At 51.9% G+C, this 461,373-nt stretch carries 408 protein-coding genes, 4 tRNA genes, 5 pseudogenes, 2 riboswitches and 1 other annotated feature (2 of these 420 running past the window's edge); of the genes and pseudogenes, 63 read left to right on the forward strand and 354 right to left on the reverse strand.

The genetic code is table 11. From position 1 onward, the window contains the following. The 4 genes from ACTHPM_RS07935 to leuC all read right to left on the reverse strand — a co-directional run. Positions 1-164: the 5' portion of a GerMN domain-containing protein gene (locus ACTHPM_RS07935; protein WP_440394644.1), read on the reverse strand. The gene continues 478 nt to the left of window position 1, outside the view; the window shows 164 of its 642 coding nt (coding positions 1-164); its start codon is at positions 162-164; its stop codon lies beyond the left edge, outside the window. 30 nt (positions 165-194) lie between these two features. Continuing rightward, positions 195-1,688, reverse strand: coding sequence for an N-acetylmuramoyl-L-alanine amidase (locus ACTHPM_RS07940; protein ID WP_440421491.1), 1,494 nt, complete (start codon positions 1,686-1,688; stop codon positions 195-197). Between the two features lie 310 nt (positions 1,689-1,998). Continuing rightward, on the reverse strand, positions 1,999-2,601 hold the full coding sequence (gene leuD, locus ACTHPM_RS07945; protein WP_440394646.1) for a 3-isopropylmalate dehydratase small subunit: 603 nt from the start codon (positions 2,599-2,601) through the stop codon (positions 1,999-2,001). Positions 2,602-2,615: 14 nt separating this feature from the next. Beyond that, complete coding sequence (gene leuC, locus ACTHPM_RS07950) at positions 2,616-4,037, reverse strand: 3-isopropylmalate dehydratase large subunit (protein ID WP_440394647.1); 1,422 nt, start codon at positions 4,035-4,037, stop codon at positions 2,616-2,618. Between the two features lie 181 nt (positions 4,038-4,218). Between leuC and ACTHPM_RS07955 the strand changes: the two genes are divergently transcribed. Further along, positions 4,219-5,133, forward strand: coding sequence for a LysR family transcriptional regulator (locus tag ACTHPM_RS07955; protein ID WP_440394648.1), 915 nt, complete (start codon positions 4,219-4,221; stop codon positions 5,131-5,133). Positions 5,134-5,227: 94 nt separating this feature from the next. On the opposite strand, the gene ACTHPM_RS07960 is transcribed toward ACTHPM_RS07955, so the two are convergent. Continuing rightward, entirely contained in the window at positions 5,228-6,043 is an 816-nt protein-coding gene (locus ACTHPM_RS07960; RefSeq protein WP_440394649.1) for a carbon-nitrogen family hydrolase, read from the reverse strand. Between the two features lie 185 nt (positions 6,044-6,228). Between ACTHPM_RS07960 and ACTHPM_RS07965 the strand changes: the two genes are divergently transcribed. From ACTHPM_RS07965 to mtnB, 7 genes are all read left to right on the forward strand, one after another. Beyond that, entirely contained in the window at positions 6,229-7,440 is a 1,212-nt protein-coding gene (locus ACTHPM_RS07965) for a pyridoxal phosphate-dependent aminotransferase (protein WP_440394650.1), read from the forward strand. Positions 7,441-7,809: 369 nt separating this feature from the next. Continuing rightward, positions 7,810-8,913, forward strand: coding sequence for a glutamate 5-kinase (proB, locus tag ACTHPM_RS07970; RefSeq protein ID WP_440394651.1), 1,104 nt, complete (start codon positions 7,810-7,812; stop codon positions 8,911-8,913). Between the two features lie 37 nt (positions 8,914-8,950). Further along, positions 8,951-10,198, forward strand: coding sequence for a glutamate-5-semialdehyde dehydrogenase (locus tag ACTHPM_RS07975; RefSeq protein WP_440394652.1), 1,248 nt, complete (start codon positions 8,951-8,953; stop codon positions 10,196-10,198). A 46-nt stretch (positions 10,199-10,244) separates the two neighbouring features. Further along, complete coding sequence (gene proC, locus ACTHPM_RS07980) at positions 10,245-11,105, forward strand: pyrroline-5-carboxylate reductase (protein WP_440394653.1); 861 nt, start codon at positions 10,245-10,247, stop codon at positions 11,103-11,105. After that, on the forward strand, positions 11,102-12,325 hold the full coding sequence (locus tag ACTHPM_RS07985) for a 2,3-diketo-5-methylthiopentyl-1-phosphate enolase (RefSeq protein ID WP_440394654.1): 1,224 nt from the start codon (positions 11,102-11,104) through the stop codon (positions 12,323-12,325). Before proC ends, ACTHPM_RS07985 begins: the two co-directional genes overlap by 4 nt. Then, the gene (locus tag ACTHPM_RS07990) at positions 12,322-12,999 is read left to right on the forward strand and encodes a 2-hydroxy-3-keto-5-methylthiopentenyl-1-phosphate phosphatase (protein WP_440394655.1); all 678 of its coding nucleotides are present in this window, start codon (positions 12,322-12,324) and stop codon (positions 12,997-12,999) included. Before ACTHPM_RS07985 ends, ACTHPM_RS07990 begins: the two co-directional genes overlap by 4 nt. Positions 13,000-13,002: 3 nt before the next feature. Continuing rightward, complete coding sequence (gene mtnB / locus ACTHPM_RS07995) at positions 13,003-13,680, forward strand: methylthioribulose 1-phosphate dehydratase (RefSeq protein ID WP_440394656.1); 678 nt, start codon at positions 13,003-13,005, stop codon at positions 13,678-13,680. A gap of 162 nt (positions 13,681-13,842) precedes the next feature. On the opposite strand, the gene ACTHPM_RS08000 is transcribed toward mtnB, so the two are convergent. From ACTHPM_RS08000 to ACTHPM_RS08035, 8 genes and pseudogenes are all read right to left on the reverse strand, one after another. Beyond that, on the reverse strand, positions 13,843-14,508 hold the full coding sequence (locus ACTHPM_RS08000) for a cyclodeaminase/cyclohydrolase family protein (protein ID WP_440395383.1): 666 nt from the start codon (positions 14,506-14,508) through the stop codon (positions 13,843-13,845). Then, positions 14,482-15,330 (reverse strand): annotated as a pseudogene (locus tag ACTHPM_RS08005) (bifunctional 5,10-methylenetetrahydrofolate dehydrogenase/5,10-methenyltetrahydrofolate cyclohydrolase); the annotation flags it as partial. The pseudogene ACTHPM_RS08005 and the gene ACTHPM_RS08000, both read right to left, overlap by 27 nt. Positions 15,331-15,394: 64 nt before the next feature. Then, a riboswitch (ZMP/ZTP riboswitch) is annotated at positions 15,395-15,476 on the reverse strand. A gap of 106 nt (positions 15,477-15,582) precedes the next feature. Next, a complete protein-coding gene (locus tag ACTHPM_RS08010; RefSeq protein ID WP_440395384.1) occupies positions 15,583-16,152 on the reverse strand; it encodes a GNAT family N-acetyltransferase in 570 nt (189 codons plus the stop codon). A 222-nt stretch (positions 16,153-16,374) separates the two neighbouring features. Then, positions 16,375-17,133: pseudogene (locus tag ACTHPM_RS08015) on the reverse strand (phosphotransferase family protein); the annotation flags it as partial. Next, complete coding sequence (locus tag ACTHPM_RS08020; protein ID WP_440394657.1) at positions 17,085-18,011, reverse strand: AraC family transcriptional regulator; 927 nt, start codon at positions 18,009-18,011, stop codon at positions 17,085-17,087. The gene ACTHPM_RS08020 and the pseudogene ACTHPM_RS08015, both read right to left, overlap by 49 nt. Before the next feature lie 147 nt (positions 18,012-18,158). Then, complete coding sequence (locus ACTHPM_RS08025; protein ID WP_440394658.1) at positions 18,159-18,635, reverse strand: hypothetical protein; 477 nt, start codon at positions 18,633-18,635, stop codon at positions 18,159-18,161. A gap of 212 nt (positions 18,636-18,847) precedes the next feature. Beyond that, positions 18,848-19,876: a phosphotransferase family protein gene (locus ACTHPM_RS08030; RefSeq protein ID WP_440394659.1), complete on the reverse strand. Its 1,029-nt coding sequence runs from the start codon at positions 19,874-19,876 to the stop codon at positions 18,848-18,850. Positions 19,877-19,955: 79 nt separating this feature from the next. Beyond that, a complete protein-coding gene (locus tag ACTHPM_RS08035; RefSeq protein ID WP_440394660.1) occupies positions 19,956-20,867 on the reverse strand; it encodes a phosphotransferase in 912 nt (303 codons plus the stop codon). 186 nt (positions 20,868-21,053) lie between these two features. Here ACTHPM_RS08035 and ACTHPM_RS08040 point away from each other — a divergent pair, with 186 nt between their 5' ends. After that, positions 21,054-22,712: a diguanylate cyclase gene (locus tag ACTHPM_RS08040; protein WP_440395385.1), complete on the forward strand. Its 1,659-nt coding sequence runs from the start codon at positions 21,054-21,056 to the stop codon at positions 22,710-22,712. 161 nt (positions 22,713-22,873) lie between these two features. Here the strand turns inward: ACTHPM_RS08040 and ACTHPM_RS08045 are convergent, their stop codons facing one another. Next, positions 22,874-23,257 carry an iron chaperone gene (locus ACTHPM_RS08045; RefSeq protein WP_440394661.1) on the reverse strand — a complete coding sequence of 128 codons (384 nt, stop codon included), beginning with the start codon at positions 23,255-23,257 and terminating at the stop codon, positions 22,874-22,876. A 192-nt stretch (positions 23,258-23,449) separates the two neighbouring features. On the opposite strand from ACTHPM_RS08045, the pseudogene ACTHPM_RS08050 reads away from it, so the two are divergent. Beyond that, a pseudogene (locus ACTHPM_RS08050) lies at positions 23,450-24,269 on the forward strand (methyltransferase domain-containing protein). A gap of 77 nt (positions 24,270-24,346) precedes the next feature. Here ACTHPM_RS08050 and ACTHPM_RS08055 read toward each other — a convergent pair. The 7 genes from ACTHPM_RS08055 to ACTHPM_RS08085 all read right to left on the reverse strand — a co-directional run bounded on the left by ACTHPM_RS08055 (position 24,347) and on the right by ACTHPM_RS08085 (position 38,112). Then, positions 24,347-25,489 (reverse strand): beta-ketoacyl-ACP synthase III, encoded by a 1,143-nt coding sequence (locus tag ACTHPM_RS08055; protein ID WP_440394662.1) that lies wholly within the window; start codon positions 25,487-25,489, stop codon positions 24,347-24,349. A gap of 186 nt (positions 25,490-25,675) precedes the next feature. Then, a complete protein-coding gene (locus ACTHPM_RS08060) occupies positions 25,676-26,836 on the reverse strand; it encodes a cobalamin-independent methionine synthase II family protein (RefSeq protein ID WP_440394663.1) in 1,161 nt (386 codons plus the stop codon). A 111-nt stretch (positions 26,837-26,947) separates the two neighbouring features. Continuing rightward, on the reverse strand, positions 26,948-27,964 hold the full coding sequence (locus ACTHPM_RS08065; protein WP_440394664.1) for a glycosyltransferase: 1,017 nt from the start codon (positions 27,962-27,964) through the stop codon (positions 26,948-26,950). Continuing rightward, on the reverse strand, positions 27,961-28,389 hold the full coding sequence (locus tag ACTHPM_RS08070; RefSeq protein WP_440394665.1) for a hypothetical protein: 429 nt from the start codon (positions 28,387-28,389) through the stop codon (positions 27,961-27,963). Before ACTHPM_RS08070 ends, ACTHPM_RS08065 begins: the two co-directional genes overlap by 4 nt. Beyond that, positions 28,379-29,332 carry a phosphodiester glycosidase family protein gene (locus ACTHPM_RS08075; protein WP_440394666.1) on the reverse strand — a complete coding sequence of 318 codons (954 nt, stop codon included), beginning with the start codon at positions 29,330-29,332 and terminating at the stop codon, positions 28,379-28,381. The genes ACTHPM_RS08070 and ACTHPM_RS08075 overlap by 11 nt, the downstream gene beginning before the upstream one ends. A gap of 330 nt (positions 29,333-29,662) precedes the next feature. Next, complete coding sequence (locus ACTHPM_RS08080; RefSeq protein WP_440421493.1) at positions 29,663-37,042, reverse strand: S-layer homology domain-containing protein; 7,380 nt, start codon at positions 37,040-37,042, stop codon at positions 29,663-29,665. A gap of 164 nt (positions 37,043-37,206) precedes the next feature. Then, positions 37,207-38,112, reverse strand: a complete 906-nt coding sequence (locus tag ACTHPM_RS08085; RefSeq protein WP_440394668.1) for a hypothetical protein — start codon at positions 38,110-38,112, stop codon at positions 37,207-37,209. Positions 38,113-38,817: 705 nt separating this feature from the next. On the opposite strand from ACTHPM_RS08085, the gene ACTHPM_RS08090 reads away from it, so the two are divergent. Continuing rightward, a complete protein-coding gene (locus ACTHPM_RS08090) occupies positions 38,818-39,660 on the forward strand; it encodes a helix-turn-helix domain-containing protein (RefSeq protein ID WP_440394669.1) in 843 nt (280 codons plus the stop codon). A 463-nt stretch (positions 39,661-40,123) separates the two neighbouring features. Here ACTHPM_RS08090 and ACTHPM_RS08095 read toward each other — a convergent pair whose 3' ends face one another. The 28 genes from ACTHPM_RS08095 to ACTHPM_RS08230 all read right to left on the reverse strand — a co-directional run bounded on the left by ACTHPM_RS08095 (position 40,124) and on the right by ACTHPM_RS08230 (position 67,696). Next, positions 40,124-40,495 (reverse strand): hypothetical protein, encoded by a 372-nt coding sequence (locus ACTHPM_RS08095; protein WP_440394670.1) that lies wholly within the window; start codon positions 40,493-40,495, stop codon positions 40,124-40,126. A gap of 28 nt (positions 40,496-40,523) precedes the next feature. Continuing rightward, on the reverse strand, positions 40,524-42,086 hold the full coding sequence (gene rlmD, locus ACTHPM_RS08100) for a 23S rRNA (uracil(1939)-C(5))-methyltransferase RlmD (protein ID WP_440394671.1): 1,563 nt from the start codon (positions 42,084-42,086) through the stop codon (positions 40,524-40,526). A gap of 255 nt (positions 42,087-42,341) precedes the next feature. Continuing rightward, positions 42,342-43,577, reverse strand: coding sequence for a hypothetical protein (locus tag ACTHPM_RS08105; RefSeq protein WP_440394672.1), 1,236 nt, complete (start codon positions 43,575-43,577; stop codon positions 42,342-42,344). Between the two features lie 49 nt (positions 43,578-43,626). Next, positions 43,627-44,088 carry a hypothetical protein gene (locus tag ACTHPM_RS08110; protein ID WP_440394673.1) on the reverse strand — a complete coding sequence of 154 codons (462 nt, stop codon included), beginning with the start codon at positions 44,086-44,088 and terminating at the stop codon, positions 43,627-43,629. Continuing rightward, complete coding sequence (locus tag ACTHPM_RS08115) at positions 44,081-44,668, reverse strand: RNA polymerase sigma factor (RefSeq protein ID WP_440394674.1); 588 nt, start codon at positions 44,666-44,668, stop codon at positions 44,081-44,083. The genes ACTHPM_RS08110 and ACTHPM_RS08115 overlap by 8 nt, the downstream gene beginning before the upstream one ends. 104 nt (positions 44,669-44,772) lie before the next feature. Next, positions 44,773-45,657 carry an NAD-dependent epimerase/dehydratase family protein gene (locus ACTHPM_RS08120; RefSeq protein ID WP_440394675.1) on the reverse strand — a complete coding sequence of 295 codons (885 nt, stop codon included), beginning with the start codon at positions 45,655-45,657 and terminating at the stop codon, positions 44,773-44,775. 118 nt (positions 45,658-45,775) lie between these two features. Next, positions 45,776-46,471, reverse strand: a complete 696-nt coding sequence (locus tag ACTHPM_RS08125; protein WP_440394676.1) for a DnaD domain-containing protein — start codon at positions 46,469-46,471, stop codon at positions 45,776-45,778. Positions 46,472-46,491: 20 nt separating this feature from the next. After that, complete coding sequence (gene asnS, locus ACTHPM_RS08130) at positions 46,492-47,787, reverse strand: asparagine--tRNA ligase (RefSeq protein WP_440394677.1); 1,296 nt, start codon at positions 47,785-47,787, stop codon at positions 46,492-46,494. 50 nt (positions 47,788-47,837) lie between these two features. After that, entirely contained in the window at positions 47,838-49,046 is a 1,209-nt protein-coding gene (locus ACTHPM_RS08135) for an acetate/propionate family kinase (RefSeq protein WP_440394678.1), read from the reverse strand. Next, complete coding sequence (locus tag ACTHPM_RS08140; RefSeq protein WP_440394679.1) at positions 49,043-49,915, reverse strand: 3-hydroxyacyl-CoA dehydrogenase family protein; 873 nt, start codon at positions 49,913-49,915, stop codon at positions 49,043-49,045. Before ACTHPM_RS08140 ends, ACTHPM_RS08135 begins: the two co-directional genes overlap by 4 nt. A 145-nt stretch (positions 49,916-50,060) precedes the next feature. After that, positions 50,061-51,563 (reverse strand): AAA family ATPase, encoded by a 1,503-nt coding sequence (locus ACTHPM_RS08145; RefSeq protein WP_440394680.1) that lies wholly within the window; start codon positions 51,561-51,563, stop codon positions 50,061-50,063. After that, positions 51,563-52,087: a hypothetical protein gene (locus tag ACTHPM_RS08150; RefSeq protein WP_440394681.1), complete on the reverse strand. Its 525-nt coding sequence runs from the start codon at positions 52,085-52,087 to the stop codon at positions 51,563-51,565. Before ACTHPM_RS08150 ends, ACTHPM_RS08145 begins: the two co-directional genes overlap by 1 nt. A gap of 308 nt (positions 52,088-52,395) precedes the next feature. Next, a complete protein-coding gene (locus ACTHPM_RS08155; protein ID WP_440394682.1) occupies positions 52,396-52,908 on the reverse strand; it encodes a cell wall elongation regulator TseB-like domain-containing protein in 513 nt (170 codons plus the stop codon). A 25-nt stretch (positions 52,909-52,933) separates the two neighbouring features. Beyond that, complete coding sequence (locus tag ACTHPM_RS08160; protein ID WP_440394683.1) at positions 52,934-54,247, reverse strand: amidohydrolase; 1,314 nt, start codon at positions 54,245-54,247, stop codon at positions 52,934-52,936. Next, complete coding sequence (locus tag ACTHPM_RS08165) at positions 54,222-54,887, reverse strand: redox-sensing transcriptional repressor Rex (protein WP_440394684.1); 666 nt, start codon at positions 54,885-54,887, stop codon at positions 54,222-54,224. The genes ACTHPM_RS08160 and ACTHPM_RS08165 overlap by 26 nt, the downstream gene beginning before the upstream one ends. Positions 54,888-54,961: 74 nt before the next feature. Continuing rightward, positions 54,962-57,814, reverse strand: coding sequence for an ATP-dependent DNA helicase DinG (gene dinG / locus ACTHPM_RS08170; protein ID WP_440394685.1), 2,853 nt, complete (start codon positions 57,812-57,814; stop codon positions 54,962-54,964). Positions 57,815-57,947: 133 nt separating this feature from the next. Next, positions 57,948-58,577, reverse strand: coding sequence for a tetratricopeptide repeat protein (locus tag ACTHPM_RS08175; RefSeq protein WP_440394686.1), 630 nt, complete (start codon positions 58,575-58,577; stop codon positions 57,948-57,950). Between the two features lie 129 nt (positions 58,578-58,706). Continuing rightward, complete coding sequence (gene panD / locus ACTHPM_RS08180) at positions 58,707-59,090, reverse strand: aspartate 1-decarboxylase (RefSeq protein WP_440394687.1); 384 nt, start codon at positions 59,088-59,090, stop codon at positions 58,707-58,709. A 3-nt stretch (positions 59,091-59,093) separates the two neighbouring features. After that, entirely contained in the window at positions 59,094-59,975 is an 882-nt protein-coding gene (gene panC, locus ACTHPM_RS08185; RefSeq protein ID WP_440394688.1) for a pantoate--beta-alanine ligase, read from the reverse strand. After that, the gene (panB, locus tag ACTHPM_RS08190; protein WP_440394689.1) at positions 59,972-60,838 is read right to left on the reverse strand and encodes a 3-methyl-2-oxobutanoate hydroxymethyltransferase; all 867 of its coding nucleotides are present in this window, start codon (positions 60,836-60,838) and stop codon (positions 59,972-59,974) included. Before panB ends, panC begins: the two co-directional genes overlap by 4 nt. Before the next feature lie 406 nt (positions 60,839-61,244). Continuing rightward, the gene (locus ACTHPM_RS08195; RefSeq protein ID WP_440394690.1) at positions 61,245-62,222 is read right to left on the reverse strand and encodes a biotin--[acetyl-CoA-carboxylase] ligase; all 978 of its coding nucleotides are present in this window, start codon (positions 62,220-62,222) and stop codon (positions 61,245-61,247) included. Then, complete coding sequence (locus ACTHPM_RS08200) at positions 62,215-63,477, reverse strand: CCA tRNA nucleotidyltransferase (protein ID WP_440394691.1); 1,263 nt, start codon at positions 63,475-63,477, stop codon at positions 62,215-62,217. Before ACTHPM_RS08200 ends, ACTHPM_RS08195 begins: the two co-directional genes overlap by 8 nt. 40 nt (positions 63,478-63,517) lie before the next feature. Then, complete coding sequence (gene bshA / locus ACTHPM_RS08205) at positions 63,518-64,681, reverse strand: N-acetyl-alpha-D-glucosaminyl L-malate synthase BshA (protein ID WP_440394692.1); 1,164 nt, start codon at positions 64,679-64,681, stop codon at positions 63,518-63,520. A gap of 122 nt (positions 64,682-64,803) precedes the next feature. Next, positions 64,804-65,505, reverse strand: coding sequence for a bacillithiol biosynthesis deacetylase BshB1 (bshB1, locus tag ACTHPM_RS08210; RefSeq protein WP_440394693.1), 702 nt, complete (start codon positions 65,503-65,505; stop codon positions 64,804-64,806). Beyond that, a complete protein-coding gene (gene mgsA / locus ACTHPM_RS08215; RefSeq protein WP_440394694.1) occupies positions 65,502-65,921 on the reverse strand; it encodes a methylglyoxal synthase in 420 nt (139 codons plus the stop codon). Before mgsA ends, bshB1 begins: the two co-directional genes overlap by 4 nt. 24 nt (positions 65,922-65,945) lie before the next feature. After that, entirely contained in the window at positions 65,946-66,749 is an 804-nt protein-coding gene (dapB, locus tag ACTHPM_RS08220) for a 4-hydroxy-tetrahydrodipicolinate reductase (protein WP_440394695.1), read from the reverse strand. A gap of 24 nt (positions 66,750-66,773) precedes the next feature. Continuing rightward, positions 66,774-67,310 (reverse strand): tetratricopeptide repeat protein, encoded by a 537-nt coding sequence (locus ACTHPM_RS08225; protein WP_440394696.1) that lies wholly within the window; start codon positions 67,308-67,310, stop codon positions 66,774-66,776. Between the two features lie 56 nt (positions 67,311-67,366). Next, positions 67,367-67,696 carry a nucleotide pyrophosphohydrolase gene (locus ACTHPM_RS08230; protein WP_440394697.1) on the reverse strand — a complete coding sequence of 110 codons (330 nt, stop codon included), beginning with the start codon at positions 67,694-67,696 and terminating at the stop codon, positions 67,367-67,369. Between the two features lie 210 nt (positions 67,697-67,906). Between ACTHPM_RS08230 and ACTHPM_RS08235 the strand changes: the two genes are divergently transcribed. Beyond that, on the forward strand, positions 67,907-68,776 hold the full coding sequence (locus ACTHPM_RS08235) for a YitT family protein (RefSeq protein WP_440394698.1): 870 nt from the start codon (positions 67,907-67,909) through the stop codon (positions 68,774-68,776). A gap of 69 nt (positions 68,777-68,845) precedes the next feature. On the opposite strand, the gene ACTHPM_RS08240 is transcribed toward ACTHPM_RS08235, so the two are convergent. From ACTHPM_RS08240 to ACTHPM_RS08295, 12 genes are all read right to left on the reverse strand, one after another. Beyond that, positions 68,846-69,721 carry a sporulation protein YpjB gene (locus ACTHPM_RS08240; protein ID WP_440421495.1) on the reverse strand — a complete coding sequence of 292 codons (876 nt, stop codon included), beginning with the start codon at positions 69,719-69,721 and terminating at the stop codon, positions 68,846-68,848. Between the two features lie 54 nt (positions 69,722-69,775). Further along, positions 69,776-70,408, reverse strand: coding sequence for a DUF1405 domain-containing protein (locus tag ACTHPM_RS08245; protein WP_440394700.1), 633 nt, complete (start codon positions 70,406-70,408; stop codon positions 69,776-69,778). Positions 70,409-70,534: 126 nt separating this feature from the next. Further along, complete coding sequence (locus ACTHPM_RS08250) at positions 70,535-71,413, reverse strand: c-type cytochrome (RefSeq protein ID WP_440394701.1); 879 nt, start codon at positions 71,411-71,413, stop codon at positions 70,535-70,537. Between the two features lie 18 nt (positions 71,414-71,431). Next, positions 71,432-72,103, reverse strand: a complete 672-nt coding sequence (gene qcrB, locus ACTHPM_RS08255; RefSeq protein ID WP_127607180.1) for a menaquinol-cytochrome c reductase cytochrome b subunit — start codon at positions 72,101-72,103, stop codon at positions 71,432-71,434. A 15-nt stretch (positions 72,104-72,118) separates the two neighbouring features. After that, positions 72,119-72,661, reverse strand: coding sequence for a ubiquinol-cytochrome c reductase iron-sulfur subunit (locus ACTHPM_RS08260; RefSeq protein ID WP_440394702.1), 543 nt, complete (start codon positions 72,659-72,661; stop codon positions 72,119-72,121). 177 nt (positions 72,662-72,838) lie between these two features. Continuing rightward, a complete protein-coding gene (locus ACTHPM_RS08265; RefSeq protein WP_440394703.1) occupies positions 72,839-73,279 on the reverse strand; it encodes a DUF2487 family protein in 441 nt (146 codons plus the stop codon). Positions 73,280-73,519: 240 nt separating this feature from the next. Continuing rightward, the gene (locus ACTHPM_RS08270) at positions 73,520-73,699 is read right to left on the reverse strand and encodes an IDEAL domain-containing protein (protein WP_127607184.1); all 180 of its coding nucleotides are present in this window, start codon (positions 73,697-73,699) and stop codon (positions 73,520-73,522) included. A 23-nt stretch (positions 73,700-73,722) separates the two neighbouring features. After that, positions 73,723-74,229 carry a gamma carbonic anhydrase family protein gene (locus ACTHPM_RS08275; protein WP_440394704.1) on the reverse strand — a complete coding sequence of 169 codons (507 nt, stop codon included), beginning with the start codon at positions 74,227-74,229 and terminating at the stop codon, positions 73,723-73,725. A 43-nt stretch (positions 74,230-74,272) separates the two neighbouring features. Then, the gene (locus tag ACTHPM_RS08280; RefSeq protein WP_440394705.1) at positions 74,273-75,406 is read right to left on the reverse strand and encodes a hypothetical protein; all 1,134 of its coding nucleotides are present in this window, start codon (positions 75,404-75,406) and stop codon (positions 74,273-74,275) included. Positions 75,407-75,497: 91 nt separating this feature from the next. After that, positions 75,498-76,085 (reverse strand): histidine phosphatase family protein, encoded by a 588-nt coding sequence (locus ACTHPM_RS08285; protein ID WP_440394706.1) that lies wholly within the window; start codon positions 76,083-76,085, stop codon positions 75,498-75,500. 45 nt (positions 76,086-76,130) lie between these two features. Next, a complete protein-coding gene (locus tag ACTHPM_RS08290; RefSeq protein ID WP_440421497.1) occupies positions 76,131-76,733 on the reverse strand; it encodes an anti-sigma factor family protein in 603 nt (200 codons plus the stop codon). Then, positions 76,730-77,323, reverse strand: a complete 594-nt coding sequence (locus ACTHPM_RS08295) for an RNA polymerase sigma factor (RefSeq protein WP_440394708.1) — start codon at positions 77,321-77,323, stop codon at positions 76,730-76,732. Before ACTHPM_RS08295 ends, ACTHPM_RS08290 begins: the two co-directional genes overlap by 4 nt. A 441-nt stretch (positions 77,324-77,764) precedes the next feature. Here ACTHPM_RS08295 and ACTHPM_RS08300 point away from each other — a divergent pair, with 441 nt between their 5' ends. After that, a complete protein-coding gene (locus tag ACTHPM_RS08300; protein WP_440394709.1) occupies positions 77,765-78,604 on the forward strand; it encodes a manganese catalase family protein in 840 nt (279 codons plus the stop codon). A gap of 238 nt (positions 78,605-78,842) precedes the next feature. Here the strand turns inward: ACTHPM_RS08300 and ACTHPM_RS08305 are convergent, their stop codons facing one another. The 21 genes from ACTHPM_RS08305 to mtrB form a co-directional block, all read right to left on the reverse strand. Next, positions 78,843-79,937: a prephenate dehydrogenase gene (locus ACTHPM_RS08305; RefSeq protein WP_440394710.1), complete on the reverse strand. Its 1,095-nt coding sequence runs from the start codon at positions 79,935-79,937 to the stop codon at positions 78,843-78,845. A gap of 25 nt (positions 79,938-79,962) precedes the next feature. Continuing rightward, on the reverse strand, positions 79,963-81,063 hold the full coding sequence (gene hisC / locus ACTHPM_RS08310; RefSeq protein ID WP_440394711.1) for a histidinol-phosphate transaminase: 1,101 nt from the start codon (positions 81,061-81,063) through the stop codon (positions 79,963-79,965). A gap of 100 nt (positions 81,064-81,163) precedes the next feature. Next, positions 81,164-81,973: a tryptophan synthase subunit alpha gene (gene trpA / locus ACTHPM_RS08315; RefSeq protein ID WP_440394712.1), complete on the reverse strand. Its 810-nt coding sequence runs from the start codon at positions 81,971-81,973 to the stop codon at positions 81,164-81,166. Next, complete coding sequence (gene trpB, locus ACTHPM_RS08320) at positions 81,970-83,166, reverse strand: tryptophan synthase subunit beta (RefSeq protein WP_440394713.1); 1,197 nt, start codon at positions 83,164-83,166, stop codon at positions 81,970-81,972. The genes trpA and trpB overlap by 4 nt, the downstream gene beginning before the upstream one ends. Next, positions 83,163-83,834 carry a phosphoribosylanthranilate isomerase gene (locus ACTHPM_RS08325; protein ID WP_440394714.1) on the reverse strand — a complete coding sequence of 224 codons (672 nt, stop codon included), beginning with the start codon at positions 83,832-83,834 and terminating at the stop codon, positions 83,163-83,165. Before ACTHPM_RS08325 ends, trpB begins: the two co-directional genes overlap by 4 nt. Further along, complete coding sequence (trpC, locus tag ACTHPM_RS08330; RefSeq protein ID WP_440394715.1) at positions 83,827-84,651, reverse strand: indole-3-glycerol phosphate synthase TrpC; 825 nt, start codon at positions 84,649-84,651, stop codon at positions 83,827-83,829. Before trpC ends, ACTHPM_RS08325 begins: the two co-directional genes overlap by 8 nt. After that, a complete protein-coding gene (gene trpD / locus ACTHPM_RS08335) occupies positions 84,641-85,681 on the reverse strand; it encodes an anthranilate phosphoribosyltransferase (RefSeq protein ID WP_440394716.1) in 1,041 nt (346 codons plus the stop codon). Before trpD ends, trpC begins: the two co-directional genes overlap by 11 nt. 22 nt (positions 85,682-85,703) lie before the next feature. Then, a complete protein-coding gene (gene trpE, locus ACTHPM_RS08340; RefSeq protein WP_440394717.1) occupies positions 85,704-87,260 on the reverse strand; it encodes an anthranilate synthase component I in 1,557 nt (518 codons plus the stop codon). Positions 87,261-87,701: 441 nt separating this feature from the next. After that, complete coding sequence (aroH, locus tag ACTHPM_RS08345) at positions 87,702-88,076, reverse strand: chorismate mutase (protein ID WP_440394718.1); 375 nt, start codon at positions 88,074-88,076, stop codon at positions 87,702-87,704. Then, positions 88,069-89,175, reverse strand: coding sequence for a 3-dehydroquinate synthase (gene aroB, locus ACTHPM_RS08350; RefSeq protein ID WP_440395386.1), 1,107 nt, complete (start codon positions 89,173-89,175; stop codon positions 88,069-88,071). The genes aroH and aroB overlap by 8 nt, the downstream gene beginning before the upstream one ends. Positions 89,176-89,177: 2 nt before the next feature. Continuing rightward, the gene (gene aroC, locus ACTHPM_RS08355) at positions 89,178-90,347 is read right to left on the reverse strand and encodes a chorismate synthase (protein ID WP_440394719.1); all 1,170 of its coding nucleotides are present in this window, start codon (positions 90,345-90,347) and stop codon (positions 89,178-89,180) included. Between the two features lie 145 nt (positions 90,348-90,492). After that, on the reverse strand, positions 90,493-90,675 hold the full coding sequence (locus ACTHPM_RS08360; RefSeq protein WP_440394720.1) for a hypothetical protein: 183 nt from the start codon (positions 90,673-90,675) through the stop codon (positions 90,493-90,495). A gap of 83 nt (positions 90,676-90,758) precedes the next feature. Continuing rightward, positions 90,759-91,595, reverse strand: coding sequence for a CheR family methyltransferase (locus ACTHPM_RS08365; protein ID WP_440394721.1), 837 nt, complete (start codon positions 91,593-91,595; stop codon positions 90,759-90,761). After that, complete coding sequence (gene ndk / locus ACTHPM_RS08370) at positions 91,586-92,029, reverse strand: nucleoside-diphosphate kinase (RefSeq protein WP_440394722.1); 444 nt, start codon at positions 92,027-92,029, stop codon at positions 91,586-91,588. The genes ACTHPM_RS08365 and ndk overlap by 10 nt, the downstream gene beginning before the upstream one ends. Positions 92,030-92,124: 95 nt before the next feature. Beyond that, positions 92,125-93,099 carry a polyprenyl synthetase family protein gene (locus ACTHPM_RS08375; RefSeq protein ID WP_440394723.1) on the reverse strand — a complete coding sequence of 325 codons (975 nt, stop codon included), beginning with the start codon at positions 93,097-93,099 and terminating at the stop codon, positions 92,125-92,127. A gap of 127 nt (positions 93,100-93,226) precedes the next feature. Next, a complete protein-coding gene (locus tag ACTHPM_RS08380) occupies positions 93,227-93,862 on the reverse strand; it encodes a UbiX family flavin prenyltransferase (RefSeq protein ID WP_440395387.1) in 636 nt (211 codons plus the stop codon). A gap of 5 nt (positions 93,863-93,867) precedes the next feature. After that, positions 93,868-94,740, reverse strand: coding sequence for a UbiA-like polyprenyltransferase (locus ACTHPM_RS08385; RefSeq protein ID WP_440394724.1), 873 nt, complete (start codon positions 94,738-94,740; stop codon positions 93,868-93,870). Further along, positions 94,733-95,479: a demethylmenaquinone methyltransferase gene (locus tag ACTHPM_RS08390; protein WP_440394725.1), complete on the reverse strand. Its 747-nt coding sequence runs from the start codon at positions 95,477-95,479 to the stop codon at positions 94,733-94,735. Before ACTHPM_RS08390 ends, ACTHPM_RS08385 begins: the two co-directional genes overlap by 8 nt. Positions 95,480-95,487: 8 nt before the next feature. Beyond that, positions 95,488-96,354, reverse strand: a complete 867-nt coding sequence (locus ACTHPM_RS08395) for a heptaprenyl diphosphate synthase component 1 (protein ID WP_440394726.1) — start codon at positions 96,352-96,354, stop codon at positions 95,488-95,490. A gap of 169 nt (positions 96,355-96,523) precedes the next feature. Further along, a complete protein-coding gene (locus ACTHPM_RS08400; RefSeq protein WP_440394727.1) occupies positions 96,524-97,075 on the reverse strand; it encodes a hypothetical protein in 552 nt (183 codons plus the stop codon). 104 nt (positions 97,076-97,179) lie between these two features. Next, on the reverse strand, positions 97,180-97,404 hold the full coding sequence (gene mtrB, locus ACTHPM_RS08405; RefSeq protein WP_440394728.1) for a trp RNA-binding attenuation protein MtrB: 225 nt from the start codon (positions 97,402-97,404) through the stop codon (positions 97,180-97,182). 105 nt (positions 97,405-97,509) lie between these two features. On the opposite strand from mtrB, the gene ACTHPM_RS08410 reads away from it, so the two are divergent. Next, positions 97,510-97,650 (forward strand): hypothetical protein, encoded by a 141-nt coding sequence (locus tag ACTHPM_RS08410; RefSeq protein ID WP_440394729.1) that lies wholly within the window; start codon positions 97,510-97,512, stop codon positions 97,648-97,650. A 157-nt stretch (positions 97,651-97,807) separates the two neighbouring features. On the opposite strand, the gene ACTHPM_RS08415 is transcribed toward ACTHPM_RS08410, so the two are convergent. The 21 genes from ACTHPM_RS08415 to ACTHPM_RS08515 form a co-directional block, all read right to left on the reverse strand. Then, a complete protein-coding gene (locus tag ACTHPM_RS08415) occupies positions 97,808-98,080 on the reverse strand; it encodes an HU family DNA-binding protein (RefSeq protein ID WP_127602830.1) in 273 nt (90 codons plus the stop codon). Between the two features lie 398 nt (positions 98,081-98,478). Then, positions 98,479-99,957, reverse strand: coding sequence for a stage IV sporulation protein A (spoIVA, locus tag ACTHPM_RS08420; protein ID WP_440394730.1), 1,479 nt, complete (start codon positions 99,955-99,957; stop codon positions 98,479-98,481). Between the two features lie 566 nt (positions 99,958-100,523). Next, entirely contained in the window at positions 100,524-101,282 is a 759-nt protein-coding gene (locus tag ACTHPM_RS08425) for a hypothetical protein (RefSeq protein WP_440421499.1), read from the reverse strand. A gap of 62 nt (positions 101,283-101,344) precedes the next feature. Beyond that, positions 101,345-101,701 carry a 2Fe-2S iron-sulfur cluster-binding protein gene (locus ACTHPM_RS08430; RefSeq protein WP_440394732.1) on the reverse strand — a complete coding sequence of 119 codons (357 nt, stop codon included), beginning with the start codon at positions 101,699-101,701 and terminating at the stop codon, positions 101,345-101,347. A 62-nt stretch (positions 101,702-101,763) separates the two neighbouring features. Continuing rightward, positions 101,764-102,339 (reverse strand): nucleotidyltransferase domain-containing protein, encoded by a 576-nt coding sequence (locus tag ACTHPM_RS08435; protein ID WP_440394733.1) that lies wholly within the window; start codon positions 102,337-102,339, stop codon positions 101,764-101,766. Positions 102,340-102,367: 28 nt separating this feature from the next. Next, entirely contained in the window at positions 102,368-102,730 is a 363-nt protein-coding gene (locus ACTHPM_RS08440) for a 2Fe-2S iron-sulfur cluster-binding protein (RefSeq protein ID WP_440394734.1), read from the reverse strand. Positions 102,731-102,744: 14 nt separating this feature from the next. After that, on the reverse strand, positions 102,745-102,924 hold the full coding sequence (locus ACTHPM_RS08445) for a DUF2768 family protein (protein WP_440421501.1): 180 nt from the start codon (positions 102,922-102,924) through the stop codon (positions 102,745-102,747). Between the two features lie 181 nt (positions 102,925-103,105). Continuing rightward, positions 103,106-103,381 (reverse strand): stage VI sporulation protein F, encoded by a 276-nt coding sequence (locus ACTHPM_RS08450; RefSeq protein WP_440394736.1) that lies wholly within the window; start codon positions 103,379-103,381, stop codon positions 103,106-103,108. A gap of 66 nt (positions 103,382-103,447) precedes the next feature. Further along, positions 103,448-104,488: an NAD(P)H-dependent glycerol-3-phosphate dehydrogenase gene (locus ACTHPM_RS08455; RefSeq protein ID WP_440394737.1), complete on the reverse strand. Its 1,041-nt coding sequence runs from the start codon at positions 104,486-104,488 to the stop codon at positions 103,448-103,450. Beyond that, positions 104,478-105,113, reverse strand: coding sequence for a glycerol-3-phosphate 1-O-acyltransferase PlsY (gene plsY, locus ACTHPM_RS08460; protein ID WP_440394738.1), 636 nt, complete (start codon positions 105,111-105,113; stop codon positions 104,478-104,480). Before plsY ends, ACTHPM_RS08455 begins: the two co-directional genes overlap by 11 nt. A gap of 11 nt (positions 105,114-105,124) precedes the next feature. Further along, positions 105,125-106,447 (reverse strand): ribosome biogenesis GTPase Der, encoded by a 1,323-nt coding sequence (gene der, locus ACTHPM_RS08465; RefSeq protein ID WP_440394739.1) that lies wholly within the window; start codon positions 106,445-106,447, stop codon positions 105,125-105,127. 249 nt (positions 106,448-106,696) lie between these two features. After that, positions 106,697-107,923 carry a 30S ribosomal protein S1 gene (gene rpsA, locus ACTHPM_RS08470; RefSeq protein ID WP_440394740.1) on the reverse strand — a complete coding sequence of 409 codons (1,227 nt, stop codon included), beginning with the start codon at positions 107,921-107,923 and terminating at the stop codon, positions 106,697-106,699. Between the two features lie 120 nt (positions 107,924-108,043). After that, complete coding sequence (locus tag ACTHPM_RS08475; protein ID WP_440394741.1) at positions 108,044-108,634, reverse strand: lysophospholipid acyltransferase family protein; 591 nt, start codon at positions 108,632-108,634, stop codon at positions 108,044-108,046. Between the two features lie 18 nt (positions 108,635-108,652). Then, a complete protein-coding gene (cmk, locus tag ACTHPM_RS08480; RefSeq protein WP_440394742.1) occupies positions 108,653-109,348 on the reverse strand; it encodes a (d)CMP kinase in 696 nt (231 codons plus the stop codon). A gap of 194 nt (positions 109,349-109,542) precedes the next feature. Then, the gene (locus ACTHPM_RS08485) at positions 109,543-109,764 is read right to left on the reverse strand and encodes a DUF5359 family protein (RefSeq protein ID WP_440394743.1); all 222 of its coding nucleotides are present in this window, start codon (positions 109,762-109,764) and stop codon (positions 109,543-109,545) included. 86 nt (positions 109,765-109,850) lie between these two features. Further along, on the reverse strand, positions 109,851-110,501 hold the full coding sequence (locus ACTHPM_RS08490) for a flagellar brake protein (protein ID WP_440394744.1): 651 nt from the start codon (positions 110,499-110,501) through the stop codon (positions 109,851-109,853). Positions 110,502-110,638: 137 nt separating this feature from the next. Continuing rightward, positions 110,639-112,000 (reverse strand): germination protein YpeB, encoded by a 1,362-nt coding sequence (gene ypeB, locus ACTHPM_RS08495; RefSeq protein WP_440394745.1) that lies wholly within the window; start codon positions 111,998-112,000, stop codon positions 110,639-110,641. A gap of 257 nt (positions 112,001-112,257) precedes the next feature. Further along, positions 112,258-112,407 carry a hypothetical protein gene (locus ACTHPM_RS08500; protein WP_213648588.1) on the reverse strand — a complete coding sequence of 50 codons (150 nt, stop codon included), beginning with the start codon at positions 112,405-112,407 and terminating at the stop codon, positions 112,258-112,260. Between the two features lie 70 nt (positions 112,408-112,477). Further along, positions 112,478-113,173 (reverse strand): glutamic-type intramembrane protease PrsW, encoded by a 696-nt coding sequence (gene prsW / locus ACTHPM_RS08505; protein WP_440394746.1) that lies wholly within the window; start codon positions 113,171-113,173, stop codon positions 112,478-112,480. An 89-nt stretch (positions 113,174-113,262) separates the two neighbouring features. After that, positions 113,263-113,877, reverse strand: coding sequence for a genetic competence negative regulator (locus ACTHPM_RS08510; RefSeq protein ID WP_440394747.1), 615 nt, complete (start codon positions 113,875-113,877; stop codon positions 113,263-113,265). Between the two features lie 187 nt (positions 113,878-114,064). Beyond that, complete coding sequence (locus ACTHPM_RS08515) at positions 114,065-114,367, reverse strand: hypothetical protein (RefSeq protein ID WP_440394748.1); 303 nt, start codon at positions 114,365-114,367, stop codon at positions 114,065-114,067. A gap of 93 nt (positions 114,368-114,460) precedes the next feature. On the opposite strand from ACTHPM_RS08515, the gene ACTHPM_RS08520 reads away from it, so the two are divergent. Next, a complete protein-coding gene (locus tag ACTHPM_RS08520; protein WP_440394749.1) occupies positions 114,461-115,396 on the forward strand; it encodes a polysaccharide deacetylase family protein in 936 nt (311 codons plus the stop codon). 58 nt (positions 115,397-115,454) lie between these two features. Here ACTHPM_RS08520 and ACTHPM_RS08525 read toward each other — a convergent pair whose 3' ends face one another. The 3 genes from ACTHPM_RS08525 to ACTHPM_RS08535 all read right to left on the reverse strand — a co-directional run bounded on the left by ACTHPM_RS08525 (position 115,455) and on the right by ACTHPM_RS08535 (position 117,360). Beyond that, positions 115,455-116,303 carry a metallophosphoesterase gene (locus ACTHPM_RS08525; protein WP_440394750.1) on the reverse strand — a complete coding sequence of 283 codons (849 nt, stop codon included), beginning with the start codon at positions 116,301-116,303 and terminating at the stop codon, positions 115,455-115,457. After that, the gene (locus tag ACTHPM_RS08530; protein WP_440394751.1) at positions 116,297-116,572 is read right to left on the reverse strand and encodes a hypothetical protein; all 276 of its coding nucleotides are present in this window, start codon (positions 116,570-116,572) and stop codon (positions 116,297-116,299) included. Before ACTHPM_RS08530 ends, ACTHPM_RS08525 begins: the two co-directional genes overlap by 7 nt. 194 nt (positions 116,573-116,766) lie before the next feature. Then, positions 116,767-117,360, reverse strand: coding sequence for a lysostaphin resistance A-like protein (locus tag ACTHPM_RS08535; protein WP_440394752.1), 594 nt, complete (start codon positions 117,358-117,360; stop codon positions 116,767-116,769). Positions 117,361-117,431: 71 nt separating this feature from the next. Here ACTHPM_RS08535 and ACTHPM_RS08540 point away from each other — a divergent pair, with 71 nt between their 5' ends. Together ACTHPM_RS08540 and serA are read left to right on the forward strand one after the other, a co-directional pair. After that, entirely contained in the window at positions 117,432-118,352 is a 921-nt protein-coding gene (locus ACTHPM_RS08540) for a hypothetical protein (RefSeq protein ID WP_440394753.1), read from the forward strand. A gap of 121 nt (positions 118,353-118,473) precedes the next feature. Next, positions 118,474-118,706 (forward strand) — a binding site (T-box leader). Positions 118,707-118,939: 233 nt separating this feature from the next. Further along, a complete protein-coding gene (gene serA, locus ACTHPM_RS08545; RefSeq protein WP_440394754.1) occupies positions 118,940-120,529 on the forward strand; it encodes a phosphoglycerate dehydrogenase in 1,590 nt (529 codons plus the stop codon). A gap of 164 nt (positions 120,530-120,693) precedes the next feature. Here serA and ACTHPM_RS08550 read toward each other — a convergent pair whose 3' ends face one another. From ACTHPM_RS08550 to ACTHPM_RS08845, 60 genes and pseudogenes are all read right to left on the reverse strand, one after another. Next, the gene (locus tag ACTHPM_RS08550; RefSeq protein WP_440394755.1) at positions 120,694-122,136 is read right to left on the reverse strand and encodes a HAMP domain-containing sensor histidine kinase; all 1,443 of its coding nucleotides are present in this window, start codon (positions 122,134-122,136) and stop codon (positions 120,694-120,696) included. A gap of 1 nt (position 122,137) precedes the next feature. Further along, the gene (locus ACTHPM_RS08555; protein WP_127602855.1) at positions 122,138-122,854 is read right to left on the reverse strand and encodes a response regulator transcription factor; all 717 of its coding nucleotides are present in this window, start codon (positions 122,852-122,854) and stop codon (positions 122,138-122,140) included. 134 nt (positions 122,855-122,988) lie between these two features. After that, a complete protein-coding gene (gene ccsA, locus ACTHPM_RS08560) occupies positions 122,989-124,248 on the reverse strand; it encodes a cytochrome c biogenesis protein CcsA (RefSeq protein ID WP_440394756.1) in 1,260 nt (419 codons plus the stop codon). Next, positions 124,245-125,936 (reverse strand): cytochrome c biogenesis protein ResB, encoded by a 1,692-nt coding sequence (resB, locus tag ACTHPM_RS08565; protein ID WP_440394757.1) that lies wholly within the window; start codon positions 125,934-125,936, stop codon positions 124,245-124,247. The genes ccsA and resB overlap by 4 nt, the downstream gene beginning before the upstream one ends. Next, positions 125,936-126,460: a thiol-disulfide oxidoreductase ResA gene (gene resA / locus ACTHPM_RS08570; RefSeq protein ID WP_440394758.1), complete on the reverse strand. Its 525-nt coding sequence runs from the start codon at positions 126,458-126,460 to the stop codon at positions 125,936-125,938. The genes resB and resA overlap by 1 nt, the downstream gene beginning before the upstream one ends. 128 nt (positions 126,461-126,588) lie before the next feature. Further along, positions 126,589-127,329, reverse strand: coding sequence for a pseudouridine synthase (locus tag ACTHPM_RS08575; RefSeq protein WP_440394759.1), 741 nt, complete (start codon positions 127,327-127,329; stop codon positions 126,589-126,591). Between the two features lie 21 nt (positions 127,330-127,350). Continuing rightward, on the reverse strand, positions 127,351-127,692 hold the full coding sequence (locus ACTHPM_RS08580; protein WP_440394760.1) for an N-acetylmuramoyl-L-alanine amidase: 342 nt from the start codon (positions 127,690-127,692) through the stop codon (positions 127,351-127,353). Between the two features lie 88 nt (positions 127,693-127,780). Beyond that, positions 127,781-128,314: a spore maturation protein gene (locus tag ACTHPM_RS08585; protein WP_440394761.1), complete on the reverse strand. Its 534-nt coding sequence runs from the start codon at positions 128,312-128,314 to the stop codon at positions 127,781-127,783. A gap of 7 nt (positions 128,315-128,321) precedes the next feature. After that, positions 128,322-128,975, reverse strand: coding sequence for a nucleoside recognition domain-containing protein (locus ACTHPM_RS08590; protein ID WP_440394762.1), 654 nt, complete (start codon positions 128,973-128,975; stop codon positions 128,322-128,324). A gap of 46 nt (positions 128,976-129,021) precedes the next feature. Then, positions 129,022-130,200, reverse strand: coding sequence for a D-alanyl-D-alanine carboxypeptidase family protein (locus ACTHPM_RS08595; protein WP_440394763.1), 1,179 nt, complete (start codon positions 130,198-130,200; stop codon positions 129,022-129,024). Positions 130,201-130,327: 127 nt separating this feature from the next. Further along, positions 130,328-130,804 (reverse strand): GerW family sporulation protein, encoded by a 477-nt coding sequence (ytfJ, locus tag ACTHPM_RS08600; RefSeq protein WP_440394764.1) that lies wholly within the window; start codon positions 130,802-130,804, stop codon positions 130,328-130,330. Positions 130,805-130,904: 100 nt separating this feature from the next. Further along, entirely contained in the window at positions 130,905-131,615 is a 711-nt protein-coding gene (locus ACTHPM_RS08605) for a DUF2953 domain-containing protein (protein ID WP_440394765.1), read from the reverse strand. 167 nt (positions 131,616-131,782) lie between these two features. After that, on the reverse strand, positions 131,783-132,382 hold the full coding sequence (scpB, locus tag ACTHPM_RS08610) for an SMC-Scp complex subunit ScpB (RefSeq protein ID WP_440394766.1): 600 nt from the start codon (positions 132,380-132,382) through the stop codon (positions 131,783-131,785). Further along, a complete protein-coding gene (locus ACTHPM_RS08615; protein ID WP_440394767.1) occupies positions 132,351-133,145 on the reverse strand; it encodes a segregation and condensation protein A in 795 nt (264 codons plus the stop codon). Before ACTHPM_RS08615 ends, scpB begins: the two co-directional genes overlap by 32 nt. Before the next feature lie 161 nt (positions 133,146-133,306). Further along, positions 133,307-137,413: a beta-N-acetylglucosaminidase domain-containing protein gene (locus ACTHPM_RS08620; RefSeq protein WP_440394768.1), complete on the reverse strand. Its 4,107-nt coding sequence runs from the start codon at positions 137,411-137,413 to the stop codon at positions 133,307-133,309. A 33-nt stretch (positions 137,414-137,446) separates the two neighbouring features. Next, positions 137,447-140,530 carry an NEW3 domain-containing protein gene (locus tag ACTHPM_RS08625; RefSeq protein WP_440421503.1) on the reverse strand — a complete coding sequence of 1,028 codons (3,084 nt, stop codon included), beginning with the start codon at positions 140,528-140,530 and terminating at the stop codon, positions 137,447-137,449. Between the two features lie 18 nt (positions 140,531-140,548). Next, the gene (locus tag ACTHPM_RS08630; RefSeq protein WP_440394770.1) at positions 140,549-141,418 is read right to left on the reverse strand and encodes a carbohydrate ABC transporter permease; all 870 of its coding nucleotides are present in this window, start codon (positions 141,416-141,418) and stop codon (positions 140,549-140,551) included. Between the two features lie 11 nt (positions 141,419-141,429). Further along, positions 141,430-142,347 carry a carbohydrate ABC transporter permease gene (locus ACTHPM_RS08635; RefSeq protein ID WP_440394771.1) on the reverse strand — a complete coding sequence of 306 codons (918 nt, stop codon included), beginning with the start codon at positions 142,345-142,347 and terminating at the stop codon, positions 141,430-141,432. Between the two features lie 111 nt (positions 142,348-142,458). After that, complete coding sequence (locus tag ACTHPM_RS08640; protein WP_440394772.1) at positions 142,459-143,838, reverse strand: extracellular solute-binding protein; 1,380 nt, start codon at positions 143,836-143,838, stop codon at positions 142,459-142,461. A 219-nt stretch (positions 143,839-144,057) separates the two neighbouring features. Beyond that, a complete protein-coding gene (locus ACTHPM_RS08645) occupies positions 144,058-148,179 on the reverse strand; it encodes a beta-N-acetylglucosaminidase domain-containing protein (RefSeq protein ID WP_440394773.1) in 4,122 nt (1,373 codons plus the stop codon). Between the two features lie 26 nt (positions 148,180-148,205). Beyond that, positions 148,206-150,512, reverse strand: coding sequence for a cohesin domain-containing protein (locus ACTHPM_RS08650; protein WP_440394774.1), 2,307 nt, complete (start codon positions 150,510-150,512; stop codon positions 148,206-148,208). Positions 150,513-150,581: 69 nt separating this feature from the next. Further along, entirely contained in the window at positions 150,582-154,499 is a 3,918-nt protein-coding gene (locus ACTHPM_RS08655) for a glycosyl hydrolase family 95 catalytic domain-containing protein (protein WP_440421505.1), read from the reverse strand. Between the two features lie 141 nt (positions 154,500-154,640). Next, positions 154,641-160,526, reverse strand: coding sequence for an Ig-like domain-containing protein (locus tag ACTHPM_RS08660; RefSeq protein ID WP_440394776.1), 5,886 nt, complete (start codon positions 160,524-160,526; stop codon positions 154,641-154,643). 81 nt (positions 160,527-160,607) lie between these two features. Further along, positions 160,608-164,414: an alpha-L-fucosidase gene (locus ACTHPM_RS08665; protein ID WP_440394777.1), complete on the reverse strand. Its 3,807-nt coding sequence runs from the start codon at positions 164,412-164,414 to the stop codon at positions 160,608-160,610. A gap of 36 nt (positions 164,415-164,450) precedes the next feature. Next, positions 164,451-168,374 carry a galactose-binding domain-containing protein gene (locus ACTHPM_RS08670; RefSeq protein ID WP_440394778.1) on the reverse strand — a complete coding sequence of 1,308 codons (3,924 nt, stop codon included), beginning with the start codon at positions 168,372-168,374 and terminating at the stop codon, positions 164,451-164,453. A 70-nt stretch (positions 168,375-168,444) separates the two neighbouring features. Then, complete coding sequence (locus tag ACTHPM_RS08675) at positions 168,445-171,435, reverse strand: sialidase domain-containing protein (protein ID WP_440394779.1); 2,991 nt, start codon at positions 171,433-171,435, stop codon at positions 168,445-168,447. A gap of 77 nt (positions 171,436-171,512) precedes the next feature. Beyond that, positions 171,513-172,403, reverse strand: coding sequence for a cohesin domain-containing protein (locus ACTHPM_RS08680; protein WP_440421506.1), 891 nt, complete (start codon positions 172,401-172,403; stop codon positions 171,513-171,515). Between the two features lie 32 nt (positions 172,404-172,435). Continuing rightward, positions 172,436-176,461, reverse strand: a complete 4,026-nt coding sequence (locus ACTHPM_RS08685) for a GDSL-type esterase/lipase family protein (protein ID WP_440395388.1) — start codon at positions 176,459-176,461, stop codon at positions 172,436-172,438. A gap of 159 nt (positions 176,462-176,620) precedes the next feature. Beyond that, positions 176,621-177,220 (reverse strand): annotated as a pseudogene (locus ACTHPM_RS08690) (LamG domain-containing protein); the annotation flags it as partial. A gap of 90 nt (positions 177,221-177,310) precedes the next feature. Further along, on the reverse strand, positions 177,311-180,448 hold the full coding sequence (locus tag ACTHPM_RS08695) for a family 20 glycosylhydrolase (RefSeq protein ID WP_440394781.1): 3,138 nt from the start codon (positions 180,446-180,448) through the stop codon (positions 177,311-177,313). Positions 180,449-180,490: 42 nt separating this feature from the next. Next, a complete protein-coding gene (locus ACTHPM_RS08700; protein WP_440394782.1) occupies positions 180,491-183,496 on the reverse strand; it encodes a DUF4838 domain-containing protein in 3,006 nt (1,001 codons plus the stop codon). 173 nt (positions 183,497-183,669) lie between these two features. Further along, positions 183,670-186,693, reverse strand: a complete 3,024-nt coding sequence (locus ACTHPM_RS08705) for a sialidase domain-containing protein (RefSeq protein ID WP_440394783.1) — start codon at positions 186,691-186,693, stop codon at positions 183,670-183,672. Positions 186,694-186,798: 105 nt separating this feature from the next. Continuing rightward, on the reverse strand, positions 186,799-191,688 hold the full coding sequence (locus tag ACTHPM_RS08710; RefSeq protein WP_440394784.1) for a discoidin domain-containing protein: 4,890 nt from the start codon (positions 191,686-191,688) through the stop codon (positions 186,799-186,801). Between the two features lie 29 nt (positions 191,689-191,717). Further along, the gene (locus ACTHPM_RS08715) at positions 191,718-193,259 is read right to left on the reverse strand and encodes a DUF3472 domain-containing protein (protein ID WP_440394785.1); all 1,542 of its coding nucleotides are present in this window, start codon (positions 193,257-193,259) and stop codon (positions 191,718-191,720) included. A 193-nt stretch (positions 193,260-193,452) separates the two neighbouring features. Beyond that, entirely contained in the window at positions 193,453-197,391 is a 3,939-nt protein-coding gene (locus tag ACTHPM_RS08720; protein ID WP_440421508.1) for a family 20 glycosylhydrolase, read from the reverse strand. 121 nt (positions 197,392-197,512) lie between these two features. Next, a complete protein-coding gene (locus tag ACTHPM_RS08725) occupies positions 197,513-202,669 on the reverse strand; it encodes an endo-alpha-N-acetylgalactosaminidase family protein (RefSeq protein WP_440394787.1) in 5,157 nt (1,718 codons plus the stop codon). Between the two features lie 63 nt (positions 202,670-202,732). Beyond that, the gene (locus ACTHPM_RS08730) at positions 202,733-203,749 is read right to left on the reverse strand and encodes an S-layer homology domain-containing protein (protein ID WP_440421509.1); all 1,017 of its coding nucleotides are present in this window, start codon (positions 203,747-203,749) and stop codon (positions 202,733-202,735) included. Between the two features lie 211 nt (positions 203,750-203,960). Continuing rightward, entirely contained in the window at positions 203,961-205,595 is a 1,635-nt protein-coding gene (locus tag ACTHPM_RS08735; RefSeq protein WP_440394789.1) for a helix-turn-helix domain-containing protein, read from the reverse strand. A gap of 23 nt (positions 205,596-205,618) precedes the next feature. Further along, entirely contained in the window at positions 205,619-206,929 is a 1,311-nt protein-coding gene (locus tag ACTHPM_RS08740; RefSeq protein ID WP_440421510.1) for an ABC transporter substrate-binding protein, read from the reverse strand. A gap of 56 nt (positions 206,930-206,985) precedes the next feature. Further along, positions 206,986-208,758 carry a sensor histidine kinase gene (locus ACTHPM_RS08745; protein ID WP_440394791.1) on the reverse strand — a complete coding sequence of 591 codons (1,773 nt, stop codon included), beginning with the start codon at positions 208,756-208,758 and terminating at the stop codon, positions 206,986-206,988. 269 nt (positions 208,759-209,027) lie between these two features. Further along, complete coding sequence (gene ribH, locus ACTHPM_RS08750) at positions 209,028-209,498, reverse strand: 6,7-dimethyl-8-ribityllumazine synthase (protein WP_440394792.1); 471 nt, start codon at positions 209,496-209,498, stop codon at positions 209,028-209,030. Positions 209,499-209,525: 27 nt separating this feature from the next. Continuing rightward, the gene (locus tag ACTHPM_RS08755) at positions 209,526-210,740 is read right to left on the reverse strand and encodes a bifunctional 3,4-dihydroxy-2-butanone-4-phosphate synthase/GTP cyclohydrolase II (RefSeq protein ID WP_440394793.1); all 1,215 of its coding nucleotides are present in this window, start codon (positions 210,738-210,740) and stop codon (positions 209,526-209,528) included. 42 nt (positions 210,741-210,782) lie between these two features. Further along, entirely contained in the window at positions 210,783-211,442 is a 660-nt protein-coding gene (ribE, locus tag ACTHPM_RS08760) for a riboflavin synthase (RefSeq protein ID WP_440394794.1), read from the reverse strand. Between the two features lie 31 nt (positions 211,443-211,473). Continuing rightward, a complete protein-coding gene (gene ribD, locus ACTHPM_RS08765; RefSeq protein ID WP_440394795.1) occupies positions 211,474-212,586 on the reverse strand; it encodes a bifunctional diaminohydroxyphosphoribosylaminopyrimidine deaminase/5-amino-6-(5-phosphoribosylamino)uracil reductase RibD in 1,113 nt (370 codons plus the stop codon). A gap of 291 nt (positions 212,587-212,877) precedes the next feature. Beyond that, positions 212,878-213,062: riboswitch (FMN riboswitch) on the reverse strand. 223 nt (positions 213,063-213,285) lie between these two features. Then, positions 213,286-213,723: a peptidylprolyl isomerase gene (locus tag ACTHPM_RS08770; protein WP_440394796.1), complete on the reverse strand. Its 438-nt coding sequence runs from the start codon at positions 213,721-213,723 to the stop codon at positions 213,286-213,288. Between the two features lie 282 nt (positions 213,724-214,005). Further along, positions 214,006-215,337 (reverse strand): diaminopimelate decarboxylase, encoded by a 1,332-nt coding sequence (gene lysA, locus ACTHPM_RS08775; protein WP_440395389.1) that lies wholly within the window; start codon positions 215,335-215,337, stop codon positions 214,006-214,008. A gap of 117 nt (positions 215,338-215,454) precedes the next feature. Continuing rightward, positions 215,455-217,221, reverse strand: coding sequence for a spore germination protein (locus ACTHPM_RS08780; RefSeq protein WP_440394797.1), 1,767 nt, complete (start codon positions 217,219-217,221; stop codon positions 215,455-215,457). A gap of 24 nt (positions 217,222-217,245) precedes the next feature. Beyond that, positions 217,246-217,671, reverse strand: a complete 426-nt coding sequence (locus ACTHPM_RS08785; RefSeq protein WP_440394798.1) for a stage V sporulation protein AB — start codon at positions 217,669-217,671, stop codon at positions 217,246-217,248. Beyond that, a complete protein-coding gene (locus tag ACTHPM_RS08790; RefSeq protein WP_440394799.1) occupies positions 217,668-218,312 on the reverse strand; it encodes a stage V sporulation protein AA in 645 nt (214 codons plus the stop codon). Before ACTHPM_RS08790 ends, ACTHPM_RS08785 begins: the two co-directional genes overlap by 4 nt. 221 nt (positions 218,313-218,533) lie before the next feature. Continuing rightward, the gene (sigF, locus tag ACTHPM_RS08795; protein WP_440394800.1) at positions 218,534-219,289 is read right to left on the reverse strand and encodes an RNA polymerase sporulation sigma factor SigF; all 756 of its coding nucleotides are present in this window, start codon (positions 219,287-219,289) and stop codon (positions 218,534-218,536) included. Between the two features lie 12 nt (positions 219,290-219,301). Next, positions 219,302-219,763 (reverse strand): anti-sigma F factor, encoded by a 462-nt coding sequence (gene spoIIAB, locus ACTHPM_RS08800; protein ID WP_440394801.1) that lies wholly within the window; start codon positions 219,761-219,763, stop codon positions 219,302-219,304. Further along, positions 219,760-220,113, reverse strand: coding sequence for an anti-sigma F factor antagonist (spoIIAA, locus tag ACTHPM_RS08805; RefSeq protein ID WP_440394802.1), 354 nt, complete (start codon positions 220,111-220,113; stop codon positions 219,760-219,762). The genes spoIIAB and spoIIAA overlap by 4 nt, the downstream gene beginning before the upstream one ends. A gap of 91 nt (positions 220,114-220,204) precedes the next feature. Further along, complete coding sequence (locus tag ACTHPM_RS08810) at positions 220,205-221,386, reverse strand: D-alanyl-D-alanine carboxypeptidase family protein (RefSeq protein ID WP_440394803.1); 1,182 nt, start codon at positions 221,384-221,386, stop codon at positions 220,205-220,207. Positions 221,387-221,638: 252 nt separating this feature from the next. Further along, on the reverse strand, positions 221,639-222,463 hold the full coding sequence (locus tag ACTHPM_RS08815; RefSeq protein WP_440394804.1) for a purine-nucleoside phosphorylase: 825 nt from the start codon (positions 222,461-222,463) through the stop codon (positions 221,639-221,641). Further along, positions 222,450-223,385, reverse strand: coding sequence for a site-specific tyrosine recombinase XerD (gene xerD, locus ACTHPM_RS08820; protein WP_440394805.1), 936 nt, complete (start codon positions 223,383-223,385; stop codon positions 222,450-222,452). The genes ACTHPM_RS08815 and xerD overlap by 14 nt, the downstream gene beginning before the upstream one ends. A 92-nt stretch (positions 223,386-223,477) precedes the next feature. Next, positions 223,478-223,711 carry a DUF4227 family protein gene (locus ACTHPM_RS08825; RefSeq protein ID WP_440394806.1) on the reverse strand — a complete coding sequence of 78 codons (234 nt, stop codon included), beginning with the start codon at positions 223,709-223,711 and terminating at the stop codon, positions 223,478-223,480. 182 nt (positions 223,712-223,893) lie between these two features. Next, a complete protein-coding gene (gene fur / locus ACTHPM_RS08830) occupies positions 223,894-224,373 on the reverse strand; it encodes a ferric iron uptake transcriptional regulator (RefSeq protein WP_440394807.1) in 480 nt (159 codons plus the stop codon). A 92-nt stretch (positions 224,374-224,465) separates the two neighbouring features. Further along, positions 224,466-225,116, reverse strand: a complete 651-nt coding sequence (gene spoIIM / locus ACTHPM_RS08835) for a stage II sporulation protein M (RefSeq protein WP_440394808.1) — start codon at positions 225,114-225,116, stop codon at positions 224,466-224,468. A gap of 54 nt (positions 225,117-225,170) precedes the next feature. Further along, positions 225,171-226,403 (reverse strand): endonuclease Q family protein, encoded by a 1,233-nt coding sequence (locus ACTHPM_RS08840; protein ID WP_440394809.1) that lies wholly within the window; start codon positions 226,401-226,403, stop codon positions 225,171-225,173. Next, positions 226,400-226,957, reverse strand: coding sequence for an NUDIX hydrolase (locus ACTHPM_RS08845; RefSeq protein WP_440394810.1), 558 nt, complete (start codon positions 226,955-226,957; stop codon positions 226,400-226,402). The genes ACTHPM_RS08840 and ACTHPM_RS08845 overlap by 4 nt, the downstream gene beginning before the upstream one ends. A 113-nt stretch (positions 226,958-227,070) precedes the next feature. On the opposite strand from ACTHPM_RS08845, the gene mciZ reads away from it, so the two are divergent. After that, complete coding sequence (mciZ, locus tag ACTHPM_RS08850) at positions 227,071-227,229, forward strand: Z-ring formation inhibitor MciZ (protein WP_440394811.1); 159 nt, start codon at positions 227,071-227,073, stop codon at positions 227,227-227,229. Positions 227,230-227,391: 162 nt separating this feature from the next. After that, on the forward strand, positions 227,392-228,615 hold the full coding sequence (locus ACTHPM_RS08855) for a tetratricopeptide repeat protein (RefSeq protein WP_440394812.1): 1,224 nt from the start codon (positions 227,392-227,394) through the stop codon (positions 228,613-228,615). Positions 228,616-228,709: 94 nt separating this feature from the next. Here ACTHPM_RS08855 and ACTHPM_RS08860 read toward each other — a convergent pair whose 3' ends face one another. Then, a complete protein-coding gene (locus tag ACTHPM_RS08860; RefSeq protein ID WP_440394813.1) occupies positions 228,710-229,834 on the reverse strand; it encodes a M20/M25/M40 family metallo-hydrolase in 1,125 nt (374 codons plus the stop codon). A gap of 105 nt (positions 229,835-229,939) precedes the next feature. On the opposite strand from ACTHPM_RS08860, the gene prli42 reads away from it, so the two are divergent. Next, a complete protein-coding gene (gene prli42 / locus ACTHPM_RS08865) occupies positions 229,940-230,041 on the forward strand; it encodes a stressosome-associated protein Prli42 (RefSeq protein ID WP_127602893.1) in 102 nt (33 codons plus the stop codon). A 1-nt stretch (position 230,042) separates the two neighbouring features. On the opposite strand, the gene lipB is transcribed toward prli42, so the two are convergent. The 5 genes from lipB to lpdA form a co-directional block, all read right to left on the reverse strand. Beyond that, positions 230,043-230,735, reverse strand: coding sequence for a lipoyl(octanoyl) transferase LipB (gene lipB, locus ACTHPM_RS08870; protein ID WP_440394814.1), 693 nt, complete (start codon positions 230,733-230,735; stop codon positions 230,043-230,045). Between the two features lie 84 nt (positions 230,736-230,819). Beyond that, positions 230,820-232,184: a dihydrolipoamide acetyltransferase family protein gene (locus ACTHPM_RS08875; RefSeq protein ID WP_440394815.1), complete on the reverse strand. Its 1,365-nt coding sequence runs from the start codon at positions 232,182-232,184 to the stop codon at positions 230,820-230,822. Positions 232,185-232,204: 20 nt separating this feature from the next. Then, positions 232,205-233,191: an alpha-ketoacid dehydrogenase subunit beta gene (locus tag ACTHPM_RS08880; RefSeq protein ID WP_440394816.1), complete on the reverse strand. Its 987-nt coding sequence runs from the start codon at positions 233,189-233,191 to the stop codon at positions 232,205-232,207. Continuing rightward, complete coding sequence (locus tag ACTHPM_RS08885) at positions 233,182-234,222, reverse strand: thiamine pyrophosphate-dependent dehydrogenase E1 component subunit alpha (RefSeq protein ID WP_440394817.1); 1,041 nt, start codon at positions 234,220-234,222, stop codon at positions 233,182-233,184. Before ACTHPM_RS08885 ends, ACTHPM_RS08880 begins: the two co-directional genes overlap by 10 nt. A 168-nt stretch (positions 234,223-234,390) precedes the next feature. Further along, positions 234,391-235,812: a dihydrolipoyl dehydrogenase gene (gene lpdA, locus ACTHPM_RS08890; protein ID WP_440394818.1), complete on the reverse strand. Its 1,422-nt coding sequence runs from the start codon at positions 235,810-235,812 to the stop codon at positions 234,391-234,393. Positions 235,813-236,017: 205 nt separating this feature from the next. Here lpdA and ACTHPM_RS08895 point away from each other — a divergent pair, with 205 nt between their 5' ends. After that, a complete protein-coding gene (locus ACTHPM_RS08895; protein ID WP_440394819.1) occupies positions 236,018-236,296 on the forward strand; it encodes a DUF2627 domain-containing protein in 279 nt (92 codons plus the stop codon). Between the two features lie 67 nt (positions 236,297-236,363). Here the strand turns inward: ACTHPM_RS08895 and ACTHPM_RS08900 are convergent, their stop codons facing one another. Continuing rightward, the gene (locus ACTHPM_RS08900; protein ID WP_440394820.1) at positions 236,364-236,618 is read right to left on the reverse strand and encodes a hypothetical protein; all 255 of its coding nucleotides are present in this window, start codon (positions 236,616-236,618) and stop codon (positions 236,364-236,366) included. Between the two features lie 182 nt (positions 236,619-236,800). After that, positions 236,801-237,013: a hypothetical protein gene (locus ACTHPM_RS08905; protein WP_440394821.1), complete on the reverse strand. Its 213-nt coding sequence runs from the start codon at positions 237,011-237,013 to the stop codon at positions 236,801-236,803. A gap of 186 nt (positions 237,014-237,199) precedes the next feature. Between ACTHPM_RS08905 and ACTHPM_RS08910 the strand changes: the two genes are divergently transcribed. Beyond that, positions 237,200-237,790: a thymidine kinase gene (locus tag ACTHPM_RS08910; RefSeq protein WP_440395390.1), complete on the forward strand. Its 591-nt coding sequence runs from the start codon at positions 237,200-237,202 to the stop codon at positions 237,788-237,790. A 131-nt stretch (positions 237,791-237,921) separates the two neighbouring features. Here the strand turns inward: ACTHPM_RS08910 and iolB are convergent, their stop codons facing one another. From iolB to ACTHPM_RS09010, 20 genes are all read right to left on the reverse strand, one after another. After that, positions 237,922-238,731: a 5-deoxy-glucuronate isomerase gene (iolB, locus tag ACTHPM_RS08915; RefSeq protein ID WP_440394822.1), complete on the reverse strand. Its 810-nt coding sequence runs from the start codon at positions 238,729-238,731 to the stop codon at positions 237,922-237,924. Positions 238,732-238,758: 27 nt separating this feature from the next. Then, entirely contained in the window at positions 238,759-239,805 is a 1,047-nt protein-coding gene (iolG, locus tag ACTHPM_RS08920) for an inositol 2-dehydrogenase (protein ID WP_440394823.1), read from the reverse strand. Further along, positions 239,793-240,680: a class II fructose-1,6-bisphosphate aldolase gene (fba, locus tag ACTHPM_RS08925; protein WP_440394824.1), complete on the reverse strand. Its 888-nt coding sequence runs from the start codon at positions 240,678-240,680 to the stop codon at positions 239,793-239,795. The genes iolG and fba overlap by 13 nt, the downstream gene beginning before the upstream one ends. Before the next feature lie 46 nt (positions 240,681-240,726). Beyond that, complete coding sequence (locus tag ACTHPM_RS08930) at positions 240,727-242,172, reverse strand: CoA-acylating methylmalonate-semialdehyde dehydrogenase (RefSeq protein ID WP_440394825.1); 1,446 nt, start codon at positions 242,170-242,172, stop codon at positions 240,727-240,729. A 48-nt stretch (positions 242,173-242,220) separates the two neighbouring features. After that, a complete protein-coding gene (gene iolC / locus ACTHPM_RS08935) occupies positions 242,221-243,225 on the reverse strand; it encodes a 5-dehydro-2-deoxygluconokinase (RefSeq protein WP_440394826.1) in 1,005 nt (334 codons plus the stop codon). Between the two features lie 40 nt (positions 243,226-243,265). After that, positions 243,266-244,183, reverse strand: coding sequence for a myo-inosose-2 dehydratase (gene iolE / locus ACTHPM_RS08940; RefSeq protein WP_440395391.1), 918 nt, complete (start codon positions 244,181-244,183; stop codon positions 243,266-243,268). A 23-nt stretch (positions 244,184-244,206) separates the two neighbouring features. Then, positions 244,207-246,081 (reverse strand): 3D-(3,5/4)-trihydroxycyclohexane-1,2-dione acylhydrolase (decyclizing), encoded by a 1,875-nt coding sequence (gene iolD, locus ACTHPM_RS08945; protein ID WP_440394827.1) that lies wholly within the window; start codon positions 246,079-246,081, stop codon positions 244,207-244,209. A 32-nt stretch (positions 246,082-246,113) separates the two neighbouring features. Next, positions 246,114-246,911 (reverse strand): inositol monophosphatase family protein, encoded by a 798-nt coding sequence (locus ACTHPM_RS08950; protein WP_440394828.1) that lies wholly within the window; start codon positions 246,909-246,911, stop codon positions 246,114-246,116. A gap of 28 nt (positions 246,912-246,939) precedes the next feature. Then, entirely contained in the window at positions 246,940-247,749 is an 810-nt protein-coding gene (locus tag ACTHPM_RS08955) for a Cof-type HAD-IIB family hydrolase (protein WP_440394829.1), read from the reverse strand. Between the two features lie 34 nt (positions 247,750-247,783). Further along, positions 247,784-248,563: an MgtC/SapB family protein gene (locus ACTHPM_RS08960; protein WP_440394830.1), complete on the reverse strand. Its 780-nt coding sequence runs from the start codon at positions 248,561-248,563 to the stop codon at positions 247,784-247,786. A 35-nt stretch (positions 248,564-248,598) separates the two neighbouring features. After that, entirely contained in the window at positions 248,599-249,486 is an 888-nt protein-coding gene (locus tag ACTHPM_RS08965) for a sugar phosphate isomerase/epimerase family protein (RefSeq protein ID WP_440394831.1), read from the reverse strand. A gap of 12 nt (positions 249,487-249,498) precedes the next feature. Continuing rightward, positions 249,499-250,503, reverse strand: a complete 1,005-nt coding sequence (locus ACTHPM_RS08970) for a LacI family DNA-binding transcriptional regulator (protein ID WP_440394832.1) — start codon at positions 250,501-250,503, stop codon at positions 249,499-249,501. A gap of 103 nt (positions 250,504-250,606) precedes the next feature. Continuing rightward, positions 250,607-252,025, reverse strand: coding sequence for a phytase (locus tag ACTHPM_RS08975; protein WP_440394833.1), 1,419 nt, complete (start codon positions 252,023-252,025; stop codon positions 250,607-250,609). Positions 252,026-252,047: 22 nt separating this feature from the next. Then, positions 252,048-253,214 (reverse strand): ABC transporter ATP-binding protein, encoded by a 1,167-nt coding sequence (locus ACTHPM_RS08980; protein WP_440394834.1) that lies wholly within the window; start codon positions 253,212-253,214, stop codon positions 252,048-252,050. 1 nt (position 253,215) lies between these two features. Continuing rightward, a complete protein-coding gene (locus ACTHPM_RS08985) occupies positions 253,216-255,081 on the reverse strand; it encodes an ABC transporter permease (protein ID WP_440394835.1) in 1,866 nt (621 codons plus the stop codon). 54 nt (positions 255,082-255,135) lie between these two features. Then, positions 255,136-256,299 carry an ABC transporter substrate-binding protein gene (locus ACTHPM_RS08990; protein WP_440394836.1) on the reverse strand — a complete coding sequence of 388 codons (1,164 nt, stop codon included), beginning with the start codon at positions 256,297-256,299 and terminating at the stop codon, positions 255,136-255,138. Positions 256,300-256,338: 39 nt separating this feature from the next. Continuing rightward, positions 256,339-257,205, reverse strand: coding sequence for a phosphatase domain-containing protein (locus ACTHPM_RS08995; protein ID WP_440421512.1), 867 nt, complete (start codon positions 257,203-257,205; stop codon positions 256,339-256,341). A gap of 335 nt (positions 257,206-257,540) precedes the next feature. After that, on the reverse strand, positions 257,541-258,641 hold the full coding sequence (locus tag ACTHPM_RS09000; protein WP_440394838.1) for a hypothetical protein: 1,101 nt from the start codon (positions 258,639-258,641) through the stop codon (positions 257,541-257,543). Positions 258,642-258,747: 106 nt separating this feature from the next. Continuing rightward, positions 258,748-259,848, reverse strand: coding sequence for a hypothetical protein (locus tag ACTHPM_RS09005; RefSeq protein ID WP_440394839.1), 1,101 nt, complete (start codon positions 259,846-259,848; stop codon positions 258,748-258,750). Between the two features lie 93 nt (positions 259,849-259,941). After that, a complete protein-coding gene (locus tag ACTHPM_RS09010; protein WP_440394840.1) occupies positions 259,942-261,738 on the reverse strand; it encodes a pyrroloquinoline quinone-dependent dehydrogenase in 1,797 nt (598 codons plus the stop codon). Between the two features lie 524 nt (positions 261,739-262,262). Here ACTHPM_RS09010 and ACTHPM_RS09015 point away from each other — a divergent pair. Then, on the forward strand, positions 262,263-262,652 hold the full coding sequence (locus ACTHPM_RS09015; protein WP_440394841.1) for a cupredoxin domain-containing protein: 390 nt from the start codon (positions 262,263-262,265) through the stop codon (positions 262,650-262,652). 70 nt (positions 262,653-262,722) lie between these two features. Here ACTHPM_RS09015 and ACTHPM_RS09020 read toward each other — a convergent pair whose 3' ends face one another. From ACTHPM_RS09020 to ACTHPM_RS09045, 6 genes are all read right to left on the reverse strand, one after another. Continuing rightward, positions 262,723-262,944 carry a DUF3006 domain-containing protein gene (locus ACTHPM_RS09020; protein ID WP_440394842.1) on the reverse strand — a complete coding sequence of 74 codons (222 nt, stop codon included), beginning with the start codon at positions 262,942-262,944 and terminating at the stop codon, positions 262,723-262,725. A gap of 9 nt (positions 262,945-262,953) precedes the next feature. Next, positions 262,954-263,841, reverse strand: a complete 888-nt coding sequence (locus ACTHPM_RS09025) for a ComEC/Rec2 family competence protein (protein WP_440394843.1) — start codon at positions 263,839-263,841, stop codon at positions 262,954-262,956. Positions 263,842-263,873: 32 nt separating this feature from the next. Continuing rightward, complete coding sequence (locus ACTHPM_RS09030) at positions 263,874-264,725, reverse strand: stalk domain-containing protein (RefSeq protein WP_440394844.1); 852 nt, start codon at positions 264,723-264,725, stop codon at positions 263,874-263,876. 154 nt (positions 264,726-264,879) lie between these two features. Beyond that, positions 264,880-265,389: a metallophosphoesterase gene (locus ACTHPM_RS09035; RefSeq protein WP_440394845.1), complete on the reverse strand. Its 510-nt coding sequence runs from the start codon at positions 265,387-265,389 to the stop codon at positions 264,880-264,882. A gap of 263 nt (positions 265,390-265,652) precedes the next feature. After that, a complete protein-coding gene (locus ACTHPM_RS09040; RefSeq protein WP_440394846.1) occupies positions 265,653-268,367 on the reverse strand; it encodes a discoidin domain-containing protein in 2,715 nt (904 codons plus the stop codon). Further along, positions 268,360-268,593: a hypothetical protein gene (locus ACTHPM_RS09045; protein ID WP_440394847.1), complete on the reverse strand. Its 234-nt coding sequence runs from the start codon at positions 268,591-268,593 to the stop codon at positions 268,360-268,362. The genes ACTHPM_RS09040 and ACTHPM_RS09045 overlap by 8 nt, the downstream gene beginning before the upstream one ends. Positions 268,594-268,664: 71 nt before the next feature. Here ACTHPM_RS09045 and ACTHPM_RS09050 point away from each other — a divergent pair, with 71 nt between their 5' ends. Further along, complete coding sequence (locus ACTHPM_RS09050) at positions 268,665-269,546, forward strand: AraC family transcriptional regulator (protein ID WP_440394848.1); 882 nt, start codon at positions 268,665-268,667, stop codon at positions 269,544-269,546. Between the two features lie 101 nt (positions 269,547-269,647). On the opposite strand, the gene ACTHPM_RS09055 is transcribed toward ACTHPM_RS09050, so the two are convergent. From ACTHPM_RS09055 to ACTHPM_RS09205, 31 genes are all read right to left on the reverse strand, one after another. Next, positions 269,648-269,821 carry a hypothetical protein gene (locus ACTHPM_RS09055; RefSeq protein ID WP_440394849.1) on the reverse strand — a complete coding sequence of 58 codons (174 nt, stop codon included), beginning with the start codon at positions 269,819-269,821 and terminating at the stop codon, positions 269,648-269,650. Positions 269,822-269,986: 165 nt separating this feature from the next. Then, the gene (locus tag ACTHPM_RS09060; protein ID WP_440394850.1) at positions 269,987-271,003 is read right to left on the reverse strand and encodes an anti sigma factor C-terminal domain-containing protein; all 1,017 of its coding nucleotides are present in this window, start codon (positions 271,001-271,003) and stop codon (positions 269,987-269,989) included. Then, positions 270,993-271,547, reverse strand: coding sequence for an RNA polymerase sigma factor (locus tag ACTHPM_RS09065; protein ID WP_440395392.1), 555 nt, complete (start codon positions 271,545-271,547; stop codon positions 270,993-270,995). Before ACTHPM_RS09065 ends, ACTHPM_RS09060 begins: the two co-directional genes overlap by 11 nt. A gap of 168 nt (positions 271,548-271,715) precedes the next feature. Further along, the gene (locus ACTHPM_RS09070; protein WP_440394851.1) at positions 271,716-272,303 is read right to left on the reverse strand and encodes a TetR/AcrR family transcriptional regulator; all 588 of its coding nucleotides are present in this window, start codon (positions 272,301-272,303) and stop codon (positions 271,716-271,718) included. Beyond that, positions 272,303-273,058 carry an alpha/beta fold hydrolase gene (locus tag ACTHPM_RS09075; RefSeq protein ID WP_440394852.1) on the reverse strand — a complete coding sequence of 252 codons (756 nt, stop codon included), beginning with the start codon at positions 273,056-273,058 and terminating at the stop codon, positions 272,303-272,305. The genes ACTHPM_RS09070 and ACTHPM_RS09075 overlap by 1 nt, the downstream gene beginning before the upstream one ends. A gap of 229 nt (positions 273,059-273,287) precedes the next feature. Next, the gene (spo0A, locus tag ACTHPM_RS09080; RefSeq protein ID WP_440421514.1) at positions 273,288-274,094 is read right to left on the reverse strand and encodes a sporulation transcription factor Spo0A; all 807 of its coding nucleotides are present in this window, start codon (positions 274,092-274,094) and stop codon (positions 273,288-273,290) included. Between the two features lie 184 nt (positions 274,095-274,278). After that, the gene (gene spoIVB / locus ACTHPM_RS09085) at positions 274,279-275,613 is read right to left on the reverse strand and encodes a SpoIVB peptidase (RefSeq protein ID WP_440394854.1); all 1,335 of its coding nucleotides are present in this window, start codon (positions 275,611-275,613) and stop codon (positions 274,279-274,281) included. Between the two features lie 105 nt (positions 275,614-275,718). Continuing rightward, positions 275,719-277,455, reverse strand: a complete 1,737-nt coding sequence (recN, locus tag ACTHPM_RS09090) for a DNA repair protein RecN (RefSeq protein ID WP_440394855.1) — start codon at positions 277,453-277,455, stop codon at positions 275,719-275,721. Between the two features lie 150 nt (positions 277,456-277,605). Then, positions 277,606-278,055, reverse strand: a complete 450-nt coding sequence (gene ahrC / locus ACTHPM_RS09095) for a transcriptional regulator AhrC/ArgR (protein WP_440394856.1) — start codon at positions 278,053-278,055, stop codon at positions 277,606-277,608. A 25-nt stretch (positions 278,056-278,080) separates the two neighbouring features. Continuing rightward, on the reverse strand, positions 278,081-278,563 hold the full coding sequence (locus ACTHPM_RS09100; RefSeq protein ID WP_440394857.1) for a hypothetical protein: 483 nt from the start codon (positions 278,561-278,563) through the stop codon (positions 278,081-278,083). A 184-nt stretch (positions 278,564-278,747) separates the two neighbouring features. Beyond that, complete coding sequence (locus tag ACTHPM_RS09105; RefSeq protein WP_440394858.1) at positions 278,748-279,611, reverse strand: TlyA family RNA methyltransferase; 864 nt, start codon at positions 279,609-279,611, stop codon at positions 278,748-278,750. 25 nt (positions 279,612-279,636) lie between these two features. Beyond that, positions 279,637-281,544 carry a 1-deoxy-D-xylulose-5-phosphate synthase gene (gene dxs / locus ACTHPM_RS09110; RefSeq protein ID WP_440394859.1) on the reverse strand — a complete coding sequence of 636 codons (1,908 nt, stop codon included), beginning with the start codon at positions 281,542-281,544 and terminating at the stop codon, positions 279,637-279,639. A gap of 148 nt (positions 281,545-281,692) precedes the next feature. Continuing rightward, a complete protein-coding gene (locus tag ACTHPM_RS09115) occupies positions 281,693-282,598 on the reverse strand; it encodes a polyprenyl synthetase family protein (protein ID WP_440394860.1) in 906 nt (301 codons plus the stop codon). Continuing rightward, the gene (gene xseB / locus ACTHPM_RS09120; RefSeq protein ID WP_440394861.1) at positions 282,591-282,854 is read right to left on the reverse strand and encodes an exodeoxyribonuclease VII small subunit; all 264 of its coding nucleotides are present in this window, start codon (positions 282,852-282,854) and stop codon (positions 282,591-282,593) included. Before xseB ends, ACTHPM_RS09115 begins: the two co-directional genes overlap by 8 nt. Further along, complete coding sequence (xseA, locus tag ACTHPM_RS09125) at positions 282,835-284,205, reverse strand: exodeoxyribonuclease VII large subunit (RefSeq protein ID WP_440394862.1); 1,371 nt, start codon at positions 284,203-284,205, stop codon at positions 282,835-282,837. The genes xseB and xseA overlap by 20 nt, the downstream gene beginning before the upstream one ends. 15 nt (positions 284,206-284,220) lie before the next feature. Continuing rightward, a complete protein-coding gene (gene folD / locus ACTHPM_RS09130; RefSeq protein ID WP_440394863.1) occupies positions 284,221-285,078 on the reverse strand; it encodes a bifunctional methylenetetrahydrofolate dehydrogenase/methenyltetrahydrofolate cyclohydrolase FolD in 858 nt (285 codons plus the stop codon). 61 nt (positions 285,079-285,139) lie between these two features. Further along, positions 285,140-285,586 (reverse strand): transcription antitermination factor NusB, encoded by a 447-nt coding sequence (nusB, locus tag ACTHPM_RS09135; RefSeq protein ID WP_440394864.1) that lies wholly within the window; start codon positions 285,584-285,586, stop codon positions 285,140-285,142. 194 nt (positions 285,587-285,780) lie between these two features. Then, positions 285,781-286,014: a DUF2273 domain-containing protein gene (locus ACTHPM_RS09140; protein ID WP_440395393.1), complete on the reverse strand. Its 234-nt coding sequence runs from the start codon at positions 286,012-286,014 to the stop codon at positions 285,781-285,783. A gap of 15 nt (positions 286,015-286,029) precedes the next feature. Further along, a complete protein-coding gene (amaP, locus tag ACTHPM_RS09145; protein ID WP_440394865.1) occupies positions 286,030-286,569 on the reverse strand; it encodes an alkaline shock response membrane anchor protein AmaP in 540 nt (179 codons plus the stop codon). A 111-nt stretch (positions 286,570-286,680) separates the two neighbouring features. Next, positions 286,681-287,088: an Asp23/Gls24 family envelope stress response protein gene (locus tag ACTHPM_RS09150; protein ID WP_440394866.1), complete on the reverse strand. Its 408-nt coding sequence runs from the start codon at positions 287,086-287,088 to the stop codon at positions 286,681-286,683. Between the two features lie 115 nt (positions 287,089-287,203). Next, the gene (accC, locus tag ACTHPM_RS09155; protein WP_440394867.1) at positions 287,204-288,547 is read right to left on the reverse strand and encodes an acetyl-CoA carboxylase biotin carboxylase subunit; all 1,344 of its coding nucleotides are present in this window, start codon (positions 288,545-288,547) and stop codon (positions 287,204-287,206) included. A 30-nt stretch (positions 288,548-288,577) separates the two neighbouring features. Then, a complete protein-coding gene (gene accB, locus ACTHPM_RS09160) occupies positions 288,578-289,075 on the reverse strand; it encodes an acetyl-CoA carboxylase biotin carboxyl carrier protein (RefSeq protein ID WP_440394868.1) in 498 nt (165 codons plus the stop codon). 143 nt (positions 289,076-289,218) lie between these two features. After that, positions 289,219-290,073: a SpoIIIAH-like family protein gene (locus ACTHPM_RS09165; RefSeq protein ID WP_440394869.1), complete on the reverse strand. Its 855-nt coding sequence runs from the start codon at positions 290,071-290,073 to the stop codon at positions 289,219-289,221. A gap of 45 nt (positions 290,074-290,118) precedes the next feature. Further along, positions 290,119-290,760: a stage III sporulation protein AG gene (gene spoIIIAG / locus ACTHPM_RS09170; protein ID WP_440394870.1), complete on the reverse strand. Its 642-nt coding sequence runs from the start codon at positions 290,758-290,760 to the stop codon at positions 290,119-290,121. A 20-nt stretch (positions 290,761-290,780) separates the two neighbouring features. After that, a complete protein-coding gene (gene spoIIIAF, locus ACTHPM_RS09175) occupies positions 290,781-291,521 on the reverse strand; it encodes a stage III sporulation protein AF (RefSeq protein WP_440394871.1) in 741 nt (246 codons plus the stop codon). 14 nt (positions 291,522-291,535) lie between these two features. Further along, complete coding sequence (gene spoIIIAE / locus ACTHPM_RS09180; protein WP_440394872.1) at positions 291,536-292,723, reverse strand: stage III sporulation protein AE; 1,188 nt, start codon at positions 292,721-292,723, stop codon at positions 291,536-291,538. 18 nt (positions 292,724-292,741) lie between these two features. Continuing rightward, the gene (gene spoIIIAD, locus ACTHPM_RS09185) at positions 292,742-293,131 is read right to left on the reverse strand and encodes a stage III sporulation protein AD (protein ID WP_440394873.1); all 390 of its coding nucleotides are present in this window, start codon (positions 293,129-293,131) and stop codon (positions 292,742-292,744) included. Between the two features lie 9 nt (positions 293,132-293,140). Then, positions 293,141-293,344: a stage III sporulation protein AC gene (gene spoIIIAC, locus ACTHPM_RS09190; protein WP_076170008.1), complete on the reverse strand. Its 204-nt coding sequence runs from the start codon at positions 293,342-293,344 to the stop codon at positions 293,141-293,143. 14 nt (positions 293,345-293,358) lie between these two features. Beyond that, on the reverse strand, positions 293,359-293,874 hold the full coding sequence (spoIIIAB, locus tag ACTHPM_RS09195) for a stage III sporulation protein SpoIIIAB (protein ID WP_440394874.1): 516 nt from the start codon (positions 293,872-293,874) through the stop codon (positions 293,359-293,361). Then, entirely contained in the window at positions 293,867-294,856 is a 990-nt protein-coding gene (gene spoIIIAA, locus ACTHPM_RS09200; RefSeq protein WP_440394875.1) for a stage III sporulation protein AA, read from the reverse strand. The genes spoIIIAB and spoIIIAA overlap by 8 nt, the downstream gene beginning before the upstream one ends. Before the next feature lie 118 nt (positions 294,857-294,974). Beyond that, entirely contained in the window at positions 294,975-295,238 is a 264-nt protein-coding gene (locus tag ACTHPM_RS09205) for a YqhV family protein (RefSeq protein ID WP_440394876.1), read from the reverse strand. A gap of 201 nt (positions 295,239-295,439) precedes the next feature. Here ACTHPM_RS09205 and ACTHPM_RS09210 point away from each other — a divergent pair, with 201 nt between their 5' ends. Further along, entirely contained in the window at positions 295,440-296,156 is a 717-nt protein-coding gene (locus tag ACTHPM_RS09210; protein ID WP_440394877.1) for a 2-phosphosulfolactate phosphatase, read from the forward strand. Positions 296,157-296,271: 115 nt separating this feature from the next. Here ACTHPM_RS09210 and ACTHPM_RS09215 read toward each other — a convergent pair whose 3' ends face one another. The 5 genes from ACTHPM_RS09215 to ACTHPM_RS09235 form a co-directional block, all read right to left on the reverse strand. Beyond that, entirely contained in the window at positions 296,272-297,525 is a 1,254-nt protein-coding gene (locus ACTHPM_RS09215) for an aspartate kinase (protein ID WP_440394878.1), read from the reverse strand. Positions 297,526-297,726: 201 nt separating this feature from the next. After that, entirely contained in the window at positions 297,727-298,284 is a 558-nt protein-coding gene (gene efp / locus ACTHPM_RS09220; RefSeq protein ID WP_440394879.1) for an elongation factor P, read from the reverse strand. 37 nt (positions 298,285-298,321) lie between these two features. After that, positions 298,322-299,398 (reverse strand): M24 family metallopeptidase, encoded by a 1,077-nt coding sequence (locus ACTHPM_RS09225; RefSeq protein ID WP_440394880.1) that lies wholly within the window; start codon positions 299,396-299,398, stop codon positions 298,322-298,324. Positions 299,399-299,448: 50 nt separating this feature from the next. Then, positions 299,449-299,895 (reverse strand): type II 3-dehydroquinate dehydratase, encoded by a 447-nt coding sequence (gene aroQ, locus ACTHPM_RS09230; RefSeq protein WP_440394881.1) that lies wholly within the window; start codon positions 299,893-299,895, stop codon positions 299,449-299,451. Between the two features lie 83 nt (positions 299,896-299,978). Continuing rightward, entirely contained in the window at positions 299,979-300,488 is a 510-nt protein-coding gene (locus ACTHPM_RS09235; RefSeq protein ID WP_440394882.1) for a YqhR family membrane protein, read from the reverse strand. Between the two features lie 201 nt (positions 300,489-300,689). Here ACTHPM_RS09235 and ACTHPM_RS09240 point away from each other — a divergent pair, with 201 nt between their 5' ends. Then, the gene (locus ACTHPM_RS09240; RefSeq protein WP_440394883.1) at positions 300,690-301,685 is read left to right on the forward strand and encodes a DUF1385 domain-containing protein; all 996 of its coding nucleotides are present in this window, start codon (positions 300,690-300,692) and stop codon (positions 301,683-301,685) included. Between the two features lie 7 nt (positions 301,686-301,692). Next, positions 301,693-302,019 (forward strand): hypothetical protein, encoded by a 327-nt coding sequence (locus ACTHPM_RS09245; protein ID WP_440421516.1) that lies wholly within the window; start codon positions 301,693-301,695, stop codon positions 302,017-302,019. Between the two features lie 47 nt (positions 302,020-302,066). Here the strand turns inward: ACTHPM_RS09245 and ACTHPM_RS09250 are convergent, their stop codons facing one another. The 3 genes from ACTHPM_RS09250 to mntR all read right to left on the reverse strand — a co-directional run bounded on the left by ACTHPM_RS09250 (position 302,067) and on the right by mntR (position 305,271). Continuing rightward, positions 302,067-303,005, reverse strand: coding sequence for a patatin-like phospholipase family protein (locus ACTHPM_RS09250; RefSeq protein WP_440394885.1), 939 nt, complete (start codon positions 303,003-303,005; stop codon positions 302,067-302,069). Positions 303,006-303,085: 80 nt separating this feature from the next. Further along, positions 303,086-304,702, reverse strand: a complete 1,617-nt coding sequence (locus ACTHPM_RS09255) for a family 10 glycosylhydrolase (protein ID WP_440394886.1) — start codon at positions 304,700-304,702, stop codon at positions 303,086-303,088. Positions 304,703-304,845: 143 nt separating this feature from the next. Further along, on the reverse strand, positions 304,846-305,271 hold the full coding sequence (mntR, locus tag ACTHPM_RS09260; RefSeq protein ID WP_440394887.1) for a transcriptional regulator MntR: 426 nt from the start codon (positions 305,269-305,271) through the stop codon (positions 304,846-304,848). A 173-nt stretch (positions 305,272-305,444) separates the two neighbouring features. On the opposite strand from mntR, the gene splB reads away from it, so the two are divergent. Then, a complete protein-coding gene (splB, locus tag ACTHPM_RS09265; RefSeq protein ID WP_440394888.1) occupies positions 305,445-306,515 on the forward strand; it encodes a spore photoproduct lyase in 1,071 nt (356 codons plus the stop codon). Here the strand turns inward: splB and ACTHPM_RS09270 are convergent. The 8 genes from ACTHPM_RS09270 to ACTHPM_RS09305 form a co-directional block, all read right to left on the reverse strand. Beyond that, positions 306,512-307,225 carry a cytochrome c biogenesis CcdA family protein gene (locus ACTHPM_RS09270; RefSeq protein ID WP_440394889.1) on the reverse strand — a complete coding sequence of 238 codons (714 nt, stop codon included), beginning with the start codon at positions 307,223-307,225 and terminating at the stop codon, positions 306,512-306,514. The two genes, splB and ACTHPM_RS09270, sit on opposite strands and share 4 nt — an antisense overlap. A 24-nt stretch (positions 307,226-307,249) precedes the next feature. Then, complete coding sequence (locus tag ACTHPM_RS09275; RefSeq protein ID WP_440395394.1) at positions 307,250-308,044, reverse strand: metal ABC transporter permease; 795 nt, start codon at positions 308,042-308,044, stop codon at positions 307,250-307,252. Positions 308,045-308,093: 49 nt separating this feature from the next. Beyond that, complete coding sequence (locus ACTHPM_RS09280) at positions 308,094-308,846, reverse strand: metal ABC transporter ATP-binding protein (protein ID WP_440394890.1); 753 nt, start codon at positions 308,844-308,846, stop codon at positions 308,094-308,096. Positions 308,847-308,883: 37 nt separating this feature from the next. Continuing rightward, positions 308,884-309,792: a metal ABC transporter substrate-binding protein gene (locus tag ACTHPM_RS09285; protein ID WP_440395395.1), complete on the reverse strand. Its 909-nt coding sequence runs from the start codon at positions 309,790-309,792 to the stop codon at positions 308,884-308,886. 265 nt (positions 309,793-310,057) lie between these two features. After that, a complete protein-coding gene (metG, locus tag ACTHPM_RS09290; protein WP_440395396.1) occupies positions 310,058-312,055 on the reverse strand; it encodes a methionine--tRNA ligase in 1,998 nt (665 codons plus the stop codon). Positions 312,056-312,403: 348 nt separating this feature from the next. Next, the gene (gene yidD / locus ACTHPM_RS09295) at positions 312,404-312,679 is read right to left on the reverse strand and encodes a membrane protein insertion efficiency factor YidD (RefSeq protein ID WP_440394891.1); all 276 of its coding nucleotides are present in this window, start codon (positions 312,677-312,679) and stop codon (positions 312,404-312,406) included. Position 312,680: 1 nt separating this feature from the next. Beyond that, on the reverse strand, positions 312,681-313,145 hold the full coding sequence (locus ACTHPM_RS09300; RefSeq protein ID WP_440394892.1) for a Fur family transcriptional regulator: 465 nt from the start codon (positions 313,143-313,145) through the stop codon (positions 312,681-312,683). A gap of 177 nt (positions 313,146-313,322) precedes the next feature. Continuing rightward, positions 313,323-314,303, reverse strand: a complete 981-nt coding sequence (locus ACTHPM_RS09305) for an ABC transporter substrate-binding protein (protein ID WP_440394893.1) — start codon at positions 314,301-314,303, stop codon at positions 313,323-313,325. A gap of 272 nt (positions 314,304-314,575) precedes the next feature. On the opposite strand from ACTHPM_RS09305, the gene ACTHPM_RS09310 reads away from it, so the two are divergent. Together ACTHPM_RS09310 and ACTHPM_RS09315 are read left to right on the forward strand one after the other, a co-directional pair. Next, on the forward strand, positions 314,576-315,550 hold the full coding sequence (locus tag ACTHPM_RS09310; protein ID WP_440395397.1) for a FecCD family ABC transporter permease: 975 nt from the start codon (positions 314,576-314,578) through the stop codon (positions 315,548-315,550). Continuing rightward, complete coding sequence (locus ACTHPM_RS09315) at positions 315,547-316,602, forward strand: FecCD family ABC transporter permease (RefSeq protein WP_440394894.1); 1,056 nt, start codon at positions 315,547-315,549, stop codon at positions 316,600-316,602. Before ACTHPM_RS09310 ends, ACTHPM_RS09315 begins: the two co-directional genes overlap by 4 nt. Positions 316,603-316,663: 61 nt before the next feature. Here the strand turns inward: ACTHPM_RS09315 and ACTHPM_RS09320 are convergent, their stop codons facing one another. The 9 genes from ACTHPM_RS09320 to adhE form a co-directional block, all read right to left on the reverse strand. Beyond that, positions 316,664-317,140 (reverse strand): hypothetical protein, encoded by a 477-nt coding sequence (locus ACTHPM_RS09320; protein ID WP_440394895.1) that lies wholly within the window; start codon positions 317,138-317,140, stop codon positions 316,664-316,666. A 206-nt stretch (positions 317,141-317,346) separates the two neighbouring features. Further along, positions 317,347-319,716, reverse strand: coding sequence for a stalk domain-containing protein (locus ACTHPM_RS09325; protein ID WP_440394896.1), 2,370 nt, complete (start codon positions 319,714-319,716; stop codon positions 317,347-317,349). Positions 319,717-319,900: 184 nt separating this feature from the next. After that, complete coding sequence (gene nagZ, locus ACTHPM_RS09330) at positions 319,901-321,520, reverse strand: beta-N-acetylhexosaminidase (protein ID WP_440394897.1); 1,620 nt, start codon at positions 321,518-321,520, stop codon at positions 319,901-319,903. 113 nt (positions 321,521-321,633) lie between these two features. Beyond that, positions 321,634-322,422, reverse strand: coding sequence for a response regulator transcription factor (locus ACTHPM_RS09335; RefSeq protein ID WP_440394898.1), 789 nt, complete (start codon positions 322,420-322,422; stop codon positions 321,634-321,636). After that, a complete protein-coding gene (locus tag ACTHPM_RS09340) occupies positions 322,419-324,248 on the reverse strand; it encodes a cache domain-containing sensor histidine kinase (RefSeq protein WP_440394899.1) in 1,830 nt (609 codons plus the stop codon). Before ACTHPM_RS09340 ends, ACTHPM_RS09335 begins: the two co-directional genes overlap by 4 nt. 75 nt (positions 324,249-324,323) lie before the next feature. After that, positions 324,324-325,682 (reverse strand): extracellular solute-binding protein, encoded by a 1,359-nt coding sequence (locus ACTHPM_RS09345; RefSeq protein ID WP_440421518.1) that lies wholly within the window; start codon positions 325,680-325,682, stop codon positions 324,324-324,326. A 210-nt stretch (positions 325,683-325,892) separates the two neighbouring features. Further along, entirely contained in the window at positions 325,893-326,633 is a 741-nt protein-coding gene (pflA, locus tag ACTHPM_RS09350) for a pyruvate formate-lyase-activating protein (RefSeq protein ID WP_440394901.1), read from the reverse strand. A gap of 148 nt (positions 326,634-326,781) precedes the next feature. After that, on the reverse strand, positions 326,782-329,043 hold the full coding sequence (gene pflB / locus ACTHPM_RS09355; RefSeq protein WP_440394902.1) for a formate C-acetyltransferase: 2,262 nt from the start codon (positions 329,041-329,043) through the stop codon (positions 326,782-326,784). Positions 329,044-329,321: 278 nt separating this feature from the next. Then, positions 329,322-331,940: a bifunctional acetaldehyde-CoA/alcohol dehydrogenase gene (adhE, locus tag ACTHPM_RS09360; RefSeq protein ID WP_440394903.1), complete on the reverse strand. Its 2,619-nt coding sequence runs from the start codon at positions 331,938-331,940 to the stop codon at positions 329,322-329,324. 419 nt (positions 331,941-332,359) lie between these two features. Between adhE and ACTHPM_RS09365 the strand changes: the two genes are divergently transcribed. Further along, positions 332,360-333,076, forward strand: coding sequence for a Crp/Fnr family transcriptional regulator (locus tag ACTHPM_RS09365; protein ID WP_440394904.1), 717 nt, complete (start codon positions 332,360-332,362; stop codon positions 333,074-333,076). 461 nt (positions 333,077-333,537) lie between these two features. Further along, entirely contained in the window at positions 333,538-334,425 is an 888-nt protein-coding gene (locus tag ACTHPM_RS09370; RefSeq protein WP_440394905.1) for a hypothetical protein, read from the forward strand. 57 nt (positions 334,426-334,482) lie between these two features. On the opposite strand, the gene ACTHPM_RS09375 is transcribed toward ACTHPM_RS09370, so the two are convergent. The 11 genes from ACTHPM_RS09375 to ACTHPM_RS09425 all read right to left on the reverse strand — a co-directional run bounded on the left by ACTHPM_RS09375 (position 334,483) and on the right by ACTHPM_RS09425 (position 345,473). Beyond that, positions 334,483-335,514: a SepM family pheromone-processing serine protease gene (locus ACTHPM_RS09375; RefSeq protein WP_440394906.1), complete on the reverse strand. Its 1,032-nt coding sequence runs from the start codon at positions 335,512-335,514 to the stop codon at positions 334,483-334,485. 87 nt (positions 335,515-335,601) lie between these two features. Then, positions 335,602-336,072, reverse strand: coding sequence for a translation initiation factor IF-3 (infC, locus tag ACTHPM_RS09380; protein WP_440394907.1), 471 nt, complete (start codon positions 336,070-336,072; stop codon positions 335,602-335,604). Between the two features lie 219 nt (positions 336,073-336,291). Continuing rightward, on the reverse strand, positions 336,292-336,612 hold the full coding sequence (nirD, locus tag ACTHPM_RS09385) for a nitrite reductase small subunit NirD (protein ID WP_440394908.1): 321 nt from the start codon (positions 336,610-336,612) through the stop codon (positions 336,292-336,294). A 65-nt stretch (positions 336,613-336,677) separates the two neighbouring features. Then, on the reverse strand, positions 336,678-339,101 hold the full coding sequence (gene nirB, locus ACTHPM_RS09390; RefSeq protein WP_440394909.1) for a nitrite reductase large subunit NirB: 2,424 nt from the start codon (positions 339,099-339,101) through the stop codon (positions 336,678-336,680). Positions 339,102-339,385: 284 nt separating this feature from the next. Then, entirely contained in the window at positions 339,386-340,093 is a 708-nt protein-coding gene (locus ACTHPM_RS09395; RefSeq protein WP_440394910.1) for a hypothetical protein, read from the reverse strand. 243 nt (positions 340,094-340,336) lie between these two features. Further along, positions 340,337-341,053 (reverse strand): hypothetical protein, encoded by a 717-nt coding sequence (locus ACTHPM_RS09400; protein ID WP_440394911.1) that lies wholly within the window; start codon positions 341,051-341,053, stop codon positions 340,337-340,339. 208 nt (positions 341,054-341,261) lie between these two features. Next, positions 341,262-341,588, reverse strand: a complete 327-nt coding sequence (locus ACTHPM_RS09405; protein ID WP_440394912.1) for a winged helix-turn-helix transcriptional regulator — start codon at positions 341,586-341,588, stop codon at positions 341,262-341,264. Between the two features lie 185 nt (positions 341,589-341,773). Beyond that, positions 341,774-342,505 (reverse strand): ThuA domain-containing protein, encoded by a 732-nt coding sequence (locus tag ACTHPM_RS09410; protein ID WP_440394913.1) that lies wholly within the window; start codon positions 342,503-342,505, stop codon positions 341,774-341,776. A 12-nt stretch (positions 342,506-342,517) separates the two neighbouring features. Further along, positions 342,518-343,486 (reverse strand): sugar phosphate isomerase/epimerase family protein, encoded by a 969-nt coding sequence (locus ACTHPM_RS09415; RefSeq protein WP_440394914.1) that lies wholly within the window; start codon positions 343,484-343,486, stop codon positions 342,518-342,520. Positions 343,487-343,621: 135 nt separating this feature from the next. Beyond that, positions 343,622-344,713 carry a Gfo/Idh/MocA family protein gene (locus tag ACTHPM_RS09420; protein WP_440394915.1) on the reverse strand — a complete coding sequence of 364 codons (1,092 nt, stop codon included), beginning with the start codon at positions 344,711-344,713 and terminating at the stop codon, positions 343,622-343,624. Beyond that, positions 344,706-345,473, reverse strand: coding sequence for a sugar phosphate isomerase/epimerase family protein (locus tag ACTHPM_RS09425; protein WP_440394916.1), 768 nt, complete (start codon positions 345,471-345,473; stop codon positions 344,706-344,708). Before ACTHPM_RS09425 ends, ACTHPM_RS09420 begins: the two co-directional genes overlap by 8 nt. Positions 345,474-345,962: 489 nt before the next feature. Between ACTHPM_RS09425 and ACTHPM_RS09430 the strand changes: the two genes are divergently transcribed. Continuing rightward, positions 345,963-346,781, forward strand: coding sequence for an AraC family transcriptional regulator (locus ACTHPM_RS09430; protein WP_440394917.1), 819 nt, complete (start codon positions 345,963-345,965; stop codon positions 346,779-346,781). Between the two features lie 66 nt (positions 346,782-346,847). On the opposite strand, the gene ACTHPM_RS09435 is transcribed toward ACTHPM_RS09430, so the two are convergent. The 3 genes from ACTHPM_RS09435 to ACTHPM_RS09445 form a co-directional block, all read right to left on the reverse strand. Continuing rightward, positions 346,848-347,156, reverse strand: a complete 309-nt coding sequence (locus tag ACTHPM_RS09435; protein ID WP_440394918.1) for a hypothetical protein — start codon at positions 347,154-347,156, stop codon at positions 346,848-346,850. Positions 347,157-347,169: 13 nt separating this feature from the next. Further along, positions 347,170-348,114: a Gfo/Idh/MocA family protein gene (locus ACTHPM_RS09440; RefSeq protein ID WP_440394919.1), complete on the reverse strand. Its 945-nt coding sequence runs from the start codon at positions 348,112-348,114 to the stop codon at positions 347,170-347,172. A gap of 123 nt (positions 348,115-348,237) precedes the next feature. After that, positions 348,238-348,930, reverse strand: coding sequence for a TerC family protein (locus ACTHPM_RS09445; protein WP_440394920.1), 693 nt, complete (start codon positions 348,928-348,930; stop codon positions 348,238-348,240). Between the two features lie 369 nt (positions 348,931-349,299). Here ACTHPM_RS09445 and ACTHPM_RS09450 point away from each other — a divergent pair, with 369 nt between their 5' ends. Together ACTHPM_RS09450 and msrA are read left to right on the forward strand one after the other, a co-directional pair. Then, complete coding sequence (locus ACTHPM_RS09450; protein WP_440394921.1) at positions 349,300-349,968, forward strand: TVP38/TMEM64 family protein; 669 nt, start codon at positions 349,300-349,302, stop codon at positions 349,966-349,968. A gap of 14 nt (positions 349,969-349,982) precedes the next feature. Further along, complete coding sequence (gene msrA / locus ACTHPM_RS09455; protein ID WP_440421520.1) at positions 349,983-350,951, forward strand: peptide-methionine (S)-S-oxide reductase MsrA; 969 nt, start codon at positions 349,983-349,985, stop codon at positions 350,949-350,951. Positions 350,952-351,027: 76 nt separating this feature from the next. Here msrA and ACTHPM_RS09460 read toward each other — a convergent pair whose 3' ends face one another. The 3 genes and pseudogenes from ACTHPM_RS09460 to ACTHPM_RS09470 form a co-directional block, all read right to left on the reverse strand. Continuing rightward, the gene (locus tag ACTHPM_RS09460) at positions 351,028-352,647 is read right to left on the reverse strand and encodes an MDR family MFS transporter (RefSeq protein ID WP_440394923.1); all 1,620 of its coding nucleotides are present in this window, start codon (positions 352,645-352,647) and stop codon (positions 351,028-351,030) included. Positions 352,648-352,759: 112 nt separating this feature from the next. Further along, the gene (locus ACTHPM_RS09465; RefSeq protein ID WP_440394924.1) at positions 352,760-353,185 is read right to left on the reverse strand and encodes a MarR family transcriptional regulator; all 426 of its coding nucleotides are present in this window, start codon (positions 353,183-353,185) and stop codon (positions 352,760-352,762) included. Positions 353,186-353,306: 121 nt separating this feature from the next. Further along, positions 353,307-354,095: pseudogene (locus ACTHPM_RS09470) on the reverse strand (lipid II flippase family protein). 129 nt (positions 354,096-354,224) lie between these two features. Between ACTHPM_RS09470 and ACTHPM_RS09475 the strand changes: the two are divergent. Beyond that, positions 354,225-354,689, forward strand: coding sequence for a DUF2188 domain-containing protein (locus tag ACTHPM_RS09475; protein WP_440394925.1), 465 nt, complete (start codon positions 354,225-354,227; stop codon positions 354,687-354,689). Positions 354,690-354,783: 94 nt separating this feature from the next. Here the strand turns inward: ACTHPM_RS09475 and ACTHPM_RS09480 are convergent, their stop codons facing one another. Further along, a complete protein-coding gene (locus ACTHPM_RS09480; RefSeq protein ID WP_440394926.1) occupies positions 354,784-355,476 on the reverse strand; it encodes a YitT family protein in 693 nt (230 codons plus the stop codon). A 527-nt stretch (positions 355,477-356,003) separates the two neighbouring features. On the opposite strand from ACTHPM_RS09480, the gene hmpA reads away from it, so the two are divergent. Beyond that, complete coding sequence (hmpA, locus tag ACTHPM_RS09485; protein WP_440394927.1) at positions 356,004-357,203, forward strand: NO-inducible flavohemoprotein; 1,200 nt, start codon at positions 356,004-356,006, stop codon at positions 357,201-357,203. A gap of 80 nt (positions 357,204-357,283) precedes the next feature. Here the strand turns inward: hmpA and ACTHPM_RS09490 are convergent, their stop codons facing one another. The 3 genes from ACTHPM_RS09490 to ACTHPM_RS09500 all read right to left on the reverse strand — a co-directional run bounded on the left by ACTHPM_RS09490 (position 357,284) and on the right by ACTHPM_RS09500 (position 358,719). Then, positions 357,284-357,658 carry a hypothetical protein gene (locus tag ACTHPM_RS09490; protein WP_440394928.1) on the reverse strand — a complete coding sequence of 125 codons (375 nt, stop codon included), beginning with the start codon at positions 357,656-357,658 and terminating at the stop codon, positions 357,284-357,286. Positions 357,659-357,832: 174 nt separating this feature from the next. Continuing rightward, positions 357,833-358,219: a VOC family protein gene (locus ACTHPM_RS09495; RefSeq protein ID WP_440394929.1), complete on the reverse strand. Its 387-nt coding sequence runs from the start codon at positions 358,217-358,219 to the stop codon at positions 357,833-357,835. Between the two features lie 2 nt (positions 358,220-358,221). Next, positions 358,222-358,719, reverse strand: coding sequence for a Crp/Fnr family transcriptional regulator (locus ACTHPM_RS09500; protein WP_440394930.1), 498 nt, complete (start codon positions 358,717-358,719; stop codon positions 358,222-358,224). Between the two features lie 183 nt (positions 358,720-358,902). Here ACTHPM_RS09500 and ACTHPM_RS09505 point away from each other — a divergent pair, with 183 nt between their 5' ends. Continuing rightward, positions 358,903-359,295 (forward strand): hypothetical protein, encoded by a 393-nt coding sequence (locus ACTHPM_RS09505; protein ID WP_440394931.1) that lies wholly within the window; start codon positions 358,903-358,905, stop codon positions 359,293-359,295. Between the two features lie 174 nt (positions 359,296-359,469). On the opposite strand, the gene ACTHPM_RS09510 is transcribed toward ACTHPM_RS09505, so the two are convergent. From ACTHPM_RS09510 to ACTHPM_RS09550, 9 genes are all read right to left on the reverse strand, one after another. Then, positions 359,470-359,919 carry a CoxG family protein gene (locus ACTHPM_RS09510; protein ID WP_440394932.1) on the reverse strand — a complete coding sequence of 150 codons (450 nt, stop codon included), beginning with the start codon at positions 359,917-359,919 and terminating at the stop codon, positions 359,470-359,472. Positions 359,920-359,966: 47 nt separating this feature from the next. Then, entirely contained in the window at positions 359,967-361,640 is a 1,674-nt protein-coding gene (locus ACTHPM_RS09515; RefSeq protein WP_440394933.1) for an FAD-binding protein, read from the reverse strand. Between the two features lie 18 nt (positions 361,641-361,658). After that, entirely contained in the window at positions 361,659-362,144 is a 486-nt protein-coding gene (locus ACTHPM_RS09520; protein WP_440394934.1) for a MarR family winged helix-turn-helix transcriptional regulator, read from the reverse strand. Between the two features lie 312 nt (positions 362,145-362,456). After that, positions 362,457-363,401 carry a hypothetical protein gene (locus tag ACTHPM_RS09525; protein ID WP_440394935.1) on the reverse strand — a complete coding sequence of 315 codons (945 nt, stop codon included), beginning with the start codon at positions 363,399-363,401 and terminating at the stop codon, positions 362,457-362,459. A gap of 22 nt (positions 363,402-363,423) precedes the next feature. After that, entirely contained in the window at positions 363,424-364,785 is a 1,362-nt protein-coding gene (locus tag ACTHPM_RS09530) for a nucleotide sugar dehydrogenase (RefSeq protein ID WP_440421522.1), read from the reverse strand. Positions 364,786-364,842: 57 nt separating this feature from the next. Further along, positions 364,843-365,649 (reverse strand): response regulator, encoded by an 807-nt coding sequence (locus tag ACTHPM_RS09535; protein WP_440394937.1) that lies wholly within the window; start codon positions 365,647-365,649, stop codon positions 364,843-364,845. Between the two features lie 58 nt (positions 365,650-365,707). Further along, positions 365,708-367,075: a glycosyltransferase family 2 protein gene (locus ACTHPM_RS09540; protein WP_440395398.1), complete on the reverse strand. Its 1,368-nt coding sequence runs from the start codon at positions 367,073-367,075 to the stop codon at positions 365,708-365,710. 43 nt (positions 367,076-367,118) lie between these two features. After that, positions 367,119-368,318, reverse strand: a complete 1,200-nt coding sequence (locus ACTHPM_RS09545) for a HEAT repeat domain-containing protein (RefSeq protein ID WP_440394938.1) — start codon at positions 368,316-368,318, stop codon at positions 367,119-367,121. 109 nt (positions 368,319-368,427) lie between these two features. After that, a complete protein-coding gene (locus tag ACTHPM_RS09550; protein ID WP_440394939.1) occupies positions 368,428-370,641 on the reverse strand; it encodes a hypothetical protein in 2,214 nt (737 codons plus the stop codon). Between the two features lie 680 nt (positions 370,642-371,321). Here ACTHPM_RS09550 and ACTHPM_RS09555 point away from each other — a divergent pair. The 3 genes from ACTHPM_RS09555 to ACTHPM_RS09565 all read left to right on the forward strand — a co-directional run bounded on the left by ACTHPM_RS09555 (position 371,322) and on the right by ACTHPM_RS09565 (position 373,671). After that, positions 371,322-372,566, forward strand: a complete 1,245-nt coding sequence (locus ACTHPM_RS09555) for a DNA polymerase IV (RefSeq protein WP_440394940.1) — start codon at positions 371,322-371,324, stop codon at positions 372,564-372,566. Beyond that, positions 372,563-372,916: a YolD-like family protein gene (locus ACTHPM_RS09560; protein WP_440394941.1), complete on the forward strand. Its 354-nt coding sequence runs from the start codon at positions 372,563-372,565 to the stop codon at positions 372,914-372,916. Before ACTHPM_RS09555 ends, ACTHPM_RS09560 begins: the two co-directional genes overlap by 4 nt. An 80-nt stretch (positions 372,917-372,996) precedes the next feature. After that, positions 372,997-373,671: an SOS response-associated peptidase gene (locus ACTHPM_RS09565; RefSeq protein WP_440394942.1), complete on the forward strand. Its 675-nt coding sequence runs from the start codon at positions 372,997-372,999 to the stop codon at positions 373,669-373,671. 96 nt (positions 373,672-373,767) lie between these two features. Here ACTHPM_RS09565 and ACTHPM_RS09570 read toward each other — a convergent pair whose 3' ends face one another. From ACTHPM_RS09570 to ACTHPM_RS09590, 5 genes are all read right to left on the reverse strand, one after another. Continuing rightward, a complete protein-coding gene (locus tag ACTHPM_RS09570) occupies positions 373,768-374,184 on the reverse strand; it encodes a cupredoxin domain-containing protein (RefSeq protein ID WP_440394943.1) in 417 nt (138 codons plus the stop codon). 271 nt (positions 374,185-374,455) lie between these two features. Next, entirely contained in the window at positions 374,456-374,743 is a 288-nt protein-coding gene (locus ACTHPM_RS09575) for a stage VI sporulation protein F (protein WP_440394944.1), read from the reverse strand. 66 nt (positions 374,744-374,809) lie between these two features. Next, on the reverse strand, positions 374,810-376,861 hold the full coding sequence (gene recG, locus ACTHPM_RS09580; RefSeq protein ID WP_440394945.1) for an ATP-dependent DNA helicase RecG: 2,052 nt from the start codon (positions 376,859-376,861) through the stop codon (positions 374,810-374,812). A gap of 16 nt (positions 376,862-376,877) precedes the next feature. Continuing rightward, positions 376,878-377,735, reverse strand: coding sequence for a DegV family protein (locus tag ACTHPM_RS09585; protein WP_440394946.1), 858 nt, complete (start codon positions 377,733-377,735; stop codon positions 376,878-376,880). Between the two features lie 40 nt (positions 377,736-377,775). Beyond that, positions 377,776-379,581 carry a DAK2 domain-containing protein gene (locus tag ACTHPM_RS09590; protein WP_440394947.1) on the reverse strand — a complete coding sequence of 602 codons (1,806 nt, stop codon included), beginning with the start codon at positions 379,579-379,581 and terminating at the stop codon, positions 377,776-377,778. Between the two features lie 284 nt (positions 379,582-379,865). Between ACTHPM_RS09590 and rpmB the strand changes: the two genes are divergently transcribed. Further along, entirely contained in the window at positions 379,866-380,054 is a 189-nt protein-coding gene (gene rpmB, locus ACTHPM_RS09595) for a 50S ribosomal protein L28 (protein ID WP_047910965.1), read from the forward strand. A 201-nt stretch (positions 380,055-380,255) separates the two neighbouring features. On the opposite strand, the gene spoVM is transcribed toward rpmB, so the two are convergent. From spoVM to ACTHPM_RS09685, 18 genes are all read right to left on the reverse strand, one after another. Then, positions 380,256-380,336: a stage V sporulation protein SpoVM gene (gene spoVM / locus ACTHPM_RS09600; RefSeq protein WP_034273235.1), complete on the reverse strand. Its 81-nt coding sequence runs from the start codon at positions 380,334-380,336 to the stop codon at positions 380,256-380,258. Positions 380,337-380,512: 176 nt separating this feature from the next. After that, positions 380,513-381,175: a ribulose-phosphate 3-epimerase gene (rpe, locus tag ACTHPM_RS09605; protein ID WP_440394948.1), complete on the reverse strand. Its 663-nt coding sequence runs from the start codon at positions 381,173-381,175 to the stop codon at positions 380,513-380,515. Between the two features lie 5 nt (positions 381,176-381,180). Further along, positions 381,181-382,098 (reverse strand): ribosome small subunit-dependent GTPase A, encoded by a 918-nt coding sequence (rsgA, locus tag ACTHPM_RS09610; RefSeq protein ID WP_440394949.1) that lies wholly within the window; start codon positions 382,096-382,098, stop codon positions 381,181-381,183. A 53-nt stretch (positions 382,099-382,151) separates the two neighbouring features. Next, entirely contained in the window at positions 382,152-384,341 is a 2,190-nt protein-coding gene (pknB, locus tag ACTHPM_RS09615; RefSeq protein WP_440394950.1) for a Stk1 family PASTA domain-containing Ser/Thr kinase, read from the reverse strand. Continuing rightward, positions 384,338-385,114, reverse strand: a complete 777-nt coding sequence (locus ACTHPM_RS09620; protein ID WP_440394951.1) for a Stp1/IreP family PP2C-type Ser/Thr phosphatase — start codon at positions 385,112-385,114, stop codon at positions 384,338-384,340. Before ACTHPM_RS09620 ends, pknB begins: the two co-directional genes overlap by 4 nt. A gap of 7 nt (positions 385,115-385,121) precedes the next feature. Next, a complete protein-coding gene (gene rlmN / locus ACTHPM_RS09625; RefSeq protein ID WP_440394952.1) occupies positions 385,122-386,162 on the reverse strand; it encodes a 23S rRNA (adenine(2503)-C(2))-methyltransferase RlmN in 1,041 nt (346 codons plus the stop codon). Between the two features lie 155 nt (positions 386,163-386,317). Continuing rightward, complete coding sequence (rsmB, locus tag ACTHPM_RS09630; protein ID WP_440395399.1) at positions 386,318-387,637, reverse strand: 16S rRNA (cytosine(967)-C(5))-methyltransferase RsmB; 1,320 nt, start codon at positions 387,635-387,637, stop codon at positions 386,318-386,320. 50 nt (positions 387,638-387,687) lie between these two features. Then, a complete protein-coding gene (fmt, locus tag ACTHPM_RS09635; RefSeq protein WP_440394953.1) occupies positions 387,688-388,620 on the reverse strand; it encodes a methionyl-tRNA formyltransferase in 933 nt (310 codons plus the stop codon). A 6-nt stretch (positions 388,621-388,626) separates the two neighbouring features. Further along, positions 388,627-389,109, reverse strand: a complete 483-nt coding sequence (gene def, locus ACTHPM_RS09640; protein WP_440394954.1) for a peptide deformylase — start codon at positions 389,107-389,109, stop codon at positions 388,627-388,629. A 93-nt stretch (positions 389,110-389,202) separates the two neighbouring features. Next, a complete protein-coding gene (priA, locus tag ACTHPM_RS09645; RefSeq protein ID WP_440394955.1) occupies positions 389,203-391,752 on the reverse strand; it encodes a primosomal protein N' in 2,550 nt (849 codons plus the stop codon). Beyond that, a complete protein-coding gene (coaBC, locus tag ACTHPM_RS09650) occupies positions 391,749-392,972 on the reverse strand; it encodes a bifunctional phosphopantothenoylcysteine decarboxylase/phosphopantothenate--cysteine ligase CoaBC (protein ID WP_440394956.1) in 1,224 nt (407 codons plus the stop codon). Before coaBC ends, priA begins: the two co-directional genes overlap by 4 nt. 182 nt (positions 392,973-393,154) lie before the next feature. Continuing rightward, positions 393,155-393,382 (reverse strand): DNA-directed RNA polymerase subunit omega, encoded by a 228-nt coding sequence (gene rpoZ, locus ACTHPM_RS09655; protein WP_440394957.1) that lies wholly within the window; start codon positions 393,380-393,382, stop codon positions 393,155-393,157. Positions 393,383-393,424: 42 nt separating this feature from the next. Further along, positions 393,425-393,997: a guanylate kinase gene (gene gmk, locus ACTHPM_RS09660; protein ID WP_440394958.1), complete on the reverse strand. Its 573-nt coding sequence runs from the start codon at positions 393,995-393,997 to the stop codon at positions 393,425-393,427. 16 nt (positions 393,998-394,013) lie between these two features. After that, on the reverse strand, positions 394,014-394,274 hold the full coding sequence (remA, locus tag ACTHPM_RS09665) for an extracellular matrix/biofilm regulator RemA (protein WP_006209218.1): 261 nt from the start codon (positions 394,272-394,274) through the stop codon (positions 394,014-394,016). 59 nt (positions 394,275-394,333) lie between these two features. Next, a complete protein-coding gene (locus tag ACTHPM_RS09670; protein WP_440395400.1) occupies positions 394,334-395,230 on the reverse strand; it encodes a YicC/YloC family endoribonuclease in 897 nt (298 codons plus the stop codon). Positions 395,231-395,268: 38 nt separating this feature from the next. Beyond that, a complete protein-coding gene (locus tag ACTHPM_RS09675) occupies positions 395,269-397,143 on the reverse strand; it encodes a bifunctional homocysteine S-methyltransferase/methylenetetrahydrofolate reductase (RefSeq protein ID WP_440394959.1) in 1,875 nt (624 codons plus the stop codon). A gap of 185 nt (positions 397,144-397,328) precedes the next feature. Further along, positions 397,329-398,165 carry a diaminopimelate epimerase gene (gene dapF / locus ACTHPM_RS09680; RefSeq protein WP_440394960.1) on the reverse strand — a complete coding sequence of 279 codons (837 nt, stop codon included), beginning with the start codon at positions 398,163-398,165 and terminating at the stop codon, positions 397,329-397,331. A 77-nt stretch (positions 398,166-398,242) separates the two neighbouring features. After that, positions 398,243-401,038 (reverse strand): calcium-translocating P-type ATPase, SERCA-type, encoded by a 2,796-nt coding sequence (locus tag ACTHPM_RS09685; protein WP_440394961.1) that lies wholly within the window; start codon positions 401,036-401,038, stop codon positions 398,243-398,245. Positions 401,039-401,262: 224 nt separating this feature from the next. On the opposite strand from ACTHPM_RS09685, the gene ACTHPM_RS09690 reads away from it, so the two are divergent. Further along, positions 401,263-403,020, forward strand: a complete 1,758-nt coding sequence (locus ACTHPM_RS09690) for an Rqc2 family fibronectin-binding protein (protein WP_440394962.1) — start codon at positions 401,263-401,265, stop codon at positions 403,018-403,020. An 89-nt stretch (positions 403,021-403,109) separates the two neighbouring features. Here ACTHPM_RS09690 and ACTHPM_RS09695 read toward each other — a convergent pair whose 3' ends face one another. The 7 genes from ACTHPM_RS09695 to ACTHPM_RS09725 form a co-directional block, all read right to left on the reverse strand. Next, on the reverse strand, positions 403,110-403,970 hold the full coding sequence (locus ACTHPM_RS09695) for a PHP domain-containing protein (protein WP_440394963.1): 861 nt from the start codon (positions 403,968-403,970) through the stop codon (positions 403,110-403,112). A 222-nt stretch (positions 403,971-404,192) separates the two neighbouring features. Continuing rightward, positions 404,193-404,630 (reverse strand): hypothetical protein, encoded by a 438-nt coding sequence (locus ACTHPM_RS09700; RefSeq protein WP_440394964.1) that lies wholly within the window; start codon positions 404,628-404,630, stop codon positions 404,193-404,195. Positions 404,631-404,993: 363 nt separating this feature from the next. Beyond that, the gene (locus ACTHPM_RS09705) at positions 404,994-405,257 is read right to left on the reverse strand and encodes a YlbG family protein (RefSeq protein WP_440394965.1); all 264 of its coding nucleotides are present in this window, start codon (positions 405,255-405,257) and stop codon (positions 404,994-404,996) included. 40 nt (positions 405,258-405,297) lie between these two features. Next, on the reverse strand, positions 405,298-405,738 hold the full coding sequence (locus tag ACTHPM_RS09710) for a YlbF family regulator (protein ID WP_440394966.1): 441 nt from the start codon (positions 405,736-405,738) through the stop codon (positions 405,298-405,300). A 114-nt stretch (positions 405,739-405,852) separates the two neighbouring features. Next, positions 405,853-407,730 (reverse strand): helicase-associated domain-containing protein, encoded by a 1,878-nt coding sequence (locus tag ACTHPM_RS09715; protein WP_440394967.1) that lies wholly within the window; start codon positions 407,728-407,730, stop codon positions 405,853-405,855. Beyond that, the gene (locus ACTHPM_RS09720) at positions 407,727-409,406 is read right to left on the reverse strand and encodes a DNA repair helicase XPB (protein ID WP_440394968.1); all 1,680 of its coding nucleotides are present in this window, start codon (positions 409,404-409,406) and stop codon (positions 407,727-407,729) included. The genes ACTHPM_RS09715 and ACTHPM_RS09720 overlap by 4 nt, the downstream gene beginning before the upstream one ends. A gap of 245 nt (positions 409,407-409,651) precedes the next feature. After that, the gene (locus ACTHPM_RS09725; protein ID WP_440394969.1) at positions 409,652-410,827 is read right to left on the reverse strand and encodes a M20 family metallopeptidase; all 1,176 of its coding nucleotides are present in this window, start codon (positions 410,825-410,827) and stop codon (positions 409,652-409,654) included. Between the two features lie 200 nt (positions 410,828-411,027). On the opposite strand from ACTHPM_RS09725, the gene ACTHPM_RS09730 reads away from it, so the two are divergent. Both ACTHPM_RS09730 and ftsW read left to right on the forward strand, forming a co-directional pair. Then, a complete protein-coding gene (locus tag ACTHPM_RS09730; RefSeq protein ID WP_440394970.1) occupies positions 411,028-411,375 on the forward strand; it encodes a YugN family protein in 348 nt (115 codons plus the stop codon). A gap of 11 nt (positions 411,376-411,386) precedes the next feature. Beyond that, a complete protein-coding gene (ftsW, locus tag ACTHPM_RS09735; protein ID WP_440394971.1) occupies positions 411,387-412,616 on the forward strand; it encodes a putative lipid II flippase FtsW in 1,230 nt (409 codons plus the stop codon). Positions 412,617-412,671: 55 nt separating this feature from the next. Here ftsW and ACTHPM_RS09740 read toward each other — a convergent pair whose 3' ends face one another. Beyond that, the gene (locus tag ACTHPM_RS09740; protein ID WP_440394972.1) at positions 412,672-413,058 is read right to left on the reverse strand and encodes an Asp23/Gls24 family envelope stress response protein; all 387 of its coding nucleotides are present in this window, start codon (positions 413,056-413,058) and stop codon (positions 412,672-412,674) included. Between the two features lie 150 nt (positions 413,059-413,208). Here ACTHPM_RS09740 and cax point away from each other — a divergent pair, with 150 nt between their 5' ends. Next, complete coding sequence (gene cax / locus ACTHPM_RS09745) at positions 413,209-414,279, forward strand: calcium/proton exchanger (RefSeq protein ID WP_440394973.1); 1,071 nt, start codon at positions 413,209-413,211, stop codon at positions 414,277-414,279. A gap of 106 nt (positions 414,280-414,385) precedes the next feature. Here cax and ACTHPM_RS09750 read toward each other — a convergent pair whose 3' ends face one another. The 5 genes from ACTHPM_RS09750 to ACTHPM_RS09770 all read right to left on the reverse strand — a co-directional run bounded on the left by ACTHPM_RS09750 (position 414,386) and on the right by ACTHPM_RS09770 (position 419,318). Beyond that, entirely contained in the window at positions 414,386-414,676 is a 291-nt protein-coding gene (locus ACTHPM_RS09750) for a YlaN family protein (RefSeq protein WP_440394974.1), read from the reverse strand. A gap of 132 nt (positions 414,677-414,808) precedes the next feature. Further along, positions 414,809-415,054, reverse strand: a complete 246-nt coding sequence (locus tag ACTHPM_RS09755; protein ID WP_440394975.1) for an HPr family phosphocarrier protein — start codon at positions 415,052-415,054, stop codon at positions 414,809-414,811. 108 nt (positions 415,055-415,162) lie between these two features. Continuing rightward, positions 415,163-416,278: an aminopeptidase gene (locus ACTHPM_RS09760; RefSeq protein ID WP_440394976.1), complete on the reverse strand. Its 1,116-nt coding sequence runs from the start codon at positions 416,276-416,278 to the stop codon at positions 415,163-415,165. Positions 416,279-416,393: 115 nt separating this feature from the next. Then, complete coding sequence (locus ACTHPM_RS09765; RefSeq protein WP_440394977.1) at positions 416,394-417,215, reverse strand: hypothetical protein; 822 nt, start codon at positions 417,213-417,215, stop codon at positions 416,394-416,396. A 114-nt stretch (positions 417,216-417,329) separates the two neighbouring features. Continuing rightward, the gene (locus ACTHPM_RS09770; RefSeq protein WP_440394978.1) at positions 417,330-419,318 is read right to left on the reverse strand and encodes a diguanylate cyclase; all 1,989 of its coding nucleotides are present in this window, start codon (positions 419,316-419,318) and stop codon (positions 417,330-417,332) included. A 503-nt stretch (positions 419,319-419,821) separates the two neighbouring features. Between ACTHPM_RS09770 and rpsD the strand changes: the two genes are divergently transcribed. Both rpsD and ACTHPM_RS09780 read left to right on the forward strand, forming a co-directional pair. Further along, the gene (gene rpsD / locus ACTHPM_RS09775) at positions 419,822-420,421 is read left to right on the forward strand and encodes a 30S ribosomal protein S4 (protein ID WP_440394979.1); all 600 of its coding nucleotides are present in this window, start codon (positions 419,822-419,824) and stop codon (positions 420,419-420,421) included. A gap of 271 nt (positions 420,422-420,692) precedes the next feature. Continuing rightward, complete coding sequence (locus ACTHPM_RS09780) at positions 420,693-423,812, forward strand: transglycosylase domain-containing protein (protein ID WP_440394980.1); 3,120 nt, start codon at positions 420,693-420,695, stop codon at positions 423,810-423,812. A 159-nt stretch (positions 423,813-423,971) separates the two neighbouring features. On the opposite strand, the gene acsA is transcribed toward ACTHPM_RS09780, so the two are convergent. Beyond that, positions 423,972-425,696, reverse strand: a complete 1,725-nt coding sequence (gene acsA, locus ACTHPM_RS09785; RefSeq protein ID WP_440394981.1) for an acetate--CoA ligase — start codon at positions 425,694-425,696, stop codon at positions 423,972-423,974. A gap of 354 nt (positions 425,697-426,050) precedes the next feature. Between acsA and ACTHPM_RS09790 the strand changes: the two genes are divergently transcribed. Next, complete coding sequence (locus ACTHPM_RS09790) at positions 426,051-426,683, forward strand: GNAT family N-acetyltransferase (protein ID WP_440394982.1); 633 nt, start codon at positions 426,051-426,053, stop codon at positions 426,681-426,683. Between the two features lie 64 nt (positions 426,684-426,747). Here the strand turns inward: ACTHPM_RS09790 and ACTHPM_RS09795 are convergent, their stop codons facing one another. The 8 genes from ACTHPM_RS09795 to aroA form a co-directional block, all read right to left on the reverse strand. Continuing rightward, complete coding sequence (locus ACTHPM_RS09795) at positions 426,748-427,449, reverse strand: 5'-methylthioadenosine/adenosylhomocysteine nucleosidase (RefSeq protein ID WP_440394983.1); 702 nt, start codon at positions 427,447-427,449, stop codon at positions 426,748-426,750. A gap of 112 nt (positions 427,450-427,561) precedes the next feature. Next, positions 427,562-428,572, reverse strand: a complete 1,011-nt coding sequence (ccpA, locus tag ACTHPM_RS09800) for a catabolite control protein A (RefSeq protein ID WP_440394984.1) — start codon at positions 428,570-428,572, stop codon at positions 427,562-427,564. A 93-nt stretch (positions 428,573-428,665) separates the two neighbouring features. Beyond that, positions 428,666-429,010: a bacillithiol system redox-active protein YtxJ gene (gene ytxJ / locus ACTHPM_RS09805; RefSeq protein ID WP_440394985.1), complete on the reverse strand. Its 345-nt coding sequence runs from the start codon at positions 429,008-429,010 to the stop codon at positions 428,666-428,668. 106 nt (positions 429,011-429,116) lie between these two features. Beyond that, positions 429,117-429,557, reverse strand: a complete 441-nt coding sequence (locus ACTHPM_RS09810; protein WP_440394986.1) for a hypothetical protein — start codon at positions 429,555-429,557, stop codon at positions 429,117-429,119. A gap of 224 nt (positions 429,558-429,781) precedes the next feature. Next, positions 429,782-431,554: a phosphoenolpyruvate--protein phosphotransferase gene (gene ptsP / locus ACTHPM_RS09815; RefSeq protein ID WP_440394987.1), complete on the reverse strand. Its 1,773-nt coding sequence runs from the start codon at positions 431,552-431,554 to the stop codon at positions 429,782-429,784. Next, on the reverse strand, positions 431,551-433,437 hold the full coding sequence (locus ACTHPM_RS09820; protein WP_440394988.1) for a glucose PTS transporter subunit IIA: 1,887 nt from the start codon (positions 433,435-433,437) through the stop codon (positions 431,551-431,553). Before ACTHPM_RS09820 ends, ptsP begins: the two co-directional genes overlap by 4 nt. A 171-nt stretch (positions 433,438-433,608) precedes the next feature. Then, the gene (locus ACTHPM_RS09825; protein ID WP_440394989.1) at positions 433,609-434,049 is read right to left on the reverse strand and encodes a CoA-binding protein; all 441 of its coding nucleotides are present in this window, start codon (positions 434,047-434,049) and stop codon (positions 433,609-433,611) included. 40 nt (positions 434,050-434,089) lie between these two features. Then, positions 434,090-435,382 carry a 3-phosphoshikimate 1-carboxyvinyltransferase gene (aroA, locus tag ACTHPM_RS09830; protein ID WP_440394990.1) on the reverse strand — a complete coding sequence of 431 codons (1,293 nt, stop codon included), beginning with the start codon at positions 435,380-435,382 and terminating at the stop codon, positions 434,090-434,092. A 129-nt stretch (positions 435,383-435,511) separates the two neighbouring features. On the opposite strand from aroA, the gene ACTHPM_RS09835 reads away from it, so the two are divergent. Continuing rightward, complete coding sequence (locus ACTHPM_RS09835) at positions 435,512-435,817, forward strand: rhodanese-like domain-containing protein (RefSeq protein ID WP_440394991.1); 306 nt, start codon at positions 435,512-435,514, stop codon at positions 435,815-435,817. Positions 435,818-435,954: 137 nt separating this feature from the next. Here ACTHPM_RS09835 and ACTHPM_RS09840 read toward each other — a convergent pair whose 3' ends face one another. After that, on the reverse strand, positions 435,955-436,470 hold the full coding sequence (locus ACTHPM_RS09840; protein WP_440395401.1) for a shikimate kinase: 516 nt from the start codon (positions 436,468-436,470) through the stop codon (positions 435,955-435,957). A gap of 293 nt (positions 436,471-436,763) precedes the next feature. Here ACTHPM_RS09840 and ACTHPM_RS09845 point away from each other — a divergent pair, with 293 nt between their 5' ends. Further along, on the forward strand, positions 436,764-437,081 hold the full coding sequence (locus ACTHPM_RS09845; RefSeq protein ID WP_440394992.1) for a hypothetical protein: 318 nt from the start codon (positions 436,764-436,766) through the stop codon (positions 437,079-437,081). Positions 437,082-437,090: 9 nt separating this feature from the next. On the opposite strand, the gene gndA is transcribed toward ACTHPM_RS09845, so the two are convergent. Together gndA and ACTHPM_RS09855 are read right to left on the reverse strand one after the other, a co-directional pair. Then, positions 437,091-438,503 carry an NADP-dependent phosphogluconate dehydrogenase gene (gene gndA, locus ACTHPM_RS09850; RefSeq protein WP_440394993.1) on the reverse strand — a complete coding sequence of 471 codons (1,413 nt, stop codon included), beginning with the start codon at positions 438,501-438,503 and terminating at the stop codon, positions 437,091-437,093. Between the two features lie 173 nt (positions 438,504-438,676). After that, positions 438,677-439,273, reverse strand: a complete 597-nt coding sequence (locus ACTHPM_RS09855; RefSeq protein ID WP_440394994.1) for a hypothetical protein — start codon at positions 439,271-439,273, stop codon at positions 438,677-438,679. A 240-nt stretch (positions 439,274-439,513) separates the two neighbouring features. Between ACTHPM_RS09855 and ACTHPM_RS09860 the strand changes: the two genes are divergently transcribed. Next, positions 439,514-440,137: a DUF1054 domain-containing protein gene (locus ACTHPM_RS09860; protein ID WP_440394995.1), complete on the forward strand. Its 624-nt coding sequence runs from the start codon at positions 439,514-439,516 to the stop codon at positions 440,135-440,137. A gap of 68 nt (positions 440,138-440,205) precedes the next feature. Here the strand turns inward: ACTHPM_RS09860 and ACTHPM_RS09865 are convergent, their stop codons facing one another. Then, a complete protein-coding gene (locus ACTHPM_RS09865) occupies positions 440,206-441,495 on the reverse strand; it encodes an MFS transporter (RefSeq protein WP_440394996.1) in 1,290 nt (429 codons plus the stop codon). Positions 441,496-441,674: 179 nt separating this feature from the next. Here ACTHPM_RS09865 and ACTHPM_RS09870 point away from each other — a divergent pair, with 179 nt between their 5' ends. After that, positions 441,675-443,150, forward strand: coding sequence for an aminotransferase class I/II-fold pyridoxal phosphate-dependent enzyme (locus ACTHPM_RS09870; RefSeq protein ID WP_440394997.1), 1,476 nt, complete (start codon positions 441,675-441,677; stop codon positions 443,148-443,150). A 73-nt stretch (positions 443,151-443,223) separates the two neighbouring features. Here ACTHPM_RS09870 and ACTHPM_RS09875 read toward each other — a convergent pair whose 3' ends face one another. The 3 genes from ACTHPM_RS09875 to ACTHPM_RS09885 form a co-directional block, all read right to left on the reverse strand. Further along, positions 443,224-443,538, reverse strand: coding sequence for a DUF1292 domain-containing protein (locus ACTHPM_RS09875; protein WP_440394998.1), 315 nt, complete (start codon positions 443,536-443,538; stop codon positions 443,224-443,226). Between the two features lie 95 nt (positions 443,539-443,633). Beyond that, positions 443,634-444,143 (reverse strand): copper amine oxidase, encoded by a 510-nt coding sequence (locus ACTHPM_RS09880; protein ID WP_440395402.1) that lies wholly within the window; start codon positions 444,141-444,143, stop codon positions 443,634-443,636. 205 nt (positions 444,144-444,348) lie between these two features. Further along, on the reverse strand, positions 444,349-444,543 hold the full coding sequence (locus tag ACTHPM_RS09885) for a hypothetical protein (protein WP_440394999.1): 195 nt from the start codon (positions 444,541-444,543) through the stop codon (positions 444,349-444,351). Positions 444,544-444,652: 109 nt separating this feature from the next. On the opposite strand from ACTHPM_RS09885, the gene ACTHPM_RS09890 reads away from it, so the two are divergent. Next, a complete protein-coding gene (locus ACTHPM_RS09890; protein ID WP_440395000.1) occupies positions 444,653-445,393 on the forward strand; it encodes an MBL fold metallo-hydrolase in 741 nt (246 codons plus the stop codon). A gap of 106 nt (positions 445,394-445,499) precedes the next feature. On the opposite strand, the gene ACTHPM_RS09895 is transcribed toward ACTHPM_RS09890, so the two are convergent. Next, entirely contained in the window at positions 445,500-445,739 is a 240-nt protein-coding gene (locus ACTHPM_RS09895) for a DUF3892 domain-containing protein (RefSeq protein ID WP_440395001.1), read from the reverse strand. Positions 445,740-445,821: 82 nt separating this feature from the next. Further along, entirely contained in the window at positions 445,822-446,268 is a 447-nt protein-coding gene (locus ACTHPM_RS09900) for a GNAT family N-acetyltransferase (RefSeq protein ID WP_440395002.1), read from the reverse strand. 116 nt (positions 446,269-446,384) lie between these two features. Here ACTHPM_RS09900 and ACTHPM_RS09905 point away from each other — a divergent pair, with 116 nt between their 5' ends. Further along, positions 446,385-446,522, forward strand: a complete 138-nt coding sequence (locus ACTHPM_RS09905) for a hypothetical protein (RefSeq protein WP_440421524.1) — start codon at positions 446,385-446,387, stop codon at positions 446,520-446,522. 55 nt (positions 446,523-446,577) lie between these two features. Here ACTHPM_RS09905 and ACTHPM_RS09910 read toward each other — a convergent pair whose 3' ends face one another. Further along, positions 446,578-446,754, reverse strand: a complete 177-nt coding sequence (locus ACTHPM_RS09910) for a hypothetical protein (RefSeq protein WP_440395003.1) — start codon at positions 446,752-446,754, stop codon at positions 446,578-446,580. Positions 446,755-446,952: 198 nt separating this feature from the next. On the opposite strand from ACTHPM_RS09910, the gene ACTHPM_RS09915 reads away from it, so the two are divergent. The 3 genes from ACTHPM_RS09915 (at position 446,953) to ACTHPM_RS09925 (ending at position 447,921) form a co-directional block, all read left to right on the forward strand. After that, a tRNA-Val gene (locus ACTHPM_RS09915) sits at positions 446,953-447,025 on the forward strand. A gap of 356 nt (positions 447,026-447,381) precedes the next feature. After that, on the forward strand, positions 447,382-447,576 hold the full coding sequence (locus ACTHPM_RS09920) for a hypothetical protein (RefSeq protein WP_440395004.1): 195 nt from the start codon (positions 447,382-447,384) through the stop codon (positions 447,574-447,576). Positions 447,577-447,762: 186 nt separating this feature from the next. Further along, on the forward strand, positions 447,763-447,921 hold the full coding sequence (locus ACTHPM_RS09925) for a hypothetical protein (protein ID WP_440395005.1): 159 nt from the start codon (positions 447,763-447,765) through the stop codon (positions 447,919-447,921). Between the two features lie 86 nt (positions 447,922-448,007). Here ACTHPM_RS09925 and ACTHPM_RS09930 read toward each other — a convergent pair whose 3' ends face one another. Beyond that, a complete protein-coding gene (locus ACTHPM_RS09930) occupies positions 448,008-448,742 on the reverse strand; it encodes a glycerophosphodiester phosphodiesterase (protein WP_440395006.1) in 735 nt (244 codons plus the stop codon). Positions 448,743-448,917: 175 nt separating this feature from the next. Here ACTHPM_RS09930 and ACTHPM_RS09935 point away from each other — a divergent pair, with 175 nt between their 5' ends. Continuing rightward, positions 448,918-449,079, forward strand: a complete 162-nt coding sequence (locus ACTHPM_RS09935) for a hypothetical protein (RefSeq protein WP_440395007.1) — start codon at positions 448,918-448,920, stop codon at positions 449,077-449,079. Here the strand turns inward: ACTHPM_RS09935 and ACTHPM_RS09940 are convergent. Beyond that, positions 449,076-449,543: a general stress protein gene (locus ACTHPM_RS09940; protein WP_440395008.1), complete on the reverse strand. Its 468-nt coding sequence runs from the start codon at positions 449,541-449,543 to the stop codon at positions 449,076-449,078. The two genes, ACTHPM_RS09935 and ACTHPM_RS09940, sit on opposite strands and share 4 nt — an antisense overlap. Positions 449,544-449,653: 110 nt before the next feature. After that, positions 449,654-449,770, reverse strand: coding sequence for a YjcZ family sporulation protein (locus ACTHPM_RS09945; RefSeq protein WP_440395009.1), 117 nt, complete (start codon positions 449,768-449,770; stop codon positions 449,654-449,656). Between the two features lie 208 nt (positions 449,771-449,978). Here ACTHPM_RS09945 and ACTHPM_RS09950 point away from each other — a divergent pair, with 208 nt between their 5' ends. From ACTHPM_RS09950 to ACTHPM_RS09960, 3 genes are all read left to right on the forward strand, one after another. Next, entirely contained in the window at positions 449,979-451,061 is a 1,083-nt protein-coding gene (locus ACTHPM_RS09950; protein ID WP_440395010.1) for an AI-2E family transporter, read from the forward strand. Positions 451,062-451,352: 291 nt separating this feature from the next. Beyond that, the gene (locus ACTHPM_RS09955) at positions 451,353-453,053 is read left to right on the forward strand and encodes a methyl-accepting chemotaxis protein (protein WP_440395011.1); all 1,701 of its coding nucleotides are present in this window, start codon (positions 451,353-451,355) and stop codon (positions 453,051-453,053) included. Between the two features lie 58 nt (positions 453,054-453,111). Beyond that, a complete protein-coding gene (locus tag ACTHPM_RS09960) occupies positions 453,112-454,458 on the forward strand; it encodes an ABC transporter substrate-binding protein (RefSeq protein ID WP_440395012.1) in 1,347 nt (448 codons plus the stop codon). Positions 454,459-454,504: 46 nt separating this feature from the next. Here ACTHPM_RS09960 and ACTHPM_RS09965 read toward each other — a convergent pair whose 3' ends face one another. The 7 genes from ACTHPM_RS09965 to ACTHPM_RS09995 all read right to left on the reverse strand — a co-directional run bounded on the left by ACTHPM_RS09965 (position 454,505) and on the right by ACTHPM_RS09995 (position 458,483). Further along, entirely contained in the window at positions 454,505-455,182 is a 678-nt protein-coding gene (locus ACTHPM_RS09965; protein WP_440395013.1) for a uracil-DNA glycosylase, read from the reverse strand. A gap of 219 nt (positions 455,183-455,401) precedes the next feature. Beyond that, a complete protein-coding gene (locus ACTHPM_RS09970; RefSeq protein ID WP_440395014.1) occupies positions 455,402-456,052 on the reverse strand; it encodes a YdhK family protein in 651 nt (216 codons plus the stop codon). A 330-nt stretch (positions 456,053-456,382) separates the two neighbouring features. Then, a tRNA-Leu gene (locus ACTHPM_RS09975) sits at positions 456,383-456,468 on the reverse strand. Positions 456,469-456,647: 179 nt separating this feature from the next. Beyond that, on the reverse strand, positions 456,648-457,784 hold the full coding sequence (locus tag ACTHPM_RS09980) for a zinc-dependent alcohol dehydrogenase (protein ID WP_440395015.1): 1,137 nt from the start codon (positions 457,782-457,784) through the stop codon (positions 456,648-456,650). Between the two features lie 253 nt (positions 457,785-458,037). Further along, a tRNA-Ile gene (locus ACTHPM_RS09985) sits at positions 458,038-458,114 on the reverse strand. 40 nt (positions 458,115-458,154) lie between these two features. Further along, positions 458,155-458,231: transfer RNA gene (locus tag ACTHPM_RS09990), tRNA-Met, on the reverse strand. Between the two features lie 87 nt (positions 458,232-458,318). After that, positions 458,319-458,483, reverse strand: a complete 165-nt coding sequence (locus ACTHPM_RS09995; protein WP_440395016.1) for a hypothetical protein — start codon at positions 458,481-458,483, stop codon at positions 458,319-458,321. Between the two features lie 258 nt (positions 458,484-458,741). On the opposite strand from ACTHPM_RS09995, the gene ACTHPM_RS10000 reads away from it, so the two are divergent. Further along, positions 458,742-459,608 (forward strand): YitT family protein, encoded by an 867-nt coding sequence (locus ACTHPM_RS10000; protein ID WP_440395017.1) that lies wholly within the window; start codon positions 458,742-458,744, stop codon positions 459,606-459,608. Between the two features lie 90 nt (positions 459,609-459,698). Here ACTHPM_RS10000 and pyrE read toward each other — a convergent pair whose 3' ends face one another. The 3 genes in view from pyrE to carB are tightly spaced (at most 14 nt apart) and all read right to left on the reverse strand, a layout consistent with a single transcriptional unit that may run on beyond the window. Continuing rightward, positions 459,699-460,340, reverse strand: coding sequence for an orotate phosphoribosyltransferase (pyrE, locus tag ACTHPM_RS10005; RefSeq protein WP_440395018.1), 642 nt, complete (start codon positions 460,338-460,340; stop codon positions 459,699-459,701). Further along, the gene (gene pyrF, locus ACTHPM_RS10010; RefSeq protein WP_440395019.1) at positions 460,337-461,074 is read right to left on the reverse strand and encodes an orotidine-5'-phosphate decarboxylase; all 738 of its coding nucleotides are present in this window, start codon (positions 461,072-461,074) and stop codon (positions 460,337-460,339) included. The genes pyrE and pyrF overlap by 4 nt, the downstream gene beginning before the upstream one ends. Before the next feature lie 14 nt (positions 461,075-461,088). Then, a protein-coding gene (carB, locus tag ACTHPM_RS10015; protein WP_440395020.1) for a carbamoyl-phosphate synthase large subunit crosses the window boundary here: on the reverse strand, positions 461,089-461,373 show its 3' end. Its footprint extends 2,931 nt past the window's final position; 285 of the gene's 3,216 nt are visible here — the last part of the coding sequence; its start codon lies beyond the right edge, outside the window — the gene reads right to left on this strand; its stop codon occupies positions 461,089-461,091.

Here is a 461,373-nt window from a genome sequence, read left to right on the forward strand (position 1 = left end):
GAGCCGTTCGTCTCGTCAGGCTGCGCCGCGTTGACGGCGGCTGAATCATCCGGGCTCTGGGATGATTCCTGCGGAGCCGGCGCTGCTGCCGGCTTTTGGCCGCAGCCTGCTCCTATAACCATGATTAAGGCTAGTATCGCAGCGCTTAACAGCTTTCTGTTCACTTGACCGCCTCCTACTTCATACGAATATCTTTATTGGATTCCTAAATACTCTTTAATCCCGCTTACGATGCCTTGAGCAACGTTATTCTGCAAGCTTTCGGTGAAGAGAGCAGCCTCGTCCTTCGGATTGCTCAAGTAGCCGACCTCAAGCAGTACAGCTGGCATTTTGGTCTCGCGGATAACGTGGAAATTCCCGTATTTGACGCCGCGGTCAGATAATCCCGTCGCCTTGACAAGGTACTTATGCATGACACTTGCCAGCGATTTGCTTGCGCTGCGCTGATAGTAGGTTTCACTTCCGCTTGCCGAGGTAGAACCCGCGCTGTTGGCATGGATCGAAATAAATACGTCCGCGTTCAGGTCATTCGCAATCCGGGCTCTCTCTTCCAGCTTCAGAAACGTATCGTCGCTACGTGTGAGCACGAAATCGATATCCGGTTCATCCTCCAGAAGCTGACCTACCTTCTGAGCGACAGCCAGATTGAAATCCTTCTCTTTCTTCTTCGAATACCCGATCGTTCCCGGGTCCTGATCTCCATGACCCGCATCGATGACGACGACCTTCTTGCCGTTCCCTCCAACCGGATTCCCCGGTGTGCTATCGGTTTTGTTCAGGTCCACGATCACAAGACCCGATCCCGACGGATCGCTGTATACCGAGTAATCCTTCGGATAGCTCAAATCGATGACGACCCGAACGGTCGAAGGACTGCTGCTGAAGAGCGAATATCGAATGTTTCTGACATCCGGATAGCCGCTGACGTCCAGCTGTCCCTGATTGCCGGTGCCGGCTGCCGCGCCGCCGAGAAAATCGGAAGAGAGGGCTGCATTCGGCAGATCTACAACGATCCGGTTAGGCCCGGACATTTTAAATACTTTCGGAGTTAACGCTGCCCCTTGGGTAGCAATCATCAAACGGTTTTCACTAAAACTGATGCCGCTGATCAGGGCGTTTCCCGAAGCAGGCGGTATCGTTGGGGACGTGTCCGATATCTCGCCGGGTTCTGTCGTCGAGCTTCCCCCGGAAGGCCTTGTACCAGGCGAAGGATCCGGCACGGGCACGTCTCCGTTGCCTGCGCCCGTTCCGCCGCCGGATTTCGGAGGCTCCGATCCAGTCGTGGTCAGGTATACCGTTTGATTGGCCCCGTCCCAGCTTACATGGATTCCCATCTGTTCACTAACAAAACGAACGGGCACGACCACGATGCTGTTTTGCAGAAGCGGCGGATTGTCCAAAGTCATTTTCTTGCCATTGACGGTTGCGTTTTTCTGGTTTACCACCAGCTCGATGGATTTGCTTCCCTTGTTAATCAGAACCTTTTGCGAATTCTGCTCCCATTTCACGTTGAAGCCGAGGTTTTCGCCGATGACCCGAAACGGAACCATCGTGCTTCCGTTCACGTTCGTAACCTTCGTGTCCTTGGCCACCTTCAGCTCCGTGCCATCCAGAATAATTTGTACATTTCCGGCCGCTGACGCAGCCGCCGCCCGATCCTGCACGGACGCCATCATGACGATAAACATCAACAAAAACAGTAAAAATCCGGTTTTCTTCATTGTCCACCTCTGCCAAACTGAATTTTTCGCCGATTTCCAGGCAAGAAACAAATATATCTAAAAAAAATCATTATCATCGCAATATAGGCAATATTCGCCATCAAAGCCCTGTTTTCCTCCCGAATATACAAATTTATCAAAAAGATCGTTCGGATATCCTCATATTGCGCAGTAAAAAGCTATGTAGATTGATTCTGCTTTCGTATCAAATAAAAAAGACTTCTACCATTCCGCGGAGGAATAATAGAAGTCTTTCGAATTCAGGCCCCGATCCGAATCAAGCAAACAGATGCGATGCATGCTTTTGTTCATAAGCCGAAATTTCATCTTCATGCTGGAGCGTCAAGCCGATATCATCAAGTCCCTGCAGAAGGAATTGCCGACGGTGTTCGTCAAGGTCAAAGTCGATATGCAGTCCTTCACGATCCGTAATCGTCTTATTTTCCAGATCCACGTTCAGCTCATATCCCTCATGGGCAGCTGTACGCTGGAACAGATCCTCAACCTGCTCTTCGGAGAGCTTGATCGGCAGTATGCCGTTCTTGAAGCAGTTATTATAGAAAATATCCGCAAAAGACGGAGCAATAACGCATTTGAAGCCGTAATCCATAATCGCCCAAGGCGCATGCTCACGGGACGATCCGCAGCCGAAGTTGGCTCTCGAGATCAGAACCGAAGCGCCTTGATAGCGCGGCTGGTTCAAAGAAAAATCCTCGATGTTATTGCCCTGCTCGTCGAATCTCCATTCGAAGAACAGAAACTGACCAAAACCCGTTCGCTCAATCCGTTTCAAAAACTGCTTCGGGATGATCGCATCCGTATCCACGTTAACCCGGTCAACCGGGGCTACAAGGCCCGTTAATTTCGTAAAAGCTTCCATATCTGTTCTCCTCCTTAGCTAACCACTTCTGATTTAAAGTTCCAATCGCGAACATCCGTAAACCGGCCTTTGATTGCAGCGGCCGCAGCCATGGCTGGAGAAACGAGATGCGTCCGTCCGCCGCGTCCCTGGCGTCCTTCGAAGTTACGGTTAGAGGTCGAAGCACAGCGCTGTCCTGGCTGCAGAACGTCCGGGTTCATCGCCAAACACATGCTGCATCCGGCATCACGCCATTCAAATCCTGCTTCAACGAAGATTTGGTCGAGGCCTTCCGCTTCCGCCTGCAGTTTGACGCGCCCTGAACCCGGAACAACGATTGCGGTCACTTGATCCGAAACCTTGTAACCTTTCGCAACCTGTGCGGCAGCGCGCAAATCCTCGATCCGTCCGTTCGTGCAGGAACCGATAAAGACATAGTCCACGGCAATGTCACTCATAGGGGTTCCTGGAGTCAGACCCATATATTCGATGGCTTTTTCAGCAGCCTTACGTTCGTTTTCGGTCGGCAGCTCCGCAGGTACAGGCACTTTGGACGTAATATCCGTACCCATGCCCGGGCTTGTGCCCCAGGTTACTTGCGGAATCAGGGATTCTACGTCAAATTCCACAACCAGATCATATGTTGCGCCTTCGTCAGTCACGAGGGATTTCCACTCTTCCACGCGGCTGTCGAAATCGCTGCCTTCCGGCACATACTGGCGTCCACGGAGGTATTCAAAAGTTGTTTCGTCCGGGGCGATCATCCCTGCGCGGGCACCGCCTTCGATGGACATGTTGCATACGGTCATCCGTTCTTCCATCGTCAGCTCACGGATCGCTTCACCTGTGTATTCAATAACATATCCGGTTGCGAAATCCGTACCGTATTTGGCGATCACGCCGAGAATCATGTCTTTCGCTGTAATGCCGGCTTTGCGTTTGCCGACAAAGCGGACTTCCATCGTCTTGGCTTTAGCTTGCTGCAAGCATTGGGTAGCAAGTACATGCTCCACTTCGCTGGTTCCGATACCGAACGCAAGTGCGCCGAAAGCGCCATGCGTGGACGTATGGCTGTCTCCGCATACGATCGTTTTACCCGGATGCGTCAAACCAAGTTCCGGCCCCATAACGTGTACGACGCCCTGGTCAATGGTTTCGAGATCGAACAGCGTTACGCCGAAATCGCGGCAGTTCTGTGTCAACGTATCGATCTGCTGCTTGGAGATCGGGTCCTTAATATTGAAGCGGTCTTTCGTCGGTACGTTATGGTCCATGGTTGCAAAAGTCAGCTCTGGACGGCGAACCTTGCGGCCGCTGAGACGAAGTCCTTCAAACGCCTGCGGGGACGTGACTTCGTGAACGAGATGCAAATCGATGTAAAGGATGCTCGGCTTACCCGTTTCCTGATGAATAACATGATTATCCCAAATTTTTTCAAACATTGTTCTTTTACTCATCTTTTCACCTCATCTTGGGTTTTCGTCCTTGGAAGAGCACCGAAACGTTCGATGTCTCTTGAATGAGATAAATATAGCATTTCGTTCTTCATTGTTCCAAGATATAATATCTATAAAAGTAATAGGAAATAACTATGAGCAGACCACCCCTGCAATTTCATTAAGATTAGGATTGGTGAGTATGGAATTAAGACAATTGCAGTACGCCCTGCAGATCGCTGCGGAGCGGAATTTTTCCAGGGCTGCCGAAAAGCTGCATATCGCCCAGCCCTCCCTCAGCCAGCAGCTGTCCAAGCTCGAGAAGGAGCTCGGAGTCCTGCTGTTTCAGCGGAATACAAGCACTGTCGAGCTGACGCATGCCGGAGCGCAGTTTATGGACCAGGCACAGAAGATCATCGATGCCGTGGAGCTGCTCAGGCAGGAGATGTCGGATATTTCTCAGCTGCGGGGAGGCAAGGTCATGATCGGAAGTATGCCGATTACCGGCGCTCACCTGCTTCCCCATGTCCTTCCTTCCTTTAAAGGGAAGTATCCGGACATCGAGATCGCCCTGCTGGAAGACTCGTCGATGAATCTGGAAAAACTGACGGCCGGAGGCAAAACCGATTTAAGCCTGCTGTCGCTGCCGCTTCAGGAACCGTCGCTTACCTATGAAGTGATCGGAGAAGAAATCATTGATCTGGCCGTGCCGGCCGGTCATCCGCTGGCCGTAAGAGCCTCCAAGGGAAAGCCGGTCCCCGTCCGAATTGAGGAGTTAAGCGGAGAATCCTTTATCGTGCTGAAAAAGGGGCAGGGCTTCCGCAAAATTACCTTCGATCTGTGTCAAAAAGCAGGCTTCGAGCCGAAGGTCGTTTTCGAGAGCAATAACATGGAAACCATCCAATCGCTAGTGGCAACCGGCATGGGCATTACGCTGGTCCCGAGATTCATCTCCCGGTCCTCCAGAAGCGAATTCGTCCCTGTTTACCTGCCGCTTGCCGAGCCCGTTCCAAGCCGTACGTTAGTGATCGCCTATCGCAGGGGACGTTACTTGTCCAAAGCTGCGGAGGCATTCATCGAAACCTTCAAGGAAACGATGCTCGAATTAACAAAATAGAACATGGTCCAAAAGGCTCCTGAAAATTCAGGAGCCTTTTGAACGCAAACAACTTGATCGAAGCATTCATGAATGCTTCGGAAATGCTTTGGAATTATTTGTCCCTATACATCTCGGGACGCCGGTCTGTGAATACGGGAATCCGGCCCCGCACCTCATCCACAAGCCCGGGCGACACTAGACCTGTCACAATCTCCTCCGCTTCGCCGCCCTCTGCGACGATTTCACCCCACGGATCGATAATGAGCGAATGGCCGAAAAAGTCCGTACCTCGGCTGCTGCCGACACGATTACAGGCGATCACGTACATTTGGTTCTCGATCGCCCGCGCCGTCAAGAGCGTACGCCAATGATGCAGGCGTGGATGCGGCCATTCCGCAGGCACGATCAGCATCTTGGCACCGCTCAGGGCAAGACTTCGCGCAAGCTCCGGAAAACGGATATCGTAGCAGATCGAAGCCCCGGCCTTGATTCCGCCCAGATCGAGCAGGACCAGCTCGGAGCCGGCCGTCAAATGCTTTTCTTCGTCCATTAAACGGAACAAATGCAGCTTGGAATATTCTCCGATTTGCCCTCCGCTTGCATCGAACGCATACATCGTATTATAAACGCGTCCGCCCTTTCGGACGGCAACCGATCCTGCTATGAGCATGACCTGATGCTTCGCGGCAAACGCGGAGAGCCATGCACGGGATTCCTCGCCTTCCGGATCGGCGATTTCCTGAATTCGTTCGAGCGCATAACCCGTATTCCACATTTCGGGCAAAATAAGCAAGTCCGGCTTCGGACTCCCCTTCATCGCCTTTTCCATCAATGATTCCAAGTGCTCTTTGTTAGCCTCCGGGCTGCCGATTTCAATGTCGGCTTGAATCAGCGCTACCGTGAGCCTTTGATCCTGGTTGTTGTCCATGGTCCTCCCCCTTGCTCCCTCTGTCCATGCAGGGTGACGGGCCTGCTCGGCCCAGCATGTTGTATTCCATCATAAAGGCAGCGGGTGAATCGGGCAAGGGGGCTTATCCCCTCTATACAGCCCGGATAAATCATGATAGATTAATTCTAATCTATCAGAAGAAGCAATGGACCGGAGTGATGAATATGACGAAACCGACAGAACACCCGCTATATACATCGGCATTCCATATCGAACCCGCCGAAGTGATGACACAGCTCCCGACGCAGTTTTTTGCATCGCTTGTGCAGAAGGTGAACCGCGAAGTTGCCGCAGGCCACGATGTGATCAATTTGGGACAAGGAAACCCCGACACGCCAACCCCTCCCCACATCGTCAAAGCTCTGCAGGAAGCGGCGAACAATCCGCTCTACCATAAATATTCGCCCTTTACGGGATTCGGCTTTCTGAAGGAAGCCATTGCCAAGCGTTACAAGGAAGACTACGGCGTCCAGCTGGATCCTGAGACCGAGGTGGCCGTTTTGTTCGGCGGCAAAACCGGGCTCGTGCAGCTTCCGCAAATTTTGCTCAATCCCGGCGATCTTTGCCTCGTCCCGGATCCGGGTTATCCGGACTACTGGTCCGGGGTTGCCTTGGCCAGGGCGGAAATGTCCTTTATGCCGCTTCGCAAGGAGCATGCCTTCCTGCCGGACTACAGCAGCATTTCGGAGGCGGACCGCAGACGGGCTAAGCTGATGTTTTTGAATTATCCCAACAATCCGACCTCGGCCACCGCACCGTTATCGTTCTATGAGGACACCGTCAAATTCGCTGCAGAGCATCGCATCGTCGTAGCAAGCGATTTTGCTTATGGCGCGATCGGCTTCGACGGCGAGCGCCCGGTGAGCTTTCTGCAGGCCCCGGGTGCCAAAGAAGTTGGCATAGAATTCTATACTCTCTCCAAAACCTATAACATGGCGGGGTGGCGCGTCGGATTTGCACTTGGAAACCGTGAGGTTGTCTCCATGATCAACCAGCTGCAGGACCATATCTATGTCAGCCTGTTCGGCGGCATCCAAGCTGCGGCTGCGGAGGCGCTCACCGCCTCCCAGGACTGCGTTTCCGAGCTCGTGCAGCGCTACGAATCTCGGAGGAACGCATTATTTTCCGGTCTGTCCGAGATCGGCTGGCAGGCCGAAAAACCGGGCGGCTCCTTCTTCAGCTGGCTGCCCGTACCCAAAGGGCACTCATCCGCATCATTCGCTGATCTTCTCCTTCAGCAAGCCAAAGTTGCCGTTGCACCCGGCATCGGCTTCGGAGAACATGGCGAAGGCTATGTCCGGGTCGGACTGCTGACGAATGAAGAAAGGCTGCGGGAAGCGGCGAGACGGATCGGCGAGCTGAAACTTTTTAATTAATTATTTTGCAAAAGCCTTTCATTCCGTGGTATTCTATGTGAAATAATCCATACCAATTGCTTATCCATTTACACCATCAAACGTGACGACGGGACCAGTACGAGCGGCAAATCGGCGAATAGAGAGTAAATTCCACCGGCTGAAAGAATTTACCCGATCCCCTCCGAATCCTACCCCTGAACGGCCCGCATACACCTGCGGGACAGTGCCTTCTGTTACAAGGTCTAAAGCCGGATGACTCACGTCATCAATAAAGGTGGTACCGCGGAAGCCAAGCTTTCGTCCTTTAAATTAAAGGACGAGAGCTTTTTTATTGTATGGAATGGATTGACCTGAAGCCTAATCATATGAAAATGGAAGTGATGCATTATGTCGACGCGCGTCGTCGTCAAGATCGGAAGCAGCTCGCTGACCTCCGTCGAAGGAGGGCTCAACCGGGATGCGGTTGCCTTTTTCGCGAGAGAAATTGCTGCATTAAAGGCGGAAGGCTGCGAAATACTGCTTGTGACCTCCGGGGCGGTTGCCGCCGGATTCCGTGCTATCGGATACAGCTTTCGTCCCAAGCTGCTGCATGAAAAGCAGGCTGCTGCGGCGGTAGGTCAGGCGCTGCTCATGCAGGCCTATCAGGAGGCTTTCGCTTCCCATGGCATCACCACCGCGCAAATTCTGCTGACCCGGACGGATTTCGGAAACCGCAAGCGGATGAACAACGCGGGGATGACCATCGAAGAACTGCTGAAGCAGGGCGCGATTCCGATCATTAACGAGAATGATACCGTGTCGGTTGACGAGCTGAAATTCGGCGATAACGATACCCTGTCGGCTCTCGTGGCCAACCTGGTTAAAGCACAGCAGCTTGTCATTCTGACCGACACCGACGGTTTATACACCGCCGATCCGCGAAATCATCCGAATGCGGTACGTTTTGATCACGTGGAAGAAATCACCGAAGAAATCTATGCCATCGCTGGAGGCGCCGGCTCGTCGGTCGGAACGGGAGGCATGCGTTCCAAAATCGATGCCGCCAAAATCGCCATGCGCGGGGGCGTTCCGGTATTCGTAGGAAAGGCCGATTCGGCAGGCGATTTGCAGCTGGCCGTAGCCGGCAGCGGCAGAGGAACCTATTTTGATACCCTTCTCCATTCTCTGCCGATGAAGAAGCAGTGGCTCGGATTCATGTCGACTCCCGCCGGAACCCTGCAGGTTGATGCGGGAGCGGAACAGGCGCTGGTAAACGGCGGACACAGCCTGCTGCCTGTAGGCATCAAGCTTGTGGATGGGCACTTTCAGCCAGGAGACGTCGTTGAAGTGCTCAGCCTGGAGGGCGCCGTGCTTGGCCGCGGAATCGTGAATTATGACGATGGACAGCTGCGCCGCATTCAGGGCATGAGCAGTTCGGAAGTCATTCAGACACTCGAAACGGTCCATCGCCTTGAAGTGATTCACAGGGACGAATGGATTACATTAAAATAGATTTGAATTGGTGAGTGTACTTAAAGGAGGTTAAATGATGAGTGAGGTCAAAATAAAAGCCCAAAAGGCGCAGCGTGCCGCGGCTGTTCTGAACCGGCTTCAAACGGATCAAAAGAATGAGGCGCTCCAGTTGATGGCGGACGGCCTGAGAAAGCACACGGAAGAAATCATTGCCGCGAATGCAGAGGACCTGGAACGCGGCCGTGCTCAAGGGACATCTCCTTCCCTGCTGGACCGTCTGGCGCTGAATCCGCAGCGCATTGAGGCCATTGCCGAAGGATTGGAGCAGATTATTTCGCTGCCGGATCCGATCGGCGATTGCCTGGACAGCTTTGAGCGTCCGAACGGATTGCAAATCACGAAAATACGCGTTCCTCTGGGCGTGATCGGCATCATCTATGAAGCCCGTCCCAACGTTACCGTCGATGCCGCCGGACTTTGCCTGAAGGCTGGCAACGCGGTCGTGCTGCGAGGGGGCTCCTCGGCTCTTTCATCCAACCGCAAAATCGTGGAGGTTCTCCATTCGGCGCTTGCGCTCTCGAAGATTCCAGCGGATGCCATACAGCTCGTGGAAAGCGCCGACCGTTCTTCCGTCGATGAAATGCTCAAGCTGAACGGACTTCTCGATGTCATCATTCCGCGCGGCGGGCAGTCGCTGATCCGCAACGTCGTGGAGAATGCCACCGTTCCCGTCATCGAAACAGGGGCAGGCATCTGCCATACGTATGTGGACGAAACGGCGGACCCCGGCATGGCCGAAGCAATCGCAATCAATGCCAAGGTCCAGCGGCCTTCCGTTTGCAATTCGATGGAAACGTTGATTGTGAACAACCGGTTCGCTGAAAAGCATCTGGAACAGCTTGCCGATCAGCTGCGGATTGCCGGCGTGGAGATTCGCGGCTGCAATCAAACGCTCGCGATCCTCCCTTGGGCAACACCAGCGGAGGAGCAGGATTTCGCAACCGAGTATAACGATTATATTTTAAACGTCAAATTGGTCGATACTTTGGATGAAGCGTTAGATCATATCTCCCGCTTCAGCACGAAACATTCCGAGTGCATCGTCACGGAAAGCAAGGCAAATGCCGGGCGCTTCCTTCAGGAAGTCGATGCGGCCGCCGTCTATCATAATGCCTCGACCCGCTTTACCGACGGCTTTGAGTTCGGGTACGGCGCAGAAATCGGCATCAGCACGCAAAAGCTTCATGCACGCGGTCCGATGGGACTTCCTGCGCTGACGTCAACCAAGTATATCATTCATGGAAACGGACAAATTCGCGGGTAACTTTCGCTGAACGTCGAACGAAATACCTGCCGGGAGGATGACAATAATGAGTCAACAACAAGCGATGATTTCAGAATCCATTACCTTTTACGGCGCTGGAGCGATGGCGGAAGCGATCGTGAAGGGCCTGATCGGCAAATCCGTCGTTCAGGCATCCCATATCACGATGCTGAACCGCAGCAACACGCGGCGGTTGGAGGAACTCCATCAGCAGTATGGCGTAAGGGTAAGCAATCATGCCGAAGAAGTGCCAACCATTTTGCAGCATTCTCCGATTATCGTGCTTGCCGTCAAGCCCAAGGACGCGGCGGAAACACTTAGAAAGCTGGGACCGCTGCTGACGGAAGATACGCTGATCGTTTCGGTGATCGCCGGCCTGACCATCCGGACCATTCAAGACCTGCTCGGATGCAAACAGCCGGTTGCCAGAACAATGCCGAATACGTCCAGCTCCATCGGACTCGGTGCAACGGGCATTTCCTATTCCAAGGAGATTAACGATCGTCAGCGCCAAACCGTCATGACGTTGTTCGGGGCCGTTGGAACCGTGACCATCGTCGAAGAAGACAAGCTTGAAATCCTTACCGGTATTTCGGGAAGCGGTCCTGCCTACATCTATTACATGATGGAAGCCATGATGGCTGCCGGCATCCGCGGAGGTTTGACGCCGCAGCAATGCCGTGAGCTGACCGTACAGACCGTGCTTGGCGCGGCGCGGATGGTACAGCTGACCGGCGAGGAACCGTCGGCTCTCCGGGCCAAAGTGACATCGCCCAACGGCTCGACGCAGGCTGCCCTCGAAACGCTGGACAAGGGCGACTTCTTCGAAACGGTCATCGCTGCGGTCGTCCGCTGCGCGGAACGCTCGAAGGAAATGGGTGCCGCTTTGAAGGAGGGAATTTCATGAGCAGCTGCACAGCGACCTACCGTTTATATGACGATAAAGCGGACTTTCGCAAAAAAGCGGAGTCCATTGCTGTCGGCATGACGGTCGGCAGTTGGACCGAACTGCCGCAGGCGAAGCGCGAGTCCATGCAGAAGCATCTGGGACAAGTCCTGGAGGTTAACGTGCATGAACCGGAAGGCGTGCAGCCCGGTGAACGCTTCGCGGATGTGACCATCGCTTACCCTGATATCAATTTCAGCAAGGACATTCCAGCCCTGCTGGTTACCGTTTTCGGCAAAATTTCCATGGATGGCCGGATCAAGCTGACCCGACTCGGATTCTCTGAAAACTATCTTTCCGCCTTTTCGGGTCCTAAATACGGGATTACAGGCGTTCGCGATTTGCTGGGCGTACATGACCGTCCCCTGCTCATGAGCATTTTCAAGTCTGTCATCGGACTGAATTTGGATGAGCTTCGCGACCAGTTCACCAGGCAGGCGCTTGGAGGGGTCGATCTCATTAAGGATGATGAGATTCTGTTCGAGAACGAGCTTACTCCGATCGAAAAGCGCGTTGAAGCCTGCATGAAGGCAGCCGAGGCGGCGAGCCGCGAAACCGGCAAGAAGCTGCTCTACGCTGCCAATCTGACGGGACGCACATCCGAATTAAAGTCTCAGGCGCGAAAAGCCATTCAGGCAGGGGCCAATGCCCTACTCTTCAATGTGCTGTCCTATGGCTATGATGTACTGCATGAGCTGAGTTCCGATCCGGAGATCACGGTGCCGATTGCCGCGCATCCGGCGCTGGCAGGAGCCTATTATCCTTCCAGACATTACGGAATTTCCGCTTCCGTGCTTCTCGGCCAGCTGATGCGCCTGGCTGGTGCGGATTTGGTCCTGTTCCCGTCGCCTTACGGCTCGGTGACGATGCCGCGCGAAGAGAATATGGCCATCCGCGATGAACTGATCTCAAGCTCGCTGCCGTTCAAGACCAGCATGCCGGTGCCTTCCGCAGGCATTCATCCAGGACTGGTGCCGCTGATTATGCGTGACTTCGGCCAGGACGTCGTCGTCAATGCGGGCGGCGGGATCCACGGACACCCGATGGGAACGGAAGCCGGGGGACGCGCCTTCGTGCAGGCGATGGAAGCGGCGCGGCAGAACGTCCTCCTGGCTGACTACGCCGGGGCCGGGCATCCGGAGTTGAAGGCGGCGCTTGAGGCATGGGGGGGAGAACGATGACAGCAGGCAAAAAGCCCGTTATTTTCTGCGATTTCGATGGAACGATCACCCTCTCCGATAATATCGTCGCCATTATGAAGCATTTTAAGCCGGAAGGCTATGAGCCGATCATGAAGAGAACGGTGGACCAGGAAATTTCCCTGCGCCAAGGCGTCGGCGATATGTTCGCGCTTTTGTCTTCCAGCCGGAAGGACGAGATCGTTGAGTTCGTGCTGAGCCGGGCGGGCATCCGGGAAGGCTTCCGCGAGTTTCTCGAATACGTGAAGCAAGAAGGCATCGAATTCTATGTCACGAGCGGCGGCATGGACTTTTTCATTGATCCTCTCCTCGCTCCTTTCGATATTCCGGCGGATCATATTTTCTGCAACAGCGCCGACTTCAGCGGCGAGCGCATTGAAATTGTATGGCCGCATCCGTGCCAGGATCCGTGCCACAATGGCTGCGGGATGTGTAAAACGACCGTTATGCGCCGTTTTCCGGAGGATCGTTACGAGCGTATTCTGATCGGGGACAGCCTTACCGATTTTGAAGGAGCCAAGATCGCGGACATGGTCTATTCCCGTTCCATCCTGACTGATAAATGCGCCGAGCTGGGCGTCAAGCATGTGCCCTTCGGGGACTTTTTTGATATCATGGGCGATCTGAAGAAGAAACAACAACAAGGGGTGCTGTAACCTATGACGTTTGCAAGCATTAGCCTGGAGCATAAACAGCAGGTGCTGGACGAGCTCCGCGTAATCAAGCAGCAATTCGCCGCGAGGAACTGGTTTCCTGGAACCAGCGGCAATTTATCCATGCGCGTAGGCGATTTCGATCCCGAAAAGTTCTACTTCGCCATCACCGCGAGCGGCAAGGACAAATCGCTGAGTACGCCCGAGGACTTTCTGTTCGTGGACAAAAGCGGCCTGGCCGTCGAAACGACCAGCCTGAAGCCGAGCGCGGAAACCCTCATCCACTGCGAGATATACCGCCTGACTGGCTGCGGCGCCGTGTTTCACGTGCACACGATCTTTAACAATGTCATCAGCGAATGGTTCGGCGACCAAGGTGCGGTACCGGCGCAAGGCATCGAACTGATCAAAGCGTTTAACATCTGGGAGGAAAATGCCCCCGTCTCCATTCCCGTCCTGCCCAACTTTGCGCATATCCCCTCCATTGCAGAGCGTGTTCCGGACGTGCTTGACGAGCGTATTCCCGGCATTCTCCTGCGCGGTCATGGGATCTATGCCTGGGGCAAAAACGCATTTGAAGCGAAAAAGCATCTGGAAGCCTTTGAATTCATTTTCGAATATCTGTACCACAGCATGCTTTTGAAAAACAGCGCCTCCATGGCGCATGCCGACGGACGCCGTTAACCGTCTCATGAAGAAAAGCCCCTGCCGTATCCTCGGATACATCGGGGCTTTTTTCTTGCCTGTTCAACGGAAGGAGTTATTCGCCAACCCCTTTTACGGCTTGATGAATTATGTTTGTCAGTTCCCTGCAATAGGTTTCCGAATCTCTCGGGTCGTAAACGATCATACCAGTTTCGCTTTGATGTTCTGCAAGACCTGCAGCTTCATTTCACCGGAACGGCTCGAGAGCTCAGCTCCCGTCGCTGCAAAGGAACTCCGCACGCCTGCGTCTTTGATGCTGCCCAGATTGATCTCGACCGTAATCCATGCCGATTGAACGGCGGCATCCAGCATGATGAGGGCAATTCCAAGGTCGGATATCACGTTTTTATTGGCTTTCTCTGTCACCGAATTCAGCGCCGACATGATCTCCAGACTCCGTTTCATCAAATGGAGAGGAACCGAGGCGGCTTGAACGGCAGCCGTTTGCAGAGCCGATGAACGAAGCTGCTTTTCTTCATCAGTGTTCTTAGGCAGTCCGAGGGCAGCCATATATCCGCCAAACGACTCCATATCCTTCTTCAGAAAACCCTCCGCTTCCCCCATTACGGATTGCATCAGCTTGATGATGTCCTCCATTTCTTCCCGAACATGCTCGAATTTAGGACCACTTGTGATGCTTGCCACCATGGAACCCATGGATGCGCCTAATGCGGCGGATAATGCCGCGATGCTTCCTCCGCCAGGGGTAGGCGAGCTTGAAGCCGCGCTCCGCAAAAAGCCGCGAATGGTCTGATCGAATACCGGCGTATCATCCGTTTTCTCCGACTTCTCCTGCTGCAGCCGGATCGCCAGCATCAGGTTCTCGAACAACATAACGGTCGTCAGCGTTCCTACGCCGCCCGGCACCGGCGTTACGCCTTTGGCGAACTCTGCCGCCCCCGGCATGACGTCCCCGGTAATCCCGTTCTCTGTCTCGTTGATCCCCGCATCAATCACAACCAGCTCCGGATGCAGCATGTCGGAGGTGATCAATCCGGCATGACCTGCCGCCGTCATCACCATATCGGCACCCGCCAAATGCCCTGCTAAATTCTGTGTATGGGAATGGCAGACGGTCACCGTGGCGTTCTCGCGAAGCAGCAGCTGCATCAGCGGCCTGCCGACCGTTTCGCCCCGCCCCACCAACACGACATGCTTGCCTGTCAGCGTGAACCCGAAATGCCTCGCGATCCGGATGCAGGCCTGCGGCGTCGCCGGATAAATGCCCGGCGCTCCCGTCATGCAGGCAAGCTTGTTCGCGGACGAAATGCCGTCCACATCCTTGTCAGGCTTGATCGCATCCGAACATTTCTGCACGCGGATGTGCTTGGGTAAGGGAAGCTCGAGCATGATGCCGTGCACATCCGGGTCCTGATTTAATCGGTCGATTTCCTCCAGCAGCCGCTGCTCGGACACCTCTGGCCCGAACGTAATCAAATCGAATGCAATGCCCAGCTGAGAGGCCTTTTTTTGTTTCGCCTTCGCATAATATTCCGATGCTGGATCACCTTGCACCAGAAGCGTCGCCAGACATGGCTCCACGCCACGCTCCTTCAGGCGGTTTACCTCCGTTATGATCGATTCCGAGATCTCTTGCGCAAGTTCTTTGGTTTTTAACAGCATGCTCATTCCAGTCGCCTCCGATAAATGGTTATAAAAAAGAAAAAAGTATTCGGATGGCTGCTGCCACCAAATACTTTGCCCAGGCGTACGGCTGTTATGATCCCTGTGCTCCCTCGTGGTATCCCCACGTTACGCCAGTCACACACGGCTGAATACCAGACTATTGTAGCATATTTTTTTCGGGAGTACAGGCTGAATGCGGCAAAGGAGCATAGGTGCCTGCATGACAGCATCGCTCCATTCTTGTTGAATCCCGGTTCATGGCATGCGGTCTGTTTTCAATAGACTGTAGATTTCGAGATCCACGATTCCTTTTCCCGACCATGCAGCCGCCTGACGCAGGAGCCCTTCTTTCGTAAATCCGTTCTTCAAAAGGACCCTTTTGGAGGCTTCGTTCGGCGGCATCACCTCGGCCTGAATCCGGTTCACCTGAACGTCCGCCAATAAAAAGCGTGTAAGGCACCCTAGCGCCTCGGTGGCGATCCCTTTTCCATAATGCTGCTCCGCCAAAAAATATCCGACCGACAGCGAATTCACCTTTTGATTCCAATCGAACGCCTCCATGATCCCGAGCAGCCGGTCCGGCTCCTGCTTCGCAAATATTCCCCATTTGATTCGTGCCCTTTTCTGAAAATCTCGCTCGAAATGTCCGATCATGTTCTTGACCGTTTCCTTGTTATGCTTAGGAATGATGCCGCAGTATGTAAAGACGCGCTCATTGTCATAAATCTCGAACACTTCATTCAGATGTGCGGGTTCGATTTTCTTCAGCAGGAGACTTTCCGACTCCAGTATGGGAAATTGACCAAATGCCTTTTCGATGTCCATGCCCTTATCACTCCGGATTTCTGTGTATTTTGTAAAATCAGCTAACGCCAGCTTCTTTAAAAATCGATTCCTTCCCATGAGAGAAGCGACCTTGCTCGGGACTGCTGCTTCCCTCGGCACGCCACCCTTTCGGCTTAGGAGCACCCATCGGATAAGTGCCATCCCTTCAAAAAGCTCCAGTTCCTCGTGCACAACGGGTATTTCTGATCGATAGGCAGACAAAAACATCGAGGCGTGACGTTCGGACAATAAAATGTTCATCAGCACGAACGACCACGCCAAGTCAAATCTGCTGTCCCCCGCCTGCGCATTCGTCCAGTCAATGATCGTCAGCCGTCCGTTCTCCTCAACCACGTTACCGAGATGGTAATCACCATGAATGCAACGGTCCTGTCGCAGCTTCGTACGCCCTATTATCCTGGTTAGTGCATAGTGCAGGTCCGGATGCTGGTCGATCCCGGGGAAAAAATAATGAATACAATCGAATGCCGGAAGCTGTACAGCACTAATTTCGTCAATCGGCATAAGATGCACGCGTGTTAATAGCTTCGCCATATCAAAGATGCTTTCGGGTTTAACCGTTTGCAAAGCTTCCCCCTCGTAAGTCGTCAGCAGGACCGGGATATCAGTTTCGTTTCGCCCATAGCCGACAGGCTCCGGAACAGGAATTTGGTGCTGTGCCAGTACAGCAAGCCATTCGTATTGGAATAGCACATCCGGCTTTGCTTCTTTACTCCAGACTTTCAGGCAATACCGATTCTCCATCGCGTCAATCCTCACCACTTCAGCCTCAAAGCCCTCTTTCATGGCATGTACGCTCAGATTTGCCGGGGGAAGCGATAATAGTTCGTCCAATAGAGGCGTGGTCCGAATCCATGCCGTGCACCGGAGCGGATGTACAATCGCCCCACCCTTATCCTGATTCGTTTTGCTCATGTCGTCCCTTTTTTCTTTACCGGAACATAGAGATCCACTTTGCATTTGCCCTCCGGATCCTTCGCCGGGTCATTCAGGCAAAATTCAAGGGATGGACGATCATCCGCTTCATAGCCGCTGCTCGGCAGCCATAGGGCATAGACGTTCTGATAGGCGAGAACAAATCTCTCGACCGTATCATCGTAAGGATAGACGGCGTACAGGCCGCCGGTGATCGTCTTGACATGCGCTTCTTTCGAATGCTTTTCTTGTGCAAATTCATACTCCGCAGGCAGTGTGACGCAGGCGTCATAGCGGCAGGCCATTTCATCGGTGAGCCTAGCATCATCAAGCGATATCCCGATATACTGCTGATCCGGTGATATTCCATGCGCTTCCGACCAACGCCTCAGCTTGTCCCAAGCCTGGTAGGTATCCAGATAACTCCCCACATGGCGGACACATGCAACTTTGAAATCTTTTAACTCTTCCATCCGGATCAATTGTTCCCACACCCTCGTCAAAAGTGATTGCTTCTGCGATATATTGTAATCCGGCGTTGGTGCAGACTCCTCCGGTTTGTTGCTGGATAATGACGGAAAATTGCTGGAATGAAGGAAGCTTTTTCGGACCTCGCTTGGGGTTTGGCCGCAGTGCTTTTTGAACGCCGCATTAAAGGCCGATAACGACTCAAAACCGCATCGGCTCGAGATGTCCAGGATAGACAGCCGGCTTTCTCCTAAAAGCTTCACGGCATTCTGTACCCGGACCCGGTTGACGTAAGCGGCAGGCGTAATGCCTGCCACAGCGGTGAATATGCGGCTGAAGTGATATTTTGAAAAATTCGATATGTACGCCAGGTCGTCCAGCGTTAGCTTCCGGGTGCTGTTCTCCCGGATATACTTCATTACGGCGTGGATTCTCTCTCGATACTCTAAATTCATCATGCGGGTTAATCTCCATCTCTTCAAACATCGGTCTACCAAAATTATACATCCAAAACAGATCGGCGCGTGAGCCGATTTTTAGCCAACAGAGCATATAAAAAAAGCCTGCTGAAAGATTTCAACAGGCTTATACTGACAGCCTACCTATTCATTTAATAATCGGATGGAATCCAAAATATGAGCTTTCAGCTGCTCAGACTCGTCTTCTGTTAAGCTTGCCTTTTTATTAAAGGCACCCTCTAAACCGGTGTCCGGAACGAGAATCGTTACGGGCTCTTGTTTTTCCTTCTTATTCTCGCTTGAGGTGACCTCCTGCGTAAACAAGTTCTTTCTTTGTTCAGAAGAGGCGATCACGCTTTTCAGATAATGACCATCCGCATCGTAGTAGTCTTCAAGCACCGAGACCTTAATTGTCAGAATGTTATTGGATTTCTTCGTATCCGTGATTGAATTGACCCTTTTATATCCTTTTTGTGTATACAGTCCATCGTCATCAGGTGTGTCCGACATTTCTTCTATCGAAAAGGCTTCAATCGCAACGTTCGCTTCTTTCGAAGCACAGCCTGCCAACGGTAGCCATAGAATCATCATGAACAGAAGCCCTTTTATCCATTTTTGCATACGATTCACCGCCTTCATCCAAGAACTCTATAAAAACACAGAAACAGATCCATAGTTGGCACCCGATTTCATTTCATAGAACAGCATCCTCATAAATTTCCAGAGCGATAACGATATCCTCTTTTGAAAAAAACGCACGCTTCCTAATCTTCTGTCTTGTAACTCTACCCCTGGGCGCAGCCTGTCGCTAGCAGAAGCAGCGTTGTACCTCCTCATTTCGCTCCCTCCTTTCTGTTTAGCAAGAAGCATGCCGTTTTCGTAAAGGGGGCTGCCCAGTCCGAAAAAGATAGCTCATGATCCCAGGTGACGCTATTCGTTGCCTTGGCGCAGCCCCAATCCAATATCCGCTGATGAAGCATATGTATTTTGAATCGTTCTATAACCCCCTCATCGATTCCCGTGAGGTCTACATAAGTTCTGATCAAATGCTCTGCCGCTTCCTGCTCGTTCTGTTCGGTGTACATGGCAACCATTCGCGGCAAATCTGCAATACCGTCACCGAAATACCCCATCGTAAAATCGAAAATACCGCTTACTCGCAAGCCGCCCCCTTCCGATTCCATGAGAAGAACGTTTTCCACCGTGAAATCCCCCATCACGAACGATGGCGAATGAAACCTGTCGAATGCTTCCACGGCATCCGCCAGCATATCTTCCACCCATTCGGTGTCTTGATCCGTTATTTTAGAATACTTTTCAGCATCCTTCAGCCAATAACGAATTCTGTCAAAAAGCCAATCTTTATAAGACGTACCGAAAGGAAGAATGCCAGATTCCGTTTCAGGAGCAAACTCGCCAAAGGAATCTGTCTTCCAGCTGTGCAGTTCGCTTAAGGCGGCCGCATATTGTTCAGCGATCTGTTTCTTCTCCCCGGCGCTTATCCCTGCTTCTGTCCCTGACATATGACGTCCTGGAAGACGCGGCATGATGGCATACGAGAAGTCACAAATTTCTTTGGTGTCGTCGATCAGATAGGGGGCTGGAACAGGCAGACGGGTTCGGCGGTGCAGCTGTTCGATAAAAAACTGCTCCTCCACCAATTGTGTCTCATATAACGGATTGCCTTTGAGAATATATTTGCCGGATGAGGCGTGTATGAACATCGTTTGTTTGCCTGTGCCATCCGGCGTATTCTCATAAGAGATCAGCTCACCCAACTCATAACGCCGGAGTATCCGCTGAACTTGAGATGGGCTCAACTCGCCGAGCGGTTTAGAGGAAAAATAGATATTTGTCGTCATATTGGCTCACCACCTTGGAATTCTACTGCAACCAATCTACTTTTATCGTGTGCTTGCCTTTCCGAACGATAGATGCTGATCAAGTCAAAGCCCTCAGGATCGTTGCCTTCGCCTCCTCCTCGATTTTCTTATCCTGTTCATGGACGGCTTGCAGGAGAATCAGCATCGGAATGTACACGGCAATCAGACGGGCCAGTATTTTGGTTTCTTCCTCGACTTCTCCGTACGCTTTGAAGAATTCCGATCTTGCGCCGGGAGGCACAAAACTGTATGCGACATTCAGATCGCAGGCGGGATGGCCGATATTCATATCTCCCCAGTCGATCACCCCAGAGAGCCTGCCGGTCTCGTCGACGAGCATGTTTTTAAAATGCAGGTCTCCATGAAGCAGTACTTCTTTGGAGCCTGCCTGTTTCAACGTTATGGCCTGCAAATACGCTTCGATCTGCTCATGCTCCTCTTCCCTCAAATGTTCGCGAAGCTCGGACAGATGGTCCAGCATTCGGGCTTTACGTGACGAAACGTCGGTAAGATGTCTGTGATCAGTTGGAACGCCTAACTCTCGCGCTTCCTCCATCGGAAAGGAATGTAGGCTCTTTAAGAAACGGGCCAGAGGCTTGACCGAAAGGATGCGCTGTTCATCTGTCAATCCGACTGGAAACTTGCCGGCCAAATACGTATAGCCCAAAAAAGGTGACGGATAATCGAGGGTCCCTTTGCCAAAAAATAGCGGTTTCGAATATGGAATGCTAACCACATTCTCTAGCTTTGGGAGCATCCTCCCCTCCATTTCCAGCAAATTCACCGCAACTCTTTTTCGTGGAAAACGGAAAGCATAAGCCTCTCCGACCGCATACACGGTGTTGTCCCAGCCATGACCCAATTTCCGTACCGGACTTAAGGAAAGCTGCGGAAACTGGCTATATATTAAGGCTTTGGCCATATCCTCCGTAACTTCCCACTCTGCGTCCCATGCATTTGAATTTTCCATACTGTGCACCTTTACTTCTTGATCCAATTAATTTCTTTACATCAGTTACTCTATTAGAGTATGTTTTTGAATAGATACATTGCAGGCGATTAAATTGAACATTAAAAATTCGAAGTGATATATATTGCTCTATCATGTTAGAATTTGGTTAAGATATTATACATAAGAGGTGTGCACTTGGTTTTTATGGCATATATTGACCTAATCGTATGTATCCTTTTGTTTGCCTTGTTCGTGTATGTATTTGCCACGGTGACCATCACGAACCTTCACAAAGCTTATCTCGGATTTCACTTTGCGATGATGCTGTGGCCCTTCAGCCAATTTTCCATCAAAATCACTAAGGACCCTACCCTTCAGTTATTTTATGTGAAGCTTGCTTTTGTCGATATGGCGCTTCTCGCTGTCGGATGGTTATTTTTCACGCTCCTGCTGACGAATTCCTCCCGGCTGCCACGGAGAAACATATCCTTAGCTTGGTCTCTGCCGGCGCTGCTTGGAGCATTGGTGGCTGTATGGAACCCGAACGGTTGGTTCGTTCAGCCGGTTCATGGCGGTTACGTTCAACGACTCTATGGACCGTTGTTCTGGATAACAAGCGTGGTCTTGATCGGATATGGGATCGTATCGCTTTATATGATCTACCTTACGCTGGTTTCGGACAAAGCCCCCCGCATCAAAAAGCAGGTACGGCAGGTTCTCCGAGGCATCATGGTCGTCATCGCCCTGATCGCTGCAGATATTTGGTTCAATGTCATTTTCCCGATATCCGGATCGGTTATCCCGGGACTTTCATCTCTAGGCATTCTTTTATCCGCCGTCTTTTTTATCATCGCCATCCACCGGGATAAGGTATTCGATATCGTTACCATCGCCCACCAGGATATTATCAATACGATTACAATCGGAATTCTGGTTCTGGATGACAATGAAATGATCGTAGAGACGAATGAGTCCCTGCCTGCCGATGTTCGCCTCCACGTTGGCGATCGCTTTGAAATCGCCTCCATACTTCCGATTCAGGAGCCCGTTGGCAGCAGGCTGCAGTTTATCCAAAAATATTGCGAGAGTCCGCTCGAAAGCGCGGAGATCGAAGTGCTGTACCAGACAACGAAAGAACGTCACGTCCATATCCACGTCTCCCCCATCATGGTTGGCGGTAACAGGGTCGGGCGGATCATCACCTTTCAGGATATGAGCGAGCTCCGGCGCTTGATCGACGAGACAACGTCACAGAACGAGATTCTGCAGCAGCGGAACCAATCCTTAATTGCGATGCAGCAGGAGCTCCATAGGACGAATGAGAAGCTTCAGCACATGGCGATCACCGATGGTTTGACAGGCTGCTATAACCGAAGTTATTTGACGCAGAAGCTGGAAAATGAATTATTGAAACAGAAGGATGATCAAACGCCGTTCTCGATTCTCCTTCTTGATATCGACTTTTTCAAATTGATCAACGACAACTATGGCCATATGGTCGGAGATGAAGTGATCTGCAGCACAGTGAATGTCATTGCGGAAAAGCTCCGTGACAGCGATATCCTTGCCCGCTTTGGCGGTGAGGAATTCATGATCTATTTGCCAGGCACGACATCGACCGAAGCCGACCGGCTGGCTGAAGAGATTCGAACCGCCGTCGAAGGGAACGTCATCTTGGTTCCTCATGACATCCGAACCTTATCCATCACCGTCAGCATTGGCACTCTATCCGTTCAGGAATGCCCGATGGAACAGGCGATGAATTCAAGGACGGTCATCAATGACATGTTTCAAGCGGTTGACCAGGTTTTATACCAGGCCAAAAGAGAGGGCCGAAACCGCATGGTCGGCGCCGTCCGATAGAGCTTTTTTTGCAAACAAAACATAGAACCGTTTGGGCACTTACATATCGTACAGCATAGAACCTGACACACAAATGGATTTGCTGTACCGGGTTTAACCCGTCATACGAAAACAAGCCGATGTTGTCCGGATTCACAGGGGCCATGGCTTGTTTTTTGCTTTTATTTCTTTCGCTTGCTTTGCGCTTTCTCCTTGTTGCGTGCCGCTCTGAATCTCACAATGCGGCCAATGAGCTCATAGGGAAGCGGCTGATCCAGGGGAAACTGAATGGCTCCTTTAGACGTTCGGTATTCTTTTAATTCCTCCTGAAACTGTTCGATGCCGTCCGGTGCGGGATAAAAACCGATATGCTTCTTGAAGGCCGCAAAATGCACGAGATTTCCATGAAGCTCAAAGGTGGGCATCTGGTAACTGATCTTTTCCTTGGCGTCCGGAGCGGATTCACGGATGACCTGCCGAAGCGCTTGCAAAGTGCCCTGTAGCCCTGGGGGACATGCCAAAATGTACTCGTCAATCGAACCGTAAACCAGTTTACTTTCTTTCATGAGAACCGGCTCTCCTTCGTTCCAATTCTGGGAAATGATACAACCATTATAGCAGGCTGTCTCACAAAATGAACCATGGTTATACCTTTTCAATTCAACCTTTGATTGAGTCCCCATCAAATTCAACTGACGGGTTGTTGTACAACCCTGGCAACTCTTATACAATCAGTCGCATAGAGGAGCGTGTAAACCGTGAAAGAACAGTTAGCCAGGAACATCAGAATTTACCGTAAAGAAAGAGGCATGACGCAAGAGGAATTAGCACAAGTTCTCGGTCTTTCCTCCCAAGCGTTATCGAAGTGGGAGAATGCCCTAACCATGCCGGATATTTCACTGCTGCCCGAGTTATCCAGAACACTGGAGGTAAGCGTGGATAAACTTTTGGGATATGTATCCCAAGATCGGCCAATCACCATCTATCAAAAAGAATATCAGGCTGAAGGCTATTACTGGGGAACAGTCCCCAATTCCGTTTGCTACCAAGTTCTGCAACTCATGCCGCCTACGAAGCCACTTAAAATGCTGGATATTGGTTGTGGCGAGGGCAAAGATGCTGTATTTTTTGCAAGAAACGGGTACCAGGTGACCGCATTTGATATCTCTGAAGCAGGAATTGAGAAAACCAAAAGGCTGGCGGAACAATCCGGGGTTTATATCGACGTGTTTAAAGCGGATATATTGGATTATCGCTTGGATGATGACTATGACATTATTTTTTCAAGCGGTGTCTTGCATTATCTCAAACCTGACTACCGAATAGAGATTCTCGATAATTATAAACGATTTACAAAACCCAAATGGACTGCACGTTTTCAACGTATTTGTTGATAAACCGTTTATTGCCCCACCTCCCGAAAAAGAGCCCTTGGCCTTCAAATGGTATTCCGGTGAACTGCTGTCACATTATCGCGACTGGTTCATCAAAGATAGCTCAGAAGTGGTGTTTGACTGCAATTCTTCAGGAATTCCCCACCAGCATGCCATGTCCAGCATCATAGCTCAAAAAGTCTGATCAATGCATAAAAAAGCGAAAAGAAGGGGGCCTTCTTTTCGCTCAAATACTATTGGAGCGTCTTCGCATGTATTCTGCTAAACAAGCTCACCCGCTGCCCCCACTACGGTCAACAGCATCGTCGAAGCCTGGAATCTTCCGCTCTCCGGAACAACGCACACTACTTTTTGGCCTTCGGAGAGATGGCCTTCGTTCATAAGCTCCTCCAGCATGATATAAATCGAGGCAGACCCTGTATTTCCCTTCGTGTATAAATTCGTGAACCATTTCTCGTCGGGAATCGATACCCCGCCAAGCTCCAGCAGCCGGAATATTTCCTCCTTAAACACATGCGAAGAGTAATGGCAAACCATCCAATCGATTTCATCGGGAATCATCCGCCCTTCCTCCACAAGCTCCAGGAACCGGCTCGTTCCTACCTTGGTAATTTCATTCACAAGCCTTACATCCTGTCTCAGATTCAGGGCGCCATGATCCGCCGCTTCATGAATGGACGGGTAGTCCAGCCAGGAGCGGAGCCCATCCTCTTTGCTCATGCCCGAATACATGCAGACATCGTATTGATTCGCGTACGACTTGTTATCGATCCATTCGATGCGCAGTGAAAGCCCCGAAGCGGAGGGTGAATTTTGCAAAATTGCCGCACCTGCCCCGTCTGAAAGCATAAAGCGCAAAAAGTCCGTGTCGAACGGGACGCGGCTGTTGCTGTAAATGCCCTGAGCCTCAAATTTGGTATGCTTGAACTCGCGGCTCAGAAACTCGCTGGCACATGCAATCGCTGCTTCATGCTCCCCGGACCTGATATGTAAAAAGGCATTTTTCAATGCATGCATCCCACTCGCGCATAATCCGGCATGCGATGCGATTTCCATGACCGGAAGACCGGTCTCCGCATGCACCATGCTGGCAAAACCAGGCAGAAGAACGTCACCTCTCGTCGCCCCTGCTGCCAGAAAACCGATATCATTGTCCGTTATGCTTCCATGGCGTTCTATCGCGTCACGAACGGCAAGTGAAGCCATTTCGGCATTCGAGTACAGACTTTTCTGTTCTTTGTCGATCGCATAATATCGCTGCCTGATTTGATTTTTTTCAAGAATGATGCGCTTGGTTTTGGAAGACTTCCCTCCGATTTTGCCTAGATAATCCTCCATTTCCTCATTGCTAACCGGAGAGCCCGGCAGGAATTTCCCCAAACTCGTAATATAAACCGGATTCATAGGACACCTCTCATATAATGATATAATTGTTAATTATTATGCATTTTATGACAAATGTAAAGTATTGGAATACTAGTTGAATATCACCAATAAACCTATCAATACGGGATGATAGACCGCCAAATAAAAAGTGGCTTCCATCAACAAAAAAGAGGGGCGAGGGCCCCTCTTTTGCTTAGTTAAATATTAGTTACCCCAATACTGCTCGGCAATACGTTGTCCCTGATTAATTTTCGCCCACTGTTCCTCTTCCGTTAATTCATTGCCGCCATCACAGGACGCAAAACCACATTGATGAGAAAGCAACAATCGATCCTTGTCAATAATTTTCGATGCTTCATCAAGCAATCTAACGACACGTTCCTCATCATCAAGCGTATTGGATTTAGAAGATAACAATCCAAGCACAATTTCCGTTTCAGGCTTATCTTTGAATACCGCTAGCGCCTCAAGTGACCCTGCACGTTCGTCATCCCACTCCAGGAAAAAGCGGTCGTATTTAAGCTGCTTCAAGAACAGATGAGCAATTTTGGCATATGAACCACCGCCCATATTACGCGAGTCATAGTTGCCACGGCAGTTGTGAGTCCACATTTTCAAGCCTAAGCTATGACCAAAATCAATGATTGTATTGTTAATGTCAATAAATTCTGCCGCTAGCGCCTGTACCTCCTCTTGATTAATATGCTCGCCAGTATATGGAGAGTTCGGGTTATCATCCGCGAATAGCTCCCATAAGCAATCGTCGAATTGAAGGATCTTTCCTCCGGAAGCAGCAAAATCCTCTACAAATTCTTTATAAGCCTTAACGAGACCGTTCTTTAGCTCATATCGATCCTTATAAACGGCATCTTTGCCGCCAACGTTATCCGACCATGATAACTCCCCAAAAATATGGGATGGAGAAGGTACGCACAGCTTTGTTTCTCGGTCGCCAGCCAGAGTTTGAAGCTTTTTATATACATGAATAAAATGATGATTTTTCCCACTCAATTTGCCTGTAATACGCAAACCAATATCTTTTCGAGTCTCATATTTTGAAGTTCCATCGGTATCTCTGAAGAAATATCCATGATCCGCTATATAGCGGCTTACCCCTTGAAAGCCCCATACAAAGTCCAGATGCCACATCGATTTGGAATATTCTCCATCTGTCAGAATGGACAAACCATTATTAATTTCTTTATCAACTACAGCCTGGATAGCCTCAGATTCAGACTGTTCATACCCTGGAAAATCATCGTAAAAGGGATAACGGATATCATCCCGGCGTTCAATTTGATGTTTATATTCTAATAAATCCGACGGGCGCAGCAGGCTGCCTACGATTTGAAATCTATTGCACATAAAAATCTACCTCCAATTAGCATTCTGTAATGAATTGATTCTAGCATGGAGGGATACTCTCTATATAATACTTAAAAACAATATCTGGTTATAGCTAAAAGCTATAACGAATTACTTAGCAAAAACAAACTTCCTTTGAACCCAATAGCTTAACAAGAAGAGCGTTGTTTCCGTTAAAATTTTAGCCGCGATCAAGGACAGCCCTATGATGCTGTAATAAAAATCGATGACGCCGTAGTTCGCAAGCATGACAACCAGTGCAAGGAGCATATACCTTGGCAGAGAGCTGTGGACAGGTATAGCATTGGATTTTGAGAATACGAAAACGTTGTTGGCGATATAATTGAATGCTGCGCTGCAGATTCTTGCCCCGACGACGGCGAGTAACAGGTTGGATGTAAAGATCTGAATAAGTACAAGAAGCAGCATATCGAGCAGTGCGGACATCAAAGAAGACATGCTGAATTTCAAGATAGGCAGGTATACGCGGAAAGAATCCTTCAGAAAATGAAAATGGGAAGACTTGTTTTGCTCCAGATATACGGTATCGATGTCCATTTCTTCGAACGCGTAACCCGCTGGAACAGCCTCGAGCAGCATATTCATTTCATATTCGAACCGCTCGCCAGGAATTTTGCACAGCCAGGGAAGCATCTCCGTCCCGAATCCGCGAAGTCCCGTTTGCGTATCATGAATTGTGGCGCCGCTGGCAAAAGCGAATACGCTCCTTGTGACCATGTTTCCAAAACGGCTGCGGAAGGGCACCTTCCCGGCAAACTTCCTGCTGCCAAGCACGATTGCATCATGGTGGTCCTGCACCTCCTCCGCAATTCGGATGATATCTTTCGGCAGGTGCTGTCCATCACAATCCGCGGTAACCACACCTTCCCCTTCCTTCGTTTCCTGTATATATCGGAAGCCCGTTTTTAACGCGGCTCCCTTCCCTCTGTTGCACTCATGAGACAGCACCGTACAACCCAGACCAGCAACCGCATCAAAAATAGACTTATATGTCGGCCCGCTTCCATCATCAACAACGACAATTTCATAGTCACACCGATCTTTCAAATCCTGGATCAAGGGTATGAATCTTGGATTGGGTTCGTAAGCCGGAATCAGGATGATCATCGATGTCCCTTCTTTCTCACGGCCGCTGCTCGGTGAGCAATTACCGTAATGAGACCTGCCGCTAGGAAGCCCCATCCCGCCGCATGGTAATATACAAAGTGGGAAGAGCTTGTTCCGGCAATTTCGAATATCCCCTTAAGCAGACTGGCCATCGTCAGTGCCGCAATTCCCGAGTTATGAAGATTTAAAAATACCCTGCAGCTGGCTGAATGGGTGATGCCCGGAAAAAGCTTGCCTATAATGAAGCAGTATAGTGCCCCTCCGAGCAGCGGATATAAAAACATCCAGGTCATGGCCGCTGAATCGACACCATGGCTGAAGACCCCATAAACCTTGTCAAAAGCTACAGCTGCCGCCGATAGGATTACGTAGGACCATACGGTTCTGTTAAGCTGCCTTTGGTATTTGCCCGTATTAATAGCCAATGTAGACAATGTCGCTCACCTTTCTTTCTCCTATGCTTCGGCCGCTTGTCGGCTTATTGACCACTTTTCCGTTAAAAACCATCGTTGAGGATCCGCCGCCGTCCAGGTTATAGGCTACCGTGCATCCAAGGTCCTTAAGCTCCTGTGCTAATTGTAGAAGAGATAGTCCCTCACTCTCGCTCGTGCGTCCATCCGATACAATGACCATATAATGAAGCTGAGAAACCTGGCCGATGGCCGTTCGGGGATTGCTTGTCATGGCCCTTCCTACCTCGCTTGCGCCGTCAACCACAATGTTGCCGTCCTCCACGAGCCCCGGTCCAAAGGATAATACCTGCCACGCCCCCTGGTTGCTTAGGGTATCCAGGCTTACCTCTCCTTCGGAAATGATGGACAAGTTGCCGTCCTTATCGATCACCAAAGCCTCATGATCCCCGCTACTGGCTGTATCCCGATAAGGAGCACCGTTCCGCAGCACATATCCGCTATCTCTAAACCCGTAAAAATCTCCGTTTATGGCAAAAATCGCATGGTTCTGTTCAGCGATGCGAGATGTGGTTGCCGTGATATTCCTGCCATAGGTCTGATCGGCAAGGGCTGTTTTAAGGTACGACGGATCCGACACCTGGATATCCGCGATGTAAAGGGTAGAATCATATTTCCGTACCGGCTTTATCGTGATTTTGATATTTTCGTCCTTGTATGACATGTCCGTTACGATCGCCTCGGACTGTGACTTCAATTTCGTTGAAGTCTCCGTGGATGCTGTCTCTGTTGATGATCCGAATGTCGTTGTTTGGTTAGAAGGTGGTGTCATTTGCGATGCATCCGCTAACGATTTAGGCAGGACAAAGGTATCCAGCAGTGTATAGGAAACAGAAGCCGCCAGGATGACAGCATAAACCGCCGCCCATCGGTATGGCCTGAGTAACATATTTTTCATTCCGAATTCGACCTTTCTGATAGAAGAATTAGCAGCGCTTTGCTTGGCTTACTCTTAATCTACAGGGCGAAGCTTTAATGAAGCTTAAAAGATCCGGTGATTCTGCATAGAAAAAAGGCCTGTTTCGTTTAAGTCGAAACAAGCCGCGATGCGCTCTAATGCGTGTCTCGGTTTCACTACCAACATCGAATTCCGATTCATTAGTCCTCTCAAAGATGGAATCAAAAATATTCATTCCATTTAGCGGTGAGTCCTGCGTAAATGTGACATGAAATAATAAGTGGACACCGTTATTCACAGTGTCCACCATTATCGTAACGAAATTAACTACTACACATCAAAACCAAGGTCAAGCGTAACATTTAGCATTCGTAGAATCATCATTACAGCTTCCGTGCGGCTTGCATTATCGTTTGGCTTAAACTGATTGTTGCCGGTGCCGTTGATAATACCCGCATTGTGCAGTTGTTCGATGTACGTCTTCGCCCAGTTGTTCGATGTATCTGAGAAGGTATTTGTCGTAGCCGAGGTCATGTTCATTACACGAGCTAGAATCGCGGCTATTTCAGCGCGGGAGATGGATTGGTCAGGTTTGAAGTAGCCGTCGCCCATCCCAGTCACTACACCTGCTTGTTTCAGCGCGTCGATCACGGCCTCCGCCCAGTGCCCTTTTGTATCTACGAATGTACCCTTGTCAGATGCATGAGGAGTATCAAGATGCAGCGCCCTCACAACCATTGCTGCAAACTCAGCACGAGTTACATTCGCGCTTCCATGGAAATTGCCGTCAGGTGTGCCCGTAACGATACCAAGCTGCGCCGCAAGCGTTAATCCATGTGCACTCCAGTCCGTCGGTTTGACATCCGGGAACGTAACGACAGTCGCAGAAGCGAACAATTGACGGAGAGTTTGCTGCAACTTTTCCGGGCTAGGAATCAAGTTCGCGTTCAGGACAGGTTTCGTATCCGTCGGAACCGTAGGCAGCACCGGTGTCGGTGTCGGTGTCGGTGTCGGAGTCGGCGTTGGTGTCGGTGTTGGTGTTGGCGTTGGCGTTGGCGTCGGCGTTGGCGTTGGCGTCTGTGTGCTTCCTCCACCTCCGGAAGGCGGTGTAGCTGCCTCCTCACGCGTCACCGTGACGGTATAAGTTTGCGTTGTCGTGCCGTCTTCCGCTGTGACGTGGACAGTGATCGTGTTCGCACCGACCGCTAGCGCCTTCGCGCCCAGATCAGCCGCGGTGATCGTTGCCGCTGCATGGGTCGGGGTCGCTGTAACGATTGTGCTTGCCACGCTGTTCGCTACGGATGCCGTGTACGTCAAGGTATCTTTCGCGAATGTCGGGTTCAACGTCACGCCGCTTAATGTCAGCGTGCTTAAGGTCGCCGTCTGGGATGGAGGATTCACGGTCACCGTATAGGTGACCTTCGTGGTCCCATTCTGCGCGGTTACAATAACTTTATCGCCTGTTGCCAGCGTGGTCGCTGGCGTCGTTCCGTCCGCTTCATATATTTCAAACGAAGCATTCTCCGCCGGCGTAATCGCCGCCTTAAGCGCAGCTACCGTTGTGCCATATGGAATGTTGGTTATCGTCTCATTCGCGGTTCCTCCAGCGCTTACGGTGCCGATGGTAGAGGTCAGCGTCGCGCCAGGATCTATAACAACAGAACCGGCCGCCGCAACCGTAATAACAATCTCCCCAGCATGTTCCGTGCCGTTAAGGCTGTACTGGGCCTTGTAAACCTTGGCAGCTTCTATGTCCGTATTGGCCGGGAAGGTCAGCACGGCCGTCTGTTCCTCGGAAGTACCAGTAGTCGTGGCAGTCAGGTCGCCGCTGGATACGGTGATGCCATCCGCCAGGTTGGCGCCCTTAATGCTGAAAGTAACCTGGCCACCGCTTGCCTCAAGGCTTTTTGGCGTTGCGGAAAATTCATCGACGTGCGGATCTATAACAACAGAACCGGCCGCCGCAACCGTAATAACAATCTCACCTGCATATTCCGTGCCGTTAAGGCTGTACTGAGCCGTGTAAACCTTGGCAGCTTCTGTGTCCGTGTTAGCTGGGAAGGCCAGCACGGCCGTCTGTTCCTCGGAAGTGCCAGTGGTCGTGGCTGTCAGGTCGCCGCTTGAAACGGTGATGCCATCCGCCAGGTTGGCGCCTTTAATGCTGAAAGTAACCTCGCCGCCGCTTGCCTCAAGGCTTTTTGGCGTTGCGGAGAATTCGTCGACGCGCGGATCTATTACAACAGAACCCGCCGCCGCAACCGTAATAACAATCTCACCTGCATATTCCGTGCCATTAAGACTGTACTGGGCCGTGTATACCTTGTCAGCTTCCGTGTCCGTATTAGCCGGGAAGGCCAGCACGGCCGTCTGTTCCTCGGAAGTGCCAGTGGTCGTGGCTGTCAGGTCGCCGGCTTTGACAATAATGCCGTTGGACAGGTCAGTACCCGAAATGGTGAAGGTCGCATTGCCGCCCTCAGCGGGTAAGTTGGTAACGCTGGCTCCAAAGTCTGTTATGACGGGCGTGTTCACAGAGCTACCCACAGTGCCATACAGCGTATCCTTGTTGGCGGGGTTGACTAGGCCATCCGCTGTCGTAACCACGGGGGACTTGATTCCCACGGTAGGATGCGATGACCACTCAGGCATACGGATGATGTAGTCGTAGGAGCCTTCGTATGCTGGCAGGGTGCCCGTATAGGTCAGGACAAGATTGTCGCTGCTGATACCGGAAAAAGCCATCGTACCCTTGCCCAGGCCGGATTTAGGATACAGCATCTCCAGCGTGGCTTTGGAAAGTTCGGTAGGATTGGTTGCCGGCTTCTTCAGGGTGACAGTCACGTTAATCGCATCACCGGGCTGAGGTGCCTCTGGCTGGAGGGTAATGGATTTTATTACACTATCCTCTTCCACCAGCAGGTCTGCCAGCTTGTATTCCGCGTAGTTCATGGGTGCACCATTGTCCACATGGGTCTCATAGAGCAAACCGATGTCGCCATTGGACAGCTCCGCCAGACTAGAGTAAATGAACTCATCGCGGTTCACCTCGTAACGGTACTTCCAGTCCACGGTGTACTTTTCCGCAGCGTTGGGATCCGTATTCTCGGTAATCAGGCCGATCCGGATGATGCCGTCACCCCTGATCTCACGATGCTCGGGGCTTGACAGGATCAGAGCAGGCTTACCATCGATCTTTGCACTGTAATTGATAACAGAAACCATCGAGTTGCCGCAGTATGCCAGCTGAGGATCCTCCTTAAACGGACCGTAGTTCACGCCGTCGGCGCTATCCGCGTAGCCAACGTAGCCAGTTACTCCACGGGAGTACATACGCACGGTGCCGTCAGGCAGTTCCACAAGCTGGGCCTCACTGGTCTTGCCGGGATTCAGGGCAGTGTCAGTGGTCAGTGTGGTAGCGGGGCCGCGGCTCCAGGTCGCGCCGTTGTCATCGCTGTAGATAACGCTGGAGCGTTCACCACGGGTGCCTTCGGTGGAGTAGACGGGCATCAAGATGCGGCCCTTTTGCGGCCCTTGGCTGATTACATATCCGCGGCCAGGACCGAAGCCTAGGAAGGACTCGGATTCCTGCTTCAAATTGTTGAGAATTCTCGGCGCCGACCATGTCTTGCCGCCATCCGTGCTGGAGGCCATCCACAAATAGGAGGTGCGATAAACCTGAAGCTCCGACTCCTCATAGAAAATATTCATCGGAACACGGTTGCCGTTATACTGAAGGTTGGGGTCCCTCTGCTGAACGGTCAGCGCGTTGCCGTCTTTATATAGGTTGTAGTTTTCGTCCACGGAATACGCTGTGGCAGTATCGGTTGTACGGTCCCAAACCGTGCCGTCGTCCTTGATGTACAAGGTAAAGTTCGCCATGCTGGTAACAGAGCTACCTTTTTGTGTCAGGGCGAGATACTTCTTGTCGCCCACGGTGATCATGCCGGAACCAGCTTGACTTCGGGCTGAACCCGTTCCATACGGGAAGGCGTCGGCCATCAGGTAGATGGTTCCGTTGTTCGCCTGGACGATCACAGGATCGATAAAGGAAGCACTGTTGTTGATGACAGCGCCGGCCTTATCAGAGATATCAACAAAATGGAAGGGCAGGGTGGCCTTTTCCCACTCGGTCTCGCCAGCGCGGCGGAAGACCACAGCGGTATTCAGGTTGTTGGGGGAGTCGCCCGCGCTACCGAACCGGGCATCCACTGCTGCCATCTGGCTGCCGTCGTTCAGGGTCAGCAGGGCAGGGATTCTGAAGAAAAGGGAGCCTGTTGCTGAGAAGAGGTGCGGGTCCTTCTCAGGTGTTGCAACGGCTGTGTTGGTGTAGTCAATCATATCCTGATCGGACATTGCGACAGAATAGACGTTCAGGTCCAGAATGTCGCCGACGAACGGATATTTGCTGTTGGTAGAATTACGCGGTGTCCAGCCCATTGTAGCGGCATCCAGCGCAGTATAGTCCTTCAGCATTTTCCAAGTACTTTGAGTTAGCGTCTGGGTAAAGACCAGCTTGCCATTGGCAAAGAGCTTAATGGTCCAGTCCTTTGGACTCGCGACCAAAGCAACCGCATTGCCGGCGCCAATATTGAGGACATTGGCCTTCCCGCTGTAGTTATAGGAGTTGCGGAGCTCGTAACCGAGGGTCACACCATTGGCATACAGATGGAAGTGGTTGCTGGCGGTGGTGGACTCAGCGAAGCTCACCAGTGAGCCGAGCGAGCCAGGACCGACAAACTTTGCGGTGATGGTAATCTGGTCCAGAGTTTTACTGGCATTGAGGGCCTCCGTACCCAGAGAAATACCGCCTTCAGTGCCACTCAGAGTCACGGGTTTCGGCAGAGTATAAATCAGATTGGTAGCCTCAGCGGTGAAAGTGACAGAGCCCTTGTTGGAAACATTGTGGGCCAAGTCGAAGGCCTCCACTTCAACCGTGTACGCAGTACTCTTGGTGAGGCCTGTCAGGCTGTAGCTAGTGTTCTTTGTGGTGCCTTTCAGAGCGCCGTCCACATAGACGTTATAGCCCTCGACGCCCACGTTATCGGTGGAAGCGTTCCAGCTGATGATAGCCTTGGTGTCCTGAACCTGAGAGGTCCTCACGTCGGCAGGAGCAGTCGGCGCTTCGCTGTCGCCCGTGTTGTTGTAGGAGATAACGGGAGTGACAAAGAAGCCAGGATTGGTTATCTCTTTGCCAGTGATCACATTGTAGGCTTCAACACGGATGTAGTCGCCCTGCTGAGCGGTAATCGTTTGGGGATTCAGTGGCACCAAGGCGCCGTTGGAAGCGGTCATGTCGATGGGTTCAATCACATTCTCGCCGTTCTTGGTGATCTTGAGGTAGGCGGTACCGCCTGTGCTGGGACCGCGCATCTTTGCGCCGCCGGAAGCGTTGGTACCACCGCCGAAGCTTAGAATCACTGAGCCGGACTTGGGTGCCCGCCATGCCATGGCAGCGCTCTCGACACCGGTATTCTTATAGAGAGGACCGCTGATAATGCCGTCGCGGGAATTATTCTCCAATGCGACCGTAGCCCAGGTATCTGACGAACCATTGTTGTAGCTCTCCATCCAGCCGCCCCACTCGTCCTGGACCGTCATGTTGGAGTAGGTTCCGTTCGTGGACTTATACTGATAGAACCAGACTCCGCCCTGGTTCGAGGAGTATTCTGCTTCATAGTTGTAGCTATTCTTGATTTTGATGGTGTATTCTCTATAGACGCCGCTCTCGGCATAGATCCGCAGAATCATGCCGTCCTCCAAGAGTGCATGGCTGACTTTCACGTTCCCCTTGAAGATGGAGGCGACAGACTTATTCGCGATTGTGATGTTGTTCAGTACATCTTCCGTGGTGGTGGGATTCTTTTCCAAGGAGGGAACATTGAGGGTCTGCTTCGAGCCGCTGCCGGTAATCATGTAAGGTGTACTGATGATCTCGGCGTTGGAATCTGACACATAAAGACCAGTCTCATATGCGCCAATATCGGGCATGGCGTCCAGCTTGTTCCCGAAGAAGTCTTTCCCCCCTGCGTTAGTGACAGGCCTGCCGGCATCAATTGCGGGAGAATTCTCCTGCAGCTTATAACCGTCGAAAACACTGCGGTCGTAGACCCTTTTCGTGGAGCTGGCGCTTTTGGGCGCGCTGCCGCCATTTACAAACTTAGGATCCGCTGTTATTTTGTTCGCATCCGTTGGGGTCGAGGAAAAATTGTAGTAAATGTTATTACTCCAATTAGCGCTGATTCTGCTCCAATTCGCAACCGCTGCGGACGCGGGCGTACTGCTGTCATAGTAGAAGATGTTATTGTAAATATTTGCTTTACCGCCATTCATACGGTTGACCGGAACACCTTCCTTAATGTAGAAGACGTTGTTATAAATCTCACCGTTCGGATTCGAAGTCAGGTTCAGAATACCACCCAAATCGTTCTGGCTGATGTTATAACGGAAAATCGTGTTGACTGCCTGCTGCAGGCAGAACATCACGGCACCACCGGCATTGTTGGCAGAGTAATTGTATTGATAGATAGCGCCGTCGCCAGAGTCGGCGTCCCATGCCTGTCCGTCTTGGTTGTCATAGGCATCATAGGCCTCGTTGTACTGGAAGACAGGGGTCTTGGACTTCCATGGCCAGATGCCGGCAGCCAGCATGCCGCCGCGGTTTTTGCCGCCGTTCTTCTGGCTGACGGGATTTTTGTAAATCTTGCTGTTCATCTCGCGGGCAAAGCCAACGGCTACATTGCGCTCTACCAGAGGCTGGTAACAGTACATTACGGTGATGGCGTCTCCGCCGGGCTCACTTACATAGTTGTTCCGGATGACAACGTTGGTGGAGCCATACTGCATCACGATTGTGTCGGAGAGCTCAGTAGCATTAAACTGGCTCCAGTAGCTGGTATAGCCAACAGCAATGCCCCAGCGGCTGACGTTGGACACGGTGTTGCCCTCGATCACCACATCGTCATACTTGGCGATGCCGGTCGATGGGTCTTTGGGCTGTGCACAAACGAAGTAGATACCGCCGTTGGCCATATGCTTGTTATAGACGTTACCATCGATATCGCTAATATCAAGGTTCCGCAAGACGATGTGGTCCACTGTGCCGATATTCTGGGCGACGCCGGCGACACCGGTGCGGTCCATCTTATCCGCATCGCTATGGTCTGAATTGTTGTAGGGTCCATTGGTCATGGCGATGTTGCTGATCTCAATGTACTCCACGTCGTACAGCAGGATGCTGGAGGAAACGTCGCCCTTTAACACATGAGTGGAGCTATCCAGGGAACTCAGGTTATAGTCCTGGTGCCAGACACCTTTCCCATTGGTGGCGATCAAGGGCTTAGGCATGCTGTCATCACCGTAACTATCGATAATGATGGGAGCCTCCTTGCTGCCTGAACCCTTCACATGCAGATATCCGTTTTGGAAAACCGAGCCTTTTTCCAGCAATACCTTGTCGCCAGGCTGCAGGGTAATCTCGTTGATCTTCTGCAGACTGTAAAACGCTTGGTTCATACTGGTGCCGGAATTCTCGTCGTTACCACTCACGGTACTGACATAATAAGTGGTGCCGGCAGACTGTGGCGATGTACTGGTGCCGGAATTCTCGTCATTACCACTTACCGTACTGACATCATAAGTGGTGCCAGCAGACTGTGGCGATACGGTTTCCGCGAATACCGGTAAAGTCAGCATGCTGCTTATGACCATTGCCATAGCCAAAATACCCGCTAGTATTCTTTTTTTCATTTTTTACTCCTTCCACTTTTCAATTTTTGGGGGCTACCTGGAATGCTTCTATAACCAAACGCAGTAGATCATTCAGGGTCCCAACCAATGGATCAATCGGGAATCCCAGCTTATTTACCAGCGTTAAGCACTTATCCAAGCTGCTTCGCCGTGTACCGGTACAGCTTCTCGGCGTCGTATACCGCCTCGATCCGTGCGGTGCGATTCTCGATGAGTACGTCATACTTCTGCTCCTGTAAGGATCGCTTCAGTACACTTGTGAGCGTCTCAAATGGAATGTAGCCGTTCTTTACCCGCTTCACGCACTCGATCAGGAAAATACGGCCATTCTCGTTTATCAATTTGGAGAGATCCCCGGTCTGCAGATCCTCCGCGTAGTATAAAAGATCCTCGTTGGACCGGGCGTAGGCGGCGTAGCTCTCCTCGTCGATGGTCGCCGTCTGATAATATTTCTTCAGGCTTGGTACCTGTTCCAAGGCTTCCTCCAGGGAGCCCTGCTCTGCCGCTGCCTGCCGCAGGTCATTCACCTCCGCCTCAAGCCCTGCTATTTTCTCCTCAGACTGCGTGAGAGAATCGGTGTAGACTTCCATGTAGCGGAGCTCCATTGTATCCTCCTGCATGTACAGGGAGTCTTTGTCTTGGTCGTACCGCTGCCGCATTTCCTCCTCTGTTATGTTCATTTCCGGGTTGCTATCGTCATCAGCGAACTGCCGCCGGAGGGCGCTGGCTCGATATTGTATGTACTGGTTGAGATCGTAGCCGGACAGACCGGTGATGATCTTTCCAGCGGAAATGGCCTCTGCGCGATCTTTATTCTCAGACTTGAACTGGTCGCTCAGCGCCTCAAAGCTGGCATCCTCCAGATAGCCGCGTTCCACAGCCAAAGAGCTGACCGCGTAGTTCTCCCGAAGGATCTCCACGGCACGCTCCGCCACCATTTCATAAGGCATACCCAAGCTCGTTTGTGTATTCCAATACACCGGCGAAATTCCGTTTCGGGTATGTTCGGCCAGAACATCATTGCGAGCGGAGAACATAGCCCACCGATATACTTCCTCTTGTATCTCTGTTCCATCGATTGTCAGTAGGACCTTGTTTTCCCCCCCGCTGTCCAAGGCAAATACACTTATGAGAACACACGCTACGACTACTAAGACAACTAGGAAAACCCACCAAACCCGGCTTTTGTTTATTAGCTTTTGCATAGCCACTATTTGCTTTCGTTTCATCTTAACCCCCCTCCTGTGTTAACGCTTTCATTATGAACAAGAAGTAACCGAATTGCTACTTCATGATTGAGTTCATTTTTAGAATTCTTGCTTTTTTTATGTACAACGAATAAACAGCATTTAATGCACTTATACTCAGTGAATTAAAGAAGAAATGGGTGGGAGTATTTAATATTTACAAACGAAGGAATCGGCGCCGTAAAAGCAGTGTAAACAGGCAGGCACTTCAGAATGTCGATAATTTTGCGGAAATTGCAGCGTGAGGATTTATGGCTGAAGGGGGCTCACTATATAGAGGAACAGTACATTAAGGGAACATCATCGAGGCAATGACTTGATCTTCATATAAGCACGGCTTTACTTTTTTCTTTCTTACGTGTAAAATTCTTCTAAATTTTAATTATCCGACTTGACTGTTATTATACTTTTTATATTCTAGTTGTATTTACATGGGTCTGCACTTGGAAAAACGCGATTAGAATTGAGGATTTTAGCAATTACTGGAGGATACATATGAGTACCGAACGCTATGAGAATCCATTAAAGAATGACTCGTTTAATCCGCTTAAGTTACTTTACATTACCAAATCAAAATACGAAGACGACTGGCACAGCACCCTTCATGCGCATCAGTGCAGCGAAATCTTTTATATCGTCAGCGGGCAAGGTGAATTTCATGTAGGAGATTCTGTCTTCCCTGTAAAAGCGGATCAGCTTGTTATCATTAACTCTAACGTTGTACATACAGAATCTTCCGTTCCATTGTGTTCCCTGGAATACATCGTTATGGGTGTGGAGGGATGTGACTTCCTGCTTACAGACAACGAGGACTGCGGCTACTGTAACATTGATTGCTCGGACACAAACAAAGATATCCTGCAATATATGGAACTGATTTTGGCGGAACTGGAGGGCAAGAAAACGTATTACAATGTTGTTGCCCGAAACTTGCTGGAGATTCTGTCCGTCAAACTGTTGCGCCATAATTCCGTTGTGCTGAAACAGACTACTACCAGTAAATCCAGCATTCAGTTAGCCTTTGTCAAACGGTACCTTGACAATAATTATAAAGAAGACATTACTCTGGACCTTTTAGCAAAAATCGCCCACCTTAACAAATACTATCTGTCTCATCTCTTCAAAAAAGCGTATGGAACCTCCCCCATTCATTATCTGGTACAGCGTCGCATTACGGAAAGCCGCCACTTACTTGCGCAAACAGACTACCCTATTTCCGAAATTGCCTTGATGCTGGGTTTTTCCTCCTACAGTTACTTCTCACAAAGCTTTAATAGGATTGAAACCATAAGTCCCCAGAAATACCGTCAACGCGCCAAATCAATTAGACAACAATGAATTTGCCAAGGTTCAGTGCGATTTGAACCGCAGCATGTTGAAGTAAAACTCTCCAGTGAATCATGCCAGGGATGTTTTCTTAAACCTCTTAGTTCATTGGATCTCATGAAAAGCTACTGCTGCTACCGAAAGGACCCTACAGTTCTATTAAGCTGCCTTTGGTATTTCCCCGTATTAATCGCCAATGTAGACAATGTCGCTCACCTTTCATTCTCCTATGCTTTGGCCGCTTCTCGCCGAATTCGACCTTTCTTATAGAAGAGTTAGCTACGCTTTGCTTACTCTTAATCTACAGGCGAAGCTTTAATGGAGCTTAAATGAACGGACGTTTCCGCATAGCAAAACGGCCTGTTTCGTTTAAGACGAAACAGGCCCATGAAAATGCGGAAAGCATATAAATTTTACGGTTTAACTTTTATATTACTTGAATCAATCGCATGAGAAAGCGTTTAAAGAATCCATGTCATACATCGTCTGCTTCAAATTCCTTGTAATAAGATATGAAGCCATCGATAATATCCTGTCTTGAACGGACATACGCATCCTCAACGCCGCCGTTGTTCAGGCTGTCGATCCATTCCCGGTCGATCATGCTGCCGATATCCATCGTGATCGTATATTTGGCTTTCTCGATCAGCGGGACATCGGACGGATCTCCGAGACAATACAGATAACCGCACAGCAGCCTGATATATTCGCTGCTTCCATGATCAGGACTGCTCTTCTGTTTGGATATCTCCGCTTCGAGCAGATTGATAATCTCCGCTTTTGAAATTGTGCTGAACTCAAAGCCATATTGGTTTATGAGCAGTTCTGCTTTTTGCCCATTTGTCATGTCTTTGTCACCTCGTTTGTATAGATGCTTACACCTTTGTCAGCAACACGCAGCATTCCACATGACTCGTCTGCGGGAACATGTCCACCGGCTGCACCCATTCGATGCGGTAGCCACCGTTCAGCAGCACCTGGCAGTCCTTCGCGAGCGTGGCCGGGTTGCAGGACACATAGACCATACGCTTCGGCTTGGAGCGCACGATGGCGTCCAGCAGAGGACGTTCGCAGCCGGTGCGCGGCGGGTCGACGACCACCACATCCGGGCGGATGCCGCGGCCGACCCAATCGGGCAGCAGCTGCTCGGCGCGACCCTCATAGAAGTGGGCGTTGCCCACGCCGGACGATTTGGCGTTATCGCGCGCGTCCAGCACCGCTTCGGGAATCAGCTCAATTCCGCGCACTTCCTCGGCGAAAGGCGCAAGCCACAGTCCGATCGTGCCGGTGCCGCAGTAGGCGTCAACCACGAGCTCTTTGCCGGTGAGTCCGGCCGCTTCCTGCACGGTATTGTACAGCTTTAGGGTCTGCTCCGGGTTCAGCTGGAAAAAAGCTCGCGGTGACAGCGCGAAATGCACGTCACCGAGGGATTCTTCCAGTTGGTCCTCTCCCCAGAGGATTACGGTTTTCGGCCCGAAGACGAGCGGCGATTTACCTTTGTGGATATTTTGGGCAATGGTGATGACCATCGGGAGGCGTTCCCGGATTTTCTCTACAAAGCGTTTCGAGTCCGGCAATCGGTCCGCCGATGTAATCAGCGTCAGCTGCACTTTGCCGCTCTTCTTGCCTACGCGGGCCACGATGGTCCGTACGGCTCCTTCGCGCGTCCGTTCGTTATATACGGGGATCCGGAGCTCCTCCATCACTTCTTTGACGTGCTCAATAACATGGTTCACAACCGGATGCTGAATCGGGCAGCCGCTGATGTCGATCAGTCGGTGGGAGCCGGCAGCATACAACCCTGCGATGATGTCTTCCCCGTCCCTGCCTGCCTGCAGCTGGGCCTTATTCCGGTAACCCCATGGATCTTCCATGCCAAAGATCGGCCGGAGCGGAATATCCTGAAGTCTGGCATAGCGCTGGAAGGATTCGCGCACGATCTCCTCTTTGGCCTGCAGCTGCGCCTCATAAGTCATATGCTGCAGCTGGCACCCCCCGCAAATGCCGTACACGGGACAAGGCGGTTCCTGCCGCTGCGGCGACCGCTTTTCGATTTCCACAATCTCCCCTGTCAAGTATCCGGATTCGATGCGGGTCACTTTCGCCTTCACGACTTCACCCGTCAGGGCTCCCTCGATAAATACCGCTTTGCGGCGATAATATCCCACACCTTCGCCGTTGATGCCGATACGCTTGATGGTGACGATGATCCGGTCTCCTGCTTTGACGGACTCAGCGGTATCTGCCTGCTTGTTTGCGGGATGCTGCTGCCGGTAGGATGGTTTGCGGCTACTTTGAGCCGATTGCGTCTTTCCTTGCTGCTTCGGATGGTTTGCTTGAGACCGCGCAGAAGATGCGCCCGCCGGTTTGCCGGCGCGCTTGTCCGCTCCACCCCCTGCCGTAATTCCCTTTGTCTTGTTGTGTATTCTATCAGCCATGATCCCGATGATCGCTCCGTTTCTCTCATAAATTCATGTTCTCACTATACCACATTGGAGCTTCATTCCCAATCCAAACGCCAGCCAAACCAGTCGGTTGACGAGCTGCTAAGACTACAATTTCCATACTTTCGTATATCCAATAAAAAAGGAGCCCCCCTGCTCCTTCCATACACCAGGAACGAAAGCTTTGCTCCCTCATTGTGTTGAAATGCAGTGGTTCTCCTGTGTTGAATAACAGTCTAATAGGATCTGTCATCTTTCATGAAACTTTTCTTCCCTGCCGCCACGCTTCTTCTCCGTTCCCGTCATCAGCTTGATGCCTCCGGCAATCAGCAGGATCGAGACGATGGCAGGCTTCAAATAACGGTTGATCCGATAGTCGATGTACAAATCCGGAAACCAGTTGCTGAGAGCGGGAAACAAAATGCTTGTAGCCACATAGTAGAGGCCGAGGAGCATCAGTCCGGCGCCGAGCCAGCGCTGGTGATTCGAAATGCCCTCCACGATCGGACGGTCAACCAGTGGTTCTCTGCCATATCGGCTCGTTTGCTGCAGCCCGTCGAAGAACGAGAAGAACCAGATCAGCGGAATCAAAAAGAGAAAGAGCGATAAGTGAAGCACATCCAGCACGTACACGCTGCCCAGAAAGATGACCATCAGCTGAAGCCCTCTCTTCTGCAGTCCAAGGTACATATGCCCCGCACCTGGAAAAGCAGACAGCAGCGTGGCAATGACCTTGCTTCGTTTTCCGTCCTCGCGCCCTGCCTCCATGTCATCAAACAAGCTGCGGTCCTGTAGGATTTCCCCCGCCTGCCGGCGGTGAATGAGCTGGACAGCGTCAAACATGCAGTACAGCCAAATGATCGGCAGCACCCCAAGGAATAGAAGGAAAATGGTGTGGCTGGTCAAGCCGGTCAGGAAAAACATGATCGTTCCGAGCCCAAAAAAGGCGATCAAAAAAGACAATCCTCGCTGCATCAGACCCATGTGCAGATGTCCAAGGCCAGGAACGAAGGAGAGCAATATCGTGTAAAACCGTTCGCTCTCGGGACTTCGTACCGAGCCGGAAGGCGGAGGATATGGCGGCTGAAAGCTGTTCATGCCAGGCTGCCCCATGTCTCCGAAAGGTTCCTGCTCCGGATAGCCGCCTGTATGTGCGTTACCCGGACCGTGGTAATTCGGGTATCCGTTTGGCGCATAGCCTCCAGGCCCGTAGGGCTGCTGCATCGGCGGAATCCGCAGCAGGTGTACAATCAGGTCCAGCATACAGATGATCCAGAGTACAGCGGCGCAGATGGCCGTAAGTCCAAAGATGGCCTCTTCGCCATTACTGGCCACAAACAGCATGAATCCGAGCAGGATTCCCCCGAAGAACATCAGCGGATAAACGAATCCCCTTCCCTTTCTCCCCATATAATAGTGTCCCAGCCCCGGGATGAAATTGAGGATGAAGGCAGTCATTTTATTGCGGTACGGTTCCAAATTCATCGATCCTTTCAACATAGTTAATATCAAGCCTTTTTCCAATCCATAAAGCTTAAGGTTTCATCCGGTCAAGCCACCCCGTCGTTACTTTGACCAGCTCTTCGCTGTAAGAAACCTTGCCCTCGTGGTCACCAGCCTGCTGGGGACCCGGCGTAAGCTTGTCGAACCATCCTGCCGAGAGGAAGATCAGCGTCAGGCAGGCGGCAATGGCATAATGGAACAATCGGTGTTCATACCAGCGGCGACTTCTGTCTTTCGACGCAGATGCAAAAGGTACGATCTTCTCTGCGGATGCTTCAATCCGCTCCATGACTTGATCCGCAAAGGTTACCGGCTCTTCCAACCTGGGAAGCGTCTGCGATTCCAAGTCCATGGCCTGCATATAAAATGTAAAAGCCTGTTCATCCTCAAGGAGAAGAGATTCCATCATCTCGGCCCGATCAGGCGATATGTCGCCGCGGATGTACGCGGCCCACTCTTCCGGCAGCGGCATTTCTCCCTTGTTCTCACTCATACCATTCTTCCTCCTTCCAATGGGTACGAATCCAGCCTCTCGCCCGGTACAGGCGGGATTCCACGGTTTTTACCGCAATATCCTGCTCTTTGGCGATCTGGTCATAGCTCTTTTCCTGTATATAAAATTGAATCAGAATATCCTTGTGCTGGGCTGGCAGAAGGTCCATCTTTTTTTCCAGCAGCGCCTTTTTCTCTTTACGGACCAGCTGCACCAGCACATCCTCTTCCGCTGACGGCAGATGCTCGATAAGCTCGGCATCCGCCATTTGGTCTTCCCGCCGCCTGTTCAGCCTGCGTTTGACGTCAATGGCTTTATGTACCGCAATGCGGGTAATCCATGTCTTGAACCCCTGGGAACGGTAATCCGGGAGAGATTTATAGACTTGCAAAAAAACTTCCTGTGCCGCATCTTCGGCTTCTTTCGGTTCTTTAAGCACAGAATAGGCCGTTTGGAACACATGCTGCCCATATTTCTCTACGAGCGTCTTGAAAGCAGCCTGGTCGCCGCGCCTGATTTGATCGATCAATCGTTCTTCGTCAATCTTTCTCTCCCCCTTCCCCGTATCAATAGACGACATGATTTTGGCTGACCCTGCATCTTTTTCGAAAAAAAATGAAAAACAGCCCTATCCCACTCGAGGGAAAGGACTGTCATCATGTTTCCAAGGTATGGTTCCAGGTCTTACCGCTCCTGAAGGGACAGCTGGCGGATCAAACCCGGGAGCCAGGAACGCAGCGGCTGAAACTGAAAGCCCAGACGTTCCGCCTTGTTCGTATCCATGACCCAGGAGTCCGGTACGCCGAATGGTGATTGATCCTTCTCTCCAGCCTGCTTGGTGATGAGCGCCTTTTTGCCGGTTTCCTTCTCAATCCAGCCGATGAGCTCGGACAGCTTGACGTCTCCCTGGGAGCGTGCGTTAATCGGACCTTCGACGCGCTGATTTTTCATCCAGCTGAGGAAGGCTGCCGCCTCTTGTGAGGAAATGAAGCACATTTTGGCCTGCAGGTTCGGAATGCCGATCGGCTGTTCTTTCTTCACATGATCGATATGGAATTCGAGACGCCCTGTATAATCGTCCTCTCCCAGCACGATCGGGAAACGGACGGCCGCAGCCGGGAAATCAGCATTCTGGAAAAATACAGCCTCGGCTAGACGCTTGCCTTCTCCATAGGAAAAGTCATTCTTACCGCCCATTGTGATCGGATAGATGTAAGGATTCACGTCCTTTTCCTCATGCGTCCGGGAAGCCGGCTCATATACGGATAAGGTGGAGGTCAGTATGTATCTTTTGACTTTCCCGTTGAATACATCAACCGCATCCTGCGCGGCTTGGGGCGAGTAACAGATATTGTCATAGACGGTATCCCATTCGCGGCCACCCTCTGTAGCTTGGGCTAGGGATTCTTTATTCTCACGGTCGAGCTGTATGCGACCCACTGCGTCCCCGAATCCGTCCTCTGTATTGCCGCGGGTTGCAATCGTTACTTTATGTCCTTCATCCAGCAGCTGCTGGACAAGCCTTTTGCCGAAAAAGCGGGATCCGCCCAAAATAAGTATGTTCTTCATGCATGGTCCTCCTCATTGTTATCATGGCAATGATGCACAAATAAAATTCTCTACGTATTTTACCATAAAAAGCGTGCCTTCCGAATACATCCGGATAGACACGCTTCTTTTTTATCATTTATGCTCGTCCGCTGCTGCGGAATTTTTGCGTATAGGCTTTGGCATCATTCACGGTTTTGACGCGGTTGCGGCTCCATTCGAGCAGGATCCGGTCAATGTAACGGAAATGAACCTTTCCGGCGAACACCGCTTCTTTCAGCGCCATCCGAATCAGTTCTTCGGGATAGCGGTCCTGATCAATCCAGCCGGAGATGGTCTCGCACTCCATCGGGGAGAGCGGTCTGCCGAACTCTTTTTCGAAGACGATGAACAGATTATGCCCTTCCTCCGGCTCGCTAGCCTCGGATGGCTTAAATCCGGTGCTTCGATGCGCGGCGTTGTTCTTCTCCTGGGCTGCCAGGCAGCGTCCCAGCTGCACGTACAGACCCGATAAATTATAACGCTCGTATTGAATATTCCGCAGCTCATCCAGCTCTTCGTCAATACTGATCAAGCCAGCCTTTAACAGCTTCTGCAGGCATTGCGCTATCATCTGGGTGGAAGCACCCGTCACCTCCTGCAGCTCTTCGAGCGTCGGAAAATCCTTCTGCTCCACCTGCTTGAAAGAGATCAGATGAATGAGTAGCAGCACCTCCTGATCGCTGAGCTTGAGCTTACGGTAATGCTGGAGCAGGACATACGGAATGACCGCCATGCCCGCTCCCAAACCGGATGAGGCTCCCCCAGCCCATGTTTTCCATCCTTCGTTGTCCATGAGCTTCACCTCTCCTTATATTATGGATACAGACGATACAAGGTACGAGGGAAAGGAATGGTTTCGCGCACGTGATCGAGTCCGCAAATCCATGCAACCGTACGTTCCAGTCCCAGACCGAATCCGGAGTGCGGAACGGTACCGTAGGTACGCAGATCCATGTACCATTGGTAGGTTTCCATGGACAGGTCGTGTTCCTTGAAACGCTCTTCCAGCAGGGCTGGATCATCGATACGCTGCGAGCCTCCGATGATCTCTCCATATCCTTCAGGAGCAATCATGTCAGCGCAGAGCACGACTTCCGGACGGTTCGGATCAGGCTTCATGTAGAAGGCTTTGATACCGGCCGGATAATGCGTGATGAAGACCGGCTTCTCGTATTTTTCGGCGATAGCTGTCTCATGCGGCGCTCCAAAATCCTCGCCCCAAGGAATGTCGAAGCCTTCTCCCTGCAGGAATTTGATGGCATCGTCATACGTAATGCGCGGGAACGGCGCCTTGATGTTCTCAAGCTTGGTAATATCGCGTCCCACCGCTTCCAGTTCAGCCTTGCAATTTGTAAGCACGGATTGAACCACATGGCTGATGAACTGCTCCTGAACCTGAAGGCTTTCTTCGTGATCCGTAAAAGCCATCTCTGGCTCGATCATCCAGAACTCGATCAAGTGACGGCGCGTTTTCGATTTCTCGGCGCGGAACGTCGGTCCGAAGGAATATACTTTTCCCAGGGCCATGGCCGCGGCTTCCATATATAGCTGGCCGCTCTGCGTCAGATAAGCATCCTCTTCAAAATACTTGGTATGGAAAAGATTCGTGGTTCCCTCAGCGGAGGTTGGTGTCAAAATCGGCGGATCCACCAGCGTGAAGCCGTTTTGATCGAAAAACTCCTGCACGGCGCGAATGATTTCGCCGCGGATGACCAGAATGGCACGCTGCTTCGGCGAACGCAGCCACAGATGGCGGTGATCCATCAGGAAATCGACACCATGCTCCTTCGGTGTAATGGGATAATTCTCGGTCAGGTGGATAATCTCAATCCCCGTAACCGTCATCTCATAACCGGATTGGCTGCGCGGCTCTTCGCGAATGACACCCGTTACGTAAACCGAGCTTTCCTGCGTCAAGCTTTTCGCGTCGTTCCATACCTGCTCGGGAACCTCGCTTTTCACAACGACGCCCTGAATATATCCGCTTCCGTCACGAAGCTGCAGAAACTGGATTTTACCACTCGAACGCTTGTTATTGATCCAGCTGCCGATCGTTACGGCTTCTCCTACATGCTGATTCACATCACGAATCACACTTTTGGTGGCCATGCCTAAATCTCTCCCTTTGCTTTTGCTTGCTTGGTTTCAGATCGTAAAGTCTACGACTTCAATCCCTGAACGATGCGGTTCGTATCCCGGGCAATGACAAGCTCTTCATTGGTCGGAATAACGAGCACTTCCACCTTGGAATTGGCCGAAGAAATGCGGCGCGGTTCGCCGGAACGGATTTCATTCAGCTTCTCGTCCAATTCAACGCCCAGGTAAGTCAAATTTTCGCATACTTTTTGGCGTAAAACAACCGAATTCTCCCCGACGCCTGCTGTGAAGGTAATCACATCAACGCCGTTCAATGCGGCTGCATACGAACCGATGTACTTACGTAGACGGTACTCGTACATGTCGAAAGCCAGCTTCGAGTTGGCATCGCCTTTTTGCATGCCGTCCGTAATTTCCCGCATATCACTGCTGATACCGGAGATCGCCAGGAGACCGCTGTGCTTGTTCAGCATGGAGTTGACCTCATTGACGGTCAGTTCTTCCTTATTCATTACATAAGGAACAATGGCAGGGTCTAGATCGCCGCTGCGCGTACCCATCATAAGGCCTTCCAGCGGCGTCATGCCCATCGAGGTATCGACGGAACGACCGTCTTTGATGGCGGTAATGCTCGCACCGTTGCCGATGTGACAGGAAATGATCTTCAGGTCCTCAATTGGACGGTTCAAAAATTCGGCTGCTGCCTTGCTGATAAATTCATGGGAAGTACCGTGCGCTCCGTAACGTCTTACTTTATGCTTACTGTACAGTACTCTTGGGATGGCATACAGATATGCATGCTCCGGCATGGACTGATGGAAAGCTGTATCGAATACGACGACCTGCGGCACGTTCGGCATATTGGCCTCCGCCGCTTTGATTCCCATCATGGATGCCGGATTGTGCAGCGGTGCAAGATCAAACAGCTGCCGGATTTTGGTCTTCACGTCTCCGTCCACGAGAGCAGATTCGCCGAAGTACTCGCCGCCGTGCACGACGCGATGGCCTACGGCCTCGATTTCGTCCACCGACCCGATGACTCCATGCTCCGTATCCGTCAGCAAAGACAATACTTTGCGGATGGCCGTCGTATGCTCCAAAATCTCACTGACCTCGGAGACTTCAGCGCGGCCTGCCGGCTTGTGCGTCACGATGGAGGAATCCATGCCGATCCGCTCTACCAGACCTTTAGCCAGAACAGACTCGTCCTTCATATCGTAAAGCTGGTATTTCAAAGAGGAACTTCCTGCGTTAATAACTAGAATTTTCATACCCGGTCACCATCCTTGTCGTACTTGAAGAAGCCTTCACCCGTTTTGACACCCAAATGTCCTGCGCGTACCATTTTTTTCAGCACGGTCGACGGACGGTATTTCAGTTCGCCGAATTCGCGGAACATGCGCTCAAGTGCAGCCAAGACGGAATCCAATCCAAAACGGTCGGCCATCTCAAGCGGACCATGCTGGAACTGGTAGCCGATGCGCATCGCATCGTCGATGTCTTCCGCGGATGCTACGCCTTCCTGCAAAATATGCAGCGCTTCGTTGATCATGAGGCAGATCATGCGGCTCGATACGAAGCCGGGGGATTCATACACCATAACGCCTTTTTTGTGAACGACTTCCTCGACAAAGCGCTTGGTTTCGGTGAAAGTCGAATCCGAAGTTTTAAGTCCGCGAATAATCTCCACAAGATCCACTTTGCTTACCGGATGGATGAAGTGCATCCCGATGACGCGTTCCGGATACATCGTCGAGCTCGCAAGCTCGGTCAAGCTGAGCGAAGACGTGTTGCTGGCAAGGATAATATGATTAGGACACACCTGATCCAGCTGGGAGAACACCTGCTTCTTCGCTTCCAGGTCCTCGGAAATGGTCTCGATGACCATATCGCAAGTGCCAAGCTCCGCAAGATGCACCACCTTATGAATTCTGCCCAAAATTAATTTTTTTTCAGCTTGGGTAATCGCCCATTTTTCGAGCTGCTTGTCCAGACTGAGTTCGATCATCGAATAGGAATAGTCCAGCTTCTCCGGCGTTTTTTCAACCAGAAGAACGTCAAGGCCGCGCGCAGCCAGCATCTCGGCGATGCCCTGCCCCATCGTGCCTCCACCAATGACACCAATCTTTTTAAAGTACATGTTTCTCTTCCACCTTCCTATAGCCACTAATACTATATTTATAATGTACCCGATTTTCTACTCTGTAAGAGAGTACATAGTGACCCAAACTATAATAATAACTTAGCACAAGAAAAAAGTAAAAAAAAAGAACCAGCATCACAATTTATGCTGGTAAAAGGGAATGTTCATGAAATAGACAACGAAATTGCTCGCCTGACAGCGTCTCCTCTTTCAAAAGGATGTCGAGCGACTGCTCGTAGATCGTTCTTCGCTCCTCGAGCATGGACCGCGTACGCTTCATCAAGTCTTCCATAATGATTTGGTTCTCTCTCATTAACTCTTCTTTCGTCACCATATCGATATCCACGATGCCGAGCGAAGTCAGTCCCGATTTCATCATCGTCTGCACGATATTCAGCGCTTGCTCGAAATCGTTGCTTGATCCGGTACTCCGTCCGCCGTAGAAAATTTCCTCTGAAGCTGCCCCGCCGAGAGCGATCATGATCTGCTCTTCCAGGAAGGATTTCGTGTACAGGTACTGCTCCTGCTGCGGGTTATGCCGAACATAGCCGAGTGCTTTGCCGCGAGGGCTCAGGGCTACCTGGCTTACACTGCCGGGACGAACAAGCTCTGCCATAATGGCATGTCCGAGCTCGTGAATTGCGACGCGTTTTTTCTCTTCGAGTGTCGATTCGCGGTCGGTACGCTCACCCATCATCACTTTATCGATCGACATGGACAGATGTCTTTGCTCGATTTCTTTTAATCCTTCGCGCATTGCATATATGGCAGCTTCATTCATGACGCTTTCCAGCTGTGCACCCGAGAATCCATAGGATTCTTCCGCGATCTTGTCCAGAACGACCTCTGTATGGAGAGGCTTGTTCTTGGCATGAAGCTCCAGAATATGCTTGCGGCCTTTTTTATCAGGCAAATCCACTTGAATATGACGGTCGAAACGGCCTGGGCGAAGCAGCGCACTATCCAGCATTTCCTTCCGGTTCGTCGCTGCAATCAGCAGAATGCGCGGACTGTCGGAGGAATAAATGCCGTCCATTTCGGTAAGCAGCTGGTTCAGGGTCTGATCATATTCGCGCTGCTGACCGCCCTCGCGCTTGCCGCCGATGACGTCGATCTCATCAATAAAAATAATGGCGCTCTGCTTGTTTTCTTTGGCTGCACGGTTGCGGGCGTCCCGGAACAAATCGCGCACGCGTCCCGCGCCGACGCCGACATACATTTCGACGAATTCACTGCCGGATGCGGCTACGAATACGGAATCCGTATAATGGGCTGCCGCTTTCGCCATAAGCGTTTTACCCGTTCCCGGAGGCCCCGTAAGCAGAATGCCTTTTAACGGCCTGATGCCGAGCTTGCGGATCTCTTCGTGCTTGATCAGGAAATCCAGGGCTTCCATCAATTCCTGCTTTGCATTATCCTGTCCGCCGATCTGCTCGAACGTAAGCTTCTGCGGCCCGCTCTTTTTGCGTTTGCGTTCCGCGCCCGCTCCGACTGCCAATCCGCCGCGCATATTGGTCACGAACAGCAGTCCGCCGATCATCAGCGCAGCGATCACGAGCGGAATAATGTTAAAACCGATAAAAGCAAGGAAAATAAACAACACCGGCACGAAACCTATCAGAATTTCTTTAGTCCATCTTGGCATTATTCCCACACTCCCATCTTGCCGGGATCCCGAGGCAGCACGATAAACTTGCTTGCCGATCCGTCGCTAAGGCTGATATACACATTCTTCGTATCCATCTCCGTCTGGGTCTTGATTCCGGAATCCTGCGCGAGCTTTTGCAGCTTCGCAGGGATGTCCGTGTATTTTTTATTGTCCATGGCTTCTGCAACGGTGAACATCGCAGAATCCCAGTAACGGTTCAGCTTGTCCGAAGAGTGATCTACGAAATCAAATTTCAGCGTACGATTGCCTACAACCGATTTTCCTTTGGTCGTTATTTGATCAACAAGTCCGGATAAATTCGTATTTGGCTTCAAATCAAGTTTCAAGTTGATCTGATTGCGGTTAATATTGAATTGAGCGTCGTTGACGCCCTTATAATCTTGGACGATTTTTTGAAGTGGTCCCTGCATTGTCGTCTGCCGGTAGAAGAACCAGCCGCCAAACAGCAAGGCAGCAGAAATGACAACAGTCAGCACAATCGGTATTGGACGCAATTTCAATTGCTTGTCCTCCTCTCAAAATATGAAAACTAAATTTACTTATATCATATATCATACGAAAAATAGACAACCGCGGCAAAGGAGCTTAAGCCAGAAGCTTCTCGTCACGGTTATTCGTGCTTTTATCAATCAACAATCACTGCAGATAATTAGCAGCTCGTCATATATCTCTGAATTACAAATAAAAGTATATCACATCGTATATATTTAATCGAAGGTAAAGTGTGAAAATATTTAAAATTTTATCCTGTGCACGACAAAGAACCCCATTTTGCAATGAGGTTCTTGCCATTTTCAGGGACTAAAGCTTATCGGTTCGGCAGCGTGAACGGCCCGCCGATACTTTGTCCGTCGCTGAAACGGTAAAAGTGATAATAATAATGATCCTTCGAGCGATAAAATAACTGCCAAGCATATTCTCCGTTATACATTCCCGGAAGCACCCTCAGTTTGTCGATATCCGGTAGATCTTGTTTAACTTTCTCCTTGATTTGCTTCTCGGTCAAACCGTTCGCGAGCAGTTCTTCATGTACCGCACCTTCGCCGGACTTGACTTTGCCGCCATCCATGGTGACCCACACCATGAGAGGCCGATTATCCTTGTCCAGCCCTTCGATAGCCCAGCATACCGTGTCCCACACCGATTTCTGGGCTTCCGTAACCTTGACGAGGCTCGTCTCCTTCTTGGCTGCCAGAATGGCTGCCGTTTCCTCCGCGCGGATGTCTTGCGTTACGTATATGTAATACCGATAACCGCCAAACCCTAGCAGAAGGAGAATCACGATGCCAATGAATATCCACGTCTTTTTTTTCTTTAACATAAGCTCCCTTTCCGAGACCCCTTGGCTAGCGGGACAAGAGACCGTCGAAAGCGGACTGGGCTTCCCGGCGGATTCGTTCTTCGTCCATTGTCAGGCAGGCGCCGTTCTTCACGATCTGCTTCCCGTCAACCCAGACATGCTCAACGTCTTTGCTGCAGGCGGAGTAAATGGCATGGGATATCAGGTCTGTATGCGGAAGAAAATGCGCCTGATCAGTGTTCAGCGCGATAAAATCAGCCTTCATGCCTGGAGCGAGTGTTCCCACCTGGTTCAGGAACAGAGACTGCGCGCCATAGATCGTGCCCATTTTGAGCGCCTCTGCAGCCGGAATCGCCGTCGGATCACCGGAGACACCTTTATGAATCAACGCCGCAAGCCGCATTTCCTCGAACATATCCAGATTGTTGTTGCTTGCAGCGCCATCCGTTCCAAGAGATACCGTCACGCCTGCTTTCAGCAAGTCGGTTACGCGTGCAACGCCGCTCGCCAGCTTCAGATTGCTTCCCGGATTATGGGATACGGCAACATGGTTTGCCGCCAGGATATCAATCTCCTCATCCGTCAGATGGACGGCATGAGCGACCAAGGAAGGTCTTGAGAACATCCCCAGCTTCTCCAGGTGCGCCACGGGCCGAAGGCCGTAGTCACGCACGTTTGCCTCCACTTCCGTCAGCGTCTCGGACATGTGGGTATGCATCGGCAGATCCATGTCATGAGCTGCCTGCACGAATTTCTCGATAAAGTCCGGCGGACAGGTGTAAGGCGCATGCGGGGATATCATTGTCGTGATCCGGCCGTTTGCCTGCCCGTTCCAATCGCGGGCGAACGAAATCGCCTCGTTCAATTTGTGACGCTGAACGTCCTCGGGACACAGACCGATGACACCGCGCATCAAGGATGCGCGCATGCCCGATTCAGTGACGACTTTCGCGACCTGGTCCATGTGGTCATACATATCGAGGAACGTCGTTGTACCGCCCTTCAGCATTTCCAGCACGGATAGCGAGGTTCCCCAGTACACGTCCGAAGAAGTAAACTTGGCTTCCATTGGCCACATTTTTTGTTCCAGCCAAATTTGGAGCGCCAGGTCATCCCCATATCCGCGAAGCAGGGACATCGCAGCATGCCCGTGGGTATTGATAAGCCCCGGCATAAAGAATAAATGCGTCCCGTCTACGACCGTGACGTCGGTGTCCATCTCCGGCTTTTCCTCGCCGATATAAGTAATCAGGTCATCCTCAACGACCATCCAGCCGTGAATGACGGGCTTAGCCTCGTTTGGAACGGCGAAGCTCCCGTTCTTGATCACCCATTTATTTGTCTTCGTGTTCTCCGTCATCCGCAGAATCGTCCTTTCCATTGTCCAAATAATAAGCCAGGCTGAGCAGATCCGTCGTAAAATCCGCCGCATGAATCCGGATGCTGGCCGGCGCCTTCAGAATCGTGGGCGCAAAGTTAAGAATGGCCTCGATGCCGGCCGCAATCAATCGGTCCGCCACATTCTGCGCCTCCACGTCCGGTACGGTGATGATACCGATGCGGATGTTCTTGCCTTTGATCGTCTCGCTGATTTCGCTCATCGGCTGTACCGTCAGGGAACTGATGCGCGTTCCGATTTTTTTCGAGTTCTCGTCAAAAACCGCGACGATTTTAATGTTTTCGCGCAGGTACAGGTTATAGTTCGAGAGCGCATGCCCCAGATTACCCGCTCCGACAAGAACCGCGTTAATTTGCTGGTCAAGATTCAGGATATGGCGGATCTTCTCGATAAGATACGATACGTCGTAGCCGATGCCCTTGCGGCCAAAATCGCCGAAATAAGCCAGATCTTTACGGATCTGAGCGGGATTCAGATCAAGCTTCTGTCCCAGCTCCTGCGATGATACCGTAGCTACTTCACGTTTATTCAAATCATTCAAGTATCTTAAATACACAGGCAATCTGCGGACAACCGCTTCGGATATTTTCTCCGATTTCATGCTTGCTCCCCCTAATTAACAGCTTAAATTATATACACATATTTCCTTGCGATGATTCAAAGCTCTAAGCTTCTTCAGACTTCCTGAAGCCATTCGGATATGCGAGGAACCATCTGTTCCGTGTTCATGTGCTCCATTTTCGGCCCGGGCAGAGAATACAGGAAGTACTTTCCGTAATAGGACTCAATTACGCGCGTATCAAACACAATGACGATGCCGCGATCGCTTGCCGTACGTACAAGCCTTCCGAAGCCCTGCTTAAAACGGATCACCGCTTGCGGTACCGACAGCTTCATAAACGGATTCTTTTTCTGCCGCTGCAGAAGCTCGCTCTTGGCTTCGACCATCGGATGATTCGGCGGCTGGAAAGGCAGCCTTACGATCGCCAGGCAGGTCAGAGCTTCACCCGGAATGTCGACGCCCTCCCAGAAACTGCTCGTTCCGAGCAGGACGGAAGCGCTGCTGTCCTGGAATCTGCGTATCAGCTTCGTGCGGCTGCCGCTGTCTACGCCTTGTCCAAGCACCGTAATATCGCTGCTGGCAAGGGCGTTTTTAAGAGGCTCATGCACCTGTCTAAGCATCCGGTAGGAAGTGAAGAGCACCAGCATCCGCCCATGAGTCGCGATCGCGGCATTCGCCAATGATTGAACCAGCGTATTGACGAATACGGCATCCCCGACGCTGCCTTTCACGCTTGGAAAGTCGCGCGGGATGACCAGCAAGGCCTGATCCCGGTAATTGAACGGCGAAGGAAGCTGCACGGTAACCAGCCGCCCGCTTTCCTGATCCTCCTGCAATCCCAGGTTGTCGATCATATACTGGAACGATTTATCCACAGACAACGTAGCGGACGTCAGAATGACGCTTTTTTTCTTATCAAAGAACAGATCCTTGAGCTGCTTGCTGACGTCAACCGGAACCGCGTACATCTGGAGCGACTTGCTCCGGTAGTGGCCGCTTGCTTCCATCCAGTACACGACGGTTTCATCATTCAAATTCATGAAGGATCTCAGATCGTCACGCTCGGACGCCAGGTCCTTAAACAAACCGCTCAGGTCCGTGATCAGGCTGTCCGCGCTGTAATCGTCCTCGTCTTCCTTGTATTCCGACAGCATTTTTTCTCCTCGGCGTACGCTTTCACTGATTTTAACGTGTATTTGGTTCTCCAAGGCTTTAAGCGTATCCCACTCCTGCGGCCATTTGGAAGGTTGCAGACGCAGGACGTATTGCCCCGTGTCCCCGGGCGAGGCATCGTTACGCTCGGGAAGAAGGCTGAAGAGCGCATCGCTGAGCTTGTCCCAGTCTTCCTTTACGTCAACGAGATCCTCACTGATTCGGTCGATGGCCGCGATCCAGTCGCCTGCCCGTTCCTGTCCCGACGACTGCAGCTGCTGCCGGAGAGCCGGAAGCTGACCGTTCCGGCCGTCCTTGTACAGGCGGGTGAGCGTATGGACCACACTGAAGTATTTCATGTGCAGTCCCAAATGCTTGCCTGCAACGTCCTCCAGGTGATGGGCCTCATCGATGACGAGGCGTTCATATGCCGGAAGCAGCTGATGTCCCGCCTTCACGTCGGTGAACAGCTTGGAGTGATTGGTAATTACGACGTCTGCGATGCCTGCTTCATGCTTGGCCCGGTGATAATAACATTTGCGGAACCACGGGCATCCTCTGCCCAGGCAGGAATCGGAATCGCTGCTTACCGTTTCCCAGAAATCGCCGCCCCGTCCGCCGAGGTTGAGCTCTTCATCATCGCCGTTTTCCGTCTGCGCCAGCCACACGATCATTTGGGCTGCGGTAATCGTGTCTTCCTTGGGATTGAAAAAGTCTCTTCTGTTTATTTTATGTTCAAATTTTCTCAAACACAAATAATGTTGTCTGCCCTTAAAGACAGCCGCCTTGAAGGGAAAAGGAACCACCTGCGTCAGAAGGGGAATATCCCGCTCCCTGAGCTGTTCCTGAAGGTTGATCGTATGCGTGCTGACCATAACCTTTTGCTGCTGTTTCACACTTTGATATATGGAAGGGATCAGGTAGCCCAAAGACTTCCCCGTACCCGTACCTGCTTCAATTAATAAATGCTTGTCCTGATCCAGAGCGTTCATCACTTCGTCGAACATGATCGACTGCGGCTCCCGCTCCTCATATTGAGGCATCAAGGCCTTGAGCCTCTGCTGAATTTCATTCAGGTATTCTTCAAAACCCACACCCCTCAGCGGATTGTCATCCGATTCGTCACGCGGAGGCTGCATTTCGGTCCAATCCTCTACAGCGAGCGCCAGCTGGCGATAGAACGTATGGCTGTTCAGATCCTGAATCGGTTCTTGCTCCTTCTGCTGGCACAATCCGTCAAAAAACCATCCCAAATCACTGTCTTCATCCCCGAACAGTTCGCTAAGGCGCTGAAGCGTGATGAGTGGAAGATCGTTCAGCTCGTCGAGACACTTTAGCAGTACGTATGCGGTCGCCAAAGCATCGCTATCGGCCTGGTGCGGATGGTCATGCTTGATATCGAAATGGGCTGACACCTGGCTGAGTTGATAGGAGGTCAAAGAAGGAAAACATATTTTAAGAAAATCCAAGGTGTCCAGAATCCGGCCCGAAAATGGCAAATATCCGCTTCGATCAAGCGCATTTTGCAAAAAGTTAAAGTCGAAAGCGACATTATGCCCCACGAGTACAACATCATCCAGCATCGGAACGAGTTCCATCAACATTTCCTCAAGTGATGGAGCATTTGCCACATCCTCTTCCGTGATGCCGGTTAATTGGGTTATAAAAGGCGGTATCTCGACTCCGGGTCTGACGTAGGAGCCGTACACGCGGGAAATCGTCAAATCTTCTTCTATGATGGCAAGTCCAACTTGAATAATTTCATCGGCGGACTGGTTGCCTGTCGTCTCAAAATCCAGTACGGCAAATTTCATGATTTCTTATAGATCCTTTCATTCCAGTCTCATTACCAGCATAACAGAAGATTTCACATTTGAAAATTAATTGACAGCAAAAAGGCGATGCCCAAGGCGCATTTGCGCTTGATGCATCGTCCCTTTGCATGCTTTACATTAAGGAAATCAACTGGCTGCCATATTGTAGCTGACCGCGGTTTTGCTGGCAAACCTTCAAATTTACCAAAGGGTCAGGAAGCGTGGGATCACATTGAAGCGAGAGCGTAAAAAACTCCTGGGCCCTGCCAGCGTTTCCATGCTTCACTGCGATGCATCCCAATGCATTGTAGATCATGGCTTTCAGCTTCTGGCTCGTGGCCAGCGGCAGAATCCAATGAAAATGCTTGTGCGCTTCCTCGGTTTCTTCCAGGTACAAATGCGCCATAGCCAGATACATCCGGGCCAGAAGACTGTCCGGAAATTGACGGATAACCTGGGAAAATTGCTGGGCGGCCTGGCGGTACATCATTAACCGGAAATAACCTTGTCCCTGCACGAATGCGTTTAATTCCATTTCAGGTGTCTGCTTCGAGAATAGACCGGCCGGCGCTTCCGTATGCTGGCGAAACTCCCCCATCTTTTCCTCAAAAGACAGCCACTCGTCAATGATTCCATCACTCATCGTTTTAAGCATATTCCACTTTTGTATCAGCTGATGCTTTTGGGCCTCCTGCGCTGCCGGGTAATGTTTGATGATTTCATCTAACATGTGGTTCATTTCCGCGAATACATGCTGGATCATGGCTGCATCCCACCCTTAACAAAAATGAAATCAGTGCGGTCACCTGCATTCATTTTTTGTTGATACAGCCTTTTTCATTCCCCGACCGGCCTGGCATTCCTTGTCTTCGCTAGATCAAAGCATTCCGGGTTAAATAATGGTGGCGTGTACTTCTTTATTCGCCGTCGTTTGCGGCTGGTTGGACTCGTTGACGAACACGACCGTAGGTTTATGCGTCTTGATCTCCTCATTCGACATCATCGCATAAGAAATAATAATGACGGTATCTCCGGGCTGGACCATGCGTGCGGCAGCTCCGTTCAGACAAATCACGCCGCTGCCGCGTGGACCGGGAATAACGTAGGTTTCCAGGCGCGCGCCATTGTTATTGTCAACGATTTGTACTTTTTCGTTCTCGAGAAGGTCTGCAGCTTCCATCAAATCCTCATCGATGGTAATGCTGCCCACATAATTCAAATTGGCTTCCGTTACGGTAGCGCGGTGTATTTTGGATTTCATCATTGTTCTGAACATGTATTATTCTCCCTTCGGACTTAACAAACAATTATCGATCAGCCTCGTTTTGCCGAATTTCACGGCAAGGGCCATCAAGACAGGGCTTTCCTGCTGCGCGATGCCTTCGTCCTCTGACAGCGGGGCAAGATCAGGGAACGTGGCGACTTCTACATAGTCAACCACGGCAATATCCGACTCGCTGATCATTTGGACCAAAAGTTCCCTTGCTTCACCAGCAGTCCGAATCCGTCCTTTCTCAACCGCATCCTTCGCTTCGCGGAGTGACCTGGATAGTACGAGCGCTTGCACGCGTTCCTCCTTGCTTAGGTACACATTGCGCGAGCTGAGGGCCAGACCATCGTTCTCGCGAATGATGGGACAGGGAACGATCTTGACGTTCATGTTCAGGTCGAACACCATCTGTTCAATCACAGCTACCTGCTGCGCATCTTTCATGCCGAAAAAAGCAAAGTCAGGCTGCACGATGTTAAACAGCTTGCTGACAACGGTCGTCACCCCGTCGAAATGACCAGGACGCGAAGCCCCGCACAGTCCCGAGGTCACGTCTGCAACGGTTATTTTCGTTTTGGTCGGCTTGGGGTACATGGTTTCCACGGAAGGCAGGAATACAATATCTGCCCCGGCCTCTTCCGCTTTGGCTAAATCCAGCTGCTCATCCCGTGGGTAGGTTTCGAAATCCTCGCCCGGTCCAAATTGAATCGGATTGACAAAGATGCTCACTACGACCACGTCCGACTTTTCCTTCGCCGCCCGGATTAAGCTGGCATGGCCCTGATGCAGATATCCCATGGTCGGTACCAAGCCGACCGTCTTTATATTGGAAGAAGCTTTAAGCTCCTGAATATGTCCTTTGAGTTCTTGAATGGTTCTTATGGCTTTCATGCGTTGTTCACCTTTTCCCGGCCGCGGCCGTATAAGTTCTCCACGACTTGATCCTCCGCCGTAAATACATGGCTCTCATCCGGGAAAGAACGCTCCTTCACTTCTTTCACGTATTGTTCAAGCCCTTCCCGGATCAAGGTTCCGGCATCGCCGAACGTCTTCACAAATTTTTTGGCCCGGTACGGGGAAGCATATTGGAAGATGTCGTGGAACACAAGCACCTGACCATCGACTTTGCGGCCTGCACCGATCCCGATGGTTGGTATGGATAACCGGGAAGTAATATATTCGGCTACCTGCTCGGTTACCAGCTCGAGTACAATGCCGAACGCTCCGGCCTTCTCCAAGGCGAGGGCATCCTCCAGCAAACGCTGCGCGTCTTTTTCGTCCTTGCCTTGAATCCGGTAGCCGCCGATCTGATTCACCGACTGCGGCGTAAGACCGATATGACCCAGTACGGGAACTCCCGCGGATACGATGGTCTCTACCGCTGCGCAGATTTCCTTGCCGCCTTCCATTTTGACCGCTTGCGCCTGCCCTTCCGACATCAATCTGCGGACGCTGCGCAGGGTCTCGTCGATGCTTCCGTGATAGGTCATGAAGGGCATATCGGCGACAACAAACGTGTTTCCTGCGCCGCGAACAACGGAACGCGTATGGTATACCATATCGTCAATCGTCACCGGAAGCGTGGAGTCATAGCCCAGCACAACGTTCCCCAGCGAATCTCCTACAAGGATCATGTCAACGCCAGCTTCCTCGGCAAGTCGCGCCGTAGGGAAATCATAGGCGGTCACCATGCTGAGCGCGGTGCCTTCCTGTTTCATTTTCTTCATCTTAACGATGTTTAACTTCACTGCCATGGTTTTGCAGCCCCTTCCATTTCGGATGATTTTGCATTAGAAAAACAAAAAAACCTTTTAGCTTGTCACTAAAAAGTTCCGAAAGGGCAAAAAAGACTCACTTGCGTTTCGTCCCTTCTGTCTCGGTCCCTTCGGCTCAGAGCAGAATCCAACGTACTGCATGTCGTACACTATGGATGATTATGACTTGCACAGGCAGAGTGCAGTTCGGTTCATACCGATACCGCCTCTACATGTCAGTATACCAAAAACATCTATCGAAGTACATCCTGAAGTCAGACCGCTTTTTTCGGTAGTTTTTGGTGCGATATAAGGATGCTCGCCCATAACGCGATTTCAAACTTATATCTAACCAAAAACATCTATCGAAGTACATCCTGAAGTCAGACCGCTTTTTTCGGTAGTCTCACCTCTTCATTTCGACATCACCCGAAAAAATCGGGATATGCTGTCCGTCTTCTGTTGCGACTAGCAGCGCGCCGCTCGGATCCAGCTTCTCCGCTACGCCTTGAACCGGCCCCTTCGCCGTATTGACGGTAACGGGTTTGCCCAGCGTAACGGACAAAGCTTCCCACAGCGTAGCGATCGGCCCAAAGCCTTCCTGCTGATACAAAGCATACAACTTTTCGAATTCCTCCAAAACAGCAGCGATAAGTGCGGTGCGATCCACTGGTTCTCCGGATTCAATCTTAAGCGAAGTCGCTACGCCGGTAAGTTCTTCCGGATAATCCTCCCGGTCCAGGTTTACGCTGATCCCGATCCCGGCAATGCAATATCGCACGTGTTCATCCTCTACCGCAGATTCCAGCAGAATGCCGCTGATCTTGCGTCCGCCCGCCAACAGGTCATTCGGCCATTTAAGACCAGCCATGACGCCGCTGACTCGGCGTACGGCACGGCACACGGCCACACCTGTCATCAGGGTCAGCTGCGGCATGTAATGCATCGGCTGCTTAGGTCTGAGCACCAGGCTCATCCATACGCCTTTGCCTTTAGGCGAGAACCATTTGCGGCCCATTCTCCCTTTGCCGCCGGTTTGCTCCTCCGCGATGACAATCGTACCCTCTGCAGCCCCTTCTTCCGCAAGGCGTCTGGCTTCTTCCTGCGTCGAAACGGTGGACTCCAACACTTTCACTTTCTTACCCATCGTTTGCGTCTTCATTGCTTTGACAAGAGACAGCATATCCAGCCGCTCCGGCTTGCGGAGGATTCTGTAGCCTTTATGGGGCACGGCTTCGAATTCGTACCCCGCTTCACGCAATTTATTGATCTGCTTCCAGACGGCCGTCCGGCTGACGGATAGCCTGCGGCTGATCTCCTCCCCGGATACAAATTCCTGCGGATTCTCGAGCAGCAAGTCCAAAAGCGTTTCCTTCTCACTCATTTGTGGATATCACCCGTTTCACTTCATCGATTAAGATCTCTTTATCGTTCGGCAAGCTCTGCGCAGCCACCCTCAAGAGCAGCTCGCCCAGGATTTCGCCAATCCATGGCCCGCCTTTACGCCCCGTCAGTCCCAGAAGATCCCTACCTGTAACTGATAAATCCGCTATATGATAAATACCCATTTGAAGGGTCCATGCTCTTGCATTTGCCAACACCTCACGCGGATAAGCATCCGGGCGCTGCACGGCAATCCGGCTGGCCATATGCAGCCACTGCCCGGCGGCCTCTGGTCCGAACCGGAGCACGGTTTTAACCCACTGCTCTCGATACGGACTCCTCCCGTCCATCGCTTGCACAGCTTCGCCAACGCTCAATATGCCCGCGATCTCTTCCCGCTCGGCATTGGGAAACGTCCAGTCCCTCAGGTAGCCATGAGCAGCTTCAGCTTTCACGCCGCAAGCATAGAGCAGCAGCGCCCAGCGAATGCCATGATGATCGGGCGGAATTTCATCGATCTCCGAAATCAGACCCTCTTCAGGTTCATATGTAAAAGGGACTCTTGCATGCCTGAGCAGCCCGCTCCGATGAAGCAGCCCTAGTCCCCGGGAAGGCATCTTGCCCTCCATCAGCTTCTCAAGCTCCACCCGGAATCTTTCCAAGGCCACATAACGGATGCTTTCACTCTCTTCCAGCAGCCCTCTCCAGGTCCGGTAAGCAATCCTGAACTCGAATACCGAAGCAAAACGAATGCAGCGCACCATGCGCAGCGCATCCTCCTGAAAACGGGTTCTCGCATTCCCGACGCAGCGCACAAGCCCTTTTCCGATATCCTCTGTACCGCCATAAGGGTCAACCATCGTGCCATCAAAAGCCCTTGCAATAGCATTCATCGTAAAATCCCTGCGCCGGAGATCCTCCTTCAAATCGCTCACGAATGCAACCTCGGCGGGACGGCGGTGATTTTCATAGGCGCCTTCGACACGGTAAGTAGTGACTTCAAACGCATAAGAGCCGTTAAGCACCGTAACCGTTCCGTGCTTGATGCCCGTAGGCACCGTCCGTTCAAATATAGACTCCACCTCTTCTGGCAATGCAGAGGTCGTTATATCCATGTCGTGTACCGGTCTTCCCATAAGCTCATCTCTCACACAGCCGCCTACCCAGTAGGCTTCATGGCCATGCTCGAGCAGCTTGGAAATGACCTGCATGCTGTGGTAAGCCATTTCTGTTTCCGCCTGTTTCCAACGTACCAATTTAAACAACCTCCTGCCTACAGCTTCATACCGTTTCGAATCAGCCGCAAACCGGATTCAGCTTCGGAACTTCCCGCCCCAATACGCGATAGTATATTTGCTCATATTGCTGCGTAATCAGTCCGTCTGCAAAATCGTGGCACGCCCGCTTCAGGCACGCTTCGCGGAATTTGGCCGCGAGCGATTCGTTCGAGAGCAGTTGAACCGTGTAATCCGCCATACGTTTCGTGTCCCCGATCGGAGCCAGGAATCCGGTTTCTCCGTGTACGACAAGCTCAGGAATGCCGCCAGCCGTCGATCCGACAGTCGGTACTCCGCATGCCATGGCTTCAAGCGCTACGAGTCCGAAGCTTTCCTTCTCGGAAGGAAGCAAGAGCACGTCTGCAAGGGAGATGACCTGGGCAATCTCATCCTGTTTGCCAAGGAAGAAGACTTTGTCCTGAAGGCCCAGCTCTTGAATTTTGCACTGCACTTTTGGTAAATCAGGTCCTTCTCCGACAAACAGCAACTTTGAAGGTACCTTTTCGTTGACCCTTGCAAATACATCCACCACATCGGCTACGCGTTTGACCGGCCGGAAGTTCGAAATATGCATTAATATCTTCTCATCCGGCCCCGCGAAGTCGCCGCGAAGCGAGGTGGTATCCCTCGGATAGTAAATACGCTTATCCACGAAGTTATAGGTCAGATCAATATCTCTGCTAATATCCAGCACATCCCGGGTTTCCTGAATCAAATCACGGGATACAGCGGTGACTGCATCGCTTTCATTAATGGCCAGGCGAATCAGGTCTTTTAAAGATTCATCCTGCGCAAGCACCGTAATATCCGTACCATGAAGCGTCGTAACGACCTTTAGCTTGTCCCCGACCATTTGTTTGGCCAAAAACGCGCAGACTGCATGCGGCACCGCATAATGGACATGCAAGATGTCGAGCTGCTGCATTTTGGCCACCTGGGCCATTTTCGTTGCCAATGACATATCGTATGGAGGATAACGGAATACGTAGTAGTCGCTGACCTCCACCTCATGATAAAAAATATTTTTGTGGAAGGTTCCTCCCAAACGAAAAGGAATGCTGTGTGCGATAAAATGGACTTGATGCCCTTTCTCTGCCAGCAGCTTTCCAAGCTCGGTCGCCACGACACCGGAACCTCCCAGTGACGGATAGCATGTAATGCCGATTTTTAATGATTGGCTCAATTTAACCTTCCTCCATCCACCAAGCGGTATCTTATTTATATATATTGTTCCCAAGTAATAAATAGCCAGAACGGATCTTCGGGTAACCGCCCAAAGATCTGCCCTGACTTTTTCACGGAATCCTACAAGAATTGATCCACAAGGAAAGGCGAACGCGATGCAAAGCCCTCCGCGTACGGTACCAGTCTTCGCTGGCCAGTCAGCTTGTCCCGGGACCGTACCCGTTCGATATACCCTTGATTCAGAGGAGTCGAAACGGCATCCTCACCGTTCAGCGAGCTTTCGAATTGGGAACGGTAGCATAACAACGCCTGCTCCTTCGTTTCCTGCTGGTCAGTAATATCCACCATCAGGTCCGCTCTGCCCATATCATTTATAAAATAAAAATACAGCTGTTCCACAAGCACGGCAGGCTTGTCCGGCATATAGCGTCGAAGCTTTGCATTAAATACCGCATCCTCAACCAGCTTGCTGCATGCCACATGATCGGGATGCCGGTCTTCCCAATATGGAGCGAATACGATCCGAGGAGCATGGCGGCGAATTTCTGCCGTGATGGCTTCGATATGCTCCGGCGTAAGGTACAATCCGCGATCCGGAAGCCCCAGATTGCTTCGCATCGAGAGCCCAAGGACGCCCGCGGCCGCTTCCGCTTCCCGTTTGCGGCGGTCCACCGTGCCGTTCGAAGACATTTCTGCGTATGTTAAGTCGCAAATTCCTACGCGATAGCCTGCTTTCACATGTTTGATGATCGTACCGCCCATCCCGATTTCAGCATCATCCGCATGGGCTCCAAACACCAAAATGTCCAGTGCTTCGCTCATAGTTCCGTACCCGGCTTGTATTTATGCACCAGCTCCCGCCAAGCAAAGTCTCCGCGGTCCAGGGCTTTCACCAGAATTTCGGCCGTCGCGATATTCGTCCCGAGCGGAATGCCCTGCACGTCGCACAAACGCAAAAGTGCATTGATATCCGGCTCATGCGGCTGAGCCATCAACGGGTCGCGAAGGAAAATAATGAGATCCATTTCGTTCTGGGCAACAAGCGCTCCGATCTGCTGATCTCCGCCAAGCGGACCCGACATAAACCGGTGAATTTTCAAATCCGTGTTTTCCATGATCCGTTTTCCCGTCGTCCCGGTGGAGTACAGCTCATGTCCAAAAAATACCTTTTCATATGCCATCACAAAATTGACCATCTCGTCTTTTTTGCGGTCATGCGCGATAAATGCGATTTTCATTGTATGTCCCACTCCTTTAGAAGCTTACTCTATAAAGTGATCGAATCCGTAGATCATGCCTGTATAGCCCATCACCTTTTCGATGGCCATTTTCACGCCTGGCATGTATCCGGCGCGCTCATAAGAATCATGCCTGATTTTCAAAGTTTGGCCGAAACCTCCGAAAATAACCTCCTGCTGAGCAAACACGCCTGGAAGACGGACGCTGTGTATCCGGAATCCATTGTAATACCCTCCGCGGGCACCATCAATAGTCTCTTCTTCTTTGGGGTTTCCTTGACGGATCTCCTCGCGGTTCTGGGCAATCATCTCGGCAGTCTTGATCGCCGTTCCGGACGGAGCATCCAGCTTCTGATCCCCGTGGAATTCCATGATCTCCAGATGCGGAAAATATTTGGCTGCCTGAGCCGCAAATTTCATCATGAGAATGGCTCCGATGGAAAAGTTCGGCGCGATCAGTCCGCCGATTTCCTTGCTCTGGCACAGCTTGTCCAACTCTTCGATTTGTTCAGGAGTGAATCCGGTAGTGCCCACAACAGGCCGAACCCCGTGAGAAACCGCGAGTCGCGTGTTCGGATATGCGAATTGCGGCATGGTGAAATCAACCAGGACATCCGGCTTCGTTTCCACTAAAGCAAGCTCCAGATCGCTTGTCACCTTGATTCCACAGGCGGGTAAGCCCACAAGCGTTCCTGCATCGGTCCCTTCCTGGGAGCGGTTCACAGCTGCAACCAGCTGTAGATCCGCATCCTCCAGGACAAGCTTGACGACCTCTTTACCCATTCTTCCGGCTGCACCGGCTACTGCAACTTTAATCTGATTAGACATCCGCTTCTCCCCGCTTTCCTAGTGCTATGTGTATTCATCATGCAAATATGTGCTGAGCCGATTCTTGAGCTGATCGAGCATATCATGCAATCCATGATCATTCGGCTGAAGCGCAATGACCTCTTTTAATGAGGCGATGGCCAGCGCATGCTCGTTCAACCCGCTGTAAGTAAGCGCAAGCCAAATGTACGCCTCTCCATAAAGCGGATCGAGCCGCACGGCTTCCTTCAGCATGGACACGACCTGGTATAATTCACTCGCAGGGGCAATCTCACCTGTATCAATGATTTTTTTGGCATCCTGAACCAACCGCATGGATTGCACATGCTGCAGATTAAGCAAATATTCGGATTTCTCCGGGTCCAGCTCGCATGCTTTTTGCGCATGTTCAAGCGCTTTATCCAACCGGCTGCTGCGCGCATAGGTGACTGAACAACGGTAATGAATTTCTGCGGATTCCGGATTTTCCGTGACAGCCGCTTCAAACCACTGCAGCGCCCCTTCGAAGTCATTCTGCAAAATGCAGTGATAGGCGTTCCGGACGTATTGTTCGGACTTCATTCTGCTGTACTCCCCCCTGTTATTACGGGCTATTGTACAGCATATGTATGACATGCTTATTCGGTGTCCTTTTTGGTCCACCGATTCGCGTCACGGGTATTAAATTTGTGCATCACCTTGTCATGCGCCTGAGCCAAGTCAATGCCCAAAGAATTGGCGAAACAGATCGTAATGAATAGGATATCCCCCAGCTCAAGCTCGATGGAGTTTTCCTCTTCCGTCGCCTTTTTCGGTTTTTCGCCGAAGCTGTGGTTTACCTCCCGCGCCAACTCGCCAACCTCCTCCGACATGCGTGCAAGCATGGACAGAGGACTGAAATAGCCTTCTTTGAACTGGGAGATGTATCGGTCAACTTCCCTCTGCATCTCTGCCATAGATTTCTCCATTTTGATGACCCGTCCCCCTTTCAGGCTTCACTCGAAGCCAAGCATGATTTCATTTGTAACTACATCCGGTTCATCCGGGTATAGTTTACTCCATATGTTATCGCAAAGGAGAATTGAAAACAAATCTTTTTTAAATCCTTAAGGAAAAAGGTATACTATGTATGGAGCGAAGAACAAATTCTTCCTACTTTTGACCATGCGAGGGGTTTCATGAGTTCATCTAAATGGTTCTTACCTTTGAAAATGATTGTGCCGATTATTCTCGGAGCGGCGATTTATGCATTTGGACTGCTTTATTTTATTATTCCCAATCAGCTGATGGAAGGCGGCGTGACGGGTGTAACCGTGCTTCTGAATTATGCTTTTTCTATTCCAACAGCGCTTTCGACCCTGCTGCTGAATATTCCTCTCTTCTTGATCGGTTGGAGAATCCTTGGCGGAAAGCAAATGGTATACACGGGCGTCGGCATCGCATCGCTTACCTTTTTTCTATGGCTGTTCGAAAAATTGATCAATCACGGCTGGATCACTCCTTTCCAAACGGAGCGAGATTACATACTCGCCGCGCTGTACGCCGGTGTAACGCTGGGCGCGGGGCTCGGTGTTGTATTTCGTTTCGGGGGCACAACCGGCGGCTCGGACATCATCGCAAGGATTTGCAACCGAAAATTCGGCTGGAGCATGGGACAAGTGATTTTGGGTATCGATATCATTATTATCGGCGCCTCCCTGTTCTTTATCCCGAGAGAAAGAATTCTTTATACCTTCGTGGCCGTTTTCATTTCCTCCAAGGTGATTGACTTTATCCAGGAAGGAGCTTATGCGGCAAAAGCCTTCACGATTATAAGTGACCACGCGCCGGAAATCGCCGATCTGATTACGGTGGAGATGGAACGAGGCGTTACGCTCATCCCCGCGATCGGCGCTTATTCGAAACAGGCCAAGCATATGGCGTATTGCGTCGTCGCCAGGCATGAAATCCGGCGATTGAACGAAATCGTCAAATCGATCGACCCCCGCGCCTTCGTCATCATTAATGATGTTCATGACGTCCTGGGAGAAGGTTTTAAAGAGACCTAGACAAGTAAAAGAAAGCTCCCTGAACCCTGTGGTTCAGCGGAGCTTTCTTCATTAAAGAGAAGCATCAGGTCAACCCTTCCATTTTGGCGCCACTTTCTTATAACCGTCCTGTTCACCGCGATATTTGCGGTATGCCGTATAAGCCAGCATGATGACAATAAATGCCCCAGCCCAGAGCACCCAAGGCCATGTTCCGTCCACCTGATCCAGCGGCGCCATTGCCGGGTAATCCTTCTTCTTTCCGAAAAGGCCATTGAACATCTCTTCTCCTTGCCCAATCATACTCTGGATTTGAGCGGATTGTGGTGACACCGCGTTCACCAGCCCTCCTGCATAAGAAAGCCATGAATCGATCATCGTCACATCTGCAGGCTTGCGCTGGATAATGACAGCAGGTCGAATGACTTCATAATGATCCTGCAGACGCTCGTATGCCTGCTTGACGCCTAGAGGACTTCCTTTTTGGGTCTCGGCCTTCATCAGGCTCAGTTCTTCGCGAATCAGCTTGTGATATTGAAGCCACAAAGGCTGCTTCGTATTGTACAGGCTGTCCGCCGCCATTCGTAGCTTGGCCGAGGCGGTCAACCAATCTTCGGGATCCAGCTGTACCCTGGCTACGGCTTCCTTCATCTCAATGATGGTTTCCGATAACGCATGAATGCCTTCAACGGTCGTCAGCTTTTGCAGCTCGGCGTTCTCGAATAGCGAATTAACCTCCACCAGATCCTTCTGCACGAGATTCGTATTGCCTTCAAGGACATGCTGGTAGAGCCTGTCGACAGTTTGGCTGAGGGCTTGCGCCTGCTTTAGGGCATCACCCTGCTGGATTGATCCCTGATTATCGTTCATGGCATGCGTTTGAGCAGGCGACAAAATCAAGCCTATCAAGAACAGCCCTATCCAAAGCCGCGCATAACGTTGGAATAACATTCTACCCCCGTACATGGGACATCCCTCCTACCGTAAAATGTATGGCAGAAGGGATGGTTATAGAACAAGCTATAAGGTTTTGCACTTCGCAAGCTTCAGGAACAGATAGGCCAATAATACGCTGAATAATGTCAGTCCTAACGTAAAATTTTGCACTGCGTACAGATCGTCCCTTAATACGTCAGGAAGCCATGGGAAGACCCCATATGTATAATCCACAATATCATTGAGAAACGTCCAAGCAGCAGCCGGTATCAGCATAACAGCCCCAAACCGGAAGAACCGAACGAACAGGAGCGCTTCAACCGCCATCGCAAGGTGTGATGCCACCAGCATCCAATCCTGCCAGACCAAATGATCACCCTGCGCCGCTCCGGCAAAAATAATGCTTACCGCCCAAATTCCGTATTTCACGGAAGTCACGACGGCGAGCGACTCCATCAGATAGCTGAATCCCTTCAAAAACGGCGACTTGGGAGGATATAACAGGAAAAGAATGCCGATCGTGAAAAACAAACTGGCCGTAGGGCTGTCCGGGACGAAGATGACCTGCCATATGGCATGCTGCGAAACCGTGTATTCCATCTGTTGTCCGTACCACATATATCCATATACGGTACCTACCAGGTTGCACCAAAACAGGAGCCATAACATCAACCGGCTCGTCCAAAAAGCACGGCTCCAGAAAAAAGAAATGGACACGCTTGTCCCTCCTAAAAAAGAGCTGAGAAACTACGCCAACGGTTCGGCGTCAAAGCATTAAATGGTCTCGAATTTCCAAAAAAACCTGATCGAGAAAGCGATCAGGTTTTTGGTAAGTATAATGGCTTACTTTGCTTCAGCCTTTTGTTTCGAAAGCCAATCTGCCAAATTATCAATGTCCTTATCGGTCAAGCCGGCGGCAATTGCACTATCATACATCGCAGGCATTTTACCGTTATAGCCTTCTTTGATAATTTTCAGAATGTCGTCTTTATTATGTTTGTCACCGACTCCGCGCAGCGACGGTCCGCTTGCACCTTTTAAATCGGCAGCGTGGCAGGAAAGGCAGCCCGCTTTTTTGAAGGATTCCATTGCAGGATTTTCTTTATCGACGATCGCGATTTCCTTTTGCTGGTTGCCGCTTGTCGTTGGAAGACCCTTAGCTCTGTTCTCAGCAGCCTTTTCTTCCCGTTGAATATTCTCGGGAACCTGACCGGATTCAGCCATTTCCACTTTATAATGATGCCATGCACTGTTCGTCAAGTACACGACAGCGATCAAAGAAAGAATCATCAACGATGAAGCAATCGGTCTGCGGTAGAACCGGCGTTCTTTACCCGTATCAAGGAACGGTGCGAGAAGCAGGGAGCCGAAAGCCACGCCGCTTACGCCAATCGTACCCAGCACGATATAATCCCCGGATGCGTATGGAAGCTTCAAGTATTGATAAAGGAACAAGAAGTACCAGTCCGGCATCGGAATGATCGAAGCACTCGGATTAGCCGGGAACCAGAGCGGAGCAGGCTCAGCAATGGTTAGCACCAGGAAACCGACGAGCACGACGACACCAACCATCCATTCTTTCAAAAGAAAGTTAGGGATGAACGCTTCCGATTTACCGGGAAACGCAGTGTAGTCCGGAGGAGTAATGAATCCGCCCCCTCTTTTAACACGGGAATCGCCTACATAAACAACTTTTTCTTTTGAATCTTTTCCATGTGCCATCGATATTCCTCCCTTCTATTATAGTGGTCCGGAAATGCCCTGTCTGCGGATCATGATAAAGTGGCCCACGATCAGTACGAGCAATACGGCTGGGAGGAAGAATACATGCAGTGCGAAGAAGCGCGTCAGCGTTTCTGCACCTACAATGGTTCCGCCCTGCAGGAATTCCTTAATGATCGGCCCGAGCCATGGAACGGAATTCGCAATTTCCAGGGTAACCTTTGTAGCGAAGTATGCTTTGTTATCCCAAGGAAGCAGGTAACCCGTAAGGCCCAATCCCAGCATAACAAAGAAAAGAAGCATACCAACGACCCAGTTCATTTCACGAGGAGCTTTGTAGGATCCTGTGAAGAACACGCGCATGGTGTGCAGGAACATCATAACGATAACCAAACTCGCTCCCCAGTGGTGCATACCGCGTACGATTTGGCCGAAAGCCACTTGCGTTTGCAGGTATTCAACACTGTTATAAGCGTTGATGATGTCCGGTACATAATACATGGTCAGGAACATCCCTGACAGGATTTGAATAACCGTGATAAAAAACGTCAATCCGCCAAAGCAGTATACGAATGCGGAGAAATGATGCGCCGGGTTAACATGCTCAGGCACTTCATGGTCAGCAACGTCTCTCCAAATCGGCGTGACATCAAGACGTTCATCAATCCAGTTGTAGACATTCTTAAACATCCGAATTTACGCCTCCTATTTCACTTCAGTATTTGGCTCTACCTGTCCCAAATATACCCAACCGTCTTTCTCTTGCATTTTGTACGTGTCGAGCGGTTTAGGGGCTACAGCCAAGTTCTTGCCGACTTTGTCGTAACGTGCTCCGTGGCATGGGCAATGATATTCATCCGGGAAATTTTTATCGTTGTTCCAGCCGACTGTACAGCCCAAGTGCTTACAGATCGGAGACAGCGCATAAATTTTTCCACCTTCATCTTTGCGGATCCATGCTGTTAACGTCGCTTTGCTCGCATACCATCCATCCTGCTGTGGTAGTTCAAAAGTGAATTCCTGAGGCTCGTCCGTGATTTTACTCACTTCCACGACCTTGATGAATTCGCCTTCACCTTTTTTATGCAGAATCGGATCAACTGCAAACCGCACCATTGGCAGGACAGGGCCCATAGCCATAAATGCGCTTGCACCACCTAAAGTATAAGCCAGAAATTGTCGACGGGACATTTCTTTACGCCCGGGTGGTTTTCCAGATGGTTCATGGTGGTCATTTTGGTTGCTCATAATGTCTTCAACCCCCTTTGTCAACCAATTCTTTAAGTGCTTTCAATGATTATTATCACACGACTTACTAGGACATTCTAATAATATATTAGCCTCATAAGACCGTCAAGAATATCCAGATCTTTTTATCATATAGATGAAGATTTACCCAAATAAATTGTTGAATTTCTGTCACATTTACGTTAGGTACGCCGGGTTCCATAAATTTTGGATTTGAGACCTCACGCTTAACGCCAGCGTTCCGCTCTCCTGCTCTTCCATTTCAGGGCGGGACAGGATCAGATCCACTTCGGGAAGCTCTTCCTTGCTGAGCACGCAGTCCGCTGACATGACCACCACATGCTTAAACCCCGTGCTTTTCACATGTCCGCATATTTCGTTCAATAGTGACAAATCTTGCTGCAATCCATACTGGAATGCAGGATATGTAATCATTCTTCCCTTAAACGGAATCTCCGCCAGATCCATGAAATCCCGGAGACGCTCCAACGCCGCCGTGGCCTGCATTGGATTTTCCTTGCCGGTAAGGCCGGTATAGGGGATGAGACAGGTGTCTAAATAGGGTTTCAGCTCCTCCCAGGAAGCTTCCTCCACCTCGCTGAATTTCATTCGTTTCATCCTTCCTTCATTTTTCTCCATTATATTTCATATTATGCCAAGACTGAAGTAAAAAAAGAAATGCAGAGTCCCAGCTTTCCGGAAGAGGCCATGCAGACCAGAAGGAAAAGGCGGGGATCAAACTGCATTTCTTTGGTGTATCGGAACAAAAAAAGAGATGCAGAAGACTTCAATCATTTATAAAGCAAATCAAACGAATTGAACCCTTTCCGCATTCTTTTTAGTTGAATTTGTAAATTTTCAGTTCAGCAGCCTCAGTTCATCCGTAAGATTACGGAAAGCCGACTCGTCTCCGGAGGCAAGCGCCCGATCGATTTCTCGGTATAACTCCTCGCTCCGGTGTTTGCGCAATGCTTCGTCCCATACCATTTCAGCAGCCAGCCCCAACATGACTTCATACGTAGCTTTCATTTTATCCATAGGATGCACCTCCAAGCTTTTGTTTAGAACATCCTATACTCCTTCCCCTTCTCCACATAATTCTGAGTAGTGCGATACATTCTTTGCAAATCTGCCTCCGTTAATTCACGGACCACTCTCGCGGGAGATCCCAGGGAAAGCGTATAGGGTGGAATTTTTTTATTTTCGGTAACGATTGAACCTGCCCCTATTAAAGCATATTCTCCAATTTCGGCGCCGTTCAATACAATGGCCCCCATGCCGATTAATGTACCCTTACCTATCGTGCAGCCATGAATGATAGCCGAGTGGCCCACGGATACGTCATCCGCCAGGACCAGAGGTTCGTCTTTATTCACGTGCCCCACGGTTCCGTCTTGGATATTGCAGCGTTCACCGATGACAATCGGGGCCATATCGCCGCGAAGCACGCTGTTGAACCATACACTGGAATCCATTCCGATTTGAACGTCCCCAATAATTTTAGCGCCTTCACCGACATAGACCGTTGAATGCAGCTTTGGCATATGTTGTCCATATTGCAATAACATGTTTCACCACTCCTTACTTTGGGAGTGATTTTAACAACCACGCTCAGCTCTTGTCAATGGTTGCATGCAGTGTGTGGGTTGCCATCACAGAACTTTTTGCAGCTACCTTTTGTCCCCAAGCGGTAACTTGTACCACTCTGCCGTGCTCCTGGCTTTCCCCGATGCGTACTGCCCCAAGATGAAGCATCATACCGAGTATCCGTTCATTTAAAATGGATTCGGCCGTATCGTAGTAGTATGGCTTAATCAGCCAGCCGATCGCCTGATGCAAGGATGATACCGTTACCCAGTCTTTTGCGCATTCGCTTGTCCAATAGACCAATGAAGCAAGGTTCGGCACGGCTTGTTTATAAAGTCTTAACCAGAAACGAAAAATTTGTACCATGCTCTCTTTCGTGCCGCTTTCGAGCATTTCCGTTCCCTTCAAGGTCAAACGCAGCTTCAAACCGTTTTCTGCGATATATTCGTGGTGGAACGCAAAATCGTAAAGCAAGGCAAGCCTGCTTGGATAGGAACTGAACGTTCTACCATAGCCGAATCTCCAACCACCCTTAGCCACGAGCGGCTCGCTTACATGGAACATCTCCATGATCTGCTGCTGATTGCGTCGGTACATGACGAGTTCTTGATTCAGATCGATGTCCTGATCGCGCACGTACTTCAGAAACAGCATCAAATCTTCGGCGCACAGGTTTTGTTCTTCCCTGTATACCTGAGGCTCGCTTGTCCTGCTTACCTGAGTACGCAGCATCATGCCAAGCTCCTGTCTGAAACGGTCCTTCAAATCATTGGGCATTTGAAACAAATATTTCGTACTTTGCGTCATGCCGTTAAACAGCCAGCCGCTGCGCTTATATCTGGCTATCGCTTCTCTTGGACTTTCAGATTTCTTAAGCTCCAGCTGCTCCCCATCAAAAGCCGTTTGGCCAATCATGGCTTGCAGCTCTTCCAAACTGTAAGCATTACGGTTGTCGAACAAAAGGGTATTGAGAAATCGCAAGTCCTTTGCCGAACAGCCGCTGACCTGTTGCTCAATGAATTCCCTGCGGTTTAGCATAACCAAAATGCTCTGGATCAGTTCATGCTTGGAGTTCCTCTTGCACTCGCATTCGTAATGCTCCGCAATGGTTGTCAGCTGGCCGATATCCGCGTATGTCAGCATATCCGCTAAGTTCATTTCTGATCGCCTCGCCGTTTTAATACCATTATGGGAATTATTACAATTTTTATTCGGCGGAAGCAAAAAAAATAACCCGAAAGGGTTCGGGTTATGCCTTGTTCTCCAGGAGATGACGCGTGCAGTTATATAGAAGCGGAACCCATTCCAAGTCCTTTTTCTCAAGAATAGTTAATGACAGATTGCCTATCCTTTCCGTATAACGGTCCTGATATAACGAGCGGTAAAGTTGGGCCAGAAATCCGCCGTGGGAGATCACGAGCATGTTCTTATCGGGATAGGCATTCCACATGTCTTCCATAAAAGCAAGTCCGCGGGCCTGGATTTCTTCATCCTTCTCCTGCCCCAGCTCCTGCAGGTGCCACTCCCTGCCCCATTTGCTCTCCCTCTCGGTCAAGGTCAGTCCCTCCACCTGCCCAAAAGAGCGTTCATTCAGCCTTGAATCCGGCTCCAGCATGGGGATGCCAAGTTCGGAGGCAATGATCCTGCCGGTTTCCTCGGCGCGCGACAACTTGCTGCTGATCAGAAAGTCCCACGGGTATTCTTCGCGGCTCAGGCGCTCGCCAAGAAGTTGAGCCTGTCTTCTGCCCTCATCATTTAGCGGAATATCACTTTGTCCCTGAATTTTGCCAAGCATATTCCAGTCCGTCAATCCATGCCGGATCAAGCCGATCATCATATATGTGAACCCACCTTCTCGTCTGTAATTCATGGAGAAATGATTTCATTTACGCATGTGGCTCAACTTTCTCAAGGAAAACAACGCCATGGCAACACCCAGCACCGACAGAATCATCCAATACTGAGGGTGGGTTGGTCCCATGCTAACGACCAGCGGATCAATAATTCCGCTGTTTGCAGCGGGAATGTCATAGCTGAAGCGTTCCGATGCCATGGTTGCGTGACCTGCTATGCCCGTGGGAAGAATTCCGGTAGCCGCTTCGGCCGTTTCCTGAACATCGGGCTTATCCATGAGCATGAAATAGAGAAAACTGCATAAAAAAACCATCACGAAACCGGCAATCCAATGAGACAGATGTCTTCTGGCAACCGCAGGCACATCAAACGGTTTGCTTTGATCGGGGATCAGCCACGGTGCCTCACGATAAATCCTGTCCATGACGTTCCGGTTGATTTCTTCAGCCGTTTCTTCGGAGGGTTCCTCTTGTAAATTCACAATGAAGCGTAGACTTTCCTGCCATAACTCATACTCAGCAGCGCAATCGCTGCAAGTAGCGATATGCATCATAAGCCTCCGCCGTCTTGGATCATGCTCATCCATATCCGATACCAGCCCGAATATTTCTTGAGCCTCATCGCAAGTCATCTGCTTTTCATCCCTTCGTATTGTTCATAATTGTTTTCATAAAAATACGGTTCCAGCTGTACTTTGACACTGGATCGGGCTCTGAACAGCAAGGATTTAACCGAACTGACGCTCTGTCCTAAAATATCGGCAATCTCCTGGTAGTCGAGCTGGTCATATTCTCGAAGGATTAAGGCTGACCGCTGTTTCTCCGGTAAATTGTTAATGGCCTCACGGACAAGCTCCACTTTCTCACTACGCAAAATGGCTTGTTCCGGAGCAATCTCGGACGGCGCGACCGGGGTAACCCCGCTCTCTTCCAATGGAACATGAGCGCCTCTTTGCTTTCTCAGCTCGCTGAGCACGGTATTCCGCGCAATGGTATATAACCAGGTCGAAAATGAAGCATCGACTTCACGGAAAGAATGCAGGCTGCGAAAAGCCTTATAGAATGTCTCCGAACATAAGTCTTCAGCCATAAGCTCCATGTGGGAGCTTTTGAGCATATGGTAAACGAAAGCTAGAATTTTCCGTTGATAACGGCGCATTAATTCAGAGAAGAGCTCTACATTGCCCTTCTTGATTTCCCTAATCATCTGGGAATCCGTCATTTTTATGTAACCTCCTCGCCCGTACAAAAGCATTCCCGTTCGATTCGGTTGTATATTAGTACCGAACAGGACTTGAAAAGTTGCGGTCGAATCTTCGCGTTGGTGCCTTCATCAAAAATCGCTATGTATTGGCATATTCTCCAACGATTCTATAAAAATATCTTTTTCATTGTATCACAAACCCGATTAATAGTCAGGCAAACCCTGCACAAAATGCCGGAATTTGCTGCTGTATAAGGATTTTTGGCAGTTTGACAATAGAAACCCTAATCTATTAGACGAAGCAAAGGCGAAAAATGTTGCTAGAATAACCAAGAATTTTATGGCATTAGTTTTTAACGATCGATACAGCAAAATTTTAAATGAAATGTTTGACTTTCTTGGGAAGGGTTAATGAAGTGAGGTAGCAATCAGATCCTAAAAATCAGGAGGTAGATTTTCATGTTCAGACACCAAAAAGAACTCCAATTCGAAGTGAAGGTAGACCGTCCCGATCCAATGTTTGCGAGACAGGTTCAAGAGGTTCTGGGCGGACAGTTTGGCGAAATGACCGTCATGATGCAGTATCTGTTTCAAGGGTTTAATTGCCGGGGCGAGGAAAAGTACAAAGACATGCTGATGGATATCGGTACGGAGGAAATTGGCCACGTCGAAATGCTGTGTGCATTGATCAGCCAATTGCTTGATGGCGCCACCCCTGAGGCTCAAGAAGAAGCAGGCAAGGATCCTGTGCTCGCAGCGATAATGGGCGGCATTAATCCACAGCACCTGCTCGTCAGCGGTCTTGGGGGCTTGCCTACCAATTCTACGGGCGTTCCTTGGAATGGCGGCTACATCGTTGCGAGCGGAAACCTCCTAGCCGATATGCGTTCCAATCTACATGCCGAAAGCCAGGGCAGACTGCAGGTAGCCAGACTGTATCATATGACCAGCGATGAAGGCGTACGGGCGACCTTCCGTAAAATGCTTGCTCGCGACCGCTATCATCAGTACCAATGGATGGCTGCCATTCAGGAATTGGAAGAGAAAAACGGGGTCGTTGTTCCCGCCTCCTTCCCACCGGAAGCAGAGAAGGAATCCCAGCCAGAGGCTTATGAATTCTGGAATCTGTCCGAAGGCGCTGAATCCGGTGAAGGGCTGTGGGCTACAGGCAGCGCGCCGGATGGCACAGGTAATTTCGTTTATGTATCCAACCCGGTTCCGAAAGGACAAGTTTATAAGCCGATGATTCCCGCAACCGAGCTCCATCATGACTTGGACGGTAAAGCATCGGATAAATAATGGGATAGACTTCTTTATCCTTCCTCTTCACCCTTAGCATTCGTGCTATGGTTCGTTGATGTCTGTAGAAAATTTCAGGCAAAAAAAAGGCCACCATAATTGGTGGCCTGTTGCTCATTGTAGGGCAACATAGTATTTGGATAGGAGTGGAGAGAAACCATACTGTACTTTTATTATATGTATACGTTTTCATTTTGTCAACCCTATATTCATAACTGATATGTAATCGATTGATGGACTACAGCGAAATGCTGTAGTCCATATTGTTCAGCAGCTCTTTGGCACGCTCCATATCGTTCTCCTGACGGAAAGAAAGCCTCATAATGCCTGGCACATCTTCCCTGCTCTCGATAATCTGCATGTTGCTCAGGTTGATATGATTCATCCCAAGCTCCGTAGCGATTTTGCCGATGATTCCCGGATGGTCCGGTACGTCGATGTAGAGATCAAAAGAAGAAGCAATCATGCCTTTGCGGCGCTCCGGAAGCTCGCTGCGGAAATCATTGGCCTTGGCAAACGCCTCGGTGATGCCTTCACCGTCCTCCGCTTCAAGCATTTTGACAAAGGAGGATATGCCTTCATTCCAATCGGTAAGCATCTGCAGCATGATTTCGCGGTTGTTGATCAGAATGTCACGCCAAATCACCGGGTCGCTCGACGCGATCCGCGTAATGTCCCTGAAGCCCCCAGCCGCAAGCCTGCGGTACAGTGGATTCGTTTCGTTATAGTCGCACACCTGGTTCACCAGCGCCACAGCGATAATATGCGGAAGATGGCTGATGGCGCCGACGATTCGGTCATGCTCCAGCGGATCTACCCTTACGATCTGCGCACGCGTGTAAGCCAGGAGATGGACAAGTGATTCATACACATCGTCAGGCAGCCCCGGCGGCGGTGTCAGAACGTAATAGGCGTTCTCAAATAAGAGCGGCGTGGCCGCCTCCACTCCGGAACGTTCCGATCCGGCCATGGGATGCCCGCCAATAAAATATGCATCAGAAAAGGTCAAGCGCGACGCGGCTGCGGCAATGCTTGCTTTGGTGCTGCCGACGTCCGTGATGATGCATCCCTTCTTCAAAGGCAGCGTGCTAAGCTTCGTCAAATATTCATCCAAATTGCCTACGGGTACGCACAAAAAAATGAAGTCGGCATCCAGTGCCGCTTCTTCGATGGACAGCGTTGCTTCGTCTACGACGCCGCGGCTGACGTATTTGTCTGCGGAGGCGGGTCTATGGGCATGGCCCACGACGGTTATTCCGGGCTTGCCTTTAAAGCAAAGCGCCAGAGAACCGCCGATAAGTCCCACTCCGAAAATAGCGATTTTCGTCGTCATGTTACCTCACTTGATTGTTCGCATCCTACTGCACAAGAGCTTGTTGTTCTTCCAATACCTGCTCAAGAGCATGAATAAATGCTTTATTTTGTTCCTGGGAGCCTATCGTCACGCGAATATGTGTTGGATATTTGCTGTGGCCGGCCCGAATGATGATCCCTTTGCGGAGCAATGCCTCGAAAATGTCACCGGATGGCTTCCGTACATCCACCATAATGAAATTGCCGTGCGCAGGGAAATGCTCAAGACCCAGACGGTCGAACTCGGCCTGAAGCTGTACAATGCCCGCTGCATTAGCCGTACGGCACATCTCGATATATTCCTGGTCCTTTAAAGCCGCTCTCGCTGCCGCTTGCGCTACGCGTGTCGTGTTGAACGGTTCACGGACCTGATTGATCAGCTTGATGACCTCAGGCTGTCCGATGCCGTATCCGATCCGGAGGGAAGCAAGACCATAAATCTTTGAGAAAGTACGCAGTATAACGACGTTTGGATATTTCTCCAGATACCTTATGCTGTTCGGGTACGATGGATCCGTCACATACTCGCAGTAGGCTTCATCAAGTACGACCATAACGTCCGCAGGAACTTTATCCAAAAATGCGGTCAACGCTTGTTCAGACAACAGGGTTCCTGTCGGATTGTTCGGATTGCATACCCAGATCATTTTCGTTCGTTCATTCACCTTCGCCAGCATGGCATCAAGGTCATGAGTTCCATTAACGAGCGGTACTTCGATGCTCACGGCGCCTTCGATATCCGCATTGCTTTTGTATACCGAGAACGTTTGATCCGCCATGATCGTTTCGTCGCCAGGAATGAAAAATGCTCGTGCAAGCAGGGCAATGATTTCGTCTGATCCGCAGCCAAAGATGATTTGGTTCGGATTCACGCCAAGAAATGCAGCCAGTTCGGCAGTCAACTCGACGGCACCACCGTCAGGATACAGGCTGATATTATCAAGCTCGCTCAGAATAGCCTCTTTCGCTTTCGGAGATGCTCCGTATGGATTTTCATTGGAAGCCAGTTTGATGACTTCGTTCAGTCCAAGCTCTCTTTTCACATCTTCAATCGGTTTGCCCGGCTGATATACCGGTAGATTCACGATATGTGATTTGGGTTTCATCATTACCACTCACTTTCAGCAAATTTATGCTTCGACATAGACTGAACTGAAGTAAGCTGGGCAAGCGTGCCTCCTGAATAATGGTCTATCGAACCTCAGCTCAGTCTACTTTTAATTGTGCCACAAACTTGCGTATTTGCAAAAGCCCCTCTTGGCGGGTATCGGCTTGATTCAGCATCGGAATGGCCTCTTCGATCTGGCGGACGATTGCGCTGCCTACGACCACGCCGTCGCAAATGCGCGCGAACTTCGCCGCCTGCTCGCCGTTCGAAATGCCGAAGCCGACGGCTACCGGAATATCCGTATATTCCTTGACATGTCCGATGAACTCGTCAACGCCTTCATAGAAGCTCGAACGCTCGCCGGTTACACCCAGAGATGATACGCAGTACACAAAGCCTTTGGCCTCTGCCACGATGCTCTTGATTCTTTCTTGGGAAGTCGGGGCGACCAGCGGGATCACATGAATGCCTGAAGCTTCCGCGCGTTTAGTCAGCTCCGCGGATTCCTCGATCGGCAGGTCCGGTATGATCAGCCCGCTGATGTCATGCTTTCTTACTTCCTCGAAGAAACGTTCCAAGCCAAACTGAAGCACAGGATTGTAATAGGTGAAAAGGATAAAGGGAAGCTTCACGCCGGCTGCACGCGCTTTGACCGCTGCCTCCATGCATGTCTCCATATTCACCTGATGCTTCAAAGCACGCTGGGAAGCCCGCTGGATGACGGGTCCGTCAGCCAGCGGATCGGAGTAGGGAACCCCAAGCTCCACAATGTCGGCCCCGGCCGCTTCAAGCTCGGCGATAATCTCGACGGATGTTTCGAGATCCGGATCTCCGACCGTCAAAAAAGGAATCAAGGCTGTCTGTTTATGTTCCTTAAGCCTCGCAAAGGTTTGGTCGATCAAGTTCATGCCTGCTCGCCTCCCGTGTACTCCATAATGGAAGCTACGTCCTTATCTCCTCGCCCGGAGAGGCAAATGACAACCACATCGTCGCTGCCTAACCCGGGAGCCATTTTGACGACATGGGCTATAGCATGCGAGGATTCCAGCGCCGGAATGATTCCTTCCGTGCGGCAGAGCAGCTGCAAGGCGTCCAGCGCTTCACGATCGGTGATCGGCACATACTTCGCCCGTTCCGTTTCCTTCAAGTAGGAATGCTCTGGACCAACGCCGGGATAGTCTAGCCCAGCCGAGATTGAGAACGCCTCGGTAACCTGACCGAACTTGTCCTGAAGCAGATAGCTCATCGAACCTTGAAACACGCCTTTCGTTCCTTTGCTCATGGTCGCCGCGTGGAATTCCGTATCCACGCCTTTGCCTGCAGCCTCTACCCCGATCAGCGCTACTTCCTTATCTTCGATGAACGGATAGAACATGCCGATCGCATTGCTGCCCCCGCCGATTGCAGCGACGACATAATCCGGCAGGCGTCCCTCCGTTTCAAGAATCTGTCGCCGAGTCTCATCCCCAATGATCCGCTGGAAATCCCGTACCATCATCGGATATGGATGAGGTCCTACAGCAGACCCCAGAATATAGAACGTGTCGTCCACGTTGCTGACCCAGTAGCGGAGCGCCTCGTTTCCTGCATCCTTGAGCGTACGAGAACCCGACGTGACCGGAATAACCTCGGCTCCGAGCAGCTGCATCCGGAACACATTCAGGGCTTGGCGTTTCGTGTCCTCTTCGCCCATAAATACCTTGCATTCCATGCCCAGCAGCGCCGCCACGGTCGCGGTAGCTACGCCATGCTGGCCTGCTCCCGTTTCGGCAATGACCTTATTCTTGCCCATTCTTTTCGCCAGAACGCCCTGCGCCAGAGCGTTGTTGATTTTATGTGCGCCTGTATGGTTCAGATCCTCACGCTTCAGATAGATCTTGGCCTTTCCGAGATGCTGACTAAGCCGTTCCGCATAATAAAGCGGGGTTTCCCTTCCGGAATACTGCTTAAGAAGATAAGACAATTCCTCCTGATAGGAAGGGTCCTGCGCATAATGCTTATACGACTCCTCCAGTTCTATCAAAGCGTTCATCAAAGTTTCCGGTACGAACCGGCCACCGAATTCGCCAAAACGTCCATTTTGATCCGGCAATTGCGTCATGCCTGCTTCACCCTTTCCACAAAAGCTGCGATTTTTACGATATCCTTGGTCCCGTTCGTTTCCACGCCGCTGGATACATCAACCCCGTCCGGAGCATAGTCCCGGATAAGCCCGGCGACATTGGAGGCGTCAAGACCTCCAGCCACGATCAGCGGGATGTCTTGGCGTTTGGTCCACTGTTGATATCCGGAAATTTTGTCCCAGGAAAACGTGGAACCTGATCCTCCTCCGTAATGAGGCTCAAACGTGTCCAGCAGCAAAGCGTCAATAACCCCGGCGTAATCTTGAAATGCCACAGGATTTCCGTCCGCTCGCTGCTGGGGTCCAACGGAAACGACCTTGAACAGGTCAACGTTAAAACGTTTTTGGATATCCCGGCAAAAATCTGGGCTTTCCTGGCCATGAAGTTGGATCACGTCCAGCCTGATTTGCGACATGACGTCCTCGAGCTGATCCATATCCGGATTGACAAACACGCCTGCCGTACGGGGAATGACTGTCGTTTCCCAGCCCTGCATCAGTGCTGCCATCGAAGCAGCCGTCTGAGGTGAGACCTGCCGCCGGCTTTTGGCAAATACAAAACCGATATAATCGACCGGTAAGTTCTCCATTGATTTTAGCACTTCAACGCCCTGAAGTCCACAGATTTTTACTTTCGTTTTATTCATGCGAATACACGCTGCCTTCCTCCGTTACCGCTCCCATCAGATTTGTGACGGCAGCGGCAATGTCTTCCTGCCTCATGAAATACTCACCCACGAGCACGCCCGACGCCCTCGTCGTTCTTAGAAACTCCATATCTGCCGGGCTGGAAATGCCGCTCTCGCTAATCACCGGCACGTTCGCCGGAACCATGGCGCTCAGCTTCTCCGTCGCGGTAAGAGAGGTTTCAAACGTATGCAAATTCCGGTTGTTAATCCCGATCAGCGCCCCTGGCTGCAGTTTCAATCCAAGTACCCGATTCATCTCTTCCGCGCTGTGTACTTCGATCAGGGAATCCAGCCCGATGGAGGCTGCCGTTTCCATGAACGAAGCAATTTGCTCTGTCGTAAGAATCGCGGCAATGAGCAGCACCGCGTCGGCCCCAAGCAGTCTGGCTTCGTAAATTTGGCGTTCGTCTATGACAAAATCCTTGCGCAGCAGTGGCAGGCTCACAGCCTGGCGCACAGCCTGCAAATATTCGCCGCTCCCTTGAAAATACGAGACATCCGTCAATACCGACAAACAATCTGCTCCTGCCTTCTCATAAGCCATGGCGATCTCAACCGGATCGAAATCCGGCCGGATCAAGCCTTTCGAAGGCGATGCTTTCTTCACCTCCGCGATCAGGCCCATGTCCCGTTTTCGGTTTTGGGTTAACGTCCGGGCAAAGCCCTTTGTCGCCGGCATGCCCGCGATCGTCTTTCGTGCGTGATCGATTGAAAAATGTTCGGCCAGCTTAGCCATTTCTTCGTGTTTCGTTGCTACGATGCGATCAAGATACATAACTCAGCTCTCCCGTCATTTGAATCAGCTGCTGCAGTTTGGAATGCGCACTTCCGTTATCGATGGCCTGAGCCGCTGTAAAAACGCCCTCTGCGATGCTATCCGCCAGCCCGGCGACATAGATGCATGCTCCTGCATTTGCCAGAACGACATCTCTATAGGGGCTTTTTTCGCCCTGCAGTACAGCCTCCACGATTTTGGCGTTTTGCAGTGCATCCCCGCCTAATACCGATTCGAGCGGGTGAACATCGAGACCAAGATCATGCGGGTGAATATCGTATGTGCGCACCTCGCCGTCCCGAAGCTCGGATACCTGCGTCGATGCTGAAATGCTGATCTCATCAAGGCCGTCATGGCTGGTCACGACGAGCGCACGTTTGGAGCCTAGCTCCCGGAGTACCTCGGCGATGGTCTGCGTCCGGTTGCGGTCATAAATTCCAAGCAGCTGGCGGTCGGCCCCTGCAGGATTCGTGAGCGGTCCGAGCATATTGAATACCGTGCGAATGCCAAGCTCCTTACGCGGCCCCGCGGCATGCTTCATCGATGGATGATAGAGCTGAGCGAACAAGAAGCAAATACCGATTTCGTCCAAACAACGTTTGGCCTGCTCACTGCTCAAATGGATATTGACGCCGAGCGCCTCCAGCACATCCGCGCTTCCGGCGCGGCCCGATGCCGATCTGTTGCCGTGTTTGGCCACCCGCACAGAGGCGGAAGAAGAAATAATGGCCGATGCCGTCGAGATATTGAATTTGTGTATGCCCGATCCGCCCGTACCGCAGGTGTCCAGAAGCTTTTCATTGTCTGTTTGCACCGAGCTGGCCGCACTCCTCATCGCCTCGGCGAATCCCGTGATTTCTTCCACCGTTTCTCCCTTGATCCGCAGTGCCATGAGCAGGGCTCCGATCTGTGACGGTGTTACGCTGCCCTCCATCATCGATGTCATCAACAGACGAGCTTCCTCGCGGTTTAAATCCCGTCCCCCGATCAGCCGGTCCAAGCATCCTGGAATAAATCCGCTTGTACTCATACCTTCTTCTCCTCCTTTGTGTTTATGGCGTATATTCGTAAAAATAATCCTGATTAAGCAGTTCCTTTTCTTCCTGCGCAGCGGGAGGGAACATCGCCTCCGCCGTTCGTATGGATTTCAACAAGGCCTTCGCCTTATTCACCGTTTCCTCATATTCCTTTTCCGGTACCGAATCCCATACGATCCCCGCGCCAGCCTGAACATAAGCCTTTCCTTTGCGGAAGATGATCGTGCGTATCGTGATGCAGGAATCCATATTGGCGTTAAAGCCCAAGTAGCCGATGGCTCCCGCATACGCTCCCCTGGCTTCCCGCTCCAGCTCTGCGATAATCTCCATAGCTCTCAGCTTGGGAGCTCCGGATACTGTCCCTGCCGGAAGACAGGAGAGGAAAGCGTCGAAGAAATCTTTGTCGTCCCGCAAAGACCCGGATACGTTCGAAACCATATGCATGACATGCGAATAGCGTTCGATTTCCATGAACATATCGCATTTTACCGTGCCGAACTTGGATACGCGCCCGAGGTCATTGCGACCGAGATCGACGAGCATCAGGTGCTCGGCCCGCTCCTTTTCATCCCCCAGCAGTTCCTTTGCGAGTCGTTCATCCTCTGATTCATCGGCTCCGCGGGGACGCGTACCTGCAATTGGACGTGTCTCCACCTTGTCGCCGTCAACCTTGACCAAAGCCTCCGGAGAGGTTCCGACAATGATTTCTTCGTGCATTTTAAGATAATACATATAAGGTGAAGGGTTAAGCGTTCTTAGCACGCGATATACATGCAGCGGGGATACTTCCGTTTCAATATGAAAGCGCTGGGACAGCACCACCTGGAAAATGTCCCCCGAACGGATATACTCCTGCGCCTGCTCCACGTTAGCCATGTACTGTTCTTTGGTCATGTTCGATTTGATATCGCCAAGCTCAATGTCTGCCGGAATCGTTCTACCATTGACATTTTCGCGCGGCCCTTGGGTTTGCAGCTGTTCGGCTATACGGGCAAGCTTGCTGTCAATTTCCATATAGCTCCGGCGGATGTCTCCATCCGTATCCCCATCCTTCACATGAACGTTGCCGACCAGCAGGATTTGCTGTTTCACGTGATCGAAGACGATGACGGTGTCGCAAAACATAAACCGGATATCATCCATCCCGAGATCATCCACCGCATGTGCGGGAAGCTTTTCATAGTATTGAAGCAGATCGTAACCGAAGAATCCGATCGCTCCGCCCGTAAACGGAGGCAGCTCCTCTGTTTTGGGACTGCGATAGCGGCGGAGCAGCGTCTTGAGCTCTTCGACCGGCTTGCCGTTCATGATTTCCTTGGCGCCGTTTCTCTCCAGTACGATTTCGCCTCTTTTGCCGTAAATCATCATGAAAGGATCGGTTCCGATAAAAGAGTAGCGGGCCCACTGGCTGCCACCCTCCACACTTTCAAGCAAAAACGCGCAATCGCGCTCAGCATAACGCTGAAAAATTCGTATCGGGGTTTCCATGTCCGCAAGCAGTCGTTTGACGACTGGGATTAGATTGTACTCGCGTGACAGCTTTATGACCTGCTCCACACCCGGATTCATCATTGTCGTTCCCTCCTTTATTTGTCATTCGAATGAGCCTGATGATTCAAGCTTTGGCACGGGTGCCAGACAACAAAAAAACCTCTACCGAAGTAGAGGTTTAACGTTCATCAAGTATATGGATAGAGTCGTCCGGAACAAATGGTTTCCTCCGACACAGCCATCCTACCCTCAACCTGAAAGGTATCGGGTCAAGAAAAGACGTCTTTATAGGAAAACAAATATGTCCAGACATTCCACAATTTGCTTATCGCATATGGACTCCGCTCTTCTATACTCAACTCAGCTCATCTAAACTCTACTCAGCTACCGGATTAACCAGGATCTCTATCCCGGTTCAACCCATTGATTGGAAGGACATTTGCGATATTCGCATCTGTCATTCGATGTTATTAACACTATACAGGAAGACCCCTCGTCCTGGCAAGCATGCTTCCCAAAAAATTACGCCTTGGGAGTAGCAAGATCCGGACGGAGCTTCTTCGCTTCGTTCATGTACACATGCTTGATTTCGCTCTGGCTCTTCTCGGTATTAACCTGAACCATCAGCCGAATACATCGCGGCAGGCTGCCTTTCACGGGAACCTCTACGGCGCACATCAGAGGAACCAATTCCCATCCCTCAAGTTGACGGATCGCTTTGGCCGGAAAAGCAGCATCCAAGTCCTGGGTTAGCGTAATCCACACGCTGCCGATATCTTCCGGGTTTACCTGATTGCGCTCCACGATCTCGCGCATCAGTACGACCGTTTCGTCCAGAATTTCACGTTCATCGTTATGTTCAACCGTTGTCGCCCCGCGAATGCCTCTGTTATACATGGACCTCGCCTCCTTTTCTTAGCTGTTTCAGAACGTCTCTGACCCGCTCCTGTGGAATATCTTTCACGATGCTGACAGAACCGATCGAATCCGGAACCACGAACACCATGGTTCCTTCCTTGAACTTCTTGTCATGCATCATCGCGGCCATCAGCGCCTCCTCATCCAGGTGATCCGGAAGCACAACGGGAAGCTTCAAGGCCTTGAGCATCGATGTCGTTTCCGCATATATGCCCTCGCCGCGACCTAACGCTTCTGCCAATAGAGCCGAGCCTGCCATCCCGATGGATATGGCTTCGCCATGAAGAAATTCTCCGTAGCCGCCAACCGCTTCGATCGCGTGTCCTATGGTATGCCCAAGGTTTAAGATGGCGCGCAGTCCGCCTTCCCGTTCGTCCTGGGAAACCACGTCCGCCTTAATCGCTACGCCGCGCTCGAGCCCGTAACCGAGCGCTTCCAGATCCAAGGCAAGCAGCTCAGCGGCATGGTCTTTGCACCAATATGCGAAAGCTTCGTCCTTGATCAGGCCATGCTTCACCATCTCGGCAAGTCCAGCTGAAACGTCGCGAGGAGGCAGCGTAGTCAGCGTATCAAGATCATACAGCACGAATTCCGGCTGGTGAAACGCGCCGATCATGTTTTTGGCAAGCGGATGATTGACGGCCACTTTGCCACCGACGCTGCTGTCATGAGCCAATATGGTAGTAGGCATCTGAATAAACGAAATTCCGCGCATATATGTAGCGGCCACAAAACCTGCCAAATCCCCAACTACCCCGCCGCCAAGCGCAATGACGGACGAATTGCGGTCCAGCCCGCCCTGAATGGCGGAGGTCATGACCTCTTCGAACACCGACAGGGATTTGGAGCCTTCCCCGGATTTGACTACGGAAACGACCAGCCGGAAGCCGGCTTTCTCAAGCGAAGCTTTCAACGTATCGAGATGATAAGTCGCCACCTTCTCGTCCGTGACGATCAAATGCGGACTTTTAACGGACATCCCATGCTTGATCAAATACGACGCGGCTTGCGGGAGCAGGCCCGAGCCGATGTAGATCGGATATGAACGGTCTCCAAGTTCCACGTGTACGGTTCTCATCATTAATATTTCTCCACTTGTGCCAAGTAGTTATCGTAGTTGGCACGAATTTCGTCCATGGAATCCCCGCCGAATTTCTCGAGAAAAGCCTTGGCGATTTCCCATGCCACAACATGTTCCATCACGACGCTGGCCGCAGGCACCGCGCAAGCGTCCGAACGCTCCACTTGTGCCGTAAATGGTTCCTTCGTATCGATGTCTACGCTTCTGAGCGGTTTATACAGCGTCGGAATCGGCTTCATGACACCGCGGACCACGACCGGCATGCCGTTGGTCATTCCGCCCTCAAACCCGCCGAGACGATTGCTTGCACGGTAGTAACCGCTGCCGTCTTCGTACAAAATCTCGTCATGTACCTGGGATCCGCGGAGTACCCCGGCTTCGAATCCGATTCCGATCTCAACGCCCTTAAAAGCGTTGATGGACATAACAGCTTGTGCAATGCGTCCATCGAGCTTGCGGTCATATTGAACGTAGCTTCCGAGTCCGACAGGCAAGCCCTCTACGACGCACTCGACAACGCCGCCAACGGAATCGCCGTCTTTTTTGATCTGGTCAATGTAAGCTTCCATCTTCTGTTCGGTTTCGGGATCCACCACGCGAACCGATGAAGCTTCGGTACGTTCATTCAGCTCGTCTACCGTCAATTGATTGGCTGGTGCTTCAATTTCCCCGATGCGGATGACTTGTCCGCCGATCTTCACACCGAATGCCTCCAGAAATTGGCGGGCAATCGCGCCGCAGGCAACTCGCACAGCCGTTTCTCTGGCACTGGAACGCTCCAGCACATTCCGGAGATCCTTCAAATTATATTTCAGGCCGCCGTTCAGATCGGCATGGCCCGGACGCGGGCGATGCACACGGCGCTTCTCCTCGTCGTTGCCTTCGATCGGTTCCACGTTCATGATCTGGTTCCAGCTGGCCCAGTCCTTGTTCTCCACCACGATGGCTACCGGTGCTCCGGTCGTCACGCCGTGGCGCACGCCGCCCACGATTCTGGCGGTATCCTTCTCAATTTGCATCCGGCGGCCGCGTCCATGACCCTTCTGACGGCGCTGAAGCTGAAAATTCAATGCTTCAAAATCAAGCGTAAGATTGCTCGGAAGACCTTCAATAATAGCAGTAAGCTGGGGACCATGCGTCTCCCCGGCTGTTAAGTAACGTATACTCATGTGCTTTCCCCCTTTAAACTGTTAAACGGTAATTGGCTAAAATCCGAAGATATCTTTGCTCATTATAGTATAGCTCACCTGCTTTGACAAGGAATGCATCCGAAAGCAAAAAGACGCCGGTCCCTCATGAGCCAGGGACGGCGTCCTATTCTGCACTGCTGATGTTTACGGCAATCCGGTCCTGATTCGGCTTTTCTTCCTTCATGCTTTCCACCGAATCCTGCACCATCCGGCTTAAGCGGATATCCTCGATGCCGAGAATCTGACCGCATTCCTGAATGGTTATGAAACCACGGCGGTATGCCGTGATCACCTTACGCTTGTCCATGGGTGTTGACAACCTCCACCTTGTTATCGTACCTGTTATAGTATCGTTTCAAACAAGCGGATTTATACCACGGAATTGGCAAGTCAGGATTTCTTTCTGTAAAAAAAGGTTTCGGTCGGTTCGAGTCCGTATTGCCCCGGCGTGAAGATCTGCTCCGTGCTGCCGACAAACAAGTATCCGCCTGGCCGAAGCGCGTTCGCAAACTTGTGATACAGCTTATTCTTGGCTTCTTCCGTGAAATAAATCATCACATTACGGCAGACGATCAGGTCATGCTTATCCTCGAACCGGTCCAAAAGCAGGTTCTGCTTGCGGAACTGCACGTTCTTTTTCAGCTGTTCACTGAACTTGAATAGAGGACCCTCCTGTGAAAAATAACGCGAAGCCACCTCAGGAGGCACATCCTTCAGCGAACGTTCCACGTAAAGGGCTTGTTTGGCCTTGGCCAGAGCCCCCTCGTCAATATCCGTCGCAACCAGCGAAGCTTGACCAAGGAGTCCTTTGCCGTCCAGAATCATAGCGAGTGTATAGGGCTCTTCACCCGTAGAGCAGGCTGCGCTCCATACTTTGAGTTTCTGCTTTCCTCCAGCCGACAGCTCAGGCAAAATGACATCCCTGAGTACTTCCCAACGGTTCGGATTCCGCCAGAACTCCGATACATTGATCGTCATCCGGTCCAGAAACTCGTAAAACAGATTTTTATCCTTGGAAATGGCCTCATAAAAGGAAGCAAAGCTATGATGGCCGTTCTTCACCCGCAGTGTCGTCAGGCGACGCTTCATTTGGGCTTCTTTATACTCCGACAGATCAATGCCGGTGCTTTGCTTGATATGCTGAATAAAGGCTAAGTAGTCCGGGTCCGGCTGATGCTCTCCGGCAGGAGCGCCCCCGTTTGAATTGAATGGGTTCTTTACATCCACGGCGTAATACTTCTGTCGTAGGTCACCAGTTCATGCGCTTCGAAAAAATTCGCGATTTCACGCGCGCTGCTTTCCGGCGAGTCGGAACCATGAATCAGATTATGCGGTGTATGCGAAGCATAGTCGCCGCGGATCGTACCCGGCAGAGCTTCTTTTACATTCGTTTTCCCCATCAGAATCCGGGAGAGCGCAATGATGTCATCGCCTTCCCATACCATGGCGAACACAGGGCCGGAAGTAATAAAGTTAACCAGATTATCATAAAAGTCTTTTCCTTCGTGTTCGGCATAATGCCGCTGCGCCTTTTCCTCGGATACTTGAACAAGCTTGCCTGCCACCATTTTAAATCCCTTGTCTTCCAGTCTTGCAACAATCCTGCCGATTAAACCGCGCTGAACGCCATCAGGCTTGACCATTAAAAAAGTTCGTTCCATAAACTCACTCTCCCGTTTTGATTCAAGTCATAAGGTTAGGTGTGGTAATCTTCTTACAGTTATTTCAGACTGACAATTGGGCGGGGCTTAAAACCTTAATACGACCGCTTTGTTACAAAATGCGCGATATCCCTAAGGTTTTTCTTTGTCCGATTGTCCGGCAGCCGTTCAAGCGCATCCAGCGCTTTTTGGATATAGCGGTCCGCCAGTTCTTCCGCCTGGGAGATGCCTTTGCTTGCTTTGATCATCCGGATGGCTCCCGAGACGTCGCATTCCCCGTTGCGTTCACGGATATATCCGATCTCACGCAGCAGCGGGTCGCGGAGTTCTTCATCCTGCAGCGCATAAATGACTGGAATTGTGATGTTCCCTTGTCTCATGTCGCTGCCCGGCGGTTTGCCGATCTGTTTCTCGGTGCCGCACAGGTCCAGAAGGTCATCCTGAATCTGAAAAGCCATGCCGACATTGTAGCCGTAACGGTACAGCAAATTGGCATTTTTACGGTCGGCATCAGAAGCCACGGCGCCAAGCTGGCAGCTGATGGCGATCAAGAGAGCCGTCTTCCGGCGGATCCGCAGCAAGTAACGTCGTACATTCTGTTCCGTATTAAAGAAATCCCGGATCTGTTCCATTTCCCCGATGGACATCTCAACCATGGCTTTGGATAGGACCTGGTGAATCTGAGGTTTCTCCAGCTGCGCAGCGATCATGAGCGCACGGGCATAGATGTAATCACCCGTATACATCGCAATGCGGTTATCCCATTTGGACTTGACCGTCAGTTCCCCGCGGCGGGTATCCGCATCGTCGATGACGTCGTCATGGACCAGGGAAGCCATATGGATCAGCTCCAGCGGGACGGCCACATGCTTCAGCTTTTCAAGATCGTAAGAGCCGAATTTGCCGCCCATCAGGACGAATACCGGACGCAGACGTTTGCCTCCCGCCTTCAGCAGGTGCATGGACGTTTCATTCAGCAGCTCATGCTCGCCTTCGATGCTCCGAAACAGCTCGTCTTCGATGTAATTCATGTCTTTTTTCAGTAGTCCGAATATGTCTAGTCTTTTCATTCCTTCACCCGTGTCAGCGTATTCTCAATCCGCAGTCCTTTTCCCAAGCAGCAGAATTCGAGTCTTTGTCAGAAACATTATCAGTCAAATCATAGCATATTTCCATTACATAAATCACTGGCACAGCCTACGAGTCCTCTTCGATTCGCCTGGCCGCAGCCTGACCGCCGTTCCATCTGGTAAATAGACGATGCTCAACGCGCATGCTGTCTAGTATTTTCCCCACTTGAAAATCGACCAGATCCGCGATGGTCTCAGGATGGAAATAAAAAGCCGGCATAGCCGGTATGATGCGTACCCCCAGCCTGGAGAGCTTCAGCATATTCTCAAGATGGACGGCGTGAAGAGGCGTCTCGCGAGGTACGAGCAGCAGCGGCCGCCCTTCCTTCAGCATCACGTCAGCTGCACGGGTCATCAGATTGTCTGAAGCCCCGTTTGCGACAGCGGACAGCGTACCCATGGAACAGGGAGCAATCACCATCCCCTCTACCTGAAACGAGCCGCTAGCAATCGTAGCACCGATATCGGCAATCGGATGGTAATGTAGCGTTCCGGGAAGTCCCCGGAACTTCTCTTCCAGTACCTGTTCCTTCTTGCCGGCAGGCCAGCCGAGCTCTTCGCCCAGCACCCTCCAGCCCGCACTTGATATCACGATATGAACCGGGTATCCTTGCGCCAGCAGCACTTCGGCCAAGCGCACCCCGTAAACGGATCCGCTTGCTCCCGTGATGCCGATCACCCAGCCCCGCTTCTCATTCTGCATATGTATCAATGGTACTGCACCACCAGATCAATCAGCGTAAACACGAACACCGCAATGCTGAGGACACTGTTCATCGTAAAAAATGAGGTTTGCAGCTTGCTCATATCCTTTGGAGACAGGATGTAATGTTCATAGAACAAAATAATATAGGAAATCACCATGCCGGCAAAATACCACCAGCTGAGTTCTGTCACAAAGAACAAAACGACGAAGCCCACAGCCGTTATCACATGGAAAATACGTGCAATCAGAAGTGAGTTATGTAATCCGAACCGGGCCGGGATTGAATACAGCCCCTCGTTCTTGTCAAACTCCATATCTTGTATCGCATAGATGATGTCAAACCCAGCCGTCCAGAAAGCGACCGTTACATACAGCAGGACCGCAGTCCAGTCCATCGTGTTGGTAACCGCAACCCAACCTCCCAGCGGGGCTAACCCCAGCGTAAGGCCGAGCACCAGATGGCATAGCCAGGTGAAGCGTTTGGTGTACGAGTAAAAGACAAGCATAAAGACCGCAATAGGCAGGAGCTTCAAGGCCAGGGATGAAAGCTCGTAAGCCGCCCAGAATAATAAAATGAAAGATATGATCGTAAACACGATGACTTCCGTATTTTTGAGCAGTCCCGCCGGAATGGCGCGCCCTGCAGTACGCGGATTTTTCTTGTCAATCACCTGATCGATCATCCGGTTCAAGCCAAAAGCCGCGCTTCTTGCGCCGAACATCGCCATGAGGATCCATCCGATTTGAGCCCAGGACGGCAGATGCGAGTTTACGACGACCGATCCCAGGATGGCGCCCATAAAAGCGAACGGGAGCGCAAACAACGTATGCTCGATCTTGATCATTTCCAAAAAAACGCCGATTTTCTTAAACATGCCGATTCTCCTTAATCCCAATATGTAATGCCGCGACGCCGCCAGTCAGGGGATAAGCCTCGACATGCTGTAATCCGACGCTCCGGAATTTCGAAGCGAGTTCCTCCCTTCCCGGGAAGAGAGCCAGTGATTCGGGCAGCCACTTGTACTGCTCGTATCTTTTGGCGAAAAGCTTGCCGAGATTCGGCATAATTTTTTGAAAGTAAAAATTAAAAAGGCCTTTAAACGGCTGCCAGGTCGGCTTCGAGAGCTCCATACAAACCACCATGCCTCCCGGTTTCACGACGCGCATCATCTCCTGCAGCACCTTCTCAAGATCAGGTACATTTCGCAGGCCGAAACCTATAGTCGCGTAATCGAAACGGTTGTCTTCAAACGGAAGTTCCATGGCGTTGCCCTGGACAAGCGTGATCTGCTTCTCCATATGCTGGGCACGGACCTTGCTTTCTCCGACCTTCAACATATTGGGACTGAAATCGAGGCCCACTATGCTGCCCGTCCCGCTCGCTTCCGCCATGCTCAGCGTCCAGTCGCATGTGCCACAGCACAGATCCACTGCCGTATCTCCAGGCTTCATGGCCATTTTCTTCATAGCAAACTTGCGCCAGGCCTTATGCCTGCGGAAGCTTATAATATCGTTCATAATGTCATACTTGGGAGCAATGCTTTCGAATACGGATTGGACGTGATCGTATTGATTCTCCGTATGTACCTGCGGCTCTGAAGTATTAGAATTCATGGAAGCACCTACCCTTCTCCGACAGCTGATCCGGAAGCAAGAAGCTGCCGCTGGAACGGCTCGAGCACTTGTCCGAGCTCGCGGAAGAGGCTGTCTCCCTTGACGCTTTTCAGGATCGACTGAACGCCGCCGACCGCCTGGCGCAGCTTTTCAGCCATGTGCTCTCCCGCTTTGTACTTCAGCATCAGCTTTTTCCAGTCTTTGTTGTCAAGTTTACGTTCGCGAAGCGCCTGCTTGTCTTCTTCGCTGGCAACATCCAGGATATGCCAGTAGGAATAGCTGTACAGGTACGGATCGCTGCTGCTCCGCTGCATCTCTCTGACCACGGTCTCGCATTCGCTGACATTCCGCAGAAGCGAATTCCAGAGCTCATGCAGCGACTCCTCGATCAGTGGTGTAAACGAAAGAAACAGCTGCATATTCAGCTGCACCGTTTGCCGCAAATATTCTTCCGCTGACATGAACAGGCTCTTCATTTTGCCGTACAGATTCATTTTGAGCACGTTCACGTCGCAAATCGCCTGGCTGAGACGCGAAACGGCCTCGATCTGCCCCTTTTGGGACAAGATCTGATAGAAACGGCTGCTGAAATAATCTCCTGCGAGAACCTTCAGCTGACGGGAGCGCATAAAGCCCTCACCCGGCTTTCCTTCCTGCGTATCGATGGTTTCATGCGTATCTATACCTATTTGCACCAGGGACGTGGCCAGCGAGAACAGCTCGCTATGAACAGCCGACTTGCTTGTTCCCTGGTTCAGAAAAATATATAACAGCTGAACACGGGCGTCAGGAAAAGGCGGCAGCTCCGTATGTTTTTGTATCATGTCGTATTCGACATATTTCTTTGCTAGTTGGGGTACGCGGTACGGTTTCATCGTCAGCCTCCGAGCCTATTTCTTTCTCAAATCACTTTCAACTCCACGAACAAGAACTTTTGTTCACAATCTTTTCTATTATATCACATGTTTTTTCGCCACGCACGGGTGACAAAGCTTCTTTTTTAATATACAGAAGTTCGGAAAAGAACATGGATCATGAGCATCATTACCCACTTTGCCCCGCTCCGAACTGGTTTTTCCACAATATTGTCTCTATGACGTGCAAACGCTGCTTCATCATCTCCGATAAAGGCGCTTCCCCCGTTCTTCTGAGCTCCATCATGAGCCCTGCATCCCAGGCTTCCCTTTTGACATCCAGCGCCAATAACAGATGCTTGGTTCCGAGCCATTTGTCTTCGGCCACAAGCCGGAGCTTAACCCGGTTGACGTTAACGGTGCCATGAAAACTGAATGAGAGTATCTCCCCTATGTTTGCGTACATTTCCGAGATCTTCGTATCCGGGGCCGTGACGTTTAGATCAATGGACATCGCCGAATCATTCCATTCCACTCTGCGGATCGGTAGGGTGAGCGGAAGTTCGTGCAGGGCGTCGACGATATTGTCATTGCCTAGCACCCAACCCTTGTAATGCTGGAGAACGGGTAAAATTTGCGGCGTCTTGGAGGCTGAGGTATGGAGGCTGTGGAATTGTGATAACAGCAGAGCCGTTCCCATGGTGATGACGAGTGCGGCACCTGGCAGGATGTAGCGGTTCATCGAAGATGACCTCCCTCACGAGTTTGGTATCCTTTAGTTTAATCTTCATCCCACATGTCCATACCTCATGCCTGCAACGAAAAAAAGCAGGCAATGCCTGCATTCTAGCTTTCGCTCTCGATAACGCCATGCTTCGTTTGGACCTCGGCCTTCCCGCGAATCTTCATTGCGGAGGTATGATCTGTAAATTGCGCAATCAGGACCTCGCCCTTGTCAAGCTTTTCCGTGTGGTGGAACTTGGTATCATGGCCTCGGGTTAATCCGATGACCTGTACGCCATTCTCCTTCGCCTTCACGACAATGTAATCCGTGTTGTTGACATTCTCCATGCTGCATCCTCCTTCCATATCGGATTTGATGCTGTATCCTTATCATTGATTATAATGCATCTTTTGGGCATACTGACACGATATCAGGCCAAAGGAGTGGTTAAGATGACGAAATACGAACCGGCACAGCTGGACGAGGAAACGGTATCCAAGCTTCGTGATTTTGAGCAGCGGATGAGCGAAGCGGCAGGCGAGCCTGTCATTCTCATCGCTTATTCGGATCAGAAGGAACCGGCATCCCAATAGAAAAGAAAAGGCCGTGAGCAGCCTGCTGATTCCTTCGGTCGAAACCGAAAAAACTTGCAGGCATCTTCAAAATTTAAACAGATCAACGTGGAGCTGCACAAATTTGAAGATTCATCACGGTCTTTTTTCTTGCTTACATATGGAATATGTAGAAATCTTATTTAATTCCGTCTTTGAGCGCTTTACCTGGTTTGAAAGCAGGAATTTTGCTCGAAGGGATTTCGATTTCTTCACCTGTTTGCGGGTTGCGTCCTTTGCGTGCAGAACGTTCGCGAACCTCGAAGTTGCCAAAGCCAACGAGTTGGACTTTGTCTCCGTTTTGCAGTGCTTGTGCAATGGATTCGAATACAGCGTCAACCGCTTTAGTCGCATCCTTCTTGGACAATTCTGCCGTTTCAGATACTTGGGAAATCAGTTCGGATTTATTCATTTCTATTTCACCTCCCCAATGGTTGAATCGGTTGTTACTCACTCTTTCCGTTTTGCAGCGAAATATACGTTCATCTGCTTTTTTTACAGATAGAATCGCCATAAAGCCAGTACAGCCGCAGGCGCGGACAAACTTATAGTAATACAGCGCAACTAGAATTTCAAGAGTTTTAAGCTTGGGAACGGTTTAAATCCTTGAAAGTCGTGTAAATCAGACCTAATCACACAATAAAATGAATGCATAAATATACTGCCCGAGCATGGGGGCATCAAGGGCAGCTATCTTGTCAAAAAGCCGTAAACGGGCAGATTAGGCGCTTTATATGGCGCTAAAGGGATAAATACACACAAAAAGAACCGCGGTGAAGCCTATCACCGCGGTTCTTTTTTATGCATTTTTTATAAAATGATAGCAATGAGTCCGCCCGAGCCTTCGTTGATGATTCTGCCGAGCGTTTCCTGCAGTTTGTACCTCGCATTGTCCGGCATCATGGCAATTTTGCCTTGGATTCCTTCCCGGACGATGGAATGCAGCGAGCGTCCGAAGATGTCTGAATCCCAAATCTTGATCGGGTCGTTCTCGAAATCCTGAATGAGGTAGCGCACAAGCTCCTCGCTCTGTTTCTCGGTACCGATGATCGGCGAGAATTCGGATTCTACGTCCACCCGGATCATATGAATGGATGGTGCCGTCGCTTTCAACCTCACGCCGAATCTTGTGCCCTGACGAATGAGTTCAGGCTCATCCAGCGACATTTCGGCAAGGGACGGTGCTGCGATGCCGTAGCCGGTCGTTTTGACCATTTCCAATGCCTCGGCGAAGCGGTCGTATTCCCGTTTCGCATGGGAGAACTCCTGCATCAGCTGCAGCAGGTGATCCTTGCCGCGGATTTCGACCCCCACCACTTCCATGAGAATCTGGTCATACAGCTCATCCGGAGCGAACAAATCGATTTCGGCGACGCCCTGCCCCATATTCATGCCGCTGAGCGCAGCCCGGTTAATGAACTCATAATCCATGAACTGGGATACGACCCGGTCCACGTCGCGCAGACGACGGATATCCTTCACCGTATCACGAACGGAGTTTTCGTAGTTGCTGCGGAGCCAGTGCTTCTCGCTGAGCACCATGACCCAGCTTGGCAGATTCACGTTGACCTCATGCACAGGGAACTCATACAGAACTTCGCGAAGGACGCCTGTAACGTCATCCTCCGTCATCGTGGCCGCGCTGAGAGACATGACCGGAATGTCATACTTTTCAGCCAGCTCGTTTCGCAGCTGCAGCGTCTCTTCGCTGCGAGGGCGCGTCGAGTTAATGACGAGCACAAACGGCTTACCTACTTCCTTGAGTTCCGCAATGACGCGTTCTTCCGCTTCCACGTAAGAACCGCGCGGAATTTCGGCAATGGAGCCGTCTGTCGTGACGACTACGCCCAGGGTGGAATGCTCCTGGATGACCTTACGCGTTCCGATTTCCGCAGCCTCCTGAAAAGGAATCGGCTCCTCGAACCAAGGCGTGGAAATCATGCGGGGACCGTTTTCATCCTCGTATCCCTTCGCTCCCTCAACCGCATAGCCTACACAGTCTACCAGTCTTACATTAACGTCCAGACCTTCGGCCACTTTAATCTGTACCGCGTTATTCGGTACGAATTTGGGCTCGGTTGTCATAATCGTTTTGCCGGCAGCACTCTGCGGCAGTTCATCCACAGCTCTCGCCCGGTCGGCTTCGCTGGCGATATTCGGAAGCACAATCGTTTCCATGAACCGCTTGATGAACGTTGATTTGCCTGTTCGGACTGCGCCGACGACACCCAGGTAAATATCCCCGCCGGTGCGTTCGGCAATGTCTTTAAAAATGTCCACTTTTTCCAAAAGAGATCCCCTCCTCATTTACTCCGAAGGAAAAATGCTTAAGAGCATCCGCTTCGTGTTCCATCTGGAGCCTCGAGCCATTGCAACGGATTTGCGCCATACAATGTCGTCAGTAGTCCGCCGCCGGGGTCAGAATTGGATCGGAAACGGCAAAGCGGCGATACTCGCTTTAGGCATTTGGACTAGTATCATATTATGTACCTATCAAAAGCAATATGACGGGTATTTTGCAAAATCTCATAATCTATATAAAATGAACTCATGTTTGGTATCATCCTTCCATATGACTCTTTCGTCATTTGGAAAGGACTACGTTTTTTAGTTCAAATTATATGCATAGACTGCTTCCAAGAGGGTAACTTCGTATCTTCGGCATAACCCCCATGATCCGCATACCTACCGATTCAAACTTTGCCGGGCCTCGTCATCCATCTCAGATATATGCTGAAGGATGTGTATCTATGTATATCATTTGTATAAAATTCTTCACTCCAACAAAATAAAGCCTTTCCCGGCAGTGTGGTGCTCTGCAGGAAAGGCTCTCTTCGTTCATATGGGCTTGCTTATTATGATTTCGGTGCAGAGGCCACGGGCGAATTCCCTGACCAAGTATACGGAAGGGATTTGACGGGAACATAGTCAGACGATTTGACGAGTTCTTCCCTCAGATCTTCCTCCGGGGTAGGCTTCAGTCCTTCCTTGTCGATCAGCTGCATGATATCGAATGCATAATCAACATAGACTGTGCCTGCCTGATCCATCATGAAGTTCATATCCTGACCCGAATAGACGCTCTTGAGAACAACCGATTTGATGTTGGCGAGTTCGGGGTCGACCCTATGAATGCCTGGATACAGCTCCTCGCCTGCCGGCAGCTTGCCATCATGTGCTGTCTTGTACTGATTGACCGCGCGCTGAACGTCATTTACTTTCTGGACGGTAATCAGATCCATTACCTTGACGGTCGGATCGGTCTCTTCATTCTGAATCAGAAAATAGGCGCTTCCGCCTTTCTCGAATGCGGTGGCAGGTATTTCGTCGATAAAGCCGCGTTTTTGCAGCTGATCCAGATCGACCCTGAATTTTTCGTATTTCGGCGTTTCCCCATCTGAATTGATGATTGGGAGCAGGCCCTGATCCTTTTGAAAATCATCGATCGCGGATTGAATACGCTTCACGCTTTCCCGATAGGAAACTCTGTTTTCCGTTTTCTTTTCATCCGGATACAAGCATCCGGTCAAGCTGAATGCGAGCAGCACGGCCAAGACTGCTGCAGCAGCTGACCGGATTGCCCCGGATCGTGTGGCAAATGGTGCCTGAGTCACTATGATCATCCTTTATATCCATAGTATTTATAATAAGAATACCCGGTCCATAACAGCCGGCATTACCATAACTCGTCCTGTTCGCCTTGGCGCGCCGCTTCTAGCTGCTTACGGATCGCTGCCTTAAGCTTATCCTCTGGTACTTCTACCGTAACCGGCCCCTCAATCCGCGACTGGCAGGCCAGTCTGACCCCTTGGGAGACGAGCATGCCCAGCTTACGCTTCTCGGAAGCCGCAGGCATGGAAAGCTGACTGGCTGCAGACGGGTCCACATGTATTTTGCACATCAGGCACCCCATCTTCCCGCCGCATCGCGTAGGGATATGCACTCCTGCACGCCGCGCCGCAGCCAGCACCGAGGTGCCTTGGCTTACCACGGCCTTCTTGCCGGAGGGCCTGAATGTAATTTCATGATTCATTGGGGATCACGGCTCCTCTCGCAATGGAAGCTGACTTTGTTGGTAGGTTCTTGAGAAGGCAATTACCCGAGCAAGCTTTCGATTTGCCGGATATGCTTCACAGAAAGGCTGCAGTGATCGCTTATCTGCTTCCATAATGGGAGATGGGCAGAAGGATTCTTTCTAATGGCTTTGGCGATCGCTTCATAACGGTCCGATCTCTCCCTCAGGACATTGAAGACAAGCTCATGCATAAGCGGCATTAACGGTAGAACTTCCTGATCCATCGAAACTGTGGTGGAGTGAGAAAGCAGCAGCTTCTCCACCATCACCTCATACCTGCTATGCCCGGAAGTGACCTTGAATCCTCCCACCAGCTCCAGCGTGTACCCATTCACGTTATAATGACTAAGCTCGGAATAATATTGATCCGTTTCGCTGATCGCCGGCTCGTCCACTGCGTATTCCAGCAGCAGATCATGCAGCTTTGCCACATGAATCCGGTCCGCATAAATATCGATGTCCCTTGGCATGGCGTCCAGCTGCACATGCTGGAGCAGGAGTCCGCAGCTGCCGCCGATCAACCAGCATTCCCCGGCTTCTCTCAGTGTTTCGGACACCTGCTGCAGCGCATGCTGTAATTCGGATGGTATCTGCATGACCCACTCTCCTATTCTCCCTGTCCGATTAAAAATAGGTTTTGTTCTGCGCGACGATCTTACCCGGAGCTTTCACAACGGTTTGACAGCCGAGGCGGAAGCCCTCGTCAAATTCCTCCGGATCTAGTCGTTTATGCTCTGCTTCCGTTGGCTCCTCCAAAAACTCCGCGCCTTCGATCACCTGGCATCTGCAGCGGGCACAGGTGCCACGCTTGCACATATGCTGCCAATCGATCTCATGGTCTTTGGCATGCTGAAGGATCGTCTTCCCGGGCTCAGGCACGACCTGCTTCTCAATGGATCTTCCCCTAAGCTGCATCGTGGCTTCCTTTGGCCCCGTTTCTTCCATCTGAACGGCTTCTTCCACCGGTTTTTTCTTTTCAAATAGCATTCGGAAGCGGTTCATCACATTAACGCCGCCATTCCCCCGAGAAATCCGACCACCATAATGACGAACGCTACCAGGGAAAGCGTACCGCGGAGAATTCCGGTCGTTTTGGTACGGGCAAATGTAATTAAAAACACGGATAACCCCATTACCAGGATGGCAATCAGGGAAACCCACATTTTTGTCATCGGATCCATAGGCTACGATTCTCCATTCTTTTCGGGTATATAAACGTATTATAACATGAAACTTGTCCGCTTTCTTAACATATGTAAAACGCAAGTCCATGGACATGCAAGCTTGAAAAAAAGAGCATAAAGTCTTCAAAGCCGCGAGGCTTCGTCGACTTATTGCCCTTTACGCTTCGGTATGCACGTGCTATTTCTTCATCATCAGTTTCATCAGCGATTCCATGTTCGACGGATTCATTCCGCTTTTTTTAACCGCGCTCACGATATCCTGAATGGTATCTTCGCTGACAGGTACGTTAGCCATCGCGGACACCTGCTTGATCAGTTGGCGGAGCTGGGTCTCATTTTGCATAGTAGAAGGTTTTACGGTGCTGGCAAGCTTCTTAACGGCATTTTCAGAGATGTGCTTTCCTGATTTCTTATTGACAACATTCAGCACGTCTTTGGAAATATTTTTGCTCATCTTCTCCCCTCCTCCGGCAGTCCTCAACCTATATATATGAGGAATGCCCTCGAAAGGTGAAAAGCATCAGCTATGCCACTGCTCCCACGTTTCCAGCTTCATAGACTCCATTTCCGTCTTCGGATCGCGTCCCATCAAGGCTTCCACGGCGATTCGGGGATCCTTGTCTTCAAAAAGCACATGGTACAGCTGATCGGCAATCGGCATCTGCACACCATATTTTTGCGAGAACGTGTGGGCTGCCTTCGTAGTACGTATTCCCTCCACCACCATGCCCATGGAGCTCAACACTTCATCCAGCTTGGTACCTTGACCGAGCATCGAGCCCGCACGCCAGTTGCGGCTATGTCGGCTGGTAGCGGTAACGACAAGGTCTCCGACGCCTGCCAGTCCCGAGAACGTCAACGGATTGGCTCCCATTTCCACACCGATCCGGGTTATTTCCGCCAGGCCGCGGGTAAGCAGAGCCGCCTTGGCATTATCACCATATCCCAGACCGTCCGACATGCCTGCGCCAAGGGCTATAATATTCTTCAGGGCTCCGGCCAGTTCTACGCCAAGCATATCGCGGTTGGTGTAGACGCGGAAATCGGCATTCATGAACAAATCCTGGGCGGCCGCCGCAGCCTTCGGATTCAGAGAGGCCACGACGACGGTCGTCGGACAGCGCCGGACCACTTCTTCCGCGTGGCTGGGTCCGGAGAGAACGACAATGTCCCCCTCCGTACAGCCAAGCTCCTCGGAAATGACCGTGGACATGCGCTTCATGGTTTCGGTTTCAAAGCCCTTTGTCGCGTGTATGCACAGCATGTTGGGATGCCAGTAGACCTTAAGGGATCGGGCCACCTCGCGCATTGCCTTGGAAGGTGCCACGATCAGAACAGCGCCTGCTCCCGTCACGGCCTCTTCCATATCGGTCGTTGCCTTTAAGTTCGCAGGAAGCTCAACCTCCGGCAGGTAGCGACTGTTCATATGCTTTTCGTTAATTTCCTGTACTTGCTCGCTATTTCGGCTCCAAATGACGACATTCGGATGATTGGACGCAAGGACGCTTGCCAAAGCGGTTCCCCAGCTTCCAGCAACAAGCACTGCAACTTTATTTGACAATTCCCTTTCCCCCTTTGGATCCTCCGGAGCCTATTTTGTTTTCCTTACCCTGAACAATTTTCACAATATTGCTGCGATGTCTCCAGAAGGCAAACAAACAGATAACGAGGCTGGACCAAAAAATGGGCCAGTCAAAACCAAAGATCAAACCGTAGATGAACAGAGATATTGGGGTGAGCGCCACGAATACAAGCGATCCAAGAGATACATAACGGGTAAACACGATCAGCAGGATGGCGATAATCCCGGCCCACAGGGCAGGAAAAAAGCTGAGCGTAGCCATGACGCCAATCGTGGTGGCAATGCCCTTACCTCCGCGAAAATGAAAATAAACGGGCCAATTATGACCGATGATGGCCGCAATACCGCACAGCGCAGTGATCCAGCCGTTTCCGTCCCCAAGCCATTTCCCCAGCCATACCGCGGCAATGCCCTTCAGAACATCGAGCAAGAGCACGGCGATAGCCGGCCCCTTGCCCAAGATTCGAAGCGTGTTGGTAGCCCCGGCATTTCCGCTTCCATGCTGGCGAATATCGATTCCTTTAAGCAGCTTGGCCAGCACGACGCTGAAACTGATCGAGCCGAGCAGATAACTCAGGACAATTGCTAAGATCTGTAGAATCAATCTATTCTCCCCTAACTTTCATCCGACTTGCGCCGGGTAAAGATTCGGATTGGTGTTCCTTCAAAATCAAACGCCCCCCGGATTTTGTTCTCCAGATAACGCTCATAGGAGAAGTGCATCAGTTCCGGATCATTCACGAAAACAACGATGGTCGGCGGTTTAACGGCTACCTGGGTCACGTAGTTGATGCGCATCCGTCTGCCCTTATCCGTTGGCGGAGGATTAATCGCAACGGCATCCGATACCACGTCATTAAGCAAATGAGTCTGGACGCGGAGGCTATGCTGTTCGGCCGCATGCTGTACAACAGGAAGCAGCTTGTGCAGACGCGATTTCGTCTTGGCCGATAGGAATACAATCGGTGCATAAGTCATGAACAGGAAGTGATCGCGGATCTTTTGGTCAAACTGCTGCATCGTTTTATCGTCTTTATCCACAACATCCCATTTGTTCACGACGAATATCGAAGCTTTACCCGCTTCGTATGCATAACCTGCAATGTGCTTGTCCTGGTCGATGATGCCCTCTTCGCCATTGATGACGATCAGCACCACGTCGGCGCGTTCAATCGCGCGCATCGCACGCATAACGCTGTATTTTTCGGTGGTTTCATACACTTTCCCACGCTTGCGCATCCCTGCTGTGTCGATCAATACATAACGCTGTCCGTCTTTCTCAAATGGCGTATCAATCGCATCGCGCGTCGTTCCTGCAATGTCGCTGACGATAACCCGCTCTTCGCCGAGTATCGCGTTGACGAGCGAGGACTTGCCTACATTCGGACGACCGATCAAAGCGACTCTGATCACATCTTCATCATACTCATCATCATTCAGTTCCGGCAGAATCTCAACGATCGCATCCAGCAAATCGCCGATACCCGTGCCGTGGCTTCCCGAGATCGGAATCGGATCACCGAAGCCCAGGCTGTAGAACTCATAAATTTCATCATGACGGCTGAGGTTGTCGACCTTGTTCACGGCCAGAACTATAGGCTTTCCGGAACGGAACAGAATTTGGGCCACTTCTTCATCTGACTGCGTCAATCCGCTCTTCGCGTCGCACATAAACACAATGACATCCGCTTCCTCGATTGCAAGCTCCGCCTGCATCCGGATGGACTTCAAGATGACATCGTCCCCATCAATTTCAATACCACCGGTGTCAATGACGCTGAACGGTTTCCCGTTCCATTCGGATACCCCATAAATCCGGTCCCGGGTAATCCCCGGTTTATCTTCCACGATGGCCAGCCTATCGCCAATCAATCGATTGAAAATGGTTGATTTGCCAACGTTAGGCCTGCCAACGATAGCTACTACGGGTCTTGCCATATTCACTCCTCCTGTCAATACTTCCGTTTATCATCATAGCAAAAAACGCTTATTTTGGCTAACGTTTCATATGTCTATGCTCACTTTAATCCTATTTTCCCGAACAATCAGGATTCCATGCGCCTGAATACCAGTAATTTCTGCGCTTTTATGAAATCCATCTCTGCCCTGTTCAGGAAGATATTATACAAAAAAAATCGGCGAGCCCTTTACAGGGTTCGCCGATGTTCATTTCCGAGACTGCAACAATCATTTGAATTTGCTGAGTTTGTCTCCAAAACGTTCCCCAAGCGTAATGCTGAGGCCTTGGTTGCTCAGTGATACGTTTGGATTGTCTTTAAGCTCATCCTTATGGTTACTGCTGCTTTTAGCTGGTCTTTCCTGTCTAGGAGCAGCAGCCGGAGCTTCTTCTGTTTCCTTGATGCTGAGGCTCACGCGTTTTTCAGCCGTGTTGATGTCCAGGATTTTCACTTGAACTTCCTGTCCTTCTTGCAGCACTTCCTGCGGCGTGCCGATGTGTTTATGAGAAATTTGGGAAATATGCACAAGTCCTTCGACTCCTGGTGCGAGTTCTACGAATGCGCCGAACGTTACGAGACGCTTCACTTCGCCAGTCACAACGTCGCCTGTGTGGAATTTCTCTGCAGCAGAATCCCAAGGTCCAGGCTGTGCAGCTTTGATGCTCAGGCTGATTTTTCCTTTTTCAGGATCCACTTTCAAGACTTTCACTCTGACTTTGTCTCCTTCGGAAACCACGTCAGCAGGTTTTTCAACATGGTTCCAAGCCATTTCGGACACGTGAACCAGGCCGTCTACGCCGCCTACGTCTACGAAAGCGCCGAACTGGGTCAAACGTTGTACGGTACCTTCAAGTTCTTGTCCTTCTTGAAGCTCGGACATCACTTTTTGCTTGTTGGCTTCGAATTCGGCTTCAAGCACTTCTTTGGCGGAAAGGATGACCTTGTTGTTTTCACGGTCGATCTCTTTCACTTTTACGCGCAGCGTGCGTCCTTTGTAGTCGCTGAAATCTTCTACGAAATGACGCTCTACCATGGAAGCCGGGATAAATCCGCGAACGCCCACGTCAGCTACCAAACCGCCTTTTACGACGTCATTGACTACAACTTCAAGCACGTCTTGCGCTTCGAAATGCTTTTCAAGCTCTTCCCATGCATTTTCACTGTCGATCGCGCGTTTGGAAAGAACGAGCTTTTCCTTTTCATCGTCGATGCTTACCACTTTGCATTCCACTTCCTGACCAACTTCAACCGCTTCCGAAGCGTTGTCCAGATGAACCGAAGACAGCTCACGAATCGGAATCACACCGTCATATTTATATCCAATGCTTACATAAGCCTGGTTGTCTTCCAGCTTGACGATCGAACCTTTCACGGTGTCCCCTTTTTTCAAGGATACGAATTGGTCCATTTCCTCTTGATTTACTTCAGTTTCCTGGTTTTTTGTTTCTTCCGACATGTCAATACCCTCCTCAATTCAAAAAAGCCATTTATTCAAACCTGCTGAAGCAGAGTTCAAAACAATCAAATAGTTGTAAATATCTTTCCAATAAGTGCTTGCCTTCATGCATGGGGCCGGTTAATTCAGCGTCGGCTTTCCGGTTTTCTGCATCTCGTGAATCCGCGACATAATTTTGCCTGTCACGGCTTCGACCGCTTCTCCGGAATCCATGGCTGCAAATTCGGATAAATCGATGGGTTTACCGTATATAACTCTCATTTTTCGTAAAAACTTGTAGTCACCAACGATTGCGGCAGGAACCACGGCAGCTCCGCTCCGGAGAGCAAAACTCGCAGCCCCTTTTTTGGCAGCTCCGCTGTCCGAATGACGCGTACCTTCCGGGAATATCCCCATGACCTCTCCGCCGCGCAAGATTTTGAGGGACGTTTTGAAAGAATCCTTGCTGACTCCGCCACGTTTGACCGGAAATGCGCCGAACTGCTTGAGCAGCCATCCGAGAATCGGAATCTTGAACAATTCTTCCTTGGCCATGAATTTGACCTGTCGCCTCACTTTAATGCCGACCGCGATCGGATCAAGCAGACTTTTGTGATTCGAGCAGAGCAGAACTCCGCCTTCTTCCGGGATATTCTCCGTCCCTATCGCTTCCAAGCGATACATGAACGCAAAAAGTATCCGCAGCACTCCACGGCAAAAAACATAAATCATGTTTGGTTCTCCCCATCCTTATGAGTTCGTATGAGTTCTGCAATAAGAAACGATCGTATCCACAACTTGAGGGATGTCCATATGCGTGGTATCGAGCACGATGGCATCGTCCGCGCAGCGCAGCGGCGAAACTTCACGTCCTTCATCCAGACGGTCCCGCTCTGCAATGTCCTTCTCAAGCTGCTCCAACGTCAATCCTTGCGCATCACCAAGCTCTTTAAAGCGGCGGAGAGCACGTTCCTTCACGCTTGCCGTCATGAAAATTTTCAATTCGGCATCCGGGAGCACTGTTGTGCCAATGTCTCGTCCGTCCATGACCACGCCTTTGCGTGCGGCCATCTCCTGCTGGAGTGCTACCAAGTGCTTGCGAAGCCCCTCGATCTGGGAGTAAAACGATACCATGCCGTTCACTTCCTGTGAACGAATAAACGGTGAAACATCCTGGCCGTCGACAAGCACTTTCTGCCCGTCAACACCCGGTATTAATTCAATCACCAAGTTTTGGGCATGTTGAAGCACCAAATCGGAAAATTCCGGCATAATTTCATGCTTCAGCATATACCATGTTACTGCGCGGTACATGGATCCCGTGTCCACATATATGTAGGACAGCTCTTTGGCCACCAAGCGGGCGATCGTGCTTTTCCCTGCCCCGGCAGGACCATCAATTGCAATGTTAATCTTCAAGTTGTGCTTCGTCCCCTGCCGATCCAAAGGGGCATTCCTCCTCAAACTTAAGCATAAGAACAGTGAAAATTGCTTACTGTCGTGCATTTTTCCCGAGAATAACAGACCTGGTGACAGTCAGACCGTCAGGGTTCCGATCTTTTCAAGAAAAAAGCAGGCATTGCCTGCGACGTGAAAATTATACCACACAACATACATCGATGCAAAAAAGACCCGTAGAATCAGCGCTGCCAATCCTTTACATTCCGCTCTTTTATCGGAACCCCATCCAGCCTGTCTATCGGTGAAATAAAAGGTCTCAGCGGACTGATATGCAGCGCTGCCTGGCAGAAAACCAAGGCGGCAAGGAGAAAAATCAGCAGAATTTTCGTCAGACGCCCCGCCTGCTCGCACAGTCGTTCAAACAATAAAAGGTACTGCTTCACCTGTTCTTTTTCGTTCACATGCATGCACTCCCGGATTTTTCCTATTAATGTTTCCGGAAGCTGCCTTATTTATGCAGCGATTCAATCGAAACCAATCGCCCGTGTCAGCGTCTGAAATCGAACTGTCGTTCGAAGCAATAGCGGATCAGCTTCTGGCGCTCCATGTCCGCGATCGTGATGAACTTGACCATGACGATTTTGCGGCCGTTCTCGAGGACCCTGATACGTACGACTTCGCCATTGAACGGAACATGCTCAATGCTGCCGTTCTTATAGGGCACGAGTACCCAGCAGGACAATCCGTCCCCTTCCGACAAACGATGGTTGGCATCGCAGAAGAAGGATAAGCCTCCTCCGCCCACATCATCCGTCCGTGCAACAAAGCGCAGCATTTTGTCCGTTTTGACGGCGACCTCAAGCTCCGCATTCACGCGCAGAAAGCTGCGGCGCTGGATTTTGCTAATGGAATCCGGTTCAGGCTTGCGGATGCGGACCATTCGGATCACATCTTCCTTGAATCCCAGGACATAGGAATTGAAATAATTTTTGATCCCGCCTTCGGACATAAAGAAAATCGAAAGCTCGTCCCCGATAAACAGCTTTTTCAATCGTCCCGTGCCTTCCTGCATCGGTACTTCGATGAGAATCGAATCCTCGTCCATATCCCCGATTCTGGATTTGTATTGGACGACCGCTTCTTTTTCATCTCCTGAATCTACGCTAATAAATAATAAGTCCCCTATTTTCGGATACAAAAAAGTTCACCGCCAGCTCTTATAATAACCGCATATCCTGATTATACCATGTCTTTAGATTCAGGTAAGCGTGTTTTTGAGCAAAAAAAGAAGCCTCTTTGCGAAAGGGGCTTCCTGTAAGCTGGTATAAAAGTCTTCTATCTTTCGGCCGCCAGGCGGTCTGATGCTTTCAGTTCCTCGACGATTTTCTCGGTTCCGTCACTCGCGTCCAGGTACAACCGGTATCTTGAACCGTTAATATTACCGCCAAATTCATAGCATAACGCTTCCTTGCCCAGGTCGTCCTTGATCAAAGCCATGCGGTTATAGGTTTCCTTAAACTCCGGATTGACCTTTTTGCGCACCTCGGCCAATGTCATTTTCGGTTTTGGAATTTTGCGTTCAGTTCTATGCTCATATACGTAATCGCTTGCCTGGAAGCCGGTGACCTCGCCATTGTCGAGGCCGGCGCGGACAGTGATTTTTTCAGGGTATATGAGTACGCCGTCCTGCTTGCTCACATAGGTCAGGTTACCCATGTTGCTGTACTGGTCCGCTGTTACTGCCGTCATATTTTTATAGCCCTTCTTGGTCAGAAACTGATCTGCTTTGGCTTTAGCCTGATCCATCGTAACGGACTTTTTGCCGATTTTCCGGTTGTCGTGGTAGCTGATCAGAAGTCCGCCTTTTTTCGTGAAATCCATGGAAATGGGAGCCGGAAGATCCTGCGATGTCACGGTCGCCGTGTAAGACTCCCATTCCGTTCCCTTGCCGTTCTCCGTCACCTGAATCGAGGCATGCTGGCCGGCATCCGCGAATTTAGCAGCCTTCCGCTTAATATCCTCTTTGGATACCGCATTTCCGGACAGCATCTTCACAGAGCGTTTGTCGTAAATGCTGGATACAGCAGGTCCCCAATTGAGCTCTGGGTAAGCCCCGACGCGTTTGTCCACGGTTTTGAAGCCGTCGATAATCGTGTTGTCCGATGCCTTCTCTTCCGTGGCCATGGCGCTCTCCACATCCATCCAGCGCAGCCGGTTCGAGATCACCTTGCTTTGGACGGTCTGCAGGTCCTTGGTAATATCGGCAGAATTTTTGTAGAGTGTCTTCAGATTTTTCAGCTCGTCCGGCGTCAGCGGCTCTTTATCGAGGTTCCGCATGGACGTCTGGTACGAGAAATTCGATATCCTGGACAAGAAATCTTCGGTTTTATTAAAAGGCAGCATGGTAAGCGGCAGCTGGTTGATCTCGTTCTGGGCTTCGCTCGTCAGCCTCCATACATTGATCAGCCCTTTGCGGTGCATGGCGTTCGAGGTCGAACTGACCGCAAGTGTATTGCCAAGCTCGCTATGCAGGCGGTCCATATGATAGGACAAATCATGAAAAGCCCGCTGGTACTGATTCTCCGCTTTAATCAAAATCGAGTTTTTCTCCTGATTCTCTTGGTACCCCCACACGAAAGCCCCGATCATTAAGAGGGTAACGATGGGAAACAATACAGCGCTTAGTCGCTTGTACATAATAGCTCAAGTCTCCTTTCTTCAACCGCATGGACCCAGGAATCACACAGATATGGATCCATCTACTGTATAAAATGAACAAAGGGCAATTCCTCTTCCCTTGATTTCAGGGAATAAGAGAACATCTTTACTTTTCGTTCAATTTATATGGTTGCTGCTGTTAGTTTGACAAGAAGAAAGGAGTCTTATGCATCAAATGGCAGCCCCGCCTAATTTCCTGTTCCCGCGTACGGGCAAACCGAAAGCGAGCTTTCCGGCTAAATCGGAAGCTCTTCGATGTCAAACAGGTTTTTATTGTTGCAAAGGCACTGCTTGAAGCCGGTCTCAATGCGTCCACGGTCTCTTTTTCCCCTCAAAATAAACCGTTCCCCGCACTGCTTGCATACGATCGTCACTTTTACACGCAAAAAAGGCACCCTCCATCCTCATTAATTTTCCATAAATGGAATCTCGTAGGATAAAGTCTGCCCACTTTGTTTACGTATTAATCTCTTCCTCCCGCTTCAGAAAACGGAATGGCGAGCGGTTGTTAGCCCGGTACACCTTGCCCATGCCCCCATACCACAGGAATGCCATGAGCGGAACGATGAACCAGATCCAGTACTGCGTCATGGTGGCCAGAATCAGGTCGTACACGCCATGCCAAAACCAAGGAATGAACATCGAGTAGGCCAGATAACGTTTGGCCTTGCGTCCGGTAGAGAACCGGGCACGCCCCAGATAATAGCCCATCATGACACCGAACATCGCATGGCCTGAGACGGGAAGCAACGCCCGCAGAAACATCGCCCCGATCGAAGCGTGGCTGTACCAGGCGTACATCACATTCTCGACTGTCGCGAAGCCAAGCGAAATGGCTACAGCATACACGATGCCGTCGTACGGCTCGTCAAACTCCGTGTGGTTATAGATCATATGGTACAGGACGAACCACTTCAGAAATTCCTCGACGAAGGATGAAATGATAAATGACTCGACATAGGGATTGCCCCCAAATCCGTCCGTCATCCCCCGTTGTATGATCATGACCGGCACCACGATGAGGAATCCAAGGACGAATACCTTCATAACCATCATGAGTGGTTCCTGCTCATATCTGTCCTTCAGGTAAAAGTACGTCAAAAGGGCAAGTCCCGGCGCTAACGCCGACGCAATGACTGAAAACCAAAGCACCGTTTCTTTTCCCCCTTTTATCCGTGTCCGCGCTTTAAAAAGCAATTCATCCCATGAATTCATCGTTCATGGGATGACGGCGTCAAATTTTAATCCTGTCGTTTGAAATGCTCGCGTATCACCGCTATGGCATTCTCCTGCATGACAACCTTACCATATTCATCGAGCACGGCCTCCGTGAAGGAAGCGGCCTCTCCGTATTCCGCCAAGACGGCTATGAGTGAAGGATGCTTGCCGGAATCAATCTGTTCAGGATCCATATACAGCACCCATTTATCTTTATAATGATAAAGACGGCCTGCCTCAGTGATATGACCGCCGAGAACATGCGCAGCTTCGATTAGCACCTCAAAATCATTAAACGCGTACACGATGGAATCGCTTTGCTCCAGCGTCACTTCCATTTCGTACACTTCTTCGGGAAGCTCATCTTCTCCCAAGTGGCTGTAATGCTGATGATCATATTTCCCACGGGTCACGATGACGACCATGCCTTGAGCAGGCAGAGCAAAGACCTCAACGGCGAGCGGTCCAGTTGCGTCGAAACCGAGTTCGTTATAGGCTTGATCCATCATTTCGGTGAACAGCTCATGGACCTTGGGAAGCTCCTGCCACATATCTTCCTTCTGGATTCCGCGCTCACTCAGATCGTCGAACGTGAGGAAAATCCGTATCTTATCTGAGCTTAATCGTTCTATTTTCATGACAGGATCCTCCTCTGCAAGCAATGATATAACAAATTATGATGTCTCCCATAATGTGTGCTGAAAATAGTTCTATGTAAGTATGTTATCATTATATAACCAGAAATGCACGCTGTAAAATAGACAAAAAAAGAATCATTTTGAGTGTGAACCGCCTCAAAAATGATTCTAATGGCTTGTGATGCGTTTACAATCCCGGTATGGTCGTATTCGTTTCCTTCATAATCATATCCACTTCTCTTTTCACATCGGGATTGCTGCTGATGAAATCGTTGATTTGCTTCATGCTTTCATCCTTATTATGCGAATGGGCATAATGGGAGCTGTGACCTCCAGAGCTGCCTGAACCGCTGGAGCCAATGGAACCGATATCCATCATTTTACCTGCGTTTTGCGTGATGGCAGACGTGATCGACCCTTTGTTCTTGGACATGATAGCTGTTGCGGCAGCACCGATCAGGACACCGCTTATAAATGACGAAGTATTCACAATTACAACCTCCTTATGTGATAAAATCAAGTGTATTGTTCGCTGAAAGAGACGGACTCATGCGGCATAAAATCAGGAAAGTGAGATGGAAAAATGGTTAAAAAGACAGCTGCGCTCCTTCTTGTTACGGCTATGTTGTTAAGCGCATGCGGCGAGAAAAAAGACCCCGGTACCAGTCCAAATACAGCCACCCAAAACGGAAGTCAGGGTACGACGAATGCCGGTTCAGACGTTAAGCCGAATTCCGATCAGGCCCCTGACGCCAAGGACGATGGGAGCGGCGAAGCAGCCGGCCAAGAGGCTGGTGGTTCTAAGCATGTCAGTTCGGGCAAAGACGCCGAGGAACAAAGCAATGAGGCGGAATCCAAGGAAGAGGCCTCCATTCCCCTTAAATACCACATGAACAAGGCTTACAATATCGTTCCTAATGAGGAAGGCACGGAGAAAAAAGTGGTGCTGCTGACTTTCGATGACGGTCCGAAAAAGGCCGAATGGATCAACAGCCTGATCGATACGCTGGACAAGCATCATGCCAAGGCCATTTTCTTCGTCAACGGCTACCGTGTGAAAGAAAACCCCGACCTGCTTAAGCTGATTCATGACCGCGGCCAAATCATCGGCAACCACAGCTGGGATCACATTTCCCTTCGTAAGGAACCGGAGGCCAAGGTGAAGAAGCAAATCGAAGACGTCCAGCAAATCGTTAAGGAGACGATCGGTGAAACGCCAGTGTTTTTCCGTCCACCGTTTGGCGAAGGCGGAGATGTCGGCAAAAAAATCGCCAAAGAGAACGGCCTGTTATACATGACCTGGTCGAACGGCTCTCTTGATTGGACCATGAAATCCAAAGGAACAGATAATCCGCAGAAGGTCATTCAGAATGTGATGGATCAGCTCCATGCAGGCAGCAACATTTTGATGCATGAACTGCCATGGACAACAGAAGCTTTGGATCAACTGCTGACTAAGCTGGAAAGCAAAGGCTATACTTTCGTGGACCCTAGGAGTATTGAGCTTGAAATGAGATAGTGCCATGTCAACAGCAAAAAGCACCCTTTCGGTCTATTCCGGAAAGGTGCTTTTTTATTTAGCGCTCCTGCTCACTATCCGCAGCATTATAGAGCTGAATAAGGTGCATCTCTGAAGGACAGCATAAACGCAGCGGGATACGCCGATTGCCGAACCCGCGGCTAATCAGCATTTGTGGTCTCTTGACGGCTGAATGGGGCTGGTACCAGCGGAACCATCCACAGTCATATTTCCGGTAAAATCCATTTAGCCGGATGGCTCCGAACCAGGGAAGCCTGATTTGCCCGCCATGCGTATGTCCCGCGAGAATCAGATCTGCGGCTTTGTCCGTTATAAACCGGATCCAAACCGGATCGTGCACCACTACTATTCTGCAAAGGGCTGATTCAGAGGCAGGTAATTCCGGCAGTCGGGGATACCCATCCCGCTTGCTTCGAGGTTGGTCCACACCGGTTAGGCATATCTTCTCCCCATCCCGTTCCAGAATCGTATTCTCGTCTCGGAGCAGTATACCTCCGTTTAGTTCAAGAACCCGAGCCAACCCGTCCGGATCGGCCTTCAAATCATGATTGCCGTAAACCCCATAAACCGGCCCAATCTCGCTTAAGATCGCCAAGTTTTCCTGGACGCGTTCCAGGGGAACGTTTCTTTCCATGATATCCCCGCCAAGAATGACCCAATCCGCTTTGCCAAAGTAAGCTTTCAGAAATTCCCTGGAGAGCTTCCGTTTATGAATATCAGAGGCAAAAAAAATCCGGCTCCCCCTAAAGGCTTCCGGGAGGTTATCTAACACGACCTCGGAATGCGTCACAGAATGAAGCCTTGCTTCATAGGACATTCTCGCCAGGAGCAGCATACAGCACGCCGCCGCAATGCCCGCACACCACCACAGCGCTGCCGCTACCATAATTCCTCCAGTGGAGGCGCGCCCTTCACTCCCCAATATACTAGAAATGCCGTCAGCACAAGAAACAGGAAGAATAGTGAATTAGTGAAGTATTTGCTGATGACGTTTTTGCGGGAACCGTATGTTTCGGAGCGGGCAGGAGCCGACTCCGTGTCCTCTTCCGAACGTGCGGCTCTAGGCTTATGCTTCTCGGCGCGTGATCGGTAAGCCTGCTGCTTCGGGCTGGACATGCGGGAACCGTCTGTCGCTGTGCTTGCAGCCCGGGGCATAGCTGCTGATCCGCCGCTTCGCTCCCTCGAGGCCTTTACCCTGCTTAGAGAGGCTGGAGCTTTAGCAGGCTTTTTCCGTTCAGGCCGTTCTTTTGTCTTCTTTGCCCGATGCCGTTCCTCGGTTGCAGGGGGCTTTTTTGCTTGGTTTTTTTTTCGGTTTCTGTTATACGTTTCTACTCTGCTAAGTTCGCTGCTCATGACTCCCTCCGAAATCGAATCACTAACCCTGATATACAATCGATCGCAAAATGGCATACCACCGGAGCAAGCAGCGTTCCGGAATGTATGTAGATATATCCGAGTCCGTAACTGCTCAAAAACACCCAGCCTGTAGGAATCCAATGCTTTAGATACCGGACATGGATAAGCGCGAAAAGAATACTCGTCCAGTAGGGACCGAAGGAGTGCTGAATGGCCCCCCGGAATAGCAGCTCCTCGCAGACGGCCACCAGTGCCGCTATGAATACAATATGCCAAACCGGACGGTTTTGAAACAGCATGTTGTTAATTCCGCCGTCATCCATGACTTCATCAGGCGTCACCCGGGACACCAGGTAATCGATAAGAAACATGATCGCGGCCAGCCCAAGACCCCATGCCACAAAATAGTCACCTTTATGGGTCACAAACAAATCGAATGGATTTCTTTTCTGAAATAAAATCCATATCAATCCGATAATTAAGGTAAGGCCTTGCGTAAGATACAGATTGATCAGGAGCAGACGGTCTGTCAGCTGATCAGGTGTGGCCTGCTTCAGTTTGGGCACACGGAATTTGAATTTTTTCATATTATGCCTGCCTGTCTTTAGTTATTGAACGAACCAAGGATCATTACCTTATTGAAGGAGTGCCAGTAATCATGAATAAACGCCCCTCCCGTTTCGAGCTTTACTCCAGCCTGCTGCTCATACTCGCGCTTGCCGCCATCGCAGCCGCGTTTCTGTCTGGTGTCCGGGTAGGAGCAGGCCGCATGGAGGAGAAATACACCTACCTAAAATTATCTTCCGCTGCTCCCGACTTCTCCGATTCGTACCAGCAGCAGGATCTCGTTACCTTCTATCATACCGTATTTTTGCCTTATCGGGAATTCAAGACCGAATGGGCTCAGTTAACGGGTTCCCTAGTCGTACCGGGCACAGAACAATCCGGCGTCTTTAAGCAGCTCTCCAAGCTGGCTGACACCAAATACGACGAAGTGCTTCAAACCTCTGTATTTGATGCCTCGCCGCTGCTGGAGCAGTCTCAGTATAACACGCTAAAAAGCCTGCGGCTGTTCAGCAAGGCTGCTGACCGCGCGGCTGCTGGTGACTCTCGTCCTGATTTCGCCATTTCCATGCTAGAAAAGGATGAATTTTATAAAAACGCAGCGAAATACGGCCTTCTTGCTCAAAAGCAGTATTACTCCTCCATGTTGAGATGGGGTGCAAAGGTAAGTCCGAATATTCCGAAGCAATATGTGGTGCCCGCCAGCCTGCAGCTCGATACGTGGACTTCTTATCCGCTGATGGTTAAGAACGAAGCCGTCGCCTCCACCATGCTAAGCAGCTCGTTTTTTAGCGCGGCTGATCCGCAGGATATTACCGCCTGCATTGATTCCTGGATTATCACCGGCAAAGCCAAAGCGCATAAGCTGACGACGCTGCAGCAAGCCGTCAGCTATCTTCGCCAGAAAGAGATCGTCCAGCCTGCTGCATTTATCAAGCTGAAGAAGCAGTACGGCACGAACGAGCTGCTGCCCCAGCTTCCATTCTTTTTCGAGCTCCAAAACGACAATATTTGAGCATAATTGCCACCGAGTGTCATAAAAATCATAGCAGATTTGGCGCTATAGATTCAACAAGCCCAAGTTTACCTATTGACAGGGGTCTTTCGGCCATGATACATTATGAAAAAATTAACGATTTAAACCGATGAAGGAAAAAAGATTCTTGAGAGTCTTCAGAGAGCCGGTGGTTGGTGTAAACCGGTGACAGTCAAGCCATCTTAGCGTTCCAGAGAAGCTGCATTGAACCTTACTAGTAGGTGCAGCCGGGTCATTTCCGTTATCAAATCAGGTCTGTAACAGGCCTCTGAGGCTGCTGGCTGAACCCAGCGGTAAATTAGGGTGGTACCACGAACAACTCTCGTCCCTTACTACGCAAGTAGTGTGCGGATTGAGGGTTTTTTTGTTATATCAGCACCCTGCCTTCCCGCGCTAGCGCCGCATCCGCGCAGCGATATATCTTCGCTCTTTTATACAGCACCGCGTTGCCCAGGGAATACCACATTTACAAAAAGCATTGCTGACGACGGTTTTACAGGATTGTATTTCATTACGGAATGCAGTCCTCCAATATAAGTGTTCCAACAGAATGAGGAGGAGAAACCATGTTTAAAGTGTTAGTATCGGATCCAATCAGCGATCTCGGGATTCAGCAGCTGATGGATGCAGCCGATGTCCTGGTAGAGAAAAAGACGGGACTCGGAGAAGATGAGCTTGCTTCCATTATCGGAGAGTATGATGCCCTGCTCGTCCGCAGCCAGACACGCGTCACCGAGAAGATTATGGCGGCAGGAACGAACCTTAAAGTCGTCGGCCGCGCCGGAGTCGGCGTTGATAACATCGACCTCGAGGCAGCCACCAAACGCGGCATCATCGTCATTAACGCACCGGACGGCAATACGATCACCACATGCGAGCATACCTTCGCCATGATGATGGCACTCGCCCGTCACATCCCGCAGGCCTACGCCAAAACGGTTGGCGGCGTCTGGGACCGCAAGTCCTTTCTGGGCGTTGAGCTTCGCAACAAGACGCTCGGCGTAATGGGCATGGGTCGTATCGGCAGTGAAGTGGCCAAACGCGCGAAAGCCTTTGGCATGAATATTCTCGCTTTCGATCCGTTCTTGACGCAGGAACGTGCCGAGAAGATGGAAGTGAAGCTCGCATCCGTGGATGACATCGTCCGCAATGCCGACTTTATGACCGTTCATACGCCGCTGACTCCTGAAACGCGCCACATGATCTCCCGTCCTCAATTCGAAGTCATGAAGAAGGGCATGCGCATCATTAACTGCGCGCGTGGCGGCATTATCGACGAAACCGCCCTCGTGGAAGCCATCGATCAAGGCATTGTCGCCGGAGCAGCCTTCGACGTATTTGAGAGCGAGCCTCCACAGCAAGATCATCCGTTTCTTTCGCATCCGAAAATCATCGTGACGCCTCACCTGGGCGCTTCGACCGTCGAGGCACAGGAGAACGTCGCTATCGACGTATCGGAGGAAGTGCTTCATATCCTGCGCAACGAACCTTTCAAAAACGCAGTGAACATGCCTCCGGTTGCCGCAAGCGTGATGAGCCGCCTGCAGCCGTACTTCTCCATCGGTGAGAAGCTGGGCAGCTTTGCAGCACAGTCCGCTAACCAGGCCGTCAATGAAATCCTCGTCGATTACGCCGGTGATCTGTCGGATGTCGATACCCTTCCGCTGACACGTTACATCGTCAAAGGCGTGCTGGGCCATCATCTCGGAAGCGAAGTCAATATCGTAAACTGCATGCATCTCGCGAAATCCCGCGACATCAATGTCGTGGTCAGCAAGGCTTCCAAATCCAAGGGATTCACGAATTTGCTGACCGTGACATTGAAGACCCAAGACCATGAGGAAACACTGGTTGCCGGTACCCTGTTGAACGGATACGGCGAGCGGATCGTGCAAATCGATAAATTCCCTGTCGATATTTCTCCGGAAGGTCATGTCATTCTGATCTCCCACAATGACAAGCCGGGCATCATCGGCAGCGTAGGTACGCTCTTGGGACAAAACGACGTCAATATCGCCTCCATGCAGGTCGGACGCAAAATCATTGGCGGAGCCGCTATTATGATTCTGACAGTCGACAAGGCTGTACAGAAGGACGTGCTCAATCAGTTGACGACATTGCCGGAGCTTAACCGGGCCATTGAAATTACGCTGTAAGCCATATAAGCCTCGTGTTTGTACCGCATAGATAACATCGAAAGCTCTTGCCTTCATGAAGGCAAGAGCTTTTTCTAATTCGGATGAATGTTCCACGTTGAACAAGATTAATCTTTGAACTTCAACAAAAAACACCTCTGAGTGAGGTGTTTCTTGGTATGCCATCAAGATTTATCGTTTTCGACAGGAAGCCTTATCGAGAAAACGGTGCCTTCGCCAAGCTGGCTGGTCACCCGGATCGAACCGGCATGGGACTCCACGATATTTTTAACGATAGCGAGGCCGAGGCCGGTTCCGTTCGATGCTCCCCTTACCCTCGCCTTATCCGCTTTGTAGAACCTTTCAAAGACGAACGGAAGGTCTTCCTGCGGAATGCCTGCGCCTTCGTCCTCAACCCGGATCTGAAGCTCTGCACTCGTCCCTTCGCCGATCCGATCGGCCACGATTCGAATCTGCTTCCCTTCCGGTGTATGGCGGAAAGCATTGTCGAGCAGGTTCGTCAGCACCTGCTCCAGCTTATCCTCATCAGCCGCTTCGAGGACAAGATTCTCCGTATGTTTGACATAGCTCAATTCGATACCGCCTTCTTTGGCCCGAACCGAGAATTTGCGGTATACGCGTTCCAGCAGATCGTTCACTTCCAGCCGGCTGCGCTGGATATCGGTGTGACCTGCTTCCATCCTTGCCAGGTCGAGCAGATCCTTGACGAGGCGCCCCATTCGCAGCGATTCGTCATGAATCACCTGAATGAGCTCCTCGCTTTCCTCAGGCGATGCAGCCATTCCGTCCAGCAGCGCCTCGCTGTAGCCCTGCATCATCGATAATGGGGTACGAATCTCGTGAGATACGTTCGCCACGAAATCCTGTCTCATCTTCTCCAGCTTCACCTGTTCGGTAATATCCCTAAGCACGGCCACGGCCCCGCGAATGTCGTTATCCCCATACAGCGGCGCCATATGGACGGACCAGACCCCCTGCTTGACATGCACATCGGAGCTGACGTCCGTCCTTTCCTGCAGCATGCGCTCAAACAAAGCAAAAAGCGGCTTCGGTACCTTTGCTTCGCGCGGGCTTTCCAGATCCTCCGTCTGCTCGAGGTCCCAGTCGATATCCTTCCATTTCGGAATCAGCTTTTGGGCAGGCGGATTCGTCAGTACGATATGACCCGAGTTGTCAATCGTAATCACGGCATCGCTCATGCTTCGCAGTACGCTCGCCAGATGTTCTTTTTCCTGATTGAGATTGCGGATATTGTCTTCCAGCTCCGTCGCCATGTGGTTAAACGTGTTGGCGAGCTTTCCGATTTCATCGCTCGTTACGATCGAAAGACGGGTGCTGTACTCCCCCTTGCTGATTGCCTCCGCAGCGCTGATCAGCTTCTGCATCGGCTGCGTGATCTTCGTAAGAAGGAACAGCGCAAAAAAGGTGGTCATCGAAAAGCCGATGATCGCCGTATAAGTGAACAGACGTTTAATATCTCCGGAATTGTTCGAGAAATTGGTGTCGATATACGGGAGCAGAAACAAGGCCATAATGATCAGGATACATGCCACCAGACATATGATTGTCGCCCACAGTTTACCGACCAGCGATGTCCAGAAGTTCACGTTATTTCGGCACCTCTAACTTGTAACCTACACCCCATACAGTCGTGATCATGGCAGCTGATTCCGGAGACACTTTATTCAGCTTTTCCCTTAATCTCTTGACATGGGTATCAACGGTACGCAGATCGCCGAAGAATTCATAGTTCCAGACATCCTTCAGCAGCTCTTCTCTTGAAAATACCTTGTCAGGCGAAACCGCAAGATAATGCAGCAGCTCGTATTCCTTCGGCGTCAAAGAGACTTCATGACCGCTAGCCGTTACCCGGTGCGCGTCGTGCTCGATGACCAGATGCGGGAATACGATGTTGTTGCTCGAATTGCTGTCCTTAGACAAGTACGCGGTGGCAGAAGAGCGTCTCAGGATCGCTTTTACACGGTATATAACTTCTCTGGGGCTAAACGGCTTTACAACGTAGTCATCCGCTCCGACTTCAAAACCTTGAACGCGGTTGATTTCCTCCCCTTTAGCCGTAAGCATGAGAATTGGTGTCGATTTTAATTGTCTCAGTCGGGTACAAACTTCCATTCCGTCCATTCCCGGGAGCATCAAGTCAAGCAAAATAAGGCCGTAATCCTGGTTGGATGCTTTGCGCAGCGCAGTTTCTCCATCCTCGGCTTCTTCCACTTCGTATCCTTCTTTTTCCAAATACATTTTCAGCAATCGGCGAATCCGTTCCTCATCGTCCACAACCAGTATTCGATTTCCGTGCTCTGACATAGACAACAACCCCTTTATGTTCATACGTGATCTTATGCACACTCTCAAAGCATCATTATAGCGAAAATCCGCTTCAACATTCAACAAGAAATGCGAAACGGATCTGCTATTGATGAAATTTGTCGTTTTATAAGTTATTCAACACCGGCGTAGGAATGCAAACCGGCAATAACCAGATTTACCCCTACCAGGGTAAACATAACCACCAGGAAGCCGATAACCGACAACCAGGCAGACTTGCTGCCCTGCCAGCCGCGGGAAAGTCTGAGATGCAGATAGGCGCTGTAGAACAGCCAGCATATCAAGGCCCATACTTCCTTCGGATCCCAGCTCCAGAAAATGCCCCACGCGATCTGCGCCCAAATCATCGCGAAGATCAATGCGCCCAAGGTAAAGATCGGGAACCCGATCGCGATGGCCCGGTAGCTGATTTCGTCCAGATCGTCCGCATCGATGCCATCCAGCAAAGGAGATGCGGCGCGGCCGAGCGGCTTGCGTGCGATCAGACGCAGAACTCCATAAAGAATGAGACCCGTTATGAAGGACCAGATGATCGTGTTGAACTTCCGTCCGGCATTCACGCCATTCATCCATGAAGGAGCGTTAAAGAGCGGCTTGCTCATGCCAAGGAACGGTTCGTAGCTTTCGATCTTGCTGTGGTAAGGTCCAACGATCGGCGGCAATTTATAAGATACCGTCTGCGTAACCGACGTTTGCGCGCCCTCCGCACCCGTCAGCTTGGTCTGCGTGAATACGGACTCATAACCTGTAGCACGGAAAATAAATACGGTAGCGATAAAGGAAATGACAAGAATAATGGAAAAGAAGATGACTTCAACCCAGCGCTGCTGTTTTCTGGCTTGCTTGTCCTTGCCCTTGAAATCCACCGTGCGCAGCAGATACATGAAACCCGCGGCAAAGGCGATCGCGAAGAAGGATTCACCGGCAGCAGCAAGCGTAACGTGAATCTTCAACCAGTAGGACTGCAGCGATGGAATCAGCGGCTGCACTTCCTGCGGGAACACGGCGGCATAAGCCATAATGATGATCGTAATCGGAACGGCGAACAAACCGAGAAGCGTCTTTTTGTAAATCAGGTACACGACCGTAAACGCAACCATGACCATCATCGACAAGAAGGACATGAACTCGTACATATTGCTGACCGGTATATGCTTGCCCCCGATCCAGCGGGTCACGAAGAATACCAGCTGGAAGATCAAGCCGAGGGTTGACACGATGAAAGCGATTCTTCCCCATTTTTTCGAGTGGGCTTCCGGATCGCGGTTGCTCCACCTGCGGCCCATCAGCGCAACCGCGAATAATATGAATGCCGCGCAATAGAGGAAGAATGCGACGATAAACATATCACTGCTGAAATCCAATAACTTCATGCTTGTTTTCCTCCGTTATCCAGGGACTTTTCGTCCACATCCAGATTCATTTTTTTCAGAATGGCCGAGACTTCCCGGCGTATGCCGAACCAGTTTTTGTTGGTGTGCGCTCCGAGCGTCAGAACGCCGTCGTCGATCCGCAGCCATATGCGGCGATGCTGCCAATAAAACCCGAGCACCAGACCGAGCATGACGATGCTGGCGCCGATCCAGATGAAAGGCATCACTTTGTCGACGCGGATATTCAAATAGGAAGTGGACAACGAGAAATCAACGTTTTCCATGCCCTTCACGTCCAGCATGAGCGGGAAATCGCCCCCGTTCAGCTTGGCATTGATGGCATCCTGCTGGAATCGTTCTTTATCGATTTCCTTCGGAAAATAAATATACTGCACACCGGCTTCTGGCAGATCCGGTCCTTTGATCAGGAATAGAAATGCCGGCGCATTCGGATTCGGAGTTTTGGTAACCGGCTTGCCGTTTTCGTCGAGACCGAAATCATTGTACTTCTCTTTCAGCTCAAGGCTGTAGTCACCTACCGTATAGTTGCGCTGCGGATTTTTGATATCCAGCTTGAAATTACCGAAGTCCTTACCGCTCTTGACGTTCACCAGCGAGGGGCTTACCGAGCGCAGCACCGGCGTCATGTCGTAGTCGAACTGGTATGCCAACAGCCCCTTGTAGTCAAGCGGGTCGTTGACCTGAATATTATGCTTAGTCACTTCCTCCAGCTTCGGTTCCTTGGTCGGATCATCACAATCCGCTGTACACTGGTAAAGTGTGGCTTGGGTATTAAAAAGCTTCGGCAGAACTTTGCCCTTATTTTGAAACTCCTTAGGCATGTCCGCTTCCGTATAATACTCCACGGTGAACTTTTCGTTCTTCAGATAATACGAAGTGTTCGGTATGTGTTTGATTTCCCCTTCGGGAAAGGCGATATGCTGATCCATTTTGAGACCCGGCAAACCGCGTGCCAGTACGGCAAGCAGGAAGATGATCAGCCCGATATGGATGACGTAAGGACCCCAGCGGCTGAAGCGGTATTTTTCCGCCAAGAGAGCGTTTCCGTCCGTGTACACACGATAGCCCTTCTTCTTGATCGGAGCCGTCGCCTGCTTTACCCATTCCTCTGCCGGCTCATTGACAGGTCCTTGATAGACGACGCGTTGGCGCGTCAGAAACTGCATATGCTTAAGTATTCTTTGCTTGGTTAATGCTTTGTAAAGCGGCAGAACCCGGTCCAGACTGCAAATGACAAGCGAGGCGCCGATCATGACCAGCAGCAGGATAAACCACCAGGATTCATACGTATGCGTGAGCCCCAGCTTGTAATAAACCAGTCCCCAGGTCCCGTAGGTTTCCTTGTAGTAGGTCGATGCATCGATATTCAAAAACGTGCTTTCCTGCGGAAAGATCGTGCCGAGCATCGAGCCGATCAGCGTCAGAATGATCATATATACCGCAATTTTGACAGAGGAAAAGAAGTTCCAGATACGGTCGATGATGTTCGGGTTCGCGCGCTGCGACCGGCGCGCCATCCCGTCATAACGCATTTCCAGAACTTCTGTGGATTCGCGGTCCTCTTGTTCAAGCGGTCTGCCGCACGCCTCGCAAAGCACGGTGCCGACCGGATTCTGGTGTCCGCACTCGCATTTCGTGTTCTTAAAAGCGATTACTTCCTGTAACATTACGATTTCACCAGCTCTTCAATTTGTTTGTCGAGGGTGGCCAAATCCAGCTGACCGAGATGAATTTTGTTGATTTTCCCGTTCTTGGACACAAAAAAGGTGGTTGGGAGGGGAGCAATGCCATATTTTGCGATAGCATCCTTGTTCGTATCAAGCAGAACCGGGAAATTCACGTTCACGCTATTCACGAAATTTTCGACGGCCATTTTGTCCTCGCCGGCATTAATTCCGACCACAACCACGTCTTTGTCCTTCCATTTTTCCCATTGTGCCTGCAGAGCCGGCATTTCTTTCACGCATGGCCCGCACCAAGTTCCCCAGAAATTGACAACTATAGCTTTCCCTTTGTATTCATCCAGCTTATGGACCTCGCCGTCCAGTCCAAGCAGCTCAAAATTCGGCGCCTTGCTGCCTTCCGTAGGCTTGCCGCCTGAGCCCGAAACTTGCGAAACAATGGCATAGCCGCCCAGAACAACGATCAAAAGCAGGATAATGATCTGAACTTTTTTTCTTGATTTACCCATGCCTAATGCTCCTTTACTATGACAAATATCATGTTTTCCATCGCAGGTTTGAACATCCTATGAACAATTATAGCGAAAACATGTCATATTTGCGGAGGCCGGTTATGAATATTGTGTGACCTTCCCAGCTATTTTTTACCCTGTTTTCCGGATTTAGCCATATTGATCAAACTTTCGATTTCAGCTTTGGTCAGATGGCGGTATAAGCCCCTTTTGAGATTCTGGAGCAGCAGGTCGCCAAACGAAATCCGCTTCAGCCGGATGACTTTGTGGGAGATCGCCTCAAACATCCGGCGTACCTGGCGATTTCTTCCTTCATGAATCGTAATCGTAATGACCGCTTCATTTTTCTCGGTATCGATATCCTTATACTCCACCTCTGCAGGCGAAGTCATACCGTCCTCCAGCTGAATGCCCGCGCGCAGCTTGTCCAGTTCGCTGCCGTGAGGGATTCCCTCAACGGTCGCGAGATATGTTTTGGGCACGTGATGCTTCGGATGCGTCAGCATGTTCGCGAATTCGCCGTCATTCGTCAGAAGCAGCAGCCCTTCCGTATCGTAATCCAAACGTCCTACCGGATAGATTCTCTCCTTGATCCCTTTGACGTAGTCCGTTACGATCTTCCGTCCTTTAGGGTCCGATGCGCTTGTGATAACACCCTTCGGTTTGTTCAGCATGATATAAATCTTGTTTTCGCCCCGGATCGGTTTGCCTGCCACCGTGATGATATCTTGTTCGGGGTCCGCTTTCGTTCCGAGCGTGGTAACGGTCTCCCCGTTAACTTCCACCTTGCCTGCCAATATCATTTCCTCGCATTTTCGACGGGAAGCGATACCTGCCTGCGCTAAAATTTTCTGTAATCTTTCCATTGTCTAATAGGTCACCTCAAACTAATGATACCCGTGAGAAGGGTAAATCACAAGTTCCTTCCAGGGAAATTCTTTTCCCGGGCATGCGGATGTGTGCGGATACAGAAAAAGAGGGGAAATGTCGTATTGTCTGGACAATTCCATAATGAGCTTGCTGGCGATAAAAAGCTGCTGCTTCTGCGCAGCGCCAAGCAGCTCGTAGCTGCGGTTGAAGTGGCCTTCCAGACAGATATGAATATGCTTGGGGTCCGTGAGCAAAGGAGCCGAAGTGACGAAGCCGTCGGCTCCGATCCAGAAATCATATCCGACTCCATTGATGGACGTGCAGGAGGAATGATGAATAATAAAGCCTTCGAAATTCATGATTTCACCTCAATCCCTGTACAAATGCTTGCGTGATACAGTATATGAGGTGTCCATCATTACGTTACGCGGGCAGTGCGGGGAATCTTCAGCCAAAAAAGAGGAGACATACGGCGATCGATGCGACAAAGCCGACCACATCCGAAAACAAGCCTACCTTCAGCGAGTATCTGGCGTTGCGGATGCCAACCGCTCCCATGTATACGGTGAGCACATACAGTGTCGTGTCCGTACTGCCCTGAATGGTCGAAGCCATCCTTCCGATCATGGAATCGGGTCCGTAGACGGAGATGAGATCCGTCGCGAAAGCGAGCGAGCCGGTACCCGTGAGCGGACGCAGCAAGCCAAGGGGAAGAATTTCGCTTGGCACGCCAAGGCTATGCAGAAACGGGCCTGTCCAGCCGACAAAGAAGTCGAGCGCGCCGGAGGCCCTGAATACGCTGATGGCGACCATCATGCCAACCAGGTTGGGGATGATTTGAACAGCCGTCTGAAAGCCCTCTTTGGCTCCGACGACAAAGGATTCATACACAGGGACCTTTCTCGTAAAGGCGAAAAGCGGAATGAAGGCGATCAAGACAGGGATCGCCCACGCGGAGATCAGATTGATCATACCAGTCATCCGGGAATCATCCTTTCATATCCGGTTTGGCCGCTGTGAAGGGGATGTCCGGAATCTTGGGCTTAGGCGGCTTGGGAAGCTTCTTCATCAGCTTTCTTCTATACCATCTGTCCGCAGCCACGGCGGCAAACGTCGCGACTATGGTCGCTGCAAGCGTCGTTCCGACGATCTCCGTCGGATTAGCCGAGTTATAATTCATGCGGATGGCGATCAAAGTGGTCGGAATGAGGGTAATACTCGCCGTATTCATGGCGAGCAAGGTGCACATAGCCGGACTCGCCGCCGTCTTGTCGGGATTCAGCGTCTGAAGCTCCTGCATGGCTTTAATGCCCATCGGAGTGGCGGCGTTGCCCAGTCCAAGCAAATTCGCGCTCATATTCGATAGGATGTATCCCATAGCGGGATGGTTTTTGGGAACGTCCGGGAACAGAAATCTGACGATTGGCCCCATCAGCTTCGCGATTTTTTGCAGAAGTCCCGAATCTTCGGCCAGCTTCATCATCCCGAGCCAGAATACAAGCACACTGATGAGACCGAAACAGACGGTAACGCCGGTTTTAGCGCCGTCAAACGCCGCGGAAGTCACAACTTCGATATTCCCCTGGGCCGCCGCAAAGCCAAAGCCGATGACGATGAGCGCAAGCCAAATCACATTGATCATATCCATTCTCCTCTCCCGTTTCTCCCATTGGAACAAGGCTGACTGTTCAGTCCATCTTCAGGAACAACTTCCTTACCACTTCAGACAGCGCCCCGGCGAAAGTGGCCGGACGCCCGGCTGCCATCGTGGCTTCTACCGGGTTTCTAGCCTTCCCTTCCGGTAGATAGCTTCCTGACTGGTACACAGGTACCGTCCCGATTTGTCTGCCTTCAAGGTAGATTTGGATTTCCCCGCGCAGTCCAAAGCTGGTGTCGGCGCTTCCTTCACCCGGCGGCTGCCGGAGGACCAGCTTTTTCTCTACACTTGCCTGTTCGTTCCCGTTGAAGGGATATTGAAAGGTTTGGCTCACGACCAGGTCATGCCCTTTTACAGCTTCTCCCTTCTCCATCAACGAAGTGAGCGGATAATATTCGAAGCCGTAATCCAGCATTTTACCATGATCGTTCCAGTCGTCCCCGTCATTCAGCGTGACTGCCACCAGCTGCTGCCCGCCTCGTGTTGCCGAGCTGACCAGGCAGCGGAACGCCTTTTTCGTATATCCGGTCTTCACGCCGTCGGCTCCATCGTAGAGCCTTAGCATTTTATTTTTGTTGTCCCACTTATAATCCCAGGATTCGTTCGGGTTCGGCGCTTTTTTGGTAGGTGTCTTGACGATATCCCGGAAGACCGGATTATGAAGCGCATAGGCGGTCAGCTTAGCCAAATCATTGGCTGAGGAATAATGGCCCTCCGCATCAAGACCGTGGGGATTGGCGAAATGGGAATGCGTAAGACCGAGCTGCTTCGCTTCTTCGTTCATCAAATACACGAAGCCCTCCTCCGAACCGCCGACATGCTCGGCTATCGCCGTGGCTGCATCGTTGCCGGAACGGAGCATCAATCCGTACAGCATATTCTCAAGGGACATTTCTTCTCCAAGCTTGAGATATATGGAAGAGCCTTCTTTGGCAAAGGCGTTCTTGCTTACCTTGACCGGTTTCTTGAAATCACCGTGCTCAATCGCAACGATGGCTGTCATGATTTTCGTCAGGCTGGCAATTCGAAGCTCGTCATCACCATGACTCGAATACAGCAGACGCCCCGAGGTCACATCCATCAGGGCGGCCGCCTGGGCGTGAGTATAGAGCTCAGGAAGGGCCTGATTGTTTTGGGCTGAGGCCGGAAGGCTCCATGTCAGCGCAAGCGCTGCGGCAGCAATCCAGCGGGTGATCGATTTTATCCACATCGTTATCTTTCCTCCGGTATTCTTGAAAATCTTGTACAAGTATATGCTTGTCTTCAGGCTCATATGCGCTGGAACAAGTTTTCGCACAAAAAAATCCCCTCCAAGCTTGAAGGGGACGAGGCAGGTTTTAGTAGAACGTCGGATTTGGCGGTTCCACCGAACCTTGGGCAGCATTCGCGCCCGTTGCCGTAGAGTTGACATTAAACATCGATTGAATTTTCTCCACCATCATTGGAGCGGAATCGATCAGTTTCTCAAACAGATGGGTTTGATTGTCAAGCGGAACAATGTGCACGCCTTCCTTGCCCACGACAAGAAAAGCGATCGGTCGAATGGATACGCCTCCGCCGCTGCCTCCGCCAAAAGGCATAGAAGCCTTGGCATCCGCATGATGTTCGCCGCTCGCATGAGCTTCTTTAGCGGCATATTCGCCGTTAAAATCGCTGCCTCCCGCCGCAAACCCGAATCCCACCTTACTGATCGGAAGAATCACGCTGCCATCCGGTGTTTGAACGGGATCGCCCACGATGGTATTGACATCAACCATTCCCTTGATGTTTTCCATCGCAGTCTGCATGAGGCCTTGAATTGGATGATCGGACATTTGCTGTTTCCTCCTTCATGATGCTTAAATAAGGTCATTTCGCAGTATAGTCTGCCCACATTCATTTCGAGTATGTAGAAGGGATTCGAACTCAAGCGCCTCACACGCTTGGTATTTTCTGCCCTTTCCCCTTGACTTTGCGGTACAGCTGAAGCCATCTTCTCAAGCCGCCTTCTACTTTCAAGATGCGGGATAACAGGATGAAGGACGCAAACATGGCATAACCGAACGAAAGCCGCGAAATGCAGTAAAACTCGGTAGAAAATGACATTTCATCCGTGAATTCCGGTATCACAAACAGCTTGGGCGATCCCTTCATGCGGACCTGAAAGGTTAACCAGCCGACCAGTGTCGCTTTCAAGCTCCAGATCGCACCGGTCGCCACCGCCGTCCATTCGGCCTCTCCCGTGGAGAACCGGGTCGTCCAGTTCAATTCATGAACCCTGACATGGGCGGACGTTCGCTGCAGCCACTTTTTGAAGGCCGCCGTCGATTTAAGAATCACCCCGACTTCCTGGGCCCAGAGCTCCGCTTTTTTCTTATTGATGCGCGTTTTCGTCGTACTTCCTTCGCTCCGGCTTAAATTGTTGTTTCGTTCAAGCTTGAGGAGAAATCCTTTTTTCATGTTTTCAAACACAAGCTTAGGCATTTCATAATGAAACCGTACCATCCCGTAGAGCATATGGATATCAACCATTGCATTGTCGTCGCGGCCCATTTTGTCGTAACGAACGGTGCAGACGATGCTCGACATGGCGGCAGCGGCAATCAATATGAGAATAACGGCTATTACAGCCAGCGTAATCCACACGGCAAAGCCCCCCAGATTTGACCATCATTGTCTTCGGACATAGTATGGCATACAAGGCTGGAAAAGATTCGAACTTCGCTTGTCCCGCCGCAAATTGGAGCAAACAAAAACCGGCGTTCTATGCCAGATAGAATGCGCCGGTTTCTTTTCACCGTATGATTTTGAAATTAGTCCACGTCATCAAACGTAAGCTGTCTGCCGTCCAATTTCTCGAAAAGCAGCTGGGTTTCTTCCTCCAGATTATCCGTGCTCTCAAACAACTGCGGCTCCGGAAGCGCCTGAAGGTTGGGCAATCCAAAATAATCGAGAAAGGATTTGGTGGTACCGTACAGGATCGGCCGTCCGATCGCTTCAGCCCGTCCCGTCTCCTCGATCAAATCTTTGTGAACCAGCGTCTGAATCGCACGCTCCGATTTCACGCCGCGGATCTCCTCGATTTCCACCCGCGTAATCGGCTGGCGGTAAGCCACAATAGCCAAGGTTTCGAGCGCCGCCTGCGAAAGGGAGGAGCGGGAAGGTGAATAAGCGAGTTTCTCATAGTATGCCGCGTGATCCCCGAGCGTCGTCAGCTGATAGCTCCCGGCGATCTGCATCACCTGGATGCCCCGCTGCTGCTGTTCAAAATCCTCCTTCATCTCCGTCAGCGCATCCGCTACAAGCTCTGTCCGGTGATCCACGATCTCGGCAATCTGCTTGACGGTAAGTCCTTCATCGCCCGCGAGAAACAGCAGCCCCTCAATAATCGATTTCAATTTCGGAAAGTCCATGAAGCTGCTCTCCCCCTTTCCATTCCATTACAATATCGTCGAACAGCTTTTCCTGGTAGCATAGAATCTGCTTCATTTTCATGAGCTCCAGAATGGCCAGGAACGTGACGACGATCTCATGCCTCATCATGTCTTCGTGCAGAAGCCGGGAAAACAGCACTTTGCCGCCCCTGCCGGATTGTTCCAGCACGTTCACGACCTGCCGTATCCGGTCTTTGACGGATATTTCATCCCGCTGTATCCGGGTATAGCTCGTCCGCTTAACTGCCTTGCGCAGAGCCTTCTGAAAAGCGGCCACCAGATCGGCGGCATGGAGCCCCCTTACCGGATTCTCCGTCATCGCAGGTACCCACGGCGTCAAATCCTCCGGCTCCTTGGCATACAGCAGGCTCCGCTCCGCCTCTTTCTCCTGCAAATGCCTCGCAATGCCTTTATACTTCCGGTATTCGATCAGCTTCTGGATCAACTCGGCCCGCGGGTCCATCTCTTCTTCCTCGTAAAAATCAAATTCGTCCATAACGAAAACCGGGGGCTTCGGTAAAAGAAGCTTGGATTTAATGGAAAGCAGCGTGGCGGCCATCACCAGAAATTCACTCGTAATGTCCAGCTCCAGCTCCTGCATGCTGTGCAAATATTCCATGTATTGGTCGGTAATCTCGCTGACGGGGATATCCTGGATGTTGATTTCCGCTTTGTCGATCAGGTGAAGCAGCAAATCGAGCGGACCCTCAAATGTCTCCAGCTTGTATAATACTGTGTTCACGGCCTATCCTCCGTCCATAAATTAAGCAGTTGTTTGCAGTTGAATTCATCAGTTCATTCTATATACTATATTAAAAAAATGTAGTGCCCCGTGTAAAGGCACTACATCTAAATAAGCATGATTTAGGCGGTTTCGTCAAGCCGGGCCGCGGAACCGCCCGATTATCCGACGATTTTGCGGGCAATAAATGCCAGATCCAGCAGGTCGATCATGCCGTCGCCGTTTACGTCGGCTTTCAGTACCTGCTGCCAATCCGGGCTTTGCTCGTTTTTGCCGTAGCTGGCCGCGACAATGGCCAGGTCCCCGATCGATACTTTGCCGTCCTTATTCACGTCGCCAGGTACGCCAGGCTCCGGACTGCCTGCCGTAACTTCAAACGCATAGGTGGAGGGCAAAGCCTCCAGCTCCTTGCCCTCGGCATCACCAAGGACGGAACGGATCAGCTTGATGCTGCCTTCCGTATTCTGCTGCACGTCCTTGGCTTTGAACGCGAAGGACAACAGCTGCATGTTACCGGTAACCGCATGATCGGTACCGGAGCTTGCAGCGATCATCCGGACTTCCCCTGGCGTATCGTGCCTGGATTCCAATATATCGAATCCGTCTTTCGTGGATGCGGCTGACTCAAATTCGACAAGAGCAGGATCGTAAGTCAGCTTCAGGTCTGCGGCATACATGCTTCCCTTCACATTTTTGACGCCGAGATCCGCGGAAAACGATTGGCCTGCCTTCAAGGCAGCCGGCCCGGTAAGCGATGTAGCATTCTCGCCGGCAGCCTCTTCCCCGCCCGTGCCCGACAGAACGGGAATGATCTCATGAAACCTTGGGAGAACGCCACCGTTCCACTGAAGCTTCGCTTCCAAAATGCGGCCAAAACTCGTCATATTTACTGCATTATAGGATTGCGAAAGCGTACCCGCCGAATGCCAGCCGTTCTCGTCTCTTACCTTCACTTCCGCATTCGAAATATTCGAAGGTCCCTGCAGAACGATCAGCTTCTCAAGCTTCGAACCAGAGGCCAGCCTGTAGGACAAGGAGCCCGCCCCCTCGGATGCAGGCGTAAAGAAGGTCGACAGCTTGCGGTCGATAGCCATGCCAGCCTCAAATCCGCTTTTGCCGGAAGGCTGTGAACCGATGGCCGGACTGCTGCTTCCCGGTTTCTCCATCCCCTCATTCACGATTATTTCATTTAATGCGAGCCAGGCATTATTACTTTCGGTAGTCATCAGCCGGACATACCGGGCGGGCTTGCTATTCGTCAGCGCAACTCGTTTATAACGGTAAGGGACTTCATGGTCCGGGAAGTTCAAAGTCCGGTCCCCCGGATTGTTGAAGGTGTGGATCGTTTCCCAGGACTGGCCGTCGCGGGATAACTGCAAATCGCCTTTACGGAAATAATCCCCCTCACCGTCTCCGATGACGACAGCAACATTCTGAACGTCAACCACGCCTCCGAGATCCACCTGCACGTATTTGCCCTTCGCCTGCCCATCCCCGAACCAGGTTTTGGTATCGAGCTTGCCGTCGTAAAGATTGCCGGCCGCCCCGGAATAGACGCTAGCATAATTATGACTGACAGATGCCGGAACAAACTTAGCCAGTTTGACAAGTAATCGGCTTATGTCAAAGGTGGCGTCAGCCGTCCCGTCGTTGATCAGCCGAATGTAGGCTGCATTTCCGTATGGGCCGCCTGCCGGGACTGCATCCCACTCTATGCCGTTCGGCGATGACTCTACTGCAATCCCCGAACCGGTGTGTGCGACCGCAATCTCCTCGATCTGCTCAATCGCCTTCAAACGGATCCCGACATACTCCCCGGGCTTTAACGTGATCTGATTCAGTCCGGTCAGCTCCGCTGAAGTATCCGTTGCCGATACGGTGCGGTTCTGCAGCCCGGCGACATTGGTGTAGATCCCGGCCTTGCCCGACGTCGCATTGACTGTAAACTCCCTCACCGCGGTCCACAGATCCGGCTTTCCTCCTGGAACACCCGCATGGGTTAAGCGGTAACGGATATACCTTGCATCGGTGTTTAGACCGGCTGCCGTAATGCTAAAGCCGGACCGTTCTTCCCCAATTGCCGTCCAATCGGTGCCGTTCACGGAAGTTTCAAGCACTCCCCGCTGGAAAATGTCATGATCGGTATCGTTTCTGCCTTGAAGGATGGAAACATCGCGGATTTTTACCGTTTTGCCAAGATCAAGACCATACCAGTCCCCATTTTTCTGTACCGTCTGCACATACATGTAGGTCGCCGGATCGCCGTCGATCATCCGTCCGATGTCGGAAGGAGATCCATACGAGGTCACCGGAACCGGAATCACGTAATCAGGATCCATTGAAGTATAGATCTGGGCATCCAGCTTGTTGATCAGCTGCTGTGCAAAAGGCACGAGCCGCTTGGCGCCTGCCTCTACTGTGACATCCGGAGAGCTCAGCTTTTTGATCGTATACGCCCTGGAATCCGCCAGCGCGGAGGAAGCCTTGGACAACTCCTCCCAGGCTGCCGCCGTATTTCCTCCATTCAATGCCATTGCGGAGCGAACGGCCGCCTGGCCGGAAGAGGCTACGCCTTTCAGGCTTTTAAGCCAGGGATCGATCTCCTGCAGCATTTTCGGATTTTGCGATTTGGCCCTAAAGCTCTGGATGGCGCCCAAAATTTGGTCAAAGTCGTTGATCAGCTTCGTGCCGCTGGCCTGAAGCGGCTGGCCGCTCGCATATTTGCTCAGGAAATCCTCCAAATCGGCGCGGATATTCTCGGACTCGCCCACCTGAAGTCCATGGCCGCTCGGCGATGGGTCGCTCAAATGATAGGAAATCGTGTTCAGCTCGGATGCCGCTTCGGGAGCGACGTATTTGAAGGAATTCAGCCAGCTGCTGTCCTGTTGGAAATCATCCACGTTCCAGGTGTAATCCGCAACCGCGAACAAGGCCACTTTCGACAGCTCCGCCCAGCCCATCGGGTTCGAGACAACGCCTGAAATGTTGTGGGTACCCGGAACAAGCACTTCTCCTTTGCCAAGCATGAGCCGCGAATCCTTATAATCGTTTACGGGCCAGTTGAGCCACATGAAAGGATCGCGTCCGGTAAGGTTCTTCACCCACTGCATATCCGTCGTATTTACAGGGGCTACGACCCCTTTACCCGTCCACATGATGTCCACGTTGGCCGGAACATTGGCGAGCGCCTGCAGATATGGCTTGCCGCCTTCGCCGGTCCAGCCCTGATTATAGAACGGAGGGCAGTATATCAGTGGCTTAACGTCCCCTTTGGCCGCGGCCCAGTTGGCTACGTCCGTGATCAGCTTCACGTGCTTATCCTTATCGGTCAGGGACTGCGAAGTACTGATATCGTCCATGAACAGACCGAACTGCCTAACCCCGGCACCATACAGCTGGTTCAGCTTCGCAAGCAGGGTTTGCAGTTCCGCATCGTAGTTGTTCCAATTAATCATGTTAAAGCCGGGATGGATCGCCCATACGAAATGATTCTTCGTTTCGTTGCCGACATCCACAAGCTCCTTGATCTTGGCAAGCTCATCTGCCGGATACAGTGTCCTCCAAGCCGAATTATGGTATTGGTCGTTTTTCGGAGCAAAGATGTAAGTGTTCATTTTAAACCTGCCGCCGAACCGCATCAGGCTTTTCCGGTCCTCATTCGACCAGGGGAAGCCGTAAAAGCCTTCGATGAAGCCCCTCCACTTCGTATCCGCATAATCTTCATACTTCACGCTGTGCAGCGTTTGATTCGCCGTTTGCTCCAAAATCAGGCCCAGGGTTTCCAGCGCATAAAAGGCAGCGTCCGTATCCTTGCCGAGAACGGCGATCGTGCCTTTTGCTTCTCGCGAGGCGTTTAGGTCAAGGACGTAAGCATCCTTTTCATTAAAAAGGGTCGATGAGTAAGGGATCCGATTTGTAAAATAGGTGTCTGCATAACCCTTCGACCCTTTAATTCCGATAACGACATTGCTTCGCGTCGCGGAGACCGCTGAAGTTTCGGTGACCTGCAGGGATTTGGTCTCCAGCACCTTCCGAAGCTTATTTCGCGTTGCCGTATCAATACCCGATTCGAAAACCACGTTAACCTGACTGGTTAGGGTGAAGTCGGCACCTTGACTGCTCTGCTGCTGGGGAATCGGGTAAATCTCGTACGTTCCGCCAGCGGCAGCCTGCTCATCTTGCCCGTCAGGAGCGGCACCAGCCAGGTTCGAGAACAAGCCGGATACCAGCACTACGGCCATCAGCATCATCATGAGCCTCTTGGACATGATATGACCTCCTCGCTAAAATAGGTGAATCGATTACAGCACAAGCAGGTGTGCAAGCGCTGCCAAATCTTCAAGTCCTACGCTGCCGTCTTGGTTGATATCCGCTTTGCGTATGGATTCCCAATCCGGGCTGCTGCTGCTTTTGCCGTAGTTCGCGGCGATGATAGCGAGATCGCCGATGCTTATCCTCCCATCACCATTGAGGTCGCCCTTCACGCCTGAGGACGGATTCATGAGAATCACTAAAGCCGCAGGCTCAGCCGCATATTCCCTCCCTTCCGAATCCCCGGAAACGGCACTCACGACTTCGATTCTGGCCGTATCCGCGCTCCCGGCTTGCGCCGCTCGGAACCGAAGCTCATAAAGCTCCGGGCGGTTTCCCTGGATGGCGCCCTTCATGCCTTCGCTCGCCGCAATCAAGCGGAGAACTCCTGCCTGCTCCGCTTTCTCTGCGGCGATGCTCATTCCTTCGGCCTTCCCCTGGATTCCCTCATACCGAAGAAATTCCGGATTATACAACAGGGTTATATCCTGCGCTGTCAGCGGTTGTCCCGCATGGTTCATGCCAAGCTGCACCCCGAACGTTTCACCTGCATTGACGGTAGCCGGACCTGTCAGTATCGTCCGCGATCCGGCCTCAGCCTTTCCCGGAACCTCGATCCTCACTTCGTCCACGAGGAAGGTGCCGGAGGCGTTTCCTGCCGGTACCTGCAGACGAAGCTTGCTGACCGGTTTGGCACTCGGGCCAAGCGAGCCTTTACCAACGCGGACTCCGTCCAGGTAAATCAGATAGTCTCCGGTCACGCTGTCAACAATGGCCTCCAGAGTTTGCCATTTAGCGGCTGTATAAGGCGTCGATGTGTCGATAAACGTACCTTTATTCGTATAGCTGATATTACCGGACAAGTTCAAGCTAAGCTTCAGCACTTCGCCGTCCTGAGCGTCCAGATAATGAATGCCGAGCGGGATGTTCTTCTGGCCCGCCTGTACTTTGGTGACCAGCCTCAGTGCGCCGGCTTGTTCCGGGAAGCTCCAAACGCTCTTATTAACCACTCCAGGAGACTGCACCAGCTTAAGCGATTGACTGCCTGCGCTTTCAGCTACGATTGGCTGCATGGTGCCGCTGCTGCTCCACCCGGCGGGCGGTTGACCTGCGGTCATGCCTTCAAAATCCTCCCGCTGCACGGTTTGCCACAAAGATGCGATCAGTTCGACCTCGATGCTCGACGCTGCAAGCTTCCTGCCTTGGGCATCGGACAGCGACAGCTCCACCGGATACGTCGCAAAGGCCCGATCCGTCGAAGGGGTCAATTCGATTGAAGCCGTCAGGGATGCTCCCGGCGCCAACGTCTCCAGCGCGGTCTCTGCCGGTGAGACCGCAAGTCCGCCCGGTCCTTTTGCGGACAGCTTCAGCCCCGTAAAAGCCGTGCTGCACGGGTTGCTGACGGTAACCGTCAAGCGCGTGCTCCCAGGGGCCAATCCGGATGCGCTCATCACTGCCTGGAGCGTCGGGCTGCAGCCTTCCCCCGGCAGGGCCGGAATGCCCGCTCCTTCATAAGCCCCCACATTCGGTGCCGCCTGTGCAGATACCGCATTGCCGTAATAGTCCCGGCCTCCGTTATCCGGAATTAGTATGCCTGCTCCGAGCGCCGGCGAATTGTCCTTCAGCCGGTATCCTCCGGGATCCAGGTTGCCTGGGTTGGTCAGCAAGGGATCGCTTGTCACCGTGTTGGTAGCCCAGCTCGGCACCGAGGAAACGTTGTAGAACAGGTTATGGTCCAGCTTCAGTTCACTGGAATTGACACCCCAGCCGACGCTACCTGTGCCGGTTTTATAGACGACATTATTGAAAAACTCCACGTTTTGAATCGGCGCTCCATTCTGCGCATACACTTTCGGCGACAGGCCGCTGCCGATGTAAATGGTGTTGTTATATATTTTGCCGTTGACGATTTTGCCGCCGCAGCCCTGCATGAAGGCCTGCGTCCGGTCATTAATGGAGACGTTGTACCTGATGGTAAAATTTTTGGTGTTCGCGGTATCGGGACAGAAGAGGAAGAAGCCGCCTTCATTGTTATAGGAGAGGTTGTACTGGAAGACGACGTGGTTCGTGGCATGATCAATGTCGTAGGCCATGCCGTCGAGCGTGCTGACTCCGCCCGAGGTGCGGTTGTACTGGAAGATGATATTGTCCGAGTTGGCCGTCCACATGCCCGCATTATACGATTTGGAGCGGACGTTGAATCCTTGGAGGGTGTTGTGCTCGACGAGGGCTCCGTCCGTCATTTTCGGAACGATGCCGTCACCGCCGATGTCGCTGAGCTCATTACCGCTGATGACCACATTGGTATGAGGATACCACTGGGCCGTACAGTCGGTGCCCCAGCGGCTCAGCTCGCTGCGCTTACACCAGTTGGACCAGAAATATATGCCCTGCCGGTCCACGGCACTGATTTGGTTGTTGATGATCTGCATGTCATGATAGGCCGTCGGCGTTACGGTCCCCTGCGCTTCGACGACGATGCCTCCGGAAGCATTCTTGAATTTGCCGGCGCTGGCGCTGCCGCCCATCGTCGACGGCATCTGTCCCCGAACGTCGTGGATCGTCAAATTGCTGATCGTGACACCGTTCAGGTCGCCTGCGTCGGTGCCCAGCACATAAACGCCGCGCCGCGGAGAGCGGTTATCCCCGGGCGCCGTTAATTCCAAGCCGTCCAGCTGGACGTATTTCATATTGTTCAACAGAACGGCGTTGACCTGCCCATTGGCGTTGATGACCGGTTTCATGGTTCCGGTTCCATACGCCCCGATCTTGATGGGCTGCTGCGCTGTTCCCGATCCCTTGGGAGCAAACTCACCCATGCAGACAATTCCCCGTTTGAATAACATCGACTCGCCAGGCTGCAGCGTCACCCCATTCGCCGCTGCAAGCGTGGAGAACGGGCTCGCAAGCGTCCCGTCTCCCTGCCCTGCCGCGCTGCAGTCCACATAATACGCCCTGCCTTCTGCAGCCGCTGCCTGGGCGGTTTCAGCCCCGGCGGGTCTTGAAATCATGCTGCTGCCAAGCCATATCAAAGCAAAGGTTACGGCAAGCAGCTTGCGTAATCCCTTTGTCACAGGCATTAAGCACCACCCCTATCCTTTTAATGCGCCAGCCGTTAACCCGCCCGTAATCTGCCGTTGATAAATGACGTACATGACGATGACGGGTATCATCGAGATCGACAGCCCTGCGAACAGCGGCCCCCATTCGGTCCGGTACTGCATTTCTCCCTGCATGACGGCAATGCCGACAGGGATCGTATACTTCAATGGGTCGTTGATCAGCACCGTGGCCATAATGTATTCGTTCCAGACCGTCAGTGCATTCATGATGCCTACAGTGACCAGGCCGGGAACCGACAAAGGCAGCATGATGCGCAGGAAAATCCGTGAAAACGAGCAGCCGTCGATCGTAGCAGCTTCCTCGAGCTCCTTAGGCAGCGTTTTATAGAACCCGACCAGAAAGAAGATGCCGAGCGGCAGAATACCGATCGTTCCGACGGAATAAACCAGGGTCAATCCCAAAAGGGAATTGGATAAATGAAGATCGCTCAGCAGAAAGAAGAGCGGAATAAGCCCGAGCGTCGTCGGAATCATCATCGAAGCGACATAAATGAAATACAGGACGCCTCTCCCCTTGAAAGGATACCGCGCCAGTATGTAAGCTGTCGTTGAAGCCAATGCCAAAGACAGAATCGTGCTGCCTGCGGTAACGAGGATCGAGTTCATAAAATAGCTTCCGAAATGCGCCCGGCTCCATACATTGGCATAGTTCTCAAAGTGCAGCACGGAAGGAAAATCCCATGGCTTGCCCAGCATGACCTGCTGGTTATTTTTCAGAGACGTGATAAATGTCCAAAATACCGGGTACAGGACGATGAACGTCCACAGCAGCAGAAGCACCCGCACTACCGTTTTGGAGATCCACAGCCCTGCCGGTTTGCGGCTAGCAACTTTATTCATATGTTCCACCTCTACATTTCAATGGTATCCCGGCGCAAAAGCCGCTGCAGAATGAGCGTCGTGATGATGGATAAAATCAGAATCAGTACGCCGATTGTCGCCCCGTAACTCAGATGAAACTGTTTGAAGCCCATCTGGTAGAGATAGTAGCCCAGCACCTGCGTTTGGTTATCCGGCCCCCCGTCGGTCATTAGCTTTACGATGATGAACGAACCGTTAAGTGTTGTAATGACGATATGGATCACCGACGTTTTAAACTGCTCCCAGATGAGCGGCAGCGTAATTTTAGTGAACTGCTTCCATTGTCCGGCACCATCAATGCCGGCTGCCTCGTAAAGTGATGAAGGAATGCCCAGAATGGAGGCGATGATGAGCAGCATATAGAAGCCGATCCCGGCCCATACGCTTGGAGGAAGGAGCGACCACATAGCCAGATGGGTATCTCCAAGCCAGTTCGTTTCCACCGGTTTATCTGTGAACAACGACAGGAAGGCGTTCAGGAAACCGAGATGCGGGTTGTATATGAAGCTCCACAGCACGCCGATAACGGCTACCGAGATGATGTTCGGGAAGAAGAAAATAACGCGGTATAATCCGTATTCCTTCAGCTTCAGTCGCGTCAGCGCCACGGCAAAGAAGGTCGCGAACAGCATGATCAGTATGACCTTCCAAAACACCAAGAAGTAATCATTTTTGATAGCCGTCGGAATGATCTCGTCGTCCAGCAGTTCCCTGTAGTTGTCCAATCCGATGAAGTTCATCGTCTCCGATCCGCCGGACCAGTCGAAAAAGCTTAAATACAGCCCGCGCAATAAAGGATATATCGTGAAAATGCTGAATAAAACGAACGTCGGCAGCAAAAAACCGGCAATGAACAACCTGCGTCTCGCGGCGTAACCGGCTTTCGGCTTTTTCTCCGTGTTCAACATGGCCTTACGCCCTCTCTCTGTGATTTTAAAGAACAATCAGAGGTGCGCTTTAGGCCCTCTGATTGTTCGGGTATATAAAATGAACTTGAATAAGTCCAATTTATATTGTTGTTAGCGGGATTTCGCTGCCGCTTTTTCCATCCGCTCCATCCACTCTTCCGGTGTGATGGTTTTTTGCAGAAGCGCGATGGTAGCGTCGTTTTCAGCCTGCTCCAGATCAGCATTAAGCTTGAATACCGGCGCCACGATCGTATCGGATCCGTTAAAATACTTCATGGCCGTTTTTACGACGTCGCTTGCGCCTGAAGATTCCAGATCCGCCTTGACGTTCATCAGCGCGCCAGTCAATTCAGCCCAGCGCACAGCTGCTTTCTTCGTGAAAATGAACTCGATAAATGCCTTGGCCGCTTCCGGATTCTTGGCCTTCTTGGCGATCGCGATGTTGCTTGTGTAAGGAATGGCGACGTATTTACCGCCCGTGTTTTGCATGACGGAAGGAATGAAGCCGAACTTGAAGCCCTGCGGCACGTCCTTCTTCATTTCGTTTTCCAGCCACAATCCGTTCGGGATCATTGCATCCTTGTGCTGCAGGAACAGCATTTGGGAATCGGTGTGGTTGATGCCGAAGGAGGCGTTGTCGAAGTAGCCCTTGTCGCGCATGTCTACCAGTTTTTTGAGTGTTTTGGCCACGGCGTCGTTCTTGAACGAGCCTTCCTTGCTTGCTTCCTGATCTTTGAGAATTTGCGGGTTGTCCCCGTTCTCGGAAACGAATCCTGTATTCAGCAATCCGCCCACGATATAGTAAGGATACTTACCGGTATGAATGTAAGGATTAATGCCCGCGGCTTTGATTTTCTCGCTGACGGCCATGAAGCTGTCCCAATCTTTCGGAACGTCCCAGCCTTTTTCCTTGAAGAGGGTTTCATCATAGAAGGTTCCCCAAGAGCCGAATACGAGCGGTATCGTATAGTTTTTGCCGCCATAATCTTGCGGCGGTGCGATCAGAGGCTCGGTCAACGCTTCGCCGTCGACGTTCTTCGCCTGCTTCACCCAATCGGTGATATCCATCAGCTGATCGTCTTTAACCATCTGCGTTTCGTTCGAGCCTGCTCCGTCGATATATACGACATCCGGCGGGTTGCCCTGAATCCAGCGCGGCTTCATCTGCTCGTTGATCTGGGAGCCAGCCGACTCCTTGATTTTCAAATCCGGATATTTCTTCTGGAATTCCCCGAGCATTTCTTTCCACCACGCGTCTCCGTAGCCGCCGACAAAATACTGGATTTCGAAATCGCCGGTGATCTTCGGCACTTCGGTCTGGGGATCCTTGGTTTCTTCCTTAGGCGTTTCTGTTTCTGTCTTCGTTGATGGCTGCGGATCCGGAGTCGGCTGCGAGCCTTCCTTTGAGCCTCCGCCACATCCTGCCAACGACATCGCAACCAGCATCAAAGCGATGCCCCCCGTTGCCTTTTTTCTTAAATTGATGTTCATGCTTAAGCGCTCCCCCTAACGGTTTCTTCGATTTTTCCCTTCCGGATTACCCTTTTTATGCCTGATTTCCCGTAAGCTTTTCTCATTATACAGGCCGTGCAAACGCCTCCAAATGATCTATTTTGATGTCGGGATGATACTTTTTGTACTGATTTTTGGAGAATGGAGGCCATAAAAAGAGCATTGCGGTCATTCGCAATGCTCTATCGACTCTTTAGGCTATTCAGACATTTTTCTGGCAACCGTCGCCAAATCCAGCAGATCGATCCTTCCATCCCCGTTCACGTCCGCACGCTTGACCTGCTGCCAGTCAGGGCTTGCCGCATCTTTGCCGTAGTTTGCGGCAATGATGCCCAGATCGCCGATGCTGACTTTACCGTCACCATTCACATCCCCGTCCGAACCCGGGCCGGCGGCCGGCTCGACCTGCACCTGCACCGAGTCCGTTCCTGCCTCGATTTCCTTTCCCTCCCCGTCGCCCAGCGATGCTTTGGTGATTCTAACCGTTCCTGTCTTCGTTTCCGTAAGGGATCTGGCGAGGAAGTTCATTTCGTAAAGGCTCTTATCCCCTTCGATCCCTCGGCCCGGACCTTCGCTGGCGCTGATGAAACGGAGCGTGCCCGGCACGTCCTTCTTGATTTCCAGCAGCCGGTTACCCTCCAGCAGCGACTTGGCCTCGGTAAACTGCATCACCTCGGGGTCGTAGCTGACCATAATATCCTGAGCGTACACGGGTGTGTTCACAGACCGGAGGCCGAGAGTGACATTAAAAGCTGAACCTGCCGCAACCGCAGCCGGTGCCGTCAGCTCGGCCGCCTCCTCCCCGGGCGGATTCACGACGCCGCCATTCCCCGCGCGCGGTACCGCAATAACCTCATGAATGGCCGGGTTCACCCCGCCGCTCCATTCCAGCTTCAATTCCAGAACATGATCATATGTGGAAGTGTCGATGGCGTTGTAGGCGGCAGTAAGCTGCCCGGCAGGGTGCCACCCTGCCTCATCCCGGATGGAGACGGCCGCGCCGGAAATCGATGACGGGCTCTGCAGGATGATCAGCCGGCCCAGACGCGTATTTTTGAACAGCTTGTAGTGAAGGCTTCCAGGCTGCCCATTGCCCTGCGGTTTATAATAGGTTGACAGCTTCCGGTCCGCTGCGGCTCCTGCTTCATTGCCCGGTTCCCCGGCAGGCTGCGCGGAAATGACCGGGTTCACCGTTCCGGGCCTCGGGATGCCTTCGTTGATCATGATTTCATTGAGCGCCAGCCATCCGGCGTTGTCCACCGTCGTATACAGCCGGACATATCTTGCCGGTTTGTTGTCGACCTGCACCCGCATGATCCGGTAAGGCGCTTCGAGAATCGGAAAATTCCCCTCGCGGCTGCCCGGCTGGCTAAACGTATGAATGCTTTCCCAATTCGTTCCATCCACGGACAGCTGAAGCTCTCCTTGACGGAAATAGTCGCCTTCGCCGTCATTCATGACGACCGCGGCATTCTGCACGCTGACGACACCCCCCATGTCAACCTGCACGTACCTTCCCGGCGTTTGCCTTCCCTTCAGCCATACTTTGGCGTCCAGCTTGCCGTCAAAAAGAGCCTCCAGGCTGCCTGCATATACGCCTTCGTAATTGTGCGTAACGACCGGATCCGTGAATTTCTGGAACTGCAGCAGCAGCTTTGTCAGGTCGAACGTCAACGGCTGCGTTCCCTTATTGATCAGCCGGACGTATGCGGCTTCCGGATACACGCTGCTGCCGGGCGCTACGGCTTTCCATTCGACGCCGTTCTCGGAGAATTCCAGCGTGGCCGCATTGCTCGAACGCTGCAGCGTGAGCCCCGTAATTTGTTCAATGGAGCTCAGGCGAATGCCAATGAATTCAGCAGGTTTCAGCGTTACTCCGTTCACACCGGACAACTCCGCCGAGGTCGACGTGCTTAAGACCGGGGTATTCGCAAAACCTGCTACATTCGTGTAAACAGCGGTTTTACCGCTGTTCTTGTTCACCGTGAATTCCCTCACGGCGGTCCATAAATCGGGCTTGCCTCCGGGAATGCCGGCATGGGTCAGGCGATATCTCACGTACCTTGCGCTGAGGTCCAGCCCATTGACCGCAACGCGGTATCCCGACCGCTCCCCGCCGATGGCGGTCCAGTTTTGACCGTCCAGAGAGTGCTCCAGCACGCCTCGTTGGAAAATGTCATGGTCGGTATCGCTTCGGCCCTGGATAATGTCAATGTCGTTCACAATAATAGATTTGCCAAAATCGATGCCGTACCAATCCCCATTGACCTGTTTGGTTTGTATATATGCATAAGTGCTTGGATCATTATCGAGGATCTTGACCAGATCCGGCCGGGAACCATAGGAGCTGACCGGAATTGCAGCCGTATATTCCGGGTCCAGAGAGCCGTATATTTTCGCGTCGAGCTTCTGAATCAGTTCCGTGGCGAAAGGGACCAGGCGCTTGGCTCCGGCTTCGACCACCTCCGGTTTGGCATTGATCACCTCTCGCGTGAATTTTGTGGATTCCGACATGGCATTCGCCGCTTTCGCCAGGGACTCCCAGGCGGTGTTTGTGCTGCCCTTCTGCAGCGCCATCACGGATTGCACGGCGTGCTTATCCGCCTGAACGACAAAGTCCAGGCTGTTCAGCCAAGGAGCGATTTCATCCTGAAGATTCGGATTTGAAATTTTCGATTTGAAGCCCTGAATCGCATTCAAAATGCTGTCGAATTCAGTAATCAAGGCGGCCGCCTGCGCTTCCGTCGTCGAACCGTTTGCGTAAGAGCTCAGGAAAGCATTCAACTTTTCCCTTAAATTTTCCGACTCTCCCAGCTGGACGCCCCGTCCGTTCGGCGAAGGATCGCTCATATGGTAGGCGATTGTCCGGTATTCGTCCGGAGCCTCCGGCGCAATGTGCTTGAACGAGTCCAGCCAGCTTTTCTCCGCGTTAAAATCATCCACGTTCCACGCATAATCCGCTACGCCGAACAAAGCAACTTTGGACAGCTCCGCCTGCTCCAGGGGATTGGACACGATGCCCGAAAAATTATGCGTTCCGGGCGTCAGCAGCGGCACCTGGCCAAGCAGCAGCCGGTTCTTCTTGTATCCGTTGACCGGATAATTGAACCAGATATAAGGATCTCTGCCGATTTCGTTCTTGACCCACTGGTTCTCGGCTTCATTCACTCCGCCGATGACGTCCTTTCCCGTCCACATGATTTCGACATTGGCGGGTACATTGCGGAAAGCCTGAAGATACGGCTTGCCTTCGTTTCCTGTCCAGGCCTGATTATAAAACGGCGGACAATAGATAAGCGGCTTCACGTCTCCTTTGGAAGCGGCCCAATTCGCCGCGTCCGTGACGAGCTTGACATGCTTATCCTTATCAATCAGGGATTGGGACGTGCTGATGTCATCCAGGAACAATCCGAACTGGCGAACGCCGATGCCGTACAGCTGCTCGAATTTCGCCAGCATTTTCTGAAGGTCGCTGTCATATGAATTCCAGTTGATGGAGCCCGGATGGATCGCCCAAACGAATTTGGTTTTGGACTCCTCGCCGACATCGACCAACTCTTTGATTTTGGCGAGCTCCGCCGCCGGGTAAGGCGTTCGCCAAGAACCGTTGTGATAGGGATCGTCCTTCGGCCCGAAAATATAGGAGTTCATTTTGATATCGCCGCCGAATCGCATCAGGCTCTTACGGTCGTCATACGACCACGGAAACCCGTAAAAGCCTTCAATAAAGCCGCGCCACTTCGAGTCGGCATAATCTTCGTATTTGACGGATTGAATCGTTTTGCCCTGCAGCTGTCCGAATATCATCTTTAAGGTTTCAAGTCCGTAAAAGACGCTGTCCGAGTCCTTGCCGAGAAGGGCGATCGATCCCTTCGCTTCCAACGCTTTGTCGATGGCCAATACATAAGGATCCTGCTTGCCGCTGAATAGAGCCGCATCGTATGCAATTTTACTGTTGAAGTAGGCGTCGGTAGCGCCTCCCGAATTTTTCACCCCTAGAATGATGTTCGTCTTTGTGGATACGGGAGCGGCTGATTCCGTGTAAACGATGGATTTGGAATCCAGGATCCGGCGGAGAAGATTCCGCGTCGGTTCGTCGATGCTCTGCTCCATGACCAGATTGGCCTGATCGGTGATTGTAAAGCTCGTGCCTGCGTAAGTTTGCTTTTGCGGAAGCGGGTAGACTTCATAGCGACCGGCATCCACAGCGGCCGTGGCGGCAGCTCCTTCCTCCGTTGAGGATGCGGCGCCTACCGCATTAGAAAACATGCTCATCAGCATCAGCAGCGCTACAAAGCAGCTAAACGGTTTTCTGTTCATTGCACTTGCTCCCTTCCGGCTATCGTTTAATCCTTCAGTATTTTTTGGGCAACCGCCGCGAGGTCCGAGATATCCACCTTGCCATCCTGATTGATGTCTGCCCGTTTCGCCGTATTCCAGTCCGGACTTGCGGCGTTCTTGCCATAGTGGGCCGCCACGATGCCCAGATCACCGATGCTTACTTTGCCGTCGCCGTTCAGATCACCGGAAGTTCCGGGTTCGGATGCATCCACCACCACGGTCCGTTCCGCAGGCTCCGCCGTGATCTCTTCCCCGTCGCCGCTGCCGAGCAAGGCCTGCTCTACCTTCACCGATCCAATAGCGGAAGCTCCCACGGGTTTGGCTTTGAACCGGAACTCGGCAAATTCCCCGTCGCCGCTGAATCCATGCCCGGCGCCTTCACTTGCCATAATCAGCCTGACCTTGCCGTTTGCATCCGCCTTGGAATGAACCAGGCGAATTCCCTCTGGAAGCGAATCGACCGAAACGAATTCCATAAGCTCCGTATCATAAGAGAGCGTCAAATCTTCCGCAAATATGTCCCGGTTCACTCCTCTGACGCTTAAGCCAATTGTAAAAGGTTCTCCTGCCGCCACGCTATCCGGCCCGGCCAGCTCCAGCTTTGGGCTGTCTTCGGCCCCGGTTTGAACCGGTACTGCGGACACCTCAATCTTATCGATGTCAGGCGCATATGAACCCGCAAGGCTGTTCACCAGCTTAATCGAGTTCTTCCCTTCAAGCAGTTCGACGTTCACCGCTTTGCCGCGTACGCTGTTCCAGCCGCCGGATGAAGGAAAGGAGACCGCCGGGGATGGCGTTCCGTTCACGACCAGCTCCATGTTCCGGTTCGCATCGCCGCTGACGTAAGCGACGTGGACTTGGTACATCCCTTTTACCGGCACAGTGACGTCCTTGAACTCCAGGGCTCCGGCGGCGCCGCTGCCAATGTTACCGACGACCTTCCCTCCCGAAGCTTCGGCAACATTGCGAATGTTGGCCGCGCCCGTGCGCGTCCCCTCTTCCGCCTCGAACACGAGCGGCGGATGCTGCACCGGCGGATTCGGATTGTACGAGCCGGATATTCTGAGCATGACGCTGCCATGGGCGGGGACGGCTGCCGAATAGCTGCGGGCATGTGTCCCCATATCCTTCTTCTTCCACAGGTCGCGCACTTTAAACGACGTCTTCAGCCCTATCATGTCCGCGGTTACCGTCATGTCAGCCGGAGCGTCGGAACGATTAAACAGAACCACCGCCCTTTCACCGCTGGTAGGGCTGCCTAACGCTTTGGAGTATATCTGCAGCCCGGGTGTCGATTCATCGACCTTTCTTCCCTGAATGCCTGCCGGATCCTGGTTGACAGCGATAATCTCGGCATTTTTGACAATATCCGCAAAGCGGCTGCTGTACGAGCCGGGTTGGTCAAGCTCCGTTACGTCCAGCCCGAGGATCAAAGGAGAGGCCAGCACGGCCCACATGCTGAAGTTGGAGACCGATTCATCATAGGTCAGGCTTTTTTGGCCCGGCTTATCCGCGATGACTCCGACCTCCAGACTATCCGGATCATTGAAATGACCTGGCCCTGCCGCCGCCCAGTGGGGCGCTGTCCGGTCAATCTCATAAAGCACGCCCTTCCAAAAATCGCCCTGGTTATCGATGTCGTAACCTACACGCCACGTATGTCCGATATCCGGAGCCCATTTCCATGGTTGCTGCTGTCCCCATTCGCAGATGTTTAACAAAATGTCGCGTTTGGGATCGGCATTTTTCAAAGCATTGGCGAATTGTTCGTAGTAGGTTTTAAAGTCAAGTCCCATGGCATCAGCGCCGCAGGCATCCACTTTGACGTAGTCAAATCCCCACTCGGCAAACTGATTGGCATCCTGCTGGTAATAGCCGTAGCTGCCCATTTTACCACCGCAGCCGACCCGGCCGAGGTCGGTATAAATGCCAATTTTGAGTCCTTTGCTATGCACATAATCCGTCAAGGACTTCATTCCGCTCGGAAACCTCGTTTTATTCTCCAAAAAATTTCCGTTTGCATCCCTTCCGCCCTGCCAGCCGTCGTCGATGTTGATGTACTCGTATCCCAAATCCTTCAGGCCCGTGCGGACGAGGCTGTCTGCGACCTCGCGAATCAGCCCTTCGCTCACGTTAAACCTGACGGCGTTCCAGGTACTGTAGCCCATGGGCGGTACCGAGCCCAAATCGCCTCCGGGTTTATGCGAAGCATAAGCTGTATTCCCCATCGTATTCAGATTGCTCACGAACAAAAAGGCGGTACAGAATACGAGCATAGCTGTCCATTTTAATCCCCATTGTAAAGCTCCCATGAAACTCCCCCCTCAGCGAATAAAATAAAAGGGAGGAGAGATTCCCCCTCCCTCTGCTTCAGTGATCCTTCAGACCTCCAGTATTTTTTGGGCGATGGCGGCGAGGTCTGCAATATCCACCTTGCCATCCTGGTTCAGGTCTGCCCGTTTCGCCGTATCCCAGTCCGGACTTTCAGCGTTCTTGCCATAATGAGCCGCCACGATGCCCAGGTCGCCGATGCTGACCTTGCCGTCGCCGTTCAGGTCTCCTGAAGTGCCTGGACCCGGTCCGTTTCCTGGCTCCACGTTCACCCGGATATCCGCTGCTGCCGCCTTTGTCTCTGCGCCCTCGGCATTCCCGAGCAGCGATTCTGTAACAGCGATTGAACCTGCGGTGGCAGCTCCAACCTCCTTCGCCTTGAATGTCAAGTCCATGACCTGCGTGTTTCCTGTAACCTCATGCCCAGCCCCCTGACTGGCAGCGACCAGTCGTAGCTTACCGTCTCCTTCCGGGTTCTCATTTAAAATTTGGACACCTTCCCGTAACGACTGGGCCGAAATGAATTCAAACATGCCGGGACTGTACTCAACCCGGATATCCTGCGCAAATATCACATCAGAAAGGCTGTTGAAACCGAGCTTGGCGGCAAAGGTCTCTCCGCTTTTCACCTTATCCGGTGCAATCAGCGTTGCGGTGGCCTGGCCTTGAGCCGGTCCGCCCTGCGAAGGAACATACTCGAAATAGTCCACCATGGCGATCGTGTCCAGCGCGCTTGCGTTTTTCGTTCCCTTCACCACGATTTTGATCGTATGGCTGCCCGGCGCAAGGTTCTTTTTCTCGAAAAGCAGCTGCTGTTTTTTCGTTGTCGGATCATACGCGTCGATATTTTCGGCAGCTAATGTTCCGTCGATATAAACATCGAGTTTGCCGTGATTGCGCTGTTTGGCGCTGACGTATTTGATTTCCGTTCCAGTAAAAGTGAACTCGGCGGCGGCGCCGGTTTGATTGCTGTACGTTTCGGTGCCCTGGTAATCCTCCGGGCTGCTGTAATGGTTCCAGGTTCCCGAGTAAACGATCGCAGGGTCACGGTCATCCACCTTCACCGGCGTTACCGGCGGCTGCTCACTCGGAGCGATACGGTATTTCTCGCCGGCTGATGTCGCGAATTCGATCGTATCCCCGTTTTTCGAGTACGGAACCGCTTCTCCGGTGCTGAGTCGAGTCACTTTGAGATTGTTGAACAGTACCATATCTTTGTTTTTCACCTTCGCGGCGTTTCCTTTTTTGGATGTCAGAACCGCTCCCGAAAGCTTAGAGCCCTCCCAATTCAGCTCCACCTCGAAAGCGCCCCGTGCCACCAGTCCCTTCACGCTTCCATTCGCCCAGGCTGCAGGCATGGCAGGCAGAAGATCGATTGTCCCCATGTGGCTCTGAAGAAGCATTTCGGCTATGCCCGACGTTGCTCCGAAATTGCCGTCGATCTGGAAAGGCGGATGGGTATCGAACAGGTTTTGCAGCGTGCTTCCCTTTAGCTGCTCGCCGATCAGCTTGAGCGCCCGGTCCCCGTCAAGCAGTCGTGCCCACAAATTGATCTTGTTCGCTTTGCTCCAGCCTGTCGCCCCATCCCCGCGCGCATTCATCGTCACTTTGGCTGCTGCGAACAAATCCGGCGTATTCACAGGATTGATGAGGTTTCCGGGGAAGAGTCCGATCAGGTTGGAAATATGGCGATGCTGGTTATTCGGATCATCGATATCATTTTTCCATTCCTGAACCTGACCCCAGCGGCCGACCTTCGGCAGCGACAGCTTGCTTTTCTTGTCCGCTACCTCCGCCCGCATGCCCGCATCGACTCCCAGCGTCTCGCTGGCTTGAATGAATTGGGTGAACAGCTGCCAGATCAGCTCCTGATCATACGATACGCCGATGCCGACGTCCCCCTGCTCCGGCGAATAGGAAGGCGAGGATACTAGCGTGCCGTCCGAGTCAGTGACTAAGTATTTCAGCCAGAACTGCGTCGCTTCTTTGATGATCGGATACAGCTTGTTGCGGAGAAGCTCCTTGTCACCGCTGAATGCGTAGTGATCCCATACCTGCTCGGACATGAACGCATTGGCGGCCGGGGACCAGCCCCAGTAGAAATCAGAGCCCGGCGCGGTATAGCCGAACGGATTATTGACGGTATGAACGACCCATCCGTCGCCTTGTATGCCGTGATGTCGCTGCGCGGTTTCCCGTCCCGGTGCACGGAGCGCGTCGATATAATCGATGTAAGGAATGTCCGTCTCGGCGAGATTGACCACTTCGGACGGCCAGTAATTCATCTGAACGTTGATGTTCGTGTGGTAATCGCTGTTCCAAGGCGGATTATTGACCTGGTTCCAGACCCCTTGAAGATTGGCCGGTAGCGAGCCTTCGCGGGAAGATGCGATCAGCAGGTAACGGCCGTATTGAAAGAACAGGCTCTCCAGGCTTCTCTTCTCCGCTTCGGTTCCTCCCGATTTGTATTTGTTCAGCAGCTCGTTTGTCGGTATCGAAACGGCCTGGCCGCCAAGATCCAGCGCCACGCGGTCGAACAGGCTGCGATAGTCGGCTAAATGCGCCGTGCGCAGCTGCTCGTAGGTTTTGGCTGCCGCCGCATTCATCCGGGACGTGACCACCTGCTTCGGGGTTATCGCGCTCTTGTAGGTCGGATACGAGTTCGCGTAATCCGTCGCGGCCGTCATCAGGATCGTTACGGCAGATGCGCCCGCGATGCTCAGCTTCTTGTCACCGGAAGTAACCGTGCCTCCCTCGGCTTTCACTTTGAGCTGTGCCTCATACGCCATCTTGTTGCTCGGCACCAGTCCGCTGAGTACGAGCATGTCGTTCCCCTGGTTTGTCACGGTATTCGATGGCTGGGCTCCGGTGAGACGCACGTCGAAGCTGAGCGGCTGGCCTCCTGCCGTAGACAAGCGCATGACCATCACTTTATCCGGATAGCTGAGGAAGTACTCCCGCTTATACTGGACGTTGTTTTGCGTGTACGTTACACGCGCCGTCGCATCATTCAGGCTTAGCTCCCGCTTATAATTGCTGACGGGCTGCTGCTCTCCTTCGGGGCCGAAGAGCTGCATCTCGGACAGCTGGATTTGGGTCCCTCCCATGCTCTCCAGATCAAACTTGTAGAACCTATAGGCTGCCGTATTGGCGAATGAGTACGACTTCTTCAATTTGCGTGAGGCGAATGCCTCGTTTGTGCGCGTATCCAGCACCGTCCACTGCGTACCGTCATTGGAGCCTTTTAGCGTCCAGTTTTTCGGGTCGCGGTTTGGCACGTCGTTGGCTGATGTCATGGAGTAACCGTTAACCACTTTTGCGGTACCGTACTCCCACTGCAACCAAAACGGCGGTTTGCCGTCGCCTGAATACCATTTTGAATCGGCAGAGCCGTCCGTCAGTTTGCCGATGCCCTCGCCGTACGCGGGATTGTCGGAGCTTGCCGTGACATTGAAGGACGAGCTTTTGTCAAAATCCAAATAGATGTCCCCAAACGCCTGATAAGCGCCAAAGGAAGAATCATTCGCTCCCATCACGCCTGTGATTTTGCCGAGCAGCGACTTGGCGTCGTTGATCTTGCCCTGCTGCAGCAGCTGCCTGATTTGATCAACGCTGGTCTGGGCGCCGTCTTTGATGCCGTACTTATAATTGGGATCCGCTCCCGGGCCGCCGCTCCACAGCGTCTTTTCATTGAATTGGATTCTCTCCTGTGCCACGCCTCCGAACACCATGCCCCCCATGTACCCGTTGCCGATCGGCAGGGCCTGGGTTTCCCAGTCGGATGCCGGCTGGGTATACCACAGGGACAACGGGAGTGTTTCCTGCGCACCTGGCGCCGTTTCCGCATGCACCTTCGCTCCCACCCGGCTGGTGGCCGGCACCAGGGCACTCGTCAGCAGTGACAGGGCCATGACGACGGACAGCAGGAAGGCCGTTCTGGATACCAATGGTCGAATATCTGCATTCATAGGTATTCCCCTTTCTTTTTTTCATTGCGAAGCAGCCGTTTTCGTCATAGACACATGAAGGATTCAAAGGGAAGGCGTCGATCCCGCCGCCTTGGCGGTGCCTTGCTGACGCCTTCCCTAAGCAGATGATGACCTTGATTCTTATCCCACGATTTTCTTGGCAATGGCGGCAAGGTCGGAGATATCGATTTTGCCGTCGCCGTTCACGTCCGCCCGCTTTGCCACATTCCAGTCCGGGCTATCGGACGTTTTGCCGTAATGGGCTGCAGCAATCGCGAGGTCGCCGATGCTGATCCGGCCGTCGCCGTTCAGGTCGGTGTTTCCTGGCGGATTCGCATCAGTAGACACTTTCACCTGAATCGATGCGGGAGCAGCCTCGGTTTCATGGCCTTCCGGATCGCCGAGGGTCACGCGGGCCGTTTCGATTTTCCCCGAATCTGTCTGCTTCAGGTCTTTAGATTTGAAAGTCAGCTTGAGGAACGAGCCATCCTTCTGGATCGCATGATCGGCCCCCGTACTGACAGCGATCAGCCGCACCTCACCTGGCGTACCGGCTGCCGTTTCGACGATCTGAATATGTTCTTCCTTCGACTCGGCACGGACAAATTCGAATTTGTCCTTGTCATAATGCAGTGTAATATCCTGAGCCTGGACGGGACCTTCCACATGCTTCAATCCCATGTCCATCAGGAAATCCTCCTCTGGCTTTACGCTCTCCGGTCCGGTGAGGAGCGCGGAAACACGCTTCGGCGTTCCATCGTCTTTGAGCCTAAAGTGAATCGTGTAGGAGACGGATTTATTCCCATCCTCTGATTTGGCGAGGATCGTGGCATCGGCCGGTGCTGACACCGCCGGAACGATCGTAATCGACGTGTTATCCGTCCCCTTCGCAGTGATGGACCGGAGTTCGGATACATCCGCAATCTCTGCCGTATACTCATAGCCTCCTCCCGGCTTCGGCGTAAACCCGTCAATCACACTCTTGCCTCCGAGCAAAATATCGGTCACTTTCGGTTCGGTGAAAGCTGCTGGACGTCTGGAAAAGACTTTGATTTCCGTGATGCCGATTCCCATGCCGGTCTGTGCCGTCATATCCACCCGGAGGGCCGATGTCTTCACCATATCGAAGCTCAGCTTATTGGCCTGCCGTAACGCCGGTGTGGCAGGGGCCGCTTTCATGTTCTTCACGTCCACCCAGCTGTCGCCCGATTTGTACTGAATCTTGAAGCTGGCCGGGTAGGACGTGCCATGATCGCCGAACCAGTGGATCTCCATGTTGTCCACGTCATATTCCACAGGCTTGAAATCCCCAAACGTGATGGATACCCAGTCACTGGTACGCGGCGTTCGCTGCCAGTTCGTCCAGCGGTTGTGAGGAGTCTCCTCATAAGAGACAATGCCGTCGTTGACTGCCTCAATACGGTCCAGGGAGGCAGGGCCCAAGTTCGTAAAGGAAGCCTCCGCCTTCGGATGGTCATATCCGTTTTTGGCCATGGCGATGTTCTGTTCGTCTCCGACTGTCTCTGTGACGCGAACGGCCGCTTTGGATTTCAATACCGTGCCTTCTACGGTTCCGGCCAATTCCAATGTGCCCACCTGGTCCAAACTGCCGGATGGTATCGCGTCCCAAGCGACATTTTTACGCTCTTCCGTTCCATCGCTGTAATATACCGTGACATCCGCCGGAAGAATCGGCGTCTGCTTGCGGAGCACCGCCAGCGTGACGTTCTCAACGGCAATCGCACCTTTGACGTTCACGACGGCTTTGGCTTTCAGGTTCGTGCCAGTGACGCTGCCGCTAACTTCAAAGGTCCCAAGCGACGCGTACTTTTCCGGGGCTACCGGCTCCCAGGTGACGGCTACCGGTTTGGGAAGACCTGCTTTGTAATGGGCAATCACGGTCTCCGGAAGAACGGGTGCTACCCCCGGATCCGTGACGATGCTGACTCCTTCAAGGCTTTCGATCACTTTCTCGGATGTGCTTGGCGCAATGCTGAACGTTTTTTCCGCGGTGTTCACTTTCGTTCCGTTATACGTCACCTCCGCCGTCACATTGGCCTGCCCTGCATGAAGGGCATACAGCTTGCTATTTTCGATGCGGATCAGATTCGCGTCATACGCATACACCGGCTTGGCTCCGGTAAGGTCTGTCTTTAGGCCGTTCTCAAGCAGTCCAGTCACCTTCAAATCGATAATTTCATCCTCTGTCAGCTCGGTTTTGGACGCTTCGATCTCCGCCGACACCAGCTTCGCTTCTTCAGTCTTCAATTGGATGACGTACTCTGTGCTCGCCGATCCGTCTTCCGAAGTGACGTAAATCTTGGCCGTTCCCGGCAATGTGACCGCTGGCACGACCGTCGCCGCGGCGTGGTCCCTGCCCGCCGCTTCTATCACAGGCAGCTGGCTGCCGTATGGCAGGATCAGCTCATAGTCGCGTTTGGCGGCATCGAAGCCATCCAAAGCGCGGCCTCCTACCGTAATGCCTGCAAGTTCAGCCTTGGAGCCCATCGCGATTTGATCGGCGAATACCTCGACCTCCGTCAAAGCCGAGAATTTGCCTGCCTCCGAAGCTTTCATGTGAAATTTCAGCTTATCGGTCAAAACCGGATCGAACCGGATTTCGTTCTTCTGTACGACATAAGGCGAAGGCTCCTTCACATTCTTCACATCGGCCCATGCCGCTCCGTTCCAGTACTGCACCGTGACCTTGCTCGGCACGGCCGTGCCAAAATCGGTAAAGACGAACAAGTCCAGATTGTCGATCGTATAGGCTCTGCCGAAGTTCACGGTAATGGAGTCACCCTGGTCGCGCGGCGATCCGGTCCAATTCGTCCAGCGGTTCTTCGGATTGTCGCTGTAGCTTTTAATCCCGTCATTGATATGGTTCAGATTATCCCCGGTTCCTGTATAGGTGGCCTCGAGCTGAGGATACACGGAACCGTTTTGGCGAAGCATGATGTTTACTCTGCGGTTTTCGTTCGTCACCCGTACTTGCGCCTTCGCCTTCAGCGATGTTTCGGGTACGCGGCCTTCCACCGTAAAACTGCCTTCCACCGCTACCTGGCTTGGGGTAACCGGATCCCATGCCACATCGACGCTCAGCATGGAATCATCGCTGAAAATTAGGCTTGCCTGCGAAGGCAGTACCGGAAGGGATCCGACTTTGGTCGTTACCGCTACCGTTTTGATGGCCATGATGCCTTTGACCGTAACGATGGCGGTTGCTTTCAGGCTGATGCCCTCCACGGTGCCTTGTACCTCGAATTGATTGATTTTGGCATATAGGGCAGGTTCCACCGGATTCCAGGCTACGGTTTTCGCTGCGGAGGAACCGTCGCTATAATGCACCTTTACCGTCTGAGGAAGTAAAGGAGCTTCTCCAATGCCGGTTAACACCTGCACAGGCTCGATGCCGGCCACCGTTTTGTCCCCTCCATCCGCTGCGGCCACGCTGAACACATTCACGGAATCCCCGCGGAGTCCCGCCGAAGACACCGTCAGCTTGATTTCTCCGGCCTGCGGCTTCGATTGGAGAATCGCCAGCGCTTTGCCGCTGAACGCTTTTCGTTTATTGTCCTTATAACGCTCGACGCTTGCGGCATTGCCATTATCCACGCCTGCGATCGTGCCGCTGCCGGAAACGCTGAACTGCAGCTGATGATCCGCAGTAGGAACAATGTTGCCTTTGCTGTCGACGATGTCCGCCGTGACGAAAGACAGATCCTTACCGTCCGCCGAAACCACCTGACGATCCGCGGTCAGCCGGACAGCTGCAGGAGCGCCGGCCGTGATGACGCGGTCCCTCGCCACCACCTGTCCCTGCTCATTCTTGGCAACCGCTTCCAACGTACCGGCCTTGAAAGGCACGGACCACTCCAGATAGGTTTTACCTGCTGAAGTCTCGAGGTAAGGCGCTCCCCATGAGGTGGTTTTGCTTTCATAGCTCCGTTCGCCCAGGGATGTGCCGTTCAGGATCAGCTCCACCTTTTTGGCGTTCGTATAGGCAAGAACCCGTACCGTTTCCCCTTCCTTCCAGTTCCAATGCGGAAGCAGATGCACCATCGGCTCCTTGGTCCACTGGCTCTGATAATAATAGAAAATGTCTTTGGGGAACCCGGCTGTATCGACCGCGCCAAAATAAGAGCTTTTCGACGGGAACGTGTTGTAATAAGGCGTCGGTTCACCAATATAGTCAAATCCGGTCCAGATGAACTGCCCCGCGATATGCTTCAAATCCCGTTCCTGCTTCCAAGCGTCCTCCGCCGTTTTTCCCCAGCTTACTGAATCATTATCATAGGAGGATTGCTGCAGATCGGGGTAAGTACCCATTTTGTTGTTACTGTTCGGATGGGTATAGACGCCTCTGGACCGCGTCGCGGACGATGTCTCGGAGCCGTACATGATCCAGTTCGGATACTGCTCATGGAAATAGCTGTAGTTGTTCTCCGCATAGTTCAGTCCGACCACGTCCACGACATCCAGCACGTTCTTAATGTTGCCGTTCAGCGGTCTGGATGCGGTGCTGTTCTGGCCGATGGTCGTCGGCCGCGTGGTATCCACCTGCTTTACCCACTCGACCAGCTTGCTGGCCGTTGCGGTGCCGCTTGCGCTGGAAGCATCATAAATCTCGTTGCCGAGCGACCACATGATGATGGAAGGCTCATTTTTGTCCCTGTCCACCATCTCCTTGATGTCATGCTCCGCCCATGTCGAAGCAAACCGGTCCGACCAGGCAGAGAAAAAGCGTGCATAATCATACGATTTCTTGCTCTGATTCCATGCGTCGAACGCTTCTTCTATAACCAGCAAGCCCAATTTGTTGCACACCTCAAGCAGCTCGGGCGACGCCGGATTATGGGTGGTCCGGATCGCGTTGACGCCCATGTCCTTCATGATCTGCATTTGGCGTTCGACCGCGCGTGCGTTGGTGGCTGCCCCGAGTGCGCCGAGATCGTGATGCATGGACACTCCATGCAGCTTCATGTATTGACCGTTCAGCGAAAAGCCATCATTCTTATCCAGCTTGAAATACCGCGCTCCGAAGGTGGTTTCGTAGGTATCCGCCACCTGGCCGTCTTTGATGACTTCCGTGACCACCTTATACAGGTAAGGATTCGTGGTGCTCCAGAGCGTCGGATTGGCAATGACAGTCTGGTCCTCGAAAGTCGTGACTTTGCCTGCTCCGGCCATGGCCTTTTTCGATTCCACCGCAGCCACCGTGCTGCCGCTCGCATTCACGATGGTCGATTTAACGCTGACCTCCGCCGCTGCCGCGGAATCGTTGGCGACCTCGGTCACGATCTGGACGTTGGCTTTGCCGTTCGCGTAAGCTTGCTCCAGATTAGGAGTCGTCACGAAGGTTCCGTATCTCGCCACATGAACGGGATTCGTGACCGTCAGGTACACGTTACGGTAGATTCCGCTGCCCGAATACCAGCGGCTGCTCGGCTGCGTGTTGTTGACCTTCACGGCAAGGACGTTCTCCCTTCCGTCGGTGTATACCTTGTCGGAAATATCGTAAGAAAATGAGGTGTAACCGTACGGATACGTGCCCAGTACCTGGCCGTTCAAATAGGTGGTGCTGTTCATGTAAACGCCGTCAAAATCAATCGAAAGGCGTTTTCCCGCCATCGACGACGGGAGCGTGAAGGTTTTACGGTACCAGCCGGTGCCGCCGTCCAGGAAGCCTCCCTCATGCGTGGCGGGCGAGCTCGCATTAAAATCCAGTTCGATGCTCCAATCATGCGGGAGCGTCAACGACCTCCATGCATGATCGTCAAATTCGGGCGCCTGCGCTCCAGCGATGCTGCCGCCGGTTTCCCGCTGAAAGCGCCAATCGTCATTAAAGTTCACCTTTCTTTCACCGCTGTATTCCGCGGAGGCGCCTGCCGGCGGAATCACCAGCATTTGCGGGGCTTCGGGTTCGGCCTTCTCCTGTGCAGATACCGGGAGCGTAAAGCCGGTCATCATCAACACTGCGGCAAGACACAGGGTGAACCCCCTGCCAAACCTACCTTTTCGATTCAATCGGAACTCCTCCTCATGGAAATAATCCACCGCCCGGAACGGGAGGGAGAGAGACCTCACTCCTCCCGGACGGCAGCCCGCTTATTCCAGTATCTTCTTGGCGATTTCGGCCAGGTCCGCAACGTCGACTTTGCCGTCCCCGTTCACGTCCGCCTTCTTGCTCGATTCCCAATCCGGACTTGATTGATCCTTGCCGTAATGCGCCGCAACGATCGCAAGGTCTCCGATGCTGACTTTGCCGTCCCCGTTCACGTCGGCCGGATTACCGCCGGTTGCACCCGGCGTTACGCTGACGGACACGGAAGCCGGAGCGGCTTTCGTTTCATCGCCGTTCGCCTGGCCCAGTACGGCGCTTGTCACTTCGATTCTTCCATTCACCGCCTTCGTCACCTCTTTCGCCTTAAATTGAATATCCAATACCTTCGCATCCTGAGAGACGGCGTGTTCGGCGCCTTCGCTCGCAAGAACGAGACGGAGGCGGCCCGGCGTGTCGTCCTTCGTTTCCACGACCTGTACGCCGTCCAGGACCGATGCGGCGGAGACGAATTCCATAACCTCCGCATCGTAGGTCAACAGCACATCCTGTGCGTAAATCCCATTCTTCAAGCCGGTCAGCCCATATTGAACCGTGAAGGACTTGCCTGCCCCGACCTCATGAGATCCGACAAGGGACAGCGTGACGGCTGCACCTTCGGTTTTGATCACGGACGCTTTAAAGGTTTCAAGTGCCTTCCCAAGCGTCTCTGCGGCGGCATTCACCTGTTCCTGGGTCGAAACCGGACTTTGAGCGGTCTCTCTCGCCTTCTGGATGGCATCACCTAGTAAAAGCTTGGACCCGGCCGGGTATTCTCCGGCTTTTGTTCCTTCCACCGCTTGATCGTGAACGGTCTGCGATTCCTCGATGAGCTTATTGAGCGCCTCCGTATCCACCAGCTGCGATTCCGTCGGATAGAAGCCGACCTCGGCCAGATGAACGGGTCCGCGCGACTGCAGAATCCGTACCCGGAACTGTTCGCCCGTTACCGGATTCGGAAGCAACAGGATGCGTTTGTATCCGACGGCTCCGCCTGCAGCAATCTGCTTCCATTCCCCTCCGCTTGTGCGCACATCGACCGCGAACGATTCGATCTGCTGGCCGTGTCGAATATCCTCCTGCAGCAGCACCTTATCCACTTCGACGGAGCTTCCCATGTCCAAAGTCAGCGTGCTCACGTCGCCATAAGCGGATTGCCACGACGTATCATAGGAACCGTCAGCGACTGCACCCGGGGCTGAGCCTGCAGCTCCGTTCTCTGCGGTAATCGTTGCCTGAAGGGCATGGTTGCGGGCAAAATCCCGCTTCATCCGCTGATTCCACTCTTTCAGTCTGGCGACGTCCGCATCCGGCAGCTTCCCTCGCTTATCGGGAGGAATGTTAAGCAAAAGCACCGAATTGCGGGCAACCGACTGATAATAAATATCCCTGAGCTGCGCAACGGTTTTCGGCTGCTGATTGTCATGGTAGAACCAACCGGGACGGATGCTGACGTCGACTTCTGCCGGCCACCACGTCAAATACTGCATGCCGTTGGCTGCCGCATCGCCGAGCGCTTTTCTGCTCCCCAAATCGGCTGATTTGAAGTCGGGATAATAGCCCTGCGTGCCATTCGGATTCATCGCAGCACCCAGCACGCTCCACTCATTCTCCCGCGCACGCCCCGATTCATTGCCTACCCAGCGGACGTCGTCTCCCGTCACGGCAATTACGGCATCCGGCGCTAACGAGCGGATCAGCGAATAATAGCTGTCCCAATCGTATTTCTCCTCTTTGCCTGCCGGTATGTTGCCTTGGGAGCCGTCAAACCAGACCTCATCGATCTCCCCGTATTCCGTCAACACTTCATATAATTGGTTCAGCATCATGGCTCCGTAGTCGGTCGCAGGCAGCTTGAACGTCCGCAAATCCTTACCTGTCCGGTCATCCCCCTGCACCAATGTCGGGATCGTCCGTTCCGAACGCTGGCTGCCATTCGCGAAAATGCCGTCGGTATAAGCTCCATGATCGGCTGGCGACAGATAAACCCCGACCTTGATTCCGTATTTGCGCATCGAGTTTACGAACTCCCGCAGCACATCCCCCTTCCCGTCCTTCCACGTGCTGCTTGCCACGCTGAAGTCTGTGTACCTCGTCGGATACAGCGCAAAGCCGTCATGGTGCTTGACCGTCAGAATCGCCATCTTGAAGCCGCCATCCTTCAGGGAACGGGCCCACTGGTCCGTATCAAGCTCCGTCGGCTGGAACCGGTTCGGATCTTCGTTGAAATTCCCCCATTCCGTGTCGTAGTACGTATTGATTCCATAATGCAGAAAAGCGGTCTGCTCATATTGCTGCCACGTCACCTGACGGGGCTCCGGGCGGACCAGGGAAGCTTTGGCGGCCAGCGCGGCTGAGCATTCGTTTGGCGCAATCGCGATTTTGTGACCTGGCCCTACATCTGACGGCAGCGTGCATGGACCGCCGGATAAGGCCAGGAAGCTGCTTCGGAATGTCCCTTCAATCTTGGCCAACGCCACGCCATACAGTTGGCCTTTCATCCCCGATGCCGAGGAAGGATCGGCTGATCCCGCATAAACGACCGTGCTCCGGCTCGCCGCGGGCTTCGATGACAAAACCGTTGTTGCGCCGAGCTGCGCTCCGTCCTTCCACACGCTTACCGCAGCCGCACCGTCTGCCCGGTCTTCGTATACGAGAGCCAAATGGGCAGATTCGCTGCCAAGCGCAGCGCTGAGCTGCTCCGTCCCTTTCGCTGCATTCTTTGCTGGACCGCTTACGAGAAGCTCAAGCGACTCCCCTTTTCCCCGCCTCAGTGAGACGGCACCGGCTAAGTCGATCAGCGTTGTACCCGGCAAAATGGCGGAGGGTTCGGCAGAAACCTCCGCAACGAAGCTGCCGTTCAGCTGGCCATCAGCCACGATCGAAACGGCGGGAGTAAATTCCAGGCGCGAGCTGCCGCCGTTCATTTGGAAACGTCCCAATCCCGGCATTTGCCCGCCTTCGATCTTCAATGTTCCTTGGATCGTTTCTTCGCTTGAAGCGGTATACAGGGTATCTTTCAAAGACCCCAGACCCTTTACGGATAGACTCCGTTCCACGGCCGCAAGATCCATGGTTTTCAAAAGCGAAGCTTGAAATGAGCCTTCGAAGGTAGATACAACCGCCTGGCCTACGGAACCCTTGAATCCCCGGTTCAAGCCTGCCGGATGCACCTCATTTCCGAAGCCGAATTTGGTGCCTCCGCTGCCGGCAGGCGCGCCTCCGATTTCCGAACGCAGGGATTGCAGCTCCGTCCCGTCCATAAATGCCCGGAGGGAAGCGCCGGATGCGCTTGGCTCATATACAAGGGCAAAGGCATGTTCCTTGCCAGCGGCCGGCGCGTCCGCGCTTGCTTTGAACTCCGTCCATTTGCCGTTCTGCTGTACATTGAACCCATATTCGAGCTTCGTGGCGGATTGATATCTCACATACATGTTCCCGCCTACAGCGATCAAAGTCGTAAGCGCACTCTGGCCCGCCTGCGGCTTAAACGCAGCCTCGATGACCAGCGGTTTATCGATCGTCCCCGTCCCGAGCGGTTCCGTTGCCGCAAATTCCACGCCGCTGTTACCGCCGGTGAGTACCACGCCCTCACCGAAGACAAGCTGCTCGTTCCCCGTACGCCTGCTGACGCTGCCAAACATCGTTTCTCCCGTCGAAGCGGTGTATCCCTTATCCGTGGAAAAGGAGCCGCCAAACCCGATATCAAGCAGCGGCCGGCTGGCAGCCGCTGCTTGGGAAACCGGGGATTGCACGGGGAAACTGACTAGCGCCATGACAAACGCGAGAAGAAGGGGCAGTGTTCTTTTCTTCATGTCTGTCACTCTCCCGAATTCAACAATTAAATAACGTTAATCCAATATTTTGCTGGCGATCGCAGCGAGATCGGCAATGTCCACCTTGCCGTCCCCATTGATATCCGCCTTCTTCGCTTGTGCCCAATCGGGACTCGAGGAATTCTTGCCATAATGGGCTGCCGCGATCGCGAGGTCGCCGATGCTGATTTTGCCGTCTTGGTTCACGTCCGGAGATGGACCCGGGGTTGCCGGAGTAACGGTTACCGTCGTTTGCGATAAAGAAGCCGTGGACTCCTCTCCCTGCGCATTACCGAACGTGATGCCCGTCAGCTTGACGATGCCCGTCTGCGTTTCGTCTGTATCCTTGGCTTTGAATTCCAGTTCTAGCACATCCGCATCCCCGGTTATGCCGCTTCCCGGACCGCTGCCTGCAAGGATGAAACGAAGATGACCTGCATCATCCTTTTTCAGCTCCACGATGGATACGCCCTCTCGCAGGGACTTGGCGTTCGTATAATCCATGACAGAGGAATCGTAATTCACCTGAATATCCTGGGCATAGATATCGCTTGTCACGTTCTCAATTCTATATTGCAGCTTAAAAGGACTACCGGCGGCGATCGGGCCGTTTACGCCGGTCAGCATCGCAGCAGGTTGATCCGGATCTCCGGCATCCGCTACGGTTACTTCGCTTGATGCGGTTTTGCCGCCGGATACGGTCGAGACGGTCACGGTTGTTTGGCCAGCAGCAAGCGGGGTAACGACTCCCTTGTCATCCACGCTGGCCACTTCAGGGCGGCTGCTGCTCCAAGTCACGCTTTGATTCGCCGCATTCGCAGGCATTACTGTAGCCGCCAGCTTTACCGGTGATCCCCCTTTTTTCATGGTAAGGCTGGGTTGATCCAGCGTGACTCCCTGAACCGGAACCTGCTGCGAAGACGTCCACGCCTCGACCTCCACGTAATGGTTGGAGCCGTTTTTGTTATTCCCGTTCGAATACAGCCGCACGTATCTGGCATTGACCGGATCAAAGGAGACGCTTTTGCCGTCGCTTGTCTCCGGGTATTCCGCATCCGTTCCTGCCCCCAGGCCGGCGCTGTTATCGGCATCGTTGTTGAAAACAGTCGTCACGCCGCTGGTGAAGTCGGCACGGTTCGAGAGCCGGATAATCACATCGCGATACGTTCTGGCGTCGCCGTAGTAATGCCAGACATTGACCTTGTTCAAGCTGTAAGAGGTGCCCAAATCCAGCTGAATCCACTGCAAGCCGTCATTCGGATAGCTGTCGGAGTAGCTCCCCGTCGCTGTGTTGCCGTCCGTGATTACTCCCGGGTTCGTGAAAGCCTTCGAGGAGCTCGGCATCACGCCTTCGGCGGCGTTGAAGCCCTGTGCGGCCGGAGGCTCTGTGGTCCACACCTCGGTTTCGACATAATGATTGGACCCGTTATACGTGCTTCCGTTCGAATAGAAACGGACATACCTTGCATTCACCGAATTGAAATTGATCGTTTTGCCCGCTTCCGTTTCGGTATATTCCCCATCCGTTCCTGCGCCGAGGCCTGCGCTGTTATCGGCATCATTGTTAAATACCGTGGTTACTCCGCCGGAGAAATCCGGGGTGTTCGACAGCTGCACGATAACGTCATGGTATTTCCTCACATCGCCGAAGTAATGCCAGAGGTTGATTTTGTTCACGTTGTAGCTGGCGCCAAAATCCAACTGTGCCCACTGCAGGCCGTTGTTCGGATCACTGTCCATGTAAAGGCTGGTCGTCTTGTTACCGTCCGTCATGCGGACGGGGTTTTTAAACGCCGCGGATGTGGTAGGCAGCTTGCCTTTGGCTATGTTGACGCTTTCGGTCGGCTCCGGCTGTGACGGCGTTTCTGTCGTCGGCACCGCTTCAAATACGAGCACCTGATAAGGGTTCAAGTAAATGGATGCCGGCGCATCGGCCGATGCGATGACCTTTCCGTAGTTGCCGTCGATTTCTTTAAACTCGTAGGTTTGTGCACCGCCGGCCGGAATCTCGAAGATGCTCTGTGGATCGATCGTGAACGATTTTGCAGTCGGATTCGGATTTCGAACCGCCAGGATGGATTTTTCCTTGGACCAGGAGGCGTATCCGTATGCCCCCTGATTGCTCGGACGGCCGATCATATGCGAATCGGTGAGCACGTTTACGTTCTCCCTTGCCCATTTCATATATTTCGCCAGATGATCATAGAAGCTGCTGTTCTCTCCGACGTCCGCCGGACGGATATACAGCTCATGAAGCGCAAATCCGGAGGCAAAATACCATTTCATGTCATCCCAGGTTTCCTTGGCTGTAACCGGGTCATTCAGGTTGGTATCGCCGTGGAGCGGGGGCGAGGTTTTACTGGAAAATACGAAGCCGTGAGACATAAGTTCGGAGATCGGATGCAGAATGTTCTGGTTCACGTTATGCTGATAAATGGCCGTATCACGGCCGGAAATCAGCTGCTGCCTCGGATTGCTGCCGATGCCTGCGGGTTGATCCTGGTCGTCGCGGTAAACGGAGTCGATATAAAAATACCAATAAGGGGAAGACCAGGTGCCGACCGTTACCGTCAGCCATACGTCCGGCTTATGCGCGCGGAGTTCCTTCGCGAGCTTCAATAACGATTCGTAATCCTTCCGGTTGCCTGCGCTCGGACCGCTTTGGAACAAGCCTCCGCCGATGCCGTCGATTTTAAAGGTGGTGACGCCCTGGTTATTCACCATGTCGAAGGCCATGCTTTTGACACGTTCGTAATAAGCAGGATCGGATAACATGAAGCCCTGCCCGTTGGTCTGATACGGCTGCGGGCGGGCCTTATTCGTATTGAGCCTCGCCGAAGCGTTCCCTCCGTAACCGCCGAATGGGGAGAACCAGACGCCGATATTCGAGTCGTATTTGGCTGCTTCCGCTTTGACCTTGGAAAATTGGTTCGGGAACTGCGTCTTGCTGATCGACCAGGTTTCCCCTGTCAGGTCATCCCAACTGTCATCCCATAAAAATGTGTTCACCGGAGCGCCTCGTTTGGTCCCGAGCTCGGTTCCCAGCTTGTTGATCACTTCCATGGTGGTCGTTTCGTTCTGAACGCCGAACGGCACGAGATCATACCAGCTGACATACTGGGCGTTCACCCGCCGGTAATGGATGCGGTCCCGTTCGAGGTAGTACAGGAAGCCCCTGCGCATTTGCGAGGGAGGACTGATGCCTATGGAGGCGGAATATGTCAAGGTTTGGGGAGCGGATATCACTTCGCTCGCCTTCTCGATCGATCCGCTGACGCGGCCGCCTTCGATGACGGATACCGCCATCGGATTCTCAACGCCCATGAAGGCGTTGCCTGCCGTAATCGTCTGCCCGGAATCCCGGCCGACGATTTGAGCGCCAGGCAGCGACATGTCGATCCACTTGGCATTTTTCAAATTAAAGGTGCCGGAGACCGGCTTCAGGACATATTCATGCCTGACGTTGTTGCTTCCGTCGCGCAGGATAAGCCCGAGGTCCAGATCGAATCGAAGCCCGTTCTTGTCATAGCGCAGCGTCGTGCTGATTTCTTTGCCGTTATCCCTATCCGACATGCGGATCGCTTCGGGATCGCCCGTCAAGTCATGCGCTGCCGGCGGTGTTAAGAGGGTCATGTCGGAGGGAGTAATCACCGTTCCGTCCTGCATCGTGAGGGTGAACAGCTTCGCATCGCTGACGGGTACGTTCGTGTTGGCGATCTTATCCGTGAACTGAGCGAGGCTGATGGTATTGCCCGATACCGTCCATTTCATGGACAGCACGTCATTATGCAGCTCCAATTGGCCTGCGGATATGGAAGAAGAAGCTTTTCCCGGGTATTTCCCCGGATAGTCGATCACGGAGTCCGTCTCAGAGGCCGCTTTGGCGGAGTGAAAGGTCAGCCCCGCCAGCAGTAAAGCCAGCGTAAAAGTTAACACCATTTTTCGGGATATGGTATACACGATTGACCTCCTTTTGGACGGGAGAATTTCGCTCCCGCCCTTCATTCTCGGAACAAGCAGATGCATTTGCTTACTGAATCATTCTTTTCGCAATGGCGGCCAAGTCCGTAATATCCACTTTACCGTCGTTATTCACGTCCGCTTGTTTTGCGTTCTCCCAATCCGGACTGCCGGCATCCTTGCCGTAATGGGCTGCAGCGATTGCCAGATCACCGATGCTGATTTTGCCGTCATGATTCACGTCTTCCGGCGCCCACGCCGAATCAGGCGTCATTTGAATAACGATGGAGGAGGAGCCGGCCTTGACTTCCGTGCCGTCGGAGCTCCCGAGCGTTGCATCCTCCGCTTTTACGACAGCCGGTGCCGCTTCCTTCACATCCTTCGCCTTAAATTGAAGCGCAAGTACGTCGGCATCATTCTGAACGGCATTTGCCGCACCCTCACTAGCCAGGATGAACCTCACCATCCCTGCCTCCTTGGCTTGCGATTCAATCAGCTTCACGCCTTCGGGATTCGCATCAGCCGATATGAAATCCATCGCGGCGGCGTCGTAACGGAGGGTAATATCCTGAGCATACACCGGCTCCTTCAGATGACGCAGGCCCAGCACGACTTCGAATGGTTTGCCCGATGAAACCGCTGCAGGACCCGAAAGTGTTACCGATGCTTCCTGCCCCTCAGCCGCACCTGCGATTACGTTGGTATGCAACTTGTTTCCATCCTCTTGAACCGGCAAAGCATTCCCGTATGCATTCATAATTTTCAGATTCGGATCAAAGGACGCCGTAAATGGATACGTACCTGGAACCATCCCGGGAAAAAGCGTTTCAAAAACATATTCCGTGCCTGCCTCGTTCTGGCTGATCAAGGGAAGCGTAACCTCCTGCTCCCCGATCTTTCCCTTCAAAGACCTGTCTCCGCTCAGCATGGTATAGCGGTCAAACACGGCTTTAACCTGCAGCTTATCCCCCGCGGCGTAACCATCAGGCTTGGCAGCTTCAAGCTGCATGGAAGTCAGCTTCGCCGGCGGACTTTCTCCCTGGCGCTGCCACTTCAGGTATTCAACATTGAACTTGACGAGATCCATGTTGGTTCCGTTTTCGTAAAAGAGCCCGATCATGCCGTTGTCCAGATTGGCGAGGCTGGAATAGGAATAGCCGCCTTCTTTGATAAGCTGTGAATATTTCCAATCGAACACGTATTTGGTTCTTCCATTGGCATAGACTCCATCCTCACGGATAAGTCCTGCTTTCACGGTTCCATTGATCCGACTGGACGAGTTTCCGGGGCTTGCAAAAATGACGGCTTCCTGCCCATCGATTTGTCCGTTATAGCGAATCACGGTCATTTGGCAGTACGGTGCAATCAGAGCCCGTTCCGTTTCGACCTGCGAATCCCAGGTTTCGCCTCCGTCAAAGCTGGTAGCAATCTGTGCATAACCGGAATAATTTCTCATGAACAGCTTCAGCTGGCCGTCCGGCATTTCCACAACCTGCGACTCCGTCAGCTCATTGCCGGTGAAATTACGTTCATGAAGCGTGACCCCGTTAACGATGCGCCCTTCATTCGGCGACTCCCCGCGGTGCCAGGTCTCTCCGTGATCATCACTGTAAATGACGGCACTGGCCTGTTGGCGGTTTTCGTTCGTAAAATACACCGGGAATACGAGACGCCCGGCATGCTCCCCTTGCGTAAGCTGAATTCCCGTCCCCGGTCCTGCTCCCAGGAAGGCCATCCAATCCTCTTTGAGACCCGGATTCAGGTTCACCGGGCCGTCCCAGGTGTTACCGTCGTCATCGCTGTGCCAAAGCTCGAGATATGATGTCATGATCGGTTTCAGCGGCGAGCTGCTGAGGAAAACATTGTTGATCTTCGTGTCGTTTTGATACAAGTTTCGCAGCTGATCAACCCGATACGAAGTTTTTTGATTGTTCCCGTCAAACACCTCGCCGTTTTCCCGTATCGTGTATTCACTGCCGCCGTTATCCTTCAGAATCATGTATTTCTTGCCGTTGACGGTTTTATAGCCGCTGCCCTGCACGGAGGTTGGAAATCCGCCTCCCTCGGGAAAACCGAGCACCAATGAAAAGATGCGCTTGGTTTGGCGATCCTGCAGCAGCTCCTGATCAATATTCGAAGCATTCCCCGGGTAATTGTTGATCAGCACGCCGTTTGGTTCCCAGGTTTCCCCGCCGTCGAGGCTACGGCGCACCATCATGTCGATGTTTGCAGGGGAATCGCCGCTATGGTTGATTCGTTTATCGATTCCCGCGATAAGCGCCCCTGATTCGGTATGGAGGAGCGATGGTATCCGGTAGGCGTTAGATCCGAAGAGACCCGGATAAAAGAGGGATACCGGCTTTGTAATGACCGCCCCTTCCGGCATCGGGTTTTGGGGTGCATCCTTTTGCGTCATCCCGGTGACATGAAGAAGCTGCTGATCCGGGAGCGGTTTGCCGTATACCTCCGCAAAATCAATTTCCCCGTTGAAAGGATACATGTTCGAGCCCGCCCTCCTTTCCGTTCGGCCGAGCTGGGCACTGTTTGGCGCATAGATATTGCTCATGAACTTTCTGGCCGAGGTCGTATCTTCTTTCACGAGCTTGCCGTCAAGGAAGTATTTATAGCCCTGCTCCTTGCTGACGACCATCGCTACGGTATGAACCTCGTTCTCCTTGACCGCAACATCTGCTTTGATATGCGTGTTCACGCTGGTTTGGCCAGGCTCCTCGTACCTGTTTTCACTTCCCAGAGCCGAAGGACTGACATAGAGTTGAAAATGTCCGTTTGGCAGTGTGCTGTTACTTAAGGAAAAGAGCGACATAATCGAATTTCCGGTATAACGGAACCGGACGATGATCGTCCCTTCTTCAAGCTTTTTCAGGACATCCACTTTGTCGTTCAGGCTTGTGAAGTTCTGATTGTAGATCTGCTTGTTCTCAGCCCGGAATATCAGGCTTGAATCGGGGTCACCTTCCAGCTGGGCACCAACCGTGATAGTGGATGGAAGCAGAGTGAACAGCAGCAGCAAACCCAGGAGCAACACGGTTACTTTTCTCATCAGAGATTTCCCCCCTCCCTCATTCGGCAATAAAGTTTGAAGAAAAAGGGCAGTGAGGCTGCCCTTTATTCCGGTCCTTACGGCTGCTCGATCATTTTCTTCGCAACGATGGACAAGTCGGCGACATCGATCGAACCGCTTCCGTCCAGATCCAGATGTTTCACGTCATTCCAGTTCGGGCTGGTTGAATCCATGCCATACTTGGCAGCGATCATGGCCAGGTCTCCCACGCTCACTTTACCGTCCCCGTTCACGTCACCGGAGGCAGCCGATCCGGATTTGATTTTCACGGTAACCGACGTATTTCCCATGATGAATTCCTCTCCCTTGTCATTACTGAGAACGGCCTGCGTCGTTCGCACCACGCCGTCGGTTTCCTTATCTACCGCGGCTGCCTTGAATCCCAGTTCCACAATATCGCCCGTGCCTGTGACCGGATGATCTGCTCCGAGGCTCGCCAAAATGATATGCAGCTTGCCTGGAGCCTGCGTGCTCAAATCGTTGACAATGGTGACGCCCTCTTGCAGAGCCTTTGCGGAATCAGCAACGTATTCCATCACGGCCGGATCATATTCAATCGTAATCTCCTGGGCATACACGTTCTGGGTTACGTCAGCGAAACCATACTTTACCGTGAACGTCTGACCTGGAGCGACCTGCTCCGCGCTCGCCTTCAGGGTGACGGACTGTTGGCCGGCCGCCGCCTCGGCTGCGGCTTTGTCTTGTGCTGCTGCATCGGCAGGCTGCGCGGGCGTTCCGGCTTCCTGCGGGGAGCCGCTTTCCCCGGGCTGCTGTTCCGGCGTCCCCGGTGTTTCAGGCGTTTCCGGCGAGCCGCCTTGAGCAGGCTGCTCTACTGCAGGCGGCGCACCTGCTTCGTCCCCAGCTGCCGCATGAGCCTGAGATGCGCTGAACATCAGCCATGCTGCCATCATCAATGCCGCGAACAGAACCATCCATTTTCTTTCCAAACGAACCGTCACCATTACCGATCACCTCTTCATTAAATTTGGGTTGGTATGTTATTGCCTACAACTATCGTCATTTGGCTTGCCACGGCGGCTAAATCCGCAATGTCGATTTTGCCGTCCCCGTTCAGATCCGCCCGCTTCGCCTGCTGCCAATCCGGGCTGGAGGAGTCCTTGCCGTATTGAGCGGCCACGATGCCGAGATCCCCGATGCTCACTTTGCCGTCGCCGTTCAGGTCGCCGGAAGCGCCCTCCGGATCGCCGGGAGTAATATCCACGGTCGCGGTATCCGATACCGCTTCCGTCTCTGCCCCTGTCGGATCGCCGAGTACCGCTTTGAGGATTTCGATGGTTCCGGTCGTCTTTTCTTGTACTGCTTTTGCCTTCAACTTCAGTTCAAGGACGGGTCCATCCGCACGGATGGCATGATCGCTGCCTGTTGCGGCGGCAATGATGCGGATTTCGCCTGATGGATCTGCCGTGGTCTCGATCAGAGCTACGGAATCAAGAGCCGAGGCTGCACTCAAGTATTCGAATTTGTCCTTGTCGTAACGAATGATGATATCCTGGGCCTGCACAGGGTTATGAATATGCTGCAGACCCATCGTGACGGTGACATCCGCACCGGATCGGACCGTTTCCGGATAGTTGAACGCAATCGCCGGCTGTGCATCGCCTACCGTCACGGAAGCGGAAGCCTCAAAGCCGCCTTCTTCCGTCGTGACGGTAATGACGGCCGTTCCCTTCGCCACTGCGGAAACTCTTCCGCTGCTGTCAACGGTCGCGATATCCGGGCTGCTTGTTTTCCACGTCACGTTTTGGTTCGCGGCATCCGCAGGCTGGACGTCAGCCTTCAATTGCCGCGTTTCGCCGGGGCTGAGGAGAAGCTCATCCCGATCCAGCTTCACGCCTGTGACCTTCGTTGCTGATGGCGATAAGGGAACGATCTCAAACCGTTTGATGGAGACATACGAACCGGAGGCGGTTGCATTTTTGTCCCCGGTGACCCGGATGGTTATGTGATGTTCTCCCGGCGGGAGCAGCGGCGACACGAAAATTTCCGCTTCGCTGTTCAGCGTCTGGGCGTAAAGATCGAACCGCTGCTCCGGGCCGTTATCTACGGAAATGGCTGCAATTCCCTGGTCCGGGCCTTTCGCTCCGACCAGAATGATTTGGCGCGCATTGAATCTCATTATGGCCGTATCTTCCGCAGCGGGGCTGCGGCTGACCGATCCTTGTTCCCAATTGCCGGTATACTGGATCTGATGAAGCCCGCTGCCTACTGTCCGATGATCCACATAAGTCCGGTTCAGCACGTCGGCCCGGTCAATAACGGCAAAGGTATCGCTGGCTGCAGCGTTTTTCCGGCCGGTAACCCGGACCTTGACCGTGTGCTCTCCTGGCGCGAGAACATCCGATACATAAAAATACTGGTTCGTCCGCACCGGCGCGTACAGATCCACCTCCTGCTCGGGGCCGCCGTCGATCGATACGGCCGCGATGCCATGCTTCGGATCCTTGGCTCCCCACAGCTTCACGGAGGTGCCGGAAAACTTCAGCCGGTAGTAAGCATCGGTCTGGTTGCTGTAACTGTCCCCGCCATGTCCCCAGCCCGCGCCTGCATATTCAAACTGGTTTATTCCCGTACCCTTGGCATCGTTTTCCACCGACAAGCTGCCCAGGCGCGTAGCCAGCTTCATTCGGCTCGTCGGACTGGCATCATCGAAGATGCCGAGATCGGCGAATATTTTCTTGGCCATTTCCAAGTGCCCGACTTCATTCGGATGAATAGCGTCGTTCAGCCATTCCTTCCGCAGCTGCTGGGCATCGGGAACGCGCTTGTTCCAGCTGGCGTAGTGGTCGATCAGGATCGCGTCCTTATCCACTGCCACCTGCCGGATGATATCCATATAATTGGTGAGATCTGATCTTGAAGCGTCGCCGACCGCGGGATTCGAGGTCTGCAGAACAGGGATCGCATTCACGGAGCGGATCCGGTCCGTGATGCTCTCGAGATTGGCCTTAAATCCGGCTCGCCCGGCCGTCCCCGCGGTCACGTCGTTCATGCCCAGCATGACGAATACCACATCCGGCTGAAAACGGGCAACACGCTGCTCAAATCCGTTCAGCACATCCCCGGTCCGGTTGCCGCTGATCCCGGTATTGATGACCAGGTCCTCGTCATGCCCCATCTCGGTGCGCAGCCTTTCCTGGAAATATTCGACATAGTTCCGCAGCCCATTGGTATGCACGGGACCGTGCGTAATGCTGTCCCCTGTGAACAGCCATGTGCTAGCGCCTTTGCCCGTAAGCAGATCCTTCAAGCGATCCATGTCTTGGGCGCCTGTCGCAGGCGTTTCAACCGCGAAGTCCGCGGGTGTTTCTCCGCTTCGTTCCGAACCTGGAATCCGGTAAGGAACAACCAGTCTTGATGTCGCGCTGCCGGCATCATAAATACTCAAAGCCTTAAACAACGCATTGGCCATTTCAAAATGACCGTACTGGTTCGGAAACAGCGATCCGCTCAGCCAATTCGCCCCCATGCGCTGCTGGTCGGGCAGCTTCAGCCAGTCGGCGTAATGATCGACCAGGACGACATTCTTCTCCTCTGCAACGGTCCGCAAAATGTCCACATACTGCGGCAGATCGGATCTGCCGGCGTTCCCGTACACCGGATTTGGCGTTTGCAGCAGAGGAATCGCACCCGCAGCACGGATCCGGTTCACCAACTCCTTGATGCTTGCCTTAAATCCTTCCCTTCCTGCCGGTCCGGCTGCCGCATCGTTCATTCCCAGCGTGACAGCCACGACGGCCGGATTGTGTCGGCCGACTTCGGATTCGAAGTTTTGAAGCAGTCCTGCTGCAGTTCCCCCTTGGACTCCGGCATTGATGACAAAGTCGTTGTAGTGCCCAAGCTCCCAGCGAACCCTTTCCTGAAAATAATCGACATAGCTGCGGAGCCCGCTGGTGGTTCCTCCTCCCCTCGTGATCTCATCGCCCGCAAATACCCATCTGCTTGCGCGATTTTCCGTCAGTAGTCCTCTCAGGCGCTTTAGGTCCTCCAGAGAAGCCTGTGAAGCCAGACGGTCGAGCTCGCTCAGCTTCAATCGGACCGTCATAATGTAAGGTGCTTTGGTATCCTGCGGGTCGAAATAACCATAGGAAGTCAGCACAAAGGTTCCGTCAGCGAGCACTACATTTCCCGCATAACCTGTATCGCCGGATCTTACGGATGGCGTAAAATCCTCCATCAGCCGGACGCGGTACTGTCCCTCCCTGTTATTCACGAGATCATCATAGGTGCCTACCCATGCGACCCAATCCCCTGCGACCCAGTCATCCAGGTTGGTAGCGCTCCGCCGGATGATATCCCTGAAGGTAATGAGCAGCCTGCCGGAGACCGGATCGTATTCCGCTTTATGGCGCTCCCCCATCAAAGCCCCCTGCATTTCGCGCGGCTCGGTCCACGTCTTGCCTTCATCATTGGAAAAGGCGATCATCGCATTGGTGCGCTTATGCTGCGCTCTCGCAAGCAGGGCGAGCTGACTTCCTTCCGGAGACCGGATGACTTCGATTTCGCATAGTCCCGCGTTCTTCTCAATGGCATCATAAGGAGCCAAAAGCCGTTCCGGTGCGCTCCATTGCTCGTTTCCGTTTTCATCATAAGAGAGGATCGTTTTCCAGTTGTTATATGAGTAATCATGAAAGATGCCCATCCATCGCTGCGCCCAGCTGCCGTCCTCGTTCTTCAGACGGGTCAGGCTGGCCATGGCCACGATGCCCGCTTTGCCCTCCCCTTTGAAAAATGGTTTGAACTCACTCCAGGTTGCCCCGTCATCATCGGAATACGAGGTCTGGAAGCCGGTGTCGCCATTGCGGACAAAGCCGCTGATCATTTCCAGCCTCGTCTTGCCGCCCGGCCCTTTAATGGAATATACCGTTGGGGTTTCCTGGCTTGCCGCCCAGCTCTCTGGCGTGCTCAGGCGGCCGCTCCAGCTGAGCCCTCCATCCGTACTCTTTTTCAGCACGATCGGTCCGATGCCGTGCCCCTTGGGATACATCGTGTAAATGGTTTTTCCGTCGTCCAGCAGCACCGAATCCGGATGGCCCAGATACTGGCCCGGCTCGCGGTCTGTCAGCACCTGGCGTTCCCGGTCCGCAGCCAGATCCAGCATTGGTATGGTATAGCCCAATTGAACGGGAGCCGAGCCGCTAAGCTCGGCGATTTCCGAAGCGGTCAGTGCCCGGCCGTAAACCTTCACGAACTCCATGTCACCGGCAAAATGCCACTCCCCTCCCGTGCTATCCACATTTCGACCGATCCACATGCCGCTTAAATTGTTAACATTCGAAAAGAAGGCCGTTGACGTGCTGTCTGCGCGAACCGCTCCGTCTACGTAAATTTTGCTGCCCGTACGGTCCACAGTCAGAACAGCCGTATGCCATTTGCCGTCATTGAAGGTCCCCGAGGCATTCATCCGGGTCGCGTATACATTATCTTCACGGTTCTCGAAGTAGACTGTGCCGTTATTCATCGTGAAGGACAGATTGCTTGAAGGCTTGAGTGTATTAGAAGCGCTGAGAAACGTTTTGGCGAGTGCGCTGCTCGCGGTTTTGAACTTTACGGCCACGGAGCCCTGCGTCAGAGCGGCAACTTTGCCGAGATCACCCGTAACATCGACGTAATCCCCCGTCCCGTTGAACGATCGATGGATCTGGTAATCCACGAGGGGGCCGCTCCCTGCATCGGAGGCTGCAGCCTGGATGCTCCCGTTGCCGGCGAACACAGACGCCGCCGGCAGGCAGAACATGAACAGCATCAGGAGGCTCTTCGGAAACCAGCGGCTACTCTTTCCTTTCAATGTCCCTCACCCTTTCATATCGCATGAACCTGTTACTTCAAAGCTTCGTTACTCCATCATCTTCTTTGCGATGGCTGCCAAATCGGCAATGTCGATTCGTCCATCCCCATTGATGTCCGCTCGTTTCGCCTGCTCCCAATCCGGGCTTGAAGAGTCTTTGCCGTAATGGGAAGCCACGATGCCGAGATCTCCGATGCTCACTTTGCCGTCGCCGTTCAAGTCGCCGGAGGCGCCAGTTGCATCGCCAGGCGTTATATCTACGGCCGCCGTACTTACAGCTGCGACCGTTTCCGCCCCTTCGGGATCGCCAAGTACCGCTTTGCCGATTGCGATCGTACCCGTGACTTTATCGTCCGCTGCTTTGGCCTTCATCTTGAGCTCGATGACGGGCCCATCCTTGCGGATGGCATGATCGCTGCCTGCCGCTGCGGCAATCATGCGCAGCTCCCCTTGTTTTTCGGCAGACACTTGAATCAGCTCCACCGCTTCCCGCGCCGAGTCGGTGCCGACATACTCGAATTTGTCACCGTCGTATCGGATCGTCATATCCAATGCTTGAACCGGTGCGGCTGTCAGATGCTGCAGCCCGATGCCCACCGTAAAGGATTCTTCTGCCTTGACGGCCTTGGGTGCGTTTATTACTGCTCGCGCTTCATCCGTCTCTTGTCCCGATACGAGGATATTCGCAGCTGCTTCTTTCCCCTGGTCTTTCGTCCGAACCGTCACAAGGGCGGTTCCTTCGCTCAGAGCGCTCACGAGTCCGTTATCGTCGACGGCCGCTACCTTTTCATCGGAGCTTTTCCAGACCACTTCGCGATTCGATGCGTTCTCCGGCGCGATGATCGCCGACAGCTGCTCGGACTGGCCCGGCTGCAAGGTGACGGAGCTTTTGTTCAAAGCAACCCCTGTTACAGCCTGGGCTTCGCCGGGGACGACTTCCATCCAGTCCATCACCACAAAGCGATCCGTCGCGCTTGTATTCTTCTCGCCGGTTACCCTGATTTTGACGACATGTTCCCCGGATGCAAGCACCGGCGAAACATAATAGGCATCGCTGCTTTGGCGGGCGGGCGCATACAGATCAATGAGCTGCTCAGCCCCGCCGTCGATCGACACGGCCGCAATGCCGTGCAGCGGCCCCTTGGCTCCATATACGATGACTTGCTTGCCCGAGAACCGCATCTGCACGTAATCGCCAGCGGCTTTGCTGTAGCTGTCCCCCTCGATCTTCCAGCTCCCCTTATAATCCAACTGCTGCAGGCCGGTTCCTTTCACGGCATTCTCCACCACCAAGCGATTTGTTATATCGGCCCGGTCAATGACGACGAACACATCACTCGCTGCAGCATTCTTCTTCCCGGTAACCCTGACTTTTAGCGTATGCTCCTTCGCTGCCAATATCGGAGAAGCATAGATGTACTGATTGTTCCGGCTGGAAGCATACAGGTCCACCTCAGTCTCGGGACCTCCGTCCAGCGAGATGCCAGCGATGCCGTGCTTCGGATCCTTGGCTCCCCAAATCTTGATTTGGGAACCGCTAAAACGGATCTGGTAATAGGCATCGGTTGTCTTGCTGTAGCTGTCGGAGCCATGGCCCCAACCGCCCCCGGCATATTCGACTTGATTGATCCCCGTGCCTTTAGCATCGTTCTCTACGACCGTGATGCCAAGCGGCTCCGGCTGTTCGGGATGGGCCACTCCGGGAGCATCGCCGATCTTTTGAACGCGTTCAAAAAACTGCTCCACCGTCGCCGATCTCGGCCCGCCCCATAACCGCTCTGCGAGCACCTGTCTGGCTTTTTTCGATTTCCCCTCGAAAAATGCATCTGTCTCCGACTCGCTGTTATCAGACCATACTGCCATTCGGTAACCGTTCAGCCGATCATTTTCAAACGGTACCCAGTTTTCGTAAATGTTCTTCAAGTTGACGGACAGGCCGAGTCCCGGCGTAACGTACAGGATCGGTTCCGGAATGCTGACGACGGTATATCCCTGATTCAAGATCCAGGAAGGATCCACGTCCTTCCACACGTTCAGCACGATGTCTTTATCCGGCATGATGCTGTATTTCTGGCCGCCATAATCCCACCAGCTCCACGCTTGCGTCGTTTTTCCGTGAGACTTGACCTGGTCGTTGACTTCGTTCATCCAATCGATAAACACGTCGTTCGTATATTGGAACCCTCTCTGCTGCGCGTAGGCGACAAGCTCCTGACAATTGGTCTGCGCAGAACCGATTTGATATTCGTCCGTACCAATGTGAAAATACTTTGAATCGAACAGCGGAATGAATTCCTCCAGCAGATCATGAATCCACTGGCGGTTTTCCGATTTGGTGATGTCGATCGTCCATCCGGTTTGCCCCCAGCCGTTGTTCATGGAGGTACACTGGAAGTTCAGCTTCGGATTGTACCGGGTCATAGTCGAAGCATGGGCAGGCAGATCGATTTCCGGAACAATTTCGACATGGTATTTCTTCCCGATGTCCTGCATACGCCGGATATCCGCTTTGCTGTAATGCAGATTGGAAGTCAGCCCCGGGTAGGTTTCGCTTTCCAGCCGGAAGCCGTTCCATTCACTGAAATGCATATGCAGCGTGTTCATTTTGTTCCAGGACAAACGCTTGATCGTATCCTCGATGCTGTCCATGGCGTAAAAATGCCGTCCGGTATCAAGCATGATGCCCCGCTCCTTCTGCCGGGGAACGTCGCGTATGCTCCCTTGAGGAGCTTGAGAGCTACTATTCTGCTTCATGATCTGCAGGAGCGTCCTCGTGCCGTAAAATATCCCGTCATCCTTGTTGGCCTGAATTGAAACGGAATCGGCAATGTTCATTTCATAGCCTTCATCCCCAAGCCCTGCATCCGCACCCGATAATGCCAGATAAATATCTCCTGCTTTTGCCGACATGCCGCTGAGGATGGACGGGTTTTTCCCCGTAATAAGTTTAAGGTCTTCTTGCAGCGTCTTGGCCGTATCCGACAGGACTTGGCTGTTCGCCGTTTCAATGACGATCCTGGAGTCTGCGTTCAGCTGGTAATACCCGCTGCCTCCCGTCCACTGCTGGATGCTCGGCACGACATTCGGGACCTCGTTCACGGGTGCCGCATATGTTACAGACCTGGCAGGTATAAGTGTAAACACGAGCGCCATGGCAAACCATACAATCGGCAGTTTCCTAACCACTGGAATGATCCTCCTCTATTCCATATTCATGATTTCGAAGTCCTACTGGGTGGTAATGCGGCTTGCCACGGCTGCCAGATCCGCGATGTCGACCTTACCGTCGCCATTGAGATCAGCGCGCTTCGCCTGTTGCCAATCGGGGCTTGCTGAATCCTTGCCGTATTGAGCAGCCACGATGCCGAGATCCCCGATGCTTACTTTTCCATCTCCATTCAAATCCTCCGACGGGCTGGATGGCCCTGGTACCGTCCTGACGGATATGGATGCCTTTCCGGCCTGGACTTCATCACCTTCTTCTCCGGCCAGGACTGCCCTCTCGATGCCGAAAGCGGCTTCTCCAGGCGCCTCTGCATCCTTTGCGACGAATTGCAGCCTGAAGAGCTCCGTATCCGCTGACAAAGCTTTGCCCGGACCCTCGCTGGCTCCGATGAGACGCACCTTTCCGCCTGATTCCTTGCTTTCCACCAGCGCCAATCCTTCTTTGAGAGATTCGGCGGAAACGAACCTGACGTGGTCCGGATCGTATGAAATGGACAGGTCGAACGCATACAGCGGTTCGAGGATATTTGTCAATTTTGCTGTGATTTGGAGCGTATCCCCTGCTTTCACCTCTTGCCTGTCGGATGTCAGCGTCGTCTGCAGCCCGTCTCCTTCCCCGGGTTCTTCCGTCGAATCCGCCTGTACGCTGAATTCGCGGACCTGCACCCACTGCGACTGCGAAGCCGTGGCACGAACCCGGATGAATCTTGCTTCAGTTCCCCCTCCTACCGTAATCTGCGCTTCAGGCTGGTCGCTTACCTCGGCAACAGCCTCCCAGGTATTGAAATCCCTGGAAACTTCGATGACACCATGGTGAATGTAATCGTTCGGTTTGGTCGCCGTTGACATCTTCAGGTTAATTTCCCGAAGGGATTGCACGGAGCCCAGATCGACTCCAACGTAATCGCCGATCGCTGGACTTGCGCTGGACCAATACATGGTCGTCTCGTCATGGTCCACCATCCGGGATACATTGTTGTTCTCCTGCGTTCCCATGGACGTCATCGGGGCCGGCTTCATCATGCCGCGGTTCACTCCGTAAATCCATCCCGTATCGCCAAAACCGCTGACGTATCTGCGCAGCGAATACGAATTTTGCAGCATGGTACCGTCAAAACGGTGGGCATACAGACTGTTCAAGGCACGCAGCTTTGCTTCCTTCGACGATGCATTGTCTCCTTGTAGCCTGTAATAATCGGCCTCCACATCCGCAATCGCGAATTGGATGTTCCAGTACAGGCGCTCAATCATGAACGAAGCGGAACTGGCATGGGCAGCTTTGGCCTGTGCGATTGCCAGCTGTGACCTGGCCTGTATGTAGTTATCCCGGGCCTTCGTCACGGCGTTCAGATTGCCGAAGTCGCCCGCAGGCTGATTGAATAACGAGCGCCCCGCCTCTTCCGTAAGCCGGAGATATTCGCTCATTTCCCCTGAAGCAGCCCCATACCTGGTCTCGGTATAGTCCGCTATCAGCGCTTGCGCGTCCGCTGCGGGGTTCCAGGACATTTGAGCCAAAATATAATGCGTTGGTTCAAACGTGATCCAGTCGCCGGGCTCGGAATAGGTGCCGATCCCGTTCACGCCTAAGGTTTTATAATAGGGAAGCTCCTGACCGATCAGCTGCGGAAAAACGACAGGCAGGGAATGAAAGGCATATCTGCGGTAATATTCATACATGGCAAGTTCGCCTTTGAAGACTTGTTTCCACTTGTTGATCAAATTGATGGAAGGTTTATTCACGGATGAGTTCGGGTCGAAAATCGTTTCCCGGTAGCTTCGGAAATAGGGAGCAAAATCAATAAGGATGGAATCGTCGTACATGTAAGCAGCACTTGGCGGCTGGTCATGAGACGCATATGCGATAGCCTCAAGGCGCACACCTGGCAGCTCTTTCTTCACGGCAGCGTGCAGCTTGTTGACGACGTAGGCATAGGCGTTCGCGCTGCTGCCGAATTTGGAGATCACACCCGGAGGCCAAGTGGCAACGTCGGGAGGCCAGGCATCGAAGATGCGTATTTCCGGCCTTGCCTTCATGTAAGCCACAACTTCGCCTACATAAGCATCGACGGCCTCGTCACTGGCGATATTGAATACGTTATAACCGTTGACGAACCAGTCCGGATGGGCCGCACCGTATTTCTCTTTGCGGAGGAAGCTTTCAAAGCCGTGACCGCCGACCTCTGCCATCATGCCTCTTTTGCTCAGCTCGGGAATGAGCTTCTCCCTCCAGTCATCCCAGCGGGTATTGCCCTGAGCAATATAATCGTAAGGCACGACCAGCGTATTCAGCTTGTTTTTAGCCATCCAGTCGATGAGCGCAGGCAGATTCTCCGCCGAATGGCTCCACCCCTCCTCTACGTATTTGCGGCGGACCGTAAAGCCAGGCTCCTGCACCTCGTGGATGGAAGGCAGCGTGATGGAACTGCGGGAGGGCACATTTTCGGCATGAATGCCGTAGTTTTCGAATGTCGGGGCAAAAAACTTCACGCCCATTCTCCCCAGCACCTCGTAAGCGGCATACAGCGTGCCGCGATCATTAACTCCCGCCAGAACAAGACCGTTATCGGTTGTGTCTATGGCGAATGAATCCTCCTTCATTCCATCCAGCTTCGCATTCGCGGTATTCAGCCATGCAGCCGGTATATCGGCCGTTTGCTTGCCGCCGACATAAGGTTTTGCCTTATCGCCGGTCAGGATGAGCAGTGCGCTGGATAGATGAACCGGGGTACTTCCTTCTTCACCTGTCAGCTTCCCCCGTACGACTGGAACTACCGTCCCGCTGATTCGTTTGATATACGCTTGAAGCTCTCCGGCAGCATAGGCCGCTGCCTTAGCATCCGAATCTTGGCTCCACCAAAGGATGGCCGATTCCGCTTGCCGTTGATCCACCAGGGTTTTTTCATTCCCCTCAAACGAATCGGCATACGCGCGCGAGCCTGTCTCGAAATAACCCCAAAATAAGGACATGATTAACGCCAAATTCAACCATCTGATTCTTTGTTTGTTCAACACGCACGCCTCCTTACGGCCGAGTTTACCGGTAAACCCATTTGTACAGCAGAGAAACAATGAACTGCCGGACGCCCTATTAATCCTGTCAATCTCGCTATTTACCTCCCTTGTTCGTTGTGTAAAGCCAGACGGCACGGTGACATTTTCCCCTGCCGCCTGGCTCCAATCGTTTAACGGATGATCTTTTGGGCCACGATTGCAAGATCCGCAATATCGATCGATCCGCTACCGTCCAGATCCAGATGCTTGATCTCATTCCAGTTTGGACTTGAAGCATCTTTGCCGTATTGAGCTGCCAGGATGGCAAGATCACCGATGCTGACTTTGCCGTCGCCGTTCAGATCGCCCGGTTCTCCAGTGCTGCCGGCATATATTTCAATCCTTGCCGAAGCAGGGCCCGCCTCGGTTTCCTTTCCGTCTGCATCCGCGAGCCATGCGTTTGCCGTTTGAACTGCTCCGCTTTTCGTCTCGCCGACATCTTTGGCTTTAAAAGCCACCTCAGCAACTTTTTGGTCTCCGGTCACGCCGTGTCCCGCTCCTTCGCTGGCCACAATCAGGCGGATTTTACCCGGTTGGTCCGTTTTGGCCTCGATCAGCTTAACCCCATCCAGCAGGGGGCTCGCAGAGATGAACTCCATAAGCGATGCGTCGTAAAGAACCGTGATGTCCTGCGCAAACACGCTTGTCGTCAAACGCCTCACTCCGATCTGCACTTGGAAGCTTCCCCCTGACGACACCCGGTCCGGGCTTACGACATACGTTTCCTCCCCTGATCCTTCGCCTACAGTTCCCGAGTTGATTTCGGCGTGCAGTTTGTGATTCTCGTTGTCGGCTGCGAGTGGGACTCCATAAACGCTCCTGATCGACAAGCCATCGGAGAATACAGCGTCCAGCGAATATTTGCCCTTCGGCAAATCCGGGAATTCCGCTTCAAACACGAACTCCGTTCCTGCGGCATTTTGCTGAACCAGATCAAACTCAAGCGGACGGTCTCCGATCGTACCTGTTAATTTCCGGTCTCCGCTCAGCATGACGTAGCCGTCGAACACGGCTTTGATCCGGACCCGTTCCCCGCTCTCATATCCGCTGCCGGCGGCTGACTCGAGAGCGATGGACTTCAGTTTAGGCTCGGGCTTCTGCCCTTCCCGCTGCCATTTCAAATATTCGGCGTTGAATTTGATAAAGCTCATGTTGGTATTGTCCGTGCCCTCGTACAGCAAGCCGATCTTTCCGCCGCCCAGGTTCGCGAGGCTGGAATAGGCATAATGCCCATCCGTAATTTTTTGCGCGTATTTCCAGTTGAATTTGTATTTCGTCCTGCCGTTCGGGTACTTTCCATCCTCCTCGATCAATCCGACCTTAACCGTCCCGCTCACTCGGGAGGAAGAGTTGGCAGGGGCCCCAAAAATGACAGCCTCCTTGCCGTCGATTTTGCCGTTGTAACGGATGGCCGTCATTTGGCAGTACGCGGCGATCAGGTCTTTTTCGGTAACCACGGTAGCATCCCAGGTTTCTCCCCCGTCGAAGCTGGTCGCGATTTGTGCGTATCCGGAGTAGTTGCGGATGAACAGCTTCAGCTGTCCGTCCGGCATTTCCACCACCTGGGATTCCGTCAATTCGTAGCTTGAATTGGTGAAGTCTTTCTCATGGATGATGGTTCCGCCGCCCACGTCGCGCCCTTCGTTCGGCGACTCGCCCCGGTGCCAGGTCTTGCCGTGGTCATCGCTGTATATGACTGCGCTGGCCTGCTTGTTGTAATCGTTCAGAAAATAAACGGGGAACACGAGTCTGCCTTTATGCTCGCCTTCCTTCAGCTGGATGCCGGTTCCGGGACCCGTGCCGAGGAAAATCATCCACTCTTCCTTGACCACCGGATTCAAATCCACCGGCCCCGTCCACGTCGCCCCCTCGTCATCGCTGTAATAAAGCTCCAGATACTGCGTCTTGAATGCTTTTAACGGGGAGTTCGCCGCGAAAACGTTGCTTACTTTCACGCCGTTTTTGAAGAGGTTCCGCTTGGCATCGACGGTATAATCGGTAAGAGCTCCTGCGGAATCGTACACCTTCCCTTCGTCACGAATGGTATATTCCTTGCCGCCGGCATCCGTCAGATACATATACTTCTTGCCGTCGACGGTCCGGAACCCGGTGCCTTTGTAGGCGTTATTACCGAAGCCTCCAAGCAATCCCCCACCGTTCGGGAAGCCGTCCACAAGCGAGAAGATTCTTCCGGTCTCCTCGTCCTGCATCAACGATTGATCGATATTGGAAGCCTGGTCGGGATAATCGTTGATGATAATGCCGCTGCTCTCCCATGTCGCTCCCTGATCCATGCTCCGGCGAACCATCGCATCGATGTTGTTCGGAGAATCGCTTCCGTTGGGTACTCTTCGGTCAATGCCCGCAATCAAAGTACCGGCCTTCGTATACAAAAGCGCAGGGATGCGATAGTTGTTCGAAGACATGAAACCGGAATAAAAGATGTTTTGCGGATCTGTGATTTCGGCATTGTCGGGTTTGGGGTTGGTGACCGGGACTGCCTTGGTAACACCCGTAATGCTCGCCAGTGCCGAATCCGCCAGCGGCTTGCTGTATACTTCCGCAAAATCGATATCGCCGTTCAAATTATAGGTGTTGCTCCCCGCGGGTCTTTCGGTCCTGCCCAGCTGCGCGCTGTCCGGAGCATAGACCCTGTTCATAAATTGGCGGTCTGACGTCGTGTCTCGCAGCACCAGCTCTCCGTCCAGAAAATATTTGTAGCCTTCCTTTTTATCCACGACCATCGCAACCGTGTGCACTTCATTCGCTTTGATGGCAATGTCTTTCTTGACGTGAATGTTGCTGCCGGGATTGTTGTTATCCTGATTGCGGTTCTCGATGCCTATCGCGGAAGATGTCACGTAAAGATGAAAATGATCATTGGGCAGCGTCCGGTTGGAAAGAGAGAACAAAGACATGACGTTGCCAGCGTTGTAACGGAATCTGACGATGATCGTACCTTCTTGCAATCCCTTCAGATCATTGACTTTATCGTTCAGATTCGTGTAGCTGCCGTCGCGGATCTGCTGATTCTCCACTCTCAGCACAAGGCCGTCATCCGTCTCGGCCGCATGGGATACGCCTCCCAGCCACGTCGACGGAAACAGCAACAGCACCACTACCAAACTCAAAAACACAACCTTCGCCTTGCGCATATTTCACGCTCCTCTGGATTTCCGTTCGCGAATTCATGAGGATAAAGGGTAGGTCCATGAGCTGGAAGCGCGCATGGACCGCCACCCTTTCTCGATTTCCCCAAATTAATCCTGCACGATTTTCTTGGCCACCAATGCCAAATCCGCGATATCGATAGATCCGCTTCCGTCCAGATCCAAATGCTTGATCGCATTCCAGTTTGGACTTGAAGCATCTTTGCCGTATTGAGCTGCCAGGATGGCAAGATCACCAATGCTGACTTTACCGTCACCGTTGACATCGCCCGGCATGCCGCCAGGGTTCCCGGCAGTGATCTGAACTTGGGCTGAAGTGTTCGATGCCTGCGTTTCATGGCCGTTCGCATCACCGAGCACAATATCCGATGCCGTCAAATGGACGGTAACGGTCTCGGAGTTCTCCTTGGCCAGGAACGTAACGGCAACAATGGCCTGATTTCCCGAGAGTCCATGATCGGCTCCTTCGCTTGCGATGATCATGCGGATTTTACCCGGCTCCCCGGACTTGGTATCCACGATGTTGACGCCCGGAATCAAGGACTCGGCCGATACGAAGCTCATATGCTCCGAATCATATTGTAAGGAAGCGTCAACCGCGAAAATATGCTCAGGCATGCCGTCCACACCGAAATCTACCTTGAACGGCTGACCGGATGACGCCTGACCGTCCGGAGTCAGCTTCGCGGCCGGGCCGTTTGCAGCCGTTTTCGCTTGGAATACGTTAAGCTCGGCGACGGAAGCGAAATCGCCGACGCCCTGCACGGCCTCCAGTTTTACGTAGGCCGCTTCCACAGGAGCGAAATTCGCTTCCTTCTGCTGTTTGTTGCGAAGCCACGTTCCCGCCGCTACCTTGGTAAATGAAGCTCCATCGCTGCTCACGTATACGTTATAAGAAGTAATCGTGCCGTTTCCTGCGTCGGGACGCGGCAGGTAAGCGATTTTGCTGATTTTATGCGTTCCGCCAAGACTAACGATAAGGGATTGCGGTAGCGGATCCACGTTAAACCATTTCGTATGCCAATGCGTATCCGGGTCTCCATCCAAGGCTAATGCCGGGTCATTGACGCCCGCTTCGCTGCTGGTAGCGCTGGCGCTCATTTGGCTCTGCGGAATTTGCTCTAAGTCCGTTTGGCCGCTTACCGTTACCTCGCTCGTGGCGGTAAACCCGCCATCCTTGGTGGTAACCGTGATGACCGCTTTGCCTTCCCCTTTCGGCGTAATCTTGCCGCTTGCATCCACGGCTGCGATGCCCGGATCGCTGCTGGACCAGGTGACGGCTTTATTCGCAGCATCGTCCGGCTCGACGACTGCGGTCAGCGTTACCGGCTGATCGAGTACTTTCAGCGACAACGAGGACGGATTCAGCGTAACACCCGTGACTTTGGCGGTTCCCGCGGAAGGCAGACCGTACACCTTGAATTCGCGGATCGCCGCTTTTGTATTTTCACCCGGAAGAGCCGTTACCGTTATGCGCACGTATTTACCACGGCTGCCGAAGGTATCTTTCAGGACGGCTCCGGCTGCCGCGTTGCTGCTGCGGTCCGCAACCGTGATCCAACTGGATTGATCGTTCTCTCGGACTTCGATTTTGTATCCATAAGCCAGATCACTGCGCTCAAACGAAACTTCCGTCGCTTGAATCGAATACAAGCCTTCGAGATCCACCGTCCAGGAATGATTGGCCTTTGCGTCTGCCGCCGACCAATAAGTATCCGGGTCTCCATCATTTCCGAGACTAGCGGTATGGTTCGGATCCTCGCTGTCCGCAGTCGCATGCTTCCCCTCCGAAATGACGGAAAGTTCCGGAGCCTGCTTCGGTGCCTCATACACGTCAAGCTCCGATGCGGATACAAAACCACCGACTGCGGCAGTCGCTTCCAGCTTCACGTACTTGGCCGTGACCGGATCAAACTTAATGTACTTCTTCAGATTGTTTCGTACCCAGTTCCCGGATGCGACTTTCGTGTAGGATTGGCCATCCGGGCTTACATACAGGTTATACGTCGTAATCGTTCCGTTTCCGGCATCCGTGCGGGGGGCATACCGGAACTGGCTGATCTCGCGGGCTTCTCCCAAATCGACGACGATGGATTGGGGCAGCTTGTCGGAGCCGTCCCATTTCGTATGCCATACCGTGTTCCGGTCACCGTCGATTGCTTTGGAAGCTTCACTTCCCGGCTGGAAGCTGAGAGCAGATGCCTTCATTTCTGTTTTTGGAATTGGGGTGGGAGCCGGCTTTATCTCATCCCGGTAGACATTGATTTCTGCCGCCGAGGCGAAGCCTCCGACACCGTCTCTGACCTCCAGCCGGACAAAGGCTGCCTGAACCGTGTCAAAGGCTGCTGTTTTCTCCTGCTTCTCGTCGTTCCATTCTCCGCTGACTGCCTCGGTATAGTTAACGCCGTCGATGCTTGTAGAAATGGCATACCTGGTAATCATGCCGTTTTTGCCACCATATTGCCTTGGCAGGACTTTGATTTTGTTCACGAACTGCTTCGTTCCGAGGTCCAGCGTAACCGATTGAGGCAGCTTGGCACTGCCGTCCGCCGGGGTGGACCAAATGGATTCAAAATTGCCGTCCAGCACGTTCGCGGCAGGCATCGAGCCGTCAGCGCTTGTGGCCGTGGCTACGATATCATCCTGCGGAATGCGGCTAGGATCGGTATCCTGCTCCGGAAGCTCGATCTTCACCGCATCCGTGAGAGGCGTCGTGTCGGCTTTATAACCGGAAACTTTAAGCTCAAAAGCGCGATCGGTCGGAAGCTTAGGCGTTTTGACATACAGCACTCCGCCTTTTTCCGAGGCATCATAAAACCAACCGTTTTCAGCCGCATCATAAGCCGCTTTCGAATTCTGACGGGTAGAGGCCGTTCCATCCAGTGAGACGGACGAAGGCTGATCCGCCATATGGATCATGAATTGGCTGACGCGGGTAGCCGGCTTGCCCTGATAATTTCCGATGCTCGCCCCTACCTTGACGGTCAAATCGCCCGTTCCCTGCTCGGGAGCGATCGAATCGATGCGCGTTTTGGCGTATTTGCCTGAGCGATGTTCTTTGGTTACGCCATCGTCCTCGTACATCGTAAAGCTCGACGTATGGTACGGATATATGTCATAAGTGACCGGATCGGCCGGTACCTGCCCGTCATAGAGCGATTCGGGATACATTGGAATGATGGCTCCCGCTTTGACCAGCAGCGGCAGACGGTTCAGCGGTGCTGCATACTCGTCAAGCATTTTGGAGCCGTAATGCGCGGCACCCGTCCAGTAATCGATCCATTTGCCCTTCGGCAAATAAATTCCGTTTCGAGTCGTTGTATCCGAGTAGACGGGAGCGACAAGCAAGGAGTCGCCCGACATGAACTGGTACTGGGTCAGCGTACCTTTGGCGTTCGGATCGTCCGGATCGCTGTAAATCATGCCCCTCACCAGAGGTGCTCCCGTTTCATAAGCTTCATTCAAATAGGTATAGAAATAAGGGGTCAAGCGCTGTCTCAATTTGAGGATGTCGCGGTTATAGCTTGTGTAAGGTTCTCCCCAGACCCAAGGCTGCTTATCCTTTGCGGCCCATCCTGACATGTTCATCAGGATCGGGGTAAAGGCTTTCCATTGCAAATCCCGGACATATGTCTTGGCGCTTCCGCCAAAAATGCCGTCCACATCGCCCGTGGCATACGGTATGCCGGAGAGCCCTGCGCCAATCAGCGTCGGAATGTGGAAACGGATGTATTCCCAGTTGCCTGACTGGTCGCCGCTCCAGACCGCCGAGTACCTTTGCGTCCCCGCCCATCCGCCTACCGACCATACATAACCACGATCATTGGAGTTGTTTTCAATCCCTTGATACGCCTGCTTGCTTGCGTTCAAGGCGAAATCATAACCCGGGCCAACCCATGCCACATCCAGCTTGGCAAGTCTGGTGCCGTCTACGCCGACCTCATGTGCAATTTTGTCAACGCCGTTCTGCGTCCAGAGACCGGTATAGAACCCCAGCTTTTTAAGCTCATCCACGGTATAACCGAGATCGGAATAACCGCATCCGTAACCGTCATTCGGTAAAATCCACCCGCCCGGCATATCGTTGTCACGGTAAGCCTTGCCGATTTTCTCAATGACATCCGCCGTTTTCTCCGGCGTTCGGTTATAGCAGTCCGCATCGCCAAGACCCATGCCCCAGCGCGGAATCAGAGCCGGTTTGCCGGTTAAATCCGTCAAGCCGTCCAGAATGTCCTGGATGCTCTCACCGTAAAAGTAATACGCATCGAAGCGATTCTCGTCATGCGTGAGCTTCACCGTGGAATCGAAATCGTAAAGTCCATTTTGAAAGGTGTTACGCAGCACGCCGTACCCCGCGGTACTCAAGTAAAACGGCGACGGATTGGATACCGTGCCGCTTCCCCAGTCGCCATAGTTTTCCGAGATGGATATTTTGCGGTCACGGTGGCTGAAATAGCCGTTTTGCATGCCGCCGCCATAAAAATATTCGTCTTCGCCCCGTACCAGCTGCTGGGATGCCGATTGGCCGTTATAGCTGAGGCCGGCAGCTTCCTCCCATACCAAGGTTTGATTGTCCTTATGGTACATGGCGAATTTCAGCGGAGCTTTGTAAGCCCGGAGAACGAATTTTCCCGTTGCCATTTTGTAATAAGATCCTTCATCCGACCAATCGACCTCAACGGGTCCGAAATCTTCCTTAATGACGATGGGTTCGGCAGGCTGTCCGGAGCTCTTGCCTTTAAGTTCCGTAAACTGTCCACCCACGCCCAGCCAAATCCGGACCATATCATCCCTCTCGAAAATAACCTTGACCTTGTCTTGGCCCGCGGTAATCGTGAATGTCTTGTCGTCCGTCTGTTTGAAATCCGAAACCGATCCCACGGATGCGGCGCTGGCTGTTTCCGAATTCAGAAGCAGCCACGCGCTCATGAGCAGGATACAAACCGAAAAAATATAAACCTTGCCATGCAATAACTTCAATCGTATCCGCCTCGCATTCTTTATTGGCATTATTGAACCTGTACGATGCTCCAGAGCTGCTGATCCGCATTCGTCCGCGGCTGCTGAACGAGAAGCGCATTGTCCGCCAGCGAACCGTTTTGCGTTTCGACCGCTTTGCCGCTGCTCTTGCTGAGAATACTGAAATAGCCTGGCGTGCTCTCGATCAGGGTCCAGAGCTGATTGTTTGAACCGGCGTAGTCATATTGGATGATCGCCGTACCGTCGGCACTCGCTCCCCCGTATACATCCATCGCCTTTCCGCTGTTTTTATTGATCAGTTTGAAATAACCGTTGCCCGTATCCGCAATGCTCCACAGCTGATTGCTGCTCGCTTTATCCAGGTACTGGATCAGCTGTGTGCCGTTGCTTGTAGATGCCCCGGGGACGTCAATGACTTTACCGCTCTTTTTATTGACCAGCTTGTAGGAAGCTGCAGGATCGAAAACAGCGCTGCTTCCGACTGTCACAGGCATCGTCACCGAGCTGCTGCGGTCAAAAATGTCCGTAATGGTCAGCTTTACATAATAAGTCAAGCCGGCTGTAAGCCCTGCCGCAACAGAAGCAGATGATGCTTCAGGCTTCACCGCGGCTGCATGGGCGACCGGATTACCGGTTAATGCCGCGTTATCGTATACCGAAATATCGTATTTGAATTGAGGAGAGCTGGACGGCTGCATCTGCCAGCTAACATTGAACTTCCCGTTCAGGTAAACCGCCTGGTTGCTTGCAAGCTGAATGCTGTCAAATACAGGCGAAGAGGGTTGAGTGATGGATGTAGTGGTAGGATTGCTGATGCTCGGAGTGGTGTTTCCGCCTGCTTTGAACCAGAAATAGTCGTTCGTCGCCCCTCCATCCCAATTCGCAAGGAAGTTATTGGAGGATATCTTCTGGGTGCTCCATGAATTCCATGTGCCGTCCAGCTTGCGGTTATAACCGTTTTTCGTGCGGCCTTCCCTGACGTTTTGCGCCGTGCCTGCCCAGTCTTCCTGAAACAGTCCCAGCCCGCCGTGAAGATTAATGCTTGCTACCGGATGATCCATGATGGCAACCAGCTGCCACTTGTTGTTCTGGACATCCTTGACCCATTGGCCGAAGCAGGTGCCTGTGCAGCCTTCGTTCCATGTCCGGATCGCCATCCGGTACCATTGGTTCAGTTCCCAGGAATACGGCGTCATCACCTTCAGTCCGGTACCTTCGCCGCCGAATCTGGAAACCGAAGCCCCTGGCATCGCATATCTGGAGACGATCGGAAGCGTGGAGTTAACCGGATCCCAGATGGAAAAATGCAAGCGGCGTGGGTTGCTGGTGGAGGGGTTATCCTGCTGAAAACCCGCGTATCCGCCCCCTTCGGCGCCCTGATTCCAGTTTTGCGTTGCCCAGTACGTGTAAGGCGCTGCCTGAACGGGCATCCAGTCGCTCATCACGATATCCGACGGTGAACCATTCACCGGTCCGACGTATACATTATCCGAGCCAGCTGCAAAAACAGAGGCGGATTCCATTCCCATAAAGAGGGCCAGCGCCATCAGTACAGCCCATATTTTTTTCATTTCGATTCCTCCCAAAGTGTTTTGAATGCCGCAACACCCTTAGAAGCACAGAAATGATAGGTCTGCTGGAACGGGGAAAGCTCCGGGACAAGGGTTATCTTAGCGCGAGAATGATCCTCACGTTTCCTTGTCCCGGCGGGCTTTTCAGAATACAATTCACTTCCCGGGATTTTCTGTGCGATTCTTCGCAGCGCTACGAAGTGATATTCCGCGCTACAAGCACCAGATCCTCAAGATCAACCTTTCCGTCATGATTCACATCGGCCCGTTTGGCCTGATTCCAGTCGCTATCCGCCGATGTCTTGCCATAGTTTGCTGCAACGATTGCCAAATCGCCGATGCTGACTTTGCCGTCGCCGTTGATATCTCCGTTTGCTCCCGTGGATGCGGGGGTGATTTCGATTTCGGCTGACGATAATCCCGCTTCAAGCTCGGTCCCCTCCGCATTCGCCAGCGTGGCGGCAGCTACCCGGACGTAACCTTTCGCCGGTTCTGACAGCGGTTTCGCCTTGAAAGTCAGCTCCACCATGTCTCCAGCCTGCTTCACCTCATGGCCTGCTCCCTGACTGGCCAAGATCAATCGGACAGAACCGTCCGTATGCTTGGTTTCAATCAGGTCAACGCCTGCCTGCAGCGTTTGTGCCGATACAAACTCCATTTGATCGGCTTCATACTGAACTGTAAGATCCTGTGCATAGACTGCGCTGGTGACATCCTGAAGACCCAGCACGGCAGCGAAGCTCTGGCCGGCTTCGGCCGAAGAAGGCAGTCTTAAGACTGTGCTTAATCCGTTATGAGCATCTGCGGTCACCGTGATCTTCACGACCGCCTTATAACCTCCGGAGGCTGTTATGGCCGTCAGCTCGGCGCTGCCTTCCTTCACAGCAGTGACCTCTGTTTTACCATTCAAGGCCCCGATTTTGGCTACGGATTCATCGCTGCTGCTCCAGTTCACCTGTTTATTGCTTGCATTCGATGGCTGGACGGCCGCTTTCAGTTCCGCCTTTTCGCCTACTTTCAGGCTGATTTCCGTCTTGTCTGCCTGGATTCCGGTCACCGGCACTTCGGCAACGTTGTTTGCGTACTTGAAGTCGTCAAACATGCCCACGGTCGGACCGAACACTCTGGCTCCCATTCTGCCTTCATCTGTTGGCAGCTTAGGCAGTGCCCCTTCGAAATAGGTTTTGCCGTTAACGATCAGCGTAATGTAGGTCCCCTCGAACTTCACTTTTACCGTCGCGGTTTCACCTTTCTTCAAATTTGCGCCTTGATCCGTTGTCATTGCTCCGTAGTTGTCCTGTGCATTGACCCAGTACCACGCATTTCGGTCAAAGCCGACGGAAGCCCATGTGTTCTCATCAGCGTAGCGGAAAATGATGCCGGCGCGAATAATATCACTTTCAGGGGTCACTTTAAATTCAATTTCCCCGTCTTTGATCAGCGGCGAGTTTTGATCCACGACAATATTGCTGACGTTGTTCGCCGTCAACTTTAATGCATACTGGCTTGAACCGCCCGGCGCACTCACGACAGCCATGCTGCCGACGCCGGTTCCGGCTTTATGCTGCCAGCCGCCGATTGAATTATTCTCGAAATCCTGTGCATACCGGACCGGAACAGGTACGGGGACTTCATCTCCCGGGTTCGGCGGATAGACTTCCAGCTCATACAGCGAGAATCCGTACGTGCCCGATCTTTTCGTCCCCTGCATCCGCACGTAACGTGAATGCTCCGCAGGGAATTTGATCACTTCCGTCCCGCCGACGCCGGCGCTGGTGGCATAGACATCCTTCCACTGCTCTCCGTTGTCCGACACCTGGATTTTATACCCTTTCGCAAAAGCATTTTCCCATTTGATGATCACCTTGCCGATGTCTGTCAATTGTCCGAGATCTACCTGCAGCCACTCATTGTCCGTGTAACCGGACGACCAGCGGGATGTCGTCGACTCATCCTCGTCAAATGCAAGCTCGGCTTTAAACTGCGGCACTTCTACAGACGAAGCCGCCGCCGTTTTATGCGCGGCGATATTCACCGTCCATGGCGGCGAACCGGCCTCCAGGGCAATTTCCTTACCACTCAGCGCCTTTTTGTATAGCTTCACGTCATCCAGGCTCCCTTTAAACGCTTGACTGCGGCTACCGATGAATGATCCCGGCATTCGCATGACATCCGCAACCGATGCCTTCAGCTCCCCATCTATAAATAATGAGGTTCCTTTCAGGTCGCCTTTAAAGGCTACATGGACCCAGCGGCCGGTCGGAATGGAGGCGTTAAAACTGAAATCGTATCCTTCCCGCGAAAATCCCGCTTTGCCCGTCGTTTTCTGCTGCAGCTTAAGCGCGCCGTAGTCCGATTCCATAAAAATCGCTTCGCTCTCAGGCTGCTGCTCATCCAGCTTCACCCACGCGGAGGCCGTCCACGGAAAGCCTATGGTACCAAGATCTGTCGAGATATGGCTGGAACCTCCATGAAAGGAACCGGCTTTGCCCGTCTTTCCTGCATTCTCCACATCCACATCATTCAATTTCCCGTCATATCCATTGCCCGACAGATCCGGCGTGCTCTTGTTTGCGCTTTCCTCCAACGGATAATGAATGACCAGGTCCGTGGCTGACTCGACCTCAGGCACCAATTGAGTTCCCGGGCCTTCGCCAAGCTTTCCGGCAAGCTGTTTGAAATCCGCATAAGCGGTGTCCGTGCTTGCACCTCTCCACATTTTCTCGGCAAGGACCGGCATCGCCTGTTTTACACGATCATGTACCTCATCCGCGGTCACTTTTTTGCCGAGCATGTCGTTCCACACTGCAAACATGCCGCCTAACAGTTTCGGTTCTCCGTCCTTCAGATTCAGGCTGGTTCCGCCGAAAATCGTCGGCTCCCAATTGTTATACAGCCACTGAGCGTCTAAATAATCGTGATAGTATCCGGCCTTGGGCACAATGTACAGATAGGAATCAAGCGTATTGATGATGTTATATCCTTGATTTACGGTATCTGCAGGGTTCTGCCAGCCGTTGGACCAGCCGTGGACGATGATATCTTTATCCACGGGGGTCGTTCCCGGAAACTGGGTCAAGCTTCCCCACATTCTCGATTTTTTCCCTTTGCTTTTGATAAAGGCATTCATCTCGTTCAGGAACTGCCGGTACTTTTCATAAGTCGACCTGTCGTTGCGGTCAAACTCATCCGCTCCGAAATGGACGGTATCCGTATCGAACCAGTTGCCATCCAGATATTCGCCCCATATTTCCTTAACGAAGTCGAACGTTTCCGGGCGGGTGATATCCAAATGATCCACAGGCAAATTATCCTTGACCAGGTCCGGCCTAACCTTCGTAAAAGCCAGGGAGTGGCTGGGCATATCGAACTCCGGTGTGATTGTCAAGCCCCGGACGCCCGCAATATCCTGCAGTTCCCGGAACTCCTGCTTGCTGTATGAACCGTCCTTTGCCGTCAGTTCGGGATACTTCGTGTTCTCCAGCCGAAATGCGGAATACTTGTTCCAGTTCGCCCGGCTCGTATCGTTAAAGATTTCATTGTCGTTCAAATGAAGCTGAAAGTCATTCATTTTGTAGTAGGACATAAACTTGGCGTAGTCCTTCAGAAAGCTCATCGGGAAAAATTTGCGTCCGACGTCCAGCATGAAGCCGCGTTCCTTGTACTTGGGATAATCCTTGGCCGTCCCTTTCACGATGCTTGACTTCGCAGAATCCTGCTCCAGGATTTGCAGTGCCGTTCGCGTGCCATAAAACACGCCCGTTTCCGTATTGGCCCGGATGGAAACGAAATCACCCGCTTCAAACACGTATCCTTCGTCGCCGATGGCATCGTCCCGCGTCCCATTCATCAGCAGCAGGAAGTCTCCTTTTGCCGCCGATGCCGAACCGGTTGTGACGACGGGCAAATCATAACCGGTCATTTCCTTCAGATCCTCCTGAAAGACCTTGGCCGTCGCCGGAAGCTTGCTGGCTGCATCAATGACGATTCTGGAAGCTGAAGTCATCGTGAAGTTCCCTGATCCGCCGATCCATTCCCTTAAGCTCGGAATGACCTTCGGCTTGGCATTCACGTCCGCTGCAGCGCTGGCGGAGTACAGCGGAAACGCGCAGAAAACCAGGCATAAAGCCATGAACACGGTCAAACTTTTTCTCAACGAACTCACCCCGATCGAAAAGATCTTATTTTGGTGATTTAAACAAGGTACATGGTGCTGCCTTCATGGACACCATGTACCTCGTCAATGCTTACGGTTACCCTACAATCTTTTTGGCTACGATCACGAGATCCTCCAGACCGATCTGTCCGTCGCCGTTGACATCGGCTTTTTTCGCCTGTTCCCAATCCGGGCTGCTTGTCGTTTTGCCGTAATGAGCTGCAATCATCGCGAGGTCTCCGATACTCACTTTGCCGTCGCCGTTGATATCGCCGACATTCGTCACTTTGCCGCCGATTTCAACCGTTGCCTGGGACGGGGCTGCGGAATATTCCGCACCCTGTTCGTCGGAAATCGTCGCCTTGGCTGCCGAAATCCTGCCGTTTGCAGGCTCCGATGCTTCCTTCGCCTTGAATGTCAGTTCAAACAAATCCGCATTGCCGGTCACCGCATGATCCGCTCCTTCGCTCGCCGCGATCAGCCTAACCTTACCAGGCGTTTGCTGCGTTTCCAGAATGCTTACGCCAGTGAGAACAGATTTGGCGGATACAAAATCCATGAGGGCCGGATCGTAGGTAAACTCGATATCCTGTGCGTAAACGCTGTGCTTCAGGCTGCGAAGACCGAACTGCACCTGGAACTCCGCCCCACTCTGAACCTGACCCGGTGCCGTCAATATCGTTGCTTCCTCCTGATTGCCGTCACTTTTCCGTACAGTAACCCGGCTGACATCCGTAAAGCTGCCGTCTGCTGTTGTGACGGTGATCTCGGCAGTCCCCTCCTTCTTGGCCGTCACGAGGGCGCGGCCATCCTTCGCCTCGACGGAAGCCACTTCAGCATCGCTGCTGCTGAAACTTACGTTTTTGTTCGTTGCATTGCCCGGAAGAACGGATGCCGTAAGCTCTGTCGTCTCTCCTTCCTTAAGGGCCACCTCTTTCTTGTCGAGGCTGACGCCTGTAACTTTGACTTCCTCGGCGGCCTCCGCCACTTTGAACACCTGAATTTCCGCGGCGGAAGCGAAATTGCCAACGCCTTCTACAGCTTCAAGCTTCAAATGTGTGGCGTTCACAGCCGTAAAGCGGACGCTTTTCACCTTATCATCGCGAAGCCAGGATCCGCTTGCGATCTTTGTAAACTCCACTCCGTCCGTGCTTGCATACAGGTTGTAGCCTGTAATCGTTCCGTTACCTGCACCGGATCTCGGCGTGTACTTGAGTTGGTTGACCAGATAGCTTCCGCCAAGATCAAGCGTAATCGATTCCGGCAGATGGGCCGGGCTCCATTTCGTATGCCACATGGTCGCCGGATCTCCGTCCAGTGCATTAGCCGGCTCGTCGCCCGGCTCGAAGCTGGAGGCCGTGGCCGACATTTGCGACGCAGGAATGAGTTCGCTAGCGTCGTACACTTTGACGGTTGCCGATGCAGTAATGCCGCTGCCGTCTTTCGCTGTCGCGGTGATTACGGCCGTGCCTGCCAAATGGGCCGTTATGTTCCCTGACGGGTCCACAGACACGATCTCCGGTTTATCGGATGACCAGAGAATGCTTCGGTCATAGGCATTGGAGGGCTCCACCCGAGCGGAAATTTGGGAACTCTGCCCCTTGTTCAGCTCGATTTCCTGCGGCGTCAACGTAATCTTGGCCACCTTCACGCCTTCTTCGGGAGCGATCGGTCCTTCGTCATTCACGCGGATATTATCAACGACCAGCGTGCCCGTCAGCTCTTTCTGATTGTTGTTCTTGTTTTTGATAATCGCGAGATACGCATCCTTCGCGCCTTCAGTGGCAAAGCTGATGTCCAGCGTATTGCGCCCTTCCTTCAAGTTTTCGGATACAAGGTCCCGCACCTTTCCATTCTCGTTCACCCGAACCGCTACGGTATACATATCCAGCTCATCGGACTTGTAATCAAGCGTAAGATGGTAGCGGTTATCTTCCTTCAGCCTCAAGGTGTGCGGCAATGTGCGCAGCCACTCCCCGGTGCCATCTTCATTGGTTTTGAGCGACCAATTGCCGTCCAGGACGTAGGTTTGAATTTGATTGCCGCCCTTTTCGACCAGATGTGTACGGACAGGTCCCTGCTTCGAGTACACGAAAGGCCCCCAGCCTTCATCCACATTCTCGAAATCCTCATAGAATACGGAATCTCCTGCCGCGGTTTTGGTCGGGTTCTTCCAGACTCTCACATCATCAAAGGTAACGTTGGCGCTGCCTTCAGCCACTTTGAAATACAGCGTCGCCTGCTCGCCTGCTGCATCAAAATTCACCTTGATTCTCTGGAAATTGCTTCCGTAATATTTGTGCTGCTGCGATAAATATTTATGGTCCGTGTTGTCGAGCGTGTTGCTGACCGTCTCGTTTCCTTGCTTGACGCCAATTTCGACTTTGCGTTTCCCGTCCACCTTTACCCATACGGATGCCGAATAGGTTTTGCCCGGCGTAAGACCCGTCATGACCTGCTGGATTGTTGCATCCCCAGGGCCTTTGACCTGAAGCTGGTCATCCGCGTTATTATCCTTCACGTATTGGATATGGTCCGCCGCACCAGCCGAAGAAGATTTCTGCCAGGAGCCGAATTTCTGGCTGTCGAAGCCTGGATCCTTCACCAGGCCGCCTTCGCCCCATTCCATGGCCTGACTCTCCTGCGGAGCGGATTTATATAGCACATACCCGGCGCCTTTCTCTGCGTTCAACGTTACCTTGCCGCCGCTGACCGCAATGCCGCCTACCTTTTCGCGGCCCAGATCCGTCAGCTTATACAGCTGAGCTGTCGTAACGCTGCTCCACGAAGCCGGGAGCGTCCACGTCGTTGAACCACCGGCCGGATTCCAGTGGTAGATTTTGTCCTCCTTGACCGGATCCCACGGTATGAACACCGTGCTGTTGGAGATTTCGCTGCTATCCGTCATGATGGCAATATCGTTGCCGTCCTTGCTCAGATGAATTTTGCCGTCTTCTGCCCGCTGAACCGTAACGCTGCTGCCGAAATCAATCCGGTCATTGGTCATTTTCATGATCGGGAAATACTGCATATACTTGGTCGGCAGGTTTTGGTTGAAGAAGGCTGCCGTCGTGTTCTTGTAGCTGGAGAAATCCGCGCTGCCCTGCCAGTAACCGACACCAACCTGTTTGTTGCCTTTCAGCAGTGGATTGCTCAAAAAGCCGTCCAGCTCCTGGTTTCTCAGGAAGCGGATTATTTTGCTGTTGTTGCCTTGATTCGGATATCCGGGATCCGTTCCCCAGTGGACCCAAGACGCCTGTTCGAACAGCGGCCCTGCAAATTCCGTTCCGAGCATCCAGCCGTTGCCGTTGATATACTCGGCCAGCTTCTTGGCATTATAGTCTGCGCCTTCATAGACATCGACATAAACGAAGGAGAGATTGTCTCCCGTGTCGGCCTTCAGCATATCCAGACGGCGCTTCAGCTCGCCGGATTCCACGTCCTTCGTCTTGTTTACGTAGAACGCCTGATCAAGCCATCCCCAGCCCTTGGCCAGCGGCTGCGTCATGTTTTCCATTTTGGTTTCAAACGCATCCAGCATATATTCCGTAGCGTTGATGTGGACGCCGCCGCGGATATTATACTTTTTGCCTTCGCTCAATACGAAGTTGAAATCTTCCTTCCCGCCCTGCTTTATGCCGATATGGCCGCCGTAATCCGGGTGGGAATCGTCATGTCCTTCGGCTTGGTAACCTTTGAACAGAATGATTTGCCCGAAGCCGTCGGTCAGATTCGAAATTTTCTTGGCGTTATCGAAAGCACGGAGGAAAGGCGATGTTGTCGTCGAGCCGATGTTCATCGAGATATACGACATATTGTCCTTGATCAGTTCGCTTCCCTTTGGCGCCTGGGCATGATCCCGGTAAGCGATCGCTCCGTCCTGCCAATCCAGCACCTTGTCGCCATTGGCGTCCGGCGTGAGGATGACCTTAACCCAAGGCAATGGCTCAGGGGCCAGCACCGTGCTTCCGCGGTACGTGAACTCGCCGGCGGATACGGCAGCCTTTTTCGTATTCAGCGCCGCATCGGTGGCTACTTTGACGCGTACTTTATCGTTCGCATTCACCACGTTCGTCATCACGGCTGCAGCCAGCTTATCCGAGTTCAGGAAAGCGTACGTGCGCCCGCCGGAAACATCGGCCGCTGCCGTTTTAACATCCGTATATTCCTCATTAATGATGTTCCAACCGCCCGTAACCCAGGCAGCTGTTTCCTGTGCCTTTGGCTCCGTCGCAAGGACGGAAACCAGGTCCTGATTCGGGAATTGGATCGTTTTCACTTTCTCGGTCCCATTTTCCTGAAGGTCCGTCACTTTCATTTGGAGCACGTTATCCTTCAGTTCCATTTCCACGACCAGTTTTACGTTAATGCCGGGAACCATCAGCGTGTAAACAGCCGTTTCGCCTTTGTCCCCTGCAGCATCTTTTTTAATATAGGATAGAGCCGTAGGGTAATAAGATTTGCCGTTGATTTTGAGCTCGTTGACTCCGTTCAGCTGCCCGTTCATTTCCGCGCTGCTGCTGTTCCACGTATACTTTTTCACCCGCGGAAATTCCTTGTCGATCTCAGCCTTCATTTTGCCTGAAGACAGCGTATCGGTAACCGTAATCGGCTTCGGATCGGGGGTGACCACATCAACCTTGGTCAGCTTCACGTCATCGATCAGGATCGTCTTGTTGTCAAACCAGCTGCGAAGGCCGATTTTACCTGCCGGGGCAGGAAGCCCTGGCAGTGATGTGTTCAGAACACTGCTGCCGTCGATCGACAGCTGTACGCTGTCCCCTTCATAGTGAAGCTTGAACGAATACTGCTGTCCGGCCGCAAAGGTAGGCGACGTTGACTGGATGCTGCCGTATGTTTCCTTTCCGTCTTTGAAGGAATCCCAGCCCCAGCTGCTCGTATCGTACTGAATGACACTGTAATTGTCCTTATCCACATATCGGTAAACCAAGCCAAAGCGCGTGGGTGCCTGATTGAATTTAAGTTTGACTTCGTAATCTCCATGTGCGGTCTGGGGAGCTTCCATGTCTGCCATGATGACCGCGCCTTGGGTAACCGCTTTGACGGCCCCGCTGTCAGCCGTAAACGTCGTCGTTCCCTTCGCTGCCGTCCAGCCGCTTACATTCCCGTCATTATAATCCTTGACATACGCATCGCCATCCCCTGCCGCCAATGCATTTCCGGCAGAAAAACAAAGCTGCAGGCCTACGAGCGCGGACAGGATGATGCCAAACGGCATCCATTTTCTCCTCACGATCATCTTCCTCTCTGCTTACGAATCATGTCCCCTTTTCCGGCTGAGCATGGATGGGATCCCTTATTTGCCCGCCGACAGCAGGCGTTTGATGACAACGGCGGATTCCGCCCTTGTCGCATGCTCCTTCGGAGCGAATGTCGTTGCCGTTCTGCCCTTCATGAGTCCGGAGGAAACAGCAAAGCTGACTGATTTTTGCGCCCAGGCGCTGATTTTGCCTGCATCCTTGAACGAGACGGAAGCCGTTCCTGCAAGAGTATCCGCTTTGACGCCTTGTGCAGCCGCCTTTGCCCGCATCAGCATCGTGCTCATCTCTTCGCGCGTAATGCTTTGATCCGGAGCGAACTTATTGCTGGCCACACCGCTGATGATTCCTGCCGAGTAAGCCTTTTTTACCGTATCTTCGTACCAGGCCCCGCTCTTGACGTCTGCGAACGGGTTTTTGCCGTCTCCCTCTTTCAGGTCAAGCGCTCTTGTAATCAAGGCTGCGAACTGGGCCCGGGTGACATTGCTGTTCGGCGAGAAGCGGTCGCTGTCCATGCCCTCCACGATGTTTTGATCCACCATTTTCATGATGTCGTCTTTGGCCCAATGACCGGCGATATCCTTGAATATTTTCATATATGTAGCCGATTGTCCCGGTGAGATGACCTGATCCTTCAGGTTTTTGTCGAGCATTTTCATGGATGTCCATTCCACTTTGGAGGTACCTGCCTTCTTGGCCTTGAATGTAATGGTCGCGATATCCATTTCGCCCTTCTCCCCATCGACGTTTCCGATTTTCGTATGGGCGATCGTTACCTCGTTGTTTTTGACAATGGGTGAAACGGAATACCCTTTGATTTTGGTTTCTGCCTTGACGACCTCGAGCTCGCTTGGATCGACTTTGAATTTCACTTCATAAGCATACAGATCCTTAATGTTGCTGCCCTTCAAGGTAACCGTGAACGTAGCGTCAGATGATTCATTTGAAGACGCTTTCATTTTGAAGTCGGAAGCAGTCTCCGCACGGGCCGAAGCCAGCCAAGCAGAGGAGCAGAGTGTACAAAGTAGTGCAAGGATCAACGATTTGCGCAGCATCTAGGAACCATTCCCTTCTTTTTTTGGTCGTATCGTCTTTAAATGGACCTCCCGCAGCATGGCAGCCGGTTACGCTCTTTCCGTTATTCATCCCTCCTTCGGCATTCAATTTTAGCGCGGCAGCACGTCTGTCTGTACCTCCTATCATATAAAGTATCAGGCATGGAACCATGATCTATTTTGATGTGGAGTTGATCATTTTTGAATTGAATTATTCGCTTTCCCTGCGGTACGCGAGCGGACTGACTCCGGTAACCTTTTTGAAAAGCCTGCTGAAATGCTCGGGATTCACATACCCTACCATTTCTGCCACCTCGTATATTTTCAGCCCGTTTTCAAGCCCTTTTTTGGCCTTCTCGATCCGCAGCTGGGTCAAATATTGAATGAAGTTAATGCCCACCTCCTTGGAAAACTGCTTGCTGAGGTAGCTTTCGCTGACCCCGACCATTTGGCTGATCACGGACAGGTGAATTTCCTCGCAGTAATGCTTCTCCAGGATGGCTTTCGTTTTGGCTACAAGCGGGCTCAGCCAGGTTCCGGTACGCTCCGTTTTCGGATGCAGGCTTTCATGCAAAAAGTTCAGGTATTTGTCGCACCACTGCACCGTTTCTTCCCAGGTATCGAGCAGCCGGACCTGCTCCAGCGGATGCGGAAAGGCTTCATGAAGCTCTTCCGGTGACCTGCCCTTGCGGTACAAGAGCGAACCGGCTGTCCAGATCAAATCGGCAAGCTCGGTTCGGATCTGTCCCGGATGGGACGGGAATCTGCCAGCCAGCAGTTCGCAGCAGGTCCCGTAATGCCGTTTCCACATCTCGCCATCCGGGTCATTCAGCGCTTGTACAAGATCAGCTTTGGCCGGCGGCCAGCTTTCCTTCCACTCCTCCTCGGTAACGACTGCCTTCTTCTCGGATTCGGGATAGAAAAGACGGTCGTACCCCTGATAGTAGCTGAGTACGGCCAGCCGTTCGGCCTGCCGGAAGAGACGATTCCATTCCTGCAGCCCGTCCGCCGCATCGCTGACGCCGATGGACAAGTTCAAATTAAGAAACTGCTTCAGCCTGATTTTGATGTCCGTAAGCATTGCGTTGCTAAGCCTCCGCACCGCCATACTGCTGCTTAGCCCGGGAAACGTGAAGAATACATTATATTGCCGTTCGTCGGCGCGGCATACATGGCATACCGCCTCCTGCCGGTCCTTGCCTGCGACCGACTGAACCGTCTGAAGGATCATCCGGTGAATCCGGTCGAGCTGCACCGCTTCCGACAGCCGGATCACCGCTGCAACCTGGTTTTTCTCGCCCATGTGCTTCTTTAAGCGGAGCATGGCGTCATTTAGGCTTTCATCATCTCCGGCGTTAGGAACCGCCGCCTCGTCCATGGCTAACTGGCGGAGTATGGAACAGATCCAGGTGTCTTCATCGGGGTCGGCACCGGAAGCCGATTGACTTTCGCGCTTGTCCAGCGCTTCCACCGTTTTTTGCAGAACAGGCGCAATGTAGGACTCCTCCAAATTGGCCTTCAGCATGTAGTCAAAGGCTCCAAGCACGAAGGACTCCCTCACATAGTCGTAGTCGCCAAAAGCGCTCAGCATGATGGTCAGCGGCTGTTTGGAAAAAGAGGCTCCTCCGAGCGCCTCGAGCAGCTGCACGCCGTTCATCCGCGGCATCTGGATATCCGCGAGTACGATATCGACGTCCTGTCTTTCGCTCAGCTGCTTCAGCGCCTCTTCCCCGTCCCCTGCCTCTCCGATAATCTCGATCTCGCTTGAGGTCAGCGTGATGTATTCGCGCAGCGCCAGTCTGGCCAGCGGCTCGTCATCCACGATAAGCGCCTTGTATTTCCCCATCTTTGCATCCTCCCTACAGCACGTTATTTTAACTGTTCTACCGCCTGGCTCCAGTTCCGGTTTAGCAGCTGCTGCATATCTTCCACGGAAGCGCCGGCGAAAATGTCCTGGGCCGTTTTCTTCTCGTTATACTGCGCTTTGTTCTTCACCATCTCAAAGCGTTCATTCATCCCGTAATACATGAACGGATCGAAGGGGTGTCTGCGTTTGACCTTGTTGAAAAAGGGCTGATCGGACGGAATATTCACCATGGTGGAGGTGTTGCCGGAGTAATTGATGTAATCCTGGTATACTTCGGGACTGTATATCCATTCCAGAAAGGATTTGATCTCATCGACGTTTTTGGAAGCTTTGTTGATTGCCATGTATTGGTCGGGCATTGTGACGGCTTCCAGCGGCTCCCTGGCATCCGATCTCCAAGGAAGGGCAAAAGCATCCAGGTCTTCATCGGTTTTGACGTTAGAAATATAGTCCTGATAATACCACTGGCCGAGCGCGATCATCGCAGCCTTGTTGGACTCAAACAGCTGTTTGGACTCGTCGAATCCGATGCTTAACGCGTCCGAACCCGCCAGCCTGTGCTCAGCGATCGTTTTCAGCAGCTTGGCCGCGGTCTCAAAAGGCGAGTTTCTGCCGAAAGGCTGGAGCGTGTGGGACAAATTGGTGAGGTAATTGGGATCCTTCGAAAGCAGCGGGGGACCGAATTCGATAAAAGGGTAAAAGGTCCAGTCCTCTTTCCCGCCGATCGCAATCGGAATGTACTTGTCATGATTTTTGATCTCTTCGAGCACCTGCACGAATTCGTCCAGCGTTTGCGGAACCTGCAGGTTCAACTCGCGAAAAATACTGGGGTGGTAAAACACGTATTCCGAGAAGGAAACCAGCGGCAAGCCCAGGATATCGCCGTTGTAAACGGCAGGAAAGCGGTTCGACTGGGCTGCCTTGAGCCCATTCAGCGGAAGAAGGGCATCCCGGTATACGGACAAATGAGAAGCCTTTAAGTAAAAAACATCCGGCAAGTCATTGGACGCGAGCCGCACCTTCAGGTACTGGCCGCTGTTATCCGGAATCGTCTCGACCTCTACGGTGACGTTCGGCCGGATCCTGGAGTATTCCTTGACCTTGCTGGTCCAGAACAAAATATCCATCTTCGTCTCCCACATGCCGAATTTGATCTTGACCGGCTGGTCCGGACTGGCTGCCGGAACTCCGCCTCCGTGAAGATTCATAGCCGGATTCAAGGCCATGCGGGACAGCGGCCCACTTCCGCCGATACAAATGAAGGCAAGGAGACAAGCGGCAAGCAGCAGGTTCATCCGTTTCTTCCGAATCATCAGCTTCACTCCCGTTTCCAATGGTTATTGCCGTCGATCAGGCTCTCGCTTCGTCGTCAAGCAAGCTGCTCGTCAGGCTCGCGGATTTGCGGCAGCCGGATGTGGACCACGGTTCCCTGCGGAACATTCGGCTCATACCGCAGACCGTAGTTCGATCCGTAGTGCAGCTGAATCCGTTTATGGACATTCATATTCCCCATTCCGCTGAACGTATGCCTCGGTGTTTCCTCTTCTGCCCGTATCGGCTCCTCCTGCATGCCAACCCCGTTATCGGCGACGGTGATCAGGAGATCCTCCCCATCTGGCTTCGCTGAAATATGGATAAAGCCCTCGTAGTCGATGTCCTTCAGTCCGTGAATAAAGCTGTTTTCCAGAATCGGCTGGATCAGCAGCTTAAGAAGATACAGCCCTTCCGTTCCCGGGTCTATATCCCACTTCGTCACGACGGACTTGCCAAACCGGATTTCCATGATGTACAGATAATGCTTGAGATGATCCACCTCTTCGGCGACGGTCGTGACCAGCCCTCCCCGGTTGAACGAAGATGCAATCAATCTCGTTAGGGCATGGGTCATATTGCGAATATTGTCCGCTTTGCTGATCAGCGCCATGAATTTGATCGAATTCAGCGTATTGATCAGAAAATGCGGATTGATCTGCGACTGCAGGGCGGCAAATTCCGCTTTGCGCTTGTCCACCTCCTGCTGCTCATGCTGCTCCATCAGCTCGCGGATTCTTTCGGTCATGTGATTGAAGGAATGGCCGAGGCTGGCGGTTTCTAGCGTGCCGGCGACCTCTATTTTGGCATTCAGATCCCCATGCGTGACGCGCACCATCTGCCGGAGAAGCTCCAGAATCGGCTTGGTCATATTCGATACGAAATAAAAGGAGATCAGGATAAAGGCAAAAATGATCAGGATCGCCAGGAACCACACGAAGGTATTGACGCTGCGGTAATTGGCCATGAGGTCGGCGTACGGTATTTTCTGCACCACGGCCCAATCCGGGCGGCCCGCATCGACCTTGGCATACGTGATCAGCGTCTTGTCACCGTCCGAATCATCCACATAGGAGCCTTGCTCCATTGCGAACGCGTCGCTCAGGCGGTGCATGGGCAGCTTGCTGCCCCTTTTCAGGATCGTATTGGAGGCGATGATCTCACCCTGCTTGTCGACGATATACAGCGTGGATTCCGTGTTGTCCCGGGACTGCAAAATATGGTCGAACGCGCTGCTCTCAAACGTGAACAGGATCATTTCCAGCTGCGAGGAAGGATTGGAGTAGCCCGGAGACAATGCCGCCACCATCATATAGGGATTATAGTTACCATAAAGAGAGTTTGGCTTCATGCCGATAAAATGAATGAAGTTAGGCTTCTTCAGCGCCGTCTGATACCACTCCTCCTTGCGGATGTCCGCACCTCTTTGCATCAGGTTTTTCAGATAAGAATAGGAAGAGCCGTCATCAAAATAAAAATTGACCGACAGCACGCGGCCCGATACGGAGGCGGTGTATTTCTCGATCAGCACCTTCAACTTATACGTGGCCAGCTGCCTCTGAAACCCGTCCTGCCGGTAAATGTCGTACACCGTGGAAATGACATCCTCATCCAGACCGATGGAAGCAAACAATCCCGAGAGTCGCCCGATCTCCTGGTTGACCGAATAGGCGAGAGCCTCCGCGGTTTGCAGGGAACGGTCGGTATTTTGCTGTAAAATGTCGCGCTTGTAAATGTTCAGGATAATCGAACAGATCAGGAGCATCGGTATAATGACAATGAGGATAAAAAATAGTCTTAATATGGAGGACATTCGCCATTTTTTTCTCATAGAACCCCCTTCTCACCAAAAGGCCTGCGATGCATCGATAGGATTCTATTCCATAGCCCGAATCCAAGTTCCTTTCGGGAGACAAAGGTAGTTGGAATGCGACAAAAACCCGGAAATAAAGGCAAAAAGATTCATCTAGACTTCGAGGGGATTCGCGGATTTACTGCATGAACTGGAGGGGAAACCGGAAGATGCCCCGGAATTTCAGAACCAGACACAAAAAAAAGACCACCAGAGGTGATCTTTTTTCGGTTCACTTTTTGACAAGCCTATTCCTTGAACTGCTTGGTCAGGTTCGCCATTTCAATGGCGGATACGGCCGCATCATACCCCTTGTTGCCCGCTTTGGTGCCCGCCCGTTCCACGGCCTGCTCGATGCTGTCTGTCGTCAATACGCCGAAAATGACCGGGACGCCCGTCTTTAGGCTGGTAGCCGCCACGCCTTTGGCCACCTCGTTGCATACGACATCGTAATGGGAGGTTGCGCCGCGGATAACAGTTCCGAGCGTAATGACGGCGTCATACTTGCCGCTTTCGGCCATTTTGCTTGCGATCAAAGGAATCTCAAACGCTCCAGGCACCCAGGCCACATCGATCTCTTCTTCCCCCGCACCATGCCGCTTCAAACCGTCCAGCGCACCGCCGAGCAGCTTGCTTGTAATGAATTCGTTGAAACGTCCTACCACGATACCGTATTTCAAACCGCTGGAAACCAGGTTACCTTCGAAAATATGTGCCATTCCTGTTCAACCTCTCTGATTTGTAATTTATGATTCCATGCTCAGCATATGTCCTAACTTGGCCTGCTTGGTCTGCAGGTAACGGCTGTTGTCCTCTCGCGCCTCCATTTGGATCGGGACGCGCTCAACGACCTCCAGTCCATGGCCTTCAAGGCCTTTGATCTTTCGAGGGTTGTTGGTTAACAGGCGAATGTGCCGGACACCGAGATCCTTCAGCATTTGCGCCCCGATTCCGTAATCGCGAAGATCCGCCGGGAAGCCCAGCTTAAGATTAGCATCCACCGTATCCAGACCCTGCTCCTGCAGCTCATATGCCTTCAGCTTATTGATGAGACCGATTCCCCGGCCCTCCTGCCGCATGTAGAGCAGCACGCCCGATCCCTCTTCCTCGATCTGCCGGAGTGCAGCGGCGAACTGCGGGCCGCAATCGCAGCGCAGGGAGTGGAACACGTCGCCTGTTAAGCATTCCGAGTGAACCCGTACCAGCACCGGCTTATCGCTGTCAATTGTGCCTTTGACGAGTGCCAAATGCTCTTTATCATCCACCTCATTGGTATAGGCAATCGCCTGGAAAACGCCGAAATCCGTCGGCATTCGGACCTCTGCAGCCCGGTGTACGAGCTCCTCCCGCTGATTGCGGTAATGGATGAGATCCTGGATGGAAATCAGCTTGAGACCGTGCTTCTTCGCAATCCGCTGCAAGTCAGGCAGCCGGGCCATCGTGCCGTCCTCCTTCATGATCTCGCAGATGACGCCTGCGGGAGCCGCGCCGCTTAGCCGGGCCAAATCTACGGCGGCCTCCGTATGGCCTGCCCGCCGGAGCACGCCTCCGTCCTTGGCGATTAGCGGAAACATGTGACCGGGTCTTCGGAAATCACCCGCTGCCGCTGCGGGATCCGCCAGCGCCTTCGCGGTCACCGAACGCTCGCTCGCGGAAATCCCCGTTGTCGTATGAATGAAATCGACCGAGACCGTAAATGCCGTACCGTGATGATCCGTATTTCGGACCGTCATCGGCGCAAGCTCGAGCGCTTCCGCCCGCTCCCTTGCCAGCGGCACGCACACCAGACCGCGACCCTCCGTGATCATGAAATTGATGACCTCGGGCGTCGCCTTCTCCGCCAGTGCTACAAAGTCTCCCTCGTTCTCACGGTCCTCATCGTCCACCACAATGACGATGTTGCCTGACCGGAGCTCTTCAAGTGCATCTTCGATCCGATCGAATTGAATTGGTTCTGTCATGCCATGTCCCCCCTGTGCCTGAACAATTCTTAGTCTATCGCTTTATGCAAAACCGTTCTCTGCCAACGTCTCCAGGCTGATTCCCTTCGCCTGCTGTCTCTCGGATGCCTCGCTGCGTCCCAGCAGCGCATGGACGTATTTTCCGATAATATCGCATTCGAGGTTTACCACTCTGCCGGGCTCGATGCCGTAAAAGGCGGTTTCCGTCAGCGTGTGCGGAATAACGGATATGCTGAAAGTTTCGCCGTCCGTATCCGCTACGGTAAGACTGACGCCATCCACCGTTACCGAACCCTGCGGAATGATATAGGCGGCCATGTCCGGTCTGTCCGGAGCAATCGAGATGATTACCGCATTTTGTTCCTTCCTGACGCTGCGGACCGTGCCGGTCATATCGGCATGCCCCTGGACCAGGTGTCCTCCAAAACGCCCATTGGCTTTCATGGCCCGCTCCAGGTTCAGACGGCTGCCCGGCTTCAGAAGAGCCAGGTTGGAATGCCGGTAAGTCTGCGGAGTCACGTCGACCGAGAATTCATCCTTGCCTATGTTCGTAGCCGTCAGACAAACCCCGTTTACGGCGATGCTGTCGCCGATCCCGATATCGTCCATAATTTTGGATGCCTTGATAACGAGCACCATGGCTTCTCCGTGCCTCGTGATCCTGCCAAGAATACCGATTTCTTCGACCAATCCGGTAAACATCCAGCCTCATCCTCCTTTCCATTGTCATCATTCAAGAATTCGGCCACACCGGTATGCCTGAGATGCGCACATTGTCGCCGATTTGCTCGACTTCCAGCAAATCCAGCTTCGCGGCGTCTCCCATGCGGTGTATCCCTTCAAAGTGAAAGCTACCCGGAGCATCGGCCCCGCCGACGATTTTTGGAGCGAAGTACAGGATAACCCGGTCTACCAGGCGTTCCTTCAACAGGGAGCCGTTCAGTCTTCCCCCGCCCTCGACGAGAATCGATCCGATCTCCATACGGCCCAGCTCCTGCAGAGCCGCCCGCAGATCCACCCTTGGGCCGCTGCCGCAAGGAAGGATCGTAGCCCCCGCCTGCTCCAGCAGCGCTGCCTTGGCCGGATCCGCCTGATTTGTCGTCAGGACAATAACCGGCGCAAGACCGCCACGGATAACCTTGGCATCCGGCAGAAGGGCTAGCCTTGAGTCCACGATGATTCGTATCGGATGCAGGCCGTCCACGCCGTCATGCCTTGTCGTCAATGAGGGATCATCGGCCTGAACCGTTCCGATGCCCACCATGATGGCCTGATGGCGGTGCCGGAGGCTGTGTACCTGAAGTCTCGCCTCCTCATTCGTGATCCACTTGCTGTCTCCCGTATCCGTGGCGATCTTCCCATCTAGCGTACTGGCCGTTTTGATCGTTACGAAGGGCATCCCTGTCGTGATATACTTCGCGAACTTTTCATTCTGCCGAAGTGCTCTTTCCCGCAAGACACCAACCTCTACTTCGATTCCGCTCTGCCTTAACCTTGCAATTCCCGTACCTGCAACCCGAGGATTCGGATCTTCGCAGGCAACCACGACCCGCTTGACCTTGGCCTTCACCAGCAGCTCGCAGCAGGGCGGCGTTCTGCCATAGTGGCTGCACGGCTCCAGCGTAACGTATACCGTGCTGCCATCTGCCTTGTCGCCGGCCATTTGTACGGCGTGCACCTCGGCATGCCCGCTTCCCCGCTGCAGATGCGTTCCCAAGCCGACGACCGCCCCATGGCTCACGATCACGCAGCCCACGACCGGATTGATTCCCGTCTGCCCTTGGGCGCGTTCAGCCATTTCCAATGCCAGTGCCATATAGAATTCGTCGTTCACTACCGGCTCCATGCCTGATTGAACCTCCTCTCCTGGTGAACTGCAACAAAAAAAGCCCTCCGGATCACATCCGGGGGCAGTCTGAGAGTATGTTGAAGACACGCAAATAAAGCTTCCGTCCTCTGCCGGACGGTTCCCGCATACAGGAACGGCAAATAACAGTGCCAATCATCCCGCACATGGCATCGGCAAAGCAAGGCAAATCAAACCCGCCTTCTGCCTGCAACCTGCAAGTGCGTGAAAAAAGACACGTAGCCTCAGCTTTATTGGCGGCCTCGCATGCACGATATGTACCATGCGCTTCCTCTCCTTCTCCCATCCAGACTTTACTGTCGGTCCCGGATTTACACCAGGTCCACCGTCCGCCAAGCTTCACAGCCTCGCGTCCGGGTCACGGACTGAGATGCCGCCGATTCATGGCCCTAAGCCAGGAAGCAACCTGCATCATCACCGCCGGTAGGGAATTTCACCCAACCCCGAAGGATCAACCAATATTTGCTTATGAAAGAAAACTTACCTGAATCGTCAGTCGGCTTTCTTAAAGGAATGGTAACATCGGTTTTCCTAAAATGCAACCCCTCCACCTCCGTCCCCGACCTGAGCATGCAGCGCAAAAAGCCACCTTTCTCCTGCAGCGGCAGGAAAAAAGCGGCTCTTTCGGCCGAGCGGAAATGAAGTTTTTTCCTTTATTCCGCTCCGATTTGATTGTAATTACTCAGCGTCCCACACCTTAACTTCTTTCATGCGGTCGCCTTGCTTCACGGCATCGATGAGTTCCATGCCTTTGGTCACTTTGCCGAACACGGTGTGCACGCCATCAAGATGCGGCTGCGGCTCGTACACGATGAAGAACTGGCTGCCGCCGGTGTTGCGTCCGGCATGCGCCATCGACAATACGCCTTTGGTATGCTTCGTTGTGTTTGTAGCGGTTTCGCAATCGATCGTGTACCCTGGGCCGCCCATTCCGTTGCCGTTCGGACATCCGCCTTGAGCGACAAAGCCCGGAATGACGCGGTGGAAGGACAATCCGTTGTAAAAGCCGGAGTTTGCCAGCTTTTCAAAGTTTGCTACTGTGTTCGGTGCTTCTTCTGGCAGAAATTCTATTTCAACAACTCCACCATTTTCGAGTTCAATCGTACCCTTTTTCATGCAGAATCACTTCCTAATCGATATTTTTAGTAAGGGGCCCGAAGGGCCTGTCCTTTTTTCATCTCGCTTCTGATTGTATCTTACTTTACTGCCTTTTTGCAATTGGATAGAACGCTCTTCTGATGATCCATGAATCTGTCTGCTCTGCTCATAACTCGAAAGCTCGGCGGTTTCGCCAACTTGCAAGCAGCACAAAAAGGATCATTTCCGCATTCCCCAACACAGAAATGATCCTTTTTGCGTTTTTGTTCTTCACCAATTCTTGCTTTGCTGCCGGCTGTCCTATTTCAGAACAGCCTGCTTGCTGATCCGCTCAGGCACCATGTCGTTGCCGATGATATCCTGAAGCGTTTCGCGGCGCACGACCAGATCGCTTTCGCCCTGATTCACGAATACGACCGCCGGGCGGCGAATCCGGTTGTAGTTGCTGGCCATGGAATAGTTGTACGCTCCCGTGCAGGAGACAGCCAGCAAATCACCGCTGTTCACCTTAGGCAGGTCCAGATCCCAGATCAGCATGTCACCGCTCTCGCAGCACTTCCCGGCAACGGAAACCGTTTCTGTGGCAGACTCGTTGGCACGGTTCGCGAGCACAGCTTCGTACTTCGATTCATACAAAGCAGGGCGCGGATTATCCGTCATGCCTCCGTCGACGGCCACATATTTGCGGACGCCTGGAATATCCTTGCTAGTTCCTACAGTGTACAGTGTCGTTCCGGCATCTCCGACGATGCTGCGGCCCGGCTCGACCCAAATTTCAGGCAGCTCGGCGGACCATCCGGTAAAATGCGTTTTAACCGCATCGGTGATCGCTTGAACATACTGCGAAACTTCAAGCGGCGTGTCGCCATCGACATAACGAATGCCGAAACCCCCGCCCAGGTTGACCACTTGGAAGCTTACGCCGAGTTCTCCGTGAACCCGCTGCGCGAATTCAGCCACTCGTTGGACAGCCATCTCAAAGCCTTCCACCTCGAAAATCTGCGACCCGATGTGCGAATGCACGCCGAGCAAATCCAGGTTGGATTGTTCGGATGCAAGCTTTACGGCTTCAAACGCGGATCCGTTTCCGATATCAAACCCGAATTTCGAATCGGTTTGACCGGTCGAGATGTATTCATGCGTATGGGCTTCAACCCCTGGCGTTACACGAAGCAAAATCTGAACGCGCACATTTTTCTCCGCTGCCACGGCATTGAGGAGATGAAGCTCCACCAAGTTGTCCACAACGAAGCAGCCGATTTCGGCATCGATTGCCATTTCGATTTCTTCGAGCGTCTTATTGTTGCCGTGGAAATGAATTCGCTTGGCCGGAAATCCTGCCTGCAATGCCGTGTACAACTCTCCGTCGGAAACGACGTCGAGCGACATGCCTTCCTGATCCGCGATACGGCACATGGCCATGACGCAGAACGCTTTGCTCGCATAAGCGACCTGGAATTTCAATCCCGATGCGCGGAAAGCGGACACGTACTGCTGGCAGCGCTGGCGCACAAGCTCTTCATCAACGATATAGAGCGGCGTTCCATATTTGGCTTTGAGATCCGTAACGTCGCATCCGCCGATTTCCAGATGCCCTGCTGCATTTATTTGACTTGTACCATGTAAGAACATATTCAGCATCCCTTCGCTTTCTATGGAACATGTATAGATTCCATCTGAACTTTTACATCAGTATAACAGAAGGTGGAAGAGAATGAATGGATTTTTATGCACAACATTTGTATTTTCCTACGATTGCTCGGTATTATCCGGATTAGGCGCCATGCGCGTGTTATCCCGCGTTTTGTTGAAGGATGGCCTTTTCTTGGATTCAAGCAGCGGAAAACGAAATAATACGCTGGCCAGCGCCTTTGCATTAAAAGGTATAAACGGCCACAAATAAGATGAATTGTACGACCGGTGCAGCGTTAACAGCAGGATTAACAGCGTCGTGCCGACAACGAAGCCTTGGACCTTGAAGATCGCCACGGCAACCAGAAGGACCAGCCTTACCATCCGGTTCGCAAGGCCCAGCTCATAGCTCGGCGTTGCAAACATTCCTATGGCGGCCACAGCCATATAGAGCACGACTTCATTCACGAACAATCCCGTTTTGACGGCAATATCGCCGACCAGGATCGCTGCAATCAAGCCCATTGCGGAAGCGAGCGGCGTCGGAGTATGAACCGCCGCCAGGCGGAGCAGATCCACCCCGAACTCAACCATCAGGAATTGGGCGATAATAGGAATATCCCCTTTATCATGCGGACCGATAAAATTCAGAAATGCCGGCTTCAGCTCCGGATTGATGACCATCAGCATCCACAGCGGGAGCAGGAACATGGAGGCAAATACCCCGAGAAATCGTACCCACCTCAAATACGTTCCCATAAAGGGGGTCTGCCGGTTCTCTTCCGCATGCTGACATAGATCGAAGAAAGTCGTCGGCATGATCATCACGCTTGGCGAGGTATCCACAAATACGGCAACGCGGCCTTCCAGCAGGTGGGAGGCAACAACGTCCGGCCGTTCGGAGTAGCGGACGAGCGGATACGGATGCCAACCCTTGTTGATAATGGCTTCTTCAAGCTGCTTATCGGCAAGCGGCAGCCCTTCGATATCAAGCCCCTTGATTTTTTCGCGGATGGAATCGACCTGAACTTTGTCAACGATGTCGTCAATATATGCGATGCACACGTCCGTGCGTGTGCGCCTGCCTACCTGAACCAGATCGCTTTTGAGTCCGGGATCCCGAAGCCGTCTGCGCACCAGCGCCACATTGCTCAGCAGCGTCTCAGTAAATCCGTCCCTCGCGCCGCGGACGACCCTCTCGATGCTCGGCTCTTCCGGACTGCGGACGGGGAAGGTGCGGGTATCCATCACAATGGCCGCATGCTCACCTTCAATAAATAAGGCGGACATCCCCATCAGCACTTTATTGATTGTCGAGCTTAGTTTCTTCTCCACTTCCACCTGGACATGCGGAATATAGCAATGAAAAAAGGATTGGAGAGCATCCGCGGATAGCTCGTCCGCTGACAGATAGGTAAGCCGCTTCAGGATTTCCAGCATAATATTGTCCTTGGCAAAGCCGTTGACGAAGAACAGGCCCGTTTTCTGCCCGGCAAGCGTCATTTCCCGGAAGACGATGTCAAACGAGCTTCCCAGCCCCACCACTTCTTTCAGCGTCTCCTTCGTTCGGTCCAGGCTGTCCGATACGTCATCGCTGCGCTGCCAGTAAATGACCGACTCCTCGACTGAATCCGAATGCTCAGACTCCCGCTTCTGCTCCTGTGCCTTTAACGCCCCCTTGCCCTTCTCCGGCTGTCCTTCTCCAGGAGACTTTTTCTCGTCCTCCTTCCGGCTTGCCCGCGCCTCTTCCTGGCCGCCCGGATCGTCTTTCTGCTTCCCCCCTCTTTCCTGGTCCCGGTCCTCCGTATACTGCTGCATCAGCATCGTCAGTTCGGACGAATCCTCCAGGCTCTTCAGCTCTTTCTCTTGCTCATGCTTGTCCATGTGTCCACCCGCACCTTTCGTTTCTTACTTTCTGTAAATAAACCAATCAAACAGGGAGCCTGCCACCTTGCCTGTCACCATTGCCATCAGCAGCCCGAAGAGATAATGGATCATCCGCAGTCTTTTCGCCAAGATCGGCAGAACGTTCAGCACTTCGGTGAGCGCTGCGGCCAGCAGCCCGACGAAGATGCCGTTGAACAGACCGACGATAAATCCGGACCAGCCACCGAGCGACAGCTTCCAGTTCCAAAAATCAAAAACAGTGCCCAGAAGCGATCCTGTCACCATCGCGCCTTCATACCAATGAACCTGGTGATACGACCTCGTCAATTGAGCCAGCCGCGGAATCATATCCAGAACGATAAACAGGGCGATGACGCCGCCACCCACCGCAATGCCGCCCGCAATGCCCAGCAGAATCTGAACCGTCCATCCCAATATGGCATTCAATGCTTGTCACCTGGGTTTTTCGGGTTTTTCTTCAGCTTTTTATATTCCTGGGCGACAACGTACTGGTCGATATTTTCCTGGTAAAGATACATCTCCACTTCCAGAGGAGTAGGCTCCTCATTCCATTTTTTCTTGAACAAGTGATTGAAAAAGACCACCATGCCAAAGCCGATGCCAAAAGAATAGGCCGTCTGAAACAAGTAAGGATGTTCGTCCCGCTTGCCTGTCAGCATCTCCACCGTCCGGATTTGAACCTCCTGCATATTGACGTCCGCATGGAAATTCATAATCGTGAGAGCCGATCCGAAGAACAGCAGCAGCCATACGAGCAAAAAGAGCACTACCGATGGCTTTTTGGGCTTGTTGACAACCTCTACCAGGACATGATGCTGCCCGATCGGTTCGATTCTGGCGCCAGGAATCAGCTCCTGAACCTTGGGAATAATCTGCATCAGGTCAATAAGCAGCAGATTTCCGTCCCAAGTATGCGGCTCTACCAGTTCGAGATGGCGAAGCGGAGCCTCCCACTGCGGGTCGCTAAGTATCCGGGCGACATGCCCGAGTGTTACAATCCTTCCTTGGGTTATCGGCACTCGGCTGCGCAGCTGCAGGTACACCGTAGGTACCGGATCTGGAGACATTCCTACCACTCCTTTGACGGATCAATGACGTTAGTATAGGAAAATCCTTCGTTTTCTAATCAAGAGGTGCAATTAAGGCCAGAAAATGGATCGACCAGAGTTCCCCGCGCATCTGACCCAAGACATTTTTACGGGTTGCAGAACCCTTATAAGCCAAGAACGCCGGCAAACGCAAAAACGGACCCGCCAGGGGGCTTAGCCCCTGACGAGTCCGCTTACGTTCACTGCGCAATCTGATCCCGGATCAGCTGCAATATTTTCTTCTCGAGACGCGACACCTGAACCTGGGATATCCCGAGCCTTGAGGCAACCTCGGACTGGGTCTGATCCCGGTAGTACCTGAGATATACGATCAGTTTTTCGCGTTCGGACAGACCGTCAATCGCTTCGTTCAACGCCAGCTTGTCGAACCACTTCTCCTGGGAATCATCCGCAATCTGATCCATTAAGGTAATCGGGTCTCCATCATTTTCAAACACCGTTTCATGAATGGAGGTCGGGGGCTTGTTCGCCTCCTGCGCGAAAACCACTTCCTCGGGAGTTACTCCGAGTTCATCGGCCACCTCTTTGACCGTCGGCAGGCGGTCCAGGTGCTTCGAGAGCTCGTCCTTTTTCTTCCGGACCTTGTTGGCCATTTCCTTCAGGGAACGGCTGACTTTGAGCGTGCCGTCATCCCGCAGGAAGCGCTGGATTTCTCCGATGATCATCGGTACGGCATAGGTCGAGAATTTGACATCGTAGCTTAAATCGAACTTATCAACAGACTTCAGCAGACCGATACAGCCGATCTGAAACAGATCCTCCGGCTCATAGCCGCGGTTCATGAACCTTTGTACAACGGACCAGACGAGACGGATGTTGCAGTTTACCAGCGTATCGCGGGCCATGCTGTCTCCGGTCTGACTGAGTGCGATCAGACGTTTGACTTCCGCATCTTCCAGATAGGTCTGCGAAGGTTTTTTCACATCAGCATCCATGGCGCCCAACCCCTAATTATACAAAGCTTTCTTGGATTCAATCCTTTTCTTCATCCTGATCGATGTACCGGAGCCGGGCTCGCTGGAAACTTCAAATTCGTCCATGAAGTTCTCCATAATCGTAAATCCCATTCCCGATCTCTCCAGTTCAGGCTTTGACGTATACAGCGGCTGCCGTGCCAGATCCAAGTCCTCGATACCCGCACCCTTGTCTTCCACGATAATCGTAACCGTGTCCTGGACGATCTCGGCATGAATCGTAACCTTGCCTTCCGGATCGCTGTTATAGCCGTGGATAATGCTGTTCGTGACCGCCTCCGATATGACCGTCTTCAGGTCGCTCAGCTCGTCCATGGTCGGATCAAGCTGGGAGATGAATGCCGCGACGGTCACCCTGGCAAAGGATTCATTTTCGGATTTGGAAGCAAACTGAAGCGTCATGAAATTGCGCTGCATAGCTTGATCCTCTTTCATGACACAACCTCCAATCCCGAGAGCGCCTGGCCCTCGTTATCATAAATAGGCATGATCTTGAACAGCCCGGACATGTCCAGCAGACGATAGACCGCCTCATTCACGTCGCATACGGCCATTTTGCCGCCCTTGCTTTTGATCAGCTTGTAGCGTCCCAGAATCACCCCGAGACCGGAACTGTCCATAAACTGCAAATGTTTAAAACTAAGCACCAGATGCTCCGTTTGTCCTCTCTGGATGGATTCATCCAGCTGTAAACGGACATGATCGGCGGTATGGTGATCCAGCTCGCCCGACAAGCGAACGATCAAAGTTGTGCGGTGATGCTCCATTTCCACTTTCAGATTCACGCCTGCTCACTCTCCTTCCTGTCTTGCTACAGGATTTCTACGCAGTAAAAACAGATTCCTGCACCCCGACAAAACTAGAAGAAAACCGCTATCAATCTACAAGAAACAATTTGGCCGTCGTTCGCTTGAACAGCTTCCACCAGCCTGCTTTGCCAACTTGTTCAGGGGATTTCAGCTCGAATTCCTTGAGAACTTTGTCGCCCTGGTAGACGACAAGCTTGCCGAGCACCTGTCCGGACTGAATCGGGGCCTTGATCTCCTTCGGCACCTGCAATTCATGGCGGACGCCTTCGGCCTTGGCATTCTTCTTGAGAAGCACACTGTAGTTCTGACCGGCGGTAAGCGTCAATTCCTTCACATTGCCTTTATTGATTTTGACCGTTCCGATCGTATCTCCCGGCTTGAAAACGGTATGTGTCGTATACTGCGCGAACATGTAGTCGAACATTTTGGATACTTCTTCATTGCGCGTTTTCGTATTCGGTTCGCCGAGCACGACCGCTACGGCTCTCAAATTGCCGTTGACTGCCGTTGCGGAGAGGCAAAATTTAGCCTCGGAGGTGTATCCCGTCTTCAGTCCATCCGCTCCGGTATAGAAGCGCACAAGTTTGTTCGTATTCACGAGCCAGAATGGCTTTTGGGAATCCTTGCGCAGGTAATCCTGGTAGGAACCCGTATACTTGGTGATGTCTTTATGCTTCAGCAGCTCGCGGCTGATGACCGCAATGTCATGCGCCGAGGAATAATGGTTTTCCGTGGGCAGGCCGTTGCAGTTGGAAAAGTGGGTATCCGTCAACCCCAGCTCCTTGACCTTCTCATTCATCATTTCGACGAAGGCTTGCTCGGTCCCGGCGATTTTCTCGGCCATTGCGACCGAAGCGTCGTTGCCCGAAGCCATCGCGATTCCTTTCAGCATTTCATTGACGGTCATTTCCTCACCAGGCTCAAGAAAAATCTGCGAGCCCCCCATCGATGCGGCGTATTCGCTCGTGCGGACCATATCCGTCAGCTTCAGCTTGCCGGAGTCGATGGCCTCCATGGTGAGCAGCATCGTCATGATCTTGGTAATGCTGGCAGGCGGCAGTTTATCATGGCTGTTTTTTTCATAAATAATAGTTCCCGTATCCGCATCCATAAGGATGGCGGACTTGGCGTTCTCCGCAAGCTCGGCGCTCGCGGCCGGCTTGCCCTTCTCCTCAGCGAATCCCGTCTGCGGGATAGCGGCAGCCGATAAGCCAAGCGTAAGCACGGCTGCGAGTAGCATCTTTCTCAAAATAAGTCCCCCTCCTGACCTCTGGTCATTAGTGATATAAGAATTTTGGGATCCCTCACGAGCCTGTGCGCCGCCAGAGTTACAAAATTCAGATATTGCTGCTGTTTTCCAGTGTCGTCAGGTTGGCAGTAAAATATTCCATGAAAAGAAGGCTTCTTCCGAAAAATTTCGGGATAAAAACAAAAAATCCGCAGGTCTCATGACCTGCGGTTGATAATGATATGAATCTATTTCATTCTGCATGGACCCTTGTTACATGTTCGGAATGACCGCAAGCACCAGGCTCAGGAATTTCTCGCGCACGCGATCCGTCGTTTCCATAACTTCATCATGCGAGAGCGGCTGATCCAAAATCCCCGCAGCCATGTTGCTGATGCAGGAAATGCCCAGCACTTCCAGTCCGGCATGACGGGCCACGATCGTTTCGGATACCGTCGACATGCCGACGGCGTCAGCACCCAAAGTGCGCAGCATGCGAATCTCGGCAGGCGTTTCGTAAGTAGGTCCCAGAAGGCCGGCGTATACACCTTCCTGCACCTGGATGCCTTTGGCTGCCGCCGTATCTTTAAGCAGCGAGCGCAAACGGCGGCTGTAGCCTTCGGACATATCCGGGAAACGAACGCCCAAGGACGCATCGTTCGGGCCGATCAGCGGGTTCTTGCCTGTCAGGTTCAGATGGTCCGAGATCAGCATCAGATCCCCTGGCTCATACGAGGTGTTCACGCCGCCGGCTGCATTCGTCACCAGGAGGCTCGTTACGCCCAATTCTTTCATGACGCGAACCGGGAACGCCGTCACTTCCGGACCGTATCCTTCATACATATGGAACCGGCCTTTCATCATGACAACGGCACGTCCTTCAATGGTGCCAAGCAGAAGCTCCCCATCATGTCCTTCTACCGTGGACACCGGAAAGTGAGGGATATCCTGGTAGGGAATTGAAATTCCGTCTTTAATCAAGTCCGCAAGGATACCGAGTCCGGAACCCAGGATCAGTCCTACCTCCGGCTTTACTTCTGTTTTGCTTTGAATGTAGGCTGCGGCCTCTTGAATGATCGTCTGATTAATCGCTGTCATGAGTAAATCTCTCCTTCAATTGGGTTGTTTGCATACGCTCCCGCGGATGATGGCTTTCGTATACGTCCTTCATCGCCTTTTTCGTCAGGGCGCCGTAAATCTGCGTAGTCGAAATATCGCTGTGACCCAGCATTTCCTGCACGGACCGGATGTCGGCCCCGTCTTCCAGCAGATGGGCTGCAAAGGAATGACGCAGCGTATGCGGGGTGATATCCCCGTCTATGCCGGACTCCGCAGCGTACTTCTTGAGTATTTTCCAAAATCCCTGCCGGGTCAATCTCGTTCCTAAATTGTTCAAAAACAGGCTCCGCTCCTGTGGATCACGGACCAGCTCCGGACGCATGTGGTGAACGTACGCCCCTACCGCTTCAGCAGATATGCTGCTGATCGGAAGAACGCGCTCTTTGCCCGAACTGCTTGTACACCTCAGGAACCTCATCTCCGGATTTACGTCTTCCAGATTAAGCGCCATCAGCTCGGACACCTTCATGCCGGTGGCATAGAGCAGCTCCAGCATGGCCTTATCCCTCAAGCCTGCAGGAGCCGAAGTATCCGGCGCTGCCAGCAGGCGTTCGACCTGTTCGACCGTCAACACCTGCGGAACCTTCTTCTCGAGCTTCGGCGCTTCCATATAGAGCGTAGGGTCCTGAGCCAGCAGCGATTCCCTGACCATGTAATGGAAAAAGGAACGCAGCGAGACAAGCTTCCGCGTGACCGTGGATGACGCGAAGCGATGCCCCTTCATGTGGTTCATGTACATGGATATATGAATCTTCTTGATCATATCTACCGAATCGATTCCCTGCTCCTCCATAAAACCGAGAAATTGCTGCAGGTCGCGCTCATAGGATTCGAGCGTGTTGCGAGACAAACCCTTCTCATCACCTATATACCGTATGAAGGACTGAACGTACTGCATCATAAGTTGAAAAAGCTCCTTCGGATAGTTTAGCCGATCCCTTCATTCATTTCGACAAGAAACACTATTTCCCCTGCCTGCCGTTTGTCTATTGTCTATTCCCCATACCAGTAAAAAAACCGCAGCCGGTCGCCCATCATCTCCCCTGTACGGGGCTTGTCGGAAGGCTGAAAGGCCTTCACGGCGTGTCCTTCCGGAATCCGGTAATGATCCACAGGGGTTATCCATGCGCTGATCAGGCCGAACAGCTGGTACAGGATATATGTAAGAGCAATGAAAACAAGCAGGAATTTAAAGGACGATAAGCATCTTCGAATGGATATGATCATCCAATATCACACTCCCCGTTATAAAAAGCTGGTGGGCGATTGTCGCCGACATGATCGTTCATGTTCAGCTTATGTGCCACCACCGGATCGTATGACAAGCCCTGCATGAAGCCACCAAAAAAGCCCTCTCCGGCAGGCACGCCGGCGAGAGCTTGTGATCTTGGAGGATCATTATCCGTTTGTTATTGATCAGGCTTCTTGTCCTCGCTGCGCTGGCTCTCTTCCTTGTCCTTGCAGCGGTAACAGATCCCGTGAAAATCCAGTCGGTGATCGGAAACCGTAAAGTTAAACTCGCGTTCCAGCCGCTCTTCGAGCGGTCCCAGCCAATCCTCGCGGATTTCATCCATGCTGCCGCATTTCACGCAGATCAGATGATGGTGGTGGTGTTTTGCGGTATCCGTCCGCAAATCGTATCTTGCAACGCCATCGCCGAAATTTATCTTTTCTACGACATGCAGTTCGCTGAGCAGCTCGAGGGTGCGGTATACGGTAGCCAGACCGATTTCAGGAGCCTTTTCTTTGACGAGCATGAAAACATCCTCTGCGCTGAGATGGTCTTCTTCATTCTCGAGCAAAACTCTGACGGTAGCTTCCCGCTGGGGTGTCAGCTTATAGCCCTGGGATTGCAATTGTTGTTTGATTTTATCGATCCGCGCTTCCATTTTCTCCCTCCCCACAGGAAAATCACTGCACCTTTGCTATATCACATCTTTCATTATAGGGGGAGTTGCGGAGCAAAGTCAAACGATTTTACTTACATCCCAGGCAGTGCCGCGGTTTCCAGAAGCGCCGGAGTCACCCATTTCATCATGGCCGGAGTCACCCATGTTTCAAAGGAAGAAACGCCGAGCATGATCAGACACATGACGATTGTTAAACCGACATAAGACGCAAAGGGACGTAATACATTCGCACGATTGTGCATCATGACCCTGTTCTTGATCACATGCAGCGAAAAAGCAATGGCGGCCACGCTCGAAACGATCAGAACCGGAATGATGAACAAATTGTGCGGCGCAACCGACACAAGCGCAAACAGCAGCCCTTTCCAGGAAAACTGTCCGACCAGATAACCCACCGTAAACCCGATCAGTACGCCTTTCAGGAAGTCAAGGATGAGAATTCCCGGCAGTCCGATGACGGAAAGCCCAAGGAACCAGATCAGGCCCACCCATTTCAAATGGAGCCCGGCAATATTCCAGAACGATTCGGCAGCCCCGGTCCCTGTATCGCTTTGATCCACGGTAACGAAAAAGTTTTGAAGATACCGACCCAGGTCCTGCTGCTGCTCGAGCGACAATGCATTCACCATGAGAGCACCGAAAATGACCCCGACAAGAAACAGCACGGCCACGAAAATATAAAGCACCGTCTGCTCCTTCAAGGTATGGCGGAAAGTTCGCATACCGAATTCCCCCTTCCAATCACATACCTCTACTCTATGAAGACAAGCCGGAAACTATGTCTTGTCTATAGAAGGAGCCGCTACCTTCCCATAGGTTCCTCCCCCGCCGGAAGTGAGCGCCAGCGAGCCTGTTCTTGCCATCACGATCTGATTTGCCATGGTGACGCCAACGACTTCTGCCAATTCTGCTTCGGACGTCCTGTGCAATATGGACATCTCCGTACCAAATCGGTCAAGCAGCTTGTTCATCGTCTTCTTGCCGAGACCCGGGATGAACTCCAGCGGTACCTGGTAATGATAGGGCGGACGGTCTGCGGGCATCCACGGCTCCTTCCGGTCAGCGATATTCAGAATTCTGTCCAGAACCCCCTGTACCATCTTATGCCCCCCGCAGTGCGGGCAGGATCCCGTCATGGCCTCCTCCTGATCGAGTATGCTGCTGCAGCTCAGGCAGTAAGTCCGGTGGTACTTGCCCAGACGCGGATTCAAACCATAATTGGCCGTAACCCGGCGTCCTTCCGCGGCGCCCAGTGCCAGGACGAGCTCGTGGAAGGAGGGCTCCTTCATCCGGATCCGGTTATATTCCCTGCCGATTTTCCCCAATGAATGGGCATCCGAGTTGGTCACGAAGGTGAAGCGGTCGAGCTCGGAGAGAAGGCCGGCCATTTCCGAATCGGCGCTCAAGCCAAGTTCCACGCCGCTGATCATCTCAAGATCCAGAACATCGGACATCCGCGGAGTCACGTTTCCATAGATCCCTTTATGCGGTGTAAACACATGCGCCGGAATCATGATCCCACCCCTTGCGTATATTTCCTCCTGCAGCCTGCGGCCGGGCACATAAATCCGCTGGGAACTGAGATTGACGTTTTTCATATGCTTTGTCATCCATGCGGTAAAATGCTGCATGGTCGACAGATCCGGGAAATAGGCCAGCAGATGCGCAGCGCCCTTTCCTTCTTCGTAAATTTCGATTTCGCTTCCAAGCAGGATCGTCGTTCCCCGATATGAGATTCCGCCTCCCGCAAGCTCGGTCATCTCGCCGGTATGGAGGCAGTCCGTGATGTCTTTCTGCACTTCAGGCGAATGGCAGTCAATAATGCCGATCAGGTCCATACCTTTGCGGCCGGCCGCTTCCTTCGCAATATTGGCAAAGGTCAGATCCTTGCTCCCGCTAATCTTCACGGCCTGTCCGGAAGTTGCGCGCCCGATATGAATATGAAGATCCGCATAGTATTCCGTCAGTTCACCGCCGTCAAGCCGATGCTTTGGCACATTCGGTTTCATAATCCGAACGACCCCGTAGCCTGCTTCAGCTTCCAGGCATACACGGCCATGATCGTCTTGGCGTCGCTGATTCTTCCCGATCGGATGGCTTCTTCCGCCTCGGACAGACTCAGTTCATGCAGCTCAAGGAATTCGTCCTCATCCGGGGCGGCATCCCCGCTGACCAAATCTTCGGCGACATATAGATGAATGATTTCGTCGGCAAAACCCGGCGACGTGAAGAAGGAATGCAACAGCTCCACATTGTCGCTGCCGTAGCCGGTTTCTTCCTGCAGCTCTCGTTTCGCAGCTTCCAGAGGGTCCTCTCCCTTTTCAAGCTTGCCGGCCGGTATTTCGAGCTCACAGCGGCCCATGGCCTGCCGGAACTGATCCACCATAATGATTTTATCGTTATGAACCGCGAGCACCGCGACGGCGCCGGGATGCCTGATGATCTCTCGGGAAGCCGTGCTGCCATCCGGCAGCTTGACGGTGTCGACCTGCAGCGAAATCACTTTGCCTTCGAAAACGGGTTTCGTTGAGACGGTTATTTCATCCAGTTTTGTGTTTTTCATCGAAAATTGTTCCAAAGTCCATCTCTCCTTTATTTTAAAAACAAGCATGTTTGTACAAGCTGACACATATGGTGTTATTATAACAAACTTCAAGCAGGAAGGTAGGAAGGCACATGAAGAGCTATCGCACAAAAAATTCTTTTCACATGGTCGGACAAGCCTGGCAAATCCGGATTATGCTTCAACAATGGATGAAAGAAACGCCTCCGCTGACACCGCTGGCAACCCTGCTGAACGACCCCAGAAGAAACGGAAACAGCGAAATGAAATGAGTCCGGTTTGTTCATAGCTTGCTCGTTAGGTGTCACCTGAATGACGGCAAAATGCACAAAATATGTGAGAAATGTCATCGTTTTTTGCTTTTTTAAACTTTTTCGCCGGCTTCGTATAACAAAGGAAAAGAAACCGTTGTTATATATAGCGGAGGGTTCTATATGAACAAAGATCATTTGCTCTATTTGCTCAAATCCCAGCCAGAATCTTCTGCATTGCAATTTAAGCTTGGCGAATGGTACCGCTCCCGCGGAATGGTGGACGAGGCACTCGCAAGCTTCGAGAAGGCCTTAACCCAACCAGATTCAGGCTCCGGTGCAACCGAGCCAGCCTTTGATGAACCCTTATGCTGGCTTGAGTACGGCAAACTGCTGCGGGCTCTCGGCCGCGACAGTCAAGCAGCAGCCGCTTTCCGTCAGTGCCTGGTCCATAACGGTTATACGACAGAAGCCTTGGCCGAAATCGGTATGATGTTATTCCGAACTGGTATGAACGATGCCGAATTATCCCTTCGACTAACAACCACCGCATCCGAAGACCTTCGGGATCCTGTGATTCCCGTGGCGGAAGCCCTCTGGATGATCGGCGCTTACCCAGCCGCAGCGGAATTGTATGCCTCTTCGTGCGATCGGCCGAACTACACGGAAATACATCAGATTCATTATATATTGTGTCTTATTTATATCAATCGCATCAAAGAAGCAATGTCTCTATTATCAAGAAAACCCATGTATCCTAGTCGAGTGCTCCTGATGAGCGCTCAGCAGATCATCCGGGTCGAGGAAGTCATGAATGTATGTAAATGCTGCCTGTATGGCATGAACGGAGGAATCGGCATGCCTGCCTTGTCAAGGTATGAAGCCCTGGAAACAGCCAAAACCGCCATCGCACTGGGGAAAATTGATGAAGCGCTCTCCATCCTGTCCAGTCCGACGACGCATGAATTCAACGAATTGATCTATACTTTGTATACGCAGGGTTACCGGGAACTCGCCGCCAAGCAAATAGCCGAAATGGAACAGCTGCCTCTGCACGACCGCAGTCAGATTTCGCTTGAACTCTGTTTCATTGCGGCCGAAATTCAATATGATGCGGGAAATTACGAACAAGCTGCCTCCATCTTTGAATCGATCTACCATACCGATGCCAATCATTCGGCGGCCAGATTCGGGGCGGCTTCCTGTTATCTGCAGCAGACGAAAAGCTCACTGACGCGCAAGCTGGAGCAATGCATCATCGGCAGCGAGTTGTTCAGCAATATCGAACACCATCTTGACAGCATCTCCCGAGCACTTCAAATCCTTACCATTACACAGTGGCATACCGAGTGGACTCCCTCTCAACAGCGGAACCATCAAGCAACCTCACCTGCACTTTTTCATTAGAACATAACAATAAAAGGCTATTCCCCTCATCAACTCTGCGGTCTGAAGGGAATAGCCTTTTGTTGTATTATTTGTACATGAGATTAGCGCACTTCTACTTTGTCGTTTCGCGGATGATGCTGATGACCATTTCAGCCGCCTTTGCCATATCGTCCGCGCGAATCCGCTCTTTGGTTGTATGGATATGTTCATAGCCGAGGGCCAGATTCACCGTCGGAACGCCCATGCCGTTGAAAATGTTCGCGTCGCTTCCCCCGCCGGAATGGAAGGTGCGGCTGCTGAGCCCTATGCCCGCTATTGCGCGCTGGGCGAGCTGAACGACTTCGTCCTTCTCTCCGAAGTTGAAAGCGGGATATACGATCTCGCTGATAAACTCGCAGGTTGCCCCGCATTCCTTCACGGCGCTTTCCAGCGATTCACGCATATGCTCGATCTGCCGTTCGACTTTATCCTGAACGATGCTGCGCGCTTCGGCATCCAGCTCGACATAATCGCAAACCACATTCGTCGCGCCTCCCCCGGCGAATTTGCCGATATTAGCGGTCGTTTCGTGATCCAGTCTACCCAGCTTCATGCGGGAGATTGCTTTGGAAGCGACCTGAATCGCGCTGATCCCGTCTTCCGGATTCACACCGGCATGAGCGGACCTTCCGTAAATTTTCATCTTCATCTTAGCCTGCGTCGGAGCAGCGACCGCAATGGCGCCAATTTCTCCGTTCGAATCGATGGCATAGCCGAGGTCCGCATCCAGGTATTTCGGATCCATACAGCGTGCGCCAAGCAATCCCGATTCCTCGCCGGCGGTAATGACGAACTGGATCTGGCCGTGCGCAATGTTCTCTTCCTGAAGGACTTTAATGGCTTCGAAAAGAACCGCTAGACCTGCTTTATCGTCGGAGCCGAGGATGGTCGTGCCGTCGCTCGTAATCCATCCGTCTTCATGAAGCACCGGCTTAATGCCTTTGCCTGGCGTTACGGTATCCATATGACAGGTGAAGAACAGCTTCGGAGCGGTGCTTCCGGCTGTTGCTTCCATTGTCACGATGAGATTACCCGCGCCGTGGCCCGTTCTTTCTTTGGAATCATCCTCCACCACTTGAAGACCTAAACCCCCGAACTTCTTTTTCAGGACGACGGCAATCTCTTCTTCATATCCGGTCTCGCTGTCCACCTTTACGAGCTCCATAAATTCCTCAACTAAACGGTCTTGTCTGATCATTGGACTTTCCTCTCTCTCTTCGTTAAGTTACAATAAAAATAGCCGTATGCCCGGTGAATCATCGCTGCGGCATTCCATTTATCATCGTTTCGTAAAGGAGCAGCTATGCAAAATAAAAAATGGTTTCGCGTTTTCGTTTACCTGATGCTTATCGCCATGTTCGGCTCCGTCATTTTTGGAGTAGTCGAATCCCTGATCGCCCGCTGATTCAGCGGGCAGTATCCGGGACAGGCTCAGCCTCATAATCAAATACCTCCGTAAAAAAGGCCACAATTTCCTCTGCGACCTGCTCCACGGTAAAGGAACGGCCTGTGCATTCCTCAAGCGAGGTTACGCCGTACTCCTGAATGCCGCAAGGAATAATCCCCTTAAAGCCCTGCTCACCGATTCCTGCCTTGATGTTAAAAGCAAACCCGTGACTCGTCACGAACGCCCGCCGGCTTCGGCATTTATTGAATTTAACGCCAATGGCGCATACCTTCAAATCGCCTACCCAAACGCCTGTATACTCGGGTTTGCGTCCCGCCTCGATTCCGTAATGACCCAAATAGTTTATGATGACCTGCTCAAGGTTGCGCAGATAGCCATGCAAGTCGAGGCCGGCCCCCTCCAGCGTAAGCAGGGGGTAGCCGACAAGCTGGCCTGGCCCATGGTATGTAATATCGCCGCCGCGGTCGATTTCGAACAGACCGATGCCATGCTCCTCGAGCTCTTCCTTGCTTAAAAGCAGGTGTTCCGGGTGTCTTTGAGAACCAATGGTATAGGTTGGCGGATGCTGCAAGAGCAGCAGGGTATCCTGCTGCTCTCCAAGGTCAATGCTTTTTACGATCGTTTTTTGCAAATCCCATGCTGCATCATAACCCATCATCGGCGTATAGGAAATATGAAGTGTTTTGTTCATAACGTTTCCACGCCCTCTCCTGATGATGAATGTACTGCCTACATAAAATGAAACGAAGAAATGGTTTTATCTCATTGAATGTGCTTAGTAAACCTTGGTGTCCAGCGTATAAGCTTCGATATTCTCCTTCACCCGCTGCAGGAAACGTCCGCAGATGACGCCATCCAGAATCCGGTGATCCAGGGACAAGCAGATGTTGGCCATGGAACGGACGGCGATCATGTCATTGATGACCACCGGACGCTTCACGATCGATTCGAACGTCAGAATCGCTGCCTGCGGATAATTGATGATCGGATAAGAGAGAATGGATCCGAACGAACCCGTATTGTTCACGGTGAACGTTCCTCCCTGCATATCCTCCAGCTTCAGCTTGCCTTGGCGGGTTTTGGTCGCAAGCTCTTCAATCTCCCGCGCAAGCCCGGCAATGTTCTTCTGATCTGCCCTTTGAATGACCGGCGTCATGACCGAATCTTCCGTACCGACAGCCAGCGAAATGTTGATATCGCGCTTGACGATGATTTTGTTGACGGCCCACACGGAGTTCATGATCGGATAATCCTTGATCGCATTCACGACAGCCTTCAGGAAAAAGGCCAGGTACGTTAAATTATAGCCCTCCCGGCGCTTGAATTCATCCTTCAGCTTGTTGCGAAGCAGTACCAGATTGGTCACATCGACCTCTACCATCGTCCATGCATGCGGTATTTCGGACACGCTTTGACGCATGCTCGTCGCAATGGCGTTGCGGATCGGGGTCACGTCAATCAGCGTTTCGCGCTCGCCGCCTCTTTCGACCTGGATCGGCGGGATCTTAGGCGTTTCCGTCATATGCAGACCCGAGTTTCTTTCCGGAGCAGGCGGCTTCGGAATGTACTGCTCTGGCGTTACGGCAGGATTGGCATGCGGCAGATCCCTGAACGGAGAGGACGCCTCCCTATTACCTTGAACCGCAGCATTTTGCGCTTGGCTTGCCGAACCCCCATTCTCAACGAAGGCGAGCACATCCTTTCGTGTAATCCGTCCACCCATGCCGGTCCCCTGCACGGCGCTCAAATTCACGCCATGCTCGGCAGCCAGCGATTGTACCGCTGGCGAATACCGGCTTCTCATGGACTGGTCGCTGGTAACGCCGGTTGGCACACCTGCCGGAGCTTCCTGCTCCGTGCGGCTTACAGCCGGCGCAGCGGTTTGACCTGCAGCTGCCATGCGGCAGATGACTTCGCCGACAGCGATGGTCTGGCCTTCCTCCGCAATCAATTCGGACATAACGCCATCGATGGTGGAAGGAATCTCGGCATTCACCTTATCGGTAATGACTTCGCATATCGGTTCGTACTGCTCAACTTTATCTCCAGGCTGCTTCAGCCATTTGGCAATGGTTGCCGAAACCAGCGATTCGGCCAGCTGCGGCATCACCACATCGGTTAACTTTTGATTTTCTGACATGTTCTCACCCCTAAGCTTCCCTAGTAGATTGCCAATGTACGCATGGCTTCTTTCACTTTATCCTTGCTCAGCATGTAGAATTTCTCCATCGGCGGGCTGATCGGCATGGCAGGCACATCCGGGCTGCAGCAGCGCATGATCGGCGCATCCAGGTCAAACAGGCATTCCTCGGAAATGATCGCAGCCACTTCGGCGCCAACGCCGCCGGTTTTGTTGTCCTCATGAACGATCAGAACCTTGCCGGTTTTGCGGACGGCTTCAATGATGCTATCGCGGTCAAGCGGCTGCAGCGTGCGCAGATCAAGGATATGCGAGGTAATGCCCTCTTCCTTCTCCAGCTCTTCGGCAGCCTGCAAGCAGAAGTGAAGCGGCATGCTGTAGCCGATCACCGTAATATCCGCGCCTTCGCGCAGCAGATTGGCCTCGCCGATCGGGACGGTGTAATCGTCCAGCGGTACATCGCCCTGTATCATTTTGTAACATTTCTTATTTTCGAAAAAGAGCACCGGATCCGGATCCTGGACCGCTGCTTTCAGCAGCCCCTTGGCATCGTAAGCAGTGAATGGAGCGACGATTTTCAGACCGGGCGTACCGAAGAAGATCGATTCCGGACATTGCGAATGGTACAGTCCGCCGAAAATCCCGCCGCCGATCGGTGCTCTGACAACAATCGGACAGCTCCAGTCGTTATTCGAGCGGTAACGGATTTTAGCCGCTTCGCTGATGATCTGATTGGTCGCAGGCAGCATGAAGTCGGAATACTGCATTTCGGCGATCGGTTTCATGCCGACCATCGCAGCCCCGATGGCAACGCCGGCAATCGCGGATTCCGCGAGCGGCGTATCCATTACGCGTTCTTCCCCAAATTGCTCAAGAAGACCTTTGGTCGTCGTGAACACGCCGCCCTTCACGCCGACATCCTCGCCGAGTACGAATACGGACTCGTCTTTTTCCATCTCTTCCTTGATGGCCAGACGGATTGCATCGATATATTCCATTACTGCCATGTGGCTTCCCCCTTCATACGATCCTCCGCGTAGACATGCAGCATGGTGTCCTCCGGCTTTGGAAAAGGTGCGTTATCCGCATACTCGGTCGCATCCTTGATTTCCAGCGAGATTTGCTCAAGCATATCCGCGTCTTTGGCCTCATCCCAGATTCCGCAGTTCATCAGATAAGCCTTAAAGCGTGCAATGCCATCCTTCTTCCAGTTCTCCTCGACTTCTTCTTTGGTCCGGTATGCCAGATCATTGTCGGAAGTGGAATGCGGAGACAGGCGGTACATCATCGCTTCGATCAACGTAGGCCCTTCGCCGCGGATCGCGCGTTCGCGGGCTTCCTTGACGGCTCGGTATACGGCGAGTGCATCATTGCCGTCTACCCGGATCCCGGGGAACCCGTAGCCCAGCGCACGGTCGCTCACCTTGCCTGCGATCTGCTTGTGTATTGGTACCGAAATCGCATACTGGTTATTCTCGCACATGATAATGACAGGAAGCTTATGCACGCCGGCAAAATTGCAGCCTTCATGGAAATCGCCCTGGTTGCTGGAGCCTTCGCCAAAAGTCACGAAAGAAACGAGCTCCTGCTTTCTCATCTTGGCGGCAAGCGCAACGCCTACCGCATGCGGCACCTGTGTGGTTACCGGGCTGGAGCCGGTCACAATGCGCAGTCTTTTGGAGCCGAAGTGCCCCGGCATTTGACGTCCGCCACTGTTCGGGTCCTCCGCCTTCGCAAAGGCAGAAAGCATCAGCTCCCGCACGCTCATGCCCACGGTTAATACAAATCCATAGTCGCGATAATATGGCAGAAAGTAATCCTTTTCCCGGTCCAAAGCGAACGCAGCAGCGACCTGGGCGGTCTCCTGGCCGACGCCTGAAACGTGGAAGTTGATTTTGCCTGCGCGCTGAAGCAGCAAATTACGTTCATCGAATTTGCGTGCGAGCAGCATATATCTATACATGTCGATCACTTGTCCGTTGCTGAGTCCAAGCTGCTCATGTTCATGTCCTGTTCCAACAGTACCTTGTTCATTCATGCGAGGTACCTCCTTATTAATAAAGCCTTCGACCAAATTCTTATCCTGCTATTATAACCTGGTACTAAGACTTGGGTTAACCTTATTATAATCCTTTCCGCATCAAAAAGAAAAGGAGGTATTCAAACTTTTCTACCAGCTCGTTGTCTTGAATCGATCTTCTTCCGCTTACATCCCGATGGAGAGTCCGTCCACAGCCAGCATGGCTTCACCGACGATTTCAGCGAGCGTCGGATGCGGATGAACCATCTGTCCAACCTCCCAAGGCGTAGCGTCTAGCACCTGGGCTAACGCCGCCTCGCTGATCAAATCCGTGACATGCGCACCGATCATTTGCACACCAATAATGTCATTGCTCTTAGCATCAGCTACAACCTTGACAAAACCATCCTTGCTTCCATGCACCAATGCCTTGCCGATCGCCTGGAAAGGGAACTTTCCAACCTTAACCTCCATGCCCGCTTGACGCGCTTCTTTTTCCGTCAGTCCGACGCTGGCCACTTCCGGTCTCGTATAGACGCAGCGCGGGATCATATGCGACGGAATAGGATGAACGGCTTCACCGGCCAGATGATTGACTGCCGCTATGCCTTCATGGCTCGCGGCGTGCGCGAGCTGAAGCCCCCCGATGACATCTCCGATCGCATAAATATGGGCTTCACCGGTTTGCAGGTGCTTGTTGACTGCAATAAAGCCCTTTTCTACCCGCACATCCGTGTTTTCGAGCCCGATATTTTCCACGTTGGCTTGGCGTCCGACCGACACGAGAATTGAGGAGGCCGTCAAGGTCTCGGTTTGCTCCCCCTTCTGAAGTTCAATGCTCACGCGGCCATCCGCCGCCTGGTACGTATCCGTCTTGACCGTGCTGCCGGTATGCACCTTGACACCCCGTTTGGCGAGAAGCTTCTGCAGCTCGCGCGCGACCTCCTCGTCTTCGGCGGGAAGCAGCTGCTCCGCGGTTTCGACAAGGGTCACCTCCACGCCAAAATCATTCAGCATGGATGCCCATTCCACTCCGATGACGCCGCCGCCGACAATAATGATCGATTCCGGCAGCTCGTCCATGCCAAGCGCTTCATCGCTGGTCATAATGTACCGCCCATCCGGTTCGAGTCCCGGCAGCGTACGCGGACGGGATCCTGTGGCGATGATCAGGTTCGTCGGCACGACCGTTTCCATTTCGCCATCCGCCAGTTCCACGGCCACGGCTCCGCTTTTCGGGGAAAAGATCGAAGGACCGGTTACCCGCCCTTTGCCCTGAAGAACTTGAATCTTATTTTTGCGCATCAAATACTGCACCCCTTGATGCAGCTGATCGACGATCGCCGATTTGCGGTTCTGCACTTTGGAGAAAACCAGCGTCGCCCCTTGAGTCTCAATGCCGTAGCTTTCGCTTTCGCGGATGTCCGCGTATACCTCGGCGCTCCGCAGCAGCGATTTGCTCGGGATACAACCGCGGTGAAGGCAGGTGCCCCCCAGCTTGTCCGCTTCAATGATTACAACCTGTTTGCCGAGCTGTGCCGCCCGGATTGCCGCCACGTATCCTCCCGTACCGCCTCCAAGCACGGCCACGTCACAAGTAATTGTCATGTTTCATCCCCCACATGTATTTAAATTTTTATAAGGTTCATTGATCGGGTCCATATGCGATTATGTATGGTGCCTCTTTTATCTTTTATATTGTACTCTCTTTTTCGTTCATTACAAAACGGATTGGCTGTTGAAATGGACAGAAGATCATGAAAACGTTATGATAGGAATATGCAAAAAAGAACGACGGGAAGGGATTTTCAACATGAAGTTAATGATCTCTAGGTTCATTGCCATTCTGATTCTTGTTGTGCCGGGACTCATGGCGATGACCGGATTTTTATTTATGAAGGACGCCGTATTTGCCTTCTATTCCGTTCACGGGGACGCGAGCGTAGCTAACCCGTCGTTCGGTTGGAGCCACTTTCTGCTGGGTTTGCTGATGTTCCTGATCGGCATGAGCTTTCTTGGCGGCTGGATTCTTTATCGCGACCGCAAACGCAATTATGTCGGACCCCGGTTCAAGGAGAAACGCAAGGCCTAAGCCGCCCGCACAGCCAACCTCATAAAAGCAGCAAGACCCCGCCGCACAGTAGATGCGATGGGGTTTTTTAATTTTTACGAGCAAAATTCGACAATGTCGAAAGCGTCGTTACAGGCGTATTAAAATCCGATTCACTAGCAATAACATCCAGCGGAATATCCTCTTCTTCTTCCCTTTCCTTATTGCCGAGCACTGGCTGCTCGGTCAACGATACACTCGTCAGGATCACCTTAAGCTCGTTGTTTCGATTATATAGTACCGATTCCACGACAAAGAAACCAGAAAGAAGCGCCCCCACAACCGCAATTTGCTGCGGACTCAACTCCTTGGAGGTGACCGAAGTCCGAAGCGGCTTCCTCCTGGGAGGAATTTTATCATAACGCTGCGTCTTTTTTCTGGAACGGCCCACCCCATCACCCCGCCTTATGTGTTGAACTCCTTTTACAGCATATAGCAGGAGGACGAAAATGGTGTATCCATCTCCAAAAATTGCTTCATGAACCTTTATTCGTACAGAGCGTCCCGCAGCTTCGTGGACATCCTCGATTCCTTAGTAGAGCTCTTCAGGATCGTCCGGCGCAGTGTATGATTCTGCTGGATAGCGGCCTGAAGGTCTTCCAGCATTTCATTCAGCAATGCCTCTGCCCCCGGCGCCTGTTCAAGCTCCTTCGCCAAGCCGGAAATTCTCGTTTGGTACTGCTCTATTTTTTCGATCATTCATCCATTCCTCCGTCATTCGCATGAGCTTTTCACCCCTAACCTTACCACTTTCCGCCCCGCATGCGCCAGTCCGCAAAAGTCTATAGCCACCCCTAACGGATTATGGTACTCTATAAAAGTCGCATTTTTTCGTGATATTTTAACCTGTGAAAGACCTGCTTCAAGTGGGAAAGGAGCATGAAAGTGAACAGAGGACGGATTACCGTAATTACGGGACCCATGTTTAGTGAAAAATCAGGAGAACTGATCCGCAGATGCCAGAAGCTGGTTCAGTATGGACGGAAAAAGCTTATTGCTTACAAACCGGCGGAGGATCAGCGTTATGCAAAGGACGAAATTGTAAGCCGGATCGGCTACAGGCTCCCGGCCATCTCTATCCCGAAGCATCTTACCGACGAGCTTGTCTCCCGAATCATCCAGGAAACAGCCGATGCGGATGTCGTTGCCTTTGATGAGGTGCAGTTCTTCAACAAACCGATCCTCGGCCTGGTTGAGGAGCTGGCATATTGCGGCAAGCATGTGATCGTCGACGGGCTCAACCTTGATTACCGGGGCAAGGAGTTCGGCTTTATCGGCGGACTGCTGGCGATGGCCGATGACATTCAGCAGCTCACTGCTTTCTGCGCGGTTTGCGGAAGCCCCGAGGCTGTCTTTACGCAGCGGATCGTGAACGGCAAGCCCGCACCGCATGGTTCGATCATTCTGATCGGCGATTCGGATGATTACGAACCACGCTGCCGGAACTGCTTCGTACCTCCCCACAAAGTTCAATAACAGCCGGGGATTGATTTCTAGACTGTTCTTTTTCATGGCATACGTTAAAGCCCCCTTCCTTCTCAGGAAAGGGGGCTTTTTGGTAGACGAACCGCGGTGCATTCGCATTTCACGCCCGGAAGCATGCTTGATTACTTCGGATTCATGATCCATGCATGGTCCGGGTCGTTGTGAAATTTCCATACCCGTTTCGGGCCCGCCATCACGTTCAAATAATATACGTCATAACCGGGCGGAGCAGATACGGGGTGATACCCCTTCGGAACCAGCACCGTCTGGCCGTCCCCTACGATCAGCGTCTCATCAAGACTCCGGTCATCCGTGTATACCCTCTGCATCGCGAAGCCCTGCTCGGGCTGAACCCGGAAGTAATAAGTCTCTTCCAGCAGCGATTCGTCAGGCAGCGCGTCGCGGTCATGTTTGTGAGGGGGATAGCTGGACCAGTGGCCCGCGGGGGTGAACACTTCCACGACAAGCAGGCTGTCCGCGGATTCGGTCTCCGGCAGAATGTTGTGTATCTTTCGTTCGAGCGAGCCATATCCCCTGACTTCCGTCCCGACATCTCCGGGTTCGATCAGACGGGCTTCATGCCCTCCATGTCCGGGCGCGGCGCAGACCGCGAATTCCAGCGGCGTCAACGCCAATACCTCAACCCTGTCGTCATTCGGCACATATACGGCATATGGCGGCAGCTGTTCGAAAACGTTCATGCGCTCCCCGATCCCAAGCCATTGCTTTTGACTCGTTGTGACATCGGCTCGGCCTTGAATCAAGACCAGGCATAACTCCTGATCCCCCGTTGTTCTGCTGAATGTCTGACCTTCCGCTAACTTCACCACCTGAAAGCCCACATATGTCCATCCGGCCGTTTCCGGTGTGACCGAGAGAACGACCCCGTCTTCATCGGGACGGGCTGCCGGATGCACGATCAGCTTTGACATTGGCCTCTCTCCTTTCCCCCTGCGGGTTCAATTCGCTGAAATGCCCGCTGATTCGCTTAATGGATGAATTTCGTCGATCCGTACCGGTCTTCCATAATGCAATGACCATTTGGCCGCAAGTGCGGCCCGCTCCGCTTGAAGGCCGTCGTTCCCGTTAACGGACAGCGGCGTTTGGTTCAATATCGATTCGATAAATGCATGTACCTCATCCCGGTAAGCCTGTTCATACCGCTCAAGGAAAAAATGAAGCGGTTTATCGCGCGTGACCCCTTCGGCCGTACTGATCACCACGGTGTTCGGATAATCATTTGTGACGGATGCATTTCCCTGGGATCCAAACACTTCAACCCTCTGGTCATAGCCGTATACCGCCTGCCGGCTGTTATCGATCACGCCCAGCGCACCGTTTGCGAAGCGAAGCGTGACGATTGCTGTGTCGACATCGCCGTATTGGCTGAACAGCTGATTGATGAGCACGTTTCCGGTGGCATACACCTCTTCGATCTCGCTGCCCGAGATGAACCGGGCCATGTCAAAATCATGAATCATCATGTCCATGAATATGCCGCCCGATACTTTAACATAGTCCGGATGCGGCGGACTGGGATCGCGTGAAGTGATTTTGATGACATGCGGATCGCCGATGGTGCCGTTCTGGACATGCTCCCTCAAACGCATGAAATTATGATCGAAGCGGCGGTTAAAGCCGACCTGCAGATGGATGCCCGCCTGACGGACCGCCTCAAGCGCTCGGCCGGTCGAAGCCAAATCCATGCTTACCGGCTTTTCGCAAAATACATGCTTACCAGCTTGTGCCGCCTGCTCGATTAATGGAACATGCGTATCCGTCGATGAACAAATGAATACCGCATCGATGTCCGGGCTTCCAATCAAGTCGTCGCTGTTCGCGTAAATCCGTTCAATGTTCCTCGCGGAGCACCACGCCTGCAGTTCCGGGCCGCAAAATAAATCGCTCATGGCAACGACCTCTACCTCGTTCATTTTCATCAGATGATCGGCATGAATCTTGCCGATTCGGCCCGCTCCGATAATACCGACTTTTACTTTTCCCACCGCTTGCTTCCTCCTGCTTTACCTGAACTTCCGAAGAGGTTCATTTTTAATTGGACGGACTCCTTGATCGCTTTCTTGGCCGGTATGAGATATTCCCGCGGATCATAAGTGCGGGGATGTTCTTCCAGGTACCGGCGGACCGCCTCCGTAAATGCCGCCTGATTATCGGTGTTTACATTTATTTTACTGGTGCCCAGCTTGATCGCCTGCACAATTTCATTTTCAGGCAGTCCGCTGCCTCCGTGAAGCACGAGCGGCAGGCCCGTCAAATCCCGGATCTCAGCCATTCTCTCAAAACCGAGCCGGGGCTGCCCACGGTATGGCCCATGCACCGATCCGAGGGCCGGCGCCAGGCAATCGATCCCGGTCTCCCGGGCAAGCCGGAGACATTCCGCCGGAACTGCATATTGTCCGTCTTTGTCTTCAATGACCAGATCGTCTTCCCTTCCGGTAATGCGCCCGAGCTCTGCTTCAACTGTTGCCCCTCGCGCATGGGCAGCCTTAACGACCGATTTCGTGATCTCGATATTCTGCTCCAGCGGGGCATGGGATGCATCGATCATGACCGACGTAAAGCCCGCTTTCAAGGCAAGTCCGCAGATTTCATCCGTGGATCCATGATCCAAATGCAGAGCGACGGGCACGGTGATTCGGTCATATTCCATCAAACTCCGTACGATCCCCGCAATACAGGGCAAGCCCCCCATAAAAGGAATGTATGCTTCGCTGACCCCCAGGATAACCGGGGACTCCGATTCCTGGGCTGCCGTAAGAATAGCCTCGGTAAATTCGAGATTGACCAGATTAAATTGACCTATGGCATATCCGCCTGCCAAAGCATCCGACAGCATTTCCTTCATTGATACCAGTGCCATATTCGTCCTCCTACCCGTCGGTTGATTCAAGTGGGTTTACAATCATTCACCAACGGGAAGTGACCATTTTCTTCCGGGTGTAAAATTCCACGCCATCCGTTCCGTTGGCATGCAAATCGCCATAAAACGATTTCTTCCAGCCCGAGAAAGGGAAGAACGCCATCGGGGCTGGAACACCTAAATTGATCCCCAGCATGCCCGAATCGATTTCATCGCGGAACTGTTTGACGCTGCTCCCGTTCTGCGTAAACAAGCAAGCGCCATTAGCAAATTCGGAGGCATTCGCGATTTCGATCGCCTCCTCCAGCGATTCAGCGCGCATAACGGACAGGACAGGGGCAAAAATTTCATCCTTCCAGATGACCATGTTCCGCTGCACCTGGTCGAATATCGTCGGCCCGACAAAATACCCCGTCCCGCAAGCCTCCTGATCCTCACGTCCGTCGCGGATCATCCGCGCCCCTTCCTTCTCACCGATTTCGATATACGATAACGTCCGCTCCTTATGAGGACCCCGAATGACCGGACCGAGGAATACGCCTTCATCTTTCCCGTTACCAATCGTAAGAAGATCGGCTGCGGCCTTCAGCCGCTCTACCAGTTCATCGCCGACCCCGCCGACCGCCACGACCACGGAACAGGCCATACAGCGCTCGCCTGCCGAACCAAAAGCGGCATTCACGATCTCCTTGACTGCCAAATCGAGGTTCGCGTCGGGGAGAACGATGGAGTGGTTCTTGGCTCCTGCAAGCGCCTGTACCCGTTTGCCATGGGCCGTTGCCGTCTTATAAACGTATTCGGCGACGGGCTGGGAACCGACAAAGGATATCGCCTTAATGTCCGGATGCTCCAGCAAACCGTTGACGACTTCGCGCGCGCCATGGACGATGTTCAGCACCCCGTCCGGCAGGCCGGCTTGCTTAAACAGCTCTGCCAGGCGCCCTGCCAGAAGCGGTGTCCGTTCAGAAGGCTTCAGCACGAAGGTGTTGCCGCAGGCAACCGCCAGCGGAAACATCCAGCAGGGCACCATCATCGGAAAATTAAATGGCGTGATCCCTCCAATGACACCCACCGGATAACGGTACATGCCCGATTCCAGATTCGATGCGATATCGGGAATTTGTTTGCCCATCATTAGCGATGGAGCGCCAGCCGCGAATTCAACGCATTCGATACCGCGCAGGACCTCACCATAGGCCTCTCCTGTGCTTTTCCCGTTCTCCCGGGTGACGATTTCGGCAAGTTCCTCCCAATGATCGATCAACAATTGCTGGTATTTAAATAAAATCCTGGCCCGCTTGGGTACCGGCGTTCGGCTCCAGCTCGGAAACGCGGCTTTAGCAGTAGTGACGGCCCTATCCACATCCTCCTTCGTGGAGAGCGGGACGAGAGCCAATACCTCCTCTGTCGCCGGGTTGTATACGGGTTCAGTGGCCGTGGCCGCAGAATCGACCCATTCACCGCCAATCCAATTTCCTAATCTATTTGTCATTGTCATGTTTCTCCTTTCCTGCCATTCATGCGCTTTCAATGAATCGGTTCATTTTACTTCTTCGCGCTTGGACTGCTCGATAAAGCGCTGCACCTGCTCTGCGGTCGGCATTGCGTCCGAGCAGCTGTGGCTGGAAATGACGATGCTCGCCGCTGCGCTTCCATGTTCCATGCTGTTCCCGATCGTCCATCCCTGCAGCATGCCGTATAGAAATCCCGCTGCATAAGCGTCGCCGGCTCCAAAGGTCTTCACGACGTTTGCCGGAAAGCTTCTTGCCCTATGCTCGCTGCCATCCCTCGCATAGGCGATGGAGCCTTCCTTGCCATGTTTGATAATGACGATCTGAGCGGAATAATCAAACCATTTGCCTGCCGTAATCTGGTCCAGGTGAGCCGGGTTGTCCTCAAAACGCTCCATGATATCAAACTCCTCACGGGTGCCGATGATCACATCACATTTCTCCGCGGCCAGGTTGTAGTAGACGGCCGTCTCTTCCGCGGAGGTCCATGTATAAGGCCTGTAATCGATATCAAAAGCAATGACCACTCCATGTTTTTTGGCATAATGCAGGGCCTGGAATACGGCTTCGCGCGAAGGGCTCTTCGCAAGCGCCGTACCGGAGATCAGGAGCATTTTCGCTTGGGCGATCAGCTCTTCACGGACTTCGCCCGGCTGCAGATTCAGATCAGCCGCATGGTCGCGGTACATGAGAATGCTGCAATCCGTCGGGCTTTTAATTTCAGTAAAAGCGAGACCCGTGACGGCTCCGGTCCGGTCGGTAACCACATTCGAGGTACCGATGCCATTGCGTTCCAAGTACTGGACGATAAAGCGTCCCATTTGATCGTCTGAGACTTTGCCGACAAAGGCGCATCTCTTGCCCAGTCTCGACATTCCTATGGTGATGTTAGCCGGAGACCCGCCGACATACTTGGTAAATGTAACGGTCTCTTCCATCGGACGGTTAATCTCATTCGCGTTCAAATCGACGCAGAGGCGTCCGATCGCCACGAAATCAAGCGGTTTGTCGGCATGAAAAGACAGATAAGTCATAGCTTCACAACCTTCTTTCCAGCGAAATTACAAGTCGCCTTCATGTATGAGTCTGATAGATCCTGTCGATCACGTTCCCAATATATTCCATAGATTTGGCAGCATATTCGCGAGCCGGATGAACCGCAGGATCCTGTTCTCCTTCAAGCATGGCCCAGCCGGAGTAATTCATGTCCAGCAGTTCCCTGAATATCGGCTCAAAATCGATGCAGCCGTCTCCAGGAACCGTAAAAACGCCTTTACGGATGCAGGTAACGAAATCAGAGCCTTCCTTGCGAGCTTCCTCCAGAATCGCCTCGCGAATATCCTTTAAATGGACGTAAGCAATCCGGTCCCGGTGTTTTCTAAGCATGGCCAGCGGGTCTCCTCCGCCGTAATAGGCATGACCGGTATCGAACAACAGGTAGACCAGCGACGGATCTGTCATCTCCATCAGACGGTCAACCTCTTCAGGCGATTCGATGACCGTTCCGCCATGATGATGGTATGTCAGCTTAAGACCATGCTGGAGAGCTATTGCCCCTGCTTGATTCAATCCATCCGCAAGCTGCTCCCATCCCCGTTCATCCAGCCGCTGGACTTCCTTTTCGACGGGCGTTCTTCTGGGATCAAAATGAAGCGACCCTCCAATTTCGCAGGTACTGATGACGGTGCTCCCCAAATCACGGAGAAATTCCGCGTGTTTACGGTAATGTTCCAGTTCCGAGTCGCGCCAGGCGGAATCCGTGAACAAGACGGACTTCCACTGGGATACAAGCCGGATTCCCCGATTGGACAGTTCAGATTTTAACAGGCTCGGTTCCTTCGGAAACTTGCGTCCCATTTCGGTGCCTGTCAGCCCTAACGCTTGGATGTCATCCACAATCTGCTCGAAGGTGGTATGATCTCCATGCTCCCGTACATCCTCGCCGACCCAGTTAATAGGATGAATTCCCAGGCGAAAAGGCAGTGTCCTCAGATTCCCCATTTGTCTGTCCTCCTCTACCAATCTCTCGACTTCAGCGCATCCGTCTTCTGTTTCATTTTTGCATGGGCAGCCGTCACTTTTTCGCTGGGTGACACCTCCGGAACGCCAACATTCCACCAGGACTCGTAGCCTTGGGAATTCGTGCCCGGCAGTACCGGGATTTCGATCAGGGTCGAAACCCGTTCCTGCTTGGCGAGCAGCAGCACTTCTTGCAAGGCCTCTGCCGAGGCTGCTTTATAGGCGGCAGCTCCCAAACTCAAGGCCTGCGCGGTAAAATCAATTGGCATATAATCTCCCGATAATGCACCATTCTCGGACCGGTAGCGGAATTCATTGCCGAAGCCGTCGCTTCCATGCTCCCGCTGCAAATTATGAATGCACTGGTAGCCGTGGTTGTTAAAGAGCAAAACCGTTATTTTACGCCCCTCCTGCAGGCTGGTAACAAGCTCGGAATGCAGCATCAGGTAGCTGCCGTCGCCTACAATGGCATATACTTCCCGCTCCGGCTCCGCCAAGGCGGCTCCAAAAGCACCGCTAACCTCATAACCCATACAGGAAAATCCGTATTCCATGTGATAGGTTTTCGGGTGGGCCGACCTCCATAACCGGTGCAGGTCGCCGGGAAGGCTGCCTGCCGCGCAGACGATGACAGCAGACGGATCAATGGTTTGGTTGATGATGCCAAGCGCCTCCGTCTGTACGAATCCGCCTTCATTTTTCAAAGCATACAGGCGGTCCACCTCGGCATCCCATTTCTGCTTAAGTGCCGCGATATCCTGAAGTGGATACCCGGCAGCATATCCCGCCCGTGTTAGCGCTTTCGCCAGCGCCTGCAAACCTTCGCGCGCATCGCAGATTAAGGCATAGCCGTTGAGTTTGACGGCATCCATAGCGTTGATGTTCACATTAAGGAATTCGACCCCTTCGGATGAGAAGGCCGATTTGGAGGCTGTGGTGAAGTCGGAGTAGCGGGTGCCAATGCCGATGACCAGATCCGCATCCTTGGCGAGCAAGTTCGCCGCAAGCGATCCGGTCACGCCGATCCCGCCGACATTGAGGGGATGATCCCAAGGCAAGGAACCTTTGCCTGCCTGCGTTTCGGCAACCGGAATGCCAAAGGCTTCGGCAAAGGCAGCAAGCTCCGATTCCGCGCCTCCGTACAAAACGCCTCCCCCGGCCACGATCAGCGGCTTCTTCTTGCCCCGGATCAGCTCCACAGCCCTGCCGAGTGCCTCTGCCGCAGGGGGTCTGCGGTCCAGGTAATGGACTCTCTTCTCGAAGAAAGAGAGCGGGTAATCATAGGCTTCAGTCTGAACGTCCTGCGGAAGTGCCAGGGTCACAGCTCCGGTTTCTGCCGGATCGGTCAGTACCCGCATCGCATGAGCTGCCGCTTTCATCAGCTGCTCCGGACGGACGATCCGGTCCCAATATTTGCTTACAGCTTTCAGCGGCTCGTTCGCGGAGACGGTATAATCGCTGCCTATTTCAAGCTGCTGCAGCACGGGGTCGGGCTGCCTTGAAGCAAAATTGTCTCCTGGCAGCAGCAAAACCGGAATCCGGTTCACCGTTGCCGTGGCCGCGGCAGTCACCATGTTCAGTGCACCGGGGCCGATCGACGTCGTACAGGCGAATATTTCCCGCCGGTTTGTCTGCTTGGCGAATGCAGCAGCTGCATGGACCATCCCTTGTTCGTTTTTGCCTTGGATAAAGGTCAGATCCAAACCGCCCCGCTCCAAAGCCTCGCCGATTCCCGTTACGTTTCCGTGACCGAATATTCCCATGATGCCCTTGAAGAATTTAGTCTCTTGACCATCCATCTGTACATACTGCCGATCTAAATAACGGAGCAAGGCTTGAGCCATGGTTAGCCGAATCGTCTTGGTCTCCATTTGCCCCATCCCTCCCTTATCGCTTCATTCTATCATTTGAAACAATCCAACAGCGGCGCATGGATGCGGGCGTTGGAGGCAGCAATATCCGTAACCTCCAGGCTGTACGGATTTCCGGCCGTATCGCTTACCTGTCCTCCCGCCTCCTTCACAATAAGTGCGCCAGCGGCCACGTCCCATGCCTTGAGTCCGTTTTCCCAAAAACCATCCAGCCTTGATGCTCCGACATAAGCCAGATGGCGTGCAGCCGATCCGAGCGAGCGAATGGTCCTGCACTCGTGAATCAGCTTTCCGAGTCCGCCATAAACGGCAAGGCGGGCTTCCATGCTTGACGGGAATCCCGTGGCAATGACACTCGTATTCAAACCTTCCTTATCGGATACGCGTATTCGATTACCGTTTAGAAATGCACCTTGATCCTTCACGGCCCAGAACATTTCATCCGCGCACGGGTCATATACAACTCCTACTAGCATATCCCCCTCGCATGCAAGGGCAATGGAGACTGTAAAGCCGGGAATGCCCTGGACGAAGTTGCTTGTTCCGTCTATGGGGTCCACGATCCATACGTACGGCTTCGATTTGGCATCCGCAACGATCTCTTCAAGTGAACTTCCATTTAAATACGTTTCTTCTTCTCCCAGAAAACGGTGGTCGGGATAATGATCCGCGATTCCTTTCCGGATCAGCAGCTCCGATTCCTTATCCACTTCCGTCACCACATCGAAGCTGGATGACTTCTCTTCGGTCAGGATTCCCTCTCCCATCTTGGATAGGATCAGTTCGCCTGCCGAACGTGCGAGCGATTGAGCCAGACTGAGATATTCCATTCTCTAACACCACTCCCAGCATTTTTATTCAAGCAAGAAGCTCTTTATTATTCATAATTCCGTTGATGATGTCGGCGATCGCATGGTTCTCGTGATGAACCGTCAAGCTGGTTGCATGCGTTTTCAACGTTGGATGGGCATTCTCTACAGCAAAGCTGTGATCCGCCTGGCGGATGATCGCCAAATCGTTCAAATTGTCTCCTACGGCAATCGTGAAAAGCTCCTTATTCGGCAGCAGCTTCAGCAGCTCAATCAGCGAGGTTCCCTTGGAAACGCCATAAGGAAGAATTTCCAAATAGTTATGTTCCGAATAAACGATTTCAGCCGGAAACCCGATCTCCTCTGCTTTCCTCTCGATCGAACTAAGATCGGATGAATTCCGGGCAATCAAAAGCAGCTTCGTTACCGCTTGATTTTGCGTGTCTTCCGGCAAGTCGCTGCATACAACCCCGTCCTTGCGTTCATGGTATTCCAATAGGGCGTTGCGCCAAGGAGCGTAAACCTCCCCGTCCCGGTAGACGAGCATTGCCCAATCCTCCGACGCTTTGGATAGCGCGAAAGCCCAAAACTCCTCCGGAATGACCATGTTTTTTTCGAACAACACCTTTTTCGTCACAGGGCAGTATATCTTCGCTCCGTTATACAGGATCAGCGGCGTGGTCAAATTCAATTGCATGATATAAGATGCGACCGCCTGCTCCGTGCGCCCGGTGGCAATGGTAAACAACCCGCCCTGGTCTTCAAACTTCCGAATGGCCTGGATGTTTTCCTCGCTGATTTGCTGCGAGGACGTCAACAAAGTCCCGTCTAGATCACTGACCAGCAATATATTTTTCAATAGCTATAACCACCTGTCATTGCGTCTTCTTTCTTTATGGCATGGAAACCGTCTCGTTCTTATTTTCGCTGATGTCCAGCTTAGCGGAAACATCACGTTTGATCGTTGCTTCAACGGATTTGGCTATGTTCAATGAGATGATTTCCTCCATTGCCCGTAAGCACTGATCCGTCTGAACCGCCGTGACACTTAATAAAAGGGCTACATCGGACTGCTCTGATTTTTCGCTTCCGGAAGAGTCTCCATGAAGCATTTTGACATTCGCCACCGCCACATCGTACTCCCTGAGCTTCGATATAATCAGATCGAGTTTGCCCGGCTCGTCGCTCACGACCATCTGGATTTCATGAAAGCGGCGTTTCTTGATCCAGATCTTCTCCCACTTGTTAAACAGAAACAAATTCACCAAGACGATAACTGTACAGGTAATCGCCCCTATAAAAAAACCCGCTCCCACGCATAATCCAATTGCTGCCACCACCCAGATGCTGGCAGCCGTCGTCAATCCCTTGATCATATTGCCGTTGCGCAGAATGGCCCCCGCTCCCAGAAACCCGATTCCACTGATAACTTGGGCGGATAACCGTGCGGGATCGACCCTGACATTCGTCTCGTCAACGAATTCCGAAAATCCGTATATGGATAACAACATAATGCTTGCCGAACCCAAGCAAACCTGGATATGAGTCCGGAAACCTGCTGCATGATTGCTCCATTCTCTCTCGAATCCAATGATGCCGCCCAGTATGGCGGCCAGTACCATGCGAACGACCAGCTCCCATGGAGTGATGTGCCAAATATCCGTTGCCGGCATCGTGCTTCGCTCTCCTCCTCCAGTACGTTCCCTGGCTATCCATTCAATACAGCCTTCTTCAATCTCTGGATCGATGCAGAGGCATGATCCAGGATAGGCCTGTCGCTTCCGAATTTGTACATGGTCAGCTCAAGGTTATATATGCCCTGATAACCGGCATTCTGCAATGCTTGCACGTAATGCGCCAGAGGCAGGCTCGATGGATCAGCCAGAGGCTGATGCGTTCCTCTGCTTCCAATGCCATGAATATGGGTGTGAACGACCCGTTGAATAAATGCGGGTTCAGGCAAATCCAGTAGCGGCGTCTGAAGATTCCGTCCTCGCTGGCTGTGCAGCAGGTCAGAATAGAAGTGTCCCATATCCCAGGTGATACCCAGAAGCGGACTTCCGACTTGCTTCACCATGTCCAGAACCCCCGCCGTCGTGTCACCCGGATCTACTTTGCCTGTTTTCTTGCGGTTGTTCTCCAAAGCGAACCGAAGGGGAAGCTGTTCGCGTTCGACCATGAACGTCCATTCACGGAACAATTCCACGGTGCGCACAAACAGCTGCTCCTCGCTTCCGGATGCCGCATCATAAGCATGGATGGCCATCATGACTTCCTCCTGATGATTTCTCAAATGACGCAGTATATATTTCATCGATGGGTACACATCTTCGAAGCGGCTCCCGACCATATTCCCTTCCACATGTCCATGAACCGTAAGTTTCAGCCCCATATCCCAGATTCGTTGAATGAGTTCCGCATGAGCCGCCGGATCCGCGTGCCTTGGTAGAATCCGAATTTCAACGGAGCTTACGCCCTGATCTTTTAACCACTGCAAAAAACTGTCCACGCTTTCGCGGTTACCAATCAGATCATGGGGCGTACGCTCGCTCAAAGTCCCCAGAAAAACCGGGCTTTGTATCGAATAGCCTAACATCTTCCTCGCTCCTTACTTGATGACTTGGCAGGTGTTGCGAATGATCAGCTCCGTATCAAACAGGATGGATGAGCCTTTCGATCCTTTGGATTGGATCATTGTCATCAGCAGTTCTGCTGCCCTTCTTCCCATCTCCTTGCGGGGCTGGGCAACGGTCGTTAACTTGATCCAATGCAAATTGCTGACCTCCAAGTTATCGAAACCGACGATGCTCATTTGCTCAGGCACGGAAACTTTTTGCTCGGCCAGCCATTCGAGGGCTCCGATCGCGAGAATATCGTTCGCCGCAAACACCGCCGTCATTTGGGGATAAGCTGACGCAAGCTGGGCCATGGCATGAAATCCGCCTTCATAGGATCTCGCTCCGAAGACAATGCCTTCCGGATGAATGTCAATGCCATGCCTGTTCATGGTATCGCGGTATGCCCGGTACCGTTCCTGACCGGTGTAAGAGTATTCCGGCATGCCGATAAACCCGATATGCTCATGATGAAGCGAGAGCAAGTACTCGACGGCTTTGCAGGAGCCCTGGTAATGGTCTACGTCAACGAATGGCATTTCCAGCTCAGCCGGGGGCCTTCTGCGCAGGAATACGACGGGAATATCCAAGTTTTTAAGCAACTGAATCATCTCCGAATCCATAAAATCCGACGTGATGATCAGCCCATCCATTTTTCGCTGCGCCGCACTCAGCAGGAAGCTCTCCTCCTTCTCGCGGCTTCGTGAAGTATTTCCGTACACAACCTGGTAACCGTCGTCCGATAATACCTCTTCAATTCCTTGAGCCATCGCCGACAGAAACGGATCCGTGATATCCGGCATCATGAGTCCAATGGTGTAAGATCTACGCTGAATCAAGCTTCTTGCGACGGCATTTGGCGTGTAATTCAGCTCTTTCATGGCTTCCAGCACTTCTTGCTTCGTTTCCGGCCGGATATCGGGATGATTATTCATCGCTCTGGATACGGTTGATACGGAAACTCCGAGTTTTTTTGCTACGTCTTTTATGGTTGTCATATGGTTTCCTCCACGGGTAAAAATTCTTGGTAACGATTCCGGTAACGTTACCAGTTTAATCCAGACCTATTTCATTTTCAATCCCTTTTCGAAAGGCTTTGGATTATCTTTTCTTCATCTTTCTAGGATCCACGCCGTTCATCTCCAACTTATCGTCCGAACCCTTTGCGATTTTCTCCCAGGCCACGACTTTGTAATTTTGGTTTGCCACGCTTCCGTCCGGTTCGGTATTAGTGTCATCCTGCGTAATAAAGAATCCGTTCGGATAGCGGTTCCCCAAGCCGTATGAGATGACGTCGATGCCGTCTGTCTCGGATGTGCCGTCTATCGTGCTGCCGTCTCCAACCATAAACGTGGTGACGTATTCTCCGTCTTCCCGGTCATAAAGCACGTATCGGTTGCTGCCTTGGCTCGAAGCAATCAGATAGCCTTCTCCGTCCTCCGCATAATAGATGGCCAGCCCTTCCACATCGGCTGTGAGCCTGATCCCGTCCACCGCATCAATCCGTGCTTCCGGAAGCAGTCCGCCATCCGGCTCGGCATTGAATTTCCAGATCGCCACATTCTCTTCGGCCACATAGAACTTGCCATATTCGTCATCCGCGACGATCCCTTCCGTGACGCTGCCCAGTTTAATTTCGCGAACCAGCTTTCCGTCTACCTTGCCGCTGCCGTTATCGAACAGCTCCCATTGCTCGAATTCTCCGTCCTTTCCTGTGATGAGACCATACATTTTACCGCTGCGCTGGCTTTGATATAAGCTGAAGCCGTATACTTCCTCCATATGCGAAGCGAGGTTGTTGCCTGTCACTTCAGTCAAAACGCCAGTGGAAGGATGAATGGCGAATATGTTGATTTGGTTCGTGGTGCGGTTGGTGGATGCCGCGATATCCACTTTTTGTCCGTTTAATTTGAAATTATATCTGACATCCACGTTGTTCATTTTACCGACCCCGTAAGATCCGACGCGTTGGCCATTCAGATTGTAGGCCTCGATGCCCCCGGGATTTGCCTTTTTGTTCGCTCCGATAATCAGGCTTTGCTCCGGATGACTCGGATGAACCCATACCGAAGGATCGTCGGAAGCATCCCCGGACTGCTCCGCGGGTTCCGTTTCCATGTCGGCCTTCACTTTAAACATTTTCGCCTTGGACTGTCTCGCAATATCGAGTACATTGCCGCTTGCGTTCTCCAAATTCACGTTCTTAATAAAATCATCGTCTTCAGGAATAAGGGCTGTCGTCCCCTCCAGGATGACCGCAGCCGGGAAGCTGCCCGTTTTATTCCCGATTTCATATTGCGTGCTGCCGACCGTCACTTTACCGACCAGGCCGTTTCTCAGCTTAAACAAAACAGAATGGCTGTTCACATCCCACACGGAAGCTGCACCGATCGGATTCAAGACCTCTGCCTGCAGCGGAACGTACTCAATCTCCTCTTCTTCAGCCGAAACTGCGGCAGACATAGACAGCAGCAGAGCGCTGCTCAACAGAAGTGCAAAACCTTGTTTATACGTTTTCATTTTCAAAATCCTCCCTAATCATTTATTTGCCGCTTACGCCGACTGCCAGACCCGCTGTGTCATTCACGCTGACAAGGTCTCCGCTGTATCCGGAGGCAAGCGGGATCAATCGCTTACTTTCGCGATCATAAACATTCACCTTTTCCTTCGGAAATGTGATCCAGACATCACTTCCGATCGGGTATTCCTTTTCCCCCATGTATTTGGCGAGCAGGGTCGTCTGATCGTTGACCATAAGCTGGATCAATGTTTCCGAACCTGCAGGCAAAATGGATGATACAATACAACGGATGCCTGACTCGTTCCGATCCTCATGGATGGTAATGTCTTCCGGATAAATCGTCAGCACGATTTCTCCGCTGTGCTTTTGGCCGCTTGGAATGTCCACGGTGCCAAGGCCCGATTCCGTTACCAGGCAGCCGTCCCGATAGCTGCAGATCGCATCGACGAAATTAATCGTCGGATTCCCGATAAAATCGGCCACCCTTAGATCGGCGGGATGACGGTAAATTCCCCGCGGGGTATCCAGCTGGACCAAATCGCCTTCGAAGAAAACCGCGATTTTCGTCGACATCGTCAGCGCCTCGACCTGATCATGGGTTACATAAATAATCGTCGTGTTCAACTCACGGTGCAGTCTTTTCAGCTCCGCTCGCATCTCGAGCCTCAGCTTGGCATCCAGATTGGATAACGGCTCATCCAGCAAAAGGATTTTCGGCTCCGTGACGATCGCCCTGGCAATGGCGACCCGCTGCTGTTGGCCTCCGGATAATTCCGAGGGGTAGCGGTCCTTATATTGAATAATCCTCATTTTTTCCAGCGCCGTCTCCACCCGTTTACGGATATCCTGTTTCGTGACCTTTTTAATCGTCAGACCGAAGGCAACATTTTCAAACACTGTCATGTGGGGCCACAGGGCATAGCTTTGGAAAACAAGGTTTAATCCGCGCTTCGAGGCAGGCGCATAATACCGGTTTCTTCCATTAACGACTTCCTTGCCGCCGATGGTTATGATCCCTTCTTCCGGGTTTTCGAGTCCTGTAATCACCCGGAGCATGGTCGTTTTGCCGCAGCCGGATGGCCCGAGAAGCGTCATGAAGTCGCCTTCTTCGATCACGAAATCGATGTCTTTCAAAATATGGTTGTGATCGAAATACTTATTGATTTTTTTAAGTTCGATTCTGCTCATGTTAGCCTCCTATCCCTTTCGTAAGGTCTGCTTTTCCCCATTTGGTAGCGATGAAATACGTCGCGATGATAATGGCGATGATGATCACGGTGATAGCATTGGAGAATTGCTGGTATCCGCTTTCGGCATATTGAAAGGTTAATGTGGTGAGAGTGCCCGTTTTCGGGGTCACCAGAAGAATGATCAAGTCCAGCTCTTTCATTGCACTGATGAAGCCGAGCAAGAAGGCGCTGATTACTCCTTTCCGGGTAAGCGGAAGCATAATGCGGATAAATCTGCGGAAGAATGATGCCCCCTGGATTTTGGCTGCCTCCTCCAGCTCTCCGCTGATCTGCATCACGCTGCTTGTTCCTGACCTTGTCGCGAAAGGCAGGTCTTTGACGACCGTAATCAGAATGATGATGGTGATGGTCCCGTACAATGCCGGAATGAGAAATCCCGGTTTGGCGAAAATGGACAGGTAAATCGCCGCGAAGGCAATCCCCGGAATCAGGTAAGGGATAAAGGTTAGCTGTTCGATGAGTTTGCCTGTGAATGTGCGTCTTCCCTTGGCGATGATATAACCGAAGGTCACTCCTAGAATCGCAGACAGTCCGGCGCCGCCAAACGCGATGAACAGCGAGTTTTTCAGTGCCATGCGAATGTTGTTGCTCATCAGCACACCGACTTCACCCGATGCAATGTTCGGATCGGAAGCTCCCGTCCAGAAATGCGTCGTGAAGTTGCTCAGGCTGTATACCCCCTCCTTCAGCATGAAGGATTGCAGAAAGAGCATGAGCAGCGGAAACACACCGGCAGCGAACATAAACAGCATCACGACTGTAAAAATCGGCATTTTCCAACGGCCGAGCGGCGTAAGCGTTTTGCGGGCGTCTTTACCCCCGACAGTCGTATATCCTTTTCTTTTACCTATAGCTTTCTGGTTGATATAGATCGTTATCGCCGCGATAAGAATCAGCACGAGACTGAGAATGTAACCCTGGGAGGCCATGCGGCTGCGTATGCTGCTGTATAGCATCGTCGCTATGGTGTAGTACTTGATCGGCAATCCGAGAAAGGCTGCCGGACCGAAGGTACCCATCGACTTGGAGAAGGTCAAGATGAATGCGGAGAGGATGGCTGGCAGGACCAATGGGAACGTTATTTTTCTGAGAATCGTTCCGCGGCGAGCGCCGAGAATATCGGCCGTTTCTTCCAAGCCGCTGTTGATCGAGCTGAGAGCCACGGCCAGCAGCAGATAGAAGAATGTGAAGTAATGTCCGACGAGCACGACAACGATCGGGATTAACCCATACGACATCCAGTCGGGCGGGCTGACGCCGAAGACGGATTGAATGAGGCCCGGGCTTCCGCCGATCCGGTCGTTCTTGAAAATGACGAGCCATGCCATCGATTTCATCCAGGATGGAAGCATGTAGGGAATGATGGCCATGAAGGCGATCGACTTTTTGAAAGGAATATCCGAGCGCGTCACGAGCCATGCCAAGGCTCCACCGAGAATCGCCGATAACAAGGAAACCCATATGGCAATGTTGAGCGAATTCAATATCGGTTGATAAAACACGTTTTTGCTGATGGCACTTGTCGTCATATGGATCCAGTGCTCAAACGTCAGCTTGCCCGGCTCTGCTTCGGAGTAGGCCCGAAGATCGTCATGGCTCCAGGTGACCGTGCTCGATACCATTTCGTAGAGCGGAATCAAAATCGTGTAGATCAGAAATACAATCGCTGCGATGCTGATCAGATGCAGCGGGTTGCTGAAAAAGGATTTCAGCTTATTTTTGATCCTTGTCTTGTTGAATTTGGAATCCGTTTTTTTGGGCTTGATCTGGATGTATTCTGCCTTTGAATATTCTGCCTTGCGCATCGGTACACACTCCTTCTTTGAAACTCACAACCCCGCAGGCAAAAGAATGCGCACTCATTTGATGTTTTTGATCCAAAACTCGCGGAATTTAATAGAGTTGCTGTAATAATAGTTGGCATCATACGCCCAGACATCCAGCTGATCAAGATTGATAGGGTTTTTGTGCTCCGTTGCGGTATTGGCCGGCCAGGATCCCAGCACGTTAAACGGTCTGAGTCCCTCCCCTGCACCATCCACTTCGCCCATCATCCATCGGATCATCAGTTTGGCAGCCGCGGAATGCTTCGCTTGATCGGCTACATACAAGTAAGTAGGCCCGAGCACCGAAATTTTTGGTTTCATATTGAAATTGGCGCCGATTGTCAGTTCCTTTTGTTCGATGTTCCGTAGTTTCGATGAAGCTCCAATCCCTACCGGCGGCTTGGCTTGGCTGTCGTTTCCGACATTTTCAACGACATCATCGCTGGATTTCACCAAAACCGGATCGTTCTTGAGCAGGCGGGCAATGAATTCATACCCTGCATTTTCCTCCGTTAGCTCTATTTCCTTTCCGTATAGTTCCTTATACGCCGCAGCCATTTCATCTGAATGCTGAATCATCGACAGGAGCAGCTCCATCATATCGGAGGAATCCAGCGGATCGTTGATCAGAACCCTGGTTTTCCATTCCGGTTCGGTCAGCTGCCACCAGTTCGTCACAGGCGATTCCTTGTAAACTTTGGTGTTGTAATACAGGGTCCGGATCGATGCGTAGGATACGATACCGGGTAATTCCTGAAACGGCTTAGCCAACTTATCCATGATATCCTTCGGTTTATACGCATGCAGGATTCCCCTGCTGACCAAATCGGAAGATACCACCCCTAAAGCATCTTTGACGAATACGACATCCGCGTTATATATGCCTGACTCCTGTTCGCGCACGAGCTTTTCGACAATTTCATTCGTGCTCATATCGAAAGCCTCCACGGTAATTCCCGGGTACTTGGCCTCGAAGGAAGCTTTCACGTCTTTAATCCGGCTGGACTGGGAGTATACGACGACCTTCCCCTCTTCTTTGGCTTTGGCATACAGCTCATCCACGGTTTCGGTTTTATCCAGTCCCTGTTCAGCCGCCCAAGCCGCAGATGCGTTATCCCCCTGCTTGCCACCGCCTGAGCTGCATCCTCCGATAACCATAGCGGCACATAAAGAGAGCAGCAACAACATTTTCCCCATCCCATATAACCTCCCTTATTAAGTACTGATCAACAAGCCTTAGCTTATATCTCTCTGTGAATGCAGCCATTCCGACCATCCGGTGTCATAGTCCCCCTGCCGGCTGGCACAATACTCATAGAACTTCCGGATAAATTCCAATCGGTCGATCGCTGCTTTGTACAACTCCTCGCCGTCGCCAGGGCTCATTCGGTACATATCCCTGCCGCCGATTTTTTGCTGCCTCCGCAGTATATCCTGAAGGCTTACTTGATCCGCGTTGCACATCATGTCGTACATCAAAATAAATGTTGTTGCCCTGCCCACGCCTCCCCTGCAATGAAAGTGGAGCCATGTGCCATCAGGAAGCGCTTTCACGAATTGAATGAATTGATCCACCACATCATCAGGCGGTCTATGGTGATCCGTCACGCAAAAACGATAGTAGCCGAGCCCTTCCGATTCCGCTAATTCGGCTTCGCTCTGCACGGTCCTCGGACCCTCGATCTCCTCCTCACAAAGGAGGGATTTGCCTTCGAGATAATCAAATATTACCTTCTCCTCCTGCCTCACCCCTTCCAAATTTTGTTTCTCGAGCGAGAGTACTTCCTCTCTGGTTAAGCCTCTATTCGCGGTATTGTCTTCACCATACCAGCTCATGGCCTTGCCGTTCACGAACCCGTGACATTCCTGCCTCAGATCGACGATGGTGATCGGATGCTGTGGAATCACGCGTTTCATGTATTTCAATCCTCCGTGTGAGAATTGTCCGCTGGCGGATGCCCTGAGCTCGGCGAGTCCCGTCGTATCGCCTTCATGATCGGCCGGATGGATACACATACGAAACCGTTTGGGCGCTTGATCGATATCATCCGCTTCGATTAATCGATAGATCCGGCGATTTCTCATCTCAATAGAGTCATTCAAATGATTATCCTCCAAAACTTAAATGTAATTTTTAAGGTATCCGGAATTTGAGACATATGACAGGAGCCAAAGATGGTGTGTGAAATACGAGTTGTGTAGGGGAGTAAAGCAGGGCGTCCATAAGAACGCTTTCAAAAGATCATTATAAAACGTTAAAACGTTGCTCTTCTGCCGGAACTGTGATGACCGTATTGCTCATTCCATCCCTCCTCAGAAAAGTCACTTGCCTCTGGTAACGTTATCGGTAACGTTACCAGAAAACTATAGCGTTATTATAAAACTACAACTTTCAGGTGTCAATAGGGTTTCTTGACGATTTCAGCAAAAAAAGCTCTTCATGATGAAGAGCTTTTCAACTGAGCTTGAATATGATCTGGTTCATAGTTCCGGGCCGGAGGTATCCGCTCGGATGGAATGACGTCGCCCGCTTGTAAAGGAGATGCCTGAAACAGGCGAATTTTCGTCTCATATAGAAGCGGGTGCTTCTCCCATACCTGCTTCGGCATCGTCAATAGGAAAGAACCGTCCTTTGTCGGGACCGTCGACGTGTACGTTACCGACTGGCCGGAAGAAACGCCGATCATAATACCTTGATAGACTGCGCCGTGAAGCAGCCTCGTTCGCAGCATGCTGGAAGCCAGCTCCAGACCGTGCTTAGGCAGGGTGATGTCTAACCCCAAGCTCGTTTGAGAGGGAATCGTCAGTAAGACATCTTGCTGCAGGACGTAAGTCAATTGATTTATTTGGACGCGCAGGCTTACCGCATCAACATTTTTGGGAATGGCTTCGATTAAATAGCCGCCATTTGCCCCGGAGGGCTCCGAGGAAGTCAAAGGCTCCATCCCCTCCTCTTCCCACAGTTCGACGACCGCGCCCTTAACCGGATGACCGTCGCTGTCTTTAATGATCCCGTACCAACCATAACGGTCAAACATCGGTGCAGGAAAAAACGTTTTTGTTTCCAGCTGCGCCTGCGCATGAACTTCGACTTGATCCGGGTGTCCGGGCGATGCGGCGACGCGTTTTATGGTAATCGGATATGCAATCTGCAGCTCGGCTTGGGCCTTTTTCATCGCGTCCTTCATGGGTTGATCCAGGTCCTTGCCCTGGACTGTCGCCTTATCCAACGATTGAATATGAACCGGAATCTTGAGCGGCTGACTTTGGTCGATGACGGCATCGAACCTTCCGCTGCGGTCAGTCTCTACCGTTTTGACGGTTGAGATGGCAACCGACGCCCGTGCTACGGGCTGTTGGTCGAGCAGCACTTGACCTTGAAGCTTCGTCATATGGGAATTGTCCATCTGCCAGGCTTTGACCGGGAGCTCAGACTGCATGAGCGTGATCGTTCCCTGATGCTCGCCGCTGACTTCGGTGCCGCAGGCTGTAAGTACCAGAAGAAGCATTATCAGCAGGAGCCATCCTGTATTCTTCATATTTCCCTTCCCTTTGCAGATGCTGCGTTTCATCATAAGACATTATGTTGAAAAAGACAGGGATACGATCCCTGTCTTGCTTCATGATTGAACACCTCTGCGATAATTAAGCTTTAGGCGTTTCTGCCTTAATATGCGTCGGATCCTTGTCTGCAGGTTTTTGCAGCTGATCCGAAGTCATCGTATCTCCGGGCTTCAATTCCTTCTCGATAAACCGACTGAAATTGGTTTCATAAAACGTCGGCGACTTGTCCCATGCCTCTTTCGGTATCGTCAGCGTAAACTCGCCTTTCTCGTCCGGAATCGTCACCTCATATTTAACGTCATCCTGTACATCCAAGCCTACCATAATACCGGTGTACAAGGCGCCAGGCGCTTCTTTGCTGACCAATGTCGGCGGCTCGTCCCGAATAACGGTTCCTTCCTTCGGAAGGATGATGTCCGTTTCGATGCTCGTTTCGTCCGGGAAGAAGTATACTTTATCCGGAGGCAGCGTGTATTTCACGCCATTATACCCTACTTCCAGGTTGATCTCTTCATCGTCTTCGGGAATGTAGTACATATTGAATTTACCGTCTTTATCCGCCGGCGTGGATTTGGCAAAGCCTTCGCCGCCGTCCCGCGTAATCCATACGACCGCATTCTCGGCTGGCTTGTTATCCGCGCCCATGACGACACCGTGAATGCTGTATTTGTCTTCGTGAATGACAGGCCATTTCTCGTCCGGCTTCAGCTGAGCTTTAACATGCACGTCAACCTTGCTCGAATCCTTGGCGTTTACCGCCGTATCCTGTATTTGTAGCGGATAATATACATGAAGCGGAATTTCCGTTTTCAGCAGTTTTTCCGATTGCTTCTCGCCGATCTTCTTGCCGTCCACCTTTGCCTTATCGATCGACGCCACTTTAATGTTGACCGTGGAAATCAGGCTTTGGTCCACCAGCAATTCAAAAGAACCGTCCTTGCCTGTCGTTACGGTGTGGTTATTGCTGCCTACCTTCACTTCCGCGCTCTCCACTGGCTTGTCGCCTACCAAGAGCTTGCCTTTTACGGGCACCGTATGTGAATAATCCATGTTCCATTGCTTGACCGGGAAAGACGTCTGATCCAGGGTCAGCTTGGCGTCCGGCGCTTCTTTCCCGCTGCCGCAGCCGGCCAGGGAAACCGCAAGCGCAGCCACGATGGATAGCTGTAAAACTTTACGCATTAACAAGACTCCTTTCGCATCTGTTGCCATAACTAACAAAAGGACAGGCTGTCAAAAAGCCCGCAGCCTGTCCAATGTAATATTGACGCTTAATTATTTCTTGGAATGCGCGCTGCTATCGTCGGCACTACCTTCATGGCCCTGCGTTTTGTCTCCGCCAAGTCCAAAGACCATAATTTGCGGTTTGGAACCACCTGTCGTTTGAACAAAGTAATCCTTGCCGTCCACCGTAAAGAAGGAAGGTGCAGCTCCGATGTTGTCACCCGTCGTTTGGAAGGTCCAGACGATTTTGCCTGTCTTGATGTCCATCGCGTTCATCTTGCCGTCCAATTCACCGTAGAATGCGAGGCCTGCGCTGTTGCTTGTGAAGCCGCCTCTCATCATATCGGTGGTTTTGTTCTGGTAAGCCACTTTACCTGTGTTCATGTCAATTGCGGTAATTGTGCCATAGGACTTGATATTATCTGGAGCTGCTCCCATGGTTGTACCAAAAGCTTTGGCTCCAACATAAGCATCATTGTGCGCTTCTTCCGTGTTTTTAGCGGATTTAAGGACATTTGGTGCTTCAATGCCAGGGATCAGAACAAAGTTCGATTCTGGATCATAGGTTTCTGGTGCATAGTTTTCGCCGCCAAGTGTACCTGGATATACCAGAACACCTTCAGGAGTTGGTTTTGGATGGTCGATTTTCGCAAAAGGTACACCGTCATAGATGACTTTGCCTGTTGCGGCATCCCATGCCCACCATTGTCCGGATTTACCGCCTTCAACAACAACCTTTTGCTGTTTGCCGTTCACCGTTGCATTCATCAGCATTGGAGAAGCAGCTGCGTCATAGTCCCAAAGATCATGGCTGATTTCTTGTTGTGCCCATTTCAGCTTGCCTGTTGCCGTATCTACCGCTACGACGGAATCCGTGTAAGGGTTCGCGCCGGGACGATCCTCGCCGTAAAAGTCAGGAGCCGGGTTACCTACGGCGAAGTACATGATTCCGGTTTCTTCATCGATGGTTACAGGGCACCATACTGCGCCGCCACCTTGGTATTTGTTGCCTGCGAGCCAATCTTGACCCTTAGGTGGTACTGTCCAGAACGGGGAATCCCATGCCGGTGTCAGGTCGCTTGCTTTATACGCCATTACAAAGCCGCGTGCACCATTGTCGCCGCCGCTGCTGCCGATATAGATATTGCCTTTATAATAAATCGGAGCGGTTGTTTCGTAGTATCCGTTGTCTAGCGTAACTTCCGGAATCGCATTGGAAATAGGCTCCATTTTGATCAGCTTGCCCGTTTTCTGATCCAGCGCAACCACGTTGTTGTCGATGGTCAGCATGAACACTTTGCCTTCAGCCACGGCTACACCGCGGTTGGCCACGATGCCGGCCTTTTTGAAGTTTTTCGCTTGGGCATCATCCGGCTTCCAGTGCCAGAGCTGCTTGCCGCTAAGCGCGTCGAACGCGAAGATTTGGCTGCCGCTGACAGATACGTAGATGACGCCGTCCGCTACGACGGGAAAGCTTTGGTTCCCGTTCAGCACGGAGCTGTCGATTTTCTTGAATTCGGCAGACCAGATTACGCCAAGATCCTTCGCATTGTCAGCCGTAATGCCTTTGAACGGCACATGGCGGGTATTCCCGAGATCATAACCCCAGGTAGGAAAATTCTCGAACTTTTTGCCGGACGGATCCGCAGAAGCGTCCGCCAGCGTGGATTTCACGCCGTAAGCATCATCCTTGGCAGTGTCCGTGCTTGTGTTCGAATCCGTTTTGGCTGTTGTGCCGGTTTGGGTCTTCGCATCTTCTGCTTTTTTGTCGTCCCCGGCATTTCCGCAAGCAGACAGCAGCATGGTTGCCGCGATGATGGCGCTTGCCAATTTCATTTGATGTTTCACATGAATGCCCCCTGTCTAAGGTTTTAAAATGGATAAAACTCTTACTGCTTTCTTTTTCTCACCTTACAAACGTCTTACATGTAATCCGCAGAACATATCGCCAATTCCTGGATACCGAGCATGCATCTTTATTCATCCGGCGGATCCGTATACCGCCTCGCATGTCCTTATCCATTCAGCGACTTCTGCCCTTCATACCCCTTCTGTACCCCCGTAGGAACGTTGAATTAAACAATAGCTGAATTAAGAAAAATGCTACGCTCCATTCAAACGTTATGTATCATACTCCCAGTTCATAATTTCGTCAATCATTGTTCTTATTACATTTTTGTCATATGAGAAATATCACTGCAATTTTATGCATGTTAACTTAAATCCCATCAAATTGAGCTTTCAAAACATAAATGTCAATGCAATATTCAAAAGAATTTTATGTTGACACTGACATACTTAAGGCGTAAACTCGACTTTTGTAATGGTTAACGAATTAGCCATCTTTAGAAAAAAGGGGAGGCACATAGAAAATGAAAAAGAAACTATTCTCTTTGATCGCTGTTGCTGCGCTTTCCGCGTCCATGCTTGCGGCTTGCGGCAACGATGATTCCAGCTCCAATAGCGCATCGGATTCTTCATCTTCCGCAGGCGGAGATACAAAGGAAATCACGGTAGACGCTAAAAGCTTTGAATTCTCTCCATCTGAAATCAAAGTGAAAAAAGGCGACAAAGTCAAGCTTACGCTGAAAAATACGGACGGTGCGCACGGTCTCGAAATTCCCGAGTACAAAGTGAACCTGCAAAAAGACGGCTCGGCGGAATTCACGGCTGATAAAGCCGGTACTTTCGAATTCGACTGCTCCGTTATGTGCGGCGCCGGTCATGATAACATGACGGGTCAATTGATCGTCGAGGAATAATTCATATATTGCTATATATCTTTTATTCAACAAAAAAAACTCTTCAACTGGTACCAGTTGAAGAGTTTTTTTAATCTTCCCACACGTCATCCATCATTTTTTTGATTTCACGACTGCGATCCTTTGTTAATGCGGTGCTTTGAATCCACTCGGTTCCATTCCATTCCACCACATCTCCAGGCTTTGCCCGCGAATCCACCTTCGACCTGGGAATCGCTTCTACGCTGCCATCGATTTCGATGTTACAATAATCTTCTTCAAACCCTTCGACATAACCTATGTTTCTTTCCACAAGCGCCACTCACCTTTCCGTGACAATATGAAGGGAATTTCCGTCCGATGTTACCGTAACGGTACCCTGCAGATCATTCCGGTACACCTTGACTCCCTGCTTCTGCAGCCGGTTCAGCACCGTGCTTTTCGGATGCCCGTAAGTGTTATCCTTCCCCACCTGAATGACTGCATATTTCGGATTAACTGTCTTCAAAAATTTGAGCGTGGTGGACGAGTTGGAACCGTGATGCCCTACAAGCAGCACATCGGCCCGCAAATCCGCGCCGGAAGCGATCATCGCTTTTTCGCTTTCGCTTTCGGCATCGCCCGTCAGCAAAAAGGAATGTTGACCAAAGGTAACCTTAACGACCGCGCTCATGTTATTCGTATCCTCATAGCTGCCTTTCGGCGCCAGCATTGCCACATGCACCTGCTTATCCAGATCAAAGGATACGCCCGCCTTGGCCGTTTTGACCTTAAGGCCCTTGCTCTTAATGGATTTCAGCAGCGATTCAAAGGTCTTCGTATTGGACTGCACCTTCGGCATATAAATGCTGGTTACAGGCACTTGGTCGATAACCTTGTCCAAACCGCCGATATGATCGGCATCGGGATGCGTCCCGATGACCGCGTCGAGCTTCGATATGTGATACTTTGTCAAGTAATCCAGCATCGTTTGTTCCTTGTCGTTGTTGCCTGCATCGATCAGCATCGTTTTACCCGAAGGCGTGACGAGAAGCTGCGAAGCCCCCTGCCCCACGTCAAGAAAATAAATTTTCAGCTTCTGCCCGTCCGAAATGTCGTCCATTCCTGAATCCGGCAAATTGCCTACGCTGCAGCCGGCAAAAACCACGATACAAAGGGCTGCCAGCAGCGAGATGATCATGGTGTACTTACTCTTGGATGTTTTTCTCATAGACTTCCTTTCCGCGTTACACTCGTTAACCTTTAAGATTGATATTCCGGGTATAATTCAAAGTTTACATTCCCTGCTTGGAGCAGGCCATTCTTGAAGGTGTATTTCAGCTTCAAATCACCCACGAATTCAGCCATAGACACCTGAACCGCCGTGGTGGCTGTGAGCACTCCGTTCTCCATGGAATACCGCATGATGCCCCCGATGCCCGGCTTGTCGCCCAGGATATTCTTGTCAGAGAAGAGGCTCGTGTAGGGTACCTTGTAGCGTTTGTCCTGCACCTGGATATCCATTCCCTGGCCCGAATAACTACCGCTGAACTGCTTCAAAAACGCTGTGTTGGCATCTTCTACCGGAACCTGTGATCCATCCGAATTATACACGAGAACATTGGACTGGTAAACTCCGGTACCGTAGCCGGTTGTCAGGATTATGACGATATCTGGAATGCCGTCTCCGTCGATATCCTCTTTTGAAATCTGCGGCGCATAGGAAGGATTCGTTACGTTATAGCCCGGTATGCTGCGACTGAACACCGGGGTCGTGATCTGAAGATGGTCAAATGTGCCCGACTCGGTCTTATTTCCTGTAATTCGGACGGTTTTGTCCTCGGACTCGCCCACCATGACGCCCGCAACCGGGTCCACGGAAACGGTGTTCGTTTTCTCGTCATACTTTACGTCTTTGCCGAACAGTGCACCGAACTCCTTCAAAGGAAGCATAATGACGCCATCGACCTTTTGTGCCGCTTTCGCGGTGACAAGCTCGGTGCCATTCAGCATTATTTTTATGGGATTGGCCTTTGCAAAAGCCATAATTGATGTTCCGGATAACAAAACAACAGCGGCTGCCGAGGCAGCGATCATCCATTTTTTAAATTTCAACGTGAAGCTCCTCTCTTCATCGCATGGCACCCCATTGGGCTAAGCATGATCCTATCATCATACTAAGACGTTTAGGTAGGCTTATCCAGCCAAAAGTTTGTAACCTTTTGCCAGCGGGCAGCAGATCGCCTTCTTCACGGTCCCGTTCTGTACGTTATTGCTCTTCGTTTGCAACCAGACGATTCTTGATCTCTTCAAAAGAAACCGGTTTGTAATCCCACAGCTCCACGCTGGCATTCACATAATGCTCCCCTTCATACTGCTGGCTATGAATGTGGCCATGGAGGTTCACATAAGGCATATGCTTGTTCATATACATCGGTTCATGGGACAGCATAAAAAACGATTGGTAGACAATGGGGTATTCGCTGACTTCCTGAAAGCCTGCATCCAGCCACCAAGCCTTGCTGCGTCCGCGGTCATGATTCCCCAGGATGAGGAACTTATGTCCGTACAGGCTTTCGACGATATTTCGGGTTTTTTCTTTGTTGTAAAAGGAAAAATCGCCAAGGTGGAACACTTTGTCCTCTTTCGTAACGACGGAATTCCACTGCTGGATCATATATTCGTCCATTTCCTCTTTATTCCGAAAGGGTCTCGACTCGAAATCAATGATTTTCTCGTGACCAAAATGGTGATCCGATATGACGAAAACGCGGCTCATTTTCCATTTCCTCCCTTATTATATATCCAATTATAACCCACTCGCTTTCACTTTTTGCAAAAATAACGTTAAATTATTCTGTTAGCGGTCCGTTAGCGAAAAAAGTTCATGTCGCTTTATCATCATACTAGCATATCACACAGCAGGGCTGTATAAAGGAATCCAACCGGTCCGAACCGGCAAAACGCAATAAAAGGCACATTCCCCAAGGGCAGCGAACCGTCGCCTTGGCAATGTGCCTATGGTGATGAAACTGTTCAAAACTATTCCGTAATTTGTTTGGCTACCCTCACCAGATCCTCGATATCGATAATTCCGTTGCCGGTAACATCAGCCGATTTGATCGTATTCCAATCCGGGCTGTCCTTCGTCTTGCCGTAATGGGCAGCAACGATGGCCAAGTCCCCGATGGTGACCTTACCGTCGTGGTTCACGTCATTCGGCATGCCCGGGTTACCCGGATCCCCAGGTTTGATTTCGATGGACATGGCGGGGAGCTCCACGTCCGTTTCGCTTCCTTCCTCATCTCCCATGAGCGCTTTGGTAATTTCAAGCTTTTCCTGCACGGATTGCGTTACCTTTTTCGGCTTGAACACCAAATCGAGCACGCCGGCATCGCCGCTGACGCCATGGTTTTCCCCTTTGCTCGCAAGAATAAGGCGGAGCTGTCCGGCTACGTCCGCGTTCTGGTCGATGACGCCGATCCCTTCACTGCTCGAGGAAGCGGATACAAATTCCAAAGCTTGTGGATTGAAACGAAGCTGAATATCCTGTGCATACACGGCATTTTTAATATTTTTCAATCCATAGCTGACATGGAACAGCTGCTCGGCATCCACGGAAGACGGTCCGCTGAGAACGGCAGCCGGAGCCGCCGTTAAGCTTGGAGCCTTATACAGATTGATCTCTGCTGCGGTAGCCCAGCCGCCCGAACCTTCCAATGCCTCAAGCTTGACGAATGACGCGGTTACCGGACTGAACGTGACCACTTTGTCCGTTTTATCCCTTACCCAGTCGCCCTGCGATACTTCAGTAAACTGCTGGCCGTTGCTGCTCACCGACAGCTTATACTTGGTGATGATTCCATTGAAGCGCCCGTCTCCGCTAAGGTCCTGCCGTGGCGTATAGACGAACTTATTGATCTTTTGCGGTTCGTTCAATTGAATCGTAAGGGATTGCGGGAGGCGGTCCGTTAAGTCCCATTTGGTGCTCCATAACGTTGTTTTATTGCCGTCCAGCACCCTCGCGGCTCCTTCCCCCGGCTGTGCGCTGGTCGCAGTAGCAGTCATTTGCGATTGCGGTATGGCAAGCGGATCCACCCCAGGCGTAGTTGGTACAGGGGTATAAATACCGACAGGATATTCATACGCTCCGATGTCCGGACGGTCATAGTGAAGCGCCGTACCCCAGAAATCCTTCACGCCCCCATCGATGAGCAGCTTGCCCGCGTTGATGAGCGGTGAAGTCGGCTTAAGCTTGTAACCGTCCAGCGAGTTGATGCCGGTTGTTCCACTGCCCGGATTGACGAACAAGGGATCCTGCGTGATCTTGTTCGGATCGGATGGCTCGTTTGCCGCATGTATGCCGCCCGCTTCGTAGAATACATTATGGCTGAAGTCAGCCTTGGACCAATCCGATACGCCCCAATTCGTCGGTTTGCTCTTATTTGTGTTATAGAACACGTTATTGTAAACGCCGAATCCGTTCTTCCATACTTCATTGGTCATTTCAAACTTGCTGCTGTCATAATAAAATATATTGTTCATGATGTAAGAAGGAGAAAGCTCGTTGAACAGGAAATACTTAAATAGCCGCCCGTCGTTCTGGCTGATATTGTACCTGACGACATCATGATCATTTCCTGCCATGACGAGCATGAATCCTTCGGGATTGTCATGACTATAGTTAAATTGGAAGGTTGTGTTCGTAGACATGCTGTCGAGGTCGAATGCCGTTCCGTCCTGATTCCTCGCCCCGCCCGATACTTCATTGAATTGGAACGTCGTATCCACGGCATTCCAAGGCCACATGCCGGCGTTCGGCTTGTTGGATCTCATAGCAAAGCCCGCCAGCACGTTATGCTCGATAAGCGCACCCTTCGTATCCCGGATCAGAATGCCGTCTCCGCCGATATCGGTCAGCTTATTTTGTCCGATGTACACCTTCGTGCTCCACAGATTGTTGTCCCGCAGCAAAGGGCCGACTTCGCTGTCGTATTGTCCTCCGGTCTGCACAGGAACGTACAGCAGCTTGTAGCGAACCGGCTTAATTCCTGTCCGGTCGACATGCTCGATCGTATTCCCGGTAATACGCAGATCGTTGAACCTGGCCTTTTTTACGCTGCCTTTGGTCCCGACAATCACCTCACCGACGATTCCGCCGCTGCTCTTGTAAGGATCTGTGCTAATCCCATGCTCGTTGCCATCCACATCATGAATATAGCAATTTTGAATGTAGATATGCTCGTACACCCTGTCGCTAATGCGTCCGTCGATGGAATATAGCACGCCGATTCTCCGGTCGGGACCCGTATAGTTGACCGAGAGGTCATCGTCATTCGTGATCTCCAGATTGCTGATCTCCCAATATTCCTGATTTTGCAGCATAATCGTGCCTTCCGTCAGTCCCTTCCCGTTGATCACCGGTTTGTTCCCGGAGTCGTACCGGTCCACGACAATGGGACTTCCTGCGGTTCCCGAGCCTTGGGGGGAGAGGTGGCCGTTCCAGCTGCCTCCGGACTTAAACAAGATGCGGTCTCCCGGCTGAAAAGCCATGCTGTTCACTTTGCCCAGCGACTTCCAGGCCTGCGATGCGCTCGTGCCGCTTTGACTATCATTTCCGTTGTTCGAATCCACATAGTAGGAAGTTCCTTGCGCCGCTGCATATACGGGCGTAGATAACGCGTTGATCGGAATGGTTCCGGCAAAAAGCAAACTCGCTGCAATGAGCCATGAACCTGCCTTTTTCATTTTATTCATGATTTCCCCTCCCACAGCATTTAGGCTGGATAACATGCGTTCCCATGATACCGATGCGCGTTTGGCCAAAGCGATCTAACCAAATTATATCCGACGGCAAAATGACATGTTTTCGTAAAACTGCGGAATTTTTATCAGTATCCTGCTGTGCTTTTCCAAGCCATGAAAGCGGTTTAATGATAATACTCAATGAACTGAATGAAAGCCTAACCTCTCTTACCTTCATGTCATCTGGAACACCGGTGAAGTGCCTTCGCTTTCTTTAGGTTCGATTGATAAAGGATGAGGTGAATTGACGTGAATGTCTCCTTAACGGGTTACTCTTACAGCACGCTCTCCCATTCTCCAAGCGAAATCGCCGCCAAATTCATGTTCTTCGTGCAGGACGTCGGCTGGTATGTATGCAAGCCTGATTATAAAATAGAGCGTTCTTTATCCCACTATCAGATTAAATACGTGCTTAGAGGTTCCGGTTACCTGGAGCTGGACGGCAAAACCTACAAACTGAACCCGAAAGAGCTTTTTCTGCTGGATCTGAGCCATAAACACAAGTATTACGCGGATCCGGAGGATCCCTGGGAGCTGCTCTGGGTTCGGTTCGGCGGCTTGCAGGTTCCTTATTATTTCGAGCTTTTGGACGCTGCAGAGCACCCGGTCTTGCAGACGGGAAATGCCGACTTGATGCTTGCTCTGTTTCGGCAGCTCTACGAAATATTCCAATTTCGCCCTCCGGGCCTAGAGTTCATGGCTTCCTCACTCATTACCCAAATCTTCACTGAGCTGCTTGTCACGCTTCTGGACACGAACAAACACGAACCGATGTCTTTGGATAACGTCTACCCTGAGGAAATCAGGCTCGCCCTTGAGTACATCGAGGCGCATTACCACACGGATATCAAAGTGGAGGATGTTGCGAACTTCGTTCATCTGAGTCCATACTATTTATCCCGCCTCTTCAAACGGTACACCTGCCACACCATCATGGAATACGTCATTAAATACCGCATTATTATATCCAAGCAGCTCCTGACCTCGACTCCGATGCCGATCAGCGAAATCGCCCAGCATGTCGGGATGTGCCATCAAAGCTACTTTTCGATGCTCTTCAAGAAATACGAAGGCGTCTCACCAAATCAGTACCGCAAATATATCCGGTTAAGCAAGCTGCCTGCGCCTTGACCCGCCGCGTGTCGTGGAACAATAAGAAAGGCACATTCTCCGAAGCGACGGTTCGCCTCACGGGAATGTGCCATTCACGGTATCCTCTGTTCCACTCATGATTAACTAATAAAAAACCGTTGTTCAAGCTCAACGTCTTCGAGCCAGATATCCTGAATCCGCTCATCCTTCGTATATTTCCATACTTCGTAATATTCCTTGGTCATGTACAGCTTCACCCGGAATCTTTTCCCCATTTCGAACATCACTTTGTAGCCTACGATCTTCTTTGACACGGACGATACAACTCCCATAAATTTTGATAGAAACAGTGTACCACAATCGTTCCGTGCTTTTCACCCATTCCTCATCCTTGTTCACAATAAAAAAGCCGGGAGGGAAGCATCTCGACTTCCACTCCTGGCGTTCACTAGATTTCCTGCCTCTGGAGAAAAAACCGATCAATATTTGCTGACAATCGCTCCGAGTACCGCTGCGCGCACATAGCTCTTGTTTTGCAAGGCTTGCAGTGACGCCGGGCTGCCCGTGACGACGACGCCGATATTGTGGACATCGTCTTTTGACGGCTCCGCTTTGCTGCCTCTTAACTTCTCGTAAATCTGGTTGTATTCATAGTCGTAATTGCCGTTCAGCTTGAGTCCTTCTTGGATGAACGCAATAAACTTTTCCTCGCTGTTCTCAAACGTCTCCTCCCGATCCGCATAGGCAGAATAGCCGAACACGTTGACGCTGGATACGGGAAGATACGGAACGTCGCCAAGAAACTTCACATATTCCGCAGAATACGTATCCACCCAGAACCATTTGGCATGAACGCCATCAGGCAGCATGGCACGGATTTCTCTGGATGTGTAGCTGCGGTCGAAGGAGACGGCTATCTCTACTCTTTTCTCCGGGTCGATCCTTCCAAGCTCGGTGATCTCGTTCAGCATCTGGGTATAATGAACCGCCGGATGGTAGAACAGCAGCTCCCTTTGCCCATTTTGAACATTATAGGATCTGGCAAAATTCATGCCCTGCTCGACCATCTTCGGATCCGTGACGCTGAGTGGAGAATACTGGCCATTAAATAAGGAATAATGCTTCAATACATTGTAATGTATTTTGTTCTCCGACCAGGGCAGCGGAATGCCCTCGATGATTTTATACGTTTGGTATTCTCCCGTCCCGCTCCATATGCCATCCACGGACTGCATATTGCCGAAATTCACGTTTGGATTCGAGATTTTGCTATATTGATACAGATCATTGTAAGCGTCGTTCAGGCTCCGGGATAATAGGAACCGGTTTGCGATAAGCAAGCCAAGTACGACCACAATCGTACAAAAAAGCGAAATGATCACGTTCCGCAGCAGCGTTCTTCTTCGCGTCTTTTTCAGCAGCTTGTGAAAATCTTTCTCATTGCTCTCACCAAGCCCTTCAAATGTATCCAGCTCGTCTGAAGCATCATGATTCATATCCGTATTCTCCTTCATAGATCTTTTTGAATGTTTTTCTTGCCCGGTATAACTCCGTCTTGATCCGCTCGGCCTTCACATTCATCAGACTGCCGATTTCCTCGTAAGATAAGCCCATTTCGTACTTCATAATTAGCAGCTGCTTGTATTTATGCGGAATGTGATTCAAGAGCGCCCGGACCTCCAGGCTCTTCTCCTGCCTTAAGTACTCACTTTCGGGGGAATGTTCATCCTGCAGGGACACTGATTCGATCGAAACACTCCTGCCTCGCCTCGCTTCTTTCCTGTATAAATCGTAGTACTTATGGGTGGCCACCCTAAAAAGCCAGGACATGAATTTGGCCGGATCGATGGACTCCACATGCGCGATGCCCTGCATCAGGGTGTCCTGTACGATTTCTTCTGCATCCTGCGGACGCGCTCCGATCCGGATTAAATAACGCTTGATGACACTTCCCCTTTGAATCAGTTGTTTGATTAATGCTTCATCGATGATCGCCCGCTCCTTTCCATAGACATAACGAAGATTCAGGCTCTTATGTATACACGTAAACTAAAATGATGGGAAAAGGAACCCCGTCCGTTAATGCCAGAACAGCGCAAAAAAACCGCCATTCATTGGTTTTCCTTGAAACCCAGTCGTTGGCGGTCTTGGATCAGTTTATCATACAAACATACAATGTATAAGAAAATACGTTAATTTCCTACAGCACTAAGCGTGGCAGAAATCCTCAATGATTTGTCGCTGCATGGCCTCGACTGGAAACTGTTCCGGGTATGTCGAGATCATCAGCATGATTCCCTGCAGCGCAGAGGAAAAATACAATGACCTTTCAACCGGGTTGGCTTCGCCCATCCTTTCGAACATCCGGCACTGGATTTGGAACTGGCGGCTGCTCTCCTCGATCAGGAGCTTGCCGTATTTGGCCACGACTTCATCGGATTCAGGCTGTGTCTGAAGATGAAGATAGAACCGGAACACTTCGGGAAACTGCCGTACATTATCGATGGCCCCTTCCACTATATACTTCAGCTGCTCGGCAGGCGTTTCCAGGGCCTCTGCTTTCTCCATGACTTGAATCAATTCTCCGATCCTCGCTTCGACCATGGTTCCAAGCAGTTCTTCTTTACCTTTGTAATAGTTGTAAAGCAGACCTTTGGACACCTGTGCATGCTTCGAGACCTCTTCAATCGAGGTGGCATGATAACCTTTTCTCATGAAAAGCTCCATGGCAGCGTCACGAATCTTCTCCTTGGTCCGCTGCCGTATTCGGTCATTCTCTTCCTGGGTGCGCGGCATTATCGATTCTCCTCCAAATACCTGTCAATATCGCTGTACATAACCTCCGGATGCGTAAGAGGCATCATATGATCCGCCCCCGGAATTTGGACATAGCGAACATTCGGGAGCTTCCGAAACAGGTCAGCGACGCGCTCATTATCCTGTATTTCGTGATCCCCGATCATAAACAGGGTGTTCATCTGAAGATCCTCGAGCCGGTGAATGGCCGGCGGCTGCGGCCAAACGGTTTCGAAGCTCCCCCATTCCTCCGTTTTAGACAGGTGATGCCTGAACATATCTACCATGAGGTTCCGCTGAGGACTGTTCATAACGACCCGGTACAGCGGTGCGCTGAACGCAAGCTCCATAATTTTATCCGCGTCCGGGGCAGCTCCGTTCACTTCGCTCATCCATCGCACAAATTCCGGCGAAGGCTGATAGCCCGTCAGCGAAGGACCGATGAGAACGAGTCCGGAGACTCTTCCGGGATATTCAAGACAGAAATCCGTAGCGATTTGGCCGCCTCCCGAATGGCCGATCAGTACGGCTGAATTCAGCTGCAACTCATCCATTAGCACGCGCAAGTCCTCGACATAGTTAGCTGGTTTCTGGGGAGAAGGCGAGCGGCCGGCCCCCCGGCCGTCGAAAGTAATCACCTGATTATCCTTTGCCAAAAGCGGTGCCAGAAACGTCCACAACCGGCTGTCCGTACCTCCGCTGTGAATCAATATGATCGGGTCACCACTGCCATGAATTTCATAATATAAATCCATCCCGACTCCCTCCATCCCATATTTAACTGTTTATGCCATTATTTTATTATTGGTTGAACGGTTAGTCAATGAAAAATAAAAAGAGGCTAAACATTATAAAACGAAACTGGTAAAAGAAAAATACCACTTGTTTTTGGGTTATACATAGCCCAAAAACAAGTGGTATTTCTCGATTTTATTCATTCGGTATTAATCGGCACACGCCGGAACCTCAATGCCCCTAACCCTTTCAGGACACCTTGTGCTCGATTCTCAGCTTGTCTGCGACCATGGCGATGAACTCGGAGTTCGTCGGCTTGGACTTGCTGATGTTGATCGTGTAGCCGAACAGGTGGCTGATGGAGTCGATGTTGCCGCGCGTCCAAGCAACCTCGATGGCATGGCGGATGGCGCGTTCCACGCGGGAAGGCGTCGTTTTGAATTTTTCGGCGATGGCCGGGTAGAGCGTTTTGGTGATGGCGCCCAAAATTTCAATGTTGTTGTACACCATCGTGATCGCTTCCCGCAAGTATTGATATCCCTTAATATGCGCAGGAACGCCGATTTCATGTATGATCGAAGTGATGTTGGCATCCAAATTTTTGCCTTTAGCCATCGGCACCACATTGGACTTGATGCTTGAGGACATGCTTACGTTCCCCGCTGTGATGCTCTGACCGCCTACAAGCTGACGAATCCGGCTCGCAAGAACTTCCATGTCAAACGGTTTAAGAATGTAATAAGAAGCTCCAAGCTGCACAGCCCGCTGAGTGATGTTCTCTTGGCCGAAAGCAGTCAGCATGATGATTTTGGGCTGTGATGGCAAATTCATTTCGCGCAATCGCTCCAGAACACCCAGATCGTCCAGATGAGGCATAATGATATCCAAAATCAGCACGTCCGGAATTTTACGCGAATCACTTATCATATTAAGCACTTCCTCGCCATTATAGGCGATTCCCGTAACCATCATATCTTCTTGCTCCGTAATGTAATCAGCAAGTAAATTTGTGAATTCACGGTTGTCATCCGCCAACAAAACCTCAATTTTTTGCACTGGCTGCTTCCTCCTTAGAATCATAATCCAATTTTTTTTGTCTGAAATAGTTTTCGACATTCGAATTCAAATTCCTTCTGTCGAAAATTATTTTTGTTTATTTTTTTTTGCTTTTGCTATATAATGAATATTTTTATTCAAAATCCTATGTATTTCTGCTTATTACGACAAAAAATCTTAAGGCTCAGCTGGCCTTAAGATTTGAAGTGTCGTTTGCCTGCTCCGGAATGACGCCGGAGTCCTGCAGCATCCATTCGATGAAGCACCCGTAACCGGATTTCGGATCATTTACGAATACGTGAGTGACAGCCCCGATCAGCTTGCCATCCTGTACGATTGGGCTTCCGCTCATGCCTTGCACGATACCGCCTGTTTTCTCGATCAACCTTGGATCGGTAATGCGAAGCACCAAACCTTTGGTTGCCGGAGCATCCTGCCGTGCCACATGAACGATATTCACCTTGAATTTTTCCACCTGCTGGCCATCCACGACCGTCAGGATCTCTGCGGGTCCTTCTTTGACTTCCGAAGAAAAAGCAACAGGTATTCCTTCTTTATAAAGGCTGTATTCCGGGTTTTGATTCATTTTGCCGAAGATGCCGAAATGGGTGTTGCGTTCAATGTTGCCCAATATTTTGCTGTCTCTCAGAAAATGAGCTCTTTTCTCCCCTGGCTCACCATCCTGCGATTTGGAAATCGAGGTCACACTGGACTGCAGAATTTCGCCACTACCGACCGTAATGGGGGTTTGCGTGTTCATGTCCGTAATGACGTGACCGAGGGCGCCATAAACACCTTGATCGGGAGCATAGAAGGTCAGTGTTCCAACACCAGCGGCTGAATCACGGATGTATAACCCGAGTCGCCATTTGCTGTCGCTTTGGTCATATGCCGGCGTCAGCTTCGTCTTCATGATCTTCTCCCCGCGCTTGAACGTAATCTCAAGAGGTCGCTTGCTCTTGCCTGCTTCCTCCACGACCTGAGACACCTTCGAGATGTCCTGCAGCGGCTGTCCATTCATATGGGTCATCAAATCGCCCAGCTGAATACCGGCATTTTCACCGGGGGAAACTCTTGTAGAGGGATCGACATGCACCAGGTGATGGCCCACCACCAGAATGCCTGCCGATTTCACTTTAACGCCGATGGTTTGTCCGCCGGGAATCACTTTCAGGCCGGGAATCACATGAATCTTTACCGTTTTGAACGGAATTTTCCCGAAAAGCTTCAGCGTCAGCTTGGCACTGCCGCTCTGCTGGGGATGCAGCTTAAGCGGGTGCTGGGGGCTTACGCGAAACGTCGGCGAAGCCGATCCGTTGAGCTGCAGCACATCCGGACGATCCACCGTTGCCTGTGCCGCCACCGGCATGGCTAATTGAACGGAGCTCGTGTCGCCAGTAAACATCTTGATTTCACTGGGGATGGCATTGAGGCTTTGCACAGGTGCGGTCGTACCCAAAAAACAAAGAAAGAAGACAATGAAAAGACCGAGCATTTTATTCCTGAGGCTGGACTTCAATGGCTGTCACGCTCCCTTTTGCTTCTTTCGCTTGACGAAAAAGGTGGTCGCCAATTGCGTACCTTTAAGATTACCCTGCCCCCAGGCTTTTATTACTGTCAATCATTACTCTGGTGCGGTTTTGGCAGCTTTCCGCTCCTCCGCCAGCTTCAGCATTTCCTGGGCATGGTGAAGGGTTTTTTCGGTAATTTCGACCCCGCCCAGCATCCTCGCCAGCTCTTCGACGCGTCCACGGTCGGATAGCTCATCAACGCGCGTCATGGTACGTTCTCCCTCGATATTTTTTTCAATTAAATACTGATGATCTGCCATACAGGCGACCTGCGGAAGATGCGTGATCGAGAAGACCTGGCAGTTCTCCGCCAGCTTATCCAGCTTCTCGGCAATGGACTGCGCAGCCCTGCCGCTGACGCCTGTATCCACCTCGTCAAAGATCAATACGGGAATACGGTCATGTCTTGCAAAGATACTTTTCATTGCAAGCATCATTCGCGACAGCTCTCCACCGGAAGCAATCTTGCTCAGCGGCCGCAGCGGCTCGCCCGGGTTCGGGCTGATCATGAATTCGGCCATATCGATCCCTTGGCGAGTCAATCTGACTCTGTGACCCTGAATTTCCGCGCCTTTCGGATCCTCCGGCCGATCCAGCCTCACCTCAAGGGACGTCCGTTCCATGTGAAGGTCCTTCAATTCCTTCTCGACCTGTCCGGCCAGGTCTGCCGCGCACATTTGCCTTGCCTCGCTGAGCTCAAGCGCCGTTTCGATCAAGTCGGCCAGCATGTCGTCACGGCGGGATTTAAGCTCCTCCAGGCGTTCGTCTTTATTCTCCAGCGCATTCGTTTCCTGCAATATGTTGTTATAATACGCGAGGATTTCCTCTACGTTGTCTCCGTACTTGCGGCGCAGGCTAGACAGAAGGTCCAGCCGCTGCTCCACTTCATCGAGCCGATCTGGGTTAAACTCCACTTCATCCCGGTAGTCGCGCAGCTGAAAAGCGGCGTCCTCAAGCTGGTAATACGCGGACTGGAGCTGCTCCAGAATCGGCTTCAATTCCTTTTCGTCGTATTGCGCGACATCCTCAAGCCGGGACACCGCCGTACTGATCGTCCCGAGTCCATGCTGACCATATATCAGGTCATATGCACCCGAAACCGCATCCATCATTTTCTCGCTATGGGATAGCTTGACCCGTTCTTCCAAAAGCCATTCATCCTCGCCGGATTTTAGCGAAGCTGCCGAGATTTCCTCCAGCTGGAACCGGTAAAGGTCGAGCATTTGATATGTTTTCTGGCTGTTGCTCATGAGCTCCCGGTATTCCTTTTCAACTCTGGAGAATGCAGCGTACTTTTCCTGGTACAGCTTCTTCACGGGTCCGATGACGGCATCGCCGTATGTATCGAGAAGATGCAAATGGCGGTCAGCACGCATCAGGTTCTGATGCTCGTGCTGGCCGTGAATATTAATCAACTGCTCGCCGATCTCCCGCAGCATCGTCAAATTGACGAGCTGCCCGTTAATGCGGGACGTGCTTTTCCCCTGACTGGTGACTTCCCTGCGGATGATCAAATGTTCTTCCGGATCGGCTTCAATGCCGATCTGTGCAAGCGAACTCCAGACCGGATGGCTGGCATGAAGCTCAAACATCGCTTCGATTTCTGCTTTGTCACAGCCGTAGCGAATCAGATCCGCGGAGCCCCGGCCGCCTGCAATCAGACCCAGCGCATCGATGACGATCGATTTACCGGCCCCCGTTTCCCCGGTTAGAACATGAAATCCTGCATGAAATGACACATCCACCGTTTCAATAACGGCCAAATTACGAATGCTTAATGCCATCAGCATCTAAAAAAGCACCTCCCATTAATGCCTATCGCTGATATTAAGGAAAACGTTGATCGACGGACGTCCCCTTTAAGGAGACAGACCGCATTAGATGTTGTTATTCTGGCGATATCAGGAAGCTCATGCTTCGAATGTATACTTTCAGATATCTTAAGAAATATAGCTTTGGATCAGCTCGACCAGACTCTCGCTGTCTTCTGGCGTCCGGCAGATCATGAGGATCGTGTCATCCCCGCAAATGGTTCCCATAATCTGATTCCATTCCATGTTATCGAGCAGAACCGCAATGGCGTTGGCCGTTCCCGGCAGAGCCTTCATTACGACCAGATTGTTCGTATAATCGATATGAACGAAATTGTCCACCAGCGCGCGTTTGAGCTTCTGAACCGGATTGTAACGCTGATCTGTGGGCAAGGAATACTTGTATCTTCCGTCGTCCATCGGCACCTTGATGAGGAGCAGTTCCTTGATATCTCTGGATACCGTTGCCTGTGTGACCTGAAAACCAGCAGACCGAAGGGCTTCCACAAGCTCGTCTTGAGTCTCGATCTCCTGATGCGTAATAATTTCGCGAATTTTAATATGTCGTTGACCTTTCATAACAACCTCCTGAAAAAGCTTATATTTATTCATCATATCCAAAGGTGTCCTCTTCATCCCAATCGAAATGAATGCAGGCAACCTCATCGTTCTCAACGTCCACATACACCACGCCGCCACAGCCCGGATACAGAAGGAAATAGGGGAGCAGCCTGTCCCTTATCGAGCTTCCTGTCCAATCCATAGGTAAACGGCTCCGCGCGATCTTAACCAGATACAGCGTGTTTTCCTCGTTTCTGACGATCATATCAATAAACAAGCGGCTGTAAAAATCTTCTCCATCAACTTCAAAATAAAGCGGCACCTTGATTTTGCCGCCCAAAACTTCATATCCTGCCCTCTCCAGCATGTTTACGGCCGGATGATCGGGAATCTCTTCGTTGATGGGCATCTCCGGCACGCGGGCAGGCATCGGCTTGAAAAGCCAGTTCCTGATCCCGTATGCAATCCAAATCAGCAGCAGCAATCCAATCAGAAGCATGACGAGCAAATCCGACCGTTCCTCCATCACGATCACCTCATGGTTCTATTCGCGGGGAAGGAAGAAATTCCTTTTTTGGCCGGGATGAAAATCATGCGTTAAAATGAATAAACATCGATTTTAAATTCATTATATCCCAAACAGACGTTCTCCCACAAATGTCTTTTTTGAGCTGCTCGCCAAAAACAGCTTGTGAAAGAAAAGAAACTCATCACTTGGATGAGTTTCCCGTAAATGTTTTGGCAGCCTCAGCCACCACATCCTGAACGATTGCCGCAAGTCTTGAATCCTGCTCCTCTGCAGGAGCTCCGTCCGCCGTGCCTTCTTCAGGAAGACGAAGGTGCCAGTGGGCCAAAAATTCAATATTCCCCTCCCCGCCTGTTATGGGCGAAAAGGTCAAGCCTTTGAGCTCGAATCCAAGCTCATGTGCAAAAGAAAGAACGTTCATCAGTACTTCGCGGTGGACTGCCGGTTCACGGACCACGCCCGACTTACCGACCTTCTCTCTTCCCGCTTCAAACTGCGGCTTAATCAGCGCCGCCACATCTCCTGGACGCTTCAGCAGCGCTTTAAGGGGCGGCAATATGATCCGGAGCGAAATGAATGAGACGTCAATGCTTGCGAAATCAGGTTCCGGACCTTTCAGATCCTCCGGCGTCATATAGCGGAAATTCGTCTTCTCCATGACGTAGACCCGTTCATCATTCCGTAATGACCAGTCCAGCTGATTCGATCCGACATCGATGGCATATACATACTCGGCGCCATGCTGCAGGGCGCAATCGGTAAAGCCTCCGGTGGAGGAACCAATGTCCAGCATCGTTCTTCCCTGCATCTCGATGCCAAAGGTCTGGATCGCTTTTTCCAGCTTCAATCCGCCGCGGCTGACATAGGGATGAACAGCGCCTTTAACGCGGATCAAGACGTCCCTCGGAACCTTCATGCCCGCTTTCTCTATACGCTCTTCGTTAGCCAGTACCAGCCCTGCCATAATGGCGGCTTTGGCCTTTTCGCGGCTATCATAAAATCCCTGCTCAACCAGCAGGATATCGATTCGTTCTTTTGGCGAATTCATGTTTGTCTCCCGATTCTAAGGTCCATTAAGAGGAATAACCCGTTTTTCCGATGCCGAAGGAATGCATGGACATCAGCTTCTTGATCTCGGCGCACACAGCTTCAGATGTCAATCCCGTATCTTCTCGCTGATCCTTAACACTGCCGTGCTCAATAAAGCGATCCGGCACTCCCATCAGGGAGACCCTGGCGTCAAAAATATGGTTCGACGCGTAATACTCCAGCACGGCGCTGCCGAGGCTGCCCGCTTCACTTGCTTCCTCAAGAACAATCATATTGGTATGACTGTTCGCAAGCTCAAGCAGCATATCTCCATCGACCGGCTTCAGGAACCGGGCATTCACGACCCGCAGGTTAATTCCTTCGCGCTTCAGCTGCTCTGCGGCTTCCATCGCCACTTGAACCATCGGTCCGCAAGCCAGGACGGCATAGCCTTCTCCTTCGCGAACCGTTTCCCATTGGCCGATCGGAATCGGGACAAGCTTCTCATCAAGAGGAACACCCAGACCGTTGATGCGCGGATAGCGGTAAGCAATCGGCCCGTCATCATAATCCAGGGCCGTTTTCATCATATGGCGCAGTTCGTTTTCGTCTTTTGGCATCATCATGACCAAATTCGGGATGTGGCGCATGAACGCCACATCAAACACGCCTTGATGCGTCTCTCCATCGGCGCCGACAAAGCCCGCCCGGTCGATCGCAAACATGACGTTGGCATTGTGACGGCAAATATCGTGCACGATTTGGTCATACGCTCTTTGCATAAATGTCGAATATACCGCATACACCGGCTTCATACCTTCCATTGCCAGCGCTGCGCACATTGTGGCTGCATGCTGCTCAGCGATGCCCACGTCGATCATGCGGCTTGGAAATTTTTCGCTAAATGGGATCAGGCCAGATCCGCTTGGCATAGCTGGGGTAACAGCCACAATTCTCGGGTCCTGTTCGCCAAGCTCAATCAGTGTTTTGCCGAACACATCGGTATACATCGGATTGCCAACGGACTTAAGGACTTGACCGGATTCAATCTTGTAAGGCGAAATGCCATGCCATTTATAGGAATCGGCTTCCGCTGGCTTATATCCCTTGCCTTTGGTCGTGAGCACGTGAACAAACACCGGCCCACGGACGTTGTCCGCTTGTCTGAACGTATCGATCAGCTTCTGGGTATCATGCCCGTCGACGGGACCGAGATAAGTCAAGCCAAGTTCTTCGAACAATACACCGGGTACCATCATATATTTCAGGCTGTCTTTCAGGCGGGAGCCCGTTTTGGCCAGCTTGCCGCCAATCGCCGGAATTTTCTTCAGAAGAATTTCCAACTCGTCTTTGGCACGCAAATAATGACGGTCGGAACGGATTTTGCTCAGGTAATTGTGCATCGCCCCTACATTGGGGGCAATCGACATTTCATTGTCGTTCAAAATCACCATCAGGTCTTTTTGCTCATGGCCGATATGGTTCAAGGCTTCGAAAGCCATGCCGCCGGTAAGCGCGCCGTCTCCGATAATGGCTACGACCTTGTTCTTATCGCCTTTGAAATCGCGAGCCAGCGCCATGCCCATAGCCGCCGACAAAGAGGTGCTGCTGTGGCCGGCCTCCCATACGTCATGCTCGCTCTCATTTCGCTTGACAAAGCCGCACATCCCCTTGAATTTGCGAAGGGTATCAAACTGGTCCATCCGGCCGGTCAACATTTTATGAACGTACGCCTGATGCCCGACATCAAAAATAAATTTATCACGTGGGCTGTCATAGCAATAATGCAGGGCCAGCGTGAGTTCCACCACTCCCAAATTTGATGCGAGATGCCCTCCAGTCACAGACAGCTTCTCAATCAGAAACTGACGAATTTCAGCCGCCAGCGAATTGAGCTCCTCAACTGAAAGAGACTTGATTTGTTGCGGCTCATGAATTTGTGGAAGCAGCACGTTGATCTCCCCGCTTTCCTCGATAGAATAGAGTGAATTCTGTTTATCATGTTTCGTTCAAATTATATCGTTACGCTTTTCTTGCAGAAACAGCGATTCTTTTCGTCATTATATCACAAAACCTTACGCAAACATAAAGGAATGCCCGCTAATGGTCGCGGTTCATCAAGTAATCCGCGATTTCCAGCAGCCGCTCCGGTCTGGCGAAATCCGCCTCCAGCACGGCCGACTTGGCCTCTCTTGTTAAGCGCTCTACTTCCATACGCGAAGCTTCAAGGCCTATGAAATAGGGATATGTTACTTTTTCCTGCTTGATGTCGCTTTGTGTTTTTTTACCCAGTTTGGCCTCATCTCCAACAATGTCCAGGATATCGTCCTGGATTTGGAAAGCAAGGCCAAGCTTACGCCCAAACATGCGAAGCGCTTCGAGCTTCATCGCATCGGCCCCTGCGATTCTTCCCCCGGCCAGCAGCGAGAACATGATCAGGTCGCTCGTTTTGTGAAGATGGATGTATTCCAGCTGCGACAGCTCGGTTAACCCCTGTTCGCCTTCCATATCGGCCGCCTGGCCTCCGACCATTCCCCGCGGGCCTGCCAATGCGGAGAGGTCCATCGTGATTTCGACCACTTGCTGTGCCGGTATGCCATGGCCCCCCGCCAGATTTGCGATCAGATAGAACGCATGCGTAAGCAGTGCATCTCCTGCGAGAATGGCCGCGGCCTCGCCGAACACCTTATGATTCGTTAGCTTGCCCCGGCGGTAATCATCGTCATCCATCGCCGGCAAATCGTCATGGATCAGGGAATAGGTATGCACCATTTCCACAGCACAGGCCGCTTCAAGGGCCGCTTCCATATTTCCTTCCAAAGCTTCGCAGGCAGCCATGACAAGCAGCGGACGCATGCGTTTCCCGCCGGCCATCAGAGAGTAATGCATAGATTCCCGCAGCGTGGACGGAATGTGCCAGCTTGCCGGAAAGCTCTCCTCCAGTCTTGCGGTCACCCGCTCGATGATATTATGATGATATTCTTGGAAGGAGGCCTGTTCACTCAAGTACGTCACCGCCGTTTACGTCCAGCTCACCGCCGAATGGCTTTCTGCGAAGCTCGCCATTCTCTTCGACGATCATTTCGATCTTGCGTTCCACCTGCTCCAGCTTTTGGCTGCACAGCTGCGACAGCTTCATGCCTTCCTGAAAAAGCTCGATCGCTTTTTCCAGTGGCACGTCGCCATGCTCCAGTTCGCCAACGATATCCTCCAGCTGGATCATGGCATCCTCGAATTTGAGCTCATTGTCCTTGTCCGTCATTTCGTCCATCCTCCTTCATTCCCCATACCTGGCATGAAAGCTGTCCGTCGCTCACCTTAATCTGAACCAGATCACCAGGCTGTACGTCTTTGATTGATTTAATCAGATGCTTCTCCTGCTCATCGTAAACCAGACCGTAGCCGCGGGCCATGACCTTCAGCGGGCTTAGCGCATCCAGCTGCCGCAGGGATGAATGCAGCTGAGACTGCCGGTTCTTCAGCACGGACTGCATCAGCGAGAGCAGAGCCTTTCGGCTGATTTCATTCCGCTTCTTGGCGTAAGCCAGCTGCTCACTTGGATTGTATCTCATCAGTCCATGGTATATCCTGCTCTGCTTCTCCTTGCTGAGGCTAAGCTTCGTCCGAAGGCTGCGGCTTAACCGCTGCTCCAGCATATCCAGGCGTTCTGCATGCTGGAGCATATAGCGCCGCGGATGCACTAGCACCGGCGACCGCTGCAGCGACGTCAGCTGCTGCCGGCTCCGTTTCACGCGTTCCAGAAGCAGCTGTTTAAGCAGGCGACGCCGCTGCTGCAGCCGTTCGTTCAGCTCGGCCGAATGCGGGACGGCCAGTTCCGCTGCCGCTGTTGGCGTGGCTGCCCGCAGATCCGAGACGAAATCGGCGATGGTGAAGTCCGTTTCATGTCCTACAGCAGATATCACCGGAATATAGGAGGCCTGAATCGCCCTTGCAACGGCTTCTTCGTTAAATGCCCACAATTCTTCCAGCGAGCCGCCGCCGCGTCCGACAATAAGCACATCCGCTTCTTCCATTTCGTTCATATGGCGGATCGCCCGAACGATGGACGGAGCTGCCCCTTTCCCTTGAACCAGCACCGGGTAAAGCACGATTTTGGCCTGCGGGTATCTGCGTCCGAGCGTTATGATGATGTCTCTTACCGCGGCGCCGGTTGGCGAGGTGATCACGCCAATCGTCTCAGGAAAATCCGGGATCGGTCTTTTCCGCTCCGCCGCGAACAAGCCCTCGTCCTCCAGCTTCTTTTTCAGCTGTTCAAAAGCCAGGTACAAACTGCCGATGCCGTCCGGCTGCATATGCGTCGCATAAAACTGATACTGACCGTCCCGCTCGTATACTGTCACATTGCCTCTGGCGATAACCTTGGCGCCTTCCTTCGGAACGAAGGGGAGCCGCTGGTTGTGGGAAGCAAACATAATCGCCTTGATCCGGCTGCCCGTATCCTTGAGCGTAAAGTACATATGTCCGCTGGAATGATGGGTGAAATTCGAAATTTCGCCGCGGATCCAGACATCGGACAACAGGGCATCCGAATCCAGCTTCATTCGAATGTACTTGTTTAAGTCCTTGATTGAAAAAATACGTTGTGGTTCCATGTCAGAACCCCTCTCTTACATAAGACCGTGATGACGTTTCGCCGCAATGAGCGTATTTTGCATCAGCATCGTAATCGTCATGGGACCGACACCGCCGGGAACCGGCGTGATCGGGCCGGATACTTCCTTTACGCTTTCGAAATCCACATCTCCAGCCAGTTTGCCGTTATCCAGGCGGTTCATTCCGACATCAATGACAACCGCACCGGGCTTCACGTAACTGGCATCAATATAGTTCGCCCGTCCGATCGCCACGACCAGCACATCTGCCTGACGCGCAATTTCCGGCATGTTCGCGGTGCGGGAATGACACATTGTGACAGTCGCATTCTCGCGCTGGAGCAGCAGCGACACCGGCTTCCCTACAATGTTGCTTCGTCCGATGACGACGGCATGCTTGCCTGACAGCGAAATGCCCGCACGCTTGATCAGCTCGATGACACCGGCCGGGGTGCAGGGCAGCAGACTGTCATCACCGATGACCAGGTTTCCCACATTCACCGGGTGAAATCCGTCCACGTCCTTGTCTACGGCGATTGCATTAATGACCGCCTTTTCGTCAATATGCCCTGGGAGGGGCAGCTGCACCAAAATCCCGTCGATGCTGTCCTGGTTGTTCAGCTTGTCCACCAGTGCCAGTAAATCGGCTTGCGGCGTTTCTGCAGGCAGTCGATGCACCTCGGAGTAATACCCCAGGTCATGGCAAGCTTTTTCCTTGTTCCGCACATACACCTGGGATGCCGGATCTTCCCCTACGAGAACGACAGCCAAACCTGGCACAACGCCTTTGGATGCCAATTCTTTCACTTCGCCTGCAATGCTGCCTCGGATTTCCTCGGATACCTGTTTACCGCTGATAATGGTTGCTGTCATTCTACTCTCTCCCCTGTATATGAATTGATCGATGGCCTCTGAAACTTAATTCAAAATAGCCTTACTTGTCCTTCAGCTTGTCCAGTTCGCGAATCATGTTGCCGAGCACGCCGTTAACGAACTTGCCCGATTCGTCGGTGCCGAAATGCTTCGACAGCTCAATCGCCTCGTTCACCGCAACCTTGGCCGGCACATCCGCGGAATATAGCAGCTCAAACGCCGCCAGGCGCAAAATCTGACGATCGACTCTGGATAAACGGCTGATCTGCCAGCCCTTCAGATAATTTTCGAGAAGCCCGTCAATGGCTTGCTTGTGGCTCCATACCCCATTCACAAGCTCCAGTACGTACGTCTTCAGCTCCAATTCATTTGTGATGGTGCGCTCCGTATCGTTTTCCTCGGCCGCTTCGTCAAGCAGCATGTTCACCGCTTCTTCGCTGCCCACCTCGTTCATTTCCATTTGATATAAGCTTTGCACGACGATTTCCCTTGCCAAACGTCTTTTCATTATGTTCCTCCTGAACCAGTCATAAATGGTACTTCTCATTAGTATGGATTGCTTTAACGTATAAAATGATTTATATGTTTGCATCCGCCTTGAAACCGCGTGTGAACCGGCAAAAAAAATCCGTGATACGGTTTCGCCGGAAATGGGCAATATGCAGCTGCAGCTCTTTTTTCCGGAGAAAGCATATCACGGGTTCATTTAAAAGGACGCCAGCGCTCCGAAAGCCACTGCCCCATTTCACTCCAGCGGAAAAAGGAACCCAGCTTCGAGTCCTTTCTTTTGCCGGCAGTATATCCTATGAACACAACCAATGCAAAGAACAACATATCCCAAAAACCCGCTAACAAATAAATAAAGCCAAAAAAGATTCCCGCGGCTACGCCGATAATCCGTCCTCTGTGACTCTCCCATATTTCCTTCCAGAGTATCATGGAAGATCACCTCTATTCCACTCTGCTCTTGATCGCTGTCGACTGTGCCACATTCGCTATATATACGGCCACATTCGACACCGGAATGCCTGTTGTTTCCTGAAGATGATCATGAACCTGCTTTTGAATATCGGTCGTCATGGCAGGGATGGACACATCCCCTTCCACCACGGCGCGGATCATCACCTCAAGCCCGGCCTCGGTCACGCGGATGCGCGCCTTCAAATCTTTGGCGCCGCGTACTCTCGCCGCAGCCTTCAGGCATAGATTCTCGATCGTTTCGACCGAAATTTGAATATCGCCGTATTCCGTCCGCTGGTCGATCGAAGGAATTTGAACCCGTTCGCGGCGGATGGAAATGTAAAAAAAGCGGATGCTGAGCAGGAACAGGACGGCAGCGACAATGATTACCGTAAGCTGCAGCGTCGATTGATCCATGTAATCGCCCAGCGCTGGCACCAAATCACTCATGCGGAGGATGGCAAATACACTTATTACTCCGATACTCAGGCTGTACAAAAACAGCAGAAGTCTATCCAGGATCTTGGCCACGAAACGCACAGCCTCCTTAAATTAGAGTAAACCCTCGACACATGTCGGGGGTTAACAATAGATTGAACCGAAGACACAGGATCTTAAGGCCCATTCTATAACGATCACTCTTTATTTCACTCGTTGACTGAACTCGACGTCTTCCGTTCTCTCGGCGTTTTTGAAATGAACGTCATGAATTTGCACGTTGACTTCGATCACCGTCAAGCCCGTCATCATCTCGATCGAACGTTTGACGTTGCGCTGAATTTCGGTAGCCACTTCAGGCAAACGCTGGCCGTATTCGATAATGACAGACACGTCAACCGCAGCCTCACGCTGTCCAACTTCCACTTTCACACCTTTGGACAAATTCTTTCTTCCCAACAGCTCGGCAATGCCGCCCGCGAAACCGCCGCTCATGCCGGCCACTCCGCTTACTTCCACGGTCGCAAGGCCTGCGATCACCTCGATCACTTCCGGAGCAATTTGTATTTCACCGATATCCGTACGTTCAGATTCGCTCGGTACTGTACTCATTCTGGTTCAACTCACCTTTCAAGTAAGATGGATAACCGATACACCCGTAAGGACGCTTGTAATTCACTCATAATATAACACTAACGGCGAATCATGACAAACGCCCCTTTACGGCTTATATCTCGTTTTCCTCTAAGAATTTAATATCGAAATCGCCTTTGTTGAAGGTAGGATGCTCCAAAAGTTTCAGGTGGAACGGTATCGTCGTGTGAATGCCTTCAACGGCAAATTCGGTGAGCGCCCGTTTCATTTTGGCGATCGCTTCCTCGCGGGTTGGTGCCCAGACGATCAGCTTGGCGATCATGGAATCGTAAAACGGAGGGATCGAATAGCCTTGGTAGGCTGCGCTGTCTACCCGTACGCCCGGACCGCCGGGAGGAAGATAAAACTGAATCTTGCCTGGAGCCGGCATAAAGTTGCGATCCGGATCCTCTGCATTGATGCGGCACTCAATCGAACTGCCGTTAATGACGATATCCTCCTGCGTGAAGGACAGCGGATTGCCTTCTGCAACGGAGACCATTTCCTTGATCAGGTCGATGCCCGTTACCATTTCGGTAACCGGATGCTCAACCTGGATGCGGGTGTTCATCTCCATGAAATAGAACTGTCCGTCCGGACCCAGCAAAAATTCGAGCGTGCCGGCGCCGGAATAGTTAACGGCTTTCGCTGCACGCACGGCAGCTTCGCCCATTCTGTCCCGTACTTCCTGGGTCAGCACCGGACAAGGAGACTCTTCGACGAGCTTCTGTCTGCGGCGCTGCACCGAGCAGTCGCGTTCGCCCAGGCTGACCGCGTTGCCATGCTTATCGGCCATGATCTGGATCTCGACATGCTTCATCCCGGTGAGGAATTTCTCAAGGTAGACGCCGGCGTTGCCGAAAGCCTTCTGGGCTTCCTGCTGCGCTGCCGTGATCTGCTTGATCAGCGCCGGTTCGTCTTCGGCGATCCGGATGCCTTTGCCTCCACCGCCCGCCGTTGCTTTGATAATCAAAGGATAGCCGATATCCCGGCCGATCATAACCGCTTCTTCCAAATCCTCGACCAGTCCGTCCGAACCGGGGATGACAGGAACGCCGGCGGATTTCATCGTTTGTTTGGCAACGGCCTTGTCGCCCATCTTGTTAATCGCATCCGCCGAAGGACCGATGAACGTAATGTTACACGACTCGCAGATTTCTGCGAAGTCGGCATTTTCAGCCAAGAAGCCGTATCCGGGATGGACGGCGTCACATTCGGTAAGCGTTGCCACGCTCATAATGTTCGTGATATTCAAATAGCTGTCTTTGGAAGACGTAGGCCCGATGCAGTAAGCTTCATCAGCCAAACGCACATGAAGCGCATCCTTGTCCGCTTCTGAATACACAGCAACCGAAGAAATGCCCAGCTCCCGGCAGGCCCGGATAATGCGAACGGCGATTTCACCACGGTTGGCAATCAGGATTTTATGAAATTTCATGCAAGTAACCTCCCTTTCTTCATGCGGTGTTTATTCCGATTTCACCAGAAACAGAGGCTGTCCGTATTCCACCAGTTGCCCGTTTTCCACGAGGATGTCCACGATTTCGCCCTTCACTTCCGCTTCCAGCTCGTTCATGAGCTTCATGGCTTCGATGATGCAAACCGTGGATTTTTCATTCACTTTGTCTCCGACACTGACAAAAGCGCCCGCTTCAGGAGATGGGGATCTGTAGAACGTACCCACCATCGGAGATACAATCTTATGTAAGGAAGAGTCGGCTGCGCTTGCGCTGCCCGCGGCTGGCTGTTCGCCGGCTTCGGCTGCTGCAGGCGGATTCAAATATTGAGGTACTTGCTGCGGAACCTGAAGATACGGCTGGGCCGCGACAGGCTGGCTGGCAATCACTTCGGTTTTGTTCGCCTTACGGATCGTCAGATGAGCTCCTTCGATTTCAATATCCAGTTCATGCACGGAGGTCTGATCGACCAATTGTATTAACTCTTTGATTTCGCTTAACTTCAACATTCACTATTCACTCCTTCAAGGAAGCGCGCGGCTTCCGGACATACATACACATAACGATATGTATTATATCACAAACGAAAGAAATGGAAAGAGCCCAAGATCATCCCGGACTCTTTCGACGTTTTTCCAGTTTTTTCGCCCACTTACGGCGCCATGTATTGAACGCTGACTTTATCTTGGGATACGTCCAGCTCTTTCATGACCAGTTCCACGATGCTGACGGCTTGTTTGATATCCGGCTTGTCGCTCAGAACCAGCACTTGATATTTGTCGTTGTCTTCTTTTACGAACGCGTTCGCAAAGGAATACTTATGCTCAAGGGCCTCTTCAATGCCCTGAATTTTGTTTTCTTTCGTTTCGAGGGCCATGAGATCCTCACTTGCTTTGGCGGACGCTGCGGCATCCTGGCTCATATCGTTCATCGCGGCCAGCAGATCGTTTTGCTTGCTCAGGTTTGCCTGATCACGCTGGAAGAGGTAGGAGTCGATTTGGCTGGCTCCGGAGCTCTTTTGCGTTTGGGCGGCCACCTCTTTCAGTACATCCTCGTCGCTCTTATCGGTTTTGGCAGTCGCTTTGCCATCCGTCGTTCCCTTTTTGTCGGCGGAAGCCTTCTTGTCCCCTGCTGCCGCTGGATCGGTACTTGCCTTGTCCTTGGAGTCTGTGCTCGCTGCGGTTTTATCCGCTCCGTCCTTCGCTGCATCCTTGCCCGTATCCTTGGCATCATCCTTTGCGGCCGTCTCTGTTGCCGGGGTTTTTCCAGCTGCATCATTCACCTTGCCGTCGGTAATGACTTCGGTAACCTCCACCCCGTTCTCCGTCGTTGTTTTGCCTGCCGAGGCAATTTTATCCTGCGTTTTTACGTTCGTCCCCACCTGCTGACTGTCGGCGACCGGCGTTTTGGAAGAACCTGAATCCTCCGTAAACAGGTAGTAAGCGGACAGCACAACCATCAAGCTCAGCATCGATACCAACCAAATCGTTTGTCTTTTATTGTTCATTCCTGAAATCCTCCTCAAATTTGAACTCGTTATTTGTAAATCTGCTTATCCCTGCTTACGCGGCACGACCGAAATTCGGTATTCCGGCACATTCAGTCCCTTTTCCACCGCTTCGACGATCAGCTGCTTGACGACCTCGTTCTCCGCACCCTTTGCAACGATCAGCACTCCGCGTATTTGCGGCTTCACTCTTTTGGTAATCATTGGGGTTTGGGTACCCGACTCCTCGTAGGTGACGACTTCACCGTCCCGGGTGTACTGTGTCGTGTGGCGTTTGCCGCCGTTTGCGTCGTTTTCATCCGATTGCTGCTGCGAATCCTTGACGTTCCTTTGGTAAATGATCTCATCCGTTGAATCAACCGACACCATGATGTCAACGGTGCCGACGCCGACGATCTTTTCCAGGATTTCTTTCATTTTATCCTCGGCCGCATTCTCAATATTGCTGAAAGCGTTGGCCTCGCCGGCACTGCTCTGGAGCGTTTCCTTGGAGGCGGCATTCGCAGGCGGTTCCCTTCCGATATTCTCATTATCGAGCTTTTTGACATTGACGAAGGAGTTAAACAGAATGATGGCAACGCCGATCAGCCCGACGATGATAAGCCAGCGGAAGGTGTTGATCCTCTTTCCGCCCCCCTGCCCGCCGCCACTGATCCATTCTTCCAGCTTTTTGAACCATTTCCCCATGTTTGTTCACCTCGGTTTCATTAGAGCTTCCGGTTTTCGGAAGGAGTATTCTGCACAACGACGGTTTCCGGTTCAATTCCCCACGCATTTCCCAGCATTTTCTTTATAGCTTCCGCCTTCACGAGATCATCCTCACTCAGTTCCCCTTGTTCCGACGCCTTCTCGGACGGTTCCGCATCGCCTCCCGGCTCGATCTGGACTTCAACCTGCACGGGCGTTACCGGCTCAACACGGATGTCGTGTTCCGGATCCTGGCTCTTCCCGGCGTTTGCCGCTACGCCTCGGTCCTCCGGTTTCAGCACTACGGTGACGCCTTTTATATAAGGATTTTGCGCTGCCGCTTCATCCGCTGCTCCCTCCTGAACCCCCAGGACAACCTGTACTTCCGCCGCGCTGCCGCCTTGCTGCTTGCGGATTTGATCCTGCATTTGTGCCGCTATTTCCCGGGCCGCCCATTCCAATGACTGCTTCTGCTGCTGATTCTTCAGCTCCTTCGCCTGCTCCATGATCTGCTGCAAGCTCCCCGTTCCCCCGCCTGCCGCGGATTGCTGATTGAATCGGTTGAATGCTCCCGCGAGCTTGATGTCGGCCGCGTCCGTCAGCAGCTTGATCAGGGGACTGAGCAGCGTCAGCAGAATCAGCAGGCTAAGCACCAGCTTCACGTAACGTTCCATGGAGCGGCTCGGAAGAATCAGGTCAACGAAGGTAGCCAGCAGCACCACCATGATAATTTCCTTGAGCCATCCGCTCAGCCAGGTCATAATCGATGCACTCCTTATCTCATCATGACGGTCACGTTGCCCGCCATGAGCATGATCGTAATGGCGAGAAAGAACATCAGGCCGACCGCGGCCAGCGCTGCGAACACATACAGCATGCTTTTTCCGATCGTTTCGAGGCATGTTGTGATCGGCGAATCGCCTAGCGGCTGCATAATGGCGGCGGATACGTTGTAGATCAGGGCCAGAACCAGGATTTTGATGGCCGGAAACGCGCAGAGGAACAGGATGATGATGACGCCGACCAGCCCGATGGAGTTCTTGATGAGGAGCGAGGCCGAGATGACAGTGTCGCTTGCGTCCGCAAACATTTTTCCGACGACCGGTATAAAGTTTCCCGATACATACTTGGCTGCCCGGATGGTGACGCCGTCGGTTACGGAGCTGGTAATCCCCTGGACCGAAATGACGCCGAGAAAGATCGTGAGCAGCACCCCAAGAAATCCGACGCTGATGTTTCGCAGCAGATTGGCCATTTGCGTTAGCTTGTACTTATCGGAAAGGGAGCTGACGAGATGCAGCACCGCCGAGAAGAAGAGCAGCGGAAAGATCAGCGTATGAATCAGCGTGCCGACGGTGTTGATCATGAAGATGATAAGCGGATGGGTTACCGAAACCGTGACCACGTTCCCCATCGAGGCGAGAAGCGCGAACAGAAGCGGCACCATGGCCATCATGAAATCGATCATCCGGTCGATGGCTTCCTTCGCATACCCGATTGCGACATTAAAACTGTTGATCGCAAGCACGATAATGACCATGTAACAGAGCGAATAAGCCACCTTGCTTACCGTTTTTCTTTCGAATGCCGACTGCAGCGTCTCCAGGATCATGCTCATGATGCTCAGCATCACGATCGTGACGAGCAGCTTCCCGTTGTAGAGCACCTCATGCCACATGAAGGATCCCAGGGCGGAAAACACGTTTTTGACATTGAAGCTATCGCCCCCCGGGAGCAATATATCCATAAAGGAAGGCACCTTTTGATCCGGAAAAAAGCCTCCGTAATCTTTCATCAGACTTTCCCAGTAGGATTCCACCTGATCCTTCGGCAGCGACTCGGCTTGATGCTTGACCCATTCTTCCGCCGGAGAAGCCGCGAATACCTGGTTCGTTCCAACCACTAGAAAAAGGATCAGAAAGATGATCCAATGCCGTATATCCCGCCGTTGTTGTCCCAACATGGGTATTCCCACTTTCTTCTACGAAGGCAGCAATTTCAGTACCGTTTCGATGATGATGCCGATGATGGGTACCGCAAGCACCATGATCAGCATTTTGCCCGCCAATTCGATTTTTGAGGCAATATTTTCCTGACCGGCATCCCTGACCAACTGTGCGCCGAATTCGGCGATATAGGCAATGCCGATGATTTTGAGGATGGTTTTCAGGTAGATCATCTCGACGCCGGAGGATTTAGCCATCCGTTCCAGTTCCGAAATAACGGTGCTGATTTTGCCCATCAGGAACATGAAGATCAGAACGCCTGTGGCAGCCGCCAGCAGAAAAGCAAACATAGGTTTTTGCTCTTTAACGACCAGAATCAAAATGGTTGCGATGAGTCCAAGACCCACCACCTGTATAATTTCCATATGCAACCCCTACTGGAACAGAAAAATGGTTTTGATCTCCTGCAGCAGGTTATCGAGCAGCCGGACGACCATGAACAACACCACCACAAAGCCGATGACCGTCACCCAATGAGCCATATCCTCTTTTCCCATTTGCTTGAGCACCGTGTGGATCATCGCAATGATGATGCCGATTCCCGCAATCTGGAAAATTGCGTTCACTTCAAAGTTCATTCCTTGGCACCTCGCTAAAAGATCAAAATGACGATCAATGCTCCAATCAATAGCCCGAGACTTCTGCTGATCTTTTCGTATTTCGCCTGTTCCTCTCTCGCCAAAGCTTCCTCGTGCTTCAGCTGCTGCGCAGCCAAGGCAATATGCTTGATTTGGTCCTGTCTGTCGCTTGTCCCGAGCGTGAAGCTGAGCTGGTGGATAACGTCGCGTTCCGGCTTTTTCATCGCTGACCGCTTCCAGTTCTCGTGCAGCGAGCGCTGAATGCTTTCCTGCGCCGTGCTCCCGTGTTCATTCATGTGGAAGGCTGCCCGCTTGAACAAGCTCCGCAGCGGCTCTCCCAGCTGCTCTGACATCTTGCCGAATGCATCGGGCAAAGGCGTAAATCCGTAGGAAATTTCAGTTTCGAGTCTCTGCATTGCCAGGATCAGCTCGCGAATCTGCCTTGGTCTTGCCGCAAACCGGGCTGCTTGATGGAACCCTGCGAGCGTTCCCGACAGCAGGATAAGCATGGCTCCGATCAGCTTAAGCATGATGGGCTTCCCCCTTCGTCCGCAGCTGGATTCCCCGCAGTTGCCTGTCCATCAGCCTGAAGGTTGTTCTGCCGCCGCTTCGATGCAGGATAACGTACCTTTCAAACATCCTGTTCTCCAGGAGCCTCTGCATCGCAGGTCGGTTATGAAGCTCTTCAGGTCCGCTGCCGTGCGCAGAGGCAATGACGGTGATACCGGCATGCAGCGCTTCTGTCAAAGCTTCCGCATCTTCTTCCCTGCCGATCTCGTCCACGATCAGAACATCCGGTGACATGGATCTGATCATCATCATCATGCCTTCCGCTTTGGGACAAGCATCCATGACATCGGTCCTGGGACCGACGTCAAAGCTTGGAACGCCCTGCAGGCTTCCGGCGATCTCCGAGCGTTCGTCAATGATACCGACCTTGATCCCCCGCGCGCCGGCAGCCTGTAATGCGGTTCCACCGCTGATCTGCCTGGCCATATCCCTCAGCAGCGTCGTTTTGCCATGCTGAGGCGGTGACAGGATGAGCGTATGCCGCATTCTTCTCTCCCTGTCGTCGTACAGATAGGGAAGAATGTCATCGGCAGCCCCCTGCACCTCCCTGGCGATCCGAACGTTAAAGCTTCGGATGTCCCGGATATGCTCCACGCTCCCCCTGGACAGAACCGTTCTCCCGGCAAGCCCGATGCGGTGTCCGCCGGGAACCGTTATGAACCCCTTGCGCAGCTCTTCTTCCAGGGTATATAAGGAGTGATTACTGATAAGGTCCAGGAACTTCCGGCTATCTTCCCGATCTGGCCTGTACGCCTCGTCCGCTTTGAGGGAAAGCAGCCCTTGCCTTGTGACGAAGCGGTGACCTCCGGATTCATTCACTTCAAGCGGTCTGCCTTCGCGGATTCGCACTTCCTCCAGCCTCCCGAGATAATCATGCGGCAGCTGGCGCAGCATGGACTTGATCGGGTCAGGAAAAAGTTCAAGCCAGATTGGATTCGTCATACGACCACCCCCTTGCTGTCGTTTTCTTCAACATCACGCGTAACGCATGTCGTCTGAAATCTAGTGTTTTTATACCTCATGTTTATGCTTGTACTTTGGATTTATGACGACGAATCTATCATTTTTTCAAAATTCCGATTAAGAGGCAGGAAACGCCCACGAAGATCCATAGGATCTTCCCCCATGAGAGCTTGTCTGCCAGGCCGATCAAACCGATGGAAGTCGTTAAAATAAGAACAGTCGGGCCCACGAAAGCCAGTAAAGAATTGACGGCGAGCGCCTTATCGACCTGCATGAGCCTCAGCATAAACAGCGCAGCTGCGATTTCGATCGTCCCCGAAAGCATGCGCAGCGTGGCCATACTGATGACGAACTTGTCCATTTGAGAAACCTCCTTACCAAGAAAGTGTGCTTCTTTTATATGGATATGCTGCAATCTCTCTTTTTAGATATGTTTTAGAAGAAAGGGCAAGGAACATTTCTGCCTGCTGCGCATATATTAGAAGTGAATGTACTAATCTCTATGGGCTTAACCTGCTGATAGAGATCCGCACACATAAGTGGCTTAAGGAGGATTTTATCCATGCGGGTGGATGTGATTGCCAATGTGGACGATATTAGATCGGACGACTTTATCCAAAAAAGCGCGGTGGTGATAGATGTGCTGCGCGCAACAAGCACGATGATCACGGCACTTGCCAAAGGCGCTTGCGGCCTGCTTCCCGTAGAAACCGTCCCTGAGGCCCAAAGTAAACGCAGCGAACATACTTTTGTCGGCGGAGAGCGCTACTATAAGAAGATTCCCGGCTTTCAGGCAGGAAACTCTCCCCACGACTACATGTCAGAGGATATCGCGGGCAAATTGGTGATATTGACGACCTCCAACGGTACCCGTGGGCTTCTCAAGTCGCAGCGGGCTTCTCGCCTGCTCGCCGCGAGCTTCCTGAACGGGACGGCCTGTGCTGCAGCGCTGACAGCCTTTGAACGGGATGTGATTCTGCTGTGCGCGGGCTGCAGGAATGAATTTTCGCTCGAAGACGGATTATGCGCAGGTATGATTATCGATGCCATGGAGGCCCGCTTGAATCATCCGGTGCGTCTGAACGATCTGGGCGTAGCCATGAAGCTCGCCTATCGGCAGTGCCGTCATGCGCTCTATGAGACGGTGATGGAAGGATCCTCCGCGAAACAGCTGGTCAAGCTTGGTTATGGTCATGACGTTGAATACTGCACAGGTGTCGATACGGTGCCCGTCGTGCCCGTCGCCAAAAACGACCTTGTCTTGTCTCCCCTCTACTAAATCCTCCGCATGCAAGCAGGGATAATCGTCCGCAGAATGGCAGCAAACGCGAAAAAGGCCTGGAGCTTTATGCTCCAGGCCTTTCTTATGCTAATGTGACGAGTGGACCAGGGAATTAGCGTCTGTCCTGAGGCCCGCCGACAAACACCTGTGCTTCGGTATCCAGGTTGTAGGCTGTGTGCAGCGCTTTGACAACCTGCTCAAGATTCCCGTTTTCGATTACGCAGGATGTTTTGATTTCAGAGGTGCTGACCATTTTGATGCTGACCCCTTGTTTGGAAATCACATCAAACATTTGCGCGGCTACACCGGGATGGCTGATCATGCCGGCGCCAACGATCGAAATTTTCACCAGGTTCGTATCGGAAGTCACTTCACGGTAAGGAAGCTTGGATTTCAGGCCGTGAATGACCTCTAGCGCATGATCGCTCTCAGACAAAGATGTCGTAAAGGAGAAATCGGCTTTGCCGTCCTGCACGCCGCTCTGAACGATAATATCCACGTTGATCGAAGCCTCGGCAAGCGCTCCGAATACATGTGCCAGGACGCCCGGAATGTCTTCCACGCCAAGAATGCTGATTCTTGCTACATTTTTATCATAAGCGATGCCGCTTACCACTACTCCCTGTTCCACGCTTGTTTCCTCCTTAACTGCAGTGCCTTCGTTATAGTTAAAGCTGGATCTGACGACCAGATGCACCTTGTGGTGCTTGGCGTACTCGACCGCCCGCGGATGCAGGACGGCTGCGCCCAGATTGGCGAGCTCCAGCATTTCGTCATAAGAGATTTCCTCAAGCTTCCGTGCGCATTTGACGATGCGCGGATCCGTCGAATAAATGCCGTCCACATCCGTATAAATTTCGCATACGTCGGCGTTAATCGCCGCTGCGAGCGCAACCGCCGTCGTATCGGAACCTCCACGGCCAAGCGTCGTGATTTCCCCGTCCTCGGTCATGCCCTGAAATCCTGCAACGATGACAATTTGATTGTTCTTCAAGGCAGCTTGAACGCGTTCAGGCAATATATCCGTGATCCGGGCTTTGCCATGCACAGGTTCTGTACGGAATCCAGCCTGCCAACCGGTCAGCGAGACGGCGCTTCGTCCCAGCTGGTGGATGGCCATGGACAACAGAGACATCGAAATCTGCTCTCCCGTCGTCATCAGCATATCCATTTCCCGTGCGGGAGGCTCCGGGTTCAGAAGCTTCGCCTGATCGATCAGATCGTCTGTGGTGTCCCCCATCGCGGAAACGACCACGACGCATTGATGTCCTTCGTCCTGCTTCTCAACGATGCGTCTTGCGACGCGCTTCATTCGCTCCGTATCACCCACGGAGCTGCCTCCGAATTTCATGACGTACAGTGACAACTTCGATTCACTCCCCACTCAAATTCCAAACGTCTATTTTTATGCTTTAAATTAGTATAATACGAAAGTCCACCGGAAAGGTAGACTTTTTTTCGCTTGAAGCTATGTACACCAAGGGTTCTTCCTGCTTATGCAAAAAATCCCCCTCACTTGCCGTGAGGGGAATCCGGAGTTAAAGCCGCCGCTTTTCTGAAGAAAAGCCTACGCGCGGGAGATGTATTTTCCTTCGCGTGTATCGATCAGAAGCACATCGCCTTCGTTGATGAACAGCGGAACCTGAACGTTAAGTCCGGTTTCGACTTTCGCGTTTTTGGTAGCGCCCGTAGCCGTGTTGCCTTTGATGCCTGGCTCGGTTTCAACAACCTTCAGCTCAACGCTGGTTGGCAGGTTGATACCCAGGATTTCTCCTTGATAGCTCACAATGTGAACGTTCATGTTTTCTTTCAGGAAGTTCAATTCCCACTCGAGCTGATCGCTGTCCAGGGTGAACTGGTCGTAGGTTTCGTTATCCATGAACGTGTGCTCTTGGCCGCTTGCATACAAGTAAGAAACGCCGCGGTTCTCGATGATGGCACGGCCGATTGTTTCGCCTGCACGGAATGTGCGCTCAACGGTGTTGCCGTTGCGAAGGTTTTTCAGTTTGGAGCGAACGAATGCCGCACCTTTACCTGGTTTTACGTGTTGAAAATCAAGAACGGTGAAGATATCGCCATCCACTTCCACCGTTAATCCTGTTTTAAAATCGTTGACTGAAATCACAAAAATGCCTCCTAAAATAAAATATATATTGCGTTAATCACACCGGCAATACTGTGAATTCCTTCGACGAATGCGTCAGGATTGCAATTCCCGTCTCCGTGATCACAATATCATCCTCGATGCGTACACCGCCAAGACCGGGAAGGTAAATGCCGGGTTCAACGGTAACGACCATGCCCGGCTTCAAAATATCGTCGCTCAGCTTGGACAGGCGCGGATTTTCATGCACTTCCATGCCTAGACCATGGCCGGTACTGTGGCCAAACTGATCGCCGTAGCCGTACTTCGTAATGATGTCGCGCGCCAGAGCGTCGGCTTCGCGGCCGGTCATTCCCGGTTTGATGTTCTCGAGAGCATGCAGCTGCGCCTCCAGAACGATGTCGTAGATTTCCTTCAACTTCGGATCCGGATCGCCGATTGCGATGGTCCGTGTCAAATCGGAACAGTAGCCGTCCAGAAGGGCGCCAAAATCGAACGTAATGAGCTCATTTCCGGCGATTACCCGTTCGCTAGCCACGCCGTGCGGCATCGCGGAGCGTTCACCGGAAGCGACAATCGTATCGAACGAGGAGCAAGTTGCACCGTGACGGCGCATATAGAATTCCATTTCCAGATCGACTTCGCGTTCGGTCATCCCTGTCTTGATAAAGCCAAGAATATGCTTGAAGGTGTCGTCGGCCAAATCGGCGGCTCTCTGCATTACCTTCAGCTCTTCGGCATCCTTGAACATGCGAAGCTGTTCAACGATTCCCGAAACCGGAACCAGCTGGATCGGCTTGAGCTGCTCGGCATAAGCGCTATACGATGCGAACGAAACATCCTCCTGCTCAAAGGCAACCTTGCCGATGTTAGCGGAGTTCAGCAGTTCCTTAACCGTATCTGTTACACGCTGCGCATGCTCGACAACCTTGAAATCCTTCGCCTGCTGCGGCGCCTGGGTCATATAGCGGAAGTCAGTCAGCAAATAGGCTTCGTTCATGGTTACGAGCACATAACCCGAAGAACCTGTAAAACCGGTCAGGTAGCGGCGGTTGATCGCGCTTGTGACGAACAGCGCCTCCACGTTTTTTTGCTGCATGGCTTCACGCAATTGAAGTACACGATGGTTGCTCATAAACTTACGTCTCCTCTCTCTTCACAGCTTCATCCGGAAGAGGCAGCGACCTATTGTCCCTGACTTTCCAAGTGGCGAAGCAGGGCTATCAATCCAAGTTCGTAGCTGACGGCGCCGAATCCGGCGATTTGTCCAATGGCAACAGGAGCGATGACCGACGTATGACGGAACGGTTCCCGCGCGTGAATGTTGGATAAATGCACTTCGACGGTCGGTATTTTAACAGAGCTGATGGCATCGCGCACTGCATAGCTGTAGTGGGTAAGCGCGCCAGGGTTCAGCACAATGCCGTCGGCATGGCCTATAGCGCCATGGATCCGGTCGATGATGTCGCCTTCATGGTTGGATTGATAAAATGTAATCGACAAGCCCAAAGCTTCAGCCTTTTGAAGCAAGCCTTCCTCAATTGCTTGCAGGCTTTGAGAGCCGTATACACCGGGCTCCCGAAGCCCGAGCAGATTCAGGTTCGGTCCGTTGATCACCCATATGGTTCTCAAAATGGTTTTCCCACCCTTATTGTCAAATAACCATCTGCTATTTTACCATAGGGAATGTCCACTTGAGAAGTTTTTTTGCTAGCTCAAGCCTTTGCTTGCTTTGGTTCACGCTTTCGCTCATCCGTGAATTCAACGGCAATCGTATATCCGATAAACAATCCCCAGAGCAGAAAAAGGCAGAATTCGCTCACGACCGAGTTCCATCCCAGGTGTTGAACGGGCTTCATCATATGAAGCTTTGGACCTGCTAGGACAAAAAGGATGAACCACCATACTACGCCATACAGGATCCCGGGCCACGGACCTCTCAGCTTTCGAAGCAGCAGGACATATATAATGGAGGCAAAAGTGGAAAGGACGATGAACAGCAGCCAACCGGTCAGCTGCCCGGAACCGCTTTTAAGAAAAGATGACCTGAAAAAGGGTCCGCCGAGAAATCCCGGAATCACTTTGGTGAAATGAAAGGTATAGAATACCCAATGAATCGCTCCCCAGATCAGTCCCGCAAAAAAACCGAGTTCAAGCCCAAACGTGAACGGATTCGTATGTCCTTCCTCCGACTTTTGCCGATATGCGGCAGCTTGTGTCGTCATTTTCAAAGACTCCTTTTGTTTTCCTTAGTATGTACATTTCGTCCGAGCCTAAACCAACTAGAAATCGAGCCGGAAATTAGATACAATGGTAATAATAAAACCTCGGGGCTCGCGTGCTGAAGACTGATGCGAAAGCCGGGTAAGCCATACAGGATTGGAAATATCCTGAAATACACTAATTTCTTAGGGAAGGTGAACTGGTTGTCGCAAGAATCAAAAACTGTCAGCTACGGCGGCCAAGCTGTGATTGAAGGCGTTATGTTTGGCGGCAAACATGTCAATGTGACAGCCGTACGCAGAAAAAATCAGGAAATTACTTTTTTGGAAGTGCCGAAGCAGGACAAAAATTGGGTGCGCAAGCTGCGCAGGGTCCCATTGCTGCGGGGCATTGTCAGTATTATAGATTCGAGCGCCAAAGGAACGAAGCATTTGAATTATTCCGCTGATGCGTACGCGGATGATACGCTTGAACCTGAAGAGCGCGAAAAACTGAAAGAGAAGGAAGAATCCAAATGGAGCCTGAGCATGATTATCGGCGTGGCCGCCGTAGGCGTTCTCTCCTTCGTATTCGGCAAGCTGGTGCTTACACTGCTTCCGGTTTTTCTTGAGAACATTTTTTTCGGCAAGCTGTTTGATAACTACATTCTGCATAACCTGATTGAAGGGGTCATCAAGCTCATTTTGCTTCTGGTTTATCTATGGGCCATCTCACAGACGCCTGTAGTGAAGCGGTTGTTCCAATATCACGGCGCGGAGCACAAGGTCATCACGACCTACGAAGCCGGTGAGGAATTGACGGTGCAGAATGTACAGAAGCACAGCCGGCTCCATTACCGCTGCGGCAGCAGCTTTATGATGCTCACGATTGTGCTGGGCGTCCTCATCTATTCCCTCGTTCCGTGGGATAACATGACGCAGCGCGTCTTGCAGCGGATCGTCCTGCTGCCTGTCGTCATTGCCATTTCGTTCGAATTCTTGAAAATGACCAACTCGCTTAGAGAGGTGCCTGTTCTCCGCTACCTCGGTTATCCGGGATTGTGGCTGCAGCTGTTGACCACCAAAGAACCGAAAGATGATCAGGTAGAGGTTTCCATCGCTTCATTTAACCGGATGCTTGAGCTCGATGCTCAAATGGAAAACGCACCTGCAGCAAACCAACCTGTCAGAACCGGAGTCTTGGATCCCCTGAAAGGATGAGGATGAGATGAAAAGGCATGCTATAGTCTTTTGGGTTGCAGCGGCGCTGGCCGTTTTAGGTTTCTTGTTTATGCTGTTGGACCAACCTTTGAATTTGATCAAAATGCTGCTCATACCTTTCCTGGTGTTTGGCGTGGTGTTCCTGCTCTTCAAATACCAGCCCGGACGTGGAAAATCGAGAAAAGCACCAAAGATCAAGCCATCTGCCCGAACGATGGAAAAGGTGGCCGCAGCCAAGAAGACGCATACCGCAGGAAAAAGAAAGCATTATCCTTTTCAGGTCATCGAAGGCTCCAAGGGTAAAAACGATGACCAGCAGCCGAAGTACCATTAATCCTGCATGAATGAAGAGGCGTTCACGCTAAGCGTGAACGCCTCTTTTTACATATTCAGCCTTTGAAATCTGGCGAAAAACTTGTTTCCTGCCTGAACGCCGGACTCGTAAAGCTCCCTGCTTTGTTCCGGTGTCAGATTAAACTCCATCGTGCCGACGCCAAGTGTGGGGATCTTGATTGTCCGGAACCGGTTCACCTGCTCGATGTACCGTTCGTCATGGGCGGACAGCATCGTATCGAACATCGCCTGCAGCATGCTGACCGGTCCTCTGATCACATGGGGGCTGCCCGAGCTCCGACCCACCATTTGAAATCCGATCGTTTGCACGAGCTTTTGCCCCGGTCCCGGCGTCTCCACGGTCGTATCGTCGAACAGCCACAGCGGAAAGTTGCTGAGCAGCCCGCCGTCCACGATATATACGAACTGATCCTTGAACGATTTGCCCCGGGCTGCATCCCCGCACATTCTCAGAATCACCGGATCGAAAAAGTAAGGAATGCTGGTGCTCATGCGGATCGCCTTCGAAACCTCAAACGCTGCCGGATTGATGCCTAGCTTGATCAGATCGCCGGGCAGCACCAGTATTTTGCCGTTAGTGATGTCGGAGGCGATGATCATCAATTTGCCTGGCGGGATATCCGAGAATGTGCGGATTCCCTTTGACTTCAAAATATTATGGATCCATAATTCCAGCGCTTCCCCGGAATACAGTCCTTTTTTGATGAACAGGCGGACGGCCGGCCCGATGATTTTGGCGTTAAACACCGGCGCTCGATGCAGAAAGGAAGTGAAAGGCGTCGTACGGACAATCTCGCTCATCTCGTCCGCAGAGAATCCTGCTGCTAGCAGCGCAGCCACAATGGAGCCCGAGGATGTCCCGGCCAGCCTGTGAAATACGACCCCCGAGGTTTCTGCCGCTTTCACTGCGCCCGCAAGCGATATTCCCTTGACTCCGCCGCCTTCAAAAACCGCATTGATGAGCATGCAAAAAACCCCCGTCCTCATCTACATTCAACCTAATGTATGAGAACGGGAGTCGATTCATGACTCGTTATGAACGGGTATTATTGTTGATAAAAAGCGGCCAATGCCGGAATAAGTCCGAGCGGATTGTTGATCAAATGCGTCGCCCGGAAAAAGATCGAACCTTTAATATCCGCATATTTTTCATTATAGGTGAGCTGATTGATAATCTCCTGAGAACTTTGCCATCCGGCTTCGGTCGTACCCAGCTTGTACGGCGCCTGACCGATCAACAAATCAACCCCGGTCCCTGCCACTTCCGCGGCCCACCAATCAACAAGCTTATCGTACTGGGCAGCCTTAAACGACATGCTCCAATAGATTTGCGGCGCAACATAATCGATCCAGCCATTCTGTATCCACGTTCTTACGTCCGCGTACATCGAATCGTAAGCCGTCACACCCGCTTTCGTATCCGAACCCGTCACGTCCGTTGCCTTATTGCGCCATACGCCAAACGGACTGATGCCGAATTCGATGGAAGGCTTCGCGGCATGAATGGACTGGTCAAGCTTTTGAACAAACTGGTTCACGTTATCCCTGCGCCAATCGGCTTTGGAAAGACCGCTGAAATCATACGTCTTGTACGTGTTGTCGTCGTTGAATGTCCCGCCGGACGGATAGAAATAATCATCCAGGTGCACGCCGTCGATGCTGTATTTGTTCACGACTTCCATAATGGCATCGATAATATGCTGTCTTGCTTCCGGAATACCCGGATTAATGATCATCTGATTGTTGGCGGTCACGATCCAATCCGGATGCTGGATCGCCACATGGTTTGGAGCCAAATTGGTTTTGGTCGATTTCATGCTTGCACGAAACGGATTAAACCAGGCATGGAACTGCATCCCTCTTTGATGGGTCTCCTTGATCATGAATTCGAGCGGGTCATAGCCCGGATCCTGTCCCTGTTTGCCTGTCAAATATTCGGACCATGGTACAAGTTTCGAAGGGTACAGCGCGTCGCCGGCGGGACGAACCTGAACGTAAACCGCGTTCACGCCGATAGCCAGCAGCTTATCCAGCAGCGCAGTGAATTCCTGCTTTTGCTGATTGCTGTTTCCGTACGACTTCTTGGAGGGCCAATCCAGGTTGGTGACGGTCGATATCCAGGCCCCGTGTATCCCATCCTGCTGCCCGTTTCCATTCCCCTCTTCAGGCTGGCTTGGTTCCGCGGGACTTGGAAGGCTTGGTATGTATGAACCGGATAACAGCGCGATGCTCTGTGCCGCTTGATTCCATACGACCTGCAGGCCCAGGTTCTCGCCAACGAAACGGAGCGGCACCATAATTCTGCCGCTTTTGATTTGGACCGAAGCATCGAGTGCAACACTCTCACCGTTGACCACAGCCGTTTTTTTGCCGCTGGTCAGTGACATGGACGAACCATCGCGGTCAATGGTGACGGTTTTCGAGCTCTGCTGCCAATTCACGGCTGCCCCCAGTCCCTCGCTAATGACGCGGAGCGGCACCATGGTCACATATACTTTTGGAAGAATATACGGCGCAACGTCACTGGTAATCCGGTCCCCATCCAGCGAAATCGTGATGGACCCTTTTGAAGTTTCCGCTTGAACAGAACGACTGGTAACAGGTAAAAACAGTATAAACACGAGTGCCAGGATCATCCATTTGTGAAACTTCCATAACCTCATTCTACGAATCCTCCAAGTAATAATAGATTTGCAGGCATAAAGCATCGCGGCCGTCCAGGGAGGCCGTCATGCCATACATAGGGGTCTTCCCGCTCATGAGAAACGAAGAGGCATCCGTCTCTTGAAAGGGACAGATGCCTGTTTTACGAATCGCCCACTAGTTCATTGTGAATGTTCCGCAAATCTTGAAGACGCTGGTCATCTCTGCGGAAGAACTCTACAAGCGTTGCAATGTGCGTAATGGAATCCCAGCTCAAATGATGCTCGATCCCTTCCACATCGGTATAAATATGCTCATCGGACACGCCGATCATCGTCAAGAAATCTTCAAGCAGCTTATGGCGGTCAACCAGTCGTTTACCCATCTTCTTGCCTTTGCTGGTCAAAACGAGTCCACGATATTTCTCGTATATGAGGTATTCATCCTTGTCGAGTTTTTGAATCATTTTGGTAACCGATGAAGGATGAACCTCCAGCCCTTCGGCAATATCCGAGACGCGAGCATATCCCTTTTCGTCAATCAGCTTGTAGATGCGCTCCAAATAATCCTCCATGCTGGGCGTTGGCATCTTCTTCCCTCTTTTCTCTTTTTAAGCATGAATCATGGAACCAAAATACCTGCTCTTGTAATGATACATGTTTCCAAGAGGACTTGGCAAGTCCTGCCGGGAAACCTCTCTTTTCCCACGACTGTAGGCCATTTGACGCACACATAATAAATGAGGAAAGGAGCGCGATTGCCATGGGGACAGGTATTAAGGAAAGACCAAAGCGAACGCTGAGGCCAACAAAACCGTTCATCCCGGACCTTGTATATTTTGAACCGGATGCGCTGAACTATTCCAAAGGCGCAAAAATTATGGAGTGGGTCAAGCAAAACAACATTCCGCTCCGGATGACCACCTCCCACAACCGCATCACCAATCTGCCCGGCGACACGGATCTCGAAAAATACAAAAACGCCAAGCGCACACTGGTGGTCGGAGTCCGTAAAACGCTGGAATTTGATCAATCCAAACCGTCCGCCGAGTATGCAATTCCGATCTCGACAGGATGCATGGGCCACTGCCATTACTGCTACCTGCAGACGACGCTCGGCGCCAAGCCCTATATCCGCGTTTACGTGAATACGGAGGATATCCTGGCGTCGGCCAAGCGCTATATCGAGGAGCGAAAGCCGGAGATTACCCGGTTTGAGGCCGCCTGTACCTCGGATCCCGTCGGCATTGAGCATATTACCGGCTCCCTCGCGGATTTGATAACGTTCATGGCCGATGAGGAATTCGGAAGACTGCGCTTTGTGACCAAGTTCCACCACGTCGATCCGCTGCTTAAGCTGAAGCACAACGGGCATACCCGTATCCGTTTCAGCGTCAACTCCGATTATGTCATCCGTCAGTTCGAGCCCTCCACCTCCCACTTCGAGGAGCGGATCGAAGCCGCCGGGAAAGTTGCTCACGCCGGCTATCCGCTCGGGTTCATCATTGCTCCGATCATCTGGTATGACGGCTGGGAAGAAGGCTACGCCGACCTCCTGGCTCGTCTGGAGAAGACCCTGCCGAAGGATGCCACGAGCGATTTAACCTTTGAGCTGATCCAGCACCGGTTTACCAAAACCGCTAAATCGGTGATTGAGCAGCGATATCCCAAAACGAAGCTCGAAATGGACGTCGAAAAGCGCAAGAAGAAATGGGGGAAGTGGGGCCAATCCAAGTATGTATACCCCGATGAACAGCAAACCGCCCTGCGCGAATTCATCACAGAGCGGATCTTTGAGCATTTTCCTTCGGCCAAAATTGATTATTTTACCTAGAATTTCAGCCACTCGGGCGTAATCGCCTGCAGCCAAATCGTTATTTTCGTCATTTGGTTTGTAAACAGCAGCACACCCATCAGCAGCATCAAGGCGCCGCCGATTTTCATCATGATGCCTGAATATTTCACGATCCACTTCGTGGAACCGATGAAAAACGCCAGTACGAAGAAAGGAATGGCGAACCCGAGCGTATAGGCGGTAATGAGCGGAAACCATGCACCGGGCTCCGTTGCCGCGAGTGCGATGATCGCCGCCAGGATCGGTCCCACGCAGGGCGACCATCCGGCGGAGAAGCCAATACCGAAGATAAAGGAACCGATATAGCCCGCAGGCTTGAATTTGAAGTCCATTTTAAAATCCCTCATCAAAAACTTGGGCTGGAAAATACCCACAAGGAACAGGCCCATCAATATAATCAAAATAGCGGACAGTTGGCGGATCAGATCCCGGTTATTGTTGAAGAAATTCCCGAACAGTCCTGCTCCAACGCCCAAGGTGTAAAACACGGCTGAAAAGCCCAAAATAAACGCGAGCGTATGCGTCATGGTCCGGAAACGGACTTCTTTTTTATTCTGCTCCGTTTTCAGCTGCTGCACCGACATCCCTGTAATGTAAGAAAGGTATGAAGGATATAAAGGCAGGCAGCATGGAGAGATAAATGAAGCCAGCCCGGCAAGAAATGCGATCCAAATATTCAAGTTCGACAAGGCCGTACGTACCCCCTATAATGGCTAACTCGAAAACCCTTTTTTACCGGCCATGGTTAATATCAGAAGGGCAATCAACAGCAGGACAATCGTTGCTCCTGGCGCCAAATTCCAAATGCCGGCAATGACGAGCCCGATAATCACGGCGATCTCGGAGATAACAACGGATAGGATCACGGATGATTTGAAGCTTCGTGCGATCAATAAGCTGATAGCGACCGGGATAGTCAGCAGCGCGGAAACCAGCAGCGCACCGACGATTTTGATCGCCGTACTGATGACGAGCGCCGTCAAGACCGTAATCAGCATATTGAGCATGCGCACAGGCAGTCCATTAACGCTCGCCGCATCCTCTTCAAAGCTGAGAAGGAAGAACTCTTTGAAAAAGAGTGCAACCACGACAACCACAACCAGCGTTACGGCTCCCACGACATACAGATCCTGTGTATCCAATGTATAAATGCTCCCGAACAAATAACTCATCACATCTGTATTGTAACCCATACCAAGTGTAAAAAACAAAGACGCGAGCGCGACTCCGCCCGACATAATGATGGCAATGGACAGCTCGGCATAGCTTTTATAAGCTTTCCGCAGCTTTTCGATCGCGAATGAGGCCAAAACCGCAAAGACAAGCCCTGCGCCGAGGGGATACACCTCTATCAGGAAACCGAGGGCCACGCCTGCGATCGTCACATGCGCGAGGGTATCCCCAATCATGGACAACCGGCGCAGCACCAGAAAAATACCAATCAGCGGCGCGGTTATTCCGATCAGAATGCCTCCGGCCAGCGCACGCTGAAAAAAATCACTTAGCATAATATCGATAGCCAATGTTATACGACTCCTTCTGCAACCGCGGCTGTGATCATATCAGCGAATGCTGCAGATCCCGCTCCTCGCAATTTTGAATTTCGTGGGAATGCCGGACATAAAAATTGATGTTCCCGTTCTGCTGCTTCGGATGCTTCCCAAGATAACTTTCAACCATGCCCATATCATGGGAAACCATCAGGAAAGTCATGTGGTGATGCTCATGCATATGTGTAATTAATTCAAAGAAATCGGCCTGGGTTTTGGCGTCGATCCCCACGGTGGGCTCATCCAAAATGAGCAAATCCGGACGATTAATCATCGCTCTGGCCAGAAAAGCACGCTGCTGTTGGCCGCCCGAAAGCTCGCCGATTCTTTTACCTGCGATATTCTGAATCCCCATGACTTCGAGGGCATCGTCGCATTTTTGCTGCTGGGCTTTTCCCACTCTGCGAAACAGGTTCTTGTTGTTGTATAATCCCGACAGCACCACTTCGCGCACGGTAGCGGGGAACAACGGATTGAATGCGTTCTTTTGCGGCACATATCCGATCCGTTCCCAGTCCTTGAATTTGCGGATCGGCTGTCCGAACAGCCGGATGCTTCCTTCACCCGCCGGCAGCAGACCCACGATCATCCGCATCAGCGTAGATTTGCCGGCACCGTTGGAGCCGATGATGCCTACAAAATCCCTTTCCTTGACCGTAAAGCTGAGGTCGGAGATGACCTGCTGGTCCCGGTAAGCAAACGATATATGCTCCAGCTCAACGACCGGCTGATGACAATCGTCAATAATCGGCGTAAACATGTTGACATCCACCTCTCTTTTTCAAAATAGTTGTACTCTACTCCTGCAGGGCCAGGATCAGATTTGCGAGATTGTTGCGCATCAGACTGAAATAGTCATCACCGCGGCTCAGTTGTTCTTCCGTCAAACCTTCCACAGGATTCAGGACAAGCACCTCAGCCCCCGTTTCCGAAGCGAGCGTCTTGGCAAGGCGGTCCGATACCAGCTCTTCAAAAAAGATAAAATGAATGCCCTTCTCCTTCACCAGATTGGAGAGCTGCAGCAGATCTCTGGCCCGCGGCTCCGCATCGGGAGACAAGCCCATGATCGCATGCTGTGTCAGTCCGTAATCCCGCGCCAGATACCCGAAGGCCTCATGAGATACGACGATCTCCTTCCGAGGCATCTCATCCAGCTTGGCCTTAAACTCGTCATCCAGCTTCTCAAGCTTCTGCTTAAGCGCCGCATACCGGCTCGTGTAGGCATCCTGATGGGCCGGATCCGCTTCGATATAACTGTTCTTCATGTTCTCCGCCATGATAAGTGCCGACTTCGGGCTCACCCAGGTATGCGGATCGACATGATGCTCATGCTTATGTCCTTCACCTTCGTGCTGATGTTCCTCGTCCTCCCCTGCCTCAATCAGCGGGATGCCTTGACTGACCTCGTAAGCCTTCACCTTGGTGTCCCGGTTCAAGCCCTTCAGGAATTGGGGAACCCAGCCTTCGAGGCCCGCACCATTATAGAAAAAGAGCTGCGCTTTGGATGTGTTCACGATATCCTGGCTGCGCGGCGTCCAATCATGGGGCTCCACGCCGGCAGGCAGCAGATTGATGACATTCGCATCTTCACCGCCGATTGCCTTTGCAAACTCATATATCGGGTAAAAGGTAGTCACCACGTTGACCTTGCCTTCAACAATTTTGCCTTGGCTCTGCGGTCCGCATCCTGCAGCCAGCACGACCATGAGCAATATCACGGAGCATATCGCAGCCGACTTCAGGCGTATTTTTTTGTTCAATGTTAGACGCCCACCTTAATCGTAATTTTTACTAATAAATTATAGAATGGGTTCTGTTTTTTTGTCAACCACAGTTTGAACGGGCTGGAAATGCCTGGTCCGCATATTCATCCTGACCCGCGCAAAAAGACGGAACCCTCTTATCTTAGAGGTATTCCGTCTTATTATTCCTATTTTAGTCCCCATTCAGACTTCCTGGGAACGGGGGCCCTTACTTGACTACTGCGCCATTCGGCATGCTGTCCGGCACGGTGGCCAGCGTCAGCTGCTCCCCTTGCGAGGCTGCGAGAATCATGCCCTGGGATAATTCGCCGCGCAGCTTGACCGGCTTCAGGTTCGTGACGCAGATGACTTTGCGTCCCACGAGGTCTTCCGGCGAATAGAATTTGGCAATGCCGGAAACGACTTGGCGCTGTTCAAAGCCTAGGTCCAGCTGGAGCTTCAGCAGCTTATCGGCTTTCTTCACAGGCTCTGCCGCGATGACTTGGGCTACGCGCAGCTCCACTTTGGCGAAATCTTCGATTCCGATTTCTTCTTTCAGCTCCGGCGCTTCGCTTGCGGCCTGTTCATCTGGTTGTGCTTCCGCTGCTTGTGCTGCCGCGGTTCCGCCTGTCATGGCCTCTTTGATGTAGGCGATCTCCGGTTCAGACTCCAGGCGAGGGAAGATCGGATTTCCTTTCACCAGTTTCGTGCCCTCAGGGATCAGGCCGAATGTTTTGCCGCTCTCCCAGGCGGTCAGCTCGCCTTCTTCAATGCCGAGCTGCTCCCAGATTTTGCGCGGAGCCTGGGTGAGGAAAGGCTGCAGCAGGATGGAAGCGATGCGCAGGCTTTCCACCAAATGCGTCATGACCGAAGCAAGCTCCCCGCGTTTCGCTTCGTCTTTCGCAAGCGTCCACGGCTGGGTTTCGTCGATGTATTTGTTACTGCGGCTTATAAACTGGCTGATCGCCGTTAGGGCAACAGAGAACTCCATGTTCTCCATGGCCTCCTCTACCTTGGCGTATACGGCCTTCGCCGCTTCCTCCAGCTCGCCGTCGAAGGCGGTAATGCCGGCTTGGTACGCAGGCACGGAGCCGTCAAAATATTTGTCTACCATGGCTACCGTTCGATTCAGCAGGTTGCCAAGGTCGTTGGCCAGATCGGAATTCACGCGCTCTACGAAGCTCTCCGGCGTAAAGGTTCCATCGGCACCAAATGGCACCTCGCGCAGCAGGTAATAACGCAGCGTATCCAGACCGTAGCGGTCGATCAACGTAACCGGGTCTACGACATTACCCTTGGACTTGGACATTTTACCGTCCTTCATCAGCAGCCATCCATGCGCGAACACTTTCTTCGGCAGCGGAAGGTCCAGCGCCATCAGAATGATCGGCCAATAGATGGTATGGAAGCGGACGATCTCCTTACTCATCAGGTGTACGTCGGCAGGCCAGTATTTATCGAATAGCGTCGTGTCGTCCGAACCGTAGCCGAGCGCTGTAATGTAGTTCAGCAAAGCGTCGATCCATACGTAAATGACATGCTTCGGATCGCTTTTGACTTTGACACCCCATTCATACGTCGTACGGGAAACCGCCAGGTCTTCAAGACCCGGTTTAATGAAATTATTGATCATCTCGTTTTTGCGGGATACCGGCTGGATGAAATCCGGATGGTCTTCATAATACTTCAATAGACGATCCACGTACTTGCTCATGCGGAAGAAATAGCTTTCCTCTTTCACGCGTTCTACGGGGCGGCCGCAGTCCGGACATTTCCCGTCAACGAGCTGTCTTTCGAGAAAGAAAGACTCATCGGGCGTACAATACCAGCCTTCGTATTCTCCCTTGTAAATATCCCCCTGTGCAAGCAGACGTTCGAATACTTCCTGAACGACCTTGGAGTGGCGAGGCTCGGTGGTACGAATGAAATCGCTGTTTGAAATATCAAGCTTTTTCCACAAGTCCTTGATGCCGGCCACAATGTCGTCGACGAACTGCTGTGGGGTTTTACCCGCTTCTGCCGCTTTGCGTTCGATCTTTTGGCCGTGCTCATCCGTTCCTGTTAAGTAGCGGACATCATAACCGCGAAGCTTTTTATAGCGGACCATGGCATCCCCGGCGACGGTCGTATAGGCATGGCCAATATGCAATTTGTCACTCGGATAATAGATTGGTGTTGTCAGGTAAAACGTCTTTTTTTCAGACATGGAAAGCTCATCCTCCCGGATACAATTAATTTTGAACACAAAAAAATCCCGCCCCAGTATGGGACGAGAGTTCTCTCACGTGTTACCACCCAATTTCCCCGCTTCCTCCCGGAAGACAGGCTCCATCGGTTCCCGGCATGTGCCGGATACCGTCCATTAACGCTGGATCACGCCGCCCCCTTACGCATCAGGCTTCATGGAAGTCATGCTGACGCTCGAAAGCCGTTCCTCCCGGACCATATTCGGTGAACCTGCCTAGACCGGCTCGCAGCTGTTACCGGCTCTCTGAGCTAAGCTCGTGTTCTCCTACTCATCCGTTCGTCGGAAATGTCATATATTCCTTAATATACTGAACCTGCAGGCCGGAAGTCAAGTCAGATGCCCGCTGCCTTTATGGGAATGCCCGTCGCCTCTCTTCTCTTTGCGAGGGGGAACAAGGTCTACTCCTCCCGGATGAAAGGGCTGACATTTAGCGATCCGCTTCGCGGCAAGCCATGTTCCCTTGAGTGCCCCGTGTACTTCAACCGCCTCTAGCGCATAAGCGGAGCAGGTGGGATAGAAGCGGCATGTGGGCGGCTTCAGCGGCGAAATATATTTGCGGTAAAAACGAATGGGGCCTTGTACGATCTTGCGCATCAGTCCCATATTACTGTCCCCTGCCCATACTGGAGGACGCCTGCTGCTCCTCCTCCGAGACGGACTGCTGGCAGTCCTTACAATAACCGAATACTTCGAATTTATGCGTTACGACCTGGAAATGCTCCGGCGCATCCGCCAGATCGACCGGACAAAACTGAATCGGGTACGTCCGCTGGCACTGCAGGCAAATCATGTGGTGGTGATGATGATCCTCACTGCAGCTCGCCTTGAATTTCATGCCGTCCTCGAAAACGACCTGCTCCAGCACACCGAGCTCCTGCATCACGCGCAGGTTCCGGTAAACCGTGTCAAAGCTGAGTCCGCTGTATTTTTTGCACATATACTCATATACATCCTTGGCCGACAAATAGCCCGAATGTTCACCGAATAATCTGGCGAGCGTCTTCCGCTGGTCGGTAATGCGCAGCCCCTGTTCCGACATGGCATGAATGATCTGATCTGTCGAAAGCATAACGCTCAATCCTCCCGTTTTATTTCACGCAAAGCGTTTTATAATATGATCTCGTGAACAAAAAAACTCGAAATTTGCAGCATTCTCATACTTATAATAATGCCTCAAATCGATTTGACAGTCAATGAAGCAAGAGGGAACCCGGTAAGGGTTCCCTCTTCGAAATTCAACACATATTTACTTTATAAAATAGGTTTTCAAATCATCCAGCATCAGGTTTGCAGCAAGCACGCCGCCTGCCGTGTTCCAGATGACGTCATCCACTCGGTGGGCGTTGCCCTTTTTCACGACGTCAAGGTTTTTCCACAGCTTATCGTTCGTCCATTCTTTTTCCATCTCGCTGCCTTTGCCGTCGCCGGTTTCATAGGTAAAATAGAAGAGGATATCCCCATCCATCTCGGGAATGCGTTCCTTGCCCACGTCATCGGCAAATCCATCGCTGGTTTGCGATTCCGGACGGGCAAAACCGAGCTCGCTAAGGATCAGACCGGAGAACGTATCTCTATAGTAGATGCGCGCTTTGCCAGGCATAAAGCGAACCATGGACACTTTCGTCTTCAGCTTGTCGCCAAGCTCGGCTTTGAGATCGGACACATGCTTGTCATACGCCGCGAGAACCTCGTTGCCCTTGTCCACTTGGTTTACTGCATCAGCCCACAGCTTGAAGTTCCCTTTCCACTCGCCGCGGAGCGTTTCGGAGAATACGGTTGGGGCGATTGCCGTCAACTGCTCATAAATTTTTTCCTGGCGCATTTTCGTGCCCAGGATCAGATCCGGCTTGAGGGCCGCAATGGCTTCCACGTTCGGCTGGCCTTCCTCGCCAAGATTCTCAACGCCTTGCATCTGGTCTTTAATATGTGCATACCATGGATCCCCCGTCCAGGACTTTACAGCCCCTACCGGCTTAACTCCCATGGATAAAAGCGCTTCGGTTCCTTCGTTGGTCAACACGACCACGCGCTGCGGATGCGCCGGCACGGTCACCTTGCCCATAATGGTATCGATGGTACGGTCAGCATCGTTCGTTTCCTGCGCCGCCTCTTTGTTTCCGTTGTCACTGCCGGCTGTGCCGGTCGTACTGCCGCTATCCTTGCCGCAGGCCGAAAGCACAAGCATGGCTGCGAGCATCATGAGTATGATACCATTCCATTTCTTCATAAGTATGTTGTTCTCCCCTTTTAATTCTCTGATAATGATTATCAGTATCGACTTTATCCTAATCGATTAGGGTTTTACTTGTCAATAATATGTAGTAAATCGCCACAATTGTTCGATATATTGCCATCCAATTCGCAGATTTAAATGAGAATGATGTTCATTGACTTTCCTTTCCCCTCCCCTTAAACTTTTATATGTTATTTATTTTGCCTAATAGGAAAGAGGGATACGCGTTGCAGACGGTATGGCTGCATAAAACTACATATAAATGGATGGGTCTCATGGTCGGAATCCTCATCCTGCTTCTCAGCGCTGCAGCAAGCATTCTGTTCGGCGTGCATAGCACCGGCTGGCAACAAGTGCTGGAGGCGTTCACCTCTTATAATGGAAGCACCGAGCATATTATCGTCCGCGAAGTGCGGGTGCCCCGAGCTTTGATCGCTGCTTTTGTCGGCGGAAGTCTCGGGATCTGCGGCGTTCTGCTGCAGTCGCTCACCAAAAACCCTCTGGCGGATTCGGGCATATTCGGCCTTAACGCAGGCGCTTCCCTATTCGTCGTCGCCTCGTTCGTCCTTTTCGGCGTCAGCTCGCTGACTTCGTTCACATGGATTGCCTTTCTCGGCGCAGGCGTCAGCTGCCTGTTCGTCTTCGTGCTAGGCTCCGCGGGCAGACAGGGGCTTACCCCGCTGAAAATCACGCTTGCAGGCGCTGCCATCACAGCTTTCTGCAGTTCCATGACCAATGGCATGCTTATTATCAGCGGACGGGCTATGGAAGAAGTGCTGTTCTGGATGTCCGGTTCTGTAGAAGGCAGAAGCTTGGACATTCTCCTCCGCATGCTGCCTTATATGCTTGCGGCATGGCTTATTGCCCTGCTCATCAGTTCCTCGATCAATACGCTCATGCTTGGCGATGACGTCGCCAAAAGCCTGGGACAGAGAACCGTACTGCTGAAACTCACCATGGGACTTCTCATCGTAGTGCTCGCAGGCAGCTCCGTTGCGGTGGCCGGCCCCGTCGGCTTTCTCGGACTTGTCATACCGCATATTTCGCGGACCGTCGTTGGCAAGGACATCCGTTGGCTCATTCCATACAGCGCGATCCTCGGCGGCATTTTACTGCTGCTGGCCGATATTGCCGCCCGGTTCATCGCCATGCCGCGCGAAATCCCGATCGGCGTCATGACCGCCATCATCGGCGTTCCGTTCTTCATCCAAGCCGCCAGAAAGGGGCTGTTAAAAAAATGAGCCGATCCAATCATTCCAAAAAACCGATTGCCGTCCGGATCAAGGGCAGCCAAATTTCGTTTCTGACCAGTAAAAGACAAGTCACGGTTCTGACCGGGCTTGCGCTCCTTCTGCTACTTGCGGTGGTCGTGAGCGTCGGATTCGGAACGAAGTACGTGAATCCTTGGGCCGTCGTGCAGGCCATATTCGGACAAGGCGATGCGCTTGACGTCGTCGTGGTACAAAAACTGCGCCTTCCACGCGTACTCGTCGGTGCGATGGTCGGAGCCTGTCTGGCGATGTCCGGCGCCATTACCCAGGGTCTCATCCGCAATCCGCTTGCTTCCCCGGACGTTATGGGAGTGACGAGCGGCGCTTCACTGGCAGCCACGGCCATTATCACCTTGATTCCCTCGGCCAGCGTCTTCTGGCTGCCGCCTGCAGCATTCATCGGTGCGGCCTTAACGACATTGCTAATCTATGTCCTTTCGTGGAAAAAAGGCGTGAACCCGTTGATGCTGGTTCTGGTCGGCGTAGGCATCGGCTCCGTGGCATCCTCGCTTTCCACGATGCTGCTCGTAACCGGCCCGACCGACGTAGCCCAAAAAGCCTTCAACTGGCTGCTTGGCAGCGTCTACGGCAGCTCCTGGAAGCATGTAAACATGATTGTGCCTTGGTTCGTCATACTAGGTGTCCTCAGCCTTGCTTTTGCCCGCCGCATCAACATGCTGCAGCTTGGCGACGACTTGGCAGCGGGAGCCGGAAGCAGCGTGGAAAGAGACCGTACGATACTCATCTTCACGGCGGTCGGACTTGCTGGCGCCGGCATTTCTGTAGGCGGAGCCATCGGCTTCGTGGCGCTATTATCCCCTCACATCGCCAGAAAGCTGATCGGCTCTTCCTACGGGTCTCTGCTACCGGCCAGCGGTCTCTGCGGCGCATTCATCGTGGTGCTGGCGGATGTGCTGGCGCGAAACTTGTTCACACCGCTCGATATACCGGTAGGCGTGTTCACTTCCGCTGTCGGCGCTCCCTTCTTTATTTACTTGTTATGGAGAAGCCGGAGTTCATAGGGGCATAAGCAAAAAAGCGACCTTACAGTCCAGAACTGAACTGCAGGGTCGCTTTTTGGGTTTACGGAGAAACAGATGGTTCATCACGGTATTTCTCATCCTTATATCCATCCGTCAGCCACTCATACATCTCCAAGGAGGCGGCTCTAATTTTTGAAGATCCACTCTTGATCATTATTTCGCCTATTACGGGAGTACAGGTTGTCATCCCACCGCCGTCTGACAGCGTAACCGAAACGCAGTTGAATGCCGGTTCGGCGTCGATTACCTTTCCATTTTCCAACGTTAAACGTACCGACATTGGGTTACCATGGCGGCCATATTCTATTTGCCCTTGAACGGGCTTGGCATCCGAAATCCAGCGGGTGATTTTATGAACGACAGGGTCATTTTTATTCCATTGATAATTTCGATGCGGCATTCCCGGACGTCCGCCTGTCAGTTGAACCGAGATCACATGGCCTGAATCCATCGCCTCAAGCTGTTCTTCGGATTTCGGTGAAGCAAAAGCAGACATTAACAACACTGATATAAGCATGATGAGCAAACGTATCTTCCTTTTCATTCAGATCACCTCTTTCCAAATATAACAGGTACATCCTATTATGCAGACAAATATAAGATATTATAGGTTGTAGCATACCTGGACGAAGCATCATCTCTGCAAATCACAAAACAGCAGGCCCAACATCGAGATCCGGATGTTGGGCCTGCTGTCTATAGTATTGAGGTCCGGAGATGAATCTATTTCATCTGCGGCATCGGCATGACAAGCAAATTGATCGGCAAATTGCTTCCCGGCGATGGCGTGTACATAATTTCCACGCTCTCCTCGTAATTGCCTGTGCGGTACAGCACGCTGTTTTCGTTCGGCGCGCTTACGGCCGCCTTGTTTGCTACCTGTACGACTTGCCCGTTTACGGTAACAACACCGTTATACAAGCCGCCGCGAGGGTTCAACGTAATCAGGCTGTGAGGCGCTACACGGCTCAACGTCACTTTGTACAACACACCAAAGTTGCCCGCATTCGAAGCCTCGGTTCCGTATATGCCGTCCAATCCTTTCAGGTTCGGGTCTGCCTTGTTGTCGCCCAGAACCATCCGTGCCGGTACGGTTCCGACAGGTTCGTCGTAGCGGATCAAGCGGACCGAATCCGGATAGGTGCCGCGGTTATGCACGTCACGATCGAGCGCCGGAAGGAATGGCAGGGATTGAAGCGGATCCTTGTTCTCGTCGATCAGGATGACGCTGTACTGGACCGGATAATCACTGAAAGCATCTGCCAGTGCGGAAATCGTGTCCCCCTGCTTCATTTTGGTCTTATTGACATCCGTCATGATGACTTTGCTCTCGCCTGGAGCCAGGTTGACGACCTGCTCGGCAGACCGGTTTTGCATCGATTGGAAATAGCGCTCAAGCGATGTTTTGCCCGTCAATTCCGGATACGGGTTCGGACCGCCAATTCCAAAGTTCTGGAACGTAATTTGGGCTGGTCTATCCGTATACGTGTTCGTCGCAATGACGTACAGCTTCATGTTCTTGCCCGTGGAATTGAGATGGTGAAGCATGAAACGCGTGCTTCCCAGGGCCGTTTCTCTGTACAGCAGTCCTTCGGAATATACCGTTTCAGGGCTGTTGCTGCGGATCAGTGTTGCCGGCTCGGACGTGAACGTGAAATCCATCGTTTTCCAGGTTGGCACTTTCGTGCCGTCAAAGGTATATTTGTCTCCAACCGAAGTGAACAATTTGTTGAACTCATCCTCGGTGTAGAGCGTTTCATTCGTAATCGTAATCGTCTTTTGGAATTCGCCGACTGCGCCATGCTTGTCTGTAACCATCAAACGGATGGTAACAGGGCCCGGCTTAAAGAATGCCTTATGGTCATTTAACCATTGACGGTCGACGATCGCATTCTCATCATCGGTACTCTGGTCGGTGATGGTAATCATCTCACCCATTTTGTACTCTTCTTTGTCCGTCGTGAAATTAGCCACAGGCGGTTCATTCGGCTTCAGCACATTGATGGTAACGGTGTAGGGATCACTCCATTGACCGCTTGAATCCTGCACATAATGCGTTATGGTATGAGTTCCGACTTCTTCAAAAATATCCTGTTTGCCTTCCCAACGCTCATCCACAATCTGCAGACCGTTCGAGGTCTTCGATTGCGTCGTATAGCTGACATTCGTTTCACCTGCGAATATTTCAGAAGGCTGAACCGTAAAAGCGGCTACAGGTTTTGTCGATAACGAGAGGATAACTCTCTTGTTGGCCTGATCTACCGTGTACGGAATGTTCAGCGCTTGAGTAATCGAAGTCAGAGGAACCATGAATGTGTTTTTTTGCTGGTAAGAAGGTCCTTTCATCGGCTTGGATTCACCGTTGACGCGATACACGCTGCTGTTGGTTTTGAAGCGCAGCTCCTTACCGTCCTTGATAATGATGGTTTCTTTCGTTTTACCGTCATAAGTCAGCTTCAGGCCTACGCGTTCTACCATAGCCCGGATGGCTACATAAGAGACTCCGTTTTTAACCGCCATAGGCTGGCCGGCCAGATAAAGCTTGCCGTCCTGGTACATTTTGTTGCTGTTCATCATCAGAACGAGCTGATTTGCTCCAGCTGGTGCTGCAATACCTTGAGGTGTTGCGGTTCCGCCGGTTTCACCGGTTGTCGTTCCAGGCGTCGTCTCCGTAGACGTTCCAGGCGTCGTTCCGGTTGGGCCATTCTCACCTTCAACGCTCGTGCCTTCGCCCGCTGTGCCTGTACCGTCTGTCGTACCTGGATTACCGTTCTCAGGCGTCGCTTTGTCCGGCTCCCCTGTCGTACCGGAGTTATCCGTACCTGCTGCATCGTTTGTTCCGTTGTTTCCCCCTGTGATGGTCTGGCCGTCCCCAGTGGTTCCTTTTACCGTGTCTCCGCTGGTGGAATTGCCAGCAACTCCTGCTGTGCTGCCCGATTGCGAATTCGTACTTTCCGCACTGTTGACCGCATTCACGCTGATGCCCTGAACGGTCTCAGGCTGAACTGAGCCTTCAGCACCTGCGGCCGGAATGACAAGCGCGGTCTGAGCTGCAGCTAACACAGCAATCATCGTTAATCTTTTGAAATTCATGTACAGACTCCTTTTGATTCCATTTTTGTATCTCGCCCTCAAATAGACATAGTATTAGACGCAAATTTTGCTAAAAAGTTGCTCTTTGTCATCTTTCAAAAACGAAAAACGGAAGAATCCCCCGTTGAAGGAATCTTCCGTCCCTGCAATGTGCGTAAAACCGATCAAAAAAAGTTGAATTTTGTTAATTGGCGTAAGCCGTGTTGGGCTCTTCAAGGCTAACCGGAAGCTTGCCTTCCGCATGGATTTGTCCCGTCAGGATGGAGGCCAGCGCTTCCATAAAATAAGGCGTGTTCTCATAGCAGCACAGGTAAGCCGGTATCCCTGGAATATCGTTAAGATCGTAAGGGTTGCGCGTAGACGCCACCACCAGCTTCCCGCAGCCTAGGTCAAGCAGCCGTTCCGCCAACTGACGCTGGCCTACGGGAAGGGTGCTGCCGGCGGTATAGGTTGCCATAACAATCTGCGCGCAGGAAGCCGCCGCATGAATTACCTTCTCGATCTCCGCCCCATCCGGTTCGGCGCTGATCCGGATTTCCTTCACCTTCTCCATGTGACGGGCGAGCGCGTCGCCCAAAGTCACAACCTCGGTCCACGGCTCATCCACTTGTGTTTCGGATCGAACTTCCGGCCATACGACCAGAACCTCGCCGTTCGGATCCAGCGGGAGTTGACCTTGGTCTTTGACGAGGGTAATACTCTTGCGCGCAACTTCCTGCAGCAGGCGATCCACTTCAGGCTTTTCATGCCTTTCCGCGAAAACGGCAGAACCGTCAGCTGCCGGACGCTCGGCAATACGTTTTTGCTTGAGCGTCAAAATGCGTTCCACCGCATGATCAATCGTTCGTTCACTGATTCGGCCGCTTCGTACCGCCTGCTTGACCGCGTCAAGGGCTTCGATCTGGTCAGCAAGCGTGTGGCTCACAAGGACTACGTCCGCACCAGCCTCAATCGCTTTTACTGCCCCCTCTCCAATGCCGAAGAACTTGGCAATCGCATGCATTTCAAGGCAATCCGTCACGATCAATCCTTCGTAACCCAAATCTTCCCGCAGCAGTCCGGTCAAGACGGCTCTCGACAAGGTCGCCGGAATCGGCTCTCGCTCGATGGCCGGGAAAATCACATGGGCTGTCATGATGACGTCCACCTGCTCCTGAATCGCTTTTATGAACGGCTTCAGCTCCACGCTTTGCAGCCGTTCCACGTCATGCTCCACCGTAGCCAGCCCCATATGACTGTCCACATTCGTATCCCCATGGCCGGGAAAATGCTTGGCGGCCGCGGAAATGCCCTTTTCCTGAAATGCCCGGATGACGGCTGCGCCATGCTCTGACACCTTATCCGGGTTCTCTCCAAAGGATCTGACACCGATCACCGGATTAAGCGGATTATTGTTCACATCCAGGCACGGGGCAAAATTCATGTTGATGCCAAGCTTGCCCATTTCCTCCGCACTGATTAAAGAAACCTGATAGCTGTATTCGGGATTGTCCGTTGCCCCTAGCGACATGTTGCCAGGAATCCGGCTCATTTTCTTATGATCGATTCGGGCTACCATGCCGCCCTCCTGGTCAATAGCTATCCATAGCGGCAGACTTCCGTTAACCGCAGCTAAATGCTGCAACGAAGCAGACAGGCTTGCCACTTGCTCCAGCTCGTCAATATTGCGGCGGAAATAGATCACCCCACCCAAGTGGTACTCCTCGATCAGTGTACGGATTTGATCATCCGGTACGAGAGAGTGGAATCCGCAAATAAACATTTGGCCTATTTTTTGGTCGAGTGTGAGTTTAGAAATATCCATAGCTACACATCCTTTTATTTATCGTTCGGGGGAATGCAAACCGCCAAAGTTCAGCACTCTTCCGCATCGTCCCGGGCATCAAAATCAATTTTAATCAAGCGGTGGTCGTCATTTCATACGACAGGGATGTTCTTGGCCTGGTCACGGAATTCGGACGGGGTCATGCCCGTATATCGCTGGAACACCTTCGTGAAATACCTTCTCTCATGATAGCCGATGCCGGCGCCGATTTGCGTAATGCTCTTTTCGCTGTGAACAAGCAAATATTTGGCTGCCTCTATCCGTTTGGAAGTGACATATTCCACGAAAGTCATGCCCAGGTGGTTCTTGAACAGCAGGCTGAAATAACTGCAACTGATCCCCAAATGATTGGCAAGCTCTTCGATGCCAAGGTCGTTGTCGAGCTTGTCGGCGATATATCCCACGGCCTCGCTCATGAGCTGTTGCGGGTTTTTCCTTACGGCAGGATCGCTCTCATTCTCCTGGATTCTGGATACCGTCTGCTGGAAAGGGTCTTTGAGACGGTTATGGATGATCTGCTCGCCGATGGCTCGGATATTGTTCTCAAGCTCCTTGTAGTGGATCGGTTTGCATATATAGTCTCGAACTTTGTATTTGATCCCCGCCCTCGCATATTCGAATTCCTGGTAACCCGTCAGCAAAATGATTTCTGCCTGCGATCCTCTTGATCTAAGCTCGCTCACCAAGGTTAAGCCATCCATGACGGGCATGCGAATATCGCACAGTATGATGTCCGGGTTATGAATCTCAAAAAGGCTCAAAGCTTCCTGCCCGCTCCTTGCGGTCATCACCTGCATATTCATGTCCTTCCATGGAATAATGCTTTTCAGATTATTCAGAATCGGGGCCTCATCATCAACCAGCAGCACTTTTAGAATCATTCGGATTCCCTCCATTCTGCATCCGGAAAGACGCATTGTATGATCGTACCGGTCAGGCGCGAAGAACAGATGAAAAGCCCGTAATTTTCCCCGTAATGGATACGGATCCGATCAGCGACGCTTCTCACGCCGAGTCCCCTCCGTTCCTCATATAGATGCCGTACCTGGTCCTTTCGGTCTTCTCCGTCTTCCCTATCCGTTTTCATATACTCGAATTTCATCAGCTGCTGCGGGTCCATGCCGATTCCGTTGTCCTGAACCTGCAGGAATATCCGCCCATGCTCCGACCAGCAGGAAATATGAATGTGTCCCGTGTATGAAATGCCTTCGAATCCATGCTGGATGCAGTTCTCCACTAGCGGCTGAAGGGTGAGCTTAAGGACGCTCCTTCTCCTCATTTCCTGGGAAACATCGATTTCGTAATCAAAAAGGTCATCGAAACGGAACTTCTGAATCTCAAGATAGCTCTGCAGATGCTCGATTTCCTGATCAAGCGGAATCTCTTCCTTATCCTGAATGCTGATCCGAAGTATGCTTCCCAGCCGGTGGACCATTTCACTGACCTTGACGCCTTCGTTTTGGATGGCAAGGACATTGATGGATTCAAGCGTATTAAACAGAAAATGCGGTTTGATCTGTGCCTGAAGCACGCGCAGCTCCGCTTGGGTCTTCTGCTTCTGTTTCGTGTTAATCTGCTTGAACAGGCTGTTGATCTGGTCCACCAGATCGTTGAAGCCCTTGGCCAGAATGTGCAGTTCATCCTTCCCGCGGTCTTCGACCCTGACGTTGAAGTCTCCGCCCTCCACTTTTCTCATGAACCGGACAATGACCGCAATGGAGCCGGTGATCCTTCTCATGAACACCATGTTGAAGGTGATGGCCGCTAACAGGCATAGCAGGGTAATGCCGATAAACCACTGGGCGAATACAAGCGTTTCTTTGGAGAGGGATTTCCATGACGTGACGGATACCAGATTCCAGGAATAATCCTGAAGATGATAAATGGAAACGATGCTTTTCTCCTCATTAAAGTCTGTTTTGAAGCTCTGGTAACCGTTGCCGAACTTCACCTGCTTCTTCATCACCGAGCTGAGCTGCTGCCCTTCAATCTTTTTATTCGGATCATACAGAATTAAGCCATCATCGTTGACGAGCAGAAAATCGGTGGATTGCATGCTCTGGGATGGGGACAAGTTGCGGAAGATGGATTCAATATCCCAGTTTTTGATTTGTACGACCAGGATGCCGATATTTTTGAAATAGCTGACTTCCTTAATCAGGCGTATTTGCGTGAATACTGGTTCCGTTCCGGTCAGCTCGGGATATTCATGAGGTGCAATCCATTTCGGAACCCCATTAAGATCCATCACTTCTTTGTAGAGCGGTTGGTTTTTGAAATCCTCGAAGGGCAGCGTCGTAAAATTTTCCTTCGTAAAAATGGAAACAATGCTCGATTTGCCCGTACCATTCAAGTTGTAGAGAAATGCGTAGCTGATGGCCGGATGATTATAGAGCAGGCTTCTGAAATTGCGCTGGCTGTTGTTCAGGCTGAGCTGTTCCGCATTCAGATCCTGCTTCGTCGGATCCTTGGCGGCCAAAGCCATGTGGAATACCGACGTCGCAATCCCGTTGTCCGTGACGTTGTCCATCTGCTTCAGGACGGTACCGATGCTGTAACTGATCGCCTTGAGGGAATACTCCGTCTGCCGGCTGTATTTCTCTTCAATCGAATGCGATGAAACGATATACGTGACAACGCCCAATATGCATAGAGGAACAATGATCAATACTACAAATGCCGTAAATAATTTGTTGCGCAAGTTCATGGGCACTCTTCCAATCTTTATCCTGTAACGCCTGCTGCGGCATTTTGGGGCGGGTTTGAATTCGGATTCATGATATTACGGGGTTACCGCGTTCGCCTTGTCCTGAGCGTTAGCCTCTTCCTGCACCCTTTGCAATGCTTCCCCCATCTTGATCGGCGTCGTCTGGTTGCTGACAAGCTTCTGGATTTGCATATTGCTGATTTCGGAGGTCACGTCCGTCTGCACGAGCGAGTCGAAAGCCGCGAATTTCGTATCCGCATGCTCCAGCACATCCACGATCTCCTTCATCAACGTATCGTTCAGACTGGATGCGAGCACCGAAACATCCATTTTCATGGCCGGCAGTACGCCGTCTTCGACAAGCCCGCGGATTTGCATGTCTTCGTTAAACATATTCTTGATAAAAGACTTCACGGCCGCCAGCTTCCGGGGATCTTTGGCTACCGCTGACGAGAAGCCGTAACCGTTGTTAACGTTGAACATCAATGAAGTTTGATCGCCGATGCCCTCCTTGATCGGAGGCAGATTGAAGAAGCCTACCTTGCCGACCATGCCCGCTCCGGATTCGTACTTCTTGAATACGGAAGACTTCCACGTCCCGTCATACATCAGGATCGCGGTTCCTGACGTAAATTGGGTGGTATACTCCGGGTACTCGTAACCAAGCTCACCCTTTTTGAAATAGCCCTTGTTCTCCCATTCCTGATGCTTCGAGAACGCTTTGACGACATTCGGATCCGTCCATTTTGCCTCCCCTGTCGCAAACTTGGCCGTAACGTCCGGCCCTGCATACCGTGACCATAGGTGATTGGTAAGCATTAACGGCACCCATCCGTCTTTGGAAGCTGCTGCCAGCGGAACTCTCCCGTCGGCTTTGATCTCAGCCATCATCTCTTCGAGCTCTTCGAAGGTGGTAGGCGGCTTCCAACCTTTTTTGTCAAAATAGTCCTTGTTATAGAAGAAACCTTCGGCCGACCCGCCGATCGGAAGTCCGTACACCTTTCCCTGATAAGTAAATGGTTCAAGAGAAGAGAATTTGTCTTTGATGCCCAGCTCTTCGATAATCGGTGTCAGATCCAGCAGCTTGCCCTCCTTGGCGTATATCTTGGAATCCGGGCTGCCGAACAGGTCGAAAATATCCGGAGGATTGCCTGCCGCCATCTCGCCGCGAAGCTTCTCCTTTCGGTTCACGTCCGAATCCACGCTGTCCAATCTGAAGGTAAGGCCGTCCACTTCGCTTTCGACCTTTTTCACCACATCGTTCAAGATGGCAAACCTTTTCTCTTTATCTTTGCCAACCTGAGTGTGGCGCAGCGTCAGCTCAAAGGGCTCCGCCTTTGGAGATTCCGTTCCTTTGGCCTTCGATCCATTGGATGCGTTTACATTCGTTTGATTGTTTTCACAGGCTGACAACAAGATTGAAGATACCATCATGAACGACATCAAAAGAATCAAACTTCTCTTTATCTTCATTGTTGATCCCCCTCGAAACATCTTACACTTCTTATTATAAGAATGAGTATACACCATCGTTAGTGCAATAATCTGCTAAATAGGGGATAAAATTCTCTACTCCATCGCCAAAAAAACATCTGCAACACAAAAAAGAGCCCTGATCCCGAAGGGGAAAAGAGCTCTTTATGATTATGCCAGCGCCGCAGTTTGCTTGCGGCCTTCTTCAATTAAACGGTACGCCCGCTGCACTTCTTCTTCGGAAGGACTCGGAACACCCATTAACGGATATTCTTTGCCAAGCGCCTCCCATTTGTAAATACCCATTTGGTGATAGGGAAGAATCTCGAATTTTTCCACCCCGTTCAAGGTTCCGATAAATCTGCCGAGATTCACCAGATCCTCTTCCTGGTCATGGATTCCTGGAACGTACACATGGCGGATCCACATTTTGCGTCCATGCTCCGACAACCACTGCGCCGTACGAAGCGTTCGCTCATTGGACTTGCCTGTCAGCTTGATATGCTTTTCGTCATCGATATGCTTCAGATCCAGAAGCACTAAATCCGTCACATCCAGCAGCTGATGAATTCGTTCCGCTTCATTAAAGCCGTTGCTGTCAAGCGTCGTATGCAGGTTCCAGCGTTTCTTGGCTTCCTGGAACAGCTCCGCAACAAAATGGGATTGCAGCGTCGGTTCCCCGCCCGAAACGGTAAGTCCACCACCGGAAGAGCGGTAGTAATTCAAGTAAGGCTCAATTTCGGCAAGCACTTCCTCGACCGTCATCTCTTTGCCCTCATGAAGTGTCCAGGTGTCGGGGTTATGGCAATACTGGCACTTCAGCAAGCAGCCTTGCATAAAAAGGACAAAGCGGATGCCCGGTCCGTCTACTGTTCCAAAGGTCTCCATGGAATGGATATGTCCCTTGATCATTTGAAGTCACCCTTTCCGCATCCGCTTCTCTTTTGAATAATTAATAAACAGTTCTAAAATTTCCAGTTTATGATCATTACCCTTGGCTGTTTACAATGAACTGGAGTTTAGGAAAAATGATTTCCCTTTCTGGATTCCATTTATGTTATTACATCGAACCGTGGAATGTGCGGTTGATGACATCCAGCTGCTGTTCGCGGGTCAGCTTCACGAAGTTCACCGCATATCCCGATACACGGATCGTCAGCTGCGGATAATTCTCCGGATGGTCCATCGCGTCGATCAGCTGTTCCCGGTCGAATACGTTCACGTTGAGGTGATGCGCCTTGCTGCCGAAATATCCGTCCAGCATAGCCACCAGATTCGCTTTGCGTACTTCCGGCTCCTTGCCCAGCGCCTTCGGAACGATCGAGAAAGTGTTCGAAATGCCATCCAGGCTGTCCTCGTAAGGAAGCTTGGCAACCGAGTTCAACGATGCAAGTGCACCTTTCTTGTCTCGTCCGTGCATAGGGTTCGCACCTGGAGCGAACGGTTCGCCCGCTTTGCGTCCATCCGGCGTCGTGCCCGTCTTCTTGCCGTAGACCACATTCGAAGTAATCGTCAGAATCGATTGGGTCGGCAGCGCGTTGCGGTATGCCTTATGCTTGCGGATCATGCTCATGAAGGTTTCGACAAGCTCGACGGCAATGCTGTCTACGCGATCATCGTTGTTGCCGTAGCAAGGGTATTCCCCTTCGATTTCAAAATCGACGGCGATGCCTTTTTCATTGCGGATCGGTTTGACTTTGGCGTATTTGATCGCACTGAGCGAATCGGCCGCAACCGACAAGCCGGCAATGCCGCAGGCCATCGTCCGCAGAATGTCGCGGTCATGCAAAGCCATCTCGATGCGTTCGTACGAATACTTATCATGCATGTAGTGGATAACATTCAGCGTATTCATATACAGCTTGGCGAGCCATTCCATCATCGGTTTGAAGCGTTTGAGAACCTCGTCGTATTCCAGCACCTCGGCTGTGATGGCAGGATACTCGGGACCTACTTGGGCTCCCAGCTTTTCGTCTACCCCGCCGTTAATGGCATACAGCAAACATTTGGCAAGGTTCGCACGGGCACCGAAGAACTGCATTTGCTTGCCGATCTTCATCGCCGACACGCAGCAGGCGATGCCATAATCGTCCCCGTAAATCGGACGCATCAGGTCGTCATTTTCGTATTGGATCGAGCTGGTCTCGATCGATACTTTCGAGCAGTATTTCTTGAAGGCTTCCGGAAGCTGTTCGGACCAGAGAACGGTCAGGTTCGGCTCCGGTGCAGGTCCCAAGTTGTACAAGGTATGCAGGAAGCGGAAGCTGTTCTTCGTTACACGGGTTTGACCGTTCGAAGACATCCCGCCGATCGATTCCGTCACCCAGGTTGGATCGCCGCTGAACAGCTCGTTATAGTCCGGCGTACGCAAGAATTTAACGATCCGGAGCTTCATAACGAAATGGTCCACGAGCTCTTGTGCCTGTTCCTCTGTCAGCGTGCCTTCCGCCAAATCACGTTCAATATAAATATCCAGGAACGAAGATACGCGTCCAAGCGACATGGCGGCGCCGTTCTGTTCCTTAATTGCTGCCAGGTATCCGAAGTAAAGCCACTGGAATGCTTCCTTGGCATTTTGTGCCGGCTTGGAAATGTCATATCCATGCATCGCAGCCATTTGCTTCAGTTCGCCCAGCGCGCGGATTTGCTCAGACAGCTCTTCGCGCAGACGAATGACATCTTCATCAATGACATCGACCTCAAGCTCCATCAGTTCCTGTTTTTTCTCCTGCACGAGAAAATCTATGCCATAAAGCGATACGCGGCGATAATCCCCTATGATGCGACCGCGGCCGTAAGCATCGGGAAGACCCGTGATGATGCCCGCTTTGCGCGCGGCGCGCATGTCGGTTGTATATGCGTCGAATACGCCTTGGTTATGCGTCTTGCGAATGTCCGTAAAAATTTTGATCATTTCTTCCGGAAGCTCAAAGCCGTATGCCTTGCATGCATCAATCATCATGCGAATGCCGCCGAAAGGCTGGATGGAACGTTTGAAAGGCGCATCGGTCTGCACGCCGACGATTTGCTCTTTGTCTTTGTCCAGGTAACCCGGCTGATGCGAGGTAATGGTCGAAGGCGTATTCACATCCACATCAAGCACGCCGCCCTGATCCCGTTCTTTCTTGGTCAACTCCGAAACGATTTTCCATAGTTCTGTCGTGTTGTGGGTTGGGCCAGCCAAGAATTCCTCGGCGCCTTCGTATGGACGGATATTGCTTTCGATAAAGTCGTTCACGTTTACCTTTCTCGTCCATTTCCCCGTTTTAAACCCTTTCCAACCGGATTGCATGTTTTGCATTTCTTTTTCAAGCACCGACATCTGAATCCCTCCATCTTTTTATTTAATAGAGACCATGAGCTTGAAGGAAATCCCATGTCTCTTGAACCCGCATGATTCCGCTGTTAGGACTAAAGTATTGTGACTTTTTTCACAACTATGGCTTAGTGTATGCCCTTCTTTATGCGCCATTGTGCATCTTCGCTTCGTATGCGGTGTCCTTAATACATTTTTAGTTTACAAGATTTTTCTGAAAATCACTGTGACAAATATCACTTTACCGGTGATATTTGTCACAGCAGCCATCGTTTTCTTATTTGCTATTTATCGAAACGTCCGTAAAAGGCATTCCGGTAAACATCGGCGAGCTCGGTTACAAGCGGCAGCTTCGGATTCGCCGTCGTGCATTGGTCTTCGAACGCGCGGTCCGCCAAATAATCGACGCGAGCTTCAAAGTCTTTAGCATCGAAGCCAAGCTCCTGGAACGACTCCTCAATCCCGAGCACCTTATTCAGATTGCGGATCGCCTGAATGAGGCTGTCTACGCCTTCTTCCGTTGTGCGTGCTGGCAGTCCCAATATGCGGGCGATTTCCGCATAGCGCTCATCAGCGATAAAATGCGAATACTTAGGGAACGAAGCGAACTTCGTCGGTTTCTTCGCATTGTAACGAATGACATGCGGCATCAGGATCGCGTTGGTGCGTCCGTGCGCCGTATGGTATTCCCCACCCCATTTGTGCGCGAGACTATGGTTAATGCCGAGGAACGCGTTCGCGAATGCCATGCCGGCGAGTGTCGATGCATTATGCATTTTCTCGCGGGCATATGGATCGCCGGTCAGCGCCGATTGTTCCAGGTACTGGAATACGAGCTGGATAGCCTTGATTGCCAGGCCATCCGTGTAATCGCTGGCCATTACCGATACATACGCTTCAATCGCATGCGTCAGCACGTCCATGCCGGTATCGGCCACTGCGGTTTTCGGAAGCGTGTAGACGAATTCCGGATCCACGATCGCCACGTCTGGCGTCAATTCGTAATCCGCAAGCGGATACTTTGTATTACCCTGGTTTTTATCCGTGATAACAGCAAACGAAGTGACTTCCGAACCGGTACCCGAAGTCGTTGGAATCGCCACGAACTTCGCTTTTTGGCCGAGACGCGGATATTTGTAGATCCGTTTACGGATATCCATGAATTTTTGCTTCAGGTTTTCGAAATCGGTATCCGGATATTCGTAGAACAACCACATTGCTTTCGCGGCGTCCATCGGCGAACCTCCGCCGAGTGCGATAATGCAGTCCGGCTGGAACCGGTTCATCATTTCCGTACCTCTGTCCACCGTTGTGGTCGATGGATCGGGCTCAACGTCCGAGAAGACCTCGATAACCACTGGCGACTGGCGCTGACGGAGATAGTGCTCGACTCTCTCCACATATCCCAGTTTGACCATCATGGCGTCCGTAATGATCGCTACGCGGCTGATATCCGGCATTTTGGCCAGATACTGCGTCGATCCTTTTTCGAAATAAATCTTGTCAGGCACCTTGAACCACTGCATATTCACGGTACGGCGAGCCACCCTTTTCACGTTGATGAGATTGACTGCGGTTACGTTCGACGAGGTCGAGTTCCGGCCGTACGAGCCGCATCCGAGGGTCAGCGACGGCAGGTTCGTGTTATAGATGTCACCGATCGCGCCGTGCGTCGAAGGCGAGTTGACGATGATACGCCCCGTCTGCAGACGGTCGGCGAATTTCGAGATGACCTCCTCATCATGCGAATGGATGACCGACGAGTGGCCCATTCCGCCGAATGCCACCACTTCTGCAGCCCGCTCGATACCATCTGCCGCATTCTTTACTTTGTAGCATGCCAGCACCGGACTCAGCTTTTCCGCCGACAGCGGATACTTCATGCCCACGCCCTCGATTTCGGCGACGAGAATCTTGGTTCCGGCTGGAACGCTGAACCCGCACATCTCCGCAATCTTCACGGCCGATTGGCCAACGATTGCCGGATTCACCGCACATTTTTCCGTATTGATGGCTCCTGCCGTCAACTTCGCCGCTTCGTCCTTGTTCACGAAATAACAGCCGTTCGCAATCATTTTCTTTCTGACCTGATCAAAGATCGGTTCCTCGATAATGACTGCCTGCTCCGATGCGCAGATCATGCCGTTGTCGAACGATTTCGACAAAATCAAATCCGTCACTGCCTGATCAATGTCCGCAGATTTCTCGATGAAGCAAGGAACGTTGCCCGGTCCTACGCCCAGGGCTGGCTTGCCGCAGCTGTAGGCAGCGCGCACCATGCCCGATCCGCCTGTCGCCAGTATCAGCGCCACATCGGGATGGTTCATCAGTAAGTTGGTTTTCTCCATGCTCGGCTCATCGATCCACTGAATGCAATCCGCAGGAGCCCCGTGCTTGACAGCCGCTTCGAGCAGTGTCTTTGCTGCCTCTCTGCTGCATTGCTGCGCGGAAGGATGAAAGCCAAAAATAATAGGATTACGTGTTTTAATCGAAATCAGTGCTTTGAACATCGTTGTGGAAGTCGGGTTGGTCACGGGCGTGATTCCCATGATAATACCGACCGGTTCAGCTATTTTCTGATAGCTTTCATAAGGATTATCTTCTATGACGCCTACGGTCTTTTCATATTTGATGCTGTGGTAAATGTATTCCGTGGAGAACATGTTCTTGGTGATCTTGTCTTCGTAAATGCCTCTTCCCGTTTCTTCGACAGCGAGCTTCGCCAGGTACATGTGCTTGTCGAGGCCTGCCAGCGCCATTGCCTGTACAATGTCATCGATCTGCTCCTGGGTCATGCTCATAAATTTTTCCTGGGCCTTGTTCGCTTTGTTGATCAGGGTCTGGATGTACTCTTCGGCTGACTGCTGTTTTTTATCGGCAACAACATCATTTTTTACAGCCATGGTCTATCATCCTCTCAGGTAAATTTTGGTTTTATCTCTCTCTCGACTTGATCATAACACAATCATGAAAAGATTTAAAGTGAAAATTTTCACAAAGTTTGAATGTTTTCAATCTCCGTTTTCAAACGCTTACATTCCAGATTCTGTTTTCTGTTCGTCTGATGGATTAATTAATAAAATGACATACCATGAATTAAAGTTTATCCTTGCTTCTCTTTGATTCCCATCCGGGAATTCAGACGATGAGCTTTTCCATTCTTTAGGTCAAACGTTCGAGCACCCCCTTTTAAAGTGAAAATTATCACAATGTCGGAATTTCGACACTTTTATGGGCTTTTCTCCCCCCAAAAGCGGATCCTTTCAGGTTATAATTAGTTTAAAATTTATTGAAAATTGAAGATACAAAGGGGATAACGAGTATGAGCAACCAACTGAATGTTATCGAAGCCCGTGGGAATACAAGCTGCTTTTCGGATCAGAACCTGGACCGCCTCATGGTCCTTATGAAGGAACGGATCGTACCTGAGGGATCCCATCTATTTTGGGAAGGCGATGTTTCCGACAAGCTGTTCTATGTCAAGCGCGGCCGCATTAAATTGACCAAGTCGACAGACGAAGGCAAAGAACTGATCTTGTATATGTATCAAACGGGAGACATGGTTGGTCAAGCCGATCCTTTCTTCAGCAGCAAACACAGCTTTACGGCGGAAGTTCTGGAGGAAAGCGAAATCGGTGTCATCGATCAAAAAGACCTCGAGGTTCTGATCTGCCAGCACTGTGACTTTGCGATCGACTTCATGAAATGGATGGGTATCCATCACCGCCTGACCCAAACCAAATTCCGCGACCTGATGATGTACGGCAAGCCCGGCGCGCTCTGCTCGACCCTTATCCGTCTAGGCAATACCTATGGTGAAAAGCACGGGGATACGATTCTTATCCATAAAAAAATCACCCATACCGACCTCTCGAATATGATTGGAGCAACACGTGAGAGCGTCAACCGCATGCTCAGCGACCTCCGCAAGAAGGATGCAGTCGAATACGAGAACGGCATGATTGTCATTAAGGACCTCGGAATGCTCCAGGACATCTGCCATTGCGAAATGTGCCCGAATGAGATCTGCAGAATCTGAGTGCCGCGGACACAGCCTGTTTCTCATGGCCGACAGCTCATAAAACCTCCCGAACCGAAAGGAAACGGAGGTTTTTTTATGCGCAATAATACCCATGGATTTCCTGAAATGAATAACATCTTAATTTTTCCTCTTTTCACCCCTCATTCGACCTATAAACGTCATCGAAACGACCAAAAATCCCAATAATACAGACTTTAGACCTATGGATATTACGGATAAAAGAACCGATTATTATGATATAAACATTTCTAAAGTCTCATCAAGTTGCGCAGTTCTTCCTATTATACCTATAAAGCGATCCGAAGACTGCTCAAACAAGGAGGTCTGGATTCTACCCGATAAGAACCACATTCAATCCCAGCTGCCGCCTGCATCCAAGGTCTGAAGTCTGTTTTCCCCTATACAAAAGGGCAATAAGAATCATATGCCTATAGAAGTCAATAAGGAGTGTAACCATCATGGCAACAAAGTTGATAACCCGCTTAGGTTTGATTGTGGTTTTTTGCAGCGTAATTTTATCCGGAACAGGACTACTGTCCCCGTATGAAGCAAAAGCCCAAGGCTACTACCAGAAAGCCACCTGGCTGTGGAACACGGAGAGAATCCGCAGCAATCCTCAAGAGGTGTTGACATTTCTGAACCAAAATCAGGTCAATCTCGTATACTTGCAGGTGAACATCGATATACCGGTGTCTTACTATAAAAGCTTCATCAAAGAATCAAGCGCACGCGGCATTCGGGTGGAGGCGCTGGACGGCGCTCCGCAGTGGGGACTTGAGACCGAGCGCTACCGGATCACCAAGTTTATAAACTGGGTCCAAGCTTACCAGAATGCGGCTTCCAATGTAGAGAAGTTCGGCGGACTCCATGTCGATATTGAGCCTCACGTCCTGCCCCGTTGGAAAAGCGACCAAGCCGGGGTGATCAGGGAATGGCAGAGCAATGTCGCGTATCTGGTTCAGGAAGCAGACAAGCTTCAACTCCCGGTTTCCGCGGACATCCCGTTCTGGCTCGGCAATTACTTCGCTGCCGACGGCAAGACGACGTTAAGCCGTTATATGATCAGCCAATACGATTCTGTAACGATCATGTCGTACCGCGATACGGCAGCAGCCATCAACAGCATTGCGAAGAAGGAACTTGAAGATGCGACGGCTCTTGGCAAGAAAGCTTTTGCATCTGTTGAAACGAAGCCCAGCAACGAAGGCGACTTTTTGACCTTCTATGAAGAAGGCGCTGCCTATATGAACGAGCAGCTCACCCTGCTTCATGAAATGGCCAAAACCAATCCGTCATATGTCGGCATAGCCATTCATGATTTTGACGGCTGGAAGGATCTTAAATAACGCATTGAAAAAGGGGTGCCCGAACAGGTCAATCGACCACGGGCACCCCTTTTGGATTTACGATTTCGGCTGAAGCTGCTTCAAATAGTCGAGCGCATCCTTCATATTGCGAACAGGTACGATTGTGATGGAATAATTCCTCTTATTGGCTTCGTCCATAATATCCTTCGTATTGTCATCCCCTGGCAGGACGTCGGCCGGACAGAAGAAAATATCCACTTTTCCTTCATGAGCCGCCACGATTTTGTCGCGTATGCCGCCGATCTGCCCGACATTCCCCTCCTGGTCGATCGTACCGGTGCCTGCGATCTGATAGCCCTTCGTCAAATCTTCCGGTACCATTTGATTGAATATTTCCAAAGAGAACATCAAGCCCGCCGAAGGCCCCCCGATTTCCCGGGTATCAATTCTGACCTGTCGCGGCGGGTAAATGGTGTATTCATCCTCCGGCTGAATGCCGAGTCCGACCTTCCCCTTGTCATTGATCACCGTTAACTCAAAGGTCATTTCCTTCCGCTTGCCTTCGTGCATGAACACGATATTCACCCGGTCACCAGCCTTTTTGGCGCTCAGGTAAGCGATCACCTCCGAAGACTTTTTCATCGGAAATCCATCGATTTCGGTGATGATATCTCCCACCGCGATTTTCCCCTTTGCGCTCGATGCGGGAAGCACATTCGTCACGAAGATGCCCTTATTCTGAACAGGCACCACCTCACCCGCCATCCGCAGGCCGGCGATCACGGCATTTTGCTGGGATGTGGTCATCATGTGCTTGAGAAGAAAGTTGTATTCGGATTCCGTAAGGTTGCCGCTGACGCTTTTTTCTTTGCGAATTTGCGTATTCGGCGCAAGCCATCCATAGATCAAATAGTATAAATGAGACGTTTTGATCGTGGACACCGTCGTCAAATAGAAGTTCCCTTTCTCAGATTTATGCCCGTTCTCCACGGTAATAACCGGTGAGAGCGGCTCGACATCCCCTGGCTGATACAGGTAATAGGGCACGGGAATCATCAGCACAATCAGCAGGACCAGTACAGATCCGGCACTCCAGGCAACTTTTTTCGTTTTTTTGGTTAAGCTCACGTAAGAACGAATCCTTCCTAATCGATGATAGAGATGCTGCTTCCTGTTCCCGGTCGATTCAATCGACACTCTACATAAGATACAGCTTTACGGATTTAACTGTACTGCAGCCTGTTTGCCGCTGAGCTGAATCCCCGAGGTTCGGGTTCCCGCATGGTTCAGTTCCTTGATCAGGCGCTCCAGCAGCTCTTTGGCTGCCGTTCCTTCCTTGCCTTTGATCCGGACGACAAGCTTTACCGCATCCCCGGACTCCAATATTTTTTCGGCCTGTCTCCGCTTGGTCTCATAGTCATGATCCTCGATCTGAGGGGTCAGCCGGATTTCCTTCACTTTCATCGCACGTTCAGAGGCCTTGGCCTGCTGCTTCTCTTTTTTGGCGTCGCCCGCTCCGATCAGCTTGCACGGCGGCGGACTGCTCATCAAGGATGTGCATACCAGGTCTACCTTCAACTTTCTGGCCATGGCTAATGCTTCCGAGGTGGGCATCGTCCCCAAATCTTCCCCGTTCAAGCCGGTCAATTCCACTTCTTTGGCTTTGATTTTCTCATTCATGATCATATCCATACACTCCTGTCCACCCATATTTTACAACGGGGGGGCAGGGCTTGAACATACCCTATTGCAAGTTGCACTTGATAAGGAGCAAACAAATACCAAAAAGAAATAACGGCCCCGGTGAAGTCCTGAGCCGCCATTTCTTCGTGGCTTACCTTTTCCGTTAAGAAGCTCTCATCAGTAATGAAATCCGTAAACTGAACTTGCTGAAGCAGTGGCAGGCTAGATACCGATGCTGACCGTCCCGTCCTTGACGAGCACGGAGCGCGTTCTCACCTGACCATGATCCGGGGCTTGCACACGACCGTCTTTCAAATCGATTTTCCAGTCATACAGCGGATCGTAGAGATAATGTCCGGATACGATTCCTTCAGCCAGCGGTCCTCCCTTAGGGTGCGGGCTGTGGTTGTCCAGCGCATACATTTCTCCACTGCTCGTTCGAAACACCGCGATCTCCTGTCCCTCAATTTCCACGACGCGGCCTATTTGTTCATAGTAATCCTCCAGATTTCCCGCCGGAAAATATGTTAGCGTCTCGTTCATGCCGCCTCGGCCTCCCTTCATATCATGCTTGCCTTTAGATTTGTAGCTCATCCCTGATTTGCAGCTTATACTTCTTCGTACAGCACACGGCGTGTCTCGGGACGTTCCAGCACCTTGCTCCATGGCTCTTCAACCTGCTGAAGCGCAAATTCAACGCGTTCAATCAGCTGGTTACGCTGTTCTTCGTCTTCCAAAACAGCCTTTTGAATCGATTCCAGTCCCATTCTTTCGACCCATTCCGATGTGCGTTCCAGATACTTGCCCGTTTCGCGGTACAGCTGAATGACCGCCGCGCAGATGTCCATAAGCTCCTGATCGGTCTTCACCTTGCAGAACGAATCGGCGATCCGTGGCTTGATGCCGCCGTTTCCTCCAACAAAGATCTCCCAGCCACCGTCGTTTCCTACAATGCCGATATCCTTCGTGCACGATTCGGCACAGTTGCGCGGGCAGCCATTGACGGCCATTTTGAATTTCGCAGGGAAGTCGAGCCGCTCGAACTTGCGTTCCAGCTGAGCCCCCATCCCCATCGAATCCTGTGTACCGAATCGGCAGAATTGGGAACCAACACAGGTTTTAACCGTACGGAGCGATTTCGCGTAAGCATAGCCCGACGGCATATCCAGCTCTTCCCATACCTTCGGCAGATCCTCTTTTTTGACGCCGATCAGATCCAGACGCTGTCCGCCCGTAACTTTGACTACCTTCACGTCATATTTCAGGGATACATCAGCTATCCGCTTCAAATCCTCAGGTGTCGTGACGCCTCCATACATCCGGGGCACAACCGTATAAGTACCATCCTTTTGAATGTTGGCATGCAGCCGTTCATTGACAAAGCGCGATGCTTTCTCGTCCTCATGCTCTGCGGGATAAATCATTCCCAGATAATAATTCAGCGCAGGACGGCACTTCGAGCAGCCCTCGGGATTGCTCCATTCCAGAACATGCATAACTTCCCGCGTCGTTTTTAATCCTTTCGCACGGATCTCCGCCACAATTTCGTCACGGCTCAGCTTCGTGCATCCGCATATCCCCTGCTTGCTTTCCGACTGGAAGCCGTCTCCGAGCACATACTGCAGAATTTGCTCGACAACCGGTTTGCAGCCTCCGCAGGAACGGGTAGCTCCGGTACACGCCTTGATTTCATCCACCGTCGTCAAACCCTGCTCGGTGATCGCTTCAACGATCATTTGCTTTGTAACCCCGTTACACCCGCATACGATTTCCTCACTAGCCATCGTTTCAACGGATAGGGCCTTTTTCGCACCGCCTCCGCTTCCACAGCAGCCGCCACCCATAATCTCGTTATAAATCTCATCTGTCATCAGTGCATGTTCTTTGACCAGTTTTTGCAGTGGAGCCGCTTCGGTAACATCCCCGAACAATACGGCACCGGTAATGTTGCCGTCCTGCAGCAGTATTTTCTTGTAGGTACGCTTCCAATCATTCTGCGATGCGATGACCGTGTGCGAGGGTCCCTCAATGAAATCACCGGCAGAAAAGACGTCGACGCCCGATATTTTCAATTTGGTGGATACGACCGAGCCTTCATAAGGCTGGGTTGTGACGCCGCATATATGCTTCGCCAGAACGTTTCCCTGTTCGAACAGAGGAGCTACAAGTCCATAGCAAACGCCGCGATGTTCATTGCATTCGCCTACTGCATACACATGATGCATCGAGGTTCTCATGTAATCATCGACAATGATGCCTCTGTTCACGGCGATGCCGCTGGCCTTGGCGACGTTTGTATTCGGCTTGATTCCGGCAGCCATGACGACGAAATCGCAGGCAAGCTCCGTACCATCACTAAAACGCAGGCCTTCGACGCGGTCGCCGCCCAGCAGCTCGGTGGTCTTTTTACCCATCGCAAACTGGATTCCCTGCCGTTCAAGTTCGGCTTTTAGCATCGAGGCCGCTTGATGATCCAGCTGCCGCTCCATCAAATCCTCCATCAGGTGAACCACGGTGACCTCCATGCCCAGACTGACAAGCCCTTTGGCAGCTTCGAGGCCGAGTAGTCCTCCTCCGATGACAGCAGCTTTGCTGAAACGTTGTGCCGCCTCGATCATCTGATTGCAGTCCTCGATATTTCTAAAGCCCACCACGCCCTGCTTGTCACAGCCCGGTACAGGCAGGATGAGCGGACTCGAGCCAGTGGCAATTATAACTTTGTCATAGGGCACGGAAGCCCCGTTCTCGGTAATAACCTGTTTATTCGTGCTATCGATTCGAGCGACCGTGGTATCGGTATACAGCTTAATCCCATGATCCTCATACCAGCTCAGGTCGTTCAGAATAATATCCTCTATCGTCTTGCTGCCCTCCAGCACATAGGAAAGCATAATCCGGTTGTAATTGGGATGCGGCTCGCTGCCGAATACCGTAATGTCGTAGGCTCCGCTTAGCTTCAAAATTTGCTCTACCGTACTGATGCCGGCCATCCCGTTTCCGATGACGACCAGTTTCTCTCTGTCCGCTTTCATCATGAAAGCCTCCTCCCAAAGTTGCAGCACCATCTGCGATTGTTTCAGGTTTCATTTATTCAAGCGCTGATTTCGTATTGGATGGCTTTATTATAGCGGATCGTTAAAATTTTAATTGTGATTTCATTCACATTAATTGTGAATTTTTTCACTATAATTGTCAAATTTATATAATTGAACCAAAGCTCCCCCCGCATTTCCCCTTCCAATGGTTACAATATTCGAAAGGAATATGTCCATTCTTTGGTTCAATTGTATATATTTCAGCATCCCTGTCATGGTAATCAGGATCTCTCCAGCCTGATCTCCACTTCGTCCCGCGGCGCAAGCTTCATATCCAGACCATTCTCCACGAGCTCCTTGCCGTTCACTTTAATGACCCACTTCTCGATCGATTTAGGACTGTAGCCCTTCACCAATTCGATATATCGCTTGTTCATGGACAGCTCAATGAAATCCGTATGGATCAATATATCGCGAACGCTTTCATTTTCGGCAAAGGGAAGAATATACGTATGCGTCAATCCCGGCTGAATGGTTCCTCCGTTTAGCTTCAAGACGGTGTACTTCAGGTTTTCGTCTGTCATCTGCGGATCCGTCGGTTCAATCGATATGCCGATCTCGTCGTTCTCCTTCAATACCGTATCCAGCTTGTCCGTTCCAAGCTTTTTCTTATTGAGCTCAAGTCCCCATGTGAACGCGGAGGAAAGCGACACCTGGCTGATCGAATGAATGGATCCATTTTCAGAAAAAGTGACGATTTGACTGTTTTCAAGGCCTTCGCGAATGGTTTTGCCCTGGTGCAAATATTTTTCAAGATCACGGATAATATCGTCAGAGAAGAAATCGTCCTCTTTCGAAATCAATATGGGAGAAACGTCTCCCGCATTGACCTGAGCCGAAGCCTCCTTGGTCTTGTCGCCATTGCAGCCTGCGAGTACGAATGTTGCGGCGATCATCCATGCGATTGCTTTCTTTGTCCTTTTCCCCATCCTAACACCACCTTCAGTTATTTATGGCCTGGCTTCTGCCCGGCAGAAAAAACGTCCACGACATTCATTCGTCCATAGCAGGTCAGCTTTAGCTGAAGTTAACTCCAAACGAGGAAACATTATCGTCGTTATTGTGTTTGCGTGCTTCTATCCAAAAAAATAGAGAATCTCGTCCTGAGATCTCTATTTTACCATAGGCTTACATGAGTTATCGACAAGGTGATCCTTTTTTTGCGAAAATTCTCAGTTAATGAGCGCCTGCATGAAGTTTCTGCTGCCATCCGTATTTTTCAAATATGGTCCCAGTCCCAAAAAATTGCCCCGGTCCACGTACACTCCCGTCATCCAGGTACCTTCAAGAACCTCGCCGTCCAGATGAACGAGCAAAGGGGGAGCGGAAATGAACTCTTGATACACAGGAACGCGCATATCATGCCTTTTGAAGGGTTTGCCGGATTGCTGGAAAGGGTGTGAACTGACATAGGTAGGAACGAAGTATGTGGAGATGACGTCCATCTCTTCTTCGTTATAAAAAGGGGCGTCGCCCAGAAAGGGGTGAAACATCGAAATTTCTTCGAACTGTGACCAGATCATCACCTGCAGGAGCATGCTCTGAAAACGGCCGTTATGGAATATATACTCTCGTTTGTCGGGCTCTTTCTTTTCGTTTACGGATGCAAGACTTTCGACGTAATGACGCTCGCAGCCGATACATTTCCAGCCGGCCGGGCTCTGAATCCATTTTTGGAACACGGGACTGCTGATTTCTCCGCCTGCAGAAAGCGACTCTTGAGCGGGCCTTTGAATTGCGTAAAACTCCCACATCGACTCCGGCAAATTACGCTTCAGCATTTCAATCGCTTTGTCATAGATATTGCGCACTTTAATAGAAGCGCTTTCAAGCTCGTTCACATCCTGCTTGCCATACCTGATCTCCTGGGAAAGTACCCTTTTTCTCATCGTCATCCGCCTCCTTAAGCGCCGAAAAGGCAGTTTTTTACCAATTATACTACAGAACCCGCGCTCTGGTGCAAGTCTTTGCCTAAAATTAGCAAAAAATTCAAGCCAGCTTCCCCATGTCACCGCCCTGCTTTATATATATCATTAAACAAAAACCTCCCTTGCATATCCAAGGAAGGTCTGTCTTTACAGCTGGTTTTTCAGGTGATTACTTCATAATTTCACACCAATGCTCCGCCCAGTTTTGAACCTGGTCCATGACGGGCTGCAGCGCTTTGCCTTTTTCCGTCAATTCGTATTCAATACGAACCGGGGTTTCAGGATAAACATGGCGTTCCAAAATGCCTTCGGTTTCCAAATCCTTCATACGCTCGGACAGCATTTTATCGCTCATCGAAGGTATGATATGGGATATATCCTTGAACCTTTTCGGTCCGTTCATCAACGAGTAAATGATTAATCCGTTCCAACGCTTGCCCAGAACGGAAAATGCAGTTTCAAACCGCGGACACATACTGAAATCCTGACTGTTCATGATCTTTCACCTCTTTACAGGATCCATGTAAACAGTTACGTCTCATGAAAGCTTACATTAAGTTAGTTTGTTTCATTTTAACACATTTTCTTTCAAAAGAAAACAAAGCTCCCGCGAATTGCTCAAAAAGAAAAAGCAAAAGGCAGATATTTGCCTTTTGCTTGTGGTGATCTGCATGAATGTTGTTAGAGTGCCGTCGATTCACCGAGCGCCCTGACCGGCTGCATATTCCCGAACTGAAGCGCATGGCCTGCGGCCGGGTTCGCCCAACGAACCGCATTGGAAATGACTTTAAGGACTTCAGGCTGGTAGTATGTCGGGTAAGTCTCGTGCCCTGGGCGGAAATAGAAGATTTTCCCCCGGCCCCGGCGGAAGGTACAGCCACTTCTGAACACCTCTCCACCTGCAAAGTTGCTGATGAATACCAGCTCATCCGGCGTTGGAATGTCGAAGAACTCCCCATACATTTCTTCATGTTCTAGAATGATCTTGGCATCGACGCCCTCGGCAATCGGATGCGACGGGTTCACGTTCCAAAGGATCTCCTGTTCTCCCGCCTCGCGCCATTTCAAATCACAGGAGGTGCCCATTAATGCTTTGAAAGGCTTGGAGAAATGTCCGGAATGGAGCACGATCAATCCCATTCCCTCCTGAACCCGTTTGACGACCCGCGCGGTAATTTCGTCGCTTACGCGGTCATGCGCCATATGGCCCCACCAGATCAGCACGTCGGTCGTATTCAAAACGTCCTCGGTAAGGCCGTGCTCCGGCTGTTCGAGTGTCGCGGTCGTAATGGCAAAACCGCCTGCCTGAAGACCATCGGCCAGTGCCGAATGAATGCCTTCCGGATATACTGCCTTTACCTCGTCATGGATCTTCTCATGGACAAATTCATTCCAGATCGTTACGTTAATCACTTTCGTTTCCCCCTAGACCCACCACATGTCGCCAAGCGACTCTTCGATGAGTACCTGTTGTAAGTTGGATACGGCTTTCGAGAAGCCCTCTTCAATAGACATCAATCCGTCTTCATGCTCGATGCTGACTGCATAATCATAGCCGACCAGGCGCAGCGCGCTGATGATATCGGCCCATGTCTTCACGTCATGGCCGTAGCCCACGCTGCGGAACTGCCATGCACGGTCCAGCATGTTCGTGTAAGGCTGCATATCCGTCAGGCCGTAGCGATTGACGTTGATCGGATCAATCACGGTATCTTTCGCGTGGAAATGGTGGATCGCACCGGCACGTCCCAAAATGTGAATCGCCTGAACCGGATCGATGCCCTGCCACCACATATGGCTTGGATCCAGGTTGGCGCCGATCGTTTCGCCGGCTGCCTCGCGAAGGCGCAGCAGCGTTGCCGGCGTATGCACCGAGAAGCCGCCGTGAAGCTCCAGACCGATTTTCACATGATGGTCCGCCGCAAATTTTGCCTGCTCGGTCCAATAAGGGATGACTTTGTTCTCCCACTGCCATGCCAAAATTTCCTGATAATCGTTCGGCCAAGGTGCTACCGGCCAGTTCGGATATTTGGCATTCTCATGGTCTCCGGGGCAACCGGAGAACGTGTTCACTACCTCTACGCCCAATTTCTCGGCCAGCTTCACGGTGTTCACGAAGTCCGTATGATCAGCTTCAGCCAGATGCTTCTGCGGATGGAGCGGGTTGCCGTGGCAGCTGAGCGCGCTGATCATCAGTCCGCGGGATTCCACCGTATGCTTGAATTCCTTCAGTTTGGCTTCATTCTCCAGCAGCTCTGCAGGATTGCAGTGCGACTTGCCCGGATTGCCGCCCGTACCGATTTCCACTGCCTTAAGTCCTTTGGAAGCTACATAATCAAGTGCGTCTTCCAGCTTGCGGTCACCAAACAATACCATAAATACGCCAAGTTTCAACGAAAATTCCTCCCTAAGTCTATTCTTTTGAACTATGGACGATTTCATGCCCGTATCACTATGAAATCCGAATCCCCATACAGCCCGGCTGCATGGGGAAGGGTCGTTCTTAAATTCCTATACGATTCGGAAAGATTACTCAAAATATACAGCTTTTCCTGTTTTGGCAGACTCATAAATAGCCTCCAAAATTTGCGTAACGACAAACGCCTGCTCAGGTTTGACTACAGGCTCTTTGTCTTCAAGGATCGCTTCAAGCCACAATCTTTGCTCCAAGTCAGACTCGCTTTCGGCCGAACCGGAATAAAAGGCTACCCCTCCTGCATTCAGATCCACTTTGGTGTCATACAAACGGCTCAGCTTCTCGCCATTGATGCGAAGTCCGTCTTTCATGTCGGCTCCCCCTTCGGTTCCGGCAAGAATCGTCTTAGCTTCGCCCGTTTCAACCACGTTCAGCGCCCAGCTGGATTCCAGCATAATTGTAGCACCGTTTTCCATCTGAATGAAGCCGAATGCGGAGTCCTCCACCTTAAACTGCTCCGGATCCCATGGACCGAACGCGTTGGCCGCATTTTCATGTTGTCCCAGCTTGTGGAACGTTGATCCCAGCACGCTTTTCGGTTTATAGTTATCCATCAGCCACAGCGTCAAATCAAGCGCATGCGTGCCGATATCGATCAGCGGGCCTCCGCCCTGCTTTTCTTCGTCCAGGAATACGCCCCATGTCGGAACACCCCGGCGACGGACCGCCAAAGCCTTGCCCAGATAGATATCGCCAAGCTCTCCGGCTTCGCAAAGCTGTTTCAGGTATTGGCTGTCGTTACGATACCGGTTTTGGTAGCCGATGGTCAGCTTTTTGCCCGTGCGTTTTGCCGCCTCCACCATTTCCTTCGCTTGAGCCGTCGTTTTGGCCATCGGCTTTTCGCACATCACATGCTTGCCGGCTTCCAGCGAAGCGACGGAAATTTCCGAGTGGGAGTCATTAGGCGTACATACATGAATGACGTCAATACTCTCGTCTTTCAGCAGCTCACGGAAATCCGTGTATACTTTAACGCCTTCCGCGCCGAATTCCGCGGCAGCCTTTTCAGCACGCTCTTTCTCGATATCACAAAAAGCCACCATTTGGGCTTGAGGCTGCTTCGCCAGACTCGGCATATGCTTTCCGTTAGCGATTCCTCCGCAGCCGATGATTGCAATTTTCAATGTTTGGTTCGAATTAGACATGTACAGGTCCTCCGTTTTGAGCGTAATTTTTGATCCATTCCATACTTTTTGCAATGCTTTCAAGCGGCGGGTTCTGGCAGATATCCTGCTCCACCACGATCCACTCCACTCCTGCTTTGTCCGCTGCCTCGGCAACGGCCTTCAAATCCACTTCGCCTTGACCCAGCTCAACTGTGAGCGGCGAGCCATCCTCTTGGCGTCGCACATCCTTCCAGTGAACAATTGGAAGGCGACCCGCGTAAGCATGGATATACTCGGCCGGGCTGTACCCTGCAAAGTGTGCCCAGCAAGTATCCAGCTCCACCTGGAGCTGTTCTGCTGGAACGGCCGCGTACATGGCGTCGAATACGGTTTGCTCGCCGATCTTTTCGTTGAACTCAAAGTCATGGTTGTGGTACAGCAGCACGGCCTGCTGCTCTTTGCAGCGGTCGCCGATTGTCTTCAAATTAGCGAACACTTCATCCCATTGACGATGATCTTCGCCCAAATAAGGAATGATCAGATGGGCATTGCCGATTTCTTGGTTGTAGGCAATTTCCTCATCGAGCGCGGACAGCATCCGCTCATAAGGCGTATGGGTTCCGAGCGCAACGAGACCGTACTTGTCCAGCAGTGCTTTCACTTCGGCAGCAGGACGTCCGAAGAAAGTGTGGAATTCAACGCCCTGATATCCAAGTTCTGCTACCTTCTTCAGCGTCCCCTCAAAATCCTGCTCCATTTGGTCGCGGACGGTGTACAATTGCAAACCGAGTTTTAACATGTTTGCCTCACTCCTGTTTTTGAATTAATGAAGAATGGATGCGTTGTTAGCCATCTTGGATAGATACATCAAATGCATCCTCCTTATATAGGATGGAGTCTATCCGAATTTGCCTGCTTGCGCGCCCGGCCATTCGTGTTCACTCTCCAAAACCACATATTTGCTTCACGCGGGATCCCATCGAAACGATGGACGGCATCAGGGACTTGTCAATCGCTATTACACGATAAGCCAGCAGTCCATCAGTACTGAATGCGTTTACAGCTCCTCATTCAGGCATCCGTGCAGCGGCCTCTCCCCCGTCTAACACCTAAACTTATCCGCGGTTCTTTTGCGTATTTTACAAGACGAATCAACAATCTAGTACCCATGGTATTCCGAATTCATTTATATTAAAATGAAGAATATGATTAAAACATGAACAATCTGGTCATTATTTTTACAAGTCCGGATTATGTCTGCATTCACCTTTGTCAAAGGAGTCATTTCATGTCCACGCAAGAAACCGTACATATCTATACAGCAGGATTCTCATTTCATCATAAACCCTTTTACATGACTGAAATGAACGGAGTCAAAAACTATCTCATGCGGCTGCAAACGGACGGGCGCTGCCGAGCCCGCGTCGATGGCGAGATGGTGCGGATCGAAGCAGGGGATCTGCTGATTTTTTCGCCTGACGAGCCCTATGAGCTGCGCATCGAAGAAGAACTCAATGCCCAGAACGAGCTTGCGGTCGAAAGCGGCGATTATCATATTTTTTTCGGCGGTACCTGGATAGACGAATGGTGGGCACGGCAAAAACGCCCTACACGGATTCGGGTTCCCCTGAATGAGACTGTGTTGACCCTTTTCAGGCAAATCGTGCTGGAGCAGCGTAAAATGTCCAATCCTTTCCCGGAAATCTCGGGATATTACATGCGGATCTTATGCCTCGAAACGGACCGGCTGTTGCGCGAGCATCCATCCACGACGCCAAAAACCTATCTGGCTTACCAGATCAAACATTACATAGAGGAGCATGCCTCCGTATCCTTCAAGCTGGAGGATGTGGCTGCGCATGTCGGTATCAGCGTCTCCCGGGCCGTTCACCTCTTCAAGGAGGCGTTTGGAACCAGCATCATGCAGTACACGCTGGACGTCCGCCTGGAGATGGCCCGCGAGCGCATCATTTTCAGTCCGATGTCGCTCGAGAATATCGCGGAAACCTCCGGATTTGCCAATTACACGTATTTTCATCGTGTATTCCGTTCCCGTTTCGGCAAATCCCCCAAGGAATTCCGGATCGCGAACCGGGAACAAATCTAATCCGGCAGGAGCTTCCGACACAAAAAGGCAGACACCTTTCAAGGGTGACTGCCTTTTCTTCATATCCTATTTCGCCGGTCTGCCGGATATGGCCTCGGAAACCACGAACGCCAAATCCTCGTTGCCGAACAGGGTCAACACGCCAAGGACCGTATCGTCCGGAATCGGACCTGCCTCTTCTTTGGGTACGGTCAGTTCCAATACGCGCTGCAATCTTTCGTTGCTCTGCTGCTGCGGATAGGCCTTCAGATACAGTTCCTCGGGGTCCAAGCCCTCGTTCACGCACCACTGAGCGAACACAAGAATCATCATATCCTCGTCCTGACGGTAGCTTTCCACGATGCCTTCTTCCACTGATTTGCGGTATTCATCCATTGCTTAGTTCCCCCTAACTGTTGTCCGCGATCCTTGCGGCCAGTTCATGGCTGCTTAAGACCTTATCGGCCCGGATGCTGCAAAGCTCAGGACGGACGATGCACTCCAGAAAATGATTGACCGCGCCGGCGAAGCCTCTGCGCTCCAGAATGGTATCCCAGCTGCCAAAGGTACGTGTCACGGATGATTGGCCTTTTTCGTAAAGAACCGCTTGTTCGAGATTAATAACCTCTGCGGACCGGCCGCCGCCGTGAAGCTCCAGCTTCTCCAGATCTGTCCCCGCCTGCCTGACCATGCCATAGCTCCCATAGCGCGTATCCCTAAAGCCGAGGGCGCCGGATGCATGGAGCATGCGTCCCTCCGCGTCCCTTACAAGCTGCCGAGAAGCGATATGGTATTCATCCCCGCCAAGCCACAGGAGAAGGTCGAGCATATGAATGAGATCGTCGAATACGGTCTCGCCGGCGGTACCGGACTGCTGCCGTGTACGATGTTTGACCGCGGACATCTGGTCAAAGCCGCCCGCCGAGGCCAGCCATGACTTAGCTTCCTGATACATGGGGGCGAATCTGCGGTTAAAGCCCACAGCCAGAAGAAGTCCCTTGGCTTTTGCCAGCGCAGCAAGCTCCCTGCATTCGGACAAATCGGCGCTAAGCGGCTTATCCACGTATACCGGAAGGCCATGCTCCAGGCAGGCTTTAACAATATCGTAATGGGCGGCTGTCGGACTGTGGACGAAGACCGCATCCACGCCCCATGACCATAGTTCATTTAAATTCGTGGTTCCATGCTGAAGCCGATATTGCGCCACGGTCCGCTGTACCGTTTCTTCCGAACGGCTGATGACGCCGACGATTTCGGCTTGCTCGTGATGCGCCAAAAGCGGCAGATATACCTTCCGTGCAATATCCCCGATGCCGATCATGGCAATCCGCCGCTTGCTGATGCTGTCATTCATTGTGCACAATCCACCTTTCACTCTCGTACGCAAGGATCGATACACATTATACCTTCTTTACTATATAAATTGTACTGAATTAAAGAGAAGGCGCTTCTCCGGTATCCCAGACGGAATACTTACTCAATTCATGCCGACCGCCTGGCCCTTTGCCGCCTCGGCTTTCTTCTTCTTCGAACGGAGACCGATCAAAACAACCGCCAGAACAACGACAAGCTCAAACGCGTACTTCAGGAAAGCATTGCTGAACAGATCGTGAATCATCGGCTCTTCGACCAGCATCTTCGAAGCGGTCCAGGCGAGCACGGCGGATCCGAAAGTGATGATGAACGGGAATCTTTCAGTCAGTTTAACGATGATCGTGCTTCCCCAGACCATGATCGGAACCGAAATCGCAAGACCGATGATGACGAGCAGGAAGTCGCCGTGTGCTGCTCCTGCAACTGCGAGCACGTTATCGAGGCCCATCATGGCGTCCGCGATGATAATGGTGCGAATGGCTGCCCAAATCTGATTCCCCGCCGAGATATCATGCTTTTTCTCATCGATCAATAGCTTGTAGGCGATCCAAATGAGCGCCAGCCCGCCGACCAAACGCAGACCCGGGATCAGCAGCAGCTGAACGACAAGCAGCGTGGCGATAACCCGGATAACGACCGCACCGACGGTCCCCCACAGGATGACTTTTTTCTGATCTTCTTTTCTTACGTTGCGTGCGGCAAGACCGATGACGATGGCATTGTCTCCGGCAAGTACCAAGTCGATGATAACGATTGACATCAGGGCTGTCCAAAATGCCATGCTTAACAATTCCATTTCAATTCCACCTTTCCGGTTTTTGGGAGTGTGACTTCCCTGATTAAATTGTTTGCTATGATTAGTCCGCCGCATGAAAAAAGCGCCCCTTACCTTCATCAGGTAATGGCGCTTTTTTTCCACCAAAAAAGACCTTTACCTAATGAAAATCAGGCAAAGGTCTCGCAAAACAACGTTACGTTGCCAATAAAGCCGGGGATGCTGATCCCGTAATGACGACTTTATTGCATGAGCTACTCCCCTTTGGGAACTATTCACTTGTTGAAGTCATTATAGCAAACCCCTTGGAAAATTACCATGGTTTTATTTTTAGCTTTCATCTTTGGTATGATGGAGCAGACAGGCGATCCCGATAAGAGAGGAATAGGCATGAACAAATGGCTGCTCGCCGCTCTGTACGCGGCTGTATTAACGATAGCATTGATTTACAGGAACGCGATCGTGGATTACATGCATCAGCACGGGTCGTTTCCCGTTCTGCTAGCTCTGGCGACCCTGATCGCCCTTTTTCCCATCCTTCCCTACAAGCTGGTCATCGCCGCACTCGGTTATTCCTTCGGCACCCTATGGGCAGCAGTCATCAGCTGGCTGGGCACCCTGATCGCCGCGACCGTTATCTATGCGCTTGTCAGAACCTTTTTCAGGGAACAAGGACGACGTTACCTCGGACGCGTCAAAGCCCTGCAGACATTTACCTCGTGGGTGGAGTCCCGTCCCTTCGCCAGCATTGCCGCCGGACGCTTGATCCCCGTCATTCCGCAGATGGCCGTGAATGTGTTCGCGGGGGTGGCATCGGTTCCCTTCTGGACTTTTACCGTCGCCTCCGGACTCGGCAAGCTGCCTGGCATATTTCTGTATGCCTTTCTCGGCGGCCAGGGCGGGCGGCATCCGCTTGCTTCGATTGCCGTTGTTGGCGGTTACGTATTACTGCTGGGACTGCTGCTGCTCCTATACCGCAAGAGCGAACGTTCGCGGCGGCAGGGCCCTTTCCTTGGTTCTGGGATGGAGATCGATTATAATAAAGAAGACAAATCATGAAACGGAGTGATATCATGAGCGATTTACAAGCGGTTCATCAGGAAAAAGCGACCTTTGCAGGCGGATGCTTTTGGTGCATGGTAGCCCCGTTTGAAGAGCTGCCCGGCATCATCAAGGTGGAATCCGGGTATACGGGCGGCCATACCGAAAACCCTACCTATGAAGAAGTCTGCTCCGATACGACAGGACATGTCGAAGCGGTGCAAATTATGTACAACCCGGAAGTCTTCCCTTATAACAAGCTGCTGGAGCTCTTTTGGCAGCAAATCGATCCGACGGACGAGGGGGGACAGTTCTACGACCGCGGGCATTCGTACCGGACGGCCATCTTTTACCATACCGACGAGCAGCGGGTTCAGGCAGAGGCTTCCAAAGCCAAGCTGGCCGATAGCGGCCGCTTCAACAAGCCGATCGTAACTCCGATCCTGCCTGCGCAGCCTTTTTATGCCGCTGAGGAATACCATCAGGACTACCATAAGAAGAATCCGGGCCACTACAAGCGCTACCGCAAAGGCTCCGGCCGGGATGATTTTCTGGAAAAGGCTTGGGCGCCGGAGAAGGATAAGTCGGAGCTTAAGCAGCGACTGACTCCCATCCAGTACGAGGTGACGCAAAACAATGCGACAGAGCCCCCTTTCCAAAATGATTTCTGGGATCATCACGGGGAAGGCATTTACGTGGATATCGTATCCGGAGAGCCATTGTTCAGCTCCCGCGACAAATACGATGCCGGCTGCGGCTGGCCAAGCTTTACACGTCCCATCCGTGACTACAGCATTAAGGAAAAGATGGATTTGAGCCATATGATGGTCCGCACCGAAGTTCGCAGCAAAGGCTCCGATTCGCATCTTGGCCATGTGTTCGATGATGGTCCGGGACCAAGCGGCCTGCGTTACTGCATCAACTCCGCTGCCCTCCGATTCGTTCCGAAAGAAGAGCTGGATCAGCAGGGATATGGCGAATATAAGGCGCTGTTTCAATAACCCGGAAGACTTGTCTACCGGATATACTAAAAAAGCCTGAGGCCTCTTAAAATAAGAGCCTCAGGCTTTTGCCTTGTTAAACGGATGATGTAGCCGTCGTTTTCTCGGATTTCGCCTGCTTCGACGCTTCCGGCATTTTGTTTGATGTCCGCAGCGGAATTTCGCGCAGGAAGAACGTCAGCACAAGCGCGACGACGACGAGCGCCGCTCCTGACAAGAATACGGTCGTCAAGGAAGAACGGAGCGCATGCTTCAGCATATCGATCATTTGCGTGAGCACGGCCTGCACATCCTGCGGCATCGTTTCCTGCAGCGTGTGGAGCTTCGGCTGATCGAGAAGCATTTCGGGATTCTGAAATGGCGCCAGCTGCTTGGCGACTTCCGGATCCAGCTGCTGCAGATTCACGCCTTTGCCCGACGTCATGGCATCCTTCATGTTGCTGGTCAGGCTGGATGTCATGATCGTGCCCATGACGGCAATGCCGATCGTGCCGCCCAAATTCCGGAACAGCTGGGAAGATGCCGTAGCAACGCCAAGCTGGTCAGGCCGGACTGCATTCTGAACCGTGAGGGAGAATACCGGCATGCCGATACCGAGTCCCAGGCCAAACACGATCATGGCCACGACGGCCAGCCATACGCTATTCATGTAGGCCATGATCAGCATGCCGACGATCATGATCGGAATGCCTGCCAAGGCAAAACGCTTGTATTTCCCTGTCTTGGTAATCAGTCTGCCGATAATGGTGCTCACAATAACCATCGAAATGGACATCGGCATCGTCACATAGCCCGAATACGTCGGCGAAATCCCCTCGACCCCCTGCACGAAGAACGGCAGATAGATGAGAGCTCCCATCATGCCGGCATTCATGATGAAGCCGATCACATTCGAGATGGTGACGATATCGTTGCGGAACAAGGACAATGGAAGAACCGGGCTTTTCACGACTCTTTCCACGAGTATGAACAGAATCAGGAACACGGCAGCTGCTCCGAACAGGCCGAGAATCTGCCAGGATCCCCAGTCGTACTTTGTACCTGCCCATGAGAATCCAAGCAGAAGCGGAACAATCGTTAACGTCAGGAAGAGCGATCCGAAATAATCGATCTTCTCGGACTTTTTGCGCTGAACCTTCGGAAACAGCATCATGATCATGACAAAAGCGACAACGCCGAGCGGGAGGAAAATCCAGAACAGCCATTTCCACTCCAGGTTATCCACAAGCCAGCCGCCGAGCGTCGGCCCGAGCACGCTGGAGAAGCCGAAGACAGCCATCATGATGCCGGTCCACTTGCCTCTTTCACGCGGAGAGAACAGATCGCCGACAGCCGTAAAGGCGGATGCCATAATAATCCCTGCTCCGATCCCCTGAATTCCCCGGTATGTGATGAGCTGAAAAATGTCTTTTGAAAATCCGCTTAAAAATGCACCGATAATAAAAAACACGATACCGGCCAGGATGAAAGGTTTGCGTCCATATATATCAGACAGTTTGCCTACGAGAACCGTTGCAATCGTGGAGGTCAGCATGTAGATGGTAATGACCCATGTATAATAGTCCATGCCTCCGAGAATCGCTATGATTCGCGGCATTGCCGTGCTGACGATCGTCTGATTGATCGCGGAGAAGAACATGGCCGCAATAATCGCAATCATGATCGTTACTTTTCTCTTTTGGGATAAATCCTCCAAATGAACTCCACTCCTTGTTTTTACTGAAAGTAAGCTTGCAGCGCTGTAGGGCTATTATGTAATCTGGGCTGTGTATGCCCTGCTGCTCCGGCAGCCATAATGAAGCTTTTGTTTAATCCTGCTGCTTCGGTACAACCATTTTTTCACATAACTCGGTGACGATCCGAACCTCTTCGGGCTCTAGACGGGACATGTGCTCCTTCAGGCACCTATTCCTCTTTTGGACGGCTTGGGCCAGAACCTGGGCTCCCATCGGCGTTGTCCCCACCAAAATCACTCTTCGGTCCGCAGGATCATTGGAGCGCGCAACATAACCTGCCTTCTCAAGGCGATCCACCATGACCGTAACAGCGCTCGGTTTGACCTCGAGCCGTTCGGCAAGCTGCGTCAAATTGCATCTCTGCTCCGTGTGAATATAGTTCAGCATAAACAGCTGCGGCCCCGTTAAATAATCCTGCACTTCCCTGCAGACATCCGTTTCCAGACTTCGCCACAATGATTTCACGGCAGCATGAAGCCGATTGGCAAGCGCGTCCATCCCGATCCCCCTCTCTGTCCAAATTAATAAGGTAAGCTATTATTTCAATGGTTTAAATATTAAAAGCTTGAAGGTCTTATGTCAACCCTGTTATATGTAAATTTTTTCTTTTATTATTTCCTTACCTAATGATCCAGCCGATCCAATAAGCGCATGGAACGAGCAGCAGCTGCGCTAGCAGTGTTCCCGCCATGCGGGATACCATCATTAAGCCGAATACCCGGTTTACACTCGCAATCCCCGCCTCCCCGCGCAAGGCTTTATCTGACAGCAAAGCGATCCGGGGATCGATCAGCAGCGTCAGCAGAATGGTCGCCAAGCCATTGATGAGTCAGGAGGAGGTCGAGGCTGTCAGACGAAACGCCGGCCATAAGTATGCCGCATATAATGAAGAAAGAACGCCAACGGTGTAGATTGCCGTCACGAGCATGTTCAGCACCATAAGCCTTTTGGGCAGCGGGCCCTCAAGCAGCGAGCGAAGCATGCCGAAGGTCGGTCTTCTGAAATAGGTCAAACCATGTCTCCACTTGGAAAAAGTCATCATATTCCGAATCATTCTCGGAACCGAGCCTGCAGCCTCCAGATGAACGACCATGCGGGAGCACAGTCTGACTACGCTCGGAAACAGGAATATGGCCAGCAGCGTTCCGATTGTAGCAGCGGCTATGATCCCATGCAGTTTGGACTCCAGATGAAAGGCTGCCGACTGCAGCGCTCTGTCCACCATATTTCCTACCATCGGGCTTTGGGCGATATTGGAAGTTCTAGAGACCAGCACCAGGAGTCCTGAGAGCGACAATGCCAGCGTGATTCTACGGCTTCGAAGCCCCCCTAAGCGCAGCGCGTAGGATAAACTGTCAACCGTATGAATGACCATTGTAAACATCAATATCATCATAAGCTGAATCATTTTGAAAAACTCCTTTTGGGATTTGACATTTTCCCATTATAAACCATCTGTTACAAATTACTACCGTTTGATTCCTCCCGCCCCGGGTAATATACCGGTACAAGAACCATTTACACGGGAGGGATTCCAATGCCTTGGAACAAAAACGATTACCCTGTATCCATGAAAAATCTGGATGCCAGAGTCCGAAATAAAGCCGTTGATATTGCAAATGCATTATTGGAAGAAGGTTATGAAGAAGGCCGGGCCATTGCCATCGCAACCGCCCAAGCAGAAAAATGGGACAAAGACCATCCGGAAGGCAGCAGCGCGGATCATGCACATGACAATGCACACAGCTCGGAGCATCCGTCGAAGCCGCATGAGTCGGGTCGCCAAAATTCAGCATCCGAACTATCCAGTCGACCGAATTTGCATGTTGTTGCTGCTGACGAAGGATGGGCTTTGAAACAAGAAGGCCGGGATAAACCGTTATCGACATTCGATTCCAAAAAGGAAGCCGTCGACGAGGCGAAGAAGCAGGCATCCAAAACCGGCGTCAACACGATCATTCACGGCGAAGACGGGCGTATTCAGACCAATATGAGTTCTTGATCCGGGGCCGCAGCATGCCACCGATGATCCTCAAGAAGCGGTGCAGAAACAAAAAAACCGCCTGATTCCGAAAATGAAATCAGGCGGTTATCTGTTAATGAGCACTCCGCACCGCATGAACGGGCGTGGAGGCGACCTTCTGAGATTGAGCCGGTTCGGGTACGGCAGTAACGGCCGTTTTCCCCTTACGGAATGCAAGCGTAAATGTAATGGTCTGCCCGGCAATGCCAACCGCCAAAATCGTAAACAGCGTTTCTTTCAGCGGCAAATAGAACAGGGACAGCAGCAGCACGGCGGCATCCATCAAAATAAACACGGTGCCTACCTTCAGTCCGCTCCAGCGGCTAATGAGCAGCGATAAAATGTCATCTCCGCCGGTAGCTCCCCCAAATCGGAGAACCAGTCCTGTGGCAAACCCTGTGACCAGTCCGGACAACAGCGCAGCCAGCAGCAAATTATTGTGCAGGTCGATGACCAGCAGGGAATAGCGTTCGAGCAGTTCGTAAAAAATAGAAAACGAAAAGGTCGCGAGCAGTGTATTCATCACAAACTTACGTCCTTTCAAAAACATGGCGACCAGAATCACGGGAATGTCGAGAATCAGCATGCTTAGCGCCGGGTTAAAGCCCAGCACATATTTTCCGAGCAAAGACAGCCCTACGAATCCGCCCTCCGATAAATGATTTTGAAAATTGATGTGATAATACGCGAATGCCAGCAAAAAAGTTCCGAACAACATCATAACAATTGGTGCAATTTTAGAAATTAAATGGTCTTTCTTTCTCATACAGGTTCCCTCTCATCGAAGTAGGTTAGTCATGGATGTGACAAACCACTGTGAAAAGGCAGAAACCTGCAGAACCGAATCCTTCGCATCTTGGGCTTCCTTCTTTCGCAGAGTTTGTCTAACGTCCGTTAGTGTCATGGTGACTGTACTCTACGAAAGGGAGCTAAGTGTAAGAGAGATCATAACGTTTCCAAATCGTCCTTTGGGGATTGTTCCTTCGGGGACACATGGTATCCTGATCCTTTCTTTTGTTTGTTTAGTTTCTTCATATATTATAACACATTCTTGGCAAGTGCTAAACAGCTGACTTGCTGTATTTGGTAAAAAGCCAACATTTGCATAGGCAAAATCATGATATCGCCCTATCTGTTACCGTTCAGTGTGAACATAGTCATTGCCAAAATACGGTGTTCACACATTCTCTATCTTTAATGTGACGAGAATCACAATTAGGATACCACCCGTTTTCTATACTGAAATAGGAAGCAAAAGCATCCCGAATCATACCAGAGGAAAGAGGAATTCGTATGCTAACACAAGAAACCATTGACATTATTAAATCGACAGTTCCTGTTCTTGAAGTTCACGGAAAAGAAATTACAACCGCTTTTTACAACATGTTGTTCGAAAATCACCCCGAACTGCTTAACATATTCAACCACGCCAACCAAAGAGAAGGCAAACAGCCTCAGGCCCTTGCGAACGCCGTATATGCGGCTGCGGCCCATATCGACCATTTGGAGGACATTCTGCCTGTCGTGAAGCAAATCGGCGAAAAGCACCGGGCCCTGAACATTCTGCCTGAGCATTATCCGATCGTCGGCGAAAATCTGCTGGCCGCCATCAAAAAAGTGCTGGGCGATGCAGCAACTCCCGAAATCATCGACGCTTGGGGCAAAGCCTATGCCGTCATTGCCGATGCTTTCATCGGCGTCGAAGCCGAGATGTACCGGGAAACCGAAGAAACTCCCGGCGGCTGGCGCGGATTCCGTCCTTTCGTCGTCGACCGCAAGGTCAAAGAGAGCGACGTCATCACTTCGTTTTACTTGAAACCTCAGGATGGTGGCGCAATATCCAGTTATCTTCCAGGCCAATATATTACCGTGAGAGTAAAACCTGAAGGCGAAACCTATTCTCATATTCGCCATTACAGCTTGTCTACTGCTCCAGGACAGGATTACTACCGAATTTCCGTCAAACGTGAAGATGAAGCTCCCGGCAAGCCTGCTGGTGTTGTCTCCACCTACTTGCATGACTCTGTCAAGGAAGGTGACGTGCTTGAAGTCAGTGCACCGGCCGGATCGTTCACACTGGATACGTCGTCCAACATTCCGCTGGTGCTTATCGGCGGCGGCGTCGGCCTGACTCCGATGATCAGCATGCTGGAAACCGTACTGAAGGAGCAGCCTGAGCGGGAAGTAACCTACATTCATGCTGCCATCAACGAAGGCTTCCACGCAATGAGAGAGCATGTGGAGGAGCTCGATGCTGCTCATGACAAGCTTAAATCGTATGTATGCTACGAGAAACCGCTTGGTCAATGCACCTGCCATAAAACCGGCTACATCGATCTTCCTTGGCTGCAAGAAGTAACTTCCAAGGACTCGGATTTCTACTTCTGCGGTCCGGTGCCTTTCATGAGCGCCGTATATCAGGCTTTGCAGGCGTGGGGCGTGCCGGCTGAACGGATTCATTATGAATTTTTCGGACCTGCGGGAAGTTTGTAAGACGTAAGCATAAGCTTTCGGCTCAAAGCCAAGGGATACTTGTCCTATAAGGGACGGTATCCCTTTTTTAGTGCATCCGTTTATTTGCCCCATCTTAAGAACATCGCCAGTTTGCAGCACGGGGCATTCTGAACTTTGGGGTCAACCGTGATGCCGATGCCGCTGGGGGAAAACTCGGACTCAATCGTTACCGTGGTGCTGATCGATTTCATCAGGCGGTCGACCTCCGGTTTGTTGCCCGCCTGGGCAGCCGTCATGACCTGAACGGCAAAGCCCTGCTCGGACAGCTTATTCAGAATGCGGTACCCCTCTTCCATCAGTTTGTAATAATCCTGTATCGATTGATTCAGCGTATCGGTCTTTACTTGGGGGTATTCCCGAATCCAGAAGGGCGCCTGGGGATAAGGGGTTACGCAAGGAACAGCATAATAGCCGAAATACCGGGGGTAACTCATATGAGCTATCTCCTTTCTCTGGGTTCAGATAACCCATTATATGTGCGTTTACCCCATTGGTGAGGTCTTCCCAGCTTGCCCTTTCACGGAATATAAAAAGGGCTCCTTCTCAGGAGCCTCTCGTATTTTTGTGGATCTTGTTATGTAATTGCAAACTCAGCCGATAACCTCTACTTAAACGCCACAGGCCAGTTCCACCTTAATCCGGTCCGGATCCTCGAAGAATACCGCGTAATGCTCTGGTCCGCCTGCATACGGATGCTTGTCCTCATACAAAAGCGGGATTCCCTTGTGCCTGATGGCATCCGTCATCTGATCAACCAGTCTTCGGGATTCCGCGTGAAACGCCAAATGATTGAGCCCTGTTGCCTTGCGGTGGTAGGGAGCCTCCAAGAAACGCTCCTCTGTCTGTACAAAAACCAGGTACGTAGGCCCCTGCTTAAAGCTGAAGCCCTGCTCCCACTCCTGGTATATTCCATACCCGAGCGCTGTCAGCAGCCAATCCCAAAATTCACGGCTCCGTTTCAAATCCGAAACGTTGATTTCCACATGATGCAGCATCCTTAATGTCCCCTTAGCAAGCGATTGATGGTTTCACGGCGCACGCCGATCAGCTGCCCGATTTCCTCCTGCGTCAGCAGCTCGGTAAAATGAACCCCATGCGAATAATCGTCAAGCCATTCAGACAAAAGCTCCAGCCGCTCCGCCGGCGTGCCTACCGTTAAATGATCCAGTCTTTTCTGCATGAAACGGACCTTCTCCTGCAGCAGCAGCGCGATCTCCAGCGCCTTTTCCGGTTTCTCCCGTACTTCTCTGTACCATTCCTCCGCCGGGATCCGCTCCACTTCGCTGCGCATCAAGGCAATGGCGGTGCCATGGGCTTCTTTGGGCGTAATTAACGAATGATGAGGAACTGTTTCCCCTGCATATAATATATTAAAAAGCACCATATTGCCGTTTTCGTGAAGGCGCGTCACTTTAAACAACCCGCTCTTGATATGGTATAAATATTCCCCCCCATCCCCCTGGTGGAATAAAATTTCCCCTTTATGCAAAATCATATATTATCTTCCTCCGTTCGAAAAGACAAGTTTTGGCTCGTGCTGCCAACGCTCCATTTATTATAACAGAAAGTCCCGGTACGATTTCCAGTGTTTTGCCCCTTGCCATAATGCATCATTTTCACGTAACATGAATATAAAAAGAACATACGTTCCTATTTTTATTCTCAAGGAAGTGCTCCCATGAAAGCATCATCCCTTCCCCCTGCCCCGGCCGAAGAAGACACGCTGCTTGTCAAAACCTACGTGCTGCACGTCGTCCTGCTGGACGTTCTGGAACGGGATATCCGCACGCTGGGTACGCTTGCCCTCAAACTGCCCGATGTTTATATCCGCGGACTGTCCGAAGTCCAAAACAAAGCCATGCACAAGCTTACGGCCATTCGGAAAGATATGCGGTCGCGCGGCATCCGCGTATACGAGGAAAACCGGAACAGCAAGGGCATCGAAGCCCTCTACTTGTGCCGGGGATACCAGCGCCGGTTTTTCATGCTGTGGTCTTATGTCAAAGCGGAAACGGCCGCTGAGCTCTGCACATACCTGGGAATCAGCCTTGTCCCGCTAAACGGCAAATAAAAAAGGCCCGCAAAAATTTTTTGCGAGCCTGCTTTATCAGGTTGAAGCTTCCTATTATGGATCAAGCTGTTTAGTTCATTTCCGTATCTAAGGCTATTTTATTAAGTAGACTATTTTATTAAGCTATTAAGGCTATGTTTTTTCAGGCTATGGAGCAATCCGAAGTTCGATGATTTAAGCCACTGCCGTCTCTTCGATTTTGTTGCCGATCGCGGTTGCCAGTTCTTCGGCCGTTTTCGGAACAAAGGTTTTCAGGATGGCATTGATCATCGGGCCCATGGCCCCTTTGGCCGTAATATCCAGCATGCCGGTCATGCGGGTATGGCCCGCATCGATCACCTCGGCTTCGAAATATCCGTCCCCGGCAAAATTTTCGTTAATCCCGGTAAGGTTGAAGGTTACCTTGCTTGGCTCGATCCAAGCCGTGATATCGATTTTGAGACTGACTTTTTTCTTCATGATGCCGATATCGCCCTTGAAGGTCCACGTCGATTCTCTGTCGTTGATAATTTCATGGTTCATGTAGCCGGGTACCAGCGGTGCCCATTGATTCATGTCGCTTACAAAGTTCCATACATCCTGAATCGGAACGTTCAGATCCATTGTGTGTACGCCCTGTGGCATGTTCCAAAACTCCCATTCTTCATCAAATTTGTCGTGTGCCCGCTGGTTTAAGCCATTTCATGCTTGATGGTTGCGGAAATATCGCGGGACGGAGCTTTTCCTACCGCTCTGCCTGCCAAGTATCCGAATGTCAGCGCAGGTCCGATCGTACCTCCTGCTCCGGCATAGGTAGGGCCCATGACCCCCATGGAGGCATTCCCGGCCGAATACAATCCGCCGATTGCCTTGCCCCGCAGGCTTTGTACTTGTCCATTATGGTCGATACGTGGTCCGCCGCTCGTTCCCAAGGACCCGGAGTAGACTGGAAGCGCGAAGAATGGCGCCTTGTTGATCGGGCCAATGTTCTTTTCCGGGCTGCCGCCGCCGGTGAGGAACGATTCGAAATATGCCGTTCCGCGGTGAAAATCAGGATCGCTGCCCTGCTCGGCATGGGCATTAAACCGCTCAATCGTCGCTTCCAGTGCATCCGGATCCAGTCCGATCCGCAGCGCCAGGTCGTGGATGCTGTCTGCATGGTCGACCCAGTCCGGAATTTGTTCGCCGGGGAACATGGTCAGCACCATTTCCCGGTCCTTGAGCTGGCTGTCGAAGATCATGAACGCCGTTTCATTCGGCCAAGTCTGGGTGACGACGTCATATGTAAACATTGCTCTCGGCATATCGTTGTAGGCAACGCCTTCATTGACAAAACGCTCCGCTCGGGAGTTGACGATAATGCTGTTTGGCGACATGCGGCCGCTGGCGATTTGGTTATACACCAGATCCTCATATTCGATGGTTGGATCAACCAAGGTCGGAGACCACCAGGCTTCACTCATGTTTCCAAGCGCAGCGCCTACTTCCATCGCCATGATCAATCCGTCGCCCTCATTGTACTTCGGCGTCATCGGGTGCGTGATGTTACCCTTGAGGAATGTCTTCACTAGCTCTTGGTTCCATTCGAATCCGCCCGTGGCGATGACGACCCCTTTGCGTGCACCATAGTACACATTTTCGCCGTTTTGCTCCGCACGAACGCCAATCACTTCTCCCTCGTCATTCACGATCAGCTCCTTGCCCGGCGTTTCCAGCAGCACCTGAATGCCGCGGTCCAGAACCCCTTTGAAGAGCGATGCGCTGAGCGAACGGCCCATCGTAACAATATTGGCCATCATCCGCTCCGCGATGATATTGTAGTCCACCTGGGAAGCATCGACGGCTCCGCCTTCGGCCAGCGTAAGCGGCGGAAAAATCGGATGGCGGCGAATTTTGTCCTGCCACTCCTCCGGCAGTTCATTCAGGGAGAACGGTACCGGATCCAGCGAGCGGCCTTCGAGCTTACCGCCAGGCAGATTTGCGAAGTAATCCGCGTATCCGCGGGGCACGGCGAAACGCAGAGGCGTATGATCATGAAGGTATTGAATCATCTGATGCGCGTTGTCCACATACACTTCCAGCAGTCCGGGATCAGGCTCTTTGCCTCCGGTCAAACGGCGCAGATAGGTGAGCGCTTCCTCTTTGGAATCTTCAATGCCGAGCTCTCTTGCATAATGATTCATTGGTATCCAAGGCACCCCGCCCGAAAAAGCAGTCGTTCCCCCGATTTCACTCGACTTCTCAAGCATAAGCACTTCGGCGCCTTGATCCGCCGCCAGAATGGCTGCGCTCATGGCAGCACCGCCGGTACCAAGCACGACGACGTCGACTTCCCGGTCCCAGGCTTTTGGTCTAACCGTTATCATCGATATTTCCCCTCCGAATTACATAGTGGTCATTTCCGGTTTTGTTTCCTGTCTGCCCTTCTCTTGTTTGGAGATCGGTCCGGCTTCCTGTTTCATCGCATCAATCATTTTGCGGTAAGCCTCTGTTAGACGCATTTTTTCTTCGTCCGAGAACATCGTTTGTAAGGATTCGCACAGCTTGAGATGACGCTCCTGCATCATATCGACAACCGATTGGCCGGTTTTTGTGATATGAATGAAAATATGACGGCGATCGGTCGGCATAACGATCCTTTCCACGTATCCTTTGCTTTCAAGCTTATTCGTCAGGTTCGTGACCGCAGCAAGCGAAACTTTGAGCACGGAAGCCAGCTCCGAGCTTGTCTTGGCCCCCTCCTGCGCAATCGTCTGCAGGATGTAGTACTGGGAGGCGGAAACTTCATTGTCCATGAATCTGGTGTACGCGATGACATATTCGGTCATGTGTTCGCTGATCAGATTGGCCAGTTCTCTATCGATATCCATCAGATTGACACACACCCGCTTTCCGGATTGACTTCTGTCATTACATTAATTAAGAGCTCTTAATTAATTTTCACTATATCTCAGAGAGAAAGCGGTTTCAATACAATTTATACCAGTTAGGGATGCTTTAAGGTAAAATAACAACTTTTTTTGTGCCAATGACCTACTATTTTTAGTTCCATATGCTCATTCATACATAATCAAATTGGTATACAGGCTCTATTCCTTCTTTTTCGTGAACTTATATCGGAATGGACGCGAAAAGGCGCCTGCTGCGGTCTCCCACAACAGACGCCCTTTCATGTCCTGATGTCAATTGCTCATGCTGCTTTGCTCCCGCTCCGGCTCCGCCGCAGCGATCTTTTCATGCCAGGCCTCGTAATGATGGATAGCCAGACCGGCAAAGGAATCATAGGAATCGCTGAGGCGATACACCTGTTCCATCTCTTTCTCCATAACCGGCAGCGATTTGCCGAAGAAGCTCAGATGTGCCCCTTCCTCCGTATTTCCCAGCTCCATGCCGATCCAGACGGACTTGCCAAGCTCATCCGCTTCATTCAACATCTCCTTGGACAAATCGACCATCTGTTGACCGCTGTCACGGTAGGACATGACGGCCAGCGCGTCGAATCGTTTCAGCATCCAGCGGCTCAGGTTGCTCTCGCTGCCTGCAGATTCGACCTTGCCCAGCCAGAACGGCACCGCAGCGCTCATATAAAGTCCGCCTTGTCGTCCTTTGTCTGTCCATGCCTCCATGTTGCGGCTCCATTCATCCACGACACCGGCTTGGTCCCGCTCCCAGCGTTTCAGCTGATACGGCTCCACATCCAGCTGGATGCCTGTAAACCGTTCCTCCGGCGAGGCCTTGCCGTTATAATCCAGAACCCAATCAATGAATTGATTCGCTTCTTTGTCCTGCTCCTGATACGCCCACTCCGGATGCCCATCCAGGGCATGCACCGAAATATCCTCCGCATGGGCGGTGGCGATGAAGCGCTTATACTCATCTGTATCCACGTTTTTTTGAATCTGCAAGAATATGACGTTTACGCCCTGCTCCTTGCAGAAGTCCAGCACTTTACCGGGATTCTCGATCAGTGACGCATCCCACAGCCAAGTTGCTTTGTGTTCTTCCATGGATGAGGATTTGAAAAGGAAGGGCAGGAGCAGCAAGCAGCAGATGACCAGGACCAGGACTATCAGCAGGCTTGGTTTCGCTTTTGCTATTGCTTTTGCTTTGGTTAGCAGCTCTCCCATCCTCCGCCTCCTTTATTTATTCTTAACCGATCAAAGCCATGTTCGGCTCTAGGATGTGCTGGACCGAATGCCCGATTTTATAAATATGCGGCTCGTTAAATTCCTTGAACGCATTGCGCGTATCGAGGATCGGTACGCCCATCGACGCGATTTCAGCATAATCCAGTCCGCTGTGGTTCGTGGTCAGGACGATGCAGTCATAGGTCTTGAACTTCGCAAGATCATATTCCACACTGTAGACCGTTTCTCCGTTCTTGTCCCGGAAGCTTACGGCATGCGGATCGTAATACTCCACGTTGGCTCCGTTCTCTTTGTAGAGCTCGTACACCTCAAGCGCCGGAAATTCACGAAGATCGCTGATGTCCGGCTTGTAGGCCATGCCAAGCACCAGAATATTCGATTTTTTGATCGACTTCGCGTATTCGTTCAGGATAGTTGACGTTTTGCTGATCACGTAATACGGCATATTGTCATTCGTCGACTGCGCCAGCTCGATGAACTTGCTGTAGAACCGGAAGCCTTTGGCTTTCCAGGACAGATACATCGGATCAAGCGGAATGCAGTGGCCGCCGATTCCCGGCCCCGGATAGAACGGCATGAAGCCGAATGGCTTCGTCGCAGCCGCGTCGATCACTTCCCAGATGTCGATGCCCATGCGGTCGCACATCATGGCCATTTCATTGACGAAGGCGATGTTGACGCTGCGGAACGTATTTTCAAGCAGCTTCGACATTTCCGCTACTTTCGGCGACGTGACGGGCACGACTCTTTCCACGTATTTCGAATAGAGGGCGGTGCCGAGCGTCAGGCATGCTTCGGTCGTTCCCCCGATAACCTTCGGCGTATTGAACGTATTGAAGCGGGTGTTGGACGGATCCACCCGTTCCGGCGAGAAGCACAGGAAGAAGTCTTCGCCCACGCGGTAGCCCAGCGCCTCGATTTGATCCTGAATCAGCTCTTCAGTCGTTCCCGGATACGTGGTGCTCTCCAGCGTAATCAGCAGTCCTTTTTTCATATGCAGCTTGATCTGGTCGACCACGCTTGTAATATAGGAAGTGTCCGGATCCTGGTTCTCGCTGAGCGGAGTCGGTACGCAGATGCTGAGCGCGTCGATCACCGTGATCATGCTGTAGTCCGTCGTCGGCTTGAAGCGCCCGCTTGCCACGCATGCTTTCAGTTCCTCCGAAGAGATATCCGTGATGTAGGAATCGCCATGATAGATCTGCTCGATTTTGGAAGGATCCACATCGATGCCGATAACCGTAAAGCCCTGCTTGACCATTTCAACGGCCAGCGGAAGTCCGACATAACCCAAACCGACAACACCCAGTACTGCTTTTTTATCCTCAATTGCGTTCAACAGTTGCTCATATTCGTGATTCACTAGCATTCAACCTCCGTATGATGTAATTTTTGTTATGCGTTTAAAGCGAATGATCATTTAGTGAAAACACCGGTGAATTCGGGCATCCAGCTCGACCGGAGAAAAAGGTTTGGTTACGTAGTCATCAACGCCGTGTTGGAAGCATTGACTGATCGTGCGTTCTACCCGCTGCTCCGTGAGCACGACGATTTTCGGCGTGTTCTCCACCGGCAGCTGCTGAATCTGATGAATGAAAGGCAGTCCGTCGATGCCGTACAGATTTAGTTCTGTCAGCACGAGATCCGGCTCCCATTGCTCAATCAGCTCCAGAGCCGATGTGCCGTCAAGCGCCTCAAGGGTTTCAAAGCCCTGCATTTTCAGGCGGATGGTCAGAAACTCCCGGATGGTGTCATCGTTATCTACGATAAGGATGCGTCCCGGCTCCTGCATGGCTTCTTCTTTGGTGAAAATATGAATATCCGATGATGTGCTGAGTCTCGTCGACTCGGCCATTTGCTTCAGGACACCCGGCGTCGGATCAACCTGTCCCGGGAACACCGCCAGGGTGATGCGCGGGTCTGATCCCTCCACCATTTCCATCAGATGCTGCTTAAGCAATAGCGCCTGATAATGGGTCGCATCCAGCGTCATTCCCGGCAGTAAAATCGCCAGCGTCTGCGTGGAGCTGTCCTTCAGCACCTCAAATTCCATTCCGGATTCATGCTGCAGAAAGTCTCGCACCAGGCTTTCCAGCTGTGGAGAGCTGACGCTGCAATACAGAAACATCATTCCGCAGAGCTCCCGGGAGGTCTCCTTGAGACGTTCTCCGAGATTGTGATACAAGCCTTCTCCCTGTTCTCGCTGCAATGTTACGGACTCCGGCATTATTAATTCCCACCTTTCAAAGAATAATAGAACATTTGATTCAGCGAATCACGCCGAGTTAGGCAGTCTCGCTTTCTTCCTTCCAGCTTTGTCTTGTCATCGCACCCCAGGAATTGTTTTTTCGGAGGTACTGGATATGGCCTTGTATGCGCCACAGAACGCCAAGCTGATGGTAGCCGACAAATTTGAGTGCCGAGAAAAGCAGCATTTTCCACAGATCGGATAGCTTTTTAAACCTGCGGAAGGCGATTTCCTCGAGAATGATGGCGCCCACGCTCAGCAGATAACCGCTCAGGAAGTTCAGAAGAAAGAAAGTAAGCAGTATGCGCCAATGCGTCATATCCAAAAGCGTATATCCTAGCAGAGCCAACAGGCCCGTGATTCTAAAATAAGGGTTGAACGTTTCGAACAATACGTTGTACGGCATCGTAATCATGCCCATGACCTTGTATTTCGGGTTAAACAGCATCCCCCGGTTCTCAATCATGTTCTTGAGATTTCCCCGGCCCCAGCGCATCCGCTGGTTGGAAATGATTTTGTACGTGTCCGGGGCTTGGGTCCAGCACACCGCCTCCGGGCAAAAGGCCACTTTGTACGGCAGCTTATGGCTGAGCATATAACGGTGGAGCTTGATGATAATATTCATGTCCTCCCCCGGATACCCGCCGCGGTAGCCCCCGACGGCAATGACGTAATCCTTGCGGAACAGTCCGAATGCCCCGGATACGATGACCAAACCATTCATATGGCTCCAGCCGATCCGTCCGCCGAGAAATGCCTTCAAATATTCGATGGACTGGAACATCGGCCATATTTTGCGCGGCAGTGACACCTTCTTCACCGCCCCGTTCTCGATGAGGCAGCCGTTCGCGATACGGACATCGCCGCCGATAGCCACCATCTCCTCCGGATTCTCCATGTACATGCGGGCCATCCGGATCAGGGCGTCCTTCTCCAGAAGCGAATCCGCGTCGATGGAGGAAATGAGCGGGTAATGCGAGAAGTTGATGCCGGCATTCAGCGAATCCGCCTTGCCTCCGTTGTCTTTATCTATAATAAACAGCTGTGGATAATCGGGATTATGGTAAATGCCTCTCACGTTATTCGTGTCGATGGTTCCCCGGATTTCCGGATTCGTCATCCGCTCGAGCCCGAATTCCTTAATCAGTACCGGGAGCGTTTTGTCGCTTGATCCGTCATTGATCACGATGACCTCGTAGGTCGGATAATTCAGCGTCATGAGGCAGTGCACGTTCTCGATGATCGTCAGCTCTTCATTATAGGCCGGAACCAGCAGGGATACCGATGGCACCAGCTCGGAGCCGGAAAGCGTATTGTAGCTGGAATACTTGGACCTTCTAAAGATCGTTAAAATGTTGCGGTACGACAAGCCCATGATCGCGAAGTACAAAATGTTGACGATCATGACGTAGTAAATGGCGATCATACCGTACCAAAGCAATGTCTCTCTAAGCAGTGTAATCCCCTCCTACCGCGGCTACGCCGGTTACCCGGGCAACCGGCTGTTTTTTCACTCCGAAATAACGGTCGTGAATCAGCCGTTTTTTGTTGTAGGCCACCATCTGCTCGATTGCGCTGTGTTCACGCTCCATTTCCATCACGAGCTCAATGCGCTGCAGCGCGGCCTCACGCTGAATTCCGGCTCCGCTAAGCGCAGCCTCGCACAGCGCCTCGAATCCGGCCTCGCCCAGAGCGGCAAGGCTCTCGGCACTGTTGTGGCGTACCTTCCAGTTGGCGTCCTGCAGAGCTCTCACCAGAAGCGGAATGCTTCCCGCGGCATGCAGCGGCCCGAGAGCCTTGGCTGCGGCTGCCCGCACTTCCCAGTTGCGGTCGCTCATCAGCTGGACGATGGTCTCATCCTTAAGCGCAGGGTTCGAGCTGAGATACAGCTTGACCGCCTCTGCGCGAACATCCTTCTCCTCGGAGCCGACCAGCCGGCCCAGCACAGGCATGACCTCGGGAACGGCTTGTCCCCACATCGCCACGAGTCCGACCTTGACGAGCGCCGGATCCGGATCGTCAAGCAGCTTCATCAGAAGGCTGCTGGCATCGAGACCTGTTTCCAGCATGACATCCGCCGCCAAATGGTGGATCGGCTTGCCATGCGACAGCAGGATGCGAAGCATTTCGAGCACGTCTTCGGGTTTTTTCGCGCTCTTGGCGATCGAACGGGCGATAATGATCGATAAGGAGTTGTATCTGCCTTTTTGCAGCATCTTGAGCAGCGCCGGCACCGCTTCCGGAGCACGCATCCCCCCAAGGCGGTATGCAGCCTCCAGTCTGCGACCGTAACGCAAGCTGCCGAGTGCCTTCATATCTGCTTCCACGAAGCCCGCGTCCCGGCACAGCTGAATCAGCCGGAAGCGATAATCTCCCTTGAACTGCTCGATCCATTCCATGTATTTATCCTGAATCACCCTGCGTTCAAGCGGCTTCAGCTTCCCCGGAGGAAGCCTCAAAGCCCCTTCCTCCTCCAGGTGAGTCTGGAGGTACATGAAGTAATCATGATGCTTTTGCTCATACATCTCTCTGCGCTGCTGTTCCTTGTTATGCGATATTTTCATCTGAAACAGAAGGATAATTCCAAGGCCGATCAGCCCGAGGCATATATAAATGAACGTATATGCAACGATTAAATGCGAGAACATCTTTGCAGTTTCCTCCTTTCGGACTTTCGCAGCATTCGCTTTTCCTGTCTTTGGCGAATGCTGCCAAAACCCTTCTCTGATTGTGTTCATCCTATCCACGGATGTATATTCATTCCATCTGGCTGTATACGTCTTTCATCGCGTAATAGCTTTGCTTCAGCTGCTCGCTGTATTGAACCGTGTCCCACGGTTTCCAGCTGTATGGAACCATATCATTGATGTTCAAGGTAGCGGCCGTTCCACCCGGCCAACTCACCTTGCTTCCTCCCTGCTCCACAAGCCAGGGAATCAGCCGGATGCCGTCCGTTTTGACCGAGCTGAACGCACGGCCTTCCTTCAGCGGACTGTAGTCGATCACCTGCAGCGAGCTGGGGTCGGAAAACCCGAGCAGCATCCACGGAATGCGCATCTCTATCGCATCACCGCTGTACTGCCAAGAAGTCAAGGAGTCGAACTGGGCCTTGCTGCGGTCCGTTGTCCCCCTTTTCAATGTTCCTATCGTTTTGTCGATAAACGGATGTGCGAATCGCGTATCCGGTGGATTCATCTGCAGGCTGATCGCAAGCTTCCACGGATGGAACGGAGTATCCTGCCCCTCTTTCGGCTCAGGCAGCATCCAGAACCCTTCCTTGCCGTACAGCCGGGTATGAAAATCATAGTCGGCCGCAATTTCCACCTGGGTTTCCTCGTCCTTCCCGATTTCGATCAAGGCCTCCGGCGCGCCGCCTTCCAGCTTTTTGCCCGGCAGCTGTGCTGCGGATGGCTCATTTCCTCCCGCAATCGTGTCCGCTCCGATATACAGCTTCGAGGTCTTCGGATCAAAGTTCTTGTCCAACCGGATCCCGAGGTACAGGTATCCTTCGTCATGCGTGATCCGCATGTCCCGGATGCCCGGAACCCGTCCCTGCCATGGCTTGACCTCTCCCTGTGCCAATCCGTCCCAATCGCTGAGATTGCCGTCGATCGTGATCTGTTTTTCCTTGCCGGGAAGCATGCCGAGCACGCCAAACAGTTTTTCGTTCGTCAACACATTGATCCAGTAAGCGCGGCGGTCAGCCGGAATTTCAAACGGCATCGTATTCCAGGTCTTTTTGAACCATTCATCCTGCCACATGAACAAGATGGCCCCGGCATAACCTTCGTCATAAATATCCTGCGTGAGCGAAGCGTCGATCGCTCCCTGCTCCTGCTCATTATGCCCGCCTTGGTCCTTGCCGCCGGCGCCAAAGTGAGAAACACCCACGGAAGATGGCACCCCGTATTCGGTAACCATAATCGGCATATCCTTGAACTTGGCCTTCAGCTGCTGCAGATAAGCTTTGTAAGTGTTGAACTCCCCCTGCTTGTCCTTGATGGTCTGCAGCGTGGAGTCGGTCCGGAAGAAATCCGGGTAATACGGATAGACATGATATGCGGCAAAATATCCGCCCTTCCAGCCGGTTGGCTGAACATGTCTGGCATCCACGCTCACCATATCCTCTTCAAACAGCGGTTCCCCGGGATGGTTGAGCACATCAGTCGTTACCCAGTTTGTAAATGTCACCGGGTGCTCCCAGCCATAATTCTTCTCCTGCTGCGCCGTATAGTCAAGCAATCCGGCCAGCCAGCTTTCGAACGGCGAGGCGTCCTTGGAGCCCGAGAAATAAGTTCCCTTGTATACCGGAACGTCCGCATGCTTCTTATTGGTATTCTTGACCATTTCCGGATCCCATTCGGTTCCGACATGCCAAGCCATCAAATATTTGCCTGCGTTCGCGGTATACTCGCCGCTAGAAGCTCCCTGCTTCTCCGGTACGGTGACATCGCCGTACACGGCCGCGACAGCCTTCTGTATTTCTGCTTTAAACTGCTTGCTGATATCTTCCGCATAGGCGTCCTGACGCTCGATCAGTTCTTCCTCCGGGGACCAGATGCCCTGCATGAAATACAATGGGTCGCCTTGCTTATCCTTGTTGTACTTCACAAGCGCCGAATAAAATACCGGCTGATGCACCGTGTATACACGGATTACGTTAGCCCCCATTTCATCGATCTGCTTGAACCAGCGCAGATAGTCCTCCTCGGTAGCGGGTAGTTCGCCCGGAAAATGCCCAGGCACCGTAGCTCCCAGATTGACGCCCTTCACAAACATTTCCTTCCAGTTTCCGTCCTTGCCATATTTCATAAAGCGGTCGCCCTGGGTCTTAAATGTGAACTGGGTCCCATCTTGATCCTTATATGCCGTCACCGGAGAATGGCTTGCCGTAAACCCTACGACCGTTCCTCCGGCAATGAGAACGGCGGCTGCTGCGATCCAGATGAATAGTGTTCTACGTTTGATCATCGCCTGTAAGTTCTCACCTCAATTTGGCTTGGCCTTGCTTTGGCCCGGCACTTTTCATTTTTTTTGTCATAAATTAATTATTTAACGAACATTGCCAATCTGTAAACTAGGCTGCTGGAAGGAATTTTCAGAACCTGGCGACCTACTCCGGTTTTGCCGGAACGAAAAAAACGGCAGCTGCCTTTCCTCCGGCACTGACGTCTGCATCGATAGCTAAGCAGCTGTATCTTTCCTTGGCCGAAGCGACAACTGGTTATGTATACGTCGAATAATTGCTAAAGTTGTGGTCGTTTTAACATCTTTATCCATAAAGATTACAAAATTGATACTATAGTCCGACAAAGCATTAGCGAAAAACCGCATCACTACAAGGTTTTTGCAAAATCGCATTTTTTTAAAAATAAGGAGAGAGTCCCGGACGGGACTACCGGTCCCAAACTGATTTATTACTGGATATATATGGATATAACTGGTATGACTATCCGGTTATTTCATGGTCCTGCTCCGGCCCGATTCCGCTCCTTTATAACTAGGAACAATGGCGAACTTTCCTGACAAGTCAAACGGGTAAGCAGCCCGCCTTGCAAATAATTCCGGTTGATAATCGAATATTTCTCCGTTATTCTTATAAAATAAGAACATGTGTTCCTGCCACTGACGAATGATAAGGAGCGAGTCCCATGGTTCAGACCAAAAAACGTGTCATTATGCTGGCCGACTGCCAGTCGTTTTACGCCAGCGTGGAGAAGGCAGCCCATCCCGAGTACGATGGCAAGCCTTTAGTCGTATCCGGAGATCCGGCCCGGCGCTCGGGCATTATTCTGGCCGCCTGCCCGCTCGCCAAGAAGTTCGGGGTCACGACGGCGGAGCGTCTCGGAGATGCGCTCCGCAAGTGCCCGGATCTGATCGTCGTCCGCCCGCGCATGGCGGAGTACATCCGGGTATCCCTGCACATCACGGAAATTCTGCAATCCTTCACGGATCTGGTGGAGCCATACAGCATTGACGAGCAGCACCTGGATGTGACCGGCAGTCTTGCCTTATTCGGCAGTCCGAATGAAATCGCCCGCCGAATCCAGCACCGGGTCATGTATGAAACCGGCGTGTACGTGCGGGTGGGCATCAGCGATTGCAAGGTCCTAAGCAAAATGGCCTGCGATATTTATGCCAAAAAGAATGCAGACGGCATCTACACCCTGAATCGGGAAGACCTCGAGAAAACGTTGTGGGAGAAGCCCGTTCATGAGATGTTTATGGTCGGCTCGCGGATGACGCGCCATCTGTATAAGATGGGGATTCATACGATCGGAGATCTGGCGAGAACGCCCCTGCCCCGGCTGACGGAACGTTGGGGCGTGAACGGCGAGGTGCTGTGGCGCATTGCCCGCGGCATGGACTCTTCCCCGGTTACGCCCCACAGCCAGCTGCAGCAGCAGAAAGGCGTGGGCCACCAGATGACGCTTCCGCGCGATTATACGGACTGGGAAGAGATCCGCGTCGTTCTGCTGGAGCTGTGCGAGCAGGTCGGACGCCGCTGCCGGGAAAAAGGACTCATGGGCTTTGTGGTCAGCGTCGGCTGCCAGGGGGCGGATTATGACCGCCCCACCGGCTTTTCCCGGCAAATGAAGCTTTCGGACCCCACGAACATTACCGATGAGATTTATGACGCCGCCTGCCTGCTGTTCCGCCGCCACTGGAACGGCCTGCCGGTCCGCAGAATCGGCATTTCCCTATCCGATCTCAGTCCGGATTCCCTCGTGCAGTTGACGCTGTTCGGGGATCGCGACCGCAAGCGGGAGCTGGAACGTGCCACGGACGGCATCAAGCGCCGCTTTGGCGAAACCGCCATTCTCCGCGCCTCTTCGCTTCAGGATTCCGCTCAGGCGCAGGAACGCTCGCTTCGGATTGGAGGTCACTATAAATGACGAAAAAATTGCAAGGAAACGGCTTGTTCGAATCGTCCCGCATGATGCTGCCCGAGCACCGGGAAGCTTACATTCAGCATCAGCAGCATTTGGTACACCGCAAGCCGCCGCTCCTTGACCCGCAGGCACAGGAAGAAATGGCAAGAACGATGGCGGAAGCCATGCACGACGGTTCATCGGTAACCATTACGCTCTTTGATGAACCCGCAGATATCCGGCTTACGGGGCGTGTGCTGCGAATCGATGCCGCTCGGCGGATGATTCGCTGGAAAGGGCATGATGACGAAGAAGGACCTGTGTGGATCCCGCTTCGCCAGATCGTCGGCGCAGTGGCGGAAAACGGCATATAGCGTTACACTGGGGATAACAAGGCTGTCTATTCCCTTTGATGGATGAGAGCGGCAGCCAAGAAGGAGGGCTGATGTGCCGTATGTGCGGACGTTTCACGCTGATTGTATCCCTGGAAGAGCTGATGCTGCGGTATGAGCTGGATCCCGGCCATTCCGTGCCCTATCACCGTCCGCAGTATAATATTGCGCCGACGCAAATGGTTCTATCCATTATCCATGACGGAAGCCGTCTCCGGCTCGGGGAGCTGAGGTGGGGACTGGTCCCGTCCTGGGCCAAAGACAGCAGCATGGGCAGCCGGATGATCAATGCACGCAGCGAAACGCTTGCTCAGAAGCCGGCATACAGGCTTCCTTTTGAGCGGAAGCGCTGCCTGATTCCGGCAGACGGCTTTTATGAATGGCAGCAGACGGGAAGCGGGAAGCGTCCCTACCGGATCAAGCTGAAAAGCTCCGAGCTGTTCAGCATGGCCGGCCTGTACGACATCTGGGTCCGGGAAGACGGCAGTAGGCTTGCGACATGCACCGTCATTACCACCCGCCCCAATTCGCTGATGGAGCCCATTCATGACCGCATGCCGGTCATTTTACGGCCGGAGGACGAGCTGCGCTGGGTGCAGCGGGGAGCCGCCGATACCAAAGAGCTTCAGCAGCTGCTGATTCCGTATCCGGCTGACGAAATGGAAGCCTACCCGGTAAGCAGCACCGTCAACTCGGTTAAGAATGATACTCCCCTCTGTATCGAGAAGAGTTCCTGACCGGTTGAACTATAAGAAAATACCGCCTGTCCTCGAATGTAGAGGCTGCAGGCGGTATTTTTTATTGCCCTTAACGCTGGATTTGCGAAGAGACAGTTATTCTACAATAATTTTGCCTACCATGTTATCATGGCCGGCACCGCACATGACGGAGCAGTGGAATTCATGTTCTCCGGCCTTGTCAGCCGTGAATTCAGCAGAACCTTCCTGCTGCAGGTTAACTTTAAAGTCAGGGATTTCAATGCCGTGAGCGCCTTCTTTATTGACAAGCGTAATTTTGACCTTATCGCCTTTTTTAACTCTAATTTCGGCAGGCTCGAACTGGAAATTGGTCGCAGTCACTTTAATCTCCTGTGTTCCGCCGGCACCGCCGCTTGTCCCACCGTTATTGCCCGCATTGTTAGATGCGTTATTCCCCGCGTTGTTATCCGCATTGTTATCCGTCTTGCTGCCGCAAGCGCTGAGTGCAAATACGAGCAGCAGCGTGAACCCAAGTAGCATCATTTTCTTCATGTCTAAGACCTCCAGTAAAATAATAATGAATGTAACACAAAACGAGTCGGCACCGTGCAATCAGAACGAACGGCTGCGGTTCCAAGCCAACAGACCGTATGGCTCCGGCAGCAGCATTTTTTCACAACGGCTTTCTTACCACCTGTATTATTTTTAACCGGGACAGAGCGAACTATGCAGGCTTTCTTCACAAAAAAAGGCCTTCCCGGAACATACCGAACCGGTACGCTCCTTGAAGGTCCTTTCCTTCTTTATTGCTCATCCCGCCTGTTTAACGGAACATGCCCCAAAGCTTGATTAAATGAAATGTATTATTCGGATCAATCCGCTGAGCCACCACAAAACGCACGATCTGCTGCTCTTCCGCCTGCGATAACGGCTCCTTCAACACGCCCGCTGCCGATTTGACAAGGTGCTGAACCTTTGCCGGATCCTGAAGATCGAACTTGCTGACCCCTTCGATGATTCCCTTGATCCGTTCCTTGGTCGCAGGATTTTTCATTTTTTGCTTGATTCTAGCCACTAGCGCAGGACTGATTCCATACTGCTGATAACCCAAAACAATGGCACCTCCCGTCAAATTCCAATTCAACTAAGTATATGACGGGGTGCCTGTCCCATGTGCCTAATCTACCAAATCTCCCTGAAAAATCTGTTCCTGCTGAAGGTAATCCCTTAGCCCGGCATATGCGGGCGAGGTCCAGAACTCGCTTTCCCCCACGAGCTGCGAAGCATCATCCCGAGCCTTCTCCAACACGGCGAAATCGCTCACCATATCGGCTAACCGGAACTCGGGAAGTCCGCTTTGCTTCGTCCCGAAGAAGTCTCCCGGGCCACGGAGATCCAAATCCCGGCGGGACACTTCAAATCCGTCATCCGTCTCCGTCATGACGTTCATGCGTTCCTGGCCCACTTCCGATTTCGGATCGGCAATCAGCACGCAGTAGGAGGCATGCTGTCCGCGTCCAACCCGGCCGCGAAGCTGATGGAGCTGGGAAAGGCCAAAGCGATCCGCATCCATAATGACCATGAGCGTCGCATTAGGCACGTCCACGCCGACTTCGACGACCGTCGTGGATACCAAGAGCTGCACTTCATTTTCATTGAAAGCCCGCATGACCTCTTCCTTCTCGGCCGGCGTCATGCGTCCATGCAGCAAGCCGACACGATAGTGCGGAAAAGCCTGCTGCATCTGGATATGCAGGTCAATCGCATTCTGAACATCCAGCTTCTCGGATTCTTCGATTAATGGACAGATCAGATAAGCCTGTCTTCCCTGGTCTATTTCCTTGGAAATAAAGCCAAGCACACGTTCCATCATGTCATGCTTGACCCAATATGTCGTGATCGGAATGCGTCCTTTCGGACGTTCGGACAACGTGGATACATCCATGTCGCCGAATGCCGTAATGGCGAGCGTCCGCGGAATCGGGGTAGCTGTCATCGTCAGCACATCCGGATTGTAGCCCTTTCGTCGCAGAACGCTGCGCTGGTTGACTCCAAACCGATGCTGCTCATCTGTCACGACAAGCCCCAGCTGGCGGAAAAATACATCCTCCTGAATCAAGGCATGCGTTCCTACTACGATATCGATCATGCCCATCTGAAGCGATGCCAGTAAATCCTTCCGTTTGCGTCCGTTGACACTCCCCGTCAGGAGGGCTACCGAGATGCCGAATGGCTCGAACAGCTTCTGCAGGGAGCGCATGTGCTGCTCGGCCAGTATCTCAGTAGGAACCATCAAAGCACCCTGGAAGCCGGAACGCACCGCACCATACAAAGCAATGGCAGCAAGCACGGTTTTGCCGGAGCCGACATCCCCTTGCAGCAGCCGGTTCATACAATACGGAGAACGCATATCCTGCAAAATCTCGAGCTCTACTCTCTTCTGCGCATCCGTCAGCTCAAAGGGCAGGCTCCGCACGAATTCCCTCATCGTTTTATTATCCACGGTATGGACGATACCATCCATCCGGCGGCGGTTCAGCGCACGATACGCCTGCATTTTCAGCTGAAACAGAAACAGCTCCTCATACACCATCCGTTCGCGGCCCTGCTGTCCTTCCCGCGTATCCTGCGGCTGATGGATCGTTGCAATCGCCTGCTTGCGGGGCATCAAATGATATTTCTGCATAAGGCTCTGTGGCAGGATTTCCGGAATCATTTCCCCATACTGCATCAAGGCCTGTCCCATAGTTTTGCGCATCCAGGTCTGCGTGATTTTCCCGCCAACGGAGTACACGGGCTGCAGGGTTCCGCTTCGCCATGCTCCTTGGTCCGGAAATTCCGATTCGGACACGGTCAGCTGCATTCTGCGCTGATCCCATTTGCCGACCAGAACGATTTCTCTGCCGCTAGTCAGCTGCTCACGCAAGAAATGCCGGTTGAACCAGGTGGCGGTAAACATCCACTGTTCAGCCATCATCTTGCAGCTCAGTCTTGATTTTCCCCCATAGCGCTGAAGCACCGGAATACCCATAATTTTGGCCTGAACGGTAATTTTGTCACCGTCCTTCACTTCGCTGAGCGAACGCAGGCGGTAATCCTCATACCGAAAAGGATAATACTCCAGCAAATCTTTGACCGTAAAGATGCCAAAGGCGTGAAGCTCCCCTTCTTTGAGAGCACTCACGCCGCGCACCTGACGGATTGAAATTTGATCCAAACTATGACTCATTTCCATCCCTCATTTTTTAAGCCGGCCATACAAACACGGCCAAAGTCCCGGGTCCGACATGAGTGCCGACGACCGGACCGACATTGGGTAGAACGACTTCGCCGAGGCTGTAATGCCTGGAGAGCTCTTCCAGTACCGGATCGGCCGAAGCCGGGTCAGCCGTATGGCCTACTGCCACGTTAATATGGTGAACCTCGCCCAAATCCTGTTGAAAACGTTCGATCATGCGGGCAATGGCCTTTTTGCGGCCCCTGACCTTTTCCACTGCATAAATAATGCCTTCTTCATCAATGGACAGAATCGGTTTAATGTTCAGCAGGTTACCGATCACGGCTGCCGCTTTGCCGATCCGTCCCCCTTTTTGCAAATATTCCAGCGTATCCACGAGAAAATAAAGCTTCCGCTGCTGGCGCATTTGCTCCACGGATGCAAGAATTTCATCCGCGCTTTTGCCCTCGGCCGCGAGCCGGGCTGCATGCACGACCAGCAGACCGAAGCCGTACGAAGCCGATTTGGAATCCACGACCGTAATTTCGGGCGGATCCTCCATCAGCGATTTGGCAAGAACGGCTGATTGATACGTACCGCTGAGGCCCGACGAGATATGAATGGAAATAATCGGGCTGCCGGGATGCAGGGTCATAATATTCTCATATACATGCATATAATCGGCAGGGGAAGCCTGCGACGTCGTTGGCAGCTGCTCCGACTGGACAAGCCGTTTATAGAACACTTCAGCCGAAATATCCACGCCATCCTGAAAAGTTTCTTCACCGAACATCAAGCGAAGAGGTACGACATGAATATCATATTTACTGACCAGCTCTTCCGGTATGTCAGCGGTGCTGTCCGTCACTATAACCGCATGAGTCATGCGAGTGGCCTCCTTTAGCAACACTTCTTAATTTATAACACTAGGATTCAACAGAAAAAATATAATAGTACACCGGCTGTCCGCCTTGATGCACTTCCACTTCAGCGTTCGGGTAGTTCACTCCAAGCCAGTCGGCGAGCTCTGCGGTCATCTCGTTTTGGGTTTCGTCGCCCGCAAGGACCGTCACGATCTCATCGCCGCTCACAAGCATTTTGGACAACAGCTCCTGACAAGCAGCCAACAGCCCCTCTGCGGCGGTCACGATTTTCGAATTTTCGATGCCGATGTATTGGCCCGCCTTAATGTCCAGCTGATCAATCTGGGTATCGCGCACCGCGTAAGTCACCTGCCCGGATTTAATCCGCGCGATCGCATCCAGCATGCTGCCGGAATTCATCTCCACCGTCTCTTCCTCGGAGAAGGCAAACGCCGCAGCGATGCCTTGAGGAATGCTCTTGCTCGGAATCACGGTCACGCTGCGCTCGCCTTCAAGCAGTTCGCCCGCTTGCTGGGCAGCCAGCACGATGTTGGAGTTGTTCGGTAAAATATAGACATGCTGCGCCGAAATGGACCCGATGGCATTGACGAAATCTTCAGTGCTCGGATTCATGGTTTGTCCGCCCGACAGCACCACATCAACACCTAAGCTTTTGAAAATATCGGCAATGCCTTGACCCGAAGCCACGGCGATAAAGCCGTAAGGCGCCAGCTCATCCGCCGGCGGGGTCGCCGGTGCCTGCTCGCGAGAATGATCGACCGGATCGACAGGCATTTCAGCAAAAGTGTCAGGCATAGGCGCAATATCGAGCCCTGTGGTCAAAAGGTCCCGATGCTGCTCGCGCATATTCAGAATATGAATCTGCGTAATTTCACCGTAACGAAGCGCAAGATTCAGAACTTCCCCCGGAGCCTTGGAGTGAACATGCACCTTGATGAGCTCATCATCTGCAATGATAATGATAGAATCTCCGTTCATTGATAACGCTTTCCTGAACTGATCCTCATCAAAATGCACTGCAGCCAGGCCGCCAAGTTGCCGGTTAATAAAAAATTCCATATCATATAAAAACTCAATATCTTCGGTTTCGATTTTGGACTGCGCAAGCTCCGGCCGATCCGCAAAAGCCGCTGCCGGAGATGCCGTTACTGCTGCAGACGCCGTCTCCTGATGGTTCACGGCATACGCTTGTCTTGCCGACGGCTGCACCGCTGGCTCAGGCGAAGCGTGCATCCCTTGCAGGTAGCCCAGGAAGCCTTCATAGATATACACAAGCCCCTGTCCCCCTGAATCCACCACACCGACCTGCTTCAGTACAGGCAGCATATCAGGCGTCTGGGAGAGCGTCTCCTGCGCTTTAAACAGCACCTGCTCCATGAGTTCGGTAATGTCATTCGTTCGTCTTGCATAAAAGACCGCATGCTTCGCAGCCTCTTTGGCCACGGTCAGAATTGTGCCTTCGACCGGCTTGACCACGGCTTTATACGCAGCATCCACACCTGTCTGAAGCGCTGCGGCGAACTGCATTGCATTCAGTTCACTGTAAGGCGCCGCATAGCGTCCGAATCCCCGGAACAGCTGTGACGTAATCACGCCGGAGTTACCGCGCGCACCCATCAGCAATCCTTTGGACAAAACGCCTGCGCTGTGCCCAATCGATTCGGAATTATTTCGTTTTAATTCAGTCACACCTGCACTCATTGTTAAGTTCATGTTCGTTCCCGTGTCACCATCCGGTACCGGGAATACATTTAAGGAATTGACATGTTCAGCATGCTGCTGCAGCTGCTCCGCCCCGGCTAATACCATAGCGGTAAAATCTGTCCCATTCAAAGAACGCTTACTCAATGATAAATCCCCTTCCTAGCTTGATCCCAAAGCCACTGGCGTCCTTATACATACGTATCATATACGTTTACGTTTCGCCACTTGCGTTCTAAATCGTATTTTGCGATATCTTTATATTTGGCTATGATCAACCCATCTTAATCCAGTATGGGCTATTCATCATTGTACTATAAGAAGCAGGATAAATAAATGTTTTTGCGCGATGGTTGACGAAGCATTTTTTGCTGTGATATTATATACAAGTATTGTTTTATGCAGGTGTTTGGAACAAGGAGGTGTAATCTATGTCTCGCAAATGTTATGTAACTGGCAAGAAGCCAGGAAGCGGTAACCACGTATCCCACGCTAACAACCGTAACCGTCGTTCTTGGGGTGTGAACGTGCAAAAAGTTCGTATTCTTGTTGACGGCAAACCAAAGCGCGTTTATGTGAGCACTCGTGCGCTCAAAGCTGGTAAAGTTACCCGCGTATAGTAGGCTAACTTATATCGCTTTACTTACAGAGAAGAAAGACCGCATGCCTTGCGGAAGATTATATCTTAAGAATAGCATATAAGCAAAAAGCACCTTGTTATCAGCAGGTGCTTTTTTAATGCCTTTGGTCCTGTTCGGTGAGTTTCATGCCGCCTTGTGCCAGAGGTATTTTTTATTGAAGCGGCATACCATAAGGAGTATTCAGCTTTTATGAAATGTGTTTAAAATGGCTTTTACGAATCCTCCCAAAAACTTTGGCAGCTTAAATGTGTAAAATTTCATATTCCATTCCACCCTCCCCATCATTCTCATGTCATCACGTATGGTATGCCTGATCTTAGTTTGCTGCAGAAAACGGACAAAAAAAGGTTACATGAGAACCTTGCTCATGTAACCAATGTATGCGCAAACTGCGCTGCCTATGACTCAGGCAGACAAGTGAAGCCCGCCCAATATATTTATGAATTTGCAACACTGCTGCGAATGGCCGTCATGGCCGCCTCGCGATCCTTTTGACCGAACACGGCGCTGCCGGCAACCAGTACATCCGCTCCTGCTTTGGCGACCAGAGGTGCCGTCTCGCTCGTAATCCCGCCGTCCACTTCGATATGAACGTCGAAAAGAGACGCCTCGTTCAGCCACTGCCTGATTTCACGGATTTTATGGATCGTACGCGGAATGAATGCTTGTCCGCCAAAGCCCGGGTTTACCGTCATGACCAGCACCAGGTCGACATCCTCCAGAACCTCGCGGATCGCCGCGGCAGGCGTCGCCGGGTTAATGGCTACACCCGCTTTTACCCCATGCTCCTTGATCATATGGATGACCCGGTGCAGGTGGGTGCAGGCTTCCGCGTGAACCGTAATCAGGTCGGCGCCGGCTTTGGCAAAATCGGCGATATACCGTTCCGGCTGCTCGATCATCAGATGCACGTCCAGGGGCAGGCCCGTATGCGGCTTGATCGCACTGACGATCGGCGGCCCGAGCGTAATGTTCGGCACGAAATGCCCGTCCATCACGTCCACATGAATCCAATCCGCTCCGCCCTTATCCACAATCGAGATTTCCTGCCCAAGCTGGGCAAAATCCGCTGACAATATCGATGGCGCTATTTTAATCATTGTCGTTAATACCTCCGCTTTTTATCTTTCATTTCCGTTAAGAACAGCACATAGTGCTCATAGCGGCTCGTTGCGATCTTGCCCTCTTCCACGGCTTCTCTCACTTTACAGCCCGGTTCATGGGTATGGCTGCATCCCCTGAATTTGCACTGCTCAGCAAAAGAGGCAAAGTCCCTGAAGCATGTCGAGAGCTCCTCCACCCCAAGCTCCAGAAAATCCAGCTGGCTGAAGCCTGGGGTGTCGGCTACAAAGCCCCCTTCGTCCAGCTCAATCAGCTCCACATGGCGCGTCGTATGCTTGCCTCGGCCCAGCCTCATGCTGATTGCGCTCGTCTCGAGCGTAAGACCCGGCACGAGCCGGTTCAGCAGCGAAGACTTGCCTACCCCGGATTGACCGGAAAAGACACTGATTTGGCCCTTCAATCTTTCCTTCAGCAGATCCGTTCCCAGCCCTAAGCGTGAGCTTGAAATAATGACCTGGTATCCGATTTGTTCATACAGCGCTTTAACCTGCATCACAGGATCCTCTGCGTCCGGCTTATCGGACAAAAGGTCCTGTTTTGTCAGACAGATCACGGTATCGAGTCCCGAGTGCTCGATATGAACAAGAAACTTGTCCAGGAGCTGCAGGTTCAAATCCGGTTCGCGCACCGAGAACACGAGTACAGCCAGGTCCACATTGGCTACCGGAGGACGGATGAGCTCGGAGCGGCGCGGCAGAATTTCATCCACCATGCCTTCTCCGTTCTCCGTATGGGAATAGACGATATGGTCTCCAACGAGAGGCGTCACGCCCTTTTTCTTGAAAATGCCGCGCGCTCTGCATTGGACAGCGTCCTTTTCTCCAGACGCCGCCATTCCGTTGACCAATGGTTTAACGTAGTAATATCCGCTTAACGCCTTCACGATCACTCCTTCAGGCATACATGAAAGGCCTCACTTTCTCCCGACAGGTCCCTTGGCAAACCCAGGAACCTTTAATGGTCTTGTTTGTAAATGACATTTTCGGTGTCCTTATTCTTGCCCTTGCCTTTACCCGGATTGCCATGTCCGTTCCCGTTGCCGGGACCCTTCATGCCGGTCGTTTCTTCATTGTCTTCGCCGTTTCCGTCCCCTTCATCCTCCTGCGACCCTTGGTCGCCGCCGTTATCCGGAGGAGTAATGGTAGGCGTAGACACCGTGCCATTCTTAGCATCTTCATAGGTAACGGTGTAGGTATCAAAGATCTGTCCGTCCCGCTTGACCGTCACGATCCCGTTCACCGTTGGCGAAAGAACCAAATCCACAGGGAATACCTGGATTGTATTCACGGTCTTCGTCCCCCATGCCTTGCGTTCGCCGCTGGTACGCGCATCGCTGTATTCAATGCTGATCTTGCTGTTCTGCCCCTCGATAGCCGGAGCCACCGGCAGGTTGAACGTATATTTGAGCGCCTCCTTCGGATAGCCTGAGGAAACGGTCAATTCGATCGCCTTGCCCGGATCGGCATCCGTCGCGCCTGGATCATAAGGCCACTGCCCGATGACTTTGCCCTTCTCAACCGTATAGCTGGCTTCCTGCTCAATAATAGGCTCAGCGGTGAAGCCGTTCGCCTTAAGCTTCTGCACTGCTTTATCTTGCGTCAGATCAATCAGGTTCGGCATCTTCACCTGCTCCGGACCTTTGCTGACCGTCAGGGTGACCTTATCTACCGCCGGATCCACTTCCGTGTTAGCTCCCGGATCCTGCGAAATGACCTCATTCGCCGGCTTATCGCTGAATTGCGGGTCGCCTTGCTGAATGTTGTCCTCTTTAAATCCAGCAGCCACTAATTTCTTCACTGCTGCCTCGTAAGTGTCGCCTTTGACATCCGGCATGGGCTTCTTCGGCTTTGGAATGCTGACGGAAAGCTGGATGATCGAGCCTTTCTTGACCTCGGTCCCCTCTTCCTTGCTCTGGGCAAAAACGACCCCTTCTGCAAAGCCTTCCTTATACTGGCGAATGACGTTGTCATCTACGACAAGGCCAAGCGCAGTAAGCTGTGAGCGTGCTACGTCCTCTGTCTTATTGATCACTCCCGGCACCTTAACGTCCGGAACCGTGAGCGCATGATTGACGTACCAAGCCAGGCCACCCATAGCCAGCAGAAGCACCAGGGTCAAGCTGATCCATAGTACAGGGCGTCCCTTGGACTTTTTCGGCTTCTCGGCCGCGGAAGGACGCTCCTCCCGCTTCTCTTCCTCCATGACGGATGCAGGGCGGGAGCGCGAAGGACTTGCTCCGATATGCTGCGGCTTGATGGCGGGTATGACACGGGTCCGATCCTCATCGTCCAGATCCGTGAAGTCCATCTTGCTTTCATTTCGGCGCTCCGGCAGCAGGCAGGTTTCAAGGTCATGAAGCATTTCCTTTGCGCTTTGATAACGCTCCTGCGGATTTTTGCGCATCGATTTGAGAATAATATTTTCCACGCTTTGAGGAATCAGCGGGTTCACTTCGCGGGGCTCTTCGAATTCCTCCTGCAGATGCTTTAGCGCAACGCTGATCGGGCTCTCCCCAAGAAACGGCAGACGCGCCGTCAGCATTTGATACAATACGATTCCAAGAGAATATAAATCCGATTTCTCACCCGTCACCACGCCCTTGGCATGTTCCGGCGAGAAATAATGCACGGAGCCTACAACGGAACCCGTCTGGGTGATCGTCGTCGAAGTGACGGCACGGGCAATCCCGAAATCCGTTACCTTGACTCTGCCATTGCGTCCGATCAGAATGTTATGGGGTTTGATGTCCCTGTGAATAATCTGGTTTTGATGGGCGTGATCCAGCGCATCGCAAATCTGGGATGCGATCCTTACCGCCTCATCCACCTGCAGCGGTGCCCGCTCCTTGATGATCTCGTTCAGGTTATGTCCTTCGACGTATTCCATGACGATATAATGCACTTCGTCTTCCTGGCCCACATCATATATGCTGACAACGTTCGGGTGCGAAAGCGAAGCAGCCGATTGTGCCTCACGGCGGAAACGGCGAATAAACTCCTCATCGTGCACAAACTGCTGGCGCAGCACCTTGACGGCCACATTACGGCCTAGCAGCAAATCATGGGCCTTGTAGACAAGAGCCATTCCGCCGCCGCCGATTCGTTCAATAATTTCATACCGGCCGCCCAATTCGTGTCCGATCATGAATCCCACTCCTTTATACTTTGCCCGGCGACTTCGTCTTGAAGTTCAAACAGGGCGACGGTAATGTTGTCATCGCCTCCGGCGAGAAGTGCCAGCTGCAGAAGTCGGTCCGCCCTTTCATTCAGCGGAACATCCTGCATTCCGGATATTTGGGCGATATGCTCGCCGCTAACCAGACTGCTGAGTCCATCGCTGCACAAAAGGAGTACTTCCCCGGCAGATAGTGTGACAGGATACAGATCGACAGACACCTCGGGATCCGTGCCCAAAGCGCGCATGATCACATTGCGGCGCGGATGGGTTTTCATTTCCTCGAGGCTGATCTGGCCGCTTTTAAACAGCTCATTGACAAGCGTGTGGTCTTCCGTAAGCTGAATGGCTTCGCCATTCACGATTTTATAAGCCCGGCTGTCGCCGATATGTCCGATAATACCGGAATCGTCATGCAGCAGCAGCACCTCAACCGTCGTTCCCATGTTGTGATACTTCTCGTTTTTGGATGCTTCGCTGTAGATAACATCATTGGCATGCAGTATGGCATCACTTACAGCAGCGCTCAGCCCCTCGGCGGATACGCCCTCTTCCAAAGCGGACAGGTCTCCCGCAATCGTATCCACGGCAAGCCTGCTCGCGGTATCGCCGGCCTGATGGCCGCCCATACCGTCAGCAACGATGCCGATGGTATAACCATGCGGCAGCTGTCCGATCCAGACCGAGTCCTCGTTTACCGAACGAACACGTCCGATATTACTCGCATGAACTGTTTTGATCAAGTTTCTCTCACCTCAACTCCATATGCTTGGCACGCAGTTGTCCGCATGCAGCCGCGATATCGTGGCCTTGTTCACGGCGGATCGTCACGTTCACGCCGTTTTCTGCGAGTACTTTCTGAAACTTGAAAATATCATTGCGCGATGTGCGAACGTACTTGCGTTCAGGCACATGGTTCACCGGAATCAAATTGACATGGCAGAGCATGTCCTTCAGAACGCTTGCCAGTTCGGCCGCATGCTCCACCTGATCATTTACCCCGCCGATCAAGGCGTATTCGAAGGTAATCCGGCGGCCCGTCTTGGCCAGATAGAAACGCAGCGCCTCCATCACGTCTTCAAAAGGATATCGGCGGTTTACCGGCATCAGCTTGGAACGCAGCATATCGTTTGGCGCGTGGATGGAGATCGCCAGGTTGATCTGGGTATCCTCGTTGGCGAACTTGTAAATATTCGGCACGATGCCGCTGGTCGAGACGGTGATGTGCCGCTGGCCGATGTTCAGTCCTTTTTCATGAATCATGATGCGGAGGAACTTCATCGTCGCCTCATAGTTTTCAAATGGCTCCCCGGAGCCCATGATAACGATGCTGCTGACGCGCTCTCCCTTTTCATCGAGAATCTTCTGTGCCTGAACTACCTGCGCGACGATCTCGCCTGCCGTCAGGTTGCGCTTCAATCCGCCAAGGGTAGATGCGCAGAACGTGCAGCCGATGCGGCAGCCTACCTGCGTTGTCACGCAGATGCTGTTTCCGTAGCTGTGCTTCATGATTACCGTTTCGATGGCATGGTCGTCATGAAGACCGAATAGAAACTTGACAGTTCCGTCTTTTGACTCCAGCTTCGTAATCTCGCTCAGGGTCACGAACTCAAACTGGTCCTCCAGCTTTTGGCGGAGCTCTTTGGAAAGGTTCGTCATTTCCTGAAAGTTGTCAACTCTTTTAACATAGAGCCAGTCGAAGATTTGTCCCGCGCGAAATGCGGGCTCGCCGTTCTCCTTGGCCCATTCCTGGAGGTCATCCAGATTCAAATCATATATAAAAGGCTTCATTTCACCACACCTGTCTTTTATCATTCATATGCATATTGTTTCTCATTCTTCCTATTTTAACACAAATAAAAGTGGCGGTAAAAGAGAAAGCCCGCCAAAGCCAAGGCCCAGCGGGATCTTGTAAGCTGCCTCATTCATGTGTTGCATGCGCTAGTTTAGGAGAATCTTTGGAGCCTGGCAATATAAAATCCGTCGCTGTGATAGTCCTGCGGCAAAATTTGCACCCCTGCACCCTGGTGCGCGGAATACAGTTTGCCCCATGCCTCGCCGGAATGATCGGGAACCCCGAATCCGGGATGCGTATCGAGAAAATGCTTCACTGTTCCTTCATTTTCCTCGGGATCAATGGTGCAGGTGCTGTATACCAAGATGCCTCCGACGCGGAGAAGGGTGGAAACCGAATCCAGCAGCTCGCGCTGCAGGCTTGCGATTTCGCCGATGTCCCCCGCTGTTTTGGTCCATTTCAAATCGGGTTTGCGCCGGATGACGCCAAGACCCGAACAAGGAGCATCAAGCAAAATCCGATCGAATGAGCCGGGGGCGTATTTATGCACGAGTTCCAGCGCATCCCCGGTAACCGTATGAATGCTGCCGAGCCCCAGCCTTTCAGCTTGGTCGCCGATCAGCTTCCGCTTATGCTCGTGCAGGTCATTGGCAATGATTTCACCCTGGTCCTTCATCAGTTCCGCGATGTGAGCCGTCTTCCCGCCCGGAGCGGCGCAGCAGTCCAGCACCTTCATGCCGGGACCCGGACCGACAGCCTCTCCAACAAGCATGGAGCTCTCGTCCTGCACCGAAATCTGCCCGTCGCGATACCAGTCGGTAAGAGCCATATTCCCTCCGCCGAATACCAGAATCCCTTCCGGCGAGAGCTCCGAAGGAGCAGCATTAAATCCGGCCGCCTTCATTTCTTCGAGCATCTCGTTCCGGCTGATCATCGTGGTATTGACCCGTACGCTTACGGAAGGCGGCTCGTTGTTCGCCCGGCAGATCGCTTCAGCGGCATCGATGCCATACTGGCTCATCCAACGTTCGACGAGCCACTGCGGGTGGGAGTGCTGAAGCGCGATCCGTTCAGCTGGGGACAGATTCTCCGGAAGGATCAGGTCATCCCGGTTCCGCAGGATATTCCTGAGGACTCCATTCACCATGCCGGATATTCCTTGATGTCCCCGGCGTTTGGCCAGATTGACCGCCTCGTTGACCACCGCATGCGGAGGGATGCGATCCAGGTACATCAGCTGGTACAGGCTGAGCCGCAGCAAATTCCGTACCCACGGCTGCAGCTTGTGGATGCCTTTGGCTACAAAGCGTTCAAGAAAGTAATCCAGCGTATTGAGACGGGAGACCGTGCCATACACCAGCTCTGTCGCAAGCCCCGTATCCTCTCGGGACAAGGATGCCCGCTGCAGGGCGGCATTCAGCTGCAGGTTGCTGTAGGCTTGATCCTGATCCACCCGTGTCAGCACGTCCATGGCAAGTTCCCGTGCTGTCGTCTTGGACCTGCCTTGACGATGATCCGCGCTCACTCCAGCACCGTCCCTGCCGTCATGGTATTGCCGCGGACGAATTCCGCAGCCTCCATCTGCTTCTTGCCGCTTGGCTGAATGCGGGTCAGCCACAGCGACCCGTCGCCGGTCTTGACCTCAATCCCCTGCTCCGCAAGCTGCAGAACCGTGCCTGGAGCAGCATCTCTGGAAGCCTTGTCCGCTTTCCTGGATGCCCATGCTTTGAAGACCTCGCCATTCCAGAGGGTGAAAGCTCCCGAGAAAGGGACCAGGCCGCGAATTTGGTTATAAATATCGCGAGTGGAGGCGTTCCAGTCGATCTTTTCGTCTTCGCGCTTCAGGTTAGGCGCATATGTTGCCTGCTGCTCATCCTGCACCTCCGCTTCGAGCCTTCCGGAGGTCAGCCGCGGCATTTGCTCCTTGAGCAGCTGCGAGCCGGCTAAGCTCAACTTCTCAAACAGCGTGCCGGAGGTATCCTCTTCCTCAATGGCTACCTTGACCTGCGCGATCATATCTCCGGTATCCAGCCCTTCCGCCATATACATAAGCGTAATGCCCGTCTCGGTCTCGCCGTTTATGATGCAGCGCTGAATCGGCGCTCCACCCCGGTATTTTGGCAGCAGCGAGCCATGTACGTTAACGCAGCCGTTCGCGGGCAGATCGAGAACGGCTTTAGGAAGAATTTGCCCGTATGCCGCCGTCACGATCAAGTCCGGCTTATAAGCCGCCAGCTCCGCAACCGCTTCGGGACTGCGCATGCGCTGAGGCTGAAGCACGGGAATGCCCCGCTCGGCCGCAACCTCTTTGACCGGCGTAGGCATAAGCACCTTCTTGCGCCCCTGAGGCCGGTCCGGCTGGGTTACGACGGCAACGACGTTATACCCCTCGTCAAGGAGCATCCGCAAACTGGGGACGGCAAAAGCCGGTGTCCCCATGAATACGATATTCATCAGGCATTACTCCCTTCCGGAACGTTCAGGTACGTAATCGTAGACCTTTTCGGCAATATCCGTAAACAATACGCCGTCCAAATGGTCAATTTCGTGCTGGAAGCAGCGGGACAAGAGGCCGGTTCCCGTGATGGTCACCTCTTTGCCGTTTTCGTCAAGCCCCTTCACCGTCACCTTCTCGGCGCGGCGCACGTCTCCGTTGAGCCCTGGAATGCTCAGACATCCTTCCGGACCGAACTGCTCTCCGTCCTTTTCGACGATGACCGGGTTCACCAGCTTGATCAAGCCTGTTTCATCTCCGACATCCACTACAATGAGCCGTTTCAGAATGCCGACCTGCGGAGCCGCGAGACCGACGCCCTCCGCATCGTACATGGTTTCAGCCATATCATTCAACAGCTTTTTGACGTTTGGAGTGATTTCCTTTACTTCCTTTGCGATTTTGTGCAGTACTGCATCCGGTTCTTTTACGATAATGCGGATTGCCATGGTGACACCTTCCTTATGGGTATTCATGTCAGGATTTGCGTTACATCCTCATGTATTTGGTTGCATCCTTTGTTTCATTTCATATGACGTTGATTACATGAGCATTTGCGGATCAACGTCTATGCTGATCAGAAGCTTCTGGTTATGTGCCGTATCCTCAAGCTGTTCGGCCGCTTCCCGTACGAGCCCGACGGCATCGATATTCCCACGCCATTTTACCATACATTGAAATCTGTATCTATTTTTTATCCGGGGAATCGGGGATGCGACCGGCCCGAGGACGTCAAATGCATCCGCCGTCAACCGGTCTAGGCTGCCGTACCACCCGCGCTGCCTTGCTTTGCCCTGCAAAACGGACACCATGTTCTCCGCCATGCGGACCAGCAGCGGGAGCTGCTCATGGGTCAATGTAACCAGGATGAGACGGCAGTATGGCGGATAATGGAGATTTCGGCGGTGTTTCAATTCATCCCGCACGAAAGAATGATAATCATGCCCGCTGGCATGGATAATGGAATAATGGTCCGGCGTATAGGATTGGATCATGACCTCTCCGGGCAGCTGATGCCGGCCTGCGCGTCCGGCGACCTGCGTCAGCAGCTGGAAGGTTTTCTCTCCTGCCCGGAAATCCGGCAGGTTGAGGGCGGAATCCGCGGTAATGACGCCAACCAGCGTCACATCCGGGAAATCCAGGCCTTTGGCAACCATCTGGGTTCCGAGCAGCACGTCCGCCTTCTTGTCGCGGAATTGCTTCAGCAGCTTTTCGTGCGATCCTTTTTCCGTCGTTGTGTCGACGTCCATTCGGATCACCCGAATACCGGGAAACAGCTTGGCCAATTCTTCCTCGACCCGCTGTGTGCCCGTACCGAAATAACGGATATGCTCGCTGCCGCAGTCCGGACAGACGGATGGCGCCGGTTCGGCATATCCGCAGTAATGGCAGCGCAGATTGTTCGATTTTTGATGATACGTCAAAGAGATATCGCATTCCGGGCATCCCGCCACGTAGCCGCAGCTGCGGCACATGACGAAGGTCGAGTACCCCCGCCGGTTCAAAAGCAGCACGGTTTGCTCCTGCCGGTCCAGCCGTTCCTGAAGAGCATGATGCAGCGAACGGCTGAACATGGAACGGTTGCCTTCCTTCAGCTCCTCGCGCATATCGACGATCTGCACGGCTGGCAGCTCGTTGCCGAGAGCGCGGTGCTTCATTTCCAGCAGCATGGGCGCAAAATTGTCATCTGATTGGGATCGGGCTGCGTGGTAGCTTTCCAGCGAAGGCGTCGCCGAACCCAAAATAACGGCTGCTCCCTGCTCCTGGGCCCGTTTGACCGCAACATCCCGCGCGTGATACTTGGGGCTTTCCTCCTGCTTATAGGAGGTTTCATGCTCTTCATCCATAATAATGAGGCCTAAATGCTCAAACGGAGCAAACACCGCAGAACGCGCACCGATCGCTACCTTCACTTTGCCCTCGCGGATTTTCCGCCATTCATCATAGCGTTCGCCGCCGGAAAGACGGCTGTGCATGACGGCGACCAGGTCGCCGAAGCGGCCTTTAAACCGTTCGACCATCTGCGGCGTCAGCGAGATTTCCGGTACGAGCACGATTGCCTGGCGCCCCTGTGAGATACAGTGCTGGATCGTCTGCAGATAAATCTCGGTTTTGCCGCTCCCCGTAACGCCATGCAGCAGAAATACCCCGTGGCGACGGGCATCCAGGGTATTGCGTATGCGGTCATAAGCGTTCTGCTGCTCTTCGTTAAGCGCAAGCGGTTCCGTAGGTTTAAAACGCCGGCCTCGGTAGGGATCCCGGAAAACCTCCACATCTTCGATCACGATGTATCCCTTGTCGGCCAGTCCTTTCACCGTTGCCGCCGACACCTGCAATGAAGCCAGAATTTCCTTGAGAGGCAGAGGAAGCAAATCCTTCATTTCGAGAATAAACTGCAGCACTTCCCGCTGCCGCTGCGCCTTGGCAGGAAACTCCTCAAGGGCCGCTTCCGCCGCTTCCGGATCCACGGCCAACTCGACGGCCTTTAGCGTTTTTTTCTGAAGCTTATCTTTAATCGACTGGTTCTCCTGCAGCACGCCTTTGCGCAGCAAGGACTTGATGGTCTCCGCGCTGTCCGGGAAAATGCGGCTGAGCTGCTGTGCAGGCAGCTCTCCCTTTTGCCCGACATACGCCATAATGGTGCGAGCTTCTTCGGAAGGCAGTGATGACACGCGCACGAGCGAACCCGCATACTCATCCTCCTCCGATTCCGTATCGGAAGATTCCCCCAGCGATATATAACGTTCTGCCTTTCCTTTCAGAGCCGTCGGAACCATGACCTGCAGCGCGGTAATATACCGGCAAGCATACTTACGGCTCATCCATTCGGCCAGCTTCACCAGCTCAGGCGATAGCGGCGGCACGACATCCAAGACCTCCTGAATGGCTTTCAGCCGCATTCCGCCAGCCGACGGCTCCTCCTGAAGTCCCACCACAAAGCCCTGCACGGTCCGGTGCCCGAAAGGAACCCCGACACGGCTTCCGATCTCGATCCATGACCGCATGGATTCCGGGATCAGATAATCGAATGGACGATCGGTATCCTTGACGGGAACATCGACGATGACCTTCGCCACTTGCGGCTGCATCATGAGAGGGCCTTTCCGTCCATGCGCTCCGCCGCTATGGACAGCAGTCTCCGCGCGACCTCATCTTTGGACATGACAGGCAGCCGCTCCACGAGACCGTCGGCATCGTACACCTGCACAATATTCGTATCCGAACGGAAACCGGCTCCATCCGCCGTCACGTCGTTCGCTACGATAAGATCACAATTTTTACGGATCAGTTTGTCCTTGGCATAAAATTCCACATCATGCGTCTCGGCCGCAAAGCCGATCAAAAACTGGCCTGTTTTGCTTTTGCCAAGCTGCTCCAAAATATCGATCGTCTTGACGAGCTCAAGCGTCATGGTGTCGCCCTTCTTCTTGATCTTGCTGCTCGCCGTTTCCACCGGGCGGTAATCCGCCACCGCCGCTGCTTTGATGACCAGATCGCTGTCCTGCCAATGCTTCAGAACGGCCTGATACATGTCCTCCGCCGACTGAACAGACTCGGCATTGATCCCTGCGGGAGGAGGCGAATCCGTGTGTCCGTGAATCAGGTGGACCGTTGCCCCCATCTCACGTGCCGCTTTGGCGATGGCAAAGCCCATTTTGCCGGAGGAATCATTCGTTATATAACGCACCGGATCGATCCGCTCGATCGTCCCCCCGGATGTAACGACGACCTTTTTTCCCTGCAGCAGTCCAGGCTTCGCCAGTTCTTTTTCGGCAAAATAGCGTTCCACCACAGCCACGATGCTCTCCGGCTCCTCCATGCGCCCTTTTCCGACATAACCGCATGCAAGCAGTCCTTCTCCCGGCTCAATCATCATCACTCCGCGCCGTTCCAGCGTCTTCATGTTCTCCTGGACAGCGGGATGCCCGTACATGTGTACATTCATGGCTGGTGCGATCATGACGGGCGCCATCGACGCAAGCAGAGTTGTCGATAACATGTCATCTGCGAGTCCATGCGCCATTTTCCCAATCATGTTGGCTGTCGCGGGAGCGATCAACACCAAATCGGCCGCATCCGCCAAACGGATATGGGATACCACAGACGGATCCCTTTCATCGAAAGTGTCACTGAACACCGCATTTTTGGACAGGCTTTGCAGCGTCAGCTCCGTAATGAACTCTTTGGCCGAGGAAGTCATGATGACATGAACGTCCGCGCCTTTTTGGACCAGTCTGCTGCAGAGCGTAGCTGCTTTATAAGCCGCAATCCCTCCAGTTACGCCAAGTACGATCGTTTTACCGTTTAACACGCTAAATCCCCCTCTTTCACCCAGGAATAGAGAAAAAAATACAACCTTGCGGTTGTATTCGGTACAGCGTCTATTGACGCTTGGACAGGAAGCAGGCAGGCCAAAAATTCAGCAAGCCTCCTCCTGCGATTATAGAATTGGTTCAGCACCGCTGAAGCCTGTATCATCCTATAATCATGTCATTAAGGTTTTTTGATTTCGTCTTTCTCGGTAGCAGGTTCAGGAATAATACGAAGAAGGTCTCCGTAAATTTCCTCAAGAGCCACACCCACGTATTTATGAGATCTCGGTTGCTTCAGTCCAGTTTTCTCGCCCTCGCGCAGCTGTCTGGCACGTCTTGAAGCCGCAACCACCAGCGAATATTTACTGTCGACTTTGTTCATCATTTCATCAATCGAAGGATACAACATGTCACTGCCACCTCTTCTTATTCAAAAGTCTGTTTCTTCGTCCTATCGTCTCACCTTACAATGTTCGGCCACAATGATAGATTCTATTCGTTTGCACGCCGAGTCGATCTGATCGTTGACAACGCCATAATCGTAATGCTGCATCAAACCGATTTCATCCACTGCGACCGACATGCGGTGATCGATCGTTGCCTGATTTTCCGTGCCGCGTCCTACGATACGGTCCTTCAGCTCATCCAAAGACGGCGGCAGCAGGAAAATAAAGACTCCCTCCGGGAACTTCTCCTTCACCTGCAGCGCCCCTTGCACCTCGATTTCCAAAATAATATCATTGCCGCTTTCGAGCGTCTTCTCCACGAAATCACGCGGTGTCCCATAGTAGTTCCCCACGTACTCCGCATGCTCCAAAAGCTGGTCGTTCTGCATCATATTCAGAAACTGCTCGCGGGTTTTGAAAAAATAATTCACGCCGTCTTCCTCACCGAGCCGCGGGCTCCGCGTCGTCGCCGAAACGGAATACACGAGCTCCGGAAGTTTGCCTCTCAGCGCAGTACAGACGGTTCCTTTTCCGACCCCTGAAGGTCCGGACAAAACAAACAATAATCCTTTTGCCATATTACTCCCCAACTCGTTATTCGTCATTATCGTCGTCTTTGCTGGACAAGCGATGGGCCACCGTTTCCGGCTGCACCGCGGACAGGATGACATGGTCGCTATCCGTGATAATCACGGCGCGCGTCCGGCGTCCGTATGTCGCATCGATCAGCATGTGACGGTCTCTTGCTTCCTGAATAATTCTCTTAATTGGCGCTGATTCAGGGCTTACAATGGAAATGATTCGGTTGGCCGATACAATGTTCCCGAAGCCGATGTTAATGAGTTTGATTGCCATAATCAGGTTCTTCCCCCTATACATTTGACTCTTGTCTGTTTACTGTCGAAATTGCCTGTTTATTCTATATTGGCCAATTGTTCGCGAATTTTTTCCAGTTCCGCCTTCATTTCGACAACACGGTTTACCAGAGTCAGATGATTGGCCTTCGATCCAATCGTATTGACTTCCCTGTTCATTTCCTGAATCAGAAAATCCAGTTTCCTTCCGACCGGTTCATCCGCACGTAGCAATCCCTTGCACTGCTCAAAATGGCTCTGCAGCCGTATCAGCTCTTCATCGATGTTGGAACGGTCTGCGAAAATAGCAACTTCCATGCCAAATTTATGTTCATCAAAGGCAAACGAACCGTCATTAAGATCAGACAGCCTTTGTTTGAGCTTATTGCGGTAATCCTCGACAACCGTCGGCGCCAGCTGCAGCATTTCCCCGTGCAGCCTCTGAAGCTTGCTTAGTCGCTGTTCCACGTCCGCGGCCAAATGCTGTCCTTCCAGGCTTCGCATGGAGGACAGTCCCTCCAGCGCCTTGCGCAGACCGTTTTCCAGAACAGGGCCCCATTCTTCCAAGCTGACATCACCTGGCAGCGAACGATGTTCGGGGGAGATCCATACGCCGGGAAGAGACAACAAATCCTTCACAGTCAGCTCACCATCAAGGCCAAACTGCCGCGAAAGATCCTGGGCTGCCTGAAGATATGTCTGTACGGCATGCTCATCCAGCATGGCGTGTGGAGCATGCTCTTCGCTATCTTCCTTGTTGACGTAGACGTCAACTCTTCCGCGCTTTACATACTGCTGCACCGTTCTTCGCAAAGAGTCCTCGAAGCATGTCCACTCACGCGGCAGCCGAAGCACGACTTCGCAGTATCGGTGATTGACGGACTTCACTTCAAACACGACTTTATACCCTCCGTGCTGGAGGGCAGATTGACCGTATCCGGTCATACTAAAAGACATCGGCACCACATCCATTACACTATTGTAATTGATTACGATCAACGAAACAAGGGGGACAATTCGCGGCCTGATCTGGTCCATACATGCTCGATGAGCTGCGCGCTCATTTCATAAAGCATAAACGGTGTCATCAGATAAATACCGTTAAAATGATTCATGGCGACATCCAAAAGCTCCTTCGCAATCTGAACCCCCATGGCCCGGCCTTCTTCCCCTTCAAGCCCAGCCATCCGGCCGCGCACTTCGTCCGACAGCTGAATGCCCGGAACCTCATTATGCAAATATTCCGCGTTTCTTCCGCTGGCTAGCGGCATGATTCCCATAAAAATAGGAATTTCAAGATGGCTCGTCGCCTCGCTGACAGCGCGGATCAGCTCCGGATCGTACACAGGCTGGGTCATGATATAGTCCGCGCCGGCAGCGATTTTGCGCTCCAGACGGGCTACTGCTTTATGAAGATGTTTGCCGTGCGGGTTAAAGGCCGCACCGACCACGAATTTCGCCTTCTGTTTGAGCGGTTTGCCCGAAAAGGCAATCCCTTCATTCAACTGCTTGATCATACGTATAATTTCAAAAGAGGTCAGATCGTATACCGAGCTGGAACCCGGAAGATCCCCGAACCGTGCAGGATCTCCGGTTACGGCCAGCACATGGTCTATGCCAAGCGCGTCAAAGCCCATCATATGCGACTGCGTTCCGATCAGGTTGCGGTCGCGGCAGGCTATATGCACCAGCGGTCTTAGTCCCGTCTGCGCCTGCACCAAGTGTCCGAGCGCCATATTGCTCATACGGGTCACCGCAAGCGAATTATCGGCAAGCGTGAGTGCGTCGGCACCGGCCTGCTTCAGTCTTTCGGCACCCATCATAAATTTGGCGATATCAAGGTCGCGCGGAGGATCCAGCTCGACAATGACGGTGTGACGCTGCTTTACCAGGTCAACGAGATTAGGCTCGCGCTGCTCCTTGCTTTGTTCCTGGGCAAGATGCTCATGGATAACATGCGTTTCCGCCGTATCCGGAATCGGTTCATACACAAAGGGCTGCGGGGCATAATCCGCAAGAGCCTCGGCAATGGCCCCGATGTGCGCCGGCGTGGTGCCGCAGCAGCCGCCGATAATGCGGGCTCCGAGATCTGCGAATTTCACGGCCATTTGCCCGAAATATTCCGGGCCGGCCCCGTACTGATACTCTCCGTCCACATAATCGGCTACGCCGGCATTCGGATAAACCGACATCGGTGCCGGAACATGGCCGTTCAGCGTCTTCATGGCGCTCATGATCCCGTTCGGGCCGGTGCGGCAGTTGAAGCCGATGACATCGGCCCCCTCCTGCGTCATGATCCGGAAAGCCTCGGGCATGGTGTATCCGTCGAGCGTTCTGGCTACGTCCTCTACGGCGAATTGGCAGATGACCGGCGCCTGCGTCAAGCGGCGCGTAATGGACAATGCCAGTACCAGCTCCTCTACATCGTAGAAGGTTTCGAGAAGGATGCCGTCCACGCCTTCAGTTAAGAGTGCCTGAAGCTGCTGCTCAAAGTGCTTTTTCAGCTCTCCCGTTGACACGTTGGTCCGTTTGCCCCCGCGGATCGAGCCTACGGCCCCGACCACGTAGCCGTGTTGGCCAGCCGCCTCGCGGGCTATGCGCACGCCTGCCCGGTTGATCTCGCTAACCTTGGTTTCGAGACCATACTTGGACAGCTTGTCGAAGTTGGCCGAGAAGGTATTGGTCTCCAGCACCTGAGCACCTGCTTCCACATAGCGCCGGTGAACGTCCCGGATGACCTCCGGAGAGACCAGATTCAACTCTTCGTACGAAATGCCTACAGGAAAACCCATTTGATATAAGAAAGTGCCCATCGCCCCATCACCGACAAGCACTCGAGAATCCAATGCCTTGCGCAAATCCGGTTTCATAACCATTCCCCCAACCTGACCGTAGTTTCATACTAATGTATCACAAAAAGATATTTATTCCCACAAGTTAGGACGGAATTAACCCAATTTTAAAAATCCTCCGTCACATCAGAAAATAAGGCTTGCCGAACCCTGCCCGCAGGCGGATCGGCAAGCCTTTTTTGCAACCGACTTCAAGCTGTCGATTATTCGCTGATGTTCCCAGTGTACACGAATGACGCCGGGCCCGTCATATATACCCGGTTGTCCTGTTCATTCCATTCGATGAAGAGGCTGCCGCCCTTCAAACGCACCTCGGCTTCGCGTTCGGTCATGCCGTTAAGCACCGAGGATACCACCGTTGCGCAGGCTCCTGTACCGCAAGCCAGCGTCGGCCCGGCTCCCCGCTCCCATACGCGCATGTCCACCGTTTGGCGGTCCAGCACCGTGGCGAACTCCACGTTCACCTTTTTCGGAAACAGCGGATGGACCTCCAGCTTCGGCCCCCAGGTATTCAGATCGAAATTTACCGCATCCTCCACATAAATGACGCAATGCGGATTGCCCATGGACACCGCGGTGAACCGGAATGAAGCATCGTCCTGCTCGATCGGCATATCAACGACCCGGGAAGCGTCGATCGTCGTAGGAATCCGCAGGCCTTCCAGCACGGGCTCGCCCATGTCCACGGTAACCGTGGAGGCCTGCCCGTTATCCGCATGAATGGATACCTTCTGTACGCCGGCCCCGAGCGTTTCGATCGAAATCTCTTCGCTCCGTACGTAGCCGTGATCGTACACGTATTTGGCCACGCACCGGATCGCGTTTCCGCACTGCTCCGCCTCGCTGCCGTCCGAATTGATAATTCTCATCCGGTAATCGGCATGTTCAGACGGGAGGATGTATACCAATCCGTCCGCTCCGATTCCGAAATAGCGGTCGCACCATTTTACTGCAAGCTCTGCCGCATTATCGGGAAGAGCCTGCTCGCCGTATATAATGATAAAGTCATTTCCAAGACCATGCATTTTCGTAAATTCCATGTTTGCTGCCACTCCTTAACTTCGGCTTGTTTACTGACAACAAGCATAGCTCAAGGAATGGGGAAAACGAATTAACTTTATGCCGAAATTTTTGTACTTTTCGCCACGAAGCGCCCGCCGTTTCTGCGCTTTTGGCGTCTGCCGCCCCACACGCTGCCGGCACCCATCAGGAAAGTCGGTATGCCTGCGGCCACGATGCTGATCGCCCATTCGCGGAATCCGAGCGGAACCGTTTTGAAAATCGGCTGCAGCGCTTCAATGTACATTACGCCAAGCATGAGCACGACCGAGGACAATACGGCGAGCACCAGATATTTGTTTTGCAGCGGATTGCGGTGAAATATGGAGCGCGAACTTCTGCAGTCGAACACGTGAATGAGCTGTGCCAGCACCAGCGTGGCAAAAGCAACCGACTGCGCTTTGGCGATCTGGGCTGCGCTGCCCGGGTCAGTTCTCAGCGTCAGCCAAAATGCTCCAAGCGTGCATAGTCCGATCAAAAAGCCGCGGCTGACGATTTTCCAGCCAAGCCGGCGGGCGAAAATGTTCTCCCTTGCTCCCCGCGGCTTATGTTCCATCAAGTCCTTCTCCGGCTGATCTACGCCGAGCGCCATCGCCGGCAAGCCGTCGGTAACCAGATTCACCCACAGAATCTGTATCGGAAGCAGAGGAAGAGGCAGTGCGAGCATCATGGCGAAGAACATCGTTAAAATTTCGCCTACGTTCGATGCAAGGAGGTAACGGATAAATTTGCGGATATTTTCATAGATGCTTCTTCCTTCTTCAATCGCCGCCACGATGGTTGAGAAATTGTCGTCGCTGAGCACCAGCGAAGAGGCCTCTTTCGTGACGTCCGTGCCCGTGATGCCCATGGCGATTCCGATATCGGCCGCTTTGATGGCAGGGGCATCGTTGACGCCGTCTCCCGTCATGGCGACCACATGGCCTTTGCGCTGCAGTGATTTCACGATGCGCAGCTTATGCTCCGGGGACACGCGGGAGTACACGTATACATTATCCACTTTAGCGTCCAGCTCATCATCCGTAATCCGGTTTAAATCCTGACCGGACATGGCCAGTCCACCGCGCGGCATAATGCCCAGCTGTTGGGCGATCGCCTCTGCGGTCGTCCCGTGGTCGCCCGTGATCATAACCGTTTTGATTCCGGCACGGCGGCAAGTGCCGATCGCATCCCGCACCTCGCGCCGCGGCGGATCGATCATGCCGGCCAAGCCGACGAAAACAAGCTGGGTCTCCGCTTCGCTCTCATCCTTCAGCGAATCATGGGTGCGGACGTCCCGGTATGCCGTTCCCAGCACACGCAGCGCCTCTGAAGCCATCTGCTCATTGGCTGCCAGCACCTTCTGCTTCAGCGTGGCCGTAAACGGAACGACGTTGCCTTCCCATAATATGTAGGCGCACTGATTCAGAAGCACATCCGGAGCACCTTTCGTACAGAGCAGCCTGCCGCCTTGATGGCTGACCACAACTGACATCAGCTTGCGCTCGGAATCAAAAGGGAATTCCTGCTCTCGCTTGTATAATCCGGACAAGGAATCGGATGTCATGCCCATCTTCGAGGAAAGCGTCATGAGCGCGCCCTCGGTCGGATCCCCTTTAAGGCCCCATACCCGTTCTGCGATTTCTTCTTTTCCTTTGCGCTTGCCTTTCGGTTCGGCCGGCTGCATTTCAAAGATTTCGGCATTATTGCACAGCGCCCCGATCTGGAGCAGGCGGCGCAGTCCCTGATCGTTGCGGATATCGATGGACTTGCCCTGCTCAAGAATTTGACCGGTCGGTGCATAGCCGTCCCCGGTGACCTCCAGGGCGCGTCCGCCGATCCAAAGCTGGGTAACCGTCATTTTGTTCTGGGTCAGAGTGCCTGTCTTGTCAGAACAAATGACTGATGCGCATCCGAGCGTTTCCACGGAAGGCAGCTTGCGGACGATGGCCTTCCGCTTGATCATGCGCTGCACGCCGAGTGCCAGCGCGACCGTCACGATGGCCGGCAGACCTTCCGGAATGGCCGCCACGGCCAGGCTGACGCCAGCCAGGAACATGCCTACCGCAGGCTGTCCATGCAAAATCCCCGCTACGACAACCATGACGGTCAGGCCGAGGGCGAGAATAATCAGCAGCTTTCCGAGCTGCTCGAGGCGATGCTGAAGCGGCGTTTGCTGGGTTTCCGTATTTTGAATCAGATCTGCAATCTTGCCCATTTCGGTGCTCATGCCGGTTCGGATGACCATGCCTTTCGCGGTGCCCCGCGTCATCATCGTTCCCATGAAGCCGAGGTTCTTCTGATCACCGAGCGGCACTTCCGCTTCCTCAATCGCTTGGCTATGTTTGCCTACCGGTACCGATTCTCCCGTCAACGCGGATTCCTCGATGTAACAGCTGCTCGTTTCCAGCCAGCGCACGTCGGCCGGGACGCGGTCCCCGCTTTCCATAAAGATGATATCTCCCGGAACGAGCATTTTGGCCGGAACGGATATGGTTTTGCCGCCCCTCAGCACTTTGGCCGATGGGGCAGATAGCTGCTTTAGGGCGCGAAGCGAACGCTCCGCCCGGAATTCCTGAACGAACCCCAGCACGCCGTTCAGCAGAATGATTGCAATAATGGTAACGGCGTCCAGATATTCGCCCAGCAGGCCGGAAACCAGTGTGGCTCCCATCAGCACCAGAACCATAAAATCCTTGAACTGGTTCAAAAAAAGCGCGAATAGAGAAATCTTTTTGCCTTCCGAGAGTTCGTTGCTTCCATGCTGTTTTCTTCGTTCGTCCGCCTGTTCTTCCGTCAACCCGTGCTGCGGCTGCACGGACAGAACCTGCTGCAGATCCTCCGCATTCATCTGGTGCCATGCTTTTTGTTCCATGCTTCCCTTTCCCTCCCGCTCTTTGTGCTGCTGCCCAAAGCTGCCTAGACAGCTTTTCCACCTGTTCTAACGTAAATGTATTCGGACAGGACCCGAAATATCACAGAAGGTGCCTCTTAAGTTTTTGGGCAAACTATGGCATCATAGAGAAGACTCGTTTTTAATCATGGGCATCAACACTTGGATGAACGAAATTTTGTTATAAAAGATGGGAGATATATACAATGGCATTGGACGGAATCGTAACCAGGGCAATCGTGCATGAGCTTGAAGCCTGCCGGGGAGCCCGAATCAGTAAAATATACCAACCGAACGATCATGACATCCTGTTTCACATCCGCACGCGCGAAGGCAACGTCAAGCTGCTGCTGTCGGCCAATCCGACTTATCCGCGCGTTCATTTTACGGACCGGACCTTCGTGAATCCGCAAGAGGCACCGATGTTCTGCATGCTGATGCGCAAGCACTGTGAAGGCGGGATTATCGAAGAAATCAGTCAAGTCGGCATGGAACGGATCATTCATCTGACCATTCGCCAGCGCGACGAGCTTGGGGATGTCTCCACCAAGAAGTTGATCATCGAATTGATGGGCCGCCACAGCAACATTATTTTGACCGACTTCTCGAGCGGGAGCATTCTGGACGGAATCCATCATGTCACCCCTAGCATCAGCAGCTACCGGATCGTGATGCCCGGCTTCGGTTACACCGAGCCGCCGCAGCAGCACAAGCTGAATCCGCTGGGGACAGACCGCAAGGAATTCATCGTCAAGTCTTCCGGCATCGAAGAACCCGTTTCGTGGATCGTCGATACCTTCAGCGGATTGAGTCCGCTGATCGCACAGGAGATCGTTCATCGTTCAGGAACGCCGAACAAATACGATGTGCATGCAACCGAGGAAGAATCGTACCAACGCAGCGCCTCGTTATGGGATGCATTCGTTTCGGTGATGGAGCCTGTCCGGAACCAGGAATACAAACCGGTTACCGGGGCGAATGCCAAAGGCAAAATGGTATTTTCGGCGGTGGACCTGACCCTTTTGCAGGAGGATATCAAGCACTACGAATCGATGAGCGCCTGCATGGAGGATTATTACGGTGAAAAGGCCGAACGCGATACGATCAAGCAAAAGGTCAGCGATCTCCTGCGTTTTCTGCAAAACGAACGCTCCAAAAACATCAAGAAGCTGGACCATCTGCATGAGGATTTGGCGGAGGCCGACGACGCGGACCAGTATCGTATCTACGGGGAGCTGCTGTTCGCTTCGCTACATACCTTGCAGAAAGGCGACAAAACGGCGGTTCTCGTCAATTTTTACGATGAAGATCAGAAGGAAGTCACCATTCCGCTCGATCCGCTGCTCACACCATCGGACAATGCGCAGCGCTACTTCAAGAAATATAATAAGTACAAAAACAGCCTGATCGTCATCGAAGAGCAGCTTGCGAAAACGAAGGAGGAAATCCGGTATATGGATGAGCTGCTGCAGCAGCTGTCCTACGCATCGATGAGCGATGTCGACGAAATCCGCGAGGAGCTGATCCAGCAAGGATACCTTCGGGACCGCAGCAAAAAGGTCAAGAAAAAGAAGAAGAGCGACCGCCCGACGCTGCATGTATTCACATCCTCGGAAGGCATCGAAATATACGTCGGCAAGAACAATTTGCAGAATGAATACTTGACCAACCGTCTTGCAAGCTCGAATGATACGTGGCTGCATACCAAAGATATCCCGGGCTCCCATGTCGTCATACGCAGCACGGAATTCGGCGATCAAACGCTCGAGGAAGCAGCCCTGCTCGCGGCATTTTACAGTCAGGCCAAAGAATCGAGCAGCGTCCCTGTCGACTACACCCTGATCCGCCATGTACACAAGCCAAGCGGAGCCAAGCCGGGGTTCGTGATCTACGATCATCAGAAAACGCTGGTCATCACGCCGGATAATGAACGGATCAAGGGGCTCGCTAGCACGTTGAAATAACATGAGCTTATAAAAAAGCTGCACGCTGCTGTCCATGTCGGGCAGCTAGGTGCAGCTTTTTCGCGCTTTGTATTCAAATGGATACTCTTTTAGGGATTCTTCACTCCACGACGCAGCTGACCGAGCACCGAAGCGGGAACCGAGCGGCTGCCCATATCGCCGTGAAACACCACGCCCTGCCTTGCCCCGTGATAGTCCGATCCTCCGGTAGCGATCAGACCGAATTCATCCGCCATCGCCTGATAGCGGTGCTCTTCCGCTTCGCCGTGATCCGAGTGGAACACCTCGATTCCTGCAGGCTTTGCCTTCAAAACGATCTCCCGAACGAGCTCGTCATCACCGTATATCCCCGGATGGGCCAATACCGGCGTACCGCCAGCCTCACGGATCCATAAGCAAGCCTCCTCAGGGGAGATTCGCGGCACCGACACATAGGCTGGCGCATGCTCCCCGAGGTAACGATCGAAAGCGTCTCTCATATGGCTTGCATACCCTTTGCTTACAAGAACATCGGCCATGTGGGGCCTTCCGATGCTCTCATCCGGCCGGAGCTCCCTGCCGAGTCCGGCTATCACTTCCTCCATGGTGATGCTGATGCCGAGTTTCTGCAGTTTCGCGATGATTTTTTCATTGCGACCGTCCCTGGTGCCGCGCAGATCCGCCAATCGTTTCAGAAGCTTCTGATCCGAACAATTCATGTAGTATCCCAGCACGTGTATGTCTTTGCCGCCCGCCCGTGTGCTGATTTCTACGCCGGGCACGACGGTCACGCCGCAGCGCTCTCCTTCCGCCATTGCTTCCGCGACCCCCGATACCGTGTCATGGTCCGTAATCGCCACCGCCGACAGACCCTTCTTGAGAGCAAGCCTTACATTGTCCGCAGGGCTCTGCATTCCGTCGGAAGCCTGGGTATGGGTATGCAGGTCGCATTGTCCTTCCGTTTGGCACATGTCATTTTCCCCTCCCGATTTGTACATGCTTGTCATGTCATTGTAACGAATTCGAAGCTTGCATACAAAAAAACCGCATGGCATCCGTTATTCGAATGCCATGCGGCGGATAGAATGAAGCTATACGAAATGAATTAACGTTTATGCTGGATTCTACTACATGCCCCCCGGAAAATCAGGCGAAGTGCTTCCCATTCATTCATCTCATACCGTATGTACGATTTATCTGCGTTTGCGCGTGTTTTTGATCAAGGTCATTCTTCGGGAATGGCGGAGCCAGGAGTAATACGACTTTAGATCTCTTAGCTCAATGGTCTCGGACATGCGGCCCAGGTAAGTAACGATAATCATTTTATGAAGAGGATTGCCGCTGATGTCCCGCTCCCCCTCGATTTCCGTGAACTCCGCAACAACGACCATGTCCTCGTCGATCAGATAGACGTCCTGTTCGTTGCGATAATAGGGAAGCATCCGGCCTTGCTTGAGACACTCCCACATCCATGCTGCGATATCGTCGGCAGGAACATCCCCGCTTTGGATGCGGTCATTATATCTGGACTTCGCGTGATTGGTTATGACAATGTCTGCGACTCTCTTATCACCCAGAACAACGTAGAATGGTTCATAAGTGCTCCATCTTTCCATTCCTTTGTCGCGCATGGAACATCACTCTCCACTACATAGGACTTTTTATCTAAGTATATTTACCTATTATATTACAACATCACCACATGTTACACAAGCGAAATGTCTTCAAACTAATAGATTGAGCATGTGCCTGACTTCAGGACTTCCAAGCATCGGGACTAATAGATTATATGCACCTTCCCTATCAATCTTTCCTATTCATATACAAAATATTAGAATAAGCTCTTAGCCCTTTTTAATATCTCCCCCAAACCCTTTTACCAGCAAGATCTTTTCAGGCAAAAAAAAAGCAGCCCTTAGGGCTGCTTCCTTGGATTATGCTAAGTTCGTTCGGGTGGGAGACCATAATGGCTGCGAAAGGAACGGTTCGCTTGGCTACATGCCAAAATAACTTGTCTTATCAGGGATATCCTTTGTATATTCCGTTTTGATCTCGTTGCGATAAGAGCGCTCAATTTTTCGCACATAGGAAAGTCTGCGAATATTTTTGGCAACCTCTTCTGCACGATCGGCATTGACGTACATCACCACATAATGCATACGTCTCGAAATATAGTGAACAGTCCCGTATTTTTCAAGATTTCTGGCCGCCTTCACGTCCGTTACCCAAATAATGTAACCTGTCCGTTCTGCAAACATCTTTTCCCACCTCACTTTATGTTTCCTGTCTCTTGGTCAATCAACCACCGCAGCCGCATTTGCCTCCGCCGCCGCAGCCCCGTTTCGGATTCGGGTCGTTGCTCGGCACCTTGATGGTATCCGATACGGAAAATGCGATCATTTCGGACATCTGGTGCAGCATCTCGTCCAGGTTAAGCTCCGCTTGTTTAAAGCGGGCCACCTCTTCAAACTGTGCCAGCTGATCCTCCACTGCCTTCACTTCATCCTTGGCGCTGTGGTAATTCGGATGGAAATGCCCGAACCGCTGGGTTTCCTCGAAAAGCTCTTTCTTCTTGGCAAGCAGGCGAACCAGTTCCTGTACTCCAGGATTGCTGTCCACGCGCTGCTTCCAATATAAATAATCAGACACCTCGACGGACTGATTGATCATATCGCCTAATTCATAGGCGTTCATCAGTACGGCAGCCATGTCCATCGTCTGCGCTTCAGATACGCTCATGAAATTCATCCCAATTCTTATAAAAGTTCCACTCCTCGGGAGTGGACCCTTCTATCATATCATAACCCGAGTTCCTTAAGAAGAGGGATTTCGGTACTTCATTGTCAATCCGTATTAATCAAAAGAAGGAAGAAGCAGCTTGAGCTCCCTCAGATCCTCGGCTCCCAGTTCAAGCCGCTCGAACCTTCCGTTTTCCAGATCATGCAAAATACCTGCAGCTCGCCAGGGACTCGGACTGATGGATACCGGGGCAAACTCCGCACTTCTTCCTTCATGCCGCAGAAGAACCTTGGTCTTCCAGCATTGAGCCTGCTCGACAATATGCTGCGCCGTAGAGCTGTGATACAAGCGGTAATCCTGCAGCCACCTCCCGGGAACTTGTTCCAAACCGGGGAAAAGGGACGAAGGCTCCGGGATGTCGTCGTCGGGTTCGAAGAAATGCACGTTTCTCCCGCTGTATACGATTCCCTGCTGCTCATAGAATCGTTCCTGAAGCATGCATTCAGCCTCCGTTCTGCTCAGCCTGCCGCTAAGGTGAAGCAGCGGATATCTTAGCTCGCCCTGCTGCCGGCTTCCGCCGACGGTTTTACGCGGCGTCAGTCCCATCCCTTCAAGCAGTTTGCGCAGTTTCGCGGTATCGGATGCCTGCACGATAAAGTGCGTAGGGCCGATCCGATTCGCTTCGCCGCTCAAATGCCGGTGGGCAGCAATCGCATCCCCCTCCGCTTCGCTCATGCAGGTCAGCAAGGTCACCTCTTCAAAACGGGTTCGGCCGATTTCCCGGCCCCATTGTTCAAGCGCTGCGGCCACATGGGCAGGGACCTCGCCGATGGCGCTCACCCTCAAGAGGCTTAAAATTTCCTCAGTGCTCATCCCATTCTCGGCGGCTCTCTCTGCACTCGACTTGGTCAGCCTGTACACGGAGACGCGGTCACAATGAATCAGGTCCGTACATACAAGCAGTTCCCAGCGCCGGATAAACGGCACGCCCGGTGGACACAGGATGTCAAAGTCCGGCTGGACGTACAGCCCTTCCTGCTCTTCGCCCAGCGCTGCCGACGATTCGTATAGCAGACTGCCTGCGTCAATACTCCATCGGAAACCAAGCTTTCCGCCATGATGCTCGGCCACGTCACCCCAGCCGAATCCGGCAAGCGCATATAGCCAGGCGGCAGCTTCAGCCTGGCTGGCTCCTGCACTCGCAATCCCCTCAGCATCCATCCACTGCAAGAGGCCTGAAATATCGAACCACTTTCCTTCCTGAAACGCCGGCATTCCGGCCAAATAGCGAAAGAGCTGCATGCCGGGATCTCCTTGAGCGTAGCGCTCGCAGACGGTCCGCAGCAGCGTGCGGTTCATTTCCTGCTCCGTCAGACTCAGCCACTGAAGCAGTCGTCCTTCATGGACTACAAGAGAGCTCGGGGTCTTGGTGAGAAGCCCCATGCAAAGCAGCAGATCCAGAATGACTGCGGCCGCCGGGCTGTATATCTCCTGATGGGCATACTGAAGGGCCAAGGGCTTGACATGCTCTTCTTTCAGAGAGATGAGTTCCTGCAGCCTTTGCAAATTTCTTTTGTGGACGGTCCCCTTCGCCGTCAAGGGAAGTCCTTGTTCCGCAGCGCAGGCTAGCGTGTGCAGCAGATCCAGCGCAAGTCCAGGTCCTGCCTCGCAGCGAATATGGAGCTCGGACGGATTCAGGGATACGCTCTCCGGCTTAAAAAAAGCGGGCAGCGCCAGAAGCAGCTTTGGCACCGGAATATAATAAAGCTTTTCCCCCCAGGATTTTTTCACGGCATGGATCCATCCCGATCTTCTTAACATTACGAAAGACAGCTTTTGTTCCGCCCCACTGCGGTTTACGTCCCGACTTGCCGCCTGTTCCCAGGATTGTTCGTTAAACGGCTGGCCGCCGAAGCGGCAAACCAGCAATCTCAGCAGCTCGGCTTCCTCCTTCGCCAGCCTCTTCAGCTGCTCCGGGATATGGTTATTCATGTGCCGGATCGCACCTCCTTGGCGGAATGAACCGTGTATTCGTATCCTTGTTCGATCAAGAACATTTGACGGCGGACGGCAAACTCCTCTTCCTTGCTGTTTTCGGTTACGAGCGTATAAAAGTATGCCCGGTTATCCCCTGCTTTCGGACGCAGCAGCCTTCCCAGCCGCTGGGCTTCCTCCTGCCTGGATCCGAAGCTGCCCGATATTTCGATCGCCACTGAGGCGTCCGGCAGGTCCACGGCAAAATTAGCTACCTTGGATACGACAAGCACCGGCGTCTCCCCTCTTTTAAAGGAAGCGTATAGCTCCCCCCGCTGCTGTTGAGGCATTTTCCCGCTGATCAAAGGCGCTCCGACCGCTTCCGAAATCAGCCGAAGCTGGTCCAGGTACTGGCCGATGATGAGAATTCCCGCAGACCTATGCTTGTCAAGCAGCTCGCTTACGATGCTCGTTTTGGAGGGATTTTCCGCAGCGAGCCGGAATTTCTCCCTGCTTTGCGCATAGAGGTACTTCTCGCGTAATGACGGTTCCATCGGTATGCGAATTTCACTGCACTCCACCCGGGCGATCCAGCCTTCGGCTTCAAGCTCCTTCCACGGCATTTCATAACGCTTCGGACCGATCAAGGAGAACACGTCCTGCTCGCACCCGTCCTCGCGGACCAGGGTGGCCGTCAGACCCAGCCTGCGCGTTGCCTGGATGTCGGCCGTAGCCCTGAAGACCGGTGCGGGAAGCAGATGCACCTCGTCGTAGATAATCAGTCCCCAATTCCGTTCGTTAAAAAGCCTCATATGCTCGAAATCATCGTCTTTGGAGCGGCGGTGGGTCAGAATCTGATAGGTCGCGACCGTAACGGGTTTTACTTCCTTTTTCTGCCCTGTATACTGACCGACATCCGAGGCATCCAGCGTTGTTTTGCTCGTAAGCTCCTGAATCCACTGCTCCACAGACGTGGTGTTTGATGTGAGGATGAGGCATTCGCACTGCTGGCGTTCCAATGCCGCGATGCCGATCACGGTTTTACCCGCGCCGCAGGGGAGGACCAGCACACCGCTGCCTCCGCTGCCCGCCACGCCTTCAAAGGCTTCCACTGCTTTCTCCTGATAGCTCCGCAAGGAAAATCCCCTTCCTTCGCAGCCCTCATGAAAGCGCAGCTTAAGGGCCTGTCCCTCATGATAGCCCGCCAAGTCCAGCACGGGATATCCGTACTGCATAAGCTCCTGTTTGAGCCTTCCCCTTGAGGCTGCATCCACCCGGACTTCCACGGGCGATACGCGTAACAGTTCCATGGAAGCAAGCGTCGGCACGCTGAGCACCTCATCGAGAAACGGGCGGTCCGAGGCGCCGAGCAGCAGCGTATTTCCGTTTTCCTTTCTCAGCTTCAGCCTGCCGTATCTCGACACGAGCTCCTCGATTTCCTGCAGCAGTCCTGCAGGAAGGCCCCACCTGGCTACACTGACAAGATCCTGCTCGATCTCCACTGGTGTATAACCCAGGGCGGCAGCGTTCCACAAAGACAAGGGCGTAATGCGGTAGGTATGAAATGCTGTCGGGCTTTTTACCAGCTCCGCGAACCGTGCGAGCTTCTCTCGCGCAGCTTCGAACCCCGGATGTCCGCATTCCAGCAGTACCGTGCGGTCTCGCTGCACAATGCAGGCCTTTTGATCGTTCATGGCTTATGGCTCCTTCTTCTTACCTATAAGAAAAACGCCGATCGACGGGGTCTCATGGCAGACAGACCACGTTCAGATGTTGTTTTTCTTGTGAATGGAAGTTTGTTTGGACTCGGATCTACCTTTTATCTCTAAAAAAAGTTCATTCCCTGATCCAGGAAATGAACTTTTCATATCTTTATATTTTCCCATTGTTCACCATATCATTCCTGGTCAGACGCAAGGGGTTCTATTCAAACAGAAGGCTACTCCCAGCCCTGGTAAGACTGTGTCATCGTCACCAGAAGCTTGGCCGCGTTCAGCATGGCTGACTCATCGAAATCAAACCGCGGATGATGATGCGGATAAATGGCATCGATCTCCGGATTACCGGCGCCGACGAACATAAAGCAGCCCGGTACTTCCTGCAGATAATAAGAGAAATCCTCGGCAGGCATGATTTTCTCGCAGCGGATCACCTGATCCGCTCCGAATACGGCCGGCGCTTCCCGGAAGAATCGTCCGGTCTCCTCCTCGTCATTCACAAGCGGAGGATATCCCATCAGATAATCGATTTGAACCTCCGCACCGTATGTCTGCGCCGTCCATCGGCTGATATCTTCGATTCGGCCGCGGATCAGCTCCCTTGTCTCCTCATCGAAGGTCCGGACGGTCCCTGTGATCCGGCAGGATTCGGCAATGACGTTCTGGGCGCTGCCGCCCTGAATCGTTCCGACCGTCACGACCGCTGGGCGCAGCGGATCCACCGTCCGGCTGACGATGCTCTGCAGCTGCATCACGAGTGCTGCTCCCGCCACGACGCTGTCCACGGTCACATGCGGCATGCCCCCATGGCCGCCTTTCCCCTGAATATCTATGAAAAACTCGTCCGCAGCCGCCATCAGAGGTCCAGGAGCACTGGCCGCCGTACCCGCAGCGAAAGGCGTCCATAAATGTACGCCATAGATCACATCCGCTCCGCGCAGAACACCGGCTTCGATCATCCCCTTGGCTCCTCCGGGACAGACTTCCTCCGCAGGCTGGAAGATGAATCGGATTTCGCCCTCCACATCCTGCCGGCGCTGACTAAAGTATGTAGCTACGGCAAGCAGTGTCGAGGTATGGCCATCATGCCCGCAAGCATGCATCACTCCCTTCACCTCGGAAGCGTACTCGCAAGTTTTCTCGTCCTGGATCGGCAGGGCATCCATATCGGCGCGAAGAGCCACCGTTTTGCCCGGCTTGCCGCCCTTTAACACCGCCAGAATGCCATGTCCTCCGCCCACTCGGGTGGTGACCTCAAGCCCTAATTCCTTCAGCTTTCCCGCTACGAACTGCGACGTTTTCTCTTCATGGTACGAAAGCTCGGGATGGCGATGAAGATAACGTCTCCATTCCACCATTTGCGGCTGCAGCGCATTCAACAATGCCTCTTCTCTCATGTACACACGTCCTCTCGCCCAAAGAATGTCCTATCGCATTGTTTTTCCACCACCTGGCAACAATGCCTTTGTTCTATTGTAGCAGAAACGGGCCAAATGGGGTATGTCCCCTTGCTGCGTCAAGGCTTGCACAAGTGCTTGAAACATAATATCATGAGTAAAGAACTTTACAGGCATTTAAATAAGGAGGATTTTATAGGATGATTTTTGAAAATACAGGACTTGTCGGACTAAAAAGCGACTTGGCATTTATGGATGAAGTTGCCGAAAAAACAGGGTTTGTACGTTGGCAGTGGGAATACTTCCGCGCTACATACGAATATAAAATCGAAGACACGGACACCCATTCCGAGTACTTCGTGCGCATGAATACGCGCGCGATCGAGGGCAAGCTCGAGAAGCCGGATACCGTGCTTGAAATCGAAGCCGTTTACATGGGAAAAGCGACCTTCCCGCACGGACTGGAATACGAATCGCCGGTTCCTTCCAAAATCCTTAACATCGCCAATAAAAAGATTCAGCAATTTAAAGCTGCTCTGGAAGCGTAAGCAGGTCCCCTATGAATCAGGAGAAACCCCAACCGAGGAAGAAAGGGACGCCGGATTTCCAACTGCTCATCCTTACTTTTCTGTTGGTCGGTTTTGGGCTGGTGATGGTGTTCAGTGCCAGTTCAAGCCTCACCATTTCCAGCAGTAAATTCAATAACGACCCGCTTTATTTTACGAAGAAACAATTCGTTTGGGCCGTGCTCGGCACGTTTGTGATGTTTGTCGCGATGAATATCCACTACACCAAGTATAAAAAGCTGTTTGTCCCTATGTTTTTCATTACCGTCATGCTGCTTATACTCGTTCCCTTCACCGAAGGCATTAACGGGGCGCGAAGCTGGCTGCAGCTGTTCGGACTTGGCATCCAGCCGACGGAGCTGGCCAAAATTACGATCATTCTCTATCTCTCCGCTCTGATCGTGAAGAAAGGGGAGCGTTTCAGAGATCTCCGGACAGGCTATATCCCTGTCATGGTAATCGTCGGATTCGTAGCGGGATTGATCATGATGCAGCCGGACCTGGGCTCAACCCTGATCCTGGTGGCGACCAGCGCCATCATTATCTACGCAGGAGGAGCCAGCCTGAAGCACATGCTCGCCTCGGCGGGACTGTTGATCCTGGGACTCAGCCTTGTGCTTGGCGCCAACTATTTGATCAAGTCGATTACGCACAGCGGTGAGCCGCAAACGCAATCAAGCAATTACAAAATGGGAAGAATCACCGCCTGGATCGATCCCTACAAGGACGAAAAGGGCGACGGCTATAACCTGATCCAGTCCTTGACCGCCATCGGAAACGGGCAGGTAACAGGAACCGGCTTCGGCAAAAGCATCCAAAAGCTGAATTACATCAAGAACCCGTACAACGACTTTATTTTCCCGGTCATGGCGGAGGAGTTCGGCTTCATCGGTACAAGCCTTTTCCTGCTGGTATATATGTATTTCATCTGGCGAGGAATCATTATCGCCTTGAGGTGCAGCGATCCTTTCGGCACACTCGTCGGCATCGGCATCATGGGACTGTTCGCGATCCAAGCCTTCGTTAATATCGGCGGCGTGTCGCAGACGATTCCGCTCACAGGGGTCACCCTGCCATTCATCAGTTATGGCGGTACTTCCCTGCTCATCATGATGTTCTCGATGGGAATCATGCTCAGCATCTCAAGACAAGCCAATCAGCCTGCCCCGCAGGAGGTTGTCAAATCCGTAAATATAAAAAGAGACTACCGGAGATCCGTGTAGTCTCTTTTTTTGCTGTGTACCGACATCTTGCGATGTATTCTCATGCTTATGTGTGTTATTTCGTTCGCGCCGGAAGATCTTCGATTTCATCATCCTTGAACGCCACGCCTTCGACTTTCACGTTGACTTCGACCACGCGAAGTCCCGTCATGCTCTCCACCGCTTCCCGCACATTGGACTGCAGCATGCGGCACACTTCATGGATCGGCGTTTCATAAAGCACGATGATCCGCAGGTCGATGGCAGCCTCTAGCTGACCTACTTCCACGGTGACACCCTTCTGCACGTTTTTTCCGCTCAGGCGTTTGGCCCATCCTTCGGATAATCCGCCGGACATTGCAGCAATGCCGGGGGTTTCCAGAGCCGCCAAACCGGCGATTTTCGATACGACATCATCCGATATCCGAATCATTCCGTTTTCCAGTTGAAGCTGTTCAGTCATGCCCCTTCCTCCTTCACCTCATTATCCGTTATTGTAAATCCTAGAGGGGCCAAAAAGCAAATATTGGACCCAACATTTGTTTACAACCCTATACGTTTTGGGTATATTGAGAAAGAATATTTATCCTACATAACTCCGAGGTGTCGTAAATTGAAAAAATGGTTGAGCCCTTTTTTGCTGATCGCTTTTTTTGTTCTTAGTGCCATTGCGCATTACGCCGGATGGGATCCCATGGTCCAGTTTATTCTGGCGGCCATCTCGGTCATCTTTGTGGCTGGGTTTCTGGGCAAAGCAACCGAGAACGTAGCCCATTATGCGGGCCAGCGTCTAGGTGGGTTCCTGAACGCCACCTTCGGTAACGCAGCCGAGCTGATTATCGCCATTTTCCTCGTTAAAGAGGGTCTGTTCGATATGGTAAAAGCCAGCTTGACCGGTTCCATTATCGGTAACCTCCTGCTGGTGCTCGGTTTGAGCATCTTTGCGGGCGGCGCCAAATTCAAGGTACAAAGCTTTAACGTTTCCCTGGCCGGCATGAACGGATCGCTGATGATCGTTGCAGTCATTGCTTTGTTCGTGCCCGCGGTATTCCTGAACACCCACTCCATCACGACAGGGGATACCAGAACGCTCAGCCTGATCGTGGCAGGCATATTGATCGTGGCTTACATCGCCTGGCTGATTTTCTCCATGATCACCCATAAAAACTATCTTGCCGATGTCACGGAGGATTCCGATGAGGAGCTGCCGCATGAGCACGAACCGGAATGGTCCAAGGGCAAAGCTATTTTGTACCTGGTTATCGCCACCGTGATGGTCGCATTCGTCAGTGAGTGGCTGGTCGGTACGCTGGAAACGTTCACTCATCGCTTCGGCCTCAGCGAGCTGTTCGTCGGTGCGTTCCTCGTGGCCATTATCGGTAATGCTGCCGAACACAGCGCAGCTATCATGCTCGCCATGAAGAACAAAATCGGAGCGGCCGTTGAAATCGCCGTCGGCAGCAGCCTGCAGATCGCCCTGTTCGTAGCTCCGGTGCTCGTGTTTGCCAGTTATTTCTTCGGCAATACGATGAATCTCGTCTTTACGACCATCGAGCTCCTGGCCATCGGCGTTGCCGTCTTTATCGCAAAGTCCATTATTCAGGACGGCAAAACAAACTGGTATGAGGGACTTTTGCTGCTGGTCGTCTATCTGATTCTCGGCGTATCCTTTTTCATGGTATAACCGGAATAACCAGAAACCCTACTCATAGGTCACCACACAAAAAAAGCATGGACTCCTTCAGTGGAGTTCATGCTTTTACCATGTAAACCTGCAAATATCAGGCTTATTATGCTTCCTTGTTATTCAAAGCCTCGTAAAGAATGGCCAGATTACGCTCCAGCTGGCTGACAAGCTGCTTGCCGGTATGCTCAGGCAGAAGGCCCGCTCTTACGGCAAAATCCACTTCTCTTGAAAAACCGTACATCTGGGTGTCCAGCACTTCCTCATAGAGAGGGCAATAGCGGGTTGCCAGATTCTCCATTTGTACTTCGATCAGCTTCTGTATTTTATCTGCATCTTCTTGCAGAAGACTTACTGCTTTCATGTTCAACTGTTCCTGCAGTTCAGAAGAAGTCATGCATCTTCCCCCCTATGTCCAAAAGTCACACCCTTGTTCTCTTCTCTAATATTAGACGAAATCACAGCCCAATACAAGAACCCGCAAAAAAAAGCGCCCTGCCGGATACCGGCAAGGCGCTTCCCCTGATTCTTAGTCTTCCACAAGCTCGACTTTGAGGCCGTGTTTCGCAAACACTTCCTGCATTGCCGCTTTAGCCTCATCTGCATCCGGTCCATGAACATGAAGCTCATAGCCTTTATTGCTAACAAGGGTTGTAAACAATCCCAGAATACTTTTGACATCAATGTACTTGTTGTCAGCTTGAAGCACGATTGAAGATGTAAATTTGCCCGCTGTTTGAGCGATTTCCACGACAGCTGCGTTATTACTGGACATAGTAGATCCCTCCGTAGCTTTGATATCAGGTATAATATCATTTTACCACTATCATGATACATTGAATCCGCTTACTGACGCAAGGGATTTCTAAGCCATTTTTGTAGATTACACCAATTGCTCGGGATTCAGGCCTTTGAGCTCATCGATCACGAAAATACCATCCTTGCGGATCAGCACGTCATCAAAGTAGATTTCGCCGCCGCCGTAGTCCGGACGCTGGATCAAAACGATATCCCAGTGAATGGACGAACGGTTGCCGTTGTCGCAATCCTCGTAAGCTTGCCCCGGAGTAAAGTGAATGCTTCCGGCAATTTTTTCATCAAACAAAATATCCTTCATCGGATGCAGGATGTACGGGTTGAAGCCAATGGCGAACTCGCCGATATAACGCGCGCCTTCGTCGGAATCCAGAATCTGGTTCAGGCGTTCGGTTTCATTGCTGGTCGCTTCCACAATTTTACCGTCTTTAAACGTAAGCTTGATGTTTTCAAAGGTGATGCCCTGATATACGGTGCTTGTATTGTAACTGATGGTACCGTTCACGGAATCGCGGACCGGCGCGCTGTATACCTCGCCGTCCGGAATGTTCTTCTCGCCTGCGCATTTCGTCGCGCCGATGCCTTTGATCGAGAAGCTGAGATCCGTTCCGGGTCCAACGATCCGGACTTTATCCGTTTTTCTCATCAATTCAGCCAGAGGATCCTGGGCCTTGTCCATTTTGGCATAGTCCAGGTTGCATACATCAAAATAGAAATCCTCGAATGCTTCAGTACTCTTGTTGGACAACTGAGCCATGCTCGCATTCGGATAACGGAGAACTACCCATTTCGTATGGTTGACGCGCTGCCCGCTGTGCACGGGATGGTTGTAAAGCGTATTGTACAGACGCATTTTGTCATCGGGAACGTCCGAGAGATCATTCACGTTTTCGCCTGCGCGGATGCCGATGTAGCAATCCATCTTTTTCATCCGTTCCAAATCAAGCTCGCCCCAGGTTTTGACCATGTCCTCCGTTGCATTCATGAGCATCGTACGCTGAACCGAACGGTCCGTCAGCTCGACGAACGGATGACCTCCGCGTTTATGTACCTCTTCAATGACCGCTTTCAGCAAATCGCGCTCCGGTCCGATCATTTCGACCAGTACGTTCTCGCCTGGCTGCACGTTTACGGAGTAGCCTACCAGATTCTCGGCAAGCTTCTGAATTCTTGGATCACGCATATGTCTATTTCCTCCTCAAACCCCGCACAAAACTTTTTTTGAACAAAGGTTAATTTAATCGATTTCTATTGTAGCACTTTCTCCCTCCCGCAGTCAGCCGAAAACCAATAATTCCTTACGGTGAAAAAGAGACATCGTTCACCAGGGTCTCCTGCTCCTCCTGCTTATGCAAATTCAGATAGCGGACCGAGCTCTCCGAAGAAAGACGGAGCGGAAACCCCGTTTTCTTATCAATCGTCAAGTAATAGACCATCCCGACTTCGGAATGCTCAAGCATTTGCTTCAGCTGGGCGTCCCCCTTGTTCCACACATCAGCCAGCTGGCGCCTCGTCTGGGCGGTTTGGCCATCGGCCTCTGCCTGCTGACGAATCCCAGCCATCTCTGCCTCCAGCTCCTCTGACAGCCATTGTCTGGCCACGGCAGGCTCGAGTTCGATCCGCAGCACCTTTGTTCCTCTGGCGGCTCCGGAAGCCTCTCTCATCTGTTTAGGGAGACGGCTGATCGCATCAAGCTGGCCCAAGGGATTAAAGCGGGCTAGGGAGGATTGCAGCGTGGCGCTACCTTTGCTGGATAAAGGCACCCACTGCCCATCCTGGCGGCGGAAGCCTGCCTCGGCAGCATGCACGTTCTTCAGACGGATGGATTGCGGTGTCTCCTCTCCGGCCGTCCCGGCGGGGAGCATGCTCCGAATCGTCAGCTTGTCATGCTCGGTCAGTGTTCCTTCATAGGCCAAGCTTTCCCTGAAGTTCTTTTGCGAACCTGTCCGAACCGCAGCCTTACCCGTGAATGAAAAAGAGTCTTTTCCGGCGAGACCGCCAAGCGTCTGCTTGAACCATTTCTCCGGATCTCTATCGTTTTGCAGCATCCCGCAGCCCGTCAGAGACAAGCTGACCCATAGCAGACCGGCGATGCCGAGGCTTCGTTTCCATGTGTTCATCGGTCATACCTCTTCCAGAAAACTTTTTGCCTTAGGCTTGCCTTTGCTCTTAGCAATTATGCAGGGCTGCCCATAAAAAAGAGAGCGCCTGCATCCAAGGTGCAGGGCGCCCTCTTATTCATTCCTGTCTTCCATTTGGATCTGATTGCGTCCGCTGTTTTTCGCACGGTACAAAGCCATGTCCGCCCGGTAGAAAAGACTGTCCACGCTAATCTTGTCATCGGTGATGCACCATTCGGCAATCCCGCTAGATACGGTCACGCCAGGATCGGTCTCCTGTGCTACCCGCGTCCGGATGACCTCGGCCACCTTGATCGCCTGATGAACGCCCATCTGCGGCAAGTAGACGGCCAGCTCCTCGCCGCCCCAACGCGCCGGAACATCCTCGGGCCTGATCGAGGTTTTCACGATTTCGCTGACCTGCTTTAATATCTTGTCGCCCTTTTGGTGGCCATAGGTATCGTTGACCTGCTTGAACTGGTCGATATCCACGACGATCAATGAACCGCAGAAATCATTCGATTGGTACCCCTGGATCGCCTCATCCAAATAATGGCGGGCATACATGTCCGTCAGCATGTCCCTGTTCGCCATCCGCCGCAATTCCGCATGCAGCAGCGCGTTGCTCACCGACAGGCCGATATGGCTGGATAACGTTTGCAAGAGCCGGTAGTTGTCATAGGAAAAGAAATGAGGGCTGCGGTGCGTGAGCAGAATCGCCCCGATGACCTTGCCGTTTACCGACAACGGCGTTGCAATCAACGATTGGGAGCCTGTTACCTCCATCAGTTTGGAGGATACCTTTGTATTCAAGTGATAATCCGATAGAATGACCGGCTCCCTTTTTTCAAATACGAGCCCGCCGAATCCGTAATCCCTGCTGAAAATGTCTTTGGCTAACGAAGGCACATTGCAGGATACGACCTCAAGCATATTGCGTTCTTCGTTAAACTGCAGAAAACAGCAGTAATCCGCGTTAAAGATGTTCAGCAGTTCCTCGTTGGCAAACTGGTAAATATCCTCCAGCTGCAAACTTTGATTCAGCCGCTGCGTCAGTTCATTGATCAGCCTCAGCTCATGAATGAGCAGGTTGGACTGCTCGTACAGCTTCGCATTTTCAAAAGCATTGCCGGCGGTGTCAATAACCATCGTAATCAGCTGCAGGTCCAGATCTTCCTTCAGATCCCGCGTCATTTTCAGATGGAACACGCCGTAAATACCCTGCTTGCCTCCAAGCGGAATGCTGATTTCGATCAGATCTTCTTCCCCGGGCTCCTTGCAATCCTGAATCATGAGCCTGCCGTCCATGAAGGCGCGCACGCAAATATCCTCTCCCCAAGGGTGGAACACAAGGGGTTTGACCTTCGGATTGGTATGCTGGTGATCCTGAGACATCAGAAGGCTCAGCTGAATTGATGGATATAGAACCGCAATGCTGTCGAGAACCTCTGTAAGGACTGTATCGACGTCAATCTGGTCATGCATACGCTGCATAATTTGGAAAAGCATGGACCGTCTGCTTGCTTCGCGTTCCGCATTCTTTTGTATTTTCATAACATCGGAAACAAATATGTATTCATATCGTCTAAAAAAACATGAATGATAATGCAATGCAGTCGCTTCAACGGCATCCAGTCCGGAGTCGTCCGAAATTCGTCTCGGAAGTATGCAAGCGAGGACGGAGATCAGGAGCTGGCCGCTACGGGACAGAATCGGAACTACGCAAAGCACTTGTCCATTATATAGGGAAGAATCCGCGTCCTCGATCACATCGTAAACGAGTTCATGGGATAGCAAGCTATGCTGCAGAAGACCCGCATGCGGACCCTCAAGAAGGGAATACACCGCAGCTTCGCCCGCTGTATAGTTCCCTTCATGATCAATGACCGTCCACAAGGAATGCTTCGAAAGAGGCAGTGAACCCGTTTCTTTCCGCCAGTCTTCAAAGGATTGCTGAAGGACCTCACGGACATAAGGAAGGTCATACAGGGAAATGTCCATCTCCTTCAGCCATAAATCGGAAGAAAAACCAGGAGACGCCACTTCGATATTTGTCTGAAATAGACTTTGATGTCTGGAAAAATCCTGTTGATGTTCTGACATTAGCAGGCGCTCCTTTACACCGTGTTAAAGGGGGTCTTGCACGGCATCGTTCGATTCGAAAAAATATAGGCATCCGATCACCGCAAGCAGACTTTAGACTCATACGTCCGACACCTATTTGCGCGTTCGAAAATGTATTGTATCACTCGTGTTTTTATAACCTTATTCTACTCTCTTCAAACTGATTTTGCATCAATATTTCAGATATTTGCCCTACTTTTTTGGGTCCAAAGCCCTATCGACAAAATTAGACGTTTCTCGATATTTATCAGGACTTGACTTATGTATTGCCTTTCGTATAAAATCTATTGTTGAACAAGACTGTTAATCAGTCTGAAATTTGGGCGTAACGTTGTGTCACCCTCACGTGGTTTGTTACTGATCGAACAGCGGCTGAACTCTTCAATCAGGTGCCATTGCCGATAAGGCTAGCACAATCAACATACCCGGCGCAAATAGAGCCCTACTTCACATTATTTGAAAATAAAGGAGTCTACTATAACATGGCACGTTACACTGGTCCTAAATTTAAATTGAGCCGCCGTCTGGGCATCTCCCTGAGCGGTACTGGCAAAGAATTGAAACGCCCTTTTCCTCCTGGACAACATGGTCCTAACCAACGGAGAAAAGTAAGCAACTACGGTATGCAGCTCGCTGAAAAGCAAAAACTGCGTCATATGTACGGTTTGGGTGAGAAGCAGTTCAGCACCCTGTTCCACAGAGCACAAAAAATGCAAGGTATCGCTGGTGAGAACTTCATGTTCCTGCTTGAGAGCCGCCTGGACAACCTCGTTTACCGTCTTGGCTTCTCCAACTCCCGTGCAGGCGCACGTCAGTTGGTATCCCATGGCCATATCACTGTAAACGGCAAAAAGGTTGACGTTGCTTCCTACATGGTAAACACCGGGGACGTAATCGGCCTTCGTGAAAGAAGCCGCGGTCTTTCTTCCATTAAAGAAGCTTTGGAAAACCGCAGCCATCTTCCAGGCTACCTGGAGTACAATGAAGCAGCTTTGGAAGGTAAATTCATCCGTTTGCCTGAGCGTGCTGAGCTTTCCCAAGATATCGACGAGAAACAAATCGTCGAATTCTACAACCGTTAATCGTTGCTTTGAACAAAAGCCCGGAGCCTTTGGTTCCGGGCTTTTTGCTGCCCTGGAATGCAGCAGATGACCAAAAAGTGACCCCCTCCCTCTCCTTTAAACCAGACGGCGTCGTTTAACACGCTTGAACCGAGATGAAATTTGGCATTATTTATAACATAAGCGCTGAAAATATGTCATTTATTCTAAAAAAAAGCCCTCATTCGATCCCTGCATTCAAACGCCGCAAATTATGCTATAATAGTTCCGTTAAAAGGAGGAACGCACGCGAATGGTTGATAATAACAATAAAAAACCCGATAAACAGCCTGTTCCGAGACGTCAACGATCTCTTGCCCGGATCACAGGCCTCGTGATTCTCTGGCTGTTTGTCGTTGGTCTAATGGGAGCCCTGTTTGCTGGCGGCGCCGCCCTGGGCTACGTCACTTCCATCGTGAAAGACGATCCAGTCCGCTCAAGAGCTCTGATTGACCAAAAGATGAGTGAAAACTCCATTACAAGCTTTGCGTATTTCCGTGACCAGACGACGCCAATCGGCCAGATTCGCACAGACGAAGACAGACGTCCCGTGGAATACAAACAGATTCCAACGACAGTCATCAATGCAGTTGTTTCCATAGAAGATAACAACTTTTTCAATCATAACGGCGTAGACATGAAGGGCACCCTCCGTGCCGTGAAGCAGAAGCTGCTCAAGGAATCCGTGCAAACCGGCGGCAGTACCTTAACCCAGCAGTTGGCCAGACGTGTCTTCCTCAGCCTAGACAAAACCGACGACCGCAAGATCAAAGAGATCCTGCTTTCGCTGCGGCTCGAACGGTTTATGACCAAAGAGGAGATTCTGAGCGCCTACCTGAATAAGGTCCCATTCGGCAAAGGCTCGAGCGGGTACAACTTATACGGAATTAAAGCGGCGGCAAAAGGCATTTTTAATGTAAACGATTTGAGCAAGCTGAACATTGCCCAAGCGGCTTACCTTGCCGGACTCCCTCAGCTTCCAACCAAATATTCGGCTTACAACTCCAAAGGCGAATTCAATCCTGACGCTTTCAAGCGTGCCTTGGACCGCCAGCACCTCGTGCTCCGTCGGATGTTGGAAGAGAATAAAATTACGGATGCACAATACAAGGAAGCCATGGCCTTCGACATCCGCAAGGCGCTGGCGCCGCGTATGGATAAGGCGTATGCCACATACCCCTACCTGATGATGGAGACGGAGCGTCAAGCCTCAGAGATACTCATGCAGCTGAATCTGAAGCAAGCAGGCGCAAACCCAAAAGGGCAAGGCGAAGATACAAGCGACCTCCTAGAGGCTGCGAATCTGCAGCTGAAGACCGGCGGCTACCGTGTGTACACCACCATCGATAAGCGCGTGTACAATTCGATGCACAAGATCGGTGAAAACAAAAATAACTTTGGTCCTGACAGCAAAACGAAAGGACCCGAGCAAACGGCCGCCATGATGATCGACAACAAGACAGGCGCAATTCTCGGCATGCTGGAAGGAAGAGACTTCAACAAAGAGCAGATGAACTATGCCACGCAGATGGTCCGTCAGCCGGGCTCCACAATGAAGCCGATTGCGGCTTACCTGCCCGCGATCGAATCCGGCGCGATTCAGCCTGCAAGCATTTTGGACGATGCTCCGATTATATTGAAGGACTACCAAAAAGGCTTCCATATCCCGAAAAACTCCACTTCAGGATACAGCGGCTTGATGTCGGCAAGGACGGCTCTCAACAAATCGGTCAATACGGTTGCGCTGAAGCTGTTCAACAATGTTGTCGGCATTGATAACGCCTGGGCCTTCTCCAAGAAGGTTGGCATCAATACGATTCAAAAAGAAGACTATTCGGCTTCCACCGGCGTTCTGGGCGGCCTGAAATACGGCGTTACCGTCGAGGACTTGACCAACGCCTACAGTTCCATCGCCAACCAGGGAACGTTTAACGATGCCTACATGATCGAGAAAATCGTCGATTCGAACGGAAGCATCGTTTACCAGCATGAAGCCAAACCGGTTCAGGCGTTCTCCAAGCAAACCGCCTATCTCATGACGGATATGCTTCGGACGGTCATCACAGAAGGCACGGCCAGTACGGTCCGCGACACTTACAAGCATTTCAAGACGATTCCAGTCGTCGGGAAAACCGGCTCCACCCAGAACTACGCGGACGTCTGGTTTATGGGATATTCCCCTGACGTTACGCTCGGTGTATGGGTCGGTTACAAGGAGCCTGTGAACACCCTGACCAGCAAGTCTGCCAAGAGGCGCGCTCAATCGATATGGGCCCTTATCATGAATGAGGTCGCGGACAAAGAACCTGACATGTTCAAAACGGCCAAGTTCGAAAAACCGGAGGGCATCGTCTCCAAAACGGTGTCCGCATATAGCGGCAAGCTTCCGACATCGCTCACGGATAAATTCGTAACGGATCTCTTTAACATCAAATATGTTCCTAAAACCAGCGATGACGGAATTGCGAAAGCCAAATACATCACTTACAACGGAGTCAATTATATTCCAAGAGACGGAACGCCTGACGATATGCTGAAGGAGAAAGTCGTCATCAAGCGTGAAAAGCCTATTCAGGATCTCATCAAAGAGCTTGAAGCTGCTTTTGCCAAAATGCGCGGCGGCCATGAATCACTGTCCTTCTACATTCCGCGCGACGCAGGCGAGGATATGCCGACCGAGATCGATCCTCGCGTCGACGACGGCAGCGCGCCTTCCGCCCCAGCCAACGTCAGCATGTCTCTGAACGGCAGCAAGGCGAACATTAGCTTCAGTCCATCCGGCCAGGCTGATGTCGTCGGTTACCGCTTGTACCGCTCGCAAAATGGCGGAGCCTTCCAGAACACTGGAAAAGTAGTCATGGCAGGCGCCTCTTACTCGTTCAGCAATACGGCTGACGCAGGTTCAAGCTTCTATATCACAGCCGTAGATGTCGCAGGTAAGGAATCCGCGCCAAGCGCGGCTGTAAACGGTATGAACGGCGGTATGATCAACGTGCCCGGAGATATCACCAATCCTTCTAATCCGGACGGCGCGAACGATCCAGGAACCGAAGTTCCCGGGACCCCGGATCCAACCGATCCGGGCCAAGAGCCGGTATCTGCACCGTCTTCTCCTACGGCGCTGCAAATAGCGCCAATGGACAACGGCATCATGTTCCAATGGAACCCGGCACGTCCGGAGGAGAAGGTAACGGAATATGCGGTTTCTTACAGCGAAAAACCGGGAGGCCCATACAACGTCATCGGCTCCAGCCATGAAGCGGGCTTCCAGTTCATCACTACAACCCCGATTAAGGGTTACTTCCGGGTCACAGCCGTGAATGCTATCGGCCCGTCCCAACCATCGGCAGCCTCTTATTTCGAGAAAAAATAATACGAAGACCTGAGACCATCCTGCATCGGCTTGCAGGGTGGTCTCTTTTTGCGAGCGAGCATCTGCTATTCCTGCTGCAAGATAAACAAAAACACAAAAAAGGAAGCACCGGACGTATTCTTCCGGTGCTTCCTTTATCAACTCCAAAGCTATCATATATTAATCTTCGATGGTAGAGAGATCACCCGTTGGCAGGTTTAATTCCCAAGCCTTGAGCACCCGGCGCATGATTTTACCGGATCTTGTCTTCGGCAGCTTGTCGCGGAATTCAATTTCACGCGGTGCCGCATGGGCAGATAAGCCCTCTTTTACGAATTTATAAATTTCATTCTTCAGTTCTTCGGACTCCTCGAAGCCTTCACGTAAAGCAATAAACGCTTTGATGATCTCCCCTCGGGTCGCATCCGGCTTGCCGATTACGCCAGCCTCTGCTACCGCCGGATGCTCGACCAGCTTGCTCTCCACCTCAAAAGGTCCGATTCGTTCGCCGGAAGAGTTGATCACGTCATCGATGCGGCCCTGGAACCAGAAGTAGCCTTCTTCATCCATGTAAGCCGAGTCGCCGGAGATATACCAGCCTGGTATCCGGAAGTATTCCTGATACTTCGTAGGGTTCTTCCAGATTTGATTCATCATGGACGGCCATGGGGTCTTAATGGCAAGATTACCCATTGTGTAAGGAGGCACTTCATTGCCGTTATCATCCAGGATCGCTGCCTGTACGCCCGGAATCGGTCGTCCCATCGAACCTGGCTTAATGGCCATGGAAGGATAGTTGCAAATCAGATGTCCGCCCGTTTCCGTCATCCACCATGTGTCATGGATGCGCTGGCCGTAAACCTTTTGTCCCCAACGAACCACTTCGGGGTTGAGCGGCTCACCTACGGAGAGGACGTGACGCAGACTGCTCAGATCAAACTGCGATATCACGTCCGCCCCCGCGCCCATCAGCATACGAAATGCTGTCGGTGCGCTGTACCAAACCGTTACCTTGTATTTAGCGATCGTGCCGTACCAGTCCTGTGGACTGAATCGGCCCCCGCGAATCACATTGGTCACACCGTTCAGCCAAGGTGCGAAAATACCATAGGATGTACCGGTTACCCAGCCTGGGTCGGCTGTGCACCAGTAAATGTCGTTCTCCTGCAAATCAAGCACCATTTTGCCTGTGTAATAATGTTGAATCATGGCATTCTGGACGTGGAATACGCCCTTCGGTTTGCCCGTCGATCCAGAAGTATAATGTATAATTAATCCGTCATTGCGATCCAACCATTCGATTTCAAGCTCCGAGGAGGCACCTTGCATCGCCTTCGCGAAGTCGGTAACCTGCTCGTCTTCCTCCACGTTATCGCCTACGACGATGATGTGCTTCAGCTCAGGCAGTTCGTCCCGCTTCACACGTCCCAAGAGCTGGCTTGTCGTGACGAGCGCAACCGCGCCGCTGTCCTCCAAGCGGTCTTTGACAGCGGTTTCCATGAACGCTTCGAAAAGCGGTCCTACTACGGCCCCCACCTTCAAAATCCCCATGAGAGAGAAGTATAGCTCCGGACTGCGCGGCATGAAGATAAAAACCCGGTCCCCTTTGCCGATGCCCCGTTCACGAAGGATGTTCGCGAATTTATCCGACTGTTCCTTCAGGTCGGCGAAAGTGTAGCTTTCATCGCGCGAAGCGTCGCTGTAGAGCAAAGCTATTTTGTCCCCACGGCCTTCTTCGACATGACGGTCGATGGCCTCGTAGGCCATATTGACTTTCCCCGTCTTATGCCAGCTGAAGTGCTTCTCTACCTCTTCCCATTGAAACTGCGAGCGGGCTTCTTCATAATCGCCCAAGTTGGACGCATTCGCAACGCTAGGTAAAATTTCATTTTGATTTTGATCCATACTTTCATCCTCCCTCTGTTTTCCCCCATTGATAGGGCAGCGCTTACAATCTTGTATGAGTTCATGCCATAATGACAACATACACACACGAAATCAGTCTTCCAATCCGATGATTGCTATATAAATCAAACCGTTTCCAATCAAGAAAGATTGGCAATGTAATCTTCGGTTCAATTTATTTAGGTAAGCGTAAAACATAAGTACAGCAGGTCTGGCAGATGGTTAAAAAGATCAAAAGTTGTGGCTATTTTATGTCAGAAATCATTATAGCATAGGATGAAAGTTCCTGCCATCGCTTTTCATTTATTTGTTTTTTTGCTATAAGTAGGATTAGAAGCAGAAAGGAGCGTCCAGATGGAACACCTTAAACTGTACCATGTACAAACCATACCTCTTGAAGAGCGCTGCCTGGTCGTTGAAGGCCCCGTCCCTCCAGGAAGGCTGGCCGAGCTGATCATGCATCCCGACCTTGATGCTTTCCGCCGCCCGGCAGAGCAGCATAAGGCGCTTGTGGAGATTGCAGGCCTGGAGGAAGGCCGAATCATCATTACCCGTGAAGAAAACACCATCGTCGGATATGTAACCTTTCATTACCCGGACGAGCAGGAACGCTGGTCTCAAGGCAATATGGAGGATCTGATCGAGCTTGGAGCGATCGAAGTCGCGAATGACTACCGCTCGCTCGGACTGGGTCAAAAAATGATCAAAACCGCCTTCGAGGATGGTCAGATGGAACAATATATCGTGTTCACCACAGAGTATTATTGGCACTGGGACTTAAAGACCAGTGGTCTTAACGTGTGGGATTACCGCAAAATGATGGAACGGCTCATGAAAGTCGTCGACATGGTCTGGTACGCAACCGACGATCCGGAAATATGCTCGCATCCGGCCAACTGTCTGATGGTGAGAATCGGCCGCGACGTGCCGATTTCGTCCAAGGAGCAGTTCGACCGAATTCGTTTTCAGCAGCGATTTATGTATTAGTTTCCTATCCATTTATCATAAAAACAACTCCGGAAAACCGGAGTTGTTTTGCTGTTGTATGCAGTTACATATGCGCAATCATGTAATCCAGAATCGCATGAGAGCGGCGTGAAGAGGCAACGGTGAACTCCGCGAAATTGGCATGCGCCGAGCCGTCCGCTTTATCCGACATGGATCGGATCACGACAAATGGAAGCCGGTTCATATAACACACCTGGGCGACGGATGCCCCTTCCATCTCGACGCATGCCCCCTGCATATGCTCATGGAACCAGGCCACTTGATCCACATTTGCAATGAACTGGTCCCCGGACAGCACGCGTCCGACTCTGCAGTTGACCTCGCCCAATTCGGCGCAGGCTTGTTCCGCTAGCGCAACAAGCGCAGGGTCTGCCGGAAATGCCGAGACCTCTTGGTACGGGATCACCCCACGTTCATATCCCAGGGCGGTCACATCCATGTCATGCTGGAGACATTCAGAAGAAATCACGATGTCGCCGATGTCCAGCTGCGTGTGTACCGCCCCCGCAACGCCCGTGAACAGCACTTGGGATACGCCGAAGGTATCGATGAGAATTTGCGTCGTCACGGCTGCATTGACCTTGCCCACGCCTGATTTGCATACGACAATGTCCCTATCATGATAGGTGCCCTTATAGTACCGAATTCCGGCCTTGTCCACCGTTTCCGCGTTCCGCATTCCGGCCAGCAGCAGCTCCACTTCCTCGTCCATTGCTCCGATGATTCCAATCGTCGTTTGCGGCATCTTTCATTCTCCCTTTATAAGATGTATTCAAGCAGACATGTGAAAAAAAGCTCCCGTAAGGAGCTTTTCTTCAGCGTACTTGAACCTTTTTTATCATGTATCCTGAAGCGAACTACTCGTTCACATGGTTTACGGACAAGCGCAAAATCGTTTCATGCGGCAAAATCACCCGAGGGTTTTCCACATTTTCCTTTTTCATCAGCTTGGTCAGCAAGCGCATCGCAACCGCACCCAAATCGTACATCGGCTGAGCCACGGTGGTCAGCTGCGGACGTACCATGGATGCCATGCGGGTATTGTCAACGCTGATCACGGAGAAATCGTCAGGCACCTTGAGTCCCTCGTCTTGAATGCTGTGAATGGCGCCAATAGCCATTTCGTCCGTAGCTGCGAAGACAGCCGTAGGCTTCTTCTTCAGACCGAGGAAATACTTCATGGCCTCTACGCCGGATTCGTAGCGGTAGTTGCCGATGCGCACCAGATCCTCTTGATACTCGATGCCCGCGTTTTCCAACGCCTTCTTATATCCCTGAAAACGCGAATACCCGTTGGCAGGGTCTTGAAGCGTGCCGCTGATCATGGCAATCTCGCGATGTCCATGGCGAATCAGCGTGTTAACGGCATCGTATGCCGCGGCTTCATGATCGATATCGACGGACGGATAGTTTCCGTTCTCGTCCCGCGTCGCGCACAGCACGATAGGAACGGCCGAAGTCTGGAATGCCTGGATATGTTCCTCCGTAACGGTTCCGCCCATGAAGAGCAGCCCGTCCACCTGCTTTTCGAGCAAGGTGTTAATAACACGGATTTCCTTTTCCTTCTTCTTGTCAGCATTACACAAAATAATATTATAGTGGTACATGTTGGCGATATCTTCAATGCCCCGAGCGATTTCAGCAAAAATAGAATTCGAGATATCGGGAATGACAACCCCGACCGTTGTCGTCTTCTTGCTGGCAAGACCTCTTGCCACCGCATTCGGACGATATCCCAAACGTTCTATTGCTTCATATACTTTCTTCCGGGTCTGAGGCTTCACGTTGGGATTGTTGTTGACAACCCGCGATACCGTCGCCATCGATACGCCTGCTTCACGCGCCACATCGTAAATGGTTACCGTCAAATTCCTTCTCTCCATTGCCAATAAATTTTCATTCGTCAACCCATTAAAATAATGATACGACAATTTGTCGCATTCTGCAATGATAACGCTTTACTAGCCTTCCAAGTGCTGTTTCAGAGCATCCGCAGTAATATGGGAATGAGATGTATGCCAGACAGGCGCTTGATCCTTGACCAAAATCACCTGAGGGGATTCATGCTGAACACCAAGAATGTCCGCCGCCTCTAGCGAAACCGGACGATCCTCTACGACATGGATTAAACCGTATTCCACGGCTTCGTTTGGCTCATTTTGTAAATATGTCATTACCTGCTGATAGGCCCCTGCGCTGATCGGACAGCGCGTGCTGTGTTTAAAAAGAAGCAGAGGTTTATCTTTTGAGGCTTCCAAAGCTGTCTGAAGCTGGTCGCTAGTAGTCAGTTTGGTCATCGTCGCCATTTGATATACATCCCCTTTTTTCGATTAAATTCCTTACTCTATCGTATCAAAAAGCTCGTGAAAAATCCAACTTGCCATGAAAATTATTCAGAAAACCTGCAATTTTTCATGCATCTGCATAAATTACATTCATTTCCGGCAGCATGACGGACAGCTGGGAGAGCCGGAGTCGAAGCTCCGCAACCCAGGCTTCATCCTGCATCATCTCTGCCGTTTTATAAACATCCAAAAGCAAATTGATACGTTCCTGAATCTCGTATTCCAACGTCTGCTTCAGATTCTCTTCAGAAACACCTTCATCCAGCACCTCGTATAGCAGCTTGGCGAGCTCATGATAGTCCGTAAGAGAAAAACTGATATTCGAAGGTTCCGGACCGAGAAGTTCCACACATTTTTTCAAATCGGTCCTCATCGTTGGAATGAGTTCATAAGATAAACAGCGGTCACAGACAAGCACGGGCACATGACGGATCGTGACGCTCCGTGTATACATCACCGTACGAAGCTCAAGCTTCATTTTTTGCTCGCAGTTACATTGGATTGACATGTTACCACCCCGGAATTATTCTATCGACAACATACATAGCGCGATATTTCGGCTGCTGATGGTATTCGCTTTCATATCCCTTGAATCCTTCCTATCCGGCCTGCTGTTTTATTTACCAAAATGCCCATCTCTTTCATGACTCTGTTATTGTCCAGCCAGACACCAAAAAAAAGCCCTGAGCATCCGGTAGAATGCTCAGGGCTTTGTCGCCACAGCCAATCGATTTACGAAACGTGACTGTCTTTCCCGTTTTCCTGGCTTGACTGCTGCTCCGTGCGGCTCGATTCGTTAAAATCCGTCAGCAGCTTTTCGATTTCCGTGCTGGTGGCTAGCTTGTAGCACCGCTGAGCCGTGCTGCGCGCATCCTCCGCCGTCGTGTTCAGTATCCGGTGCTTTACGCGCAGCAGCGACTGGATAGACATGCTCAAATCATGAACGCCAAGCTCAAGCCACAGCGGTATGGACCGTTCATCCCCGGCCATTTCGCCGCATACGCTGACCGGAATTCCTGCTTTGCCTGCGGCCTCGACAATGGTACGGAGCATCCGCAGGATAGCAGGATGATACGGATGATACATGTGGGCAATCTGCTCGTTCATCCGGTCGACGGCCAGCACGTACTGCACCAGGTCATTGGTTCCAATGCTGAAGAAGTCGCTCTCTTCCGCCAGCAGGTCGGCAATGATCACGGCTGCCGGAATCTCAATCATAACTCCGACTTGAATGTCGGCGTCATAAGCGATGCCCCGTGCGTCCAGATCATCCATGGCCCGGCGGAGAATCTGATTGGCTTGTCTTACTTCATCCACGGAAGAGATCATCGGGTACATGATTTTGACTTTACCGTAGGCGCTTGCGCGCAAAATTGCCGTAAGCTGGGTCTGGAACAGCTCCTGCCGCTCCAGGCTGATTCGGATCGCGCGGAATCCCAGGAATGGATTGTCTTCCTGCGGAAGCGGGAAATAATCCAGCTGCTTATCTCCACCAATGTCCAGCGTGCGAATCACGGTTGAACGGCCTTCCATGTTCTGGACGACCTGGCGGTACACATCAAACTGCTCGTCTTCGCTCGGAAAAGCGGCTCGGTCCATGTATAGAAATTCCGTGCGGAACAGCCCAACTCCAAGCGCCCCGTATTTCATAGCCAGTTCCAATTCCTTGACTGAGCTGATGTTGGCCGAAAGTCGCATATGGATGCCGTCCTTTGTCACGGATTCGACCGACGATAACAGCTCCAGCTGCTCCTTCTTGACTTGCTGCTCCGTGCGCAAGCACTCGAATTGCTCCACAATCCGCTTTTCCGGATTGACGAACATATGCCCCGATTCTCCATCCAGGACGATCAGGTCTCCCGTCTGGATCGGCGTGGCCAATTTGCCTTCGATTCCTGCGACGAGCGGAATGCCAAGCGCGCGGGCCATAATGGAAGAATGGGAGGTTTTGCCGCCCAGCATCGTCACTACCCCCAGAACATGGGAGGGATTCAAATGAGCCAGCTGGGAAGGCGACAGCTCCTTCACGACGAGCACGTAAGGCTGCGTATCCGAAGGCAGCGTGATTTCAGGAGCTCCGAGCAGATGCTTGAGCAGGCGGTTCCCGACATCCTTGATGTCCATGGCGCGCTCCTTCATGTACTCGTCGTCGAGCAGGTCGAACATGGTGACAAAATGGTCGATCGCTTCTTTTACCGCCACTTCAGCCGCTTTATATTGACGCTCGATGACGCCCTGAATCTCGTTCATGAATACAGGATCGTCCAGAATGGCGAGATGGGCGTCAAAAATGCTGGACTCCTCTTCCCCGACCATGTCCCGGAATTCGTTTTTGATATATTCGATTTCATTTTTGGAGGTGCGTATCCCTTCATACAGCCGTTCAAACTCATTGGCCAGATCGACTGCGTCTATACTGGTCTCAGGGAGGTCCCATTCCCAGTTCGGCAGAACGAACGCTTTTCCAATTGCGATGCCGGCAGATGCCCCGATGCCTTGTATCATGATTCCAAACCTCCAACATTTCTGTCGTGTAATACTACGGACATGACGGATGTCTGTCCCTTCTTAACTGCTTTGAACGGAGCAAAGCTCCAGGATTTGACGCGATCTGGATTCGTGATGACCATTGGTGTCGCAACCGAGGTGGCATGTTCACGAATAAATGCAAGATCGAATTTGACAAGCAGTTGACCCGGCTCAACCGAATCGCCTTCCGAGACGACAGCTGAGAAATGTCCTCCCTTGAGCTGGGAGGTGTCGATACCAATATGAAGCAGCACTTCAAGGCCTTCCGGTGTGGAAATGCCGATCGCGTGCATGGTTGGATAAATATGCATGACGGTTCCGAATACGGGCGAGACCAGCTCTCCCCGTTCCGGCATGAAGGCTACCCCGTCGCCGACCAGCTTGGCGGCGAAGATTTGATCCGGCACTTCCTCGATCGGAAGCATCCGGCCCTGTACCGGAGCACTGAACAGCACCTGTGGAAGGTCCCGCTGCATCAGTTTGTTGACTTCCTCGCGGATCAGCTCCGAATATGTACCGAACACGACCTGTACGTTGCCGCCGCCCAATTTGATCAGCCCAGCGGAACCGAGGAGCTTCAAGGCATTACCGTCTACGAGCCTATCGTTCTTTACCGTCAGCCTCAGCCTGGTAATACAGGATTCCACCTGGACGATGTTCTCCTTGCCGCCCAGCGCTTCCAGAATAAGCGGAGCCTGATACGGTATGCTGCCTGCCCAATCCTCGAGGTTGGATCCTTCCTCACGCCCCGGCGTCGGAATCCGGAATCTGCGAATCGCCCACCTGAACAGGAAATAGTATCCCAGACCATAACCGAGCCCGATCGGGATCAGAAGCCAGGCGTGATGGGAAAGATGCAGGTTCAAGAAAAAGTCGATGGCTCCCGCCGAGTAGGAGAAGCCGTGATGAATGTCCAGGTTGTACGTCAGCCACATGGCTGCACCGGATAATACCGCATGCAGGATGAACAGATAAGGAGCCACAAACAGAAAAGCGAACTCGATCTGCTCGGACACTCCTGTTAAAAAGCATACGAGCGCCGCCGTCAAAAAAGTCTTCTTAATCTTCGGTTTCAGGTCCTCGCGAGCCTCCTGAATAATAGCTAAGGCAATCGCCGGCAGCGCGAACATCATAATCGGAAAAAGACCTGCCATATAAATCCCTGCCGCAGGATCTCCCGCGAAGAAGCGTGGCAGATCCCCCTGCACGATATTTCCCGAGGGCGTCTGGTAAGAACCCACCTGAAACCAGAAAATGTTGTTCAGCAGATGATGCAGACCGAATGCGGTCAGAATCCGATACAAAATACCGTACAAAAATAATCCGAAACCGCCGAGATGGCTCATCATCAGCGTGAGTTCATCCAATCCCTTCTGCAAATACGGGGTGATGAACAGCATGAGCCAGGAAAACACTGCCGAAAACAGTCCCATGAGCAGCAGGACGAACCTGGAGCCGCCAAAAAACTGCACAGCCTCCGGCAGCTTGATATGTTTGAATCGGTTATAGGCTACGCCCGATAAAATACCAAAAATAATACCGATCAGCGTCGTAGGCTGAATATTCCCGCTCCCCATATGCCTTGTAATCTGATCGTAAATAAACATGCCGGCCAGTGCCGCAAGCCCTGCCGGCCCCGCCTGGTTGGCAAGCCCCCAGGCAACGCCAACAGCGAATAAATAGGGAAGGAAGTAAAAGATGCCCTGTCCTGCCCATGTGCTGACCTCAGCGACGTGGGGGAGGCCCCAGGCGGCCCAGGGAAGACTGCCGACGCTCAGCAGTATGGCGGCCGAAGGAAGCACCATGGTGGGCAGTATGACCGCTCTTCCGAGCTGCTGCAGAGATCCGAGCCAATTCAAGAAAGGCACTCTCCTTTCAAAAAACACATCAGAATTTGCAAAATTCACGCTCGCCGATTCCTGCAAAATCCGCACATAATTCAAATGGTAAGCTTTCATCAAGGTTTTGTCAAAAAGAAAAAGCACCCCTGTCCGGAAAACCACCCGGGGGTGCCTTTGCGATTGAAGCCCTTAGCGTTTGCCGGATCGATCCGGCTGCGTCACGGCCTCTTCCACTTTAATGCAGCGGTCCATAATGACTCTCATGCCGCTCTGTTCCGCGATCGCTGCGGCTTCGTCACTTACGATCCCAAGCTGCAGCCACAGTACATTTGCCTTGATTTCAGCCGCCTCCCGCGCCACGTCAGCGCAGTATTCGCTTCTGCGGAAAACGTTGACGATGTCCACAGGCTCTGGGATATCCTTCAGCGAAGCATAGCATGTTTCGCCGAGAATCTGCTTTCCTGCTGCGGTCGGATTGACCGGAATGATGCGGTATCCCCGGCTTTGCATGGCCTGGGCAACCATATATGAAGTCCGGTCCGTTTTGTCAGACAAGCCGACCACCGCAATATTGCCCGCATTCTCCAAAATCTTTTTGATTTCATCTCGTGTCGGATTTTCAAATGACATGCTCATCCCGCCCTTCCTTTATTCCTGTGCCTCTTCGTTGTTATTTTACCCATTCCACCCGGGCGCCAAGCGCCTGCATATGATCAAAAAACTGCGGATACGATTTCGCTACGTGATGCGCATCTTTGATTCGAAGCGGCTCCTTGGCGCGAAGGCCTACCACCGTAAGCGCCATGATTACGCGATGGTCGTAATGCGCGTTGATTTCCACGCCGCCTTCAACGCCTTCCGGCCTACCGTGGACGATGATTTCGGCCTGCCGTTCTTCCACATGGGCCCCGGCTTTGCGGAGTTCTGCCAAGTAATCGGTAATCCGGTCGCATTCCTTGTAGCGGAGATTTTCAACATTGTAAAATCGCGAAGTGCCCTCGGCGAATACGGCAGCGGCGACCATTGCCAATACGGCATCCGTAGCTGCATCCCCGTCAAACTCGACCGCCTTCAGCCTGCCGTTTCCTTGGACATGCACCTCGTCATTTTCATGTGTCAGCGGCACTTCCATCATGCGAAGTACGTCCACGACGGCGCGTTCGCCCTGTTTGCTCAAGACCGGCAGACGCTTCACCAGAACGTCAGACTCCGTCACGGCTGCAGCGGCCAGCACCGCCGCCGATCCCGGATAGTCTCCTTGCACGGTATAGGATTTGGCCTGGTAGGCCTGATTACCCGGGACATGGAAGTGCATGTAATCCTCGCTTGCATGGATTACGATTCCGGCTTGCTCCAGTACCTCCAGCGTTTGCCCGACAACGACCTTCGATTTCAGATCGCCCGTTACCTCAATCTCGCTATCCTCGGCAAGGAGGGGCGTCAGGAACAGGAGCGCGCTCAAATACTGCGAGCTGACGGAACCCGAAACCTTGATCTTTCCTCCCCTCGGCTCCCCTCCCCGGATCCGGATCGGCAGACGCCCGCTGTTATGCTCTACCTGCACGCCCATCTGTCCAAGCGCTGTGATCAGATCGTCATGGGGACGTTTGCCCAGTGAATCGGGATATGTATTGACGAAAGTGACGTCCGGACACAGCGATGCAATGCCCATCAAAAAGCGAAGGACGGCGCCGGCATTGCCTACGTTCAGCTCTTTAACATCCTTAGGGCTGCGGCCAAAGCCGGTAATGACCGCTTTCTCTTCATCCTCAACCAGTACCGCCCCCAGATCCTGAATGCAGCGCCGCATGGCGTCACTATCCTCGCTGTGGGCCGGAAAATACACCGTACTTGTACCTTCTGCAAGTGCTGCAACCAGCAGATAACGCGTTGTATAGTTTTTGGAGGATAGTGCTCCGAATTCCCCCTCCAGCCTTGGTGTTGGTTTTACAATCAAATCCATAGACCCTTGTCTCCTTATCCTATATTATTCATGTCTGAATAGGCATGAACCTGATTTGACAGCCCCTTTAGAGCTTGGTTATCATATACATAATTGCATAACAAAACACCCGAAATGAGGTTATCCACAATGAAACCCATCCATGAAATAGAACCATCCGAGCTTCGAAAGCGCCTGCTCGCAGGCGAAACGCTGCAGATGATCGATGTCCGTGAAGATGAAGAAGTCGCGCAGGGCATGATCAGCGGCGCCAAGCATATTCCGCTCGGACAAATCCCGGACCGACTGGACGAGATTCCGAAGGAAGGCGAGCTCATCATCATCTGCCGCAGCGGCGGCCGCAGCATGCGTGCCTGCCAGTTCCTGCAGCAGCATGGCATTGAATGCACCAATATGACCGGCGGCATGCTTCAATGGAACGAAGAGGAAGCATAAGCGACGAGGATCGGCAGGCTCCCAAAAGAGTCTGCCGATTTTTTTATCTCGCGAGTAAAACATCCCCTAAGCGCGGTCTGCCTGCTTTGAAAGTACGTCGATCGACGTGATTCTTATAGTCATTGTACCACAAAAGCTTAGACGCGGTAATGCGTTAAAACAAGCTGCGCGACTTCGTCAGCACCCCGCCGGCTCGTATCCACCGTGCAATGGGCGAATTGATAGGCATGCTTCCGTTCTTCAAGAATGGCGCGAATCCGCTCCTCGGCGTTCCCGGCGAGCAGAGGACGATTGCCGTCCCCTTTGACCCTCTCGATAATCTCTTCCGCCTGCGCGGTCAGCGCAACGACAAGCCCTCCGCCAGACATCAGCTCGCAATTGACCGGATTCAGCACGGCACCACCGCCCGTGGCTATGATCTGACGTCCGCCTGCCGACACCACTTTTCGCAGCACATCCGTTTCTGCCTGCCGGAAGAAGGCTTCCCCATGCAGCTCGAACATTTCAGGGATCGTCATTCCTGCATCGGCCACGATCGCCGCATCCAGATCGACCAGTGTATAGCCGAGCTCTGCTGCCAGTATCTCGCCGACCGTGGATTTTCCTGTCCCCATCATGCCGATCAGTATGATGTTTTGTTCCTTGTGATGCAAATGCGACACCCCTTTTGCTCCTCGGTTTCCCCAAAGCTTTTTCATATCATAACACAGGCCAAAAACTTTCGACAATCTCGCAAACTCTCTTCCTTCTGCATCAAATAAACGAAAGCTTCACCTTGCTTCTCCTGCTGCCAACCGTAATACAGACAAAGTGCTTTCCCTTTCTTGATCATTTGATATTACGAGTCTATTTTCTGTCATTCTATCATATACATGGGGTATCATGTTTCAAGCTTCGATAGGCCCCTGCTGTAAAATCCGCATTCCAAGGAGTGGAAGGTACCGCCATGTCAGAATCCCGTTCCCATTCACCCGAAACCGCCGCGAAAATCAAGAGAATCACGGACCCGCGGCATATTCTGTGCCGTGAGGACATGCTTTGGGTTTTGCATTTCGTGGAACAAAAAGTGGCTCAGAAAGATCCAGCGCTGCTGGAGCTCTCTAAGCCACGATTATTGCAAAATTTTCAACATTTCGGGGAGGCCGCTCTACTGCTGCTAAGCCGTTCGACGACAGGCCACGCTCAAGACGAGCGGATTCGCACCTGTCTGCAAGAAGCCATGCATGGGCTCATGCCGCCCGAATATTCGGAGGACCGATCCTAAGCTAGCCCCTTACTCCTGAATCCAGTTGTGGTGGAAGACGCCTTCTTTGTCCACACGTTTGAACGTATGGGCTCCGAAGTAGTCCCGCTGCGCCTGAAGCAGGTTCGCCGGAAGTCTCTCGGTCCGGTAGCTGTCGAAATACGCAAGCGCACTGGAGAAGCCCGGTACCGGAATACCGCGGCTTACGGCTGCGGATACGGTAGAACGCCATGCCCCTTGGTATTTTTCGATAATATCTTTGAAGAACGGATCAAGCAGCAGGTTTTTGAGGCTTGGGTCCTTCTCGTAAGCATCGGTAATGTTTTGCAGAAACCGGGAACGAATGATGCAGCCGCCGCGCCAGATTTTAGCCAGCTCGCCGTATTTCAGATCCCAGCCATACTCGTCGGATGCCACGCGCAGCTGCGCGAAGCCTTGAGCGTACGATACGATTTTGCTTGCGAACAGCGCTTTGCGGACGTTTTCGATGAATTCCGCCTTGTCGCCTTGGAACGCATCCGTTGCCGGACCGCTGAGTATTTTGCTTGCTTCGACGCGTTCTTCCTTCATCGCGGACAGGAAGCGGGAGAATACCGATTCGGTAATCATGGACAATGGCACACCCAGATCGAGCGAGCTTTGGCTTGTCCATTTTCCTGTACCTTTTTGTCCGGCTGCGTCCAAGATCACGTCAACCATCGGTTTGCCGGTGTCTTCGTCCTTCTGGGCGAAAATGTCGGCGGTGATTTCGATCAGATAGCTGTCGAGCTCGCCCTTATTCCAATCGCTGAAAATTTCGTGGAGCTCGTCCGCTCCCAGATTCAGCACGTCTTTCAGCAGATGGTAGGCTTCGCCGATCAACTGCATGTCGCCGTATTCGATGCCGTTGTGCACCATTTTTACGTAGTGGCCGGCTCCGCCCGGTCCGATATATGTACAGCATGGTTCGCCGTTCACTTTGGCTGAGATCGAAGTCAGGATTGGCTCGACCAGTTCGTAAGCACTTTTCGGTCCGCCAGGCATGATGGAAGGTCCCTTGAGCGCGCCCTCTTCGCCGCCGGATACGCCGGCACCGATAAAGCGGAAGCCTTTTTCCTCAAGCATCTTGCTGCGGCGCTGCGTATCCGGGAAGTAAGCATTGCCGCCGTCGATAATGATATCACCTTGGTCCAGGTGCGGAATCAATTGTTCAATCGTCGCGTCCGTCGCTTTGCCGGCTTGTACCATAATCAAAATTCTGCGCGGCGTTTCGAGCGACTCGACAAATTCTTCAATGGAGAAAGTACCGGTCAAATTTTTGCCTTTCGCTTCTTCGAGAAGGGCTTCCGTCTTCTCCGAGGAACGGTTAAATACGGAAACTGTAAAGCCTCTGCTTTCAATATTGAGAGCCAGGTTTTTGCCCATAACAGCAAGGCCAATGACACCGATTTGTTGCTTCGACATATGGTCCTCCATCCTTTACCTCTTTATTTTGTGAAAAATCGAGAATACAGCTATTTTAGCGTGTTTACGTGTGAAAGTGAACCCCTCTGTCTGTAAACGATACGTGACAAAACACCCCGCCCTAGGCTGAGGTGCTTATCATCCCTGCTTTATATTGTAGTACAAACTCAGCTTTACCATTCAAGCATAAACAGCTGTTTCGAAAGATCGGACAGTTTCTTGCGGCAGTGATCTGCTTTTTCTTCATCACCACATTGAAGCGCCGCGTGGAGACGTTCAAGCTCGTCGTCGACTTCCATCCGAAGCAGCAGCAGCCGCATTTCGCCTTCGCCCGAAAAATACAGCTTGGAAATCTCCTGCTCCGTCATGAAAGGCCCCTTTTGATACAGCACCCTCTGCTGATATCCGGATATTTCAACCAAACGGATCACTTCGCCGAACAAAATGTTTTCCACCAGAATCTGGCGGTCCTTAAAGCGCTTTACGACCGCATGACCCCGCGTATCCTCGATCAGCTTCTCCATCCACTCCGCCAGCCTCGCATCGCGGATAATATAATCCCCGACCATCTTATAACCGTTCTTGGTCCGATGAAACCGCAGCTTGACGAGCTTGCGCCCCGTTCTGACGGATACGATGAACAAAGATTCGTTCTCGCTCCAGTACAGGGAATATCCCTCCTGAATCAGCTCCTTAATCAGGTCCTGAATATGCCGCCGGTTAAACCGAAGCTCCAGATTGCAGTACTCCACTTCATAGCTTTTATTCACGGCACTCCCTCCTTCAGTTTTGGACCGCTTTTCCGATGATATCCGCGATTAGAGGATTTAGCCCATAATCCTGATTGAAATTGATTAAAAGCTTTGATCTATTTTATACTTTATCTTATGTAACGGTAACTTGGTTTATTGACTATTTTTACCCTTTCAGTCTCTGGACCAAACAGACCCACAGGGGACGCGGGCAATAGGACAAGCTAAAACCGTTATTTGATCAGAGGAGGACGCAGCATGACATTTGAAGGTTTTAACGATAAAGATTTCGAAGTATTTACGGTGCCCGGGCTTGAGCCCCGCATGGAGGCTTTGATCGCGAACGTGCGTCCCAAGCTGGAAACACTGGGAGGCGAAATCGCTCCGTTTCTCTCCGCGCTATGCGGCGAGGAAATGTTCCCACATGTAGCCAAACACGCCCGCCGGACCATTAATCCCCCCAATGACACCTGGGTCGCTTGGGCCGCGAGCAAGCGAGGATATAAAGCACTTCCGCATTTCCAGGTCGGCATGTTTGAATCCCACCTGTTCATCATTTTTGCGGTTATCTATGAAAGCTCGAACAAGGCTGTGTTCGCCAAGCATTTGGAGAAAAGTATTGGCAAGGTGAGAAAGAGCCTGCCTGATCACTTCTACTGGTCCATGGACCACATGGATCCCGGCTTCACCCCGCATGCCGAGATGAAGCCAGCCGATTTCGAGCAGATGGCCGCCAAGCTGGAAAAGGTCAAAAAATCCGAGGTTCTGTGCGGGCTGCGGATACCAAAAGGGGAAGCCGTACTCGAGCATGGCCCGGAGCTCGTCTCCGTGATCCAGTCGACGTTCGAAAAGCTGCTTCCGCTGTATAAAATGGCGTTTTAATGACAAAAGAGCTCTACCTGTCAGGGCAACTTCCCTGCGGGTACAGCTCTTTTGCGTTTAAAGCTCTTTTACGCTTTCGCAGCGGTCTTCCCACGGCGCGACAGCATCAAATGAATGACGAACAGCATCGCCATCACGATGGCGCTTGCCAGAAACGGCGATGAGTGACCGAGCCGATCCCACAGCTGACCCGATACGACCGGTCCTACCACCATGCCGGAGCCCTGCAGGGTCAGGAAGAATCCCCACACCGCTCCGCGTTCTCCTTCCGGCACCAGATGGGAAACGAACGTGTTCCAGCCCGGCAGGATCATCGCGTAGCTGATACCAACGATGCAGACGAATATGAATACCAGAGCCAGCGAGTGTACCATGGAAAAGATGCTGAGCGAAACCGCGGCGAGCAAAAATCCGGCATTCAAAAACGGTCTGGTACCGAAACGGTCGATCAGCTTGCCGCATGGAATGAGCGCTATGACGGTAATCCCCCCACCCGCGACGAGCAGCAGACTGTACATGTTGGGTGAAATATGAAGCTCATTTTGCACGTAAAGGGTAATGACCGGACTAAGCAGGCCGATGACAAAGGATTGCAGGAACAGCGCGGGGTACACCATCCAGCTCACTTTCAGCGTATGCCTGACCTCATGCAGCGTTTTTGTAACACTTCCCCGCAGGTGGGAGAGCTTCTGTCTCATGACCGCGAAGAAACCTTTGCTGGCCCCCGCTGCCGACTCGGCCGCCGAATGAAGCGGAATCCGGACTTTGGAAGGCAGCATCAGCGCGACCAGGACCAGAATGATCCCCACGCCGATCAGAATCAGGAATGCCGTATGATAATTTTTATCTGTTCGATCCATTAAGAAGTTCATAACGATCGGACCGGCGCCCGTACCGGCCAGCGAGGCCATTTCAAGCGTCCCCATCGCCTGCCCGTTGCTGTTGTTCGGCCCCGATATTTCCGTTGTGCCCGTCATCGCTGTAGGCCATAGCGGCGAGGTGCCAAGCCCGAGGATAAAGCAGGCGACCGCGAGCCAGAAAGCGCCGGAGGTAAATGCAATGATGCACACGGCGATTACCGTCATAAGCAGGGCTCCGGCCATCGTTTTGCGGTATCCCAGCCTCTCTCCGATCCAGCCGAAGGGACTTCGGAAGAGGTTGTCGCCAATATACTGCAGCGAAAATGCGATGCCGATCATATGCGCCGACAGCCCGAGCGAATTCTTCATATATACGGGCAGAACGGCCACCAACAGCGAGCCTTTCATGAATTCAACCAGGAATAGAATGATGAGTAGTCCTACAAAAAAGGGCGATCGAAGCCGTTTAACGGCTGCAGTTCCAGTGGCTTGCGGCATCAGAATCACATCCTCTACTCGAAATGACAATGGCTTCCTATGAAAGCCGCCTATATATAATGTACCCCATATTCCTTCCATATTTTCGCCTCTTGACGAAATGGGCGCTTGCAATCGCCCCCCATTTTGCTATACTCATCCTTGTAATTTTAACAGATGAAAGGTTGTGACAGCGTAAAATGGACCACCGCCGTACGCCGCTATTTACTGCTCTGAAGGAACATGCGGCCAGCAATCCCGTACAGTTTCATATTCCCGGACACAAAAAGGGCATGGGTACCGACACCGAGTTCAGAGAGTTTATAGGTGATAACGCCCTATCCATAGATTTGATCAACATCGCGCCGCTGGATGACCTCCACCAGCCGACAGGCGTTATTGAAGAAGCTCAAAAGCTTGCAGCCGACGCCTTCGGGGCGGACTATACTTATTTCAGTGTTCAGGGGACAAGCGGTGCCATTATGACCATGATCCTCTCCATTTGCTCCCCGGGGGACAAAATCATCGTGCCGCGAAACGTGCACAAATCCATCATGTCCGCCATTATTTTCTCAGGCGCGAAGCCGGTGTTCGTATCGCCTGCCCGTGATGAAAATTTAGGGATCGATCACGGCATTACGACCAAGTCCGTGCAGCGTGCCCTGGACCGCCATCCGGATGCCAAGGCCGTACTGGTCATTAATCCGACCTACTTTGGCGTAAGCGCAAACCTGAAGGAAATCGTGGATCTTGCGCACAGCAGACATGTACCCGTCCTCGTGGATGAAGCCCATGGCGTGCTGATCCATTTCCACCAGGACCTTCCGATGTCCGCGATGGAAGCGGGAGCGGATATGGCGGCGACCAGCGTGCATAAGCTCGGCGGCTCCATGACGCAGAGCTCCGTGCTCAATCTCAACACGAAGAACGGCTTTGTCAATCCGCAGCGCGTTCAGACCATTATCAGCATGCTGACGACGACGTCGACGTCTTACATTTTGCTGGCATCGCTGGACACGTCAAGACGCAATTTGGCGATCAACGGTCATGAGATGGCTCAAAGAGCGATCAACCTGGCCCAGAACGCCCGCCGCAGCATTAACCAAATCGAAGGGCTTTATTGCTTCGGCGAAGAAATTCTCGGAGGCGAAGCCACCTTCGATTATGATCCGACCAAGCTGACGATCCATGTCCGCCATTTGGGCATCACCGGCTACGAGACGGAAAACTGGCTGCGCGACCATTACAATATCGAGGTCGAGCTGAGTGATATGTACAATATCCTCTGCCTGATTACGCCGGGCGATAACGAGGAGACAGTATCGATTCTGCTCACCGCACTGCGCGAGCTTGCCGAAACGTACTATAACGTAAATACCGCCAATGAACTGATCGTGAAAATTCCGGAAATCCCTCAGCTTTCCCTGATTCCTAGAGACGCTTTTTACGGGGATACCGAGGTGATACCGTTCAAGGAATCGGCTGGCCGCATCATTGCCGAGTTTATTTACGTCTATCCGCCGGGTATACCGATCCTGCTGCCGGGTGAAGTCATTTCCCAAGACAATATCGACTACATCGTGGATCACGTTGACGTGGGACTTCCGGTGAAAGGACCGGAGGACCGCTATATCAATAACGTGAAGGTAATCGTGGAAACCGACGCAATCTTCTAGATGGATAAAAGCCAAAAACCCGGCAGCGCCAGTGGCGTCGCCGGGTTTTATTGGATATGCGGGTGCGAAATTTTTAGCCTTCGGAGTCCTGCTGAGCGACCAGCTCGTTGTAAGCTGCCTCAACTTCGTTCCATTCTTGCTCGTCCTCAATATTGTAAAGCATCATTTCGTCGTTTTCTTCCTCAACGCGCAGAATAATGCCGTCCGCTTCTGGGTTTTCACGCTCAAGCAGCAATGCGTACAGTCTCTCGCCTACGTCAAACGTTTCGACAAGAACCATTTCCACATCGTTTCCTTGCTCGTCAGTCAAAGTCAGAACAAATTCCTCATGCTCATGGTCGTGATCATGGTTGCAATTCTCGTCATGCACGTGGTTGTGATCGCTCATTACAAAAACCTCGCTTTGGGTTATATAGTCATACCTTCGTATCGTATCACGTACCGTGTGCCTGGTCAATTTATCCTTTTGGAGTGAACATGCATTTAATTCAAGGCCGTGATTACCTTCTCGGACACCAATTCATAATCATTGCTTTTAGATGCCTTCACGTAAAACCCTACCTTATATTTTCCCGCTGTTTTAAAATCATACGTGAAATCATAGGTACGGAACCAGAAGTTATCCTTTTGGCCACTCCCCAGATTTTGCGATTGAATATCTTTCACGTTGCCTGACGGGTCCGTTATGGCGACTTTTACCGCGGTTACATGCTCAGATAGGCTGTCCACCTGGCTAAATACGTTGAATTTCAGCTTGCCCTTGTTCACATTGCCAAATACGGTATCGCCTTTAAACAGGAATATATGTACATTCGGCTTGATGAATTGCACTTTGTTGGCATCACCATCCCAATGGACCACACCGTTAAATTCGCGAATCGGAACATAGGTTTTGCCATCGATCACGAAGCCGCCGTCCTGCACTTCCTGACCGTTAATCCAAACCCTGATTTTCTGGGTTACCGAATCCGCGAACATGACGGAGCCGCCCATCAAGGAGAATACAAAAACGCAAACTAAAATTTTCTTCCAATTTTTCACCCTTGAATTCCCTCCATTTCCTTCATGCTGTTGTATGTATATACGAAAAGTATATATGCAAGTTGCGGTCGATCCCACACTTTTGCCGATCATTTTTTATACGGGATTCAAAAGAAAAGCCCGCTTCTTTTCAGCAGGCTTTCGTTCGGCATAACAGCTAATTCACTTTCGTCAAAATACAGGGCACACCCTTGCCTACGGCCCCGGGTTCCCTCATGCGTGCAGCATAGGCCATGCCCTTTGCGCACGGCGTTTTGCAAACCTCGCATACCTGCGACGTGACCAGCCTCATTCCTTTATACACCTTTTCGCTTTTGGCCTGCGACGGCTTTTTGCCTTTTGATTTGACCATGCATCCATCCCCATTTCCTTTAAGCCTATGCTGCATTGTATGGAGATTTATGACAATGTGGAACCGTGGGGTATAATGATGATTGACATCACACCAGGAGGTGCATCAATTGAAACTAGAACTACAGATGATCGGAACCGGCAGTGCCTTTGCCAAAAGTTATTTCAACAATAACGCGCTGCTGCTGGACGAGGATTTTACGCTGCTGATCGACTGCGGGGTCACGGCTCCGCTCGCGCTTCACCGCTTGGGCAAATCTTTTGCGGACGTGGATGCGGTGCTGATTACCCATATCCATGCGGATCATGTCGGAGGTCTGGAGGAGCTGGCCTTCAAAATGAAATTTACTTACAAGCGCAAAATCAAGCTCTATATCGCCGAATCCCTGACACAGGTTCTATGGGAGCACTCCCTGAAAGGCGGGCTGTATCAGGAGGGAGAAATCGTCTCTCTCGAGGATCTGTTCGAGGTCTGCCCGCTTCAGCCGAAGCAGCCGTATGATTTGTCGGAGCACATTCGCATCGAGCTGATTCCAACGGAGCATATTCCCGGAAAAAACAGCTATTCTCTGTATTTAAATAACGATATTTTTTACAGCTCCGACATGGTCTTTAATCCCGGACTGCTGGAATACCTTGTGGAGCAGCGAGGCTGCCGCATGATTTTTCATGACTGCCAGCTTGAAGGCCGCGGCGAGGTTCATACTACGCTGGGTGAGCTTCTGTCAATGCCTGAGAAGATCCGCAGGATTACATATTTGATGCACTATGCAGACAACAAGAATGACTTCGAAGGGAAAACGGGGGAAATGAACTTTATCGAGCCTGGCCGCATCTACACCCTCTCCTGATTCCCGGTTTTATCAATAACGGCAACAGCAGCAAAAAACCGGCCGCAAGCTTGCGGCCGGTTCTGTGTGAAAGTCTCGCTTTATTCAACTCTTATATTCAACCGTTCTATTCAAAGCGGGGCAGCTGATCCAAATTGTTCGAAGGATCTCCGTCCGCGTCACCGCGGATGTACATGCCTCCGTCTCTTCCCTTGAAAATGTTCACGCCGGCAATCGCGCCAGCCTGTACTTCCTGCAGCGCCTCATCGTAGCTCAGTATGCGTCCCGAAGAGGTTTTGAAGGCGGTCAAGTCCCCGTCACCGTTTTTTTGCACAGCGATAAATTGCTCACGGCCTGCAGTTCCCATCGTTATCCGCTCCTTTGTCAGGTAAGATGCCCAGGATTCGGGCTGTCTTTAGCTTCCCCTGACATGACTCCTGCTATTCTCTTTACAGCGTTTTTCTCATGCGGACATGCGGAATACCGGCATCATCGAACGGTTCCTTGGAGATCGTCTCGTACCCCTGTTTGGCATAGAAAGGTTCCGCCTGGCACTGCGCATCCAGTATCGAATAGGTCAAGCCGAGCTCGCGCGCGCGTTTTTCCATTGCCAGCAGCAAGATCCGTCCGTATCCACTTTTCCGGTAATCTTTATGCACGGCAATCCTCTGCATTTTAGCCGTTTCGTTATTGTAATAAATGACGCGTCCCGTCGCGACGTAATCGCCGTTTTCATCCTGTACCAGAATATGATGCACATCATCGCTGATGACATCGTATTGATCGATTTCAAGGTCCACCGGAACCTTCTGTTCCTCCACAAACACCTTTTTACGGATATTCAATCCATGTTGCAGTTGTTCCTTCGTCGTTACATTGATGATTTCTGCAGCCATCGGAGAAGCCCTCTCTTTCAAATGCTCAGTATTCCCTGTTTGCTAAAGATTCCGTTTAAACACGGCTTGAATTATTATACAAAAAAAAGATTTTCATGTATAGTTTAGACTATAATATGGATGCGAGAGGAGCCACGGATAACATGGGCATGGGAGCCACCATTGTCATTTGCGCAGTCATGGCTGCGGCACTGATCTACTCTTTTATATACGTGACGAAAAAGGGATATTCCCGCAAATGGGATGAGGAATAAAAAGAGAGAGTCGGCATATGCCGGCTCTCTTTCTTCGGGAGCTGCTTCTTCAGGATCATGGAGGCGAGATTTGTCCCTTGGAGTAGATGTCTCCTGAAACGGATTGACCGCTGTTGTATACATCTTTCATGACCGGGGAACTCGAGCCTTTACTCGGCTGATTGCCTGAACAGCCAGCCAGCAGCGCAATCAAGCACCCGCCCAGAACGGCTAACCAAATTTTTTTGGGCATTCCATGCCACTCCTTTAAGTCCGTATACCTGACATTTTTAACTTTTTTCTGTTTTTTAACACCTCAAGTCTTTATGAACAGGATGTTCTCCCGCCGATTTCGGTCCCATGCTGTATGTATTTTCTCATGCTCACTAAAAAAACGTTGACACCCTTTCGGCTCGCTGATAATATAAACAATAGCTTCTTTACTTCGTATGATCTGCTAGCTCAGCTGGGAGAGCACCATCTTGACAGGGTGGGGGTCAGTGGTTCGAGCCCACTGCAGATCATCATACCGGAACTCCTGTGCAGATTGCGTGGGGGTTCTTTTCCTTTTACCCTGTTTTTATTCCATTGATAACTTCTTGATAACTTCTGCGACTGATATTCTTCTTGGTACAATGCCTGCTCAGCTTGCCTCCTTGTCCCTTACCCGACATTTACAGATTCCTTAACCATTTCATTATTTTCCCTTCGCCTCCAGTATAACACAAGCCTTTTTTCTTAAATAGCCTAGAAATGACTTCTATTTTTTGGGTCTTTTTTCTCTGGATTGTAACAAAAAAGAGCTATCTATCCGTCCCGTTTTCCCGTATGATAGAAATAGAAAATGATTCCAAAGTCTTTGATACAGGAGAATAGTCACATGGAAAAAGAAATTGAACTTGCCATCAAACGCGGCCATTATGTCTTCGTCAAAAGCTCGGACGGCAGCACGCTGACGGGCATTCCGGAGAAATCCAACGATCCGAATACATTAAAAATGCGCACCACCCTTGGCTCCTGCTGGATTCCGATGAATGAAGTGAGCCATGTTTCGCGCCTGATTCAAATTAAATAGTAACTGCCAAACCGCTGTATGCCAGCGGTTTTTTTCTTGCGGGAGATTAAGCCCGCTTGTCTTGATTCAAGCTGCAGCTTCCGGTTTATCGTTACATATAGCACAGCGAGAACACGATTGGCCTGCATAGAGGTCCAGATTTTGGACCAAGCTATATCAAACCGATGCAGAAAGGAATGGATTGCGATGGAGAAGCATGATAAGCAAGAGCATGAGAACAGATTTCCCGGCGTGGATCCGATTCCCGATCCGGACAGCGAAAATCCTTCGGCCACCAGCATGATCGAGGATGTGCTGAAGGAAGGCACAGAGCCAGCCCTGAAGCCCGAAGACAAGGACGAATAAGCTGGCCTTCCCGAAATATCAGTCCGAAGTACAAATAAACCGGTGCCTGTACAACCAGGCCCGGTTTATTGTTGTCAGAGAAGCTTTTAGACTTGGGCCGCCAGCAGTTCCGCCAGACGGTCCGGATAATCGGTAATGATGCCGTCCACGCCTGCCTCAAGCAGACGCTGCATTTCCTTGATGTCGTTTACGGTAAACGGATGATACGCCTTGCCCAAAGCTTTGGCGCCCTGCACAAATTCAGGCAGTACGGCAAAATGGTAGGCATGGAGCGCGTCAGCCTGCAGCGTTGCGGCATATTCCCATGGTTCGTAAAGGCCCTCCATGTACAGAATACCCGTACGAATTTCCGGAGCGATCTGTTTGCACAGATACAGCGAGTAATGATTAAAGCTGGAGATGACGACCCGGTCGGTCATCTGGAAAGCCCTCACGCGTTCAATGACCTTTTGCTCCAGGCCTTCATACAGAATGGTCCCGTTCTTCAGCTCGATATTGACGATCGTTCCGCTGTCCTTCACAAGCTCCAGCAGCTCATCCAGCGTCGGAATACGCTCCCCCTGAAAAGCAGGATCGAACTTGCTTCCCGCATCCAGTTCCTGAAGCTCCTGCAAGGAATAATCTTTGACCCAGCCGGTGCCGCTCGTCGTTCGGTCGAGCGTTTCGTCATGAATCAGGACCATCTGGCCTTCCTTCGTCAGCTGCACATCCGTCTCGATGCCTGTAGCCCCCTGCTCAAGCGCCTTTCTAAAAGCAGCCATCGTGTTCTCGGGACAAATTTTGGATGAACCCCTGTGAGCAAAATTAATGATGTTTCCCATACCTCTCGCCTCCTTTATGTACCACTCTCAAAAGCTAGTATATTCCTTTAATGTCATGGCCATGTGAACAGAAAAACAACGTCAATTAACGCTCTGTTAATCTTGCGCTCATTCTCTGTTTACAACTCTAGTTTATCATGTACTTAAGTCGAACTGAAGAAAGGCGGCAGGAAAAATGATCGTTTTTGATCTTATCATTCACGGGGAAGTCCAAGAAACCATTCGTCCGCTCACGCAACGTCTGCATGCCATGCTGGCCCAGGTTACCGAGGAAGCGCGGCGGCTTAGCCTGCTGCATGGAGTTCCAGTACAGGTAAACCGCCGGATCATTTACTAAATGGCTACCGCATGATGTTCCTCCAAAATAGCACGAATACCTCTGCTGTCCCTTCGCTCGCACACCATCAAAATAATGATATGGTCATCCATTAAGCAATCCTCGTATTTTTGCGCATCTTCTTCGGGGATGCCCAGTCCGATCAAACCTACAACCAATCCATCCGCCCCGGTACCGATCTCCGCTCCCGCCAGCTTCTTCGCAGCTGGTCCGATCACCCACACGATCTCCGATTGAAGCTCAATGCTCGTGATCATATCCTTGATCTCGCCGAACAGCCCCGAATTGCCGAGGCCGGCTTCCGGCTTCTTGAGCCCTGTATCGTGACTGATGATCGAGAGTTCCTTTTTATTCTTTCCCAGTACCGATACATCCTTTGTATCAAATCCCTTTTCTTTCAGCTGGTTAATGGCTAATGCAGCATCCTGTCTTGTCCGATAGACGCTTAAAATCATCTGTTTCATGTTGCTTCCTCCCTTTTCGCCAATGATCCCTATGTATTAGGTTTAAACCTTACGCGCCTTATAAAAAACACCCTGGCAGAAAACCGCCAGGATGGCCTTGGGATTCCTTATTAATAAATGATGGAGCGAGTAATAATGACCAACAGGATGAAGAGCACCAGAATTGCTCCTGTCGAACGGAATGGACTGCCATAACCGTAACCAGCACCGCCTACCAGTTCACTCATCGATATTCCCTCCTTCGCCCTGTACTCATCCATATTCTATGGCGTTCTCAAAGCAGTGGATTGGACGATAGAACCATTTTTGAGTCCTGAAGGGATATTTTCCTTTATCCCACAGCAGTCATGGTGAATCAGAGGCCCGCATATTGGTTAAAGGGGTATAGGCATATCTAAAGTTAACCGCCGTACATAGAAAGCTGAGGGGATTCGCTTGCTGCAGAACAGATATTTTCGTACATGCTTAGGCATTATTTTTGCGCTGTTGATTATTTACCTGGGCTCTAAAGTCAGTTTTATTTTCAATCCGATCATATTGCTGTTTAACATCATGATCATCCCGGTCATGCTTGCAGGATTCATGTATTACCTCCTTCGGCCCGTCGTGAACTTCCTGGCAAAGCACCGCTGGCCGCGCCCCATTTCGATTCTGTTGATTTACCTGGTCTTCGTCGGTCTGATTGTCCTGTTTTCCATTCTCGTATGGCCGACGCTGCGGGAGCAGCTGATCAATTTTGCAGATAATGCTCCTTTTTTCGTAGAGGATCTACAAAAGCAGTTCGAAAAGCTGCAGCAGAACCGCTTCGTCTCCAAAATGATTCCCAGCGAATCCGATCTGACGGCCAAGCTCAGCGGGTATCTCAATAAGCTGATTACCACTGTCACCAACTCGGTATCCAATTTCATATCGGTCATTTCGAACGTCGTCGTCATTATTGCGACCGTACCTATCGTGCTTTATTACATGCTGAAGGAAAGCAGCAAGCTGATTCCGATCCTGCTCCACCTGCTACCGCGCAAGTACCGCAAGGAAGGCCATGAAGCGCTCCGGGAAATTGATTCGGCGCTCAGCAATTTCATCGTAGGCCGCGTTCTGCTGAATATTATACTCGGTATTTTGATGTATATCGGCTTCCTAATTATCGGCCTGCCCTACTCGCTGCTGCTTGCGCTTATCTCCATCGTACTGAACTTGATACCATATGTTGGAGCAGTCATCGCTGCGGTCCCCGTCGTCATTGTGGGCTTTATCGATTCGCCTTCCACGGCCATCTGGTCGCTCGTCGTCATCGTCGTAGCGCAGCAGATACAGGATAACCTGCTTACGCCGATCATCTACGGCAAACAGCTGGATATCCATCCGCTTACGACCATCGTCCTGCTCCTTATCGGCGGCGACATTTCAGGCATCCTCGGCGTCATTCTGGCGATTCCCGTTTATATGGTCGCCAAAATCATCATCGTGCGTATTTACAACCTGTTCCTCTCCGAGAAAATGGATGACATGCTCGAATAATCATACATCTACAACAGAACTCAGGCTTAGGCTTGGGTTCTGTTTTTCTTTACTACATTAAATTTTTATTGACCAATTTTTAATATAATAGGTATAATAACCTAGTACTTTAGGTCTTATTTTCTTGTTATTCCATATTTTTTTTTGCGTGTTTAACTAAGAAACTAGTTCTTTACTCTTTCTAAGGAGGGATGAACAAAATTTTGGATTTATCCGTTTATGCAAGCTTTGTTTATCACCTGAAAGATTAAGATCCATCTGACATTACTTCATGGGGAAAGCAGGAGCATCATGAGAATATCTATTAGTGGCAAATTATTCGGAGGATTCGCTGCAGTTCTTATTTTTTTACTCGTCGTAGCCTCAACGAATTACTACTTTTCGTCCAATACCACCACGTCGTATACGAAGCTCTTGGATGAACGCGTTGAAACGGTAAAACGGATTAAAGATCTGAATATGACCATCGGCGACGAACAAGTGAGTGTGAACAATTATTTATTAACTGCCGGCCAAGCCGATTTACAGCTTTTTCAACAAGCAACAGACGAATTTTATAAAATAACCAGTAAATTAGAAAAACTGATTCACCTGGAGCAAGAACCCGATCAGTGGCAAACTCTGCAGGGACTCGTCCTTCTACAAGAAATGTACGTGACGAACGCGAAGCAGATGATTGATGCCAAGGCCCAGAATAAATCAGACCAGATGATGAAAATCAGCCTATCCATCGAACCGGTTATTCAAGCATTCAACGAGAACGCGGATCGGCTCGTGAATATACAGGAAAATTTATTGTCCAAAGAAAAACAGAACATTAACAGTCAGGCGAAGTCTACTCAGCGACTGTCGCTCATCGTTACAGGCATTGCCTTTCTTCTCGGCCTAGGCATTGCATACCTCATCAGCCGGTCCATATCCAGGCCGATCCTTATGCTAGCGGAGTCTTCTTCGAAAATTTCAGCCGGTGATTTGACGAACGAACCCATTCATATCAAAAACAAGGATGAGATTGGCGATCTCGCTAAGGCTTTTAACCACATGAGCGACAATCTGCGTCAAATCCTGGAGGAAGTTGGATTTCATGCGGAACACGTGGCCGCCTCCTCCGAAGAACTGACTTCCGGAGCAGAACAAACCAATCTGGCAACCCAGCACGTGTCAACGATTGCCGAGAAAGTAGCAGCCGGATCGGATAACCAACTGAAGGCAACTCAAAACAGCCTCATCTCCATTCAGGAAATCGATCAGACCGCAGGCGAAATAGCCACGAAAGCGCTCCATGTTTCTGAGCATGCCAAGCAGGCGACTCATACCGCAGGCGAAGGCGACGAGGCGATTCGGACCGCCATCAGCCAGATGACAGCCATTCAACAAACCGTTCAAGAGGTTTCGGAGATCGTACAACAGCTCGGGAAAAGCTCGGAACGCATCGAAGAAATCACCTCCTTCATTAGGGATATCGCAACCAAAACCAACTTGTTGTCCTTGAACGCCTCCATCGAGGCAGCCCGTGCAGGCGAGTCAGGCAGAGGCTTCGCGGTTGTTGCAACGGAGATTCGCAAGCTTGCGGAACAAACTTCCCATTCAGGCAAGGAAATTGCCCAGTATATCGCAGATATTCAGTCGGGGGCATCCATTACCGTAAAAAGGGTTACCGAAGGCGTCAAGGAAGTCGAGGCCGGCATGCAGGCCATCCACCAGGCGGGAGCTTCCTTCCAGGAGATTCACCATGCGGTCTATGATGTTACGATGCAAATCCAAGACGTATCGACGGCGTCCGAACACATGTCGGGCGAAACCAAGCAATTGGTTGCGAATTTCGAAACTGTTATCGAGATTTCCAAAGAGACATCCGAGGACACGCACAGCGTCTCTGCGTCCACCGAGCAGCAGCTTGCCACGATGCAGGAGATCGCCGGTTCGGCAGCCGCATTGTCTTCCATGTCGGAGGATTTGATGAGTCTGATCGGCAAATTTAAATTAAGATAACAGATGGTTCGTTTTCTATGGACAGCATAACTGCGAATTGTAAAGTGGAGGCCTGCAAATGAAACTTGTAAACAAACATATCATCCTTGTTCTATGTGCTGTTATTTTTATATTTCAACTGTCCGCCTGCTCTAAAGACAAGGATTCAGACGCCAGTTCCACCAAGGATCCGGTCGAGATAACCTGGTGGAACTTTCCAAACTATCAGACCTTGGATGGCGAAGAAGGCAAATATGAAAAAGAGATCATAGCCGCCTTCAATGACAAGAACCCGAATATCAAAGTGAATTTGAAAATGATCTCCTTCGATACCGGACCGCAAGACATTAATGTGGCGATCGCATCCAATCAGGCACCCGATGTCATTTATGACTCTCCGGGGCGGATTATCGACTGGGGTAAAAAGAAGCTTTTGGCTCCGCTCAATGATATGGTAACCGATGAAATAAAGAACGATATTGCTGCCGCCTTCTGGAAACAGTCTATGGTCGGGGACCAAATTTACATGTATCCGGTGAATACAGCCCCCTTCATGATGGGCGTGAATAAAACCATCTTTGAGCAGATGGGAATGCTCGATTTGCTACCTTTAGACAGACCGGATCGGACTTGGACTGTCGCTGAATACGAAAAGGCAGTACAGGCAGTAAAGGAAAACGCCCCTGGCATCGTACCGACCTCTTTCTTCGCGGTCAGCACAGCAGGTGACCAGGGTACACGCGCTTATTTAGCCAATATGGGCATTTCCAGGTTTTTGGACGAGGGGAACTCTAAAGTAGCCATTAATACCGAGGATGCAGGAAAAGCTCTGGACTGGATCGTCCAAGCTACTAAAGACAATCTTAGTATCGCCGATGCAGCGTCCCTAAGCGCAAATGATGTGAACAATTTATTTTTGGAAGGCAAATTAGCCTTTACATTGAATTACTCCCCGATCCTAAAGGCGCAGAACAAACCGAAGAAAAAGGTGCCGTTCGAAGATGTTTTGCTCCCATTTCCAACCAAGGATGGCTCCAAGCCGAAGCTTGAACCCTACCTGGGGGGATTAGCCATTTTTAATAACGGTAATTCACAAAAAATGGAAGCCTCCAAAAAATTTATCGATTTCGTAGCCAACGATCCTGTGTACGGCAAGAAAAATTTGATTCAAACCGGGGGACTTTCCGTCCGCTCTTCCATCTCCGGTTTGTATGATGATTCCGAGTATAAGTATGCTGACGTTGCCCGCCAGTTTATTACAGATCCGCCCACAACAGCAGATGGATATGGGGAAATTAGAAACCTGTGGTACCCTGAATTGCAGAAAGCCCTCTTGGGGAACGCCACGGGCAAAGAAGCGCTGGATTCATTCGCGGAAAAAGCAAATCTCGTCATCGCGAAAATAATGGCGCGTAAAGAGAAATAAACACCAAGAAACCCGGCAGCTCTGCCGGGTTTTCTATGCACTGTGGCTATATATTCGGTATCGCCCAGTCGATCGGCTCCATGCCGTGTTCCTTCAGGAACGTATTCGTTTGGGAAAACGGCTTGCTGCCAAAAAAACCACGGTGCGCCGACAGCGGGCTTGGATGCACGGATTCAAGCACAAGATGCTTGCTTCGGTCGATGAACGCGCCCTTCTTCTGCGCATGGCTTCCCCACAAAATAAAGACAGCAGGCTTGTCGCGCTCATCCAGCTTCTCGATTACCGCGTCCGTAAACCGCTCCCAGCCGAGGCCTTTGTGGGAATTCGCCTGTCCTTCGCGCACGGTTAGTACGGTATTCAGCAGCAGAACTCCCTGCTTCGCCCAGGGAACAAGGTAACCGTTATTGGGAATCGGTATCCCCAAATCACTGTGCAGCTCTTTGTAGATATTGCTTAGTGAAGGGGGAATTCTGACCCCCGGCAATACGGAGAAGCTCAGGCCGTGCGCCTGTCCAGGTCCATGATAGGGGTCCTGCCCTAAGATAACGACTTTCGTATGTTCGTAGGAAGTAAGCTTCAACGCCTGGAACAGGTTCTCCTTCGACGGGTAAACCGTATGTAATTTATACTCCTTGGCAAGCGCGTACCGCAGATCATTGAAGTAAGGCTTGGCCATCTCCTCCTCCAGCTGCTTGTCCCAATCATTCTCAAACATCTCTACCATTCTCCTCTCCGGTGTCCTCTCTACTATATTAACCTATCACCGAATGCCGACCCAAGCCTTTCATTGCAGGTTGAATATATTGGGAAAGATATCTGTTCCATGAGAAGCTGGTAGATCTGTTTAACGAATGCGTTAATGCCCTTAATGATAGAAAAAGAGCCTCCCCCCAAGGGAAGCTCTTCCTACACCGCTTATACTTGCCTGATCCGCATCGACAGCCTATTTGGCGGAAAGTTCGCTTTCGGTTACCCATTTATGGTTTTTGACAGGATCTCCTCCTGTCGTCGGCGTGTAATCGACCATATATACCGTTGTTGGCTCCGCCGACTCGATCGTTGCTTCCGCGCCCTTCATGCCTTTCATATGATCGGCTTCAAGAACCGCTTTGTCGCCTTTTACCAAAGGCTTGTCCCCAGCGTCCTTGATTTCTTCATGGATAACCCATTTATGCCCTTTGATCGGATCTCCACCCGTGGTCGGCGTGTACGTCACGACATAGGCGGTGGTGTCATAGGCACCTACAATCGTGGCCGTTGCCCCTTTCATGCCGGGCATATGATCCGTGCTCATTACGGCCTCACTTCCGACCGGGTAAGCCGGATTGTCGGCTTTCTTAAGTCCGGCGGGAACCTCGCCTGAACCGGAGTGGTTCATCCCGGATTCGTCCATTTGGTCATGATTCATATCGCCCATGCCTTGTTGGTCCCCATTCGAGCTGTCGCTAGCACTGCCATTCTGGGCCGTTTCTCCGTCTGCAGCGGTGCCCCCTGTTGGAACTCCGTTATCTTGAACCGTATCATTGCCGTCGTTCCCGCAGCCGCTCAAAACCAGCATCAGCGCAGTGCCCAGTACAACCAATTGTTTTTTCATATCCTATCACTCCTTGTTATGATCTTCCGTATATATAGTATACCCACTATGGGTATATTGCAAACCATTCAGGGGAAGAAAGCTGCTCATTTCATATAAAAAGAACCTGACGGTTTGAACGGAAAGGATCCGGTATGTACTGATCCGCTGAGATCTCATGTGATGTCCAAGCGTCACCAGAAGGCGTGGTACCGAAGTGGTTGCTACGGATATGACACACCTGTCCGGGCATCAATCTAAGGATGAAGTATGACCCCGATCTTGAGTTCAAGCCGTTTTCGAACAAAAAAGGGTTCCAGCTCTAACGAGCTGAAACCCTTTTTTTACTTATGCCGAGGACCGGGATCGAACCGGTACGGTAGTCACCTACCGCAGGATTTTAAGTCCTGTGCGTCTGCCAATTCCGCCACCCCGGCAAAACGCATTTTGATGAAGTGCGAAGATTTCGTTCGCACCGACGAATAAGAATATACCATGAATTTCATTTACCTGTCAACTGTTTTTCCATGGTCATTCTGTGCATTTTGTGAAAAAGCAGCCTAACCCTTCTAAGGGGTAGGCCGCTCCATGCGCTTGTGAGCCGAACTATTTACATCTACGGCTTCAGCACAACTTTGATGCACTGATCTTCTTTTTCATCGAAAATTTTGTAGGCATGCTCTGCATCATCAATCTTCAGGCGATGCGTGATGATATCGGTCGCGTCGATCTTGCCGGACTTCACCTGCTCGAACAGCTCCGGCATGAAATGGATTACAGGAGCCTGCCCCATTTTCAGCTGAACGTTCCGTTCAAACAAATGTCCCAGCGGGAACATGTTGTACTTAAGACCGTAGACCCCGATCAACTGGATCGTCCCGAATTTGCGTACGATTTTGGAAGCCATCTCTACCGCTCCCAGCGAGCCTCCCTGCAGCTTTAACGCTGTCTCCACGGACTCCATGGCCGATCGTTTGGCATCGAGCCCTACGCAGTCGATGACGACGTCTGCGCCGCCCTTCGTGATTTCAAGCATATACTTGTCAAAATCCTTGGTTGTCTCAAAGTTAAACGTCTCGACACGGTTCGTACGGCGGGCATGTTCCAGCCGGTAGTCCACATGGTCGACGGCAATGACTCTTGCTGCCCCTTTTTGCCAGGCGAACTTTTGCGTAAGCAGGCCTACCGGTCCACAGCCCAGAACAATGACCGTATCGCCGCGCTTGATGCCCGCGTTCTCTACGCCCCAATAGGCCGTCGGCAGAATATCCGACAGGAACAGGATTTGTTCATCTTCCAGCTCCACATCTTTAGGCACCACAAACGGCGCAAAATTTCCGTAAGGCACCCGCAGCAGTTCCGCTTGTCCTCCCATATATCCGCCATAGGACTCGGAGTACCCCAAATATCCCCCCGTGTTCTTAGCCTCATTGGCGTTGTCGCACTGGCTTTCCATCTGGTTTTTGCAGAAAAAACATTCGCCGCAAGCTACGTTAAACGGAATGATGACACGGTCTCCTTTTTTGACATGTGTCACTTCCGGCCCGACCTCTTCAACAATGCCCATCGGCTCATGCCCGATGATATAATCGTCATACATGCCCGGAATGAGGCCGTGATAAATGTGGAGATCCGAACCGCATATCGCCGTTGTGGTCACACGGATCAGGATATCGTCTTTTTTCTCGAGCTTCGCGTTCTCAACGTCCTTTACCTTCACCTTGTTATGTCCCTGATACGTAACAGCTTTCATCGTCATCCTCCTTAAACCAGTCCGTAGTGTATTCTCAGCGGATTTGATACATACAAGAAACGAAAACGGTCCGCATTGGGGAAAATAAACTATATTTCGCTCCGTGAAACAGGCCCGTCAAATGAACGAATAAAAGCCGTCACTTCAAGTGACGGCTGCTACGGACTAGAAATACATAAAACGCCCTCACCTCTGTCATTCGTCATGAAGAACAAATGAAACAAGTGAAGGCGCATCGAGATGCGAAGCGTTATGGTGGGCCCTGAGGGACTCGAACCCCCGACCAGTCGGTTATGAGCCGACCGCTCTAACCAACTGAGCTAAGGGCCCTGATCAAATGTATTATCGATCAAAGATAATGGCTGTAATTTGGTTGCGGGGGCAGGATTTGAACCTGCGGCCTTCGGGTTATGAGCCCGACGAGCTACCGGACTGCTCCACCCCGCGTCATTAGCCTGTCGTAAATAGCGACAAGAATTAATATACAGCATAACCATGCTCTACGTCAAGTATTGAATTATGGAATGTGCATGCCTACGGAATGAAGCGTACCCCATACCTTCCTTTGCAGGAACGGAATATTTCAACCAGGCGCGGATCATCGTAGCCGTAGATCCAGCCGTTTTGCTCCAGCCGTTTGGCGAGGCAGCCCGCCTGAAATTTTGTTTTATACAGCTTGCCGAAATAAACCCATTGCATGGTGTTGTCCCCTTTCAGGAAAGATAAATGGTGTCGATGGTTATTGTTGCCTGAATTGGTCCACCTCATGCATTTTGTAATCTTCTTTGAGATTATTCCGGAATTAATTTATAATATTAACTACATAAATTGAACTAAAGAAAATAACACTTCGCCTGTATTCCAGATGGAATCGTTGACAACTTAGCCAAGGGGGAAGCAAGAATAAACTTTAGTTCATTTTATATACATAAAAGTTTCTGGAAGCGAGGAATTTGAATGGCAAAAACACACAGGAAGCTCTCCCCTGTCGAATTACTGAAGAAATTTATCTTTATTACGGCCGGTGCGATCTTGATGGCTGTCGCGCTGGAGGTCTTTCTCGTACCGAACGAAATCATTGACGGGGGCATCACCGGTATTTCCATCGTATTATCCGAGGTTACGTCAATCCCGCTCGGGATCTTCCTCTTTATTATCAACCTTCCCTTTCTATTCCTGGGCTACAAACAGATCGGCAAAACGTTCGCCTTCTCCACCCTTTACGGCATTGTCGTCATGTCGGTTACGACGCAGCTTCTCCATCATGTCGATCCCTTTACGAGCGAGAAGATTCTTGCCGTGCTGTTCGGCGGACTGATTCTAGGCCTCGGCGTCGGCCTTGTTATCCGGTATGGCGGCTCCCTGGACGGGACTGAAATCGTGGCCATTCTGGTGTCCAAGAAAACCCGTGTTCCGGTCGGACAAATCATCATGATCATGAACGTATTCATTTTTATCATCGCTGGATTTGTATTTGGTTGGGATTCCGCGATGTACTCGATTTTTACGTACTATATGGCGTCCAAGGTTATGGACATCGTCGTGGAGGGACTCAACGAGTCCAAATCGGTTACCATTATCTCAGCCGAATATGAAGAGATTTCCCAAACGATCCAGGACCGGCTCGGACGCACGACCACCTTCATTTACGCGCGCGGCGGCTATTCCGGCGAAGATACCCAAATGATCTACTGCGTCGTTACCCGGCTTGAGCTGGCGAAGCTGAAATCGGTAGTTCATGAAATTGATCCAAAAGCATTCATCGCGATCGAACATGTATCCGACGTTCTTGGCGGTAATTTCGAAAAGAACGCAATTCACTGATCCTCATGCAAGCGGGCGGCAAGGATGTTCAAGCCACGATTGCAAAAGAAAAAGCAGCCCATATATGGGCTGCTTTTTGTTATATCTGCATTAGACTCCGAACGAGGATGGATCCTCGCGCCATGCTTTCAGTGCTGCCACGTCCTCTTCCTGAATGACGCCCTTCTCCAGAGCAACATCCATCAGTGCGCTGTAATTGGACAGCGTTTGAAGGGGAATCCCGGCATCACGGAAGGCCTGAACCGCTTTGTCCAGCTGGTAACTGAAGATCGCCAGCACGGCTTGGGCTTGGGCCCCCACTTGCTCAACCGCCTGCGCAGCCTTGATGGAACTGCCGCCGGTAGAGATCAGGTCCTCAATGACGATGACCTTTTGCCCCGGCTTGATCATGCCTTCGATCTGGTTTTCCTTGCCGTGTCCTTTCGCTTTGTCACGAATATAAGCCATAGGCAGGTTCAGCTTTTGCGCGACCCATGCGGCATGCGGGATGCCCGCCGTTGCCGTACCTGCGATCACTTCGGTATCCGGATACTCCTCGCGGATCACCGCCGCAAAAGATTCAGCAATATACTCGCGAATCTCGGGATAGGACATCGTCAAACGGTTATCGCAATAAATCGGGGATTTGATCCCCGACGTCCATGTAAAGGGCTGCTTCGGACGCAGCGCGACCGCTTCGATCTGCAGCAAATAAGCTGCGATCTTCCCTGGGATTTCTGCCAGTTTCGTCATGCGTTAAGCATCTCCTTTATGATTTGTTCGGCTGCTGTTCTCGGCTTCTCTGCACCGGTTATCGGCCGTCCGACGACAATATAACTGCTGCCCCCGCGGATTGCTTCTCCTGGGGTGAGAACGCGCTTCTGATCGCCCTGATCACCGCCTGCAGGCCGGATGCCAGGTGTCACAGTGACGAAATCATTGCCGCAAGCCTTGGTTATCAAGCCCGCTTCCTGCGCGGATGCCACAACCCCGTCAAGCCCTGCCGACTTGGTCAATTCCGCGTATCGGATGACCGCATCCTGCACGGTCCCGGGAATTCCGATTTCCCCGTTCAGGACCTCTTGTCCCGTGCTGGTCAGCTGCGTTACAGCGATGACAAGCGGTTTGTGCAGAGAGCTATCGGACGCCAGAGCCTTGTCCACGCCCTCCAGAGCAGCCATCATCATATCCTTGCCGCCGGCAGCATGAACATTAAACATGTCCACACCAAGACGGGTGATGCTTTCTGCTCCACCCTTCACCGTGTTGGGAATATCATGCATTTTCAGATCGAGGAACACTTGATAGCCGCGTGTTTTGAGTTCCCGCACAAAAGCCGGGCCTGCAGCATAGTACAGCTGCATGCCCACTTTCATGTAACACGGGATCCCTTCAAGCTCCTGGAGCAGTGCCTTCGCCTGTTCTGCATCCGGATAATCGAGGGCCACGATTAAGCGGCCCGCCATTTCCTTGTAGCGATCATTCATATGCTTCACTCCTCCTATCGATCGGCGAATGCCGGCATCGAGGCGGATGAGAAATTAATTGTATCCAGCATGTTCAATAGTGCTCTAACGGTATCGAGCGAGGTCATGCACACGACTCCGTTCTCAACCGCTTCGCGGCGGATCCGGAATCCGTCACGCTCCGGCGTCTTGCCTTTGGTCAGCGTATTGAAGACAAACTGCGCTTCGCCGTTGCGGATCAAGTCGAGGATGTTCGGCGTACCGTCGCTGAGCTTTTGCACCGTCGTTACGAGAATGCCTGCTTCGCTAAGCGCTTGTGC

Source organism: Paenibacillus sp. SAFN-054, assembly GCF_051966755.1.
Lineage (GTDB): Bacteria > Bacillota > Bacilli > Paenibacillales > Paenibacillaceae > Paenibacillus_AQ.

Coding starts and splice junctions, on each gene's coding strand:
- ACTHPM_RS07940 (WP_440421491.1), bottom strand. CDS start 1,688: ATGTTTATCGTCATGATGGCGTCCGTGCAGGATCGGGCGGCGGCTGCG.
- leuD (WP_440394646.1), bottom strand. CDS start 2,601: ATGGAAGCTTTTACGAAATTAACGGGCCTTGTAGCCCCGGTTGACCGG.
- leuC (WP_440394647.1), bottom strand. CDS start 4,037: ATGAGTAAAAGAACAATGTTTGAAAAAATTTGGGATAATCATGTTATT.
- ACTHPM_RS07955 (WP_440394648.1), top strand. CDS start 4,219: ATGGAATTAAGACAATTGCAGTACGCCCTGCAGATCGCTGCGGAGCGG.
- ACTHPM_RS07960 (WP_440394649.1), bottom strand. CDS start 6,043: ATGGACAACAACCAGGATCAAAGGCTCACGGTAGCGCTGATTCAAGCC.
- ACTHPM_RS07965 (WP_440394650.1), top strand. CDS start 6,229: ATGACGAAACCGACAGAACACCCGCTATATACATCGGCATTCCATATC.
- proB (WP_440394651.1), top strand. CDS start 7,810: ATGTCGACGCGCGTCGTCGTCAAGATCGGAAGCAGCTCGCTGACCTCC.
- ACTHPM_RS07975 (WP_440394652.1), top strand. CDS start 8,951: ATGAGTGAGGTCAAAATAAAAGCCCAAAAGGCGCAGCGTGCCGCGGCT.
- proC (WP_440394653.1), top strand. CDS start 10,245: ATGAGTCAACAACAAGCGATGATTTCAGAATCCATTACCTTTTACGGC.
- ACTHPM_RS07985 (WP_440394654.1), top strand. CDS start 11,102: ATGAGCAGCTGCACAGCGACCTACCGTTTATATGACGATAAAGCGGAC.
- ACTHPM_RS07990 (WP_440394655.1), top strand. CDS start 12,322: ATGACAGCAGGCAAAAAGCCCGTTATTTTCTGCGATTTCGATGGAACG.
- mtnB (WP_440394656.1), top strand. CDS start 13,003: ATGACGTTTGCAAGCATTAGCCTGGAGCATAAACAGCAGGTGCTGGAC.
- ACTHPM_RS08010 (WP_440395384.1), bottom strand. CDS start 16,152: ATGGACATCGAAAAGGCATTTGGTCAATTTCCCATACTGGAGTCGGAA.
- ACTHPM_RS08020 (WP_440394657.1), bottom strand. CDS start 18,011: ATGAATTTAGAGTATCGAGAGAGAATCCACGCCGTAATGAAGTATATC.
- ACTHPM_RS08025 (WP_440394658.1), bottom strand. CDS start 18,635: ATGCAAAAATGGATAAAAGGGCTTCTGTTCATGATGATTCTATGGCTA.
- ACTHPM_RS08030 (WP_440394659.1), bottom strand. CDS start 19,876: ATGACGACAAATATCTATTTTTCCTCTAAACCGCTCGGCGAGTTGAGC.
- ACTHPM_RS08035 (WP_440394660.1), bottom strand. CDS start 20,867: ATGGAAAATTCAAATGCATGGGACGCAGAGTGGGAAGTTACGGAGGAT.
- ACTHPM_RS08040 (WP_440395385.1), top strand. CDS start 21,054: ATGGCATATATTGACCTAATCGTATGTATCCTTTTGTTTGCCTTGTTC.
- ACTHPM_RS08045 (WP_440394661.1), bottom strand. CDS start 23,257: ATGAAAGAAAGTAAACTGGTTTACGGTTCGATTGACGAGTACATTTTG.
- ACTHPM_RS08055 (WP_440394662.1), bottom strand. CDS start 25,489: ATGAATCCGGTTTATATTACGAGTTTGGGGAAATTCCTGCCGGGCTCT.
- ACTHPM_RS08060 (WP_440394663.1), bottom strand. CDS start 26,836: ATGTGCAATAGATTTCAAATCGTAGGCAGCCTGCTGCGCCCGTCGGAT.
- ACTHPM_RS08065 (WP_440394664.1), bottom strand. CDS start 27,964: ATGATCATCCTGATTCCGGCTTACGAACCCAATCCAAGATTCATACCC.
- ACTHPM_RS08075 (WP_440394666.1), bottom strand. CDS start 29,332: ATGAAAAATATGTTACTCAGGCCATACCGATGGGCGGCGGTTTATGCT.
- ACTHPM_RS08080 (WP_440421493.1), bottom strand. CDS start 37,042: ATGGCAATGGTCATAAGCAGCATGCTGACTTTACCGGTATTCGCGGAA.
- ACTHPM_RS08085 (WP_440394668.1), bottom strand. CDS start 38,112: ATGTTCTCCGCTCGCAATGATGTTCTGGCCGAACATACCCGAAACGGA.
- ACTHPM_RS08090 (WP_440394669.1), top strand. CDS start 38,818: ATGAGTACCGAACGCTATGAGAATCCATTAAAGAATGACTCGTTTAAT.
- ACTHPM_RS08095 (WP_440394670.1), bottom strand. CDS start 40,495: ATGACAAATGGGCAAAAAGCAGAACTGCTCATAAACCAATATGGCTTT.
- rlmD (WP_440394671.1), bottom strand. CDS start 42,086: ATGGCTGATAGAATACACAACAAGACAAAGGGAATTACGGCAGGGGGT.
- ACTHPM_RS08105 (WP_440394672.1), bottom strand. CDS start 43,577: ATGAATTTGGAACCGTACCGCAATAAAATGACTGCCTTCATCCTCAAT.
- ACTHPM_RS08110 (WP_440394673.1), bottom strand. CDS start 44,088: ATGAGTGAGAACAAGGGAGAAATGCCGCTGCCGGAAGAGTGGGCCGCG.
- ACTHPM_RS08115 (WP_440394674.1), bottom strand. CDS start 44,668: ATGTCGTCTATTGATACGGGGAAGGGGGAGAGAAAGATTGACGAAGAA.
- ACTHPM_RS08120 (WP_440394675.1), bottom strand. CDS start 45,657: ATGAAGAACATACTTATTTTGGGCGGATCCCGCTTTTTCGGCAAAAGG.
- ACTHPM_RS08125 (WP_440394676.1), bottom strand. CDS start 46,471: ATGGACAACGAAGGATGGAAAACATGGGCTGGGGGAGCCTCATCCGGT.
- asnS (WP_440394677.1), bottom strand. CDS start 47,787: ATGGCCACCAAAAGTGTGATTCGTGATGTGAATCAGCATGTAGGAGAA.
- ACTHPM_RS08135 (WP_440394678.1), bottom strand. CDS start 49,046: ATGAAAATTCTAGTTATTAACGCAGGAAGTTCCTCTTTGAAATACCAG.
- ACTHPM_RS08140 (WP_440394679.1), bottom strand. CDS start 49,915: ATGTACTTTAAAAAGATTGGTGTCATTGGTGGAGGCACGATGGGGCAG.
- ACTHPM_RS08145 (WP_440394680.1), bottom strand. CDS start 51,563: ATGCCAAGATGGACTAAAGAAATTCTGATAGGTTTCGTGCCGGTGTTG.
- ACTHPM_RS08155 (WP_440394682.1), bottom strand. CDS start 52,908: ATGTTAAAGAAAAAAAAGACGTGGATATTCATTGGCATCGTGATTCTC.
- ACTHPM_RS08160 (WP_440394683.1), bottom strand. CDS start 54,247: ATGACGGAGAACACGAAGACAAATAAATGGGTGATCAAGAACGGGAGC.
- ACTHPM_RS08165 (WP_440394684.1), bottom strand. CDS start 54,887: ATGAAATCGGAGAAAATATCCGAAGCGGTTGTCCGCAGATTGCCTGTG.
- dinG (WP_440394685.1), bottom strand. CDS start 57,814: ATGAAATTTGCCGTACTGGATTTTGAGACGACAGGCAACCAGTCCGCC.
- ACTHPM_RS08175 (WP_440394686.1), bottom strand. CDS start 58,577: ATGATCCAGCATGTATTCGCGGAAATGAACCACATGTTAGATGAAATC.
- panD (WP_440394687.1), bottom strand. CDS start 59,090: ATGTTCAGAACAATGATGAAATCCAAAATACACCGCGCTACCGTAACG.
- panC (WP_440394688.1), bottom strand. CDS start 59,975: ATGAAAGCCATAAGAACCATTCAAGAACTCAAAGGACATATTCAGGAG.
- panB (WP_440394689.1), bottom strand. CDS start 60,838: ATGGCAGTGAAGTTAAACATCGTTAAGATGAAGAAAATGAAACAGGAA.
- ACTHPM_RS08195 (WP_440394690.1), bottom strand. CDS start 62,222: ATGAGTGAGAAGGAAACGCTTTTGGACTTGCTGCTCGAGAATCCGCAG.
- bshB1 (WP_440394693.1), bottom strand. CDS start 65,505: ATGAGCGAAGCACTGGACATTTTGGTGTTTGGAGCCCATGCGGATGAT.
- mgsA (WP_440394694.1), bottom strand. CDS start 65,921: ATGAAAATCGCATTTATCGCGCATGACCGCAAAAAAGACGAGATGGTC.
- dapB (WP_440394695.1), bottom strand. CDS start 66,749: ATGTCTAATCAGATTAAAGTTGCAGTAGCCGGTGCAGCCGGAAGAATG.
- ACTHPM_RS08225 (WP_440394696.1), bottom strand. CDS start 67,310: ATGAAGTCCGAACAATACGTCCGGAACGCCTATCACTGCATTTTGCAG.
- ACTHPM_RS08230 (WP_440394697.1), bottom strand. CDS start 67,696: ATGGAGAAATCTATGGCAGAGATGCAGAGGGAAGTTGACCGATACATC.
- ACTHPM_RS08235 (WP_440394698.1), top strand. CDS start 67,907: ATGAGTTCATCTAAATGGTTCTTACCTTTGAAAATGATTGTGCCGATT.
- ACTHPM_RS08240 (WP_440421495.1), bottom strand. CDS start 69,721: ATGTACGGGGGTAGAATGTTATTCCAACGTTATGCGCGGCTTTGGATA.
- ACTHPM_RS08250 (WP_440394701.1), bottom strand. CDS start 71,413: ATGGCACATGGAAAAGATTCAAAAGAAAAAGTTGTTTATGTAGGCGAT.
- qcrB (WP_127607180.1), bottom strand. CDS start 72,103: ATGTTTAAGAATGTCTACAACTGGATTGATGAACGTCTTGATGTCACG.
- ACTHPM_RS08260 (WP_440394702.1), bottom strand. CDS start 72,661: ATGAGCAACCAAAATGACCACCATGAACCATCTGGAAAACCACCCGGG.
- ACTHPM_RS08265 (WP_440394703.1), bottom strand. CDS start 73,279: ATGAAACGAATGAAATTCAGCGAGGTGGAGGAAGCTTCCTGGGAGGAG.
- ACTHPM_RS08270 (WP_127607184.1), bottom strand. CDS start 73,699: ATGGATAAAATGAAAGCTACGTATGAAGTCATGTTGGGGCTGGCTGCT.
- ACTHPM_RS08275 (WP_440394704.1), bottom strand. CDS start 74,229: ATGTTATTGCAATATGGACAACATATGCCAAAGCTGCATTCAACGGTC.
- ACTHPM_RS08280 (WP_440394705.1), bottom strand. CDS start 75,406: ATGAACTTAGCGGATATGCTGACATACGCGGATATCGGCCAGCTGACA.
- ACTHPM_RS08285 (WP_440394706.1), bottom strand. CDS start 76,085: ATGATGATCGGCTTGATCCGGCATGGATTGACGGACTGGAATATGCTT.
- ACTHPM_RS08290 (WP_440421497.1), bottom strand. CDS start 76,733: ATGACTTGCGATGAGGCTCAAGAAATATTCGGGCTGGTATCGGATATG.
- ACTHPM_RS08295 (WP_440394708.1), bottom strand. CDS start 77,323: ATGACGGATTCCCAGATGATTAGGGAAATCAAGAAGGGCAATGTAGAG.
- ACTHPM_RS08300 (WP_440394709.1), top strand. CDS start 77,765: ATGTTCAGACACCAAAAAGAACTCCAATTCGAAGTGAAGGTAGACCGT.
- ACTHPM_RS08305 (WP_440394710.1), bottom strand. CDS start 79,937: ATGACGACGAAAATCGCTATTTTCGGAGTGGGACTTATCGGCGGTTCT.
- hisC (WP_440394711.1), bottom strand. CDS start 81,063: ATGAAACCCAAATCACATATCGTGAATCTACCGGTATATCAGCCGGGC.
- trpA (WP_440394712.1), bottom strand. CDS start 81,973: ATGAACTTGATCGACCAAACCTTTGCGAGGCTTAAGGAACATAAACAG.
- trpB (WP_440394713.1), bottom strand. CDS start 83,166: ATGACGCAATTGCCGGATCAAAATGGACGTTTTGGCGAATTCGGTGGC.
- ACTHPM_RS08325 (WP_440394714.1), bottom strand. CDS start 83,834: ATGAATAAAACGAAAGTAAAAATCTGTGGACTTCAGGGCGTTGAAGTG.
- trpC (WP_440394715.1), bottom strand. CDS start 84,651: ATGTATCTTGATCGCATCGTAGCAACGAAACACGAAGAAATGGCTAAG.
- trpD (WP_440394716.1), bottom strand. CDS start 85,681: ATGAGTACAAGCGGATTTATTCCAGGATGCTTGGACCGGCTGATCGGG.
- trpE (WP_440394717.1), bottom strand. CDS start 87,260: ATGATGAATCCGGGTGTGGAGCAGGTCATAAAGCTGTCACGCGAGTAC.
- aroH (WP_440394718.1), bottom strand. CDS start 88,076: ATGTATAACAGAGGCATTCGCGGGGCGACAACGGTTGAACATAACGAT.
- aroB (WP_440395386.1), bottom strand. CDS start 89,175: ATGAGAACCGTACACGTGGAACTTGGAGACCGTTCATATCCGATCTAC.
- aroC (WP_440394719.1), bottom strand. CDS start 90,347: ATGAGTATACGTTACTTAACAGCCGGGGAGACGCATGGTCCCCAGCTT.
- ACTHPM_RS08360 (WP_440394720.1), bottom strand. CDS start 90,675: ATGGACAAGCGTAAGGTGATCACGGCATACCGCCGTGGTTTCATAACC.
- ndk (WP_440394722.1), bottom strand. CDS start 92,029: ATGGAACGAACTTTTTTAATGGTCAAGCCTGATGGCGTTCAGCGCGGT.
- ACTHPM_RS08375 (WP_440394723.1), bottom strand. CDS start 93,099: ATGAAAAGACTAGACATATTCGGACTACTGAAAAAAGACATGAATTAC.
- ACTHPM_RS08380 (WP_440395387.1), bottom strand. CDS start 93,862: ATGCAGAATGAGAAGCGGGGCTGGGTGATCGGCATCACGGGAGCAAGC.
- ACTHPM_RS08385 (WP_440394724.1), bottom strand. CDS start 94,740: ATGTTTAAGAAAATCGGCGTTTTTTTGGAAATGATCAAGATCGAGCAT.
- ACTHPM_RS08390 (WP_440394725.1), bottom strand. CDS start 95,479: ATGAATTCTAATACTTCAGAGCCGCAGGTACATACGGAGAATCAATAC.
- ACTHPM_RS08395 (WP_440394726.1), bottom strand. CDS start 96,354: ATGAAACCGTACCGCGTACCCCAACTAGCAAAGAAATATGTCGAATAC.
- ACTHPM_RS08400 (WP_440394727.1), bottom strand. CDS start 97,075: ATGAACCGCTACATCCTGCCAGGTGCCGCACTCGTCATCACCATGGGA.
- mtrB (WP_440394728.1), bottom strand. CDS start 97,404: ATGGAGAATGTCAACAACACGGATTACATTGTCGTGAAGGCGAAGGAG.
- ACTHPM_RS08410 (WP_440394729.1), top strand. CDS start 97,510: ATGACGAAATACGAACCGGCACAGCTGGACGAGGAAACGGTATCCAAG.
- ACTHPM_RS08415 (WP_127602830.1), bottom strand. CDS start 98,080: ATGAATAAATCCGAACTGATTTCCCAAGTATCTGAAACGGCAGAATTG.
- ACTHPM_RS08430 (WP_440394732.1), bottom strand. CDS start 101,701: ATGAATCATGAAATTACATTCAGGCCCTCCGGCAAGAAGGCCGTGGTA.
- ACTHPM_RS08435 (WP_440394733.1), bottom strand. CDS start 102,339: ATGCAGATACCATCCGAATTACAGCATGCGCTGCAGCAGGTGTCCGAA.
- ACTHPM_RS08440 (WP_440394734.1), bottom strand. CDS start 102,730: ATGCTATTTGAAAAGAAAAAACCGGTGGAAGAAGCCGTTCAGATGGAA.
- ACTHPM_RS08445 (WP_440421501.1), bottom strand. CDS start 102,924: ATGGATCCGATGACAAAAATGTGGGTTTCCCTGATTGCCATCCTGGTA.
- ACTHPM_RS08450 (WP_440394736.1), bottom strand. CDS start 103,381: ATGAGCAAAAATATTTCCAAAGACGTGCTGAATGTTGTCAATAAGAAA.
- der (WP_440394739.1), bottom strand. CDS start 106,447: ATGGCAAGACCCGTAGTAGCTATCGTTGGCAGGCCTAACGTTGGCAAA.
- rpsA (WP_440394740.1), bottom strand. CDS start 107,923: ATGTCGGAAGAAACAAAAAACCAGGAAACTGAAGTAAATCAAGAGGAA.
- ACTHPM_RS08475 (WP_440394741.1), bottom strand. CDS start 108,634: ATGATTTATGTTTTTTGCCGTGGAGTGCTGCGGATACTTTTTGCGTTC.
- ypeB (WP_440394745.1), bottom strand. CDS start 112,000: ATGTACAAGCGACTAAGCGCTGTATTGTTTCCCATCGTTACCCTCTTA.
- ACTHPM_RS08510 (WP_440394747.1), bottom strand. CDS start 113,877: ATGAAAATAGAACGATTAAGCTCAGATAAGATACGGATTTTCCTCACG.
- ACTHPM_RS08520 (WP_440394749.1), top strand. CDS start 114,461: ATGGTTAAAAAGACAGCTGCGCTCCTTCTTGTTACGGCTATGTTGTTA.
- ACTHPM_RS08525 (WP_440394750.1), bottom strand. CDS start 116,303: ATGGTAGCGGCAGCGCTGTGGTGGTGTGCGGGCATTGCGGCGGCGTGC.
- ACTHPM_RS08530 (WP_440394751.1), bottom strand. CDS start 116,572: ATGCCCCGGGCTGCAAGCACAGCGACAGACGGTTCCCGCATGTCCAGC.
- ACTHPM_RS08535 (WP_440394752.1), bottom strand. CDS start 117,360: ATGAAAAAATTCAAATTCCGTGTGCCCAAACTGAAGCAGGCCACACCT.
- ACTHPM_RS08540 (WP_440394753.1), top strand. CDS start 117,432: ATGAATAAACGCCCCTCCCGTTTCGAGCTTTACTCCAGCCTGCTGCTC.
- serA (WP_440394754.1), top strand. CDS start 118,940: ATGTTTAAAGTGTTAGTATCGGATCCAATCAGCGATCTCGGGATTCAG.
- ACTHPM_RS08555 (WP_127602855.1), bottom strand. CDS start 122,854: ATGTCAGAGCACGGAAATCGAATACTGGTTGTGGACGATGAGGAACGG.
- ccsA (WP_440394756.1), bottom strand. CDS start 124,248: ATGAAGTTATTGGATTTCAGCAGTGATATGTTTATCGTCGCATTCTTC.
- resB (WP_440394757.1), bottom strand. CDS start 125,936: ATGTTACAGGAAGTAATCGCTTTTAAGAACACGAAATGCGAGTGCGGA.
- resA (WP_440394758.1), bottom strand. CDS start 126,460: ATGGGTAAATCAAGAAAAAAAGTTCAGATCATTATCCTGCTTTTGATC.
- ACTHPM_RS08575 (WP_440394759.1), bottom strand. CDS start 127,329: ATGGAAAGATTACAGAAAATTTTAGCGCAGGCAGGTATCGCTTCCCGT.
- ACTHPM_RS08580 (WP_440394760.1), bottom strand. CDS start 127,692: ATGAATTTCGAAGGCTTTATTATTCATCATTCCTCCTGCACGTCCATC.
- ACTHPM_RS08585 (WP_440394761.1), bottom strand. CDS start 128,314: ATGACTGGTATGATCAATCTGATCTCCGCGTGGGCGATCCCTGTCTTG.
- ACTHPM_RS08590 (WP_440394762.1), bottom strand. CDS start 128,975: ATGATCAATGTGATTTGGCTTGCGCTCATCGTCATCGGCTTTGGCTTT.
- ACTHPM_RS08595 (WP_440394763.1), bottom strand. CDS start 130,200: ATGTGGATAAAATCGATCACCCGCTGGATTGCTGCCGCAGCGCTTGCG.
- ytfJ (WP_440394764.1), bottom strand. CDS start 130,804: ATGTCCGATCATCCAATTCAAGGCCTCATGCAGACTGCGATGGAAAAC.
- scpB (WP_440394766.1), bottom strand. CDS start 132,382: ATGGACTTTCCGAAATTGAAATCGATTATTGAGGGGCTGCTGTTTCTC.
- ACTHPM_RS08620 (WP_440394768.1), bottom strand. CDS start 137,413: ATGTCCAAGAGGCTCATGATGATGCTGATGGCCGTAGTGCTGGTATCC.
- ACTHPM_RS08630 (WP_440394770.1), bottom strand. CDS start 141,418: ATGAATAAAGTTGCTAGCCGCAAACCGGCAGGGCTGTGGATCTCCAAA.
- ACTHPM_RS08635 (WP_440394771.1), bottom strand. CDS start 142,347: ATGTTGAACACGGAGAAAAAGCCGAAAGCCGGTTACGCCGCGAGACGC.
- ACTHPM_RS08640 (WP_440394772.1), bottom strand. CDS start 143,838: ATGAACATCAATTTAAGAAAAAAGGCAACGGGGGGCATCGCTTTGATG.
- ACTHPM_RS08645 (WP_440394773.1), bottom strand. CDS start 148,179: ATGAACAGAAAACCGTTTAGCTGCTTTGTAGCGCTGCTGATGCTGATG.
- ACTHPM_RS08650 (WP_440394774.1), bottom strand. CDS start 150,512: ATGGGAGCTTTACAATGGGGATTAAAATGGACAGCTATGCTCGTATTC.
- ACTHPM_RS08655 (WP_440421505.1), bottom strand. CDS start 154,499: ATGAATGCAGATATTCGACCATTGGTATCCAGAACGGCCTTCCTGCTG.
- ACTHPM_RS08665 (WP_440394777.1), bottom strand. CDS start 164,414: ATGAAGAAAAGAACACTGCCCCTTCTTCTCGCGTTTGTCATGGCGCTA.
- ACTHPM_RS08675 (WP_440394779.1), bottom strand. CDS start 171,435: ATGAGAAAAGTAACCGTGTTGCTCCTGGGTTTGCTGCTGCTGTTCACT.
- ACTHPM_RS08685 (WP_440395388.1), bottom strand. CDS start 176,461: ATGTATCCCAAGGGGCACGGCATCGGACCGATCGTGCTGAAAAAGAGT.
- ACTHPM_RS08705 (WP_440394783.1), bottom strand. CDS start 186,693: ATGCGCAAGGCGAAGGTTGTGTTTTTGAGTTTGGTAGTGGTGCTGTTG.
- ACTHPM_RS08715 (WP_440394785.1), bottom strand. CDS start 193,259: ATGAAAAAAATATGGGCTGTACTGATGGCGCTGGCCCTCTTTATGGGA.
- ACTHPM_RS08720 (WP_440421508.1), bottom strand. CDS start 197,391: ATGGCTTTATGCCTGGTTTTCTGCGCGTTTCCGCTGTACTCCGCCAGC.
- ACTHPM_RS08730 (WP_440421509.1), bottom strand. CDS start 203,749: ATGCTGCGCAAATCGTTGATCCTTGCACTACTTTGTACACTCTGCTCC.
- ACTHPM_RS08735 (WP_440394789.1), bottom strand. CDS start 205,595: ATGGGGAAATACAAGGCGCTTATCGTGGATGACGAGCCGCTGGCCAGA.
- ACTHPM_RS08740 (WP_440421510.1), bottom strand. CDS start 206,929: ATGATTCGGAAGAAACGGATGAACCTGCTGCTTGCCGCTTGTCTCCTT.
- ACTHPM_RS08745 (WP_440394791.1), bottom strand. CDS start 208,758: ATGAGAAAAAAATGGCGAATGTCCTCCATATTAAGACTATTTTTTATC.
- ribH (WP_440394792.1), bottom strand. CDS start 209,498: ATGGCACATATTTTCGAAGGTAACCTGGTTTCCAGCGGTTTGAAATAC.
- ACTHPM_RS08755 (WP_440394793.1), bottom strand. CDS start 210,740: ATGACAGAACCAATTCAATTCGATCGGATCGAAGATGCACTTGAAGAG.
- ribE (WP_440394794.1), bottom strand. CDS start 211,442: ATGTTTACCGGATTGGTCGAAGAAATCGGTATTCTTGGCAGGATCACG.
- ribD (WP_440394795.1), bottom strand. CDS start 212,586: ATGGAGCCGGTAGTGAACGACGAATTCTATATGGCACTGGCATTGGAA.
- ACTHPM_RS08770 (WP_440394796.1), bottom strand. CDS start 213,723: ATGAAAAAGGGTACGATTGAACTCGAAAATGGTGGAGTTGTTGAAATA.
- lysA (WP_440395389.1), bottom strand. CDS start 215,337: ATGTTCTTACATGGTACAAGTCAAATAAATGCAGCAGGGCATCTGGAA.
- ACTHPM_RS08780 (WP_440394797.1), bottom strand. CDS start 217,221: ATGGACAAGCATGAGCAAGAGAAAGAGCTGAAGAGCCTGGAGGATTCG.
- ACTHPM_RS08790 (WP_440394799.1), bottom strand. CDS start 218,312: ATGTCTCCAGATCCGGTACCTACGGTGTACCTGCAGCTGCGCAGCCGA.
- sigF (WP_440394800.1), bottom strand. CDS start 219,289: ATGGATGCTGATGTGAAAAAACCTTCGCAGACCTATCTGGAAGATGCG.
- spoIIAB (WP_440394801.1), bottom strand. CDS start 219,763: ATGAAAGAGGATCAAGCTATGCAGCGCAATTTCATGACGCTTCAGTTT.
- ACTHPM_RS08815 (WP_440394804.1), bottom strand. CDS start 222,463: ATGACAGCGATTAATCAGACGATCATTCAAGAGGCCGCAGCCTACATT.
- xerD (WP_440394805.1), bottom strand. CDS start 223,385: ATGATGCAGTACGTTCAGTCCTTCATACGGTATATAGGTGATGAGAAG.
- ACTHPM_RS08825 (WP_440394806.1), bottom strand. CDS start 223,711: ATGATCATATCCATTCGAAGATGCTTATCGTCCTTTAAATTCCTGCTT.
- fur (WP_440394807.1), bottom strand. CDS start 224,373: ATGGAAGCGCGGATCGATAAAATCAAACAACAATTGCAATCCCAGGGC.
- spoIIM (WP_440394808.1), bottom strand. CDS start 225,116: ATGCGAACTTTCCGCCATACCTTGAAGGAGCAGACGGTGCTTTATATT.
- ACTHPM_RS08840 (WP_440394809.1), bottom strand. CDS start 226,403: ATGAAACCGAATGTGCCAAAGCATCGGCTTGACGGCGGTGAACTGACG.
- ACTHPM_RS08845 (WP_440394810.1), bottom strand. CDS start 226,957: ATGAAAAACACAAAACTGGATGAAATAACCGTCTCAACGAAACCCGTT.
- mciZ (WP_440394811.1), top strand. CDS start 227,071: ATGAAGAGCTATCGCACAAAAAATTCTTTTCACATGGTCGGACAAGCC.
- ACTHPM_RS08855 (WP_440394812.1), top strand. CDS start 227,392: ATGAACAAAGATCATTTGCTCTATTTGCTCAAATCCCAGCCAGAATCT.
- ACTHPM_RS08860 (WP_440394813.1), bottom strand. CDS start 229,834: ATGATCAGACAAGACCGTTTAGTTGAGGAATTTATGGAGCTCGTAAAG.
- prli42 (WP_127602893.1), top strand. CDS start 229,940: ATGCAAAATAAAAAATGGTTTCGCGTTTTCGTTTACCTGATGCTTATC.
- lipB (WP_440394814.1), bottom strand. CDS start 230,735: ATGAACAAAACACTTCATATTTCCTATACGCCGATGATGGGTTATGAT.
- ACTHPM_RS08875 (WP_440394815.1), bottom strand. CDS start 232,184: ATGTCAGAAAATCAAAAGTTAACCGATGTGGTGATGCCGCAGCTGGCC.
- ACTHPM_RS08880 (WP_440394816.1), bottom strand. CDS start 233,191: ATGGCAGTAATGGAATATATCGATGCAATCCGTCTGGCCATCAAGGAA.
- ACTHPM_RS08885 (WP_440394817.1), bottom strand. CDS start 234,222: ATGAATGAACAAGGTACTGTTGGAACAGGACATGAACATGAGCAGCTT.
- lpdA (WP_440394818.1), bottom strand. CDS start 235,812: ATGACAATTACTTGTGACGTGGCCGTGCTTGGAGGCGGTACGGGAGGA.
- ACTHPM_RS08895 (WP_440394819.1), top strand. CDS start 236,018: ATGAAGTTAATGATCTCTAGGTTCATTGCCATTCTGATTCTTGTTGTG.
- ACTHPM_RS08905 (WP_440394821.1), bottom strand. CDS start 237,013: ATGATCGAAAAAATAGAGCAGTACCAAACGAGAATTTCCGGCTTGGCG.
- iolB (WP_440394822.1), bottom strand. CDS start 238,731: ATGTCAAAGCTGATCGTGCATCCGGCAGCCCGTCCCGATGAAGACGGG.
- fba (WP_440394824.1), bottom strand. CDS start 240,680: ATGGCACTGGTATCAATGAAGGAAATGCTGTCGGATGCTTTGGCAGGC.
- ACTHPM_RS08930 (WP_440394825.1), bottom strand. CDS start 242,172: ATGACAAATAGATTAGGAAATTGGATTGGCGGTGAATGGGTCGATTCT.
- iolC (WP_440394826.1), bottom strand. CDS start 243,225: ATGACTTATCTGTCTTTTCATGCCGACAAACCGCTTGATTTCGTGGCG.
- iolD (WP_440394827.1), bottom strand. CDS start 246,081: ATGGAGACCAAGACGATTCGGCTAACCATGGCTCAAGCCTTGCTCCGT.
- ACTHPM_RS08950 (WP_440394828.1), bottom strand. CDS start 246,911: ATGGAATATCTCAGTCTGGCTCAATCGCTCGCACGTTCGGCAGGCGAA.
- ACTHPM_RS08960 (WP_440394830.1), bottom strand. CDS start 248,563: ATGCCGGCAACGGATATTTGGCACATCACTCCATGGGAGCTGGTCGTT.
- ACTHPM_RS08965 (WP_440394831.1), bottom strand. CDS start 249,486: ATGTTAGGCTATTCGATACAAAGCCCGGTTTTTCTGGGGACTTTGAGC.
- ACTHPM_RS08970 (WP_440394832.1), bottom strand. CDS start 250,503: ATGACAACCATAAAAGACGTAGCAAAAAAACTCGGAGTTTCCGTATCA.
- ACTHPM_RS08975 (WP_440394833.1), bottom strand. CDS start 252,025: ATGAAAACGTATAAACAAGGTTTTGCACTTCTGTTGAGCAGCGCTCTG.
- ACTHPM_RS08980 (WP_440394834.1), bottom strand. CDS start 253,214: ATGAGCAGAATCGAACTTAAAAAAATCAATAAGTATTTCGATCACAAC.
- ACTHPM_RS08985 (WP_440394835.1), bottom strand. CDS start 255,081: ATGCGCAAGGCAGAATATTCAAAGGCAGAATACATCCAGATCAAGCCC.
- ACTHPM_RS08990 (WP_440394836.1), bottom strand. CDS start 256,299: ATGGGGAAAATGTTGTTGCTGCTCTCTTTATGTGCCGCTATGGTTATC.
- ACTHPM_RS09000 (WP_440394838.1), bottom strand. CDS start 258,641: ATGAAGAATACAGGATGGCTCCTGCTGATAATGCTTCTTCTGGTACTT.
- ACTHPM_RS09005 (WP_440394839.1), bottom strand. CDS start 259,848: ATGCGTAAAGTTTTACAGCTATCCATCGTGGCTGCGCTTGCGGTTTCC.
- ACTHPM_RS09015 (WP_440394841.1), top strand. CDS start 262,263: ATGAAAAAGAAACTATTCTCTTTGATCGCTGTTGCTGCGCTTTCCGCG.
- ACTHPM_RS09025 (WP_440394843.1), bottom strand. CDS start 263,841: ATGAGAAAAACATCCAAGAGTAAGTACACCATGATCATCTCGCTGCTG.
- ACTHPM_RS09035 (WP_440394845.1), bottom strand. CDS start 265,389: ATGAGCCGCGTTTTCGTCATATCGGATCACCATTTTGGTCACGAGAAA.
- ACTHPM_RS09040 (WP_440394846.1), bottom strand. CDS start 268,367: ATGAATAAAATGAAAAAGGCAGGTTCATGGCTCATTGCAGCGAGTTTG.
- ACTHPM_RS09045 (WP_440394847.1), bottom strand. CDS start 268,593: ATGAAGGTAAGAGAGGTTAGGCTTTCATTCAGTTCATTGAGTATTATC.
- ACTHPM_RS09060 (WP_440394850.1), bottom strand. CDS start 271,003: ATGAATCATGATGCTTCAGACGAGCTGGATACATTTGAAGGGCTTGGT.
- ACTHPM_RS09070 (WP_440394851.1), bottom strand. CDS start 272,303: ATGCCGCGCACCCAGGAAGAGAATGACCGAATACGGCAGCGGACCAAG.
- ACTHPM_RS09075 (WP_440394852.1), bottom strand. CDS start 273,058: ATGGATTTATATTATGAAATTCATGGCAGTGGTGACCCGATCATATTG.
- recN (WP_440394855.1), bottom strand. CDS start 277,455: ATGCTGATGGCATTAAGCATTCGTAATTTGGCCGTTATTGAAACGGTG.
- ahrC (WP_440394856.1), bottom strand. CDS start 278,055: ATGAAAGGTCAACGACATATTAAAATTCGCGAAATTATTACGCATCAG.
- ACTHPM_RS09100 (WP_440394857.1), bottom strand. CDS start 278,563: ATGGAGGAACGGTCGGATTTGCTCGTCATGCTTCTGATTGGATTGCTG.
- ACTHPM_RS09105 (WP_440394858.1), bottom strand. CDS start 279,611: ATGAATTCGCCAAAAGAACGAATCGATATCCTGCTGGTTGAGCAGGGA.
- xseB (WP_440394861.1), bottom strand. CDS start 282,854: ATGACGGACAAGGACAATGAGCTCAAATTCGAGGATGCCATGATCCAG.
- xseA (WP_440394862.1), bottom strand. CDS start 284,205: ATGGAACCACAACGTATTTTTTCAATCAAGGACTTAAACAAGTACATT.
- folD (WP_440394863.1), bottom strand. CDS start 285,078: ATGACAGCAACCATTATCAGCGGTAAACAGGTATCCGAGGAAATCCGA.
- nusB (WP_440394864.1), bottom strand. CDS start 285,586: ATGAAAAGACGTTTGGCAAGGGAAATCGTCGTGCAAAGCTTATATCAA.
- ACTHPM_RS09150 (WP_440394866.1), bottom strand. CDS start 287,088: ATGAGTACAGTACCGAGCGAATCTGAACGTACGGATATCGGTGAAATA.
- accC (WP_440394867.1), bottom strand. CDS start 288,547: ATGAAATTTCATAAAATCCTGATTGCCAACCGTGGTGAAATCGCCGTT.
- accB (WP_440394868.1), bottom strand. CDS start 289,075: ATGTTGAAGTTAAGCGAAATCAAAGAGTTAATACAATTGGTCGATCAG.
- ACTHPM_RS09165 (WP_440394869.1), bottom strand. CDS start 290,073: ATGAACAATAAAAGACAAACGATTTGGTTGGTATCGATGCTGAGCTTG.
- spoIIIAG (WP_440394870.1), bottom strand. CDS start 290,760: ATGGGGAAATGGTTCAAAAAGCTGGAAGAATGGATCAGTGGCGGCGGG.
- spoIIIAF (WP_440394871.1), bottom strand. CDS start 291,521: ATGACCTGGCTGAGCGGATGGCTCAAGGAAATTATCATGGTGGTGCTG.
- spoIIIAE (WP_440394872.1), bottom strand. CDS start 292,723: ATGTTGGGACAACAACGGCGGGATATACGGCATTGGATCATCTTTCTG.
- spoIIIAD (WP_440394873.1), bottom strand. CDS start 293,131: ATGGAAATTATACAGGTGGTGGGTCTTGGACTCATCGCAACCATTTTG.
- spoIIIAC (WP_076170008.1), bottom strand. CDS start 293,344: ATGAACTTTGAAGTGAACGCAATTTTCCAGATTGCGGGAATCGGCATC.
- spoIIIAB (WP_440394874.1), bottom strand. CDS start 293,874: ATGCTTAAGCTGATCGGAGCCATGCTTATCCTGCTGTCGGGAACGCTC.
- spoIIIAA (WP_440394875.1), bottom strand. CDS start 294,856: ATGACGAATCCAATCTGGCTTGAACTTTTTCCTGACCCGATCAAGTCC.
- ACTHPM_RS09205 (WP_440394876.1), bottom strand. CDS start 295,238: ATGGACAAGTTCGTCATCAGTATGGCCACGCTGCGCATGCTTTCGGGG.
- ACTHPM_RS09210 (WP_440394877.1), top strand. CDS start 295,440: ATGCGGGTGGATGTGATTGCCAATGTGGACGATATTAGATCGGACGAC.
- ACTHPM_RS09225 (WP_440394880.1), bottom strand. CDS start 299,398: ATGAGCAACCATCGTGTACTTCAATTGCGTGAAGCCATGCAGCAAAAA.
- ACTHPM_RS09235 (WP_440394882.1), bottom strand. CDS start 300,488: ATGACGACACAAGCTGCCGCATATCGGCAAAAGTCGGAGGAAGGACAT.
- ACTHPM_RS09245 (WP_440421516.1), top strand. CDS start 301,693: ATGAAAAGGCATGCTATAGTCTTTTGGGTTGCAGCGGCGCTGGCCGTT.
- ACTHPM_RS09250 (WP_440394885.1), bottom strand. CDS start 303,005: ATGCTCATCAATGCGGTTTTTGAAGGCGGCGGAGTCAAGGGAATATCG.
- ACTHPM_RS09255 (WP_440394886.1), bottom strand. CDS start 304,702: ATGAGGTTATGGAAGTTTCACAAATGGATGATCCTGGCACTCGTGTTT.
- mntR (WP_440394887.1), bottom strand. CDS start 305,271: ATGCCAACGCCCAGCATGGAGGATTATTTGGAGCGCATCTACAAGCTG.
- splB (WP_440394888.1), top strand. CDS start 305,445: ATGGGGACAGGTATTAAGGAAAGACCAAAGCGAACGCTGAGGCCAACA.
- ACTHPM_RS09275 (WP_440395394.1), bottom strand. CDS start 308,044: ATGCTAAGTGATTTTTTTCAGCGTGCGCTGGCCGGAGGCATTCTGATC.
- ACTHPM_RS09280 (WP_440394890.1), bottom strand. CDS start 308,846: ATGTTTACGCCGATTATTGACGATTGTCATCAGCCGGTCGTTGAGCTG.
- ACTHPM_RS09285 (WP_440395395.1), bottom strand. CDS start 309,792: ATGGTCGTGCTGGCTGCAGGATGCGGACCGCAGAGCCAAGGCAAAATT.
- yidD (WP_440394891.1), bottom strand. CDS start 312,679: ATGGGACTGATGCGCAAGATCGTACAAGGCCCCATTCGTTTTTACCGC.
- ACTHPM_RS09300 (WP_440394892.1), bottom strand. CDS start 313,145: ATGCTTTCGACAGATCAGATCATTCATGCCATGTCGGAACAGGGGCTG.
- ACTHPM_RS09305 (WP_440394893.1), bottom strand. CDS start 314,303: ATGAAGAAATGGAATGGTATCATACTCATGATGCTCGCAGCCATGCTT.
- ACTHPM_RS09310 (WP_440395397.1), top strand. CDS start 314,576: ATGGGTCTCATGGTCGGAATCCTCATCCTGCTTCTCAGCGCTGCAGCA.
- ACTHPM_RS09315 (WP_440394894.1), top strand. CDS start 315,547: ATGAGCCGATCCAATCATTCCAAAAAACCGATTGCCGTCCGGATCAAG.
- ACTHPM_RS09320 (WP_440394895.1), bottom strand. CDS start 317,140: ATGCTTATATCAGTGTTGTTAATGTCTGCTTTTGCTTCACCGAAATCC.
- ACTHPM_RS09325 (WP_440394896.1), bottom strand. CDS start 319,716: ATGAATTTCAAAAGATTAACGATGATTGCTGTGTTAGCTGCAGCTCAG.
- nagZ (WP_440394897.1), bottom strand. CDS start 321,520: ATGGATATTTCTAAACTCACACTCGACCAAAAAATAGGCCAAATGTTT.
- ACTHPM_RS09335 (WP_440394898.1), bottom strand. CDS start 322,422: ATGATTCTAAAAGTGCTGCTGGTTGATGATGAGGCCCCGATTCTGAAT.
- ACTHPM_RS09340 (WP_440394899.1), bottom strand. CDS start 324,248: ATGAACTTGCGCAACAAATTATTTACGGCATTTGTAGTATTGATCATT.
- ACTHPM_RS09345 (WP_440421518.1), bottom strand. CDS start 325,682: ATGATGGTATCTTCAATCTTGTTGTCAGCCTGTGAAAACAATCAAACG.
- pflA (WP_440394901.1), bottom strand. CDS start 326,633: ATGATCAAGGGACATATCCATTCCATGGAGACCTTTGGAACAGTAGAC.
- pflB (WP_440394902.1), bottom strand. CDS start 329,043: ATGTCGGTGCTTGAAAAAGAAATGCAAAACATGCAATCCGGTTGGAAA.
- adhE (WP_440394903.1), bottom strand. CDS start 331,940: ATGGCTGTAAAAAATGATGTTGTTGCCGATAAAAAACAGCAGTCAGCC.
- ACTHPM_RS09365 (WP_440394904.1), top strand. CDS start 332,360: ATGAGCAACCAACTGAATGTTATCGAAGCCCGTGGGAATACAAGCTGC.
- ACTHPM_RS09370 (WP_440394905.1), top strand. CDS start 333,538: ATGGCAACAAAGTTGATAACCCGCTTAGGTTTGATTGTGGTTTTTTGC.
- infC (WP_440394907.1), bottom strand. CDS start 336,072: ATGATCATGAATGAGAAAATCAAAGCCAAAGAAGTGGAATTGACCGGC.
- nirD (WP_440394908.1), bottom strand. CDS start 336,612: ATGAACGAGACGCTAACATATTTTCCGGCGGGAAATCTGGAGGATTAC.
- nirB (WP_440394909.1), bottom strand. CDS start 339,101: ATGAAAGCGGACAGAGAGAAACTGGTCGTCATCGGAAACGGGATGGCC.
- ACTHPM_RS09395 (WP_440394910.1), bottom strand. CDS start 340,093: ATGGGGAAAAGGACAAAGAAAGCAATCGCATGGATGATCGCCGCAACA.
- ACTHPM_RS09400 (WP_440394911.1), bottom strand. CDS start 341,053: ATGAGAAAAAGGGTACTTTCCCAGGAGATCAGGTATGGCAAGCAGGAT.
- ACTHPM_RS09405 (WP_440394912.1), bottom strand. CDS start 341,588: ATGAACAGTCAGGATTTCAGTATGTGTCCGCGGTTTGAAACTGCATTT.
- ACTHPM_RS09420 (WP_440394915.1), bottom strand. CDS start 344,713: ATGTCTAATTCGAACCAAACATTGAAAATTGCAATCATCGGCTGCGGA.
- ACTHPM_RS09425 (WP_440394916.1), bottom strand. CDS start 345,473: ATGTTAAAACTCGGTTTGCAATTGTACACCGTCCGCGACCAAATGGAG.
- ACTHPM_RS09430 (WP_440394917.1), top strand. CDS start 345,963: ATGTCCACGCAAGAAACCGTACATATCTATACAGCAGGATTCTCATTT.
- ACTHPM_RS09435 (WP_440394918.1), bottom strand. CDS start 347,156: ATGGATGAATACCGCAAATCAGTGGAAGAAGGCATCGTGGAAAGCTAC.
- ACTHPM_RS09440 (WP_440394919.1), bottom strand. CDS start 348,114: ATGAATGACAGCATCAGCAAGCGGCGGATTGCCATGATCGGCATCGGG.
- ACTHPM_RS09445 (WP_440394920.1), bottom strand. CDS start 348,930: ATGGAATTGTTAAGCATGGCATTTTGGACAGCCCTGATGTCAATCGTT.
- ACTHPM_RS09450 (WP_440394921.1), top strand. CDS start 349,300: ATGAACAAATGGCTGCTCGCCGCTCTGTACGCGGCTGTATTAACGATA.
- msrA (WP_440421520.1), top strand. CDS start 349,983: ATGAGCGATTTACAAGCGGTTCATCAGGAAAAAGCGACCTTTGCAGGC.
- ACTHPM_RS09465 (WP_440394924.1), bottom strand. CDS start 353,185: ATGGACGCGCTTGCCAATCGGCTTCATGCTGCCGTGAAATCATTGTGG.
- ACTHPM_RS09475 (WP_440394925.1), top strand. CDS start 354,225: ATGCCTTGGAACAAAAACGATTACCCTGTATCCATGAAAAATCTGGAT.
- ACTHPM_RS09480 (WP_440394926.1), bottom strand. CDS start 355,476: ATGAGAAAGAAAGACCATTTAATTTCTAAAATTGCACCAATTGTTATG.
- hmpA (WP_440394927.1), top strand. CDS start 356,004: ATGCTAACACAAGAAACCATTGACATTATTAAATCGACAGTTCCTGTT.
- ACTHPM_RS09490 (WP_440394928.1), bottom strand. CDS start 357,658: ATGAGTTACCCCCGGTATTTCGGCTATTATGCTGTTCCTTGCGTAACC.
- ACTHPM_RS09495 (WP_440394929.1), bottom strand. CDS start 358,219: ATGCTGCATCATGTGGAAATCAACGTTTCGGATTTGAAACGGAGCCGT.
- ACTHPM_RS09500 (WP_440394930.1), bottom strand. CDS start 358,719: ATGATTTTGCATAAAGGGGAAATTTTATTCCACCAGGGGGATGGGGGG.
- ACTHPM_RS09505 (WP_440394931.1), top strand. CDS start 358,903: ATGAAAGCATCATCCCTTCCCCCTGCCCCGGCCGAAGAAGACACGCTG.
- ACTHPM_RS09510 (WP_440394932.1), bottom strand. CDS start 359,919: ATGCCACAGGGCGTACACACAATGGATCTGAACGTTCCGATTCAGGAT.
- ACTHPM_RS09515 (WP_440394933.1), bottom strand. CDS start 361,640: ATGATAACGGTTAGACCAAAAGCCTGGGACCGGGAAGTCGACGTCGTC.
- ACTHPM_RS09520 (WP_440394934.1), bottom strand. CDS start 362,144: ATGGATATCGATAGAGAACTGGCCAATCTGATCAGCGAACACATGACC.
- ACTHPM_RS09525 (WP_440394935.1), bottom strand. CDS start 363,401: ATGGGAGAGCTGCTAACCAAAGCAAAAGCAATAGCAAAAGCGAAACCA.
- ACTHPM_RS09535 (WP_440394937.1), bottom strand. CDS start 365,649: ATGCCGGAGTCCGTAACATTGCAGCGAGAACAGGGAGAAGGCTTGTAT.
- ACTHPM_RS09540 (WP_440395398.1), bottom strand. CDS start 367,075: ATGATCGTCAACATTTTGTACTTCGCGATCATGGGCTTGTCGTACCGC.
- ACTHPM_RS09545 (WP_440394938.1), bottom strand. CDS start 368,318: ATGTTCTCGCATTTAATCGTTGCATATACGTTCATTTATATATGCCTC.
- ACTHPM_RS09550 (WP_440394939.1), bottom strand. CDS start 370,641: ATGATCAAACGTAGAACACTATTCATCTGGATCGCAGCAGCCGCCGTT.
- ACTHPM_RS09555 (WP_440394940.1), top strand. CDS start 371,322: ATGGTTCAGACCAAAAAACGTGTCATTATGCTGGCCGACTGCCAGTCG.
- ACTHPM_RS09560 (WP_440394941.1), top strand. CDS start 372,563: ATGACGAAAAAATTGCAAGGAAACGGCTTGTTCGAATCGTCCCGCATG.
- ACTHPM_RS09565 (WP_440394942.1), top strand. CDS start 372,997: ATGTGCGGACGTTTCACGCTGATTGTATCCCTGGAAGAGCTGATGCTG.
- ACTHPM_RS09570 (WP_440394943.1), bottom strand. CDS start 374,184: ATGAAGAAAATGATGCTACTTGGGTTCACGCTGCTGCTCGTATTTGCA.
- recG (WP_440394945.1), bottom strand. CDS start 376,861: ATGAGTCATAGTTTGGATCAAATTTCAATCCGTCAGGTGCGCGGCGTG.
- ACTHPM_RS09585 (WP_440394946.1), bottom strand. CDS start 377,735: ATGACTCATGCGGTTATAGTGACGGACAGCACCGCTGACATACCGGAA.
- rpmB (WP_047910965.1), top strand. CDS start 379,866: ATGTCTCGCAAATGTTATGTAACTGGCAAGAAGCCAGGAAGCGGTAAC.
- spoVM (WP_034273235.1), bottom strand. CDS start 380,336: ATGAAATTTTACACATTTAAGCTGCCAAAGTTTTTGGGAGGATTCGTA.
- rpe (WP_440394948.1), bottom strand. CDS start 381,175: ATGATTAAAATAGCGCCATCGATATTGTCAGCGGATTTTGCCCAGCTT.
- rsgA (WP_440394949.1), bottom strand. CDS start 382,098: ATGCCTGAAGGAGTGATCGTGAAGGCGTTAAGCGGATATTACTACGTT.
- pknB (WP_440394950.1), bottom strand. CDS start 384,341: ATGATCGGACACGAATTGGGCGGCCGGTATGAAATTATTGAACGAATC.
- rlmN (WP_440394952.1), bottom strand. CDS start 386,162: ATGAAGCCTTTTATATATGATTTGAATCTGGATGACCTCCAGGAATGG.
- rsmB (WP_440395399.1), bottom strand. CDS start 387,637: ATGGACGTGCTGACACGGGTGGATCAGGATCAAGCCTACAGCAACCTG.
- fmt (WP_440394953.1), bottom strand. CDS start 388,620: ATGAATATCGTATTCATGGGGACACCGGCTTTTGCCGTCCCCAGTTTG.
- def (WP_440394954.1), bottom strand. CDS start 389,109: ATGGCAATCCGCATTATCGTAAAAGAACCGGATGCAGTACTGCACAAA.
- priA (WP_440394955.1), bottom strand. CDS start 391,752: ATGATGCAGCCGCAAGTGGCGAAGGTCATCGTCGATGTTCCCGTCAAG.
- rpoZ (WP_440394957.1), bottom strand. CDS start 393,382: ATGTTGTATCCTTCGATTGATGAAATGATGAACAAAGTCGACAGTAAA.
- gmk (WP_440394958.1), bottom strand. CDS start 393,997: ATGGCAAAAGGATTATTGTTTGTTTTGTCCGGACCTTCAGGGGTCGGA.
- remA (WP_006209218.1), bottom strand. CDS start 394,274: ATGGCAATCAAACTCATTAACATCGGCTTCGGGAACATTGTATCGGCC.
- ACTHPM_RS09670 (WP_440395400.1), bottom strand. CDS start 395,230: ATGTCTTTTAGTATGACCGGATACGGTCAATCTGCCCTCCAGCACGGA.
- ACTHPM_RS09675 (WP_440394959.1), bottom strand. CDS start 397,143: ATGAAACCGGATTTGCGCAAGGCATTGGATTCTCGAGTGCTTGTCGGT.
- dapF (WP_440394960.1), bottom strand. CDS start 398,165: ATGGAATTTACGAAAATGCATGGTCTTGGAAATGACTTTATCATTATA.
- ACTHPM_RS09685 (WP_440394961.1), bottom strand. CDS start 401,038: ATGGAACAAAAAGCATGGCACCAGATGAATGCGGAGGATCTGCAGCAG.
- ACTHPM_RS09690 (WP_440394962.1), top strand. CDS start 401,263: ATGGCATTGGACGGAATCGTAACCAGGGCAATCGTGCATGAGCTTGAA.
- ACTHPM_RS09695 (WP_440394963.1), bottom strand. CDS start 403,970: ATGTGCCAAACGGAAGGACAATGCGACCTGCATACCCATACCCAGGCT.
- ACTHPM_RS09700 (WP_440394964.1), bottom strand. CDS start 404,630: ATGCGCGACAAAGGAATGGAAAGATGGAGCACTTATGAACCATTCTAC.
- ACTHPM_RS09705 (WP_440394965.1), bottom strand. CDS start 405,257: ATGTTTGCAGAACGGACAGGTTACATTATTTGGGTAACGGACGTGAAG.
- ACTHPM_RS09710 (WP_440394966.1), bottom strand. CDS start 405,738: ATGAGCGTATCTGAAGCGCAGACGATGGACATGGCTGCCGTACTGATG.
- ACTHPM_RS09715 (WP_440394967.1), bottom strand. CDS start 407,730: ATGAATAACCATATCCCGGAGCAGCTGAAGAGGCTGGCGAAGGAGGAA.
- ACTHPM_RS09720 (WP_440394968.1), bottom strand. CDS start 409,406: ATGAACGATCAAAAGGCCTGCATTGTGCAGCGAGACCGCACGGTACTG.
- ACTHPM_RS09725 (WP_440394969.1), bottom strand. CDS start 410,827: ATGAGAGAAGAGGCATTGTTGAATGCGCTGCAGCCGCAAATGGTGGAA.
- ACTHPM_RS09730 (WP_440394970.1), top strand. CDS start 411,028: ATGATTTTTGAAAATACAGGACTTGTCGGACTAAAAAGCGACTTGGCA.
- ftsW (WP_440394971.1), top strand. CDS start 411,387: ATGAATCAGGAGAAACCCCAACCGAGGAAGAAAGGGACGCCGGATTTC.
- ACTHPM_RS09740 (WP_440394972.1), bottom strand. CDS start 413,058: ATGACTGAACAGCTTCAACTGGAAAACGGAATGATTCGGATATCGGAT.
- ACTHPM_RS09750 (WP_440394974.1), bottom strand. CDS start 414,676: ATGACTTCTTCTGAACTGCAGGAACAGTTGAACATGAAAGCAGTAAGT.
- ACTHPM_RS09755 (WP_440394975.1), bottom strand. CDS start 415,054: ATGTCCAGTAATAACGCAGCTGTCGTGGAAATCGCTCAAACAGCGGGC.
- ACTHPM_RS09760 (WP_440394976.1), bottom strand. CDS start 416,278: ATGCGTGATCCAAGAATTCAGAAGCTTGCCGAGAATCTGGTAGGCTAC.
- ACTHPM_RS09765 (WP_440394977.1), bottom strand. CDS start 417,215: ATGAACACATGGAAACGAAGCCTCGGCATCGCCGGTCTGCTATGGGTC.
- ACTHPM_RS09770 (WP_440394978.1), bottom strand. CDS start 419,318: ATGTCAGAACATCAACAGGATTTTTCCAGACATCAAAGTCTATTTCAG.
- rpsD (WP_440394979.1), top strand. CDS start 419,822: ATGGCACGTTACACTGGTCCTAAATTTAAATTGAGCCGCCGTCTGGGC.
- ACTHPM_RS09780 (WP_440394980.1), top strand. CDS start 420,693: ATGGTTGATAATAACAATAAAAAACCCGATAAACAGCCTGTTCCGAGA.
- acsA (WP_440394981.1), bottom strand. CDS start 425,696: ATGGATCAAAATCAAAATGAAATTTTACCTAGCGTTGCGAATGCGTCC.
- ACTHPM_RS09790 (WP_440394982.1), top strand. CDS start 426,051: ATGGAACACCTTAAACTGTACCATGTACAAACCATACCTCTTGAAGAG.
- ACTHPM_RS09795 (WP_440394983.1), bottom strand. CDS start 427,449: ATGCCGCAAACGACGATTGGAATCATCGGAGCAATGGACGAGGAAGTG.
- ytxJ (WP_440394985.1), bottom strand. CDS start 429,010: ATGGCGACGATGACCAAACTGACTACTAGCGACCAGCTTCAGACAGCT.
- ACTHPM_RS09810 (WP_440394986.1), bottom strand. CDS start 429,557: ATGTCAATCCAATGTAACTGCGAGCAAAAAATGAAGCTTGAGCTTCGT.
- ptsP (WP_440394987.1), bottom strand. CDS start 431,554: ATGATACAAGGCATCGGGGCATCTGCCGGCATCGCAATTGGAAAAGCG.
- ACTHPM_RS09825 (WP_440394989.1), bottom strand. CDS start 434,049: ATGTCATTTGAAAATCCGACACGAGATGAAATCAAAAAGATTTTGGAG.
- aroA (WP_440394990.1), bottom strand. CDS start 435,382: ATGGATTTGATTGTAAAACCAACACCAAGGCTGGAGGGGGAATTCGGA.
- ACTHPM_RS09835 (WP_440394991.1), top strand. CDS start 435,512: ATGAAACCCATCCATGAAATAGAACCATCCGAGCTTCGAAAGCGCCTG.
- ACTHPM_RS09845 (WP_440394992.1), top strand. CDS start 436,764: ATGTCAGAATCCCGTTCCCATTCACCCGAAACCGCCGCGAAAATCAAG.
- gndA (WP_440394993.1), bottom strand. CDS start 438,503: ATGTCGAAGCAACAAATCGGTGTCATTGGCCTTGCTGTTATGGGCAAA.
- ACTHPM_RS09860 (WP_440394995.1), top strand. CDS start 439,514: ATGACATTTGAAGGTTTTAACGATAAAGATTTCGAAGTATTTACGGTG.
- ACTHPM_RS09865 (WP_440394996.1), bottom strand. CDS start 441,495: ATGCCGCAAGCCACTGGAACTGCAGCCGTTAAACGGCTTCGATCGCCC.
- ACTHPM_RS09870 (WP_440394997.1), top strand. CDS start 441,675: ATGGACCACCGCCGTACGCCGCTATTTACTGCTCTGAAGGAACATGCG.
- ACTHPM_RS09875 (WP_440394998.1), bottom strand. CDS start 443,538: ATGAGCGATCACAACCACGTGCATGACGAGAATTGCAACCATGATCAC.
- ACTHPM_RS09880 (WP_440395402.1), bottom strand. CDS start 444,143: ATGGGCGGCTCCGTCATGTTCGCGGATTCGGTAACCCAGAAAATCAGG.
- ACTHPM_RS09885 (WP_440394999.1), bottom strand. CDS start 444,543: ATGGTCAAATCAAAAGGCAAAAAGCCGTCGCAGGCCAAAAGCGAAAAG.
- ACTHPM_RS09895 (WP_440395001.1), bottom strand. CDS start 445,739: ATGGGAACTGCAGGCCGTGAGCAATTTATCGCTGTGCAAAAAAACGGT.
- ACTHPM_RS09900 (WP_440395002.1), bottom strand. CDS start 446,268: ATGGCTGCAGAAATCATCAATGTAACGACGAAGGAACAACTGCAACAT.
- ACTHPM_RS09905 (WP_440421524.1), top strand. CDS start 446,385: ATGGATGCGAGAGGAGCCACGGATAACATGGGCATGGGAGCCACCATT.
- ACTHPM_RS09910 (WP_440395003.1), bottom strand. CDS start 446,754: ATGCCCAAAAAAATTTGGTTAGCCGTTCTGGGCGGGTGCTTGATTGCG.
- ACTHPM_RS09920 (WP_440395004.1), top strand. CDS start 447,382: ATGGAAAAAGAAATTGAACTTGCCATCAAACGCGGCCATTATGTCTTC.
- ACTHPM_RS09925 (WP_440395005.1), top strand. CDS start 447,763: ATGGAGAAGCATGATAAGCAAGAGCATGAGAACAGATTTCCCGGCGTG.
- ACTHPM_RS09930 (WP_440395006.1), bottom strand. CDS start 448,742: ATGGGAAACATCATTAATTTTGCTCACAGGGGTTCATCCAAAATTTGT.
- ACTHPM_RS09935 (WP_440395007.1), top strand. CDS start 448,918: ATGATCGTTTTTGATCTTATCATTCACGGGGAAGTCCAAGAAACCATT.
- ACTHPM_RS09940 (WP_440395008.1), bottom strand. CDS start 449,543: ATGAAACAGATGATTTTAAGCGTCTATCGGACAAGACAGGATGCTGCA.
- ACTHPM_RS09945 (WP_440395009.1), bottom strand. CDS start 449,770: ATGAGTGAACTGGTAGGCGGTGCTGGTTACGGTTATGGCAGTCCATTC.
- ACTHPM_RS09955 (WP_440395011.1), top strand. CDS start 451,353: ATGAGAATATCTATTAGTGGCAAATTATTCGGAGGATTCGCTGCAGTT.
- ACTHPM_RS09960 (WP_440395012.1), top strand. CDS start 453,112: ATGAAACTTGTAAACAAACATATCATCCTTGTTCTATGTGCTGTTATT.
- ACTHPM_RS09965 (WP_440395013.1), bottom strand. CDS start 455,182: ATGGTAGAGATGTTTGAGAATGATTGGGACAAGCAGCTGGAGGAGGAG.
- ACTHPM_RS09970 (WP_440395014.1), bottom strand. CDS start 456,052: ATGAAAAAACAATTGGTTGTACTGGGCACTGCGCTGATGCTGGTTTTG.
- ACTHPM_RS09980 (WP_440395015.1), bottom strand. CDS start 457,784: ATGAAAGCTGTTACGTATCAGGGACATAACAAGGTGAAGGTAAAGGAC.
- ACTHPM_RS09995 (WP_440395016.1), bottom strand. CDS start 458,483: ATGCAATGGGTTTATTTCGGCAAGCTGTATAAAACAAAATTTCAGGCG.
- ACTHPM_RS10000 (WP_440395017.1), top strand. CDS start 458,742: ATGGCAAAAACACACAGGAAGCTCTCCCCTGTCGAATTACTGAAGAAA.
- pyrE (WP_440395018.1), bottom strand. CDS start 460,340: ATGACGAAACTGGCAGAAATCCCAGGGAAGATCGCAGCTTATTTGCTG.
- pyrF (WP_440395019.1), bottom strand. CDS start 461,074: ATGAATGATCGCTACAAGGAAATGGCGGGCCGCTTAATCGTGGCCCTC.